Origin of the sequence: Palleronia sp. THAF1 (assembly GCF_009363795.1) — a bacterium.
In the GTDB taxonomy this organism is placed as follows: domain Bacteria; phylum Pseudomonadota; class Alphaproteobacteria; order Rhodobacterales; family Rhodobacteraceae; genus Palleronia.
On record NZ_CP045420.1, the window covers coordinates 105001 to 555801 of the forward strand.

Annotated in this window: 429 protein-coding genes, 4 tRNA genes, 2 rRNA genes, 10 pseudogenes and 2 riboswitches (2 of these 447 cut by a window edge); of the genes and pseudogenes, 219 read left to right on the forward strand and 226 right to left on the reverse strand. The window is 62.7% G+C overall.

What is annotated here, in order from left to right; genetic code table 11:
• The 4 genes from FIU81_RS00525 to FIU81_RS00540 all read left to right on the forward strand — a co-directional run.
• A 23S ribosomal RNA gene (locus FIU81_RS00525) occupies window positions 1–2500 on the forward strand (it extends 332 nt beyond the left edge of the window).
• Window positions 2501–2626: 126 nt separating this feature from the next.
• Window positions 2627–2741 (forward strand): 5S ribosomal RNA (gene rrf, locus FIU81_RS00530).
• 193 nt (window positions 2742–2934) lie between these two features.
• Window positions 2935–3011 (forward strand) — tRNA-Met (locus tag FIU81_RS00535).
• A 663-nt stretch (window positions 3012–3674) separates the two neighbouring features.
• Window positions 3675–4718: a Hint domain-containing protein gene (locus FIU81_RS00540; protein WP_172971359.1), complete on the forward strand. Its 1044-nt coding sequence runs from the start codon at window positions 3675–3677 to the stop codon at window positions 4716–4718.
• Window positions 4719–4964: 246 nt separating this feature from the next.
• On the opposite strand, the gene FIU81_RS00545 is transcribed toward FIU81_RS00540, so the two are convergent.
• The 9 genes from FIU81_RS00545 to FIU81_RS00585 all read right to left on the reverse strand — a co-directional run bounded on the left by FIU81_RS00545 (window position 4965) and on the right by FIU81_RS00585 (window position 12188).
• Window positions 4965–6125, reverse strand: a complete 1161-nt coding sequence (locus FIU81_RS00545) for a hypothetical protein (RefSeq protein WP_124110813.1) — start codon at window positions 6123–6125, stop codon at window positions 4965–4967.
• Window positions 6126–6251: 126 nt separating this feature from the next.
• Window positions 6252–6458 carry a helix-turn-helix transcriptional regulator gene (locus FIU81_RS17110; protein WP_216644262.1) on the reverse strand — a complete coding sequence of 69 codons (207 nt, stop codon included), beginning with the start codon at window positions 6456–6458 and terminating at the stop codon, window positions 6252–6254.
• 312 nt (window positions 6459–6770) lie between these two features.
• Window positions 6771–7838 carry a tyrosine-type recombinase/integrase gene (locus FIU81_RS00555; protein ID WP_254695954.1) on the reverse strand — a complete coding sequence of 356 codons (1068 nt, stop codon included), beginning with the start codon at window positions 7836–7838 and terminating at the stop codon, window positions 6771–6773.
• Between the two features lie 245 nt (window positions 7839–8083).
• Complete coding sequence (locus FIU81_RS00560; protein ID WP_254695955.1) at window positions 8084–9793, reverse strand: recombinase family protein; 1710 nt, start codon at window positions 9791–9793, stop codon at window positions 8084–8086.
• A complete protein-coding gene (locus FIU81_RS00565) occupies window positions 9790–10212 on the reverse strand; it encodes a recombinase family protein (protein WP_124110811.1) in 423 nt (140 codons plus the stop codon). Before FIU81_RS00565 ends, FIU81_RS00560 begins: the two co-directional genes overlap by 4 nt.
• Window positions 10209–10409, reverse strand: a complete 201-nt coding sequence (locus FIU81_RS00570) for a hypothetical protein (RefSeq protein ID WP_124110810.1) — start codon at window positions 10407–10409, stop codon at window positions 10209–10211. Before FIU81_RS00570 ends, FIU81_RS00565 begins: the two co-directional genes overlap by 4 nt.
• A gap of 126 nt (window positions 10410–10535) precedes the next feature.
• On the reverse strand, window positions 10536–11060 hold the full coding sequence (locus FIU81_RS00575; RefSeq protein WP_124110809.1) for an exonuclease domain-containing protein: 525 nt from the start codon (window positions 11058–11060) through the stop codon (window positions 10536–10538).
• Window positions 11061–11214: 154 nt separating this feature from the next.
• The gene (locus FIU81_RS00580; RefSeq protein WP_124110808.1) at window positions 11215–11664 is read right to left on the reverse strand and encodes a hypothetical protein; all 450 of its coding nucleotides are present in this window, start codon (window positions 11662–11664) and stop codon (window positions 11215–11217) included.
• Window positions 11661–12188, reverse strand: a complete 528-nt coding sequence (locus tag FIU81_RS00585) for a hypothetical protein (RefSeq protein ID WP_124110807.1) — start codon at window positions 12186–12188, stop codon at window positions 11661–11663. The genes FIU81_RS00580 and FIU81_RS00585 overlap by 4 nt, the downstream gene beginning before the upstream one ends.
• Window positions 12189–12851: 663 nt before the next feature.
• Between FIU81_RS00585 and FIU81_RS00590 the strand changes: the two genes are divergently transcribed.
• Complete coding sequence (locus tag FIU81_RS00590; RefSeq protein ID WP_124110806.1) at window positions 12852–14279, forward strand: hypothetical protein; 1428 nt, start codon at window positions 12852–12854, stop codon at window positions 14277–14279.
• A gap of 10 nt (window positions 14280–14289) precedes the next feature.
• Here the strand turns inward: FIU81_RS00590 and FIU81_RS00595 are convergent, their stop codons facing one another.
• From FIU81_RS00595 to hsdR, 5 genes are all read right to left on the reverse strand, one after another.
• Window positions 14290–14748: a DNA-binding protein gene (locus tag FIU81_RS00595; protein WP_124110805.1), complete on the reverse strand. Its 459-nt coding sequence runs from the start codon at window positions 14746–14748 to the stop codon at window positions 14290–14292.
• 171 nt (window positions 14749–14919) lie between these two features.
• A complete protein-coding gene (locus tag FIU81_RS00600; protein WP_124110804.1) occupies window positions 14920–15936 on the reverse strand; it encodes a DUF932 domain-containing protein in 1017 nt (338 codons plus the stop codon).
• 10 nt (window positions 15937–15946) lie between these two features.
• Complete coding sequence (locus FIU81_RS00605; RefSeq protein ID WP_124110803.1) at window positions 15947–17368, reverse strand: restriction endonuclease subunit S; 1422 nt, start codon at window positions 17366–17368, stop codon at window positions 15947–15949.
• The gene (locus tag FIU81_RS00610) at window positions 17365–18864 is read right to left on the reverse strand and encodes an N-6 DNA methylase (protein ID WP_124110802.1); all 1500 of its coding nucleotides are present in this window, start codon (window positions 18862–18864) and stop codon (window positions 17365–17367) included. The genes FIU81_RS00605 and FIU81_RS00610 overlap by 4 nt, the downstream gene beginning before the upstream one ends.
• Window positions 18861–22205, reverse strand: coding sequence for a type I restriction-modification system endonuclease (hsdR, locus tag FIU81_RS00615; protein WP_216644263.1), 3345 nt, complete (start codon window positions 22203–22205; stop codon window positions 18861–18863). Before hsdR ends, FIU81_RS00610 begins: the two co-directional genes overlap by 4 nt.
• A gap of 781 nt (window positions 22206–22986) precedes the next feature.
• On the opposite strand from hsdR, the pseudogene FIU81_RS00620 reads away from it, so the two are divergent.
• Both FIU81_RS00620 and FIU81_RS00625 read left to right on the forward strand, forming a co-directional pair.
• Window positions 22987–23790: pseudogene (locus FIU81_RS00620) on the forward strand (IS5 family transposase); the annotation flags it as partial.
• Between the two features lie 103 nt (window positions 23791–23893).
• On the forward strand, window positions 23894–24685 hold the full coding sequence (locus FIU81_RS00625; protein WP_172971351.1) for a hypothetical protein: 792 nt from the start codon (window positions 23894–23896) through the stop codon (window positions 24683–24685).
• 36 nt (window positions 24686–24721) lie between these two features.
• Here the strand turns inward: FIU81_RS00625 and FIU81_RS00630 are convergent, their stop codons facing one another.
• From FIU81_RS00630 to FIU81_RS00655, 7 genes are all read right to left on the reverse strand, one after another.
• Window positions 24722–25099 (reverse strand): hypothetical protein, encoded by a 378-nt coding sequence (locus FIU81_RS00630; protein WP_124110800.1) that lies wholly within the window; start codon window positions 25097–25099, stop codon window positions 24722–24724.
• Between the two features lie 1249 nt (window positions 25100–26348).
• Window positions 26349–27386 carry a reverse transcriptase domain-containing protein gene (locus FIU81_RS00635; protein WP_124110799.1) on the reverse strand — a complete coding sequence of 346 codons (1038 nt, stop codon included), beginning with the start codon at window positions 27384–27386 and terminating at the stop codon, window positions 26349–26351.
• Between the two features lie 180 nt (window positions 27387–27566).
• On the reverse strand, window positions 27567–27878 hold the full coding sequence (locus tag FIU81_RS00640; protein ID WP_124110798.1) for a hypothetical protein: 312 nt from the start codon (window positions 27876–27878) through the stop codon (window positions 27567–27569).
• On the reverse strand, window positions 27878–28459 hold the full coding sequence (locus tag FIU81_RS00645; protein WP_124110797.1) for a hypothetical protein: 582 nt from the start codon (window positions 28457–28459) through the stop codon (window positions 27878–27880). The genes FIU81_RS00640 and FIU81_RS00645 overlap by 1 nt, the downstream gene beginning before the upstream one ends.
• Before the next feature lie 1069 nt (window positions 28460–29528).
• Complete coding sequence (locus FIU81_RS00650; protein ID WP_124110796.1) at window positions 29529–29741, reverse strand: DNA-binding protein; 213 nt, start codon at window positions 29739–29741, stop codon at window positions 29529–29531.
• Complete coding sequence (locus tag FIU81_RS16615) at window positions 29719–29886, reverse strand: hypothetical protein (protein ID WP_172971360.1); 168 nt, start codon at window positions 29884–29886, stop codon at window positions 29719–29721. The genes FIU81_RS00650 and FIU81_RS16615 overlap by 23 nt, the downstream gene beginning before the upstream one ends.
• 33 nt (window positions 29887–29919) lie before the next feature.
• On the reverse strand, window positions 29920–30768 hold the full coding sequence (locus FIU81_RS00655; RefSeq protein ID WP_152460893.1) for a hypothetical protein: 849 nt from the start codon (window positions 30766–30768) through the stop codon (window positions 29920–29922).
• Window positions 30769–31143: 375 nt separating this feature from the next.
• Here FIU81_RS00655 and FIU81_RS00660 point away from each other — a divergent pair, with 375 nt between their 5' ends.
• On the forward strand, window positions 31144–32013 hold the full coding sequence (locus FIU81_RS00660) for a tyrosine-type recombinase/integrase (protein ID WP_124109949.1): 870 nt from the start codon (window positions 31144–31146) through the stop codon (window positions 32011–32013).
• An 11-nt stretch (window positions 32014–32024) separates the two neighbouring features.
• Window positions 32025–33227 (forward strand): annotated as a pseudogene (locus FIU81_RS00665) (IS91 family transposase).
• A gap of 403 nt (window positions 33228–33630) precedes the next feature.
• Here FIU81_RS00665 and FIU81_RS16865 read toward each other — a convergent pair.
• A pseudogene (locus FIU81_RS16865) lies at window positions 33631–33927 on the reverse strand (hypothetical protein); the annotation flags it as partial.
• Window positions 33928–34283: 356 nt separating this feature from the next.
• On the opposite strand from FIU81_RS16865, the gene FIU81_RS00675 reads away from it, so the two are divergent.
• The 3 genes from FIU81_RS00675 (at window position 34284) to FIU81_RS16875 (ending at window position 36044) form a co-directional block, all read left to right on the forward strand.
• Window positions 34284–34856 carry a TetR/AcrR family transcriptional regulator gene (locus tag FIU81_RS00675; RefSeq protein ID WP_124109957.1) on the forward strand — a complete coding sequence of 191 codons (573 nt, stop codon included), beginning with the start codon at window positions 34284–34286 and terminating at the stop codon, window positions 34854–34856.
• A gap of 111 nt (window positions 34857–34967) precedes the next feature.
• The gene (locus FIU81_RS16870) at window positions 34968–35330 is read left to right on the forward strand and encodes a hypothetical protein (RefSeq protein ID WP_254695956.1); all 363 of its coding nucleotides are present in this window, start codon (window positions 34968–34970) and stop codon (window positions 35328–35330) included.
• Between the two features lie 21 nt (window positions 35331–35351).
• Window positions 35352–36044, forward strand: coding sequence for a hypothetical protein (locus tag FIU81_RS16875; RefSeq protein ID WP_254695957.1), 693 nt, complete (start codon window positions 35352–35354; stop codon window positions 36042–36044).
• A gap of 179 nt (window positions 36045–36223) precedes the next feature.
• Here the strand turns inward: FIU81_RS16875 and FIU81_RS00685 are convergent, their stop codons facing one another.
• On the reverse strand, window positions 36224–36922 hold the full coding sequence (locus tag FIU81_RS00685; protein WP_124109956.1) for an SDR family oxidoreductase: 699 nt from the start codon (window positions 36920–36922) through the stop codon (window positions 36224–36226).
• Between the two features lie 620 nt (window positions 36923–37542).
• Here FIU81_RS00685 and FIU81_RS00690 point away from each other — a divergent pair.
• From FIU81_RS00690 to FIU81_RS00700, 3 genes are all read left to right on the forward strand, one after another.
• Window positions 37543–38973: a sensor histidine kinase gene (locus FIU81_RS00690; protein ID WP_172971361.1), complete on the forward strand. Its 1431-nt coding sequence runs from the start codon at window positions 37543–37545 to the stop codon at window positions 38971–38973.
• A complete protein-coding gene (locus tag FIU81_RS00695; RefSeq protein WP_172971362.1) occupies window positions 38963–39367 on the forward strand; it encodes a response regulator in 405 nt (134 codons plus the stop codon). Before FIU81_RS00690 ends, FIU81_RS00695 begins: the two co-directional genes overlap by 11 nt.
• A 289-nt stretch (window positions 39368–39656) precedes the next feature.
• The gene (locus tag FIU81_RS00700; RefSeq protein WP_124109953.1) at window positions 39657–40883 is read left to right on the forward strand and encodes a GAF domain-containing sensor histidine kinase; all 1227 of its coding nucleotides are present in this window, start codon (window positions 39657–39659) and stop codon (window positions 40881–40883) included.
• Between the two features lie 492 nt (window positions 40884–41375).
• Here FIU81_RS00700 and FIU81_RS00705 read toward each other — a convergent pair whose 3' ends face one another.
• The 4 genes and pseudogenes from FIU81_RS00705 to FIU81_RS00715 all read right to left on the reverse strand — a co-directional run bounded on the left by FIU81_RS00705 (window position 41376) and on the right by FIU81_RS00715 (window position 44406).
• Window positions 41376–41972 carry a hypothetical protein gene (locus FIU81_RS00705; RefSeq protein WP_124109952.1) on the reverse strand — a complete coding sequence of 199 codons (597 nt, stop codon included), beginning with the start codon at window positions 41970–41972 and terminating at the stop codon, window positions 41376–41378.
• Between the two features lie 298 nt (window positions 41973–42270).
• Window positions 42271–42426, reverse strand: a pseudogene (locus FIU81_RS16880) (IS3 family transposase); the annotation flags it as partial.
• A gap of 25 nt (window positions 42427–42451) precedes the next feature.
• Window positions 42452–43623: pseudogene (locus tag FIU81_RS00710) on the reverse strand (IS3 family transposase).
• 25 nt (window positions 43624–43648) lie between these two features.
• Window positions 43649–44406 (reverse strand): IS5 family transposase gene (locus FIU81_RS00715; RefSeq protein WP_152460894.1). Its coding sequence is split into 2 segments (ribosomal slippage): window positions 43649–44082 and window positions 44082–44406, totalling 759 coding nucleotides; the frame shifts between segments, so codons are not numbered across the junction.
• 153 nt (window positions 44407–44559) lie between these two features.
• Here FIU81_RS00715 and FIU81_RS17005 point away from each other — a divergent pair.
• Window positions 44560–44682, forward strand: a complete 123-nt coding sequence (locus FIU81_RS17005; protein WP_256366150.1) for a hypothetical protein — start codon at window positions 44560–44562, stop codon at window positions 44680–44682.
• Window positions 44683–45468: 786 nt separating this feature from the next.
• Here the strand turns inward: FIU81_RS17005 and FIU81_RS00720 are convergent.
• From FIU81_RS00720 to FIU81_RS00730, 3 genes are all read right to left on the reverse strand, one after another.
• A complete protein-coding gene (locus FIU81_RS00720; protein WP_124110922.1) occupies window positions 45469–47730 on the reverse strand; it encodes an AAA family ATPase in 2262 nt (753 codons plus the stop codon).
• A gap of 87 nt (window positions 47731–47817) precedes the next feature.
• On the reverse strand, window positions 47818–48747 hold the full coding sequence (locus tag FIU81_RS00725) for a GIY-YIG nuclease family protein (protein ID WP_124110921.1): 930 nt from the start codon (window positions 48745–48747) through the stop codon (window positions 47818–47820).
• Between the two features lie 108 nt (window positions 48748–48855).
• A complete protein-coding gene (locus FIU81_RS00730; protein WP_124110920.1) occupies window positions 48856–49362 on the reverse strand; it encodes a hypothetical protein in 507 nt (168 codons plus the stop codon).
• A gap of 170 nt (window positions 49363–49532) precedes the next feature.
• On the opposite strand from FIU81_RS00730, the gene FIU81_RS17115 reads away from it, so the two are divergent.
• Window positions 49533–49634 carry a hypothetical protein gene (locus FIU81_RS17115; RefSeq protein WP_413816230.1) on the forward strand — a complete coding sequence of 34 codons (102 nt, stop codon included), beginning with the start codon at window positions 49533–49535 and terminating at the stop codon, window positions 49632–49634.
• A 426-nt stretch (window positions 49635–50060) separates the two neighbouring features.
• On the opposite strand, the gene FIU81_RS00740 is transcribed toward FIU81_RS17115, so the two are convergent.
• Window positions 50061–51229, reverse strand: a protein-coding gene (locus FIU81_RS00740; protein ID WP_124110918.1) for an IS3 family transposase whose coding sequence is annotated in 2 segments (ribosomal slippage) — window positions 50061–50965 and window positions 50965–51229 — 1170 coding nt in all. Because the reading frame shifts where the segments join, the coding sequence is not laid out codon by codon here.
• Window positions 51230–51576: 347 nt separating this feature from the next.
• Here FIU81_RS00740 and FIU81_RS00745 point away from each other — a divergent pair.
• Window positions 51577–52446, forward strand: coding sequence for a tyrosine-type recombinase/integrase (locus FIU81_RS00745; protein WP_124109949.1), 870 nt, complete (start codon window positions 51577–51579; stop codon window positions 52444–52446).
• An 11-nt stretch (window positions 52447–52457) separates the two neighbouring features.
• Window positions 52458–53660 (forward strand): annotated as a pseudogene (locus tag FIU81_RS00750) (IS91 family transposase).
• A 380-nt stretch (window positions 53661–54040) separates the two neighbouring features.
• Here the strand turns inward: FIU81_RS00750 and FIU81_RS16885 are convergent.
• The 7 genes from FIU81_RS16885 to FIU81_RS00775 form a co-directional block, all read right to left on the reverse strand.
• Window positions 54041–54223, reverse strand: a complete 183-nt coding sequence (locus tag FIU81_RS16885) for an ion channel (protein WP_254696031.1) — start codon at window positions 54221–54223, stop codon at window positions 54041–54043.
• Complete coding sequence (locus tag FIU81_RS16890; RefSeq protein ID WP_254696070.1) at window positions 54196–54483, reverse strand: hypothetical protein; 288 nt, start codon at window positions 54481–54483, stop codon at window positions 54196–54198. The genes FIU81_RS16885 and FIU81_RS16890 overlap by 28 nt, the downstream gene beginning before the upstream one ends.
• Window positions 54480–55574, reverse strand: coding sequence for a permease (locus tag FIU81_RS00760; protein ID WP_216644264.1), 1095 nt, complete (start codon window positions 55572–55574; stop codon window positions 54480–54482). The genes FIU81_RS16890 and FIU81_RS00760 overlap by 4 nt, the downstream gene beginning before the upstream one ends.
• Window positions 55575–55770: 196 nt before the next feature.
• The gene (locus FIU81_RS00765) at window positions 55771–56547 is read right to left on the reverse strand and encodes a DsbA family protein (protein ID WP_124111147.1); all 777 of its coding nucleotides are present in this window, start codon (window positions 56545–56547) and stop codon (window positions 55771–55773) included.
• Entirely contained in the window at window positions 56547–57362 is an 816-nt protein-coding gene (locus tag FIU81_RS00770; RefSeq protein ID WP_254695958.1) for a MauE/DoxX family redox-associated membrane protein, read from the reverse strand. The genes FIU81_RS00765 and FIU81_RS00770 overlap by 1 nt, the downstream gene beginning before the upstream one ends.
• 16 nt (window positions 57363–57378) lie before the next feature.
• Window positions 57379–57501, reverse strand: a complete 123-nt coding sequence (locus FIU81_RS17010; RefSeq protein ID WP_256366151.1) for a hypothetical protein — start codon at window positions 57499–57501, stop codon at window positions 57379–57381.
• A 12-nt stretch (window positions 57502–57513) separates the two neighbouring features.
• Window positions 57514–57969, reverse strand: a complete 456-nt coding sequence (locus FIU81_RS00775; RefSeq protein ID WP_124111178.1) for a DUF305 domain-containing protein — start codon at window positions 57967–57969, stop codon at window positions 57514–57516.
• Window positions 57970–58142: 173 nt separating this feature from the next.
• Here FIU81_RS00775 and FIU81_RS00780 point away from each other — a divergent pair, with 173 nt between their 5' ends.
• The gene (locus FIU81_RS00780; RefSeq protein ID WP_124111146.1) at window positions 58143–58415 is read left to right on the forward strand and encodes a metal-sensitive transcriptional regulator; all 273 of its coding nucleotides are present in this window, start codon (window positions 58143–58145) and stop codon (window positions 58413–58415) included.
• 6 nt (window positions 58416–58421) lie between these two features.
• Here the strand turns inward: FIU81_RS00780 and FIU81_RS00785 are convergent, their stop codons facing one another.
• The 5 genes from FIU81_RS00785 to FIU81_RS00805 all read right to left on the reverse strand — a co-directional run bounded on the left by FIU81_RS00785 (window position 58422) and on the right by FIU81_RS00805 (window position 60852).
• Window positions 58422–58826 carry a hypothetical protein gene (locus tag FIU81_RS00785; protein WP_124111145.1) on the reverse strand — a complete coding sequence of 135 codons (405 nt, stop codon included), beginning with the start codon at window positions 58824–58826 and terminating at the stop codon, window positions 58422–58424.
• Complete coding sequence (locus FIU81_RS00790; protein ID WP_320414783.1) at window positions 58823–59170, reverse strand: cytochrome c; 348 nt, start codon at window positions 59168–59170, stop codon at window positions 58823–58825. The genes FIU81_RS00785 and FIU81_RS00790 overlap by 4 nt, the downstream gene beginning before the upstream one ends.
• A gap of 119 nt (window positions 59171–59289) precedes the next feature.
• Window positions 59290–59784 carry a DUF411 domain-containing protein gene (locus FIU81_RS00795; RefSeq protein ID WP_124111143.1) on the reverse strand — a complete coding sequence of 165 codons (495 nt, stop codon included), beginning with the start codon at window positions 59782–59784 and terminating at the stop codon, window positions 59290–59292.
• Window positions 59785–59876: 92 nt separating this feature from the next.
• Window positions 59877–60191, reverse strand: a complete 315-nt coding sequence (locus FIU81_RS00800; RefSeq protein WP_124111142.1) for a hypothetical protein — start codon at window positions 60189–60191, stop codon at window positions 59877–59879.
• A gap of 67 nt (window positions 60192–60258) precedes the next feature.
• Complete coding sequence (locus tag FIU81_RS00805) at window positions 60259–60852, reverse strand: hypothetical protein (RefSeq protein WP_172971364.1); 594 nt, start codon at window positions 60850–60852, stop codon at window positions 60259–60261.
• 154 nt (window positions 60853–61006) lie between these two features.
• On the opposite strand from FIU81_RS00805, the gene FIU81_RS00810 reads away from it, so the two are divergent.
• Window positions 61007–61432 (forward strand): Crp/Fnr family transcriptional regulator, encoded by a 426-nt coding sequence (locus FIU81_RS00810; RefSeq protein ID WP_254695959.1) that lies wholly within the window; start codon window positions 61007–61009, stop codon window positions 61430–61432.
• A 192-nt stretch (window positions 61433–61624) separates the two neighbouring features.
• Here FIU81_RS00810 and FIU81_RS00815 read toward each other — a convergent pair whose 3' ends face one another.
• Window positions 61625–62746, reverse strand: a complete 1122-nt coding sequence (locus tag FIU81_RS00815; protein ID WP_124111177.1) for a sialidase family protein — start codon at window positions 62744–62746, stop codon at window positions 61625–61627.
• 681 nt (window positions 62747–63427) lie between these two features.
• Between FIU81_RS00815 and FIU81_RS00820 the strand changes: the two genes are divergently transcribed.
• The 7 genes and pseudogenes from FIU81_RS00820 (at window position 63428) to FIU81_RS00850 (ending at window position 69600) form a co-directional block, all read left to right on the forward strand.
• Window positions 63428–63793 (forward strand): hypothetical protein, encoded by a 366-nt coding sequence (locus FIU81_RS00820; protein WP_124111139.1) that lies wholly within the window; start codon window positions 63428–63430, stop codon window positions 63791–63793.
• A 306-nt stretch (window positions 63794–64099) separates the two neighbouring features.
• Window positions 64100–65560: pseudogene (locus tag FIU81_RS00825) on the forward strand (TolC family protein).
• A gap of 30 nt (window positions 65561–65590) precedes the next feature.
• Window positions 65591–66949, forward strand: coding sequence for a multicopper oxidase family protein (locus FIU81_RS00830; RefSeq protein ID WP_124111138.1), 1359 nt, complete (start codon window positions 65591–65593; stop codon window positions 66947–66949).
• A gap of 32 nt (window positions 66950–66981) precedes the next feature.
• Window positions 66982–67482, forward strand: coding sequence for a plastocyanin/azurin family copper-binding protein (locus tag FIU81_RS00835; RefSeq protein WP_216644265.1), 501 nt, complete (start codon window positions 66982–66984; stop codon window positions 67480–67482).
• 38 nt (window positions 67483–67520) lie between these two features.
• Window positions 67521–68000 carry a plastocyanin/azurin family copper-binding protein gene (locus tag FIU81_RS17070; protein WP_124111137.1) on the forward strand — a complete coding sequence of 160 codons (480 nt, stop codon included), beginning with the start codon at window positions 67521–67523 and terminating at the stop codon, window positions 67998–68000.
• 37 nt (window positions 68001–68037) lie between these two features.
• The gene (locus FIU81_RS17075; RefSeq protein ID WP_124111136.1) at window positions 68038–68331 is read left to right on the forward strand and encodes a copper-binding protein; all 294 of its coding nucleotides are present in this window, start codon (window positions 68038–68040) and stop codon (window positions 68329–68331) included.
• Between the two features lie 603 nt (window positions 68332–68934).
• Window positions 68935–69600 (forward strand): L,D-transpeptidase, encoded by a 666-nt coding sequence (locus FIU81_RS00850; RefSeq protein ID WP_124111135.1) that lies wholly within the window; start codon window positions 68935–68937, stop codon window positions 69598–69600.
• Window positions 69601–69682: 82 nt separating this feature from the next.
• Here FIU81_RS00850 and FIU81_RS00855 read toward each other — a convergent pair whose 3' ends face one another.
• On the reverse strand, window positions 69683–69997 hold the full coding sequence (locus tag FIU81_RS00855; RefSeq protein WP_254695960.1) for a hypothetical protein: 315 nt from the start codon (window positions 69995–69997) through the stop codon (window positions 69683–69685).
• A 104-nt stretch (window positions 69998–70101) separates the two neighbouring features.
• On the opposite strand from FIU81_RS00855, the gene FIU81_RS00860 reads away from it, so the two are divergent.
• Entirely contained in the window at window positions 70102–72450 is a 2349-nt protein-coding gene (locus tag FIU81_RS00860) for a heavy metal translocating P-type ATPase (RefSeq protein ID WP_124111134.1), read from the forward strand.
• Window positions 72451–72513: 63 nt separating this feature from the next.
• Complete coding sequence (locus tag FIU81_RS00865) at window positions 72514–73026, forward strand: L,D-transpeptidase family protein (protein WP_124111133.1); 513 nt, start codon at window positions 72514–72516, stop codon at window positions 73024–73026.
• On the opposite strand, the gene lspA is transcribed toward FIU81_RS00865, so the two are convergent.
• From lspA to FIU81_RS00910, 9 genes are read right to left on the reverse strand one after another with little or no spacing between them, the layout of a single operon-like run.
• Window positions 73017–73511 (reverse strand): signal peptidase II, encoded by a 495-nt coding sequence (lspA, locus tag FIU81_RS00870; RefSeq protein WP_172971366.1) that lies wholly within the window; start codon window positions 73509–73511, stop codon window positions 73017–73019. The two genes, FIU81_RS00865 and lspA, sit on opposite strands and share 10 nt — an antisense overlap.
• Before the next feature lie 4 nt (window positions 73512–73515).
• Window positions 73516–74298, reverse strand: coding sequence for a ZIP family metal transporter (locus tag FIU81_RS00875; protein ID WP_124111132.1), 783 nt, complete (start codon window positions 74296–74298; stop codon window positions 73516–73518).
• Between the two features lie 27 nt (window positions 74299–74325).
• Window positions 74326–74781, reverse strand: coding sequence for a DUF411 domain-containing protein (locus FIU81_RS00880; RefSeq protein WP_124111131.1), 456 nt, complete (start codon window positions 74779–74781; stop codon window positions 74326–74328).
• A gap of 3 nt (window positions 74782–74784) precedes the next feature.
• Window positions 74785–76158: a M23 family metallopeptidase gene (locus FIU81_RS00885; protein ID WP_124111130.1), complete on the reverse strand. Its 1374-nt coding sequence runs from the start codon at window positions 76156–76158 to the stop codon at window positions 74785–74787.
• Window positions 76155–76781 carry an SCO family protein gene (locus FIU81_RS00890; RefSeq protein WP_124111129.1) on the reverse strand — a complete coding sequence of 209 codons (627 nt, stop codon included), beginning with the start codon at window positions 76779–76781 and terminating at the stop codon, window positions 76155–76157. The genes FIU81_RS00885 and FIU81_RS00890 overlap by 4 nt, the downstream gene beginning before the upstream one ends.
• Window positions 76781–77230 (reverse strand): copper chaperone PCu(A)C, encoded by a 450-nt coding sequence (locus FIU81_RS00895; RefSeq protein WP_124111128.1) that lies wholly within the window; start codon window positions 77228–77230, stop codon window positions 76781–76783. Before FIU81_RS00895 ends, FIU81_RS00890 begins: the two co-directional genes overlap by 1 nt.
• A 47-nt stretch (window positions 77231–77277) precedes the next feature.
• On the reverse strand, window positions 77278–77937 hold the full coding sequence (locus tag FIU81_RS00900; protein ID WP_124111127.1) for a DsbA family protein: 660 nt from the start codon (window positions 77935–77937) through the stop codon (window positions 77278–77280).
• A complete protein-coding gene (locus FIU81_RS00905) occupies window positions 77934–78335 on the reverse strand; it encodes a disulfide bond formation protein B (protein WP_124111126.1) in 402 nt (133 codons plus the stop codon). Before FIU81_RS00905 ends, FIU81_RS00900 begins: the two co-directional genes overlap by 4 nt.
• A gap of 23 nt (window positions 78336–78358) precedes the next feature.
• Window positions 78359–78955 (reverse strand): SCO family protein, encoded by a 597-nt coding sequence (locus FIU81_RS00910; protein ID WP_172971367.1) that lies wholly within the window; start codon window positions 78953–78955, stop codon window positions 78359–78361.
• A 185-nt stretch (window positions 78956–79140) separates the two neighbouring features.
• Here FIU81_RS00910 and FIU81_RS00915 point away from each other — a divergent pair, with 185 nt between their 5' ends.
• The 9 genes from FIU81_RS00915 (at window position 79141) to FIU81_RS16620 (ending at window position 85612) form a co-directional block, all read left to right on the forward strand.
• A complete protein-coding gene (locus FIU81_RS00915) occupies window positions 79141–79569 on the forward strand; it encodes a MerR family transcriptional regulator (protein ID WP_108892396.1) in 429 nt (142 codons plus the stop codon).
• A gap of 66 nt (window positions 79570–79635) precedes the next feature.
• Window positions 79636–80277, forward strand: coding sequence for a cation diffusion facilitator family transporter (locus FIU81_RS00920; RefSeq protein WP_254695962.1), 642 nt, complete (start codon window positions 79636–79638; stop codon window positions 80275–80277).
• A gap of 1 nt (window position 80278) precedes the next feature.
• Window positions 80279–80605 carry a YnfA family protein gene (locus FIU81_RS00925; protein WP_124111171.1) on the forward strand — a complete coding sequence of 109 codons (327 nt, stop codon included), beginning with the start codon at window positions 80279–80281 and terminating at the stop codon, window positions 80603–80605.
• Between the two features lie 69 nt (window positions 80606–80674).
• The gene (locus tag FIU81_RS00930) at window positions 80675–81595 is read left to right on the forward strand and encodes a cation diffusion facilitator family transporter (protein WP_124111125.1); all 921 of its coding nucleotides are present in this window, start codon (window positions 80675–80677) and stop codon (window positions 81593–81595) included.
• A gap of 15 nt (window positions 81596–81610) precedes the next feature.
• Window positions 81611–81973, forward strand: a complete 363-nt coding sequence (locus FIU81_RS00935; RefSeq protein WP_124111124.1) for an STAS/SEC14 domain-containing protein — start codon at window positions 81611–81613, stop codon at window positions 81971–81973.
• Complete coding sequence (locus tag FIU81_RS00940) at window positions 81955–82740, forward strand: heparan-alpha-glucosaminide N-acetyltransferase (RefSeq protein ID WP_216644266.1); 786 nt, start codon at window positions 81955–81957, stop codon at window positions 82738–82740. The genes FIU81_RS00935 and FIU81_RS00940 overlap by 19 nt, the downstream gene beginning before the upstream one ends.
• A 268-nt stretch (window positions 82741–83008) precedes the next feature.
• Entirely contained in the window at window positions 83009–84454 is a 1446-nt protein-coding gene (gene istA, locus FIU81_RS00945) for an IS21 family transposase (RefSeq protein ID WP_254696033.1), read from the forward strand.
• The gene (gene istB, locus FIU81_RS00950; protein ID WP_254695963.1) at window positions 84451–85278 is read left to right on the forward strand and encodes an IS21-like element helper ATPase IstB; all 828 of its coding nucleotides are present in this window, start codon (window positions 84451–84453) and stop codon (window positions 85276–85278) included. Before istA ends, istB begins: the two co-directional genes overlap by 4 nt.
• A 55-nt stretch (window positions 85279–85333) precedes the next feature.
• On the forward strand, window positions 85334–85612 hold the full coding sequence (locus FIU81_RS16620) for an integrase core domain-containing protein (RefSeq protein ID WP_172971368.1): 279 nt from the start codon (window positions 85334–85336) through the stop codon (window positions 85610–85612).
• A 206-nt stretch (window positions 85613–85818) separates the two neighbouring features.
• On the opposite strand, the gene FIU81_RS00960 is transcribed toward FIU81_RS16620, so the two are convergent.
• The 4 genes from FIU81_RS00960 to FIU81_RS00975 all read right to left on the reverse strand — a co-directional run bounded on the left by FIU81_RS00960 (window position 85819) and on the right by FIU81_RS00975 (window position 91200).
• The gene (locus tag FIU81_RS00960; RefSeq protein ID WP_124111122.1) at window positions 85819–86952 is read right to left on the reverse strand and encodes a plasmid recombination protein; all 1134 of its coding nucleotides are present in this window, start codon (window positions 86950–86952) and stop codon (window positions 85819–85821) included.
• A 93-nt stretch (window positions 86953–87045) separates the two neighbouring features.
• Complete coding sequence (locus tag FIU81_RS00965) at window positions 87046–88569, reverse strand: DUF3987 domain-containing protein (RefSeq protein WP_124111121.1); 1524 nt, start codon at window positions 88567–88569, stop codon at window positions 87046–87048.
• A gap of 1111 nt (window positions 88570–89680) precedes the next feature.
• On the reverse strand, window positions 89681–90964 hold the full coding sequence (locus tag FIU81_RS00970) for a tyrosine-type recombinase/integrase (RefSeq protein WP_124111120.1): 1284 nt from the start codon (window positions 90962–90964) through the stop codon (window positions 89681–89683).
• A gap of 146 nt (window positions 90965–91110) precedes the next feature.
• Window positions 91111–91200, reverse strand: a tRNA-Ser gene (locus FIU81_RS00975).
• Window positions 91201–91323: 123 nt separating this feature from the next.
• Here FIU81_RS00975 and mtnA point away from each other — a divergent pair.
• Together mtnA and FIU81_RS00985 are read left to right on the forward strand one after the other, a co-directional pair.
• Window positions 91324–92427 carry an S-methyl-5-thioribose-1-phosphate isomerase gene (gene mtnA / locus FIU81_RS00980; protein WP_124111119.1) on the forward strand — a complete coding sequence of 368 codons (1104 nt, stop codon included), beginning with the start codon at window positions 91324–91326 and terminating at the stop codon, window positions 92425–92427.
• A 40-nt stretch (window positions 92428–92467) separates the two neighbouring features.
• Window positions 92468–93391 carry a 2-hydroxyacid dehydrogenase gene (locus FIU81_RS00985; protein WP_124111118.1) on the forward strand — a complete coding sequence of 308 codons (924 nt, stop codon included), beginning with the start codon at window positions 92468–92470 and terminating at the stop codon, window positions 93389–93391.
• Between the two features lie 3 nt (window positions 93392–93394).
• On the opposite strand, the gene FIU81_RS00990 is transcribed toward FIU81_RS00985, so the two are convergent.
• On the reverse strand, window positions 93395–93877 hold the full coding sequence (locus FIU81_RS00990) for a cupin domain-containing protein (RefSeq protein WP_124111117.1): 483 nt from the start codon (window positions 93875–93877) through the stop codon (window positions 93395–93397).
• A gap of 77 nt (window positions 93878–93954) precedes the next feature.
• A riboswitch (TPP riboswitch) is annotated at window positions 93955–94055 on the forward strand.
• 32 nt (window positions 94056–94087) lie between these two features.
• On the opposite strand from FIU81_RS00990, the gene thiB reads away from it, so the two are divergent.
• From thiB to FIU81_RS01005, 3 genes are read left to right on the forward strand one after another with little or no spacing between them, the layout of a single operon-like run.
• Window positions 94088–95068, forward strand: coding sequence for a thiamine ABC transporter substrate binding subunit (thiB, locus tag FIU81_RS00995; RefSeq protein ID WP_124111116.1), 981 nt, complete (start codon window positions 94088–94090; stop codon window positions 95066–95068).
• Window positions 95044–96594 (forward strand): thiamine/thiamine pyrophosphate ABC transporter permease ThiP, encoded by a 1551-nt coding sequence (locus FIU81_RS01000; protein ID WP_124111115.1) that lies wholly within the window; start codon window positions 95044–95046, stop codon window positions 96592–96594. The genes thiB and FIU81_RS01000 overlap by 25 nt, the downstream gene beginning before the upstream one ends.
• On the forward strand, window positions 96581–97264 hold the full coding sequence (locus tag FIU81_RS01005) for an ATP-binding cassette domain-containing protein (RefSeq protein WP_124111114.1): 684 nt from the start codon (window positions 96581–96583) through the stop codon (window positions 97262–97264). The genes FIU81_RS01000 and FIU81_RS01005 overlap by 14 nt, the downstream gene beginning before the upstream one ends.
• 56 nt (window positions 97265–97320) lie before the next feature.
• Here the strand turns inward: FIU81_RS01005 and FIU81_RS01010 are convergent, their stop codons facing one another.
• The 6 genes from FIU81_RS01010 to dapF all read right to left on the reverse strand — a co-directional run bounded on the left by FIU81_RS01010 (window position 97321) and on the right by dapF (window position 103052).
• Window positions 97321–98133 (reverse strand): cytochrome c1, encoded by an 813-nt coding sequence (locus FIU81_RS01010; RefSeq protein WP_124111113.1) that lies wholly within the window; start codon window positions 98131–98133, stop codon window positions 97321–97323.
• An 11-nt stretch (window positions 98134–98144) separates the two neighbouring features.
• A complete protein-coding gene (locus FIU81_RS01015) occupies window positions 98145–99488 on the reverse strand; it encodes a cytochrome b (protein WP_124111112.1) in 1344 nt (447 codons plus the stop codon).
• Between the two features lie 12 nt (window positions 99489–99500).
• Entirely contained in the window at window positions 99501–100064 is a 564-nt protein-coding gene (petA, locus tag FIU81_RS01020) for a ubiquinol-cytochrome c reductase iron-sulfur subunit (RefSeq protein ID WP_124111111.1), read from the reverse strand.
• A 189-nt stretch (window positions 100065–100253) separates the two neighbouring features.
• Window positions 100254–100850 (reverse strand): glutathione S-transferase, encoded by a 597-nt coding sequence (locus FIU81_RS01025; protein ID WP_124111110.1) that lies wholly within the window; start codon window positions 100848–100850, stop codon window positions 100254–100256.
• Window positions 100851–100971: 121 nt separating this feature from the next.
• A complete protein-coding gene (mtaB, locus tag FIU81_RS01030) occupies window positions 100972–102228 on the reverse strand; it encodes a tRNA (N(6)-L-threonylcarbamoyladenosine(37)-C(2))-methylthiotransferase MtaB (RefSeq protein ID WP_124111109.1) in 1257 nt (418 codons plus the stop codon).
• Entirely contained in the window at window positions 102225–103052 is an 828-nt protein-coding gene (gene dapF / locus FIU81_RS01035; RefSeq protein WP_124111108.1) for a diaminopimelate epimerase, read from the reverse strand. The genes mtaB and dapF overlap by 4 nt, the downstream gene beginning before the upstream one ends.
• Window positions 103053–103143: 91 nt before the next feature.
• Between dapF and FIU81_RS01040 the strand changes: the two genes are divergently transcribed.
• Window positions 103144–103219, forward strand: a tRNA-Lys gene (locus tag FIU81_RS01040).
• A gap of 32 nt (window positions 103220–103251) precedes the next feature.
• Here FIU81_RS01040 and FIU81_RS01045 read toward each other — a convergent pair.
• The 10 genes and pseudogenes from FIU81_RS01045 to dapD all read right to left on the reverse strand — a co-directional run bounded on the left by FIU81_RS01045 (window position 103252) and on the right by dapD (window position 111875).
• Window positions 103252–103515 carry a hypothetical protein gene (locus FIU81_RS01045; RefSeq protein WP_124111107.1) on the reverse strand — a complete coding sequence of 88 codons (264 nt, stop codon included), beginning with the start codon at window positions 103513–103515 and terminating at the stop codon, window positions 103252–103254.
• 68 nt (window positions 103516–103583) lie between these two features.
• Window positions 103584–104474 (reverse strand): annotated as a pseudogene (locus FIU81_RS01050) (DMT family transporter).
• Window positions 104474–105040 carry a bifunctional nicotinamidase/pyrazinamidase gene (gene pncA, locus FIU81_RS01055; RefSeq protein WP_254695964.1) on the reverse strand — a complete coding sequence of 189 codons (567 nt, stop codon included), beginning with the start codon at window positions 105038–105040 and terminating at the stop codon, window positions 104474–104476. The pseudogene FIU81_RS01050 and the gene pncA overlap by 1 nt, the downstream one beginning before the upstream one ends.
• A gap of 94 nt (window positions 105041–105134) precedes the next feature.
• Window positions 105135–107399, reverse strand: coding sequence for a ribonuclease R (gene rnr / locus FIU81_RS01060; RefSeq protein ID WP_124111105.1), 2265 nt, complete (start codon window positions 107397–107399; stop codon window positions 105135–105137).
• A gap of 84 nt (window positions 107400–107483) precedes the next feature.
• A complete protein-coding gene (locus FIU81_RS01065) occupies window positions 107484–107915 on the reverse strand; it encodes a GNAT family N-acetyltransferase (protein WP_124111104.1) in 432 nt (143 codons plus the stop codon).
• Window positions 107912–109045, reverse strand: coding sequence for a succinyl-diaminopimelate desuccinylase (gene dapE / locus FIU81_RS01070; protein ID WP_124111103.1), 1134 nt, complete (start codon window positions 109043–109045; stop codon window positions 107912–107914). Before dapE ends, FIU81_RS01065 begins: the two co-directional genes overlap by 4 nt.
• 63 nt (window positions 109046–109108) lie before the next feature.
• Window positions 109109–109432 (reverse strand): hypothetical protein, encoded by a 324-nt coding sequence (locus FIU81_RS01075; protein ID WP_124111102.1) that lies wholly within the window; start codon window positions 109430–109432, stop codon window positions 109109–109111.
• Window positions 109433–109521: 89 nt separating this feature from the next.
• Entirely contained in the window at window positions 109522–109776 is a 255-nt protein-coding gene (locus tag FIU81_RS01080; protein ID WP_124111101.1) for a GlsB/YeaQ/YmgE family stress response membrane protein, read from the reverse strand.
• 86 nt (window positions 109777–109862) lie between these two features.
• A complete protein-coding gene (locus FIU81_RS01085; protein WP_124111100.1) occupies window positions 109863–110891 on the reverse strand; it encodes a sodium:calcium antiporter in 1029 nt (342 codons plus the stop codon).
• Between the two features lie 159 nt (window positions 110892–111050).
• On the reverse strand, window positions 111051–111875 hold the full coding sequence (dapD, locus tag FIU81_RS01090) for a 2,3,4,5-tetrahydropyridine-2,6-dicarboxylate N-succinyltransferase (RefSeq protein ID WP_124111099.1): 825 nt from the start codon (window positions 111873–111875) through the stop codon (window positions 111051–111053).
• Window positions 111876–111959: 84 nt separating this feature from the next.
• Here dapD and FIU81_RS01095 point away from each other — a divergent pair, with 84 nt between their 5' ends.
• Together FIU81_RS01095 and FIU81_RS01100 are read left to right on the forward strand one after the other, a co-directional pair.
• Complete coding sequence (locus FIU81_RS01095; protein WP_124111098.1) at window positions 111960–112814, forward strand: TIGR00730 family Rossman fold protein; 855 nt, start codon at window positions 111960–111962, stop codon at window positions 112812–112814.
• A gap of 60 nt (window positions 112815–112874) precedes the next feature.
• On the forward strand, window positions 112875–113519 hold the full coding sequence (locus tag FIU81_RS01100; RefSeq protein WP_124111097.1) for a DUF4396 domain-containing protein: 645 nt from the start codon (window positions 112875–112877) through the stop codon (window positions 113517–113519).
• 3 nt (window positions 113520–113522) lie between these two features.
• Here the strand turns inward: FIU81_RS01100 and FIU81_RS01105 are convergent, their stop codons facing one another.
• From FIU81_RS01105 to FIU81_RS01115, 3 genes are all read right to left on the reverse strand, one after another.
• Entirely contained in the window at window positions 113523–113741 is a 219-nt protein-coding gene (locus FIU81_RS01105; protein ID WP_124111096.1) for a DUF2945 domain-containing protein, read from the reverse strand.
• Between the two features lie 85 nt (window positions 113742–113826).
• Complete coding sequence (rlmN, locus tag FIU81_RS01110; RefSeq protein WP_124111095.1) at window positions 113827–115023, reverse strand: 23S rRNA (adenine(2503)-C(2))-methyltransferase RlmN; 1197 nt, start codon at window positions 115021–115023, stop codon at window positions 113827–113829.
• Window positions 115024–115092: 69 nt separating this feature from the next.
• The gene (locus FIU81_RS01115) at window positions 115093–115614 is read right to left on the reverse strand and encodes an invasion associated locus B family protein (protein WP_124111094.1); all 522 of its coding nucleotides are present in this window, start codon (window positions 115612–115614) and stop codon (window positions 115093–115095) included.
• Between the two features lie 176 nt (window positions 115615–115790).
• Here FIU81_RS01115 and FIU81_RS01120 point away from each other — a divergent pair, with 176 nt between their 5' ends.
• Window positions 115791–116777, forward strand: a complete 987-nt coding sequence (locus FIU81_RS01120; RefSeq protein ID WP_254695965.1) for an asparaginase — start codon at window positions 115791–115793, stop codon at window positions 116775–116777.
• 46 nt (window positions 116778–116823) lie between these two features.
• Here FIU81_RS01120 and serB read toward each other — a convergent pair whose 3' ends face one another.
• The 5 genes from serB to FIU81_RS01145 form a co-directional block, all read right to left on the reverse strand.
• Window positions 116824–117693, reverse strand: coding sequence for a phosphoserine phosphatase SerB (gene serB / locus FIU81_RS01125; protein WP_124111093.1), 870 nt, complete (start codon window positions 117691–117693; stop codon window positions 116824–116826).
• A 134-nt stretch (window positions 117694–117827) separates the two neighbouring features.
• Window positions 117828–118853 (reverse strand): tyrosine-type recombinase/integrase, encoded by a 1026-nt coding sequence (locus tag FIU81_RS01130; RefSeq protein WP_124111092.1) that lies wholly within the window; start codon window positions 118851–118853, stop codon window positions 117828–117830.
• A 178-nt stretch (window positions 118854–119031) separates the two neighbouring features.
• Window positions 119032–119535 carry a hypothetical protein gene (locus FIU81_RS01135; protein ID WP_124111091.1) on the reverse strand — a complete coding sequence of 168 codons (504 nt, stop codon included), beginning with the start codon at window positions 119533–119535 and terminating at the stop codon, window positions 119032–119034.
• A 52-nt stretch (window positions 119536–119587) separates the two neighbouring features.
• Window positions 119588–119788 (reverse strand): hypothetical protein, encoded by a 201-nt coding sequence (locus tag FIU81_RS01140; protein ID WP_124111090.1) that lies wholly within the window; start codon window positions 119786–119788, stop codon window positions 119588–119590.
• Complete coding sequence (locus FIU81_RS01145) at window positions 119781–119999, reverse strand: hypothetical protein (protein ID WP_124111089.1); 219 nt, start codon at window positions 119997–119999, stop codon at window positions 119781–119783. Before FIU81_RS01145 ends, FIU81_RS01140 begins: the two co-directional genes overlap by 8 nt.
• 73 nt (window positions 120000–120072) lie before the next feature.
• On the opposite strand from FIU81_RS01145, the gene FIU81_RS01150 reads away from it, so the two are divergent.
• A complete protein-coding gene (locus FIU81_RS01150; protein WP_216644267.1) occupies window positions 120073–120300 on the forward strand; it encodes a helix-turn-helix domain-containing protein in 228 nt (75 codons plus the stop codon).
• Here FIU81_RS01150 and FIU81_RS16625 read toward each other — a convergent pair.
• The 10 genes from FIU81_RS16625 to FIU81_RS01195 all read right to left on the reverse strand — a co-directional run bounded on the left by FIU81_RS16625 (window position 120232) and on the right by FIU81_RS01195 (window position 128577).
• Window positions 120232–120552 (reverse strand): hypothetical protein, encoded by a 321-nt coding sequence (locus FIU81_RS16625; RefSeq protein ID WP_172971352.1) that lies wholly within the window; start codon window positions 120550–120552, stop codon window positions 120232–120234. The genes FIU81_RS01150 and FIU81_RS16625 overlap by 69 nt on opposite strands.
• Entirely contained in the window at window positions 120549–122192 is a 1644-nt protein-coding gene (locus FIU81_RS01155; protein ID WP_124111087.1) for a tape measure protein, read from the reverse strand. Before FIU81_RS01155 ends, FIU81_RS16625 begins: the two co-directional genes overlap by 4 nt.
• Complete coding sequence (locus FIU81_RS01160) at window positions 122192–123256, reverse strand: phage portal protein (RefSeq protein WP_124111086.1); 1065 nt, start codon at window positions 123254–123256, stop codon at window positions 122192–122194. Before FIU81_RS01160 ends, FIU81_RS01155 begins: the two co-directional genes overlap by 1 nt.
• A 1-nt stretch (window position 123257) precedes the next feature.
• Window positions 123258–123776: a hypothetical protein gene (locus FIU81_RS01165; RefSeq protein WP_124111085.1), complete on the reverse strand. Its 519-nt coding sequence runs from the start codon at window positions 123774–123776 to the stop codon at window positions 123258–123260.
• On the reverse strand, window positions 123767–124372 hold the full coding sequence (locus FIU81_RS01170; RefSeq protein ID WP_124111084.1) for an HK97 family phage prohead protease: 606 nt from the start codon (window positions 124370–124372) through the stop codon (window positions 123767–123769). Before FIU81_RS01170 ends, FIU81_RS01165 begins: the two co-directional genes overlap by 10 nt.
• Window positions 124372–125631, reverse strand: coding sequence for a phage major capsid protein (locus FIU81_RS01175; protein ID WP_124111083.1), 1260 nt, complete (start codon window positions 125629–125631; stop codon window positions 124372–124374). Before FIU81_RS01175 ends, FIU81_RS01170 begins: the two co-directional genes overlap by 1 nt.
• 3 nt (window positions 125632–125634) lie before the next feature.
• Window positions 125635–125964 carry an HNH endonuclease gene (locus FIU81_RS01180; protein ID WP_124111082.1) on the reverse strand — a complete coding sequence of 110 codons (330 nt, stop codon included), beginning with the start codon at window positions 125962–125964 and terminating at the stop codon, window positions 125635–125637.
• Entirely contained in the window at window positions 125955–127487 is a 1533-nt protein-coding gene (locus FIU81_RS01185) for a terminase large subunit domain-containing protein (protein ID WP_124111081.1), read from the reverse strand. Before FIU81_RS01185 ends, FIU81_RS01180 begins: the two co-directional genes overlap by 10 nt.
• A 557-nt stretch (window positions 127488–128044) precedes the next feature.
• Window positions 128045–128263 (reverse strand): hypothetical protein, encoded by a 219-nt coding sequence (locus tag FIU81_RS01190; protein WP_148085637.1) that lies wholly within the window; start codon window positions 128261–128263, stop codon window positions 128045–128047.
• Entirely contained in the window at window positions 128263–128577 is a 315-nt protein-coding gene (locus FIU81_RS01195) for a hypothetical protein (RefSeq protein ID WP_124111079.1), read from the reverse strand. Before FIU81_RS01195 ends, FIU81_RS01190 begins: the two co-directional genes overlap by 1 nt.
• Window positions 128578–128962: 385 nt before the next feature.
• Here FIU81_RS01195 and FIU81_RS01200 point away from each other — a divergent pair, with 385 nt between their 5' ends.
• Window positions 128963–130120, forward strand: coding sequence for a phosphoserine transaminase (locus tag FIU81_RS01200; protein ID WP_124111078.1), 1158 nt, complete (start codon window positions 128963–128965; stop codon window positions 130118–130120).
• Between the two features lie 177 nt (window positions 130121–130297).
• Window positions 130298–131890 carry a phosphoglycerate dehydrogenase gene (serA, locus tag FIU81_RS01205; protein WP_124111077.1) on the forward strand — a complete coding sequence of 531 codons (1593 nt, stop codon included), beginning with the start codon at window positions 130298–130300 and terminating at the stop codon, window positions 131888–131890.
• Window positions 131891–131940: 50 nt separating this feature from the next.
• On the opposite strand, the gene FIU81_RS01210 is transcribed toward serA, so the two are convergent.
• A complete protein-coding gene (locus FIU81_RS01210; protein ID WP_148085636.1) occupies window positions 131941–132543 on the reverse strand; it encodes a hypothetical protein in 603 nt (200 codons plus the stop codon).
• A gap of 224 nt (window positions 132544–132767) precedes the next feature.
• On the opposite strand from FIU81_RS01210, the gene FIU81_RS01215 reads away from it, so the two are divergent.
• The 7 genes from FIU81_RS01215 (at window position 132768) to FIU81_RS01245 (ending at window position 137953) form a co-directional block, all read left to right on the forward strand.
• Window positions 132768–133685, forward strand: coding sequence for a DMT family transporter (locus tag FIU81_RS01215; protein WP_124111075.1), 918 nt, complete (start codon window positions 132768–132770; stop codon window positions 133683–133685).
• Window positions 133682–134407: a DNA repair protein RecO gene (gene recO / locus FIU81_RS01220; protein ID WP_172971369.1), complete on the forward strand. Its 726-nt coding sequence runs from the start codon at window positions 133682–133684 to the stop codon at window positions 134405–134407. Before FIU81_RS01215 ends, recO begins: the two co-directional genes overlap by 4 nt.
• A 47-nt stretch (window positions 134408–134454) precedes the next feature.
• A complete protein-coding gene (locus FIU81_RS01225; protein WP_124111074.1) occupies window positions 134455–134745 on the forward strand; it encodes a ribbon-helix-helix domain-containing protein in 291 nt (96 codons plus the stop codon).
• 70 nt (window positions 134746–134815) lie between these two features.
• On the forward strand, window positions 134816–135211 hold the full coding sequence (locus FIU81_RS01230) for a VOC family protein (protein WP_124111073.1): 396 nt from the start codon (window positions 134816–134818) through the stop codon (window positions 135209–135211).
• 39 nt (window positions 135212–135250) lie between these two features.
• Window positions 135251–135778 (forward strand): Twin-arginine translocation pathway signal, encoded by a 528-nt coding sequence (locus tag FIU81_RS01235; protein WP_124111072.1) that lies wholly within the window; start codon window positions 135251–135253, stop codon window positions 135776–135778.
• A gap of 13 nt (window positions 135779–135791) precedes the next feature.
• Window positions 135792–137360, forward strand: a complete 1569-nt coding sequence (locus FIU81_RS01240) for a GMC family oxidoreductase (protein WP_124111071.1) — start codon at window positions 135792–135794, stop codon at window positions 137358–137360.
• A gap of 107 nt (window positions 137361–137467) precedes the next feature.
• A complete protein-coding gene (locus FIU81_RS01245) occupies window positions 137468–137953 on the forward strand; it encodes a flavodoxin family protein (RefSeq protein WP_124111070.1) in 486 nt (161 codons plus the stop codon).
• A gap of 12 nt (window positions 137954–137965) precedes the next feature.
• Here FIU81_RS01245 and FIU81_RS01250 read toward each other — a convergent pair whose 3' ends face one another.
• The 4 genes from FIU81_RS01250 to FIU81_RS01265 form a co-directional block, all read right to left on the reverse strand.
• Complete coding sequence (locus FIU81_RS01250) at window positions 137966–138334, reverse strand: DUF305 domain-containing protein (protein WP_216644268.1); 369 nt, start codon at window positions 138332–138334, stop codon at window positions 137966–137968.
• Window positions 138335–138436: 102 nt separating this feature from the next.
• Window positions 138437–140716, reverse strand: coding sequence for an NADP-dependent malic enzyme (locus tag FIU81_RS01255; protein WP_124111069.1), 2280 nt, complete (start codon window positions 140714–140716; stop codon window positions 138437–138439).
• Window positions 140717–140797: 81 nt separating this feature from the next.
• Window positions 140798–141025, reverse strand: coding sequence for a DUF3072 domain-containing protein (locus FIU81_RS01260; RefSeq protein WP_124111068.1), 228 nt, complete (start codon window positions 141023–141025; stop codon window positions 140798–140800).
• A 64-nt stretch (window positions 141026–141089) separates the two neighbouring features.
• A complete protein-coding gene (locus FIU81_RS01265) occupies window positions 141090–141311 on the reverse strand; it encodes a DUF3072 domain-containing protein (protein WP_124111067.1) in 222 nt (73 codons plus the stop codon).
• An 87-nt stretch (window positions 141312–141398) separates the two neighbouring features.
• On the opposite strand from FIU81_RS01265, the gene cdd reads away from it, so the two are divergent.
• The 6 genes from cdd (at window position 141399) to FIU81_RS01295 (ending at window position 147084) form a co-directional block, all read left to right on the forward strand.
• The gene (gene cdd, locus FIU81_RS01270) at window positions 141399–141788 is read left to right on the forward strand and encodes a cytidine deaminase (RefSeq protein WP_124111066.1); all 390 of its coding nucleotides are present in this window, start codon (window positions 141399–141401) and stop codon (window positions 141786–141788) included.
• A complete protein-coding gene (locus tag FIU81_RS01275; RefSeq protein ID WP_124111065.1) occupies window positions 141785–143062 on the forward strand; it encodes a thymidine phosphorylase in 1278 nt (425 codons plus the stop codon). Before cdd ends, FIU81_RS01275 begins: the two co-directional genes overlap by 4 nt.
• A 79-nt stretch (window positions 143063–143141) precedes the next feature.
• A complete protein-coding gene (locus FIU81_RS01280) occupies window positions 143142–144305 on the forward strand; it encodes a phosphopentomutase (protein WP_124111064.1) in 1164 nt (387 codons plus the stop codon).
• The gene (locus FIU81_RS01285) at window positions 144302–145276 is read left to right on the forward strand and encodes an adenosine deaminase (RefSeq protein WP_124111063.1); all 975 of its coding nucleotides are present in this window, start codon (window positions 144302–144304) and stop codon (window positions 145274–145276) included. Before FIU81_RS01280 ends, FIU81_RS01285 begins: the two co-directional genes overlap by 4 nt.
• Entirely contained in the window at window positions 145273–145905 is a 633-nt protein-coding gene (upp, locus tag FIU81_RS01290) for a uracil phosphoribosyltransferase (protein ID WP_124111062.1), read from the forward strand. The genes FIU81_RS01285 and upp overlap by 4 nt, the downstream gene beginning before the upstream one ends.
• A gap of 228 nt (window positions 145906–146133) precedes the next feature.
• A complete protein-coding gene (locus tag FIU81_RS01295) occupies window positions 146134–147084 on the forward strand; it encodes a hypothetical protein (protein WP_124111061.1) in 951 nt (316 codons plus the stop codon).
• A 7-nt stretch (window positions 147085–147091) separates the two neighbouring features.
• On the opposite strand, the gene FIU81_RS01300 is transcribed toward FIU81_RS01295, so the two are convergent.
• Both FIU81_RS01300 and FIU81_RS01305 read right to left on the reverse strand, forming a co-directional pair.
• Entirely contained in the window at window positions 147092–148102 is a 1011-nt protein-coding gene (locus FIU81_RS01300) for a hypothetical protein (protein ID WP_124111060.1), read from the reverse strand.
• A gap of 73 nt (window positions 148103–148175) precedes the next feature.
• Window positions 148176–149801, reverse strand: coding sequence for an AMP-binding protein (locus FIU81_RS01305; RefSeq protein WP_124111059.1), 1626 nt, complete (start codon window positions 149799–149801; stop codon window positions 148176–148178).
• A 62-nt stretch (window positions 149802–149863) separates the two neighbouring features.
• Between FIU81_RS01305 and FIU81_RS01310 the strand changes: the two genes are divergently transcribed.
• On the forward strand, window positions 149864–150511 hold the full coding sequence (locus FIU81_RS01310; RefSeq protein ID WP_124111058.1) for a sulfotransferase domain-containing protein: 648 nt from the start codon (window positions 149864–149866) through the stop codon (window positions 150509–150511).
• A gap of 124 nt (window positions 150512–150635) precedes the next feature.
• A complete protein-coding gene (locus FIU81_RS01315) occupies window positions 150636–151250 on the forward strand; it encodes a Hint domain-containing protein (protein WP_172971370.1) in 615 nt (204 codons plus the stop codon).
• A 66-nt stretch (window positions 151251–151316) separates the two neighbouring features.
• On the opposite strand, the gene FIU81_RS01320 is transcribed toward FIU81_RS01315, so the two are convergent.
• The 8 genes from FIU81_RS01320 to FIU81_RS01355 all read right to left on the reverse strand — a co-directional run bounded on the left by FIU81_RS01320 (window position 151317) and on the right by FIU81_RS01355 (window position 159291).
• A complete protein-coding gene (locus FIU81_RS01320) occupies window positions 151317–153524 on the reverse strand; it encodes a 3-hydroxyacyl-CoA dehydrogenase NAD-binding domain-containing protein (protein ID WP_124111056.1) in 2208 nt (735 codons plus the stop codon).
• A 12-nt stretch (window positions 153525–153536) separates the two neighbouring features.
• A complete protein-coding gene (locus FIU81_RS01325; protein ID WP_124111055.1) occupies window positions 153537–154748 on the reverse strand; it encodes an acetyl-CoA C-acetyltransferase in 1212 nt (403 codons plus the stop codon).
• Window positions 154745–155386, reverse strand: a complete 642-nt coding sequence (locus tag FIU81_RS01330) for a glutathione S-transferase family protein (protein WP_124111054.1) — start codon at window positions 155384–155386, stop codon at window positions 154745–154747. Before FIU81_RS01330 ends, FIU81_RS01325 begins: the two co-directional genes overlap by 4 nt.
• A gap of 269 nt (window positions 155387–155655) precedes the next feature.
• A complete protein-coding gene (locus FIU81_RS01335) occupies window positions 155656–155868 on the reverse strand; it encodes a hypothetical protein (protein WP_124111053.1) in 213 nt (70 codons plus the stop codon).
• 50 nt (window positions 155869–155918) lie between these two features.
• A complete protein-coding gene (locus FIU81_RS01340) occupies window positions 155919–157697 on the reverse strand; it encodes an acyl-CoA dehydrogenase C-terminal domain-containing protein (protein ID WP_124111052.1) in 1779 nt (592 codons plus the stop codon).
• 21 nt (window positions 157698–157718) lie between these two features.
• The gene (locus tag FIU81_RS01345) at window positions 157719–158114 is read right to left on the reverse strand and encodes a MerR family transcriptional regulator (protein WP_124111051.1); all 396 of its coding nucleotides are present in this window, start codon (window positions 158112–158114) and stop codon (window positions 157719–157721) included.
• Window positions 158115–158211: 97 nt separating this feature from the next.
• Entirely contained in the window at window positions 158212–158601 is a 390-nt protein-coding gene (locus FIU81_RS01350) for a MerR family transcriptional regulator (protein ID WP_124111050.1), read from the reverse strand.
• Between the two features lie 45 nt (window positions 158602–158646).
• Window positions 158647–159291, reverse strand: a complete 645-nt coding sequence (locus tag FIU81_RS01355; protein ID WP_172971371.1) for an NAD(P)-dependent oxidoreductase — start codon at window positions 159289–159291, stop codon at window positions 158647–158649.
• 88 nt (window positions 159292–159379) lie between these two features.
• Between FIU81_RS01355 and FIU81_RS01360 the strand changes: the two genes are divergently transcribed.
• From FIU81_RS01360 to FIU81_RS01370, 3 genes are read left to right on the forward strand one after another with little or no spacing between them, the layout of a single operon-like run.
• Entirely contained in the window at window positions 159380–159808 is a 429-nt protein-coding gene (locus tag FIU81_RS01360; RefSeq protein ID WP_124111048.1) for a PaaI family thioesterase, read from the forward strand.
• The gene (locus FIU81_RS01365; protein WP_124111047.1) at window positions 159805–160317 is read left to right on the forward strand and encodes a PaaI family thioesterase; all 513 of its coding nucleotides are present in this window, start codon (window positions 159805–159807) and stop codon (window positions 160315–160317) included. The genes FIU81_RS01360 and FIU81_RS01365 overlap by 4 nt, the downstream gene beginning before the upstream one ends.
• The gene (locus tag FIU81_RS01370) at window positions 160310–161623 is read left to right on the forward strand and encodes an MATE family efflux transporter (RefSeq protein WP_124111046.1); all 1314 of its coding nucleotides are present in this window, start codon (window positions 160310–160312) and stop codon (window positions 161621–161623) included. Before FIU81_RS01365 ends, FIU81_RS01370 begins: the two co-directional genes overlap by 8 nt.
• Here the strand turns inward: FIU81_RS01370 and FIU81_RS01375 are convergent.
• Both FIU81_RS01375 and FIU81_RS01380 read right to left on the reverse strand, forming a co-directional pair.
• A complete protein-coding gene (locus FIU81_RS01375) occupies window positions 161620–162660 on the reverse strand; it encodes a quinone-dependent dihydroorotate dehydrogenase (protein ID WP_124111045.1) in 1041 nt (346 codons plus the stop codon). The two genes, FIU81_RS01370 and FIU81_RS01375, sit on opposite strands and share 4 nt — an antisense overlap.
• Complete coding sequence (locus FIU81_RS01380) at window positions 162657–162992, reverse strand: DUF952 domain-containing protein (RefSeq protein WP_124111044.1); 336 nt, start codon at window positions 162990–162992, stop codon at window positions 162657–162659. The genes FIU81_RS01375 and FIU81_RS01380 overlap by 4 nt, the downstream gene beginning before the upstream one ends.
• 112 nt (window positions 162993–163104) lie before the next feature.
• Here FIU81_RS01380 and FIU81_RS01385 point away from each other — a divergent pair, with 112 nt between their 5' ends.
• The gene (locus FIU81_RS01385) at window positions 163105–164667 is read left to right on the forward strand and encodes a bifunctional metallophosphatase/5'-nucleotidase (RefSeq protein ID WP_124111043.1); all 1563 of its coding nucleotides are present in this window, start codon (window positions 163105–163107) and stop codon (window positions 164665–164667) included.
• A gap of 121 nt (window positions 164668–164788) precedes the next feature.
• On the opposite strand, the gene FIU81_RS01390 is transcribed toward FIU81_RS01385, so the two are convergent.
• The 3 genes from FIU81_RS01390 to FIU81_RS01400 form a co-directional block, all read right to left on the reverse strand.
• A complete protein-coding gene (locus FIU81_RS01390) occupies window positions 164789–165304 on the reverse strand; it encodes a hypothetical protein (protein WP_124111042.1) in 516 nt (171 codons plus the stop codon).
• 49 nt (window positions 165305–165353) lie between these two features.
• Entirely contained in the window at window positions 165354–166136 is a 783-nt protein-coding gene (locus tag FIU81_RS01395; RefSeq protein ID WP_124111041.1) for a hypothetical protein, read from the reverse strand.
• Between the two features lie 108 nt (window positions 166137–166244).
• Complete coding sequence (locus tag FIU81_RS01400; protein ID WP_124111040.1) at window positions 166245–167474, reverse strand: MFS transporter; 1230 nt, start codon at window positions 167472–167474, stop codon at window positions 166245–166247.
• A 102-nt stretch (window positions 167475–167576) separates the two neighbouring features.
• On the opposite strand from FIU81_RS01400, the gene FIU81_RS01405 reads away from it, so the two are divergent.
• Window positions 167577–168227, forward strand: coding sequence for an SOS response-associated peptidase (locus FIU81_RS01405; RefSeq protein ID WP_124111039.1), 651 nt, complete (start codon window positions 167577–167579; stop codon window positions 168225–168227).
• 103 nt (window positions 168228–168330) lie between these two features.
• On the opposite strand, the gene FIU81_RS01410 is transcribed toward FIU81_RS01405, so the two are convergent.
• Window positions 168331–169005 (reverse strand): hypothetical protein, encoded by a 675-nt coding sequence (locus tag FIU81_RS01410; RefSeq protein WP_124111038.1) that lies wholly within the window; start codon window positions 169003–169005, stop codon window positions 168331–168333.
• A 94-nt stretch (window positions 169006–169099) separates the two neighbouring features.
• Here FIU81_RS01410 and FIU81_RS01415 point away from each other — a divergent pair, with 94 nt between their 5' ends.
• Window positions 169100–169516: a L,D-transpeptidase gene (locus tag FIU81_RS01415; RefSeq protein WP_254695966.1), complete on the forward strand. Its 417-nt coding sequence runs from the start codon at window positions 169100–169102 to the stop codon at window positions 169514–169516.
• A 251-nt stretch (window positions 169517–169767) separates the two neighbouring features.
• Here FIU81_RS01415 and FIU81_RS01420 read toward each other — a convergent pair whose 3' ends face one another.
• The 3 genes from FIU81_RS01420 to FIU81_RS01435 all read right to left on the reverse strand — a co-directional run bounded on the left by FIU81_RS01420 (window position 169768) and on the right by FIU81_RS01435 (window position 173937).
• Window positions 169768–170505: a hypothetical protein gene (locus tag FIU81_RS01420; protein WP_152460896.1), complete on the reverse strand. Its 738-nt coding sequence runs from the start codon at window positions 170503–170505 to the stop codon at window positions 169768–169770.
• Between the two features lie 40 nt (window positions 170506–170545).
• On the reverse strand, window positions 170546–172495 hold the full coding sequence (parE, locus tag FIU81_RS01425; protein WP_124111036.1) for a DNA topoisomerase IV subunit B: 1950 nt from the start codon (window positions 172493–172495) through the stop codon (window positions 170546–170548).
• Between the two features lie 314 nt (window positions 172496–172809).
• A complete protein-coding gene (locus tag FIU81_RS01435) occupies window positions 172810–173937 on the reverse strand; it encodes an MFS transporter (protein ID WP_124111034.1) in 1128 nt (375 codons plus the stop codon).
• A 122-nt stretch (window positions 173938–174059) separates the two neighbouring features.
• Here FIU81_RS01435 and FIU81_RS01440 point away from each other — a divergent pair, with 122 nt between their 5' ends.
• The 14 genes from FIU81_RS01440 (at window position 174060) to FIU81_RS01505 (ending at window position 189671) form a co-directional block, all read left to right on the forward strand.
• Window positions 174060–174938, forward strand: coding sequence for an NAD-dependent epimerase/dehydratase family protein (locus FIU81_RS01440; RefSeq protein WP_124111033.1), 879 nt, complete (start codon window positions 174060–174062; stop codon window positions 174936–174938).
• Window positions 174939–175016: 78 nt separating this feature from the next.
• Window positions 175017–176357, forward strand: a complete 1341-nt coding sequence (locus FIU81_RS01445; protein WP_124111032.1) for an MATE family efflux transporter — start codon at window positions 175017–175019, stop codon at window positions 176355–176357.
• A 4-nt stretch (window positions 176358–176361) separates the two neighbouring features.
• Window positions 176362–177117, forward strand: coding sequence for a tRNA pseudouridine(38-40) synthase TruA (gene truA / locus FIU81_RS01450; protein ID WP_124111031.1), 756 nt, complete (start codon window positions 176362–176364; stop codon window positions 177115–177117).
• 119 nt (window positions 177118–177236) lie between these two features.
• Window positions 177237–178640, forward strand: coding sequence for a YcjX family protein (locus tag FIU81_RS01455; RefSeq protein ID WP_124111030.1), 1404 nt, complete (start codon window positions 177237–177239; stop codon window positions 178638–178640).
• 22 nt (window positions 178641–178662) lie between these two features.
• Complete coding sequence (locus FIU81_RS01460; protein WP_124111029.1) at window positions 178663–179661, forward strand: YcjF family protein; 999 nt, start codon at window positions 178663–178665, stop codon at window positions 179659–179661.
• A 111-nt stretch (window positions 179662–179772) separates the two neighbouring features.
• Complete coding sequence (locus FIU81_RS01465) at window positions 179773–180927, forward strand: AI-2E family transporter (RefSeq protein WP_254695967.1); 1155 nt, start codon at window positions 179773–179775, stop codon at window positions 180925–180927.
• Window positions 180928–181100: 173 nt separating this feature from the next.
• Window positions 181101–184091 carry an isoleucine--tRNA ligase gene (gene ileS, locus FIU81_RS01470; protein WP_124111028.1) on the forward strand — a complete coding sequence of 997 codons (2991 nt, stop codon included), beginning with the start codon at window positions 181101–181103 and terminating at the stop codon, window positions 184089–184091.
• A 116-nt stretch (window positions 184092–184207) separates the two neighbouring features.
• The gene (locus tag FIU81_RS01475) at window positions 184208–185935 is read left to right on the forward strand and encodes a DNA polymerase III subunit gamma/tau (RefSeq protein WP_124111027.1); all 1728 of its coding nucleotides are present in this window, start codon (window positions 184208–184210) and stop codon (window positions 185933–185935) included.
• 215 nt (window positions 185936–186150) lie between these two features.
• The gene (locus FIU81_RS01480) at window positions 186151–186495 is read left to right on the forward strand and encodes a YbaB/EbfC family nucleoid-associated protein (RefSeq protein WP_124111026.1); all 345 of its coding nucleotides are present in this window, start codon (window positions 186151–186153) and stop codon (window positions 186493–186495) included.
• A gap of 100 nt (window positions 186496–186595) precedes the next feature.
• Complete coding sequence (recR, locus tag FIU81_RS01485) at window positions 186596–187198, forward strand: recombination mediator RecR (protein WP_124111025.1); 603 nt, start codon at window positions 186596–186598, stop codon at window positions 187196–187198.
• A 241-nt stretch (window positions 187199–187439) separates the two neighbouring features.
• Entirely contained in the window at window positions 187440–187943 is a 504-nt protein-coding gene (locus FIU81_RS01490) for a YbjN domain-containing protein (protein WP_124111024.1), read from the forward strand.
• A gap of 159 nt (window positions 187944–188102) precedes the next feature.
• On the forward strand, window positions 188103–188489 hold the full coding sequence (locus tag FIU81_RS01495; protein ID WP_124111023.1) for a hypothetical protein: 387 nt from the start codon (window positions 188103–188105) through the stop codon (window positions 188487–188489).
• 52 nt (window positions 188490–188541) lie between these two features.
• Window positions 188542–189342: a pyrroline-5-carboxylate reductase gene (gene proC, locus FIU81_RS01500; RefSeq protein WP_124111022.1), complete on the forward strand. Its 801-nt coding sequence runs from the start codon at window positions 188542–188544 to the stop codon at window positions 189340–189342.
• Entirely contained in the window at window positions 189339–189671 is a 333-nt protein-coding gene (locus tag FIU81_RS01505) for a tRNA-binding protein (protein ID WP_124111021.1), read from the forward strand. The genes proC and FIU81_RS01505 overlap by 4 nt, the downstream gene beginning before the upstream one ends.
• Before the next feature lie 9 nt (window positions 189672–189680).
• Here FIU81_RS01505 and FIU81_RS01510 read toward each other — a convergent pair whose 3' ends face one another.
• From FIU81_RS01510 to FIU81_RS01520, 3 genes are all read right to left on the reverse strand, one after another.
• Window positions 189681–190274, reverse strand: coding sequence for a thymidine kinase (locus FIU81_RS01510; protein ID WP_124111020.1), 594 nt, complete (start codon window positions 190272–190274; stop codon window positions 189681–189683).
• 59 nt (window positions 190275–190333) lie between these two features.
• On the reverse strand, window positions 190334–193666 hold the full coding sequence (gene carB / locus FIU81_RS01515; protein WP_124111019.1) for a carbamoyl-phosphate synthase large subunit: 3333 nt from the start codon (window positions 193664–193666) through the stop codon (window positions 190334–190336).
• Between the two features lie 70 nt (window positions 193667–193736).
• Window positions 193737–194930 (reverse strand): SAM-dependent methyltransferase, encoded by a 1194-nt coding sequence (locus tag FIU81_RS01520; protein WP_124111018.1) that lies wholly within the window; start codon window positions 194928–194930, stop codon window positions 193737–193739.
• A 138-nt stretch (window positions 194931–195068) separates the two neighbouring features.
• Between FIU81_RS01520 and aspS the strand changes: the two genes are divergently transcribed.
• On the forward strand, window positions 195069–196847 hold the full coding sequence (gene aspS / locus FIU81_RS01525) for an aspartate--tRNA ligase (protein ID WP_124111163.1): 1779 nt from the start codon (window positions 195069–195071) through the stop codon (window positions 196845–196847).
• Between the two features lie 48 nt (window positions 196848–196895).
• Here the strand turns inward: aspS and FIU81_RS01530 are convergent, their stop codons facing one another.
• Window positions 196896–197606: a response regulator gene (locus FIU81_RS01530; protein ID WP_124111017.1), complete on the reverse strand. Its 711-nt coding sequence runs from the start codon at window positions 197604–197606 to the stop codon at window positions 196896–196898.
• Between the two features lie 132 nt (window positions 197607–197738).
• Here FIU81_RS01530 and mce point away from each other — a divergent pair, with 132 nt between their 5' ends.
• Both mce and FIU81_RS01540 read left to right on the forward strand, forming a co-directional pair.
• Window positions 197739–198143 (forward strand): methylmalonyl-CoA epimerase, encoded by a 405-nt coding sequence (mce, locus tag FIU81_RS01535; protein ID WP_124111016.1) that lies wholly within the window; start codon window positions 197739–197741, stop codon window positions 198141–198143.
• Window positions 198144–198443 carry a DUF1467 family protein gene (locus FIU81_RS01540; RefSeq protein WP_124111015.1) on the forward strand — a complete coding sequence of 100 codons (300 nt, stop codon included), beginning with the start codon at window positions 198144–198146 and terminating at the stop codon, window positions 198441–198443.
• Here FIU81_RS01540 and FIU81_RS01545 read toward each other — a convergent pair.
• Both FIU81_RS01545 and FIU81_RS01550 read right to left on the reverse strand, forming a co-directional pair.
• The gene (locus FIU81_RS01545; RefSeq protein ID WP_124111014.1) at window positions 198370–199101 is read right to left on the reverse strand and encodes an EI24 domain-containing protein; all 732 of its coding nucleotides are present in this window, start codon (window positions 199099–199101) and stop codon (window positions 198370–198372) included. The genes FIU81_RS01540 and FIU81_RS01545 overlap by 74 nt on opposite strands.
• A complete protein-coding gene (locus tag FIU81_RS01550; RefSeq protein WP_124111013.1) occupies window positions 199098–199676 on the reverse strand; it encodes a nitroreductase in 579 nt (192 codons plus the stop codon). Before FIU81_RS01550 ends, FIU81_RS01545 begins: the two co-directional genes overlap by 4 nt.
• Before the next feature lie 170 nt (window positions 199677–199846).
• Here FIU81_RS01550 and FIU81_RS01555 point away from each other — a divergent pair, with 170 nt between their 5' ends.
• Window positions 199847–200122: an SH3 domain-containing protein gene (locus tag FIU81_RS01555; RefSeq protein WP_124111012.1), complete on the forward strand. Its 276-nt coding sequence runs from the start codon at window positions 199847–199849 to the stop codon at window positions 200120–200122.
• Between the two features lie 171 nt (window positions 200123–200293).
• Here FIU81_RS01555 and FIU81_RS01560 read toward each other — a convergent pair whose 3' ends face one another.
• Window positions 200294–200659 carry a hypothetical protein gene (locus tag FIU81_RS01560; RefSeq protein ID WP_124111011.1) on the reverse strand — a complete coding sequence of 122 codons (366 nt, stop codon included), beginning with the start codon at window positions 200657–200659 and terminating at the stop codon, window positions 200294–200296.
• A gap of 354 nt (window positions 200660–201013) precedes the next feature.
• On the reverse strand, window positions 201014–201250 hold the full coding sequence (locus tag FIU81_RS01565) for a hypothetical protein (protein ID WP_124111162.1): 237 nt from the start codon (window positions 201248–201250) through the stop codon (window positions 201014–201016).
• A 128-nt stretch (window positions 201251–201378) separates the two neighbouring features.
• Between FIU81_RS01565 and FIU81_RS01570 the strand changes: the two genes are divergently transcribed.
• Both FIU81_RS01570 and FIU81_RS01575 read left to right on the forward strand, forming a co-directional pair.
• The gene (locus FIU81_RS01570; protein ID WP_124111010.1) at window positions 201379–202083 is read left to right on the forward strand and encodes a M48 family metallopeptidase; all 705 of its coding nucleotides are present in this window, start codon (window positions 201379–201381) and stop codon (window positions 202081–202083) included.
• Window positions 202084–202159: 76 nt separating this feature from the next.
• A complete protein-coding gene (locus FIU81_RS01575) occupies window positions 202160–203200 on the forward strand; it encodes an alpha/beta hydrolase (RefSeq protein ID WP_216644269.1) in 1041 nt (346 codons plus the stop codon).
• 486 nt (window positions 203201–203686) lie between these two features.
• On the opposite strand, the gene rimO is transcribed toward FIU81_RS01575, so the two are convergent.
• The gene (rimO, locus tag FIU81_RS01580; RefSeq protein ID WP_124111009.1) at window positions 203687–205099 is read right to left on the reverse strand and encodes a 30S ribosomal protein S12 methylthiotransferase RimO; all 1413 of its coding nucleotides are present in this window, start codon (window positions 205097–205099) and stop codon (window positions 203687–203689) included.
• 155 nt (window positions 205100–205254) lie between these two features.
• Between rimO and FIU81_RS01585 the strand changes: the two genes are divergently transcribed.
• Entirely contained in the window at window positions 205255–205728 is a 474-nt protein-coding gene (locus tag FIU81_RS01585; RefSeq protein ID WP_124111008.1) for a lytic transglycosylase domain-containing protein, read from the forward strand.
• A 44-nt stretch (window positions 205729–205772) separates the two neighbouring features.
• Window positions 205773–207959, forward strand: coding sequence for a primosomal protein N' (locus FIU81_RS01590; protein ID WP_124111007.1), 2187 nt, complete (start codon window positions 205773–205775; stop codon window positions 207957–207959).
• A gap of 60 nt (window positions 207960–208019) precedes the next feature.
• On the opposite strand, the gene FIU81_RS01595 is transcribed toward FIU81_RS01590, so the two are convergent.
• Window positions 208020–208820, reverse strand: a complete 801-nt coding sequence (locus FIU81_RS01595) for a hypothetical protein (protein ID WP_124111006.1) — start codon at window positions 208818–208820, stop codon at window positions 208020–208022.
• A gap of 119 nt (window positions 208821–208939) precedes the next feature.
• Between FIU81_RS01595 and FIU81_RS01600 the strand changes: the two genes are divergently transcribed.
• The 5 genes from FIU81_RS01600 (at window position 208940) to FIU81_RS01620 (ending at window position 213967) form a co-directional block, all read left to right on the forward strand.
• Window positions 208940–210169 carry an MFS transporter gene (locus tag FIU81_RS01600; RefSeq protein WP_124111005.1) on the forward strand — a complete coding sequence of 410 codons (1230 nt, stop codon included), beginning with the start codon at window positions 208940–208942 and terminating at the stop codon, window positions 210167–210169.
• A 55-nt stretch (window positions 210170–210224) separates the two neighbouring features.
• Window positions 210225–210875, forward strand: coding sequence for a peptide-methionine (S)-S-oxide reductase MsrA (gene msrA, locus FIU81_RS01605; RefSeq protein ID WP_124111004.1), 651 nt, complete (start codon window positions 210225–210227; stop codon window positions 210873–210875).
• Window positions 210876–210990: 115 nt separating this feature from the next.
• Window positions 210991–212598 (forward strand): sodium:solute symporter, encoded by a 1608-nt coding sequence (locus FIU81_RS01610; RefSeq protein WP_124111003.1) that lies wholly within the window; start codon window positions 210991–210993, stop codon window positions 212596–212598.
• Window positions 212599–212652: 54 nt separating this feature from the next.
• On the forward strand, window positions 212653–213519 hold the full coding sequence (locus FIU81_RS01615; protein WP_124111002.1) for a 50S ribosomal protein L11 methyltransferase: 867 nt from the start codon (window positions 212653–212655) through the stop codon (window positions 213517–213519).
• A gap of 100 nt (window positions 213520–213619) precedes the next feature.
• Window positions 213620–213967, forward strand: a complete 348-nt coding sequence (locus FIU81_RS01620) for a hypothetical protein (RefSeq protein ID WP_124111001.1) — start codon at window positions 213620–213622, stop codon at window positions 213965–213967.
• Between the two features lie 4 nt (window positions 213968–213971).
• On the opposite strand, the gene FIU81_RS01625 is transcribed toward FIU81_RS01620, so the two are convergent.
• Window positions 213972–214166: a DUF1127 domain-containing protein gene (locus FIU81_RS01625; RefSeq protein ID WP_172971372.1), complete on the reverse strand. Its 195-nt coding sequence runs from the start codon at window positions 214164–214166 to the stop codon at window positions 213972–213974.
• Window positions 214167–214414: 248 nt separating this feature from the next.
• On the opposite strand from FIU81_RS01625, the gene ruvC reads away from it, so the two are divergent.
• The 14 genes from ruvC (at window position 214415) to FIU81_RS01695 (ending at window position 226886) form a co-directional block, all read left to right on the forward strand.
• Complete coding sequence (gene ruvC, locus FIU81_RS01630) at window positions 214415–214909, forward strand: crossover junction endodeoxyribonuclease RuvC (RefSeq protein ID WP_124110999.1); 495 nt, start codon at window positions 214415–214417, stop codon at window positions 214907–214909.
• Window positions 214906–215568, forward strand: a complete 663-nt coding sequence (gene ruvA, locus FIU81_RS01635; protein ID WP_124110998.1) for a Holliday junction branch migration protein RuvA — start codon at window positions 214906–214908, stop codon at window positions 215566–215568. The genes ruvC and ruvA overlap by 4 nt, the downstream gene beginning before the upstream one ends.
• Window positions 215569–215572: 4 nt before the next feature.
• Window positions 215573–216598 carry a Holliday junction branch migration DNA helicase RuvB gene (gene ruvB / locus FIU81_RS01640; protein ID WP_124110997.1) on the forward strand — a complete coding sequence of 342 codons (1026 nt, stop codon included), beginning with the start codon at window positions 215573–215575 and terminating at the stop codon, window positions 216596–216598.
• Between the two features lie 92 nt (window positions 216599–216690).
• A complete protein-coding gene (locus tag FIU81_RS01645; RefSeq protein WP_124110996.1) occupies window positions 216691–217317 on the forward strand; it encodes a hypothetical protein in 627 nt (208 codons plus the stop codon).
• Window positions 217314–217700, forward strand: a complete 387-nt coding sequence (gene ybgC, locus FIU81_RS01650) for a tol-pal system-associated acyl-CoA thioesterase (RefSeq protein WP_124110995.1) — start codon at window positions 217314–217316, stop codon at window positions 217698–217700. The genes FIU81_RS01645 and ybgC overlap by 4 nt, the downstream gene beginning before the upstream one ends.
• Before the next feature lie 142 nt (window positions 217701–217842).
• Window positions 217843–218538, forward strand: a complete 696-nt coding sequence (tolQ, locus tag FIU81_RS01655; protein ID WP_124110994.1) for a protein TolQ — start codon at window positions 217843–217845, stop codon at window positions 218536–218538.
• A gap of 3 nt (window positions 218539–218541) precedes the next feature.
• Window positions 218542–219012 carry a protein TolR gene (tolR, locus tag FIU81_RS01660; protein ID WP_124110993.1) on the forward strand — a complete coding sequence of 157 codons (471 nt, stop codon included), beginning with the start codon at window positions 218542–218544 and terminating at the stop codon, window positions 219010–219012.
• Between the two features lie 18 nt (window positions 219013–219030).
• Window positions 219031–220233 carry a cell envelope biogenesis protein TolA gene (locus FIU81_RS01665; RefSeq protein WP_124110992.1) on the forward strand — a complete coding sequence of 401 codons (1203 nt, stop codon included), beginning with the start codon at window positions 219031–219033 and terminating at the stop codon, window positions 220231–220233.
• A gap of 49 nt (window positions 220234–220282) precedes the next feature.
• Window positions 220283–221602, forward strand: coding sequence for a Tol-Pal system beta propeller repeat protein TolB (tolB, locus tag FIU81_RS01670; RefSeq protein WP_124111160.1), 1320 nt, complete (start codon window positions 220283–220285; stop codon window positions 221600–221602).
• Window positions 221603–221663: 61 nt separating this feature from the next.
• Entirely contained in the window at window positions 221664–222206 is a 543-nt protein-coding gene (pal, locus tag FIU81_RS01675; protein ID WP_124110991.1) for a peptidoglycan-associated lipoprotein Pal, read from the forward strand.
• A gap of 7 nt (window positions 222207–222213) precedes the next feature.
• Entirely contained in the window at window positions 222214–223020 is an 807-nt protein-coding gene (gene ybgF / locus FIU81_RS01680) for a tol-pal system protein YbgF (RefSeq protein WP_413816231.1), read from the forward strand.
• Window positions 223017–224216, forward strand: coding sequence for a tRNA lysidine(34) synthetase TilS (gene tilS, locus FIU81_RS01685; RefSeq protein WP_254695968.1), 1200 nt, complete (start codon window positions 223017–223019; stop codon window positions 224214–224216). Before ybgF ends, tilS begins: the two co-directional genes overlap by 4 nt.
• A 78-nt stretch (window positions 224217–224294) precedes the next feature.
• Entirely contained in the window at window positions 224295–226205 is a 1911-nt protein-coding gene (gene ftsH, locus FIU81_RS01690; RefSeq protein WP_124110989.1) for an ATP-dependent zinc metalloprotease FtsH, read from the forward strand.
• 93 nt (window positions 226206–226298) lie between these two features.
• Window positions 226299–226886, forward strand: coding sequence for an MOSC domain-containing protein (locus FIU81_RS01695; protein ID WP_124110988.1), 588 nt, complete (start codon window positions 226299–226301; stop codon window positions 226884–226886).
• Between the two features lie 234 nt (window positions 226887–227120).
• On the opposite strand, the gene FIU81_RS01700 is transcribed toward FIU81_RS01695, so the two are convergent.
• From FIU81_RS01700 to FIU81_RS01710, 3 genes are all read right to left on the reverse strand, one after another.
• Window positions 227121–227483: a PaaI family thioesterase gene (locus FIU81_RS01700; protein ID WP_124111158.1), complete on the reverse strand. Its 363-nt coding sequence runs from the start codon at window positions 227481–227483 to the stop codon at window positions 227121–227123.
• A gap of 35 nt (window positions 227484–227518) precedes the next feature.
• A complete protein-coding gene (gene pdeM, locus FIU81_RS01705) occupies window positions 227519–228193 on the reverse strand; it encodes a ligase-associated DNA damage response endonuclease PdeM (RefSeq protein WP_124110987.1) in 675 nt (224 codons plus the stop codon).
• 71 nt (window positions 228194–228264) lie between these two features.
• Window positions 228265–230706: a ligase-associated DNA damage response DEXH box helicase gene (locus FIU81_RS01710; protein WP_124110986.1), complete on the reverse strand. Its 2442-nt coding sequence runs from the start codon at window positions 230704–230706 to the stop codon at window positions 228265–228267.
• A gap of 61 nt (window positions 230707–230767) precedes the next feature.
• On the opposite strand from FIU81_RS01710, the gene FIU81_RS01715 reads away from it, so the two are divergent.
• On the forward strand, window positions 230768–231418 hold the full coding sequence (locus FIU81_RS01715; RefSeq protein ID WP_172971373.1) for an NAD(P)H-binding protein: 651 nt from the start codon (window positions 230768–230770) through the stop codon (window positions 231416–231418).
• Between the two features lie 18 nt (window positions 231419–231436).
• Here FIU81_RS01715 and FIU81_RS01720 read toward each other — a convergent pair whose 3' ends face one another.
• Complete coding sequence (locus FIU81_RS01720; RefSeq protein ID WP_124110984.1) at window positions 231437–232744, reverse strand: ATPase; 1308 nt, start codon at window positions 232742–232744, stop codon at window positions 231437–231439.
• Between the two features lie 146 nt (window positions 232745–232890).
• Between FIU81_RS01720 and FIU81_RS01725 the strand changes: the two genes are divergently transcribed.
• Complete coding sequence (locus FIU81_RS01725; RefSeq protein WP_124110983.1) at window positions 232891–234492, forward strand: hypothetical protein; 1602 nt, start codon at window positions 232891–232893, stop codon at window positions 234490–234492.
• Here the strand turns inward: FIU81_RS01725 and FIU81_RS01730 are convergent.
• From FIU81_RS01730 to FIU81_RS01795, 14 genes are all read right to left on the reverse strand, one after another.
• Entirely contained in the window at window positions 234489–235001 is a 513-nt protein-coding gene (locus tag FIU81_RS01730) for a prepilin peptidase (protein ID WP_124110982.1), read from the reverse strand. The two genes, FIU81_RS01725 and FIU81_RS01730, sit on opposite strands and share 4 nt — an antisense overlap.
• Window positions 234998–235858: a tetratricopeptide repeat protein gene (locus FIU81_RS01735; protein WP_124110981.1), complete on the reverse strand. Its 861-nt coding sequence runs from the start codon at window positions 235856–235858 to the stop codon at window positions 234998–235000. The genes FIU81_RS01730 and FIU81_RS01735 overlap by 4 nt, the downstream gene beginning before the upstream one ends.
• A gap of 41 nt (window positions 235859–235899) precedes the next feature.
• Window positions 235900–236448 (reverse strand): tetratricopeptide repeat protein, encoded by a 549-nt coding sequence (locus FIU81_RS01740; protein WP_413816218.1) that lies wholly within the window; start codon window positions 236446–236448, stop codon window positions 235900–235902.
• 6 nt (window positions 236449–236454) lie between these two features.
• Window positions 236455–237429, reverse strand: coding sequence for a type II secretion system F family protein (locus FIU81_RS01745; protein WP_124110980.1), 975 nt, complete (start codon window positions 237427–237429; stop codon window positions 236455–236457).
• A gap of 3 nt (window positions 237430–237432) precedes the next feature.
• Window positions 237433–238401: a type II secretion system F family protein gene (locus tag FIU81_RS01750; RefSeq protein ID WP_124110979.1), complete on the reverse strand. Its 969-nt coding sequence runs from the start codon at window positions 238399–238401 to the stop codon at window positions 237433–237435.
• A gap of 4 nt (window positions 238402–238405) precedes the next feature.
• Complete coding sequence (locus tag FIU81_RS01755; protein WP_172971374.1) at window positions 238406–239875, reverse strand: CpaF family protein; 1470 nt, start codon at window positions 239873–239875, stop codon at window positions 238406–238408.
• Between the two features lie 10 nt (window positions 239876–239885).
• Complete coding sequence (locus FIU81_RS01760) at window positions 239886–241130, reverse strand: AAA family ATPase (RefSeq protein WP_124110978.1); 1245 nt, start codon at window positions 241128–241130, stop codon at window positions 239886–239888.
• Window positions 241131–241303: 173 nt separating this feature from the next.
• On the reverse strand, window positions 241304–241960 hold the full coding sequence (locus FIU81_RS01765; RefSeq protein ID WP_124110977.1) for an OmpA family protein: 657 nt from the start codon (window positions 241958–241960) through the stop codon (window positions 241304–241306).
• Between the two features lie 5 nt (window positions 241961–241965).
• Window positions 241966–243390, reverse strand: a complete 1425-nt coding sequence (locus tag FIU81_RS01770) for a type II and III secretion system protein family protein (RefSeq protein WP_124110976.1) — start codon at window positions 243388–243390, stop codon at window positions 241966–241968.
• A gap of 175 nt (window positions 243391–243565) precedes the next feature.
• Complete coding sequence (cpaB, locus tag FIU81_RS01775; protein ID WP_124110975.1) at window positions 243566–244399, reverse strand: Flp pilus assembly protein CpaB; 834 nt, start codon at window positions 244397–244399, stop codon at window positions 243566–243568.
• A gap of 115 nt (window positions 244400–244514) precedes the next feature.
• Window positions 244515–244721, reverse strand: a complete 207-nt coding sequence (locus FIU81_RS01780; RefSeq protein WP_124110974.1) for a hypothetical protein — start codon at window positions 244719–244721, stop codon at window positions 244515–244517.
• Window positions 244722–244814: 93 nt separating this feature from the next.
• On the reverse strand, window positions 244815–245009 hold the full coding sequence (locus FIU81_RS01785) for a Flp family type IVb pilin (RefSeq protein WP_124110973.1): 195 nt from the start codon (window positions 245007–245009) through the stop codon (window positions 244815–244817).
• Between the two features lie 158 nt (window positions 245010–245167).
• Window positions 245168–245365, reverse strand: coding sequence for a Flp family type IVb pilin (locus tag FIU81_RS01790; protein WP_124110972.1), 198 nt, complete (start codon window positions 245363–245365; stop codon window positions 245168–245170).
• Between the two features lie 148 nt (window positions 245366–245513).
• A complete protein-coding gene (locus FIU81_RS01795; RefSeq protein WP_124110971.1) occupies window positions 245514–245708 on the reverse strand; it encodes a hypothetical protein in 195 nt (64 codons plus the stop codon).
• A 275-nt stretch (window positions 245709–245983) separates the two neighbouring features.
• Here FIU81_RS01795 and FIU81_RS01800 point away from each other — a divergent pair, with 275 nt between their 5' ends.
• Window positions 245984–246784 carry a lytic transglycosylase domain-containing protein gene (locus FIU81_RS01800; RefSeq protein ID WP_320414784.1) on the forward strand — a complete coding sequence of 267 codons (801 nt, stop codon included), beginning with the start codon at window positions 245984–245986 and terminating at the stop codon, window positions 246782–246784.
• Between the two features lie 75 nt (window positions 246785–246859).
• Here FIU81_RS01800 and FIU81_RS01805 read toward each other — a convergent pair whose 3' ends face one another.
• Both FIU81_RS01805 and FIU81_RS01810 read right to left on the reverse strand, forming a co-directional pair.
• Window positions 246860–247483 (reverse strand): 3-oxoacid CoA-transferase subunit B, encoded by a 624-nt coding sequence (locus FIU81_RS01805; RefSeq protein ID WP_124110969.1) that lies wholly within the window; start codon window positions 247481–247483, stop codon window positions 246860–246862.
• Complete coding sequence (locus FIU81_RS01810) at window positions 247483–248199, reverse strand: CoA transferase subunit A (protein WP_124110968.1); 717 nt, start codon at window positions 248197–248199, stop codon at window positions 247483–247485. Before FIU81_RS01810 ends, FIU81_RS01805 begins: the two co-directional genes overlap by 1 nt.
• Before the next feature lie 124 nt (window positions 248200–248323).
• On the opposite strand from FIU81_RS01810, the pseudogene FIU81_RS01815 reads away from it, so the two are divergent.
• Window positions 248324–248803: pseudogene (locus FIU81_RS01815) on the forward strand (VIT1/CCC1 transporter family protein); the annotation flags it as partial.
• Window positions 248804–248824: 21 nt separating this feature from the next.
• Here the strand turns inward: FIU81_RS01815 and topA are convergent.
• The 3 genes from topA to tldD all read right to left on the reverse strand — a co-directional run bounded on the left by topA (window position 248825) and on the right by tldD (window position 254540).
• Entirely contained in the window at window positions 248825–251503 is a 2679-nt protein-coding gene (gene topA, locus FIU81_RS01820; protein ID WP_124110967.1) for a type I DNA topoisomerase, read from the reverse strand.
• 120 nt (window positions 251504–251623) lie between these two features.
• On the reverse strand, window positions 251624–252748 hold the full coding sequence (dprA, locus tag FIU81_RS01825; RefSeq protein WP_124110966.1) for a DNA-processing protein DprA: 1125 nt from the start codon (window positions 252746–252748) through the stop codon (window positions 251624–251626).
• A 370-nt stretch (window positions 252749–253118) separates the two neighbouring features.
• Complete coding sequence (gene tldD, locus FIU81_RS01830; protein WP_124110965.1) at window positions 253119–254540, reverse strand: metalloprotease TldD; 1422 nt, start codon at window positions 254538–254540, stop codon at window positions 253119–253121.
• Between the two features lie 178 nt (window positions 254541–254718).
• Here tldD and coxB point away from each other — a divergent pair, with 178 nt between their 5' ends.
• The 10 genes from coxB (at window position 254719) to FIU81_RS01880 (ending at window position 263031) form a co-directional block, all read left to right on the forward strand.
• Complete coding sequence (gene coxB, locus FIU81_RS01835; RefSeq protein WP_413816219.1) at window positions 254719–255651, forward strand: cytochrome c oxidase subunit II; 933 nt, start codon at window positions 254719–254721, stop codon at window positions 255649–255651.
• An 11-nt stretch (window positions 255652–255662) separates the two neighbouring features.
• Window positions 255663–256589: a heme o synthase gene (gene cyoE / locus FIU81_RS01840; RefSeq protein ID WP_124110964.1), complete on the forward strand. Its 927-nt coding sequence runs from the start codon at window positions 255663–255665 to the stop codon at window positions 256587–256589.
• Window positions 256586–256789 carry a hypothetical protein gene (locus tag FIU81_RS01845; protein ID WP_124110963.1) on the forward strand — a complete coding sequence of 68 codons (204 nt, stop codon included), beginning with the start codon at window positions 256586–256588 and terminating at the stop codon, window positions 256787–256789. Before cyoE ends, FIU81_RS01845 begins: the two co-directional genes overlap by 4 nt.
• Window positions 256786–257346 carry a cytochrome c oxidase assembly protein gene (locus FIU81_RS01850; protein ID WP_124110962.1) on the forward strand — a complete coding sequence of 187 codons (561 nt, stop codon included), beginning with the start codon at window positions 256786–256788 and terminating at the stop codon, window positions 257344–257346. Before FIU81_RS01845 ends, FIU81_RS01850 begins: the two co-directional genes overlap by 4 nt.
• Before the next feature lie 21 nt (window positions 257347–257367).
• On the forward strand, window positions 257368–258159 hold the full coding sequence (locus FIU81_RS01855) for a cytochrome c oxidase subunit 3 (RefSeq protein WP_124110961.1): 792 nt from the start codon (window positions 257368–257370) through the stop codon (window positions 258157–258159).
• A gap of 99 nt (window positions 258160–258258) precedes the next feature.
• Window positions 258259–258933: an SURF1 family protein gene (locus FIU81_RS01860; protein ID WP_124110960.1), complete on the forward strand. Its 675-nt coding sequence runs from the start codon at window positions 258259–258261 to the stop codon at window positions 258931–258933.
• 2 nt (window positions 258934–258935) lie between these two features.
• A complete protein-coding gene (gene thrC / locus FIU81_RS01865) occupies window positions 258936–260312 on the forward strand; it encodes a threonine synthase (RefSeq protein ID WP_124111154.1) in 1377 nt (458 codons plus the stop codon).
• Window positions 260309–261571, forward strand: coding sequence for a M16 family metallopeptidase (locus FIU81_RS01870; protein WP_124110959.1), 1263 nt, complete (start codon window positions 260309–260311; stop codon window positions 261569–261571). The genes thrC and FIU81_RS01870 overlap by 4 nt, the downstream gene beginning before the upstream one ends.
• Window positions 261571–262155, forward strand: a complete 585-nt coding sequence (locus FIU81_RS01875) for a GNAT family N-acetyltransferase (RefSeq protein WP_124110958.1) — start codon at window positions 261571–261573, stop codon at window positions 262153–262155. The genes FIU81_RS01870 and FIU81_RS01875 overlap by 1 nt, the downstream gene beginning before the upstream one ends.
• Window positions 262156–262224: 69 nt before the next feature.
• The gene (locus FIU81_RS01880) at window positions 262225–263031 is read left to right on the forward strand and encodes an MBL fold metallo-hydrolase (protein ID WP_124110957.1); all 807 of its coding nucleotides are present in this window, start codon (window positions 262225–262227) and stop codon (window positions 263029–263031) included.
• Here the strand turns inward: FIU81_RS01880 and FIU81_RS01885 are convergent.
• The 5 genes from FIU81_RS01885 to FIU81_RS01905 form a co-directional block, all read right to left on the reverse strand.
• Window positions 263028–263834 (reverse strand): ABC transporter permease, encoded by an 807-nt coding sequence (locus FIU81_RS01885; protein WP_124110956.1) that lies wholly within the window; start codon window positions 263832–263834, stop codon window positions 263028–263030. The two genes, FIU81_RS01880 and FIU81_RS01885, sit on opposite strands and share 4 nt — an antisense overlap.
• Window positions 263831–264688 (reverse strand): ABC transporter permease, encoded by an 858-nt coding sequence (locus tag FIU81_RS01890; protein WP_124110955.1) that lies wholly within the window; start codon window positions 264686–264688, stop codon window positions 263831–263833. Before FIU81_RS01890 ends, FIU81_RS01885 begins: the two co-directional genes overlap by 4 nt.
• Window positions 264689–264782: 94 nt before the next feature.
• Window positions 264783–265511 (reverse strand): transporter substrate-binding domain-containing protein, encoded by a 729-nt coding sequence (locus tag FIU81_RS01895; RefSeq protein WP_124110954.1) that lies wholly within the window; start codon window positions 265509–265511, stop codon window positions 264783–264785.
• Window positions 265512–265645: 134 nt separating this feature from the next.
• Entirely contained in the window at window positions 265646–266413 is a 768-nt protein-coding gene (locus FIU81_RS01900) for an ABC transporter ATP-binding protein (RefSeq protein ID WP_305848655.1), read from the reverse strand.
• Window positions 266414–266664: 251 nt separating this feature from the next.
• Window positions 266665–267111, reverse strand: coding sequence for a TerB family tellurite resistance protein (locus FIU81_RS01905; protein WP_124110952.1), 447 nt, complete (start codon window positions 267109–267111; stop codon window positions 266665–266667).
• 141 nt (window positions 267112–267252) lie between these two features.
• Here FIU81_RS01905 and FIU81_RS01910 point away from each other — a divergent pair, with 141 nt between their 5' ends.
• Window positions 267253–268071, forward strand: coding sequence for a MipA/OmpV family protein (locus tag FIU81_RS01910; RefSeq protein WP_254695969.1), 819 nt, complete (start codon window positions 267253–267255; stop codon window positions 268069–268071).
• Between the two features lie 54 nt (window positions 268072–268125).
• On the opposite strand, the gene FIU81_RS01915 is transcribed toward FIU81_RS01910, so the two are convergent.
• The 7 genes from FIU81_RS01915 to rpiA all read right to left on the reverse strand — a co-directional run bounded on the left by FIU81_RS01915 (window position 268126) and on the right by rpiA (window position 275227).
• On the reverse strand, window positions 268126–269124 hold the full coding sequence (locus tag FIU81_RS01915; protein WP_124110951.1) for an oligopeptide/dipeptide ABC transporter ATP-binding protein: 999 nt from the start codon (window positions 269122–269124) through the stop codon (window positions 268126–268128).
• A complete protein-coding gene (locus tag FIU81_RS01920; protein WP_124110950.1) occupies window positions 269121–270089 on the reverse strand; it encodes an oligopeptide/dipeptide ABC transporter ATP-binding protein in 969 nt (322 codons plus the stop codon). Before FIU81_RS01920 ends, FIU81_RS01915 begins: the two co-directional genes overlap by 4 nt.
• On the reverse strand, window positions 270089–271003 hold the full coding sequence (locus tag FIU81_RS01925) for an ABC transporter permease subunit (RefSeq protein ID WP_124110949.1): 915 nt from the start codon (window positions 271001–271003) through the stop codon (window positions 270089–270091). The genes FIU81_RS01920 and FIU81_RS01925 overlap by 1 nt, the downstream gene beginning before the upstream one ends.
• A 1-nt stretch (window position 271004) precedes the next feature.
• On the reverse strand, window positions 271005–271922 hold the full coding sequence (gene oppB, locus FIU81_RS01930) for an oligopeptide ABC transporter permease OppB (RefSeq protein WP_124110948.1): 918 nt from the start codon (window positions 271920–271922) through the stop codon (window positions 271005–271007).
• Between the two features lie 72 nt (window positions 271923–271994).
• Window positions 271995–273611: a peptide ABC transporter substrate-binding protein gene (locus FIU81_RS01935; protein ID WP_124110947.1), complete on the reverse strand. Its 1617-nt coding sequence runs from the start codon at window positions 273609–273611 to the stop codon at window positions 271995–271997.
• Window positions 273612–273781: 170 nt separating this feature from the next.
• Window positions 273782–274378, reverse strand: a complete 597-nt coding sequence (locus FIU81_RS01940; RefSeq protein WP_124110946.1) for a hypothetical protein — start codon at window positions 274376–274378, stop codon at window positions 273782–273784.
• A gap of 60 nt (window positions 274379–274438) precedes the next feature.
• Window positions 274439–275227: a ribose-5-phosphate isomerase RpiA gene (gene rpiA, locus FIU81_RS01945; RefSeq protein WP_124110945.1), complete on the reverse strand. Its 789-nt coding sequence runs from the start codon at window positions 275225–275227 to the stop codon at window positions 274439–274441.
• A 237-nt stretch (window positions 275228–275464) separates the two neighbouring features.
• Here rpiA and FIU81_RS01950 point away from each other — a divergent pair, with 237 nt between their 5' ends.
• From FIU81_RS01950 to FIU81_RS01960, 3 genes are all read left to right on the forward strand, one after another.
• Window positions 275465–276409, forward strand: coding sequence for a type III polyketide synthase (locus FIU81_RS01950; protein ID WP_124110944.1), 945 nt, complete (start codon window positions 275465–275467; stop codon window positions 276407–276409).
• Window positions 276406–276897 carry an isoprenylcysteine carboxyl methyltransferase family protein gene (locus tag FIU81_RS01955; protein ID WP_124110943.1) on the forward strand — a complete coding sequence of 164 codons (492 nt, stop codon included), beginning with the start codon at window positions 276406–276408 and terminating at the stop codon, window positions 276895–276897. Before FIU81_RS01950 ends, FIU81_RS01955 begins: the two co-directional genes overlap by 4 nt.
• 66 nt (window positions 276898–276963) lie before the next feature.
• Window positions 276964–278334: an L-serine ammonia-lyase gene (locus FIU81_RS01960; RefSeq protein WP_124110942.1), complete on the forward strand. Its 1371-nt coding sequence runs from the start codon at window positions 276964–276966 to the stop codon at window positions 278332–278334.
• 39 nt (window positions 278335–278373) lie between these two features.
• Here the strand turns inward: FIU81_RS01960 and FIU81_RS01965 are convergent, their stop codons facing one another.
• The gene (locus FIU81_RS01965) at window positions 278374–279048 is read right to left on the reverse strand and encodes a thiamine diphosphokinase (protein WP_254695970.1); all 675 of its coding nucleotides are present in this window, start codon (window positions 279046–279048) and stop codon (window positions 278374–278376) included.
• A 107-nt stretch (window positions 279049–279155) separates the two neighbouring features.
• On the opposite strand from FIU81_RS01965, the gene FIU81_RS01970 reads away from it, so the two are divergent.
• Window positions 279156–281516 (forward strand): hypothetical protein, encoded by a 2361-nt coding sequence (locus FIU81_RS01970; RefSeq protein WP_124110941.1) that lies wholly within the window; start codon window positions 279156–279158, stop codon window positions 281514–281516.
• Between the two features lie 52 nt (window positions 281517–281568).
• Here the strand turns inward: FIU81_RS01970 and FIU81_RS01975 are convergent, their stop codons facing one another.
• The 5 genes from FIU81_RS01975 to nthA all read right to left on the reverse strand — a co-directional run bounded on the left by FIU81_RS01975 (window position 281569) and on the right by nthA (window position 284858).
• Window positions 281569–281784: a DUF2842 domain-containing protein gene (locus FIU81_RS01975; protein ID WP_124110940.1), complete on the reverse strand. Its 216-nt coding sequence runs from the start codon at window positions 281782–281784 to the stop codon at window positions 281569–281571.
• A 75-nt stretch (window positions 281785–281859) separates the two neighbouring features.
• Window positions 281860–283152, reverse strand: a complete 1293-nt coding sequence (locus FIU81_RS01980) for an adenylosuccinate synthase (protein WP_124110939.1) — start codon at window positions 283150–283152, stop codon at window positions 281860–281862.
• 172 nt (window positions 283153–283324) lie between these two features.
• Window positions 283325–283612 (reverse strand): nitrile hydratase accessory protein, encoded by a 288-nt coding sequence (locus tag FIU81_RS01985; RefSeq protein WP_124110938.1) that lies wholly within the window; start codon window positions 283610–283612, stop codon window positions 283325–283327.
• A complete protein-coding gene (nthB, locus tag FIU81_RS01990; protein WP_124110937.1) occupies window positions 283609–284259 on the reverse strand; it encodes a nitrile hydratase subunit beta in 651 nt (216 codons plus the stop codon). The genes FIU81_RS01985 and nthB overlap by 4 nt, the downstream gene beginning before the upstream one ends.
• Window positions 284256–284858 (reverse strand): nitrile hydratase subunit alpha, encoded by a 603-nt coding sequence (nthA, locus tag FIU81_RS01995; protein WP_124110936.1) that lies wholly within the window; start codon window positions 284856–284858, stop codon window positions 284256–284258. Before nthA ends, nthB begins: the two co-directional genes overlap by 4 nt.
• A 104-nt stretch (window positions 284859–284962) precedes the next feature.
• Between nthA and secG the strand changes: the two genes are divergently transcribed.
• The 7 genes from secG (at window position 284963) to FIU81_RS02030 (ending at window position 293252) form a co-directional block, all read left to right on the forward strand.
• Entirely contained in the window at window positions 284963–285337 is a 375-nt protein-coding gene (gene secG / locus FIU81_RS02000; RefSeq protein WP_124110935.1) for a preprotein translocase subunit SecG, read from the forward strand.
• Window positions 285338–285441: 104 nt separating this feature from the next.
• The gene (locus tag FIU81_RS02005; RefSeq protein WP_124110934.1) at window positions 285442–287085 is read left to right on the forward strand and encodes a CTP synthase; all 1644 of its coding nucleotides are present in this window, start codon (window positions 285442–285444) and stop codon (window positions 287083–287085) included.
• Between the two features lie 60 nt (window positions 287086–287145).
• Entirely contained in the window at window positions 287146–287355 is a 210-nt protein-coding gene (locus tag FIU81_RS02010; protein WP_124111151.1) for a CsbD family protein, read from the forward strand.
• Between the two features lie 460 nt (window positions 287356–287815).
• Window positions 287816–289294 carry an FAD-dependent oxidoreductase gene (locus FIU81_RS02015; protein ID WP_124110933.1) on the forward strand — a complete coding sequence of 493 codons (1479 nt, stop codon included), beginning with the start codon at window positions 287816–287818 and terminating at the stop codon, window positions 289292–289294.
• Between the two features lie 76 nt (window positions 289295–289370).
• Window positions 289371–290540: an FtsH protease activity modulator HflK gene (hflK, locus tag FIU81_RS02020; RefSeq protein ID WP_124110932.1), complete on the forward strand. Its 1170-nt coding sequence runs from the start codon at window positions 289371–289373 to the stop codon at window positions 290538–290540.
• Window positions 290540–291595: a protease modulator HflC gene (gene hflC, locus FIU81_RS02025; protein WP_124110931.1), complete on the forward strand. Its 1056-nt coding sequence runs from the start codon at window positions 290540–290542 to the stop codon at window positions 291593–291595. The genes hflK and hflC overlap by 1 nt, the downstream gene beginning before the upstream one ends.
• Window positions 291596–291830: 235 nt before the next feature.
• Window positions 291831–293252 carry a DegQ family serine endoprotease gene (locus FIU81_RS02030; protein ID WP_124111150.1) on the forward strand — a complete coding sequence of 474 codons (1422 nt, stop codon included), beginning with the start codon at window positions 291831–291833 and terminating at the stop codon, window positions 293250–293252.
• Window positions 293253–293527: 275 nt separating this feature from the next.
• On the opposite strand, the gene FIU81_RS02035 is transcribed toward FIU81_RS02030, so the two are convergent.
• Window positions 293528–294019: a peptidoglycan-binding domain-containing protein gene (locus tag FIU81_RS02035; protein ID WP_172971375.1), complete on the reverse strand. Its 492-nt coding sequence runs from the start codon at window positions 294017–294019 to the stop codon at window positions 293528–293530.
• Window positions 294020–294081: 62 nt separating this feature from the next.
• Window positions 294082–294471, reverse strand: a complete 390-nt coding sequence (locus FIU81_RS02040; RefSeq protein ID WP_124110929.1) for an OB-fold nucleic acid binding domain-containing protein — start codon at window positions 294469–294471, stop codon at window positions 294082–294084.
• A 102-nt stretch (window positions 294472–294573) separates the two neighbouring features.
• Between FIU81_RS02040 and FIU81_RS02045 the strand changes: the two genes are divergently transcribed.
• Together FIU81_RS02045 and FIU81_RS02050 are read left to right on the forward strand one after the other, a co-directional pair.
• A complete protein-coding gene (locus tag FIU81_RS02045) occupies window positions 294574–294897 on the forward strand; it encodes a 2Fe-2S iron-sulfur cluster-binding protein (protein WP_124110928.1) in 324 nt (107 codons plus the stop codon).
• Window positions 294894–295571, forward strand: coding sequence for an FG-GAP repeat domain-containing protein (locus FIU81_RS02050; protein ID WP_320414785.1), 678 nt, complete (start codon window positions 294894–294896; stop codon window positions 295569–295571). The genes FIU81_RS02045 and FIU81_RS02050 overlap by 4 nt, the downstream gene beginning before the upstream one ends.
• 56 nt (window positions 295572–295627) lie before the next feature.
• Here FIU81_RS02050 and purD read toward each other — a convergent pair whose 3' ends face one another.
• Window positions 295628–296893, reverse strand: coding sequence for a phosphoribosylamine--glycine ligase (purD, locus tag FIU81_RS02055; RefSeq protein ID WP_124110927.1), 1266 nt, complete (start codon window positions 296891–296893; stop codon window positions 295628–295630).
• Between the two features lie 95 nt (window positions 296894–296988).
• On the opposite strand from purD, the gene FIU81_RS02060 reads away from it, so the two are divergent.
• Both FIU81_RS02060 and xseA read left to right on the forward strand, forming a co-directional pair.
• Complete coding sequence (locus tag FIU81_RS02060; RefSeq protein ID WP_124110926.1) at window positions 296989–297189, forward strand: hypothetical protein; 201 nt, start codon at window positions 296989–296991, stop codon at window positions 297187–297189.
• A 32-nt stretch (window positions 297190–297221) separates the two neighbouring features.
• Window positions 297222–298757, forward strand: a complete 1536-nt coding sequence (gene xseA / locus FIU81_RS02065) for an exodeoxyribonuclease VII large subunit (protein WP_124110925.1) — start codon at window positions 297222–297224, stop codon at window positions 298755–298757.
• A 2-nt stretch (window positions 298758–298759) separates the two neighbouring features.
• Here the strand turns inward: xseA and FIU81_RS02070 are convergent, their stop codons facing one another.
• Window positions 298760–299158, reverse strand: a complete 399-nt coding sequence (locus FIU81_RS02070) for a hypothetical protein (protein WP_124110924.1) — start codon at window positions 299156–299158, stop codon at window positions 298760–298762.
• A gap of 4 nt (window positions 299159–299162) precedes the next feature.
• A complete protein-coding gene (locus FIU81_RS02075; RefSeq protein WP_124110923.1) occupies window positions 299163–300224 on the reverse strand; it encodes an alkane 1-monooxygenase in 1062 nt (353 codons plus the stop codon).
• Window positions 300225–300346: 122 nt separating this feature from the next.
• Here FIU81_RS02075 and ftsY point away from each other — a divergent pair, with 122 nt between their 5' ends.
• The 4 genes from ftsY (at window position 300347) to FIU81_RS02095 (ending at window position 303426) form a co-directional block, all read left to right on the forward strand.
• Window positions 300347–301468 (forward strand): signal recognition particle-docking protein FtsY, encoded by a 1122-nt coding sequence (ftsY, locus tag FIU81_RS02080; RefSeq protein WP_152460897.1) that lies wholly within the window; start codon window positions 300347–300349, stop codon window positions 301466–301468.
• Complete coding sequence (locus tag FIU81_RS02085; protein ID WP_124110850.1) at window positions 301465–301863, forward strand: GNAT family N-acetyltransferase; 399 nt, start codon at window positions 301465–301467, stop codon at window positions 301861–301863. Before ftsY ends, FIU81_RS02085 begins: the two co-directional genes overlap by 4 nt.
• Window positions 301864–301930: 67 nt before the next feature.
• Window positions 301931–302833 carry an EamA family transporter gene (locus FIU81_RS02090; protein ID WP_124110851.1) on the forward strand — a complete coding sequence of 301 codons (903 nt, stop codon included), beginning with the start codon at window positions 301931–301933 and terminating at the stop codon, window positions 302831–302833.
• Between the two features lie 5 nt (window positions 302834–302838).
• Window positions 302839–303426 carry an inner membrane-spanning protein YciB gene (locus FIU81_RS02095; RefSeq protein ID WP_124110852.1) on the forward strand — a complete coding sequence of 196 codons (588 nt, stop codon included), beginning with the start codon at window positions 302839–302841 and terminating at the stop codon, window positions 303424–303426.
• Between the two features lie 97 nt (window positions 303427–303523).
• Here FIU81_RS02095 and FIU81_RS02100 read toward each other — a convergent pair whose 3' ends face one another.
• Window positions 303524–304399, reverse strand: a complete 876-nt coding sequence (locus FIU81_RS02100; RefSeq protein WP_124110853.1) for an alpha/beta hydrolase — start codon at window positions 304397–304399, stop codon at window positions 303524–303526.
• A 127-nt stretch (window positions 304400–304526) separates the two neighbouring features.
• Window positions 304527–304605, forward strand: a riboswitch (SAM riboswitch).
• Between the two features lie 40 nt (window positions 304606–304645).
• On the opposite strand from FIU81_RS02100, the gene metZ reads away from it, so the two are divergent.
• From metZ to FIU81_RS02120, 4 genes are all read left to right on the forward strand, one after another.
• Window positions 304646–305827 (forward strand): O-succinylhomoserine sulfhydrylase, encoded by a 1182-nt coding sequence (metZ, locus tag FIU81_RS02105; protein ID WP_124110854.1) that lies wholly within the window; start codon window positions 304646–304648, stop codon window positions 305825–305827.
• A 93-nt stretch (window positions 305828–305920) separates the two neighbouring features.
• Window positions 305921–307015, forward strand: a complete 1095-nt coding sequence (gene folE2, locus FIU81_RS02110; protein ID WP_124110855.1) for a GTP cyclohydrolase FolE2 — start codon at window positions 305921–305923, stop codon at window positions 307013–307015.
• Window positions 307005–307610, forward strand: coding sequence for a GNAT family N-acetyltransferase (locus FIU81_RS02115; protein ID WP_124110856.1), 606 nt, complete (start codon window positions 307005–307007; stop codon window positions 307608–307610). The genes folE2 and FIU81_RS02115 overlap by 11 nt, the downstream gene beginning before the upstream one ends.
• Before the next feature lie 31 nt (window positions 307611–307641).
• Window positions 307642–309090: a TrkH family potassium uptake protein gene (locus FIU81_RS02120; RefSeq protein ID WP_124110857.1), complete on the forward strand. Its 1449-nt coding sequence runs from the start codon at window positions 307642–307644 to the stop codon at window positions 309088–309090.
• Here the strand turns inward: FIU81_RS02120 and FIU81_RS02125 are convergent.
• Window positions 309087–310064 (reverse strand): P1 family peptidase, encoded by a 978-nt coding sequence (locus FIU81_RS02125; protein WP_124110858.1) that lies wholly within the window; start codon window positions 310062–310064, stop codon window positions 309087–309089. The two genes, FIU81_RS02120 and FIU81_RS02125, sit on opposite strands and share 4 nt — an antisense overlap.
• 49 nt (window positions 310065–310113) lie before the next feature.
• Between FIU81_RS02125 and FIU81_RS02130 the strand changes: the two genes are divergently transcribed.
• Entirely contained in the window at window positions 310114–310677 is a 564-nt protein-coding gene (locus tag FIU81_RS02130) for a DUF1523 family protein (protein ID WP_172971376.1), read from the forward strand.
• 8 nt (window positions 310678–310685) lie between these two features.
• Here the strand turns inward: FIU81_RS02130 and FIU81_RS02135 are convergent, their stop codons facing one another.
• A complete protein-coding gene (locus FIU81_RS02135; RefSeq protein ID WP_124110860.1) occupies window positions 310686–311501 on the reverse strand; it encodes a sulfotransferase family protein in 816 nt (271 codons plus the stop codon).
• A gap of 123 nt (window positions 311502–311624) precedes the next feature.
• Between FIU81_RS02135 and FIU81_RS02140 the strand changes: the two genes are divergently transcribed.
• A complete protein-coding gene (locus FIU81_RS02140; protein ID WP_124110861.1) occupies window positions 311625–313202 on the forward strand; it encodes a DUF5928 domain-containing protein in 1578 nt (525 codons plus the stop codon).
• Between the two features lie 14 nt (window positions 313203–313216).
• Window positions 313217–313597 carry a histidine triad nucleotide-binding protein gene (locus tag FIU81_RS02145; RefSeq protein WP_124110862.1) on the forward strand — a complete coding sequence of 127 codons (381 nt, stop codon included), beginning with the start codon at window positions 313217–313219 and terminating at the stop codon, window positions 313595–313597.
• Window positions 313598–313606: 9 nt separating this feature from the next.
• On the opposite strand, the gene FIU81_RS02150 is transcribed toward FIU81_RS02145, so the two are convergent.
• The 3 genes from FIU81_RS02150 to FIU81_RS02160 are packed head-to-tail and all read right to left on the reverse strand — an operon-like array spanning window position 313607 to window position 316032.
• On the reverse strand, window positions 313607–314041 hold the full coding sequence (locus tag FIU81_RS02150) for an STAS/SEC14 domain-containing protein (protein ID WP_124110863.1): 435 nt from the start codon (window positions 314039–314041) through the stop codon (window positions 313607–313609).
• Window positions 314042–314053: 12 nt separating this feature from the next.
• Complete coding sequence (locus FIU81_RS02155) at window positions 314054–315034, reverse strand: mechanosensitive ion channel family protein (RefSeq protein WP_124110864.1); 981 nt, start codon at window positions 315032–315034, stop codon at window positions 314054–314056.
• A 53-nt stretch (window positions 315035–315087) separates the two neighbouring features.
• Window positions 315088–316032, reverse strand: coding sequence for an ABC transporter ATP-binding protein (locus FIU81_RS02160; RefSeq protein ID WP_124110912.1), 945 nt, complete (start codon window positions 316030–316032; stop codon window positions 315088–315090).
• Window positions 316033–316119: 87 nt separating this feature from the next.
• Between FIU81_RS02160 and FIU81_RS02165 the strand changes: the two genes are divergently transcribed.
• The 7 genes from FIU81_RS02165 (at window position 316120) to FIU81_RS02195 (ending at window position 322587) form a co-directional block, all read left to right on the forward strand.
• Window positions 316120–316335, forward strand: a complete 216-nt coding sequence (locus tag FIU81_RS02165; protein ID WP_124110865.1) for a zinc-finger domain-containing protein — start codon at window positions 316120–316122, stop codon at window positions 316333–316335.
• 46 nt (window positions 316336–316381) lie between these two features.
• A complete protein-coding gene (locus FIU81_RS02170) occupies window positions 316382–317092 on the forward strand; it encodes a hypothetical protein (RefSeq protein ID WP_124110866.1) in 711 nt (236 codons plus the stop codon).
• A 62-nt stretch (window positions 317093–317154) separates the two neighbouring features.
• Window positions 317155–319944, forward strand: coding sequence for a DNA polymerase I (polA, locus tag FIU81_RS02175; RefSeq protein WP_124110867.1), 2790 nt, complete (start codon window positions 317155–317157; stop codon window positions 319942–319944).
• Window positions 319945–320078: 134 nt separating this feature from the next.
• Complete coding sequence (locus FIU81_RS02180; protein ID WP_254695971.1) at window positions 320079–320603, forward strand: pseudouridine synthase; 525 nt, start codon at window positions 320079–320081, stop codon at window positions 320601–320603.
• Between the two features lie 124 nt (window positions 320604–320727).
• Window positions 320728–321036 carry a hypothetical protein gene (locus FIU81_RS02185; protein ID WP_124110869.1) on the forward strand — a complete coding sequence of 103 codons (309 nt, stop codon included), beginning with the start codon at window positions 320728–320730 and terminating at the stop codon, window positions 321034–321036.
• Between the two features lie 127 nt (window positions 321037–321163).
• On the forward strand, window positions 321164–321685 hold the full coding sequence (locus FIU81_RS02190; protein ID WP_124110870.1) for a redoxin domain-containing protein: 522 nt from the start codon (window positions 321164–321166) through the stop codon (window positions 321683–321685).
• A 32-nt stretch (window positions 321686–321717) separates the two neighbouring features.
• Window positions 321718–322587, forward strand: a complete 870-nt coding sequence (locus tag FIU81_RS02195; RefSeq protein WP_124110871.1) for a cation diffusion facilitator family transporter — start codon at window positions 321718–321720, stop codon at window positions 322585–322587.
• Between the two features lie 18 nt (window positions 322588–322605).
• On the opposite strand, the gene FIU81_RS02200 is transcribed toward FIU81_RS02195, so the two are convergent.
• Entirely contained in the window at window positions 322606–323178 is a 573-nt protein-coding gene (locus FIU81_RS02200) for a DUF1285 domain-containing protein (protein ID WP_124110872.1), read from the reverse strand.
• Window positions 323179–323242: 64 nt separating this feature from the next.
• On the opposite strand from FIU81_RS02200, the gene FIU81_RS02205 reads away from it, so the two are divergent.
• The 4 genes from FIU81_RS02205 to FIU81_RS02220 are packed head-to-tail and all read left to right on the forward strand — an operon-like array spanning window position 323243 to window position 330001.
• Window positions 323243–324244, forward strand: a complete 1002-nt coding sequence (locus tag FIU81_RS02205; protein WP_124110873.1) for an AAA family ATPase — start codon at window positions 323243–323245, stop codon at window positions 324242–324244.
• Window positions 324241–325113 (forward strand): DUF58 domain-containing protein, encoded by an 873-nt coding sequence (locus FIU81_RS02210; RefSeq protein WP_124110874.1) that lies wholly within the window; start codon window positions 324241–324243, stop codon window positions 325111–325113. Before FIU81_RS02205 ends, FIU81_RS02210 begins: the two co-directional genes overlap by 4 nt.
• Complete coding sequence (locus tag FIU81_RS02215) at window positions 325114–327900, forward strand: DUF4159 domain-containing protein (protein ID WP_124110875.1); 2787 nt, start codon at window positions 325114–325116, stop codon at window positions 327898–327900. It begins immediately after the preceding gene.
• A 46-nt stretch (window positions 327901–327946) separates the two neighbouring features.
• The gene (locus tag FIU81_RS02220) at window positions 327947–330001 is read left to right on the forward strand and encodes a hypothetical protein (RefSeq protein WP_124110876.1); all 2055 of its coding nucleotides are present in this window, start codon (window positions 327947–327949) and stop codon (window positions 329999–330001) included.
• A 40-nt stretch (window positions 330002–330041) separates the two neighbouring features.
• On the opposite strand, the gene FIU81_RS16630 is transcribed toward FIU81_RS02220, so the two are convergent.
• Together FIU81_RS16630 and FIU81_RS02225 are read right to left on the reverse strand one after the other, a co-directional pair.
• Entirely contained in the window at window positions 330042–330206 is a 165-nt protein-coding gene (locus FIU81_RS16630) for a hypothetical protein (RefSeq protein WP_172971377.1), read from the reverse strand.
• 87 nt (window positions 330207–330293) lie between these two features.
• A complete protein-coding gene (locus FIU81_RS02225; protein ID WP_124110877.1) occupies window positions 330294–330638 on the reverse strand; it encodes a hypothetical protein in 345 nt (114 codons plus the stop codon).
• A gap of 78 nt (window positions 330639–330716) precedes the next feature.
• Here FIU81_RS02225 and FIU81_RS02230 point away from each other — a divergent pair, with 78 nt between their 5' ends.
• The 5 genes from FIU81_RS02230 to FIU81_RS02250 all read left to right on the forward strand — a co-directional run bounded on the left by FIU81_RS02230 (window position 330717) and on the right by FIU81_RS02250 (window position 336129).
• Entirely contained in the window at window positions 330717–332156 is a 1440-nt protein-coding gene (locus FIU81_RS02230) for an FAD-linked oxidase C-terminal domain-containing protein (RefSeq protein ID WP_124110878.1), read from the forward strand.
• Window positions 332157–332201: 45 nt separating this feature from the next.
• A complete protein-coding gene (locus FIU81_RS02235; RefSeq protein ID WP_124110913.1) occupies window positions 332202–333269 on the forward strand; it encodes an FAD-binding protein in 1068 nt (355 codons plus the stop codon).
• Between the two features lie 3 nt (window positions 333270–333272).
• Window positions 333273–334637, forward strand: a complete 1365-nt coding sequence (gene glcF, locus FIU81_RS02240; RefSeq protein ID WP_124110879.1) for a glycolate oxidase subunit GlcF — start codon at window positions 333273–333275, stop codon at window positions 334635–334637.
• A 79-nt stretch (window positions 334638–334716) separates the two neighbouring features.
• Window positions 334717–335526: a trypsin-like serine peptidase gene (locus FIU81_RS02245; RefSeq protein ID WP_124110880.1), complete on the forward strand. Its 810-nt coding sequence runs from the start codon at window positions 334717–334719 to the stop codon at window positions 335524–335526.
• 144 nt (window positions 335527–335670) lie between these two features.
• Window positions 335671–336129 carry an Hsp20 family protein gene (locus FIU81_RS02250; protein WP_124110881.1) on the forward strand — a complete coding sequence of 153 codons (459 nt, stop codon included), beginning with the start codon at window positions 335671–335673 and terminating at the stop codon, window positions 336127–336129.
• Between the two features lie 32 nt (window positions 336130–336161).
• Here FIU81_RS02250 and FIU81_RS02255 read toward each other — a convergent pair whose 3' ends face one another.
• The 4 genes from FIU81_RS02255 to FIU81_RS02270 are packed head-to-tail and all read right to left on the reverse strand — an operon-like array spanning window position 336162 to window position 340352.
• Window positions 336162–337067: a DMT family transporter gene (locus tag FIU81_RS02255; RefSeq protein ID WP_124110882.1), complete on the reverse strand. Its 906-nt coding sequence runs from the start codon at window positions 337065–337067 to the stop codon at window positions 336162–336164.
• A 50-nt stretch (window positions 337068–337117) separates the two neighbouring features.
• Window positions 337118–338116 carry an aldo/keto reductase gene (locus FIU81_RS02260; protein WP_124110883.1) on the reverse strand — a complete coding sequence of 333 codons (999 nt, stop codon included), beginning with the start codon at window positions 338114–338116 and terminating at the stop codon, window positions 337118–337120.
• Window positions 338113–339597 (reverse strand): NAD-dependent succinate-semialdehyde dehydrogenase, encoded by a 1485-nt coding sequence (locus FIU81_RS02265; protein ID WP_124110884.1) that lies wholly within the window; start codon window positions 339595–339597, stop codon window positions 338113–338115. Before FIU81_RS02265 ends, FIU81_RS02260 begins: the two co-directional genes overlap by 4 nt.
• A gap of 29 nt (window positions 339598–339626) precedes the next feature.
• On the reverse strand, window positions 339627–340352 hold the full coding sequence (locus FIU81_RS02270; protein WP_124110885.1) for a hypothetical protein: 726 nt from the start codon (window positions 340350–340352) through the stop codon (window positions 339627–339629).
• A 94-nt stretch (window positions 340353–340446) separates the two neighbouring features.
• Here FIU81_RS02270 and FIU81_RS02275 point away from each other — a divergent pair, with 94 nt between their 5' ends.
• Window positions 340447–341241, forward strand: coding sequence for an alpha/beta hydrolase (locus FIU81_RS02275; RefSeq protein WP_124110886.1), 795 nt, complete (start codon window positions 340447–340449; stop codon window positions 341239–341241).
• Between the two features lie 116 nt (window positions 341242–341357).
• Here FIU81_RS02275 and FIU81_RS02280 read toward each other — a convergent pair whose 3' ends face one another.
• Window positions 341358–343145, reverse strand: coding sequence for a serine protease (locus tag FIU81_RS02280; protein ID WP_254695973.1), 1788 nt, complete (start codon window positions 343143–343145; stop codon window positions 341358–341360).
• A 171-nt stretch (window positions 343146–343316) separates the two neighbouring features.
• Here FIU81_RS02280 and FIU81_RS02285 point away from each other — a divergent pair, with 171 nt between their 5' ends.
• From FIU81_RS02285 to FIU81_RS02325, 9 genes are all read left to right on the forward strand, one after another.
• Window positions 343317–344243, forward strand: a complete 927-nt coding sequence (locus tag FIU81_RS02285) for a glycine--tRNA ligase subunit alpha (RefSeq protein WP_124110887.1) — start codon at window positions 343317–343319, stop codon at window positions 344241–344243.
• Complete coding sequence (locus FIU81_RS02290) at window positions 344240–344740, forward strand: DUF6446 family protein (RefSeq protein ID WP_124110888.1); 501 nt, start codon at window positions 344240–344242, stop codon at window positions 344738–344740. Before FIU81_RS02285 ends, FIU81_RS02290 begins: the two co-directional genes overlap by 4 nt.
• Window positions 344741–347029 carry a glycine--tRNA ligase subunit beta gene (glyS, locus tag FIU81_RS02295; RefSeq protein WP_124110889.1) on the forward strand — a complete coding sequence of 763 codons (2289 nt, stop codon included), beginning with the start codon at window positions 344741–344743 and terminating at the stop codon, window positions 347027–347029.
• 30 nt (window positions 347030–347059) lie between these two features.
• Complete coding sequence (locus FIU81_RS02300) at window positions 347060–349639, forward strand: putative PEP-binding protein (protein ID WP_124110890.1); 2580 nt, start codon at window positions 347060–347062, stop codon at window positions 349637–349639.
• Between the two features lie 161 nt (window positions 349640–349800).
• Window positions 349801–350505 (forward strand): cell wall hydrolase, encoded by a 705-nt coding sequence (locus FIU81_RS02305; protein ID WP_254695974.1) that lies wholly within the window; start codon window positions 349801–349803, stop codon window positions 350503–350505.
• Window positions 350506–350564: 59 nt separating this feature from the next.
• Complete coding sequence (locus tag FIU81_RS02310) at window positions 350565–351461, forward strand: dihydroneopterin aldolase (RefSeq protein WP_124110891.1); 897 nt, start codon at window positions 350565–350567, stop codon at window positions 351459–351461.
• Window positions 351462–351505: 44 nt separating this feature from the next.
• Window positions 351506–352513 (forward strand): dihydropteroate synthase, encoded by a 1008-nt coding sequence (gene folP, locus FIU81_RS02315; RefSeq protein ID WP_124110892.1) that lies wholly within the window; start codon window positions 351506–351508, stop codon window positions 352511–352513.
• The gene (gene glmM / locus FIU81_RS02320; protein ID WP_124110893.1) at window positions 352510–353856 is read left to right on the forward strand and encodes a phosphoglucosamine mutase; all 1347 of its coding nucleotides are present in this window, start codon (window positions 352510–352512) and stop codon (window positions 353854–353856) included. The genes folP and glmM overlap by 4 nt, the downstream gene beginning before the upstream one ends.
• Window positions 353853–354293, forward strand: a complete 441-nt coding sequence (locus FIU81_RS02325; RefSeq protein WP_124110894.1) for a GtrA family protein — start codon at window positions 353853–353855, stop codon at window positions 354291–354293. The genes glmM and FIU81_RS02325 overlap by 4 nt, the downstream gene beginning before the upstream one ends.
• On the opposite strand, the gene FIU81_RS02330 is transcribed toward FIU81_RS02325, so the two are convergent.
• Both FIU81_RS02330 and ilvC read right to left on the reverse strand, forming a co-directional pair.
• Window positions 354244–355152 (reverse strand): DMT family transporter, encoded by a 909-nt coding sequence (locus tag FIU81_RS02330; RefSeq protein ID WP_124110895.1) that lies wholly within the window; start codon window positions 355150–355152, stop codon window positions 354244–354246. The two genes, FIU81_RS02325 and FIU81_RS02330, sit on opposite strands and share 50 nt — an antisense overlap.
• Before the next feature lie 99 nt (window positions 355153–355251).
• A complete protein-coding gene (ilvC, locus tag FIU81_RS02335; RefSeq protein WP_124110896.1) occupies window positions 355252–356274 on the reverse strand; it encodes a ketol-acid reductoisomerase in 1023 nt (340 codons plus the stop codon).
• A 136-nt stretch (window positions 356275–356410) separates the two neighbouring features.
• Between ilvC and FIU81_RS02340 the strand changes: the two genes are divergently transcribed.
• Together FIU81_RS02340 and FIU81_RS02345 are read left to right on the forward strand one after the other, a co-directional pair.
• Window positions 356411–356866 (forward strand): Lrp/AsnC family transcriptional regulator, encoded by a 456-nt coding sequence (locus FIU81_RS02340; protein ID WP_124110897.1) that lies wholly within the window; start codon window positions 356411–356413, stop codon window positions 356864–356866.
• Window positions 356863–357315 carry an Lrp/AsnC family transcriptional regulator gene (locus tag FIU81_RS02345; protein WP_124110898.1) on the forward strand — a complete coding sequence of 151 codons (453 nt, stop codon included), beginning with the start codon at window positions 356863–356865 and terminating at the stop codon, window positions 357313–357315. The genes FIU81_RS02340 and FIU81_RS02345 overlap by 4 nt, the downstream gene beginning before the upstream one ends.
• Before the next feature lie 10 nt (window positions 357316–357325).
• On the opposite strand, the gene FIU81_RS02350 is transcribed toward FIU81_RS02345, so the two are convergent.
• Complete coding sequence (locus FIU81_RS02350; RefSeq protein ID WP_254695975.1) at window positions 357326–358579, reverse strand: FAD-dependent monooxygenase; 1254 nt, start codon at window positions 358577–358579, stop codon at window positions 357326–357328.
• 39 nt (window positions 358580–358618) lie between these two features.
• On the opposite strand from FIU81_RS02350, the gene FIU81_RS02355 reads away from it, so the two are divergent.
• Window positions 358619–359263: a GntR family transcriptional regulator gene (locus tag FIU81_RS02355; protein WP_124110899.1), complete on the forward strand. Its 645-nt coding sequence runs from the start codon at window positions 358619–358621 to the stop codon at window positions 359261–359263.
• Between the two features lie 9 nt (window positions 359264–359272).
• Here FIU81_RS02355 and FIU81_RS02360 read toward each other — a convergent pair whose 3' ends face one another.
• Both FIU81_RS02360 and carA read right to left on the reverse strand, forming a co-directional pair.
• Window positions 359273–361114, reverse strand: a complete 1842-nt coding sequence (locus FIU81_RS02360; RefSeq protein WP_124110900.1) for a glycosyltransferase — start codon at window positions 361112–361114, stop codon at window positions 359273–359275.
• A gap of 71 nt (window positions 361115–361185) precedes the next feature.
• The gene (gene carA / locus FIU81_RS02365) at window positions 361186–362334 is read right to left on the reverse strand and encodes a glutamine-hydrolyzing carbamoyl-phosphate synthase small subunit (RefSeq protein WP_124110901.1); all 1149 of its coding nucleotides are present in this window, start codon (window positions 362332–362334) and stop codon (window positions 361186–361188) included.
• Between the two features lie 126 nt (window positions 362335–362460).
• On the opposite strand from carA, the gene FIU81_RS02370 reads away from it, so the two are divergent.
• On the forward strand, window positions 362461–362922 hold the full coding sequence (locus FIU81_RS02370) for a GatB/YqeY domain-containing protein (protein ID WP_124110902.1): 462 nt from the start codon (window positions 362461–362463) through the stop codon (window positions 362920–362922).
• Between the two features lie 110 nt (window positions 362923–363032).
• On the opposite strand, the gene FIU81_RS02375 is transcribed toward FIU81_RS02370, so the two are convergent.
• The gene (locus tag FIU81_RS02375; protein ID WP_320414786.1) at window positions 363033–363587 is read right to left on the reverse strand and encodes a DUF2244 domain-containing protein; all 555 of its coding nucleotides are present in this window, start codon (window positions 363585–363587) and stop codon (window positions 363033–363035) included.
• Complete coding sequence (ctaD, locus tag FIU81_RS02380) at window positions 363560–365239, reverse strand: cytochrome c oxidase subunit I (protein ID WP_124110903.1); 1680 nt, start codon at window positions 365237–365239, stop codon at window positions 363560–363562. The genes FIU81_RS02375 and ctaD overlap by 28 nt, the downstream gene beginning before the upstream one ends.
• Before the next feature lie 218 nt (window positions 365240–365457).
• Here ctaD and FIU81_RS02385 point away from each other — a divergent pair, with 218 nt between their 5' ends.
• Together FIU81_RS02385 and dacB are read left to right on the forward strand one after the other, a co-directional pair.
• The gene (locus tag FIU81_RS02385) at window positions 365458–366054 is read left to right on the forward strand and encodes a nicotinate-nucleotide adenylyltransferase (RefSeq protein ID WP_124110904.1); all 597 of its coding nucleotides are present in this window, start codon (window positions 365458–365460) and stop codon (window positions 366052–366054) included.
• Window positions 366055–366156: 102 nt separating this feature from the next.
• Window positions 366157–367593, forward strand: coding sequence for a D-alanyl-D-alanine carboxypeptidase/D-alanyl-D-alanine-endopeptidase (gene dacB / locus FIU81_RS02390; RefSeq protein WP_124110905.1), 1437 nt, complete (start codon window positions 366157–366159; stop codon window positions 367591–367593).
• Between the two features lie 4 nt (window positions 367594–367597).
• On the opposite strand, the gene FIU81_RS02395 is transcribed toward dacB, so the two are convergent.
• Both FIU81_RS02395 and FIU81_RS02400 read right to left on the reverse strand, forming a co-directional pair.
• The gene (locus FIU81_RS02395; protein ID WP_124110906.1) at window positions 367598–367774 is read right to left on the reverse strand and encodes a PLD nuclease N-terminal domain-containing protein; all 177 of its coding nucleotides are present in this window, start codon (window positions 367772–367774) and stop codon (window positions 367598–367600) included.
• A gap of 12 nt (window positions 367775–367786) precedes the next feature.
• A complete protein-coding gene (locus FIU81_RS02400) occupies window positions 367787–368209 on the reverse strand; it encodes a tellurite resistance TerB family protein (protein WP_124110907.1) in 423 nt (140 codons plus the stop codon).
• 108 nt (window positions 368210–368317) lie between these two features.
• Here FIU81_RS02400 and FIU81_RS02405 point away from each other — a divergent pair, with 108 nt between their 5' ends.
• From FIU81_RS02405 to FIU81_RS02425, 5 genes are all read left to right on the forward strand, one after another.
• Window positions 368318–369904, forward strand: a complete 1587-nt coding sequence (locus tag FIU81_RS02405; protein ID WP_124110908.1) for a lysine--tRNA ligase — start codon at window positions 368318–368320, stop codon at window positions 369902–369904.
• 162 nt (window positions 369905–370066) lie between these two features.
• Entirely contained in the window at window positions 370067–370465 is a 399-nt protein-coding gene (locus FIU81_RS02410; protein WP_124110909.1) for a DUF4864 domain-containing protein, read from the forward strand.
• 147 nt (window positions 370466–370612) lie between these two features.
• Window positions 370613–372901 (forward strand): glycosyl hydrolase family 28-related protein, encoded by a 2289-nt coding sequence (locus FIU81_RS02415; RefSeq protein ID WP_124110910.1) that lies wholly within the window; start codon window positions 370613–370615, stop codon window positions 372899–372901.
• 95 nt (window positions 372902–372996) lie between these two features.
• Window positions 372997–373293: a hypothetical protein gene (locus tag FIU81_RS02420; protein ID WP_124110911.1), complete on the forward strand. Its 297-nt coding sequence runs from the start codon at window positions 372997–372999 to the stop codon at window positions 373291–373293.
• Window positions 373294–373838: 545 nt separating this feature from the next.
• Window positions 373839–374596, forward strand: a protein-coding gene (locus tag FIU81_RS02425) for an IS5 family transposase (RefSeq protein WP_152460898.1) whose coding sequence is annotated in 2 segments (ribosomal slippage) — window positions 373839–374163 and window positions 374163–374596 — 759 coding nt in all. Because the reading frame shifts where the segments join, the coding sequence is not laid out codon by codon here.
• A 430-nt stretch (window positions 374597–375026) separates the two neighbouring features.
• Here the strand turns inward: FIU81_RS02425 and uvrB are convergent.
• Complete coding sequence (gene uvrB / locus FIU81_RS02430) at window positions 375027–377231, reverse strand: excinuclease ABC subunit UvrB (RefSeq protein ID WP_124110821.1); 2205 nt, start codon at window positions 377229–377231, stop codon at window positions 375027–375029.
• Window positions 377232–377512: 281 nt separating this feature from the next.
• On the opposite strand from uvrB, the gene FIU81_RS02435 reads away from it, so the two are divergent.
• From FIU81_RS02435 to FIU81_RS02445, 3 genes are all read left to right on the forward strand, one after another.
• Window positions 377513–377824: an ETC complex I subunit gene (locus FIU81_RS02435; protein WP_124110820.1), complete on the forward strand. Its 312-nt coding sequence runs from the start codon at window positions 377513–377515 to the stop codon at window positions 377822–377824.
• An 847-nt stretch (window positions 377825–378671) separates the two neighbouring features.
• A complete protein-coding gene (locus tag FIU81_RS02440; RefSeq protein ID WP_172971378.1) occupies window positions 378672–396197 on the forward strand; it encodes a DUF11 domain-containing protein in 17526 nt (5841 codons plus the stop codon).
• A gap of 7 nt (window positions 396198–396204) precedes the next feature.
• Window positions 396205–399642 carry a hypothetical protein gene (locus FIU81_RS02445; protein ID WP_124110818.1) on the forward strand — a complete coding sequence of 1146 codons (3438 nt, stop codon included), beginning with the start codon at window positions 396205–396207 and terminating at the stop codon, window positions 399640–399642.
• Between the two features lie 311 nt (window positions 399643–399953).
• Here the strand turns inward: FIU81_RS02445 and FIU81_RS02450 are convergent.
• Window positions 399954–400711, reverse strand: a protein-coding gene (locus FIU81_RS02450; RefSeq protein WP_152460894.1) for an IS5 family transposase whose coding sequence is annotated in 2 segments (ribosomal slippage) — window positions 399954–400387 and window positions 400387–400711 — 759 coding nt in all. Because the reading frame shifts where the segments join, the coding sequence is not laid out codon by codon here.
• A gap of 145 nt (window positions 400712–400856) precedes the next feature.
• Window positions 400857–401273 (reverse strand): helix-turn-helix domain-containing protein, encoded by a 417-nt coding sequence (locus FIU81_RS02455; RefSeq protein ID WP_216644271.1) that lies wholly within the window; start codon window positions 401271–401273, stop codon window positions 400857–400859.
• A 305-nt stretch (window positions 401274–401578) separates the two neighbouring features.
• Here FIU81_RS02455 and FIU81_RS17120 point away from each other — a divergent pair.
• Both FIU81_RS17120 and FIU81_RS16905 read left to right on the forward strand, forming a co-directional pair.
• Window positions 401579–402283: pseudogene (locus FIU81_RS17120) on the forward strand (metallophosphoesterase family protein); the annotation flags it as partial.
• A 164-nt stretch (window positions 402284–402447) separates the two neighbouring features.
• A complete protein-coding gene (locus tag FIU81_RS16905) occupies window positions 402448–403059 on the forward strand; it encodes a DUF6634 family protein (protein WP_254695977.1) in 612 nt (203 codons plus the stop codon).
• A gap of 363 nt (window positions 403060–403422) precedes the next feature.
• Here the strand turns inward: FIU81_RS16905 and iolB are convergent, their stop codons facing one another.
• The 8 genes from iolB to FIU81_RS02500 all read right to left on the reverse strand — a co-directional run bounded on the left by iolB (window position 403423) and on the right by FIU81_RS02500 (window position 412810).
• The gene (gene iolB / locus FIU81_RS02465) at window positions 403423–404256 is read right to left on the reverse strand and encodes a 5-deoxy-glucuronate isomerase (RefSeq protein WP_124111437.1); all 834 of its coding nucleotides are present in this window, start codon (window positions 404254–404256) and stop codon (window positions 403423–403425) included.
• Window positions 404256–405167: a myo-inosose-2 dehydratase gene (gene iolE / locus FIU81_RS02470; RefSeq protein ID WP_124111436.1), complete on the reverse strand. Its 912-nt coding sequence runs from the start codon at window positions 405165–405167 to the stop codon at window positions 404256–404258. The genes iolB and iolE overlap by 1 nt, the downstream gene beginning before the upstream one ends.
• A 3-nt stretch (window positions 405168–405170) precedes the next feature.
• A complete protein-coding gene (iolD, locus tag FIU81_RS02475; protein ID WP_124111435.1) occupies window positions 405171–406997 on the reverse strand; it encodes a 3D-(3,5/4)-trihydroxycyclohexane-1,2-dione acylhydrolase (decyclizing) in 1827 nt (608 codons plus the stop codon).
• Window positions 406994–408910, reverse strand: a complete 1917-nt coding sequence (locus tag FIU81_RS02480; protein WP_124111434.1) for a bifunctional 5-dehydro-2-deoxygluconokinase/5-dehydro-2-deoxyphosphogluconate aldolase — start codon at window positions 408908–408910, stop codon at window positions 406994–406996. The genes iolD and FIU81_RS02480 overlap by 4 nt, the downstream gene beginning before the upstream one ends.
• Complete coding sequence (locus FIU81_RS02485) at window positions 408910–409731, reverse strand: ATP-binding cassette domain-containing protein (protein ID WP_124111433.1); 822 nt, start codon at window positions 409729–409731, stop codon at window positions 408910–408912. Before FIU81_RS02485 ends, FIU81_RS02480 begins: the two co-directional genes overlap by 1 nt.
• 1 nt (window position 409732) lies before the next feature.
• Window positions 409733–410839 (reverse strand): ABC transporter permease, encoded by a 1107-nt coding sequence (locus tag FIU81_RS02490; protein ID WP_124111432.1) that lies wholly within the window; start codon window positions 410837–410839, stop codon window positions 409733–409735.
• 87 nt (window positions 410840–410926) lie between these two features.
• Complete coding sequence (locus tag FIU81_RS02495) at window positions 410927–411853, reverse strand: sugar ABC transporter substrate-binding protein (protein ID WP_124111431.1); 927 nt, start codon at window positions 411851–411853, stop codon at window positions 410927–410929.
• Between the two features lie 123 nt (window positions 411854–411976).
• Entirely contained in the window at window positions 411977–412810 is an 834-nt protein-coding gene (locus tag FIU81_RS02500; protein WP_124111430.1) for a MurR/RpiR family transcriptional regulator, read from the reverse strand.
• 76 nt (window positions 412811–412886) lie between these two features.
• Between FIU81_RS02500 and FIU81_RS02505 the strand changes: the two genes are divergently transcribed.
• Genes FIU81_RS02505 through FIU81_RS02515 form a run of 3 tightly spaced genes read left to right on the forward strand, consistent with a single transcriptional unit; the run spans window position 412887 to window position 415802 of the window.
• Window positions 412887–414002, forward strand: a complete 1116-nt coding sequence (locus FIU81_RS02505) for a Gfo/Idh/MocA family protein (protein WP_124111429.1) — start codon at window positions 412887–412889, stop codon at window positions 414000–414002.
• Between the two features lie 22 nt (window positions 414003–414024).
• Window positions 414025–415026, forward strand: a complete 1002-nt coding sequence (gene iolG, locus FIU81_RS02510) for an inositol 2-dehydrogenase (protein WP_124111428.1) — start codon at window positions 414025–414027, stop codon at window positions 415024–415026.
• A gap of 5 nt (window positions 415027–415031) precedes the next feature.
• Entirely contained in the window at window positions 415032–415802 is a 771-nt protein-coding gene (locus FIU81_RS02515; protein ID WP_124111427.1) for a TIM barrel protein, read from the forward strand.
• Between the two features lie 442 nt (window positions 415803–416244).
• Here the strand turns inward: FIU81_RS02515 and FIU81_RS02520 are convergent, their stop codons facing one another.
• The 4 genes from FIU81_RS02520 to dtd all read right to left on the reverse strand — a co-directional run bounded on the left by FIU81_RS02520 (window position 416245) and on the right by dtd (window position 420688).
• Window positions 416245–418134: an acyl-CoA synthetase gene (locus FIU81_RS02520; protein WP_124111426.1), complete on the reverse strand. Its 1890-nt coding sequence runs from the start codon at window positions 418132–418134 to the stop codon at window positions 416245–416247.
• A 105-nt stretch (window positions 418135–418239) separates the two neighbouring features.
• On the reverse strand, window positions 418240–420024 hold the full coding sequence (locus FIU81_RS02525; RefSeq protein ID WP_124111425.1) for an ABC transporter transmembrane domain-containing protein: 1785 nt from the start codon (window positions 420022–420024) through the stop codon (window positions 418240–418242).
• Between the two features lie 111 nt (window positions 420025–420135).
• A tRNA-Gly gene (locus FIU81_RS02530) sits at window positions 420136–420209 on the reverse strand.
• A 44-nt stretch (window positions 420210–420253) separates the two neighbouring features.
• Window positions 420254–420688 (reverse strand): D-aminoacyl-tRNA deacylase, encoded by a 435-nt coding sequence (dtd, locus tag FIU81_RS02535; protein WP_124111424.1) that lies wholly within the window; start codon window positions 420686–420688, stop codon window positions 420254–420256.
• 69 nt (window positions 420689–420757) lie between these two features.
• Here dtd and FIU81_RS02540 point away from each other — a divergent pair, with 69 nt between their 5' ends.
• Window positions 420758–421777 (forward strand): phosphotransferase family protein, encoded by a 1020-nt coding sequence (locus FIU81_RS02540; RefSeq protein WP_124111423.1) that lies wholly within the window; start codon window positions 420758–420760, stop codon window positions 421775–421777.
• Window positions 421770–422525: an SDR family NAD(P)-dependent oxidoreductase gene (locus FIU81_RS02545; protein WP_216644272.1), complete on the forward strand. Its 756-nt coding sequence runs from the start codon at window positions 421770–421772 to the stop codon at window positions 422523–422525. Before FIU81_RS02540 ends, FIU81_RS02545 begins: the two co-directional genes overlap by 8 nt.
• Before the next feature lie 84 nt (window positions 422526–422609).
• Here the strand turns inward: FIU81_RS02545 and def are convergent, their stop codons facing one another.
• The gene (def, locus tag FIU81_RS02550; protein ID WP_124111421.1) at window positions 422610–423128 is read right to left on the reverse strand and encodes a peptide deformylase; all 519 of its coding nucleotides are present in this window, start codon (window positions 423126–423128) and stop codon (window positions 422610–422612) included.
• A 103-nt stretch (window positions 423129–423231) separates the two neighbouring features.
• On the opposite strand from def, the gene FIU81_RS02555 reads away from it, so the two are divergent.
• Window positions 423232–424401 carry a MalY/PatB family protein gene (locus FIU81_RS02555; protein WP_124111420.1) on the forward strand — a complete coding sequence of 390 codons (1170 nt, stop codon included), beginning with the start codon at window positions 423232–423234 and terminating at the stop codon, window positions 424399–424401.
• Window positions 424402–424403: 2 nt separating this feature from the next.
• Here the strand turns inward: FIU81_RS02555 and FIU81_RS02560 are convergent, their stop codons facing one another.
• Both FIU81_RS02560 and FIU81_RS02565 read right to left on the reverse strand, forming a co-directional pair.
• Complete coding sequence (locus FIU81_RS02560; RefSeq protein WP_124111419.1) at window positions 424404–424841, reverse strand: YqaA family protein; 438 nt, start codon at window positions 424839–424841, stop codon at window positions 424404–424406.
• 10 nt (window positions 424842–424851) lie between these two features.
• On the reverse strand, window positions 424852–425421 hold the full coding sequence (locus tag FIU81_RS02565; protein WP_124111418.1) for an NYN domain-containing protein: 570 nt from the start codon (window positions 425419–425421) through the stop codon (window positions 424852–424854).
• Between the two features lie 128 nt (window positions 425422–425549).
• Between FIU81_RS02565 and folK the strand changes: the two genes are divergently transcribed.
• The 6 genes from folK to FIU81_RS02595 all read left to right on the forward strand — a co-directional run bounded on the left by folK (window position 425550) and on the right by FIU81_RS02595 (window position 430646).
• Window positions 425550–426077 (forward strand): 2-amino-4-hydroxy-6-hydroxymethyldihydropteridine diphosphokinase, encoded by a 528-nt coding sequence (gene folK, locus FIU81_RS02570; protein ID WP_254695978.1) that lies wholly within the window; start codon window positions 425550–425552, stop codon window positions 426075–426077.
• Window positions 426078–426182: 105 nt separating this feature from the next.
• Window positions 426183–426536, forward strand: coding sequence for a DNA-directed RNA polymerase subunit omega (rpoZ, locus tag FIU81_RS02575; RefSeq protein WP_124111416.1), 354 nt, complete (start codon window positions 426183–426185; stop codon window positions 426534–426536).
• A gap of 24 nt (window positions 426537–426560) precedes the next feature.
• Complete coding sequence (locus FIU81_RS02580) at window positions 426561–428708, forward strand: RelA/SpoT family protein (protein ID WP_124111415.1); 2148 nt, start codon at window positions 426561–426563, stop codon at window positions 428706–428708.
• Window positions 428708–429364, forward strand: a complete 657-nt coding sequence (locus FIU81_RS02585) for a DUF2062 domain-containing protein (RefSeq protein WP_124111414.1) — start codon at window positions 428708–428710, stop codon at window positions 429362–429364. Before FIU81_RS02580 ends, FIU81_RS02585 begins: the two co-directional genes overlap by 1 nt.
• Complete coding sequence (locus tag FIU81_RS02590) at window positions 429361–430104, forward strand: pyridoxine 5'-phosphate synthase (protein ID WP_124111413.1); 744 nt, start codon at window positions 429361–429363, stop codon at window positions 430102–430104. Before FIU81_RS02585 ends, FIU81_RS02590 begins: the two co-directional genes overlap by 4 nt.
• Window positions 430101–430646: an NADPH-dependent FMN reductase gene (locus FIU81_RS02595; protein ID WP_124111412.1), complete on the forward strand. Its 546-nt coding sequence runs from the start codon at window positions 430101–430103 to the stop codon at window positions 430644–430646. The genes FIU81_RS02590 and FIU81_RS02595 overlap by 4 nt, the downstream gene beginning before the upstream one ends.
• 12 nt (window positions 430647–430658) lie before the next feature.
• Here the strand turns inward: FIU81_RS02595 and FIU81_RS02600 are convergent, their stop codons facing one another.
• A complete protein-coding gene (locus FIU81_RS02600; protein ID WP_124111411.1) occupies window positions 430659–433238 on the reverse strand; it encodes an ABC transporter permease in 2580 nt (859 codons plus the stop codon).
• Window positions 433235–433924, reverse strand: coding sequence for an ABC transporter ATP-binding protein (locus FIU81_RS02605; RefSeq protein WP_124111410.1), 690 nt, complete (start codon window positions 433922–433924; stop codon window positions 433235–433237). The genes FIU81_RS02600 and FIU81_RS02605 overlap by 4 nt, the downstream gene beginning before the upstream one ends.
• Here FIU81_RS02605 and FIU81_RS02610 point away from each other — a divergent pair.
• The 7 genes from FIU81_RS02610 (at window position 433923) to FIU81_RS02640 (ending at window position 440498) form a co-directional block, all read left to right on the forward strand.
• Window positions 433923–434609, forward strand: coding sequence for an arylesterase (locus FIU81_RS02610; protein ID WP_124111409.1), 687 nt, complete (start codon window positions 433923–433925; stop codon window positions 434607–434609). The genes FIU81_RS02605 and FIU81_RS02610 overlap by 2 nt on opposite strands.
• Window positions 434610–434659: 50 nt before the next feature.
• Entirely contained in the window at window positions 434660–436069 is a 1410-nt protein-coding gene (locus FIU81_RS02615) for an FAD-binding oxidoreductase (RefSeq protein WP_124111408.1), read from the forward strand.
• 96 nt (window positions 436070–436165) lie between these two features.
• Complete coding sequence (locus FIU81_RS02620) at window positions 436166–437365, forward strand: hypothetical protein (RefSeq protein WP_124111407.1); 1200 nt, start codon at window positions 436166–436168, stop codon at window positions 437363–437365.
• Between the two features lie 70 nt (window positions 437366–437435).
• Window positions 437436–438284 (forward strand): prephenate dehydrogenase, encoded by an 849-nt coding sequence (locus FIU81_RS02625; protein ID WP_124111406.1) that lies wholly within the window; start codon window positions 437436–437438, stop codon window positions 438282–438284.
• The gene (locus FIU81_RS02630) at window positions 438281–439132 is read left to right on the forward strand and encodes a prephenate dehydratase (RefSeq protein ID WP_124111405.1); all 852 of its coding nucleotides are present in this window, start codon (window positions 438281–438283) and stop codon (window positions 439130–439132) included. The genes FIU81_RS02625 and FIU81_RS02630 overlap by 4 nt, the downstream gene beginning before the upstream one ends.
• A 29-nt stretch (window positions 439133–439161) precedes the next feature.
• Complete coding sequence (locus FIU81_RS02635; protein ID WP_124111404.1) at window positions 439162–439755, forward strand: hypothetical protein; 594 nt, start codon at window positions 439162–439164, stop codon at window positions 439753–439755.
• A complete protein-coding gene (locus tag FIU81_RS02640; protein ID WP_124111403.1) occupies window positions 439752–440498 on the forward strand; it encodes a hypothetical protein in 747 nt (248 codons plus the stop codon). The genes FIU81_RS02635 and FIU81_RS02640 overlap by 4 nt, the downstream gene beginning before the upstream one ends.
• Before the next feature lie 122 nt (window positions 440499–440620).
• On the opposite strand, the gene hemC is transcribed toward FIU81_RS02640, so the two are convergent.
• Window positions 440621–441562: a hydroxymethylbilane synthase gene (gene hemC / locus FIU81_RS02645; protein ID WP_124111402.1), complete on the reverse strand. Its 942-nt coding sequence runs from the start codon at window positions 441560–441562 to the stop codon at window positions 440621–440623.
• Between the two features lie 100 nt (window positions 441563–441662).
• Here hemC and hemE point away from each other — a divergent pair, with 100 nt between their 5' ends.
• Together hemE and FIU81_RS02655 are read left to right on the forward strand one after the other, a co-directional pair.
• Window positions 441663–442691: a uroporphyrinogen decarboxylase gene (gene hemE / locus FIU81_RS02650; RefSeq protein WP_124111401.1), complete on the forward strand. Its 1029-nt coding sequence runs from the start codon at window positions 441663–441665 to the stop codon at window positions 442689–442691.
• A gap of 42 nt (window positions 442692–442733) precedes the next feature.
• A complete protein-coding gene (locus FIU81_RS02655; protein WP_124111400.1) occupies window positions 442734–443189 on the forward strand; it encodes a hypothetical protein in 456 nt (151 codons plus the stop codon).
• Between the two features lie 12 nt (window positions 443190–443201).
• On the opposite strand, the gene FIU81_RS02660 is transcribed toward FIU81_RS02655, so the two are convergent.
• The 6 genes from FIU81_RS02660 to clpS all read right to left on the reverse strand — a co-directional run bounded on the left by FIU81_RS02660 (window position 443202) and on the right by clpS (window position 447389).
• Complete coding sequence (locus FIU81_RS02660) at window positions 443202–443624, reverse strand: gamma-glutamylcyclotransferase (protein WP_124111399.1); 423 nt, start codon at window positions 443622–443624, stop codon at window positions 443202–443204.
• Window positions 443625–443679: 55 nt separating this feature from the next.
• Complete coding sequence (locus FIU81_RS02665) at window positions 443680–444252, reverse strand: outer membrane protein (RefSeq protein WP_124111398.1); 573 nt, start codon at window positions 444250–444252, stop codon at window positions 443680–443682.
• Between the two features lie 100 nt (window positions 444253–444352).
• Window positions 444353–445255: an oxygen-dependent coproporphyrinogen oxidase gene (gene hemF / locus FIU81_RS02670; protein WP_124111397.1), complete on the reverse strand. Its 903-nt coding sequence runs from the start codon at window positions 445253–445255 to the stop codon at window positions 444353–444355.
• 40 nt (window positions 445256–445295) lie between these two features.
• On the reverse strand, window positions 445296–446102 hold the full coding sequence (locus FIU81_RS02675) for an SDR family NAD(P)-dependent oxidoreductase (RefSeq protein WP_124111396.1): 807 nt from the start codon (window positions 446100–446102) through the stop codon (window positions 445296–445298).
• Window positions 446103–446111: 9 nt separating this feature from the next.
• Window positions 446112–447005, reverse strand: a complete 894-nt coding sequence (locus tag FIU81_RS02680) for a class I SAM-dependent methyltransferase (RefSeq protein ID WP_254695979.1) — start codon at window positions 447003–447005, stop codon at window positions 446112–446114.
• Window positions 447006–447065: 60 nt separating this feature from the next.
• Complete coding sequence (clpS, locus tag FIU81_RS02685; RefSeq protein ID WP_124111440.1) at window positions 447066–447389, reverse strand: ATP-dependent Clp protease adapter ClpS; 324 nt, start codon at window positions 447387–447389, stop codon at window positions 447066–447068.
• 96 nt (window positions 447390–447485) lie between these two features.
• Between clpS and FIU81_RS02690 the strand changes: the two genes are divergently transcribed.
• Both FIU81_RS02690 and FIU81_RS02695 read left to right on the forward strand, forming a co-directional pair.
• On the forward strand, window positions 447486–448190 hold the full coding sequence (locus tag FIU81_RS02690; protein WP_413816220.1) for an HAD family hydrolase: 705 nt from the start codon (window positions 447486–447488) through the stop codon (window positions 448188–448190).
• A gap of 336 nt (window positions 448191–448526) precedes the next feature.
• Window positions 448527–449774: a D-alanyl-D-alanine carboxypeptidase family protein gene (locus FIU81_RS02695; RefSeq protein WP_254696040.1), complete on the forward strand. Its 1248-nt coding sequence runs from the start codon at window positions 448527–448529 to the stop codon at window positions 449772–449774.
• A 127-nt stretch (window positions 449775–449901) separates the two neighbouring features.
• Here FIU81_RS02695 and FIU81_RS02700 read toward each other — a convergent pair whose 3' ends face one another.
• On the reverse strand, window positions 449902–450690 hold the full coding sequence (locus FIU81_RS02700; RefSeq protein ID WP_124111392.1) for a metallophosphoesterase family protein: 789 nt from the start codon (window positions 450688–450690) through the stop codon (window positions 449902–449904).
• Window positions 450687–450801, reverse strand: partial view of a diacylglycerol/lipid kinase family protein gene (locus tag FIU81_RS02705; RefSeq protein WP_124111391.1) — the end only. Its footprint extends 788 nt past the window's final position; 115 of the gene's 903 nt are visible here — the last part of the coding sequence; the start codon falls outside the window, past its right edge — the gene reads right to left on this strand; its stop codon occupies window positions 450687–450689. The genes FIU81_RS02700 and FIU81_RS02705 overlap by 4 nt, the downstream gene beginning before the upstream one ends.

Consider the following 450801-nt stretch of genomic DNA (forward strand, 5'->3'; position numbering starts at 1 on the left):
GACTGGAAAGTCTGACCATAGTGGGTGACAGTCCCGTATAGGAAGCACGATAGGACGTATTAAGTAGGGCGGGACACGTGAAATCCTGTCTGAACATGGGGGGACCACCCTCTAAGGCTAAGTACTCCTTACTGACCGATAGCGAACCAGTACCGTGAGGGAAAGGTGAAAAGCACCCCGACGAGGGGAGTGAAACAGTACCTGAAACCGAACGCCTACAATCAGTCGGAGGGCCCTTGAGGCCTGACGGCGTACCTTTTGTATAATGGGTCATCGACTTGGTCTCTCGAGCAAGCTTAAGCCGTTAGGTGTAGGCGCAGCGAAAGCGAGTCTTAATAGGGCGCATGAGTTCGAGGGATCAGACCCGAAACCGAGTGATCTAGGCATGACCAGGATGAAGATAAGGTAACACTTATTGGAGGTCCGAACCCACACCTGTTGAAAAAGGTCGGGATGAGTTGTGCCTAGGGGTGAAAGGCCAATCAAACTCGGAGATAGCTGGTTCTCCGCGAAATCTATTTAGGTAGAGCGTCAGACGAATACCTACGGGGGTAGAGCACTGGATGGGTAATGGGGCCCCACAGGCTTACTGATCCTAACCAAACTCCGAATACCGTAGAGTACTATCTGGCAGACACACGGCGGGTGCTAACGTCCGTCGTGAAGAGGGAAACAACCCTGACCTACAGCTAAGGCCCCTAATTCATGGCTAAGTGGGAAAGCATGTGAGACGACCAAAACAACCAGGAGGTTGGCTTAGAAGCAGCCATCCTTTAAAGATAGCGTAACAGCTCACTGGTCTAGATAAGTTGTCTTGCGGCGAAGATGTAACGGGGCTCAAGCCATGAGCCGAAGCTTAGGATGCGCATAGCGCATGGTAGCGGAGCGTAGTGTGACATAGCTCACTGTCTCCTTAGCGGGTTCGCCCGTATTGGAGACAAGGAGCTTTCTGTGAAGCGGGCGCGTGAGCGATCCCGTGGAGAGATCACTAGCGAGAATGATGACATGAGTAGCGACAAACAGGGTGAGAGACCCTGTCGCCGAAAGTCCAAGGGTTCCTGCTTAAAGCTAATCTGAGCAGGGTAAGCCGACCCCTAAGGCGAGGCCGAAAGGCGTAGTCGATGGGAACCAGGTTAATATTCCTGGGCCATGTAGAGGTGACGGATCTCGAGGGTAGTTCAATCTTATCGGATTGATTGGGCTGCTTAGAGGTTCCTGGAAATAGCCCTACTATAAGATCGTACCCTAAACCGACACAGGTGGACTGGTAGAGAATACCAAGGCGCTTGAGAGAACGATGTTGAAGGAACTCGGCAAAATACCTCCGTAAGTTCGCGAGAAGGAGGCCCCGTTAGCAGGCAACTGTTGGCGGGGGGCACAAACTAGGGGGTGGCGACTGTTTACTAAAAACACAGGGCTCTGCGAAGTCGCAAGACGACGTATAGGGTCTGACGCCTGCCCGGTGCCGGAAGGTTAAAAGGAGAAGTGCAAGCTTTGAATTGAAGCCCCGGTAAACGGCGGCCGTAACTATAACGGTCCTAAGGTAGCGAAATTCCTTGTCGGGTAAGTTCCGACCTGCACGAATGGCGTAACGACTTCCCCGCTGTCTCCAACATCGACTCAGCGAAATTGAATTGCCTGTCAAGATGCAGGCTTCCCGCGGTTAGACGGAAAGACCCCGTGCACCTTTACTACAGCTTCACATTGGCATTAGGCCGAGCATGTGCAGGATAGGTGGTAGGCTTTGAAGCAGGAACGCCAGTTTCTGTGGAGCCATCCTTGAGATACCACCCTTGCTCTGCTTGATGTCTAACCGCGGTCCGTTATCCGGATCCGGGACCCTGTGTGGCGGGTAGTTTGACTGGGGCGGTCGCCTCCTAAAGAGTAACGGAGGCGCGCGAAGGTTGGCTCAGACCGGTCGGAAATCGGTCGTTGAGTGCAATGGCAGAAGCCAGCCTGACTGCAAGACTGACAAGTCGAGCAGAGTCGAAAGACGGCCATAGTGATCCGGTGGTCCCGAGTGGAAGGGCCATCGCTCAACGGATAAAAGGTACGCCGGGGATAACAGGCTGATGGTGCCCAAGAGTCCATATCGACGGCACCGTTTGGCACCTCGATGTCGGCTCATCTCATCCTGGGGCTGGAGCAGGTCCCAAGGGTACGGCTGTTCGCCGTTTAAAGAGGTACGTGAGCTGGGTTTAGAACGTCGTGAGACAGTTCGGTCCCTATCTGCCGTGGGTGTAGGATACTTGAGAGGAGTTGCCCCTAGTACGAGAGGACCGGGGTGAACGATCCACTGGTGGACCAGTTGTTATGCCAATAGCAGTGCTGGGTAGCTATGATCGGACAGGATAACCGCTGAAGGCATCTAAGCGGGAAGCCCCCCTCAAAACAAGGTATCCCTGAGGACCGTGGTAGACCACCACGTCGATAGGCCGGAGATGTAAGTGCAGTAATGCATTCAGTTGACCGGTACTAATTGTCCAATAGGCTTGATTTGATCCAGTAGAAGTCTGGCTCTCTCACCAAAGGTGAGGAAGTAAATCAAATCAGAAGCATACATCACAGTGTACGACTTGAAATAGATGGCCCACAGGCCAGCTGATACGAGATGGCCCTTACTCGGTTTGGTGGTCATAGCGCGAGCAAAACACCCGGCTCCATTCCGAACCCGGTCGTTAAGTGCCGTTGCGCCGATGGTACTGCGTCCTAAGGCGTGGGAGAGTAGGTCGCCGCCAAACCTAGTAAGCGCCATCTCAATGTATCTCTCTAACGATGAACGGACTAAACAAAGCGCGCCCCAATAGGGCGCGCTTTCGTGTGCAAAAAAAGGGGGATAACTACGTTTCCCCTAATACATATATTCTCAATAATTTCAGCCATTTCCTCGGGACAGGGTGTTGAACATTCCAGTCAGAACCAGTACTCACATCAAGCGGGATGGAGCAGTCCGGTAGCTCGTCAGGCTCATAACCTGAAGGTCGTAGGTTCAAATCCTACTCCCGCAACCATAAACCCCATTATTACAACTATTTACCAAGCAGCGTAAGCCCCGGCGGGTTGGTTGGTTTCTCCATGTCCGCACTGTGTCCGCGAAAGAATCGGCTTTCAGGGAGTGGTCTAGTCGCGGGTAGAGCTTCTCTCGCCGGAGCATACGCAGCTCGTGGCTGCGAGATCCTAGCCGCCAGTGGATAGTTTCAGAGTCCAGCTACAGAGTTGTTCGACACGGTGACTGCAGAGGCCGCTGATTGGTCGCGTATAGGAACCGCGCTGGAGGGGAGTAGAGGTGGTTGAGTAACAGATATGAACCATTGGGCCGGGAGCTTCTCAGGGTGCTCGTAGGGCTATCTCGGTTGGGAAGGTGGGGTTGATAGGGCGGAGAACCATCTGTGGGCTTGCAGGGCGCTCTGGCGGGCAGCGGGGTCCTCAGTACTATGAGGGCGGAAACCGGTCATTCGCCGCGGGGTGCACCAAGGTCCGCAATGCGGACGAAGTGAGCTTTTGTTACGGTTACGCCAATGCCTGCAATAGGAAGAAAAATTTGTTTTACTGCGGCAAGTTGAGAGAATCTTAGGACTCTGACGCTACCGTGCATGGACCCAGTCCCAAGCAGGTAAGCCCATATGCCTACCACATCAACATCGACAATGTTCTTTGTCGGAAACTTCGCCGAGATGGATACCGACGAAACTGATTTGGACACTGAGAACTCGGATGTTGTTTTGGGCCTTCATGACACGCTGTCACTGGTCGACGTCACAAATCAGGACCAGAATGATAATGGTGGAATAGACGACGATGATAGCCCCAATGGATCGTCTGATTTCATCTCCTATGACACTGGCAGCGGGTTAGTTTCTGTCGCAGTGGATTCCGCCTCACTATACAATGCGATTATTACTTTGGGTGACGGATCAACGCGCAGCATCCAAGTCGTTGTCGTACAGGCGGCCAATGGTGATGTCTTCGTCGTCGACCTCAATTCTGGCCCGGGGTTGGACAACATCAAGGTACAATCCATAGAATTAACAAGTCTTTCGGCCTCCAATTGGTCGGGGTACCTGACAAACCAAAGTGTCCAGAACTCACAAGTCGTCTGCTTTGTCGCTGGAACGCGCATCGCTACGCCAAACGGCGAGGTGGCTGTGGAGGATCTGCGACCGGGTATGCTCGTCACGACCAAAGATCATGGGGCGCAGCCGATACTGTGGATCAATCAAACCGACTTCTTGAAGCCGGGAAAACGTGCCCCGATTACTTTGGAAGCGGGGTGCCTTGGACCATGCACACCCGCGCGCAGGTTGCGCGTGTCACCACAACACAGGATCCTGCTGCGTTCCGCCATAGTGGAGCGGATGTGCGATGCGAAGGAGGTGCTCGTTGCTGCTAAACACCTGTTGCCCCTAGATGGCATCACCCAATCGCTTGGATTTTTGCCGGTACAATATCATCACTTCGCTTGCGCATTTCACGAAGTAGTCTTTGCCAACGGAGCCGAAGTCGAAACGTTTTACGCTGGCACGCAAGCTATGAAAACCATTTCCGACATCGCCTTGCGACAAATGCAGCGCCAAATCTCGAAGGCACAATTTGAATGCCTACGCGAACCTGCACGGCCTTTTCTTGCAGGCAAGCGTCTGAAGCATATGATTGATCGCCATCAAAAAAACCTGCGCGATTTCGTGGAGCCAAGCTATATTTACCACAATGCTGAATGATTGGCCTAAAGCTAGAAGCCATGATGAGCGTACGAAATTTCGCATGCCCCTCGGTGATCAAGACGGAAAGCCGGAAACTCGGGCAAGATGCAGCATTCGGATTTTTGGGCTCGCAGCTGACCTTCGCTGCGATTTGCACGAACGTCAGCTGAGGTCCGGGATCCGGACAAGGCAGGATGGATGCGGATCTCATGCCTTTTCTTCCAAGAAGCGAACGGTTCCCTGATGATCTTCAAGAGTTCGGGATCATCGGTACCCGGGGGTTGATCCCATTCGGACTCCGGCTTGAGATATGCGGTCTTGCAGAGGTTGTCGGTGGTTCTCCGCTAGGCGGGTTTCCTCGCCGACCAGACGCGATAGGAAGGGTTCGAACTGCTCTGCCCTTAGTCCGTGCAATGCTGCGATTGCGACCGACAAGCCGTGTCTCTGAGCTGTGAGTTGGCGGATTCTCTCGGTTCTACAAACTTCAATAAGGATATCTTCTAGATCTGGCATAGGAATGGCGAGAAGGCCGGCCTCGATATGCTCAATCGCGATTTGCCAGAGAGGTGAGAGCGGCCACCGCGACCGATTGCTGTCAGCAGTCGGTTCGCAGTGGCGAATATCTTGGGCAAGCTCTTGCATCACGGAAGGAAGTCCTGCTTCAAGCTGCGCCCAGCCCGAAATGCCATGTGGTTTCCTTAGATAGTTCTTGTAGGCGCGAAGTTCGACACGCCAGACTCGGCTGGTGGCGGGATCTTGGAAATCGAGTGCGGCTTTGCCGTTCGCCTGGCGTTTTGCGTTCCAAAGCACTGGCCACTCAACCTTCCTTTTGGACATCACCTCTTCACGCTTGTCGTAGACGATAACTTGCCGATTTGGATTTTTGCCAATCGTGACAGATGTTGTGCGTCCTGATCGCCCGGAGGTCGCCATGGAATGTAATGCGTCATGCGTGCGACGGTGCGTGCGCGCGTGCATTACGAAATGGTCTGGATCGAGGATGAATGTAGGGGCAAGAACATCGATGGCGTAGTCTAAACGCGAAATAGCAACGTCTTGGTCTAGTCGAACGATGTTGAGCTGATCGAGTATAGTATCCAGCTTAGCGCGCGCCGCTTCCAAGCCATTAGCGGCAAGGTAGATTGACGAAAACGAGGCGTGGACGCCCCATGGGTCGCGCTTATTTGGTGCCTTCAACGCGAGCATCGGTCCGCGCCCATAATCCGTTTCGCAGACGAATTGATAGCCGCCTTTACGTCCCATCGGATGAACGACGAGGTTCAAGCCATCGACCCATGTCGCCATGACGTCGTTGATTTGCACAGCGTGGGCCTTCACCTGTTCCAGCTGATCTAGGATTTCGTCAGTCATTTGACCGCGCACGGCCACGTAGAGCTTATCAAAACCTTGGTGCAATACTTCCATCGGATTTTCCTGAAAGTGTATTTGTAGAGGGGGGTGCTACTAGGACCCCCCATTGACCGCGCGCTCCGCCGCGCGCGCCCGCCCGCTGCGTAAGGCAGCGGTCGCGCATGGCGGAACGCGCTCGCGTTACGCATTTTCCCGAACGGGGATTTGCTCTTGGGACAACAGCCATTCATCAATGGCCGTCCGTACATACTGGATCGAGCGGCCCACGCGCAGGTACTTCGGGCCAAGGCCCTCTGCGCGATAACGTGCGAGAGTACGGACGCTGAGTCCGATGTACGTAGAAGCTTCTTTTGGGCAAAGCCGATCAGCCATAGCAGTCGTGTTCATCCCGAACCCCTTGGATTGGAGCCGAGAAACCACGCAGGTTTCTCAGCATCCAGATTGAAAGGATGCGGCGCTATTTTCAGGGCTGGAAGGGGCTGGTTTGGTAAAGTCTTAGGTCAGGTTGGTCGATGTGGAATGGTGGGGTTGTTTTGATGTTTAGTGAGTTTTTTTTGTGGTGGGGCTGATCTGGGAGGTGGGTTTAATTGTACGACTGTTTGCGGGTAGCGCCGCGACCTAAAACCAGCTCATAGCTGAAATAAAATCAAGGCTAAATCTGCCCAGTGACATCCGGTGTCATCTCATGACTTGAGAAAGTTAGCGAAGTCTCTCGGATACAGCTTCAGTCGCAAGGCGGAGGGTGTCGTCGTAAAGATGCGCGTATCTTGCTGTAGTCTGTGGCTGGCTATGGCCGAGCAAGGCTCCCACGACAGGGAGGGACGCGCCAGATGAGGCGAGAACGCTGGCATAGGTATGTCGTAAGTCATGCAAGCGCACGTCTTCAAGGTTCGCTGTTTCGCATACACTTGCCCAAGTTCTCTTTACATCGGTCAGAGGGTTGCCAGTCGGGCCCGCGAACACGGCCTCTCCACATTCGGAAGCGCGCCGTTCATCGAGAAGAGCAGCTACTCTTGCAGAATAGGGGACCCGATGGAATCGGCGTTGCTTTGTTGTTGCGGCAGGTTTGCTCCACACTCGCTGGGCCAAATCGAACTGGTCCCAAGTTGCGCTCAATGCTTCGCCCCGGCGACAGCCTGTGAGCAGCATGAAGAGGATCGCGTCAGCAGACGCGCGTTGGGGATGCGCAGCCAAGGCCTCAGTCAGCCGCGCAAGCTCTGAGGGGCTTAGATAGCGGGTCCGCTTCTCTTCCGGGTTTCGGCGAACGCCAGAGGCAGGGTTGCGTTCGAGCCAGCCCCACCGGATCGCGAGATTGAGGGCCTTTCTCAATACTTCGATCACCCGATTGGCGCGGGTTGGGCGTGATTGACTGATTGACCGGTGAAGCTGGTCGCAATCATCAAACCTGAGGTCGGCGACCTTTTTCGGTCCGAGACGCGGCAAGATGTCTTTGACCCACATGGATCGGTCATCAGCTGCGGAGCGTGGTGCCTTGGTCGGCAGGTGTTCGGCGGCGTATCGGGCAAATAGGTCCTTAACGGTCGGTGCGGACCGCGCAGCATCGCGTTCGGCCAATGGGTCTTCGCCGCGGTCGATCTCCCTACGGTAGCTTTCCGCTTGGCGGCGAGCTGCAGCAACGGACCAAGCTGGGTACTTGCCAATAGTGATGCGCCTTTCTCGTCCGGCGATCCGGAAGTTAAGATTGAATGAGCGGACACTCTTGGCAGTCACCCGAACTCCGAAGCCACGCAACTTTTCGTCGTACACGATCCGGTTGCCGGTACCGGGGGCCTCGAGCGCTCGCACTAGCTTGTCGGTAATATGGGTCGGCGAAGTCTGTGTCCGTACTGTGTCCGTATTTTCATGCGTAGCGGGAAGGTCTGGGTGGCTCGGCATGTCATCTCACTTCATCAGAAAGTCTATGATATACGGATGCTTACCAGATTATTCCCAATCCGCTCAAGTGTTTAGAATAGCCATTTTCTCTGGCTCATAACCTGAAGGTCGTAGGTTCAAATCCTACTCCCGCAACCAACTTCCGCGAAGATCGCACTATCACGCGCGGCGTCGAGTTCCCTCGGCGCCGATTTTCGTAGCATCTCCAGTAGGTTGCCCTCGATCTTCAGCCAGTGGCCGTTGGCCTCGGCGTCCCAGTGCACGACGATTCGGTCGATGAGTTCGTGGAGTTCGTCCGCGGCGCGCCCGGCTACGCTCTCCTCAGAGAGGCTCGCCGCCAAGTCGCTTACCATCTCCCGGTAAAGCTCCGGCAGATTGCCGGGAAGCTCGATCTCCGGTGGCACGATCTGGTCGCGCTTCCCCTTCATCTCCTTCAGCTCCGCATCCACGGCGTTCAACCGCGGCAACAGCACGCCCACGTCGTCGCCGCTCTCGATCGCCCGCAGCAAGTTGCGGTGGCTCGTCTCAAGGTCTCGGACCCGCGAGTCGTGGAGGCGCAGCGCGTCTTCGGAGGCGCCTTGGCTGTCGCGCAGGCGCTGCTGGAACCGCTCCCGGAAGGTCTCGTAGGCCTCCGGCGCCATCAGGTTCTGGCGCAAGCCTGACAGGACCAGGGGCAAGGCGATGCTGTCGCGCAGACCCCGGAAGCCGGTGCAGACGCTCGGGCCTTTCTCCTTCGCCTCGGCGCAGTAATACGTCTTGTATTTGCCCGTCCCGGCAACGGTCATCCGTCCGCCGCAGAGGCCGCAGAACAGAAGCCCCGAGAGCAGATATTTGCGCCGCCGCAGAGCTTGCCCGGTGGACATGTGATTGCGATCGGTGCTCACCAGCTTTGCCTTCCGCTTCGAGAGCGAGGCTTGACGCGCCTTGACGGCGTCCCACAGGTCCCGGTCGACGATCCGCAGTTGCGGTGCATCGACGATGACCCACGCACTCTCGGGGTTCAGCGTCGAGGTCTTCTTCTCGGTGATCGGGTCCTTGCGATAGGTGAGCCGGTTCCAGATCACCGTTCCAATGTAGATCTCGTTGTTGAGGATGCCGGTGCCCCGCGCCCGGTTGCCGTTAATGGTGTTCTGCTTCCAGTGGCCGGATGAGCTGCGTTTGGTGTCCGCGGCCGGTGATGGGAAGCCTTCTGTGTTCAGATCACTCGCGATCTGAATAGGCGAGCGTCCGGCGGCGTAGTCGCGGAAAATCCGCCGCACGACCGCAGCCTCGATCTCGTCGATGACCCTCGTGCCCGTCATGGGCACACCGCGAACGTTGGTGCCGATCTTATAGCCGTAGACGCGGCCGCCGCCGCTCAGTCCGCCCAGGACCTTGCCTTCGATGCCGCGGTGCACCTTCGTGGACAGCCCTTGCAGGAACATCGTGTTGAAGACCGAGGCAATTCCGACCGAAAGCGCGTCAGCCTTGCCACGCTCGACGGTGTGGATCTCGATGTTCGCGTGCTCTGCGATCTTGTTGAACCGGGCCAAATGCTCGGAGTCGCGGGAGATCCTGTCGAGAGATTCCGCGATCACGATATCGAATCCGCGGTTCTTGTCGGATAGTGCCTCCATCAGCCGTAGAAAGTCGCTACGGGCGTAGCTTGCCGTGCCGGTGATGGCGCCGTCGGAAAAGCGTTGCACCACCAACCAGCCCTTCTGCGCCGCATACCGCTCCGCCATGCGGAACTGGTCGTCGATCGACATCGGGTTCTGCATGTCCGTCGAATAGCGCGCATAAAGCGCGACGCGGCGGGGGCTGGAAAATTTGGATTGGTCGTTCACAGGCGAAACTCTACGGGTTGGAGACCGCTCTTACGGTCGGAGTCGAGATCTGACGCTCTGTCGTCGTCAGTAAGTGCGTCGAGGCTGCCCAGATTGTCGGGCGAATCGACGAAGGACAAGTCGGCATCGTTTTGCTCGCAGAAGCGAGCGAAAGCACGAAATGCCTCGGGATCACGAGAAATCCGCGTCAGGTCAGTCGCGATGACGGCCTGCGCCTCGCCGTTCACTATCCGATCCCGGAGGATCGTCAGGCCGGGTTCGTCGCCTGTGCCGCTGACGCCGTTGTCGAAGATGACATCGACGACCCGCCAGCCCCGCGCTTCAGCGAGAGTGGCGCACCGGTGCCTCTGCTCGGCGATGTCGTCGTCGTTTGCGCGTGCCGTTCGGAGGTAGAGGAGAGCGTTGGTCTGGTCGGTCATGGTCTTCCTGTCGTCGGCGTGCCGTCGGGACGGCACAATTGGAGGATGTATTGCAGGCAAATGAGGACATCGTATGGCCGCAATCTCCGGTAGAGTGAGATTATCGCGTCAGGCGTCGCGTCCTGCTTCTCCCGCTCCTGCGAGAGCTTGCGGACAGCGGCTTCTGCGAGAAGGTCGATCAGTTTGTCGAGTGGCATCGGCGGAGTCCTTTCCAGTTCGGGCATCAAGCAACCGACATGGCGGACGCCTACCCGAGACCGTCGCAGCGTTGGCCGTAGGCGCTCGCAGGGCAACCTGCGAGCGCATCCTCGGCTCGACCGGTATCAGGGCAAACGCCCCAGCACATGCAGCCCCGAGCGCCAAGAGTGCGCGAGATCGGCCGCATCCTTTGCAGCGCGGTGACTCGTCCGTCGGCGTTCACGCTTCTCGTAGACAGCATCCAGCGCTGCCGAGATTGGATTGCCGTCGTCGGTGAAAGCTGTCCAAGCAACTTGGTGGAAATCTTCGATCTGAAGTTTGGGCGCGTCCTCCATGGTCGTAAGCAGTCGATCAAGCCAGTGCTGATCGAACCGTGGCGCGTCAGCGATCAGTTGAGCATCACCGATCGCCTCAACGGCCCATCGAGCCACTGTCTCGGCGGGCTCGGCACCGTCGAGATCAGACCGCGGGATGCGATGAACAGCGGCACTTTTGTCAGACCAAGCCGTCTCGGGCCATGTGGGAGCGGGGCGGATGAGTTTGCCGACGGAGGTGATGCTTCCATCCGGCTCGATCCACGAAAGACCGATTTCGATCGGCCAGCTGTTGGGGGCGAGCGAAGACGCCTCGAAGTCAATGAAGATGATCATGGGAAAACCTTATGTGAACGAGATCGGGGAAGTGGCGCGCCGACTGGAGCAGCAGAGAGATGAATGTCGGCGCGCCGACCGCCGGGCGATCCGGTCCGGCGGCGGGGGCATGGCGCCCCTCAAGAACGGCGCGCGTATGGCGCGCAGCGCTGAGTTATTCCCGGTCGATCAAATCGAGGGTCAGTCGGACTGCTTTCGCGAAATCCTGCACATCCAGAGCGGTCTGTAGAAGACGCTCCACCGGAGGAAGAGCGTCTTTCAACGCCTCGGCGGCAGGCGTGAGGGATTTGTAAGTGTCAAAGGCTTCGGACGTGCCGATGAGCCGCTCCGCCGGGATCGGCACCCGCTCTTCTGTTGTCCCCGCTTCGATGGCCGCGCGGATCTCGCCAAGTGAGTTGTCGAGATGACTTATCAGATTGGTATGTGTCGGCTCCTCATCGACGAGGTTGTCCATGAGACACTCGACGACGAACTGATCGGAGTCACTGAGGTTGGGCAGCACGTGAAGCGTCAGATGACGGCGCATCCCACGGCACTGTGCGAGAAGGTTGCGTGTCATATCGACTTGGTTCTCGAACAGACTGACCCGGCTTTGGAGGTTCATGCCCGCACCGCCTTTCCGCCGAGAAAGGTCGGTCGGGCAGACCTCTTCCCGTGCCCTCGCCGTTGGGATGATCGCGCATCCTCGGCGATGTCTCGCGATGCGTGGAAACGACCGCGTATCGCGTTCATTCGTTCGAACGGGTTGCCTTCCAAGCGACCGGTAACAGCTGAGTCGGTCATACAACTGACGACGAAGCCGCTGTTCGTCAGCGGCACGAGAAGCCGCCGTGCGCAGACGAACCGCGTGGGTTTGTCGAGTCCAGCTGCGAGGTATTGAACGCGACGCCGGACATGGACTTCATCGCCGACGTTTGACTTGCGGCGAGACGTCGTTCCGTAGGCCAACAGGGCGTATCGCAGCCCGTCCCGCACTTCGGTCTCGAGGATCAAGCAGGGCCGGGCTTTTGGTCGTCCTGTATGGCCGTTCTCGGCGAGCGGAAAGCGGTATGAGACGATGTCGCCATAGCCGACTTCATCGCGCCAAGCAGCAGTCATGGTGGGTAGAATGGGTGCAGCGTCGAGCATCTCGACCTCCTTGCAAGTGGCATCGCCGCGCTTCCCGACTTCATCCCCGAGGACCGAGGCGTCGTCTTCGTGCGCGACACCAGGCGCGTGCACGAAGACGCCGACCCCGGACCGCCAGCCTCAAGCTGATCCTGCACCGCGTCAGGCAGCACCTGACGGCCTGAACTGCTCGTTCGCGTCAGTTGGGAGAGCGTCGAGAGGGATCGCCCTTTCGACCCCGTCGGGAGACGAACGCAGAGGGGTTCGGGGAGACGCGTGGAGCGGTCTCATCGAGAGTGGGGGAGGTTCGGAGGCGAGCGCGGAGCGGCCCCTCCGGGAGCAGGGGTTTTTGGGGGAGTGCGGAACGATGACCCAAGCCCGTCGGGAGACGCCAGGGGGTGCATGGGGGAGTGGCGAACGACGACCCTGCCGCTGTCCGCGAAGGACCGCACACCGCGCAGGTGGCCCCCGGCGGGGCCCTCGGAGAGCCCCAGAGGGCCGACGCGTATTGAGCCGCTTTAGCGGCGTCTCGCAATACGCATAGTCGGTTCTCTACACCTCTTTGCGGCCTGCCCTGCTGGCCGGCCTCGGGAGGTCCTTCGAGACAGCGACCTTCACTTTTTTGAGGCTACCGATCTTTCCCTATGTCCGCGTCATCAAGTTGACAGGAGGCAGGAGAAAATCATGCAAGGATTCCAGTTCGGACACATTGAAACGTGGTCGCGCAGCGGCGTTGCCAAGAATAACGGTAACACGTCCAAGGTGCGTCGCAATGGACAACGTGGCTGGACGCCCGAGCAAATCATTGCTGAGGCAGCTCGGGAGCCGGAGGCGTCCCAGCACGTGGGCTACATAAGACGCGCGCCGGTCGTGATCGCCGGCACATGCGAGACTTTCGACGACTTGCGAACCGCACACGATGAAGCCTGTAACACGAAGATTGCCGTCCCCTACACGAACGCCAAAACGAAGAAGAAAAGCACTCGGAGAAGGTCGATTCGCGTCGATACGCACACGCTCTACACATCGGTGGTTTCTCTTCCGGTGGAGAGTGCGGAAGCGCTCCGCGACAGTAAGAAGATGGCGGAGTGTAGGCGGGCCTTCGATCTGGTGATTGGCTTCGAGAAAAGTCGTTTGGAAGACGCTGGAGGTGAGTTCGCAATGGCGGTCATCCATCTCGACGAACGTCAAGTTCACATGCACATCTTCGGCCTCGACCGCCAGCGCGGTTCCGTCAATGGACTGCACCCTGGAAAGGCGGCGCAAGACGCATTCCGAGCACGACATGGCACCCTATCGCAGGCTGGCACCAACCTCTTCGAGAAGTCGAAGCGGGCCTACTGCGAGGCGATGAGAGAGTGGCAGAATGATCTTCACCGAGATGGCTTGGGGAAGGTTGGTTTATGTCGGTTCGGACCCCGTCGCTTCCGCTATTCGCGACCGCAGTGGAGCAAGAGGAAGCGCGAGGAAGAAGAGAGCGCGCAGGCGCAGGTAAAGATTAGAGATCTTCGCAAAGTTCGGGCGGCGCAAGTAGCCGCATCCGAAGAGATGACCATACGTGAGGAGAACGTCGTCGAGATGCACGAAGCGCTCGACAGTGAGCGCGAAACGCTACGCGCGCAGCGAAGGGTGCTCGACAGAAAAGAAAGCCGCCTCGACGCCGGTATCGCAACGGTCGAGGCATTCGCAGATGGTCTCCTTGAGGTTCATGGGGACGACAAAGATGGCGAAGTAGGCCCTACGCGAAGAGCAAAACGAGAATTGTCTCGCTGGGAAGAGTTGAACGCCAGGCTCAAGCTTGCACCGAAAGAGGTTCTTCGGGTCGGGAGGCGCATTGGTGGGTCGCTCAGACGTCTGCGCGAAGAAGCCGCTGAACATGGCCGGGCCGACGCTATGTCTGCTGCACGAAACGAGATCGAAGAGCGTTTCCCAAAGCTCGGCGCGATACGGGCTTTCGCGCTTAGCCTTGTCCGAAAACTTCCAAACTCTGAGGAGCGCCAAGAGGCGACGGAGCAGTTGGATCGCGTGGTTCGCGGAGAGTCGAACGACGTCAATCGTTTCCGCAGCGAAGAGAGCAGATCTGGCAAGAATGGAGACCCGGTAGAGACCTAACCAATTACTTTCAGGGCAGTATCAAACGGGGGCCTGTCCCGTAGGCTCGTTGCGCAAGCAAAGCGTCGCGCGCGACAAGCTCAGCCTCAAGTTCGTCTACCAGGCGTTCGAGGTTCTGCCGCTCCATAGACTCGCGAGTAAGGGCTTTTTCCATCATCTCGACGCGCTGTAGAAGAGGTGCTTCCGCCTCGGCCTTGGCGCAGGCGATAACTGTCGCCAACGCTCGATTGTGACCCTCTATCGCTGATGTCATCTCAGCCGACTGCACCTTCCCGTCCAGATCAGTATCGACGCGTGCTGGTAGCTGATCGTCCCGATGGGCAAGCCAGACTTTCCATGGTGTGCCTGATTGGCCGCGACGACCGAGTTCGGCCCATAATGAAGACCGTTCAGGTTCTACGCCGCGGGCGCGCATGGTCATGCCGGCGGCGATTACTTCGGCGGGGGTGTAGGCGGGTTTCTGTGTCATCTTAGGGCTCACGTTGTGCGAAGGCCCTGAATATTAGCGGAAGTTGAAATGGCGAAATCGAGAGCCCTGCGGCGGTCGGAATCCCCGCATGTGTCGGAAGCTCATAAGCTTGCGAGCTTGGAAGCATTAGAGCGGCACCGGTATCAATCTGGCATGAGCTTTACAGTTTTGTCAGATTGCAGGCCGTGGCGCGGGAGCTCTCACTTTCTTTGGCTTCGTCTTTTGAAATGCAGTCATCAGGCGAGGAACATCCTCCGTGCCTTCGATCTGCATCTCTACAGTTCGCTGGTTCGACGTGATCCAGGTAAGCAGTTGGGCGAGATCGTAGGCCGTCTCGATGGGAAACGGCACGCCCGGGACGCAGCGATGTTGTCCCACCCGATAGTCCGATAGCGGACTCTTTTCCAGCTTGCCAGAAGGTCTGGTAACCAGGCCGTCGTAGCCGGTTTCGAGGATGGCCCAGAGACGCGCGCAGTTCTCCACGGTCCACCCGCTCTTTGCGCGGAGCCAGCCTTCGCACCAGTGTTGCGCATCCTCCTGCGAGATTTCCTGCTTTTTCCATCGGCGCAGTTCCGCGATGACGTCAGGCATCCTGGTCACTCGATCCGCCATGAACTCTCTGACGATCTGCGTCCGCGAAAGGTCCATCCGATGGACCGACCGGATACGATCCTCCTCGACCGTGAACATGCCGTTCAAGCAGATTAGACGGCGCCAACGTAAAACGACGTTGAAGGCGGAACTGCGATCGACCGAATTGGTGATCTCGATCTCGGGTTGATACTCGTCCCGCTCGAAGAGGTCGCCATTCAAGTCGACCGTGCGTTCGACCAGAGGCACCTTGATCCGCAAGCGCTCGCCGAACTCGGACATGGTGATGTCGGCTTCCGCCTCGCCAAGACCGGCTTCGGTCAGGTTCGTTGCCAGCCATGTGGCCATCACCCGGTGCTGGAGGAGGTCATACTGGTCGGAAACGACCGCGACCGGACGCTCGAACTTGTCGCCGGGGGTCGGCATGCGCACGATGCAGCGTAGCCTTGGATTGTCGTTCGGCGGGTCGCCGAAAGGACGCAACTCGAAGTCGGGAAGGGCCTCGCGCAGATCCGCCACTTTCACCTTGAACTGCGTGATCGGCAGGCTGCGCCATGTCGACAGGCGGAAGGCTTCTTCGAACTGGTCAAATGGCACGGCGGACCTCCTATTCGGCGTCGATCTTCTTGCGGCGCCCACGCTTCGTTTTCGGGGCGGTGGCGCGGGCTTTGCGGATGCGGGTGAGGAGGGCTTCGGCGGGTTCGTCCTCGGGGTCCTGGCGGACGAGCTCTCCGCGGAAGGCCTTGACCAGCAAGCGCTCGTCGAGCCGATCCAGGAGATGGGCGGCGCGGCTGGCCTCCTCGGTCATCCGGTCGATGCGGGCGAAGGCGGCTTCAATGCGGCGGACGATTTCGGCCTGTTCATCAAGAGGCGGCACGGGCACCGGTGATCTTCGGCAGATTTCGAGAGTGAGGTTTCTCTGACCTGCGGTTGCCTTCGACAATGCGGTCGCCCAAGAAAGGTAGGCCTCACTGAGCAGCCATTTCGCCAAGAACGCGGGGAGAATTCCGTCTTTAGCTCGGAACACCGCAATAGCCTGGTTCATGTTCCACTCTGGGTGTGTCTCGGGAACGACGGAGACCTTCCCGAGAGGTGGGCCGACAATGTTCATCAGAATGTCGCCTGGGAACACCTTGGACCTTTTGAGGAAGCCCTCGTGAATAGATTTGCTCACGAAAGTTGGCTCCTTGGTGAAATCCAATGAACCATCGAAGGTCAGGTTGTAGACCTTAATGAACGGCACGTCGCCACCGTCGGGGTTCAGGTCATCGCGTTTCGGCGTTGTTCCTTTGGTAATCCATTCGCATAGCTCTTCGGCGGTTTTCCATTCCCAGGTAGCAGGTATCGTGAACGGGGTGTCGATCTCTTGGCGATCAGCATATTCGAGATGTTCTTTAGAACTCACGCCTCCACGGAATGCCTCGGTCAAGATCGCTTGCTTAGCGCGAGTGGCGAGTTTGGTGGCGCGGGCGAGGTGGTCGCGCGCGGCGGCCGAGCGCGCCGAGAGCCGGTCCAGCTTCGCCACGATCCGCCGCTGCTCGGGGAGTGGAGGAATGGGAATGGAAAGACGTTTCAGGCGTCCCCCAGAAATACGTTGACGGGTGGTCCCGGAAGCCTCCGCCCGTATCTGACTTCGGACTTCTGGGCTATTGATCGCAGTTGCAATCCATTCAGGCGAAACCGCTTCTTCTCCGGAGCGCCAGACGAGCACATCGACGGCTGTCACGGCCCGTTGTCCCACTCCCGGAAAAATGCAGGCGCGTCCCAATGGGTCCGGCATTCGAGCGACCAAGACATCGCCGGGCTTCAGAAAGGTGCACCTCAGTCTCTCGGCCGTTTCCGCCGTCAGAAATCGCGATGACTTGTCAAGGAACGCGCCGTCACCGATGTCCATGAGTTGGATCAAGCGAACATCGCCTTCGGGATCTTGGTCTTTACTCTCAATCCAATCGCCGTCGGTGACAAGTCCCCCTGCGCCCACAATGCTCTGAAGCTCTTCTGCCGACCAGTTCTCAGGCAATCCCATCATTCCGCCGCCGCAGCCGGCGCCTCTTCTTCCTTGCCATCCAGTTCCAGCACCAGCGCCTCGATCTCGCGCGTGGCTTCGCGCAGGTGGCCGAGGGTCGCCGCCGTGATGTCGTCGGGGTCGGTCAGGCCGTCCTCAGCCTCTTCCTCGCCATCGCGCAGCCAAGAGATGTCGAGGTTGTCGCCGCGGTTCTCGATCTCCTCGCGGCTGAACCGGCGGAAGCGGCCTTCCTCGCCCTGATCCTGCCGCTCGGCGCCGCCATGAGGATCGTCGCCGTAGGCCGCCAAGAAGTCGGCAAAGTCCTCGGCCCGCAGGGGGCGGGTCCTGCCGTAGGAGGGCGCACCGGCGCGCATGTCGTATACCCAAACGGCCTCGGTCCCCCCGCTCTCGCTGCGATCCACGTTGCGGGTGAAGAAGATGACGTTGGTCTTGACCCCTTGGGCGTAGAAGATGCCGGTGGGCAGGCGCAGGATGGTGTGCAGGTCGCACCAGCCCATCAGCATCTGCCGCAGGGCGCGGCCGGTGCCGTCTTCGAAAAGCACGTTGTCGGGCACGACAACGGCGGCACGGCCCCCGGGCGCGAGGCCGCGGATGATGTGCTCGACGAAGGCCAGCTGCTTGTTCGAGGTGCCCGCGGTGGTCGAGAAGTCGCCCCGCTGCGGCCGCCCGCCGCCCTTCTTGGTGCCGAAGGGCGGGTTGGAGAGGATGAGGTCGGCCTTGGGCAGTCCGGCGCCCTCGTCGGTCAGGGTGTCCATGGACTGCGCGTCGCCCTCGATGCCGTGGAGCATGATGTTCATCAGGCAGAGGCGGTGCGTGTCGGGAACGAGTTCGGCGATGCTGTAGCAGTCGCGGACCTGCTTCTCGGCGGCACCCTCAGGCAGGCCGTAAAGCTCGTTGTTCTCTTCGTAGATGCGGCGGTGGGCGGCAACGACGAAGCCGCCCGTTCCGGCCGCGGGGTCTTGGATACGCTCGCCCAGTTGGGGCTTCGTGAGCCGGATGATGCTATCGATCAGTGGGCGCGGGGTAAAATACTGGCCAGCGCCGGATTTTTTGTCCTCGGCGTTCTTCTGAAGGAGGCCCTCGTAGAGGTCCCCCAGCCCTTCTTCGCGCGCGTCGAACCATGGAAGGTCGCCGATGGCCGTCGTGAGGCTCTTGAGGTTGGCGGGCTTGCGCAGGCGGGTCTGGGCGTTCTCGAATATGGCGAGGACAAGTGGGTCCTTGGCGGGCTTGAGCTTGCCCTCGGCATCCTTCTCTTTGGGATCACCCAAGGCGGTCAAGAGATGCTTGTAGTGGGTGAGCTGATCGAGCCCCTCGCGCTTTGCTAAAGTGTCCCAACGGTATTCCTCTGGGATGCGGCGCTCCTGTCCGGTCTCGGCCATCATCTTGAGGAAGAGGAGGAAGGTCAGCTCGGTGACGTATTCGGAATAGGTCACCCCATCGTCGCGGAGGACGTCACAGAGTTTCCAGAGCTTGGCGACGATGTCCTGCGTGGCGCTCATGCGGCGGGCTCCCAAGTCTCATTTTTTATCTCCTCGAGGATGGCGTCGAGTTCGCCCCCGAAGATCTTGTTTAGGCGCTTGTAGCCGCCCTGCTGTGCGAAGGGCGGGTCATCGAAGGCCTGTCGGTCGATGACGACCTGGCTCTTCATTTCGTCCCCGATCCGATCGAGCCAGCGTCGCTGGACATCATCGAGATCGTGGGTCGATGCAACCTTTCTGACGGCCGCACTGACACGGTCGGCATAGGGAATCAGAGGATCGCCGAGGGCTGCCTGTCGGATGAAGCCGATGATGGAGGCGGCAATGTCTTCGTTCGTGCTGTCGCGCCACGCGGTGCGTAAGGCGCTCTCTGTGAAGTGTCGGGCATCGAGGGCCAGACGTAGCTCACGCAGGCTCTTGCGGGTCATGTCGCGCGGGCGCGTGACGACCACGTTCAGCGCGTCGATCTTGTTCGCGTTGTCGCGCACGAACGTCTCGAAGGCTTCGATGAAGTCGGCCGGGCGCACTCCCTCGCCATATCCACGCGTGACCCCGGTGACAGTATCATCGCCAGTGTAGATCGGAATGATCGGCGGGGCGCCGCGGTCGCCTTTGAAGTCGAAAAACTTCCCCAGCCCGGGCCGATCTTGAGTCCACTGCCGGACTTCTGGTGTTGGTCCATTCCGGAAGCGTTCCAACGTATCTTCAGGTGTCTCGCCAGCCTGAGCACAATATTGCTGCCGAATCTCGTCGTTCATTCGCCGGACCCTGCGGGAAAGCTTGACGATGATCTGGTCGAGGATTTCCTCTTGATGGGACGTGTCATCGGCGTTCTCGAAGCCGTCGAAAAGAGTTTCGAAGGACACTTTCGGGTCGACGACGACGGGCCGCATCTCGGTCATAGCCTGGAGGTTCGGATAGAGGTCGACCGCGTCGTAGATCTGGAAGGCCTCCTTGCCGATCCCGTCGCACTTGCGGGTCGCGCGGCCGATCATCTGATCATAGAGGATTCGGGAGTTCACACGGCGTAGGAAGACCAGGTTGGTAATCGCGGGAACGTCTATGCCCGTGGTGAGCAGATCGACCGTCACGGCGATCCTGGGATCGGACTCGTTCTTGTATTTCAGGATCAGCTTGCCCGGCTTGTCGACCGACCCGGTGATCTTCTGGATCATGTCGTCACGGATATCGAGGCCCTCATCCCGGTAGGCCTGTCGTAGATACTGAACCACCTCGTCGGCATGATCGTCTGAGGTGGCGAAGACGAGGGTCTTGCCAGCATCGGGCGACATGATGTCGATCCGGCGCGAGATCTCCTCCGCGACGACTTGATTGAACTTCGGCGCCCGGACACGTCGATTGAAGTGCTCTACGGTGAAGTCCAGCTGATCGGGTAAAGTGGCAATGTCGATCTCGCCGGTCCGCGGGTCGAGAACGTCGATGGTCTCGCCCGCCTTGATCGTGATGCCTGCTTCGCTAAGCGCGGTCTTGATCAGATGTGGCGGATCGTGGTCGATCAGCCACCCGTCGATGACGGCTTCGCGATAACTGTAACGATATATCGGCTCGCCGAAGATCTGTGCGGTGTGCAGGGCCGGCGTCGCTGTAAGTCCGACTTTCACTGCATCAAAATACTCGACTACACGCCGATATTTCGACACGTAGTCATTCTGGTCCCGGAACGTCGTCTCGGCCTCGCTCATCTCTCGGTCGAGTAGGTAGCCCCGGTGGCACTCGTCTATCAGGATCAGGTCATACTGATCGACAGGAGGTCGCTCGCCGGGCTCGCGCTCGAGGACGCGCTTCACGAGGCTCTGCACGGTGCAGATGTGGATCTTGGCGTCCCGGTCGATGTTCTGGTCCTCAAGACCTCGGAGGCCGAAGATCTCGGCAAACGTCTTCGCGCCGACCATGCGCGTCGTCTCGAAGGCGCTCTCGGCTTGCTCTCCGAGTGCACTTCGGTCAACGATGAAGCAGACTCGGAGGAAGCGCTTCGCCTCCAGAAGACGGTAGATCATGGCGATGGCCAGCTTGGTCTTGCCGGTGCCTGTTGCCATTGCGACCAGCATTTCACGTTGTCCCTCGGAAACGCCCTTCTCTACGGCCTTGATCGCCTTCTTCTGGTAGGGACGCAGGTCGAAGCCGAAGTTGAAGGGCTTGTCCTCCAGTTCCTTCTCTGCGGCTCGACGATCGACCTCGAGCCGTTCGACGAGGCCTTTAGGGGTGAACCACCCTTCCAGCGCGCGCGAAGCATTGGAGGAATCTCGTGTGTCGCGGAACCAGATCCCACTCTGGGTGGCCATCGCCGGATAGAAGCCACGTCCGTTGGTGGCAAAGATGAACGGCACCTTGTGGTCATCCCAAGGGCCACCCGCGAACTCGAAACTCTCGTGAGGCTGTATATCGTGCGAGTAGCGGCTCGCCTGGACATCCACGGCAGACATGACGTTTCTGCGCTTGCGCTTGGCTTCCACGATCCCGACCAGAATGCGTCCAGCGAAGAGCGCGTAGTCCGCCGGGCCCGAAGATGTCGGCCATTCAGCGATGGCCATGTTGCGGTTCTTCTCCGGTCGGGTGCCCAAGGAATATCGCAGCTTGGCACTGTCGACATCCCATCCAACCTGACGAAGTTGTTCGTCAACGAGGAGGCGCGTGTCAGCCTCGTCGAAGTCCATATCCTTGGCCGACTCGAACGCAGCCTGAATGAACGTCTGCGCTTTGCCGCGATCGACCGGTCGTGCAGCGCGTTGCTCAGCTTCCTCGGCCAGCTCTGCGAAGATCGCGCGTTCCTCTTCTGCGAGACGGGCCCTGTCCTCGGCATTCAGGGCTGCGCCACGAGCGTCCTCGGCCTCTTCTGCGAGACGTGAGGCTTCGGCCGAGCGCTGCTCCAACTCGGATCGGAGTGCCGCCACCTGCTCCTTGAGGTCGGGCGCGTCGGTCTCCGCCAGCCTCGGCGGAGTAAATGGCATCGTCAGACGCGGCTGTCGGGTCGCGGAGGCACGAAGCCAGACACCGAGGCGATGGCAGAGCTTGATTGCCTCGAATGCCATCCGGCGTTCGCCGTCATACCCGTGAACGGCGGCGTTTCCATCAATCCGTAGCCGATGAAGGATGTCCAGTATCTCGGCAGGCACCAAGTCATCGCGACGGATGCTTCGTAGTATGTCGGAGAACATGTCGTTGCCGGCGATGTCGGCACCGGCAGACTCAGCGATCACCCGGGCCATCCGCTCCGCGAACTGGCGCGTCTTGATCAGCGCCGTATTCGCATCATCAACGAAGTATCTCTCGGCATGCGTCGCCAAAATTGCCAGAGGCGCGTCGATCTCGTGAAGATGGCTGAAATTCTTACTGATAGTCACGAGCCCCTTGCCGCTACGATTTACTCACCTCCCCGGTCATCTTTCGGAGGCTCTGACCTAAGACACTGTTGCACATCTAAGTATCCAAAATCACGAACTTTCTTACCATGCAGGCCAATGGGATCGGAGCTCTCAGCGTAAATCTTTCGATCGCGTAAGCTACTTCGCCTTCCATGTCTCGCAGGTGACCCCAGTTCCGTCTGCGAGTGGATACGGCTTTGAATAATTGCCCATTCCCCTACTGCGCCGAAAACTAACGCGAACAGTTTGGCACTGGTGAAGGGCAATCTGTTTTTCGCTATAGTCTTTGAGTTCACGCCTTCTGCACCGCAAATCAAAGGTGAGCGTCGCAGTAGTAACTCATTTTACATTTCATTCGGCTTGCGCAACAGGAGACCACCAGATTGCGCATCCGATCCAAAAAGGAATTCAGATGCCAGACGCCAATGTATGTATGGATGAATGGAACCTTTCGGACCAATGTGAAATCGACACCCGCTGATGCCATGATAAAGTCGGCGTGGAGCGAGTTCTCTATAGAAATTGCTTCCGAGACCATCCGCTCAGGTTCTAAACAAAATATAGATGGAGGGGACATTCGCCACGGTCGCAATAGGTGGCCGACCAGCGAAAGTTTGACGCGAGTTTCCATTGCTGCTTCGAGTATTTGGGGGGGCAGGAACTATTGATCTGCTTGAGCCGATGATGCCTGCGTGCCCCACCGTCCCTGAGCAAAGGGGGCGGCGTTGTGAGTCATCTATAGTGGCTGAGCGAGGTTCAGATGGAGCGGCTGCGGCCTTATTTTCTAAGAGCCATGGCGCGCCCCTTGTCGATGATCGGCGCGTCCTGAGCGGGGTTATCTTTTGGGAGCGCAAAAGGTTGCGATAGCGCGATGCGCCGAAGGAATACGGCTCTCATAAAACGCTCTACAATCGCTGGAAGCGGTGGAGCGTTATGGGCGTGCTCGCGCGGATCATAGCAGGTGCGGCAGCGAAGGCTCGGACGATAAGACGATCTCCATCGACGCGACGTATCTGAAAGTGCACAGCACGGCCTCACGTCTGTGGTCGAAAAAGGGGGGGGCATTTGCGTCTGATCGGACGCACACAGTGGTTCAAAGGAGAAGGATGCTGTCCGGGGGGCAGGTTCGCCGGAGAACGGAGCAACAAACTCCATGCCGTGACTGATGCACGAGGGCGGCCCATCCGGCCCTTCATTACGGTCGGAGAGGTCAGCGATTATTCTGGAGCAAGACTGCTATCGAACACTTTTCCGGATATCGACTGGCGATTGGGCGCTATCGGGATCTTGCTTTGCAGGACCTTGCCAGGCAACGGACCAAGGATACGACGCAGACTGGTTCCGTGAAGACCTTAGCAACAATTAGATAACGCCCTGCATCCCTTTCCGGAAACCACGCGACACACCAGTCAGATACGACAAGCGCTGCTACCTAAAGCATAAACGGGTCGAGATCATGCTCGGGCGTCTCAAGGACTGGCGGCGCATCGCTACCTGCTACGACAGAAACCCCACGGTCTCCCTCTCGGCGATCGCCATCGCTGGTGGCGTCGTCTTTTGGTTATGTATCTTGAGCCCAAGCTCTCATCAAGTATGCAGTCGCCAAACGGCAACTATCACGGAGTTGAAGTTGATCGTAAGCTTATTGACTGATATCGCAGCCATCTATGGATCTGCTAGCGGCGAGTTGGGAAATGAAGTTTTTTTGGCTCTTACTGTTCACTGTTGTTACTTGTGGCGTTTTTTATGTCTTTGTGCACGGACAGTGGTATTTGGTCTCGTCGACGAAACTTTTTGTAGCGCTTATCGTGATATTCGTCGGTTTGTCTTTTTTTGCGTCGGCATCCGAAACTGCTTTTTCAACCGCTCATACGGACGTTCGCATTCAAGAGGCGCTTCGCGAGGAATTTGAGGGGGTGGCGGCGCGCTATAACGACTTTGAAGAAGTGATTCGCAACGTAGGCTTGCAAAACCTCGACAAACATCAAAAAAGAAAATGGATGCGCGTGGAGCGCGACCAACGTAAGTTGAAAAGAAAAGAAGATAGTCTCGGTGAAACGTCTCGGGCAGTTTACGTTGGCTCGTTCGCGAGCCTCAGCGTGTTCTTAAATATCGCTCTCGCAGCTTGTCTTCCGTTCGCCCTCGTCTCGGACCCGGGGTCAGTGCCGCTCATGATTTCCACTCCATACCCTGTCGTCGGCAATGCAAGCCTGAGCTATGAGTGGCTACAGCTGGATATTGGAGGGCAGCAAGTTCTCATTTTCTTCGCGTCGGCGTTTCCAATTCTTGTGCTTGGGAAGGTTGTCCCGAAAGAAATCGGCGCCATTTTCAACATGTTTTTCGCGTATCGAATGAACCCAGTCGCTCGCAAAGTTGCGTTTGTCATGGGGCCGATTCCCAAAGCAATGAGCTGGCCTCTCGAGTTGCTTCGCACGGCAACTGCAAAGGACCGAGATTGAGGCTTGCATCAACTCTACATAAACTGGTCTGCAAGGTTATCGGAAAAAGGCCCTGCGGAAAGCCATGTCGTTGATTGAGGTTATTTTGACCGAACCCCCGGCATCAACGATCTCGCGGCCAATATCGTTCATTTTGACGGCTGCCTCTTCATTGAATGTCGCCTTATAAACTTTCTGAATCATCCGGCCGTTGGTCAAAAATTCTCGCGTCTTGAATAGTGCCGATCCGCCAACCCCATCGCCTTTGACGGTGTCGTTGTTTATGGACGCTACGATTACGTCACGAAAGTTGAACCGGTCCTTATCTATCTTCACGGTGCCGTCAGCGATTTCAATGTCCGCTGGTGTAAGTGTATTTACCTCCTTACCGGCGTGAGCATCTTTTTGAAATTCACGACTGCGTAGAAATTGCATGGATCTACTCCTTGGACACTTTCTGAATATAGGCTGTGCAGGGCTCTGCGGCAAGCGTCCTGTTCGTGCCAAGCGTAGAGTGGCGCCTGTTCCCAAGCAGGCGGTAAGCATCCAAAATAACTATACTTTTCCTGCCTTGTCGCTGTTTATACCGTTTTGTTGCTATGTTTGTTTGGTGGCGTCGACGGCCGCATTGATGCAGAGAGCAGAGTGTGATTGGGCAGCGAGCTCATATCCGTCCGGCTCGCCAGTTCTCCGCCGAGCATACTGGAAAGGCTTGGCGAACGATTGCGTCAAGCTGTCGGAAAGGCTGGGGTTCGCCGCTAAATACACAGCTTATCGAGCGCCTCAGCCCCGATTCGGGCTCCTTCTTGATATCCCCTGCGACTGCCTTGACCGGGCCCTCCGGGTTTTTCGGCTGCCCGGGTGTGAGAAGAAGACTGATGCGCCAGTATCGCTGTAACAGCGACGGAGTATTGGTTAGAGGCGCGCCGGCTGGTGGCGCAGTCCCAACAGCGGGGTCCCGCGGCTCTCGAGGAGGGCGTCCCATGGGGCGCCGTGGGATCAGTTCGGGCGGAGCAACTGAGTGCTTAGCCGGATCGCCTCGGCGAAGCCGGTCGCCTGTTTAGCTAAGCTGTAGAGGGACTCGAGCGGCGGCAAGGAGGCCTCACGTTGCGTCGCAGCCGGGCTCAGCGATGTGCGCGTCCCCAACACCTCTGCACATCCGATTAGGCGCTCTCGCGGAATGGCGACCTTCTCACGCATCGTTTCTGCGGCGACGTCAGCGCAGACATCGGCAATGGTAGCATCGACATAGTAGGCAACTTTCGGGCCAACCCCCTCCTCAACATTGAGAGCTTCGAGAAGGCATAGACGACATTCTGCGCAGCCGCGCCAAGATGCGGCAGCGCGCGGCGCAGCAGTTGCTGATCCAATCTGTGCAATTGCCCCAGAACGGCTTTGGCAAAGTCGACCCGCTCCTCCAGCAGGTCGCGCGAAGCTGAGGCCGTCACTTCTGCACCGTCTGTCCGGTCGAGGCAGCCCGTCGCGGCGGGGGGGGGGGGGGCGATGACCCTTCCTTGGGAGCCCAGAGGGGTGACGAGCGCTCTGGTCCGACTGAAGGCCCTTGGCGGGTTCGGGGCGGTGGAGCGTTTCCTGAGCTTAACGTCAGCTGCGCCAGGGCCCGGGGGCGTCAGCCCCGGCGAATGACAGCTGGAACGCAGGCGCGAAGGGCCGGGGTGCCAGCTGATTAGCGAGTATTCTTTCGGTCAACTTCCGTGAAGGGGAATCTGTGTTCTTCCAGTAAGCGGGCTGTGGTCGCCTTCAAGGCCTGCATCTGCCGAGCATCCTCGAAGCTACTCGCGTAGCCCAATATGCCTTCCAGATATCGAATATCTTTTTGTTCAAGCCGCTCTTTTTTACCAAGATGGTGAAGCGTTGCTCTGCACTGCTTCCTCCATTTCAAAGGAGGCTGAACGAAGTCTGTCACTACCAAACCGGTTACTTCGGTCCTGGCCCCAGGGCCTCTCCAACGAGTTTTTTCGTCTTTCAGCTCAAATCCGATCTCGGCGACTCGCAGTCGCACCGCATCGAGGAAGTCCTGTGCAATAAAGTCGCGGGAGCTAAAAGTAAGGTCGTCGGCATACCTCGAATATTTTATTCCATGCTCCGACGACAGTTCGCAAAGAGAATTGTCCAGAGGCTTGAGTATCTGGTTGCCGATCGCAGGACTTGTTGGAGCCCCTTGAGGGAGCGAGCCGTTCAAACAGCAAAGCTGGCAAAGAACGGAGGAGACTGAATCTGCGTATCCAAGTCGCGAAAATAGATCATAAACAGAAACTTCGGTGACGCTGTCGAAGAAAGACGCGATATCGACATTTAGAAAGTGTCGGGAACCAAGATGATGCCGAGCATTCCAATTGATGCTTGTGCCTCTCTTGAAGCCAAAAACAATATCTGGCGTCTCAAGGTGTGTGAGAATATTATCAAGTATCCACCATTGAATCACCTTTAGGTAAGTTCGCGGTGAGGAAACCTGCCTTGTTCCGCCTCCCTTTTTCACCACGGGAAACTGACGGTAGTTCTGGTGGGGATTTCTCAAGATGCCAATCAACAAGCCGGGGCCAATGCCGAGAATATTTGCCAGCTCGTATCCCGAAAAGATCGGAGCAATATTTAGATGGCGGAACTCAGCGAAGCTCGTTTCCCGGTCCGCAGTGCTCTCGGCTCGAATAATTTGCTCAACATGAGAGAATTCTGTGGGGAAATAGTAGGAGCGGGTTGGCATGAGTTCAGCAGTTCCAGTCTTTATGACTGCCTAATGCACGCGGATCGGGAAGAAGGCTCTGTTTGGCGGCGGGGTCCGGCAAACAGAGCCTTCTTCCCGATCCGCGTGACCTTACAACCCTAACCTGAAGTTCCGCTCGCCGAAACAGCGAACAAGCCGAATTAAATGCCAACCCGCAGTTCATCTATAGCGCTTCCTCTGTGCCTTCATCAAGAACAATCTCATGTTGTCTATCTCTTTATGGAGACTCGCCCTCCTAACCTCTTCCCTTCCCGCAGGAGTAAGGAAGAAGGTTCCTCGCTTGACCTGGGTTACTAAATTCAACTTACGTGCTTCATCGTGTGCAAGCCGAAAAATCCCGTGCTCGACGCTTTCGCCCACGTCATCTCGCGGAAGAATTTGCGGCGCGAATTGCTCGATATCTTGAATTCGGCCCGGCTGAATAACCGCAAGGACGGTGAGATAGTCAAACAAGGGAGTGGTGATTTCCATCAAATGATCAACTTGGCGCGATGCTTCTGGGATAGTTTTGCAAGAAACTGTTTGATAAAATGCTCAGTCAGATCGACAGCTGAGAGGTCGACAAACCTCACCTCGGCCCCGAAGGACTCCGATAAGATTACTGGGCCATTCCTTACATATCCATCGCTACCTTCGTGGGCAATATCCGAGATCACGATCATCTTGCGGCAGATTTCTTCCTTCATCGAGAAAGCCCCGATCTCGGCGAATGACCCCGGGCTATCCACGATCATTACTACTGCATGAGCTGATTCCGTGGCGTGGCCAATTTCGGCAATTGCTGCATTGTGATACGATCCGAGTTCATCCTTATAAGCATTAATTACATCCTTATACTCTCCAAGCGAGACCAGATGCCCCTCATCGGTAAGCCTTGAGTAAAGTTCATATCGCAACTTTGTCGCTGGAGAGGAGTCTTCCGGAATGGGTTGTGTTGGATCAATGAACGGACCGGCTAAAAATACGATGAAGTCTTCATGTTTTGCTTGCGCCGCTCTGCGGTAGGTTGCGGCATCAAGACGCTTTCGAAGCTGGACAGGTGCGCGCGACAAGATGAACTATAACCTGCAATTAATTGTTCGCGTTAGTTGGAAAGCAACAATCGTGCGGCGTCAAGGTGGGTGGCGCATCGCTGAGGAAGCGACTGGTGCGAGAACGCTACGCGCTACTGGATACCATAGATCGACCGAAATCCTGAGCTCATGCGCTCAGGAGATCACCGATTGCCGGTTCAGACATGAAGACGGACTACCCCGTCATGCTGCGGTTCGAGGTGCTCTACCCTCACACTTAGCGGGTTACGAGATCCATCGGCTGCGAATGGGCGGCGATCGTCGACGAACGCACGAAGAAGCGAACGCGGAAGACGCGCTCGCCCCGGAGGAAGAAGAGCGCGCGCCGCCAAGGCTGTCGAGCGTGATGGCGAGGCGGCAAAAGCTATGCAGCAAGCGGACGTGGCGGACGATGCTTCCGCGCCAGAACTGTCGCAGCCGGGCGGCGCCGATCGCCCCTCCGCGTGCCGCGCTGCTCATCGCACCACCGGGACGAACAGCGTCGTTTTCGCCAAAGTGCAATGCGCTCTCCCGCAACCACCTTCACCGAACGATGATCTACCTCGGAGAGCGCGCCAGGCTGTGCTCGCTCTATCATCGCAGTGATTGCGCCCTCTAGTTCTAGTACAGGCCCAATAGAGGTCCCACTGGCGTGGACGCTAACACGTTCGATGAGGCCGCGAAGCGCGTCCAATGCGCGAGGGCGAATTGTGTCGTCCTTCAAGCTCGCCGTTAGATCTGCGACCTTCTTTCGATAAATCTCAGGCAGTCCGGGGTGTAGTCGCACCGGTGACGGGGCTGGCGCGCTCAGCTGTGTTTCCAGTTCGAATTTCTTAGCCTCTGTGTCGTTCAGCCTCTGCAAAAGACCTGGGGTGCGTAAGCCATCTGCAATCGCGTCGTAGTGCCCCTCCAGCTTGCGCTCGGTCTTCTCGAGCTCTGCGCGGCTCCGCTGACGAGCAGCGACCTCCTTGCTGCGATCCGAGTTGATGGCTTCGGAAAAGACAGCATTTTGGGTGTGTGGGTAGTCCCGAAAGCCGAATAATCGACTGACAAATATGGACAATAATGGTCAGGCGGTACGTTGGCGATGGAGGCGCCAGCGGTAGTTTGCGTGGGCATCCGGATGGATGCGCAGAAGCCGACCAGTGGGGCCGACCCGGATCACGTCGAGCAAGCCGGCGTCGATTGCTCGGCGTACGGTTTTTTCGGAAACGTTGTCCTCTGCAGCGACTTCTTTGACGGTTTTCAGTCGCGCGGAGCTATTTTTTCTTGTGTACGTCATCGGTGGCGTCCTGTTGCGAGTTGATCTCGCCACGCAACTCTGCCGCTGCAGCTTCACCTAGAAGACTGGCTAGTACCCGCACGCAGGCATCGACCTCTTCGAGATCTGATGTCGGTTTGTGGGTGCTGACGGCTTTGCGTGACATGGGGTGACCATGGACGCAGGACCCAATCGGATTTTAGAATATTGATTGATCCAAGAATTTGGATCTCGGATCGTCACCATGATCGACCGTCGGGTCAGGGTTCATAAACAGCTCTATATCTTTACGAATTGTCGGTGCGCTGAGTGTACAGTCGAATAGGTTGATCATCCGGGTGACATCTTGAACGAGGTCAATCAGCGGACCTCCCGGTACGCCCCGATCCGTGGTCGCATAAGTGACGTCTCGCCCGATATCCAAGAACAAATAGCAGCATTCCCATACGATTTGCCTGCGTCGACCATCGAACAAGTTGCGCCGGTCCCTTGGCGACATATCAAATGCGGCATCTGGGGTGTCATTCAGCCGTTCGAGAGCGGCCACGAAGTCACTGGCCTCGACTGTCGCTGCAGAGCCGATTTCTTTCGCGATCTGAAGCGCGTCCGCCGGCCGGTCTTCAAGTGAGAAGTGGTCACTGAGATCAAAGATCATCTCTACAGCCTCTTCGATCTTTCCGCGCCTCGCAGCCTTGAGTGCCTTTTCGCATCGTTCGACCGCTCGCCGAAGTGCGATGGCGCGACTGACCTCGATGGAGTTGACCGCAGAATCTATGTCGAGACAGTAGCCGATCTGTCTCGACAGCAGTCTCGCCGCCTCCGGTCCAAGGTCGTGACGCTCAGCGATCTCAGCAACTTGAGCCGCATCTAGGGCGCCACCTTCTCCGTAGTCAGAAAGCCGCCACCGCATGGCGAAAGATTTGACGCCATCCCTATGAACCCAGATTGAGTAATCATTTGGGTCTTGGTCTTCGCCGGCGTCGCAGCCGAAGACTGGCAATGGGGGATATACCGGGAGCACGTCGTGCTTCGGTTTTCGCTTTCTCATCGGTTTCCACTCAGTGCGTCAAGGCGGAGTTATTCGTCATCATGATAGTTCTATCGGCAAAAGCTACAGACGTCGCTCCCTTCACTACAAGGCCAGGTCCCCGAGGGTAATCGAAACAACCTCGGCTACTCTCGGTCCATTGCGATTCTCGACCCGAGATCGGGATGCTGCAGTGCACCCCGTCGGAGCAGCCGTTCGCCGCGCCGCGAACCCGGGCGACGGTCTGAGGTCCGCTGTGCGGACGAGGACGAAACCGCTCTCGCGGTAGGGGCGCCTGTGGCGGCTGACGTGCGCTGATGCGGGCGGTACGATTTGGTGGATGGGCATGCCTGTCGGACGATTGGGACCTTCTCAATCCGATGACAGGAGGCTTCCATGTCCGATCAACACGTTCCCGCTCTGCGCCGGCGGTTTCTCGAAGATATGCGCATCAAGGGTCTGCAGCCGAAAACGCAGACCATGTATTTGCGGGCGATGCGCGACTTCACCCGGTTCTTGGGCCGCTCGCCCGACACGGCGACGCCTGAGGACCTGCGGGCGTTCCAGCTGGACATGTCCGAGAACGGCACCGGCTCGGCGACGTTCAACAACCGGCTGAGCGTACTGGGCTTCTTCTCGGTGACCTGCGCGCGCGAAGAGATGAAGCGCCACATGCGGTATCAGCGTCTGGCGAAGAAGATTCCGGTGGTGCTCAGCGCCGCGGAGGTCACGCGGATCCTCGACGTCGCCCCGGGACCCGGCCTGAAGTACCGTGCCGCGTTCAGCGTCGCTTATGGCGGCGGGCTGCGGGCCAGCGAAGTGACCCATCTGCGCGTGCCCGATATCGACAGCGACCGGATGCTGATCCGCGTCGATCAGGGCAAGGGCCGCAAGGACCGCCACGTGATGCTGTCGCCAAGCCTGCTGACGCTGCTGCGCGACTACTACTGGGAAGCCCGACCCGCGGGTTGGCTCTTTCCCGGCCGCAACCGGATCGATCCCATCTCGACCCGGCAGTTCAACCGGGCCTTCGGGGCGGCCTGCGACTTCGCCGAGATCAGGAAGAGGGTCTCGCCGCACACGTTGCGGCACAGCTTTGCGACCCATCTGCTCGAGGGTGGGACCGACATCCGAGTGATCCAGGTTCTGCTGGGACATGCCAAGCTGGAGACCACGACGATCTATACAAAGGTAGCGACCAAGGCGATCCAGAGTGTGACCAGCCCGCTCGATCTGCTGGTGCGACGGGAGGCCGGTCCAGATTAAGCGCGGCATCCGTGGCGCATCCCGGACTGGAGGTCGCGGATATCTTCCGCACCCATGGGTCTGCCTATCGCCATGAGAACGCCGGGCATCTGAACCTGCCGCAGCTGAAGGTGATGTCCGCGATCGAGAACTGCCGGACCTCCGCACTTGGCGGGCACGTGTTGGCATGCGCCAAGTGCGGCCATCAGCACGTCGCCTACAACTCTTGCCGCAACCGGCACTGCCCGAAGTGCCAAGGGGCCGCATCGCGGGAGTGGATGGCAGCGCGTATCGAGGACCTGTTGCCGGTCGAATACTTCCATGCGGTCTTCACCCTGCCGACCCAGGTCGCTGACATCGCCTTCCAGAACAAAGCGGTGGTTTAAGGTTTGCTGTTCAAGGCGTCGTCCCAGACGCTTTTGACCATTGCCGCCGATCCGAAGCATCTCGGCGCCCGGATCGGCCTGACCAGCGTGCTCCACACCTGGGGATCGGCGATGACCCACCATCCGCACGTCCACGTCGTCGTCCCGGGTGGCGGTCTGTCGCCGGACGGCACTCGGTGGATCGCCTGCCGCCCGGGGTTCTTCCTGCCCGTGAAGGTCCTGTCGAGGCTGTTCCGACGCCTGTTCCTCGAAGGATTGGTCAGGCTGCACGAGGCGGGCGATCTGGCGTTCTTCGGCGATCTGTCGGAGCTGGCCGACACCGGCGCCTTCGCGGCCCATCTCGCACCGCTGCGCAAGGCCGACTGGGTCGTCTACGCCAAGCCGCCCTTCGGCGGCCCCGAGGCAGTCCTGGCCTATCTCAGCCGGTACACCCACCGGGTCGCGATCTCGAACCACCGTCTTATCAGCGCAGATGCCGGCACCGTGACCTTCCGGTGGAAAGACTACCGCATCAAACGCGGGGAACGACTGAAGGTCATGCGCCTGCCCACGTTCGAGTTCATCCGCCGGTTCCTGGTCCACGTCCTGCCGTCCGGCTTCCACCGAATCCGTCACACCGGCTTCCTCGCCAACGGTGTCCGTCGCGGCAGGATTGAGGCGATCAGGCGTCTTATAGACACGGAGCGAAAGCCGGATCAGACGACCGGCGAAGACGGAAGCGCCGATGCCCATGCGCGAGACCCGCGCCGGACATGCTCCAAATGCGGCAGTGCGATGCGCGTCGTCGAGACCTTCATCCGCGGCCAGATCCCGCAGTCCCGTGCGCCGCCGTGGGAGGATGCCGCATGATCCACCCGTCACACCCAGCGCTGCGATCCCGAGGCGTCGGACCCATTACCGTGGCCGATCCGTCAGAACCTGCCCCGCGACGAGACAATGCTGGCAGAAATGCACCCCGATCCGCGAAACCCAATCAGAAAGATCGACGGACCTGCTCCGCTCGCTCCAATGGAACTCGTAGCTCGGCCCGCCCACCGACGAAGACCTGAGCCACAATTCCCATAGCACCGAAATCCGCCCGCGCTTTCCTCCTTGTCAGGTTTATAGCCGCTGAATGGTGAGCATCCAGCAGCCACAAACCTTAGACAAAGCTGCCGTTCGCCGCACCCGCTCAGATTACGCAGTACCGATCATGTCCGATTCCATGGTGTAGCTCATGGCGGGCTTCGCGCTCGGAAGCGTGCCGAACTGGTCAGGCGCGCTGCGCTGCAGGCAGGCTACCCATGGCAGCTCCGCAGGCGGGGCATTGATTCAGCAAATCGATGTCCCGAGGTACGCAGACTGGCGCGGGCGTTTCTGGCGTCAGGTAGCGGCCACGCTCGACGGTCCAGTCTTCGGTCCGCGCCATGAGGATCGAGCCGACGAGCCGGAGGATGGAAACATCGTTCAGAAGTGAGGGCATGACTGCCACCGGTTTGAAGAATTGCTCGAACCCGACGACATCGATGCGCCGCTTGATTTTCCCGCCTAGGCGCTTGGTCGAGCTCGTAACCGGTATGTCATCCGCAGTGTCGATAGGCGGCCATGGCGTAGGAACTTCGCCGAGAAACAGCATCGATCTTCGAGCCAAGACGGAATGCATCCAGCCGGGACGCTTGGCAGGGATGAGATCGCTCCCTGGAATGGCGCACGACAGACCGCACACCCATTCGCTCAATCCAGCCTCTGACCGCGAACATGCGGTGCTCAAGCGGTGAACGGAGATTGAGCCCCAGAGCCCTGCAGGTACGATGAACGCAGAGGAAGATCACAGCCTGACCATGGCAATTGAAGAATCTGTCAGGACACTGTCTGAGGTGTTTGCATAAGCTGGCAAACTGATGACGAACCGGACAAGGGCTTTCCATGCCTGATCAACAGAAGCGCCAAGCGCTCGGTCGGCCGGTCGGCTTCGACCGAGAGACGGTGCTCGAGATCGCCATGGAATTCCTCTGGAACGGTGGGTTCGAAGAAACGCCGGTGGGTGACTTGATTGACGCGATGGGTCTGAGCAGATCGAGCTTCTACGCGGCGTTCGGCTCGAAACGCGGGGTACTGATCGGCGCACTTCGCCTGTATTCGGCCCGGTGCATTGAGCTTTTGGTGGATATCAACCGGCGGGATGACGAGCGACGGATCAAACTACGAGACATGATCTTTGGCTTGGCCGTGGTCGGTGACGAACGCGGCTGCTTCATGGCCAACTGCATCAGCGGGCAAGCCCGTCACGATCCTGAGATCCGCCAAATCGCGGCCGAGCACAACGCGGCTGTCGAACATTTCCTGACGAACCTACTCTCCGATGACGGAAGCGGAAGCCGACCCGCGAGGGCGCGCGTCCTTATCTCGGCGGCCTACGGCGCGACCCTTCTGAGGGCGGCCGGAACACACCGGGCCGAGATCGAGGAGATGCTTGACGCTCTTGTCGATCGCGTCTGACCACAGGAACCTCTTTCCGAATGCCGAGTTCTGGATATGTGGAACGAAGGTTCCAGAATGTTTGGAGCGTGCAAGCTTGGTGTCGCAACAAGAGTTTCGGGAGGAAATCGAATGAAAGACCCCATCCCCTACAGCGACGATCTCGAAACGATCGGCAAGGATGAAGACGCGACGATCCGCGAGATGAACGAAACCTTCGATACGATCCTCGAACGTGTCGCCGAGGATGAGGGCCACGCCTATCGGTCGGTCCACGCCAAGAGCCATGGCTTGATCGCTGCACGTATTTCAATCCATGACAATCTGCCTCCCGAACTGGCCCAGGGAATTTTCACACGTCCCGGAACGCACGACGCCATTATGCGCGTTTCGACCAATCCCGGGGATCTGCTCGACGATGCGGTGTCGGTACCGCGTGGCCTGGCCCTGAAGGTGCTCAATGTGGAAGGCGAACGGCTTGACACGAAGTACTAGAGTTCTTCGCAGGATTTCGTGATGATCAATGGACCGGCCTTCAGCGCCGCCTCGGCCGAGGCGTTCGGCAAGACGCTGAAGATGCTGGCGGCAACGACCGACCGTGCCGAATGGGGCAAGAAGATCGCATCGAAGGCGCTTAGGGGGCTCGACAGGATGGTCGGCCCGTCCCCCACGCTGCAAACACTTGGTGGCGCGCCGAACACGCACCCCCTGGGCGAAACGTACTACACCCAGACCCCCTATCGGTACGGCGACTATGTGGCCAAGCTTCAACTCGTCCCGATCTCTGAAGGGTTGAAGGCGTTGACGGGACGAACGGTGGACACATCGAGCCGCCCTGACGCGCTGCGCGAGGAAATCGACGCGGCGATGCGCGATGGTCCGGCCGAATGGGAATTACGCGTGCAGCTTCTGCGCGACGCCGATGCCCAGCCGATAGAGGATGCGACGGTGGTCTGGGACGAAGACGAATTCCCCTTCGTCGCGGTTGCAACCGTCTTGGCAGAGGCCCAACCGGCTTGGACCGAGACACGCGCCGAGGCGGTCGATGACGGGATGCGGTTTGCCCCTTGGAACGGCGTCACCGCGCATCGGCCTATGGGGTCGATCAACAGGGCGCGTAACTCGCCCTACGATCATTCAGCGAAGTTCCGCGAGCGTTTCAACGGCTGCCCGATCCACGATCCCCGTGTGGCCGAGCTGCCGAGCTGACACTCCAGATCTGCGAAGTCGATTACTCCCGCCGCCGGCGAAGGGCGCAGATTAATTGCCTATCGCGTCCGCGACTCCCACGGCATCAAGTAATCGGCAGGTCGCGTGCCTGCCGTCAAGTGGGCGCGCGGACCGTCAGCTGTAAAAAGTTCGGATCGCTTTGCGCCGCGGGCATTGTCTCAGGTCGTCCACCCTCCTGAGATCGGGATAACCTGCCCCGCGAGGAAGTCGCTGGCCTCGGTGGCCAGCGCCAAAGCCAAGGCTGCCGCATCGGCCCCCACGCCAAGCCGGCTTGCCGGGATCTGGGAGACGAACTGTTCGCGGACGTCCTCGTTCGAAAGCATCTCGTCGGTGTAGTACATGTTGTTCTCGATATGCGCCGGACCGAGGGCGTTGAACTGCACACCCTTCGCCGCGACTTCGGCACCGACCGTCTGGACGAAGGCGTTCTGCGCGCCTCGGGCAGCAGAATAGATGTTCAACCCCGGGATCGCGCGCATCGGCGTGGCACTCGTGCAGCCCACGATTTTGCCGGCGCCACGTTCGATCATCTGCGGCAGCGTGGCGCGCACGAACCACAGGAGTGGCCAGACCAGCTCGTCGAGGTAGCTCTGGAAGTCCTCGTCCCGGAACCCGGTGACGTCTGTCAGCATGTTTGTCACCGGCATCAAACGATGCGGTCCGGCGAAGTTCGCAACGAGAACGTCGATCCGTCCAGACCGTTCGACAACATCGCGCACGGCGTCCGCATTCGCATAGTCCGTTTCGTCCGCGACGATTTCGGCACCCTCCTTCTTAAAGAGATCAACGATCGGGGGGCCAATGTAACGGTCGGCGTGGGTGACGAGAACCCGACGTCCCTCAAGGCGGCTGGTCATGTGGTGATCCTGTGATTGCTCGACGATCTTTAGGGCGAGAAACTACCACTTTTCGAAGGCTGCTGAAAGCGGACGCTTCCGTGTTCCAAGGAAAGGGGTAGTCAACTACAAAGGACGAGATCCGACTTGTCTTGATCTCGCGAGCACAGTGAAATGACCGGTTCGAAGGGCTGCCGTGTGGCAATAGCGGTCACGGAGAAGGGCAGCAGCGGGCCAGTCGCGACGGGCGCGCCCATTTTGCAACTGCGAACGTGGAAAAGATCGACGCGGTAAATTAGGGCTCGAAGCGGACTTGCGGCGGCGCAGCGGAACAAGCGCTCGGGCTGCGCCAGCGGCCTTCGCTCTCGGCCCAAACCCACTCTTGGCAGTAATATTCAATGTCGCGGCGCAGCGTCACCAGACCGGCCATTGATGCGAAATGCTTCGACACGAAGGCTTATGTTCGAGAGCTACTCACTATTGAACAGCTTTCGCGCAACCGACAGGCCCGTCTTGCACATCCGAAAGTCTGGTTGGTATCCTCCTCCAACTTATAGCCAGGCCTCGACGACCATCGTGCCATGAACTCGAATATGTGGGCTGTGCCTTTGGTGGAGCCGTGCTGCAAGGAAAGCGCTGTCATGGATGAAGTCAGGCAAATCGATCTGGGCATCTTCTTTGATGCCGCGCCAAATGCGCAGTTGGTGTTCACGCCAGACCTACGGATCGTCGCGGCGAACCGGTGCTATTGCAACATGCTGGGCCGCCGGCCCGAGGATCTGATCGGCATCCGGGTCTTTGAGGCGTTTCCAGCCAACCCCGACGATCCGGATGCCGATGCGGAAGCCGAGTTGCAGGCATCGACGGATGCCGTGGTCGCAACTGGCGAAGCACAGGAAATGCCGCTTCGACAGCATGATGTCTCGGAGACCGACGGCCGCTACGGCACGCGATACTGGCGCATCCTGAACTCTCCCGTCTTCGCCGACGCATCCGAACCGGACCGGGTCACTCACATAATCCATACAGCCGAGGACGTCACGCGTAGCGTTCTGGGGGAGCGCGCGGACGCCGCGAAGCGTCGGGCTGCCATGCGCGGGGCTGAGCTAAGTTACTTCGAGCTCGACCCGGCCTCAGGGTGGCTGACCCGCTCCCCAAAATTGGATGAGCTGTTCGGTTTCGAACCAGGCGAGACGGTCACAACGGTCCAGTCGTTTCTCGATCGGATACATCCCGACGACCATCAGGCGACCATTGCCGAGATCGAACGGGGGGGCCGCATCATTGGGTCCGACCTGCGTTTTGACTACCGCATCCTGCGGCCCGACGGGACCATGCGATGGGTGATTGGACGCGGCGAGTCCGTGCGGGATGCGGACACGCAGGATGTCAGTATCGTCGGCATCGTCCTCGACGTGACATTGATGCGCGAGCGCGAAGAGAACCTTCGCGAGGCGGTCGAAGCCCGCGACCTGCTGATCGCAGAGGTGAACCATCGGGTGAAAAACTCACTCCAAATGGTCACCAGCATCCTGAACCTCGAGGCGAATGCGACCGAGGATTCCGCTGCGCGCGCCTCACTTCGGGCAGCGACTGCGCGGGTGAACTCCATCGCGGCAATCCATGCCTCACTTTACGAAGATGACGACGTTCGAACAGTCCAGATCGACAAATATCTGGAGAGGCTGACGAGGCACCTTCGCGCCTCGCTCGAAAGCGAAGGATGGGGGGTGCGGATCACCCTCGAAGTCGAACCGATCCGGCTTCCAACGGACAAGGCTGTGACCCTGTCGCTGGTCGTGAACGAACTGGTGACCAACTCGTTCAAGCACGCCTTCGGCCAAAACGACGATGGCACTGTATCCGTCAGCTTGCGGCGGGACGACGGCAACACGATCATCCTTGAAGTTTCAGATGATGGAACGGGTTCAGGGCCTGATCGTTCTGATCAAAGCACTCCTTCTTCTGGCCTTGGGCAGCGTTTGATTGCGGGGATGGCTGCGCAATTGGGCGGGACGATCGAGGAAGAAAACACAAGTGGCTGGAAGACCCGCATCTCTTTTGTCGAATGATACTGGCATCGGACTTCGCGTCCTTATCGTCGAAGACAACATCTTTATCGCGCTGGATCTGGAGGCGCAGCTTGTCGAGTTGGGGCATGAGGTCGTCGGCATCGCCGCAACAGCGACCAAGGCAATTGATATGTCACGACAGTCCAGCCCGGATATTGCGATCGTCGACCTTCAACTCGCCAACGGAAGTAAAGGGCAAGATGCGGCCTTGGTGCTGCGCAGCGAGATGGAAATCCCATCGGTATTCGTCAGCGGAAGCTTGCACCAGGTGACCGATGCCGAGAAGGAAGCGATCCGTCCACTGGCGATGCTTTCGAAGCCTCTGTTGCCGAACGAGTTGCGACGCACTCTCGAAGATGCGGTAAACTCCGATCTGGTTGGGCAAAACCGATAGCCGGGAAGATTTCGGAACGACTATGGGCCGTTCGGCCATTGTCGTCAGCCACCCTGACCACATTGTTAGGCCACGAGTAGAAGGCACCCGACTTCATCTGCATTCCGAGTGCGTATGAGCTACAAGCGGCGCCCCCGACGCCATCTTCCCAGAAATCCATTGCTTCCTTCGGTGACATTGCCAACATTCTTCGCTGAATCTGATGTATCCCTCAATCGTCTTCGCTGCTCACCCAACGAAGGCTGCAAGAGGACCGAACCAGCCGGGGCCGAATGGGGACGATAAGAAGATGCACAACGCAATCACTCAAGATCATGCGGCCTTCTTGCGGGGAGAACATGACTTCCAGGCTGACATCGGCATACTTGCGAACAGCGATCTTGTCGGCACCATCCTGGAAACTGTCATGCTGGCCACGAATATGCGCTTCGCGGCCGTGGCCCGCGTGACATCGGATCGCTGGGTCGCGTGCCGCACAGTGGACGAGGTCAATTTTGGCTTGGCCGAAGGGGACGAGATAGAAATCGAGTCGACCTTCTGTCAGTCCGTCCGCGAAACATCGAACAAGGTTCTGTTCAACGACGCGGCAACTGACGAGCTCTATCGCGGCCATCCCATCGCCGCCCAGTTCGGCATCGTGAGCTACGCTTCGATCCCGATTCATCGCAGTGACGGAAGTTTTTTCGGCACGCTCTGCGCGATCGATACGGAGCCGCGCGACGTGAAGCAGCCACGCGCAGTGTCGATGCTGGAGATGTTTGCAAACATCATCGGCCGCAGCCTGGAAACCGAAGAACGGCTGGAAACCCAGGAACGGGTGGTGCAGCAAGAGCGCGAGCTGACTCGCATCCAAGAGGAATTCGTTGCTGTCCTCGGCCATGACCTCCGCAACCCGGTAGCGGCGCTCGATGCCGGCTTTCGGCATCTGGACAAGGAGCCGTTAACCGACAAAGCGCTCAAGCTCCTCCCCTTGATGCGATCATCACTGCGTCGCATGAATGATCTTATCGACAATATGATGCTGCACGCGAAGGCCCGGCTGGGAGGTGGAATCCGCATCTCAGCTACGCCGGACGCGCCGTTAGCCAGCGCTGTCACTCAAATCGTTGAGGAAATTCGTGCTGCATTCCCAGAGCAGGAGATTTCGCTCGAACTATCCTTCGACCAGCCAGTCAGTTGCGATGCCCCTCGCATCGCGCAGGCAATCTCGAATCTCTTGTCGAATGCCGTTCGTCACGGAACACCCGGCGCGCCCATACAGGTGGAGGGCCTGATCGGCGAGGGCGAGCTTGAAATCCGTGTCCGCAATCAAGGAAAGGCTATCCCCGAAAACCTGCGACAGGGCTTGTTCCACCCGTTCGAGCGTGGTGATCAGGCCTTGGGAGAGGGACTTGGGCTCGGCCTTTTCATCGCGTCGTCCATCGCCATCGCTCATAATGGTGAAATTGATGTGGAATGCGATAGCGGAATAACCACCTTTATCTTCAGAATACCAATGCTGATCTCAGCCGCTTGACGATCCCAAGCAGCGACGCAGCGAGATGGATAACAATAGTTGAAGGCAGCTCGGATCGAAGCGTGAATGCTTCACCGCCCTGCATGCAGCTGCGAAGAGAGGGGATCATTCGAGAATTTAGACTTTGGGTCTGTCATTTTGCAGATCCGCTCTCGATCTTGTTGATGACCCGCGTTCAGTCCGTCCTGGCCGTTCAGCCGATCGTCGTGTTCTGCCACCCGCCCTCACCGGCCATCGTGCCATCTTTTCTTAATGCAATCGAAAGACTGCTCTTTGGATCTGCTGCGTCAGCCATGCTGCAAGGCCGCATGTCTGCTTTCCGCCCTAGCTGTCGATCTTTCTGAAGGTTTAGCGAAGGGTGGTATACCGTCGTTCTTGCCGTCTTTTATCTTAGGCGACGAGCTTTAGATTCCCGCCCGCGTCCGTGGCCAAGCGAAGTGCTTACAGAGATTTGTCATGGCTTATATGTGTGAAACTGGTGGGCTCGCAGTTTCAGTTCCTCCCTGTTCGGCATAAGCCAATGCGCCCTCCCGCAACCAACACTAATCCTTCAGTGATATCAGTGGCTTGAGTTCTCCGCTTTTCGCGGTCGGTTGTCTGCCCGGTTGATAGTGAGAGAAGCGCCGCGAGGGCACCCTCCAGATGAATCGCAAGTCCGCCAGTGTCGGGATCCGGGACGAGCACGATTCTGTCGATCAAGCCGCGAAGAGCTGCCTTGGCCTCTAACATCCCATCCTTTCTCTGAAGCTGGTCGATCAACGCCCTGACCTTCTCTCGGTATCCTTCCGCCATCTTGGGGTGAATTCGGATCGGCGAAGCTACAGGTTCGCCTGCAAGCTTGGTCTCTAACTCGGTCCGTTTCGCGTCCAACGCGTTCATACGATCCTTGACCTGGTCCGCAGGTATGCCCGCAACAATGGCGTCCACGAGCTTCGCATGGTCGCGATTCGCCGCAGCCAGTTCTTTCTCCATTGTCGCGCGATTGTCGGCCGCTTCTGTCCGGAGACGGTTCCGTTCACGGGCGTACTCAGCACAGAAGACGCAAAGAGCTTCTTGATCTAAAAGGTCGTTCTGAAGGGCGTCGAGCACCAGTCGTTCAAGATCATTCTGTGAGACCGTCGCCCTGCTTGTGCAAACGGTCGGCCCCTTATTTCGTGCAGCCGAACATCCAAACGCGGTCTGGGAAACTTTCGAAAAGCCGCCTCCGCATTCCATCAGACCTGAGAACAGTGTTCGGGGACGCCGACCATCCCAGATTGGCACAATGGTGTCTTTCACCTTCATCGCACCCTGGCGGTGCCGGACTGCCTGCCACAAATCTTCTTCTACGATGCGAAGATGGGGAACGTGGGTGATCACCCAGTCGGCTTGAATAGCCCCGAGTTTCTTAGACGCCTTTGTGTCTCAGTTTCTGCTGCCGCTCGAAGTCGATAGGCGACAACATACCGTTTCGCGGGTGTATGCGCTTTGGGTTGTAGAATATCTCGATGTGGTCGAACACGTCCTGCCTTGCGTCTTTGCACGTGCGATTGGACCTGTCACGCTTTTGTGCCGCCCCAAGTGCTCGTTTAGGCCGCCTTTCGTTCGAAGGCGACGGGACTTTTCCAGCCCAGTGCTGAGTGGCGGCGACGTGGATTGTAGAAGCCGTTGATGTATTCGAAGATCGCAATTTCGGCTTGCCGCCTTGTTTCCCATGTCTCCCGCCAGATCAGCTCTGCTTTGATGGTTTTGAAGAACGTCTTTACTACTGCCCGGCAGAGTTTTGCTGCGCAAAATCCCGAGAGGGGGCGGCATTGTCATAACAATTACCCGTGCCGCTCATCGAGACTTGGAAGCCATGCTGGCGCAGGATCTTCTGATAGTCGTGAGAACAGTATTGGCTGCCGCGATCGGTGTTATGGATGCAGCCCGCGGGCGGTGTTGTGAATGCGATGGCCATGTTCAGCGCCCGAATTGCCAGGTCTCGCTTCATCCGATTGCTGTACCGCTGCCCGGCAGGGTCATGCACAGCATGATCCCGAGAGGGGGCCCAACCGATGACCCGCCGGGAATGCAGATTCAGGAACGAGCCTTTGTCCGCCATCGGTCCGAGGACAATGGCGAGTGCCAAATACAATCAGGCCTCTCGCGTCCAGATATAGCTGATGTCACCAGCCCATTTCTGGTTGGGGCGTTTGGCAGCGAAGTCTCGATCCAGCAAGTTCGGCGCGATGTTGAACTTGTGGTCGCTGTCCGTGGTCACTTTGTGTTTGCGTGTGCGCACAACCGATGTGCCGTTCTGGCGCATCAATCTGCCAACGCGGCGGTGGCCTATATCCAGTCCAATTCCCTTGAGCTCGTCGGTCATTCGTGGGCGACCATAGCTGCCCAGGCTGAGACGGGATTGCTCTTTGATGTGCGCCACCGTCACCATATCAGATCGCTGCCGGAAATGTGTCCCGGTGTTCTTCGACGAACCTAAACCTCACGGCTTTTGGCTCGCGAAGAACTGCGTTGCTTTTTCTAGGATGTCCCGCTCCTCCTTGAGGATGCGAACCGCGCGCCGAAGCTGGTCATTCTCTTGGGCCAGCCCCAAATCCTCTTTCGACACCACATCCGTGTCTCGATGAGCTGTGATCCATTTGTTCAGCGTCGACATCCCGACGCCCAGATCATCAGCCACCTGCTTACGCGTTAACCCGCTTGTCAGCGCTATGCGCACCGCATCCTTGCAAAATTCGTCCGTCCGTTTCAGTCCCATAGTCAGTCTCCCTTAGGCTCTGGACTCATAGCCAAAAGATGACGGCAGCGGCGAGGGCGATGGCTGAGAGGAAGACCGTGGGGCTTCTGTCGTAACGCGTGGCCACGCGTCTCCAGTCTTTCAGGCGACCGAACATGATCTCAATCCGGTTGCGCTTTCGGTAGCGGCGTTTGTCGTATTTGACCGGGGTGTCGCGTGACTTCCGGCCAAGGATGCAGGGCTTTATCTTCTTGTTGATAAGGTCTTCGCGGAACCAGTCCGCGTCGTATCCTCGGTCCCCCAAGAGCCAGTCGGCGTCCGGAAGACTGCTCAATAGAGCTCTGGCTCCAGTGTAATCGCTGGCCTGTCCCGCCGTCATGAAGAACCGGATAGGCCGCCCACACGCGTCCGTCACGGCGTGCAGCTTGGTGTTCATGCCGCCCTTCGTGCGTCCGATCAGGCGTCCACGCCCCCCTTTTTCGACCATAGACTCGAGGCCGTGCGATGCGCTTTCAGATACGTGGCGTCGATGGAGATCGTCTTGTTGTCGGGCGCCTCCGCCGCCAAGCCAGCCATGATCCGCGCGAACACGCCCATATCGCTCCACCGCTTCCAGCGGTTGTAGAGCGTCTTGTGGGGGCCATATTCACGCGGCGCATCTCGCCATCGCAAGCCATTGCGATTGATGAAGATAATGCCGCTCAGGACCCGTCGATCATCGACGCGGGGCACGCCATGGCTCTTGGGAAAGTAAGGCCGCAGCCGCTCCATCTGAGCCTCGCTCAGCCAGTATAGATCACTCATCACGCCCCCTTTGGTTCAGGGGCAGTGAATCACGCGGGCCGCAGAGCCTCAAGCAGATCAATGGGTCCTGACCCTAGGGCAGTGAATGCTATCAAAGGAGCGGCATCAAACCGCGACAGGTCCAATCCTGATACAGTCGCAATTGACGCATCCATGATGCGCGATGTTCGCCAGATCGGGCATTTTGGGACTGGTGACCTAGAAATCACGCTGAAAAACAAGAATGACATCTCAAAGATAGATACGCTCATCGCCGCTAGCTACGCAGCTTCATAGCCATACATGATGTATGGGTAGGTCGTGGGTAGAATTGACAAGCATCCGATTTCTTCAATGAAATCAATGTACGGTGGCGGAGACGAAGGGATTCATTTTGGGGTTTTGGATATCATTTAACACACTGACATCGAACGAAATAATTATAGTATCTTTGGTGGTAGAACCAGCCCGTGTAGGCAGTGCGACGGTGCATTGTAGGCAGTTTGTAGGTAGCCATGACGCCGAACTTCGCTTGCTCAACGCTTGGGCATGACCAACTCGGAAGATTGGTTTCGATTGCGGCTTCCGGTCGAAGTAAGGCCTCGTTGCAAGACGCCTGTCTGGGATCTGCTTCGCATTTCAGCAGCATGGTTTGGCGCATGTCCGAGCCCGCCTCTAGCCGAAGCCGCACCTTGAACTTCTCCGTCAACGAAACGTCGCTGTGTAAGCGTGAATCACTGGCGGCCTGACTTAATCCCGCGATGCCTAGGCGCGCGGCGCCATGAGAAAAGCAGGGTGTACAGACATTTAGCAGCGACGCCTCGATCCAAGCGGGTCGAAGATCAGGGTCCTGTTTAGCTCGCACTTCGGCGGACGATGGGCTTCTTCGCGAGCCGATTGAAGCTCGCGAGGTAAGACTGGCCGGAGCCAGACTTTATGACATTTTTACAAGGAAATTATAATATTATTATTTCCTTGATAGCACCTTAGTGCCAAGCTGGCCCATCAACCATCCACACAGAAGTGCGATCATATTGAATTGAGCCAATCTGGTCTGACCGGTCAATCGCTTAAGCTGCCGGATCAATGACTGCAGTGCGTATCCCGGCGCTTCTCTAAACTCGGTTCACTCAGTGGATCCGCATTGTCTGTCCGCTGTCGGGCAAAGGAGCGGTCCCATGCTTCCGCATCACCGTAAAAGTTGATCTCCCGCTTCTCGAGCACCTCTTTGGCCAGTTCTTCCAACTCTGTGCGCCTATCTCGTAAGAGCTCAATCGCTCGTTGTCCCGCCATCTGCAGTTCCCCTTCGATCTTCTCTCGAAGTTGCGGATGCAGCCGGTCGACAGTGTCGATCGCGGCATCGGGAACACGGAATAAGGTCCCATCGAAGCCCCACTGAGCAACGATGCGGGCGGCGAGCTGGGTTGCGCGGGCAAGATCGCTCTGAGCGCCGCCGCCGGACCCGTTGCTGACCTCTCCATAGATCACCTCTTCGGCAGCACGTCCGCCCATCAACACTGTGAGCCGTCGCCGCGCACTTTCAACGGTCACGATGTTCGGTTCGCGGTTCACGGTGAATCCACCATCCATTGCGATACAGATCCGCCGTGGAGGTAGTCCGACAGCACGCCCCACGATCGCATGACCGACCTCATGGACTGAGACACGTTCCAGGAAGTTTAGGTCTTCAACTGGTGTAATGTTTTCAACGGCGCTTTCGAGGTGGGTTCCGGACAGCTTTTCCCTTGACGCCCTTGCGAGGGATCTGGCGCGCTTTACAACGGCCTCCAGATCAGCGCCTGTCTTTCCCAAAAGACGCGCCGACAGGGACGCGATAACCGTGTCCGGAATGTGTGTGTCATCCAGATAGTACTTCAAGATTTTCGCGAGGCCGTTCAGGTCAGGAGGTAAGATCTCGATCTTAAGGTCCATCCGTCCAGAGCGTAGAAGTGCCGGATCGACCTTGTCCGGAAAGTTCGTTGCCGCAATAAACACCACACCTTCCATAGTTTTCAGTCGGTTCATCTGTGCCAATAAGCCGTTCACGGATTTCGCATTGTAGGAACTGCCGTGCTGACCATCGTCGCGGCGGGAGGGGAAACTGTCGATTTCGTCAACAAAGAGAATGCACGGTGCTTGCCTCTCGGCTGCATCGAAGCTTGAACGCATGCTCGCAAGCAGGCTGCCTAAATGTCCGGAACCTTGCGACTGCCAATCGGCATAGGAGCATTCGACGATCGGAACACCGAGCTCACCGGCCACGCCGCGTGCAAGTTGAGTCTTTCCGCAACCCGGTGCTCCGTGCAGCAAGAAGCTTTGCGGAATATCTGACCACCGAACATCGCCATCTCTCCAAGAACGAACGTCGGAAATTACCGCGTCAATAGGAGCTCTAGTCTCGGCAGGAAGGCCCTTGAGGTCATCCAAGGTCACCCTTCTCGTGCTACCCGTTTCAGAAAGCAGGGTTGCAAGCTCGGCCAAACGGTCAGCGCACTTCAAGGTCGATGGAGCACTAAAAGCTGCTGCCAGGGCAAGGTCCGGTAGACGCGAGAGATCATGGTTCGAGGGAAGGCGCGATCGGATTGCATCTTCTGCGACGGCATTTGTCCGGGAATGGCTCCCGCGAAAGATTGCGACCACCATATCGGCATCGAGAGGTGGAAGAGAAATGCGGGCACGCACGAACATTTGCGCCTCAGCTGTCAGATGACCTACCTCCCCAATTAAGACGCACGAATGTCCGGCCGCCAAGTCAGGCAAGATGGTGGCGGGCAAAGGCTTTTTCCGTCCATCCGCTGTCGGATGGTCGATGTTAGCGACCGCTTCTGGATCAAGTAAATGCAGGTCTGGATTGAGGGAGATGAGGCGGGGCAGGAGGCAGGTTTGTAGGATTAATTTCAACCGTCCAGCGACGGTGTTGTCCGTTTCTTCAAAGAGCAGGATTCCAACTGGTGCTGAAAGTGCGACGCGGGCGTCAAGCGACACAAGGCATTTCGCAGCCCGCGCTAAAACGGCAAGCCGATGGGTTTGATCGGGGATGAGTGGCAAGGCAGCTTCATCCGATGAGTCAGCGTAGGGATCGTCTCCGCCTTCAATCAGTTCGGCGATCTGCGTCGGCGTCAGGTCTTCGGCGCGGGATGTCCGGAGTTCGGGTCTGGCAAAAGCTGCAACCAGTCCTCTGGTTTTTGGTTGTTCGACCTCCGGAGGAAACCGACCCTCGCTGTAGAGATCCGTAGCCCACGCGTCGAGCTTGAGACCGTTTCCAGTTTCGTTTCCGGTACTCTGCGCCACAAGATCGCGGATCGCTTGAGTGGTGAGGTCGAGGTGATCGATGGGTTCTGTCATGTGTTCAGGCCTCCGGCAGCCCGATCGGTTAGAGGCCGATTGGGGAGTGCCGTTGAAGATTGAAAGAAAGAGACGGGATGGGCGGGGTCAGTTCAGGTCGTCGTCCGGATCTTCGGTGTCCGGAAAGCGCGCCGCTACAGCGTCCATCATCTGGAGAATGATCTCCCGCGCCTCCACGCGATAGATCTCTGTCCTTGTATTGATCCCGTCGCCGTACTTGTGCTTCGGAACGATCAGCTTGGCATGGGTCCGCTTCATCTGAGAATGAAGGGCCTTTTCCTCGACACAGGCAGTATGGCCCGTTGGCATCGGAATGACCCTGAGGATCTTGGTCCGAACACCCTTGGCAATCTTGAGCTGCTGCCGCAGGCGCCGACGTGGATTGTTACTGTATCCGAGCTTGATGACCTCACCGCTCGACAGCCCGATCCAGAACAAATAGATGGCGGACGGTTTGGAACTCCAGCTTTCTCCGCACCCGCTGCAATCGACATCCCCGTTTGACATGTTGCCGACGGAAACGTCTTGGCGCTGGCCACATCGGTGATTGTAGTTGCGGTAGCCTGGCTTTCCGGAGGTCGGCGGGCCGACGAGGTCCCATCCCTGGTTCTTTGCCTCACAGGTGTAACGTTCTTCGCGGCATTCGACGCATCCGACCTTGTGCTTGCCTTGGGCGGCAGCCTCGATGAGTCCGTATTGTCGACGTGAGATGTGACCGCACGGCAGCAAGAAGAGCCCGTATTTATGGTTGTCGATGGCCGCGCCGATGAGCGTCACACCAATCTTGTGCTCTGCGGCAAGACGGCGGGCCCGGATACAGTGCTTACACTCGATGCGGGTGTCGCGAACCACGCTCCGTCTTTTGCGAGAAACGGTACCGCAGCTTCGACACCGGACGACGACCCAGTTTTTGCCTTGGGTCCACAAGATCAGATCGAAACCGGAACGGTCAGCTTTGATGCGAAGCGAAGCGGGGAGGGGGGAGAGGTCGATGGAGATTTTTTCGCCATCGACCATGTAAACGTCTGTGTTTTTCTGAGCGAATGCAGGAAGTCCTTGAAAAGTATAGAGTTAAAACTGTCCGAAAAGTTCTCCGGACAGCAAAACGACGCGTCGCCGGGGGTTTTAGGCGGCCGAAACTTCGGGATCGACGGCGTCGGACTGGCAGGTGTCGGCTTCCACATCTCGGGCTTCAGTGATGATGAGGTGCAGCAAACAGCTCACGCTATTCAACTGCCGAGCCAAAACAACAGACCTGACATCGCGCCTTCGGGCGTTGCGCAACGCGGCGCGCGTCAGCGTCACGGGAATGATGAACCCATGGATTTCACCGAGGCTTTCACTCTGAAGGATATCATATAGATGCTCCGCGGCGAGGATGTGGTCTGCGCACAGATGAGGACGGAAAAGGAAGCGAGCCGTGCTATCCTGGCAGAGGATCCAAGCGCTTTCCGCGTCTCGAACAAGACCGGCCACCGCGGGATCAGAATAATTAGGCCCGATGAGACTTTCCGCGTCGAGAGCGCGGTGCAGCAGGTCGATCAGAGCGTCGAACGCGTCTGCATCCGCGTAAAAGTCGTAATCCGTGGTTCCGTGTTTGGTGCGAGAAGTGATAGTGGTCGAGGCAGTCATCGTTGATCTCCCTTTAGATCAGCTTTGGTTAGCAGGCGCAGGAGCAGCAACTCTTGCGTCTGCGGTAATATATGATTACAAGGTATCAAAAGTCAATGGGAGATACCATGAAATCTCGTGGAAGACCGAAGGTGGACAGCACGCCAATCATGTTGCGGGTTCATGAAGAGATGCTTCAAGCCATTGATGAGGCACGAAAAGGACAAGATGATCTACCGACAAGGCCAGAAATGATCAGGAGAATGATCATGGATTGGTTGAGTCGAAACTAGTCGCTGGGCGGGAGCATTGCTGTCTTATGATCGGCTTACAAAAGCTGGGGCAACGGGAACGGGAAGGGTACGCGGCGCTACAGCGCCATGGCTTTGGATAGCCTTGGCGGCGAACGCGTCCGAAGCAAAGGTCAGCGCCGAGAATTTGACGTCGATTCGCGAACTGACCGAACCGTCTTCCCTCTAGACCCTCCACAAAAACGAGGGCAGTGAAGCAGGTTTTGCTGATGCGCACCGCTTCGTCGCCACGGACGTGGACATTCGGCATTACGGGCGTGAACCGGTTACCTGCAGTGAAGACACAGACTTCTTCACCCTGCCTGATACTCAGATATACAGGCAGCAACTCGGTACACAGTCCGCCTGATCGACACGAAGGGCGGACAACCGACTGACCTGCCCCCATCGGGTAATCCGATTTAAGTCTTAGTGCATGATGGGGCGCGGTGCCAAGGCTGGTGCCGGCTGAGGTGGTGATCCGTTCCGCTTTGCCGACCAATGGATGGCCTCCGGCGCGGGCGGCCGATAGCCTAGGGATGAGTGGGGCCGCGCTGTATTGTAGTGGACGCGCCATGCCTCGATCACGACGCGTGCCTCTGCCAGCGAGTAGAAGATTTCACCATTCAGCAACTCGTCGCGGAGCTTCGAGTTGAAGCTCTCGCAGTAGCCGTTCTCCCAAGGACTGCCCGGTTCGATGAATGCCGTCTTCGCTCCCACGGCATTGATCCAATCTCGAACGGCTTTGGCGATGAACTCCGGCCCGTTATCCGAGCGAACATGACCGGGCACACCTCGCAAGATGAACAGGTCGGTCAGGACATCGATCACCGCAGTCGAGTTCAGCTTCCGGTCGATCCTGATGGCCAAGCACTCCCGGGTGAACTCGTCGATCACGTTGAGCATGCGGAACTTCCTTCCATCATGCGTCCGGCTCTCGACGAAGTCGTAGGACCAGACGTGGTTCGGCCGCTCCGGCCGCAGACGGATGCATGAACCGTCGTTGAGCCAGAGCCGACCCTTCCTTGGTTGCTTCTGGGGAACCTTCAGCCCCTCCCGTCGCCAGATCCGCTCGACGCGCTTGGCATTCACCGTCCATCCGGCCTCACGAAGAAGCGCTGTAATGCGACGATAGCCGTAGCGACCGTATTGCGTGGCGAGCGCGACGATGTCCGCGGTCAGCGCGTCTTCGTCGGCTCGCCCGCGCGGCACCTTGCGCTGCGTCGAACGATGCTGCCCCAGAACACGGCAGGCGAAGCGTTCCAAGACTTGGAACTTCTGCCTGATGTGATCGATGCAGCGACGGCGGCGGGCGGGGCTCAGAAGTTTCCCGAGGCAGCCTCACGAAGGATCAGCTTCTCGAGCGTCAGGTCCGAGACGGCTTTCCGCAGCCGTTCATTCTCCTTCTCAAGCTCCTTCAGCCGCTTCACCTGGTCGGTCTTCAAGCCGCCGTATTCCTTGCGCCACCGGTAATAGGTGAACTGCGTCACACCGATCGAGCGCACCGCTTCGGCCACCGGTCGGCCCTGCGATACCAGCACGTCGACCTGCCGAAGCTTTGCGACGATCTCTTCCGGCTTGTGTCTCTTCTGGGGCATTCCTGCATCCTCCAACTGGCTCGTAAGCCATACTTCAGGGAGGACCACTTTTCAGGGGGCAGACCACGACCTTCGCCGCAGGCGCGAGCGCCGCCGAGGCCAACCAACGAACCGGACATTAAGCCAAGCTGCGCTAAGCGTTACGGGGATGATCGACACGAAGGGCGGGAAGCGGTCATTCGCTGCGTCCCGTACCAACTACCGCACTGCGGGACAAGGACGAAACCGCTCTCGCGGTAGGGGCGCCTGTGGCGGCTGACGTGCGCTGATGCGGGCGGTACGATTTGGTGGATGGGCATGCCTGTCGGACGATTGGGACCTTCTCAATCCGATGACAGGAGGCTTCCATGTCCGATCAACACGTTCCCGCTCTGCGCCGGCGGTTTCTCGAAGATATGCGCATCAAGGGTCTGCAGCCGAAAACGCAGACCATGTATTTGCGGGCGATGCGCGACTTCACCCGGTTCTTGGGCCGCTCGCCCGACACGGCGACGCCTGAGGACCTGCGGGCGTTCCAGCTGGACATGTCCGAGAACGGCACCGGCTCGGCGACGTTCAACAACCGGCTGAGCGTACTGGGCTTCTTCTCGGTGACCTGCGCGCGCGAAGAGATGAAGCGCCACATGCGGTATCAGCGTCTGGCGAAGAAGATTCCGGTGGTGCTCAGCGCCGCGGAGGTCACGCGGATCCTCGACGTCGCCCCGGGACCCGGCCTGAAGTACCGTGCCGCGTTCAGCGTCGCTTATGGCGGCGGGCTGCGGGCCAGCGAAGTGACCCATCTGCGCGTGCCCGATATCGACAGCGACCGGATGCTGATCCGCGTCGATCAGGGCAAGGGCCGCAAGGACCGCCACGTGATGCTGTCGCCAAGCCTGCTGACGCTGCTGCGCGACTACTACTGGGAAGCCCGACCCGCGGGTTGGCTCTTTCCCGGCCGCAACCGGATCGATCCCATCTCGACCCGGCAGTTCAACCGGGCCTTCGGGGCGGCCTGCGACTTCGCCGAGATCAGGAAGAGGGTCTCGCCGCACACGTTGCGGCACAGCTTTGCGACCCATCTGCTCGAGGGTGGGACCGACATCCGAGTGATCCAGGTTCTGCTGGGACATGCCAAGCTGGAGACCACGACGATCTATACAAAGGTAGCGACCAAGGCGATCCAGAGTGTGACCAGCCCGCTCGATCTGCTGGTGCGACGGGAGGCCGGTCCAGATTAAGCGCGGCATCCGTGGCGCATCCCGGACTGGAGGTCGCGGATATCTTCCGCACCCATGGGTCTGCCTATCGCCATGAGAACGCCGGGCATCTGAACCTGCCGCAGCTGAAGGTGATGTCCGCGATCGAGAACTGCCGGACCTCCGCACTTGGCGGGCACGTGTTGGCATGCGCCAAGTGCGGCCATCAGCACGTCGCCTACAACTCTTGCCGCAACCGGCACTGCCCGAAGTGCCAAGGGGCCGCATCGCGGGAGTGGATGGCAGCGCGTATCGAGGACCTGTTGCCGGTCGAATACTTCCATGCGGTCTTCACCCTGCCGACCCAGGTCGCTGACATCGCCTTCCAGAACAAAGCGGTGGTTTAAGGTTTGCTGTTCAAGGCGTCGTCCCAGACGCTTTTGACCATTGCCGCCGATCCGAAGCATCTCGGCGCCCGGATCGGCCTGACCAGCGTGCTCCACACCTGGGGATCGGCGATGACCCACCATCCGCACGTCCACGTCGTCGTCCCGGGTGGCGGTCTGTCGCCGGACGGCACTCGGTGGATCGCCTGCCGCCCGGGGTTCTTCCTGCCCGTGAAGGTCCTGTCGAGGCTGTTCCGACGCCTGTTCCTCGAAGGATTGGTCAGGCTGCACGAGGCGGGCGATCTGGCGTTCTTCGGCGATCTGTCGGAGCTGGCCGACACCGGCGCCTTCGCGGCCCATCTCGCACCGCTGCGCAAGGCCGACTGGGTCGTCTACGCCAAGCCGCCCTTCGGCGGCCCCGAGGCAGTCCTGGCCTATCTCAGCCGGTACACCCACCGGGTCGCGATCTCGAACCACCGTCTTATCAGCGCAGATGCCGGCACCGTGACCTTCCGGTGGAAAGACTACCGCATCAAACGCGGGGAACGACTGAAGGTCATGCGCCTGCCCACGTTCGAGTTCATCCGCCGGTTCCTGGTCCACGTCCTGCCGTCCGGCTTCCACCGAATCCGTCACACCGGCTTCCTCGCCAACGGTGTCCGTCGCGGCAGGATTGAGGCGATCAGGCGTCTTATAGACACGGAGCGAAAGCCGGATCAGACGACCGGCGAAGACGGAGGCGCCGATGCCCATGCGCGAGACCCGCTCCGGACATGCTCCAAATGCGGCAGTGCGATGCGCGTCGTCGAGACCTTCATCCGCGGCCAGATCCCGCAGTCCCGTGCGCCGCCGTGGGAGGATGCCGCATGATCCACCCGTCACACCCAGCGCTGCGATCCCGAGGCGTCGGACCCATTACCGTGGCCGATCCGTCAGAACCTGCCCCGCGACGAGACAATGCTGGCAGAAATGCACCCCGATCCGCGAAACCCAATCAGAAAGATCGAAGGACCTGCTCCGCTCGCTCCAATGGAACTCGTAGCTCGGCCCGTCCACCGACGAAGACCTGAGCCACAATTCCCATAGCACCGAAATCCGCCCGCGCTTTCCTCCTTGTCAGGTTTATCGCCGCTGAATGGTGAGCATCCAGCAGCCACAAACCTTAGACAAAACGCTCATTCAATTTCGTCGCACCAATGTCGGCTTTCAAATTTCGCCGACGGCGATTTCGCCTGATTCTTTCTTGTCGATCATTCATGCAGATTAGGGCTTTGGCCATAAATTATCTTCAACAAGAAAGATCCTGAACCGGTGATGACAAGAAATCCAAGCATCGCTTCCATCGCGGTCAAAAGTCGAAGATGTCCTGTAGGGAGGAGATCGCCCCTTCCGAGCGTCGTGTAATTCACAAAAGAGAAATAGAACCTGTCCATGAAAGAGAGCGATACACCAGGATCGCCTGTCTGTTCGAGATTCCCAAGACCGAGATTGCTTCGCCGAGCTGGAACGAAACTGCGAACATTGCGGCCACGAACAGATGCGACACGACGATGATTTGCACCGAAAACAGGAAACAACGCACCGGATGTAGTTCGGGGCTGATCCTCCGGGCGCATTCACGCAATGCTGCGAAATGTAAAAGCGCTCCAACTGTGACAAGCAGGGTGCCGAGCGCAAGCGCGAGGAATATCATACCACGAACAGACCGATAGCGAGCCACGTGTAGGATAGCAGGGCCAGCCCGAAGAGTAGCTTCTCAAGAAAGCCTTTTCCTAGGGAGGTTTCGAATCCCGACCGCTTTATCTTCCAACCGACAAAAACGGCCGAGACCGCGACGAAGGCCGTGTTGAGCCAGAAAGTATAGTCGATCTTGAAGAACTCACGGTCCGTGACGGCTTGCACCTGATCGGCGGAGGGCAGCATCCCCAGCGCCGCAAAGCCGTAATGCAGAAGCAGGGCGGTGACGACCAGGACCACGAGGAAGACCCCGAGGATGTAGATCGCCATCTTCCAGCCGTAGTATTTCGCGTTCACCCGCAGGACAGGGATCACCACCAGATCGGAAAAGATGAACGCCATGATCCCGGCGAAGGCCACCCCGTTGCCATAGAGAACGGCGGCCAGCGGAATGTTTCCCATCGACCCGATGAAGGTGAAGAAGGCCGCGACCGGCCCGACAAGCGCCTGCGCCGCCAGTTCCAGGAAATTCGGATCGTCCCCGCCGATGAACAACCATTCGAAGAACGCTCTCGGCACGAAGGCGGCGATGATGCCCGCTACGGTGAAGCCGACGGTGACGTTCTTCCAGACCATCTGCCATTCCATGAAATAGCGCGTGGCGACCGCGCCCCATGTCTCGACCGAGCGCAGCTTTGCGCCGATGCGCCTGTCGTCATCGGAGCCTGACTCTTCGGCTTCCTGGCTTTCACGCGCGTTCTCGCGCGCCTCGTCGATAGGGGCCACGCGGCCTGTCAGGCGGATCACGAGCCACATCAGCAAGATCAACAGGACGCCGCCGACATACTCTCCGACGACGAACTGCCAGCCCAGAAAGATCGCGATGATGATCCCCAACTCGACGACCAAGTTCGTGGATGCCAATAGGAACGCCATCGACGGGACCAGACCGGCGCCCTTGGCGAAGAGGGCGCGCGCGCCCGACAAGGCCGCGAAGCTGCAAGACAAGCTGACGAAACCGAAGAAAGAGCCGAGCGCGACCGCCTTGGGGCCGTCCGTGCCCATGGTGTCCTGCATTTGTTGCCGGGTGACGAAGACCTGGATCATGGCCGAGATCAGTTAGCCAAGGCCGAAAGCCCAGAACGCCGTCCAGAAAAGCCCGAGGGTCGTTACAGCAGCCTGATGCCAGGTTTGAAGAAATGTGCCGTCCATCGGATATCCATTTTCTTCGGAACCTCGTTCCGATTGTTCAGTGTTCAAAAGGCGGGAGGTGTCTGTCGCCGTCGCGGGTCTGCCGATGGCGTCATGCGCTCAGACAGGGCTTGTTGGCCTCCAACGTTACGAGCTGACGTAAGGTGTTCGTCGGGACTGAGCCCATGAAAACGGTTCTGCCGATGGCGAAGGCCGGTGTGCCGAAAAAACCGAACACATCGGCGATGGCGGCCGTCATCCGCAGCCGTCTGTCGATCGCGTCCGATCGCATGTCCGCGAGCAGGCGATCCTGATCCAGCCCAAGATCATCGGCGATCGCCGCGATATACCGCTCGTCGGTGACGGCAGGGCTTCGGATCAGCCGCGCGTGCATATCTCGATATGCCCCCTGCAGATCGGCGGCAAGGACAGCCCGGCTGGCGGTTTCCGAGGCGGCTCCGAGGATCGGCAACTGGTGACGGACGATGTAAAACGTTCCTGCATCGCTCTCTTCCAGTTCGGCAAGCCGGTCATCCATGATCCGGCAGATCGGACAGGCGAAATCCGAAAACATCGCGATCGGCACGGCATCGCCCTGATTGCGTCCGAAGAACGCCGTACAGGGATCGCCCCGAACCATCTGTTTCAGTTCGGTGCCGGCCTCATTCTCCGGCTTGCCAACATCAAGACCCGCGAAGATCGCCGCACCGGATGTGGCCGAGCCGGTTCCACGGAGCCTCCTGAAGGGCGGAAGGTCGGGAATATCCTCGAAGACGAAGTCCGGCCTGCCAAGGGACGCCAGATGGGGCGCGCCCTTTACCCAACCGAAAACGGCGAGGGCACCGCCAGCGAGCAAAGCCCTGCGCTTCCAGACGGTCGTCAATGCCATCAACCGGCGAACCACGTGCCGAGCATCCAGATACCCATGCCAAACATGATGACGTTCTCGGACAGCGAAATCGCACCCAGAGGCACATTCGAGCCGCCGCCGACGCAGGCACAGGTCAGTTCGCGCTTGTCGATATAGACCGCCTTGAACACGCTCCAGCCGCCGATGGCACCGATGAAAATACCGACTGGGGCGACGAGCCAGATCAGCGCGCTACCGGTGCCGATCAGGGCCATCATACCGACACCGGCGTAAAGCTCCGCAAAGGGATAGGCGTAGCCGTATGGGACGTATCGTTGGGCCAGCAGATCATAGCCGAGGAAGCCGTTAACGAAGCCCTCGACGTCCTGCAATTTCTGGATGGCGAGCGCGACCATCGACGTGGCGAAGAACCACTTGAGCCAGGTCAGGATCGGGAAGCCGTCGTAGAGGTTCAGCACGATCGCCAGTGCCATGAGCGCCGTGCTGGCAAAGATCGCGATGACCGGGGTGTAGGTCGTGTCGCCCTTGCCGAGAACGCGGTAGCCGAAATGCTTCTTCAGATCGGAGTAGCCACCGACCCGTTCGCCGTCGATGAAGGCCTGCGGCGTTGTCTTGACGTCGTGGGCCTGCATGAATGCATCGACGTCGTCGCGGCTTTCCAGCAGGTTGTCATCGACCTCGTATCCCTTGCGCTGCAACATCGAGAGAGATTTGAGGCCGAAGGGGCAAAGATGCCCGGGCATCGCCATGCGGTAGAGCGAGGCGGTTTTCGCGGCACCTTTGCTTTTTTCGCGGGCAATGTCGGGGCTGTCGATCATGTCGGTTGCGGTCATTTTCTGTCCTTTCCAATCAGCGTGAGTTGCGAACGAAGTAGACGATTCCGGCGATCAGAAAGATGACGACGAGCAGGGCAATCAGCCCCATGCCGCCCATCATCCAGCCTGCGCCGTCGTGCATTTCGCCATTCATCATTTGTCAGCTTCCTTATTCTGCTCGAGGCGTACCTGCGGGCGCATCCCCGCCTGCCTCGATATCCGCGATGTATCGCTTCATTTCCGCGATCTCGCCGCGCTGCGCCTCGATAATCGCATCGGCCAGCTCACGGACGCGTGGGTCGGATATGTTCGCCCGTTCGCTGGTCAGGATCGCGATGGAATGGTGCGGAATCATCGCCTTCATCCAGGCGATGTCGCCCACTGTGTCCTGCGATCGTACGAGGTAGACACCGGCGGCAAAGGCGATGGCTGCGCCTACGAAGATCGCGATGTTGGTTTTCCGGTTGGAATACATGCCGAGCATGAAGGCGAGCATGATGATCGCCATCATTCCACCCATGTAGAGGGCCATCCAGGCCCTCGTCTGCGAAAAGAAGACGTGATCGAGCGCGTAGGTGTTGAGATACATCAGGCCATACATCACCACTGTCGAGGTGCCGATCATGGCGAGGAACCGGCCATAGCCGCTGCCCTTGCCTGTTTTGCTATCGTGATGCGAACCGTGTGAAACCATTGTAGTGTCGCCCCGACGTGCCATTGTTTGTCTCTTCAATATACCCATATGGGGTATACAACCGGAATGTCAGCCCATTGGTTCCGAAAAAGGAGCGCCGCCTCATGAAGGCCAACAAGGACAAGACACTGGACCGCCTGTCGCGGCTCGAAGGACAGGTGCGCGGTGTCGCCAAGATGGTCGAGAGCGACCGCTACTGCATGGACATCCTGGCACAGACGGCAGCGATCCGGTCGGCGGTGCTGGGCGTCGAGAAGCTGGTTCTGGAGAACCACGCCGCACATTGTGTCGAATCCGCGATTGCGAGCGGCGATCCCGAAGAACAGCGCGCCAAGTATGACGAGCTGATCGGGCTTTTGCAGAAAGCATCTCGCTAGGCATTTTCAATCGAGCGCCTGCCCACGCTGGAGTATCGCGGCCAGGGCCAGTGCCAGCAGTACGTCGATCCCGAGACAGAACGGTCCCCACCAATCCGGCGCGGGGTTCGCTATGACCGATCCGGCAAATACGTCGAATATTCCGTGCCCGAGCAGCGCGGCGACCAGAAGCCAGGACGAGGTGCGGGCACCGATGATCGCCAGTGCCGCAAAGCCCGCAGCCAGACCGGTATGGACGACGATTTCCAGCGTGTTGCCCGACTGGATCGCGAAGACCACATAGAAGGACGCGATAGCCACCATAGCCGTGGCCCAAGTTCCGCGCTGGTTCATCACCCTGCCGATTGCCATGAGCGCCACTGTGGCACCGCCGAGACCTATTCCGGCCAGAAGGGGCACCCAAAAGATCATTCTGGACGGTTCCGCTCCATAACATCATGCCGGTCACGGATGTCCCGCGGCCAGGTCGATTTGATGTAGCTGAGGACGGCGATGATCTCGTCATCCGTCAGAACATCCTCATATATGGGCATGTTGGATTCGTAGTCGGGATCGCCGATCAGAGCGCCGGCCCCGTATTTGGTTAGACGAAACAGTGTGTCGCCGTCATGGTGCCACGTATGCCCCGTTGCATTGTGGGGCGGTGCGGGAAGCCGCCCGTCCGCCCCGGGCGCGCGCCAGTTCGGCTGACCTTCGAGGTTCGCACCGTGGCAGGCCGCGCAGTTATCAGCGTAAACCTCCTGCCCACGGGCCACCACGTCCGGGTCTAAGGGATAGAGTGTGGTTCCGGCCGGTGCGGACGTTCCCCACGAAAAGGCGAGGACAGCGGCTCCCGCAAGAACTGCTGCCCCGATGCCAAGTGCCACAGCCCGGTTCACAGACCTGCCTGATAGAAGACCTCGCCTTCACCGGCATCGCCGCCAAAGGCCATCACGTCATAGCGCGCGGTTGGATCGTTCCCCATGCCGGGGGAGCCGCCGGGCATTCCAGGCACCGCGATCCCGGTGATCTCCGGGCGTTCTTCGAGCAGCTTGGCAAGGGCCGCGAACGGGACGTGGCCCTCGACCACGTAGCCGTCGATCATGGCGGTATGGCAGGCCCACATCGTTCCGGGCACATCGTTTTTCAGCTTCACGCTGGTCACATCACGGGTATCCGTGACCTCGATGTCGTAGCCTTCCTCGCGAGCCAGCGCGACCCAGGCGCCGCAGCAGCCGCAGGTCGGGCTTTTGGTCACGTGCATCGTGCCGTGATCGGCCATGCCAGCATAGCTGTCCGCATGGGCCATCCCGACAGCGCCAAATGAGGCGAGGCCAAGCGCAAGTGCTGCGGCAGGAGCCAAGGCGAGTAGTGTCTTGATCGGTTTCATGTCTTTTCCTCTCGACAGGAATACGCAAGGGCGAAGCCCGTTCAGGTGTGAATGCAGATTTGGAAGCCGCGCCCCGGAGCACGCGAAACGCATTACACAGCGCGGGGCGGGTCGAGAGGACCGGAAGGCTCGATACCCGTCAGCAACGGGACGGCACCCATTTGCAGGTCCTCCCAGGCGGTCGGGGCCACATCATTCAGGTCTGCACCGGGAAGCAACGCTGGAAGAACATGGCAGGTGGGAGAGCGCTCGCTGCTTTCCGAACAACAGATAGGCTGATCGTCGGTCGCTTTATCCATCGTCATATGGCTATGCTCAACAACAGCCGCATGGCCCGCGTCCATTACCCCGAAAACCGAAGCGGACAGCGTTACCACGACGACGAGAAGAAGCCGGACCAAACCCATGTTCTATACCTAGATGGGGTATGCGGATCTTTGCAAGCCAAAGCTGCGTTACATCCTGTCGCGGGTGTCAGTGTCCGTGCCCATCTTCACCACGCGCCAACATCAGATGATGTTCACGATGATGATCCTGGCTCGCCATCAATCCGAAGAACCCCAATCCGCTAATCCGGGCGATTACGGCGGGATCGTCGCTGGTCACGCGCAGCGCGAAGCCGTTTTCTCGTTCCGAGACTTCTACTGTCCAGCGATCATCCCGCGTGAGTTGCGCGGCATGGGCTGGAATCATGCGCCGGAGGGTGGCTAGCGTATCCGCATTGCCCGTTGCCAGCGCAGACAACCCATCTGGCAACGCCGTCTCCGTAACCTGTGTTTCCAAGACCAGCCGATCCATATCGACCAAATGTGCCCGCAGGCCCACCAAATCGACTTGTGACCAGTCCGTGTCAGGGTCGGCTTCCAGCACCCGCACGACTTCGGAGAGCGCCGCGAAGGCCCCTTGCCCTGGCTCGGTCAGCACACCGCTGTCGGCCAAGTTGCTTTGACCATGCGCCGCTTGATCCATTCCCCCACCGTGATCGGAGTGTATTGTTTGCGCCAAGGCGATGGCCGCGCCACCGACAATGACCGTCGCGGCCAGGATTACTTTCAATCGCATCGTCATTCCTCGCTCGGATGTGGCAGCACCCTACCGGCTGTGCGTGGAAGCTCGTATGATTTCTATCATGTCTGATTGGCAGCACTTATTCGATGACGCTCCGCTTCGCACTCTTGAGCAGGGGACGGTTCTGTTCCGGCGGGAGGATCGTGTCAGGTCAATGTATCTTGTAGGGTCCGGCGCGGTTGCGCTGGAACGCCCGATGAAAGACGGAACCGCACTCACCCTGCATACTGCGACGGCAGGCACCGCGCTGGCCGAGGCATCCCTGTTCGCAGAGACGTATCACTGTGATGCGGTTGCGCGGACGCCTGCTCAGATCGCAACCATGCCTCGTGCCGATTTTCTGGCGGCATTGCGGGATGAACCGAACGCGGCTCTGAGCCTTATCGAAACCCATGCCCGAGAGGTCCAGGCACAGCGGGCGCGCATCGAGATTCTGCGCCTGCGCCGTGTTACTGACAGGCTGGACGCATGGCTGGACCTTCACGGAGAGCCAGAGAAGGGTGAGTGGATCAGGGTTGCCGACCAGATCGGTGTATCGCCGCCCGCGCTCTATCGGGAATTGGCCCGGCGACGGACCTAAAACAGGCCGTTGAGAAGCAGCGCGGGGCGCCGAGGAGTTGGACCGGGCGTGGTCGGCATGTCGGCTGTAAATGTGGCAGAGCTGTAACAGGTCACGTCAGTGAATTAATCTTATTCCAATTATTCTATCAGTTGGTCTGCGTAAGGGTTCGTTGAGGCGAATGGGTTGTTGGTAAAAACATTTCACAACGCATCATTGGACCAACTCCACTGTTGCGTGCGCCAACCGGACAATCACTGCGCCTGCCGCCCGCCCGCCTGTCTCCCTCGACGTTTCGTTCCACGCAATCCACACATCCGCGCCTGACGCGACCATGCGCGGAAAGCCAATCGTCCGACCCGTGCGGACGAGGGTCAGCGCAACCGGTGTGCCGCAGCCATTCGGCGGTGTGGCGCGGCAGACAAGAACGGCTTCGCCTGCGGCGCTCCGCTCGACCCAGCTGAAGAGTGCCGTGCCATCGGACAATTGTACCACGTCCACCCCGCCGAAGGGCGCGCCGAGGTCGATGCCCATCGGTTGTCCGAAACTCGCACCCTGGTCGTCGGAGAAAGCCATCTTGACAGCAGGAATGCCGTTCGCCGCCGTGAACCACACCAGAGCGACCCGGCTGCCATGGGCGTCGATAGCGGGACCGTTCACGGGGCAGCCAGAAATCTCCCAGCCGTCACCACTGATCCCGACGGGTTCGGACCAGACTCCATCGACCTGGCGCACCAGGGAAATGTCCCTGATTTCGTCCACCGTCCTGTCGCGATAGGCTAGGAGGACCGTGCCGTCGTCCAGTGCTACTGCCGTAGTCTGGCAACAGGTGCAGGTCCGGTCGTCGAGCAGGACCTCTTTTGCAAGCTCACCGTTGGCGGCAAGCGTCGTGGCGCGCAGCTGCATGGCATCCTCCCCGGCCTCGGCGGCACTCTGGCTGTCGCCGGTGTCGTGGTTTCGCCCGTCGAGCCACATTGCCATGATCCCGCCGGACCCGTCGGGCACCATCGACACGAAGCCGTGCTGTCGCTCCGTCCCGTCCCGTTGCGGGACGATCCCTGCACCCCATGTGGCACCGTTATCTTGCGACAGGGAAATATTGGTGTCGTAAGCATAGTAGCTGTCGCCGTTCATTCTCGACCAATTGATGGCGAGCGTTCCATCCGGCAACGCCGCTACCAAGGGAAAATCGGCATAATTGATGAACAGGTCATCACCCTCCACGACCGTGACCGGTTGCGACCATTCAGATCCGTCCAGGATCGCGGTCCTGACGGCGGCGTGAACCGGCCCGTCCGTCTCGATCCAGGACATCAGAACGCGGCCATCGGGCATAATGGCAAGGGACGGACCTTCCGCGTTCAGTGCGGCCGGGGTGTCAATTTCTTCACTGAACACGAACACTTGTGCCGCAGCCGATACACTGGAAAGCATCAAAAGAAAGACGCCTAGAACGTTAAAAAATACAGGATGACGCATTAGACTGACCATTCGTATGTCACGGATTATCATAGTCGATAGTTTCGATGTGGACGGAAAATACCACAATGAACCGCACCGGATCTGACGGAAGCTCCAACTCCTGAGTAGGACGGAGCATCATGAGCAAGACAACGAACAAGTGTTTCGCCGAGGTGCGCGAGCGCGCGGTCTGGATGGTCCCTGAGCGTGGCATAGAGCAGCAGGTTGTGGGCGGCATGTATCGCCCGGAGCCTCACTCGATAGGACGCTGCACATCTGTCGGTCGGCTTAGACATCGGTGAAAGGCTTTTGGGTTCTTGGTTTCAGTAAATTTCGCCGCAGGCGTCATGATGCTAACGCCGTAGAGTGGCACTGGACAGGGAACTGGCAGCATAGCTGTCAGTATCTCGATTCAGTACTTTTGTGGTAGTCAATGCGCAGACCGGCGAATTTCTTCGCTCCAAGGCAAAATGCCTAGGGCGGTTTTCAGGACGATTTCACATACCTACAGCGGGTATGTTGACAAGGATGCATAGCCTTTCTAGATCAAAGTCTATGAACACGCTTGTCGCCCTTCTGAAGCTGATCCGCATGACCATGGTACTTGCCGTGGTCACGGTTCTTGCACTTGGGGCATTGGCCGCACCCTTGTCGGCCGCGCACGCTTACCATGCCTCGACGTCTGCTGATGATGGGATGACGCACGCTGTTCATGAAGTAGGGACCTGCTCCGCCGACCACGTGCTAGATTCGCATGATGCAGGCGACGGATCCTGCTGTGTCGGCACTTGCACGACGATCCTTGGAGTTGCTCCGAGCGCGCATGTCACTGTTGGCCGGATCAGCGAGATTGAACCGTCCGATAATCGGATTTTCGCGCAAGCCAATACCATCGAATTCATTCGTCCGCCGCGTTTCTGATCCCATGATCGTGGCCCCCATGGGGCCTGACATCGGATTCTGATCCCGCAACGTCGGGATTTGCTTGAGACGAGCAGGACAGTTCATGACCATCAAGTTACTCACCGCCGGGGCGATGCCCTTGGTGCTGGCAGCATGCAGTGCCGCCACCCCTTTGCCGGATACCAGCTTTCTGGTCGCGCCCGCAGCCCCGACGGTTGCCCCTCGATAAACCGGATATTCCAACCCCATTCGCAACTACACCATGCGGCCTGTGGTCGATCCGGCCGACTGGCGCGAATCCAACCAGTCACAGGAAGGTCAATAATGGCGTTCCTGAAAATGACTATCGCTGCGTTACCGTTCGCTCTTGGTGCCTGCGCAGCAACGATACCGGCTGGGATTACGACACCAGGCGCTGGATTTGGACTCGTCGCGAGCAAAACGCAGGTCGCGACCGGAAAGCGTTCCGTCTGGTTGCAGAACGCGTCGCAAGCGCAGCAGGTGGCGCGGGACGTCCATGCTATGACGCATCGGAAAACCATTTCGGCAGACACTGCCGTACAGGTGGCACTCTTTAACAATCGCGGCCTTCAGGCGTCCTATGCCGCAATTGGGCTTTCGGCAGCCGAAGTCTGGCAGCAAGCAACACCCGAGAATCCTATCGTATCCGTGGGTCTCCTCGGCATCGGCGCTCCCGAACTCGGGTTGTTCCGGGCTCTTGAATCCGTGGTTGCCGTGAATCTGCTGGATGCGCCGACGCGGAAGCGGCGGGTCGCGGTCGCGCAAGCCGACTATCAACGCGCGCAGATGCAAGCGGTTGTCGATACCCTGTCTCTGGCGGCCCAGACGCGCACGGCCTGGATTGATGCAGTGGCCGCGTTCGAGACGGTCGCACTTCTGAATGAGGCGTCCAAGACAGCGGATGCGTCGTCCGAGCTTGCAGCCAGGCTTGGACAGACGGGTGCCTTGAACCGGGCCGGATAGGCGCGCGAGCAGGTCTTTGATGCCGAACTCGCCGCGCAGACGGCCGAGGCGCGGCTGGCAGCGGCATCCGCCAAGGAGCAACTGACGCGCCTCATGGGGCTATGGGGGACGGAAGTGGATTACTTCGTGCCCGACGCACTCCCATCCCTGCCGGGCAGCCTTCGCTCAACCGCCGGAATTGAGGCACGCGCCCTTCAGAACCGGGTCGATCTTGAAGTTGCACGGCTGAGTCTCGCCGCAACTGCTGCGGCCTACGGACTAACCGATGCAACCCGGGTTCTTACGGACCTGGAAGTGATCGCCGGGGCGGAACTGGAACGCGAGGCCGAAGACGGCGAGATCGAGAAGGAAGTGACGCCGCAGGTCGAGCTGGAATTCCAAATCCCGATCTACGACAGCGGCAAAGCAAGGCTGCGGAAGGCCGAACTTTCCTATCTGCAAGCGGCGAACGTGCTGGCCGAAACGGCCGTCACAGTGCGCTCGGAGGCGCGGGTCGCCGAAACGCAGTACCGAGGCACTCATGCCATTGCACGACAATACCGGGATGTCGTCCTGCCCCTTCGCGAGATCATCAACGAGGAATCCCTTCTCGCCAACAATGGCATGATCGCCAGTACCTTCGAGCTTTTGGTCGATGTGCGCGAAGGCTTGGGAAGCGAACTCGACGCGGCGGAGGCCAAGCATCAGTTCTGGCTCGCTGCGGCCGGTTTGCAGACTGCGATTTACGGCGGGAATGCCGGCGGTGGCGGCGAGGGAGGCGGTGGCGTCGACCTCGGCGGCGACGGCGGAGCCGGACACTGAACCCTGACACTTATTCAAAGGAACGAAACGATGCTCAACAGACGTCAACTTCTCGGTACCGGAGTGGCAGGTGCTACTCTGGTTTCCACTCAGGCCTGGTCCCAGACCTCGAACCGCAGTCTGCCGGAAGCCGCGCTGACAAGCGCGTCGGGCACTCAGACCCCCGTCGCCCCCACCACCGGGGTCGATTACAATCCCGTGGTCACACTTAACGGATGGACCCTGCCGTTCCGAATGAAGGACGGTGTGAAGGAATTTCACCTCGTCGCAGAACCGGTAGAGCGTGAACTGGCCGAAGGCACCACTGCATATCTCTGGGGCTACAACGGGACCTCCACTGGCCCGACCATCGAGGCCGTGGAAGGCGACCGGGTTCGCATCTTCGTCACCAACCGCCTTCCCGAACCGACCTCTGTTCATTGGCACGGACAGATCCTGCCCTCGGGCATGGACGGCGTGCACGGCCTGAGCGGTCCGGGCATTCCAACCGGAAAGACCTACGCTTACGAGTTCGACCTGCTGAAGTCGGGCACGTTCATGTACCACCCCCACGCCGACGAGATGGTGCAGATGGCAATGGGGATGATGGGTATGTTCGTCGTTCACCCCAAGGACCCGACCTTCCGCCGTGTCGATCGCGACTTCCTGATCATGCTGAATGCCTTCGACATCGATCCGGGAACCTATGTTCCGCGCATCATGGAGATGACGGATTTCAATCTGTGGACGTGGAACAGCCGCATCTTCCCCGGAATCGATCCGCTGGTTGTCAGCCAAGGGGATGATGTGCGTGTGCGCGTCGGCAACCTGACGATGACGAACCATCCGATCCACATGCACGGATACGACTTCAAGGTCTCTTGCACCGATGGTGGTTGGGTGCCGCCGGAAGTCGCTTGGCCCGAGGTCTCCATCGATATTCCGGTGGGCGCGATGCGCGCCTTCGATTTCAAGGCGGACCACTTGGGCGACTGGGCGATCCACTGCCACAAGTCGCACCACACAATGAACGCGATGGGACACGATATCCCGACGTTCATCGGGGCCGACAAGACGGCCGTGACACAGAAGATCCGTCAGGTGCAGCCCGAATATATGCCGATGGGTACCGCTGGCATGGCCGACATGGGCAAGATGGAGATGCCGATCCCCAAGAACACCGTTCCGATGATGAACGGCTGGGGAAAGTACGGGCCGATCGAGATGGGCGGCATGTTCTCGGTCGTGAAGGTTCGCCAAGGAATTGCGGCGGGCGACTACTCCGACCCCGGCTGGTACGACAGCCCGCCGGAAACCACGGTGGCCGAATGGACCGGCGACGTGCCCGCGCCTGTCGAAGTTACCGATGCGGCCACCCGTTACACCGATCTGTCAAAGATCAGCGGCTGAGAAACCAAAGAGCAGTAGTGAGGAGTCTTACGATGAAGAAGACACTTGTTGCGGTCGCCATGCTCGGAGCGCTTGCCGCTCCGGGCATGGCACTTGCAAACGGCTATCACCGGGGCGCCCACGACGGCCCGGTGCTCCACGCCGGAAACGTGCCGATCGGGTATCCCGGCGAACCCGCGCTGATTGATCGGACCATCCGCGTGTCGATGGTCGATGCCTCCGATCATGTCATGGGTTTCAATCCGGACGCGATCGAAATCGCGCACGGCGAGACTATCCAATTCGTCCTTACGAACGAAGGATCCGGGCCCCACGACTTCGTAATGGCGACGCCCGGGGAAATCGCGGATCACCGCGATGAGATGCAAGGCTTCGATGACATGCGTCATGAGGCTGACTATGCCGTTCGGGTCGAGCCCGAAGAGACCCGGACACTCATCTGGACATTTGCGAACGAAGGAGACTTCGAATTCGCCTGCCTGATTCCCGGCCATTACGAGGCAGGAATGCACGGTCCCCTGACCGTCGACTAACCTCCCAACACAATCCTCAACATCCAGAAGGAAAAACTATGAGAAAAACGATAATTCTCTCGGCAGCAATGCTGTCACTGACCGCTCCGGTTTTCGCTGCGGGCAAGCATGAGGGCGGCCACGACGACGCTGAGATGGCGATCGGCATGCCTGCGGATGCGGACCAGGCCAGCCGGACGGTGGAGGTCTCGATGCTCGAAACCGATGATGGCGAAATGCTGTTCGAGCCGCGTAAGCTCACTTTTTCGGAGGGAGAAACGGTCCGTCTCGTGATCACCAATGATGGAGAGCAGGAACACGAATTCGTCCTCGACACCGCCGAAGCCAATCAGGAGCACAAGGAACTGATGGCAAGGTTCCCTGAAATGGAACACGACGATCCGAACGCCGTCCGGCTTCAGTCGGGCGAAGAGGGCGAAATCGTCTGGACCTTTGCGAACGAGGGTGAGTTCGAGTTTGCCTGCCTCATCCTCGGTCACTACGAGGCAGGCATGCACGGTCCCGTCGTGGTCGAGTGAACAACCCTACTTCCCCTATCATACTAAGGAAAACAACATGAAGAAACTATTCATCTCGACTCTCTCCGCGACCGCATTTGCCGTTGCTGCGACCTCGTCCATGTTGCTGGCGGCGGAGCCGACATTCACCAAAGGCAGTGTGAAAGCGCTAGATGCCGAAGCCGGAAAGGTGACGATCATCCACGAAGAACTCGTAGATCTCGACATGCCCGCCATGACAATGGTGTTTCGCGCGGACGAGGAAACCCTCGCACGCATGGCCGAAGGTCAGGACATCGAATTCGTTGCGGATCGCGTCGAAGGCAAGCTCACAGTCGTAGAGCTAAAGTAGCAGAAAAAGTGCAGGAAGCCGGTCGCGACCGGCTTCCTGCACATGAAACGAACGTCATCTAGAATGGACTTGTCATGCCACGTTCCGGTCATGATGCGATCCGTAAAATTCTGGACCGTTTGAGAGCGTAGTTTTCGGCAATTTTTCCTGGCTGGAAGAGGAGCGGAATTCCGCGACGAAGTAACCCGCCATCCTATGGTATCCAACGGAAAGCCAAAGCCGCCATTCATCCGCTCCGCAGCTTCGGTCAAAAAGGGCTCGAAGCCGACCTTCGCTGCCCGTCGCTGCAAAGTCAGCTATGCGGAACTTGCCGTCGTTGAGCCAGATTACTCGAATGACCGGTTCAGCAGTCCGAAACAAATACGGAGACAATCCCCTTCAATTTATGAGCAACAGTATTGAGATTTCCGAGCGGCGGAAGATATTACTGGATTTCTTTAGATCGGTTCCCAGGGAGATGCGTTCGCACATGTCTCCAGAGAATCCTCACAATTTTCTGATCGCGGAGCCTTGAACCTCTAGCTGGTGTAGGTCCCATCCTACTGCAAAGTGTCTCGAATTCTTCGGCGACACCGAGCTAAATATTGAAGAGGGAAGCAAAGCATGCTGACAAGACGCCATTTCATTGCAACGAGTTCCGCGCTGTTTTCGGCTGCGGCAGCAGGTCCCGCTCTTTCGAGCACCCAGCCGACTGCAGCGGAAAAGGCTGCTTGGGACGCGCAGGTGACACCGCCGGGCTTTGATCCGGCGACCTCCAATCCGTGGGGTCTGGACCCGCGGTTCCTGCCACAACGGGTCGTTGCGAACGACGGGCTGACTCCGGGCGACATCCATGTCGATGCAGTAGCGCGGTATCTCTATCATATCGAGGAAGGTGGGACTGCGATGCGCTATGGGGTGGCCATCGGGCGGGGCGATCTTTACGAGCCGGGCACCTACACGATCAAGCGCAAGGTCGAGTGGCCGCACTGGACGCCAACCCAGTCGATGATCGAGCGCGAGCCCGAAGTCTATGCGCAGTACGAGGATGGAATGGAACCGGGTCCGAGCAATGCCTTGGGGTCGCGGGCGCTCTATCTCTATGTCGGAGACCGGGATACCTATCTGCGGATCCACGGTACGCCTTATCCACGGTCTATCGGTTCGCGGGCAAGTTCAGGGTGCGTCCGCATGGTTATGGCACACATCAACCAGCTTTACCCAAAGGTCGAGCTCGGTTCGACCGCGTATCTTTACTCGGCCGACGACAGCGTATCCCCGCGCAGTTGAAGGCGCAAAACCACGGCTTCCGGCGCGAAATGTCGTCGGAAGTCGTCCGATCAGACCGTTGCGAGCCATCCGGTAGTGGTGGTCACGTTTCAGAAGGTGCGCAAATCTGTTGGCCACCCGGCGTGCGAAGCGGGAGTTCTGTTGTTTCGACACGGCCGGAATGGCGATACCAGTAGCACCCGTCTTCGGGTCTCAGCCGCGCCGAGGCAACATCCTGGTCAGATGCCGCCAAGCCAAAAAGTTGGGCCTGAAGCGCCTCTTGCTGACGTGTCTCGCGGGCTGTGCCATCAAGTGTCGAACACGCACCAAGGGCGAGCGTTGCCACAGCAAAGGTTATCGGTCTGAAGCGCATGGCCATTTCCCCGTCGTTTTCCGATTTGGAGATAACCTTTTCCATCCTCGCACTCGATGAACAACGCCAAAAACACGATTGGGTCTTGAAGCTCTAGCTACTGTAGGAGCTATCTCAATGGCTGAACTCTCAAGTTTAGAGGTCCGCCAATGCCTTCCGACCCCCATGTTCACGATCACGTCACCGCACATCGGCAAGAGATGGTTGGTTGTTGCGGCAACGCACACGATGACGAAGGGATGGCGACAACCGCGACGACCCCGGGCGATGGGCGCAACTTCCAGGTGTTCGGTCTCGATTGCGCAGAGGAGATCGCAATTCTCAATCGCGTTGTCGGACCCGAGATCGGCGGCAAGGAGCATTTGGCCTTCGACGTCATCAACGGGCGCATGACCGTTCTGGACAGCGCCAAACCCGTCACAGACGACCGGGTTGCGGAACTGGTGGCAAGCACCGGCATGACGGCCCGGCCATGGGATGCCGAAACGGCTTCGCAAGATCAGGCAGCCCATCTTTCCCGTCAGAAACGATTTACTATGCTCAGCGGCGGTCTCTGGGCTGCAGGGTTCCTGTGGCACCTGATCGAGACCGGGCTGGGTGGTGCGGTCGGCATATTTTCTGGCCATGGCAATGCTCCGATGCCATTGATCGAGGCAGGTCTGTTTGGAATCGCGATCCTGTTCGGTGTCTGGCTGGTTGCGCCCAAGGCTTGGTCTTCAGCGAGAAGGCTTTCGCCGGACATGAACCTGCTGATGGTCGTGGCGGTCGCGGGTGCGATCGGCCTGGGCGAGTTCTTCGAGGCGGCAACTGTGGCCTTCTTCTTCTCGCTTTCCCTCTATCTCGAAAGCTGGAGCGTCGGCCGGGCGCGCAATGCGGTCTCGGCCCTTTTGGACCTTGCGCCGCCGACGGCGCGACTGATCCGGGCGGACGGCACCGAGGCGGACGTTCCGGCGACAGATGTCGCTATCGGGGACCGTTTCATCGTGCGTGGCGGTGATCGCATCGCGCTTGACGGAGAGGTGACAGACGGTGCCGGCGCGGTCGATCAAGCCCCCATCACCGGCGAAAGCGCGCTGGTCGCCAAGGAACCCGGCGACGAGGTCTATGCCGGCACGATCAATGGCGAAGGCACGCTGACCGTGCGCGCGACGAAACTTGCATCTGATACGGTGCTGGCAAAGATCATCCGCATGGTCGGCGACGCTCATGCCCGCCGCGCGCCGGTAGAGCAATGGGTGGCGAAATTCGCGCGCATCTACACGCCCGTGGTCATGGCAATTGCGGTCGCGATCGCGCTTTTACCGCCGCTTCTCTTCGGTGGCGCCTGGGACTCCTGGTTCTACAATGCCCTGGTGCTCCTGGTCATTGCCTGCCCCTGTGCTCTGGTGATCTCGACACCTGTGTCGATCGTCGCCTCGCTGACCGCGTCGGCGAGGGCGGGCGTGCTGATCAAGGGCGGTGCCTATGTCGAGGCACCGGGCCGGACGACGGCGCTGGCAATGGATAAGACCGGCACGATCACGATGGGCGAGCCGGAGGTGGCGGGCATCCACACCATAGGTCAGGTAAGCGAAACCGAACTCCTGTCCCTCGCAGCCGCACTGGAAGCGCGCTCGTCGCACCCGCTAGCGCGCGCGATCCTGGACCGCGCCGCAAGCGATGGTCTGACCGTCACCGCAGCGGACGAGACGCGTACAGTGCCCGGCCGGGGTCTGGAAGGGCAGTCTGATGGACGGTCGATTTGGCTGGGCTCCGACCGCTTCGCCGAGGAGAAAGGCCACGGCAAAGCGATCCCCGGCGACTTGCGGACCCGTATCGAAGCCAGCGGATCCACGCTCGTCGCAGTGGGTGACGATACCGGGGTCGTCGGCGTCCTGGAGCTGCGCGACCGGATCAGGCCGGATGCAAAGGGCGTCATCGCCGCGCTGCATGCGCAGGGCGTGAAGACCATCGTCATGCTGACCGGAGACAACGAACGCACCGCGCGTGCCGTCGCGGCCGAAGTCGGGATCGACGAGGTCCGAGCCGAGCTTCTGCCGGAGGACAAGGTCACGGCCATCGAGGAACTGGTGGCCACTCACGACATGGTTGCGATGATCGGTGACGGTGTGAACGACGCGCCGGCGATGGCGCGGGCGCATTACGGCATCGCCATGGGGGCTGTCGGCTCTGATGCGGCAATCGAGACAGCAGATATCGCGCTGATGACCGACGACATCGCCCGGGTTCCGTGGTTGATCGGTCATTCGCGCCGCACCATGTCGATCATTCATCAGAATATCGGCATTTCTCTGGCGACGAAAGCCGCGTTCGTCGTGGCCACTGCCTTCGGATTAGCGTCGATGTGGGGGGCCATCGCGGCCGATGTGGGCGTGTCGCTTTTGGTGGTGGCCAACGCCCTGCGACTGCTGAACGCTGCCGAACGCAAGTCACCCCCGAAAGGTGGCGAGCCGGTGGGCGAACGCATGGCACAGGGCGCGCTGGCGCACGGACATTGATCCGCACGCATTCTTGTGGCTTATCCGACGAAGTAGAGAACCTCGAAAACGGGGCATCCATCGATGCAGTATATCAGACTCACGAGACGGATCGCGCTGCTTGGCGCTGCGGCCACGCTTCTGTCGGCCTGTGCGACCAAGTTCCGCAGCTATGATGGCCCTCAGGTTTCACGCCTGCGGCTTTTCAAGGGAAGACGGTTGCTCGTTCTCGATGGCGCCGAAGGGCCCCTGCGCACCTATCCCATCGGACTGGGTTTCGCACCGATCGGTCACAAACAGTTCGAAGGAGACGGACGGACGCCTGAGGGATCGTATGTCATCGACCGACGCAATCCCGACAGCCTGTTCCACCTGTCGATCGGTATCTCCTATCCGAACGCGCAGGACCGGGCCTTCGCCGCCACTGAAGGCAAATCGCCCGGGGGCGACATCTTCATTCACGGCGGGCCGCGGCCCGGGATCGACCCGGTCGACAAGCGCGACTGGACGGCGGGCTGCATTTCGGTGACGGATCGGCAAATCGAGGAAATCTACGCCATAGTGCGGGATGGAACACCTATCGAAATTTATTCCTGACCAACCCTCGAGCTGTTCCCGTGCCGCTCGAAGACAGATGCCAAAAGCAGCAGCGCGACGCCGCAGACCACAAAGACATCCGCCAGATTGAAGGCGGGCCAGTGCATTTGCCCAGCATAGAAATCCAGGAAGTCAGTGACCCCGCCGAAGCGCACGCGGTCGATGACGTTGCCGAGCGCGCCGCCGATGATCGCCCCATAGGCCAATGCCTCGATCCGGCTGTCCGAGCGGTACAACATGATGGCCAGCCAGAGGCAGATACTCGAGGCAAGAAGCGAGAGACCCCACCATGGCGTACCGCCAAGCATGCCGAACGTCACGCCGTCGTTGCGCCCGAAGACAAGGTTGAAGCCCGGAAAAACGGCAATTTCGGAGCCCAAGGCATCGGCATTTGCGACGACAACTGCCTTAGTTGCCTGATCGGCGATGATGGCGGTAATCGCGCTGGTCAGGCCCAGAGCACGCGGGCTGTTCATACTCGTCATGATCTTATCCAAGCCAGACATCGAGGAACAGCATGAGAACCAGCCCGACCGACAGGCCAAGGGTCGCGCGGTTCTGGTTGCCGCTTCGGTGGGTTTCGGGAATGATCTCGTGGCTGATAACGTACAGCATCGCACCGGCCGCGAAGGCGAGACCCCAGGGCAGAAGCGGTTGCGAAAGGCTGATGATGCCCGCGCCGATAAGCCCGCCGACAGGTTCGACCATCCCGGTCAGAGCAGCGATGCCCCACGCACGCCACTTCGAATAGCCTTCGCCCAGTAGCGAAACCGCCACCGCGAGCCCTTCGGGCGCGTTCTGCAGGCCGATCCCGAGCGCGAGCGGCAGGCCGCCGGAAAGGCCGTTGGCACCGAAGCCGACCCCGACGGCGAGGCCCTCGGGGAAGTTGTGGATCGTGATCGCGAAGATGAACAGCCACACACGCCTCAGGGCGACCGCGTCCGGCCCCTCCCGGCCCGTCGAGAAGTGCTCGTGCGGTAGCTTCTCGTTCAACATAGCGACCGCGCCCATACCGAGCAGGATCGCGACACAGACAATGGCGGCTGGCGCGGCACCGTTCTCGAACTGACCTTCGGCCGCGTCCAAGGCCGGGATGATCAGCGAGAAGAACGACGCGGCCAGCATGACGCCGGCTGCAAAGCCGAGCGACAGGTCCCTGGTGGCCCGCGATGGGATACGACCGAACAGCACCGGTACTGCGCCGATTGCGGTCAGCGAACCGGCCGCGAGGCTTCCGAAGAAGCCTAGCGCTATCGGAGATAGGGATTCCAAATCAGATTTCCTTCCGAAGGCCTTGGGTCAGTTGCCGGGATAGCTGGCAAAAACCTCGGTCGAGCCATCTTTATTGATCAGAAAGACATCGTATGCATCGCGACGACTGCCCTGATCCATGCCCGGGGACCCCAGCGGCATCTTTGGTACGGCGAGGCCCACGGCCTCCGGGCGTTCCTCAAGCAATCTGGATATGTCCGCAGCCGGGACATGGCCTTCGATCACGTAACCATCGATCAGGCCCGTATGGCAGGACACCATCCGCTGAGGAACGCCGTTGTCGAGCTTGAAGCGGACAAGAGATCCACCGAACATGTTGTGCCCGGTCGTCTCGAAGCCGTTTTCGTCGAGATGGTTCATCCAGGCGACACAGCAGCCGCAGCTGTTGGTCTTGTAGACCTCGATCTGCGATTGCTCTGCGGAAACCTTCGCAACGGGAAAAAATGAGAGGGCGAATGACAGGACCATGATCGGTCGTTTCATTGGTTAAAGCCTTTCGTGTGAGGTTTCTGCAAGCAAGGCCGCGAGTTGTTCGTTAAGAAGAGCCCGTGCCGCGCCGAGGCGCGCGACGGCGCCGTCGTTCTGCGCTTCTTGCTTTGCGGCCTGCGCGAGACGTTCGTCTGAAAGAGGGTCGGTGGGCCGTCCGTCGACACGCACCTCGTAGTGCAAGTTGGGACCAGTCGCCGTACCAGTCGCGCCGACACGGCCGATCGTATCGCCCGCCGCCACGCGATCGCCAACCGCCAGCCGGTCTGGAACCGCACTGAGATGCGCGTAGCGGGTCATGGTCTCGGAGCCATGCGCGATTTCAACGACCCGCCCGTAACCGCCGCGTCGCCCGATGAAGCTGATACGGCCGGGCGCGGTTGCCGAAATCGGTGTTCCGCGCGGTGCGGCGAAATCCACCCCAGTATGCATCCGAGTATCGCCATAGACCGGATGCGTCCGGCGACCGAAGACCGAGCTTAGGCGCGCGCCTTCGACGGGTTGAGCAAAGACCCGCATCACCTCGCCGTCCCGATAGATCGTAGCCTGTCCGGTGCCATCGTCGGGCCACACGATTTCGAATTGCGTATCGCCGAGGTCGAGCACCGCGAAATTCAGTTCGGGTTGCCCGATCACTCCGCCTTCGACCCGTTGCTCGCGCCACATCAACCTAATGACCTCGCCTCCCGAGAGGTCCCGCCGAAAATTTACCGTGCCGCCAAGCATCTCTGCCAGATCGACTGCAAAGCGCGCGGGGATACCTGCGTCGGCGAGCGCCCCGAAGACGGAACTCTCGATGTGTGCCTCCGCCGCGAGGATCACCAGCTCGGGTTCGGGGGAAAGAACGCGGGTCGCTATATTTGGCCCGAAGACGGTTTCGATCTGAACGCCGTCGTCGACATCCAGCAACACCCGTCGCAAGGCTCCTTTGATCTCCGTCTCGACCGTCAGACCATGTCCTGGACGTAGCCTGCGCAAATCATATTCCGCTGCAAGCGCAAGGGAGACCTCAGCGCGCTCAGAACCTTCAAGCCCTGCCTCCGCCAGGAGCACGTCGAGTGTTTCGCCAGCGGCGACTTCGCGCGACCAGACCTTTAGAAGCGGCGCGATCACCGGGGCAGATGTCCCGGCGATCTCAGCGACGGTAAGAACTGGGGTTGTGAAGGTAGGTACTACTTCGTCCTGATCGAATTTCGGATCGAGGGCAGCCGCGCTGGCAAAGGTGGGCACCTCCATAGGCTCCGGCATCCAGGAAGCGGCGGCGCGAAGCGCGAGCGGAACAGGTTCCTGTCCCGTCTTGTCCAGTAAAAGGATACCGCCCGTTACGAAGCCGCCCGCCGCGAATATTCCTGTCACCAGATACCTGATTTTCATGTCGCCTCTCCCGTTTCTTCTTTCATCGCGCGCCGGATCTTCGGCACCGCGAATTCCCGCGGTTCGTGATAGTCGATGGTCGTGACGAACCGGCCCTCGACGTCGAACAAGAATACGCTCGCCGTGTGGTTCATCGTGTAGTCACCGCCCTCTGTCGGTACTTTCTCGTAGTTTGCGCGGAAACCTTCAACCGCACGGGCGATCTGGTCGTCGGCGCCGGTCCATCCCTCGATCGCGGGATGAAAGTAGTCGACATATTCCGCCATGGCCTCGACCGTGTCGCGGTCGGGATCGACCGTGATGAACACGACATCAAGCCGTTGGGCATCGTCGCCCAGTGCGTCCAACCAGTCCGAGATATCTGCCAGCGTGGTCGGGCAGACGTCCGGGCAATAGGTGAAGCCGAAGAACACCAGGCTGGGTCGCCCTACCAGCGTGTCCGGGCCGACATCTTCGCCGTCCTGGTTCGTCAACCGGAACTCCATCTCGTCAAGCGGTAGTGGACGTGTACCGATCTCCGGCGGCGCTCCAGGTCCATCCACGCGCCACCAGCCCACAAAAAGCACAAGGCCGACCACCGCGATTGCCGCAGCGGCGTAGGTCAGGAATGGACGACGCCGCATCAGCCTTCAGGTCCACGCGCGGCAATGCCGAGGACCGGCACCTCGATTTCGATCTCAACGCCATCCGAGAAGATCAGCGTCATCGGGACGGTTTCGCCCTCTTTCATGGGCTCTTGTAGCTTCATCAGCATCGCGTGAAGCCCGCCAGGTTCCAGTGAAACGTTTTCTCCCGGCGCAACGGTGATTTCTCCCGCCGGGGACATGGTACTGATACCGCGTTCGTCCGTTTCGGTCAGATGAACTTCCGCCATCATGGCGACAGGTGTCTCGACGGCCGTCAATGTCACGGGCTCTGCGCCCACGTTGCGCAATGTCAGATAGGCTGCACCCGGTCGACTTTTCCCGATTGAGGCTCGCGCCCATGGCTCTTCGACGACGATGTCGTCGGTGCCGGCCGACGCAGTGTTGGACAGGCTTGCGGTCGCAGCCAGACTAGCCAGAATAGTCATCACTTTCCAAGTCACGTGTTGATCTCTCAATTTTTGGTTCGGTCCAATCACGCGCCAGCCGCCGCGACCTCTTCGGCAACCAAAGCGCGCAACCCCGCTTCGCCGAACGGCTCGACCGGTTTGCTGTTGACGAAGAAGGTCGGCGTCTGCCGCACGCCAACGGCTTCAACATCGGCGCGATCCTGGTTGAGGATGCCGATCGTCTGCGGCGCCTTCACCTGCATTTCCGCGGCTTCGATGTCCAGACCGGCCTCGGCGGCGATTCCCAGTATCAGGCCGGGCTCTGGCGCGCCGTGGGACGCCCACCGGGGCTGCTCGCGTAGGACGGCTTCCAGGACCGGTAGATAAACATCCTGCATCCGAGCCGCTTCGAGTACCCGCACTGCTTCCTCGGACGCTGCACCATGGAACGGGGTATAGCGAATCACGAGACGCACAGTTCCGTCATACTCGGCCAGGATATCCTTGATGATCGGGTGGAACGCTCGGCACGCCTCGCAGGCCGGGTCGAAGAACTCGACGATCGTGACGGGCGCGTCCTCGGCACCCAGCACGGGAGAATACGGACGGACCAGCGTTTCAGCGATTTCGGGCGTGACGGCTTGGTTTTGGGCAACCGGCGCGGGCCGCGTTACGAACCAGGCGGCTATAGTGAATAGCACCAGGGCGAGCGCTAGAACAGAAAGGATCACGGGGCGGCGGGTCATGGTTTTCTTTCTTTGAGTGAAGCGACGGACAATGCAGCGATAAACGCGAAAGCCAGAAGCGATAGCAGCGGGATCGGCATGCCGAGGATCAACTGGTTTTCGTCCGTGCAGGACGGTCCACTGGCAGTGCAAGGTTGGACACGTTCAGGCAGCAGACCGGTATAAAGCCCCAGATGCCACAACGCGATCGCACCACCACCAAGGGACAGAGCCAAGGCATATCGCCCAACACGCAAGTCGTTCCACCAAAGGCCGAGACCCAGGACAATCGCGATCGGAAACATGAAAGCCCGCTGAAACCAGCACAGATTGCAAGGCGTCTGGCCCAGAACCTCACCGATGAAAAGCACGGCGAGCGAGGAGAACAACGCAACAACCCAAGCCCCCGAAAGCGCCATTTCTGCGGAGGGTGTCGACCTCGTCACGGCAATAGCTCCCGCAGGTCCGCAAGAATGGCTTCGGCGGGCGTTCCGTAGGCCCAAGTCGTGACAAAGTCGGCATCCGGACCGAAGAGCAGCAGATGCGATGTGTGAGCCATCGTGTAGCCGTCCGGCGCGGCGGCCTCTTCGATCTTCTCATAGAAGATGGGGAAGTTCCGGGCCGTCCGTTCGATTTGATCGGGTGTCCCGGTAAGGCCGATGATGTCCGCGTCGAACATCGGCACGTAATTGGCGAGAGCGACCGGCGTGTCGCGTTCGGGATAGATGGAGACGAAAAGCGGCTGAACCTTATCGGCATCGTCTCCGAGCGTGTCGACGACGACCGCGACTTCGGCGAGAGTTGTTGGACAGACATCGGGGCAATTCGCGAACCCGAAGAAAACCAGCATCCATCGTCCCGCAAAATCATCCTGTGTCCGGACCATTCCGGTATGATCCGTAAGTTCGAACTCGGCCTGAATCGCATTTCCGGTCTCCCGCGCGGTGTCGAAGCGGTAGTCGACCCAAAGCAGAAGCCACAGAAAAAAAAGTGCGGCGATACCTACCAGCGTCCAAAGGGATTTCTGCAGAAATGTCATTCTCAATGTGCCTTGGGATCTCTGGGGGGCCTTGTAAGCGCGGGAGATACATCCTGCAGCTGCTAGAGGTTCAAGCCATTTCCATCGCATAAGTCGTTTTGTCGCAAATCTGTGATTGGAGCGAAGAACGCTTGTCAGTCCACGATCCGGAACCTACTGGAGCTGTAGCTTTAAAGAGGTTGGACATGCTGACGATTGGTAATCTCGCCAAGAAGACCGGGACCAAGGTCCAGACGATCCGCTACTATGAACAGATCGGCTTGATGCCCGAGCCGGGGCGAACGGCGGGCGGTCAGCGTCGCTACGGGGAAGACGAACTCGACCGGTTGGCTTTCGTGCGCCATGCCCGTCAGCTGGGCTTCACGCTCGAAGCCATCAGGGAGCTTCTAGACCTGAGCGATGAACCCGACCGATCCTGCGAGAACGCTGACGCAATCGCGCGTCGGCAGCTTCGTCAGGTTGAGCAGCGCATCGCGCGTCTCGAGGCCTTGCGCACCGAGTTGAAACGCATGGTGCGCGAATGCGCTGGCGGACAAACGGCCGATTGTCGAGTGCTTGAGGTCCTGCGGGACCATTCGGAATGCTTAACCGATCACGATGAGATTGGTGCATAGGCACTGCCATACGGGAACAATGAGGCCGGGCGATCCGTTCGCCCTTCGCCGCTAGGGAGACACGCGTTGAGCGCAAGCATTCAGCCGAAAGACGCGCGTCAACGTCGTATCCTGTGGATCGTGCTCTTGCTGAATGCGGCGATTGCGGTGGCGTTCTTCATAACCGGCGCGTTCGGCGACTCCACGTCGCTGATCGCCAACGGCCTCGACAACACATCCGACGCGTTCGTCTATGCCCTGAGCCTGTTCGCGCTGTCCCGGTCGGCCAGATGGAAGCGGATCGCAGCGACCGTTTCCGGGAGTGTGCTGATCCTGTTCGCCATCGGTATTCTGTTCGACGCCGGCCGCCGTTACCTCGAAGGATCGGAACCGCTGGGCCCTGTGATGATCGTGATGGCGCTGATTGCCGCCGCTGTGAACCTCGTCTGCGTCGTTCTCTTGCGCAGGATCTCCGATCCGGATGTCAACGTGCGCGCCGCCAACATTTTCACGATGAACGACTTTCTGGCAAATGCCGGCATTATCATCGCCGGTATGCTCGTCGCTTGGCTGGGGACCAACTGGCCCGATCTGGCGGTCGGTGTCGCCGTGGCTGTCGTGGCCGCCTGGGGCGGGATTGAGATATTGAAGGATGCGCATGGAGAGCATCACGAGGCTGTCCACGACGATCCTGTCGGTCAGAAAACTCGCCAGCGAACCCGCGACTGACATGCACGCAGCTGTTGCTTATCCCTTAGCTGCATTGGCCGAGATTGCCGGTTGCTTTGCAATTTGGGCGTGGTGGCGTCTTGGGGCCACGTCACTCTGGCTGGTGCCCGGAATCCTATCGCTTGCAATCTTCGGTTGGCTGCTTGCACAGGTCGAGACCGCTGTCGCGGGACGTGCCTTTGCGGCCTATGGCGGCGTCTATATTGCGGCGTCCGTGCTCTGGATGTGGCTGGCCGAAGGCCAACGCCCGGACAGATGGGACCTGGTAGGAACCGCAGTTTGCCTGATCGGCGCAATGATCATTCTAGCAGCGCCGCGGGGGACGTGATCAGAGGGCTTGAACCTATAGTTGCTGTAGCCCTTACATCCCTCTTCGAACGATTCGAGGAGTCTTTTTGTGCCGCACGATCACAGCCACGCCCACCTTGACCCCGATTCCGGCGACCGCCGCGTCTCCATAGCGATTTGGGCCAACGGTATTCTGACGGTCGCGCAAATCGTGGGCGGAATCCTGTCCGGCAGCCTCGCCCTGATCGCCGACGCGTTGCACAACTTTTCGGATATGGCATCGTTGGTCATCGCGTTCGTGGCACGAAAGATCGCGCGGCGTCCCGCGGATGAACGCATGACCTTTGGCTACGGCCGGGTCGAGATCGTCGCCGCTCTCATCAACTACACGACGCTGATCCTCATCGGTTTCTATCTCATCTACGAAGGAGGAATGCGGATCATCGACCCGCCGGAGGTCGGCGCCTGGACCGTGGTGATACTCGGCGGGGTGGCACTGGTCGTGGATACCCTGACGGCGGTTCTCACCTACTCGATGCAGAAGGGCAGCGTGAACATCCGCGCGCTGTTCCTGCATAACCTGTCGGACGCACTGGCCTCGGTCGCCGTGATCGTGGCTGGGACACTCATCCTGCTCTACGACATGTGGTGGGTCGATCCTGCAATCACGATCGGAATCGCGCTCTATATCCTCTATCTCGCCGTTACCGAGATCGGTGGCCCGATCCGCACGCTGATGCTGGGCAGCCCGCCGGACATGGACAACGGGGCGGTCATCGATGCGATGCGCGACGAAGATGGCGTGGCTGATGTCCACCACGTCCATCTCTGGCAGATGCAAGAGCATGAGGCCGCTCTCGACTGCCATGTCGTGCTGACCGATGGGGGCTGGGACCGGATCGAAGACATCAAAGCCGCGATCAAAAACCGCCTCAAAGAGGAATTCGGCATCGGGCATTCAAGCCTCGAATTCGAGCATGAAAACCGCTCGCACGAGAACGCCGACCTCTACGGCCACGGCAAGTCCTAAAAATAAGAGAATTCCATGTTTACGGAGATCGAGACGGCGGACAGCAATGTCATCGGCATCGCCTGCCCGGGTAAGCTGAGCGAAAGCGACCTGGAGAGAATGCATGGGCCTCTGCACGAGCGGCTCGAAAGGCCAGGCAAACCCGGTCTCGTTCTCGATCTGACCGACTTCGACGGCTACGAGGGCCCGACTGCGATGCTGGAAGACCTGGAGATCGACACCGCGCACGCGAACGACTTCAGCCGCGTGGCCGTCGTTGGCGAAGGCGTCTTGATGGAATGGGGCACAAAGCTGGCCGACGCCCTGACCCGAGCCGAGATGTACAGCTTCGACCCAGCCCAGATGGGAGCGGCAATCGAATGGGTGCGTGGAAGTTAGAGTTGTTTATGCAAGAATTGCCCGCATCGGAAATCCTCGACCCGAAGACCGGCATCCCGCGTCTCGACATCGTCGATGTCGTTCGAGGGATCGCGATTGCGGGTGTCGTGCTCTTTCACCTGGTTTGGGACCTCGCCTTCCTCGGTGTCATTCCTCCGGGAATCTCCGTTCACCCATTCTGGTTACTGTTCGGTCGCTTGCTCGCGGGAACGTTCATGGTCTTGGTGGGCGTAAGTCTCGTGCTCGCAACAGCAGGCGGTTTCCGGCGACAGGCATTTTTACGACGTCTCGTCGTTCTGATTGTGGCCGCGGTGATCATCAGCGTCGTAACACGCGTGATCTTCCCGCAGAACTTCGTCTATTTCGGCATTCTGCACGCGATCGCGGTCGCGAGCGTGGTGGGCGTTCTCGTTTCACGGCTCTCCACATCCGTCATCGTGGGGCTTGGCTTCGCGACCTATGCGTTGGGCTTTCTCTGGACATCGGAAACCTTCGATCCGCGATGGCTGGCCTGGACCGGCTTCGCGGCCTATCCACCGCCCAGCAACGACTTCGTTCCCTTTTTCCCGTGGATCGGATTGACGCTGTTCGGCATCGCAGGAACCCGGATCGCTTTCGCGCGAAACTTGATCCTATACGCTCGCCCGTTGCACGGACACACGGCGCGATCTTTGGCATGGCTCGGCCGACACAGCCTGACGGTCTACCTGATCCATCAACCCATACTGCTTGGCCTACTGATCCCGATGGTCAATCTTGCAAGATGAAGCGGATTTCGCAGGTCCGGGTCGAAAACCAGCTCTGGTGCAGATACACTAGATTGCGGTGATCGCGAAAGCGGCCCTGCGGCAGAAACCTAGAGCGTCAAAACGGCCTGAGAACGGCGGTGGAAAAGTCGGCCACGGGAGCGGCGGGATGAGCTTGCTGCGGGCGGCGTAAAAGTCGGCCACCTTGACCCTTTCTGATGACAGGGAGGGCGGGAGGATTTTCACCATGGACTTGTATCGGAAGGTTCGGCTGGCCTGTGCGGAGGGCATGAGCCAGCGAGAGGCGGCGCGGCATTTCAACATCTCGCGCGATAGCGTGGCCAAGATGATGGCGTTCTCGGTTCCGCCCGGATACCGGCGGACGGCCCCCGTGAAGCGGCCGAAGCTGGACGCGTTCACCGGGATCATCGACGGCTGGCTGGAAGGCGACCGCGAGGTCCATCGCAAGCAGCGGCACACGGCAAAGCGGGTGTTCGAGCGGCTTCGCGACGAGCATGGCTTCACCGGCGGCTACACGATCGTAAAGGACTACATGCGGGAGCGCGAGCGTCGCGGCCGCGAGGTGTTCGTGCCATTGGCGCATCCGCCGGGCCATGCTCAGGCCGACTTCGGCGAGGCGGTGGTCGTAATCGGCGGGGTCGAGCAGAAGGCGCATTTCTTCGTTCTGGATCTGCCGCACAGCGATGCCTGCTTCGTGCGAGCGTATCCCGCGGCGACGGCGGAAGCATGGGTCGACGGCCACGTCCACGCTTTCGCGTTCTTCGGCAAGGTGCCCGTTTCGGTCGTCTACGACAACGACCGCTGCTTGGTGGCGAAGATCCTCCCGGACGGGACGCGCCGGCGGGCCACGCTCTTCAGCGGGTTCTTGTCGCATTACCTGTTCCGCGATCGTTACGGCCGCCCTGGCAAGGGGAACGACAAGGGCAACGTGGAGGGGTTGGTCGGCTACTCCCGCCGCAACTTTATGGTGCCGATCCCGCGGTTCGCGACTTGGGATGCGTTCAACGCCTACCTGGAGGAGCGGTGTCGCAAGCGGCAGTCGGACGTCCTGCGCGGCCAATCCGAGACGATCGGGGACCGGCTCGCCCACGATCTGGCCGCGATGTCCGACCTGCCGGCGGCGCCATTCGATGCCTGCGACCAGGCCACCGGGCGGGTCAGCTCCCAGGCGCTGGTGCGCTATAAGACCAACGACTACTCGGTGCCGGTGGCCTACGGCCACCGTGACGTCTGGATCAGGGGCTATGTGGACGAGGTGGTCATCGGCTGCGGTGGCGAGGTCATCGCCCGTCATCCCCGCTGCTACGACCGTGAGGACACGGTCTTCGATCCGGTGCATTACCTTCCGCTCATCGAGCGCAAGATCAACGCTTTGGATCAGGCTGCGCCCTTGGCTGAGTGGGATCTGCCGCCCGAGTTCGCGACCCTGCGCCGCCTGATGGAGGCGCGGATGATCAAGGCCGGGCGCCGCGAATACGTCCAGGTCCTGCGGCTGCTGGAGACCTTCGACGTCGACGACCTCCAGGCCGCCGTGAAGAAGGCGCTGCACCTAGGCGCGGTCGGGTTCGACGCCGTGAAGCACCTCGTCCTCTGCCACGTCGAGAGGCGGCCGCCGAGGCTCGACCTCGACGTCTATCCCTACCTGCCGCGCGCTGAGGTCGCGACGACGTCGGCGGCCAGCTACATGGCCCTGCTGTCGGGGGATGCAGCATGACCGCGGCCCCGAAGATCCTGCTCGCGGATCATCTGAAGACGCTGAAGCTGCCCACCTTCCTGCGCGAGTATGAGAAGCTGGCGCGCCAGTGCGCCGCCGAGGGGCTCGACCATGTCCAGTTCCTGGCCCGTCTCGTGGAGCTGGAACTGATCGACCGCGAACGCAGGATGGTCGAGCGCCGCATCAAGGCTGCGAAGTTCCCGGCCGCCAGGAGCCTCGACAGCTTCGACTTCAAGGCGATCCCGAAGCTCAACAAGATGCAGGTGCTGGAGCTTGCCCGCTGCGAATGGGTCGACCGACGCGAGAACGTCATCGCCCTTGGGCCCAGTGGCACGGGCAAGACCCATGTCGCTCTCGGATTAGGACTGGCCGCCTGCCAGAAGGGGCTGTCGGTCAGCTTCATCACTGCCGCGGCGCTGGTCAACGAGTTGATGGAGGCCCGTGACGAACGCCGATTGCTCCGACTGCAAAAGCAGCTGGCCGGCGTCAGATTGCTGATCATCGACGAACTCGGGTTCGTGCCGCTGTCCAAGACCGGCGCCGAGCTCTTGTTCGAGCTGATCTCGCAGCGCTACGAGCGCGGCTCCACGATGATCACCAGCAACCTGCCGTTCGACGAATGGACGGAGACCTTCGGCACCGAACGTCTGACCGGCGCTCTGCTCGACCGGCTGACCCACCATGTCACCATCCTCGAGATGAACGGCGACAGCTATCGGCTTGGTCAGAGCCGCGCCCGTAAGGCCGAAGCCACTACCTGGTCACCCGTCGCAGGATTGGCCCTCCGGGCCAAAGCGCCATGGCACGCGCCAGCTATTTGGTGAGCGCGCGCGCCATGGCGCTCAGCACCCAGACACTGGCCTGGTTTTGCGCCGCCACGTGGCCGGTTTTTACTCCGCCGTTGACAAAACCGCATTCATCATAACCAGCGCACCATGGGGAAACGGCTACTATGAGAGATTCGATGCCCGCTTCTTGGATGAATTGCTGAACGGCGAGGTCGTCACGACGCTGCGCGAGGCCCGGACCCTCATCGAACGCTGGCGACGCCACTCCAATGCGTTCAGACCGCACAGCTCTTCGGGCTACCGGCCCCCAGCACCCAAAAGTATCGTCCCGATAGACCAGAAACCGACCGTGTATTTACATTCAAACTGAAGCACTCGGTCGGGACACTCCACCATTTGTACCTGACAAAACCGATGCTTTATCCGACCTACCCGACGAAACCAGTCTATCTCGATTGCACCCGACAAAACCGCACTCAGACTAAGTGATCTGGTAGAACCCACCGGTAATTACAGGAGCTTCGAACCGCGCCTGAGTTCCATTGAGATTCTCGTAGTGGCGGCGCTTGACCTTGCTTACATCCCCAGGCCTACTCCATCATCATCTTCAGGGATTTCGATAAGCGCTGCGTTCTCGCGTTCGAGTTCATCGAGCGTGATGCCAATCTTGTTTAAGTCCGGGGACACACCGAGGATATCGGCCATCCTGTTCAGGGCCGTCTTCAGCATCGCGAACACCTTCCTGATCTTTCGTTTATCATGTGCGATCCGTGCCTCCTGCTCCTCGTAGACACGGGTGCGGATCTGCAAGTTCTCCATTTCCTTGTTCAGGACCTTTTCCCGCTCTGCCAGATCAGCGGCGTTCCGACGCTGCTCTAACTCTCTCGAGGCAATCTGGTCCATTCTGAGCTTCATCGCCACCCGTTCTTTCTCGTCGGCCGTTCGCTGCGCCTCGAATTGGCTCCGTTCCTGGGCCAATGCTTTCCTCTCACGGCGAAGCTCGACGGTTTGCTGTCGGATGTACTCTCTGCCGGAGATTCCCGCAGGGGCATTCGGGCTCCGATCCTCTCCGTAGACGATGCCGAGGGGGGCCATGGCTTTCGCGAAAGCGGTCCGGAAAATCGTGAACGAATTGGCTTTCTTCCAGTACGAATTACTGGCGCGCCCTACGGTCCTCTTTGGCGGCGCATCGGACGCCTTCTTGCGTCGGGCGTCGAACTCTTCGTCGGTCTCCCCGGACTTGCGTTTGCCCGGAAGGCGCGGGCCCTTCATGTAAGTCGGGACGATCAACGCATGGACGTGAGGCGTATCTTCGTCGCAATGAAGCGAGGCGTGGACGAGGTCCTCTCCAACCTCAGCCCTCAGCCATGACATCGCAGCCTCCAGCCACCGGGTGAGGCGGTCCTCGGAGTAGGTACCGACAGCCTCCGGATCGTCCGGGCGGAAAAACGAGGATGAGGCACTGAGGACCAATCGTAAGTAGGGCCGCTCCGCCTGGGGAGCCGGGCGGGCCGCGGCGCCGGTATCATAAAGCGCGGTGAGCGCTGCTTGCGGTCCCTCAGCATTTCCGTGAAGCACCCGATTCAAATGGCTGCGTGAAGGGTCGATTGCGGAGGTTCCATCATGGGTCCGGATCCGCTCGTGAGCGTCCAGCGCACGGACATCAGAGGCGGAGCTTGGTTCGATGCTTAGAACGAGTTTGTGTTTCATGAGTCCGTTTCGTTTGTCCGATGAGTCAGAGTCTCATTGCTCATAAGGAGACCTCAGGTGGCGCCGGAGCGATCCGCGAGATGAATCATGCGGTCAGGTCTTGCCGAGGATGTCGGGGTGAACCTGGAAGTAGGGGCTGGGGCGGCCGCCTTGCGGACGAAGTGTCCGGTCCGATGTCCAGCGCAATGCGCCGGCACTTTCGAGACGCATGATCGCATCGTCGAGATCATCCTGCTTCGACAATCCCGCGACACCCGCGCGCATGAGCATCCGCCTGGTCGGACGGGATTCTCCGGTCTTGCGAATGTAGTCGAGCAGCGCCGCGGCACGGCGAAGCTCGGGGGGCTGCTCGGCAGCGAAGAGGGCGGTCCGTGCGTGTTTCATCAAATATTCACCAAATAATTTACCCGCGCGCTCGACATCTTCGATTTCGATCTGTGCCGGCTCTTCGGCTTCGTCGGTATGGGCCCAGTCCAGGTAACGAAGGGTCACCGCAAGGCGCACGATCGTGCCCGGCGCCTTGCCAAGGAAGCTGCCGATCGTCCCGCCCGACTTCTCTTCGCTGACCCGGGCGGCAAGGCGGCACTTCCCCAGAAGCTCCACCGCGGCATCGGAGAAACGGACATCACCGGGCCGATGCGGCCGCATCGGATCGGGACACTCCAAGGACATGAGGCGTCGCAACAGCCGAAGAATGTTTTCGTCGTCCGGCGATGGGGCCTTGGTGTTCAGCTCGGCAGGAGATCCGACGACGAAAAGAAACCGCGATGCGAGGCCGTCTGCCGCACTGCGCGTGATCAGCTTGGAAAGAATGGCCGGCTGGATCGCGCCGACGAGACCGATCGCAAGCCGTTCGATCTCGACGGCTTCACTGGATTTCTCACGCCTGTACGGGCTTGCGTCGAACCCGTTCAGGAGCATCCGGCGTATTCGATTCGCGTCCGAGCCGTTCGATGAAAGAAGGGAGGCGATTTCGTCCAAGTACAAGAGAACACCCCGCGGATTTCGCTGCAGGACGGCCTCGAGTCCAGCCGATGTTGCCTCTTCGACGAGAAGCTGCGGCGAGACGGGTTCGGGACCGGCATCGGGCAACGCGCCTTCCGGCAGCCGAATGCCCCTCGCGGCGGCGACCTTCAGCTGCCTGTTCCGATCTTCGACCTCCGCGCTCGCCTCCCGCCACTCGGCGTGTCGTTCGCCATGGGATTCGCGAAGCTCGTTCTGAAGCTCGAGAACCCGATCCAGTACGCGTTTCATCGCTGGTGATTTGCCCGTCGAAGGGGGGCCTACCAGTACGGGCCACAGGAAAGTCGGGGCCGTCCATGTGCCGTTCGGACGCGCCTGTCGCGTGCTTCCGAGCAAGTAAGAGACTACGCTCAGCAGCGTCATCGCGATGTAATCGCGGGGCGTTCCGGTGCAGCCGGCACTCGAAGTGGTCCAAGTGCAAATATCTTCCGGTAAGATATCCAAAGGGAATTCAGGCATGCCGTCGGAGGACAGCTCGATACCGGTCAGATCAAGGGGCCATTGGTCGGAAGGATTGTGATCTTTATCTTCAGAAGATATCTTAGATTCATCCGAATCGAGGTGTTTGTAAGAGTCTTTGTCGGAGTGATTCATTTTTCGACCATTGTAGTTGAGCTGTTATACTACTTATCGCTTTACTCGCTATCTGGATAGGCCATGGCAGAGAATTGGCGCCGGTGAAGGATCGAAATTTGTGGATAACACTTCGGGCCCACTGATAGATCTTCTGATAACGAAAATAGACTGGAAAAAATATTTCCGGTAATTCTATTTCCGATCCGGCCTGCGTGGATTTCGAATTCCGGGTTTGATAGCTGGGGCTTAAGTCACGTGCCTTCGATCCATATTCATGAACCGATGCCATCCGTTTGCTTGTCTCTGTTATGCCAGCGCGTGGGGTGGAGCCGTCAGCGGCCGGAGCCGGGGTAGGGGCATCGAACGCAGGCTTCACGTGCCCGTACCGTCCGCTTTTGAGCCTCCGAGGTGACGCGATACCGAAATCGCTTCCATTCCAAATGGCTCGTGGGCGGGACATCGTCTGCCGGAACGCGGTCCACGGCACGCAGAACCTGTCATAATGCGAGTAGGGATAGCAGAGCTGGAAGCCAGCGCTTGCAAGGACGTCCGGCTGCGACGGAGCATAGGGGAAGTCGGATGACATGCCGCCGAGGGGCCCGTCATTCGACGACCATTGATCTTCCGCACTATCTCCTCAATCCACAGAAACTTCTTTCGCGAGCGTATTCCCGGACAACTCGGAGCGAGAGTCGGTGACGCTGATCCGCTATTCTGTCGCGGAATGCGGCCCCTCCGGCCTCTCTATCAAAATATCGCCTCGCTTGTTCGCGGAGGCGCAGGGAACCTATTGCTTTGCGGCAGACACCGAAGAATGTGACCGAAAGAGAAGGGCCTGATTGGGCGCTTCGTTCGGACGTGTTTGCTAGTCGGTCCGCTTCCCGAGGATTTTCACCTCTCAATCAAGATCCTTCTGTTCTCGAAGCCCGGATTCTTGGTGCTCTCGAAATTCTTGCCCATAAGCTGCAGAGGAACCGCCTGGAGGTTGCGCCGATCTACGAGATGCTCGAGTTGGAACTAAACAAGGTACGAAACAGCCGTGATGTGATCCACCGTGCGGAATTGTTTCTGCACCAGCGGCAGAAAGCGTCAACAGGTCGCTAAGTGGACTGAACATGACCGGGCGCTTTTAGAGAGCGATCGCCAAAACCGCCGCGTGACGTACCGCGTCGCCGCCGCCCTCGCCGTAGCGCTCGGAATTCAAGGCGTGTCCGAAAAGATCCCGGCGGACCCGTTCGTCGATGCTCATCTCAATCATCCGATCTTCAAAAGCGTGGCGAAGTGAGTACATGGTCGTGTTGGCCTTCTCCTTAAGGCCGTTCTCACGCAGAAATTTATTGACGACATCTGTTAGCTTGTCTTCACCCGCGTATCGGGGAAACACCCAATCCTCACTCCTGCGTCCGGACTCCTGTGCGACATACAGGGCATCCTGCGCAGCGAGGAGACTCACGCCAGCCAGAGGTACCGAGCGTTCGGAATTCTGGTTCTTGAGCGTCCGACCATCCGGAATGATGTCCATCAGAGGTACCGGTCCGTCAAAGTGCAGGTGCTTTAGCTTGATCCCAGCGATCTCGGACGGCCTGGCTCCGGTGTTCACCATGATCCGAACGATGTCGCGAGCTTCCTGACCCAGGCCATCCAGAGCGCCATGGGCCAATAGCTTGTCCTGAATCCATGCCCGCGAAAAAGTACCGCGCTTCTTCTTTCTTCCTTCTCTCATCGTAAGGTCCGCAAAGGGTAAAGACAGCCCGAGCTCCATGTGCCGGTTGATGCCGCGTATCATGCTGATGAAGTAGGTCAGGTTCTTGTTGGCCGTGGCCGCCGTGATCGTTCCGGCGATGACCTGTTCCACGAGCCGGGCGCGGTAGGACAGCATGTCGGCCCGACCGATCTTCTCGATCGGCTTGTCACCTACGACGCCTACGAAATCGGCGATCACTTTGCTTCGCGGATTACGGAAGCGACGCAGCTGGTCGCGTGACTTGCCGTGTACCGCTTCCGGGAAGCATTCGAGATATTTCTCGAGGCAATCGGATACGAGGATTGAGGCGGGCGGTACGAGCCCAAGAACCGCATCCTCAACGTCTGGATCGACCGAAGCTTCGACCCGGTCAAGGATGTCTGTCAATGGAAGACCCGGTATGTCCTGCACCGGAACGTAATCGAACCCCATACGCTGTGCAGTCTGCATTGCGTGACGAAAACGCTGATCCGCCGACAGCGTATCTCCCGCCAGCTTGTACTCCCAACTCTGGAGAAGGCTATTCCACGTTTCCTCGGCTTTCCGTGCGGCCGCGGTCAGGGACGACGTCCTAAGACTAAGATCTATGACCCTGCGGGTCTCGACCGCCTCGAAGCGCTTTGGAACCCGTTTGCTCAGGTGGTACACGTTACCGCGTTTCTTTAGCATCCCCCACGCCTCCTGTAGGCAGAATGTAGGCAGTTTGTAGGGGTAATGCAGGAAGATCCGATGCCTCTTCCGCCGCGCAGCAACCCTGAAAGCAGCCAATATCGTGTCTTCACAGGGATATAGGTGCAGGGTGGCCGGTTGGGTAGTGGCGGAGACGAAGGGATTCGAACCCTCGAGACGGTTTCCCGCCTACTCCCTTAGCAGGGGAGCGCCTTCGACCACTCGGCCACGTCTCCGCGGGTGGGTCTATCGGCGTGTGGCGCGAGTGACAAGACGGAACTGACGCACGTGTTCGGGGTGGCACGGGGCGTGTCGTGCGGGCTAGGCTTGGGCTGGTTCGCAACTATGGGAAAAGTGCCATGAAGATCGACGGAGTGCCCTATCGTTCGCTTTGGTGGGACGCCGACGAGGGCGCGCTGCAGATCATCGACCAGCGCTGGTTGCCCCATGAGTTGCGCATTCAGCAGGTCGATACGCTGGACGACTACGCCGACGCCATCGTCGAGATGCGGGTAAGGGGCGCTCCGCTGATCGGAGCGACGGCGGCCTACGGCATGGCGCTGGCGATGGCGCAGGATCCGTCGGATGCGAATCTCGATGCAGCGTGGGAGCGCCTCCACGAAACGCGCCCCACGGCGATCAACCTGCGCTGGGCGCTGGATCGGTGCCGGACGGCGCTGCGCGGGACGCCTGTGGCCGACCGCGTCGATGCCGCGCTGCGCCTTGCGCATGAAATCGCGGATGAGGATGTCGAGATCAACCGCGCTATCGGCACCCATGGCCTGCAGATCATCCGCGACATCGCGGCGGCGAAGCCCGCAGGCCAGCCGGTCAACATCCTGACCCACTGCAACGCGGGCTGGATCGCAACCGTCGATTTCGGCACCGCCACCAGTCCGATGTACCAAGCGCATGACGCTGGTATCCCGATCCACGTCTGGGTGGATGAAACGCGGCCGCGTAATCAAGGCGCGCTGACCTCTTGGGAGCTTGGCAGCCACGGCATCCCGCATACCTACGTGACCGATAACGCAGGCGGGCATCTGATGCAGAAGGGGATGGTCGATCTGGTGATCACTGGCACCGACCGGACCACGCGGCGCGGCGATGTATGCAACAAGATCGGCACGTATCTCAAGGCGCTGGCGGCGCGTGACAATGGCGTGCCATTCTACGTGGCATTGCCCTCGCCGACCATCGACTGGACGGTAGATGATGGTGTCGCCGAGATCCCTATCGAAGAGCGGCGCGCGGACGAGGTGTCGCACATCATGGGTGTTCTGACAGATGGCAGCGTGGGGCAGGTGCGGGTGACACCGGATGGGACGCCCGCAGGCAATCCGGCCTTTGACGTGACACCCAATCGGCTGGTGACGGGGCTGATCACCGAACGAGGCGTATGCGACGCGACACCAGAGGGACTTGCCGGGCTTTTCCCGGATATGGCGCAAGCGGCGGAATAGGCCGCGGTCGCAAGTCAGGAACGAAACAGCGGGGGACATCATGCCTGATATCATTTCCATCGGGGCCTATCCGAAGGTCGACCGCGCGGCCTTGGCGGGCATGGGCGCCGTGCCGTTCGCGACGCTGGAGGAGGCGCTTGCCATGGATGACCGGGACAGCGTGCGGGCGATTGCCTGCATTGCCGTTCGCCTCGACGCCGCCACGATGGACGCGTTTCCGAACCTTGGCATCATCGCGAATTGCATGGTGGGCTACGATTCCATCGACGTGAAGGCGGCCCGCGAACGGGGCATTGCGGTGACCAACACGCCAGACGTGCTGAACGACGATGTGGCCGATCTGGCCGTTGCTCTGCTGTTCGCGCAGGCGCGGGGCATGGTGCAGGCGGACGCGCATGTGCGGACCGGGGCCTGGGCGACCGAGTTCTTCCCGCTGAACCGGAAAGTCTCTGGCGGCACGGTCGGTATCCTTGGTCTGGGCCGGATCGGGCAAGAGATCGCGGACCGTCTGGCGGCCTTCAAGATGGATATCCATTACTGGTCCCGCTCGGAAAAAGAGACGCCCGGCTGGACCTACCACGCCGATCCGGTCTCGCTCGCCCATGCCGTCGATTTCCTGATCGTCGCCTGCGTCGGTGGGCCGGAGACACGCGATATCGTTTCATCCGAGGTGATAGAGGCGTTGGGCAAGGACGGGGTGATCGTCAACATCTCTCGCGGCTCGACCATCGATGAGGCGGCGCTGCTGGATGCCTTGGAAAACGGGCGGCTGGCCGGGGCGGGCCTTGATGTGTTTGAGAACGAGCCGGCCCCCAATCCGCGATTTACCAAGCTGGATAACGTCGTGCTGCAACCGCACCAAGCGTCCGCCACCCACGCCACGCGCGCCGCCATGGGGCAGCTTCAGCGCGACAACATTGCAGCATTTCTGAAAGGGGAGCCGCTGCTGACGCAGGTGAACTGACGGCTATTTCTTTCCAGCGATCGGGAAGGTCAGATCGTCCATGTCGGCTACCGTCCACGGCAGGCCCGCGCTGCGGAAGATACGCTTTCCAAGACGCGGGTAGTCACCAACGTCATGCGCCGCACGCTCTCCGATCACCAGCGCGCGGAACGGCTCTGTTCCGGTGTTCTCGATATGATGCGCGGCGCCGCCTTTCGGATGTCCGATGACGTCGCCGGGACCGATAGGTATCTGCGCATCACCGATCACCATCGTCGCGGTGCCGGACAGGACATAGACGCACTCGTCTTCGTGGTAGTGCACGTGATGCTCGGTCGTCAGATCACCGGGTGACACTTCGATCAAATGCACGCCGATGCCGCTCAGGCCGGTCGCGTCACCGAGCGATTTATTCACCCGCCGCGCGCGGTCGTTCGGAGAATGGGTTTTGGCTGTGCCTTCCATCGCGGCGATGGCATCGGCGGTCAGCACATGGATGTCTTTCATCTTCATCCCTCCTTTTTTTGCGTCGCTTCGCTTCTACCGCGAACCGCTTGCCCTGACATCCTGAACGGCTTACCTCTCGCATCACCTCGGGGCGCCCAAGCTGGGCTGAGACGCGTGATGCGGACCCGTTGAACCTGAACCGGTTAGAACCGGCGGAGGGAAGGTACATGGCCCAAGCGCCGCCTTTCCCACCCCGAATTGGAGAATGCGATGCGCTACTACGCCCCCCTCGCCCTTTTGCTCGCCGCGCCCGTCGCGGCACAGGACCGCCCCGTGCTGGAGGTCTACACCTACGACAGTTTCGTCACCGAATGGGGCCCCGGTCCGGCCATCGAAGAGGCGTTCGAGGCGACCTGCGCCTGCGATCTGCGCTTTACCGCTGCGGGTGACGGCGCGGCGCTGCTGTCACGGCTGAAGCTGGAAGGCGCGCGGACGGATGCGGACGTGGTCGTCGGGCTGGATTCGAACCTGATGCAAGAGGCGGGCGAGACCGGCCTGTTCGGCGCATCCGGTTTGGCGGATGTAAACTGGGATCTGCCGATCGCGTGGGAGGATGACACCTTCGTGCCGTTCGACTGGGGCTACTTCGCCTTCGTCCACCGCGCTGATTTCGATGCGCCGACGGATTTCCGGGCACTTGCCGAAAGCGACACGTCCATTCTGATCCAGGACCCACGCTCGTCCACGCCGGGACTTGGTTTGCTGCTATGGGTCAAGACGGCCTACGGCGAAGAGGCAGAGGCGATCTGGGACGGGCTGGCGGACAATATCGTGACGGTTACGCCCGGATGGTCTGAGGCCTACAACCTGTTCCTTGAAGGCGAGGCGGACATGGTGCTGAGCTACACGACCTCGCCCGCCTACCATCTGATCGCAGAGGAAGACGAGGGCTTCACGGCGGCTGCGTTCGATGAGGGCCACTATTTGCAGGTCGAGGTCGCGGCGGCGGTCGCGTCATCGGACCAGACGGAACTGGCGCAGGATTTTCTTGCGTTCCTCAGCAGCGGTGAAGCGCAGAGCATCTTGCCCACAACCAACTGGATGTATCCCGCGAAGACACCCGAAGGCGGGCTGCCCGCTGGTTTTGACACGCTGATCGCCCCTGAAGTCGCACTACTGGTGCCCGCGTCCGAAACGCCCGAGACGACCGACGCCGCATTGGCAGAATGGCTGACCGCGCTGGGCCGCTGACGCTTGCGGGGCTGACCGCCGGGGCGCTTGTCGTTGCCTTGGTGGTCGGCTCTCTGGCGGCGGTGGCTTGGCGCGCGGGCGACGGTGCGCTGGGGCCGGGCGACTGGGGCGCGGTGCGCTTCACGCTGTGGCAGGCGGCGCTTTCAGCGGGTCTTTCGATCATCTTGGCGGTGCCGGTGGCCCGCGCGCTGGCCCGTCGTCGGTTTCCGGGGCGCGCGGCGGTGGTCACGCTGCTGGGCGCGCCGTTCATCCTGCCGGTGATCGTTGCGATCCTTGGCCTGCTGATGGTCTTCGGACGCGCAGGCTGGATCAATGATGCAGGCGGTGCGCTGGGCTTGCCGCCGGTGTCGATCTACGGCGCACACGGGGTGATCCTGGCCCATGTGTTCTTCAACCTGCCACTGGCGGTGCGCCTGATCCTGCAAGGCTGGCAAGAGGTGCCCGCCGAAAGTTTTCGCCTGGCCGCGAACCTTGGCTTCGGGGCGCGCGACATGTTTCGGGTGATCGAATGGCCGATGCTGCGCGCCGTACTACCGGGCGCCGCACTGGTGATTTCCCTGATCTGCACCTCCAGCTTTGCTGTCGCTCTGGTCCTTGGCGGAGGGCCGCGCGCGACGACAATCGAACTGGCGATCTACCAGGCATTTCGCTTCGATTTCGACCTTGGCCGCGCCGCACTGTTGGCCGGGCTGCAACTGGGCGTAACGGTCGGGGCCGGATTGCTGGCCCTGCGTCTTTCGGTGCCACAGGCGATGGGCGCCGGGCGGGGCAGGGTGGTGGCGCGTTGGGACGGTGGGCGCGGGTGGTTGGACGGCGCGATCATTGCGGCGGCGATCCTGTTTCTGGCTTTGCCGCTGTTGGCGCTGACCGTGCGCGGACTGCCGGAGTTGCTGTCCTTGCCCGCGTCGGTTTGGAGCGCTGCGGGCCGCTCGATCTGGGTTGCGGCGCTGTCAGCGGTTCTGTGCCTTGCCTTGTCGTTGGCGATTGCCGTGGCGGCGCAACGCTTGGCGGGGCGGCGCGCGCGCGGGTTGGAGCTGGCCGGGATGTTGGGGCTGGCGGCGTCTCCGCTGGTGCTGGGCACGGGGCTGTTCATCCTGATCAATCCGTGGATCAGGCCCGACAGGGTGGCGCTGGTAATGACCGCTTTGATCAATGCCGTCGCGGCGATGCCATTCGCATTGCGCGCGCTAGTTCCCGCCGTAGCCCGGATCGAGGCGGATTACGGCAGGCTTGCCGACTCGCTGGGGCTGACGGGTTGGGCGCGGTTGCGACGGCTACTGTTGCCACGCCTGCGCCGACCATTGGGTTTCGCGGGCGGACTGGCGGCGGCGCTTTCGATGGGTGACCTTGGGGTCATCGCGCTGTTCGCCTCGGCGGATACGGCGACTTTGCCGTTACAGCTGTACAGGTTGATGGGGGCGTATCGGATGGACGCGGCAGCCGGGGCGGCGCTTTTGTTGTTGGCGCTAAGCCTCGCGGCCTTCTGGCTGCTGGACCGCGGAGGGCGAATGGATGCTGACGCTTGATCTAACCGTACGGCAGGGCGACTTCGCGCTGCGCGCAGACTGGTCCGTGCCGAAGGGCGTACAGGTTGCCGTCATGGGGCCGTCGGGGGCCGGAAAGTCGACGTTGGTGTCGGTAATTGGTGGGTTCTTCGACGCGGACGGCAGCATCATCTGGGATGGTGCGCGGATTGATGGGCTACCGCCGGGAAAACGGCCCGTAGCGACGCTGTTTCAAGACAACAACCTGTTCCCGCACCTTACGGCAGAGCAGAATGTGGCGCTGGGCGTGCGCCCCAGCGGACGGTTGTCAGACGCGGAACGGCGCGCGGTGAAGGAGATGCTGGCGACCGTCGGCTTGCCAGATTTGGGCGCGCGCAAACCGGGCGCATTGTCCGGTGGGCAACAGGGCCGAGTCGCCTTGGCGCGTGCGATGATGCAGGATCGTCCCATCCTGTTGCTGGATGAGCCATTCTCGGCGCTGGGTCCGGCGCTAAAATCCGAGATGATTGATCTGGTCACGCGGTTGGCGTCCGAAGGCGAGCGTACGGTGCTGATGGTGACGCACGATCCTGAGGACGCGCGACGTATGGACCAGACGGTGCTGGTGGCAGACGGAGCAGCTCACCCACCGGCACCGACTGGGCTGCTGCTGGACGATCCGCCAGAGGCGTTGCGCGCCTACCTTGGCTGAAATGAAAAGACCCGCGGGGGATGCCGCGGGTCTTTGATCTTTGTCGGTAGTTCGGATCACTCGGCTGGGACGCCGTCCTTTACCTTGCGCTTATGCGGCGCCCAGATGCGCTTGTTCGTCAGGTACAACAGCACCGCCAAAACGGACAGCATCAGCACACCTGCAAAACCGGCGCGCTTGCGAGCGGCGAGCTTTGGCTCTGCGGTCCACATCAGGAAAGCAGCGACATCTTGTGCGACCTGTTCCGTGGTCGCTTCCGTGCCGTCTTCATAGGTAACATCGTCGCCATAAAGCTGTGGCGGCATTGCGATCCAACCACCGGGATAGGCCGTGTTTTCGTAAAGGATCGCGCCGGCTTGCTCCATCTGCTCGCCGGTGTAGCCTTCGAGCAGCGATGTGATGTACTCCGGGCCGCCCATACCGTTGACCAGCTGGCTGATGCCAAGACCATAGGGGCCGTGGAAACCAGCACGCGCTTTCGCCATCAGCGACAGGTCGGGCGCGTTCGACAGCGAGGACTGCGGGAAGTGGTCCGTCGGAACGGCGGTGCGAAAGTCACCTTCGCCGTCCAACAGAGCCTCGTCGAACACCTCGTACTGTGCGGCATAGGCGCGGACCTGATTTTCCGGCAGGCCGGGGCCGCTTTCATCTCCGAGTGTGCGATACGGCACGTATTGCAGGCCGTGGCAGGCGGAACAGATCTCGGTGAAGACCTGCAGGCCGCGCTGCAACTGGAACTGGTCATAGGTGCCGAACGGACCTTCGAACGAGAAGTCGTAGTCGTAGACATGACCTTCGCTGCTGGCGGCCTGCGCCGCCCCGGACAAGCCGAGGGCGATCGCGATCGAGAGGGTAAGTTTCTGGATCATCTTGCTCTCTCTCATTCGGCGGGGTTGACGACGGTCGAAGTGCCGCCGGTGCTGGAGGAATAATGCGTCGCATAGTCCTCTTCGATGGTGGTGGGTTGCGGCAGCGGTTTTTCGAAGACGCCCAGCAGCGGCAGGATCACCAGGAAGTAGGCGAACCAGTAGGCCGAAGCGATCAGCGAGATCGTGGCATAGGGCTCTTCCGCGGGCATGGCGCCGACCCACATCAGGACGAAGAAGTCCACGAACAGCAGGGCGAACCACCACTTGAACATCGGGCGATAGCGACCCGAACGGACCGACGAGGTGTCGAGCCACGGGGCCAATGCCATCACCGCGATGGCACCGAACATCGCCAGGACACCGAAGAACTTGGCGTCGACGATGCCGCCGGTCACGAAGCTGGCGATCTGGACGACCCAGACTTCAGCCGTGAAAGCGCGCAGGATCGCGTAGAACGGCAGGAAGTACCATTCGGGCACGATGTGTGCAGGCGTCGCCAGCGGGTTCGCTTCGATGTAGTTGTCGGGGTGACCCAGGTAGTTGGGCATGAAGCCGACGATGGCGAAGAAGACGGCCAGGATCACGGCCAGCGCGAACAGGTCCTTGATCACGAAGTAGGGCCAGAAGGGCAGTGTGTCTTTCGCGGCGTCTTCCTTACTGGTGCGGCGCACCTCGACCCCGGTGGGGTTGTTGTTGCCGGTGGTGTGGAACGCCCAGATGTGGACGATCGTCAGACCCGCAAGGATCATCGGCATCAGGTAGTGCAGCGAGAAGAAGCGCGTCAGGGTGTATTCACCCACCGCCGGTCCGCCCAGAAGCCAAGTCTGAAGCGGCTCGCCGATGAAGGGGATCGCGCCGAACAGGCCGGTGATGACCGTGGCACCCCAGAAGGACATCTGACCCCAAGGCAGAACGTAGCCCATGAACGCGGTGCCCATCATCAGCAGGTACATAAGGATACCGATGATCCACGTCACCTCACGCGGCTCTTTGTAAGAGCCGTAGTAAAGGCTGCGGAAGATGTGCAGGTAGACGGCCACGAAGAACAGCGATGCGCCGTTGGCGTGCATGTATCGCAGCATGAAGCCGCCGTTCACGTCGCGCATGATATGCTCGACAGAGGCGAAGGCCTGATCGGTCGAGGGAATGTAGTGCATCACCAGCACGATGCCGGTGACGATCTGCAAGACCAGAGTGAAGGTCAGCACGATGCCCCAGATCCACATCCAGTTCAGGTTCTTGGGCGTGGGAATCATGATGGTGTCGTAGAGCAGGCCTACGATGGGCAGGCGCTTGTGCAGCCAGCGTTCGCCCTGGCTGTTCGGCTCGTAATGGTCGTGCGGGATTCCGGCCATGTCAGTCTCTCCTTATCCCAGAACGATTTCGGTTTCGCCGTCGAACGCTGCCACCGGGACGGGCAGGTTCGTCGGTGCGGGCCCGCGACGAATGCGGCCTGCGGTGTCGTAGTGGCTACCGTGACAGGGGCAGAACCAGCCGTTGAAGTCGCCCGCGCCGTCACCCAAGGGCACACAGCCGAGGTGCGTGCAGACGCCCATCATGACCAGCCACTCCTCGCCTTCGCCCAGCGTACGGTTCACGTCCACGGCTTCGGCGGTGCCATCAAGGTTGGCATTGCGCGCAATGGGATCGGGAAGCTCGGACAGTTCGACGGCGTTTGCCTCGTCGATCTCTTCCTGCGTGCGGCGGCGGATGAAGACGGGCTTGCCCAGCCATTGGACGGTCAGCTGCGTTCCAGGCTCGATCCCGCTGACATCGACGCGGATCGAAGACAGCGCCTGCACGTTCGCAGCGGGGTTCATCTGGTTCACCAGCGGCCAGACGGCCGCACCGGTCACGACGGCGGCGGCACCGCCCGTCGCATAGAACAGAAAGTCGCGACGCTTTTCGTCGTGATCGTCGGCGTGGGACACGGGGCGTTCTCCTTACAGGGGGCGGTTCGCGCGTGACCGAGTCGTGTCGGCATCGGCAAAGCCCATCTTGCGTCGACGCGTCTTAGCGCCATGGACCGCGGGGGTCCAGCGGACAAAACGGCGCGCTTCTAGTGCGTTTCAAGCCTGATGACAGGCATTGGTGACGATAAAGTAAAGACTGCTGGAGCGCTAGGTTGGCATCGTCGCAGCCATGGACGCGCGGCCCAGAAACGCCTTTTCCCAAGTGGCCAATCCGTCACGCCCCTGACGCCAGTCGCGCGCACCGTGGCGAAAGTCGAGGTAACCCAGAGCGCAGGCGATGCCGATCTGGCCGATGTCGACGGGACCGGAGAGGTGACTAAGCCAGCGATCCTCTATCGCGTCGAGGGCGCGGGTGACTTTGCCCCACTGCGCTTCGACATATGCGGCGAACTGCTTGTCCTCGGGGCGAACGCGTGCCTCGTAGACCATGAGCACGGCGGCATCCATGATCCCGTCGGCGGTTGCTTCCAGCGTCAGCACCTCCCACTGGCGGGCGGTTGGGTAAAGTTGGGCTTGGGCGCGGTCGTTCAGGTAGCGGCAGATGACGCGGCTGTCATAAAGAGCGGGGCCGTCGTCCCGCGTCAGGCAGGGAATCTTGCCCAGTGGGTTCTGGTTCGCGGCGTTGGGCGTCAGCGGCGTCTGGGCCGATTCCACCAAGGTCACATCGTCGGTCTGGCCGGTTTCATGCAGGACGACCCGTACCTTACGGGCGAAGGGAGAGGCTGCGGCGTGATAGAGTTCCATGGAAAGCCTCTGGCTTGGGACGCGTTAGCTTAGCGTAGACTTATGAATGCAAGTGGGCCAGTGCCGTTCGCAGTGGTCAGGTCAGGCAAAATCAGAAGCGCTGAAGAACGGTTGCGGGGCGTCAGGCGACCAGTAGGCGCTCACCGTCCACAGCGTTGACCGTTGCATCCACGATACATCCCTCGGGCTGATCTGTGGCGAACGTCACTTCTGCGAATTGCTCCGTGCGACCCATCCGGGGGCTTTCCATCAGGATGCGATGCCGGCGCCCGACCTGTTTCGCCAGGTGCTTCGACACCGCCGCACTACCCAACGCACGTAATTGCGCGGCACGATCCCGCACCAGAGCGCCGTCAAGCTGAGGCATCCGGGCGGCGGGCGTTCCGGGGCGGGCGGAGTAGGGGAAGACGTGCAGCCATGTCAGGTCACACTCCTCCACCAGTCGCAGAGAGTCGCTGAAATGGTCTTCGGTCTCGGTCGGGAAGCCTGCGATGATGTCAGCGCCGAAGGTCATCTCCGGTCGCAGGCGGCGGGCATCCTGACAGAATCGGATCGCATCGTCGCGCAGGTGCCGCCGTTTCATGCGCTTCAGGATCAGGTCCGATCCGTGCTGAAGCGACAGGTGCAGGTGGGGCATCAGCCGCTCTTCCTCGGCGATGGCGCGCATCAGGTTGTCGTCGACCTCTATCGAATCGATCGAACTGATCCGCAGGCGCGGCAGGTCGGGCACCAGCTTGAGGATGCGCATCACCAGATCGCCCAGACGCGGCGTGCCAGGCAGATCCGCGCCCCAGCTTGTCAGGTCCACGCCAGTAAGCACGATCTCGGCGTAGCCGCGTCCCACCAGCCGCCGAATCTGTTCAATCACGACGCCTGCAGGGACCGACCGAGAATTGCCGCGACCGTAGGGGATAATGCAGAAGGTGCAGCGGTGATCGCAGCCATTCTGGACTTGGACATAAGCACGAGAGCGCGTGCCGAAACCGTCGATCAGATGGCCTGCGGTTTCGGTAACGGACATGATGTCGTCGACCTGAACGCGCTCTGTCTCTCCCGTGAAGTCGGGGGCCATCTGCACCCATGTGGCGGGCTGCATCTTTTCGGTGTTGCCGATGACGCGCGTGACCTCAGGCATGGCGGCGAAGGTCTCGGGTTCCGTCTGGGCGGCGCAGCCCGTCACGATCACCGGCGCGCCGGGGTTTTCGCGCGCAAGGCGGCGGATGTCCTTGCGGGCCTTGCGCACAGCTTCAGCCGTCACGGCACAGGTGTTGACGACGACGGCGTTCTCCAGCCCGGCCTGCGCGGCGAGGTCCTTCATCGCCTCGGTCTCGTACATGTTCAGGCGGCAGCCATGGTTCGAAAAGACGGGGGCGCTCATGTGTTGGCCTCCAACCAGTCGGGCGTCAGGACGCCGTCGAACACATGGGCGGTGGGGCCGGTCATCCAGACGCCGTCGTCGCGCCAGTCGATGACGATGGTGCCACCATCCAGTTCGATGGTGACGGCGCGGCTCGTCAGCCCACGACGATGCGCGGCCACAGCCGTCGCACAGGAGGACGATCCCGACGCCAGCGTCACACCGGCGCCGCGCTCCCAGACGCGCATCCGCAGGTGGTCCGGGCCGATCAGATGCGCGACCTGCACGTTGGTGCGTTCGGGGAACAGCGGATTGTGCTCATGTGCGGGACCGAAGGTGGCAAGGTCCACGCCCTCGGCATTATCCACGAAGAACGTGCAATGCGGGTTGCCCATGCCGGTAGCGACGGGATCGCCCGCGATGGGCAGGTGGTCCACATCCATTTCGCGTGCCAGCGGGATCGTGCGCCAGTCCAGAATCGGTGCGCCCATATTTACGGTCGTCAGCCCGTCACTTGCGTCGCGCGCCTCTAGCAGACCCCGTTCCGTGCGCAGGTGAACCACGCCCGATGGGCCCATCAGATATCGCGCGATGCAGCGCGTTGCATTGCCGCAGGCCGAGGACAATGAGCCGTCTGCGTTCCAGAAGGTCAGCGCCGCGTCCGCGTCCGCGTCGCTGTCGATCACGGCAAGTTGGTCGAAACCCACACCACGCTGCCGATTCCCGATGGCCCGCGCCAGGGCAGTCGTTACCGGCACGTCGCGCGCGCGACGGTCGATCACGACAAAATCGTTGCCCAGTCCATGCATCTTCATGAACGGCAGGTGGGGAAGGTCACTGGCCATGTCGCTGGCATATAGAGATGGCACTGATCAGAGAAAAGCGTTGCGTTTCGGGTTGACGGGTTCGCGTGCCTTGGCTACGTCCGCCGCCAGTGAGCCGATAGCTCAGTTGGTAGAGCAACTGACTTTTAATCAGTAGGTCCAGGGTTCGAGCCCCTGTCGGCTCACCACTTCACCCAAAGTCGCGCGGATGGCATCTTTGTCAGCCTTTGATCAGTCGCAGGCTAGGGGCTTGAATATCCTGCGGCTGTTCGCGGACGGCTTGCATCAAGCTTTCCATCTGGCGGGTCAGGTCTGCGTAGACTTGCGTTGCAGCGGCATCACCGCCGGTGGCCAGAAGCATCCCGGCATGGTTCATCATATACGTCGACAGGTAGAGGATTGCGTCGGTTCGTTCGGCATCCGGCACGGCTATGATTTGATCCAGCAGCGTTTCGACCGTTTCGGAGATCTCTTCGGAAATCATGCGACTCTCTTACTCTTACCCCGATTACAGTTGTTTAGCTTGGCAACGCATAAGTTGTTCAGCAAGAATTATCTGTCTTTAATTGATCTGGAAGCCGACGGTGCCTTCGATACCTGCACGGCCAGAATTCCTCCCATGATGACCGCGACCCCGACCAAATCCAGGCGAGACAGCGCCTCTTTCAGCACAATTGCAGCGATCGCGACGCCGAGAAATGGGTTGAGAAAATGAAACGTCGCCGCACGCACCGGGCCGATTCGCCGCACAAGCACGAACCAAACCAGCGTTGCCATCAGGCCGGGCACCAGCGTCGTGTAGGCGAATGCAACAATCAGGGGCGTGGTCAGATTGATGGCGGGCTCTTCCAGCACGCCGCCCGCGACGGCTAGGATCGCCGAGCCGACCAGCATCTGAAGGCCCACAACCATCAAGACGTTCCCACCCGATGATGCGCCGCGCACCGATAGCGTGGCGACGGTCAGGGCCAGCACGCCGCCGACTCATAATGACAGACCGACGATATCGACCCCGCCGGACAGCCGACTGCCCATGATGATCGACACGCCTGCCAGCCCGGCGAACAGGCCCGCGATCCCCAAAGGCCGCAGTCGTTCGCCCAAGGCCACCCAGCCGAACAGGGCCACAAGAAGCGGCATGGTGGATGCGACGATGGAGGCCAGCCCCGCATCGATAGAGCGCATCGCGACGAAGTTGAGGCCCAGATACAGCGCGTTCTGGCACAGGCCGAACACGAAGGTCGCCCGCCACTGCGCGCGTGTCAGGCGCCATGTCTGCCCCATGGCACGCGCGATGGCGACGCCGATCAGGCCGGAGATGGCGAAGCGCAGGGACAAGGACAGCAGGGGCGGGGCGTCGGCCACGATGAACTTGGCCGAGGTGAACGCAGACGACCACATGACCGCGAAGGCAAGGCCCAAGGCAAGGGCGCGCAGGTCCATCAGGCGATGGTCGTCCCGGCGTCGCGCATCGCGGCCAATGCCGCGTCCTTCGATCCGTTCAGGTCGATGGCCGCTGAAAGGTCAGTGCGGACCGTGGTGTGGAAGCCCAGCTTGGTCGCGTCCAGCGCCGAAAAGTTGACGCAGAAGTCGAGCGCGAGGCCGACCAAGGTCAGACGCTCGATCCCGCGGGTGCGCAGGTAGCCTTCCAGTCCCGTGGGGGTGGTCTGATCATTCTCGAAGAAGGCAGAATAACTGTCGATGTCCGGGTTGTAGCCCTTGCGGATAATCAGGTCGCCATCCGTGCGCAATTCCGGCGCAAAGGCGGCACCGTTGCTATTTTGGATACAATGATCGGGCCACAGGACCTGCGGGCCGTAGGGCATTTCCGTCATCTCCATCGGCGCCTTGCCGGGGTGGGAAGATGCGAAAGACGAATGTCCCGCAGGGTGCCAGTCCTGCGTCAAGATCACAGTGGCGAAGTCATCCATCAGCGCGTTGATCGGGTCGACCAGCGTATCGCCGCCGGGAACGGCCAAGGCCCCGCCCGGACAGAAATCATTCTGCATATCGATAACAAGAAGAGCGTGGCTGCGATCTGGCATTTTGGTCTCCGTTTTCTGATGCGTCGCGCGGGCTGGGGCGAAGATCAACGAAAACCCGTCATCCGCGACGGGTGCGTTTGACCTTGCGCGCCTTGGCCTTGGCTTTCGCCTTGGCCTTTCCCTTCGCGCGGGGTGGTCCGCGCCTGGGCGGTTTGCCGTGTGACGCGCGCCCGGTAGCGGGTGCGTTGCCGTCCACGTCGACCAGGTCCAGCACCAGTCCGCCCGTGACGGGAACGGCCTCTGCGATGCGGGCCGTTACGCGCTGGCCCAGGCCCAGAACCATGCCGCTGTCGGACCCCATCGCGGTCTGCGTCTCGGCGTCGTAGTGGAAGTACTCGCCAAGGCTGCGGAACGGCACCAGCCCATCCGCACCAGTGTCGTCCAGCTTCACAAAGACGCCGAAGCGCTGGATGCCAGAGATGCGCCCGCCGATCTCTGACCCCACACGCTCTGACAGGAAGGCGGCAAGGTAGCGGTCGGTGGTGTCACGCTCTGCCACCATAGAGCGGCGTTCCGTGGTGCTGATCCACTCGCCCGTTTCGGACAGACGTTCGGTATCCAGTGGCGTCAACCCGTCGTCGCCCCAGCGATGCGCGGCGATCAGAGCACGGTGGACGATAAGATCGGCGTATCGGCGGATGGGTGAGGTGAAATGCGCGTAGTTGCGCAGGGCCAGCCCGAAGTGGCCGAAGTTTTCGGGTGCATAATACGCCTGCGTCATGGCGCGCAGGGTGCTGATGTTGATCAGCTCGTCGTTGTCTGATCCTTCGGCCTGCGCGAGCAGCTGGTTCAGGTGGCGGGTTTGCAGCACTTGCCCTTTGGCAAGCGTCAGGCCAGACGCCTGCGCCACTTCGCGCAGCGCCTCCAGCTTCTCGGGCGACGGTTCTTCGTGGACGCGATACAGCAGCGATTGCTTGCGCTTGCCCAGCTCCTCGGCGGCGGCGACGTTGGCCAGCACCATGAACTCTTCGATCAGCTTGTGGGCATCCAGCCGCTCGCGAAACGCGACAGAGGTGACGCGACCCTCGGGGCTAAGCTCGATTCGGCGTTCCGGCAGATCCAGTTCCAGCGGCTGGCGACGGGCGCGGGCGGTGCGCAGAGCCTCATAGGCGGCGTAGAGCGGGGCGATCACGGTATCGGCCAGCGGCGCGGTCTGTTCGTCCGGCTCGCCGTCCTGCGCGGCCTGCGCCTGCTCGTAGGACAGCGACGCGTGGGACTTCATCAGGCCCCGGTGGAATTGGTGCGCGATCTTGGTGCCGTCTTCGGACAGGACCATCCGCACGGCGATGCAGGCGCGTTCCATGCCCTCGTGCAAGGAGCATAAATCGCCCGACAGCGCCTCTGGCAGCATCGGTACGACGCGGTCGGGGAAATAGGTGGAGTTGCCGCGCTTGCGGGCCTCATTGTCCAGGGCAGAGCCGGGCGGCACGTAGTGGGCCACGTCGGCGATGGCGACCCACAGGATGTGGCCGCCGGGGTTGGCCGGATCGGTATCCGGCGCGGCGTGGACGGCGTCGTCGTGGTCGCGGGCATCGCTGGGGTCGATGGTGATCAGCGGCACGTCCCGGAGGTCGGTGCGGTCGCCCAAGGTAACGGGTTCGGCGGCTTCGGCCTCTGCGATCACCTCGTCGGGGAAGTGGTCGGGGATGCCGTGCTGGTGGATGGCGATCAGCGACACGGCGCGCGGTGCGGTGGGGTCGCCCAGACGATCCACGACGCGGGCGCGGGGCAGGCCCATGCGGTCCTTCGGCCCTGCGCGTTCAGCCTCGACCAGCTCGCCGTCCTTGGCGCCGTGGGTTTCGCCAGCGCGGACCAGCCACTCCTTGTCCGAACCCTTGTCGATCGGCACGATCCGCCCGCCATCGCTTTCGGCGCGGTAGATACCCAGCATCCGCGCGACACTGCGCCCGATCTTGCGGATCAGGCGGCCCTCATAGGCGTGCGTCTCGTTGGTGACCTTTGTCAGCCGCAAAAGCGCCCGGTCACCGGCACCCAGCGCCGGATCGGATCGCCGTTCCACCACCAAAATGCGCGGCTCTGCGCCGTCGCCCTGCCATTCCAGCGGGCGGGCATGGATGTCGCCGTCGGCGTCCGGGCCGATGATTTCGCACACGGAAACCGGAGGCAGGCTGTCCGGGTCGCGGTAGGTCTTGCTGCGCTTTTCCAGCCGCCCTTCGGATTCCAGTTCCTTCAGCAACCGCTTCAGGTCGATCCGCGCGGCACCCTTTATGCTGAACGCGCGGGCGATGTCGCGCTTGGCGGTTTGGGTGGGGTTCTCGGAGATCCAGTTCAGGATGTCCTGCTTGGTGGGTATATTGGCCATATCGGTCGATCTAGCACGCGTGCGGGAAAGGCGACAGGGAGGCGTTGCGGCGTCAACGCGCATACCGTCAATCGGCTTGCAGCGTCACTCCGTCCGCAACTCCAACACCATATCGCGGTGCGGAATGTCCGCATCGTCGTAAATCGGCCCTTCGGGCACGAAGCCCATGCGGCGGTAGAATTCGACCACATGCAACTGCGCGCCAAGCTTCACACGCTCTACGCCGTCCACGTCGCGCAGGGTGGCCAGCGCGGCGTTGCAAAGTGCGTCCCCCACGCCGGTGCCGCGGTGGGCGGCCAGCACGCAGATGCGCCCCATGCTCGCCTGCGGTTTGGTCGCGAACAGGCGCAGCGTGCCGATGGGCTGGCCGGACCACAAGGCCAGCATATGCGCCGCTTCGCCATCCCGGTCGTCCCACTCATCGGCTTCTGCGATGCCCTGCTCATCGATGAAGACGGCGCGGCGAAGGGCGCGGCAGGTCCCGATGTCGTCGGTGTAAGAGATCAGTAGGCTCATTTCGCGAAATACCCACGAATGATGCGGTCATAGATTGCTTTCAGTTGAACGATGTCCTTCACGGCGACGCGTTCGTCCACCTGATGCATGGTGGCGCCGACCAGCCCAACCTCGATCACCGGGCAATGGTGGCGAATGAAGCGCGCGTCCGACGTGCCGCCCGTCGTGGACAGGACCGGAACGTTGCCGGTCACCTCTTCCACCGCTTTCTGCACGGTCTCGCTGAGCCTTCCGGGAGGTGTCACAAAGCTTTCGCCGGACACGGAGACGTCCAGTTCCAGCGGAACTTGATGCTCTCGGCGAACCACTTCGGCTTCGGCGTGCAGCCAGTTCGTCAGGTCGACGCCGGTGTGCGCGTCGTTGAAGCGGATGTTCACCATCGCGCGGCAGGTGGCCGGGATCACGTTGTTCGCGTCGTTGCCTGTGTCGAAGCCGGTCACCTGCAGGGTGGTGCGGTCGAAGTGATCGGTGCCGTCATCCAGATCGGTGGCAATCAACCGGTCAAGGTAGGCGATCATCGCGTGGATCGGGTTGCGGGCCTGCCGGGGATAGGCCGAATGCCCCTGCAACCCACGCGCCGTGATCCGCGCGGTCATAGAGCCGCGACGCCCGATCTTGATCATCTCGCCCATGTGGTTGGGACAGGTCGGCTCTCCGACAATACAGGCGTCCATCTTCTCGTTCGTCTCGGCCATCCAGTCGAGGATCGCGGCGGTACCGTCGATCCCGTCACCCTCTTCGTCGCCCGTGATGGTCAGGACCAGCGATCCCGGGCAAGTCTCTGCCGCGTCCACCGCAGCTGCCACGAAAGCCGCGACACCCGATTTCATGTCGCAGGCACCGCGCCCATACATCACGCCGTCGCGCAGCTCTGCCCCGAAAGGGTCGCTCGTCCAGTCATCGGGGTTGCCGACAGGCACCACATCCACATGACCGTTGAAGCCCAGCACCGGTCCGTGTCCGCCAGAGCGCGCATAAAGGTTGGCGATGCCGTTGCGATCCACGCGCGTGCAGACGAAGCCCGCATCCTGCAGCAGATTGGCCAGCATCGTGATCGGCGCGGCGGCATCGGGTGTGACAGAAGCGTGTCGGATCAAATCCTGGGTCAGTTCCACCGGGTCCGTTGTCATCGCGCGCTCCTACCTGCCTGCGCCCTGACTTAACCGGAAAGCGCGCGGCGGCAAACGGTTCGACTAGTCGTCTTCGGGATAGAACGGCGTGGCCTGCGCGACGATGACGGCGTTTTCGGCCAAGGCGCGTTCCATCAGAACGCGCTCGTCGGCGTCGATCTCATGGCCCTCTGCTTCACGCTCGGCCAACGTGCCGTAGCCGGTCACATCCAGCGGCGACATCTCTGCCTGCTTCAAAACGGCCACGGTTTCGCGCACCGCCTCTGCCTCGTCCACGCCGCTGGCATAACACAGCAAGGCGGCGCCGGTGGCGCGCTTGGGCAAGCCATCGTCTGGGGAACGGCCGACTTCGACCAGCAGGGTGAAAACAGATTGCGTGCGTTTCATGGGCTGTGCGTCGGAGATGCGCGCGCCCCTGTCAAGCGAAAGGCCGCACCCATGGGGCGCGGCCTTTGCAAATCGGGATGGAGGCGGCGTCAGGCGCGACCGCGTACCATCCGGACGATCCAGATCAGCAGACAGGCGCCGATGAAACCAGCAATCAGGTAACCGATGCTGAAGCTGGCACCCGCGGCGTAGAGGCCGAGAAGCGTTCCGAAGATGAAGTTGAAGAGGATGGCACCGACGATGCCCAGACCGATGTTCATCAGAAGGCCCATGTTGGACTTCATGAATTTCTCGGCCAGCCAACCGGCCAGACCTCCGACGATAATAGCTGCAAGCCAGCCCATACTTAGTTCCTTTCGATGAATTCAGGCCCGCAAAATGCGGGATGTTGGGGACAGAACGTCGCAACACGCTCGCGGTTCCGTGATAATCAACCAAAAACTTCGAAGAACGCAGCGGTCAGATAGATCGCCAGCATCGCGACCGATTCCACACCGATTCCACCCGGCCCGCGACGTTGCCGCGCGATCAGCCCGGCCAGCAAGACAGATGTCATCAGGATGCCGGTGCCCAACCAATACAGGTCCGACGTGCCGATCGCGTGGTAAAGCGAGCCGTCGCGATAGGCGACGTCCGAGGCGACAAGGAACAATGTGTCGAAAGTGTTGCCGCCGATGATGCCGCCCACGGCCAGTTGCAGCGCTCCACGGCGCACGGCGACCAGCGTGGTAACCAGTTCGGGCAGGGAGGTTACGACGGCGGTAATCAGCGAGCCGACGAGACTGGAGGTCAGCCCGAACCGTGTGATGAAGGTGCCGCCAACCTGACTGATGACCCAGCCGCCCGCGCCCATGATCGCGACAAGCCCGACGAACCTTAGGATGGGGCCGCGCGCCGACTTATCCGGCTCCGCGTCGTCTTCGGGCTCATCTTCGCGCGTGTCGGAGGTCTGGACCGGCTTCCACATCGGGTTCTCGGCCACGTTTGAAGACACACCGACGCCATACAGGTAGGCAAGAAACAGGATGACAGAGATCGGGTGCACCCCGAAATACGCGACATCCGGCCCCGCCAGAGCGCAAAGAGGCATGGACAGCAGCACGATAAGCATGACGCCCTGAAACAGGTTCGTCGGCTCTGCTGCCGCGTGTTCCAGATTGACCTTCTTGTAGATTGTGTCGGCCAGCGCCAGGAACAGCGTCTGCGCCGCGATCCCACCCACGGCGTTCGAGAAGGCGAAAGAGGCGTCTCCGCCCAATGCGGCGTCCACCGAAACCACCACACCCGCCAGCGATGTCGCGCCGCCGAGGATCAGGCCGCCCGCCATCGCCTCGCCCATCTTGGTGCGATCAGCGATGATATCGGCCAGCCGCGTCGCTTTAATCGACGACAGGACGACGGCCATACAGGCGACGAAGAAGACGCCAAAGAGGATCGGGACGGGAAGGTTTTCGAACATGACCGCTTAACCGTCCCGCGCCGGATCGGTTTCACAAAACCGCCCGATCGCCGTTTTAATCTTCAGCAGAACCTCTGATCATGACGCTCCTCTGCCCTTCATCGTTCCCGAAATACCTCGGGGGAGCCGCGCCAGCGGCGGGGGCAGAGCCCCCATCCGTCAGTCTCGCAGAAGCTCGTTGATCGCCGTCTTCGAGCGGGTCTTTTCATCCACCCGCTTCACGATCACCGCGCAATAGAGGTTCAGGTCGTTCTTCGTCGGCATCGAGCCAGAGACGACCACCGAATAGGGCGGCACCTCGCCGTACATCACTTCGCCGGTCTCGCGGTCCACGATCTTGGTGGACTTGCCGATATAGACGCCCATGCCCAGCACCGCGCCTTCACGGACGATGCAGCCTTCGACGACTTCCGACCGTGCGCCGATGAAGCAGTTGTCTTCGATGATCGTGGGGTCGGCCTGCAACGGCTCTAACACCCCACCGATGCCGACGCCGCCGGACAGGTGGACGTTCTTGCCGATCTGAGCGCAGGACCCGACGGTAGCCCAGGTGTCGACCATCGTGCCCTCGTCGACGTATGCGCCCAGGTTCACGAAGGACGGCATCAGCACCACGCCCGGCGCGATGTAGGCGGACTTGCGCACGACGGCGTTCGGCACGGCGCGAAAGCCAGCCTCGCGCCAGCGCTGGTCGCCCCAACCGGCAAACTTGCTGTCCACCTTGTCCCACCAGCCGCCGCCCTGCGGACCGCCCGGCTGCAATTCCATATCGCGGATGCGAAAGCCCAGCAGCACGGCCTTCTTGGCCCATTGGTTCACGTGCCATTCGCCATCACGCTTTTCCGCCACGCGCAGTTCGCCGCGGTCCAGTGCGTCCAACGTCTCTTCGATGGCTTCGCGGGTCTCGCCACCGGTGGCGGGCGTGATGTCGGCGCGGGCCTCCCACGCGGTTTCGATGGCGTCTTCAAGCTGGGTATGGGCCATGGGATCCTCGGGGCTATTGTGTCATTCGCTCTGGCCCGATGGCTATAGGGCCGGTATCTGCGCCCTGCAACTGATGGAGCCCCCATGTCCGAGAGTCCCGCATCGTCCCGTGGCCGGTCGCCCTTCCGCGACGCCCCCACCGACCGCAAGACCGCGGCGGAAATCCCCGACACGCCGCAGACGCGGGCGCCGGCCTACAAGCTGGCCTTCGCGGATGACGAGTTCCTGTGCAGTCCGGAATTGCGCCCCCTGCGCTTGCAGCTGGAGCTCATGAAGCCAGAGATGATCCTGGCCGAGAAGGGGATCGAATCCACCATCGTTCTGTTCGGTGGTGCGCGTATCCGCGAAAGCGCCGAAGATGCTCCGAATGAGGCTGTGGGCAAGATGGCGGCCTACTACGCAGAGGCACGCGCCTTCGCCAAGGCGATGACCGAACTGTCGATGCGAAGCTACGGCAAGCAGAACGTCATCGTGACGGGCGGTGGTCCCGGCGTGATGGAAGCGGGCAATCGCGGTGCTGCGGACGCGGGCGGCCAATCCATCGGGCTGAACATCGTGCTGCCGCATGAACAGGCGCCGAATGAATACGTCACCCCCGGCCTGTGCTTCAACTTCCACTACTTCGCCGTGCGCAAGATGCACTTCCTGCTGCGCGCCCGCGCGGTCTGCGTCTTCCCGGGCGGTTTCGGGACGATGGACGAGTTGTTCGAGTGTCTGACGCTGATCCAGACGGGCCGGATGCAGCGTGTGCCCGTGCTTCTGTTCGGACGTGAGTTCTGGGAGTCGGTCGTGAACTTCGAGGCGCTCGCCAAGGCCGGCACCATCGCGCCCGAGGATCTGGACCTGTTCCGCTTCGTCGAAACGGCGGACGAGGCGATCGCCGCCATCGAGAATTGGGACGGGGTCGGCACCACACGGGACGCCGTTCCGGGCCGCTGATCGGAACCGCACGGGCGGGCTTTCCATTGGAACGCCATCTGATGTGCGAAAGGTTTGCCGATGGCTCTGCTCTCGACCTGGTGGTTCCTGGCCGGTTGGCTGGTTCTGACGATTCCCAGTCTGGTGATCCTGATCCGGGACCTGCGCAGCAAGAACGCGCATCTGATGTCTCTGATGAAGGTCGTCTGGGCGCTGACGGTCGTCTACTCCGGCCCTGTCGGACTGGCGGTCTACTGGCTGACGGGTCGCAAGGAGATCTCCGACGATGGCATCTGGCGACGTGGCGCGCGGTCCGTGGCGCATTGCTACTCGGGCTGCGGGATGGGTGAGATCATCGGCGTCACGGTCGCCGTCGGTGTTATCGCGGCACCCACGTGGGGTGTGGCGCTGATCACCTTCACACTAGCCTTTACCTTCGGCATTCTGCTGACGGTTGGGCCGATGATGCAGGAAGGCACCAAGTTCCGGCCCGCCCTGAAGGATGCACTCATCGCCGAAACGCCTTCTATCGTGGTGATGGAAGCCGTCGCGATCGGGTCCGACATTCTGATTTCCGGAGACGCGACGATCGGCGAGCCATTGTTCTGGTCCGCACTGATCGTCTCGCTCTCCTTCGGTCTTCTGGCCGCCTATCCCGTGAACGTGATGTTGATCCGCTTCGGTATCAAGGAAGGCATGATGGACCCGCGTATGACGGGTGATTAGAGCTTAGGCCTTGCGCAATTCGCTGTGCGATTTCAGGACGATGCTGCCGTCGTCCTGCTCCAGCTTGTAGGCCGGTTCGTCATCGGATGCGTCGCGCGTGACCTCGTTACCGTCGATCTTCAGCGTGCGCTTCTGGGTATATTTCTGCTTCACGGTCGCCTGCGCGGTGCCGTTGCCCCAGTCCCATTCGACCGTGTCGCCTTCGGAATAGTGATTGCTCATGTCTTTCGTCCTTCGATTGCTTCGAAGGTTCAAAGCCCGTGATGCAGTCTGCGTTCCCGCGCCAGTTCGCCGCAAAGGTGCGATTTCACGCGGCCCCGGTCTCTGCCTCGATCTGGCGTCTGGACTTCCGCTCACGCTCGGTGTCGGATTTCAACTGCCCGCAGGCGGCCATGATATCCTCACCGCGGGGGGTGCGGATTGGGGACGCATAGCCAGCCTTGTAGATGATGTCGGCGAAAGCGCGGATGCGGTTGTTGGAAGAACGCTTGTGTTCGGTCCCCGGCCATTCGTTGAAGGGGATCAAGTTGATCTTGGCTGGGATGCCGCGGATCAACTCGATCAAACGATGCGCGTCTTCGTCGCTGTCGTTCACGCCCGCCAGCATCACGTATTCGAACGTGATCCGTTCGGAGTTCGACAGCTTGGGATAGGCGCGCAAAGCCTCCAGCAGCTTTTCGATGTTCCAGCGTTTGTTGATCGGCACAAGGCGGTCGCGCACCTCGTCGGTTGTCGCATGGAAGGACACCGCCAGCAGGCAGCCGATCTCTTCCGCCGTGCGCGCGATTTCAGGTACCACACCGCTGGTCGACAAGGTGATCCGGCGGCGCGACAGGCTGATGCCTTCGGGGTCCATCGCGATCTTCATCGCGTCGCGCACGTTCTCGAAGTTGTACAGTGGCTCCCCCATGCCCATCAGAACGATGTTCGACAGCAGGCGCGTCTCGTTCTTCGGGTGGTGCCCGGGTTCGGGCCATTCGCCCAGATCGTCGCGGGCCAGCATGACCTGGCCGACGATTTCCGCCGCCGTCAGGTTGCGCACCAGCTTTTGCGTGCCGGTATGGCAGAACGAACAGGTCAGCGTGCAGCCCACTTGGCTGGAGATGCACAGCGTGCCCCTCCCTTCCTCGGGGATGTAGACGGTTTCGACCTCATGCCCGCCAGCGATCCGCACCAGATACTTGCGGGTGCCGTCCTCTGACTCTGCCTTGCGCACGATCTCGGGGATGGTGATCTCGAACGTCTCGGCCAGCTCGGCGCGATAGGCCTTGGACAGGTTCGTCATCTGGTCGAAATCGCGTACGCCCCGTTCGTAGATCCACGCCCAGATCTGGCCCACGCGCATCTTGGCCTGTTTTTCAGGCGTGCCCATCTCGATCAGGGCCGCGCGCATGGCATCGCGGGGCAGGCCCACAAGGTTGCGCTTGCCACCATCTGGCTGCTTGCGCGGGATAGTTAGCACATCTGGCGTGACGGGCGGAGTGACGGGCGTTGGCGCGGTCATCGGGCTACTCTCGTGTTCGGATCGCCCGCATATAGGCGATCCGTTACATCGGATAAACCCCGGCGCGGTTTAGTTGCAGCGACCCGCCGCTTCGTCCAGCGCGGCGGTAAAGCCGAACAAGGAGAACGTGTCCTGCGTCTGCGTTCCGCGTGACGAGCGCGCCGTCAGTACCGCGTCTGCTCCGCGCTTCAGCGCCGCCACGATCTGCTGATCTGCTGACGCATCCTGCGGCCAGGCCCATTCGCCTTCGGTGCCCAGTTCGAATTCGGTGCCGCCGATGTTCAGGTTCACGGTCGATCCATCAGCAAAAGGATAACCGCCGGTGAACGACACTTCGCCGTTCACATCGGCGCCGGGACGGTAGGTCACGAACAGCAGGATATCGCCACGCCGGACCGAAACGGTCTGCCCACCGCGCGTATTCACCGTGTTGGTAGGGCTGGACACGCTCCAGCATTCCTTGGGATCGTCCTCGACGAACACGCTCCAAGCTGTCTCTACGGCTACCCGGTTGGTGCTTTCGTCCTGCGCAAGCGCCGCGCCTGCCGTCATCGTCAGTGCCACGGCGACCGATCCGATAAGTGCTTTCATCCGTAAAAGAGCCTCCAGCTCGCAACTGCCTCTGACCGGTTGGATGCACCCTCTTGTCGGGGCGCGCTCTGACACCGGTTCCAATTCCAATTTCGCGATGCAATCTTAGCGTCAATCAGGCGATTTTTGAAAGCCCTTGCGGCGAAAAATCGCTTTCACGGATAGGAGAGCGAAGTTTGGCCGATGCGACCCCCCTGATCGAGCTTTGGCGCGGTGACCTGAGCGAGAGCATCCATCGCGGCCATGCGGTCGTCATGGACGACACCGGACAGGTCGTTCACGCGTGGGGCGATCCCGATGCGATCATTTTCCCGCGTTCGTCTTGCAAGATGCTACAGGCGCTGCCGATGGTCGAGGCGGGCGTGAAGCTGTCTACCGAACGCCTGGCACTGGCCTGCGCAAGCCACGAAGGCGCGCCGGAGCATGTTGCGGCAGTGCGCGACTGGATCACCGAGCAGGGCTACTCCGACGATGACTTCCTGTGCGGCCACGAAGCGCCGCGCGACCGAGAGGCCAAGCACGCCATGATCCGAGCGGGCGGCAGTCCCGATCAGGCGCACAACCAATGCTCTGGCAAGCACGCCGGGTTTCTGCATTTCCAGCGGCATCTTGGCGCGAAAGGGGCCTACGTCGATCCCAACGGCCCGGTGCAAAAAGCCGTACGCGCCGCGTTCGAGGAGGTCACGCAAGAGAACAGCCCCGGCTTCGGCATCGACGGCTGTGCGGCCCCGAACTTCGCCACCAGCGTCAGCGGTCTTGCCCGCGCGATGACGGCCTTTGCTACCGCAACCGAAGGGCAGGGCGCGCGGCAGTCGGCGATGGCGGCCTTGCGTGACGCGATGATGGCGCATCCGTGGTTGGTGGCCGGAACCGGCAAGGCGACCACGCGGCTGATGGAGGCCGCTAAGGGCAAGGCCGCGGTGAAGATCGGCGCCGAAGGCGTCTACGTCGCCATGCTGCCGGAATTGCGCATGGGGGTTGCCCTGAAGATCGCGGATGGCGCGGGGCGCGGGGCCGATGCGGCGATGGCGGCGATCCTTGTAAAGCTGGGCGTTCTGGCCGCCACCGACCCTGCTGTCACCGATCTGATCGATGCGCCGATCCTCAACCGCGCGGGTGAACCTGTGGGCGCGATCCGGCGCGCCACTGGTTTTTGCGACTGACCCGTCTGCTTCATCGTTCTGCTAAATACCTGCCCCGCAGGGCCGATCAGCCAATTGCGAATTCGTCCGCGCTATAGCCTTGAAGATACAACAAGGCCGTCAGATCGCCGTGGTTGATCCGGCGATCCACCTCTGCGGCGACGATCGGCTTGGCGTGCAACGCGACACCGGCCCCCGCCAGATGCAACATGCCCAGATCGTTCGCGCCGTCGCCCACCGCCATCGCGTCGGAAACGCGTACTCCGCGCATCGCGCAGATCTCTTCCAAGGCGCTGACCTTCGCGTCACGGCCAAGGATCGGGCTGCCGACTGCGCCTGTCAGGGTTCCGTTCGCCTCGATCAACGTATTGGCGCGGTGCTCGTCGAATCCAAGGCGTTCGGCCACGCGCTTGGTGAACTGCGTAAAGCCGCCAGAGACGAGCGCGCAGTAGGCCCCATCGCGCCGCATCGTCGCCAGCAGCTCCGGGCCACCCGGCGTCAGGGTGATCCGGTCCTGCCAGACACGCGTGATGATATCCGTGGACAGACCCTTCAGGAGCGACACGCGCTCGCGCAGGGCGTCCTCGAAGTCCAACTCTCCGTTCATCGCGCGGGCGGTGATGTCCTTCACCCGCACGCCGACGCCCGCCACATCGGCTAACTCGTCGATGCATTCCTGACCGATCATCGTGCTGTCCATATCGGCGATCAGCACCGACTTGCGTCGCCCCTTTTCAGGCTGGATTACAAGGTCCACACCCATCTTCTGCGCCTCGGCCCAGACGTTCCATTGATTGTCCGGCACGGCGGTCACACGGAATTCCGCCGCGCTCGTTTCGTGCAGCCAGATCGCATCGCCGCCGCCCCAGGCGTTGCGCAGGGCATCCACGAAAGCGGGATCCAGCCGGGTGGCGGATATCAGGGTGACGACGTGCATGGGCGGGCCTTTCCACTCGTTGTGCGGCGCTTGTTCACCCGAAAGCGACAAGCTTCGCAAGTTTGCAGTTGCCGGAACGCAGGGAGCGGCATAGATGCGTCAGCGGGACACCCTTCCCCAACGAAGGGTGTGTGTCATTTTGAAATTTTCCTTTCATTACTGACAGTTAGTAGGTTGGTATTGGCGTCGTGTGCCAATTCTGTGCCAAAAAGAACGTCCGTCACGGTGCGGTCGGTCATGGCGTGTGCGTAGTGCTTGAGGACCGTTGCCGGTTCTTTCCAGCCGCCGCGTTCTGCTACGGTCTTCACGTCGATCCCGTTGTGCAGCATCGTCGTTGCGAAGCCGTGGCGGCAGGAATGCGGTGTCAGGGCTTCGATGCCCGCGCGTTCTGCGACGTTGCCCCAAACTTGGCCGACGCTCTCACCGCTGGCATAGCCGAACACGGTGTCACCGGGGTTCCGGTTCGACGGAACGTTTGCCAGTGCGACGACAACCTCACGCGGTAGGTGTGCTGTGCGGCGCATCTTGGTCTTGGTCGAGTTGATCGCGGCGGTGCGTTCGTCAAAGTCAACGTCGCCCCATGTCAGGCTACAGGCTTCACCACGTCGCGCGCCGGTGCCGAACATGAACAGGCACAGAGCTGCCAGATGGGGCAGACCATCGGCCTCAGCCTGTGCTGCGAACGCCTTGACCCATTCTAGCGTCGCGGGCCTTTTCTCTACACGATCTTCCTGAAACCGCTTGGCCTTCATTGGCGCACACCAGCCCAGATCGGCGGCGTGGTTGATGATGGCGTGGGTCGGCACGATCACCTGTCGATTGCGGGTCGCGGCCTTGGCGTCGGGGTAGAGGTTGATCGCAGACTGACGAATAGCGCCGGTCGTGATTTTGCGCAGAAGCGTGTCCTTCCAATGATCTTCAATACGATCAAGGAAGCGCGTTGGCTTTTCAGCAGCACGATAGGCGATGGCGGCTTGTGCGAACGTCACCCCTGCCTCCGGTCCATCGAGATGACCTTTCCAGGCGCGCGCTTCGACTTCCGCCGCGATCCTTTGGGCGATCTTTCGGTCCTCTGTGCGCGTAGATCCTCGTATGAGCCTTCCGGCGACGGTGCCCCGGTAGTGCCAGACCTTGTTGCGCTGGTGGAGCTTGAGGGGCATCGGATCGCCTCCATGAAGGTTGCCACATGGTCAGGCCACATGATGACTTTCCTACCGCACTTTGCATAAGCGCCTAGCGCGCGAACCTCGTCGCTGACCTTGCGCTCGGACATACCAAGATGCGCAGCCAGATCGGCAGGCGTGGTATAGTCTGGCAAAAGGGAAGCGCGGTCAGGCATCATTCGTCGCCTCGCATATACTTCTGAAATTCGGTGGGTATCGCGCTCGCCAGCACAGGAATGTTCACAATGGTGCAAGACGACGCATTGATTTCTTCAAAGGCTGCGACGTTATCCAATTCTTTCCATTGGAGCTGCCAGCCTTCATTAATGATCTTTGGATTGCCCGCCTCGGTTGTCCAGAAAGCCATAAGCTTCCTTGGCGTATAACCGTCGTCACGAATGCCAGAAACTGTTCGAGATACGTCAATTGAAACCGTCCATCCGATCCATAGGCCGTATTGAAGATCGACAGCAGCCGCCATGAGGTGCTGTCCGATTGCCATCGTCAGGACTTCGGTTCCTGAATACAGCCATCTCCCGTTGGCTTGCTCTTCGCCAAAGCCTTTTAGGATGCCACGATGCCGCCACCCACGTAGGGTGGCGGGTGCAACACTCGCAAAGCGCTCAATATCGCTCGGTGAGAATTTCCGCTCTACCATATTCATCGTAATTCTCGACACACCGTTGATCAGTTAACGGTGTTGTATCGGCAAAGCGTTAAGGGGTCAACACTTACTCTCCGTCTATTGCCTCCGCCATCCGATCCACGGCCCAGCCCATCGCTTCGACCGCCCCGATCATGGCGTCCCTGTCGTTACTCGCCAGCGGTTCGTCGGCGACACTTTGCGCCAGCACGGCAAACGATAAGGCGTCCAGCGTGGCCCGCACGTTCAACAGGTCATTGGTGGCGCGCTCTACTTTGTCCCTACACATCAAGAACGACCTCCAATCCGCATGACAGTTCATCGGCCATCTGTTCCGCGACGTACATCAGCGCGGCCTGTCCGTTCCTGGTAGCCAGATCGTGCGGGTCGAAGTTGTTAAGCACAGAAAGCAACCCGTGCAGATAGATGCTTTTGGTATGCAGTTCGGAAGGATCGGGCGCACTTTTCCCGTTCACCGCCGTGGGTGTTGCATCGGTCATTGCCGTGTTCTCCTAGTTGGTCTATGATCTCTAGGGATCAATATACAGGATGATCCGTAGGGATCAAGGGGCAATGACAGGCAATCAACTGCGCGCCGCGCGCTCACTCCTAGGATGGACGCAGGCACAGGTTGCGGAAGCGGCCAGTCTATCCATACCTACCGTTAAGCGGGCAGAGGGTGCCGGGGCAGTTCAAGCGTCAGCCGATGCCGTCGCTGCGATCCAAGCCGCTCTAGAAGCCGCTGGCGTCCAGTTCATCTCCGAAAACGGCGGGGGCGCTGGTGTCCGTCTGCGCAAATAGTTCTGAGTAGTAACGCTCTTTGGCGACGTTCTTTAAGTTCCGCCTAGCCGCACTGGCGAGCGTGACGCCGGATGGAAAGCGCACGATAAGCCCGTGGCTTCTCTTTTCCGGGCGATGCCGCCGCACCAGAACACACCCCTTCACCCGCACGGCACCGACCTGCGCCCGGAACCGCGCAAGGGCTTGGAAGCCCTCCGCGTTGGGATCTTCGTTCAGTACCTCGAAGTCTAGAACCTGTGGGACGCCCTTCATCGCGCGCCCTCCGATTGCACCCGCGCCGCCGGTCCTACCGATTGGCTCACAGCCTGTCCGGTAGCCTCCGCCGCAGACCTTGGGGCGTCCGTCGCTTGCGTCACCGTTTGGTTAACGGTCACGGGTGCGTTGACGTTGACCGACTTGTCGGAGCTGTCGTTGATCGTCGCCGCCGCGCCTCGTCGCATCATGTTGACGGGATCGGTCAGCTCGACGCCTAGAGCGGGAAGGTTGCGCCCGGCGTTGCGATCCAGCGAACGCTGCGCCTGTAGTTGGTTCAATCGGCTGCGGATGCCCTCGGGGTCAAAGCTATTGCCACCGCTCTCACGACCACCAAACACCCCAAGGTTGGGGATGACCGATCGGTCGAAGCCAGTCATCCCTTCAAACAGGCTGTCTAGGCGCTGCGTCCAGTTGTTGTTGGCGTTGAAAAACCCCATCACATCGCGCAGGGCGTCCCGCAAGCGTTCTACCGCACCGGCCATTCGGTCGGCGGCTGTCGCGGCCCCGTCCAGTTGCTCGTTCGCGCCGGTCAGGTCGATCCCGGCCCACCTCTCTAGCCAATCTAGGAAGCTGCCGAACACGCTGTCGCCGCCTGATTTCCACGTCAGAATATCGTCAATCGCCATCGCTATAAGGCCCAACGTAGCCATGACGGGAAACATCTTGATCCCCAATGCGATGAACAGGCCCGCGAACATTTGCAGGATCGGCTTCCAAGCATCGCTTGCGAACATATCGCGCAGGGTCGTCATGTGCCGGCCAATGCGCTGCACAGTATCCGATGCCATCCCGGTGGCGAATGTCAGGGCGTCGGAAAACCGCTTCGCCCATCGTTCCAGGGTGCCGTTCTCATCCATCCGATTGACCCAGCCTAGCAGGCTTTCGAGCTGCGCCTTGACGGTATCGAAGAAACCCGCCTCGCCAACCTTGAGCTGAAAGTCGGTCCACATGTCGGCCAAGTTCGACACGATGCCGTTGAACGTCCGCGACTGCTTATCCATCGCCCCGGTGAACCGCTCGCCAAAGTTATCGAGTAGGAATCGCCTGATATGCTCGCCGTTCTTCTGGACAACCTCTTGTAGCTCTTTGCCGTTCTTCGTGTAGCTGAACACCACGTCTTCGCCCGCTTGCTGCGTCGTGATGCCGAATGCCTTCAATCGCTCGAATTGGAACGTGCTGGCGTCGGTGAAGGCTTCGACGGCGCGCATCAGCGGTTCGTTCATCGCTGACGCCGCATCGCCTAGGGTCCGCATCGCTTCATCCGCTACAGGGTCGATACCCTGCGACTTGAGGCGCACGAAAGCCTCTGTGATCCCGTCCACTTCGTAAGGCGTCCGCTTGCCAAACTCTGTGATCCAATCCAGCGACCGCTGCGCCGCCGTGGCCGATCCTTCGATGGTTTCAAGCTGGACGCGGAAGCCCTCGAATTGCGCGCTGGTCTGCACAATCGAACGGCCCGCGACACTCGCACCCGCCGCCAGCGCCCCGGCGGCTATGGTTCCCCACCGGGTCGCGGCGACGGCAAGGTTCGCCATCGAATTGCGGATACGGTCCATCCGCTGTTCAAAGCGTTTGGCGTCGGCCTCGCCTCTGACCTCGAACCCCAAAATTGAAATAAGCTCATCCACGATAGGCATCAGTCGTCTCCATTCCAGTTAACCAGTTTCAGCGCCATGTCGGGATCGACGCCGGATTCCTTCGCCATCGCCAAGGCTTGGATGATTGCACCCATGGCCCGCGCCCGTCCGGCGGTGTCGAACGCTTGCACCGGACGCATCACGTCCAGCGCGACCGGCCCGCCCAGCTTGTCGCTTGCTTCCTCGGCAATCATCGCGGCGATGGGTTGCAGCACCCACTGCGCCAGATGGCGTTGGGCTTCCCGCACCATCGGCCCTGTCGTCGCTGGCGAGTTGAGACCGGGCAGGATACCGAACACCCCGTTGATCGCGTCCCTAGCCGCTGCCAGTGTCTCGCGCGTCATCGCTTTGGATAGGTCGGGCGTCAGGTCGTGGGGCTTCCAATCCTGCGCCGGGGCAGGTCCACCCGCCGCCGCGACGTTCACCGACTCGCGCACCATGACGCGGCCCCGGTGGCCCCGGAAGCCGCGCGACATTTGCTCTAGGTCCGTCTCAGGCGTTTCGGGATAGGGCAGGATCGTGCTGCCCAGCGGGGCGGTATCGTAAATCTCGGCAAGCGCCGTCTCGACAGAGTTCAGCAGGCCCGCCGTAAGCTGCGCCCGCCGTAGCGGTGCAGAGCCATACCAAGGCGCGCCCATGTCGCCGCCGATGCGGAAGTGCAGCACCTCAGCGGCCAGGACAGTGAAGGTTCGACCGCCGCCCGCTTCGGATACGCTGACACGGTAAGCCGTGGGTCGCCCGTTCCGGGTGCGCAGTTCCCAATCGCTACATGGCACCAGCCGATCTTGGATCAGGAACAGGGCTTCGCCACGCAAGGCCAGTGACCGCGCACAGAGCGCCAGTGACCGCCTGTCCAGCATGTCGGTGCCGTCCACGTCTGCCAGCCCTAGACCGCCTTCCCAGAGCGTCACAGCGGCTTGAACGGTCGCCGTCAGTTCCGCGATGCCGCGCCGCCCGCTGATATACGCCTCACGCGCGGCCATGATTTCGGCAGTGTAACCCGATCCGCTGGACCGCGCTTCGACGGGTTCGGCCCGCCGCTTGAATAGGTCGAGTAAGCCCATGTCAGGCCCTCCGATAAGGGCGCAACAGGTCAGCCGCGCCAGAGTGTTGAAGCGCGCGGCCCAGCCATGCCGGGTTGCGGTCGATCTCTGTCATTTCCTCGCCCACCTTGATTGACACATGGTCCGATCCCGATGGCACCTCTTGCGCGTCGTCTGTCAGGTATGCGGCCAACCGCTGGACAGCCTGCGCGACCGCCGGGGGAATAGGACCAGTACCCACGCTCGCCACCACGCGCCATGCACCGCTGCGGGGCAGACAGATGCCGCCAAAGGGCGAAGGGTCAGCATTGGTTTGCACCCACTGACCGCTTTCCCAACATTCGACCGTTTGGATCGTCGCGGGAGTTAGGGGCGGCATCCAATCGCCTGCGCCCTCGATCAGCCACGTCACGCTGCGTTCGGTGAAGCGATGCGCGATATAGGACTCGATCCGCTGCCAGATCGCATCTTCAATATCCCCCGCCGTGGTGATCGCCGGATAGGTCGTGTCGGCTTCGATCTGTCGAAGTGTCACCGCCATGCGTAGGCCCTCCGCTTGATCGGCAGGACCGCCGGTTCCACCGCTTGCCAGTTGCGGGCTTCCACCTGCGCTTCCGGGTAGGCTGGACGCGTCACGACTGACAGTTCGTATAGAAGGGCTTGGTGAACCGTGCGGATCAGCGCCATGCCTTCGGCGGGGTCTTCCTCGGCCACGCTTTCCGCGTCCTTCACAGCCCGTTCGGGCGGGATGCGGAAGCCGGGGGATATGCCAAGGATCAGGCCCGCACCCATCGCCGCTAGGAAGTCCCGCACGTAGCTCACGCCGGTCATCTCGGGCGTTATGCGCGCCTCGAACGTCAGGGCGTCGTCGGTGTCCTGAATGTCCAGCGTCCCGGCACCACGGCTTGCCAGCGGGCGGTCGTAGGAATGCCCGACAAGGAAGTGAATATCTTCCTCGGGCCGGTCCACGCGGTAGGCGAACGCACGGGGCGCGATCACCTCTTTACGGGGTCGCCCCCTACGCCCGCCATCCGTCAGGACAGCGGGCTTATTGTAGGGGAATCGACCAGAGAGACGGGTTGCCCCGTCTCCGCTTCTGCGCAGTTCAAGACTGCCCTGATCGAACCCGTGCAGCATTATTGCAGGCCCGTCAGGATTTCGAGCTGCGTTCCGCGCGCCACCGTTACGTCCATCGTCGCCAGCGCCGTGATGCGAAGGCCACCCGACTGCGCATCGGTGAACGGATCTCGGATAAGGTCCACAGAGCCATATCGTCCGACGAAGATAGGCGGGACGCCCCCGGCATTCGTGGTCATCAGCGCTACGCTTTCCGCTGGTGATCCAGCTGGTGCAGCGAGGCCGTTGGTCGTCAGCACCGTGCGCCCCATCTTCGCCATAAGGCGATCCCATTCGGAGATCGACAGGCCGGTGATCAGTTCGTCCATGCTATCGAAGATTTCGGGACGCAGCATCAAGTTCACCGCACCCGTCCCGGTCGCCGTGTTCGCCAACATGAAACGCACCGCCGCCGCCCGGAACGCCGCGTAGGACGCCGCCGCATCCACAGCGGTTTCGGTGATGCCGTAGGTCGAAGCGCCGGGAATGACGCCCAGAGGCTCACCATCCGCACCGCTGCCAAGGAACACCACGCGATCCATCTCGATACCGATGGCGCTGTTCATGTCGCGCCGCACCGCATCTTCCAGAGCCGCTCCGGATTGCTTTAGGCTCTTGCGGGTCAGCCGCATCTGAACGCCCAGCGTATGATCGGGGGCTAGAGCCTTATCGACGGTCTGGAACGCCTGCGGTGCGCCCACGTTGCCGGTTTCGCTCGTCTGCCACGCGACGGTTGCGCCTTGCGTCACCACCGGCCATTCGACTTCGCCGCTGTCGATAGTGATCATCTGCGCGCCCATCTGCGCCGCGACAGAGTTCGGGAACAGGCGGTCGATGATGGGACGGGTCTGGATCGGGTCAGGCGATCCGGCGGCAATGGTTTCGCCAGCGCGCACTTCCAAAGCGGCCCAGGGTACTGGGATGCCAGCACCGCGACCTTCCCCGCGTTGTTGGCGAAGTTCGTCAACGATTTCGGCAGTCTGTCCATCCATCGGGCGGCCTTCGTCCAAAGAAAGGACAACCTGACGAAGTTCGAACCCGGCCATCATGTCCGACCATTCGCGATCCGACCGGGTTTCGAGTTCGGCACCAGCTTCGCGGCGTTCTTCGTCTTCGGCCACCAGCGCCGCGCGGTAGCGGGTTTCGTTCGACCGATACTCTAGGTCGAGCGCATCCATCTCGCGGATTTCGTCTTCGGAGGGAGCTTCCTTGCCCGCCATCCCCGCCAATTTTTGACGGATTTCCGACTGACGCCGGGTGATCTTCACAGAGTCCAACATGGTCTACACCTCGTGTTTGTTGGGATTGCGCTGCATGTCGCGCAGCAGGGATTTCCACGCCTCGCGGGCGGGGTCGGGTCGGCCTAGACCGATCTCGATACGGGTCTTGCGGGCGTGACACCGACCGCAGAGCGTTTGCAGATTGGAAAGCGTCCAAGCCAAATCAGGCCGCGTTCGCACCGGCTCGATATGATCGACCTCTAGGCGGCGATGGGTGCCGCACTGGACGCACTGCCATTCATCGCGGTCGAGCGCATGGATGCGCAGCGCCTTCCAACGCCGGGTGCGGGTGATCTTTGCGGAATGCCGCTGATATTCCTTGATCAGCCCCATGCGAACCGGCCCCCCGATGCTTTGGGCGCGCTGGTCATGCGGATGCCTTGCGCCACCGCGATCACGGTTGCCGCCGCCGCGTCGATCCGCCCGGTCGAGCGAGATTTCGTCAGCTTGTGATTGCCCGCCGGGTCAACCTGCGTGATGGCGTCCGTGAAGGCAGACCGCAGCAAAAGCGACGGCAAGGTGCGGATCTTTTGTTCAAACAGCGCCCGCCGGAACCTTTCAACGTCTTCGGAGCCGTCCTTCCAGCCCATCCCGCGCCATACGCACGGCACGCGGTCCAACCCTGCGCCGCGCAAGGCTTCGATAAACTCGGCATGGCGGAAGCGGTCGCCCACGACAGCCGCCGGGGCCTGCCCGTCCAACAGGTTCACAACGTCAGCTAGGAAGCGATCAACGGGAACGGTCGTCTCGCCCATCGTGACCAGCTCGCGACGGTCGGCCATCTCGACATACCGGCTAGACACGCCGTCAGCCGCGCCACGGTCTGCCAAGTTTGGTTTCGTCGGGAACGCCCCCACGCATTCAAGCCGCCCCGTCTCGGGCCAGAACAGTGCCGCCGCTGACATGGAACGCGAACCGCCCAGATCGACGCCCAGCACGACAGGGCCAGCGCGATCCGGCAATTCATTGGGTGAGACTTCCGCCGCCATCCATTCGTCAATCGTGATCAGCACCGAACGGTTATCGGATGCGACCCTCTCGTTTCTGTTTAGATTCCTAAAACTGGAAAGCGCAGAACCGCCCCGCGCTATGGCCCGCCGCGCTTGTGCGACCAGCCATTCGGGTGTTGACCCGATACCCTCTTTCGCGCCGGGGTTGGCGATCAGCAGGCTTTCTAAATCGTCAGGCGGCAAGCCCGGATCGGGCCGGTGTTCCTGCACAAACGTGCCGGGGGGCGGTTCATCCAACCAGCGGCTAAAGGTGTTCGCGTCGTCGGGCGCACTGGTCGAGATGATCAGCGCCCGCCCGTCACGCTTGCCCAGACCGGACAGGATGGCGTTCTCTAGGTTGTCGCCCTTTTCCCGTTCCCACGCGGCCCGTTCGTCCAAGATCGCCAGCGTCGGCGCACCGCCAAGGATCGACTTACCATCGGCTGCGATGACACGCGCCAAGCCGCCGCCGTTCTCTGCCGTCTCGACTTCCAGCTTAGAGCCGCGCCGGATCGTGAATTGCGCTTGCTGTTCCTCGGGCAGTCCTTCGATGAAACCCAACAGGAAGCCAAACGCGATCTTGGCTTGGTCCCGGTTCCGCGCCGCGAAGATGATCTCGCGCTTGGGCTGCGGTGCGATCTCGCCGACCAGATGGCCTAGAGCGATGCCAGCCGATAGCGCGGTCTTGGCGTTGCCCCGTCCGATGGACAGACAGCCCGCCGCAACGCCCTTGGCAAACGCGCCCCGTACGAAGTCCTTTTGATACCGGGCCAGTTTCAGAGGCTTCCCAGCCGTCCGACCCTCTGGCACAACCAGCGTCGGCAGGAACCGCAGAGCCGCCAGCGCCTCTTTCGATGCGCGCGCCATCAGGCCATTCCCCCGGATTTTTTCGGGAGAGAGAAAGATACACCCCGCCCCGCGCTTGCACCCCCCTCCCAGAAGCCGGGGATTGGCACCATCGAATAGGTCAACTGTGCTGTCCTTCCTTCGTTCGTCGCACTACCTGCACCCGCTCCTTCCCCCCGATAAACAGGGGAAGGCCCTACGCTTCCTGCTCCGTATCCACGCGATGCCTTTTGTCGGTGGCCAGCCGCTTCCCCGCAGGCTTCACACCTGCCCGCATCCTGGTGGCCGTCATCGTGACTGCGCCGTTGATCCATTCTGCGTCCCCGGTCTGTCACAGCGCCTGTTCGCGCCTTCACCAGCCGGTGGGTTGTAGTAGTCGCGTATCTGGTCGGGCCTAGTAGGAGCCGGTTCCCGACCGGGCCGGGTGAGATCCCCGGAGCATCTCCGCCTTTGGCACGGGAAGGCGGCAAACCGTGGCGCAGCTCTTTTGTATCCATCGCTTTGCGAGAGGACCGGGTGAAGCCGCGCATAAACCTGTGGTCAGGGCGGCATTCACAGCCGCCCCGGTATGCGTGGGATCACTCGATCAGAATGATCTCGCCCTCCTGTTCGGTGTCGGTGAACATCTCGCTGACAAGGCGGCGCATCATGCTCACTTGCTTGGGTGACGGTCGCCAGTTGCGACGGCGGGACTGACGCCGGACTGAAGCTGCAAAGCCCTTCGCCCAGTCATTCGTCGCCCGCTGTTCAACGGTCGGCATGTGGTAGATCAGTTCTTCGACTGTGCGGGGGGCCATCATGCTGCGGCCCTCCCTTGCACGTGGTCTAGGAAGGCGGCTTGATCGACGGGGCGCATCGCTTGGAATGCGGCCAGCGTGTAGGCTTTCAGCTCCGCACGGTTCGCCAGACTGGCCCACCAGCGGGCATCGTTCATTGGCGAAAGAAACGGGGGCAGGGGCGATCCTGCGCCGCCTAGGACGCTCTCAGCGGTCGCCACGGCATCGTCACCATCCAGCGACTTTAGGGACGCCCACGCCATCGCCACGCGGCCCGCACGGTCGAGACCTAAGGCAACGCCCTTGGCCCATTCGGCAGTTGCCTCAGCGACCATTCTCGGGCTATCATGTGCGGGAAGCTGGGTGGCTTCATATGCAGTATTAGCGCCGTTGCGGGGTCCAGCCGCAGCGGCGTTTTTGCTTGCGCGAATCGTTAGGTTCGGGCAGGACTCAATCAGAGGATGTGCAGACCCCCTCCCAATCGCCCCGGTTGAGCCCCCCAGCTCGCCGGGGTTTCCACTTTCAGAACCGTGAACAGGACCAGAACCGGCTGTGCCAGTTTTGTGCCAATCCGCTGGCACAATTCCCGATCCGTTCTGCATTGAGCTGCACGAACCTACAGGGTCGGATGCGATAACACTTGCTATTTTCTTGGGGTTCTCTAGATGCCCGCAGTGGGACACCCTTCCCCAACGAAGGGCATTTATCTGGAAGGATACCATGTCTGATACGACCCCCCCGGCCACGCGGCCGGCGAATCCGCGTTTTTCGTCCGGCCCCTGCGCCAAGCCCCCCACATTCTCGCTGGAAGCCCTGTCCGACGCGCCGTTGGGCCGGTCGCACCGCGCTGCCGTGGGTAAATCCAAGCTGAAGCAGGCCATCGATGAGACCGCCGAGATTCTTGGCGTTCCCGAAGGCTACCGCATCGGCATCGTGCCCGCCTCCGACACCGGTGCCTATGAGATGGCCATGTGGACCATGCTGGGCGAACGCCCCGCAGAAATGGTCGCATGGGAAAGCTTCGGCGCGGGCTGGGTGACGGATGCCGTCAAGCAGCTGAAGATCGAACACACCAAGCACGAAGCCGACTACGGTCACCTGCCCGACATGGGCGCGGTGAACTGGGACAACGACGTCTGCTTCACCTGGAACGGGACGACATCCGGGGTGCGGATGCCCAATGGGGATGCGATCCCGGCGGACCGCAAGGGCCTGACCTTATGCGATGCCACCAGCGCCGCCTTCGCGCAGGATCTGCCGTGGGACAAGCTGGATGTGACCACTTTCAGCTGGCAGAAGGTCATGGGCGGAGAGGCCGCGCATGGCGTCATCATCCTGTCGCCTCGCGCCGTTGAGCGTCTGGAGTCCTACACCCCCGCTTGGCCGCTGCCGAAGATCTTCCGCCTCACCAAAGGCGGAAAGCTGATCGAGGGCATTTTCAAGGGCGAGACGATCAACACGCCCTCGATGCTCTGCGTCGAAGACTATCTTCAGGCGCTGGCTTGGGGTCGATCCATCGGCGGGCTGCGTGGTCTGATGGACCGCGCCGACCAGAACGCCGGTGTGGTTTTCGACTTCGTCGCGGCGAAAGACTGGATTGCCAATCTGGCCGAGGATGACGCGACGCGGTCGAACACCTCTGTCTGCCTGAAGTTCACCGATCCGGCCGTTGCCGGGGATGCGGACTTCGCCAAGGCCGTGACCAAGCGGCTGGACGCCGAGGGCGTGGCGTTGGACGTGGGCAGCTACCGCGATGCGCCCGCCGGTCTGCGGATTTGGTGTGGTGCGACGGTGGAGAAGGCCGATCTGGAGGCGCTGATGCCATGGATCGACTGGGCCTACCACGCGACCCTTGCCGACCGGCAAGCCGCCGCCTGATCCGCGTCCCGCATCCGTCCTGCATGTGTGCGCCGTGCGTCGGGCACATGTGCAGCAAAGGTCGGGCCAACGTCCCCATCGGGTCGGGCCAATGTCCCGACGCCGTCCCTACACCGTACAGCAGACCGCCCCGACAGGGCGGTCGCTTCACCTCACTTTATCCATAGGAGCGCCACCATGGCCCCCAAAGTTCTTATCTCCGACAAGCTGTCGGACGCCGCCGTCCAAATATTTCGCGACCGTGGCATCGACGTTGATTTCGAGCCCGGTCTTGGCAAGGACAAAGAGCGTCTGCTGGAAGTCATCGGCCAGTATGACGGTCTTGCCATTCGCTCTGCCACGAAGGTCACCGAAAAGGTGCTGGCCGCAGCCGACAATCTGAAGGTCATCGGTCGCGCCGGTATCGGCGTCGATAACGTCGATATCCCCGTTGCGTCTCAGAAAGGCGTGATCGTGATGAACACGCCGTTCGGTAATTCGATCACCACTGCCGAGCACGCCATCGCGATGATGTTCGCCGTTGCTCGCCAAATCCCCGAAGCCAGCGCGTCCACGCACGCAGGCAAGTGGGAGAAATCGAAGTTCATGGGCGTCGAGCTGACCAACAAGACGCTGGGCGTGATCGGCGCGGGCAACATCGGCTCTATCGCGATTTCCCGCGCGCTGGGCCTGCGCATGAAGGTCATCGCCTACGATCCTTTCCTGTCGGAAGAACGTGCGGCAGAGATCGGTTGCCGCAAGGTTGAGTTGGATGAGCTGCTGGTGCAGTCCGATTTCATCACCCTGCACGTGCCGCTGACCGACAAGACGAAGAACATCCTGTCGAAAGAGGCCATTGCCAAACTGAAGCCCGGCGTTCGCATCGTGAACTGTGCGCGCGGTGGTTTGGTAGACGAAGAGGCGCTGGCCGAGGCGCTGAAAGAGGGCCGCGTCGCCGGTGCCGCCTTCGACGTGTTCGCCGAAGAGCCCGCAACGAACTCGCCGCTGTTCGGGTTGGACAACGTGGTCGTGACGCCGCACCTTGGCGCCGCGACGACCGAAGCGCAGGAAAACGTGGCGCTTCAGGTGGCCGAGCAGATGTCGGAGTATCTGCTGACGGGTGCCATTTCCAACGCGCTGAACACGCCGTCGGTGACGGCAGAGGAAGCCAAGGTCATGGGCCCGTGGCTGAAACTGTCCGAGCATCTGGGCAGTTTCATCGGCCAGCTGACCGAAGAGCCGATCGAGGCAGTGAACGTGCTGTATGACGGTGAAGTCGCCGAAATGAACCTGAACGCCCTGACGGCGGCGGTGACGGCAGGGTTGATGCAGGCGCGCAACCCGGACGTGAACATGGTCTCTGCCCCGATCATGGCCAAGGAAAGCGGAATCGAGATCAGCCGGACAACGCAAGAGCAAACCGGCGTTTTCGAGGCTTACATCAAGGTCACGATGAAGACGAAGCAGCGTCAGCGGTCTATCGCGGGCACGGTGTTCTCGGATGGCAAACCGCGCTTCATCCAGATCAAGGGCATCAACATCGACGCCGAGGTCGGTCGCAACATGCTGTACTCCACCAACGAGGACCGCGCGGGTACGATCGGTACGCTGGGCCGCATCCTTGGCGAGAACGACGTGAATATCGCGAACTTCACCCTGGGCCGTGCCGAAAAGGGCAAGGACGCCATCGCTCTGCTGTACGTGGACGATGCGGTGCCAAGTCCGGTGATCGACGAACTGAAGGCGACCAGCGTGTTCAACACGGTTCGCAACCTGACGTTCAACGTCTGATCTGGAATCAGATGTGTCGGGGCGCTGCGGGACACCGTGGCGCCCCTTTTCTATTGGGTGCGCTGGGCGCGAAACAGGGCCACTGTAGGTATGATCGCGCGGAACTCTGCCTTGTGGTTCATCTGTCCCAGCAGTGGATGCAAAACGGCGATGATTGGGGCGATGAGCCTTACGCGACGGGCGGCGATGTCCGAGATTCCGTCCGGGGCCGCAGCAACATAGACCGCGCGCGCGCCGTCGATGGTGGCAGGATCATCGATCTCTGACAGCAGGCTGTGAAAGAAGACAAGCGCGTCCATCGCGTGACCTGACGGTATGTCGCGGCGTGGAAGGGCGCGTTCGAAATCGACAAATGTTACGCGGCCGTCTTTCCAACAGATATCCTTCAGACCAGGCCGCCCGTGGCTGACACCCGCGGCATGCAAGACACCTAGCCCGGTCGCGGCAGCTAAAAGGGCGTCATGCTGTTCCGCAGGCTGCAGACGCCCTTTCCGTACCAGCATCTGCAAATTCGGCCCGCTGTCGGCGGTCACGAAGGCTTCGTCGTCGTGGCGCAGCAATCGCGGCACCGGAAGGCCGCGATTCGATAGCCGCAAATGCGCCGACCGTTCGGTTCTGAAGGCTTTGTCCGGGTTGCCCTTCTGCAAGCGCATTCGCAACGGCAACCTTTCGCGCCGCTTCAAAAATGCGGGCTTTCCCTCAAGGGTCAGACGTTCGATACGGCGGGCGTTCGGCGCAGACATTTCATGTCATCCAGAGGTTACTGGAATGACATATATTTGTTACACGGGCGCTGCGACGTACGCCGCTGTTGAGAATTCGGCAATGTGGCTTGGGCGCTATGGTCATGGTCCGATGGCGGCGGTAGGCATGGCCCATGGCATCCTATCGCGGCATCCTGCTGATCACTCTCGGGTTCTCGGTCCTGACCTTCATGTCGGCTTTCGTGAAGGCAGCGGGAGAGACCGTGCCAACGGGTCAAATCGTGTTCTTCCGCGCCGCCTTGAGTCTGCCGGTGATCGGCGCGTGGCTTTGGGCACGCCACGATGTTGCGGCTGGTCTGCATGTGGAGAACTGGCGCGGGCATGCGGTGCGCGCGATTGTCGGAACAACCTCGATGGGGATGGGATTCGCATCGATCACATTGCTCCCGCTGGCAGAAGTGCAGGCGATCCGTTTCGCCACGCCGATCTTTCTTGTGATTTTCGCGGCCATTTTTCTGGGTGAGCGGTTCCGCCTTGTCCGCCTGGTCGCCGTGCTGATCGGACTGGCGGGGGTGATCGTGATCGTCTCGCCGCGGTTCGGCGTGACCGACTGGGGTGGTCCGGCCAGCATCGGTGCTGCATTGGCATTGGCCTCTGCTGCGATGGCCGCGGGTGCGCAGGTGCTGATCAAGGCGATGTCGGGAACCGAACGATCCGAGGCTATCGCGTTCTATTTTCTGGCGACCGCCGCTGTGGTCTCGCTGATCACGGTGCCGTTCGGCTGGGTCTGGCCCACGCCCTTTGCCTGGGCGATGCTGATCCTTTGCGGGCTGGTCGGCGGCGTCGGGCAGTTGCTGCTGACCATGAGCTATAAATACGCCGAAGCCTCTACGCTGGCGCCGTTTTCCTACGTTTCGATGCTGTGGGCGGTGGCCATCGGCTTCGTCTTCTTCAGCGAGATCCCGACATGGGCGACCGTTGCGGGGGCCGCGCTTATCATCGCGTCGGGCGTGTTGATCGTCTTGCGCGAACGGCAACTAAAAAAGCAGGAAACCGCGCGCCGGAAATTGCGGGCGAAGGGGCTTTATTGATTGAGTGGCGCGAAGAGGGGATGGTCCTGTCGGTCCGCCGCCACGGAGAGTCCGATGCCATCGTCGAGGCGCTGACCAGAGACCATGGCCGCCATGCAGGCGTGGTTCGGGGCGGCGGCGGGCGCAAGCTGGCGGCCATGATGCAGCCCGGCGCGCAACTGGCGTTTGCATGGCGCGCCCGGCTGGAACAGCACTTGGGCCATTACACGGTCGAGCCGGTCCGCTCTCGGGCCGCTGTTCTAGGCGATCCGCTGGCGCTGGCCGGCCTGCTGTCGCTGACGTCGCTGCTGGGCTTCGTCTTGCCCGAACGAGAGGCGCAGCCGGGCCTGTACGAAGCGTCGATGGCCGTGGTGGATCTGATGGACGAGGGCGGGTTGTGGCCGCTGGCCTACTTACGCTGGGAAATGGGCGTGCTGGAGCGGCTGGGCTTTGGGCTGGACCTGACCCGCTGTGCCGTCACCGGATCGCGCGACGATCTGGCGTTCGTCAGCCCGCGCACGGGTCGGGCCGTGGCGCGTGATGCGGCGGGGGAGTGGTCGGATCGCTTGCTCCCACTGCCGCTGTGCATGCTCGGGCAGGGCCCGGCCGAAACGGCCGACATCGTCCGGGGATTGCGGGTCACCGGGCATTTTCTGGAGAAACGGCTTGCACCGTCTCTTGGGGATCGCCCGTTGCCCGTGGCGCGGGATCGTCTGATCGCGCGGCTGGCCCGGGTGGAATAGCGGACCTTTAACCGCCATTGTGCATTATCCTGTCGGGAGGAGCGTTCATGTGTGGCATCTATTCCAAGCAGGATCCCGAGCGGTATGCGCTGACGACGCGCAGTCTGCGGTTGGATGGGTATTCCACCAGTATTCGCTTGGAAAACTGCTTTTGGGATGTGCTTGAACGCCTTGCCGAGGACGAAGGCCGACCCCTGTCGCAGGTCTTGTCCGACCTTTATGCCGAGGCGGTCAGCGACCGCGACGGGCCAACGAACTTCACGTCGATCCTGCGCGCCTCTTGTCTGATTTACGTCGAAGGGTCCGACCAAGGTCGTAACGTGCACGCCGCCGAATAATAACGGACTACCACCATCGCGCCCTGCTACGCGGCCATCCTGATCAGATGAAGATACAGGAAGGGCCACTATGGCGAAGATGATCCACTCCATGATCCGTGTTCTGGACGAGAGCGCCTCTGTCGCATTTTACAGCGACGCATTCGGGCTGTCGGTCGCGGACCGTCTGGATTTTACAGATTTCACGCTTGTCTACTTGTCGAACGCTGAAACCGGGTTCGAGCTTGAGCTGACGGTCAACAAGGACCAGTCCCAGCCCTACGACCTAGGCAACGGGTACGGGCACTTGGCCGTTTCGGTGGCCGACCTGGACGCCGAGCACCAGCGCCTGACCGAGGCGGAGATGAAGCCGCGCAAGATCGTGGAGTTCGCGCCGGACGGAAAATTGGTTGGCCGCTTCTTCTTCATCACCGACCCCGACGGTTACGAGATCGAGGTGCTGGAACGCTCGGGGCGCTTCGGCTGACGCGCGAACGCGCGATCAAGAAACAGGGAGGAGACTGCAATGACAGTCAAGGAAAAGGACCTGAAGGGGCTGACACGACGTCAGCTTTTGCAGGGCGCAAGTGCCGTTGGCGCTTTCGCCATCGGATCAGGCTATGTCGCGGGCACGAACGCCGCCTGGGCGACGGAAATGCGCGCGCTGAAGCCTAAAAGTTTCGCGACGCTGGTTCAAATGGCGCGGGACATCTATCCGCACGACCAGATCGCCGACGAATACTACGCCATCGCCGTGAAGGGCTACGACACGCAAGAACAGGCCGACATGGCCGAAGCGGGCCTTGCCGCGCTGAATGTGCGTTCCAGAGAGATGATGGGCGAGGATTACCTGAACATCGGCTGGGAGCGTGACCGGGTCGATGTGCTGCGCTCGATGGAAGAAGAGACGTTCTTTCAAACCGTCCGAGGCGGGCTTGTGACGGGTCTGTACAACCAGAAGGCCGTCTGGCCGATCTTCGGATACGAAGGCGAATCCTACTCGATGGGCGGCTACCTGCATCGCGGGTTCGACGACATCACGTGGGTCAGCTGAAAGGAATGAAATCATGAGTGCACCTTTCGACAAATCGGACGACAGCGTTGTCGTCGTGATCGGAACCGGCGCGGGCGGTGGCGTCCTTGCCAACGAGCTTGCGCAAAAAGGCGTCAGCGTTGTCGCGCTTGAAGCGGGCGGACGGTATCTGCCGCAGGATTTCGTCAACGACGAGTGGGACTCCTTCGGCCAGCTTGCCTGGACGGACATGCGGACCACCAGCGGCGACTGGCGCGTGGCCAAGGATTTCTCGAACCTGCCGGCGTGGATCGTCAAGGCGGTCGGCGGGACCAGCACCCACTGGGCCGGCGCGTCGTTGCGGTTCCAGCCGCACGAATGGAAGGCCGCCACCAATTACGGCGCGGTCGACGGCGCAAACCTTCTGGACTGGCCCATCGACGCCGAAGAAATGGCGCCCTGGTATGACAAAGCCGAAAAGAAACTGAACGTGACCGGAACGAACGGCAATCCGCGCCTGCCCGGGAACAACAACTACAAGGTGTTCGAAGCGGGCGCCGGGAACCTTGGCTACAAAGAGGTCCATACCGGCAACATGGCGATCAACTCGACCGAGAACCATGACCGGATGATGTGCCAGCAGACCGGCTTTTGTTTCCAGGGGTGCAAGTGGGGGGCGAAATGGTCGTCTGCCTACACCGACATCCCCGAGGGAGAAGCCACCGGCAACCTGGAGGTGCGCGAGAAATCCCACGTGGCGCGGATCCTGCACGACGATACCGGCAAGGTGACGGGCGTCGAATATTTCGATGAGAACGGCGACCTGCAGATGCAGAAGGCGCGGATCGTGGCGGTGGCGGGCAATTCGTTCGAAAGCCCCCGGATGCTGCTGAACTCGGCATCGTCGATGTTCCCGGACGGTCTGGCGAACAGCTCTGGCCAGGTTGGGCGCAACTACATGCGTCACCTGACGGGGTCGGTCTACGGCATCTTCGACAAGCCGGTGAAGATGTGGCGGGGCACCACGATGGCGGGGATCGTTCAGGACGAGGCAAAACACGACCCGTCGCGCGGATTCGTGGGCGGCTACGAGCTGGAGACGCTGTCGCTGGGTCTGCCCTTCATGGCCGCGTTCCTGGATCCGGGGGCCTGGGGCCGTGAGTTCACATCGGCGCTGGACCAGTACGAGAACATGGCCGGCATGTGGATCGTGGGCGAAGACATGCCGCAAGAGACCAACCGCGTCACCCTTTCGGACGCCGAGGACCAGTGGGGCTTGAAGGTGGCAAACGTTCATTACTCGGACCACCCCAACGACGTGGCCATGCGCGACCACGCCTACGCGCGCGGGCAAGAGATGTACGACAGCATGGGCGCGACCCGCACGCTGCCAACGCCGCCTTACCCCTCGACGCACAACCTGGGCACCAACCGGATGTCCGAGCGTGCGGAGGATGGCGTCGTGAACCGTTGGGGGCAGACGCACGACATCGCGAACCTGTTCATCTCGGATGGCTCGCAGTTCACGACCGGCGCGGCAGAGAACCCGACACTGACGATCGTGGCGCTGGCGATCCGGCAGGCCGACCACATCGCCAGAGAAATGTCGGCGGGCAATATCTAGGTCGGCCACCTTGGGTTATCTTAAGACGGGCGTGCTTCGGTACGCCCGTTTTTTTTCGTTTTCGAGGTCGGCCCTGCGGGGCAGGTATTTAAGGAACAGTGAAGCACATGGCGCAGCTTTTGGTGGTCTGGCATTCTCGCACGGGTGGGTCGGAAGCGATGGCTTTGGCCGCAGCAGAAGCGGCCCGCGCGGAGTGTTTCGTGGTGTGTTTGCGCGCGGATGAGGCGGGCCCGGACGATGTGCTCGCCGCAGATGGTTACCTGTTCTGCGGCCCGGAAAATCTGGCGGCGCTGTCGGGGATGATGAAGGACTTCTTCGACCGCTGCTACTACCCCGTCCTGGGCCGGATTGAGGGCCGCCCCTACGCGCAGATGATCTGCGCCGGGTCGGACGGTGAGGGCGCGGCGAAGCAGCTGGCCCGTATCGCGCAGGGATGGCGGCTGAAGGCGGTACAGGAGCCGGTGATCGTCATGGTCGACGCACAGACGTCAGAGGCGATCCTGGCGGAGAAGGAACTGACCGAGGACCAACTGGCCCTCTGCCGTGAACTGGGCGCGGTGCTGGGGGCTGGGTTGGAGATGGGGGTGTTTTAACCCCAGCGGCGTTCATCCATCGCTGAGGTCGATGCCCAATTCTTGCAAAGCGGCCTTCATCTGGGTGATTTCGCGCTCCTGATCCTCGATGATCTTTCGGGCGATATCAGCGGTTTCAGCATCCTCTCCCTGTTCCAGAACGACCATTGCCATGTCGATGGCGGACTGGTGGTGCGGGATCATCATCAGCAGGAAGTCCGCGTCTGGATTGCCGGAGGATTCGATGTCGGCCATGTCCTGCATCATGTAATCCATCGGAGCCATGAGCGCGGACATCGAGTCCGACGCATGAGCTCCATGATCCATGCCTTGCATGGATTGAGCGAATGCCCCGAAGGGAAAAATCAGGACCAATGCGATGGCGCCGCGTTTGAAGGGCATGGGAGGAATATCCTTGATGACTGGGTCCGCAGAAAGCGGCCTACATCAAGTAGACCCGCGCATGCTCACTCCAAGATCCTCACGGTATCGTGCAAGAGTGATCTACCCATAGACCGCCACCGGCGTCCCGGCGATGGCGCTCATGTTCAGCAGGCCCCGGGCCGTGATCGAGGACGTCACGATGTGCGCCTTGTTGCCCATGCCCATGAGGATGGGGCCGACTTCGAGGCCGCCGGCTTTCATTTTCAGGATGTTGCGCACGCCGGAGGCGGCGTCCGTGTTCGCGAAGACCAGCACGTTGGCCGCACCCGACATGCGGGAGTTGGGGAAGATGCGGTGGCGGACGTCTTCGTCGAGCGCGGCGTCGGCGTGCATTTCACCTTCGTAGCAGAAGTCGCGGGGTTGCGAGTCCAGGATCTCTAGTGCTGCGCGCATTCGGACGCCCGTGTCGCAGTCGAAGTTGCCTAACTGGCTGTGCGAGCAGAGGGCGATCTTGGGTTCGACGCCAAAGCGCTTCACGTGCCGGGCGGCTCCGATGCAGGTGGCGGCGATCTGTTCAGGCGTGGGCTGCGGGTTCACGTGGGTGTCGGCGACAAACAGCGGGCCGTCCTCCAGGATCATCAGGGACAGCGCGCCGACCGCATGGCACCCGTCGGTCGCGAGCACCTGCGTGATGTAGTCCAGATGCCAGAGGTACTGGCCGAAAGTGCCGCAGATCATCGAATCCGCCTCGTCACGATGCACCATGACCGCGCCGATGGCGGTGGTATTCGTGCGCATGATGGCCTTGGCGATATCTGGCGTGACGCCGCGCCGCTCCATGATCGAATGGTAGGTCTGCCAGTAGTCGCGGTAGCGCGGGTCGTTATCGGGCGACACGATCTCGAAGTCACGGTCGGGGCGGATCGCAAGGCCGGCGCGTTCAGCGCGCAGGGCGATGACTTCGGGGCGACCGATCAGGATCGGCGTGTCGGTCGTTTCCTCCAGCATGGCATTGGCGGCGCGCAGCACGCGCTCGTCCTCGCCTTCCGTGAAGACGATACGGCGCTGGGCGGTTGCGGCGGCTTCGAACACGGGGCGCATAATGAAGGACGATTTGAAGACCGATGCGTCGAGCTTGCGCTTGTAGGCGGCCATGTCCGCGATGGGGCGCTCCGCCACACCGGATTCCATTGCGGCCTGAGCGACCGCGGAGGCGACGACGCCCATCAGGCGCGGATCGAAGGGCTTGGGGATCAGGTAGTCGGGGCCGAAGGTCATCTGCTCGCCCTGGTAGGCGGCGGCGGCTTCGGCAGATGTGGTCTTGCGCGCGAGTTCGGCGATGCCTTCGACGCAGGCGATCTTCATGGCGTCATTGATCGTCGTCGCGCCCACGTCCAGCGCGCCGCGGAAGATAAAGGGGAAGCACAGGACGTTGTTGACCTGGTTCGGGAAATCACTGCGGCCCGTGGCGATCAGCGCGGTAGGCGCTGTGGCGCGCGCTTCTTCGGGGTCGATCTCTGGGTTCGGATTGGCGAGCGCGAAGATGATCGGGTCGGCGGCCATGCGCGCGACCATGTCGGTGGTCAGCACGCCGGGGCCGGAGAGGCCAAGGAACAGGTCTGCGCCTTCGATCACATCGGACAATTTGCGAGCGCCGCAAGGCTGGGCGTAGGCGGCCTTCTGTTCAGTCATGTCCTTTTCGCGGCCTTCGTGAACCAGACCCTCCAGGTCGCAGAGAAACACGTTCTCGCGCTTCACGCCCAGTTTCAGCAGCATGTCGAGGCAGGCGATGCCCGCCGCTCCGCCGCCGGTGGAGACGACCTTGATATCGGCGAAAGCTTTGCCCGCGACGCGCAAGGCGTTGGTGGCAGCAGCGCCGACCACGATGGCCGTGCCGTGCTGGTCGTCGTGGAAGACGGGAATGTTCATGCGTTCACGGCAGATACGTTCCACCACGAAGCAGTCCGGGGCCTTGATGTCTTCCAGGTTGATTGCACCGAAGGTCGGTTCCAGCGCGCAGACGATCTCGGCCAGCTTTTCGGGGTCGGCTTCGTTCAGCTCGATATCGAAGCAGTCGATGTCGGCGAACTTCTTGAAAAGGACTGCCTTGCCTTCCATCACGGGTTTTGAGGCCAGGGCGCCGATATTGCCAAGGCCCAGCACGGCAGTCCCGTTGGTCACAACCGCCACGAGGTTGCCGCGCGCCGTGTAGTCGCGCGCGGTGACGGGGTCGGCTTTGATTTCCAAGCAGGCCTCGGCCACACCAGGCGAATAAGCGCGGGCCAGGTCGCGGGCATTGGCGAGCGGCTTGGTGGCCCTGATTTCCAGCTTACCCGGCTTGGGGTGGCGGTGATAATCAAGTGCGGCTTCGCGCAACTGGGATTTTTTATCGTCGCTCATGGCCTGTCCCCTGATCTGTCGGGAACAGGCTTAGAGTGGATCGGGGTGCGGTGAAAGAGTGTCGCACCCCGCGCTGGCCAATCAGTCGGTGCCGCGCCCGGTCTTGTTCTGCAGCGCGTCGATCTGCTTGGACGCCTCGGCCTTGGTCATGTCGGGATCGTACTCGACACCGGCTTCCTCACACAGCGTCTGCAGGTAACTGGCCTGTGCGCCGGTCATCTTCTCGTCCCCGGTCACCCAGTCGTCCACCGGTTTGTCGGCGTTCGAAGGGGCCTCGGTCTTCGGATCTGCGTATGGGTCATCGGCCATGGGGTGGCTCCGTTCTTGAAATGTTCTGATGCTAAACCCGCGAAGACGTCACGGGTTCCGGGGGTCAGTCGTCAGACAGTGCGGCAATCCGCGCGTCGGCCTGTTCGCGGGTCATGTTGCCGTCAAAGGCCTCGTTCTTCTTCTCGCAAAGATCACGCAGGATCGCGGCTTGCTTGTCGGTCATCGGCTCGTCCTTGCCTGAAAACTCTCCGTGCACGACGGCGCCGCCGATCGGGAAATTGCCGGTGCCGGTGTTCTTGTCGCCGGGAATGGTGTCGTCGGCCATGGTGCATCCTCCGTTCTAAAGGCAATGCGACGGAGCGGGCCGCGGTTCCGCCTTGCCACCGGGCGGCACAGGGATCAGCATCGGGGAATGGATGATCTGATCGCTGCCGCAGCCGCCGTGCGTGAAAATGCCCACGCACCTTATTCCAATTTCAAGGTGGGGGCCGCCTTGCGCACGCGCGACGGGCAGGTGTTCGCTGGGTGCAACGTGGAAAACGTCGCCTTTCCCGAAGGCACCTGCGCCGAGGCGGGTGCCATCGCCGCCATGTGCGCCGCTGGTGCGCGCGAGATCGTGGCGGTCGCGGTGATCGCAGACAGCCCGGCGCCGGTGCCCTGTTGCGGCGGCTGCCGACAGAAAATCGCCGAGTTCGCCGGGGCCGACGTGCCGGTGATGATGGCCACCACCAGCGGCGCGCGGCGGCAGGTGACAGTGGCCGAACTGCTGCCGGGGGCCTTCGACGCCGGGTTCATGAAGTGAAACAGCTGCTGGTCGATCTACGGGCCGGACGGGTGCCATCTGCCGATGCTTTGCGCGCGTTCGCCGCCGGTTTGGCGGATGGCAGCGTGTCCGATGCGCAGGCGGGCGCTTTCGCCATGGGCGTATGCCGGGGGCCGGGGCTGGGAGAGGCCGGGCGCGTGGCGCTGACGGATGCGATGGCCCGATCGGGCGATGTGCTGTCTTGGGATTTGGACGGGCCGGTGGTGGACAAGCATTCCACCGGCGGCGTGGGCGATCCGGTGTCGCTGGTGTTGGCCCCGATGTTGGCGGCGGTGGGCTGCTACGTCCCGATGATCTCTGGCCGTGGGCTGGGACACACCGGCGGCACGCTGGACAAGCTGGAAGCGATACCGGGACTGTCGGTAGAACTGGACGAAACGCGGGTCCGTTCGGTGGTCGCCGAGTGCGGCGCGGCCATCGTTGCGGCCTCGGACCGGATCGCGCCAGCGGATCGGCGTCTTTATGCCGTGCGCGACGCGACCGCGACGGTGGATCAAATGGACCTGATCACGGCGTCAATTCTGTCGAAGAAGCTGGCCGCCGGGTTGGATGCGCTGGTGCTGGATGTGAAGACCGGGGCAGGCGCGTTCATGGTCGATCCCGACGACGCACGCTCCCTGGCGCAGGCGTTGGTGCGCGCGGCGAACGGTGCGGGCTGCCGCACGGCGGCGCTGATCACGGCGATGGACCAGCCACTTGCCCCCGCCTGCGGCAACGCGCTGGAAATCATCGCGGTGATGGAGGTGTTGACCGGCGTGTCGGCAGACAAACGCCTGCACGATGTGGCGTTGGCGCTGGGTGAAGTCGTGCTGGAGTTGGCCGGGATGGACGCCGATCTGGCTGCAACGCTCGCCGATGGCCGCGCGGCGGAACGGTTCGGCGCGATGGTCGCCGCGATGGGCGGGCCGTCGGACTTCGTGGATCGCTGGGCGGACAGGTTGCCAGCGGCCCCCGTCGTCGTCACGGTGCAGGCAGAGGCGGCAGGCGTTGTGTCCGGCATCGACGGGACGGCGCTTGGGCACGCGGTGGTCGCTTTGGGAGGTGGACGCACGCGGCCCGGTGACGCCGTGGACCCGTCGGTCGGGCTTAGTCAGGTGGTGCGTCTGGGCACAAAGGTGGCGCCGGGCGATCCATTGGCGCGGGTTCATGCAGCCGATGAAAATTCGGCAGAGCGCGCTGTGGTGGCTGTGCGCGACGCGCTTCGGCTGGATGAGGGTCCGCAGCCGATGCCACTTGTTCTGGAGAGGGTCTGATGCGTGCGATGGTGCGGAACGAGGGGCGCTGCCCCTCGCGCTCCCCGAGGTATTTTTGGAACGATGAAGGGGTGCGGCCATGAGCCGGGCGTTCCTTATCGTGCTGGACTCGGTCGGCATTGGCGGCGCTCCGGATGCGGCGGACTTCGGAGATGCGGGCGCGAATACGGTGGGGCATATCGCGCAGACGGTGGATGTGTCGCTGCCGAACCTTGATGCGCTGGGGCTGGGGGCGGCGGTGACATTGGCCTCTGGTCTTGAGGTGCCGGGACTGGGGGCAAAGCCGACCGGTGCATGGGGCGCGGCGACAGAGGTCAGCCGGGGGAAGGACACGCCGTCTGGCCACTGGGAACTGGCGGGTGTGCCCGTTCCGTGGGAGTGGACGTATTTTCCGGACACGCGGCCCGCTTTCGACGCTGAACTGTCGGCGCGGGTGGCCGAACTGGCGGGCACCGATGGCATCCTTGGGAACCGCCACGCCAGCGGCACCGCAATCCTGGATGAAGAGGGGGCCGCGCACCTGCGGACGGGCTGGCCGATCTGCTATACCTCGACTGACAGCGTGTTCCAGATCGCAGCCCATGAAGAGGTATTCGGACTGGACCGCCTGCTGGACCTATGCGCCGCGCTGGCCCCGGAACTGCATGCGCGCAAGGTGGGCCGGGTGATCGCGCGGCCCTTCGTGGGCGATGCGACAAGCGGTTTCACTCGCACGCCGCGCCGACAGGATTTCGCCATCGCGCCACCATCGCCGACCCTGTGCGACTGGGTGTCTGGTGCGGGCCGACGGGTGCATTCCGTCGGCAAGATCGGGGACATCTTCTCGATGCGGGGGATCGACACCAAGGTGAAGGGTGCGGACGCGGATCTGCTGATCGCGCTGGAAGGTCTGATGGACACGGCAGAGGATGGATCGCTGACTTTCGCCAATTTTGTCGAGTTCGACAGCGAATATGGCCACCGCCGCGACGCCCTCGGATACGCGCGGCATCTGGAATGGTTCGACGCTGCCTTGCCCAGCCTGCTGGGCCGGATGCACGACGGCGATCTGCTGGTGATAACGGCGGATCACGGCAACGACCCCACGTGGCGCGGCACGGATCACACGCGCGAACGGGTGCCGGTCCTATGCGCCGGGGTCGGCCGCCGTGCGTTGGGCCAGGTGGCTTTCGTAGACGTTGCCGCGAGCATCGCGGATCATTTGGGTGTGCCGAATGGCGGGCCGGGACGGAGTTTCCTATGAAAGAGTTACCGAAGGTCGAACTGCACCTGCATCTGGAGGGCGCGATGCCGCCCGCCTTCGCGCGGGACATGGCGAAAGCGAAGAACGTCGATATCTCGCGCATCTTCGACGACAGCGGTGCCTACAACTACGACGGCTTTCTGGAATTCCTGCAGGTCTACGAGGTCGCAACCAGTGTCCTGATCCGGCCAGAGGATTTCGCCAAGTTGACCCGAACGGTGTTGGAGCAATCGGCGGAAACGGGCGTGATCTATACCGAGGCGTTCCTGTCGCCCGACTTCTGCGGCGGGCGCGACGTGGGAGCATGGCGCGAGTATCTGCACGCGATCCGCGAGGCAGCAGAGGGGGCAGAGCGTGACTTCGGCATCGCCATGCGCGGGATCGTCACCTGCATCCGCCACTTCGGGCCGGACAAAGCCAAGGAAACCGCGCGCTGTGCGGCCGAGACGGCGGGCGACTTCATCACCGGCTTCGGCATGGGCGGTGATGAGGGCAAAGGGCGGCAGGGCGACTTCGCCTATGCCTTCGACATGGCGCGTGAGGCCGGGTTGCGGCTGACGACCCACGCGGGCGAATGGGGCGGGCCGTCCTCGGTGCGGCACGCGCTGGACGATTTGCGCGTCGAACGGATCGGCCACGGCGTGCGGGCGATCGAGGACCCGGCGCTGGTCGAACGTTTGGCGCGCGATGGCGTGGTGCTGGAAGTCTCTCCGGGATCGAATGTCGCGCTTGGCATCTATAAGTGGAACACGCATCCTATCGAAAAGCTGCGCGCCGCGGGCGTGCCCATCACCGTGTCCACCGATGATCCGCCGTTCTTCCACACCGATATGGTCCACGAATACGACCGTCTGGCGGCGACCTTCGGCTGGGACGAAGACATGTTCCGCCACATCGCGCGGGTATCAATCGACGCCGCCTTCTGCGATGAGCCTACGCGCAAACGGCTTCACGAAAGGATCGACGCATGACCGACCATTGCACCGTGGTGAACCATCCCCTCGTGCAGCACAAGCTGACGATCATGCGCGACAAGGCCACGCCCACCGCCGTTTTCCGCCAGTTACTGCGAGAGATCAGCCACCTGCTGGCCTACGAGGTCACGCGCGATCTGCCAATGACGACGATGACCATCGACACGCCAATCCAGCCGATGGAGGCCCCAACGCTGGACGGTCGCAAGCTGGCGCTGGTCTCGATCCTGCGGGCAGGCAACGGGCTGCTGGACGGCATGCTGGACCTGATCCCCTCGGCCCGCGTCGGCTTCGTGGGGCTGTACCGCGATGAGGAGACGCTGGAGCCGGTGGAATATTACTTCAAGGTTCCCGCCGAGCTGGACACCCGCGTGGTGATCGCGGTGGATCCGATGCTGGCGACGGGCAACTCGTCCGTCGCTGCCATCGACAGGCTGAAAGAGGCGGGGGCGACGGATGTGCGGTTCCTGTGCCTGCTGGCCTCTCCCGAAGGCGTGGCACGCATGAAAGAGGCGCACCCCGACGTGCCCATCACCACCGCCGCGCTGGACGAACGGTTGAACGAGAAGGGCTACATCGTGCCCGGATTGGGTGATGCAGGGGATCGCATGTACGGGACGAAATAGAGAGCGGCGTTCGGCGACACCATCGACCTGCGCTTCCCCGGCCAGTGGTCCCAGTCCGAGACCGGGCACTGTCAGAACTGGAAGCTCGACTACGACCCGACCACGGGCCGCTACCTCCAAGCCGACCCGCTCGGCCTGATGGGTGGGAAATTTCGCGTTTCCGCCACCAACCCTTGTCGCAGTCCCTTATCCGCGCCATCCTCACGACAAATCGTCCGGGGGGACATTATGCTGAAACCGATTCTCTTGGGGGCTGTCGTTGCCCTGTCCGGGCTGTCGCCCGCCGTTGCGCAGATTGCGCGGACCGATCTTGCGGATGCCGCGCCGCCCGCCGAGATCCCGCCCAGCAGCTACACCGCGCGTCAGTATATCGACAGCGCGGGCTGCGTTTATGTGCGCGCGGGGCAGGGGGCGACGTCGATCTGGGTGCCGCGTGTCACCGGCAACCGCAAGGCGCTCTGTGGCTTCCAGCCGACGCTTGGCACCAATGTTGCCAGCGCGGCGCCGGTGATCCCCGATCCGGTGCCATCGCCGCAAACGCGGGTCGCCAGCGTCGCGCCCACGCCTCAGGTGCGGACTGCTGCCGTTGAACCCTCTGCGGCACCGACCATCCGGCAGACCCGCCGCGTTGCGGTCGCCCCGGTGCCGCAAGCGGCTGTGCCGATCTCGGCACCCGCTCCCGTGGCCACAGCCGGGCGCTACGTTCCGCCGACCGTCACCGCGCAGCTGACGCCGAAGCCATACGGCGGCACGCGCTTGCGGCAGGTGGCGACCACGCCCCGCCCCATGCCGACGCAATACGCCGCGCCGACGCGCTACGTGCCCCCGACCGTGACAACGCCGGTGTCGTATGGCGGCGTGACCAGCCTGCCGCCGGTGAAGCCCGTGCGCATTCCGCCGGGCTATCGGGCTGCGTGGGACGATGGACGCCTGAACCCCTACGCCGGAGCTCAGACACTGGAAGGCGCGTTGCAGACAGCACAGGTCTGGACGCAGACGACCCCGCGTGAACTGAAGAAGGGGCCCAGCGTCAACAACTACGTTCTGGTTCAGCCGTCGCAATACGGTCGCCTTAAGCCCTACGTGTCCGGCCCGCAGCGCCAGATCGCCGTGCCGACGACGGTGTATCCCTATCCCGAGCAGGTTCCGCCAGAGCGTATCTACGGCACGCGCCGCTAAGCGCGGATCACTCGCAGATCTGCTGTAACGCGACCCATTGGCCGTCCGTCAGGATTTCAGGGGCATCGTCGCTGACGGGATCGCCTTCGATCAGCGGCAGGACCGTCTCTCCGGTCAGGTCCAGCGCATAGGCGTAGGCGGCAGAGGACACGTCCGCTTCGGCAAAGCGCGCGATCAGGGCGTCGGTTGCCACAGGCTCTGGCGTCGTGGCCAGCAGGCGTTCCGCGTAACTGCGCAGGTCGTCTTCGGGGATTTCGCCGCTGGTCATCAGGCGGATCGCGGCGGTGGGGCCAGAGGCAGCGAGCACCCGGCGGATCGGATCGACCTGGGCCGCGCGTTCCTGAGCGGCAAGGATATGCCCGGCGATCGGGCCGGGGCCATCGTGATCCTCGATCAGGCGTCGGTCCACGATGATCGTCTGGCCGGGTAGCGCAAAGGCGGTGCTACCCGCGTCCGGCAGAACGACGATCCGGCCAGAGCCGCTGCCGATCAGCCGACGGGCAAGGTCCGTCAGTGGCGCACGGGCGGCAGGGCTGGCGCAGGCGTCGCCGGACAGGCGTGTCAGGTGGCGCAGCAACCGCGCGCCCGTATCAGCGCGCACGGCAGGGGGCACCATCACAGAGGCGTGGTTGACCAGGACTCCCGGCAGCCACACGACAGAGAACAGCAGCAGCGCCAGAAGTGCACCGGTCAGCATGACGCTGCGCAGTCGGCCCGGACGCGGCCGCGCGCGCATCGTGGCGGTGTGCACCCTTTCGATGGCGGCGATCATCAGGTCGTCGTCCAGCTCTAATTCTTCGCGCGCATCCGCGCCGGGGGCGAAGATGGCCGGAGTCTCTCCGGGATTGCGGCGCTCGATGGCGGGCAGGGACCAGTGAGCCAGCGGCATCTCGTCGGTGCCGGAGATCGACAACGTCGCGTCGCCCATAGAGACGATCACGTTCCGGCGTTGCTGATACGCGTTGGGACGCCACAGCCCGGATGCCTCCAGCCGCTCATATTCCGTCAGTGCGGTCATTGCCTGCCTGCGATGCGACGCGTGTGCGCCGGTGAACTGCTTTTCGACAGGCTACTCGGCGGACAGCCGCGCATCAACCGGCATCGAATCGCTTGCGCAACTCGAACTTCTGGATTTTCCCTGTCGAGGTCTTCGGCAGTTCGGTGAAGACGACCGCTTTCGGCGTCTTGAAGCCCGCCAGTTTCTCGCGGCAGAAAGCGATCAACTCTTCCTCGGTCGCCTGCGCGCCATCGGCCAGTTCCACGAAGGCGCAGGGCACTTCCCCCCACTTCTCGTCCGGTTTCGCAACGACAGCGGCGAGTGCGACGGCGGGGTGGGCGGCCAGTCGATCTTCTATCTCGATGCTGGAAACGTTCTCTCCGCCCGAGATGATGATGTCCTTGGCCCTGTCCGCGATCTTCACGTAGCCGTCTGGATATTGCACGGCGATGTCGCCGGTCATGAACCAGCCGTTGCGGAAGGATTTTTCCGTGGCTTCGGTGTTCTTGTAGTAACCCTTCATGACCCCGTTGCCGCGCATCCCGATCTCGCCCTGCGTTTGGCCGTCGTGGGGCACCGGAGCGCCGTCATTGTCCACCACGTCGATGCGTTCGTTCATGGGCATCGGCACGCCCTGTCGCGACTTGCGCTCGGCGCGGCCATCGGCGTCCAGCGTGCCCCAGTCGGGGTTCCAGGTGCATTCCGTGGCGGGGCCGTAGCTTTCGGTCAGCCCGTAGACGTGGGTGACGGTGAAACCCAATTCCTCGATCTTGCGCAGGGTGCTGGACGGGGGAGGAGAGGCGGCGACGAAGATCTCGACCGGATGATCGACGGTCCGCTTGTCCGCGTCGGAGGCATTGATCAGGCTGTTCAGCACGATGGGCGCCCCGCCGAAGTGGGTCACGCCCTCATCCGCGATGGCGTCGAAGATCGCCTTGGCGGTGATGTCGCGGCAGCAGACCGTGACGCCCCCCAGAGCGGGCATCATCCAGCTGTGCGTCCAGCCGTTGCAGTGGAACAGCGGCACGATGGTCAGCAGCTTGGGGTACAGCACCATCCGCCACGAAATCGGCGTAGCCAGCGTGCACAGGTACGCGCCGCGATGGTGGGTCACGACGCCTTTGGGCCGCCCGGTGGTGCCAGAGGTATAGTTCAGTGCGATGCTTTCCCATTCGTCTTCCGGCATTGTCCAAGGCGCATTCGGATCGCCCTGAGCAAGCGCGTCTTCCCACGTCGTGTGCCGCCCACTGGCGGTGTGGCCGGGGTTCGGATCGGCGACTTCGATGATCTTTGGTTTTGGGCCTTCCATCGCGCCAAGGGCGTCCTCGGCCAAGTCGAGGAAGGCGTGATCCACGATCAGCACCTTCGCACGCCCGTGGTCCAGAATGTAGGCGACCGTATCCACATCGAGCCGGATATTGATCGTGTTCAGGACACCGGCCATCGCGGGCACGGCCCATGTCGCGATCACTTGCGCGGCGGTGTTGGGCAGGATCGTCGCGACCACATCGCCAGAGCCGACGCCCATCCCGCGCAGGGCGGACGCAAGGCGGCTGACGTCAGCGTGCAGTTCGGGGTAGGTCCAGCGCGATCCGCCATCGACCAACGCCTCACGGTCGCGGAACACCGATTTCGCCCGGTTCAGATGTGACAGGGGCGTCAAGGGAACATAGTTCGCGGCGTTCTTCTCCAGCCCCGTTTCATCGTCCATCCAGCCCATGTCTCTCTCCCCTTTGGTGCCTGCCTTGCCTATGGTAGCGACAGGCAAGCCAGAGGCCACCCATGATCATCTCTCCCGGTCGGGGCTATATCTTCGTCCACATTCCCAAGACGGGAGGTACCTCCGTCGCGCTGGCGCTGGAAGAGCGGGCGATGAAGGACGACATCCTGATCGGGGACACGCCGAAAGCCAAACGGCGCAGGGGGCGGCTGAAGGAACTGCCCGCGCGGGGGCGGCTGTGGAAGCACGCGCGGCTGGCCAATATCGAGGGCGTGCTGAGCGCGGATGAGATCATGGAGATGCGGATCGTCACCATCGTGCGCAATCCGTGGGACAGGATGGTCAGCTATTACCACTGGCTGCAGCGGCAGGGCTTCGACCATCCTGCGGTGTCGCGCGCAAAGGCGCTGCCGTTTGCGGACTTCATCGCGGACCCCGGCACGCGGGCCGAAATGTCCCGCGATCAGGTGTCCGATTACCTCAGGCTTAGCGACGGACGTGTGCCGAATGCGACCGTGCTGCGGTTCGAACACCTGGCCGACGATTTGGAACGGTTCTCTAAGGTCATGAACGTCGGCTTGAAACTACCGCACGCAAACGCGTCGAAGCGTCCCGACGATTGGCGCGCGCTGTACGATGAACACACGCAGGGTGTGGTGGCACGGGCCTACGCTCACGATATCGCGGACTACGGCTACAGATTCAATTGAACTGTCGTCACATACCATAAGCCTGATCAACGCCACAAAGTGACCTCAATTCCGTCCCGAACCCCCGTTTTAGCTAAAACACGTAAGAGTTGCATAAGCGACCATGGGATCGAAAGGACTGAAGATGCGTGAGTTCGCTGACAAGAAAGCCAATGCCTTGACCGAAGGTCGCGCCTGCGGGCTTGCTGCCGGCACGAAAGTTGCCACTTCTATCGGGTGGCGTCCTGTCGAAGCTCTGATCGCAGGAGACAAAGTTCTGACCTTCGATGCCGGTCTGCAGAAAATCACCCGCATTGACCGTGCCCTTCTGTGGGCAGAGGACACGCCTTGCCCTCGGCACCTGTGGCCAATGGAGGTTCCGGCGCACGCGCTGGGGAACCACGCCCCGATGCGGCTGCTGCCCGAACAATGCGTGATCTTGGAGTCCGATACGGCAGAGGAAATCTTCGGCAGCCCCTTCTCGATGGTGCCGGCCGCTGCGCTGGAAGGGTTCCGCGGGATTGCCCGGACCGAGCCGCGCGGCATGGTCGAGGTGGTGTCGATCTGCTTTGCGGAAGACCAAGTCGTTTTCGCCAACGTCGGCGCGTTGTTCCACTGCCCCCGAGTGATCGCCGGAGAGATCGTGCGCGATAGTCTTGAGATCGAGGATGGCGGTCTCTACGCCCCGATGGATATTGAACGCGCAGAGACACTGACCGCGATGATCGAAGCAGAGGAGTCGCGCGAAGCCGCCTACTGATTTGCAGACGATCGGGGCCGAATAAAAAAGCCGGGCAACCCGCCCGGCTTTTTCGTGTGCTAGCGGTCAGGCCGCTTTGGCGGCCGCCCCGTCGCCGAAGCGAGCGTAGAACGTGGTGCCCTTGTCGGCGATGTCGCGCAGCAGTTGCGGTGTCTCGAACCGCGCGCCACAGTCCGCTGTCAGCGTCTCACAGATTTCTACCGCACGGCTTGCGCCGATGATGTCGAGCCAAGAGAACGGACCGCCCGACCACGGCGCGAAGCCCCAGCCGAGGATCGCGCCCACGTCTCCTTCACGGATGTCTTCCAGAACGCCTTCTTCGAACGCACGCACCGCTTCCAGCACCTGCGCCATCATCAGGCGATGCTGCACACGGGTGACGTCGGGCTGGTCATCGGCGGGCGGGTACTGTTCGGACAGGCCGTCCCAGATGCCCTGCCGTTTGCCCTTATCGTCGTAGGCGTAGAAGCCCTTGCCGTTCTTGCGGCCCATGCGGTCCTGATCGGCCATCCAGAAAACGACCTCGTCGACCTCTTCGTTCGGGTAGTCGTCGCCCATGGCCGCCTTGGTCGCCTTGGCAATCTTGACGCCCAGATCGATAGAGGTTTCGTCCATCAGTTGAAGCGGTCCCAGCGGGAAGCCCAGGTTCTTTGCCGCGTTCTCGATCAATGCAGGCTCGACGCCCTCTTTCACCATCCGCACACCTTCGTTGATATAGGGGATGATGCAGCGGTTGGCGTAGAAGAAGCGCGCGTCGTTCACCACGATGGGCGTCTTGCGGATCTGGCGCACGTAATCCAGCGACTTTGCAACCGCGACATCGCCGGTCTTCTCGCCCTTGATGATCTCGACCAGCGCCATCTTGTCCACGGGGCTGAAGAAGTGGATGCCGATGAACTGTTCGGGCCGTTCGCTGGCCTTGGCCAGCTCGGTGATCGGTAGGGTGGATGTGTTGGTGGCGAAGATGCAGTCGGGGCCGACGACGGCTTCGACCTTTTTGGTAACCTCTGCCTTGATGCCCGTATCCTCGAATACCGCCTCGACGATCAGATCGCAGCCCTTCAGCGCGTCGTAGTTGGTGGTCGCGGTGATGCGGCCCAAAACCTCGGCCTTCTTCTCCTCGGTCACCTTCTTGATCTTGATGCCCTTGTCGAGAATGCCTTCGGCGTGTGCCTTGCCCTTGTCGGCATTGGCCTGTTCCTGGTCGATCAGCACGACCTCGATACCCGCATTGGCCGACACATAGGCAATACCCGCGCCCATCATGCCCGCACCCATGATGCCCACCTTCTTGACGGTCTGGTCAGGCGCCTCGGGACGATTTGCGCCCTTTTCCAGCGCTTGCTTGTTCAGGAACAGCGACCGGATCATGGCGTTCGAAGACGGGTTCATCAGGATAGAGGTGAAGTAGCGCGCCTCGATCTTCAGAGCCGTGTCGAACGGCACCAGCGCGCCCTCATAAACCGACGACAGCAACGCCTTGGCCGCCGGGTAGACGCCTTTGGTCTTGCCGTTGATCATCGCGGATGCACCCACGAAGGTCATGAAACCGGCGGGGTGATAGGGTTCACCGCCCGGCATCTTGTAGCCCTTCTGGTCCCACGGCTTAACGATATCCGCATCAGTGGCGTTCAGCACCCAGTCGCGGGCCTTGGCAATCAGTTCTTCGGCTGGCACCACGTCGTCGATCAGCGAAGCGGACTTCGCCTTCTTCGGGTCCAGCATCTTGCCTTCCAGCAGAACCGGGGCAGCGGCCATCGCGCCAACCATACGGCTGTAGCGTGTCGTGCCGCCCGCGCCGGGGAAAATGCCGATCAGGATTTCCGGCAGGCCGATCTTGGCCTTCGGATTGTCGGCCATGATGCGGTGATGACAGGCCAGCGCGATTTCCGTGCCGATACCCGCGCAGGTGCCGGGAATGGCGCACGCGATGGGCTTGCCACCCTTGTTGGTCTTGGCGTCCATGCCCGCACGCTCAATCTTGCGCAGGATGCGGTGACCTTCCATCGTGAAATCGAAGATGGCCTGTGCAGGCTCATCCCCGCTGTCCTCGCGCAACGTGGACAACACGTTCAGGTCCATCCCGCCCGCGAAGTCCTTCTTGCCAGAGGTGATGACCACGCCCTTCACCGCGTCGTCGCCCAGCACGTCGTCGATCATCTGATCTACGTCGGCAAAGGCCTCACGTGTGAGCGTGTTCATGGACGCGCCTTCGCGGTCCCAAGTGATGACGGCAACACCGTCGTCGTGCTTTTCGAGTTTGAAATCAGGCATGTCGGTCCTCCCTTATACGCGCTCGATGATGGTCGCGGCACCCATGCCGGATGCGACGCACAGGGTCGCAAGGCCGACTTCCTTGTCGGTGCGCTCCATCTCGTCGAGCAAGGTGTTGATGATGATGGCACCGGATGCGCCCAGCGGGTGACCCATGGCGATTGCGCCGCCGTTCACGTTCACGCGCGACTGGTCCACGTCGAAATACTGCATGAAGCGCAGCACGACCGAAGCGAAGGCTTCGTTCACCTCGAACAGGTCGATGTCGCCGATGGTCATGCCGGACTGCTGCAGGATCCGGTCGGTGGCGGGAACAGGGCCGATCAGCATGATGGTAGGATCGTTGCCGACCTTGGCCGTGGCGCGGATACGGGCGCGGGGCTTCAGGCCGTTGGCCTCTCCCCACTCCTTCGATCCGATCAGTACACCGGCGGCGCCGTCCACGATGCCCGACGAGTTGCCTGCGTGGTGGATATGATTGATCTTTTCCAAGTGCGGATACTTCATCAGCGCCAGCTGGTCGAAACCGGGCATGCTCTCGCCCTGATCCTTGAAGGCGGGGTTCAACGCGCCCAACGCCTGCATGTCGGTGCCGGGGCGCAGGTATTCGTCGCGGTCAAGAATGGTCAGGCCGTTACGGTCCTTCACAGAAATGATGGATTTGTCGAAGCGACCTTCCTCCCACGCCTTGGCGGCGCGCTTCTGGGATTCGACGGCCAGTGCATCGGCGTCGTCCCGGCTGAAGCCGTACTCAGTCGCGATGATGTCGGCAGAGATACCCTGCGGAACGAAATACTGGTCCATGGCGATGGAGGGATCGACCGCGATGGCCGCGCCGTCGGATCCCATGGGAACGCGGCTCATGCATTCCACGCCGCCCGCGATATAGGCCTGGCCCGCACCGCCCTTGATCTGGTTGGCGGCTAGGTTCACGGCTTCCATGCCGGATGCACAGAAGCGGTTGATCGACAGGCCTGGGATGCGCTCGTCGAGGTCGCTCGCCAGAACCGCGGTCCGGGCAAGGCAACCACCCTGTTCCTTGACCTGCGTGGCGTTGCCCCAAATCACGTCTTCCACGAAGTGTCCGTCCAGACCGTTGCGGTCCTTCAGGGCGTTCAGCGTGACGGCGGACAGCCGGGCCGAGGTAACCTCGTGCAGGCTGCCGTCCTTGCGGCCCTTGCCACGCGGGGTGCGCACGGCGTCGAAGATATAGGCGTCGGTCATTTGTCCTCCTCACCCCAGGCACGGGGCATCAAGTCGTAGGGATGCTTCCAGCCGTCGAGAGACTGGATGTTGCTCAGCCAGCGGTCGATCGCGGGGTAGGCGTCGCGCGAGAAACCGAAGGGTTCCGGGTAATACAGGTAGCCGCAGCACGTCAGGTCGGCGACCGTGACGGTGCGTCCGACAATCCAGTCGCGCTCCGTCAGGTGGGTCTCGAGAACCTGCAAGGCAGCGTCGGCGCGGCCTTGCAGGAAACCCAGCGCCTGCTCAGGGCGCTTCTCTTCGGGGACGTAGTTCATCAGGAACCGGATAACGCCAAGCTGGGACGAGAGCTTGTGATTGTCCCAAAACTGCCAACGTAGGATCTCGCGTGCATCGTCCTTGGTTTCGCCACCGAATTGGCCGGTTTTTTCCACCAGATACTGCTGGATCACCGCGGACTGGCTGAGCGTGGTGTCACCATCGACCATGACGGGCGCTTCGCCCATGGGATTGTAGTCCGAGCGGTAGGCGTTGGATCGCGCTTCGCCGTTGAAGAAATCGACGAACACTGGCTCCCACTCCAGCCCCATCAGTTCCAACGTCAAGGCCGCCTTGTAGGAATGTCCGCTCTCTCCGAAGCAGTGCAGTTTGGTCGTCATGTCGTCCTCCCGAGTTGACAGGGGAGGGGGCGCTGCCCCCGCCGCTCTTCGAGCGACTCCCCCGAGGTATTTTTCGAACGATGAAGCGCCGGTAACGGCTTGTTAAGCTCGATCAGCGATCATGAACGGGCGGTACAGGCTGAGGAGCCGATGACCGTGAACGGTGAAGCCCCGTTTCGTCCGCCCCGGCCTAGGACAGCCGGACGGAACGGGGTGACGTCTTTCGTCTTCATCGTTCCGCAAATACCTCCGCCGGAGGCATACCGCACTCACCTCTTGCGCGCCTCCAGTTCCGAATTGAAGAGCCGCAGCCGCGCTGTCAGATTGTCGCTGTTGGTCACGCTGTCGAAGTGTTCGAACAGGAACGACAGAGCCTCACCTTCGTCCAGACCTGCTTCCGTGGCAAAGCGTTTCAAGCGGCGATAGCCGTCTTCGGTCATGGCGATGGGCAGGCGGCGGGTCAGTTTGAAGCGTTTGGGCATCGCGGGCTCCGGATAGCGAACGGGGGGCATCTCTGCCCCCCATCCAATCGCTAGAAGTTTGCCGCGTCGAGGGCCATCACCGGTTCCGCACCGCTTTCGATGCGCGCGAGGTGCATCTTCGTGGCCGGAAGCTGGCGCGCCATGTAATAGCGGCCCGTGGCGATCTTGCTCTCGTAGAACGCGGGGTTCGCAGCGCCGCCGTCCAGCGCCTCTTGCGCCGCCTTGCCCATCTTGGCCCACATGAACCCAAGGCAGACATGGCCGAAGAGATGCATGAAGTCGTAGCTGCCCGACAGCGCCTCGTCGGGGTTCTTCATGCCTTGCTGCATGAAGAAGGTCGCGGCGGCCTGCAGATCCTTGGACGCCGCCTTCAGCGGATCGAGGTAGCCGGCCTTCAGCGACTCGTTGCCCTCGTTTTCCTTGATGAACTCTTTGATCATCGAGAAAAAGCCCATGACGGTCTTGCCGCCGTTCAGCCCCAACTTGCGGCCCACGAGATCGAGCGACTGGATGCCGTTGGTGCCTTCGTAGATCATCGTGATCCGGGCATCGCGGACGAATTGCTCAAGGCCCCATTCGGTTGTGAAACCCGATCCGCCCAGCGTCTGTTGCGCCAGAACGGTCGTCTCGAAGCCCTTGTCGGTCAGAAAGCCTTTGATAACGGGCGTCAACAAGGACACGAGCGCCTCGGCCTCTGCATCACCGGTGCGGTGCGAGCGGTCGATCAACTCGGCGCCCCACAGCGCAAAGGTGCGCGCCCCTTCGACGAAGGCCTTCTGGTCCATCAGATTCCGGCGCACGTCGGGGTGGACGATGATCGGGTCGGCGGGGCCGTCGGGGTTCGCAGGCTCCGCAATGTCGCGTCCCTGCAGGCGGTCCTTGGCGAAGCCCAGCGCGTTCTGGTAGGCCACGACCCCCTGTGCGTAGCCCTGGATGCCGACGCCGAGGCGCGCCTCGTTCATCATGGTGAACATGGCACGCAGGCCCTTGTGCTCTTCGCCGATCAGGTAGCCGGTCGCACCGTCGTAGTTCATCACGCAGGTGGCGTTGCCGTGGATGCCCATCTTGGACTCCAGCCCGCCGCAGGATACGGCATTGCGGTCGCCCAGCGAGCCGTCTTCGTTCACCATGAACTTCGGCACGATGAACAGGCTGATCCCCTTCACGCCTTCGGGTCCGCCGGGGATCTTGGCCAGCACCAGGTGGATGATGTTGTCGGTCATGTCGTGCTCACCGGCGCTGATCCAGATCTTCTGGCCGGTGATCTTGAACGATCCGTCGTCCTGCGGTTCCGCCTTGGTGCGGATCAAGCCGAGATCCGTGCCGCACTGGGGCTCGGTCAGGTTCATGGTGCCGGACCAGGTACCTTCGACCATCTTGGGCAGGTAGGTCTGTTTCTGCTGGTCGGTGCCGTGGGTGTGGATGGCATTGTAGGCGCCGTGGGACAGGCCCTGATACATGTTGAACGCCATGTTGGCGGAGACGAAAATCTCGCCCACGGCAGAGTTCAGCAGATGCGGCATGCCTTGCCCGCCGTATTCAGGATCGCAGTCCAGACCGACCCAGCCACCTTCGCAAACCTGATCGTAGGCGGCCTTGAAGCCCTTGGGCGTGCGGACGACACCGTTTTCCAGCTTGCAGCCCTCTTCGTCGCCCACCTTGTTCAAAGGGTGCAGGACGCCAGAGGCGAGCTTGCCGGCCTCTTCCAGCACGGCCTTGGTGAAGTCCGGCTCCAACTCATCATAGCCGGGGACGTCTGATTTCGACGCGCCGAGAACCTCGTGCAGAACGAATTGCATATCGTCGACGGGGGCGGTGTAGGTGGTCATGGTCTTCCTCCCAGAAGGCTATCAGGCGGCGTCGGTCTTGCGAAGACCGGCGATTGTTTCGGAAACAAAGGAAAGCTGGTCTTCGAGATCGCGGATGGCAGCGTCGAGTTCCGCGCGTTGGGTGCGCAGCTCGGTCAAACGCTCGGTCGCGATCTCATGGGTGCGGGTCAACTGCTCTTGCTGGGCGTCGCCGCGCGCATAGAGGTCGAGCAATTGGCGGATTTCTTCGAGGCTGAAGCCGAAGCGCTTGCCGCGCAGGATCAGCTTCAGGCGCGCACGGTCGCGGCGGGTGAACAGGCGTTTTTGCCCCTCGCGGACAGGGCTCAGCAATTCCTTCTGCTCGTAGAAGCGCAACGTACGTGGCGTAACCGCAAACGCGTCGCACATCTGGCGGATGGTCATCAGGTCATCGGTCATGAAAGAAGCCGGTCAGTTGGGTCGGTGGCACCCATATCTGCTTAGGCGAACCCGTGGCTGCAAGTGATCTTCCCGTTGACGTGACCGGAACGCTGCGTCAGTTTCCCTTGCTGCCATTCAAGGTCTTCGCAACACCGTCGCGCGTGGCCTGCAGCTCTGCCAAAGCCTCTTTGGTCTGTTCAAGCTCGGTTGTCAGAACGCCGATCTGCCGATCCGCCAGTTCGACCCAAGCCTGCATCTGCGCCTCGTTGCCCTTCTGGTCGTAAATCTGCAGCCATTGTCGGATCTCTTCCAGTCCGAAGCCCCATCGCCGACCGCGCAAGATCAACGTCATGCGGGCGATGTCGCGTGAGTGGTAGAATCGTGCACGGCCTTCGCGTTCTGGCGACAGCAACTCGATATACTCGTAATAGCGCAGCGTTCGTGGCGTCACGTCGAAGCGTGCGCACATCTCTTTGAACGACAGGCGTTCGTCTTCGTCCGACATGGTGGCCTCCTCCAGTCGCAACGTAGCGCGGGTGAAGCAAGAGGACTAGGTGTCCGGTCCCACGATCACGGGCGTGCCGCGCACCCAGTCGCCAGTCTCGACGCAGTCCAGCATGAACGCGGCCAGATCGGCGCGGGCCGTTTGCCACAGGCCCTCGGCGGGCAGTTCCGGCGTGACGGTGCAACGGTTCGTCGCCGGATCGTCCGTCAGAGAGCCGGGGCGCACGGCGGTCCAGTCGGTATCGCTCGCGCGCAGGATCTGCTCCATCTCGCCCATCTGCGTCAGGATGCGTTCAAGCGCCGTATTCGTAGCGATGCGAAAGTGCACCGGCCCCATATCGCGGCTGGCGACCATCGCGGCGGATAACACGACAAGGCGGCGGATGCCCGTGGCTTCCATCCCGCGCAGCACAGCGCGGGTGCCATCGGTGTGCAGGGGAGGCGGGTTCGTCGCGGTCTGCAGGTTCATCGGCAGGCCGACGCAATTGATGATCGCGTCGCAGCCATCCAGCACTGCGGCCAGATCATCGTTCAACAGATCGGCGGTGCGCACGTCGACCTGATCGGTCCAATCGGCCTGCGGGGCTTCTGGCGTCACGCTGCGCACCGAATGGCCGCGTGCAAGAGCGCCGCGCACCACCTGTTCGCCAGTTGCACCGTCCGCTCCAAGAATTGCTATCGTGTGTGTCATGTGTGGCGAACACCCGGCTGGCCCTGCTGTTCCCCTTGCCGGGCGCGACATGTCGCGCCACAACCGAACCGACCCACAGGAGCCGACGATGACAGACCGCGCCGCACAGATTGCCAAGCAATTCATCGAGGCGATCCCCCATGCCCGCGACCTTGGCATGACGGTGGATGAGACCGGGGCGGGGACCTGCACCATCTCTATGCCCTATGACGAACGGCTGATCGGCGATCCGCGCACCGGCGTGATCCATGGCGGTGCCGTATCCGCCTTGATGGACACCTGCGGCGGGGCGGCAGTGATGCTGCACCCCAGCGCGCCGGGGGGCACCGCTACGCTGGACTTGCGGATCGACTACATGCGTCCTGCCACGCCCGGCCAGACGGTGCGCGCGCGGGCGGAGTGCTATCACATCACGCGGTCTGTCGCCTTCATCCGGGCGCAGGCGGTGGATGACGACGATGCGAACCCGGTGGCCACGGCGTCGGGCGCGTTCACCCTGCCGGGAGCGAAGGAATGAGCCGCAAGACACCAGAGCCCGTTCAGGTCATCAAGCAGCGGCGCGATACCGCGCTGGAGGCGCTGGCCACCGCGTCGCCCTACATGCGTTACCTTGGCATGCGGTTCGACCGGCGCGGGGATGAGCTTACGGCGATCCTGCCTTATTCCGACAAGCTGATCGGCAACCCGATGCTGCCCGCCCTGCATGGTGGTGTGACGGCGGCGTTCCTTGAGTCCACGGGCGTCATCTCGCTGGCTTGGGCGCGGATGTGGGACGATATAGAAAGCGGTGCGCTGGATCCGGACGCTTTGGCCGCCGATACCTTGCCCCGTCTGCCCAAGACCATCGACATCACCATCGACTACCTGCGATCCGGCCTGCCGCGCGATGCCTATGCACGCGCGCAGATCGTGCGATCCGGGCGACGTTATGCGTCCGTGCGCGTCGATGCGTGGCAGGACAATCGCGACCGGCTGTACGCCTCGGCGACCGCGCATTTCGTGATGCCGCAATCGCGCGATGGCTGAAGCGCGCCCGGTCACGCACAAGCGTGTGTTGGCGGTGGCGCTGCCCATCGTGCTGTCGAACGCAACCGTGCCCATCCTTGGCGCGGTGGACACCGGTGTCGTCGGCCAAATGGGAGAGGCGGCACCCATCGGCGCGGTCGGCATCGGCGCGATCATCCTGACAGCACTGTATTGGGTGTTCGGCTTCCTGCGGATGGGCACGACCGGTTTCGCGTCACAGGCGCTGGGCCGGGGCGACATGGACGAAGGCGCGGCGATCCTGACGCGCGGCCTGTTCATCGGCGTCGCGGGCGGGTTGCTGATCATCCTGTTTCAGCTGCCGCTGTTCCGACTGGCATTCCTTGTGTCCCCCGCCAGCACAGAGGTCGAAACGCTGGCGCGCGGCTACATGGGCGTGCGCGTCTGGTCCGCGCCCGCGCTAATTTCCCTGTACGCCATCACCGGCTGGCTGATCGCGGCAGAGCGCACCACGGGCGTCTTCGTGATCCAGCTGTGGATGAACGGCATCAACGTCGCGTTGGACCTGTGGTTCGTGCTGTCCCTCGGCTGGGGTGTTACAGGCGTGGCTTGGGCTACCTTCATCGCCGAATGGTCCGGTCTGGCGTTGGGCCTATGGCTGTGCCGCAACGCCTTTGCGACGCCAGCGTGGCGCGACCGCGCGCGTATCCTGGACCCGACAAAGCTCAAGCGGTTCGCGCAGGTCAATTCCGACATCCTGCTGCGCTCGCTGATGTTGCAGGCGATCTTCGTGTCGTTCCTGCTGCTGGGTGCGCGGTTCGGAGACGTGCGGCTGGCAGCGAACCAAATCCTGCTGCAGTTTCTGGAGATCACCGCCTTCGCCATGGATGGCTTCGCTTTCGCGGCAGAAGCTATCGTCGGCAGCGCGCTGGGCGCGAACCGGCGCGACCTGTTCCGGCGCGGGGCCATCGTTTCGTCCATCTGGGGCGGCGTCATCGGGATCGCGCTGGCGCTGGCCTTCTGGTTGGCAGGCGGCTGGGTGATCGATCTGATGACGACCAACGCAGAGGTTCGGGCAGAGGCGCGGCTCTACCTGCCCTACATGATCGCCGCGCCCATCGTCGGCTGGGCGGCGTGGATGCTGGACGGCATTTTCATCGGCGCGACGCGCACGGCGGACATGCGCAACATGATGGTGATATCGTTCGTCATCTACATAGCGGCGGTCTTCGCGCTGATGCCGGTCTTCGGCAATCACGGCCTATGGATGGCGTTCCTGATCTCCTTCGTCGCGCGCGGGCTGACGCTGGGCTGGCGTTACCCCGCGTTGGAACGCTCAATCGGTTAAAGCCAGCGGTCGCGGTCGGTGCCGATCGCCGCCTCGGCGGTCAGCCCCTCAGCGGTCAGCAACGCGTCCAGATCGCGCGCGATCTTCGCCGCCAGACCCAACCCGCCATAGACCATGGCGGTGTAAAGCTGCACAGCGCTTGCTCCCGCCTTGATCTTCGCGAGTGCCTGCGCGCCAGAGCCCACACCCCCCACGCCGATCAGCGGCAGATCGGTCAGTGTGGACAGGCGGGCCAGGACCCGCGTGCTGCGCTCGAACAAGGGCGCGCCGGAAAGGCCGCCGGTCTCGCCCTTGTGGGCAGAGCGAAGCCCGTCGCGGTTCAGCGTGGTGTTCGTGGCGATAATGCCTGCGATACCCGTCTCGTTCGCGATGCCTGCGATGTCCTGCAAGGAACTCTCGTCCAGATCTGGCGCGATCTTCAGGAAGATCGGGATGCCGCGCACATTCGCGGCGATCACGCCTTGCAGGAGGGCGCGCAACGCTTCCGGCCCCTGTAGATCGCGCAGCTTTTCGGTGTTGGGCGAGGATACGTTCACCGTCGCGAAATCGATGTGCTCCGCCGCCGATTCCAGCACGCGGGCGAAGTCAGACGCGCGGTCGGCGCTGTCCTTGTTCGCCCCAAGGTTCAGGCCGCGCGGCACGTCGGTGGGCGTGGCGCGTAGGCGCTCTGCGATGACGCCGACGCCTTCGTTATTGAAGCCGAAGCGATTGATCGCTGCCGAGTCCTCGGTCAGCCGAAACAGCCGGGGCTTGGCGTTGCCCTCCTGAGGGCGGGGCGTCGCCGCGCCGACTTCCAGAAACCCAAAACCCGCGCGCGACAGGGGTGCCAACGCCTCGGCGTTTTTATCGAATCCTGCCGCCAGTCCGACCGGGTTCGGCAGCGCCAGCCCCGCGACGCGCACGGCCAAGCGCTCCGATGTCACCACGCCCGGAAGCGGCACAAAACCTGCGCGCAGGCCCTTCAATGCCAACCCATGCGCCGTTTCCGGATCGAACCGGCGCAGCGCCGTCAGACCGACGCGTTCCAGCAAGCTCATTCTTCGCCAAGCGCCAGTTGGTCGATTCCGTCACGCGGAATTTCCTTGTGCCACAGGATCTCATCGCGCTTCAGAACACGGTAGAGATGCGGGAAGTCCTGCCCTTCTCGGGCCGCCTCCCATTTCAGCGCATCGCCCATATCGTCAGCTTCCGCAGCGGCGAGGATCAGGCCGGTTTCGCCCTTGAAATGCTTGGCCAGAGTCTCACCGACCTGATCGTGGGTCGAGAAATGGATGTACCCGTCGGCCACATCCACGGGCGCGCCCTCAGTCTCACCGGCGTCATCGAAGGCACGCCACTCGGTCGCGCGGAAAATCTTGTAGATACGCATCCATCATCTCCTTGGATTGCCGCTCTCCGTGTCGTCGTGGTGTCACGAAAGAGGGCTTTGACACTTGGGCAACACAGTCGCACTGTTTTGCGATCCAACAAGGGGGATACCCATGACGTTCCGCATTGCAACCGCAACCGCCGCACTGGCCCTGATGACCGGCGCGGCGCAGGCCGAGTATTCGATCACCATCCTGCACACCAACGACTTCCATTCGCGATTCGAGCCGATCAGCGCCTACGATTCGACTTGTGGCGAAGAAGACAACGCCAACGGTGAATGCTTCGGCGGCTGGGCGCGCTTGGTGAATGTCATCAAGGACGCACAGGAGCGCAACGAGAACACGCTGCTGGTGGACGGCGGCGATCAGTTCCAGGGAACGCTGTTCTACACTTACTACAAGGGCAAGCTGGCCGCCGAGATGATGAATTCGCTTGGCTATGACGGCATGACCGTCGGCAACCACGAATTCGATGACGGCCCGGAAGTTCTGCAATCCTTCGCGCAGACCATCGACTTCCCGATCCTGATGTCGAACGCCGACCTGTCGTCCGAGCCGCTGCTGTCGGACGTGATCCAGAAGTCGGTCATCGTCGAGAAGAACGGTGAGCGTATCGGCATGATCGGCCTGACGCCGGTGGATACGGACGAACTGGCCTCTCCCGGTCCGAACGTGGTCTTCACCGACCCGTCCGAGGCCGTCCAGGGTGAGGTGGATCGTCTGCAGGGCGAGGGCGTGAACAAGATCATCGTGCTGTCGCATTCGTCCTACCGCGTGGATCAGATGGTGGCCGAGAACACCACCGGCGTGGATGTGATCGTCGGCGGACACTCTAACACCTTGCTGGGTGACATGGACGGCGCCGAAGGTCCGTACCCCACCATGGTGGGCGACACCGCGATCGTGCAGGCCTATGCCTACGGCAAATATTTGGGCGAGCTGAACGTCACTTTCGATGACGACGGCAACGTGACCGAGGCCTCCGGCGCGCCGATCCTGATCGACGCGGCCTTCGCCGAGGACGAAGCCGTGGTCAGCCGGATCCAAGAAGCCGCTGCTCCCCTGAATGAGATTCGAAATGAGGTCGTGGCCGAGACCGCAACCGAGATTGTCGGAGTTCGTGAAGACTGTCGGGCACGAGAGTGTCAGATGGGCAATCTGATCGCAGACGCCATGCTGGATCGCGTGGCTGATCAGGGCATAGACGTCGCCCTTCAGAACGGTGGGGGCATCCGGGCGAGCATCGACGCCGGGGAGGTCACCATGGGCGAGGTTCTGACGGTGCTGCCGTTCCAGAACACGCTCTCTACATTCGAAGTCACCGGCGAAACGCTGCTTGCCGCGCTGGAGAACGGGGTCAGCCAGTATGAGGAGGGCGCAGGCCGCTTTCCGCAGGTTGCGGGCATGACCTTCACGGTCGATCCTGCGGCAGAGGTCGGCAGCCGCGTGTCGGAGGTGATGATCGGTGGTGAGCCGGTCGATTCGGCGGCGACCTATGGCGTGGTCTCGAACAACTACGTGCGTAACGGCGGTGACGGCTATTCGATGTTCGTGGATGCCGCGAATGCTTACGACTACGGCCCGGACCTGGCGGATGTGACCGCCGAATACATGGCCGAGCAGGGCGCTTATGAGCCCTACACCGACGGCCGCATCACGGTCGCTGGCGAGTAAACTTCAAGACGTCGACAAAGGGGCCGGTGCGAAAGTACCGGCCCTTTTTCCATGCTGTACGCTGCGCGTCGATACCGAGGATACTGCGTATTTCGCGGGGATTTTGCGGCGTATTTCGTTCCTACGTTCGTCGACATTTCCGCAGTGCCACGTTGTAGCGTGACGGTGCGAACGGTGCGACTGGGCCGTTGACCTGTCCGACGATGTCCAACCGGCTGCGCGACAGGCGGGTCAGGGTGAAGGTTGCTGGGGACAAGTCGAACACGCGGGTGGCGGAAATCCCGATGCGGGGCGGCGCGCCCTGGATCGACAGGATTTCGAACATGCGGCCTTCGGCAATGATGTACTTCGGCGTCAGATGCCAAGCGCCCAGCGTGCCAAGGCAGGTGCCGTTCGCTTCCGTCCGCCACAGGTGTGTCAGCTTGCCGTAGGCCGCCTGCGCGACCGGATCGTCCGGCACGGGAAACGCGCGGATCGGGGCGCCCAGAACGGTCGGCGCACCCCATGTGGGCTCGCCGAAGTCGCAATCACCATTCCCCTGACATAAGCCACCCGCTGCCGATCCGACTGCCCAGAAGAGCAGCCCAAGAGGGATGGCGAAGGCGCGCAGGAAGAGCATGGGTGGGGATCCATTCATGGTTTCCCCAAACTTCTACCGCACCAGCATTACCAAACCGTTTACGCGCCTAGCAGGGTCGCAGGGTCGCGCTTGGTGCATCACCGCTGCCCTGCACACGTGCACCACTGCCATCAGGCGTCAGCGTGAAGGTGATCGGGGTGCCATCGTCGCCCATCGCCTGAACACCCAAACGGCTGGCATCGCCCGACACGTTCATCACATCATAGCCTGAACCATTCGCGGTGATTCGGCCGTCGTCGATCCGCCAATCGCAGGCCCCGCCGCTGGAATAGGACCCGCTGTAGGCCGTGCGGAAGGCTTCGTCCGCCGACAGATCGTCTTCCGGCTGGTCGTCGGCTTCCGCGGCGGGCGCGCTCGGCGCTGGCCTGTTGGCGGCCAGTGCATCGCGCAACTCGTCGGAGCTGGGGACGTCCGGGTCAAGCGATTGCGCGGTGATGTTATCCTCGGGCGCGGGGAAGGGCGACGTGGGTTCCTGCGCCACGGCAAGGCACCGTTGCAGATCGGCAGAAATGCCGGAACCGCGCACGGCGACGCCAGAGGACGTCGGGATCAAAGCCAACGGCACGCGCTGACCGGTGGATTGGCTGACCAAATCAATGGTGATGCCCTGCGCTCCGGTGCCGACGCCCAACAGTTCCAGTCGCTGGTTGCCTGCGCGCACCGATTGCATCCCGAAGGACCACGTGTCGGCAGGATCGGCGCAGTTCTTCGACGGCTCAGCCCATTCGCCGGTCAACCCGCGATATGTCTGCGCGGCCTGTGCCAGCGCGTCCTGCGCGGCTGCGGGCAAGGGAATAAGGACAAGCATCGGGATCACGTAACGCAACATCAGTCGGCTCCGGTGGGATGGGTAAGGTTTAACGTGTCAGATAGGGACGCGGGGTCCGGTCATGCCATGACAGCGCGTGTTATCGGCAAGCACTTGCCGGTTCGAGGTCTAGACTTCTGCGGCCAAAACCGCCGTCTGGGGGGTCGTGGCGCGCGGCTGACCCTGCGGCACGAACTGGCCCTTGTCCTCCAGATCGGGGGCAGCGTTTTTCCACAGACGGACGACCCCGAACAGGATGATCGACAGATGCGCCAGCGCGGTGATCGCGAACAGGGCGCGGATGCCGTAGGCGGTCATGCCCCAGCCCGCTGCCAGCGGCCCCACGATAGAGCCGAGCCCGAACACCAACAGCAGGCCGCCTGACACCCGGATCGAAGCGCCCTCTCCCGCGTGGTCGTTCGCGTGGGCGACGATCACGGGATACATCGCGAAGATCGACCCGCCGAGCGCCGCGGCCAGCGCAAGATTGCTCCACGCGCCTTCCGGCCGCCATGTCAGGAAAGCGGCGTCGGCCAGCAAGGCGACCGCCGCGACCCCCATCAGCACCCAGCGACGGTCCATCCGGTCCGACAGGACGCCCACGGGCAACTGCGCGACCGCGCCAGCTAGAATGGGCAGTGACGAAAACAGGGCGATGGTCCCGAAAGCCAGCCCGATCCGCTCGGCGAAGACCGGAGCCAGCGCGCCGAAAGAGGCGTTCGACACGCCCACGAAGAACACCGCGAAGACCGCGATAGGAGAGTTACGCCACAGACCGGGCAGGTCCAACCGCGCGCGCACAAGCGGCGGGGGATTGGCCGAGGTGGACACGGCCGTCGGCACAAGGCTGAGCGCGTAGAAGATGCCCGCGACGGCGAAGAGCGTGAAGCCGGTGGGGTCGCCCAGCGTCAGCATCATCTGCCCGCTGGTCGAGGCCACAAGGTTCACCATCGTGTAAATCCCGAACACCCGCCCGCGCGCCTCCGCCGGGGCGCGATCCGTCAGCCAGCTTTCCACGATCATCGCCGCCCCGGCGAAACAGAAGCCACAGATGCCGCGTGTCACGATCCACGCCCAGGGCGTCACCAGCATCGCCTGTAGCAGCACAGTGATGGCAGCCAAGGCCGCAAGCGCAGAAAACGCACGCACGTGGCCGACGTTCGCCACCAGCCCCGATGTCAGCAAGCAGCCGGCGACGTAGCCGACGGCCCAGCCCGTGCCCAGAAGGCCCAACGAAACGGCGGTGAACCCCTCGATCCCGCCACGGACCGGCAGAACAAGCCCATTGATGCCGCCCGCGAAAAGAAGGCAGGCGGATCCAAGCAGAAGGGCGCTGACGGGAAGAAGCTGTCGCAGCATGGCAGGTGCTTTCGGGTGGGCGTCGCCGCGGCAGTATGCCCATCGCAACCACCCGTCCACGGCAAGATTGCGGACGGCGGAGAGGCGCTTATCTTGGGTCCCATGTGCGGACGCTTCGCGATCACCCTGCCATCCGACGCCATGGCGCAACTGTTCTCGGCGGTGCCCGCGAACGACCTGCCGGATGTGCCGAACTACAACGTCTGCCCAACGAACTGCGTTCATGCCGTGGTGTCGGATCAGGACCGTCGCCTGCAGTCCATGCGATGGGGGTTCGTACCGCATTGCGCGAAGGCTGTGAACGACGGGCCGCCCTTGATCAACGCGCGGGCCGAGACGATCGCCGACAAGCGCGCCTTTCGCGCTGCCGTGCGCGCGCGGCGCTGCCTGATCCCGGCGGATGGCTTCTACGAATGGACGAAGGGACCGGACGACGCTCGCTTGCCGTGGTGGATCGCCCGCGCGGACGGGGCGCCGATGGTTTTCGCGGGCATCTGGCAGGACTGGGCGCGGGACGGCGAGACGGTCCGCTCCTGCGCCATCGTGACCTGCGCGGCACAGGGCGATATGGCCGAACTGCACCATCGCAGCCCGGTGATCCTGGACGCCGACGACTGGCCGTTGTGGCTGGGAGAGGATGGTAAAGGCGCCGCGCGGTTGATGCGGGGGCGTGATGATCTGGTGTGGCACCGGGTGGGGACAGAGGTGAATTCGAATCGCAGTACGGGCGCGCAGCTGCGCGAACCTTTATGAAAAAGGCCACGCACGAAGCGTGGCCAGTCTTTCAGGGAGAAATCCGTCGAACCACCGCGTCCGTCGGATAATGTCTTATGACACGAATCCGCTTTCAGGTCTCTTACCCACATATGTCAGAGAGATTGCCGTGACCCTGCGGCAACAGGACTTCGTCCGCAGGCACACGCGATCTGCGTTCTAACGCGGGAAAAACCGGCGACAAAAGCCCGTATAGCTTGGCCGTGCGCGCGCCGTCGGGGTCGAGCGCGCGGCAGCAGACGAACTCCTCCACCAGCCCGCCCTGCTGCTCATAGCCGTAGTCCGCGAAGGCGGCGCCATCCGGCAGGTCGAACAGGTAGGGGTCGTCCTCCACATGCTCTGTCGCGGCTTTGAACGGGGTGTAGCCGGTCTTTTCCGCGTTCTGCCATTGCCACACGTGGGTCAGCTCGTGCGCCAGAAGCATGGCGTCGGGCAGGCTCATCCGACTGGGATAGGCGGACAGGTAATCGTCAAGAAAGAACGGTTTGGCGAAGAAGGCGCGGTTGTAAAGGACCGTCGCGGCGATGCGGGTCTGGACGCGGCCGGTTTCCGGCGGGCGGATGCGCTCGCGGCAGGCCACCGGCGGACGGGCGTCGCGGGAATGACGCAGCAGATACAACGGGTTGCGGCCATGGATGCGGACGGCGCTCGCGTCCAGGGACGGCCCGTGAATTGTGCCCGCAAAAGCACGCTCGGCGTCCGTCAAGGGGCGGGAGCAGGCGGTTAAGGTCAACAAAACAAGGGCGATGCGCAGCATTGGGGAAGTTTGCGCCGCGCTCAACCTTTTCGCAACACGGATCGCGGATGCTGACCTAGAATTGAGGACGAATCAGTCCTGGGGAGGATGCGGTATGATGAAATGGCTGGTGACAGCCGTGCTTTTCTGTGCGGGTCAGATGGCGGCGGCGCAGGCGGTGGATGTGCGCGTGGACATCTCTGAACAGCGGATGATCGTGAAGCGCTGGGGAGAGACGGTGGCGTCTTGGCCCGTGTCCACAGCGCGGCGGGGCAAGGTGACGCCAACGGGGACCTACGCGCCGCAGGTCATGAGAAAGAGGCACTATTCCAGCCTGTACAACAACGCGCCGATGCCGTGGTCGATCTTCTATTCGGGCAACTACGCGATCCACGGGACGAACGCGATCTCCAAACTCGGCCGCCCGGCGAGCGCGGGCTGCGTGCGCCTACACCCCGACAACGCGCAACGACTGTACGGCTGGGTGCAGAACGCAGGCATGCGGAACACGCGTATCCGGGTGGTGCATTGACCGATCCACCGCGCGCCGGGTTTACCGGGCTCGGTCGTGTTGGCCGGGTAAAGGCGGCGCGCGGTGGAGGTTTGGCGATTTCGAAGTATCGGCCTTTTGTCGGCCCTGCGTTGGACGGGCGGAGAGGCGTCCGGGACTGGGGCCAGAGAAAGCAAACTTGGTCGGGCGCGATGGTTCTGTTGAGTTTCGAGATGCCGAGAGTTTTGGTGTCTAGCGTCGATGATGTGGTCCACCTCACGGGTGCCAATGGTCTACTGTCGAGAGGCCAGTCGATCTTTGACTGCTGGCGCCGGTTGCCAGCGAGCGGCTCTTTCTTCCAAATCGTGCAAGACACCGTAAGGGATTTCGGAAATAAAATTAATTCTCAAAAAGCTAAGAATTTCATCCTTATTCAAAGTTTTGATCTTCACGCTATCTCCTCTTGCGAACTCGAAAATGGGAGTTAGAGATTTTTGCATCTCAGCGAAAGTAAAGATAATTTCATGTCGCGGCTGAATTAAATCATTGTATTCAACGATACTGCTGTTCACTTCCTCGACATTTTTTATGTCTTCGAGCAGTCCAGAGTATCTAGCCCGTGTGATCTGATATAAATTTACTGTTCTTTTTGCAGCGGAAATTTGTTTCTCGTCTCCGGTCCTCGTGATTTGCGCTATCTGAATCGCCGCTTTGTCGGCGATTTCCCAGTCGAGCTCTATTCTTTCATCTAAAGAGATAATTTTCAGCGCGCATTTCGTGGCGTGCTCGTACAGAGTTGAGGCGCTTATGCTTGCTTCCGCCAATGCTGCGTTGAGGTTTCGGATCCTTTCGTCCTCCCTAAGTTGGTCTTTCTGCTCGATTTGTTTTTCGATAGAAGAAATCGTCACGATTGCAGCGGCTAGTGTTGCTAGAGCAACAATGTAGCCTTGCGCCTCCACAATAAATCCAGCTCGTTGCCACTCGAAATAAACGAAGGCGATGAAAGATAGTAATCCAAAGGCGTAGCCCAAGAGTACCCAGAACAAGATCCTGAGATGTGTTCCAACCCACCTAAACATCCAACTCCTCCACGAACTGTGCGTTCTGCTGGATATACTCGAACCGCAGTTCCGGTTTCTTGCCCATGAGCCGCTCGACCAGATCGCCGGTTTCGCCGGCGACCTCGTCCACGATGCGCACGCGGATCAGCTTGCGGGTGGCCGGGTCCATCGTGGTGTCTTTCAGATCCTTGGCATCCATCTCTCCCAAGCCCTTGAAGCGGCTGACGTCGATCTTGCCCTTGCCGCCAAGGCCCTTCTTCATCAGCGCATCCTTCTCGGCCTCTGACAGACAATAGGCGCGTTTGGCCCCTTGGGTCAGACGGAAGAGGGGCGGGCAGGCCAGATACAGGTGCCCGGCGTCGATCATGGGGCGCATCTGGGTGTAGAAGAAGGTCATCAACAGCGACGCGATATGCGCGCCGTCCACGTCGGCGTCGGTCATGATGATGACCTTGTCGTAGCGCAGATCGTCCAGCACGAACTTGGTGCTCATGCCGGTGCCAAGGGCTTGGCAGAGGTCACTGATTTCTGCGTTCGACCCCAGTTTCGATGAGGCCGCGCCCAGCACGTTCAGGATTTTGCCCTTGAGCGGCAGCAGCGCCTGGGTCTGGCGGTTGCGCGCGGCCTTGCCGGAGCCTCCGGCCGAGTCGCCCTCGACGATGAACAGCTCAGTGCCCGCGCGGTTCTTGGCGGAGCAGTCCACCAACTTGCCGGGCAGACGCAGCTTTTTCGTGGCGGACTTGCGCTGGGTTTCTTTCTCGGCACGGCGTCGCAGACGTTCCTCGGACCGCAGCACAAGGTAGTCGAGTATCGCGCCCGCGGCCTTGGTATCGGCGGCCAGCCAGGTGTCGAACCGGTCGCGGATGGCGGTTTCGACAAGACGCTGGGCGGCATTGGTGGCAAGGCGATCCTTGGTCTGGCCGACGAACTCGGGCTCTGCGATGAAGCAGGACACGAGAGCGCAGCCGCCCGCCGTCAGGTCCTCGCGGGTGATCTGCGCGGCCTTGCGGTTAGAGACGCGTTCGCCGTGGGCGCGGATGCCCTTGAGGATCGCAGCCCAGAACCCAGCCTCATGCGTGCCGCCTTCGGGGGTGGGGACCGTGTTGCAATAGGACTGGATGAAGCCGTCGCGGGCAGGCGTCCAGTTGATGGCCCATTCGACCTTGCCCGGCGCGTCCTTGAACTCGACCTGCCCGGCGAATGGCGTATCGGCATAGGTGGAGGCGCCGTTGAGCGTTTCGGCAAGGTAGTCGGCAAGGCCGCCGGGGAAGTGGAATGTGGCCTCTGTCGGGGTTTCGCCGTCGTCGATGGCGGTCTTCCAGCGGATTTCGACGCCCGAGAACAGGTACGCCTTGGAACGCACCAGCTTCATCATGCGCGCGGGTTTCAGGGCCAGCTTGCCGAAGATCTCTGCGTCCGGGTGGAAGGTGACGCTTGTACCCTTGCGGTTGGGCGCGGCACCGGCGTCGAAGACGGGGCCCTGGGGGATGCCGCGGCTGAACTCTTGCGCGACCAGCTTGCGGTCACGGGCGACCTCGACCCGGACGTGATCGGACAGCGCGTTGACGACCGAGATGCCGACGCCGTGCAGACCGCCGGAGGTTTGGTAGGCCTTGCCGCTGAACTTGCCGCCCGCGTGCAGGGTGCAGAGGATGACCTCCAGCGCGGATTTGTCCGGAAACTTGGGATGCGGATCGGTGGGGATGCCGCGCCCGTTGTCGGTCACGGTGCAGGAGCCATCGGCGTGCAGCTCGACCGAGATCCGGTTGGCATGACCGGCGACGGCCTCGTCCATCGAGTTGTCCAGCACCTCGGCCACGAGGTGGTGCAATGCGCGTTCATCGGTCCCACCGATGTACATGCCAGGGCGTTTGCGGACAGGCTCCAACCCCTCCAGCACCTCGATGGAGGATGCGTCGTATGCGGGGCCTGCGCCCTGGTTCAGCAGATCGTCGGCCATGCTCGCGCCTTTCGTTCTTGTTGGGTTCCGATTGTGGCAGGGGGCGGCGGCGGCGGCAAGGTTGCGCCGTGCCGCGTTCGTCTTTTGGTCAGGTTTCTCTGGCACAGTGGCGGCATGAAGCAACTTCGCCCCCCCACAGTGCCCGATGCGGCGCCGATGCGCTTTGCGTCCGTTCGAACGTCACGGTTTCGCTATCGCGGGATGTCGACGCAGGATCGGCCCGAGTGGATGGCGCTGTGGACACCGGGGGTGCAGCCGCGACCGCTAACGGTGGCCGAGGCGCGGCGCTTCATGACGCGGGACCGGGCGGGCGACTAGCGCGCAGCGGGGCGCATGGCGCTTGCGAAGACGATCATCAGGATAGCCAGCACGGCCAGAACGCCCATGCCGAACCGCAGCGAGGTCAGCGCTGCGACCGCGCCGATCAGGGGTGGGCCGATCAGAATGCCGCCGTAGCCCAGCGTTGCGACGGCGGCGATGGCCTGGCCTGCTGGCATGGTTTTCGAGGCAGCGGCCCGGCTAAAGGCGAGCGGGAAGATCACGCCAAGGCCAAGGCCCAGCAGCACGAAACCGGGCAGGGCGACAGCGACCGACGGGGCCGCCGCGATCATCGTCGCGCCGGTGACCGCTGCGATCCCGCTGGTGCGGGTGGCGGTGATCGGGCCGAGGCGTTCGATCAGGAGATCCCCCATCAGGCGGATCACGACCATGGCGACAGAAAAGCAGGCGTATCCCAAAGGCGCGCGGGACTCGGATTGCGAGAGCGCTTCGATCAGGTAAAGCGCGCTCCAGTCCGCGACCGCACCTTCGGCGAGCGCGCTGGACAGCGCCACGATGCCCACCAGCACCAGCGGGCCGCGCGGCAGGGCGAAGACGGGGCCGTCTTCGCTGATGCGGCTGTTCCATGGCGTGCGGCAAAGCCAGTAGGTCAGGGCGGCGGCGGGCAGTCCGATGACCGCGAAGTGGTAAAGCGGCGCGACCCCGGAGAGGGCCAGACCCGTGACGGCGCCGATGCCGCCGGACAGAGACCACGCGGCGTGGAACGACGACAGGATGGGCTTGCCGCGCTGTTCCTCGACCTCTGTCGCCCAGCCGTTCATCGCCACGTCGGTCGCACCGTAGGCCGCGCCGAAGATGACCAGCGCGGGGGCCAGTAGCCAGACCTGCGGCATCAGCGCCAAGGCCAGTAGGGCGATGATTTGTACGGGGACGAGAACGCGCGTCAGGCGGGCGGCTCCGATCCGGTCGGACGCGCGGCCTGAAAGGGGGAAAGCGATGATCGCGCCGCCGGCGATGCACAAAAGCAGAAGGCCCAGCGTGTCATGGCCGAGCGCGAAGCGGTCCACGAAGGCGGGGATACGCGCGGCCCAAATGCCGAACAGAAGTCCGTTCAGGCAAAAGGCGGCGGTGGCGGCGATGCGGGCTGGGCGTGTGTCGGTCATGCGCAGGGAATCGGGCGCGCGGCCCGCTTTTGCAAATGACGTTATGTGTCTTGTTCTTGCGAAGATTACTCTTGCCGCATCATCGGCCTACATTCCCCGCCGACGGCAAAGGGAGAACCGATATGCGTATTCTTTTCACGGGTGGTAGCGGCAAGGCGGGCAAGCACGTGGTGCCTTACCTTATCGAACAGGGTCATGAAGTGACGAACTTCGACAAGGTGCCGCTGGACGTGCCCGGCGTGAAGAACCTGACCGGCGATCTGACCGAGGCCGGGCAGGTCTGGGGCGCGCTCACGCAGCCCGCTGACTTCGACGAACTGGAGGACGGCACGGGCGTGCGGCCCTATGATGCCGTCGTGCATTTCGCGGCGATCCCGCGGATCATGATTGCGCCCGATCACGAGACGTTTCGCGTGAACACGATGGGCACCTACAACGTGATGGAGGCCGCTTTGGGCCTGGGCATCCGCAAGGTGATCTTCGCCAGTTCGGAAACGACCTACGGCATCTGTTTCGCCGATGGGGAGCGCAAACCGGAGTACTACCCCATCGACGAAGAGCATCCGGTCGTGCCGGGTGACAGCTATGCCATGTCGAAGGTCGCGAACGAGGTTTGCGGGCAGTGCTTCCAGCACCGATCTGGCGCGGATGTCTATGGCATCCGGATCAACAACGTGATCGAGCCGCATGAATACGCCGAGATGTTTCCGTTCGAAGAGGCAGGCCAGCGCCGCCGCAACATCTTCGCCTACATCGACGCGCGCGATCTGGGCCATGCGGTGGATCGGATGTTGAAGACCGACGGGTTGGGCTTCGAAGTGTTCAACATCGCTAACGCGGACACGTCCGTAACGATGCCCTCGGCGGACGTGGCGGAGCAGTTCTACAGCGGTGTGGAGCGCAAGCGCGAGATGGGCGAGTTCGAGACGTTCTACTCCATCGAGAAGGCGAAGGAGTTGCTCGGCTACGCGCCGAAGCATTCGTGGCGCGATGAGGTCTGAGCGGCGGCCATGAGTATTTGTGAAAACAAAGAACGGCTGGTGTTGCGCCGGGGTGTGGCGCGGCGCTAGGGGCGTCGGATGGATTTTTCGACGCATATCCGCCGGACGCTGGCGTTGGGCGTGCCGCTGATCGGCAGTCTGGTCGCGCAGATGGCGATCCAACTGACCGATGCGGTCATGTTGGGGCGCTATGACGTGGTGGCTTTGGCCGGGCAGGTGCTGGGATCGACGCTGTTCACACTGGCGCTGCTGTTCGGATCGGGCTTCGGCTGGGCCGTGACGCCGGTGGTGGCCGAAGCCGATGCGCGCGGGCAGGTCACCGACGTGCGTCGGGTGACACGCATGGCGCTGTGGCTGTCGGCGGGGTTCGGGGCGCTGGTGATGCCGCTGTTCCTGCTGTCCGGCCCCGTGTTTCTGGCGATGGGGCAAGAGCCGGAAACGGCGCGGATCGCGGCGCAGTATCTGTTCGTGCAAGGCTGGTCGATCTTCCCGGCACTGGGGCTGATGGTCGTGCGAGCTTACTTGTCGGGGCTGGGACGCACGCGGGCTCAGTTCTGGGCCATGACGGCTGCGTTGGTTCTGAACGGGTTGGTGAACTATGCGCTGATCTTCGGAGCGTGGGGCGCGCCGGAGCTTGGGGTGACGGGGGCGGCCATCGGGTCGGTCGTGTCGACCGGCGCGGCCTTCGGGGCGCTAGCGATTTATGCGGCGCTCACGACGCCCGAGCATGCGATCTTCGCCCGCCTGTGGCGGCCCGATTGGTCCGCGATGGGGCGCGTCTTCGCCTTGGGCTGGCCCATCGGATTGGCGACGCTGGCCGAGGCTGGGTTGTTCTCAGCCTCGGCGGTGATGATGGGTTGGCTGGGAACGGTGCCGCTGGCGGCGCATGGGATCGCGATGCAGATCATATCAGTCATCTTCATGGCGCATCTTGGGTTGAGTCAGGCGGCGACGATCCGGGTCGGCAACGCTCTAGGGCGCGATGATGCCGCTGGTCTGCAGCGGGCGGCGAGCGTTGCGCTTTGGCTGTCGGCGGGCGTTGCCGTTCCGACCCTGGTCGTGCTGGTGGTCCTGCCCGAACCGCTGATCGGTTTGTTCCTTGGCGCGGATGAGCAGAGCCGTGCGGCCGTGGTTGCCATGGGGATCGGGCTGTTGGCGGCTGCGGCGGCGTTCCAGTTGGTGGATGCCGCGCAGGTCATGGCGATGGGCTTCTTGCGCGGGTTGCAGGACACGCGCGGACCCATGTGGATCGCGTCGCTGAGCTACTGGGTGATCGGCATCCCGCTGGCCTATCTGCTGGGCTTTCCGGGCGGCATGGGCGGCGTCGGGGTCTGGCTGGGCATGGCGGGCGGTTTGAGCGTCGCGGCCGTTGCATTGCAGCGCCGGTTCTGGCGGTTGGCTGCCAAGGTAGAGGGCTAGGGCGATGCCGCGTTACGCGTTCAAGGTCGAATATCACGGCGCACCTTTTGCGGGGTGGCAGAGGCAGGTGGACCAGCCCTCTGTCCAAGGCGCGTTGGAAGCAGCGCTGGCGCGGCTGGAAGACGACGTGCCCTCTATCGCCGCGGCCGGGCGGACCGATGCCGGGGTGCATGCGACAGCGCAGGTGGCCCATGCGGATACGGCGCGCGACTGGGACCCGTTCCGGCTGATGGAGGCGGTGAACTATCACCTGAAACCCGCGCCGGTTGCGGTGGTGGCCTGCGCGCGGGTGGCTGACGATTGGCACGCGCGGTTCAGTGCGGTGGGGCGACGCTATCTGTACCGCGTGGTGTCCCGGCGCGCGCCGTTGGTGCACGACAAGGGCCTGGCGTGGTGGGTGCGGCACCCGCTGGACGCGGGCGCGATGCAGGCGGGGGCGGATCGGTTGCTCGGGCAGCATGATTTCACGACGTTTCGCTCGGTGCAGTGCCAGGCGAAGTCTCCGGTGAAGACTCTGGATCGCCTGGTGGTCGAGGTGGATGGGGATGAGGTTCGATTTCATGTCGAGGCACGGTCGTTTCTGCACAATCAGGTGCGCAGCTTTGTAGGTACGTTGGAGCGCGTCGGTCGCGGGGCATGGTCGCCTGACGATGTAACGGCGGCGTTAGAGGCGCGGGAACGGGCGGCCTGCGGGCCGGTGGCGCCGCCGGAAGGGTTGTATCTGGTGGGCGTGGTGTATCCAGAAGATCCGTTCGGCTGAGGGGCTCTGCCCCTTTTGGCCCTTGGCCAATTCACCCCGAGGTATTTGCGGAACGCTGAAAACATGGCGGCAGACCCTTTCCACGCCTATCTGTGCATCGACGGCAGGAAAGGGCAGGCATGATCGGCGAGTTGGTGGACGGGGTGACGACACGGATCGGTGGGCTGGGGCGCGCTGTGACGGGGCGGTTTTCCGACAACACGATCCGGCTGGGCGTCACGGGCCTGAGCCGCGCGGGCAAAACGGTGTTCATCACGTCGCTGGTCGCGAACCTGCTGGATCGGGGGCGGATGCACGGGCTGCGCGCGGCGGCGGACGGGTCGATCCGGACGGCGTATCTTCAGCCTCAGCCCAGCGATACGCTGCCCCGGTTCGACTATGAGACGCATCTGGACGCGATGACCGGGGCCGACCCGCAATGGCCCGAGTCGACGAGTGCGGTGTCCGAGTTGCGCCTGTCGCTGAAGGTGCAGCCGACGGGGCTGCTGGCGGGGATGCGCGGCACGCGGGTCCTGCATCTGGATATCGTGGATTATCCCGGCGAGTGGTTGCTGGACTTGGGGTTGCTGGAAAAATCCTTTGCGGAGTGGTCCGAAGGCGCGCTGGTGCGGGCGCGGTCCCGCGCGCAAGGGGCGGCGTTCGTGGAACTGGTCGAAGGCGTCGATCCGACGGCCAAGATGGACGAAGGGCTGGCCAAGCGGTTGGCTGAAGCGTGGACAGGCTATCTGCGGGCGGCCAAGGATGCGGGCTATTCGGACTGCTCTCCGGGGCGGTTCCTGTTGCCTGGGCAGATGGCCGGATCGCCCGCGCTGACCTTTGCACCATTGCCCGAAGGGGGCGGTCGTGGATCGTTGGGAAAAGAGTTCGAGCGGCGGTTCGAGGCCTACAAGCGCGAGGTCGTGCGCCCGTTTTTCCGCGCGCATTTCGCGCAGATCGATCGGCAGGTGGTGCTTGTGGATGCGCTGGGCGCGATCCATGCGGGACCACAGGCGGTGGACGATCTGCGGGTGGCGATGACGGATATTCTGTCGGCCTTCAGGCCCGGTCGGAATGCGTTTCTGACCGAGATTTTTCGGGGCAAGCGGGTCGAGAAGATCCTGTTCGCTGCGACCAAGGCAGACCATCTGCACCACGCGCAACACGGGCAGTTGACGCGGATCATGGAGGCATTGGTCGAGGATGCGAAGCGGCGGGCGGAGTATGCAGGCGCCCGCGTGTCTTCCATGGCGCTGGCGTCGCTACGCGCGACGACCGAGGACCGTATGACGCATGAGGGCGAGGAATTGGACATGGTGCGCGGGGTGCTGGAGTCGGGCAAGCGCGCGGCGTTCTGGCCGGGGGCGCTGCCCGATGATCCGCAGGCGTTGCTCAGTCAGGGACGTCGAGGAGAGACGGCTTGGCTGGACGGCGATTTCGCGGCGATGACCTTCGTGCCGCAGGGGGGGGCGCTGAAGCCCGGAGAGGGGCCGCCGCATATTCGGCTGGACCGTGCGGCGGAGTTTCTGATCGGGGATCGGTTATGAGTAACTTTAGAAAGTCGATGGCATGGTGAAACGCCCAGTTCTGATCGAGGACGACGCTTTTGAAGGGCCGGGACCGGCCGAGGCGTTGCCGGTTCCCGACAGCGACGTGCCTGCGGACGGGCGGGCGATGCGGACGATGGCGGCCTTGGCGGCGCGGCCCCGGTCGGCGTTGGGAACGTGGTTCTGGCGGTTGTCGGGGGCCTTGTTCGTGTTCCTGTTGTCCGTTGCGGCATGGTCGGCGGTGGATGCGATGCTGGCGCGCTCTGCCATCTTGGGTGGAATCGCGACCGTACTGGTGGCGGGCGTGGCGATCACCTCGCTGGGCTTGGTCCTGCGCGAGTTATTGGCGCTGTCGCGCCTGAAGCGCGTCGGACGGGTCCAAGCGGATGCGACGGCGGCGATCGCGGCGCAGGATCTGGATGCGGCCAAGGGCGTCGCGGACCGCATCGTGGCACTTTATTCCGGGCGCGACGCGCTGGATTGGCAGCGCGAGCGGTTCGCCGAACGGCGGGGCGACGTGTTTGACGCGGATGCCTTGCTGGGCCTGGCCGAAACCGAGCTGCTGACCCCGCTTGATGACGCCGCGCGGGCCGAGGTCGAGGCGGCGGCGCGTCAGGTCGCGGCGGTGACGGCAGTGGTGCCCTTGGCGCTGGCGGATGTGGCAGCGGCTGCGGTCTCGAACCTGCGGATGATCCGACGGATTGCAGAGATTTACGGCGGTCGCGCGGGGTCGCTTGGCACCTGGCGGCTGACACGGGCGGTGTTCGCGCATCTGGTGGCGACGGGGGCCGTGGCGGTGGGCGATGATCTGATCGGCTCGATCGCCGGAGGATCGGTGCTGGCGCGGTTGTCGCGTCGGTTCGGCGAGGGCATCGTGAACGGTGCGCTGACCGCACGGGTCGGTGTGGCGGCGATCGAAGTTTGCCGCCCGTTGCCCTTCGTGGCAGCGAAGAAGCCGCAGGTGCATAAGCTGATCGGGCGGGCGCTGTCGGGGGTTTTCCCGCAAAGCCGGAAAGACTGATACTTAGCTCCGACGGACAGAGGCATCTGTTGCGGAAAGTCGGTGCGATGGAACCGGCGGCACTTTGTCGCGTTCGTGGCTGTTGGCCTCTTGCATAAGTGAACGCATTCTTTGGACCGTCCCGTCGTAAATCCTGATCCCATCGATCCAGACACGCTTGCGCCCGAACTGGCGCGCGCCGCGACGGTGCGCGAGTTGCAGCGCATCCGGGGGCTCGTGATCGTTCTGGTCTTGATCGGCGTCACCATCGCGTTGTTTTTCGCACGCGACGTCATCCTGCCGATCATCCTTGGTGTGATGCTGGCATTGACGTTGTCGCCCTTGGTGCGGTTTTTTTCCCGACTCAAGGTCCCGCCGCCGTTGACCGCCGTGGTTCTGATTTTCGGCTTGGGAACGGGCTTGGCGGCCGGCGGCTACGCAATGTCCGGCCCGGTTTCGACATGGATCGAAAGCGCGCCCGAAATGGGGGTGCGGTTAGAAGAAAAACTGCGTGGCGTCTTCGCGTCGGTCGAAAAGGTGAAAGAGGCTGCCGACCAGGCTGAAGAGATCACCCAGGGCGACGACACGGTGCAACGCGTCGCCGTTGAACAGCCGGGCCTTTTGAATTCCGCGGCGAGTGCCGCGGCCACGGCCGGCACGACCATCGCGGTATCTCTGGTGCTGGCCCTGTTCATCCTGGCGTCAGGAGAGATGTTCTACGCGAAAATCGTCGAGGCTTACCCTAAGTTGAGCGAGAAGAAGCGGGCTCTGCGCATCGTCTATGGGGTCGAACGCGCGATCTCTCGTTACCTCCTGACCATCGCGCTGATCAACGCCGGTCTGGGTGTCATCGTCTTTCTGTTGATGTGGGCCATCGGCTTGCCGAACGCGTACATCTGGGGCTTCGTCGCGTTCCTCTTCAACTTCCTGCCGTTCATCGGGGCTATCGCGGGCGTGGTCCTCGTGGGTCTTTACGCGCTCCTGATGATCGAGCCGCTGGGCGCCGCACTGCTGGCCCCCGCGCTTTACCTTGCTGCCACAACGGTCGAAGGCAACATCATCACGCCAGCCATTCTGGGGCGCAGTTTGCAGCTAAATACGGTGTCGGTCTTCATCACGGTCGTGTTCTGGGGCTGGCTTTGGGGCATTCCCGGCGCTCTGATGGCGGTGCCGTTCCTGGTGATCGTCAAGGTGATCTGCGACAACGTGGCCGGACTGAAGACACTGGGGCTGTTCCTTGGCTCGGCGGATACTTCGGTGGCAGAGGCGAAGACGGCAGAGGCGTAGGTCGTGACTTGCCCGTCCGCGGGCTTCCTGCCAAAAGCGGGGCCGACATGATCTGGACCTATCTCATACGAATTACGCGCCCGGCGGCCTGATCGGCCTGCCGGGTTTCCCGCGCCGAGATTGCTCGCGCCCTTTCGCATGTTCCAGACCGCCCATTACACGGGATTTTCCCCATGTCCGATACGCCCGAAACCCCCGACTACAAAGACACCCTGTTCCTGCCGCAGACGGATTTCCCGATGCGCGCGGGATTGCCCAAGCGAGAGCCCGAGTGGCTGGCGCGCTGGGCGCAGATCGGGGTCTATGATCGCCTGCGCGAGAAGAAGGGCCGCGCGCCCTTCACGCTGCACGATGGCCCGCCTTACGCGAACGGCAACCTGCATATCGGCCACGCGCTGAACAAGACGATCAAGGACATGATCGTGCGCTCGCACCAGATGATGGGTCATGACGCGCGCTATGTGCCCGGCTGGGACTGCCACGGCCTGCCGATCGAGTGGAAGATCGAGGAACAGTACCGCGCCAAGGGCAAGGATAAGGACCAGGTCGACGTGGTGGAGTTCCGCCGCGAATGCCGCGAGTTCGCGGCGGGCTGGGTGGATGTGCAGCGCGAGGAATTCCAGCGCCTTGGCGTCACCGGCAACTGGGCTGATCCCTACCTGACGATGGATTTCCACGCCGAGGCCGTGATCGCCGCCGAGTTCCAGAAGTTTCTGATGAACGGCGTTCTGTATCAGGGCAGCAAGCCGGTGATGTGGTCGCCGGTTGAAAAGACCGCGCTGGCCGAGGCGGAGGTCGAGTACCATGAGCGCCAGACCGATGCGATCTGGGTGAAGTTCCCGGTGGTTTCGGCCAGCCGCGACGCCGACATCATCGCTTCCGAGGAAGAGGCCACGGACGATGCGCGCGAGTCAGAGGCCGAAGCTGTCCTGAAGCGCGAGGCACAGCTGGAGGCGGCGACCGTCATCATCTGGACGACGACGCCGTGGACGATCCCATCGAACCGGGCGATTTGCTTCAACCCCGAGGTGTCCTACGGCCTGTATGAAGTCACCGCGACACCAGACGAATGCTGGGCGTCGGTGGGTGACCTTTACCTGTTGGCGGACAACCTTGCCGCCGAGGTGCTGGCTGCCGCCCGTCTGGAAGACGGCCAGTGGAGCCGCGTGCGCGGTCTGCGGACGTCCGAGCTGGAGGCGCTGGTTTGCGCGCATCCGCTGCGCGGGGCCGAGGGTGGTCAGGGCGAGTGGGATTACGACGTGCCCATGCTGCCGGGCGCGCATGTCACCGACGACGCGGGCACGGGCTTTGTGCACACTGCGCCCAGCCACGGCGACGATGACTTCCAGATCGGCCTGCAGCACGGGCTGGTGATGACCTACAACCACGGCGACGACAGCGCCTACCGCGCCGATTTGCCGTTCTTCGCAGGGCTTGAGGTTATCAATCCCAAGGGCAAGCCGGGGGGCGCGAACAAGGCCGTCATCGAAAAGCTGGTCGAGACCGGCCGGCTGTTGGCCCGCAAGCGTATCACGATTTCCGATGCGCACTCCTGGCGCTCGAAGGCGCCGGTGATCCGTTTGAACCGGCCCCAATGGTTTGCCGCCATCGACCGTGCGGTGGGCGACGGCCAGGACCAGTATGGCACGACGATCCGCGAACGTGCGCTGCGGTCCATCGATGAGCTGGTGACGTGGACGCCCAAACGTGGGCGGAACCGTCTGCACGCGATGATCTCTGACCGGCCCGACTGGGTGCTGTCGCGCCAGCGCGCTTGGGGCGTGCCGCTGACCTGCTTCGTGAAGAAGGGGGCGAAACCAGACGAACCGGGCTTTTTGCTGCGGGATGAGGCCGTCAACAAACGGATTTTTGACGTTTTCGAACAAGAGGGCGCGGATGCATGGTATGTGCAAGGCGCCAAGGAACGCTTCCTCGGGGACGATTATGACCCCGATGAATGGGAGCAGGTGTTCGACATCCTGGACGTCTGGTTCGACTCCGGCTCGACCCACGCTTTCGTGCTGCGTGACCGCGCGGACGGGAGCGAGGACGGCATCGCGGATGTTTACATGGAGGGCACGGACCAGCACCGCGGCTGGTTCCATTCCTCGCTGTTGCAGGCCTGCGGAACCATGGGACGCGCGCCCTATCGCAACGTGGTCACCCACGGCTTCACGCTGGATGCCAAGGGCAACAAGATGTCCAAGTCGGTGGGCAACACCGTGGCGCCGCAGAAGGTCATCGACCAGTACGGCGCGGATATCCTGCGGTTGTGGGTCGCGCAGTCTGACTACACGGGCGATTTGCGCATCGGGGACGAGATCCTGAAGGGCGTGGCGGACAGCTATCGGCGCCTGCGCAACACGATCCGCTTCATCCTGGGCAATGTTGCGCATTACGACGAGGCGCTGGCAGTGGAGCCTGCGGATATGCCGGAACTGGAGCGGCTGATGCTGCACAAGCTGGCCGTGCTGGATGGCGTGGTGCGCGACGGCTACCGCCGATTCGACTTCGCAAAAGTGTTCCAAGAGGTGTTCACCTTCGCCACGGTGGACCTGTCGTCCTTCTATTTCGACGTGCGTAAGGACGCGCTGTATTGCGACGCGGCGGACAGCATCGAGCGGCGCTCTGCGCTGACTGTCTTGGACCTGCTGTATCACCGCCTGGTCACGTGGTTGGCCCCGGTGCTGTGCTTCACCATGGAAGAGACGTGGTTGGAGCGGTTCGGGGAAGATGTGTCGTCCGTCCACCTGCTCGACTTCCCCGAAACGCCGGAAAGCTGGCGCGACGATGCACTGGCCGCCCGGTCCGAGCAGGTGCGTGCGGTGCGGCGCGTGGTGACAGGCGCGTTGGAGTTGAAGCGGCGCGAAAAGGCGATCGGCGCGTCGCTGGAGGCTGCACCCATTGTGCACCTCTCGCCAGAATTGGCCGAGGTGGTGCGTGATGCAGAGACCTTCGCCACGCTGTGCATCACGTCTGACATCACGTTGACGACCGATCCCGCGCCTGCCGAGGCGTTCCGTCTGCCAGAGGTGGATGGTGTGGCTGTCGTTTTCGCCAGGGCCGACGGGCAGAAATGCCAGCGCTGCTGGAAAGTGCTGCCGGATGTGGGATCTCATAAGCATGACGCCGTCTGCGGACGGTGTGACACGGCGCTGGGGTGAGAGCGCTGGGGGGCTTCGCGCCCCCCAGACCCCTGCGAGGTATTTGTCGAACGATGAAGGTGGAGGGCGCGCCCGGACTGGTCTAGTCTGGGCGCGTTCTTATGACCCGAGGGATCATGGCCGACCAACCCGCCTATCAGGTGCTTGCCCGCAAGTACCGCCCCGCGACCTTTGCTGACCTCATCGGTCAGGACGCCATGGTGCGCGTGCTGAAATCCGCGTTCGAGACGGATCGCATCGCGCAGGCCTTCATGATGACGGGCATCCGCGGGACGGGGAAAACGACCACCGCGCGGATCATCGCCAAGGGGATGAACTGCGTCGGGCCGGACGGGCAGGGCGGGCCGACCGTGTCGCCTTGCGGTGAGTGCGAACCGTGCCGTGCCATCGCCGAGGGGCGGCATGTGGACGTGATGGAGATGGACGGCGCGTCGCAGACAGGCGTGAACGACATCCGCGACAACATCATCAGCACCGTTAGCTATGCGCCGGCCTCTGCGCGTTACAAGATCTACATCATCGACGAGGTTCACATGCTGTCGACCAGCGCGTTCAACGCGCTGCTCAAGACGCTGGAAGAGCCGCCTGCGCATGTGAAGTTCATCTTCGCGACGACCGAAATCCGCAAGGTGCCGGTGACGGTGCTGTCTCGCTGCCAGCGGTTCGATCTGCGGCGGATTGAGCCCGAGGTTATGATCGCGCATCTGCAGGCGATCGCGGGCCAAGAGGGCGCGACAGTCGCCGATGATGCGCTTGCGCTGATTGTGCGCGCCGCCGAAGGCTCCGTGCGGGACGCGCTGTCCCTGCTGGATCAGGCGATTGCCCACGGGGGGGGCGAGACCGAAGCGGATCAGGTGCGGGCCATGCTCGGGCTGGCGGATAGGGGCCGGGTCCTTGACCTGTTCGATATGATCATGAAGGGCGACGCGGCGGGGGCGCTGACCGAGATCGCGGGGCAGTACGCCGACGGGGCCGATCCGCTGGCGGTGCTGCGCGATCTGGCCGAGGTGACGCATTGGATCAGCGTGGTGAAGATCACGCCAGAGGCGGTAGATGATCCCACCATCGGCCCTGATGAGCGTGAGCGTGGCCGGGATATGGCCGAGCGGTTGCCCATGCGGGTGCTGACGCGAATGTGGCAGATGCTGCTGAAAGCGTTGGAAGAGGTGTCGGCGGCGCCGAACGCGATGATGGCGGCGGAAATGGCGATCATCCGGCTGACGCATGTGGCCGACCTGCCCAGCCCCGGCGATCTGGTGGCGAAGCTGAAAGACGCGACGCCGCCTGCACCTGCTGCCCCAGCCCCCTCTGCACCGCAGGGCAACGGCGGAAGCGCTCCGGTCGCGCGCGGTCCCGCTGGCCCGTCCGGCCAAGCTACGGCGCTGGCGCAGGCCCCCGAGGCGTTGGCCCGCTATGACCGCTTCGAGCAGGTGGTCGAGATGATCCGCGCCAACCGCGATGCCAAGCTGCTGATCGACGTGGAAACCGGCGTGCGTCTTGTCAGCTATGTGCCTGGCCGGATCGAGTTTGCGCCCACCGATAGCGCGCCGCCCGACCTAGCCGCCCGGCTTGGCGCCGCTTTGCAACGTTGGACCGGCGTGCGTTGGGGCGTGTCCGTCGTGGCGGATGGCGGCGATCCCACCATCGCGGAATTGCGCGATGCCGAACGGCTGAAGCTTGAGGCCACCGCCCGCGCCCATCCGATGATGCAGGCGGTGTTCGACGCGTTTCCAAAGGCGAAGATCATCACGATCCGCACGGCTGAACAGATCGCGGCAGCGGCCCAGGCCGAGGCATTGCCGGAAGTCGATGACGAATGGGACCCGTTCGCCGAAGAAGATTGAACCCGATGACGCCCGCGTGAGTTGAGCCTTTGGAACGGGCGGCACCACGCCGCCTGCACATTTCGGGGGACCACCCATGATCCGCAATATCATCTACATCGTCGGCTTGATCGTCGTCGTACTCTTCATCCTGTCGCTGCTTGGCGTCGCCTGACCTTGCACGACGCCATGCCCGCCCGTATCTGAAGGGTTAACTTCGGATACGGGAGAGCGTGATGCTTAAAGGACTGGGCGGCCTGGGTGACATGGGCAAGATGATGAAGGCCGCGCAAGAGATGCAGGGTAAGATGGAGTCGTTGCAGGAAGAACTGCACACGATGACCGTCACCGGCGAGTCCGGCGCGGGCATGGTCAAGGCCACCTCTACCGCGAAGGGTGAGCTGGTTGGTCTGGACATCGACCCGTCGATCTTCAATCCCGATGAGAAGGAAGTGGTCGAGGATCTGATCCTTGCCGCGATCAAGGACGCGCAGGGCAAAGCCTCTGACCGCGCGCAGGAAGAAATGGCGAAGCTGACCGAAGGGCTAGGCTTGCCCCCCGGTATGAAACTGCCGTTTTAGAGCGGTCGGCGCAGCTGATCCGCAGTGGACAGAGGGCAAGCATACTTGCCCGGAGTCGCACCCGGTTCTGGTCCGGGTGCCTGAACGGGGGATCTGACCCATGACCGACGCCCCCTCTGACATCCAATCCCTGATCGACCTGATGGCGAGGCTTCCCGGTCTTGGCCCGCGCTCCGCCCGGCGCGCCGTGCTGCACTTGATCAAGAAGCGATCACAGCAGATGCGGCCCCTGGGGCAAGCCCTGATGACGGTTGCCGAAACAGCCCGCGAATGCCTGACCTGCGGCAATATCGGTGAAGGTGATAGCTGTGCCATCTGCCGGGATGAGCGCCGCGCGACGGGCGAAATCTGCGTGGTCGAGGATGTCGCCGATCTGTGGGCCATGGAACGGGCAGGCGTCTTCAAGGGCCGCTATCACGTATTGGGCGGCACGCTGTCCGCGCTCGACGATATGGGGCCGGACGAGTTGCGCATCCCCCGACTAGAAGTGCGCATCGGGGATGAAGACGTGCGCGAGGTGATCCTTGCGTTGGGTGCGACTGTCGATGGCCAGACCACCGCACACTACATCGCCGACCGGCTTGAAGGGCGCGATGGGCTGTCTGTAACAAGCCTTGCGCAAGGCGTTCCGGTGGGCGGTGAGCTCGATTATTTAGACGACGGCACGATCGGCGCAGCCCTGCGGGCGCGCAAGGCGTTCTGAACAGGTTTATCCACAGAACGGCCTGAGAAACCCTAGACGATTCGAAAATCAGCATCTGGAACCGTGATCCCGGCTTTCCACAACTTACTGATCGAATCGCTAAATAAAACCTTTACAGAGAGTCGCCATTCTCACACCATATCTTGTGAGAGCTGGTCGAATGACCGACCGGGTCTTGAGCAGGCACCAAGTCCTTGGGGCGATTCGGAAAATCGCTTTCGGACCAACGAAAGAGGCCGCTATGGCGTTGAGCGAGCAGTATATCAACACCGATGAATTGGACCCGATCGACATCGTCGAGCATATCGCCGAGCACTACGATTGGGAGTTCGACCGTGTTGCCGAGGATCAGATCGCTATGGCGGTGCAGGGCCAATGGCGCACCTACTCGCTGACGTTGGCATGGGCACCCCATGACGAGACGTTGCGCCTGATCTGCACCTTCGAGATGGAGCCACCGGAAGAGCGGATGGCAGAGCTTTACGAGGTTCTGAACGCCGCCAACGACCAATGCTGGCTGGGCGCTTTCACCTATTGGGCCGAGCCCAAGCTGATGGTCTACCGCTACGCGCTGGCGTTGCAGGGCAGCCAGATCGCCGGTCCCGAACAGATCGACCGGATGATCGAGGCCGCCGTGAACAACGCAGAGCGCTTCTACCCAGCGTTTCAACTGGTTTGCTGGGGCAACCGCGCCCCGGCTGACGCGATGCAGGTCGCAATCGCAGAGGCCTACGGCCGCGCATGACCTGCCCCTCAGGAAGCCCCGGACACGACACCCCCTCAAGAACAACAAGTCCCTGGCTTCCACCCCACCCCGCAGCGCGTGGCAGCGCGCTGCGGGGGCCTTAACGTAAAAAGTTAATAATTCGTTAATCCGGCTGCGATTTGCGCTATGTGTCTCGGCATGGCCAGTGAACTCGACCTTGCAGCGATCCTGTGCAGCCTTGTTCTGGGCGGCACGCCGGAAGTCTCTCACCCCTATTCCGTGGGCTATGACCTGCACCGCATCCGCGTGGACTGCGAAACCGATACCCACGTGATAGAGGTTGGCTTGGACAAGCGCTCGTCGCTCGACTCTGTCCAGCAGGCGCTGTTCGCGGCGTCGCTGACGGGCAAAAAGCCGATGGTCGTGATGATCGACACGGACGCCCGCGAAGGCCCGTTCGAGTTGCGCGTGCGGACCGCCGCGCAGATGGTCGAGATCGAGCGGCGCACCTATGACGCCGATTTCCTGATCCGCTGGCAGATGACCTCATGGCTGCGCGAGATCCGCATTCCCGGACCGTCCTGATTGCACCTGTGGACCTGCGCCGTCACATTGGTGCGGAATCGAGAGGTGCATTATGAATATGAGTGATCTGAAGACCCGCGGTCTGGCGATGCTGGGCTGTGGCAAGATGGGGTCGGCGATGCTGGAAGGCTGGCTCGCCGGCGCGCTGGAACCCGGCGATGTCTGGGTGATGGACCCGAACCCGTCCGAGTGGTTGCAGGGCACGGGCGTTCACATCAACGAAGGCCTGCCCGACGCGCCCGCGATGCTGCTTGTCGCTGTCAAGCCGCAGATGATGGGCGATGCGCTGCCCACGGTGACGGCCCACGGAAACGGCGACACGGTCGTGCTGTCCGTCGCCGCCGGCGTGACCATCGCAGCGTTCGAAGATGTTTTCGGTGCAGATACGCCTGTCATCCGCGCCATGCCCAACACGCCTGCTGCAGTTGGTCGTGGCATCACAGCGCTTGTGGCGAACGACAAGGGGCAGGCCACGCTGGACCTTGCGGCCGACCTGCTCGACGCCGTGGGCCAAACAGTGCGGCTGGAGTCCGAGGATCAGATGGACGCCGTTACGGCGGTGTCCGGCTCCGGTCCGGCCTACGTCTTCCACATGATCGAATGTCTGGCCAAGGCGGGCGAGGCACAAGGGTTGGACGCTGATCTGGCGATGGCGCTGGCGAAGGCGACCGTCGGCGGGGCAGGGCAGCTGGCCGAAGACAGCCCCAAGGATCCCGGCACGCTGCGCTCTGACGTCACCAGCCCCAACGGCACGACACAGGCGGGGCTAGAGGTTCTGATGGCGGACCTGCCGGACCTGATGCACCGCACGGTAACGGCAGCGGCAGAGCGGTCGCGGGAACTGGGCAAGTGACGGCGAGTTTCGACGACTTCCAGAAGCTCGACATCCGGGTGGGCCGGATCGTCGAGGCAGAGCCGTTTCCAGAGGCGCGCAAGCCCGCCATCAAGCTGCGCGTGGACTTCGGAGATCTGGGGATCAAGCGATCCTCGGCCCAGATCACGGCGCACTATGACGTGGATGGCTTGGTCGGACGGCAGGTGCTGGCCGTCGTCAACTTCCCGCCACGCCAGATCGGGCCGATCATGTCTGAAGTTTTGGTGCTTGGCGTGCCCGATGCGGATGGAGAGGTTGTGTTGCTAAGCCCCGATCAGGATGTGCCGCTGGGCGGACGCTTGTTCTAGGCGTCGTCTCTAGGCGTTTCGGGGCCGGTCCCCGGTCGCCTCTCGCCAGTGACGGCGGCACAGAGACACGTAGGTCTCGTTGCCGCCGATCTGTACCTGGTCGCCGGTGGTCAGCACGCGGCCGTCGGCGTCCTGCCGCACGACCATGGTGGCTTTCTTGCCGCAATGGCAGATGGTGCGGACCTCTCGCATCTCATCCGCCCAAGCCAGCAGCGCCGCCGATCCGGGGAACAGGTTGCCCTGAAAGTCGACCCGCAGCCCGTAGGCCATGACCGGAACGCGCAGGTCGTCCACAGCGCGGACCAACTGCCAGACCTGTCCTTCGGTCAGGAACTGCGCTTCGTCCAGGAAAACGCAAGCGATGGTGGCCTCGCCCATCCAACCTTCGATCCGGGCGAACAGGTCATCCTCTTCGCCATAGGTCTCTGCTTCTGCGCCGATGCCGATGCGGCTGCCAATTCGCCCGGGGCCCGCGCGTTCGTCCATCCGCGCAGTCAGCAGGCGCGTTTCCATCCCGCGCTCACGGTAGTTGTGCGACGCCTGTAACAGCAGGGTCGACTTGCCCGCGTTCATGGTGGAGTAGTTGAAGTAGAGCTTGGCCATGCGGCCCCCTCTTCATCGTTCCTTAAATACCTCGGGGGTATGGGGGCAGCGCCCCCATCCTAACCCTGCAAACTGCGCACTTCGATTTCGCCCTCGCGACGGGCCTGTATCGCCAGCGCCGCAGCGTGGGAACCGGCGAGCGTGGTGTAGTAGGGAATTTTGTCATACAGCGCGACGGACCGCATCGAGCGGCTGTCTTCCACCGCCTGCGCGCCTTCGGTGGTGTTCATCACCAGATCGACGCCGCCGTCCTTCATGACGTCAACGATGGTGCGCCCGCCTTCGTAGACCTTATTCACCTGCTTGGATTCGATGCCGTTGTCGGCAAGGAAGCGGTGCGTGCCGTCGGTGGCGACGATGGAGAGGCCAAGGTCCGTCAGAATGCGCGCCGTCTCGACCAGTTGATCGGTCTTGTCGGCTTCCTTGATCGACAGGAAGGCCGTGCCTGCGTCGGGCAGGTCCACGCCTGCGCCCATCTGCGCCTTCAGGAAGGCGGTCGCGAAGTCGCGGTCCCAGCCCATGACTTCACCGGTCGAACGCATTTCCGGGCCAAGCAGCGTGTCGACGCCGGGGAAGCGGGCGAAGGGCAGGACGGATTCCTTGACCGAGAACCACGGCATATGCGGGTCGGCCAGCGTCATGGGGTCGGCCAACGGCAGCGTGTCGTCGGGCGAGGTGCCATCGGGGTAGGCCTTGCGCAGCGGGAAGTTCGACAGCGGCTCGCCGGCCATCAGGCGCGCAGCGATGGAGGCGATGGCGCTATCGGTGGCCTTCGCAACGAAGGGGACCGTGCGCGACGCGCGGGGGTTCACCTCCAGCACGTAGATCACGTCGTCCTTCACCGCGAACTGTACGTTCATCAGGCCGACGACGCCCAGCTTCTTGGCCATGGCGATCGCTTGACGTTCCATTTCCTCGACCAGATCGCGGGACAGGGTGTGGGGCGGTAGACAACAAGCGCTGTCGCCTGAGTGGACGCCAGCCTCTTCGATGTGCTGCATGACGCCCGCGACATGGACGTCTTCACCATCGGACAGGCAGTCCACGTCTACTTCGACGGCACCCGACAGGTAGCTGTCGAGCAGGACGGGGTTCGTGCCGGATACGTCCACCGCGTCGCGGATGTAGCGTTTCAGGTGCGCCTCGTCGCGGACGATCTCCATCGCGCGGCCGCCCAGCACGTAAGAGGGGCGGATAACCAGTGGGAAGCCGACGTCCTTGGCCATCTCCAACGCCTGTTCGTCCGAACGCGCAAGGCCGTTGACCGGCTGCTTCAAACCAAGCTCGTTCAGCATCGCCTGGAACCGCTCGCGGTCTTCGGCCAAGTCGATGGCGTCGGGGGAGGTGCCGAGTATGGGAATACCGGCGTCCTGCAGGTCGTTCGCCAGTTTCAGCGGTGTCTGCCCGCCGAACTGGACGATGACGCCGTGCAACGTGCCGTTTTCCTGCTCAACCCGCAGGATTTCCATGACATGCTCAAACGTCAACGGTTCGAAATACAGGCGATCCGACGTGTCGTAGTCGGTGCTGACCGTCTCTGGGTTGCAGTTGACCATGATGGTTTCATAGCCCGCGTCGGACAGCGCATAGCAGGCGTGGACACAGCAATAATCGAATTCGATACCCTGACCGATCCGGTTGGGACCGCCGCCAAGGATCACGACCTTCTTGCGGTCGGACGGTCGCGCCTCATCCTCGACCTCGCCCATCATCGGGGCCTCGTAGGTCGAATACATGTAGGGGGTCTGGGCTTCGAATTCGGCGGCGCAGGTGTCGATGCGCTTGAAGACGGCGGTGACGCCAAGGTTGTGGCGGGCGCGGCGGACGTTCGCCTCATCCCGGCCCGTCAGCCGGGCAAGGCGCGCGTCGGTGAAACCCATCACCTTGAGGTCGCGCAGCCCGTCTTCGTCGGTGGGCAGGCCGGTCTTGCGCACGGTCTCTTCAGCGTCGACGATCTCTCTGATGCGGGCCAGGAACCACGGGTCGAATTTCGTCACGGCGTGGATATCGTCCAGCGACATGCCATGGCGCATGGCTTGGGCCGCGACGCGCAGGCGGTCGGGGGTCTGGCGGGCAAGGGCGGTGCGGATGGCGGCGGGATCGGTGTCGGCGTTGGGGATATCGATCTCGTCGAAGCCCGACAGGCCGGTTTCCATGGACGCCAGTGCTTTCTGCACCGACTCGTGGAACGTGCGACCCACGGCCATCGCCTCGCCCACGGATTTCATCGCCGTGCTCAGATCTGGCGTGGCGCCGGGGAACTTCTCGAAGGCGAACCGAGGAATCTTGGTGACGACGTAGTCGATGGACGGCTCGAACGACGCGGGCGTGACGCCGGTAATGTCGTTGTCCAACTCGTCCAGCGTGTAGCCAATCGCCAGCTTTGCAGCGATCTTGGCGATGGGGAAGCCGGTGGCCTTGGATGCCAGCGCGGACGAGCGGGACACGCGGGGGTTCATCTCGATCACGACCATGCGGCCGTCATCGGGGTTCACGGCCCACTGCACGTTCGATCCGCCGGTCTCGACGCCGATCTCGCGCAGGACAGCGATGCTGGCCGAACGCATGATCTGGTATTCCTTGTCGGTCAGCGTCAGCGCGGGCGCGACGGTGATCGAGTCGCCGGTGTGGACGCCCATCGGGTCCACATTTTCGATGGCGCAGACGATGATGGCGTTATCGGCGCGGTCGCGGACGACCTCCATCTCGAACTCTTTCCAGCCGAGAAGGGACTCGTCGATCAGGATCTGCGCGACCGGAGAGGCTTCCAGCCCCGAGCGGCAGTAATGCTCATATTCCTCCCGGTTGTAGGCGACGCCGCCGCCCGTGCCGCCCAGCGTGAAGGCGGGGCGGATGATGGCGGGCAGGCCCACGTATTCGATGGCGGCAATGGCCTGATCCAGACCCTCGCGAATGTCGTAGCCCGTGTCGGTCTTCGGGGCGGCGACGATGGTGGCCTTTGGGTTCTCCAGCCCCAACCGGTCCATCGCCTCGCGGAACAGCTTACGGTCCTCGGCCATTTCAATGGCCTCGCGCCGTGCGCCGATCATCTCGACCCCGTGTTCGGCCAGCACGCCCATCTCTTCCAAGGCAAGCGCGGTGTTCAGGCCGGTCTGCCCGCCCATCGTCGGCAACAGAGCGTCGGGCTTTTCCTTTGCAATGATCTTCGCAACCACCTCTGGCGTGATCGGCTCGATGTAGGTCGCATCCGCCAGCCCCGGATCGGTCATGATCGTCGCGGGGTTCGAGTTCACCAGGATGACCCGGTAGCCTTCCTCTCGCAGAGCCTTGCAGGCTTGTGCGCCGGAATAGTCGAACTCGCAGGCTTGCCCAATGATGATGGGCCCCGCTCCGATGATCATGATCGATTGGATATCGGTCCGCTTCGGCATCGTAAGGCCCCCAGTGGTCAAATCGAACGGGGTTATACGCGCGCGTCGACCGGGTGCAAGGGCGGCTGGCCTAGCTGTACAGATAGTCCCGCGTGATCGGCACGGAGTCCTTCTGCTTGGCCAGTTGCAGGTGGAAGACGACCTGCTGGCCGTAGACGAAGCTCATCTCTGAAGCGACGAGGTAGTAGCGCCACATGCGGGCGAACCGTTCGTCGTAAAGGGCGTGGACCTTGTCGATGCCATCCTCGAATCGCAGCTGCCATGCGCGCAGGGTCTTCGCGTAGTGCAGACGCCAAACCTCGATATCCATCTGGTCGAGGCGCTGGCGTTCGACGGCGGCGACGGTTTCCGAGAGCGCCGGAATGTAGCCGCCTGGAAAGATGTACTTTTCGATGAAGGCAGAGGTGATGCCCGGTGGATTCATGCGCCCGATGGTGTGGATCAGGGCGATACCGTCGCCTGTCATTCGCTCACGTACGGCGGCGAAATATTCGTCGTAGTGGGGCACGCCCACATGCTCGAACATGCCGACCGACACGACCCGGTCGAAGGTTTCGGTCACGTCGCGGTAGTCCTGTAGGCGGATCTCTACCTTATCCTGCAGACCCTTTTCGGTCACGCGCTTGTTCGCAAGGCTGTACTGTTCTTCGGACAGGGTGACGCCGACGACATGCGCGCCGAACTCTTCGGCCAGCGTGATGGCCATGCCGCCCCAGCCGCAGCCGATGTCCAGAACGGTCATGCCCGGCTCTATCAGCAGCTTGCGCGCGATGTGGCGCTTCTTTTCCAGCTGGGCCTCTTCCAGCGTGATCTCGTCGGTCGGCCAGTAGGCGCAGGAATATTGACGGTCGGCGTCTAGAAAGATGTCGTATAGTTCGGCGGACAGATCGTAGTGGTGGGCCACATTCTCGCGCGATTTCCGGGCCGGATTGAACTGCGACACGCGCCGCAGATGCTTGCCGACGTTCACATGCGCGCGCTGGATCCAATGCTGGTGGCCAGAGCGCATGTTGCCCAGAAGCAGGCCCATGAAACCGCGCAGGTCGTCGTTCTCGATGACCAGCTCACCTTCCATGTACCCCTCGCCGGTGCCCAGATCGGGATCCTTGACGATCTTGGCCAGACGGTCTGTCTCGGTGATGGCAGCGGTGATCTGAGGCTCACCCGATCCGGCGCTGAACTTGCGGCTCGATGGCAGGGTGACGTGCAGCGTGCCGTCCCTCACGATCGCGTGGACGATGTCCACGAAAATCCGTTCCCACATGCTTTGGCCCCCAGCCCCTTATTTCGGTTACCATTTCTGGCGCTGTGGCCGGATTCGTCAAGGCGGGGGCGGCTTGACTTCCCGCAAGGTGACATGTGTATCGCGCCCAGCAGCCCGCACCCGAAGGATATCCGCCAGATGCACGCCTACCGCACCCATACCTGTGCCGCCCTGTCGAAAGAGAACGTGGGCGATACCGTGCGTCTCGCCGGTTGGGTGCACCGCGTGCGCGACCATGGCGGCGTGCTGTTCCTGGACCTGCGCGACCACTTCGGCATCACGCAGGTGATCTGCGACCCGGACTCGGACGCGTTCTCCGACATGGAGAAGGTCCGCTCGGAATGGTGCATCCGCATCGATGGCACGGTGAAGGCGCGCGACGAGAGCCTTGTGAACGCCAAGCTGCCGACGGGTGAGATCGAGGTCTACTGCCGAGGGATCGAAGTTCTGGGGCAGGCGGGAGAGCTGCCGCTGCCGGTCTTCGGCGAGCCGGAGTACCCCGAGGAAACGCGCCTGAAGTACCGCTTCCTCGACCTGCGGCGCGAGACGCTGCACAACAACATGGTTCTGCGCTCGGACGTTGTGCGCGATTTGCGTCAGCGGATGTGGGACCAGAACTTCAACGAGTTCCAGACGCCGATCATCACGGCATCTTCGCCTGAAGGCGCGCGCGACTTCCTGGTGCCGTCGCGTTTGCATCCGGGCAAGTTCTACGCGCTGCCGCAGGCCCCGCAGCAATTCAAGCAGCTGATCATGGTGTCGGGCTTCGACAAGTATTTCCAGATCGCGCCCTGCTTTCGCGATGAAGACCCCCGCGCCGACCGCTCGCCCACCGATTTCTACCAGCTCGACATGGAAATGTCCTTCGTCGAGCAAGAAGACGTCTTCGCCACCATCGAGCCGGTGATCCGCGGCTGCTTCGAGCGCTTTGGCGGCGGTCGCAAGGTCGACCAGACGTGGGAACAGATTTCCTACCGCGATGCCGCGTTGTGGTACGGCACCGACAAGCCCGACCTGCGTAACCCGATCAAGATGCAGGTGGTGTCTGAGCATTTCGCCGGATCCGGCTTTGCGATCTTCGCGTCGCTGTTGGAAAAAGAAGGCACGGAAATCCGGGCCATTCCCGCGCCCAAGGGTGGCAGCCGCAAGTTCTGCGACCGGATGAACAAGTTCGCGCAAGAGCAGGGCCTGCCGGGGATGGGGTATATTTTTTGGCGCGATCAGGGCGACGGTATGGAAGCCGCTGGTCCGCTTGCCAAGAACATTGGGCCGGAGCGGACGGAAGCGATCCGCCAGCAGCTTGGTCTGGAAGTCGGCGATGCGGCGTTCTTCCTGGGCGGCAAGCCTGCTGATTTCGAAGGCGTTGCGGGTCGCGCGCGCACTGTCATCGGCGATGAGCTGGGCCTGACCGACAAGGACCGCTTCGCTTTCGCGTGGATCGTTGACTTCCCGATGTACGAAAAGGACGACGAAGGCCGGATCGACTTCAGCCACAACCCGTTCTCCATGCCGCAGGGCGGGATGGAGGCGCTGGACGGCGATCCGCTGGAGGTCCTGGGATACCAGTACGATCTGGCGTGCAACGGCTACGAGCTGATTTCCGGCGCGATCCGAAACCACCGCCCCGAGATCATGTTCAAGGCCTTCGAGATCGCCGGCTACGACGAGGCCGAGGTGCGCAAGCGGTTCGGCGGCATGGTCAATGCGTTCCAATATGGCGCGCCGCCCCACGGTGGCTGTGCCGCCGGTATCGATCGTATCGTCATGCTGCTGGCGGACGAGGCGAACATCCGTCAGGTCATCATGTTCCCGATGAACCAACAGGCGCAGGACCTGATGATGAACGCCCCGTCCGAAGCAACCCCGGCGCAGCTGCGCGAGTTGGGTCTGCGGGTGATGGCGAAGGATCAGGCGTAGTCGGTCAAGCTTGCAGTTGCGTTGACGGTCATGGTCGGCGGGGTCATCTTACCCCGCCATCCTCCGCCCGCCTGTCCGGGTTTGGACCAAGGCGGCCAGGTTGCCGATTTCGGGAAGGATCGGGCGGCCGTGGTCGAGCGCGGCTTCAAGGCGGGCAACCGCGGCGAGAAGTTCGGTGTCTCCGACAGAGCGTGCCAATCCGCGCGCGAAGTCCATCGCGTAGGCCATCGTCGCGCGGTCTGCGCTGCCGTCCATCAACTCTCCGATCAGCGACAGATCATCGAGAAACATCGCCTCGTCCGGTTCCAGCACATCGGTGTCCAACCTTCGAGGGCCAAGGGGGCGGGCAGCGTGCGGCAGCTTCGCCAGCACCATCGCGTGGAAATTCGCGACCGAGCCGAACGGTTTGGCAAGGAACCCATCGGCCCCGGCGGCCAGCGCGGCCTGTCGCATCTGTGGCTCTCCCGAAACGGCGAGTAGCACCGCGACGCGCGGAGTGGCCGTGTTCAGGCGTCGGATCAAGTCCAGTCCGGACCCGTCGGGCAGGCCAAGGTCGATGATCACGACCGACGGACGCCAGGATTTCAGATGACGATCAGCGGATTTGAGACAGTCGGCACGACGAATCCGCGCCCCGCCTTTCATGCACATCAGCCGCAATGCTTCACCGGCGTGGCGGCTGTCTTCGACGACCAGTACCGATTGCCCAAGAAGAGGTCTGTCCGACGTCGGCCGCCGGGTTTGCATGAGATCGTTCATCTGAACTCCACAATTCATAACGTCGATTGCTTTACCAAACCACGGCGAAGCTAATGGAAGGTTAACCGCACCGACCTTGAGCCGCGCGTGTGCAGACGGTATGCCGCGCCAGACATGCAGGGGGTGAAAGACATGATCGGACGGTTGAACCACGTGGCCATCGCAGTGCCGGATTTGGACGCCGCAGCGGCGCAGTATCGCGGCACGCTGGGGGCAGAGGTCGGCGCACCACAGGATGAGCCGGACCACGGCGTCACCGTCATCTTCATCACGTTGCCGAACACCAAGATCGAATTGCTGCACCCGTTGGGCGAAGGCTCTCCCATCGCAGCGTTTCTGGAGAAGAATCCGGCGGGCGGCATTCATCACATCTGCTACGAGGTGGATGACATCATCGCCGCGCGCGATCATCTGACAAGTGAAGGCGTGCGGGTTCTGGGCGATGGAGAGCCGAAGATCGGCGCGCATGGCAAGCCGGTGCTGTTCCTGCATCCCAAGGACTTCACGGGCACCCTGATCGAGTTGGAGCAAGTCTAGATGGGCATCACATCCGCGCTGGTTCTCTATGCCGTCGTCTGGTTCATGGTCTTCTTCGTCGTGCTGCCCATCGGGCTGTCGACGCAAGGTGACGAGGGCGAGATCGTGCCGGGCACCCACGCCAGCAGCCCCGCGCGCTTTCCGCTGAAGCGCAAGGTCATCCAGACAACCGCTTGGGGCACCGTCATCTGGGCTGTCATCGCCGGCGTGATCCTGTCCGGCGCGATCAGCGTTCGGGATATCGACTGGTTCGACCGGATGTCGCCCCCCGAGGCGCAATCCGGTGAAACAGATGAGTAAAGCTGGCCGCGCCCAGTAGTGGCACGGTCAGGTTCACGATGGGGATTGTCAGCGGTACCGCCATCAGACATCCCGCCGCCCAGATGCGGAAAGGGTGGCGTGCGCGTAATGCGGCGGCACCTTCAGGGCCAAGGCGTCGCGTGGCGATCAACTGAATGTATTCGCGGCCCAGAAGAAAGCCGTTCAGCGCATAGAAGATGAACGGCGCGAAGGGCGGCACGATTAGGTAGGCGATCAGCGCCATCAGGTTCGCCGCGATCAGCACGCCCAGAAAGCCCGCGCCATCGCGGATCGACTCAATGATCGACAGGCGCGGGGCCGGGGTCAGGTTCGGGTAGTGCTTCGCCTCGACCGCGTCTGTCACGTCGTCCAGTAGAAAGCCCGTAAAGACGGAAGCCACAGGCATCATAAGGAACACCGACAGGATCATCAGCCCGACGACCGACAGGCCGGACGCAATGTCATCCAACCAGCCGATCGTTCCGATGAACGGCAGCGACACGGTGTCGGGCAGCAGCCAGTTCAGCCCCCAGACGGTCGCCGCGCCGAGGCCGACCAGCAGCAGAACGGTCAGGCCGATCCCGGTCCAGAGCACACGCTGGAACGCCGGGTCGCTGAGTTGCGCGATGGCACGCGCGATGTCGCCAAGGAATTTCACTGCGTGACCCAATCGACCTTTGTGTCTAGGTCGGGACGGGGGCGGTCGGGCGGCGGTGTCGTTTCGGTGCCGATGTGGATCAGGCCCGCGACCATCTCATGCTCGGCCAAGCCAAGGCCGTTCGCCATGAAGACCCGGTCATGGCTGGCCCAGCCGGACAGCCAGTTGGCTCCCCAGCCTGACGCAAGGGCCGCGTTCACAAGGCTCAGGCAGACGGCACCCGCAGACAGGATCTGCTCGATGTGGGGCACCTTTGGGCTGTCCACTGGCGAGGCGATGACGGCGACGGCCAACCCGCCATCGGCATATTGCAGGCGCTGCTTGTCGATCTCTTCCGGCGTGCGCCCCAGCGCTTTGCCCCGTTCCCCGACCAATTCCGCCAGCCGCATCAGCGCCGCCCGTTCCAGCACGATCAGACGCCATGGCTCCAGCTTGCCATGATCGGGGCTGCGCAGGGCAGCGGTCAGGATCGGCAGCAGGTCTTCGCGCGTGGGCACCGGCGCGGTCAGCGTCTTTGCGGGGCGCGAACGACGTGTCAGCAAGAAATCCAGCGCGGCGGGGTTGGGCGGGGGCATGGCAGACTCCATTCGTGTCGGTGTGCATGTCGGGCTTGCGCGCGGACGGGTCAAGGCGCGGCAGGGATGTCACAGGTGCGCGCGCCATATCGGGCCTGCCCCGACGCGCCCGCTTTGCGCCGGGCGGGACGGGTGGCACAAGGGGTCCGACACACAGGAAAGGCCGGATCATGCGTCGCAGCTTTGTCACGTTTCTTGCGTTGGGCGCCCTTGCGGGCTGCGTCTCGCTGGGAAGCCCCACGGTCGTCCGCAACACCGGGGCCGAGCTTCTGAAACTGCGCGCGGGGCCGGGGCTGGGATACAATGTGATCCTCGGCCTGCCCGACGGCACCCGCCTCGTGCGCCGCGATTGCGTAACAGAGGTCGGCCAACTGTGGTGCCGCGTCTCCTTGGCCGATGCGCCGACGATCACGGGGTATGTGGCAGAGGATTATCTGTCGGATTGAGGGGGCTTTTAGGCTTGGAGTAGAACCGCCGAAGGTTCGGTTCGAGTCCAGAGTGACCGAATGCTGCAGCGCGAAAAATGGAAGATTTTATTTGGGGCAACAGCAGTTCAGGATATATTTTTGACTCCTAGGTAATTAGATTTTTAGTGGAGCGGCTTGCCCATGCCAAAGCTAGCTGGCGTTGGCCGCCTGAAATCTAACCAGCTCTTTGAAGGCGGGCGAAGTCGAAATTTCCGCAGCTAGATCTTGCGGCATCCCGCGCGCAATCATTCGGCGAAACAGAATTTCTGAAAACGATGTACTTTGGCCCGCAACTCCAGTGGGGGCGATATCGGCAGGAGAAGTTGCCGCTGCACAGCCGGTGCTTAGTCCATCGGCCGGCCGACCCTCCGCTGCTAAGCGCTTTTCGGCTGCGACGTAAATGGCGCACTCTTGTTCAGCAAGCGACTGTACCGCTTGAGGATTGGAAACCACGCTTGTTTGGCACCCTGGAACAACGAAGATAGTGGCGATTATTGCGAGTATTTTCCAATTCATAAGGAAGGTCCTGACTTCAATAGCAATTTGGCCGACTTTTTGGCACTCGATAAAGAGTATTAAGTGGTCTGTCTATACAGTCCAGAAAGTGTTCCAATCTTTTCTTTTCTGATCAACTGAGCGCTACGGCGCGCATCAATGGCGTAGCCCGCCGCGCTTTCGGTTAGCCGTCCTGCGAACAGCCGAACCGTCGACGCCGGCACCGCGCGTTGGCTTCCCCTGCAAACGATGACCATGAAGCAATCCACCCAGATTCCAGATCGCCGGTCCCCAGCCGACCAATTTCGCCTCACCGTGAGTTTCTGAAAAGTCCGCACAGCCGCCATTCGCCAACGCTCCGCTAGGCCCCGTCTCCTAACGCTTTCCCCTGATCTCATACGCCCCTTCCGGCAGATCGAGCGCAGCGGCCAGATCGGACACCTGAGCGGGCGATAGGGTGATGCGCATCAGGCGGTCGGTGTGGGGGTCGACCTGCTCGACCGTCACGCAATCGTCGAACGCGTTGATGGTGATGTCCGCCTGCCGATGATTGGCCGGGGCGTCGACCAGCGTGATGACGGTGGCGTCGAACTCGTGCTCGATGGTGAACATGGGACGCGGGCCTGTGATTGGGAGCATAACGCTTGCAAGCTGTCCCGGATCACGTCTGCGCGCAACCGCTGGTCGCGCTCGCCCAAGCCGCTAATGTGGGGATCAGACCCGAGCCCGGAGCCCGTCCCATGCGCATCCTCGCCCTGATCCTGTCATTGACCCTTGCGGGCTGTGTGACCACGCCCGTCGTCGTGGCCACACCAACCGCGCCACGGCCCGCGCCGGGGCCCGTCGTTACCCGCAGCCCGACGCAGGCCGCGCAGTCCTTCGTGCAGGTGGTGGAAGACGTGATGCCCGTCGCCCGTGCCGCCTGTAACGCACGGACGCAAGGCGTGCGCTGCGATTACCTGGTGGTGGTCGACGACCGCATGAACCAACCGCCCAACGCCTTCCAGACGCTGGGGCGCAACAATCAGCCGGTGGTTGGCTTCACGCTGCCGTTGATCCTGTCGGCTCGGAACGACGATGAGCTGGCGTTCATCTTGGCGCACGAGGCCGCGCACCATATCGAGGGGCACATCGCACGGGGCCGCGCGTCGGCCCGGTCCGGTGCTCTGGTGGCCGGGGCCTTGGTGGCCGCTTCCGGTGGGGATGCAATCGCGGTGCGAGAGGCGCAAGATTTCGGCGCGTTCTACGGCGCGCGCCGCTACGCGCAGGGGTTCGAGTTGGAGGCAGATTCGCTGGGCGCGGTGCTGGCCGAGCAGGCCGGCTACGATGCGGTGCGGGGCATCATGTTCTTCCAGAACGCCCCCGATCCCGGCACCCGGTTCCTTGGCACCCATCCGCCCAATGCGCAGCGTATCGCCAATGTGCGGCGGGTTGTCGGGCGATAACGGCGGAGTGAAGGCAGAATTGGAACCTCGTTCGGAAGCGTTTGTTCTTAGGGCACTAAACTGAACGGAGTAACTCATGTCCCGCCTTATGTTTCCCCTTGGCGCCACTTTGGCGCTGACCACCGCGCTGCCTGTGATGGCACAAGATGACAGTCAGTCCAGCCCGGTCCTCTATCCCGAAATTCAGTCCTTTCTTGAGACGTTGGAAGGCGCCCCGGCGATCAACACGTTGCCTCCCGAAGAGGCGCGGCAGATTCTGATCGACACCCAGACCGGTGCGGATGTCGATATGCCCGAAGCCAGCGTCGAAGAGATGACGCTGCCGGTCGGCCCGGACAGCGATACCACTGTTTACGTCGTGCGCCCCGATGGTGCCGGTGACGAAGCACTTCCCGGTGTCGTGTATTTCCACGGCGGCGGCTGGATCTTGGGCAACTTCACCACGCACGAACGCCTGATGCGCGAAATGGCCAACAAGACGAACGCAGCTAACGTCTTCGTTGAATACGCGCCGTCGCCCGAGCAAAAACACCCCTATGCCATCGAACAAGATTACGGCGTGTTGGAATACGTGGCCCAGAACCCCGAAGAGTTCGGCATCGACGGCGAACGTCTTGCCATCGCGGGCGACTCGGTCGGCGGACACATGGTCGCCACGGTCGCCATGATGGCGCGACAGAACGGCGGCCCAGAGATCGACGCGCAGGTGATGTTCTACCCTGTGACCACCGCCGAGTTGGACAGCGACAGCTATTCCGAGTTCGCGGATGGCCCGTGGCTGACCAAAGCCATGATGGAATGGTTCTGGGATGCCTACCTGCCCGAGGGCGCCGATACGTCCGACCCGATGATCTCGCCCCTGATGGCCGAGCAGGATGTGCTTGCCGATTTCGCGCCGACCCTTGTCATCACCGACGAAAACGACGTGCTCCGTGACGAGGGCGAGGCTTTCGCCGAGAAGCTGGCGCAGGCGGGCGTCGAGGTCGAGAGCGTGCGCTACAACGACACGATGCACGACTTCGTCATGCTCAATCCGATCGCGAACACCCCGTCGACCCGCGGCGCCATTGATCGCGCCTCCAATTTCCTGAGCGATCACCTGACCGCCGACGAGTGATTTTCTGGACAATCAGGATTTGGCCCGCCCCTTCGCCGGGGCGGGCTTTTTCATGCCCGATTGTAGAGTGCTGCGGCAATGAGCAGGCAAAGAACGGATAGTGCTCCCGGAAGAAGAACAGGCCAGAGCGGCGGGGCGTTGGTGGCGATCCGGGGCTTCAGCGGTCCGATGACCCCAAGAGACGCCACCCGGTCCACCGGGCGCGCTGTCGGCGCCGGGCTTGATGAGGGCAGAAAATCGGGCGGGGTCAGTTTCACCGGCACTGCCGGGTCAGGCAGTGATGGAGAGGCCCAAAGGCCGGTGGTCAAGAGAAGCGAGAGAAGCATAGATCAGAACATGGTGTGCTGCCTTGCTCTTGCCCAGTTTTCGCCACGATATGCGGTGAAAGCGGAAACAATCCGAGGTTTGTGTGCGGATTGTTCTCGAAAATGATGGGAAATGCCGGGTTTCCGAGTTTAGGCAGACCGCGTCGCGGACTCGTCGTGTCTAGTGTCGGATCGACCCCCAAAGATCATACTCGCCCGCCTCGTCCACTTCGACGGTAACGATATCCCCCGGCGACAAATCCTCGTGCCCCTCGTCGATATACAGATGCCCGTCGATCTCCGGCGCGTCGCCCTTGGTGCGGCAGGTGGCGGCGTCGTCTTCCACAAGATCCACGATCACTTCCATCCGGGTGCCGACTTTGGCCTCCAGCTTCGCCTCGGAAATCGCTTGGGCCTTCTCCATGAACCGCTCCCAACGATCCTGCTTAACCTCGTCGGGCACATGGTCGGGCAGGGCGTTCGACCGCGCGCCGTCCACGTTTTCATATTGGAAGCAGCCGATGCGATCCAGCTGCGCCTCGTCCAGCCAGTCAAGCAGGGTCTGGAATTCGGCCTCGGTCTCGCCGGGATAGCCGACGATGAAGGTCGAGCGCAGCACCAGATCGGGACAGGACGCGCGCCACGCGGCGATCTCGTCCAGCGTGCGGGCGGCGGCGGCGGGGCGGGCCATGCGCTTCAGCACCTCGGGGTGAGCATGTTGGAACGGAATGTCCAGGTAAGGCAGCAATCCGTTCGCCGGATCGGCCATCAGCGGCACCAGTTCGCGCACGTGGGGGTAGGGGTAGACGTAGTGCAGCCGGACCCATGCCCCAAGCTGGCCCAACTCGCGAGACAGGCCAAGGATCGGCGCTTTCTCGGGCCGCTCTGCCCAGTCGGTCCCATAGGCGCTGGTGTCTTGGCTGATCACCAGCAACTCGCGCACCCCGGACTCGACCAGCTTTTCCGCCTCGCGCAACACCGCCTTCTGGGGACGCGATTGCAGACGCCCGCGCATGTCGGGAATGATGCAGAACTTGCACTTATGGTTACAGCCCTCGGAGATCTTGAGGTAGCTGTAGTGGCGCGGCGTCAGCGACACGCCCGATGCCGGCAGCAGGTCGACGAAAGGATCTGGGTCTGGCGGCACGGCGGCGTGGACGGCGTCCAACACTTGCTCGTATTGATGTGGCCCGGTGACCGCCAGAACCTTCGGATGTGCGCCGGTGATGTAGTCGGCCTCTGCGCCCAGACAGCCGGTGACGATGACGCGACCGTTCTCGCGCAGGGCCTCGCCGATGGCGTCCAGGCTCTCTGCCTTGGCGCTATCAAGGAACCCGCAGGTGTTCACGATCACAGCATCCGCACCGGTGTAATCGGGCGAGATGCCGTAGCCTTCTGCCCGCAGCCGCGTCAGGATGCGCTCGCTGTCGACCAGCGCCTTTGGGCAGCCAAGGGACACCATGCCGATGGTTGGCCCGGCGCCACGCCGCGCGGGGCCGGTGGTGTCTAGGTCGCGCTGCAACCGGGCGTTGGCGTCGCGCGGAACGCGCGCATTGGCGAGGTCGGGACGCAATGAAGGAGGGTTCTGTGCCATGCCGCCCCTTAGCGGAACGTGGCGGCCTGCGCAAAGCCTCTCCCTTCTTTGTTTTCCCAAATACTCATGGCCCGCCACTCGCCATCGGCGCGCTTCCGCCAGCGTGACGAGCGCGGCTCTTGCCAGAATCGACCCCACGCGGCACGAGGATCGCCATGATACGCATGATGATCCTTCTGGTCGCCCTGTCGGCCTGCGCCGCCGCGCCGGATGTGACCCGCGCGCCCGCGCCGACGCTCAATCCCGGCGAGACGGGTCAGATGAGGGCGCTTGTCAATAAATACGCGGCAATCCACGAGATCCCGGCCAGCCTGATCCACCGCGTCATCCAGCGCGAAAGCGACTACCGTCCAGGTGCGCGCAACGGCCCCTATTGGGGGCTGATGCAGATCCTGCCCCAGACCGCGCGCACCATGGGCCACCAGGGTCCGCCAAGCGATCTGCTCGATGCCGAAACCAACCTGACCTACGCGGGGCGATACCTGAAGGGCGCGTGGATGGTGTCCGACGGCGATGAGCACGCGGCGATGATGTGGTATGCCAAGGGCTATTACTACGAAGCCAAGCGCCGCTGCCTTCTGCGCGCCACCGGCCTGAACGACCGAGAGACAGCGCGCCACTGCCGCTAAGGCACCACCTTGCACCCCCCGGCGACAGCGGTCATCTGAAACCCATGCCCCACTTCGCCCATGGCGATCTGATCGCCGTCCAGACCACCCAGCCGCTCGATCGGACGCTTGATTATCGTGCGCCCGAAGGCGGCTGTGCGACAGGCGATTTCGTCGAGGTTCCATTGGGTCCGCGCAAGGTGCTGGGCGTCGTCTGGGGCCCGGGCGAGGGGGGCTACGATCTGGCAAAGGTGCGCGCCGCCTACCGCGTGCTGGACGTGCCGCCGATGCGCGAAGAGATGCAGGTCTTTCTGGCCCGCGCCGCTGAATACACGCTGACCCCCATGCCCGCGATGCTGCGATTGGCGACGCGCGTGCCGGGGCTGGGTCAGGATGTGTCCTTGCGGCGGGTCTATACGCGCGGGGCGGCGGACCCCGACCGTATGACCGACGCCCGCACCCGCGTGCTGGCGGTGCTGGACGAGTATCAGGGACTGTCCTTCACCTTAAGCGAACTGGCCGAGATGGCGGGGGTGACGACATCCGTGGTGAAAGGTCTGGTGAAGCAAGGCGCGGTGTACGAGCGCGAGGCCCCGCGCGACACGCCCTATCCCCGGTTGGACCCGGACTTGCCGGGCAAGCCTCTGGCGAAGGATCAGGGGCAGGCGGCGCAGGCAATGGTGCAAGCTGTTCAGTCTGGCGACTACGGCACCACCATGCTGCGCGGCGTCACCGGATCGGGCAAGACAGAGGTCTATCTGGAAGCCGTCGCCGCCTGTCTGGCAAAGGGGCGTCAGGCGCTGGTGCTTCTGCCCGAGATCGCGCTGACGGCGGAGTTTTTGCACCGCGTCGAGGTACGGTTCGGCGCACGCCCCGCCGAATGGCACCACGGTGTGACCCAGACAGAGCGGCGGCGCTGCTGGAAGATGGTGGCCACGGGCGGCGCGCAGCTGGTTGTGGGCGCGCGCTCGTCTTTATTCCTGCCGTTTCGCGATCTGGGGCTGGTGGTCGTCGATGAAGAGCATGACACCTCCTACAAGCAGGAAGACGGCGTCCTGTATTCCGCGCGGGACATGGCCGTTTTGCGTGCGTCCATCTGTTCGGCGCAGGTGGTGCTGGCCTCCGCCACGCCCTCGCTGGAGACTTGGGCGAATGTCGAGGCCGGGAAGTACAACGCGCTGACGCTCACGTCCCGGTTCGGAGATCGGGCGATGCCGAAGATGGACGCCATCGACATGCGCGACGAAGAGTTGCCGGGCGGGCGATGGGTGTCGCCCAGCTTGCAGGCGCAGATGCAAGACCGGCTGGACAAGGGCGAGCAATCGCTGCTGTTCCTGAACCGGCGCGGCTATGCGCCCGTCACGATCTGCCGTGCCTGCGGGGAAATGGTCGCTTGCCCCCATTGCGATGCGCGGATGGTCGAGCATCGGTTCCTGAAAAGGCTGATCTGCCACCAGTGTGGTGAGACCAAGCCCGTGCCGCCCGAATGTCCGTCCTGCAAGGTCGAGGGCAAGATGGCCGCCGTCGGTCCAGGTGTGGAACGCATGGCAGAAGAAGCCGCTGCGCTATTCCCCGATGCGCGGGTCGAGGTGCTGTCGTCGGACATGTACGCCAGCTCACGCGCGCTGCAGGCCCGGATCGAGGCCATTGCGGCAGGGGCGGCGGATATCGTCGTGGGCACGCAGCTGGTTGCCAAGGGCCACAACTTTCCGCTGCTGACGCTGGTGGGTGTCATTGACGCGGATCTCGGGCTTCAGGGATCTGACCTGCGCGCCGCCGAGCGCACGTTCCAACTGATGCGACAGGTGGCGGGCCGCGCGGGACGGGCGGACAAGCCCGGTGCGGCGGTGTTGCAGACGTTCCAGCCCGAGCACCCCGTCATCAAGGCGATCCTGTCGGGGGATGAAGAAGGATTCTGGAAGGCAGAGGCCGAGCAGCGCCGTGCGGCGGGCGTCCCACCCTACGGGCGTATGGCGGGCATTGTGCTGTCGTCGCCGGATGTGCAGGCGGTGTTCGATCTGGGCAATCGTCTGGCGCGCGCCGATGCGCCCCTGCGCCGGATCGGGGCGGATCTGTATGGTCCTGCCCCCGCACCCATTGCGCGGATCAGGGGGCGGCATCGGGTGCGTTTGTTGATCAAGGCCGAGAAGTCGGCGCCGCTGCAAGCGGCAGTGACCGAATGGCTGGCGAGCGTGCGCTGGAAGGGCGACATTCGACTGAGCGTCGATATAGATCCGCAAAGCTTTTACTGAACGGCAAAAGGCCCGCCACGTCGGGACGTGGCGGGCCGGTCGCGGCACTATGAAAGCTGCTTAATTCGAGGACGAGGACTCGCTGTTGTCCGGCATGTTGTCCTCGACAGAGGTCGCGCCATCGTCTGACGTAGAGGTGCTGCCGGTGCCAGTCGCATCGTCGGACATCGTCCCTTCATCCTGCGACGCGGCCTCCTGCGGCTCGCCATCGGGACCGTAGTAAACGATCTCGACGCCTTCCTGCAGCGCTTCGCCCATCTCGTTCAACCGCTGTTGACGCAATTGCTGCTCGATCTGCGGACGCACGGCATCCAGAGGCGGCACTTCGGTTTGACTGTTCGAGGCGACTTCGTCGTAGGTGTCCTGTACCGCTTGGTCAGTCACGGCACCCTCAAGCTCGCGCTCGACATAAACTTGCACCATCGCGTCTTCTTCGGTGCGCTGGTTGTTCTCATCGAGCAGGGCTTCAACGTCCTCGTCGTCCGCCATGTTCTCATCCATGGCAGCCTGAAGGATCAGTTCACGCAAGATCAACTGCTCCATTGCCATCGGAATCAACATCTCGACCGGCTGGGATTGGCGAATTTGGGCAGGGAAGGCCGAAAGGGCAGCTTCCACGTCAGCGGCCGTGATCTCGGCGTCGCCGACGGTGGCGAGCAGTGGATCGGCCTGTTCTTCGCCGTCCGTGCCTGCGGCAACCGAACTACCGTCCTGACCTTCGGCGGTCGGCATCTCGGTGTCCGCGGATTGCGTCGTGTCGCTGTCACTACCGCTCGTGTGCTGCTCGGCCAGAACCGGCGCTGCAGCAATGGGGGCGGACAGCAGCAGGGCGATAAGGCTGGTTTTCGTGGTCTTAAGCATCGGTCACTCCAGTCACTATAAATACTTGACCGCCCAACGGACGCCCCGACGCATTGTTTCATTGAAATGCTGTGCGGTTTCGTCTCGCCAAGGTGGATCGGCGGGCGTAAGCCGATCCCATGCGCCTTGTGCCACTTGCCGAAGCCCGGGACCTGCCACGCTGGCAACGGCCCGAGACGCTGCTGTTCCTGATGGCCTTCGCGATGCCATTGGCCTTCGCCACATGGATGGCGCTGCTCAACAACTTCGTGATCGAAGTCGCCGGATTCACGGGGGTCGAAATCGGCTGGCTGCACACGGTGCGCGAGATTCCGGGCTTTCTGGCGATTGGCGTGATCCTGCTGATCCGGGTGATCCGAGAACAGGTTCTTGGCCTGTCGTCGCTTCTGCTTCTGGGCGTAGCGACAGCGGCCACCGCCTGGTTCCCGAGTTTTGGCGGTATCCTGTTGATGACGGCGCTTAGTTCGGTGGGATTCCATTATTACGAGACGGTGAACCAGTCGCTGCAGTTGCAATGGCTGGAAAAGAAGCGCGCGCCGCAGATGCTGGGGTGGATCGTGGCGGTGGGGTCGGGTGCGTCTTTGCTGTCCTATGGGCTGCTAGTGGTGACGTGGCGGGCGTTCGATCTGTCCTACGACTTCGTCTACGGCGTGGCGGGCGGGGCCTGCGCGCTGATCGCGGTGTTCTGCATGATCGCCTATCCACAATTCGAGTCCCCCGATCCGCAGCACAAGACCTTCATCCTGCGCCGCCGCTACTGGCTGTATTACGCGCTGCAATTCATGTCGGGTGCGCGGCGGCAGATCTTCGTGGTCTTCGCCGCCTTCATGATGGTCGAACGCTTCGGTTTCGAAGTGCATGAGGTTACGGCACTGCTGCTGATCAACTACGTCGCCAACATGATCATCGCGCCGCTGTTGGGCCGCGCTGTGGGCCACTTTGGCGAGCGCATGGCTCTGGTGTTCGAGTATACTGGGCTGGTGCTGGTGTTCTTGGCCTATGGCGGCGTCTACTACTTCGGATGGGGCGTCGTTCTGGCAGCGGGGCTGTATGTGGTCGATCACATGCTGTTCGGGCTGGCACTGGCGCTGAAGACCTATTTTCAGAAGATTGCCGACCCGCGCGACATCGCTCCCACTGCCGCCGTCGCCTTCACCATCAACCACATCGCCGCCGTGTTCCTGCCAGCTTCGCTTGGATACCTGTGGGTCGTGGCGCCGGGTGGCGTCTTCGTGCTGGCCGCCGGGATGGCGATGACCTCGCTGTTGCTGGCCCTGCTGATCCCCCGCCATCCCGCGCCGGGCCATGAGACGCGGTTCGGGCCGTTGCTGGCGGCGCCGGCAGAGTAGCAAGGCCGCGGCAGGCTTCCTATATCGAGTGCAACACCGATACGGAGGCAACCCGATGTTCAATATTCTGCGCAAATCCACAGAGATCCCGACCGCCGAAGCTGCCCTTAAGGGACGCGACACGCCAATCCCGACGGCCAAGCAACACTACGTGCTGGATGTGCCCCTGAAAGACGTTCCCGCGGGCCACGAGCAGGCCATGTTTGGCATGGGCTGTTTCTGGGGGGTCGAGCGAATGTTCTGGAAGCTGGACGGCGTGCACACCACCGCCGTGGGCTACGCGGGCGGTCATACGCCGAATGCCACCTATGAAGAGGTGTGTTCCGGCAAGACCGGCCATAACGAGGTCGTGCATGTGGTCTACGATCCCAAGCGCATCAGCTACGAGGATCTGTTGAAAGTCTTCTGGGAAGGCCATGATCCTACGCAGGGAATGCGTCAGGGCAATGATCGCGGCACGCAATACCGCTCTGGCATTTACGTCTACGACGACGCGCAGCGCCGCGCCGCCGAAGCAACGCGCGAGGCCATGCAGCCGAAGTTTCGCGATGCGGGATACGGCCAGATCACGACGGAAATCGTCGATGCGCCGACGTTCTACTACGCTGAAGAGTACCACCAGCAGTACCTTGCCAAGAACCCCAACGGCTATTGCGGCATCGGTGGGACCGGCGTGACCTGTCCGATCGGTGTCGCCGTCGCCTGAGGTTACTTGAAAGACGCATGCAGGCGCAGCGAAGGTTTGCTGCGCTTGCACCCATGACAGACGCGGAATCGCGCCTAGTCTCCTTCAGGTAGCATTGCCGTGAGGGAAGAACCGCGTGGACCGTATTCAGGAACAGATAACGACGCTCGATCTAAGCGTGATCGCGGCTTACTTCGGCCTTATAATCCTGATCGGCATCTATGTGTCTCGTCGCACCAAGACGGGCGATGATCTGTTCCTTGCAGGTCGGACGCTGGGGTGGGGCGCCATCGGCTTCTCGCTCTTCGCGTCGAATATCTCCAGTTCCACGCTGATCGGCCTGACCGGATCGGCCTACACGACCGGCATCGCGCCCTCGGCCTATGAATGGCTGGCAGGCGTGCCTCTGCTGATCATGGCGTTCATCTTCGCGCCGATCTTCCTGAAGTCGAAGATCACGACGACCCCCGAATACCTGGACAAGCGCTACAGCCGCCGGGTGCGGCTGTATTTCTCTGGCCTGACGATCTTCTTCACCATCGTCGTGGACTGCGCGGGCGGCCTTTATGCGGGTGGTTTGGTGCTGAACACCTTCTTCCCCGGTTTGCAGCTGTGGCAGAGCGCCGTGGCAATCGGGTTGTTCGCCGGACTCTACACCGCTGCCGGGGGCCTGAAGGCGGTGGTCTTCACCGACGTGCTGCAGGCCGTCGTGCTGATCGGCGGCTCGGCAATCCTGGCCTACGTGATGTTCGCCGAACTCGACTTCTCTTTCCAGGCGATCCGCGATGCGGTTGAGAACGAGAACCACCTTTCCATGGTCCTGCCTTTGGAAAACGAAACTCTGCCGTGGCCCGGCCTGTTCTTCGGCGTGGCGCTGCTTGGGTTTTGGTACTGGGTGACGAACCAGTACATCGTACAGCGCGTGCTGGGCGCGAAGTCGCTGCCCGACGCCCAATGGGGCGCAATCCTTGGCGGTATGCTGAAAATCCTACCGCTGTTCATTATGGTCTTCCCCGGCGCCATGGCCGCGGCACTGTTGCCGGACATCGAGCAGGCGGACCGTGTGTTCCCGATCATGATCACCGAACTGCTGCCTGCTGGCCTGACCGGCCTTGTGCTGGCGGGCCTGATCGCGGCGATCATGTCGAGCGTCGATTCGACGTTGAACTCATCTTCCACGTTGGTGGTGACGGACTTCATCACCAAGCCCGAGAAGGAGTTGGACCCAGATACCCAGCGCAGCTACGGAACCGTCGCCACGCTGGTCTTCATGGTACTGGCCATCGCCTGGGCACCGCTGATCCAATTCGCAGGCGGCCTGTGGGACTACCTGCAGCAGATGTTCTCTGTCCTCGTGCCGCCCTTGGTCGTGCTGTTCATGATGGGTGCGCTGTCGCGCTTCGGCACGGAAAAGGCGGGTTTCTGGACGCTGATCTTCGGGCATTCGATCGGCGCGATCCTGTTCTGCCTTGGAAATGCCGGGGTCATGGGGCTGTTCGGGATGGACCCGGTCTGGCCCATCCACTTCACGATCAACGTCGCCATCATGACCGTGGCGTCGCTGGTCTTCTACCTACTCGTCAGCGCTGTCACCGAAGGGCGAGATCTGGATGACGAAGTGATCTGGAACCGGGAGAAATCGTTGGAGGACGCCGCGTGGGGCCGCGCGTGGTATGCCGACATCCGGTATCAGGGCGTCGTGCTGGCGGGTTCGATGCTGGCGATCCTGATCCTCTTCTGGTGATCCTTGCGGGGCGCGGCGTTCCGTGACAAGCCGCACTGAGCCCGGAGAGATGCCATGCCCACCTACACCGCCCTGACCCTGCTGCCCGATGAGACCCGCGCCAAGGCGCTGGGCGACGCGATGGAACGGATGGAGCCGGAGCCTACCGGCATCGGCGTCTTCGAAATGGAGGACGACAGCGGGCTCTGGGAAGTCGGCGGCTACTTTACTGAAACGCCCGACGCCGCAGAGCTGGCCGTGCTGGCCGCTGCCTTCGACGCGCGGCCTTTTACCGTCAGCGAACTGCCAGAGATCGACTGGGTCGCGAAGGTGCGGCGCGAACTCGCCCCGGTCGAGGCGGGGCGCTTCTTCCTGTACGGCAGCCACGACTCCGACAAGCTACCGGCGGACGCGGTACCGTTGCTGGTGGATGCCGCGATGGCGTTCGGCACCGGCCACCACGGAACGACGAAAGGATGCCTGGTCGCATTTGACCGTCTGCTTGGGCAGGGCATGGATTTCGCGCGCGTCGCTGATATCGGTTGCGGCACCGCCGTTCTGGCCATGGCCGCCGCAAAAGAGACTGCCGCCACGCCCATCGCATCGGATATCGATTCGGTCGCGGTGGAAGTAGCGGAGGCGAATGTGGCGCTGAATGGGCTGGAGGGTCGGGTGGAGTGTCTGGAGGCCGTCGGCTTCGACCATCCGCGCATTGCAGCGGTTGGCCCCTACGATCTGATCTTCGCCAACATTCTGAAAGGCCCGCTTATCGCGCTTGCTCCTGATATGGCGGCGCATGCGGCCCCCGACTCAGTCGCCATTCTGTCCGGTCTTCTGAATCCGCAGGCAGACGAGGTCTCCGCAGTTTATGCCCGTAACGGCTACAATGAGATGGCGCGCGATGTGATTGGCGACTGGACCACGCTCACTTTACGCCGATAACGCCCAATTTCCGCCATTTTCTTGCCCTTCGATCGCCGATCTCGGATTGTCGCCGCATGTCCCGCCGTCCTCTGACGTTGGGACGGAAGGAGATGAAGCAATGGTCCATCCACCGGAAGCATCACGTCATATCGCTCAGAACCCGGCCTTCGCGCAAAAGGCGCGTCGGGTCGCCAATCGTCACGGTGCGGAACAGGAAAACCGACGTTTCGCGCTACCGCGTATTGGTTTGCAGGGTATCGTAAGGACGGTGCTGGCACTCTGGTGCATCAAGATCGCTGTCGTCACGGCGCAGGGTCCGACCGCCCAGACAGAAATGGTGGCACGGCTGGAGAATATATCGCCGGTCGCCGCGACGCTGGCCGCACCGGATCCGTTGACCCGGAACGCCCTTGCGCTTCGCTACAAGTTTTCTGACTGGAAGCGCGATCTGGAGCGGATCTTCTAGACGCTCAGAGGTGCTCTGCCTGATACCGCTCCAGCCCCAGATCGCGCAACTCGCGGTCCGACAGGCGCAGAGCGCTGCGGCGGGGCAGACGAATGGCAGACAGGCGGTCGCCGACATTCAGGATCAAGTCGGCAATGCGCGTCGCCAGAACGGTGCTTGTCGGCGTAGCGGTCGAACGGTGGGTGTCATAAAGGGCCACGGGACGCATCCTTCGTGCTGGCGTTTCACTTGAAGGCCCCGTGCAGCATCATTCGGCGTCGTTCAAGCCCCAAGCTGCTGAAAAATTTTATATATTCTGAAGTGCAGGGTGTCGTTTTCAGACCGATTGACGTCGAAAACGGTCCGTGTGTCGCGGGTGGAGCCGAACGATGTCGCAAAGCGACATCTTGGCGAATGTTCGCCTTTCGTGCTAGCGTGCGAAAAAACAACAATCACGGGGCAGTCGGCATGCGTGTTATCGGGATCGATCCGGGGCTTCGATGCCTTGGATGGGGTGTCATCGAATCGGAAGGCTCGCGTTTGCGCCACATCGCGAACGGCACGTGCAAAAGCGGCACCGGCGATCTGGCGGTGCGGTTGTTGTCCCTGCATGGGCAACTGACGGATGTCTTGCAGCGGTATGCACCTGACGCTGCGGCCATTGAGCAGACCTTCGTGAACCCCGACGGGGCCGGCACGCTCAAGCTGGGGCAGGCCAGAGGTGTCGCCTTGCTGACTTTGGCGCAGGCGGGGTTGGAGATCGGCGAGTATTACCCCAATGCGGTGAAGAAGGCGGTCGTCGGCGTGGGCCACGCTGCCAAGGCGCAGATCGACCACATGGTCCGGCTGCAATTGCCCGGAGCTGTGCCGGAAGGCCCCGACGCCGCCGATGCGCTGGCCATTGCCTTGTGCCATGCCGCGCATCTGGGCACGGCGCGCAGCATCGCGCGGAACCTCGCATGATCGGGCGTCTGTCGGGCCGCGTCGGCTATCTGGCCGACGACCACGTTCTGATCGACGTTGGGGGTGTCGGTTACGTGGTGCATGTCTCTGACCGAACGCGCGCGGCGATGCCGGGGCCGGGCGAAGCAGTGCAGCTGTTCACCGACCTGCTGGTGCGCGAGGATCTGATGCAGCTGTTCGGCTTCCAGACGCTGGCCGAGAAGGAGTGGCACCGCCTGTTGATGAGCGTGCAGGGCATCGGAGCCAAAGCCTCTATGGCGATCCTTGGCGCACTGGGGCCGGACGGGGTGGGCCGCGCGATTGCCTTGGGCGACGCGGCGGCGGTGCGGCAGGCCCCCGGCGTCGGCCCCAAGATCGCGACACGGCTGGTGAACGAATTGAAGGACAAGGCCCCAACGATCATGGCGCTGGGCGTGCAAAGCGCGCCGATGGCTGATCCCGGCCCGTTGGCTACTTCGGACATCGCACCTGCGTCAGTCGCCCCCGCATCCACCGCGCCGGTGGCGTCCGCGCAGTCAGAGGCGATGTCGGCCCTGTCGAACCTGGGCTACGCGCCGTCCGAAGCCGCTCGCGCAGTGGCCGAAGCTGCGGGGCAATCCGAAGGAGCCGATACGGCTACCCTGATCCGTGCAGCACTGAAGCTGCTGGCCCCGGCGTGATCCGATGACCGACCCTGATCCCACCCTACGGGCTGAACCGCTGCCCGAAGACGACGGCCCCGCCCTGCGCCCGCAGACGCTGGATGCGTTCACCGGCCAGGCTGAGGCGCGGGCGAACCTCAAGGTGTTCATCGAAAGTGCGAAGCTGCGCGGCAAGGCGATGGACCACGCGCTGTTCCACGGCCCGCCCGGCTTGGGAAAGACGACCCTTGCGCAGATCATGGCGCGGGAGTTGGGGGTGAACTTCCGCATGACCTCTGGCCCCGTCTTGGCCAAGGCGGGCGATCTGGCGGCGATCCTGACGAACCTGGAAGCCCGCGATGTGCTGTTCATCGACGAAATCCATCGCCTGAACCCAGTGGTCGAAGAAGTGCTGTATCCCGCGCTGGAGGATTTCGAGCTGGACCTCGTGATCGGCGAGGGGCCTGCCGCGCGCACCGTGCGGATCGAATTGCAGCCCTTCACGCTTGTGGGCGCGACGACGCGGCTGGGCCTTCTGACGACACCCCTGCGCGACCGCTTCGGCATCCCGGTGCGCCTACAGTTCTACACGGTGGATGAGCTGAAGCAGATCGTCGCGCGCGGGGCGCGGCTGATGGGCGTGGACGCGGAAGAGGGCGGCACACGCGAGATTGCGGCGCGGGCACGCGGTACGCCTCGGATAGCCGGGCGACTGTTGCGGCGCGTGGTGGATTTCGCGCTGGTCGAGGGCGACGGGCGTCTGACGAAGGAGATCGCCGATAGCGCTCTGACGCGTCTGGGCGTGGACCGGCTGGGATTGGATGGCGCGGACCGACGCTATCTATCGCTGATCGCCGAGCACTATCAGGGCGGTCCCGTGGGGATCGAAACGCTCTGTGCGGCGCTGTCTGAGTCGCGGGACGCGCTGGAAGACGTGATTGAGCCTTACCTTCTGCAAAAGGGCCTGATCCAGCGGACGCCGCGCGGGCGGATGCTTGCGCAAGGAGCCTGGACGCATCTTGGCATGGCCGCGCCGAAGCCTGACGGCGGGGATCTGTTCGGCGGTTGAGGGGCTCTGCCCCGCGGCTGCGCCGCCCCCGAGGTATTTCGGGAACGATGAAGGGGTGGAATTGGCGCACTTGGTCAGGTTAATCCGATGTCATGGATGTGACCGAGATCGAACCACTCTTCACTCGCACCAGTGGCGAATATGTCTTCGCCCGCTGGGGCCGCGCCATCGCGCCCGTTGTCTTCGGCGTGGACGACGCGACGCTTGGTATCGTGAAGGGCGCGATAGAGGCGGTGTGCCAGTTGGCCGGTCACGACATGGGCGACATGGACGGCGAGTTGGGCGTCAACTTCATGGTCTTCTTCCTGCGCGAATGGGACGAATTGCGCCATGTGCCGGACCTCGACCGTCTGATCGAAGGGCTGACCCCGTTGCTGGAGCGGCTGGAGGCGGTGGAGGCCAACCAATACCGCGTGTTCCGCTTCGACGAGGCAGGTGCGATCAAGGCGGCGTTCATCTTCGTGCGAATGGACGCAGAGATGTCGAAGGTGCCCGCCGAAACCGTGGCGCTCTCTCAGGTCGTGCAGACGATCCTGCTGTGGTCCGACACTGCCTTCACCGACCGCTCGGCACTGGCCCAGACGCCGGACGGCACCGTCGTTCTGCGCCCGGATATCGGCGCGCTGATCCGCGCGGCCTATGATCCCGTGATGCCGGTTGCGGCGAATGACCCTGCGCACGCATTGCGGCTGGCGGCGCGTGTGGGGCAGGCACAGTGAGCCACATCTTCCCCGTGACCGTCAATTACGAGGATACCGATATGGGCGGGATCGTCTATCACGCGAATTACCTGAAATTCATCGAACGGGCGCGGTCGGCCTGGGTGCGGGGGCTTGGTGTGGACCAGAACGCGCTACGCGACAGGGGGACGGTCTTTGCGGTCAGGCGCATCGTTGCCGACTTCATCGCGCCCGCTCGGCTGGATGATGCGCTGGAGGTGACGACCGAGGTGCAAACCTGCACCGGCGTCCGCATCGTTTTGGATCAGACCGTGCGGCACGGCGAAACGGTGCTCTTCCGGGCCGAGGTGGAGATGGTCGCCATCGACCACACTACCGGCGCGGTGCAGCGTTTGCCGAGGGCCTTGCGCGCCGCGATCTAGGCGAAACCCCGCCGAATTGCGCTCAGACCGCGGTGACCTCACCCATTCGTGCGCTTTATGTGGCTTTTGTGCGCACCTTGCGGTAGGTAAGGGCCAACGAGGTCGGAAATCGGCCCGCGACGGCAGTAAAAGAGCAGATACCATGGAAACTGAAACTCTCGCGGCAGCGGCTGAGATGGATTTCTCGATGCTGGCGCTGTTCGCGCGCGCCTCACTGACGGTCAAGCTGGTGATGCTGATCCTCATCGCGGCATCGGTCTGGTCTTGGGCCATCATCATTCGCAAGCACATCACCTTCCGTAACGCGCGGTCAGAGGCGGCGCAGTTCGATGCGGCCTTCTGGTCGGGCGAGCCGCTGGACGACCTGTATCGCAAGATGGGACCAGAGCCGGATGGCCGGGCCGCCAGCGTCTTCGCCGCCGGAATGACCGAATGGCAGCGCAGCCATCGTGACGATGGCGCGATGATTCCGGGCGCACAGTCCCGGATCGAGCGTAGCATGGACGTGGCGATCAATCGCGAGGCCGACGATCTGGAAAAAGGTCTGCCGATCCTGGCCACCATCGGGTCCACCGCGCCTTTCATCGGCCTGTTCGGCACGGTCTGGGGCATCATGGTCGCCTTCATCGACATTGCCGAAAGCCAATCCACGAACTTGGCCGTCGTGGCACCGGGCATTGCAGAGGCGCTGTTGGCCACCGGTCTGGGCCTGCTGGCCGCTATTCCCGCCGTCATCTTCTACAACAAGCTGACCGCCGATCAGGGACGGATCGTGGGCGGCTACGAGTCGTTCTCGGACGAGTTCTCGACCATCCTGTCGCGCCAGTTGGACGCTTAAGCCATGGGTGCGGGTGTCATCGGTAAGCAGGGCGGCGGACGCAGGCGTGGACGTCGCGGTCGCGTCCGGCCCATGTCGGAAATCAACGTCACGCCGTTCGTGGATGTGATGCTGGTGCTGCTCATCATCTTCATGGTCTCTGCGCCGATGCTGACGGTGGGCGTTCCGATCGAACTGCCCGAAACCTCGGCAGAGGCTCTGCCGACCGAGCAGGAAGCGCCCCTGTCGATCACGCTGACCGCCGATGGGCAGGTGTTGCTGATGGATAACGAGACCGAAAGCGACGATCTGATCGCGCAGCTGCGCGCCATCGCCGCCGAACGCGAAAGCCGCAAGGTCTTCCTGCGCGCGGACGGCACGATCCCCTATGCCCGCGTGGCAGAGGTGATGGGCGCGCTGAACTCGGGCGGCTTCAACGAGATCGGTCTTGTGACCGATGCGGGCGGTCCGCGTCTTGATGGAACCGACAGGTAGGGATGTGGCCTCGGGCGCATGGATACGCCGCTCATCATATCCGGGATCGCGCATGTCGCGCTTCTTTTGTTCCTGCTGTTCGGCGGGTTGTTCCGCACGTCTGAACCCCCGCCCGTCGAGACCACGCAGGTCACGGTGATGAGCGAGGAAGAGTTCGCGGCGCTGACGCGACCCGAGACCGGAGAGGTCACGCCGCCGCCGATGATCGAAAGCGAGACGCCGTCCGCTGCCGTTGATCCGGATGCGCCGGAGGACATGGAGCCTGCCGAAGAGCCGCGCGTGGTGGAGCCAGAGCCCGTGCCGGAGCCTACCCCTGCGCCCGAACCTGAACCTGTGACTGAGCCGACCCTTGAACCGGAACCCGCCCCGTTGCCGGAACCGCAGCCTGAGCCGGAGCCCGAACCCGAGCCGACGCCGACCGAAGAGCTTCAACCCCTGCCAGCGCCCGTTCCGGAACCGCCAAGTGAAACGCCAGCGCCGCGGCCAGCGCCGCGCGTGGCACCCGAAGCGACACCGGAGCCGCCTGTAGAGGCAGAGCCTGCCGAGGCACCGGAACCCGCCGTCGAGCCAGAGCCTTTGCCCGAGCCGGAACCCGAGGTCGTGGAAGACGCGCCCGCCGCGCCGGAAGAGGCGACGACCGAGATCGTGACAGAGGCAGAGACGCCTGCGTCCGCGCCTGAAACGTCATCTCGTCCGCGCAGCCGTCCCGAACGGCTTGCGCAGGCGGAGCCAGAGCCAACGCCCGAGCCGACCCCAGAGCCAACGCCCGCGCCGCAAACCGAAGGCACCACCAGTGCTGCGTCGTCGGACAATGTGCAGGATGCGGTGAACGACACCATCGCCGGGTTGCAGGAGTTGGTCGAGCAGGGCGCCATTCAAGGTGCGCCCGCCGGACCGCCGCTGACGCAGGGCGAGACGGAAGCGTTTCGTCTGCAGGTGCGCCGGTGCTGGAACGTCGATGTCGGGTCGGAAGCGGCCAGTGTCGTCGTGGCGATCCGCTTCAACATGACGCCTGACAACCGGGTGGACGCGGGTTCGATCACGCAGATTTCGGCGCAGGGCGGATCGGATGCCGCGCAGCGTGCGGCGTTCGAATCGGGACGACGTGCCATCCTGCGTTGTCAGGATCAGGACGGCGGCTACCAGCTGCCGGTCGAGAAATACGCCCAGTGGCAGCAGGTTGTCGTCACGTTCAATCCCGCTGAGATGCGGATCAGGTAAGGAACAGCCCATGACACCGGGGATCGAATTGAAAACGAAGGGACTTGGGATGCGCATCACGCAACTTCTGGCAGCGATCTGTCTGGCGGCCATGCCGCTTTCGGCAGCGGCGCAAGACGGCCCCCTGCGGATCGAGATCACCGAGGGCGTGATCGAGCCGGTGCCCTTCGCGCTGCCGACGCTGATAGCCGAATCCCCTGCCGCGCAAGATTGGGCGGGCCGGATCACTCAGGTCATCGCAGACGATCTGACGGGTACGGGCCTTTTCCGCCGTATCGGACAAGAGGCGTTCGTGGCGCAGGTCACCGAGTTCACGCCCTCGGTCAACTACGCCAACTGGAAGGCGATCAATGCACAGGCGCTGATCACCGGAGCAGTCTCGGCGGATGGCGCGGGCAACCTGACCGTCAAGTTCCGCCTCTTCGACGTGTTCTCCGACGCGCCGCTGGGCGAGGGGCTGCAATTGCAAGGCACCGAACAAAGCTGGCGGCGGCTGGCGCACAAAGTTGCGGACGCCGTTTACTCCCGTGTCACGGGAGAGAGCGGCTATTTCGACAGTCGCGTCGTTTTCGTGTCCGAGCAGGGGCCGAAGAACGACCGGCAGAAGCGCTTGGCCGTCATGGATTACGACGGAGCGAACGTTCAGTACCTGACGGACTCGTCGTCACTGGTACTGGCGCCGCGCTTCTCGCCGAACGGTGGTCGGGTGCTGTACACCAGCTACGCCAGCGGCTTCCCGCAGATCTACCAGATGGATGTGTCGTCGGTCAGCCAGGTGCCGCTGCAGGTGCCAGCCGAGTCGATGACCTTCGCGCCGCGCTATGCGCCCGATGGCAACTCGGTGGTCTTTTCTGCCGCGATCAACGGCAACACCGACATCTACCGCGTCCAGCCGGGCGGTGCGCCGCAGCAGCTGACCAACGCGCCGTCGATCGAGACCGCGCCAAGCTACAGCCCCGACGGCAGCCAGATCGTATTTGAGAGTGACCGTTCCGGCACGCCGCAGCTATACGTGATGCCTGCCGGTGGCGGAGAGCCGCGCCGCATCAGTTTCGGCGCAGGCCGCTACGGCACGCCGGTCTGGTCCCCGCGCGGCGACTTGATCGCCTTCACCAAGCAGAACGCGGGCCGCTTCCACATCGGCGTGATGCGCACGGATGGCAGCGAAGAACGGCTGCTTACGGCATCCTTCCTGGACGAAGGCCCCACGTGGGCACCGAACGGGCGCGTCATCATGTTCACCCGCGAAAGCGCGGGGGCCAGTGGTGAGCCTGCGTTGTATTCGGTCGACGTATCGGGCCGGAACCTGAAGCGTATTCCAACACCGCAAGCGGCGTCCGACCCGGCGTGGTCGCCGCTCTTGCCATAGTGATTCACTCCGGTCCGGCATGATGCTAGACAGGGCCAACAGATTTAAGGAGAGCGCCAAGATGCGTATCGCAACGAAGACTTTGATGGTGCTGGGCGTGCTCGCTCTTGGTGCCTGTTCCAACCCCGACCGCTTCGGCGCGGGCGGGCCGATGGACGCCATGGGCAATGGCGCTGGCATGAATGGTGGTCTGGGCACGACCGCAGGCGTCACGCAAGGCGCGCTCGATCCATCCTCTCCGGCGTATTTCAGCGAAACGGTCGGTGACCGCGTGCTGTTCGCGGTGGATCAGTCCACGCTGAACGATGCCGGGCGTCAGGCGCTGTCGGCGCAAGCGCAGTGGCTGAATTCCAACCCCAGCTATACCGCCATCGTCGAGGGTCACGCCGATGAGCAGGGCACGCGGGAATATAACCTGGCGCTCGGCGCGCGTCGTGCGGCATCGGCCCGTGACTTCCTTGTCAGCCAAGGCGTGTCCGCTGCGCGTCTGCGCACCGTCACCTACGGCAAGGAGCGCCCGATCGAGGTGTGCTCGACCGAGGCCTGCTATGCCCAGAACCGCCGGGCCGTGACCGTGATCGCCGCCGGCGCGGCGACGAGCTGATCCCATGATCCGACGCGCATTCCTGATCGCGGCGCTTCTGTGCCCCGGCGTTGCCGGGGCGCAGGATGCCCAGACCCTTGCCGACATCACGCAAGAGATCGCGGTTCTCAACACCGAGCTGCAGAACCTGCAACGCGAGCTGTCCACCACGGGTGGCCCATCCGTGAACATCCAAGGCACCGGCGCGCTGGAGCGGATCGACGCCATGGAGGCAGAGTTGCGCCGCCTGACAGGCGCGACCGAAGAGCTGCAAAACCGCATCAACAGCGTCGTCTCCGACGGCACCAACCGGCTGGGCGACCTTCGCTTCCGGGTGTGCGAGATCGAGCCGGGCTGCGACTTCGGCGATCTGGGCGAGACGCCGCCGCTGGGCGGGACAGCCACGCCGCCGCCCGCCCGACCCGCGCCGGTCACGGACGGCGCGTCGATGGCGATTGGGGAACAGGAAGACTTCGACCGGGCGAAGGAGGCCCTCGACTCCGGTAGCTTTCGCAGCGCCGCTGACCTCTTTGACACCTTTACCACGACCTACACGGGCGGACCGCTGACGGGGGAAGCGCATTTCCTGCGCGGTCAGGCGTTGGCGGAATTGGGCGAAGACGCAGGTGCCGCACGTGCCTACTTGAACGCCTTTTCCGGCCAACCCGAAGGACCGCGCGCCGCCGATGCGTTGCTGCAACTGGGCCTGACGCTGGATACGCTGGGCCAGACTGCCGATGCCTGCGCCACGCTAGGCGAGGTTCCGGGACGCTTCCCCGGCACGTCCCAAGCGCTAGAGGCGCAGACCGCGCGGACGACCCTGTCCTGCCAGTGACCGAGACGGCGCTACTCGACGCGATGCGCACCGCTCTGCACGACGCCCGGCCCCAGCGGCTGGGCGTTGCCGTGTCTGGGGGCGGGGACAGCATGGCGGCGCTCGATCTGGCGCACCGCGTCGTCGGCAACGTGCAGGCGGTGACGGTCGATCACGGATTGCGGCCCGAAGCGGCGGCGGAGGCTGCGGGGGTCGGGGCCTTCTGCGCGGAACGCGGGATCGCGCACCAGACGCTGCGCTGGGGCTGGGACTGGGTCGGTAATGTCTCTGCGCGCGCGCGTGATGCCCGGTTCTCAATGATCGGGGAGTGGGCCGTACGGCAAGGAGTCGATTCGGTGATCCTTGGCCACACGCAGGACGATCTGGCCGAGACATTCCTGATGCGCCTGTCTCGCGGGTCTGGGGTCGACGGTCTATCCGCAATGGACGCCCAGTTTCGGCGCGACGGCGTGACATGGCTGCGCCCGCTTTTGGGCATATCACGAGAGTCGTGCCGCGATTACCTTCGCGCGCAGGGGATCGGCTGGGTCGATGACCCAACCAATGAAGATGCCACATACCTGCGCGCCCGCACCCGCGCTGCCTTGTCTGATCTGGGAATCAACGCGACGACGCTGGCCGACACCGCTCATCGGCTGGCAGAGGTCCGTCAGGCGCTCAACTGGCAATTGCGAGCATTTGTCCGCGAAAATGTAAGGCAGGATCGCGGAGATTTGCTGATCTCCGGATACCGAGATTTGCCGACCGAGATCACCCGCCGCCTCTTCTCCTACGCCCTGCGCTGGGTCGGGGGCGGGCATTACACCCCGCGCCATGACCACATCCTGCGCGCTACGGAGGCAACCAGTAAACGCACCCTGTCCGGTTGCGTTTTGCTACCCGAGCAAGACGGCTTGCGGATCGCCCGCGAATTGCAACGCGTGCACGAAACTGCTGTTTCAGCGACAGAAATCTGGGACGGACGCTGGCACCTGTCCGGGCCTGACGCAGCGCATCTGACCATTCGCGCCTTGGGCGACGCGATCACGCAGACACCGTGGCGGGAAACGGGCCTACCGCTTGTCTCTCTCATCGCCTCTCCCGCAATCTGGGACGGCGACTCTCTGATCGCGGCACCGATTGCCGGCCTACCGAACGGTTGGACAGCGACCGCAGACGCACGCGGCAATTTCGCCGACTTCTGCGGGAGTGATTGAACTGCCCTGCCCAATGGTTATCTATGGCTCCAATCGGGCGCTCCCACGCGTCCGCAATTCCCCATGGGAGGCTGTTTCTTGGGCAACGCGCGCAACATCGCATTCTGGGTCGTTCTGTTCCTGCTGGTCCTGGCGCTCTTCAATCTTTTTTCGGGCGGCAACTCGTCCCTGAACTCCAACTCGGTCAGCTACTCTGACTTCGTCGAACAGGTCGACAGTGGAGAAGTCTCCAGCGTTACGCTCGATGGCGAGAAGGTGCTGTTCCGCGGCTCTGACGGTCAGGATTATTCCACCATCCGTCCCGACAACGGTGACCAATTGACGGAACGCCTGATCGACAACGACGTGACCGTGAACGCACGTCCGCAAGAACAGTCAGGCTTCAGCGCGATCCTGATGACCTTCTTGCCGTTCCTGTTGCTGATCGGCGTCTGGATCTACTTCATGAACCGGATGCAGGGCGGCGGCAAAGGCGGCGCGATGGGCTTCGGAAAGTCGAAGGCCAAGCTGCTGACAGAAAAGCACGGTCGCGTGACGTTCGACGACGTGGCCGGTATCGACGAGGCGAAGGACGATCTGGAAGAGATCGTGGAATTCCTGCGCAACCCGCAGAAATTCTCGCGCCTCGGCGGCAAGATCCCCAAAGGTGCGTTGCTGGTGGGCCCTCCGGGCACCGGTAAGACGCTGCTGGCCCGTGCCGTGGCCGGTGAGGCGGGCGTGCCGTTTTTCACCATTTCCGGCTCTGACTTCGTAGAAATGTTCGTTGGTGTCGGTGCGTCCCGCGTGCGTGACATGTTCGAGCAGGCCAAGAAAAACGCGCCCTGTATCGTCTTCATCGACGAGATCGATGCCGTGGGCCGCTCGCGTGGCGTGGGCTACGGTGGCGGCAACGATGAACGCGAGCAGACGCTGAACCAGTTGCTGGTCGAGATGGACGGCTTCGAGGCGAACGAGGGCATAATCATCGTTGCGGCCACCAACCGCCCCGACGTGCTCGACCCCGCCCTGCTGCGTCCGGGCCGCTTCGACCGTCAGGTTCAAGTGCCGAACCCCGACATCAAGGGGCGCGAGAAGATCTTGGGCGTCCACTCGCGCAAGGTGCCGCTGGGCCCGAACGTCGACCTGCGCATCATCGCACGCGGCACGCCCGGTTTCTCCGGTGCCGATCTGGCCAACCTTGTGAACGAATCCGCTCTGATGGCCGCCCGTGTCGGTCGCCGCTTCGTGACGATGGACGACTTCGAGAACGCCAAGGACAAGGTCATGATGGGCGCCGAACGCCGCTCCATGGTCATGACCGAGGACGAGAAGAAGCTGACCGCCTACCACGAGGCCGGTCACGCCATCGTCGGCCTCAACGTCCCGCAGCACGATCCCGTCCACAAGGCGACGATCATCCCGCGCGGCCGTGCGCTGGGCTTGGTGCTTTCCCTGCCGGAACGCGATCAGCTTTCGGTCAGCTACCAGAAATACACGTCCAAGATCGCCATGGCGATGGGCGGGCGTGTGGCCGAAGAGCTGAAGTTCGGCGCAGAGAACGTGACCAGCGGAGCAGCGTCTGACATTCAGCAGGTCACCAAGATCGCCCGTGCGCTGGTGACGCAGTTCGGCTTCGATCCTGACCTTGGTTACGTGGATTACGCCAACGAACAGCAGTCCTATTTGGGCGGCTATTCCGGTGGGGCCAGCCATTCGGCAGCCACGCAGCGGGTGATCGACGAGAAGGTGAAGAAGCTGATCGACGACGGCTACGATACCGCCAAGCGCATTCTCACCGAAAAGAACGAGGAATGGGAACGTCTGGCGCAGGGTCTTTTGGAGTATGAGACGCTGACCGGCCCCGAGATCATGAAGGTCGTGAACGGCGAAGCTCTCAACCGGGGTGATGACGACGACTCGCCGGATCAAGGCAACGCTCCGTCGATCGCGGCGATTCCGAAGACCAAGCCGAAGTCGAAGCCGGGCGACATGGAGCCCGAGCCGACCTGACCTGCTTGAAAGCCATTGCAAAGGGCCGTCGCATGGAAGTGCGGCGGCCCTTTTGCCGTTGACGGGCAGGCCGCCGTCGCGTGATCTTTCGACATGCCTGCATTGATCCCCACCGACCACACCGCCACCGTCCTCTGGCTTGGCCGCGTGCCACACCGAGACCGGACAGAGATTGATGGTGAAGCCGTGGCATCGCTCGATCTGGGCTTCGGCGGAGCGGTCCATGAGGTTCACGCTGGGCTGACACGCCCGTCGTGCAGTCGTGTGACGTCCCAGCATCCCAAGGGGACCGCGATCGCGAATGTGCGGCAGCTGTCCATCGTCTCACGCGAAGAGATGGACCAGATCGCCGCAGAGATGGGGGTGGAAGCGCTGGATCCTGCGTGGCTTGGAGCGTCGGTGGTAGTTCAGGGCATTCAAGACTTCAGCCACGTGCCACCCTCGTCGCGGCTACAGGGGCCGGACGGGGTGACGCTGGTCATCGATATGCAAAACCGGCCCTGCCACCTGCCTGCTGCCACGATCCAAGAAGCGGTCGGAGACGTGGGAAAGGCCTTCAAATCAGCCGCCAAGGGGCGTCGTGGTGTCACGGCGTGGGTGGAGCGGCCCGGCCGGATCGGCCTGAACGACACGGTCCGACTGCATATTCCGGATCAGCGCGCTTGGGATCCGACACGTTAACACTTTCGTGAGGGAACTGCGCGAGGCTTCGCCGAGTTACATACTCGAACACAGCGGAGACTTGACATGTCCAGCATTATCCTTGCTATCCACGCCGGCCTCGCAACGGGCATCTCGCTTGCTGCTTGGGCGCTGATCTGAAGATAAATACCGACGATTTTTCCCTCTCGTCGGATCACAAACGCCGCGCCGGTCCTCCCACCGGGGCGGCGTTTTTGACTCCCAAGCCCAGTGTCAGACGGGAACCATCGTTCCCTGTAATAACGCGATTTCGATTTCGGTTCCGTCACTTACAGTGTGAACTGAGGCTTGGACCACAACGATCCGCCGCCCCGGCTTGATGACGCGACCACGCGCGATCAAGCGTTCTCCCGCGCAGGGACGCAGGAGATTGATCTTCATTTCTGCCGTCAGAACTTCCGCATCCTCACCCATCATCGTCAGTGCCGCATAGCCCGCCGCCGAATCGCCTATGGCGAAGGTCAGCGCGGCGTGGCCGTAGCCGTGCTGTTGCAACGAACCGGGCAATATCGGCGCGTCGATCCGGGCGGTGCCGTCGCCAAGCTCTACCAGTTCCGCGCCCAGCGTCGTCATCATGGACTGACGCGCAAAGCTGTCGCGGATGCGGTCGCTCACGCCCGTGCCCGTTGTGGCATCGGCACGGCACAGGGGCGTTGGCCCGTGAGGATCGCGCAAGCGTTCGCCCCCATCAGCCCAGCCAACACCGGAGCGGTCCAATCCAGCCCGCCAGTGTAGGTGCCGTAGGCTGGCAGAATCGCGCGCGCGTCATCATACAGGCAGCAGGGGCGTGAGATCAGCTTGCCGCGCAGGGCCAAACGGGCCTTCGGGTGGTAGTGACCCGAAACTTCGGCCTGAGCGTTGGGGTCCGCAATATGGCGGAATATCAGCGGTCCGATCTCCAGATCGTCCAGCGCGGTGCCTCCGATATCGGTTGGTGCGGGATCGTGATTGCCGGTGATCCAAATCCACTGCCGCCCGGCCTGCATCCGTTGGATCCACAGCGTCTCGGCCTCTCCCAGTCCCTCACGCGCGGCATCGTCGTCGAAACTGTCGCCTAGGCAGATCACGGTTCGGGCCTTGGTGGCCAAAACGTCCGCATCCAGCCGGGCCAGCGTGTCGCGGGTCTCATAAGGGGGTAGCATCTGGCCTGAGCGTCGGGCGATGCGTTCGGACTTGCACAGGTGCAAGTCGGACACGACCAGCGTGCCTTCGTCCGGCCACCATAGCGCACCCGTGGACAGCAGGCGCAGGTGCGCCCCCGCCAGATCGAAGTCACAAAAGTTCATGCTCCGTTCCATACCCATGGACGTGTTCTCCGGCAAGTGAGGCTTGGCAGTAGCGCCCGGATTCCACCGGATCAATAGGGTACGGCCCACCGTTTCTTGTCCTCGGCGGTGATCTGCAAACCGGCGCCTTCCATCAGGCGTTCTGCTTCATCCGCAAGCAATTTCTCGGTGGCAGAGCCTTCGACCGGTACGCGCCCGGCTTCCAGAAACAGGGGGGCTGCCAACGGTGTGGGACGGTCGCACACGACATGGTCGATGCGGCCTGCGGTGCGCGCCAACATCTCTTCGATGCGTCCGAAATCGACGAGACCCTTCAGAGCCTCTTCCCGCGTCACATCCATCAACAAGTGATCGGGATCGTATTTGCGCAGAACATCGTATAGGATATCGGCAGAAAAGGTCGCCTGCTTTCCCGACTTGCGCTGGCCGCGCGTCTGCCGGTCGATCAGGCCAGAGATGACGGCGGACTGTTTGAAGGTGCGTTTCATCACCGCGTTGCCGCCAAGCCAGGTTTCGAACGTGCGTCGCAGGTCATCGCCGTCGAACAGGGGCGCGGGGTCGGTGACCGGGTCGAGCCCCCAGATCAGTGTGGCGTAATCGGTCGACACGAAGCCCATGGGGTGAAGGCCGTTTTCTTCCATCCGGGCCGTGACCAGCAGGCCCAGCGTCTGCATCGCGTTGCGCCCGGCAAAGCCGTAAATGCAAGTGTGCGCGCGGCCCAGGTATGGGAAGCTTTCGACAAGGATACGGTCGGCCTCGGGCAGCTTTGACGCGCCGCGTTGCAGGTGCAGCCACTGGCGGGTGGCGTCGGGCAGTTCGGGCCAGTCATCTTGCTGGAACATGCGCAGAACGCGGTGGGACAGTTGAGTGGAGGTGGCGAACTTCGTGCCCATGAATGTCGCGATCTTGGGCGGCTTGTCGGGCTTGGGAGAGACCTCGACGATCATCTCGCGCAGGCCTTCATAGCGGACGATCTTTCCGCCGATGAGGAACGTGTCGCCGGGGGTAAGCGTGGCGGCGAAACCTTCCTCGACCTCTCCCAGTGGCACCCCGCCGCGCCGATTGCGCAGGCGGACCTTCAGCAGATCGGTGTCCATGATGGTTCCGATATTCTGGCGGATGCGGACCGCCCCGCGCGGATCGCGCAGGTGATATTGGCCGTCGGTCTCTTTCAGCCGCTGCCATTGGTCGTAGGCGCGCAGGGCGTAGCCGCCGGTGGCGATGAAATCGAGGCATTGGTCGAAGGCGGCGCGGGTGAGGGTGCTGTAGGCGCCTGCGGATTTAACCTCGCGATAGAGCTCTGCCGCGTCGAAAGGACCGGATGCGGCGCGGATCAGGATGTGCTGGCACAGCACGTCGCGGGGGCCGGGGCCGCGGGGATCTCCGTCGAGATCGCGGGCCTTCACGGCTTCCAGCGCTGCGACGCATTCAACGACCTCAAACCGGTTGGCGGGAACGAGCAGGGCTTTGGAGGGCGCATTGTACCGGTGGTTCGCACGCCCGATCCGTTGCACCAGCCGCTTCACGTTCTTCGGCGCGCCCACTTGGATCACGAGGTCCACGTCGCCCCAGTCGATGCCAAGGTCCAGGCTGCCGGTGCAGACGATGGCGCGCAGGTCGCCGTTGACCATCGCGGCTTCGGTCTTGGCGCGCTGCTCGCGCGATAGGCTGCCGTGGTGAATGCCGATGGGCAGCGCGTCCTCGTTCTGCAGCCACAGTTCGTGGAAGAAGATTTCCGCCTGCGCGCGCGTGTTGTGGAAAATCAGCGTGGTCTTGTGCTGACGCACCTGCTCGAGCACCTCAGGGATCGCGTAGCGCCCGCCACCACCGGCCCAAGGGGGCGGGGCCTCTACCTCCATCATCGCGATGTCGGGGTCTGGGCCGGGATCGGCGTAAAGGATTTCGCAGGGATCGGGGTGCTTGGCGAGGAAGCTGGCGATGGCGGCGGGGTCTTCGACCGTGGCCGACAGACCGACGCGACGCAGGTCCGGGACCAGAGCGTTCAGCCGCGACAGGGCCAGCATCAGCTGATCGCCCCGTTTCGATTCGGCCAGCGCGTGGATCTCGTCCACCACGATACGCTGAAGGCCCGCGAAGATACGGGGCGCGTCTTCGTACGACAGCATCAGCGCAAGGCTTTCGGGCGTCGTCAGCAGGATGTGCGGCGGGTCGGCGCGTTGGCGGCGTTTCTGGGTGTAACCGGTGTCGCCCGTTCGATCCTCGATGCGGATGGGCAGACCCATCTCGGTCACGGGCATCGTAAGGTTGCGACGAATGTCGGTCGCCAGCGCCTTCAGGGGCGAGACGTAAAGCGTGTGCATCCCCTTGTGCTCGCCGTCGGCTAGTTCGGCCAGCGTCGGCAGGAACCCCGCCAGAGTCTTCCCGCCGCCCGTGGGCGCGATCAACAGCAACGACGGCGCGCCCGAGCGGTCCAGCATGTCGCGCTGGTGGGGGTGGATCGACCAGCCACGGCTGGCGAACCACGCGTCGAATTGGGGAGGCAGGGTGGTCATGGGGGGAACCTAAGCGCGCGCGGGGCCATTCGCCATGGGACAAGATGCAAAGGAGAGCGCGATGAAGGTTCTGGTGATCGGAGCGACGGGCGGCGTCGGCGGACGCCTGGTCGAGATGCTGGTGGAGGCGGGCCACGAGGTGACCGGGACATGGCACAGCGACGGCGATGACGTGGAACTGCAGCGCCAAGGCGTTACGCCGCGATTTGCAGACCTGACGCAGATGGGTGCGGATGACTTCGGTGATCTGGTGCAGTTCACGGACGCGGTCGTGTTCTCTGCCGGGGCCGGTGGGGCCGGGATGGACCTGGCGACGGCCATCGACGGCGACGCTCCGATTGCGCTGGTGCAAGCGATGGAGGCGCAGGGTGTTGCGCGCCTGGTGCTGGTGTCGGTGTTCCCCGAAGCGGGCCGGGATCAGGAACCGTCCGACGGGTTCGAGCACTACATGGCACAGAAAAAACGGGCCGACGTGGCCGTCTGCGCCTCGGGTCTGGACTGGGTGTTGATCCGTCCGGGCACGTTGCAGGATGACGACGGCGACGGCAGGGTGAACGCGGGGCGCTGCATTTCATATGGCGATGTGGCGCGCGGCAACGTCGCCCGCGCGATCCACGGCGTGCTGGAGCGCCCCGAGTTGTCCCAAGAGATCATCGAGTTGACCGACGGCGACACCGATGTCGACGCCGCCTTGGACGATTTGGTTCGCTGATAACGTAGAGAGCGGGGCCTAGTTTTCGATCTCGCTCTCTTCCACGAACAGGTTGGCCCACGCGCGGTCGATCAACTCGGGCGTCATCTGTGGGGGAATCCCCTCGAACGCGCAGATCGACAGCATCTGGTCGATCAGGAAGATCGGCTGATAGTTGGCGTAGACGTTGTCGATCTCGGGGTATTTCACGCGCAGAAGGTGGATCAGCGCGCGTTCGTCCAGCGGCATCCCTTTTTTCTTCGCGACAAGGCTGAAGATCTTCAGGAAGTCTTTCTGGTTCGGTCCGTCAATCTTGATCTTGTAGAAGATCCGGCGCAGCGCGGCCTTGTCGAAGATATTGTTGGGGTGAAAGTTGGTCGAGAAGATCACCAGCGTGTCGAACGGCACTTCGAACTTTTCACCCGATTGCAGGGCTAGGATGTCTTTCGATTCCTCCAGCGGCACGATCCAACGGTTGATCAGCGACTGGGGGCTCTCTTCCTGTCGGCCAAGGTCGTCGACGATAAAGACGCCGCCGGTGGATTTAAGCTGCAATGGCGCCTGATAGGTGCGCGCCGTCGGGTTGTAGACCAGATCCAGCATGTCGAGCTTCAGTTCGCCGCCGGTGATGACGGTGGGACGAGTGCAGCGGATATAACGCGGATCGTGGCGCTTTTTCAGCCGCAGGGTGTTGGGATCGGAAGCCTCTTCCTTCACCGCCGTATGCACGATGGGGTCGTAGACCGTGATGACCTGACCGGCGTATTCGATGGCATGGGGCACGAAGATCGTATCGCCCAGAGCGTCGCGAATACCGTTAGAGATAGAGGATTTACCGTTCCCCGGCGGCCCGTACATCAGGATGGAACGGCCCGACCCGACCGCGGGGCCAAGCTGGCCCAGCAGGTTGTCGGGCAGGATCAGGTGGCCCATGGCGTCCAGCAGGCGCTGGCGGCTCATCTGGATGTTGCGGATGGACTGGCGTTTGACTTGTTCGGAATAGACGGCCAGCGGGATCGGCATCGCACCGTAGTATTCGGATTGCGCCAGCGCGTCCTGGGCACGGGCCTTGCCGGCGTCGGACAGTTGAAAGCCCATCTCGTTGCCGGATCCCGCGTGCAGCGTGCCGGTCGCCTCCAGCAGCTTCTGCTCGCGCGCCACGTCGATCAGCTCTTGTGCCACGACCAGAGGCAAGGCGATCTGCTTGGCGATATCGGTTGCGGTCGATGCATTGGCGCGGAACATCGTCTTCAGAAGGATGTCGCGCATCATCACCATTGGCAGGCGCATATCGGATAGCGCCTTGGGCGCGGGCGGCTCCAGCATCGGTTGCACTTGCATGTTCATCGGCGGGCCATCCTTGCATTTGGTCCGGTTATCGTGGCGGTAGGGTCGCGTTCGGCGAATTAAAGCCGCGCATCCCGTCGCTTTCGTTCTTCCCCCATCCATCGGTCGATAGTGTGGCGAAAAAACGAAGAGAGGCGGAAAGGCACATGAAAACCATCGCTGGACCGGCGGCGCTTGGCCTAGGGCTGATCGTGGTGATGACGGGCCTGGGCCTGTGGACGGGCGGCCTATACGCCACCCGCTACGAGGGCGACATGCTGCACCTTGTGGACATGATCTTGCGCGTGGCCGCCGGAGACATACCGCACCGCGATTTCATGACGCCGCTGGGCATCCTGTCTGTCTGGCCGATCTCAATCTTCGTGACGCTGGGCGTCGGGGTGGGCAAGGCGATCATGCTGGGGCAGGGGCTGGTGGCGCTGGTGCTGCTGCCGCTGACCGTCTGGGTGGCCATCAGCCGGTTCGAAGGCTGGCTGCGTTACGCCTTCACCGCGCTGGTCTGCGTCTTCGTTCTGGCCATCGTGCACGGCGGAACGGACGCGCAGATCTCGCTGTCGATGCACTACAACCGCTGGGCCTGGGCGCTGGCTTTCGTGGCACTGCCCGTTGCCATGCTGCCGCCGCTGCGGGATGCGCCGCTATGGGACGCGGCGGCGATGGGGCTGCCGCTCGCTGCGCTGGTGCTGATCAAGCTGACCTATGTGATCGCGCTGGTGCCCGCGATCGTCGTGTTGCTTCTGGCACGGCGTATGTATGCGCAACTGGGCTGGGGCGTGGCGATCGGCGTGGCTGTGCTTGCAGCATTCACGCTGTGGTCCGGCATCGGCTACTGGGCCAATTACGCGACTGATCTATTGACCACGGCCACTTCCGAACTGCGGGCGTTCCCCGGCCTGTCGCTCAGCGCACTGCTGACCGGCCCGCTGTATCTTGGCGCGCACCTCGCGGCGCTGGGCGCGATCATCGTGCTGCGGCGCGGTGGGGCAGAGACGCTGGGGCTGGGCCTGCTGATCTTGCTGCCGGGGTTCATCTACATCACCTACCAGAACTTCGGGAATGACGCGCAGTGGATGGTCCTGTTGGGTCTGGTGCTGTGGCAGACCTTGCCGCGCATGACCGACGCGGGGATGCGACAGGCCGCGTTTGCCATCGCCATCGCGCTGCTGGCCTTCGGCACGCCGCTGGCGCTGAACATCGCGATTTCGCCCGTGCGGCACGCAAGCTCGATCAAGGAAGACTTCGCACTGATGTTCCCGTCGTCCGCACAGCATGACGACTTCCTGACCAACACCTTTCGCGCGAACCTTCTGAACGTGCAGATCCCCGGTGAAGAGCGGATGCCGCTCTTTGCGGAGTATGAGGCGCTGGGTGACCGCGAAGAAGAGCCGGGTGCCATCAACGGAGAGGCGCTTCCGCGCTGCGGCGTGCAATTGGGCACCATCGCCTACTTCGAGGGGTTGGCGCAGGACTTGCAGACGGCGGGATATGGCGACGCCCGTATCCTTGTGGCCGACCTGCTGAGCGCCTTGTGGATGTTCGGTGACGGCTTCCCTCCGCTGCCCGGCGCCGCGCCCTGGCGGTATGGCGGCGCGCCGGGTCTGCCAGCAGCGGAGTATGTGCTTGTGCCGCTGTGCGCGATCAACGAGGCCGCGCGCACCGGTATCCTGACAGCGATAGACGAAGCAGGCGTCAGCCTGACCGAGGTGCACCGGACAAACGCCTACATCCTGCTGGAAAAGGACGCCTAGACGAAAGCTGCAGCGGCCAGGTAGGCGGATAGCGCCGGACCCAAGGCCAGGCCCATGGGAAACTTGGAGTTGGTCCAGCTTTCCCAGCCGGGCAGGGCGCGCGTTACCGCCGGGATGCGTCGGATCGCGCGGTGCAACACCAATGCTACAACGGCGGCGACGACCAGGATATACAACGCCTCGGTCGAGTCGCTCAGGGGCACGAAGGGCGCGGCGGCGGCAAGGAACTTTGCGTCGCCCGCCCCCATGATGCCGACCATGTTCGCGCCGAAGCAGATCACCAGCACGACGGCAAAATGCACCCAGCCCCACAGGTAGTCTTGCAGGGGTAGGACCAAGGGGCCGGTGACGCCGTAGATGACCAACAGCGCCAGTACGGCCATGTTGCGGATCTTCATGTGCTTCACGTCCGACGCCGCGACCCAGATGCAGACCGGCAGGGTCAGCGCGAAGAAGACCAGCGCCGCCCGGTCGGACAGAGCCAGATGGGCGAACAGCAGGTCGATCATCCGTTCGAGACGTTGGAGGCCAGCGCATCCAGCGCGCGTTGCGCGGCGGCGAAGTGCTGCGGATGGGTATCGATGGCGTCGCGCAACAGACCCTCTCCGGTGGCCACGTTGCCCTGCTTGATCGCCGTCAGGGCGAGCGTGTGCAGCAACAGGGCGCGTTCTTCCTGCGTCATGTCGACGACGGGCAGCTCATAGTTGCCCTGCGCGCCGCGCGCGAGCGCCATGTTGTTCTTCGCAGTGAACAGGTCGCTGTCGTGGGTCAGGGCTTGTGTAAACAGGCGTTCTGCTTCCGTGAACTTGCCGCGGGTCAGCTTGGAGTAGCCCCAGTTGTTGAACACGCCTGCGGGTGTCTGCGTCAGACCGGCCGCGGATTGGTAGAAGCTGTCGGCGGCATCCCACTCCTTGTTGCTGTCGGCAATCATCGCCTCCAGCCGGAACCGCTGGTAGGTTTGAACCGAGGGGGGCACCTTGTCGATCTGCACCTCGGCAGCCTTCCAGTCGCCAGCGCGGATCAGCGCGTCGGCCAGTGCCAGCCGGTCCTCATCGGTACCGTCCTTGCTTTCGGCAACACGTGCGAAGATGGGTGCAGCCTGATTGGGCTGTTTCGCGCGGATCAATGCCTTTGCAAGACCGCGTTGCAGATCCATGCGTTTGGGATTTTCCGACGTGGCGCGGCGGAAGTAGGCCACGGCCTCGTTCGGGTCGGATTGGGCCAGCATCAGGCCGTTCAGGTTGCTTTCATCGACGACGTTGAGGTCCTTCAAGGCACGGTCGACGTCTGCACTTCCGTCCCGCTGGCCACAGGCCGATAGGGACAACGCGCCGATCAACAGCGCCAGAATCGGGGTATAACGCATTGCCTGCGTCCTTCTTGCCTGCTCGATGTCGGCTTCGCTTTTCAGTCGCGACCCAGAAGCAGGTAGTCCCCGTTCCCGCGCCGAACCAATGCAAAGCTCGGTTTATCGGGATCAGTGTAGGCACCTTCTTCCAACAGGGCTAGTGCGCGCACCAGATTGGCGCGAATGTCGTCACTTTGGCCACTATCGGCTGCGAATGCGGCCCGAAACACGCGGCTGGCCTCTGCCACGCGGTCGGTTTCCATCAGCACCACGCCAAGATTGTTCAAGGCGGGAACGAAGGTCGGGTCTTGCTTGATCGCGCGGCGGAAAAGGCCTTCCGCCTGCCCAAGACGGCCCATGCGCAGGTCGGTCGAACCAAGGGCAGACAGCACGTCGACGGTCATGCCGACCTCTATCGCGCTGCGCAGGTAGGCCTTGCGCGCCAGCTCGTATTCGCCAGCCGCCATCAGTCGGTGCCCGACGATCAGGCCGTCCACCGCATCGGCATCGCGGTCCACAGGGGGCGGGCTTTGCGCATCCGCCAAAGGGCCGCCCGTGTTTCCACAGGCGGCCAGAAGCAGGACCAGACTGATAGCTGCAATCCGCAAGCGTTCCTACTGCCCCATCTTACCCAGCGTTTCGACGATGTTATACACCGACGGTCCCAGCAGAATAATCAGAAGGGGCGGGACGGTGAACATCATTGTGGACAGTGTCATCTTGGTCGGCAGCGTGTTCGCTTTTTCTTCCGCGCGCATCACGCGCTTGTCGCGCATCTCCGAGGCATAGACGCGCAAAGCTTCGGCGATGGATGTACCGAAGGCCGCCGACTGGATCAGCACGGTCACGAAGTTCGATACGTCCGACACGCCCGCGCGCTCACCCATGTCTTTCAGGACGACATTCTTGTCCTTACCGGCTTTGATCTCTTGCGCGACCATCTCGTATTCGTCCGAGAGGGCAGGGTAGCCTGCACGGATTTCCTTGGCGACGCGGGCGATGGAGTGGTCCATGGACTGACCAGCCTCGACGCAAACCAGCATCATGTCCAGGCTGTCGGGAAAGCCGTTTACGATTTCTTCCTGCCGCTTCTGCAGACGCTTCGTCACCCAGTATTTCGGGAGGCCGTAGCCGATGCCGCCGGGCAGCAGCGTGTAAAGGATCATCTTGGTGGTCGAAACGTCCTCTCCACCAGCGCTGGCCAGGGCGAAGATCAGGCCCAGCACAAGAAAGCCGATACCCAGAGCCATCTGCGCGAAGTTCATGATACGGATCGCGTTGGGGCTGCGGTAACCCGCGCGGATCAGCTTGAGGCGCATGGCCGAGTATTCCTCGGCGTTCTGCGGCTCTAGGAAGTTGGAGTATTTCTCCAATTTGTCGACCTTGCCGCCGCCAAGCCGCAAAGACACGCCATCGGCCCGCGCGTTACGGTTCTTCGCAGCCTGCTGGAACTTGTCCATGGGGTCGGGGCGTCGGTTCAGGGCGAAGGGCAGCACACCCAGAACCAGCAGAAGCCCGATCCCGCCAAGGGCGATCATCGGACCCAGGGGGCCCAGCTGATCGGTCAGCATTTGAATGATGGCATCCATTGTTCAGACCTTGATGTTCGTAAGGGTCTTCATGACGAAGATGTTGGCGACAAGGAAACCGGCCACGACAAGGCAGGCGGGGATAAAATACGCCGTCTCTTTCACGTCGTCGTAGTAGTTTGGTTGCAGTACGTTGATCATCACGATTGCGCCCAGCGGGAAGACCGACAGAAACATGCCCGACCACTTCGCCTCTGCCGTAATGGCCGTAACGCGGCGGAACAGCTTGAAGCGCGAACGGATCACCTGGCTGAGACCGTAGAGCACTTCGGCCAAATTACCGCCCGATTGCTGCTGGATCGTCACCGCAACGGCGAGGAAGCGCAAATCCTGCATATCCAGCCGTTCTGCCATGGCTTTCAGCGCCTCGCCGGTGTCGCGGCCATACGCAGCCTCGTCCGCAATGACGCCCATCTCGGACCCCAGCGGGTCGGGCACTTCCTTGGCGACGGCGGCCAAAGCAGAGGAAAACGGATGACCGACGCGCAGGCTGCGCACCATCAACTCGACCGCGTCGGGCAGTTGTTCTTCAATCATCGACATGCGCTTCTTGGCCTTCTTCGAGACCCAGACGAACACGCCGCCGACACCCATCGCGACTGCGCAGGCGATGCGGATCGGGGTGTCCGCACTCGTGCCCAGCGTCAGCCCGGTATAGGCCGCGATGGCCAGCACGCCCATCATCATGATCAGCTGCGTCGGCGTGAACGCAATGTTCGCTTTCTGCGCCTTGGTCGCCAGAAGTGAGTACAGCGGGATCTTCTGGTTCTTCATGTGCTGCGTCATCTCCTTGCGGAGTTGTTCGAGCACCTGTTCGCGGTTGCCGCCCTTTTCGAGCATCTCCAGACGGCGATTGACCCGGCTGTTGAGCGAGATCGATTTGCCGAAGACGGTCAGGTAGATGCCTTCGACCAGCAGCAGAACGGCGACGAAGATGACGCCGTAGACGACAAGATCCATGGATACTTGCATTGGATCAGCCTTTCACGGGTTCGTAGATTTCGGCGGGCAAGTTGTAGCCCCACATCTTGAAGCGCTCGGCGTAGTGCGAGCGCACACCGGTGCCGGTGTAGTGGCCCAATATCTTGTTGTCGGGCGTCAGACCGGTGCGCTGGAAGCGGAAGACTTCCTGCATAGAGATCACATCGCCTTCCATGCCGGTCACTTCGGTGATCGACACCATGCGGCGCGAACCGTCCTGAAGGCGGCTGGCCTGCACGATCAGATGGACAGCGGACGCGATCTGGCTGCGCACGGCCTTCAGCGGCATTTCGATACCGGCCATCGCGATCATGTTCTCCAATCGGCTGATGCCGTCGCGGGCAGAGTTCGCGTGGATCGTGGTCATCGACCCGTCGTGGCCAGTGTTCATGGCCTGCAACATGTCGATGACTTCCTCGCCGCGCGTCTCACCGACGATGATACGGTCGGGGCGCATCCGCAGGGCATTCTTCAGACAGTCGCGCTGGCTGACGGCACCGCGGCCTTCGACGTTGGCCGGGCGGCTTTCCATTCGGCCCACGTGGGTCTGTTGCAGTTGAAGCTCCGCCGTATCTTCGATCGTCAGGATACGCTCGTCGTTGTCGATGAAGGACGACAGGGCGTTCAACGTGGTCGTCTTACCCGAACCCGTACCGCCCGAGACGATGATGTTCAGGCGGGTGGACACGGCAGCTTCCAGATACAGTGCCATTTCCTCGGTGAAGGCCCCGAAGTTCACAAGATCCTGGATACCCAGCTTGTCCTTCTTGAACTTACGGATCGAGACAAGGCTGCCATCCACCGCGATGGGCGGGACCATGGCGTTGAAACGCGAGCCGTCTGCGAGGCGGGCGTCGACGTATGGGTTGGATTCGTCAACGCGGCGGCCCACGGCGGACACGATCTTGTCGATGATGCGCAGCAGGTGACGCTCATCCTTGAAAGTGATGTCGGTCAGTTCCAGCTTGCCCGCGCGTTCCACGAAGATCTGCTGGGGTCCGTTGACGAGGATATCGTTAACGCTTTCGTCCTTCAGCAACGCTTCCAGCGGGCCGAGGCCTTTCACTTCGTCGTACAGTTCCTGGTTCAGAAGCTGACGCTCTTCGCGGTTCAGAACGATGCCCATCGTGCTCATCGCCTCTGACGCGATGGCGGTGATCTCTGATTTCAGGTCGCTCTCGCTCGCCTGTTCCAGCGCGGCGAGGTTCAGGTTCTCCAGAAGCTCCTTGTGAAGCTGGACCTTGATGTCGCCAAGTCGTTCCTTGCGCTTCTTTTCCTTGTCGGGCTGCGCGGCGCGGGCTTCGGCGCGCATCGGGCGAACATTGTCGGGCAGCTTGGTCGCCATTTTCGCCTTGGGCGGGATCGGGGCGGCAGACGCAGGCTCTCCCGATTTCGGTGTGGGCACGCCCTTGGGCAGCGTGGCGGGCTTGGTGGGCGATCCGGTTTTCTTGTAACGCGAGAACATCGTTATTCCTTCATACTTCCGCAACGTCGGCGTTCAGCTGGTGGGCCGACAAAGCGATCTTCGCGATTTCCTTGCGCAGCGCGTTCTTCTTGGCGGATTTGGCCAGCGGAATGCCCGTGTCGTTGGCTTCGACGACCTGCTTGCCGCCGTCCGGCAACATCACGTCGATCGACACGCCAAGGCTTTCGGCCAGACGCTTGACCCGGCTTTTTCCGGCCATATCGGTGAATTTCGGTGCGCGGTTCATCACGAAGCGCAGCTTTTCGATGGGCAAGTCTTCGGCCTTCAGCGCACGCAGCAGGCGCAACGCGTTCTGGGCCGAGCGCATGTCGGTCTCCAGCAGCGCGAAATAGGCGTGGGCCCGATTCATCACCGTTTCGGTCCATTGAACGACGGTCGATGGCATATCGATCACGACGAAATCGAACTGCGAAGCGGCGAATGTCAGGATGCGGTCCACGTCCTCGGGGCCGATCATGTCCAGGGGGACCAGCTCGGACGGGGCCGGAAAGACGTGCAGCCGTTCGTCATGGGCCACCATCGCCTGCATCAGGCTGTCGGCGTCCATGGTTTCGGTGTCAGTCAGGATTTCCAGAACGGCATCACGGGGCGACAAGTCCAGATATGTCGAGACCGCGCCGCCCTGAAGCTCCATGTCCAGAATGCAGACACGCGGGGGCTTGTCGCCGCCCAGGGTGCTGAGCTCGTTGGCCAAGTTCACCGCAAAGGTCGTGGCACCAACGCCACCGGCAAGGCCCTGCACGGGAAGGATCACGCCGTTGCGGTCCTCTTTCGACGTCTTCAGCGCGGGCGTCGCAGGCGCGGCTGGTGCGGCGGGCGCGGGGGCAGGCTCTTTCAGGCGCTCGATCGCTTCGCCAAGGGCGCCATCGGGCAAGGGGTAGGGGACGAATTCGTTGGCGCCCAGCTTCAACAGCTGGTGCAGCACCATCGGGCTGACCTCTTCCGCGATGACGATGACGCCGATCTTGCGCGCCGATGCGCTGCGGATCAGGTCGGCGATCTGGGCGACGTTGGGCTCATCCTCGTCGTCCATCGCGATAGCGATGAATTCCAGTTCCTCGGCATCGGGCTGCTTGAGGAACATTGCCGCATCTTGAAACGACAGGTCGCCCCACGCTTCGCCAAGGGCAGTTTCCATGTCCTCGATCAGCAGATCGAAGTTCTGCACGTCCCTGCAGACGGTGCAGGCCCGGATGGGGGCGATCTCCTCGGTCTGGACAGCGTTGCTCGACATTTGCTCAGGTCCTTCGACGAATTTCTACGGTCCGGTCGATGCCGGGCCGCAATGCCGGTTTTCCGGCTTCATCGTCTGTATGCTTGGCAAACCGGGCAGGAATGGGGCCGAAAAATCCTCATTATCCGGCAATCGGGAACACTGGCCGGGAAAGCGCCCGACCGTTTCACCCCCTATTCGCCGCCGCCGCCGCCTTCGTCCGTATCCCCGATGCGCGGCATGTAGGTCGCGCCTTCGACGTACTCGCGGTAGATCACCTCGGCGTATTTGCCGTCGATCAGTGTCGGACGGCCGCCAACGAAGCCGGACACTTCCGTGACCGTGCGGCGGTTGGCCTGTTCGCGACCTTGGGTAACTATCAGCGGCTGCGTTTCCCCGTAGGACACAAGGGCCGCCAGTCGCGCGCCATTCACACCGTTGCGGACCAGTTCGGCCACGACGGCATTCGCGCGGCGCAGGCCCAGCGATTTGTTGTAGCTGGCCGAGCCGACCAGATCGGTGTGACCGTAGACGCGGAAGGTGACTTCCGGGAATTGCCGGATCCACGCCGCCTGCCGTGCGATCACCGCACGGGCGTCGGGGCTAAGATGCGCGCTGTCGAAGGCGAAGGTCACGACAGAATCGATCTCTGCCGAGAAGCGGTTGTTCAGATGCTCGACCTGACCGACCTTGCCGGCCTGGACCATCATGTTGCTCATCGTCGGATTGCCGAATTGGCCTTCGTCCAGATAAGCGCCGACCGGGGCGTTCCAGGTGGGCGAGCCGCAGGATACCAGTGCAAGCACAGAGGTGACGGCCAAAAGGGCGGGGGTGCGGTGTGTTCGGATCATGTGCCCTACTCCATCACGTAGCCGTAGGACCCGGTGTAGTCCTGCCGCGCGACCTCTCCGGCTGCGCCTTGCAGGGCGGGGCGGGTGCGGGTCGTGCCATCGGTGCTGCCGAACAGGAACAGGTCGCGTTCGGTCGGCGGGACCACGCGGTCGGTCGGTAGCGACAGGGCTTCGCCCCGGACCGGCGACACGAGGTGCGCGGTGATGATGATGACCAGTTCGGTCTGATTGCGGTTGTAAGAGGTCGAGCGGAAGAGCGCGCCCAGTACCGGTACGTCACCCAACCAAGGCACCGACGTGATCGCGTCGCGGAAGTCGTCTTCCAAGAGACCGGCGATGGCAAAGCTTTCGCCGTCGCGCAACTGCACGGTGGTCTTTGCTTCGCGGCGAGAGAAACCGTTGACGGCCGCGCCGTTACCAAGGTTGACCACGATAGAGTTGTCGATGGCCGATACGGCAGCGCCCATTTCAACGTTGATGACTTCGTCGGCCAACACGGTGGGGATGAAGTCCAATTCGACGCCGAAAGGTTTGTATTCGATACCGATGCCGCCCAGCGTATCGCGCACCGGGATCGGATATTCACCGCCCGCCAAGAATTCAGCGCCTTGGCCCGACAGGGAAACAAGGTTCGGTTCGCTGAGCGTGCGGATCACACCCTTGCTTTCCAGCGCCTCCAGCACGACTTCCAGCCGCAAGGAGTCCGATCCGAAGGACACGCCAAGCGCACCCTGAACATCGCCGCTCAGCTGGAAGGCGCCATTGTCGACGCCGCCGACGGCGTTCGCGGCGCTGGTGAAGCCACCGCCAGCAAAAACCCCGTTGCCCGTGGCAATACCCAGCGAGCTGGACAGGGATTTCGAGACGCTGCGGCTCATTTCCGCGAAGCGCACCTTCAGCATGACCTGCTGCTGGCCGCCCACGCTCATCAGGTTGGATACGCGTTCGGGGGCGTAGCGTTCGGCCAGCTCCAGCGCGCGGTCCAGCGCGGTGATCGACGACACGATGCCCGACATGACGATCCCGTCATTCGCGGTGCGCACCTCGATTTTTTCACCGGGTAGGATCTGTTGCAGACGTTCCTTGAACTCGCCCAGGTCGGGAACGACCTGCACGTCCACGTTTGTGATCAGCCGCCCTTCCGCGTTCAGAAGCGTCAGTGTCGTGCGGCCGGGCGTCTTGCCCAGAACGTAGACGGTGCGATCGGACAGCGTCGAGATATCGGCGATCGCCGGATTGGCGATGGACAGCTCGGCGAAGGGGACGTCGCTTTCCACCACGACCGCGCGGTTCATCGGCACCCGAAGGGCCGAGGACGTGCCGTTCGACAGGACGCGCAGGTTCTGCGCATCAAGTGGAGTGGCCGCGATGGTGCCGAATGTCATTGCAAGGCCGACGGATGCGGCCCTTAGAAAACTGCTCATATGCATGTGATCCTGCCTCTGTGATCACTCAAGATGCGGGTCTTTGCGCCCGCGATTGGGATGACGATGCGCAGATGTGTCTTTTTTTGCAATGCTTTTGGCAGGCCCAGGAATTGCCCTGCGTCAAAGGCGCAACACCGACATGGTGCTGCGCCTTCAAAGAGAGCTGGGCGAAAGCCAATCAGCCGTCGTTGCAGGGGATTGGGATTTCCACGACTTCGGAACCGCGGCGGGTGCGGATCGAGCAGGTCTTTGGGGCGACGGGCGCTTCTGCACGGGTCTCTTCCTCGATCCCCAGAAGCTCGCGTTGATCGATCTCGACCTGCTCTGACACGATCTGATCCAATGCACCGACGAGGGCCAGCGAGAGACGGCCAGAGGATTGCGCCTGAGCGAACGCGGCCACTTGGCGCGGTGTCGCTTCGACGGTGATCGTGCGGGCCACGGTGGCGCCGGCGCGTTCAGAGTCGGCGGACTGGTCAACCGCGACGATGCGCACGTTGGTGTCGATCAACTTGGTCACCTCGCGTCGCTCATCCGGCAAGGTGCCCGTCCAGAAAAGATCGACCTCATCATCGGGGCGCAGGAAGCCGGACACGCCAGAGGCCACGTCGACCCGGATCGCGAAGGCGCGCATTCCTGAGGACAGACGTGTGGCGACGCCTGCATCCTCTCCGGGCTTGGTAACCTTGTTGGCCAGAACCGGCTCGTTCTTCAGCATTGCCCGGATCACGGTGCGCGGCACGTCGAAGCCTTGCGGGAACAGGTCTTCGGCGACCGTGAACGTGCCTTCGGGCAGCGCATCGGTCGGAAGTTCCAGGTAGTGCAGGTCATCCGTCGTCAGTGGCGACCCGTAAGCAATGTCATGCTTGACGGCGATGATCTCGGTCATGGGCACCGCTGGTTCTGCGACGGCCGTCGTCTCAAGCGAGGCGATGTAATCGCGGGCCATGTAAACGGCGAAGCCGGCAAGCCCGAGGCCTGCGATCAAGACTGCAATGAATACGCTACGCATGTGTCGATCCTCGAAAGGGTGGTGGGGCGTGCGCCCCTCTGCTGATCGGCAGACTGCGGGATGATTGCGGCCAAATCGTGCCACCGCCGCGCCGTTGTCGTGAAAATGTGGACAATCAACCCTGCCAGCCGGGCCAGATCTTTTCCGGCAAGTCTTCTTCCTGGAGTTTGTTGTCGATGGTCACGCCGGTGGAAACGGCCGCGCCGCGTGTCGTCAGTCCGGCAAACAGGGCGAAGCCGCTGAGCACAGAGATGATAACAGCGAAAACGATCCAATCCGGCAGGGCACCGTCTTCGTTCTGAAGGAATTTGGTCAAGGCCATGGGTCTTCTCCACAACTCGTGTTTTCCATGAAGAAAGGGCGCGGCGCATTTTCATGCGCCGCGCCCGCTTTGCGCCGAGCTGGGCGCGCTGGATCAGAACGCCTTATCGACGGTGATCGTGTTCAGGTAGCTGGAGATGTTCTGCGTCACACCCTTGGTGCCGGTCGTCACGGACGACAGGACGGCAATGCCCAGGCCAACAACGGCGGCGGTCAGAACGACCCAGTCGACGGTCACGGCGCCATCTTCGTCGTTGGAGAAGGTCTTGATGATGTTGAGGAAGGTCATGGTTGGCTCCTAAGTTTTCTACTATGGACCGGTGGGGTTACCGGCGTTGGGGTTGGTGGTCTTGGTATGACGGGCGATCTGGGCTTCTTTGCGACGATCACCCGACCATTTCGGGGTTGTTTTCCGACGGGCCGTGGCGGCGGCCCGACGGGCGGACCTTACGGGAAGGTCGTGGTGATGGTTGTGCCCTCGAGGTGGCTGGACACGGCTTCCGTTACGCTTTTGGCGCCGGAGGTTACGGTGCTCAGGACAGCGATGCCGAGGCCGACGATGGCGGCGGTCAGCACGACCCAGTCCACGGTCACGGCACCGTCCTCGTCGGCGACAAAGCTCTTGATGAAGGGCCGGATGAACATGGTCTTTTGCTCCTGAGAGTTTTTTGCGAGGCCGCCGTTGCAGTGGTCGTCGGCGGCGATGTGAATGGTATGGCTTGGCTTTGGGGCGCGATTGCGGCGAGGTTCGTAAGTTTTCAGGACAATCTGCGGAAACTTGTGAGGCAGTCGTTTACGGGTACTGCGTGGTCACGATGTGCCCGTTGTAGTGCGTGTCGGCGGTGTTGTAGCTGGTCTCGGTAGAGGTCACCGACGTCAGCACGCCCATGCAGATCGCACCCACAAGTGCCACCTGAAGAACCCAGTCGGTGGTGAACGCACCGCTTTGGCAACGGGCAAAACGGGCAAAGGTCTTGATAAGGGGCATCGTTACGTCCTGCGTTGGTATGCCCCTAACAGGCACCTGCAATCGGACGTGGGTAAGTCTGGCACGCGTCGGCTTTCGGGCGATTTGAGGCCGCATCTGCCACTTTTGGCCCGGTCTTCTGCGGCATAGGCGGCACGCTTGGGGCTTTTCGTACCTACGGACGTAGGGCCCGCGCGTGTTTCGTGGCAGGTTGGCGAAAACCAAGATCAATAAGAACGAGCAGTCTCATGACGATAAGATGCGCCTTTGCCGCGTTTATGGCCGCGTGCGTGGCGATGCCCGCCATCGCCGAGCCGCCCCCGTTTCGCGATTTCACCTTCAAGCGCGTGGGCGTGCCCAAGAAGGGGCAGGTGAACAGACTGGTGCAGATCGACCCGGCAGAGCAGGCGAGGATCCTGGCCGTGCCCAAGCGCGCGCCTTCCGTCGCGCCAGAGGGTGAAGCTTTCGCCGCTCTACCGGATGCCGCGCCGAAGTCCGCGAAGTACGACTGGTTCTGGAAAAAAGTCCCGCGCAACGGTATCGGCCCCGGTGGACTCGAAAGCGCGATGGCGGTCCTGGGCGCACCGCCTGCGGGTGTTGGGGGCGGCGGCTATCGGTTGGAGACATTGAAAAAGATTGCCGACGCCCACGGCGCCACGATCCTGGGCGCCACGATCGGCACGCAGGTCTCTCCGGCGCTGGCATTGGCGGTGATCGCGGTCGAATCGGCGGGGCGACCAACGGCGGTCAGCCACGCGGGGGCGCAGGGCCTGATGCAATTGATGCCCGCCACGGCAGAGCGTTTCGGCGTGAAGGACAGCAACGACCCACGCCAGAACATCTCTGGCGGGGTGAAGTATCTGCATTGGCTGATGGATCGCTTCAAGGGCGATCCGCTGCTGGTTCTGGCAGGCTACAATGCGGGAGAGGGCGCGGTGGACAAACACAAGGGCGTGCCGCCCTACGCCGAGACGATGGACTACGTGCCCAAGGTGCTGGCCGCCTTCAACGTCGCGCGCGGGCTGTGCGCCACGCGGCCAATGCTGATCTCGGACGGTTGCGTCTTCGTGGGCGACCGAATGGCGCAAGCGAACTGACGCGCCGCTTCATCGTTCTCCCAAATACCTCGGGGGGCGGCGAAGCCGCGGGGGCAGAGCCCCCACAACAGATCATCAGACGATGGTCGCCTCGGTCGCGGCGCGCAGGTCATCTTCTGACACGTCCGGCGCGGTTTCGACGATGCGCAAGCCGCCATCGACGACATCGAGCACGCCCAGATTGGTGATGATCCGATCCACGACGCCCGTGCCCGTCAGCGGCAAAGAGCATTCCTTCAAGACCTTCGACTCACCCTTCTTGTTTTGGTGATCCATGACCACGACGACGCGCTTCACGCCCGCCACAAGGTCCATCGCGCCGCCCATGCCCTTCACCAGCTTGCCGGGAATCATCCAGTTCGCCAGATCGCCATTCTCGGCCACTTCCATCGCGCCAAGGATCGCGCAGGCGATCTTGCCGCCGCGAATCATGCCAAAGCTGGTGGCGCTGTCGAAATAGGCTGTGCGGTCGAGTTCAGTGATCGTCTGCTTGCCGGCGTTGATCAGGTCGGGATCCTCGTCGCCCTCATACGGGAACGGGCCCATGCCCAGCATCCCGTTCTCGGATTGCAGCGTGATGTCCTTGTCGCCGGTGTAATTCGCCACAAGCGTCGGGATGCCAATGCCAAGGTTCACGTACATGCCATCTTCCAGCTCGGCGGCGGCGCGTTCGGCCATTTGATCGCGGGTCCAGGGCATCATTTCTTCTCCCGTAAGGTGCATTGTTCGATGCGCTTCTCGTGATCGCCCTGCACGATGCGATGCACGTAGACGCCGGGCAGGTGGATGTGATCGGGGTCCAGCGATCCGCGCGGCACGATTTCTTCGACTTCGGCCACGCAGACCTTGCCACACATGGCGGCGGGGACGTTGAAGTTCCGCGCGGTCTTTCGGAAGATCAGATTGCCGGTGTCGTCGGCCTTCCACGCCTTGACGATGGCAAGATCGGCGACGATGCCACGCTCCATGATGTATGTCTCGTCCGCGCCGTTCTCGCCGGTGGGGAAGTCCTTGTGGTCCTTGCCCTCGGCGATCTGGGTGCCCACGCCCGTCTTGGTGTAGAAGCCGGGAATGCCCGCTCCGCCCGCGCGCATGCGTTCTGCCAGCGTGCCTTGCGGGTTGAACTCGACCTCCAGCTCTCCGTCGAGGTATTGGCGCATGAACTCGGCGTTCTCACCCACGTAGGACGACATCATCTTGCGCACCTGCTTGGTCGCCAGAAGGATGCCGATACCGAAATCATCCACGCCTGCATTATTCGATGCGAAGGTCAGATCGGTAACGCCCGCCCGCTTGATCGCCGCAAGCAGCAGTTCGGGGATCCCGCACAGGCCGAAGCCGCCTGCCGCGATCAGCATATCATCGCGCAAGAGACCGTCGAGCGCGGCGTCTGCGGTGTCGTAGATTTTTTGCATATCGACCTCTGAAGGTTATCCCTCCTTATGTGTTGCGCTCGAAGCGGAGTGTCAAACGCGCGGCTTGCGATAGACGAAACAATCGTTAACTTAGAATCATTCTAAGGGGCGCGCGATGACACACAGGACAGATGAAGAGCAAAGGGAATTTGTTCTGACCTATATCCAGCCCGGTCTGGCTGGGCTGATGGACGGTTCGGTCTCGACGCTGGCACCCATCTTCGCAGTGGCTTTCGCGACGCAAGACACCTGGACCACCTTCATCGTCGGGCTTGCCGCATCGCTGGGCGCGGGCGTGTCCATGGGCTTTACCGAGGCCGCGTCCGACGATGGGGTGATCTCGGGGCGCGGCTCTCCGATCACGCGGGGTGTGGTGACGGGCGTGATGACGACGATCGGCGGGCTGGGCCACGCCTTGCCCTACCTGATACCGTCCTTCTGGGTCGCCACATGGACCGCCATCGCGGTCGTCTTCGTCGAGCTATGGGCCATCGCGTGGATCCAGCACCGCTGGATGAAGACGAACTGGGCGCGCGCCATCGTTCAGGTTGTCGTCGGCGGTGCGATCGTCACCGCCATCGGGATGAGCCTTGGCGCTGGGTAGGGTCCACCGCGCTAAGGCTGGTCACTCATCTTTCTTAGCGGCGGGCTTCTTGGCCGCAGCTTTCCTGGCCGGAGCCTTCTTCGCCGCCGTCTTTTTCGGTGCAGCCTTTTTCCTTACGGGCTTCTTGCCGGACTTGGCTTCGCGTTCCGCGATCAGCACCGTCGCCTGATCCATCGTCAGCATTTCGGGATCTGTCGTGTCCGGGATGGTGGCGTTCACCTTTTCCCACTTCACGTAAGGCCCGTATTTGCCTTTCATGATGTTCACCGGCCCACCGCGTTCCGGGTGTTCACCCAGCTCTTTCAGCGGTGTCGCAGGCGCACCGCGCTTACGGTCGGGCTTTTCGGCCAGCACCTGAACGGCGCGGTTCATGCCGATCTCCCACACGTCGTCGATGCCTTCGAGATTGGCGTTTTTGCCGCCCTTGTGGCTGATCGATTCCGCGTGCTTCAGATAGGGGCCATAGCGCCCGATGTTGGCCCAGATGGTCACGCCATCCTCGGGATGCGGCCCGATTTCGCGCGGCAAGGCCAGCAGGCGCACGGCCTGCTCCAGCGTCGTTTCCTCTGGTGGCCAATCCTTCGGGATCGACTGGCGTGGCGGCTTCTTGTTCTCTTCCGTCACCTCGCCGCGCTGGACATAGGGGCCGAAGCGGCCCTTGAACGCGTAGATCTTGTCGCCCGTGTCTTCACCCAGCAGCTTGCCATCCGGCGGGATCGCGTTCTCGGCTTCTTCGCCTTCGAGCGGGGGACCGAAGGGGCGCGTGAATCGGCATTCCGGGTAGTTCGAGCAGCCGATGAAGGCCCCGCCAGAGCGTGCGGTCCGCATCGAAAGCCGACCCTTTTCGCAGTTCGGGCAGAGGCGCGGATCGGTGCCATCGGGTTTCGGCGGGAACAGGTGCGGCTCCAGCACCTCGTTGATCTTCTCCAACACCTCGGTGATGCGCAGCTCTGACGTCTCTGCGATGGCGGCCGAGAAGTCTCGCCAGAAGCGCGACAGCAGGTTCTTCCAGTTCTCATCGCCTGCCGACACATGGTCCAGGTCGGCTTCCAGATCCGCGGTGAAATCGTAATCCACGTAACGGCGGAAGTAATTTTCCAAGAAGGCGATGACCAAGCGGCCCTTATCTTCCGGGATCAGCCGGTTGCCATCTTTGCGGACGTAATCGCGGTCCTGGATGGTCGTCACGATAGAGGCATAGGTGGACGGACGCCCGATCCCCAGCTCCTCCATCCGCTTGACCAGCGTCGCCTCTGTGTAGCGCGGCGGGGGCTGGGTGTGGTGCTGAAGCGCCAGCACGGCGCCATTGTCGGACAGTTGCGCCGTGTCGGCTTTGGCGTGCTGCGCTTTCATCCCGCCAAGCGCGAATTTCGCGGCCTCTCCTTGGGATATCTGCGGCAGGCGGGCGTCGTCGCCATCATCGGCGGGTTCGTCGCGGCCTTCCTCATAGACGCGCAGGAAGCCGTCGAAGGCGATGACCTGTCCGGTCGCACGCAGGCCGACCTCTCCGCTGTCGTCGCGGATCTCGACGGTCGTGCGTTCCAGCCGCGCAGCCTCCATCTGGCTCGCCAGCGTGCGCTTCCAGATCAGATCGTACAGCTTGCGCTGATCGCTGTCGGCGATGCGTAGGCTTTCGGTATCTGCCGACATTTCCGTCGGGCGGATGCACTCGTGCGCTTCCTGCGCGTTCTTCGCCTTGTTCTTGTAGATGCGCGGGCTGCCGGGCACGTATTTGTCGCCGTAGCGGTCCTTGATCGCGGCGCGCGCGCCTTGCACGGCCTCGGGCGCCATGTCGATGCCGTCGGTCCGCATGTAGGTGATGTGGCCGGCTTCATAAAGGCGCTGGGCGGCGGACATGGTCTGGCGCGCACCCATGCCGAACTTGCGGCTGGCTTCCTGTTGCAGGGTCGACGTCATGAACGGCGGCGCGGGATTGCGCGAACCGGGCTTGGCTTCGACGCTCGCGACTTTCAGCGCGCGGCCCGCGACGGCGGCCAGCGCCATTTCGGCCTGCGTCGCGTTTTCCAACGTGAAGCGTTCGACCTTTTCACCGCCCAGCAGGGTCAACCGCGCCTCGAACGTCTGACCGCGGGGCGTTTCCAACAGCGCCTTGACGGACCAGTATTCGCGCGGGCGAAACGACTCGATCTCCATCTCGCGCTCGACGATCAGGCGCAGACATACGGATTGCACGCGGCCCGCTGATTTCGCACCGGGCAGCTTGCGCCACAGCACCGGGGACAGGTTGAAGCCCACAAGGTAGTCAAGAGCGCGACGGGCGAGGTACGCCTCGACCAGCGGCGCATCGACCTGGCGGGGGTTCTTCATCGCCTCTGTCACGGCCGCTTTGGTGATCGCGTTGAACACGACGCGGCTGACGGGCGTGTCCTTCTTTAGCACCTTGCGCTTGCGCAGCGTCTCTTCCAGGTGCCACGAAATCGCCTCTCCCTCGCGGTCTGGGTCGGTTGCGAGGATCAGGGAGTTGTCGTCCTTCAGCGCGTCGGCGATGGCCTTGACGTGCTTCTTGCTGTCGGACCCCACCTCCCAAAGCATCTCGAACTCATTGTCCGGATCGACCGATCCATCCTTGGGCGGCAAGTCCCGCACGTGTCCGTAAGAGGCCAGGACCGTGTAGTCCGAGCCGAGGTACTTGTTGATGGTCTTTGCCTTGGCAGGGCTTTCGACGACGACGACCGGCATGGGTCTTCCTTATCCCGCGATTAGGGGGCTTGATGTGGGCAGCCGGGGCAACTTGTCAATCGACGTAGAGTTTATCGCGTCTTGAGCGGCGTCGGTGATACTGCGCCGCGCGCTTCCGCATCAGGCGTCCAGCTTGCGCAGAAGGCCACCCGGATCGCGGGTGATGCGGCCCTCCATCTCTAGCGTAGTCAGGCATCGGGCGAGTGTTGCCGTCGGCAGGTCCAGATCGCGGATGAGGGTATCTTCGGGGCTGGGCGAGGGGCCAAGCCGATCGAGGATCTGGCGATGCAGGGCGTGGGTTTCGCGCAAGGGCGTGCGCTTCTGCGGCTGTGCCACGGGGTCGGGAGCGGGCTTTGCAGCGAGCGGACCGATGGCATCCAGCACGTCCTGCGGCCCGCGTACCAGCGTGGCCCCGTCGCGGATCAGCATGTTGCAGCCGGACGCGCGCGCATCGAAGGGGTGGCCGGGAACGGCCAACACGTCGCGGCCCTGATCCAGCGCGTCGCGGGCGGTCAGCAAAGAGCCGGACTTGGCCGCAGCCTCGACCACCACGACGGCACGGGACAGGCCGGAAATCAGGCGATTGCGGCTGGGGAAGTGGCGCGCTTGCGGGCGCAGGCCGACGGGCTGTTCGGACAGGATCAGCCCGCGTTCGCCCAACTCCTGTGCCAAAGCCGCGTTTTCGGATGGGTAGACCACGTCCACACCACCCGCGAAGACGGCGATGGTGCCGGTGTCCATCGTTGCCTTGTGAACTTCGGTGTCGATCCCGCGCGCGAAGCCGGAAACGGTGGTGATCCCGGCCTTACCCACGCCAGCCGCCAGCGATTTTGCGCAGCGCAGGCCAAGGGAAGAGGCGTTGCGCGCGCCAACAAGTGCGACTCGGGGGCGGGTAAGGAGCGATGCGTCGCCCAACGCCCAAAGGATCGGCGGAGCATCCGGCAGGTCCAGCAGCGCGACAGGATACGTGGGGGAACCGATTGCGATCGGTGTGACACCTGCCAAGCGCGCGCGGCGCAATTCATCGGCGGCGATTTCGGGCGGGCAGACGGCGTAGTCGGTGACACCCGCGTCGCGGGCGATGCCCGGCAAAGCTTCCAGTGCCGATTCCGCCGAACCGTATTCTGCGACCAATCGGTGGAACGTGGTGGGTCCGACACGGCGAGAGCGCAAGAGACGAAGCCAGACCAGCCAATCTTCCGGGGTGTGGGGGGGGTGAGGGGGTGTGGAAGGGATGTGATCCATGTAACCCGTCTCGCTCCGTCTTCTTGCAAGGACAGGTATGAAGCGATTCAGGTTAAGGGGTGGTTAATCGAAAGGAGAAAATTTCCAGATCATCCGATTTTCTCCGCACCGGTGAAACTGTCGCGCGGTAGCAACCGTATCGCCAGCCAGCACAGCCCGATCCATCCGGTGCGCCGTAATTCTCGGGCAATCAGGACGGCAGGCAGTGCAGCGATCAGTCCGATATCCGCCGAGGTCGCCACAAGAGACGAAGCTGTGGCGGGGCGGAAGGGCAGATCGACGACAAACGCCGTGAAGGCGGCCAGAACAAGGTCGCTTCAGGTGATCCGATGCGCGCGTTTCTTTGGCAGGCGAAAGAGCCGCGCGATCTTCACGCCGCCGAGCCACCCACCGTCAGGCCTCCGATCAGCAGGGTTGGCTGGCCGACGCCAACCGGCACCCACTGGCCCGCCTTGCCGCAATTGCCGATGCCCGGATCCAGCGCCATGTCGTTGCCGACCGCGCGAATCTTTTGCAGCGCGGTGGCTCCGTCACCAATCAAGGTGGCTCCATTCACCGGGGCGCCGACCTTGCCGTTCTTCACGCGGTAAGCTTCTGTACAGGAAAACACAAACTTTCCGTTGGTGATGTCGACCTGACCGCCGCCGAAGCCGACGGCGTACAGGCCGTCGTCCAGACCCGCCAGAATGCTCGAAGGGTCTTCGTTGCCGGGCATCATGTAGGTGTTCGTCATCCGAGGCATCGGCGGGTGCGCGTAGCTTTCGCGGCGACCGTTGCCGGTGGGCGCGACCCCCATCAGCCGCGCGTTCTGGCGGTCCTGCATGTAGCCGACCAACACGCCGTCTTCGATCAGCGTCGTGGCGTTCGACGGCGTGCCCTCGTCATCCACGGAAATCGACCCACGCCGATCGGGCAGGGTGCCGTCGTCCAGCACAGTGATGCCCGGCGACGCGATGCGCTGGCCCAGAAGACCGGCGAAGGCGCTGGTCTGCTTGCGGTTGAAGTCGCCTTCCAGCCCGTGACCGATGGCCTCGTGCAGCAGAATGCCGGGCCAGCCGGGGCCAAGGACGACATCCATGATCCCCGCAGGGGCCGGTTCGGCGCGCAGGTTCACCAGTGCGATTCGCAAAGCCTCGCGCGTCGTCGCCTCCCAATGGGTGCGGTCCAGCAGGCCGGTCAGGGCGTAGCGTCCGCCAGAGCCGTGGTAGCCCTGCTCGCGACGCCCCTGATCCTCGACGATGACCGAGACATTCAAGCGGGTCATGGGCCGCACGTCGCGCACCGATTGGCCGTCGGCGCGCAGGATTTCGACCTCCTGGATCGACGCGGCCAGCGTTGCGGACACCTGCACCACCCGCGGGTCCAGATCGCGGGCGAAGGCGTCGATCTCGCGCAGCGTGTCGATTTTCACGCCGAAGGGCGCGTCGGTCATCGGGTCGTTGTCTGTATAAAGGTGGCGGTTCGTGGCCGGCGGGCTGTCGGCCATCGTGCCGCCGCCGTCGCCCACGGCCAGCCGCGCGGTATCGGCGGCGCGCAGTAACGCGGCTTCGGTCAGTTCGGTGGAATGAGCATAGCCGGACACTTCACCCTTCACCGCGCGAAGGCCGAAGCCCTCGGTCGCGTCATAGGCCGCGTTCTTCACGCGTCCGTCGTCGAATGTGATCGCCTCTGACCGCTTGCGCTCGAAGAATATCTCTCCGTCGTCGGCGCCATCCGTGGCGCGGCGCAGGGCGCGCAGGGCGGACTCGGCGTCGATACGGGTGTCGAGGGGGCGGAAAGGGGCGTCGGGCATCACGATCTCCGGGGCTGGGCCTGCGGTATCACTTAGGCATGTCCCGGAGTGGTTTCCAACGCGCGATCCCCGCGTTTCGGCGCAAATGACGCATTGGTCGCGCTTGCCCACAGGCGTGCATTGTGGTTCTAAGCATCGACTTTCCAAAGGGCCGGGTCCGCGCAGCCAGCGAGACCACATGACGGGCCCGTCCGATCCGAATGGGAACCAGCCGATGCGCGCACGCCATATTCTGACTGCTCTTGCGACCCTGACCCCCGGCGCGTTGTTCGCGCAGGAGGGCAATCCCATCGGCGACCTGCCGATCATCGGCTCGCCGTCCGACGGCGGCATGGGCTTTCAGCCGGCGGCCACCAAGTTGGCCCGCGACCTGCAGTGGCTGGACGGCATGGTGCTAATCATCATCACAGCGATCACGATTTTCGTCGTCGGTCTGCTGGCGATGGTGCTGGTGCGGTACAATTCGAACCGTAACAAAGAGCCAAAGGCCTTTACACACAACACCCCGATCGAGATCGCGTGGACCGTGGGGCCGATCGTCATCCTGATCTTCATCGGTGCGTTTTCGCTGCCGATCCTGTTCGAGCAGCAGGAAATCCCGGAAGCCGATGTGACCATCAAGACCACCGGCTACCAGTGGTACTGGGGCTACGAATATCCCGACTATGAGATCGTCTACGACAGCTACATGATCGGTTCTCCCGCCACGGGCGGTGACAACCGCATGACGCCCGAGGTTCTCGCCCAGCTGCAAGAAGCCGGTTACTCCGAGGATGAGTTCCGTCTGGCCACCGACACTGCCATGGTCGTGCCCGTGGGCGCCACCGTCGTCGTGCAGGTAACCGGTGCGGACGTGATTCACTCCTGGACCGTTCCCGCCTTCGGCGTGAAGCAGGACGCGGTGCCCGGTCGCCTGGCAGAGCTTTGGTTCGAGGCTGAAGAAGAAGGTGTCTACTTCGGTCAGTGCTCCGAGCTGTGCGGAATCGCCCACGCCTACATGCCGATCACTGTGAAGGTCGTCAGCGAAGAGGCGTATGAAGAGTGGCTTGATTGGGCCATCGAGGAATACGGCGGCTCGCGCCCCGAAGCCGAAGTCGCACAGGCCAACTGATCGGACACTGAATGACCGACGTTTCCGCCACCACCACGAATCCTGACTACGAGGCCCAGTTCGGCGATTATTTCGCCCTGCTGAAGCCGCGCGTGATGACCCTTGTGGTCTTCACCGCCTTCGTCGGGATGCTGGTCGCTCCGGTATCGCTGCACCCCTTCGTGGGCTTCTGCGCGATCCTGTTTATCGCCGTAGGCGGTGGGGCATCCGGCGCACTGAACATGTGGTGGGATGCGGATATCGACGCGATCATGAAGCGCACCGCCAAGCGCCCGATCCCCTCGGGCCGCGTGACGGAGCAGGAAGCTTTGGCCGTTGGCCTCGCGCTGTCGGGCTTTTCCGTCGTCATGCTGGGTCTGGCGACGAACTGGGCGGCTGCCGGGCTGCTGGCCTTCACCATCTTCTTCTACGTCGTCATCTACTCCATGTGGCTGAAGCGTCTGACGCCCCAGAACATCGTGATCGGTGGCGCTGCCGGTGCCTTCCCCCCGATGATCGGCTGGGTCGCGGCGACGGGTTCGATCAGCCTTGAGTCCGTTTTGATGTTCTCGTTGACGTTCCTGTGGACGCCGCCGCATTTCTGGGCGCTCGCCCTGTTCATGCGAAAGGACTACGACAACGCGGGCGTGCCGATGCTGACCGTGACCCACGGCCGCCCGTCGACCCGCCGTCACATCCTGATCTACACGATCATTCTGGCGATCTTCGCGGTCTGGCTTGGCTTCACCTCTGCCGGTGGGCCGGTCTATCTGGCGACGGCCATCGTGTTGAACGCGTGGTTCCTGAAGGGCGCATTCGACATCTGGCGCCGCGATGAAGACGACTCCGAGGGCGATAATTACGCCGTCGAGAAAGCGTTCTTCAAGTTCTCGCTCCTATACTTGGCCCTCAGCTTCGGCGCGCTGCTTGTCGATGCCGCCGTAGGAGTTCTGCTGTGATCCGCGCAACGCATGAAATCCACGACCGCCGCAAGTCGCGCAACATCGGGCTGCTGATTGTCTTGATCGGCTTCATCGGGATCGTCTTCGGACTGACCGTTGTGAAGGTAAAGCAATTGGGTGCCACGCAAGCGTTCGATCATGTCGTCCGTCCCGAGATGCTGCCCGCAGACGATGCATCGACCGGGGGCGCGCAATGATGGATGGCAAGACCAAGACCGTCACAGGGCTTGTCGGCGTCGTTCTGTTCATGGGCGCGATGGCTTGGGCGTCGGTGCCGCTGTATGACTGGTTCTGCAAGGTTACGGGCTATGGCGGTACGACCAGCGTGTCCGATGTCGCCCCCGACGAAATTCTGGACCGCACGATCAAGGTACGCTTCGACGCCAGCATCGAAAACGGCATGCCATGGGAGTTCAAGCCCATGGACCGTGAGATCGAGATCCGCATCGGCGAGACCGGGCTGGCCTTCTATGAGGCCTATAACCCCACCGACCGTCCCATCGCGGGGCAGGCCAGCTACAACGTCTCGCCCTTCGTGGCAGGCAACTTCTTCTCCAAGATCGATTGCTTCTGCTTCCAAGAGCAGGTGTTGCAACCGGGTGAGCGCGTTCAGATGCCGGTATCCTTCTACATCGACCCGGCCCTTGCATCGGACCGTGATGCGAAGCACACGAACCACATCACGCTGTCTTATACCTTTTACCAGATCGACTTGCCCGAAGAAGAACGGCAAGCGACACTGACGACCAACTGAGCCATCCGAGGGACCGACGCCATGGCGCACGAAAAGAACCACGACTACCACATTCTGCCCCCGTCGCTGCATCCGCTGGTTGCCTCTGTGGGGGCGTTCGTCATGCTCTTCGGCGCCGTGCTGTGGATGGCCAACGACATGCCGTGGATGTTCGCCATCGGATTGGCGATCGTGCTGTATTCCATGGTCGCATGGTGGGGCGACGTAATCACCGAATCGAACGTCGGCGACCACACGCCCGTCGTTCGGATCGGCCTGCGCTACGGCTTCATCTTCTTCATCATGTCCGAGGTCATGTTCTTCGCGGCATGGTTCTGGTCGTTCTTCAAGCACGCCATGTATCCGATGCAGACGTTCTCGGAAGGGCAGTGGCCGCCCCCCTCGATCGAGACGTTCGATCCCTGGCACCTGCCGCTGATCAACACCCTGATCCTGCTGTGCTCGGGTGCGGCTGCGACTTGGGCGCACCACGCTCTGGTGCATGAGAACAACCGCAAGGATATGGCCAACGGCATCATTCTGGCCGTCGTTCTGGGCGTGGTTTTCTCATTCTTCCAAGCCTACGAGTATTCGCACGCAGCCTTCGGTTTCTCTGGCAACATCTACGGCGCCAACTTCTTCATGGCGACGGGCTTCCACGGGGCGCACGTTATCATCGGCACGATCTTCCTCTTCGTGTGCTACTTGCGACTGCGCGCCGGGCACTTCTCTCCCGAAAAGCACATCGGGTTTGAAGCGGCGGCATGGTATTGGCACTTCGTCGACGTGGTGTGGCTGTTCCTCTTCGCCTCTATCTACATCTGGGGCTCCTGAACGGGCGGGGCACACGCGGCCTCGGTTCGAATTGAGTATTTATGAAAACAAAGAAGGGGCGGCGCTGGGGCGGCGCCCCTTGGCGTTGAGGGGTCTTTGATGCGGTGGATCGGACTGGCGGTTCTGGGATTGGGCGGCGTGGCGCTCTTGTGCATGCTGGGGTTCTGGCAAGTCGATCGGCTGGGCCAGAAGACCGCTTTGCTGAACGAGGTCGAGACAGGGATCGTGGGCGATCCCGTCGCCTTGCCCGAAGCGCCGATGCCAGAGAACGATCGCTACCTGCCCGTGCGTCTTGAGGGTCGCACCACGGGCGACGAGTTGCATATCCTGACCTCAACCGCTGAAACCGGAGCGGGCTACCGGGTGGTTGCCCCGTTCGAGACCGGTCAACGGCGTGTCATGGTTGACCTTGGCTTCATCCCGGCGCAGCGCAAGGATATCCGGCCCGCGCAAAGGTTGGAGATCATCGGCAATCTGGACTGGCCGCGTGAGACCGACGGCTTTACCCCCGAACCTCAGCGCGCGGACAACATCTGGTTCGCCCGCGATGTGCCCCTGATGGCCGATGCACTGGGGACCGAACCGCTGCTGGTGGTGGCGCGTGAAGTCTCTCCGGCGCTGGACGATACCATCCTGCGCCCCGTTTCGACTGCTGGTATCCCGAACAACCACCGCCAATATGCGATCACGTGGTTTTCCATCGCGCTTCTCTGGGCGGGGATGACAGTCTTTCTTGGCTGGCGTATTGCGAAGGGCGGTGAGGAAAGATCATGACGATGCAGTATATCTCGACCCGTGGGCAGGCCCCGGCACTGAATTTCGAAGGCGCGATGCTGGCGGGGCTGGCTCGTGACGGCGGGCTCTACGTGCCCGACACGATCCCGACGATGAGCCAAGCGGAGATCGCCGCACTGGCCGGGCTGTCCTATGAGGAAATCGCGCTGCGGGTCATGCAGCCGTTCACCGGCATGGGCGAGGGTCTGCTCGGCGATCTGATCCAGCGCGCCTATGCCGGTTTCGGCCATGATGCCCGCGCGCCGCTGGTGCAGTTGGGACCGAACCACTTCCTGCTGGAGCTGTTCCACGGGCCGACACTAGCCTTCAAGGACTTCGCGATGCAGCTGATCGGTCAGTTGTTTCAAGATGCCATGAAGCGCAAGGGTGAGCGGATCACCATCGTCGGCGCGACCTCTGGCGATACCGGATCGGCGGCGATGGAGGCATTTCGCGGACTGGATAACGTCGAATGCTTCATCCTGTTTCCGCAGGGACGCGTGTCTGACGTGCAGCGCCGCCAGATGACGACGCCGATCGAGGCCAACGTGCACGCGCTGGCGCTGGACGGCGACTTTGACGATTGCCAAGCCGCCGTGAAGGCGATGTTCAACGACCACGGCTTCCGCGATGCGGTGTCGCTGACGGCGGTGAATTCGATAAACTGGGCGCGGGTGCTGGCGCAGGTGGTGTACTTCTTCTCTGCCGCCGTGTCGCTTGGCGCGCCGAAGCGCAGCGTTTCGTTTACTGTGCCCACCGGCAACTTCGGAGACATTTTCGCGGGCTATATCGCGCGATCCATGGGCCTGCCCATCGACAAGCTGGTGATCGCCACGAATCGCAATGACATCCTGCACCGCACGATCCAGTCGGGCGCGCATCGCAAGGAAGGCGTGTCGCCCACGATCAGCCCGTCGATGGATATTCAGGTCTCTTCCAATTTCGAGCGTGCATTGTTCATGGCCTACGGGCGTGACGGAAATGCCGTCTCGCAATTGATGGACGAACTGCGCGGCGGTGGCTTCGACGTCAGCCAAGGCGCCATGGAAGCGCTGCGCGAGACCTATGCCTCTGGCCGCGCCTCGGAAGAGGAAACGGCGGCCACGATCCGCGCGATGCACGCCCGGACCGGCGAAGTGCTGTGCCCGCATACGGCTGTCGGCGTGAAGGTGGCAGAGGAGAACTTCGGCGACAGTCCGATGATCACGCTCGCCACCGCCCACCCGGCCAAGTTCCCCGACGCGGTGGAGGCTGCCACCGGCGCACGCCCGCCACTGCCCGCCCGCATGGCCGATCTGTTTGATCGCCCGGAACGGATGACGGACGTGCCCAATGACGTGGCCCACCTGCAATCGTTGATAAAGGAGCGCATCGCTTGAGCGTCGCGACCCACACCCTACCCAATGGCCTGCGGGTCGTATCTGAGCACATGCCCGGTCTGAAGTCCGCCAGCGTCGGCGTCTGGATCACCGCCGGTGGCCGCCACGAACGGCCCGAGCAGAACGGCATCGCGCATTTTCTGGAGCATATGGCCTTCAAGGGCACGGCGCGGCGTAATGCGTTGCAGATCGCCGAGGCGATCGAGGACGTCGGCGGCTACATCAACGCCTACACCAGCCGCGAGATGACGGCCTACTATGCCCGTGTGCTGGAGGCCGACGTGCCGCTGGCACTGGATGTGATCAGCGATATCGTCCTCAATCCAGCCTTCGACGCCAAAGAGATCGAGACCGAGCGCGGCGTGATCCTGCAGGAAATCGGGCAGGTTCTGGATACGCCTGACGATATCGTCTTCGATTGGCTGCAAGAGGTTGCATATCCCAACCAGCCGCTGGGCCGCTCTATCCTTGGGCCGTCCGAGCGGGTTGAAGCCTTCGGGCGTGATGATCTGGCGGGCTTCGTCAAGGAACGCTACGGGCCGGGTGACATTATCCTGTCCGCGGCCGGTGCGGTCGATCACGACGCGATCCTGGCGTTCGCCGAACGCACCTTCGGCCACATGGCGCCGCGCATGCGCATCGCGGCCGAGCCCGCGCGTTTCCAAGGCCGCGAACGCCGTGAGACCCGCGATCTGGAACAGGCGCATCTGACGCTGGCGTTCGAATCGCCCGCCTACCGCGACCCAGACTTCTACGCGGCGCAGATCCATGCGAACGCTTTGGGCGGCGGCATGTCGTCTCGCTTGTTTCAAGAACTGCGGGAAGTGCGGGGGCTTTGCTATTCCGTTTTCGCGCAGGCCAGCAGCTACGACGACACCGGCATGATGACGATCTACGCAGGCACCAGCGCAGAAGACCTTGGTGATCTAAGCGCCGTCATCGCGACAGAGATGAAGCGCGCGGCGGATGATATTTCGCAGGCAGAGATCGACCGCGCGCGTGCGCAGCTGAAAGCTGGTCTGCTGATGGGGCTGGAGAGCGCGTCGGCGCGTGCCGAACGCCTGGCACGGCTGATCGCAATCTGGGGGCGTATCCCGGAACTGGACGAAACCATCGCCCGCATCGACGCGGTGACCCGCGACCAGGTACGAGGCTTTGGCCAGCGGCTTGTCACCGGTGGCGGGCCCGCCATGGCATTGTATGGCCCTGTAGGCGGCGCACCTACCTTGGCAGACCTGACCGGTAGGCTCGCCGCCTGATGGCCATGCTACGGCGTCGGTTGAAGCTGGAAACAGACCGGCTGACCCTGCGCCCGCCGGATCATGGCGACTTTCGCGCTTGGACGGATCTGCGTCGCGACAGCACGGCCTTCCTGCAACCGTGGGAGCCGACATGGGCCACCGATCACCTGTCCCGCAAGAGCTTCACCAATCGCGTCTATTGGGCGCAGCGGTCGGTGAAGGCAGAGACCGCTCTGCCGCTGTTCCTGTTTCGCCGTGACCAGAATGAGCTGGTGGGCGCGATCACGCTGGACAATATCCGCCGTGGTCCTGCGCAGTCGGGCACGTTGGGCTATTGGATCGGCGAACGGCACGCGCGGCGGGGGTACATGAAAGAAGCGATAGAGGGGCTGGTGCACCACGCCTTCCATCGCATGGACCTGTCCCGGATCGAAGCCGCCTGCCTGCCAGAGAACACGGCTTCGCGCGGGGTGCTGGAACGGTCGGGCTTCAAGTATGAAGGCGTCGCGCAAAGCTATCTGCAGATCGCCGGTCGGTGGCGCAATCATGTGCTCTATGCCAACTTGCGCAGCGACCGACGCGGCAAGACAGACGTCGGCTGACCCTGCGACAAAGGCGGGCTAGGCGTGCGGCGCGCATCGGTCTAGCGTGAAGGGCAGGAGGTGCCGTTCATGTTCCGCTTTACCATTGCCCTTGCGCTTCTTGCGCTGCCAGCCGCCGCCCAGACCCGCCAGAGCCACTGCATCGCCATCGCGAATGACGCAGGCGCGGCCTATGTGCAGAAGGCCACTTGGGGCACGCCGCTGGAAGACTACACGGTCCGAATCAATTACCTTGATCACTCGATGTTTCTGATCGAAGCCCCCGACGGCACCACCGCTGTCACTGATTACAACGGCTTCCTCGGCTCCGTCGATTTCGTGCCCGATGTGGCGACGATGAACCACGCGCATTCCTCGCACTGGACGATGCGCCCCGACACCCGCATCCCGCATATCCTTGAAGGGTGGGGCGATGGCGTCTCGCCCTCTGAGCACGCGGTCGAGGTCGGCGAAGTCTTCGTGCGCAACGTGCCTACCGACATTCGTGGCCGCTTCGGAGAAGCGCGAGAGGCCTATGGCAACTCGATCTTCGTGTTCGAGGTGGCGGGCCTGTGCATCGGCCACTTGGGCCACCTGCACCACGAACCGGACGAGGCGCAATATGCTGCTCTTGGCCGGTTGGATGTGGTGATGGCTGCCGTCGATGGGGGCATGACCGTCGATCTGGACACGATGACCAGCATCCTGACACGTCTGAAAAGCTCTGTCGTGATCCCGATGCATTGGTTCGGCGCGGCGACGCTGGGGCGGTTCCTTGACGGTATTTCCAGCGATTTCGCCGTTGATCTACGCTCTGAAAGCCATCTGGAAATCAGTCTGCGCGATCTGCCCGAACGCCCCACCGTCGTTGTTCTGCGCCCTGCTTTCCTGCGTTAGCGCAGGAAATTCGGGCGCAGGCGAATCCGTTGGCGTGCCTCGACCGGTAGGTGTCGGTTCAGCCGCTTTGATGCCCAGCCGAACAGGCCGACGATGCACAGGGTCAACAGGATGAAGTAACCCGCTAGGATCGGGTAGGGGACGAAAGGATTGAACGTCTTGTCGGCGAAATAGCTGGCGTAATACAGCGCGTCGCCCCGCTGCTGCCACGCGGGAAAGCCGGAAAAGAACACCAGCGTCGTGGCGTGGAACAGGAAGATCGCCTCGTTCGTGTAGGCGGGCCAGGCAAGGCGCAGCAGGGTGGGGAAGGTGATGCGGCGAAACTTGGTCCAGCCGATCAGCCCGTAGGCCTCTGCCGCCTCCATGTCGCCGCGCGGGATCGTTTTCAGCGCGCCGTGGAAGATCTCGCCCGCGTAGGCGGCGGTGTTGAGGAACAGCACGATGGTCGCGCCTAGCCAAGCGGACGTGAATGGATCGAAGACCGGCGACACGCTCTTCAGCGACAGGAAGCAGAAGTAGGCGAAGAAGAACTGGATGAAGAGCGGCGAGCCACGGAACACCAGAATGAACCACTGCGCGGGCTTGCGTGCGAGCGCGTTCCTCGACGCCTTGCCCATCGCCAGCGCGACGGCCAGCCCGAAGCCCACGGACAGCGCGATCAGTCCGAAATAGACGTTCCAGATCAGGCCCGAGCCGATCAGCGTGACCTGCTGGCACAGCGTGAAATCCTCACGCGGGAGCAGGCGTTCGCCCCAGCCAATAGAGCGAAAGGCGTAGTCCTGCACGGTCTGCCAACAGCTCATCGCGCGACCGCCTGACCGAAGCGCAGGCGTTCCATCAGCCCGTCCAGTACGATCTCTGAAACACGGGTCAGGATGAGATAGAACACCAGCAGACCGGCGAAATACCACATGCGCCAGTCGCCGTGGGGATAGTCGGTGAAGTTGGGCGTCTTGGTGCCGCCAAGTTCGCGCGCCCAGTAGACGATATCCTCGACGCCCAGCAGGAACAGCAGCGGCGTCGCCTTGATCAGGATCATCCACAGGTTCGACAGGCCGGGCAGGGCGTAGACCCACATCTGCGGCACCATGATCCGGCGGAACGCCTGCGCGCGGGTCATGCCGTAGGCGCTGGCCGTTTCCATCTGCGCGCGCGGCACGGCCAGCATCGCGCCGAACAGGACGTTGGCGGCGAAGGCGCCGAAGACGATGGCGAAGGTGAAGACGGCGGTCGCGAAGCCGTAGATCTCATGTACCCATTGCGGCGCGTTGCCTGATGGCGTCTTGGCGGCTTGGCAGACGATGAAGTCCGACCCCTGCCGCACCGGCTGATCCCACCCGGGGCATTGGATCAGATGGCGCGCGTATTCGATGCCCTGATCCAGTGCGATCACGAAGAACAGGAAGAAGGCGATATCCGGCACGCCGCGCACAATGGAAATGTAGGTCTTGCCCAATAGCCGCAGAGGCAGCGTCTGGCTGCGCGCGGCCATCGCCCCGCCGAACCCGAACAGCAGCGCGGTGGGCGCTGTGACCAACAACAGGATCATCACGACCCCAAAGCTTTGGTAGAACGCGATGTGCTTGCCCGTCGTGAGGTAGCACGACAGCCACGCCAGACCGTCCAGCGTCGAGGGATCGGTGCAAAAGCCGAACAGGGCGCGGTCTCCTTATCGGGTGGATGGGCAAAATCGGCCCTGTGCCATCGAAAGCGGTGCGGGATGCCGTAGCACCCCGCGCCGGTCTGTTAGCTTAGAACTGCTGGCTATCCGGTAGCCACTTGACGATCAGCTCGTTCAGCGAACCGTCGTCCTTCATGGACTGGATCGCCGCGTTGAAGGTCTCGCGCAGCTCCGTGTCGCTTTCGCGAAAGCCCATGCCGATGCCACCACCCAGCGGGATGTCTTCGCCCACGAACACCACATCGCCTTCATTCTCGACGAAGGGCGTCAGGAAGTCCTTGTCGGCCATACCCGCATCGGCCTCGCCCGAACGTACTGCCGAGACGACCTCTTCGGGGTCCGCGAACTCCAGCAAGGTGGCCTCGGTAGAGGTCACGTGATCGGCTTGGATCGTGCCGGTCTGCGCGGCGACGACACCGCCTTGCGTGTCCGCATCCTCGCTCATGGCGATGTAGGCAGAGGGCGAGGGGGGCGTGTAGTTCTGGCTGAAGTCGATGACCTCGTCACGCTCTGGCGTGATCGACATACCTGCGATGATGGCGTCGTAATTGCCGGAGGTCAGGTTCGGGATGATCGAATCCCAGGCGTTCGTGACCCACTCGCAGGTCAGCTCGGCGCGGGCGCACAGCTCGTCGCCCAGCTCACGCTCGAAGCCCGCGACTTCGCCCTCGTCGTTCAGGAAGTTGTACGGAGGGTAGGCGCCTTCGGTACCAAGGCGCACGGTGTCACCGTGACCGGCGGCGAATGCGGTGCCCAGAGAAAAGGCAAGGGCAGCGGTACCCAGCAGAATGGTCTTCATGGAAGTCTCCCGATTTTATTGGCGCGGCAGGGCCGCACATAACTGCGCAAGGGTTAGGAAAAACGGGCGGGGACGCAAGCGAAACAGCCGATTTCCTTACGGCAAGGCGCGAATGGGATGGTTTTTCGGGCAGTTCAGGCGTCGACGGTGGAAGAAAGGAAGCCGCGCAATCGCTGGCTTTCGGGCGCGCCGAACAACCGCTCCGGCGTGCCTTCCTCTTCGATCAGGCCTTGGTGCAGAAAGATGACTTGATCCGAGCAATCGCGTGCCATGCCCATATCGTGCGTGACAAGGATCATCGTCCGCCCTTCCTCTGCCAATGCCTTGATGACGCGCACGACTTCCTGCTCAAGCTCCGGGTCCAGCGCCGATGTCGGCTCGTCAAACAGCAGCGCGCGCGGCTCCATCGCCAAGGCGCGTGCGATGGCGGCGCGCTGTTGCTGGCCGCCGGACAGTTCGGCGGGATAGCGGTCGGCCTTGTCGCCGATGCCCACCTTATCCAGATAGGCGCGCGCCGTCGTCTCGACCTCTGCGCGGTCGCGTTTCAGAACATGCACGGGGGCTTCCATGACATTCTGCAGGATCGTCATATGCGCCCACAGATTGAACTGCTGGAAGACCATCGACAGGTTGGTGCGAATGCGCGTGACCTGCTTAGGATCGGCGGGGCGGCGGTCGTGGCCTGTGCCGGTCCAGGCGACCGGCTCGCCCTCGAACGCGATTTCGCCCGACTGGCTGTCTTCCAGCAGGTTGCAGCAGCGCAGCAGGGTGGATTTGCCCGACCCCGACGACCCGATCAGCGACACGACGTGTCCCTTCGGCGCGGTCAGGTCGACGCCTTTGAGCACCTCTAGCGCGCCGTAGCTTTTGTGCAGATCGCGGATCGAAAGAACGGCTGTCACGGGATAGGGGCCTTTGGCTTGGAAACAGGTCGCGCGATTAGGCGGGAAGGCGCGGCGAATTGCAACGCAAGCCATAGACGGCAGCGCCAAGATCGACGACCCCGTGCAGACCCAACGTGTCGCGCTCGGCTTGTGTCAGACTCACTTGGCGTCGTGAAGCGTGTCGCGCAATTCGGTTGCGCCCATGCCCTCCCGCAATCGCGCTTCGGCCTCGCGCCGTGTCGGGTCTGGAGACCAAGGCAGCGATGCGATCACGCGTTGCGCCGCGTCTCGACCCGCTTGCGCGCCATGTTCGAGTCGCGGTCATTGACGCCCAGCATCGGGGGGACCATGCGCATCATGGCGTTCTCGTCCTCATCGCGAACGCCATCGGCCAGAACCACATCCCACATCGCCTCGACCACGCCGATCCGATCATCGTAATCGACGCCGTCCTTGATAGCCTTGGTGAACCGCACGGTGTCGGGGGCGTCGGCCTCGACGGTCTCTGCCTCGGACCGCAGGGACGCGGCGTCGGCGGCGTTCAAGCCGTAACGCGACATCATCGCCCGGTCGATTCGCTCACGCTCGACGGCCTCGTAATTGTCGTCGGCGCGGGCAAGGCGTACCAACAGTGCGGCCAGCGCCAGCCTGGCGTCTGGTTCGGGCATCGGCTCGGATGTCGGGGCCGCGAGGCGGCGCAAAAGGTCAGCAATCATGGGCTCGATATAGCCAACTGTTGCATAGCTGCAAAGGGGCGCGCGGAAATGTGTCCAATTCAAGGCAACGGCGTCTTGGCCCTGTAAAGTCTGCGCAAAAGGCCTATATGTCGCTCAACTCAAGTCTTAAGGTTTCTTTCCATGGCCAATCGCCTGTTTCTTGCTTCCGCAGCCTGCGCCGCCGCTTTTGCCGGTGCCGCACAGGCAGGCGATATGACCGTTGCACCGTCCGAGCCGATGGTGATGGCGCCCGCGCCCATGCCAGTCGCGCCGACGCCGAACTTGGTGTTCACGTTGGCGGGCGGCGTGACCTCGACGCCCGAGTATTTCGGGTCCGACAGCTATACCGTCGGTCCCAGCCTTGGCTTCGCACTGAACTACGTGAACCTCGGCGCGCTGCAGTTCGGTTCGCCCGACCCCTACTACCAGCCCGAAGGCTTCGGTTTGCGCGGATCGTTCCGCTACATTGATGAGCGTGATGCCTCTGACAATCCCGAGCTTGCGGGCACCATCGACGTTGATGCGACCTACGAGTTGGGTCTTGGCCTTGGCTATCAGTCGCGTAACTTCGACGCCTTCGCCGACGTGCGCTACGGCTTCGGCGGCCACGAGGAATTCGTGGGCGAGATCGGTGCGGACGTCAAAGCCCGTCCGATAGACCGCCTGACCCTGTCCGCCGGTCCGCGCGTCCTCTTCGGCACCGATGACTACGCGGCGACTTATTTCAGCACTCCGGCCACCTTCGCTGGCGGCGCCTACGATGCCGATGGCGGCGTCATCAGCGCAGGCATCGAGTTGGGTGCGAACTACCGCCTGTCCGAGAATTGGGGCATTGAAGGCACCGTGTCCTACGACCGCTTCGTCGGCGATGCTGCCGACAGCCCGATCGTCGAGCAAGGCGACCGCGACCAGTACGGCATCACCGTCGGTCTGATCCGTCGGATCACGCTGGACTTCTGATTTCCCGTTCCGGGACTTGAAAAGGCCGCCCCAACCGGGCGGCCTTTTGCGTTGTCAGACCATCTCTGCTTGTTTTGCTGGCCCCGGATACAGGCAGGCCACGCGATGCGCGCCGTCACCGGTTTCGGGTACCACGTCGGCGCAATCGGCCTGTGCGCGCGGGCAGCGTGTGCGAAAGACGCAGCCCGATGGCGGATTCATGGGCGACGGCAGATCGCCGTCCAGAGCAATGATCTTCTTGGCACGCTCGGCCACCGGGTCCGGGATCGGCACAGCAGACATCAGGGCCTGCGTATAGGGATGTTGTGGATCGGCATAGAGATCGCGCTTTGTCGCTTTCTCCATCACGCGGCCCAGATACAGCACCATCACCTGATCAGAGATGTGCTTCACCACGCTCAGGTCGTGGGCGATGAAAATCATCGCCAGCCCCAGATCGCGCTGCAACTCTCTCAGCAAATCGATCACTTGCGCCTGGATAGAGACATCCAGCGCCGAGACCGGCTCGTCGCAGATCAGCAGCTTCGGCTCCATCACCAGTGCGCGCGCGATGCCGATGCGCTGGCATTGGCCGCCCGAAAACTCATGCGGGTAGCGGTTGATCATCTGCGGCAACAGGCCGACGCGCTCCATCATCGCAGCGACGCGTTTGCGCCGTTCCTGGGCGTCCAAGTCGGCGCGGTGGGTGCGCAGGGGCTCGGCGATAATCTGCCCCAGGGTCATGCGGGGGTTCAACGACGCCAGCGGGTCCTGAAAGACCATCTGGATCTCGGATCGGAAGGGCAGCATGGCGCGGCGTGACAGCGACAGAAGATCGGTTTCCCCGCGCCACATCACGGTGCCGGTCGCGGGCACCATCTGGATCAACCCGCGGGCAAGTGTGGATTTGCCACAACCCGATTCGCCCACGACGCCCAACGTTTCGCCAGCCTCCAGATCGAAGTCTACGCCGTTCACCGCTCGTAATTCACGCGGCTTGGTCCACGGCATGTCGCCCGCGCGGGTGATGGGGAAGGTCACGCGCAGATCGCGGACGGACAGAAGCGGGCTCATGGCGCGACCTCTTCTATGGGACGGCGGCAGGCGCGTGCGCGGGCCTCGGCGAAAGGCTCCAGTGGGGGCATCGCCAGGCAGTCGTCGCCCGCGAAGGCGCAGCGCGGGTGGAATGGGCAACCGGTGGGCGGATCGGCCATGTTGGGCGGATTGCCGGGGATCGCGGTCATGCTCGCGTCCTCGTCATCCACACGCGGCACCGCGCCGAGCAGACCGCGCGTGTAGGGGTGGGTGGGCTTGGCGAACAGAGGATCGACTGGCCCTTCTTCCATCACGCGGCCACCGTACATCACCGTCACCCGCTCACAAAAGCCTGCGACAACGCCAAGGTCATGGGTGATCAGGATCGTCGCCATGCCAAACTCTTGTTGCAGATCGGCCAGCAGGTCCATGATCTGCGCTTGGACCGTCACATCGAGCGCGGTCGTCGGCTCATCCGCGATCAACAGGTCGGGCTGGCACAGCAGCGACATGGCGATCATCACGCGCTGGCGCATCCCGCCAGAGAATTCGTGCGGATACAGACGGATACGCTCTTTGGCCGAGGGGATGCGCACGGCGTCCAGCATCCGCGTCGACTCCGCCACCGCGTCGCGCTTGGACATGCCTTGATGCAGCGTCAGCACCTCTGCCATCTGGTCCGAGATGCGCATGTAGGGGTTCAGCGAGGTCATCGGATCCTGAAAGATCATCGCGATCCGCCGCGCGCGCAGGGCGTTCAGTTGTTTCTTCGTCGCGCCCAGCAGTTCGGTCCCGTCAAAGCGCACCGATCCGTCAGTCCGCCCATTACCGGCCAGAAGCCCCATGATCGCGAAGGCGGTCTGAGACTTGCCCGATCCGGACTCGCCGACGATCCCCAGCGTCTCTCCGCGATCCACGCTGAACGTCAGGTCGTTCATAGCATGAACAGGGCCGTCGTCGGTATCGAAGGTCACCGACAGGTCATTGATCTCCAGCAGGGCCATCAGCGGTCTTTCGGGTCGAGTGCGTCACGCAGGCCGTCGCCCACAAAGAAGAAGCCGAACAGCGTCAGCACGAAGAACAGCAGCGGGAAGCCCAACTGCCACGTGGTGCCGTAGGCGATGGTGCCAGCGCCTTCAGAGATCAGCGCACCCAGCGAGGTCAGCGGTTCCTGCACGCCAAGGCCGAGGAACGAAATGAACGACTCTGTCAGGATCATCAGCGGCACCAGCAGGGTGGTGTAGACCGCGATGACACCCAGCAGGTTCGGCACGATGTGGCGCGCGATGATGACGGGAGCCGAGACGCCGGTGGCCTGCGCGGCCTCAATGAACTCTCGGCCCTTCAGCGAAAGCGTTTGACCGCGCACGATGCGGGCCATTTCCATCCATGAGATCAGGCCGATCCCGACGAAAAGGATCGTGATCGAGCGTCCGTACATGACCAACAGCAGAATCAGCACGAACATATAAGGCACCGCCATGAAGATATCGACGAGACGCATCATGATGCTGTCGGTGCGCCCGCCGATGTAGCCCGCAGTTGCGCCGTAAAGCGTGCCGACGATCACCGCGATCAGCGCGCCAACGACGCCGACCGCCAAGCTGATTTGGGTGCCCTGCACGGTGCGGGCGAACAGGTCGCGGCCCAGATCGTCAGTCCCAAAGTAATGGCCGGACTCGATCGACGGGCCGCCCAGTTCGGCGATTTGGCCCATCACCATGTAGTCGAGCTCTTCGTTTGAATACTGCGCGATAGCCCCGCCGAAGATCGCGAAGACGGCGACGAACAGCAGGATCACCAGCCCGAACATCGCCGCTTTGTTCCGCACGAAGCGGCGGCGGGCGTCGGCCCAAGGTGACCGTCCTTGGGTGGGGGCGACTTGCGTGGCGGTGCGCTGTTCCGAGGTTGCGGTCATGTCAGTACCGGATCTTCGGGTCGATCCATCCGTACAGGATGTCAACGACCAGGTTGAACAGGATCGTCAGCGCGCCCATCAGGATCGTCACGCCCATCATCACGGCGTAGTCTCGGTTCAGGGCGCTATCCACGAATGCCTTCCCGATCCCGCCGGTCGAGAAATAGATGTCGATCACGACCGACCCGGTGATCATGCCGACGAAGGCGGGGCCAAGGTAGCTGATCACCGGCAGCATCGCGGGCTTCAGCGCGTGCCGCAGGATCACGCGGCGTTCCGGCAGACCCTTGGCGCGGGCTGTGCGGATGTGGTTCTGGGTCAGGACTTCCAGCATCGAAGACCGGGTGATCCGCGCGATGGAGGCCATGAAGGATGTGCTGAGCGCGATTACGGGCATGATCAGGTATTCCGGTCCCTGCCATCCGCCGCCCGGCAGCCAGCCCAGCCACAGAGTGAAGATTAGCACAAGGATCGGTGCCATGACGAAGTTCGGCAGCACCTGCGCGCCGATGGACACGCCTACGGCTGCGTAGTCGAGCGCAGAGTTGTGGCGCACGGCGGCGGCCACACCAAGCGAGACGCCGACCACTACGGCCACAAGGAACGACAGCAGCCCATAGGTCAGCGTGATTGGAAAGCCCTGCGCGATGATCTCGTTCACCGTGCGGTCCTTGTAGACAAAGCTTGGGCCGAAATCGAAACCGCTGACGATGTTCCAGACGTAGACGACGATCTGCCGCCACAGCGGCTGGTCGAGGCCATACTTGGCGTTAAGGTTCGCCAGCACCGCAGGCGGCACTTCGCGTTCAGACGTGAACGGACCGCCGGGGGCCATGTACATCAAGACGTAGGACACGACGATCAGCACCAGCAGTGTGGGGATCGCGATGGCCAGACGTTTGAGCGTGTAGGAAATCATACGAAACAGGCCTTTAAGGGGCGGCACTTCGTGGAAAGACCGGCCCCCGTTCAGGGGCCGGTGCCGTCCGTCTTACTCCGCGACGCGGTAGAGGTTCCGGCCATACCACGTGTTGTTCACGTTGTTCTCCGGCAGTCCTTCGATGTCAGCCGCGATCATGTCCACGTTGGCGTAGTGGTAGATCGGGATGATCGGCATTTCTTCGGCCAGGATTTCCTCGGCCTGCTGGTACAGCGGTTGCGGGTCTTCGGCGGTCTTCGAGTCGCGCATGACCTGATCGTATTCGTCGTTGAAGAACTCGCCGTTGTTGTGGCCCGAATAGCTGGTGAACAGATCGAGATAGGTCGAGGCTTCGTTGTAGTCGCCGCACCACGCATAGCGCGCCATGTCGAAGTCCTGCGCCTGCATCCGGTCGGTGTGGACCTTCCACTCGTAGTTATCGAGGGTGATGTTCACACCCAGCGGCTTGAGCATCTGCGAGGCGGCGATGGCGATCTTCTTGTGATCTTCCGACGTGTTGTACTGTAGCGTTAGATCGAGCGGATTGTCCGGGCCGTAGCCGGCCTCTGCCAGCAACTCGCGCGCGGCTTCCATGCGCGCGGCCTGATCCATCTGATCGGCCCACTCCAGTTCGGGGCGCTCGAAGTCGGCGATGGCCCAGTGGGTCCAGTTGTAGCTGGGTCGCTGGCCGCCCTGCAGGATACGTTCGACGATGATGTCACGGTCGATCCCGTAGGCCAACGCCTTGCGGACGTTCGGATCCTTCAGCGCCTCGGGTCCCTTTTCGCCCACGTTCAGCATATAGATGTAGGAACAGTTATAGGGGGTCGAGACGGCCTGATCGGGGTACTGCTCGGCCAGTCGAGGATACTGACCGGCGGGGATGTCCACGCGGTCCAGCTCACCAGCGAGGTAACGGGTCAGGCCCTGGTTGATGTCGTTGATGGTCAACGCGGTCAGCGTCTCCATCACGGTGTTGTCGGCGTCCCAATAAGTGTCGTTCTTCTCCATCACGACCCGCTCGCCCAGCGTGTGCTCGGTCAGCGTGTAGGCGCCATTGCCAACCAGCGTGCCGGCATCCGTCCAGTCGTCGCCGTTTTCTTCGACGACCGATTCCAGCACCGGGAAGGTGGAGGCGTGGACGAGCATCTGCGGGAAGTAGGGCAGAGGCGTGGTGATCGTGACCTCGAAGGTCGTGTCGTCCACCGCGCGCACGCCCAGTTCCTCGGGGGGCATGTCGCCCGCGATGACCGCGGCGGCGTTCTCGACCTGCATCAGCTCCATGTACCACGCGTATTCCGACGCGGTCGCCGGGTTGGCGAGGCGGCGCCAGGAATAGACGAAATCGTTCGCGGTAACCGGCTCTCCGTTCGACCATTGCGCATCGTCGCGCAGGTTGAACGTGTAGGTCATACCATCATCGCTGACGGTGTGATCCAGCGCGACGCCCGGCACCAGCTCGCCATTGCCGTCTTCGTTATAAAGGCCTTCGAACAGGTTGCGCAGCACGTCCGAGCCTTCGACGTCGGTGTTGATCTGCGGGTCCATCGACTTGATCGCGTCGAGCAGCCAGAACGTGTAGGTCTGATCGTCGGCCAGTGAGGTGCCTTCGGGCACATCAGCCGCATGGGCGGCAAAGCCGACCGTCAGGGCAAGGGCCGAAGCCGTAAGGTATTTGGACAGTTTCATTACAAATCTCCCAACTGGTAATGGCGCGACATCGCGCACGTCATGCGGGAATTGACTATGACCGGTCCCGCACATGCAAGGCGTTCGGTGCGGTGACGTCGGGTCTAGGCGAAAGGCTGCGACGCAAGACAAAAGCGAAACACGCGGATGCTTCGCTCTCGTCGGTTTGCTTAAAGAGGCGGCAGACTGCCATCTTCGCTAACGCCAGCAAGGCTGGCAATCGGCGCGCCGTCGTCACCTTGGGTGACGAACAGGATGGCTTGATCGCCTTCTTGCAACATCCGGTCAGGGGCGGGGCCAAATTCGGTAATCGGCGTGTCGGCGCCCACCAGAACAGGCTCTTCCACGCCGTTGTACTCGACCAGCAGCACGCGACCGTCATCGGCGCGGATGACCTCACCGACTGTGGCGTTTGTCATCAGGCTTTGTTCGGTCAGGTCCCACGCGCGCTCACCTTCGCCGGTACCGCGCATCTCTTCGGGGAAGACATTGATCGAAACGGCGACTTTCATTCCGTTCTCTTCGATGGACGGGATCGACAGAAAGTCGCCCGGTCCCACCTGCACGATGTCGGCCTGCTCGTAGACCAAGACCATGAAGTCGTCTGTCAAGCCAACATCATAGGTGTCGCCCGCGGTCGTCTCGAACGAAACGCTGTCATCCGAGACCGACTGAACGGTTCCGCGTAAATGGACGGTTTCCTGAGCAATTGCGGGGGCCGCGGCCATTACGGCGATCAGCGCGGCGGGGGCGATCCATGGGGTCATGTCGTATCCTTGTGTCACTATAGTGGACACAACGCCTTTGCAGAGCGTTCGGGTCCGATCCTATCCGTCGAGATCCACAAAGATATTCTCTTCCTCTTCGAAGGCGATGAAGTCTTCTTCGGTCGTGCCCTGATTGATGTCTTTCACCTGCACCCGCCCGTCGGCATTGCCGATCACGGTTATGTCGCAGATATCGATGAACAGCCCGTTTTCCACGACCCCCGGGATCTGGTTCAGGATCAACGCCATCTGGCGCGCATTCCCGATCCGACCCAGATGCAGGTCTACGATGTGATTGCCCTCATCCGTGACGAAGGGCGCTGGGCCATCCATGCGCAAAGTCACCTTCTCGCCCACCACGTCGAGCGCGGTGATCGTTTCTTCCAACAGTGCTTTGGTGGTTTGCCAACCGAAGGGAATGATCTCGACCGGCAGCGGGAACGCCCCAAGCGTGTCGACCTGCTTGGTGCGATCTGCGATGACGATCATTCGGTCGCTGGCCGTCGCGACGATCTTTTCCTGCAGCAGCGCTCCGCCGCCGCCTTTGATCAGGTTCAGCTCTGGGTCGAACTCGTCCGCGCCGTCGATGGTGATGTCTAGCCATTTGGCCTCGTCCAGCGTCGCGATCTCTATTCCGACCTCCCGCGCCAGATCGGCTGTGCGGGTCGAGGTCGGCACGCCAGTGATGCGCAATCCATCCTGTTCGACCATGTCGCCCAGGCACCGCACCAGCCAGGCGGCCGTCGACCCCGTGCCCAGACCGACGCGCATCCCGCTTTCGACGAACTGGCACGCGCGCTTGGCGGCAACGAATTTCGCGGTGTCGATGGCGGACAGCGAGGCTGGCATAACGGTCTCCGATCAGAGTGGCTGTCACAGTATAGGACGCGGCCCCGTGTCGCGCTACCGAACAAGTGAAGGGGGATCGGCAACCACGTTGGCTGGACTGGCGTTGTCTGGTCGAATTGCAGTAGAAAATTTTCAGTGAACTAGATCAGTCCCTTCGGACGGCTGGTCCCGAACAAGGTCGGCGGCGGCACAGTTGTACGCCTGCGCGGCCTTGGCACAGCACTTCCGCCACACGCCATGCCGCAGGAGATTGTTCTGGACAAGGCGCGGACACTTCTTGCTCCCAAGTTCCCGCAGTTCGACCGGCTGGAACCGGCCTTCCGAAACGCATGGGTCGACACGCGCCACTCGGTTGTTCCGCTGGACTGGTTCGACATGTCGCATTCATGGTCGGATCGGAACACGGCGTATCTGGACGGCGCTGGTCTGGCCGCGAGCGACGTGGACGTGATCGTCACAGTATCGACTGGTATTGCGACGCCAACGCTGGAGGCCCGTGCGGCTTGTCGAATGTGCTTTCGCCAAGACGTGCGTCGGGTTCCGGTCTTTGGCCTCGGTAGCGCCGGTGGCGTCAGCGGGTTGTCCATCGCAAGATCGATGGCTGCGGCCGATCCCAAGGCGACCGTCCTGATGGTCGCGGTCGAGGCGTGCTCGCTGTCATTCCAGATGGAGCATCTGCGCAAGGCAGATATCATCGCCACCGTCCTGTTCGGCGATGGCGCTGCGGCTGCCGTACTAAGTGGTGGCAGGGGCGACGGCCCGATCCTTGACGCCGGGCTGGAATATATGTGGCCCGAAACCTTGGATATCATGGGCTGGGACGTGGGTGAGAACGGCCTTGGCGTCATCTTCGACAGATCCATCCCGGAATTTACGAAGACGTCTTTCCGAACGGCGGCGGATGACGCCCTGCACCGCGCTGGGCTGCGGATCGACCAGATCGACCGGTTCGTCTGCCATCCCGGAGGCGCAAAGGTCCTCACCGCATTGGAAGCCGCGATGGACCTTGCCCCTGAAACCTTGGACCACGAACGTGCCGTCTTGCGACGCGCTGGCAACATGTCGGCGCCCACAGCGCTTTTCGTTCTAAGCGGCGCTTTGCGAGCGGGCACCACCGGCCAATTGATGCTTTGCGCCCTTGGCCCCGGCTTCACCGCCTCTTTTCTGCCGATCCGCGCATGACCGTCGCGACCGCGCTGTTTTTCGCCTTCCTGATCGGTCAACGCCTTGTCGAGCTGCGGATCGCCAAACGCCACACCGCCGCCCTTCTGGCGCGCGGCGCCGTCGAACATGGCGCAGCGCATTATCCGCTCATCGTTGCGCTGCACATTGCTTGGATTGCGGCCATCGTCATTCTGGGCTGGTCGCATCCGGTGGTATGGGGATGGCTGGCCGTATTCGGCCTGCTGCAACTTTTTCGCGTGTGGATACTGGCCAGCCTAGGCACGCGTTGGACCACGCGCATTATCGTTTTGAATGAGCCGTTGGTCGCGCGTGGTCCGTACAAATTCCTGCCCCACCCGAATTACATGCTCGTCGTCGCAGAAATCTTCGTTGCCCCCATGGTGCTGGGTCTGTGGGGCGTAGCGCTGATCTTCACGGTGTTGAACGCTATCGTTCTGACGATCCGTATCAGGGCCGAAAACAAGGCGCTGCGTCCGCTGCGTTGACGCCGGATCGTCGCGATATGTCGCCTTCCGCTTATCGGCTTTGGGTGGCCGTGGTATCGGGCGGATATGTTTATTTCCGTCCTCGACCTGTTCAAAATCGGCCTCGGCCCGTCCTCGTCGCACACGATGGGGCCTATGGTAGCCGCGCGCCGCTTTCTGGACCAACTGCGCGCCTCCCCTTTCCAACCCGCTGCGCTGTCGGCCAGCCTGCATGGATCGCTGGCCTTCACCGGAAAAGGCCATGCCACGGACCGAGCGACCATCCTTGGCCTTGGTGGCGTGACGCTGGACACCTACGACGCCGACGTTGCCGAGCAGGTGTTGGCCCGCATCGCCGAGACGGGTCATGTCGAGCCCGACGGCCTCCCAAGCATGGCTTTCGACCCCGACGTCGATCTGATCTTCGACTATGACCGTGCCATCGACGGCCACGCCAACGCGATGGAATTGTTCGCCCGTGACGCCGAGGGCGACACGGTGCTGCGGCAGGTCTATTTCTCGGTTGGTGGCGGTTTCGTCCTGACCGAAGACGAGCTTGCGCAGGGTGGTGCCACCGATGATGGCGCTCCGGTTCCGTATCCGTTCAAGAGCGCGGATGAAATGATGCGCATGTGCCGCGAGACGGGCCAAAGCATCGCCGATTTGAAGCGTGCGAATGAGCTGAGCCGTATGTCGCGCGCCGAATTGCACGACGGGTTGGCGCGGATCTGGGACGAAATGGCGGCCTGCATGGATCGCGGCTTGGAGACCACCGGCGTTCTGCCGGGTGGTCTGAACGTGCGCCGCCGGGCCGCCGCGCTGGCCGAAGGCTTGCGCGACGAGCACACCAATCAACCCCAGCCGCATCAGGCGATGGACTGGCTGGCCGCCTACGCGATGGCCGTCAACGAAGAGAACGCCGCTGGCGGGCGGGTCGTGACCGCGCCAACGAACGGCGCGTCGGGCGTAGTGCCTGCCGTCATCCGCTACTGGCTGGACCACGTGCCCGGATCGACCCGCGCGAAAGTGACCGATTTCCTGCTGACCGCCGCTGCCATCGGCGGGCTGGTGAAGCACAATGCCTCGATCAGCGGGGCAGAGTGCGGGTGCCAGGCAGAGGTCGGCAGCGCCGCCGCCATGGCTGCGGCCGGTCTGTGTGCCGTGATGGGCGGAAGTCCTGAGCAGATAGAGAACGCTGCCGAGATCGCGCTGGAGCATCACCTTGGCATGACCTGCGATCCCGTCCGCGGTCTGGTTCAAGTGCCGTGCATCGAGCGCAACGGGCTGGGTGCGATGAAGGCCGTAGGTGCCGCCAGCCTGGCCTTGCGCGGCGATGGCACGCATTTCGTGCCGCTGGATGCGGCGATAGAAACGATGCGCCAGACGGGCCGCGACATGAGCGAGAAGTACAAGGAAACCGCGCTGGGCGGTCTTGCTGTGAATATCCCGAACTGCTGATGTAATGTGGCGCATGGCATCAACCGTGCCAGAGATTCCCTAATTTTCTGCAAACAGCCCCTCAAAAGCGGCGTCCCGCATGTCGCGCGGCAGCAAAACGATGATGCCTTCACACTCTAGAAAGACTTTGCCTGTAGCTTGGTTGGATGTGCCCAACCGCCCCATCGGTGACAATTCCAACCCGTCGATCGGCCAGCGCAATCCGCGCGACCGACCCGTTACGGGTGCAAGGGGAAACAGTGAAACGCGGCAATCAGAAGGCAAGTCCAGCACAAGGCGGGCAGGGGCCACGAACGCCACATCCTGCGGGCCGATCAGCAGGCATGGCGTTCCAGTTCGCGCTGTCACGGCCAGTGTGGCCAGCGAATGATCCAACCTTTTGCCCAAACAACCCAAAGCCACCACGCCGGGGGCGGCGATCCGCTGTAGGCATTTCTCGAAGTCCGTCGTGTCCTGTTCCGAAACGTGGTGGAGCCGATTCGCCTCGATCTGCTCAAGAACGGCCGGATCGACCGAATCCATATCCCCGATCACGACATCGGGCGAATATCCGTTGGCAACGATTGTTTCCGCGCCACCGTCCGCCGCGACCAGCAGCCTTGCCCGTGACATGGCCCAATCAAGGTCGTCCGATCCCACGAAACCCCCACCTACAAGGGCTACAGGCGTGTCGGATCGCACCAAAGGCTCTATGATCGTTTCCGTACCTGCCACAATTCAGCCCTCAAAAGACGCATCAAATAACCCAGTTCTGTTCATTTTTAAGAACCAATGGATGGTAAACAGGGCTTAGCTGGACGGAATGTAAAGGCGAGCGAACGATGACTGGATCGAGCAAAATTCTCACGGTGTCCTATGGCACGTTCTCTTGTACGCTGGAGGGGTTCGACAACCCCTTCGGAACGATGCAGGGCATTGCGGAGTACTTCCGTGACCTCGCTGCCGAGGATCGGTATTTCGGCGCAGAGCCGCCGCAGCCCGACGCGCAGATGCTGCACCAGATCGCAGAGCGCGAAGTGCGCCGCCGCGTCGAAGCGCGGGTCGAGGACAGCGGCGTCGTGCTGCGTCAGATGGACAACGAGGCGTCCGAGACCGCTGAAGAGGCACCCACGCCCGCACCGCTGACCTCTGAAGCCCCTGCCACGGGCGGCGAATCGGTTGCAGAAAAGCTGGCCCGCATTCGCGGTGTCGTCGCGAAGGCCCGCGCCGAGCGGGAACGCTCTTACGCCGAGGATGAGCCTGTCGTGGATGCCGACGACGAATCGCTTCTTTCGGCCTTCGCTTCTGCCGAGGATGCAGAGACTTCTGCCGAAGACGATAGCGACGCCTATACGGCCGAAGCGCAGGTCGACGACGAAAGCGAGCCGCTCATCACCGCCGCCGATGCTCTGGACGAAGATGAGGCCGACATTTCTGATCCGTCAGATCACGGAAAGGACGATTCCGCCGAACAAGAGCTTGCGACCACGCGGGAAGAGGATGATGTCACCGTTCAGGAAGAAGCTCCGAACGAGATGCTAGCACGCCTGCTTGATGGTGATGACACGCCCGACGCCATTGCAGCGGACGTTCCCGAAAACGACGCGGGCCAAGACCAGTCGGATGATGCGTTCGATACAACTGGCAAGAGCGATGACATCGCGACCCCTGCCGCCGCCTTGGTTGTTGGTGCGGTTGCAGCACCTGTCGCCGCCGGTCTGACCATCGACGCCGCGGAGCGTTCCGAGAACACGCCCGAAATCGCAACGATCGACTTGGAAGAGACCGATCTTCGGCTGGCCGATGACGCCGATCAGGATGCTGACGCAGGCGCCGAAGGCGCGGATGCGTATCACGCCGAAACCGCAGATGAACCCATTGAGGGCGCGAACGAAGAAGATCAGGTCACCGACACCTCGGACGAGCCAACCGACGCTGATGACGCCGTGATCCTTGCGGCACTGGCGGAAGCCGAAGCGCCGGTGTCCGATCCTTCCGAAGCCGAAGCCGAAGCCGAAGCCGAAGCCGAAGCCGAAGCCGAAGCCGAAGCCGAAGCCGAAGCTGCAGACGCAGAAATTGTAGCTGCGGAAGTCGAGATTAAGGCGGAAACGTCTGAAGCCGATGACGACCACATCGAACTGGAAATGGAAGACGAAGACGGCAATCCCACCCTGGTTCGCCTGACCCGTACCGAATTCGAGCAAATGCTTGCTTCGGGCGAGATCGAAGAGATCGACGAAGAGACCGATAGCGCTGCGGAAGAAGAGACGGTCGCCGCTGAAGCCAGGGACACCGAAGATTCAATCCGAGATATCTTGGCCGAGACCGGTCTGTCGGCCGACGACCGCGATGCTCTTGCAGCCGATCTGGCCGCTTTGGAAGACGATGGTGCAGAGGAACAGGCGCAAGCCGACGCCGACGACACGCCCGAAGCCGCTGCGGAAAAGCCGGAGGCGACGAAAGAAGCGGAGGTTTGCGATGACGATGCCACCGAATCGGCCGACACCGCGCGTCCCGCAGCCGCCGGCGATAGCGATCTCGACCGCCTGATCGACGAGGCAAATACGCAACTCGATGAACCCGAAGGCAACCGTCGCCGCAGCGCGATCCAGCACCTCAAGCGTGCCGTCGCTGCCACCAAGGCCGACAGCGGTTTGCGCGATCGCTCGAACGAGATGGGCGCCTCTATCGCCAAGTTCCGCGACGATCTGCGCCAAGTGGTCCGCCCCCGTCGTCCCGAAGCGGGATCGCGCAACGGCCGCACCGGGCGTCCGACGGAAGCGTTGGGTTCGGGTCCACTGGTTCTGGTTTCGTCGCAGCGCGTCGACCAGACGGAAACCCCGGTCCGCCCGGTCAAGCCGACGCGCCCCGCCGCCGTCGCCTCTGTCGAAACGTCAAACGAACACGCGGCCAACGACGCCCAGAGCTTCTCTGAGTTTGCCGAACGCCGCGGCGCCCGTGAGCTGCCGGACCTTCTGGAAGCCGCAGCCGCCTACGCAATGATCGTCGAAGGACAGGAGGGCGTGTCGCGCCCGCAGCTTCTTCGCCGTGCGGCCAGCGTCGCGGGCGAGGGAAACATGACCCGCGAAGAAGGCTTGAAAAGCTTCGGTCAGCTTTTGCGCTCTGGTCGCCTGCGCAAACTGTCTGCCGGTCGCTTCGCCCTTGCAGAGGACGCACAAGACCGTGACAGCGCTGCAAGCTGATCGACCTTGATCAAGACGAAAGCGGCGCCCTTTCGGAGGCGCCGTTTTCATTTTAAGCGTCGGGATCGGCCTGACCGACGCCCCGGAACACCGACTTGAACGGCAAGGCCCAGGCAATGCCCAGTGCCATGTAGATCAGAAGTTCCACGATGATCGGCGGGCGTCCGAAGGCGGTCATCAGGCTGGATGCGACCACGATCCAGATCGGCAATCCCAGCAAAAGAATGACCAGCGACCAGCGCCGCTTGGCCTTGTGCGACAGTGCCATGATGCGCTCCTTGTGCCTTCTTTGTTTTTACAAATACTCATGGTGCGGCGCGCGCCAAGGGTACGCAGGGTCGCATCAGTCGCGGAACGGGTCCGTCACCAGGATCGTGTCGTCACGCTCGGGCGAGGTTGACAGCAGCGCGACCGGGCAACCGATTAACTCCTCAACCCGGCGCACGTATTTGATTGCGCCAGCCGGAAGTTCGGCCCAACTACGCGCGCCCTCGGTCGATTCGGACCAGCCGGGCATTTCCTCGTAGACGGGCACGCAGCGCGCTTGGGCCTCAGATGCCGTGGGCAGGTAGTCCAATCGCGTGCCGTCCAAGTCGTAGCCGACGCAGATCTTCAGCGTCTCGAACCCGTCCAACACATCCAGCTTGGTCAGCGCGATCCCGTGCATTCCACTAATGGCGGCGGTTTGCCGGACGAGACAGGCATCGAACCAGCCGCAGCGGCGCTTGCGCCCGGTGGTGGTGCCGAACTCGTGCCCGCGCGTGCCCAGACGCTCACCATCTTCGTCGTGCAACTCGGTGGGGAAGGGGCCTTCGCCGACGCGCGTGGTGTAGGCCTTCACGATGCCCAGAACGAAATGCACTGCGTCGGGGCCAAGGCCGGAACCGGTCGCGGCCTGCCCGGCGATCACGTTGGACGATGTGACGAACGGATATGTGCCGAAGTCGATGTCCAGCAGAGCGCCTTGAGCACCTTCGAACAGGATGCGCTTGCCCTGCCGCTTGGCGGCGTCGAGTTCCTTCCAGACGGGGCGCGCGTAGGGGAGGATTTGCGGCGCGATCGTGCGCAACTCGGCCAGTAGGGCTTCACGGTCGATCTCTTCCAGACCCAAACCGCGGCGCAATGCGTTGTGATGCACCAGCGCACGATCCACACGGCCAGCGAGCGTTTCCTCATCGGCCAAGTCAGCGACGCGGATTACGCGGCGGCCCACTTTATCTTCATAAGCAGGCCCGATGCCGCGACCCGTCGTGCCGATCTTGGCGACCGCCGCCTGATCTTCGCGCGCGCGGTCGAGCTCTCCGTGAAAAGGCAGGATGAGGGGTGCGTTTTCTGCGATCATCAGGGTGTCGGGCGTGATCGTCACGCCTTGTGCACGGATGCTCTCGATCTCTTTCACCAAGTGCCACGGGTCCAGCACGACGCCATTGCCGATGACGCTGATCTTGCCCTCGCGCACCACGCCGGATGGCAGAGCGTGCAGCTTGTAGACCGTCCCGTCGACGACCAGCGTATGCCCCGCATTGTGTCCGCCCTGGAAGCGGACGATGACATCGGCGCGCTCGCTTAGCCAGTCGACAAGCTTGCCCTTGCCTTCATCGCCCCACTGGGCACCGATCACCGCAACATTGGCCATTTGGGTCTCCCTTCGGGTCTGCCGTTGGCCTCTCTACCGGGCGTCGGGGCGAGGGGCCAGCCCCTCACGCCGGAGGCGTGAATTAATGCGGGTGAGGGGCGCTGCCCCTCACGCCGGGGGCGTGGATTATTACGGGTGAGGGGCGCTGCCCCTCACGCTCCCCGAGGTATTTTCAGAACGATGAAGGAAGACGAACGGGTTGGCCATGGGGCGTGGTGGCGTGTGCGTCGGCCCAGGCGTCCCGCAGGGCCGTCAGGGCTTCCGGCGCGTCTACCAGCGTTTCGATGGCGGCGATCCATGCGGTATAATAGTCGTTTGCGGTGACGATGCAGCGTTCCGCGATCTGGGTCGCCAGCGCCTCGGTCCAATCTGTCCAAGTGATGACTCCGCGATCCGCAAGATGGTGCGTCAGGGCAAAGGCCTGCGCGTGCCAAGGCGCCTTGAACGGGGGCTCGGTCATGCCGGGCTCAGGTAGCTTTGCCACAGGTCCAGCCGGACTTCGTCACCCGGTGTCGCATCGTCGAACAGATCGGTTGCGGCGAAGGTGACGGTGTATAGCGGTTCTGGCTGCTCACCCAGGCCATGGGCATTTGTGTCGGGCAGAACCTGGCAGCCGTGCTGCGCCGTGATCGTGCCGGTCTTTTCGGCGGCATAGGCGGGCAGTCGTGTGTGGCCGCCGGAGATGTGGACATTCTGGGGCATGCCGGTGCGGACGCGCTGTCCAACGGTATAGGCGGGCGAGGGGCCGGGGCGATCCACAGGCGATCCCTTCGCCAGTACCGGTGCCACGCGCTCTGGTGTCAGGCGACGGTCCGCAAGGGGAGAGGGCGCGCCGGTCTGCGCCGAGAGTTCCTCGCGGCTGACCACGTTCTGACGGACCAGCAGGTCTGCCAAGGCGTTGATCCATTTCTCGTAGTAACTGTGTTCGGCGTAGCGCGGCAGCACCTCGCGGGCGTGGCGAGAGCGGTCGATGGTCCACTGCCCAAGGCTGCCCGACGCCACGGTCAGCGCCATGGCGCGGGCGTGCCAGTCCTGCGCGAAGGTCGCATGGTCGTTGAGGTCTACAGGCCCGGCGAGGACGCCGCCCATATCGTGCGGGCCGGTCATCCTTTCACGATTCCCGTGCCCACCATGCTGTCGCGCGTGACCAGTGCGGCCAGTGCGTCGGCGTCCAGCGCCTCGGTCCCTTTGGGCCGCATGGGCATCACTAAATATCGCACCTCTGCCGTTGAATCCCACACGCGCACAGCTGTGCCGTCCGGCAGCGTCACGCCGAATTCCGCCAGCACGCTGCGCGGGTCGCGGACCGCGCGGGCGCGGTAGGCGTCGGATTTGTACCAGCCCGGCGGGATGCCCAGCAGCGACCACGGGTAGCAAGAGCACAGGGTGCAGACGATCAGATTGTGCACCTCCGGCGTGTTCTCGACCGCCACGATGTGTTCGCCTTGTCTTCCGGTGAACCCCATCTCGGCCACCGCCGCCGTTCCATCCGCCAGCAAACGTTCGCGGAACGCGGGGTCGGTCCATGCGCGCACTACGACGGCGGCACCATTCTTCGGGCCGACCTTGTGGGCGTAGGTGTCGATGATCGCGTCCAGCGCCGCCGGGTCGATCAGGCCTTTCTGCGTAAGGAGTGTCTCCAGCGCCTTCACACGCAGGGCAGGCTCTGGCGGCAGCAGGTTGTGGGGATGGTCGTCATGGGGCATGATCCGAAGGATGCGCCGACCGTGACAGCGGTGCAAGCGCCGGGTTGCGCCTTGGGACGCTTGCCCATAGATGGAAGCGGTCCGCGACAGAGAGCCTTCGTCCCATGGAAAACATCGTCCTGACCATCCACCTGATCCTTGCGCTCGCGCTGATCGGCGTGGTGCTTTTGCAGCGCTCCGAAGGGGGCGGTCTGGGTATGGGCGGTGGCGGCGGCGCGATGTCGGCGCGCGGGGCCGCGACGGCCATGAGCAAGATGACCTGGGGCCTTGCGGTGTGCTTCATAGGCACCTCGATCTGGCTGACCATCATCGCGGCGCAGAACTCTGCCGACAGCTCGGTTCTGGATCGCATCGGCAATGGCCAGTTGGAGCAGCCGGTGCTGGAAGGCGACCAGTCGCCCAGCGTACCGGAACTGGGTGAAGACCTGTTGCCGCCGTCAAGCGGTGATGCCCCGAGCCTACCGCCGCGAGCGGATTGATCGTTCGCGCCCAGTTGCGGGCGCGTCAAATCTACCCTACACCTCAAGTCCCGTGACGGGTGGTCCGGCGACTGCCCAAAACCCCTTGTTTCGCGGGAGATTCCATGGCGCGTTATGTCTTCATCACCGGTGGCGTCGTGTCGTCGCTTGGCAAGGGGCTGGCCTCTGCCGCTCTTGGCGCGCTGCTGCAGGCCCGTGGTTTTTCGGTCCGGTTGCGCAAGCTTGACCCCTACCTGAACGTCGACCCCGGCACGATGAGCCCCTTCGAGCATGGCGAGGTTTTCGTTACCGACGACGGGGCAGAGACCGACCTTGATCTGGGCCACTACGAGCGGTTCACCGGTGTCGCGGCGCGCAGCACGGATTCGGTCAGCTCTGGCCGTATATATTCCAGCGTTTTGGAAAAGGAGCGGCGCGGCGACTATCTGGGCAAGACGATTCAGGTCATTCCTCACGTCACCAACGAGATCAAAGATTTCCTGACCATCGGCGCCGATGAGGTCGACTTCATGCTGTGCGAGATCGGCGGCACGGTTGGTGACATCGAAGGCCTGCCGTTCTTCGAGGCGATCCGCCAGTTCGGGCAGGAACGCCCGCGCGGGCAATGTATCTTCATGCATCTGACCCTGCTGCCTTGGATCGCCGCCAGCGGTGAGTTGAAGACCAAGCCCACGCAGCACTCCGTTAAGGAGTTGCGCTCCATCGGCATCGCGCCCGACGTTTTGGTCTGCCGGTCAGAGCGGCACATCCCCGAGAAAGAGCGCGAAAAACTGGCGCTTTTCTGCAACGTCCGCCCCGACAGCGTGATTGCTGCCTACGACCTGAAGTCCATCTACGAGGCTCCGCTGGCCTACCACCGCGAGGGCATGGATCAGGCGGTGCTGGATGCGTTCGGCATCAGCCCAGCGCCGCAGCCCAATCTGGAGCGTTGGCACGACGTAGCCGACCGCGTGTTCAACCCCGAGGGCGAGGTGAACATCGGTATCGTCGGCAAATACACGCAGCTGGAAGATGCCTATAAATCCATCGCCGAAGCTCTGACCCACGGCGGCATGGCCAACCGTGTGCGGGTGAAAGTCTCTTGGGTCGATGCAGAGATTTTCGACAGCGAAGACCCCGCCCCGCATCTGGAGCCGTTCGACGCGATCCTCGTCCCCGGCGGCTTCGGCGAGCGCGGCACGGAAGGAAAGATCAAGGCGGCGCAATTCGCGCGGGAGCGCAAAGTGCCTTATCTGGGTATTTGCCTTGGCATGCAGATGGCCGTGGTGGAAGCGGCTCGGAATCTGGCCGGCATGACCAATGCTGGCAGTCAGGAATTCGACCACGAGGCCGGTGCCGCCCGGTTCGAGCCGGTGATTTTCCATCTTAAGGAATGGATCAAGGACAACCAGAAAATCGCCCGCGACGTACTGGACGACAAGGGCGGCACAATGCGTCTGGGGGCCTATTCGGCGGCGCTGAAGGAAGGCTCGAAGGTTGCGCAGGTCTATGGCACGCACCGGATCGAAGAGCGCCACCGCCACCGCTACGAGGTCGACGTGAAATACCGTGAGGCGCTGGAGACGCAGGGCGTCTGCTTCTCCGGCATGTCGCCGGATGGTCGCCTGCCCGAAATCGTCGAGATCAGCGACCACCCCTGGTTCATCGGGGTGCAATTCCACCCGGAACTGAAGTCCAAGCCATTCGCGCCGCATCCTTTGTTCGCCGATTTCGTGCGCGCCGCAAAAGAAGCGTCCCGCTTGGTGTAACGGGAACCGCGAGGCATTCCGTCCGTTTATGTGCTGAAAATGTAGCAGATGGAGAACGCCATGAGCGGGAATGAGAATAAAGCCGAAGGCAAAGGCAAAGAGATCATGGGTAAGGTCAAGGAAGCCGCCGGTAAGCTGGTTGGCAACGATGACCTGAAGCGCGAAGGCCAAGCCGATCAGGTCGAGGGCAACACCCAGCAAGCTGCCGGTGGTGTACAGAATGCTGCGTCTGACGCCAAGGACGCGGTCACTTCGGATAAAAAGAAGTAACGATCTTCGATTCGAATCGATTCTTAACTGAAGAAGCGGATGTCTGAGGATGCCCGCTTCTTTTGCATTTTCAGGCCCGGCCGCGTCACGTTTTAATTGTTGTAGATGCGCCGCCGATTGTTTCAGCAGCCTCCAGTTGCAAAATAATCTGAGCGTATTGTCTTGGCGGCATCCAAGCGCTTTTCCTCCTCTGGCAGTTGGTCTGTGGGGGACTTTATGGCAATACGAATTTTCAGATGTGGTTCCTGCGATCACAACTTGCGGTGGGGATCGTCGCGGTGCGGGCGGTGTTTTCAGACCACTCCATTAAAGAACAGAACCATGGCCGCTGTGCTGATGGCGGCCTTTCTGGTCTTCGGTGCTGGGGTCGCGTTGACGTTCTGATCGACGCGCGCGACCGCTTTATTGGAACCGATCCTTGGGTTAGGTCCTCTGCCTAGGCATCAGGCAGGAGACCACCATGAGCGACTTCGACTTCGACCTTTTCGTCATCGGTGGCGGCTCTGGTGGTGTCCGGGCGGCACGGACGGCAGCGGCGACGGGTGCGCGCGTGGCATTGGCCGAGGAAAGCCGCCTGGGCGGCACCTGTGTGATTCGTGGCTGCGTGCCGAAGAAGCTGATGGTTTTCGCGTCCGGCTATCCCGGTCTGATCGCCGACGCGCAGGAATATGGCTGGGAGGCGTCAATTGGCGCCTTCGACTGGCCCCGCTTCCGCAAGCGCCTGCACACAGAGCTGGACCGCTTGGAAGACGTCTACGGCACAATGCTGTCGAAGTCCGACGTTACGCTTTACGACACCCGAGCAAGGATAACCGGCGCGCATGAAGTCACGCTGGCCGGAGGAGAAACCGTGTCCGCCAAGCATATTCTCGTCGCCGCCGGGGGCCGACCCATGCGTCCGCCGATCCAGAATGCGGAACTCGGTCTTGTCTCGAATGATATGTTTTTGATGGAAGAACTGCCAAAATCCATGCTGATCGTCGGTGGCGGCTACATCGGGTGCGAATTCGCCTGCATGATGAAGGGGCTGGGCGTCGATGTATCGGTCTACCTGCGTGGTGGGCAAATCCTGAACGGGTTCGATGACGAGTGCCGTGGCCTTGTGGCAGAAATGATGCGCGAGCAGGGCATCGACATCCACACCGGCACCTCCATCGTGGAGATGGAGCGCGCGGACCAGCACGAAGACGTGACCAAGGGTGCCGGGTCTGATGCCGCAATGGGCGCACCTGTCAGCGAAAATCCCCATCCCGACCCGGACGTGGCCGACAATCCGAAAAGTGAAACCACTGCTGACGCCGGTTGCCCCGTCTGGGTCAAGGCCAGCAACGGAAAGGAAGGCACCTTCGACGCGGTTCTCTTCGCCACGGGCCGCAAGCCGAATACGGATGAATTGGGTTTGGTCGACGTTGGCGTCGAACTGGGCCGCAACGGCGAGATCGTGGTCGACGATTACTCGCAGTCCTCTGTCCCGTCGATCTACGCCATCGGCGACGTGACAGATCGCGTGCAATTGACCCCCGTCGCGATCCGCGAAGCGATGGCCTTCACACGTACCGTGTTCAAAGGCGAAGATTGCCCTGTCGATCACGAACTGATCCCATCGGCGGTCTTCACCCAACCCGAGATGGGCACCGTTGGTATGACCGAAGAAGAGGCCATGCGCGACCATGAGGTCGATGTCTACTGCACGTCGTTTCGGCCCATGCGCACCGCCTTCATCGGTCGGCCAGAGCGGACGCTGCTGAAGTTGATCGTGGATCGTGAGACAGACGTGGTTCTTGGCGCGCATGTCGTTGCGGAAGAGGCCGGAGAGATGATCCAGCTGATCGGCATTGCGGTGAAGAACAAGCTGACAAAGGCACAGTTCGATGCGACCTGCGCGGTGCATCCAACGATCAGCGAAGAACTCGTCACCATGTCGCAGCCCGCGCGATAAGGTTGAACACCTTGGCGCGCGCCCACATCTAGGTCACAAGACACCAACTGATGTGACAAGAGGGAACGCACCACAGATGGCGAACAACAACGGCGGTCCTTGGGGCGGCGGTGGAAACCGCGGCGGTAACGATGGCGGGGATCGACGTCCGCCAAACGGGCAACGTCCCAACGGCCAAGGGGGCGGACAGGTCCCTGACATCGACGAGATCGTGAATCGCGGTAAGGAACAGCTGCGCGTGCTGATGGGCGGCAAGGGCCGTCCGAACACAGGTGGTGGCGGGTCCGGCGGCGAAGGCCCCGGTCGCGGCGTTTTCATCTTTGCGGGTATCGCGTTGGTCGGCCTTTGGCTTTTTGCGTCTTTCTATCGCGTGAACCCGGAAGAACAGTCCGTAGAGCTGTTCCTGGGCGAGTATTCCTCAACCGGCGAGCCGGGCCTGAACTTCGCGCCCTGGCCCTTGGTCACGCATGAAGTTCTGCCGGTGACCCGAGAGCAGACCGAAGAGCTGGGCGTCGGCCGTGGTGCCAATTCTGGCGACGGTCTGATGCTGACCACGGATGCCAACATCGTCGACATCGACTTCGAGGTCGTGTGGAACATCCGTGACCCCGCCCAATACCTGTTCAATTTGGCAGAGCCGGTCGAAACAATCCGGTCCGTGTCCGAATCGGCCATGCGCGAAGTCATTGCGCGGTCCGAACTCGCGCCGATCCTGAACCGTGACCGGGACGAAATCGCCGCCAGCGTGACCGAGCTGATCCAGACGACCCTCGACAGCTACGAATCCGGCGTGAACATCCTGCGTCTGAACCTCGACAAAGCCGACCCGCCCGTTGAAGTGATTGATGCCTTCCGCGACGTGCAGGCCGCCGAGCAAGAGCGTGACCGTCTGCAACGTCAGGCCGATGCCTACGCGAACCAAGTGCTCGCCGGTGCTCGTGGTCAGGCCGCTCAGCTTCTGGAAGAGGCCGAAGCCTACCGCGCGCAGCAGGTCAACGAAGCGGAAGGTGAAGCGTCGCGCTTCTCTGCCGTGCTGACCGAATATCAGCGCGCGCCGCAGGTAACCCGCAAGCGTCTGTACCTTGAAACGATGGAGCGCGTTCTGGGCGATATCGACAAGGTCATCCTGGACGAGCAGGGCGGTGCCGGTGGTCAGGGCGTGGTTCCCTACCTTCCGCTCAACGAGCTGACGGGAAGCCGCAACCGCACCGCGACGACAACCAATACGAACGGAGCGTCTAACTGATGCGCAAACTTTATCTTTTGCTGGGCGTCCTTGCCCTTGCGATCTTCGTCGGGCTGAACTCGTTCTTCGTCGTGGACGAACGCCAGAAGGCGCTGGTCCTGCAGTTCGGTCAGATCCGCGACGTAAAGGAAGAGCCGGGCCTCGCGTTCAAGGTGCCGTTCATTCAGAACGTCGTGACATATGACGACCGGATCCTGTCGCTCGACACCGACCCGATCGAGGTGACGCCGTCTGATGACCGTCGTCTGATCGTTGACGCCTTCGCGCGCTACCGGATTGCCGATGTCGAGCAGTTCCGCCGTGCCGTCGGCGTGGGTGGCATCCGCTCGGCCGAAAGCCGCTTGGCCGCGATCCTGATCGCACAGACCCGTGCGGTTCTGGGTTCGGATGGTGTGACGTCGAACACGATCCTGTCCGAAGACCGTTCCGAGTTGATGACCCGTATCCGCGATCAGTCGCGCAGCCGGGCCAACGCGCTGGGCATTCAGGTCATCGACGTGCGCTTGAAGCAGACCGCGCTGCCCGACCAGAACCTTGCCGCAACCTTCGAGCGTATGCGCGCCGAGCGTGAGCGTGAGGCAACGGACGAACGCGCCCGTGGTGAAGAAGCCGCCCAGCGCGTGCGTGCGCAGGCAGACCGTACGCGTGTGGAACTGGTATCCGAGGCCGAACGTGAAGCCGAGATCACCCGTGGTGAGGCCGATGCAACGCGAAACCGTATCTTCGGTGACGCATTCGGTGCCGATCCCGAGTTCTTCGAGTTCTACCGTTCGCTGACCGCCTATGAGCGTGCCTTGCAGGGCAGCAACTCGACGATGGTGATGTCGCCCGACAGCGAGTTCTTCAACTACCTGAAGTCCGACAGCCCCAACGGCCCGGTCACCCCGGCACCCGCCCGCGAAACGGCCTCGGCCGAAGGGGGCGATGGTGGCGATACGGCAGCATCCGGTCAGGAAGCAGCCCCGGCAGAGCCCGAGGCCGCGCCCGAAGATGACGGCGCAGCCGCTGCCGAGGATACGGCGCCAGCGGACGACACCGCGCCCGCGACCAACTGATCCGAACCAAAGGCCCGCCCACCCGGCGGGCCTTTTTCGTCCCAAGCCTAGGTTACAGATCGTCACGACGGATTGAGTCTTCGTTAGCGATCGTTGCGTTGTGACACTGACTGCCTATCTCATATGCATGACAGGCAGGAACCAGAGCGGCAGGACCGCCCCGATCCAGCCCCTCTACTTAAGTTTCAAGGAGACACCTCACGTGACCTTCCCGATTCAAGCCCCAGCGCGCCAGATGCGCCGCCTGACCACCGCACTGATGCTCGGCACCGCGATGATCGTGACGCCCGCCGTCACTGCGCAGGCCGCGCCAGAGACATTTGCGCCGCTGGCCGAGCAGATTTCCGACTCGGTGGTGAATATCACGACCTCGACCACGGTCGCCGCCCGCCAAGACGGCCCAATGATGCCGCAGATACCCGAAGGCTCTCCCTTCGAAGACTTCTTCCGCGACTTCATGGACCGCAACCAAGGCCCGTCGCAGCCCCGCCGCAGCCAAGCGCTGGGATCGGGTTTCGTGATCTCGGAAGACGGCTACATCGTCACCAACAACCACGTCATCGAAGGCGCGGATGAGATCAACATCGAGTTCTTCAACGGCGAAGAACTGCCTGCAGAGATCATCGGCACCGACCCCAAGACCGACATCGCGCTGCTGAAGGTCACGTCCGAGGCACCGCTTCAGCCCGTCCCGTTCGGCGATTCGAACGACGCCGCCGTGGGTGACTGGGTGATGGCCATGGGCAACCCGTTGGGTCAGGGCTTTTCAGTCTCGGCTGGTATCGTTTCGGCCCGCAATCGCGCGCTATCGGGCACCTATGACGACTACATCCAGACCGACGCGGCCATCAACCGCGGCAACTCTGGCGGCCCGCTGTTCAACATGGACGGAGAAGTCGTCGGCGTGAACACGGCGATCCTGTCGCCCAACGGCGGCTCTATCGGCATCGGTTTCGCCATGTCGTCGAACGTGGTCACCAAGGTCGTCGACCAGCTGCGTGAGTTCGGTGAAACCCGTCGCGGCTGGCTGGGCGTCCGTATTCAGGACGTGACGGACGACATTGCCGAAAGCATCGGACTCGAGCAAGCCTCTGGTGCGCTGATAACCGATGTGCCCGAAGGCCCGGCGATGGAAGCGGGCATCGAGGCGGGCGACGTGATCGTGTCGTTCAACGAGCAGCCGGTGGAAGACACGCGTGGCCTTGTTCGTCGCGTGGGTGATGCGCCCGTGGGTGAAACGGTGCCGGTAACGGTCTACCGTGATGGCGAGCAGATCGATCTGGACGTGACGCTGGGTCGCCGCGAAGAGGCCGAAGCCGTGCCCGCCTCGGCCGAAGTCGACGCGCCCGAAGAGGCGCAGGAAGAAGACATCCTGGGCATCACCGTCGCCCCGCTGACCGATGAGATGCGTGAGCAGCTGGGTCTGGAGTCCGGCCAAGACGGTCTGGCGGTTACGGATGTGGCGCAGGACAGCGAAGCCTATGAGAAGGGTGTCCGCGCCGGTGACGTGATCGCCGAAGCCGGACAAGAGCAGGTTACCGGCGCCGCTGATCTGCAGGACCGTATCGAGGCCGCTCAAGACGCCGGTCGCCGCTCGATCCTGCTGCTGATCCGTCGCGAAGGTGACCCGCGCTTCCTGGCGCTGCCGCTGGAGTAAGGTACGCTGGAAGCTGGATGGTGGGGCCGCCTGATGGGTGGCCCTATTTTCATATGGTGTCCCCAGAAAGCAGAGGGGCAAGGCGCTGGATACCGAATCTTAAAGTTTTAGCTCCAAGATGATCGAACGGGCGTCTTGGCGGCTGCCGTGCGCCCGTTGTCAATGCCAAAATTTTCGTAGCTGAACTTTGGAACTGCGAATTTTCTTAGGTCGGTCATCGGCACACATTCTGGGAATATACCTATACCGCCATGTCTTGCACCGGTCGTCGCCGTCTAACGTGCCACGGCCTCCGCGCGGTCGTACACGATCAGCCCCAAGCGCTTGCCCGCCGCGATCGACAGCACGTCCGAGTTGATTCCCTCGTCACGCTGGAACACACGGATCGCCGCGCGCGTACGGCCGTCCATGACACCATCAGCCGGCCCGGCCATTACACCTCGCACGATCAGCGCCCGCTGCACGCTGGCAATGAATTCCGGCGTCCAGGCGGTCAGACACGGGGTGTCGAACCACTGCACACGGCGGATCTGAACGATGTTCTGCGTGGTCTCAGTATGCAGAGCACCACCTTCCATGCGGCTTTCGGTGACGGTCTCGATCACGGCAGGCGTCTCATCGCGGGCCTGGCAGATCTCCGGGCGGGTCATGTCGACCGTTTGCCGACGCGTCGCCGACAACGCAGGTTCGACGAACCGCGAGACTTGCGGCGCGCTGATGCCGCATCCCGACAGCGCCAGAAGCGCAAGGAAACCAAGACGATACATACTGCTCCAAAGCCTCTGACGGGCCATTTCGCAGTGAGGCTACCACAGATCAAAGCCCCGGCCTATCCGTCCGCACCCGTTTGCGCGCCCTCTGTGGCGCCCGTGCGCAACAGATCGTCCAGCATCCAGCTGATATCCTCGATCTCTTCGGCCAGCACATGGCACACACCGCTGTCGCGCTGGACCCGTCCCGTCACGCGCAGACACCGCCCAGAGATCACGGCCCGTCGGAAGCGTTCGTACATCGCCTTCCAGACGATGACGTTGCACACGTCCGTCTCATCCTCCAGCGTCAGGAACACGACGCCCTTGGCGGTGCCGGGCCGCTGGCGCAGCAAGACCAGCCCCGCCACGGTCACGCGCGCGCCATTGGGTGGCCGGTCCAGCCAGCCATGGGGCAGGGCGGCAGGCGGGCGCGGCCAGCCGCCATCGGGGGAATCGAACTCGACCATAGGAACAAATGTGGAACATCCGGCGGATCGAGGCAATCCCGTCTGGTATCACAGGGCTCTGCGTTCTACGTCTGACGCAACCAATTCAGGAGGCCGACGACCATGGCGAAGATCACCTACATCGAGCATAGCGGAAAAGAGCACGTCGTGGACGTCCCCAACGGCCTGACGGTCATGGAAGGTGCGCGCGACAACGGCATTCCGGGGATCGAGGCCGACTGCGGCGGCGCCTGCGCCTGTTCGACCTGCCACGTCTATGTGGCTGAAGGCTGGACCGACAAGCTGCCCGCGAAAGAGGCGATGGAAGAGGACATGCTCGACTTCGCGTATGAGCCTGACCCCGCCCGCTCGCGTCTGACCTGCCAGATCAAAGTCACCGACGATCTGGACGGTCTAGTCGTTCAGATGCCGGAAAAGCAGATTTGATCCGCCTCGCGGCCCTGCTGTTTTGGGCCGCACCCGCTGCGGCGGGAATCGTTTCCGCCGACTACACCGAGCCGACCACACGTTACGCCCACGGCATCCTTGGCGATGCCATCGAATGGGGCGCGCTGGTCATGCGAGACGACTCAGGCCGCCGCCTGACGGTCCGCCTGCCGGAAAACCGCGTGTTCGAGGATACGGCCCCCCGCCTTGCGGATGTGGACGGCGATGGCGATGGCGAAGTCATCGTGGTCGAGACTGATGTGACCCAAGGCGCGCGCCTGTCGATCTACGATGAAACCGGCCTCGTCGCGGCCAACGCCTTCATCGGCCGCACCAACCGCTGGCTGGCCCCCGCCGGCATCGCCGATCTCGATGGGGACGGGCGCGTCGAAATCGCCTACGTGGATCGCCCCCACCTGGCCAAGCGCCTGCGCATCTGGCGGTTAGAGGGCGACACGCTGCGTGAAATCGCGGCTTTGGATGGCGTCACCAACCACCGCATCGGTGACAGCACCATCGCCGGTGGCGTCCGCGACTGCGGCGTCGGTCCCGAACTTGTCCTTCTCAGCGCCGACTGGTCCCGCGTCGTCGCAGTGGCGCTACCCGGACCGTCTTTACGCGACCTTGGTCCGAACAGCGGCAACCGTTTAAACGCTGCCCTTGGCTGCCGCTGACCTTCATCGTTCCGAAAATACCTCAGGAGCGCGAGGGCAGCGCCCTCGCTCTGCGCTCACTTCAAAGCACGCCACCCGATATCGCGCCGAAACACGCCTTCGGGCCAGTCCACAGCATCGACCATCGCATAGACCCGCTCGCGCGCCTGCCGCAGATCGTCGCCCCGCGCCGTGACCGACAGCACGCGCCCGCCATTCGCCACCAGCTTTCCGTCCTTCAACGCGGTGCCCGCGTGGAAGACGACCTGGCTCGACGTCGCCAGTAGCTGTTCCAGCCCACCGATCACCGATCCCTTGGCATAGTCGCCCGGATAGCCCTCCGCCGCCATGACAACAGTCATTGCGTGGTCGTCAGCCCAGTTCACGCGCGCATCCGCCAGCCGCCCCTCGGCACAAGCCTGCATCAGGTCAAGTGCCTGCGCCCCCAGCCGGATCATCAGCGCCTGACATTCGGGATCGCCGAAACGCGCGTTGAACTCGACCAGCCGGGGCTGGCCATCTTGGATCATCAGCCCGACGTACAGCACACCGGAATAGGGCGTGCCGCGCCGCGCCAGCTCTGCCACGCAGGGCCGCACGATCTGCTCCAGCGCAGCCTCGGTCACCGCGGCGTCCATAATCGGCGCAGGCGAATAGGCCCCCATGCCGCCGGTGTTCGGCCCTGTGTCGCCCTCGCCGATCCGCTTATGGTCCTGCGCCGTGCCGATGGGCAGTACGTCGGTGCCGTCCACCAATACGAAGAACGACGCCTCTTCCCCTTGCATGAACTCTTCGATCACGACAGCCGCGCCAGCATCTCCAAACTGTCCGTCGAAGATATCACGCACGGCGTCTATGGCCTGATCTACCGTTTCGGCCACGATCACGCCCTTGCCTGCAGCCAGTCCATCGGCCTTAACCACGATCGGCGCGCCCTGCGCCCGCACGTAGTCCAGCGCCGGACTAGCCTGCGTGAACCGCCCATAGGCTGCCGTCGGCGCGCCACAGGCGTCGCACAGCTCCTTGGTAAAGCTTTTGGATGTTTCGACCATCGCCGCATCCGCGTTCGGTCCGAAGACCGACACGCCCGCGCGGCGCAACGCATCGCCCACACCGGCGGCCAGCGGCGCTTCCGGTCCGATCACCACGAAGTCCACCGCGTTCTCGCCCGCGAATTCGACCACGGCCTGCGGATCGTCGATGGCCAGTGATGCCGTCTCGGCGATACCTGCGATCCCAGCATTGCCGGGGGCCACGATCAGCCGGTCGCACTTCGGGTTCTGCAGCACGGCCCATGCCAGCGCGTGCTCCCGCCCGCCGCCGCCGAGGATCAGGATGTTCATGGGCACGGCCCCCTTCGTGACAATTCGCCCCGCCCTACACCGACCCCGCAACCTTTGTGAAGCGTGCGCCGTTGGCCCCGAAACCGGAGGATGCGATGAAATACTACGTCAACACCAAAGCCCGCGACGATGGCACCCACGTCATGCACTCGGAAGCCTGCCAATTCCTGCCGAACGCGGACAAGCGAAAAGCGGTGGGCGACTACGCCAATTGCGACACCGGGTTGACCCACGCGCGCGAGGAATTCGACGGCGCGCAACCCTGCGGAACGTGTTGTTCGGACTGCTCCGACTAGGCATCCGCGCAGGCCGCGGTTAGGGTACGCCCATGGAACTTTTCGACGAAACCGGACCCGGCGCGAACGCCCACGAATACACTGTCTCCGAGATTTCGGGTGCGGTGAAACGCACGCTGGAAGGCGAATTCGGACGCGTCAAGGTGCGCGGAGAGATCGGGCGCGTCTTCATTGCCCGCTCTGGCCACCTATATTTCGACGTCAAGGACGACCGCAACGTGCTCGCCTGCGTGACGTGGAAGGGCCAGGCCGCCGGCCTGACCCAGCAGCCGGAAGAGGGGATGGAGGTCATCGCCACCGGCAAGCTGACGACCTTCGGCTCGCAGTCGAAATACCAGCTGACGGTGGACGATATCCGCCCAGCCGGCGTTGGCGCGCTGATGGCGATGCTGGAAAAGCGCAAGGCGGCGCTGGAAGCCGAAGGGCTGTTCGCGCCCGAACGCAAGCGCCCGCTGCCCTTCCTGCCAGAGGTGATCGGCGTCGTCACCTCGCCCTCCGGTGCGGTCATCCGTGACATCCTGCACCGCCTGCGCGAACGCTTCCCGCGCAAGGTGCTGGTCTGGCCCGTTGCCGTGCAGGGCCGCGAATGCGCGCCGCAGGTTGCGCGCGCCATCGAAGGCTTCAACGCGCTGTCTCCCGGTGGATCGATCCCGCGGCCTGACCTGCTGATCGTCGCGCGCGGTGGCGGCTCGATAGAGGATCTGTGGGGCTTCAACGAAGAGGTGGTCGCGCGCGCCGCGGCAGCCAGTGCGATCCCGTTGATCTCTGCCGTCGGGCACGAGACGGACACAACGCTTATCGACTACGTGTCCGACAAGCGCGCGCCAACGCCCACCGCCGCCGCCGAATTGGCGGTGCCCGTGCGCTTGGAATTGGCGACGTGGCTTGATGGGCAGGGCGCGCGACTGTCGCGCGGATTGGAGCAGGCTGTGGGGTCGCGCCGTCAGCGGTTGGCGGACCTGTCACGTGCCTTGCCGCGTCCCGAAACTCTGACCGCACCCGCGCGCCAGAAGTTCGACTGGGTCGAGGCGCGCTTGCCGCTGGCCCTGACGGCTGGTGTGGACCGTCGCCGCGCCGATCTGGCCGCAACGGCTGCTGGATTGCGCCCGTCCGTGCTGCGCGACCGTATCGCGACGCGCCGGGACCGGGTCGATGGCTTCGCGGATCGTCTTGCGCCCGCTTTGGAACGTGGCGTGCGGGACCGGCGGGAACGCTTGGCGCGCATTTCGGTGTCCGACAGCACGATCCGGCGCAACTTGGCGCAAGGCGCGACCGATCTTGCGAATTACTCTGATCGGATGGAACGCGCCCTTACCAGTTCGATCGATGCAGCGCGCAAAAGGTTGGACGCGACCGCCCGGCTGCATGCGACACTGGGCTATCAGGCCACGCTAGAGCGGGGCTTCGCGGTCGTCCGCGATGGCGATTCCGTCGTCACCACGAAGGCGCAGGCAAAATCTGCGGCGCGGCTGGAGATCGAGTTCCGGGACGGGAAATTTCCTTTGACCGGACCTGCGCCGAAGAAGCCGAAACCGGAGTCTCCGCCGGAACAGGGTTCTTTGCTATAGGCTTAAACGCCGACTTCCGGGCCAAGGCAGAGAAGTGGATCCTCAGCGGCTTGTGTCTCGTACAGCGCGCCGCCGTCACCGCCTAGGAATTCGGCGCGCAGGCCGCTGCCGGTCTGGTAGAATCGCCAGCATTGCGCGTCCGGGTCGTCTTCGTAGACGAAGCAGATCGCATCGCCTTCCGGGAACCAACGCCCCTCTCGGCACTCGCCATCCAAGAAGGACCATCGCACCCGTCGGTCGTCGCGGTATTCTTCGGCGCCGTAGGGGGTGCCATCTGCGGAAAAGCTAAGGGTCTTGCCGCGGGTGTAGGCATCGAAGGCCTCGGCGCTCATCGCGCTTTGGGCGATTGCGGAAAGGCCGGACAGGGCGACGACCAATAAACTACAAACAAGCGTTTTCATCTTTTCAGCCTGCCACGGCACCGGCCTGCACGCCAGCCGCTTCGGACCAACGCCGCGCACGATGATCCATCATCCGCCGCCATAAGGACGGCACCAGCGCGATTGCGCACATGGTCGGCAAAGAACGCGGCAAACGCGGCGCCTCTGACGCTTGCGGCATCGACAGGTGATGAAAGGGCCGCGATGGGTGCGCGTGGTGATCCGAATGGCGCGGGGCGTGCAACATCATTGCCCCTGAATACCAGTGCGGTGCGTTCCAGCTGTGCGCGGGTCCGACAGGCTCATACCGACCCGGCGCAACTTCTGCCCGGAGGAGCCCATAGTGCTGCACGTAGTCCGACAGCATGATCTGGAGGGTCGCCATTCCAGCGAGCGCCAGATACCACAACAGGCCCGCGACCCCGCCCGCAACCACCGCAATCGCCAGGCACGCCAGCATGCCCCAGACATAGGCGATATACGGATCGTGCCGCCGCCAAGCGGCGCCATAGCGTTTCTCCAGCAACCGATGCTCTGCCGCGCGTCCGGCGCGGAAGCCACCCCACCAAGCCTGCCCGAAATAGGCGTAGGCCGACTGACCAAGTCGCGCCGTTGCCGGATCGTTCGGCGTGGCAACGTAGGTGTGATGCACCTTCGGATGGGCAGAGGCGTGGTGGCCGTACAGAACCGATACGAACAGCGCCGTGCCCAGCCGCCTCAGGCTTGCCCGCCCGCGATGGATCAACTCATGCGCGTTGGAATTGCCGACCTGCCCCAGCCAAAGCGCGGTTGCGTAAGCCAGCCCGACCGATTCGGTCCATGACAGCGTCCCGCCGCCCAGCCTGGCGACCGCGACGATCAGCAACGCGATTTGCGCTAAGCCCAGAACGACCGATAAAAGCGGTCCTGCCGGGAATTCGACTTCCTCCGGTAAGGCAGGGGTCACGACGCGCACCAATCCATCCAACCCCGCGACAAGCACGGTCATCGAAAGAACCGCCGCAAGCACCCAAAGCCCTCCAGTGGCATAGCCAAGCGCCATCGGCACCAGCGGCAGGATCGTGGCAATGGCGAACAACAGAGGCATGGCGATGGTCCATAGGGTCGGTGCGGTCCTAACCGATCTACCGTGAAAATCCGGTAAAAAAGCGGCGATCTTCCAACCGGCGACCATTCGTCCTAGATGGGCAGTGAAGGAGACGCCCCGCCATGTCGTTTTTCAACAAGCTGAAATCGAAGCTTTTCAAGTCCTCGTCGCAACTGGATCAGGGGCTGGATGCCATCGTCGAGGACGGCGGAGCGGTGTCCGAGGCCGATCCCGCGCCTGAGCCGCAGGCGGATCCCGCGCCGACTACACCCGAGCCGCAGCCCCCCGCAGAACCTGTTCCCGCCCCGCCGCCCCCCGCGCCGGTGGAAGAGGCGCCCGCAGCCACCCCCGCCGTGCCCGTGCAATCCGGTGTGATCGGACGCTTCTTCAAGCGACAGGGAGAGGCCGTGCGCCGCCCGCTTGACGATGACATGCTCGAAAGCCTGGAAGACCTGCTGATATCTGCCGACATGGGCGTGACCACCGCCGCACGTGTGACGGCCAACCTAGCCGAAGGGCGTTATGGCCGCCGTGTATCCACCGAAGAGATCAAGGCGCTGTTGGCCCAAGAGATCGCGCGCATCATGGAGCCTGTAGCCCGTCCGCTGCCGCTGTACCCCAAGAAACCGCAGGTCGTGTTGGTGGTGGGCGTCAACGGATCGGGCAAGACGACGACCATCGGCAAACTGGCGTCGCAGTTCCGCGCAGCTGGCAAATCCGTTGTGATCGCGGCGGGCGACACCTTCCGCGCGGCAGCGGTCGAGCAGTTGCAGGTCTGGGGCGATCGCGCCGGCGTGCCGGTGATGACCGCGCCGCAAGGGTCCGACCCCGCCAGCCTTGCCTTCGATGCGATGACGAAGGCGGAAGAGCAGGGCGCTGACCTGCTGATGATCGACACGGCAGGGCGTCTGCAAAACCGCGCCGATCTCATGGAGGAACTGGCCAAGATCGTTCGCGTCATCCGCAAGAAAGACCCGTCAGCGCCGCATAATACCGTCTTAGTGCTGGACGCGACGACGGGCCAGAACGCGCTGAGCCAGGTCGAGACCTTCCAAAAGATATCCGATGTGTCGGGGCTGGTCATGACGAAGCTCGACGGCACCGCGCGGGGTGGTGTGCTGGTGGCGCTGGCCGACCGGTTCGGCCTGCCGATCCACGCCATCGGCGTGGGCGAACAGATCGACGATTTGGCCCCGTTCGACCCGGAAGAATTCGCCGCCGCGCTGACGGGCCTTGCACAATGAGCCTGAGCTGGAAGGATGGCGACATTCCCATCGTTGGTGAGTACCTGGAGCTGCGCGAGGCCGCCGGGTTACCCCGCGCAACGCCTGCCGCTGCCGCCAAGGGGCTTTCGGGTGGGCTTCACTGTGTGACGGCGCGCGACGGCGCACGGCTGGTGGGTATCTTGCGCATCGTGGGGGATGGGGGGCTGACGGTCAGCCTGACGGATCTGGCTGTTCACCCCGATTGGCGCGGTCAGGGGATCGGGCGTGGTCTGATGCAGCGCGCGATGGCATGGTGCGACGATGCCCTGCCGCGCGGATGTGCGATCGGAGTCGTCGCACGTCCCGGCAGTTTCGCGCTGTATACCGAGGCCGGGTTCGAGACCCGCACTGCGATGGAACGCATGCACACGTGATGCGCGGTTATCGTTATGCGCATGAGCGGATCCGCACTGGTGTCTTCTTTAAAGATTGGGTGCTCCCTTGGATTGGCTGACCGGTCTCGAAGGCACGCCAGCCGGGCACAACCTTGCGCTGGTGCTGGCCCTGACGGCAGCGATCCTGCACGCGATCTTTGGCGCGCTGCAGAAAGGCCGTCACGATCCATGGATCAGCCGTATGGCGATGGATCTGTCCTACGGGCTGATCGCGCTGCCCTTCGCGCTGTTCGTCGTGCCCTGGCCAGAGCCGCACATGTGGCCGATCTTCGGTGGCGCGATGGTCATTCACCTTTGCTACAAGCTCGCGCAGGGCTTCACCTATGTGAAGGGAGCCTACACAGTCGTCTATCCGGTCGTGCGCGGCACCGGCCCGCTGTTCGCCGTGATCGGCGCCATGATCGTCTTCGATGAAAGCTACAGCGCGCTGCAATGGGTCGGCATCGGCGTGCTGCTGACCGGAATCTTCGGATTGGCCGTCTACAACTTCATCTTCCTTACAGTGCAGCGCGACACTCTGGTCCCTGCGCTGGCGCTGGCGGTCCTGACCGGCCTGTTCGTGGCACTTTACACGACCTACGACGCCTACGGAATCCGCGCGACGGCGAATCCGTTCACGTTCCTCATGTGGTTCTTCGCGCTCGACGGGCTGCTGTTTCCGCCGCTGGTCGCGATTTTCCACCGACGTGCCGTGGCGCGGATTGACGATTGGCCTGCCCTTGCGCGGCGGGGGATCACCGGCGGGCTGGTGGCCCTTGGCTCTTTCGGCTCGATCATGATGGCCACACGGCTCGACAAGGTGGGCGAGGCGGCCGTCTTGCGCGAAACATCGACCGTGTTTGCCGCCTTGATCGGCTGGATCATGCTCGGAGAGAAGGTTGGACCGCGCAGGCTGGTCCTTATGGCCCTAATCGCGCTAGGAGCAGTCATCGTGGAATTCAGCGGGTAGGCGGTATGTCCAAGGCGACGCTCAAAACGGTTCTGGAACTCGGCCCCATCGCGGCCTTCTTCATCGCGTATCTTTTGCTGCGCGACCGCACTTATATGATTGGCGGCACCGAATACACGGGCTTCATTCTGATCACCGCGGGCTTCGTGCCGCTTTTGATGCTGTCCACGTTTCTTTTGTGGAAGCTGACGGGCGAGTTGTCGACGATGCAGATCATGACGCTGGTTCTGGTCGTCGTTTTCGGAGGACTGACCGTTTGGCTGAACGATGAGCGGTTCTTCAAGATGAAGCCGACGCTGATCTACCTGATCTTCGCGGCGGCGCTGGGCGTGGGGCTGTTACAGGGCAAAAGCTACCTGCGTTCGGTCATGGGCAAGGCGCTGCCCTTGGATGACCGGGGATGGATGATCCTGACGCAGCGGTTCTGCGCATTGTTCTTCGGGCTTGCCGTGCTGAACGAGATCGTGTGGCGCACCATGTCCACGGATGCTTGGGTGAACTTCAAGACTTTCGGTCTGACCGCGGCGATATTCGTGTTCTTCATTTTGCAGGGCCGGTTGTTCAAGGAACACGGAACCGAGCAGGATTCGTAAGGTTCGAGCGAACAGCCCCATCAGCCAAGAAGCTTACGGAAAAGGCCAGGCACGCGTTGTCATCGCCCCCCTCTAGCCCCACAGGCTGAACATTCCGTTAAGGCATGGCGGTTCGGGGCCGGACCAGTATCGCACTCCGCGTCTCGGTCGCCGGCTCAGGCGTTAGCATTCGAAGCGCAAGCGGACGGTCCGCCAGCAACGCACGATAGAGTGCGAAAACGCCGGCGCGCGTGTAGCCGGACCAATGGCAGATCCGTGCAGAGGGCGGAGCGACCGGAAAACCCAACCGCCGCAAGGCCGCGAGCGTGTCGTCGCGATCCAGTCGCAGGTCCAGCCAACGCGGATCGCCCGCTTGCCAGCCGCAACCGATGGTCTGGTTCGGGACGCCAGTCACGGCGCTGGTCAGAAGGTCGAACACCGTATTCTCGCGGCCCGAGACGTTCACGATCTCGATCGAGGCTCCGGCGCATGAGGTCAGGGCCGCCCGTGCGTCTTGTCGGTGCGCGGCACCCGATAGCAAGATCACGCGACCTACTGATCCGGCCGGGGCTAGCGCCACCGCGCGCAGGCATACCCTTGCGCCCATGGAGTGTGCGACCAAATGCGCACGCCGTCCGCGCGCTGCGATGCGGCTGAGCAGACCCGCCAGCGGGGCGGCTGCGCGATCGGCCATGTGCCATGCGCGCCAGACCGACCCGCGTGCGGGCCAGCCGAAGCCGATGCACAGCGGGGAAGCCGCGCCATCGAAGGCGCCCAATTCTGTGCCCCAGGACACGCCGCGCCCGCAATCGGCGGCGCTTGCGTCGAACAACGTCTCATGCGGGCAACGGCCCTCTGCCCCCGGATCGTATTTGTAGCCATGCACCATCACGATGATCGGCGCGTTGCGGGGCAGGGTGGCCAAATGGCGGGCCAGCGCCTCGTCGCCACATAGCGCTCCGTCGCGTGTCACGTTCACCGCCATCAGACCCATGTCGAACTCCTGTCGCGACGGCCCCACATCTTGCGTGAGCGCGTACACCGGACACTACGACAGAACAGTGAAGCCAAGGTGAAAGCTCCGTGACGGTGCTTGACCGTCACGGGCCTGCGGTCTAATCCGCACACGTCGTGGCGATTTGTTCACCGGATTGCGGGCCACGTTAAACATCCCGCTAAAGAGGTCGGTCGTGGACCGTCCCTTGTTATCGGTGGGTCGGACACGAAAGGACATTGACCCATGACAGACACCCGCAAGACCCGCACCAAGCTGGTCCATGACGGTATCCGCCGCTCGCAATACGGCGAGGTCTCGGAAGCGATCTTTCTGACCCAAGGTTTCGTCTACGACAGTGCGGAACAGGCGCAGCAGCGCTTCGACACGCTGGGCGAAGATGAGTTTATCTACGCCCGCTACGGCAATCCCACGGTGCGCATGTTCGAAGAACGGCTTGCATCGTTGGAGGGCTGCGAGGATGGCTTTGCCACTGCGTCTGGTATGGCGGCCGTCAACGCATCGCTGATGGCGATCTGCAAGGCGGGCGATCACATCGTGTCGTCCCGCGCGCTGTTCGGGTCGTGCCTGTATATCCTGGAAGAGATCATGAGCCGCTTCGGCGTCGAAGTGACTTTCGTCGACGGTACCGATCTGGACCAATGGCGCGAGGCGATCCGGCCCGATACGCGTGCTGTGTTCCTGGAAACCGTGTCCAACCCTGCGTTGGATGTGATCGACCTGAAGTCCGTTGCCGAACTGGCCCATGACGCTGGCGCTATGGTGATTGTCGACAACGTCTTCGCCACTCCGATCTATTCCCGCGCAGTCGAGCTTGGGGCCGACGTGGTTGTCTACTCCACCACCAAGCACATTGACGGGCAGGGTCGCGCGTTGGGCGGCGCGGTGCTGGGCACGACAGCTTTCATCCGCAAGACGCTGGAGCCGTATCTGAAGCACACCGGCGGCGCGATGTCGCCTTTCACGGCCTGGATGCATTTGAAGGGGCTGGAAACTCTCGACCTGCGTGTGCGCGCCATGACTGCCACGGCCCAAACGCTGGCCGAGCATTTCGAAGGCCACGCGGCCTTGGCGAAGGTGATCTATCCCGGCCTGCCCTCACACGCTCAGCATGCCATTGCGGCAGAGCAGATGACCGGCTTCGGCACCGTGCTCTCGCTGGATCTGGCAGGCGGGCAAGAGGCCGCGTTCCGCTTCCTGAATGCGCTGGAATTGGTGACGATCTCGAATAATCTGGGCGACGCGAAAAGCATCGTAACTCACCCCGCGACCACCACCCACTCGCGTCTGTCCGAAGAACAGCGTGATCACTTGGGGATCGGCCCCGGCCTTGTGCGCTTGTCGGTGGGCCTGGAAGATGAAGCGGACTTGATTGCCGATATTTCCAATGCCCTCGGCGCGATCTGACGCGTTAGCCGGTGCGTCAAATGACGCACCGAACTGGAAACCGCACGGCGCGTTACCATCTACAGACTCCGGTATCTGCTGGAAGGACTGGACATGAACGTGCACCCCCGCGACCTCGACACGCCGCAAGACCGCGATGAGGCGGCCGATCTGCTGGCCCGGCTGCGCGCCTGGGTCGAGACGGCTGCGCCTGAAGAGGTGCGCGACCTCGATCCCGTTCTATCCGCGATGCTGGACGGCGATCAGGGATATCCCGCCCTGAAGCGCGCCTATCCGGAAGATTTCACGGTCGATGACGCCTACCGCGCGCAAATGCCCGACTTGCAGAACGGTCCGTCCTCGCTGATCCGGGGGGCCAAGCGCGCGATCCAGCACGTCGGTATCTCTAACTTCCGCCTGCCGATCCGCTACCACACCCGCGACAACGGCGATCTGACGCTGGAAACCAGCGTGACTGGCACCGTGTCGCTAGAGGCGGGCAAAAAGGGCATCAACATGTCCCGGATAATGCGCACCTTCTATGCGCGCGCCGAAGAGACGTTCTCGATGGACGTGATGGAAGCGACGCTGGACGCCTACAAGCAAGACCTCGACAGTTTCGATGCCCGTCTGATGATGCGGCTTTCATTCCCGATGAAGGTGGACAGTCTGCGCTCCGGACTGGCGGGTTACCAGTATTACGACATCGCTCTGGAGGTGATCGATCAGGGCGGCACGCGCACGCGGGTCATGCACCTTGATTACGTCTATTCCTCGACCTGTCCGTGCTCTCTGGAACTTTCGGAACATGCACGGCGCACGCGAGGGCAGCTGGCAACGCCGCATTCCCAGCGGTCGGTCGCACGTTTGTCCGTGGTGCTTGAAGAGGGCCAGACGCTGTGGTTCGAAGACCTGATCGAGATGTGCCGCACCGCTGTGCCGACCGAGACGCAGGTGATGGTGAAGCGTGAGGACGAACAGGCCTTTGCCGAGCTGAACGCCGCCAATCCGATCTTCGTGGAAGATGCGGCGCGCCTGTTTGCCCAAGGGTGTCAGGCCGATCCGCGCATCGGCGACTACCGGATCGCGGCCAGTCATCAGGAAAGCCTGCACAGTCACGATGCCGTCAGCGTCCTGACCGAAGGCCCCACGTTCGAAAGTGCCAGCATCGACCCACGCGCCTTCGCATCGCTGTTCCATGTCGGATGACGCGCCCATCGTAACGCGATTGCGGGACGGAACGCGCGTGCTGTTGCGCGCGCCTCGGCCCAGCGATGCGGCCGCGTTGCGACAAGGATTCGACGATCTGTCGCAGCACAGCCGCATGATGCGGTTTCTCAGCACATCTTCCTACATGTCCGACCCCGATGCGACGCGCTTCGTGTCCCCCGACAATTTTCGGCACGGCGCCGTCGGAGCGTTGGTGTTGGACGACGAAAGCCCCAAACAGGTTCCCGCCGGGATCGCCCATTTCTTTCGGGCGACCGATACGGGCACCCGTGCCGAACTGGCGCTAACGGTGGTGGATGCCTTTCAGGGCAGGGGGCTTGGCATGCTTCTGCTAGGCCGTTTGCTGCATGACGCTGCTGCCATCAGGATCGAAGCTCTGGACGCCATCGTGCACCCCCGGAATCGTGCGATGGCGGGCCTGATGGTCAGCCTTGGGGCCGATCCGGTGGACAACAGCGGTGAACGCGCCTTCGTCTTGCCGGTCCACGCCGACCCGTCAGATTACCCAGACAACCGCTCAGGCGATGCGGTTCGAGCGGCGTGGCAGCTTACCCCCGGCCTCGCGGCGGCTTGACAGGCACAAGGGGCCGCGCCACTCCGCTGGCATGATAGACTTTCGCCCCGTCGGACATGTGATCGGCCTTCTGGTCACGGCGCTAGGTGCGTCGATGATCGTGCCCATGATGATCGACATCCTGTCGGGCAACGGGCACTGGACCGTCTTTTTCAATGCCTCTGCCGTGTCGATGCTGACGGGCGGCGTGTTGGCTATGGCCACCGCGAACGCCAACACCCGCGCGCTGTCGCTGCAGCAGACGTTCCTGTTGACCACGCTTGTCTGGGTCTCGCTGCCCGTCTTCGGTGCAATCCCCTTCATGTTCTCGCCCATCGACGCAACCGTGACGGATGCCTTCTTCGAGGCCGTATCCGGCGTGACCACCACCGGGTCGACGGTGTTCTCGGGCCTCGACGAATTCCCGGAAGGACTGCTGCTGTGGCGCTCGATGCTGCAGTGGTTCGGCGGCATCGGCATCATCGTCGTCGCCATGGTGTTCCTGCCGGAACTGCGCGTCGGCGGCATGCAGATCTTCCGGTCAGAGGCGTTCGACACGATGGGTAAGATCCTGCCCCGCGCGGCAGAGATCGCGGCTCAAATCAGCTGGATCTACCTCGTGCTGACGGTCGCCTGCTTCCTGTCCTACCTGACGCTGGGGATGAGCAGCTTCGACGCGATCAACCATGCGCTGACGACGGTTTCCACGGGTGGATTCTCGACGACTGATCAAAGCTTCGGCGCGTTCCAGGGCGCGCCCGAATACTTCGCGAGCGTCTTCATGGTCCTCGCAAGCTTGCCCTTCGTGCGCTACATCCAGCTGGTCGCCGGTACCGCGAAACCAATCTTCCGCGACGCGCAGATCAGGGCTTACATAGGCGTCATCACGGTGGCTGCAGTGGTGCTGGCCTTTTTCCAGATCAGCTACGACGGACGCGGATTCGAGGAGTCGCTGCGCGAGGCGCTGTTCAACGTGACCTCGATCATCTCGGGAACCGGCTACGCCAGCGTGGACTACCAGCTGTGGGGCGCTTTCGCGATGGTGCTGTTCTTCTTCATCGGTCTGATTGGCGGCTGCGCCGGATCGACCTGTTGTTCGGTGAAGATCTTCCGCTACCAGATCCTTGTGTCCGCCATCTGGAGCCAGGTCCGCCGCATCCACTCCCCTCACGGCGTCTTCGCTCCGAAGTTCGAAGACCGCCGCGTGTCGGAAGAGGTCCTGTCGTCGGTCATGGCGTTCTTCGTACTGTTCGTTGTGTCGCTGGGCGTGCTGGCCGTCGCACTGGGGCTGACCGGGCTGGATTTCGTGACCGCCGTTTCGGGCGCGGCCACCGCCATCGGCAACATCGGTCCGGGGCTGGGCCCGGTCATCGGACCATCGGGCTACTTCGGCCCGCTGAACGACACGGCCAAGTGGCTGTGCATCATCGGCATGCTGGTCGGACGGCTGGAACTGATGGCCGTTTACGTCCTGTTCACCGTGCAGTTCTGGCGGGGCTAGCCGAACCGATCCTGCCAGCAGGGCACCGGGTCGCCGATGGCGGGTGTCGCGTGAAATACAGCGCGGGCGATGGCGCGCGACAGGCAGGTCGCGGCGGCGTGGCCGAGCAATGCCAGCCCCATGGGATCGGGTGCCGGGCGCGCTCCGGTCGCGGCGGCGAAGACCAGATCCCCATCGAAGGGCGTATGCGCGGGCAAGATCGCGCGGGCGAGGCCGTCGTGCGCCGCCGTCGCTAGCCGCGTCGCTCCGGCTTTGGTCAGCGTGGCGTCGGTAGCGACGAGGGCGATGGTGGTCGCGGCCCCCACCAGCGGTACCTTCGTCGCCAGCGCCGCGCGCTTTGGCACGCCGCGCGCTCCGAACTCGTCGGCTTCCTCGAACGGTGCGGCCCAGAAGCGGCCCGTATCAGGGCACACCACGCCGCCCACCGGGTTCGCGGCGACCAAGGCGCCGACGGTTGTTCCGTCTTCCAGCACTGCCGAAGCCGTTCCGATGCCGCCCTTCAACTGACCCGCGATGGCGCCCGTGCCGGCACCGACCGATCCCATCGCCGCGTCCACTCCCGCGCCCTGCAGCGCCTTGCGGCCAAGGGTGGGGTAGGGGTTGTCCGACCAGTCGTGATCGCCGCCTGCGTCCAGATCATACAGGATCGCGGCGGGCACGATGGGCACGAGGCGCCCGTTTACCTGAAATCCCCGTCCCGCGCGCCGCAGCCCGGCCATGACGCCGTCCGCCGCCGCGAGCCCGAAGGCCGACCCACCCGACAGCACCAGCGCATCCACCCGCTCGACCAGCTTGTCGGGCGCCAGCAGATCCGTCTCCCGCGTGCCGGGCGCGCCGCCCATGATGTGAACGCCCGCAATGAAGCGATCCGCCGCCGTCAGGACCGTGACGCCCGATTTCAGAACTGAATTCGAGGCGTGTCCGACCGTTATGCCGGGAATATCGGTGATGGAGTTGCGGGGACCGGGTGTCATGGGGCAAAGGATGGGGCAAAGCGGACCTTTGGCCAAGCGAGAAGACACCATGCGCAGTTTGAAGCTGATCCTGATCGCGGGCTGGATGCTGATCCTGTTCGCCGTTCTCCACTACACGCTGCCGCAGACCGATGTGGTGCGGATCGTGAACACCGATATTCGGCGCATGGATTTCGGGGCCAATGCGATCTTCTACTCCAGCGAGGCGACCGCAAGCGGCAACGTCGACGTGCGGTTCATCGAAGGCGTGGACCCGGACGGTGATGCCGCTGTCTTTCGTAACGAGGACACAGGGTTGGGCTGGCCTTTCTACTTCAAGTTCGACAGTGCCGATCTACAGGCAAAGGCCGCCGACCTGATTTCTACGCGCGACGATGCCGTCTGGGTTGCGGTGCGCCACTACGGCTGGCGCTCGCGCCTTTTGTCCGCCTTCCCGAACGCCACGCGCATCTGGCGGGTGGATGGGCCGGATGTCAGCTTCTTCCCTTGGTTGGCGGTGGGTGTCTTCGTGGCGATCATCGTCGCGATGCTGGCGCTTTGGCGGATGTCGCAACTGCTATGGCGCAACCGCATCCGTCCGCTGTTCGGCGGACGGGGCGGCAAGGACGTTTGATCCTCAGCCTAGCTTAGCTTGGCGTGGATCTCGTCGTAGTCGATTTCGCCCACTGGCATCTTGTTCGCCGGATCTTCGAAGTCGTATTTGAATAGCTTGAAATCGCGGTGGTAGATTTCCCACATCAAATGCATCGACAGGTCGTCGAAGTAGTCCGCCACAGGGTGTGCGCGCTTGGGGCCATGCCCTTCACTTTCGTTGAAGCGGGGGATCGAGGCCAGATCGACGGTATGCCGAGTGTCGATGCTGTTCAGCACCGACTGCATCCCGTCGTTGAATGCCTCGGTCCAGAAAATGTTATCGTAGCGGCCGCCGTTCGCGATGAATGTGGAGACGTGTCCTGACGTGGCCGACCAGTGAATGTCAGGCTCCATCGGTTTGCGGAAGCGGATGGTGTCGCGCACGAACAGAAGGAACCGGCGGAACGACGCGATTTGGTCGAACTCTTCCTTGCCATCCTTGCCGCCAACTTCGATCCCGTATTTCTGGATCAGTAGGGGCACCAGATTGCCGCGGTAGCGCTTGCCGTTACGCTGGATGCCGCAGATCTTGTCGAAGAACGACGATAGCACGCGGGTGTAGGGGTTCCGCACGCAGGTGAACGCATAGGTGTCGTGGCTGGTCACGGCGCGGGTTATAGGCGCATGGCTCTCTTCCATGGCCCATTTGTGCATGCCTGACTTCGCATCGTGAATATCCCCGTCGAAGAACTCACCATGGTCCGAGTAGAACATGATTTGCCCGATGGTCGAGCAGGCGCACTTGGGCACCACCCGATAAACGACACTCTCGCTTTCGGTCATCCAGGTTCCGGGAAACCCCATTCGCACGTCTCCGATGTCTATCGCCGACAGGGCGATTAAAAATGTTTCAGAACCCTGTCACTACATCCACATTTCGGTGTAAATGGGGCCAAATGATGCCCGGGCGTAAACAATAGACCGAACATGGCCAAGATCGCCTACATTCTTCTGTGTCACAAGGACCCAAAAGCCATCGTTGCACAGGCGCGACGGTTGACGGCTGCGGGTGACTTCGTGTCGATCCATTTCGATGGCCGGGCCGATCCCGCCGACTTCGCCGCGATACGCGACGCGCTTGACGGCAATCCCGGCGTCGCCTTCGCCGCGAAGCGCTACAAATGCGGCTGGGGCGCGTGGAGCCTTGTCGCCGCGTCGTTGTCAGCCGTTGAAACCGCCTTCGATAGTTTTCCGCGTGCCACCCATTTCTACATGGTCTCGGGCGACTGCATGCCGATCAAGTCGGCCGCATACTGTCACCAGTTTCTGGATCGCGACAGCTGCGATTACATCGAAAGCCACGATTTCTTTCGTTCGGACTGGATCAAGACCGGCTTCAAGGAAGAGCGTCTGATTTACCGCCATCCGTTCAATGAACGCACGCAAGCCAAGCTGTTCTATGCCACCTATGAGGTTCAGCGCCGCCTGAACATCACGCGCAAGGTGCCAGCCGATATCCAGATCATGATCGGCTCGCAATGGTGGTGCCTGCGGCGCGATACCATCGAAAAGGTTTTGTCTTTCTGTCGCACCCGTCGCGACGTGATGCGCTTTTTCCGCACCACCTGGATCCCGGATGAGACGTTCTTCCAGACCGTCGTGCGCCATGTCGTGCCACATAACGAGATCCGCAACCGCACGCCCACGTTCCTGATCTTCTCTGACTACGGGATGCCGGTGTCGTTCTACGATGACCACTACGATCTGCTGTTGGCGCAGAATTACCTGTTCGCCCGCAAGATCAGCCCGGAAGCGCATGAATTGAAGGCGCGGTTGGGTGATCTGTATAACGAAGATCGCTCTGACTTCCCGCTGTCGGGCGAGGGGCGTCGCCTGCATGCTTTCCTGACGGGGCGTGGCCGGGAAGGGCGCCGCTTCGCGCCTCGGTTCTGGGAGCGCGAAGCCAGTTTGGGCTTCGAGCGCGATGTGCTAATGATCGTCTGCAAGAAGTGGCACGTCGCGAAACGTCTGGCCCAGCGCATCCGCGAGCAGACAGGCGTTCCAACCGTCGGCTATCTGTTCAACGAGATGGACGCGAACCTGCCGGATCTTGGCGGGATCGAGAAGACGGTTGAAAAACGCCACCGTCACCGCCGCGCGCTTCTACGTCTGCTGATGGAATACAACGGCGACGACCGGCTTGTCATCTGCTTGGACCCCGCCGATCTGGACCTGATGCGCGACTTCGAAGGCGACCGCTGCACGACGCGTATACTGGAGTTGGATTGCGAGTTCAGCGACGACTATTTGATCGGTCACGCCCAGCGTCTTGGCCTGATCGGTGCCGATGTTCCGCCGATGGCGTTGGAACGCCTGATGCCCACCGTCCGGGCCGACATCCGGCACGAGCGTGAAGCGATCCGGGACGCCGGATTCGAGTCGCTGATCCGCATCGAACAGGCCGACGATACCGAAACACGCGCCGCCGCCATCCGTGCATTTCTGAAGATCGATGCCGACAAGGCGGGCGAAATTGCCGGTCTGCCCTATCTGTTCCAAGACTGACCGCAGGAGAGACCATGCCCTTCGCCTACGACGACCAGAACATCTTCGCCAAGATCCTGCGCGGAGAGATCCCGAACGACACCGTGCTAGAGACCGATCACACGTTGGCCTTCAACGACATCACGCCGCAAGCGCCGGTGCATGTGCTGGTGATCCCGAAGGGGTCATATGTCTGCCATGATCACTTCGCCGCCGAAGCATCCGACGCCGAGCTGGTCGATTTCGCCCGTGTCACTGCCCGCATCGTTGCGGAAAAAGGCCTGTCGCCGGGTGGGAACGGGAAAGGCTATCGCACGATCTCGAACGCCGGATCGCACGGCGTTCAAGAGGTGCCGCATTACCACCTGCACATTCTTGGCGGGCGTGCGATGGGGCGGATGCTGCAGAAGGACTAGGGCCAAGCCTCAAGTCCGAAGCTCTTCTTCCTTCGGCTTGGCCCCGACGAACGCCCATCCTTCGGCCTCTGTATCGAAGGCGCGGCCATCGACGGGAAGCACCTTGCTCATCGTCTCCACCATATCGCCCGCCTTTTCGGGGGCACCGACCACGGCGTATTTGTCAACCTTCGCGACAGACCGCACGCGCGATTTGATGACGTCCCAGTCCAGCGAAGCACCGCTTTCCGCACCGTCGTAGCGGTCAAAAATCAACAACATCGACACTTTGTCATGGGTGTCGAACTGAGTGTTCATGTACTCGGCCATCGTTTCCATATCATCGGACGTGACCTCGCCGACAATATGAAAAGCGTAGACGCCATCGGTGTCGGCAGGTGCCTGGCGCACTGTGGGGGTCGTAAACATCTTGGGGCTCCGGTTCATTTCCTCACTGAAAAACATGTGGCACTGCCGTCAGGTTCCGCCCGCTTCTTTCTGTCCCATCCTCTCGCGCAGGGCCGTTTCTATTCTGGCCTGCTCTGGAGAGGGACCGGACCCGGCAGGCCAGCCTTCGCGCTGTCGGGTGCGGTCGCCGTCGAACTCTTCGGTCTGGTCGTGGAACAGAACCATGCGCGTGGGATAGGGCAGGTCGATGCCGTTGGAGTCGAGGGCATTGTAAACCTTCTGGATGACTTCGCCCCAGACGCGCACGGTGTTCGCGCGATCCGATGCCGTCCACCAGCGCAGGCGCACTGTGTTGCCATCGGCCTCCATGCCCCACGGCACGGTATCGGGCGCGGGGTCGGCCAGCACGCCGTCGATTTCCTTCACCGTGTCCAGCATGATTTTGCGGGCGGTGTCGAAATCGTCCGAGCATCCAATCAGAATATCGTATTGTGACCGGGCGTGTTTGAACGCGGTCTTCACAACGACCGAGTCCGTGTAAATATCGGTGTTCGGGATGACGACGCGACGGTTGTCGTAGGTGCGGATCAACGTGGCACGAGTCTCGATCCGTTCGACCGTCCCTTCGTGTCCGCCGGAAACCTTGATCTGGTCACCGACTTCGAACGGCTGACGCAATAGGATCAAGATACCTGCCAGCAGGTTCTGCAAGATATCCTTGAAGGCAAAACCGATGGCAACAGAACCGATGCCAAGGCCTGCGAACAGGTCTGCGGGACTGATCGACGGGGCGACGATGGTAACCGCCAGCATGATACCGATGATGAAAACGACCCATCCCAACAGCGATGCGCCGACCATACCCAAATTCTCGCGCCCGCGCCGGTCTGCGGCTTTCTGCACCATGCGTCCGACAACGCGCGACAACATCCAGAAAACCGCGATGACGACAAGCGCGATTGCGATGTTCGGCAGCAGGCGAAAGAAGCCGTCCACCCATGCGTCGATCTTGTCGAAGATGTTTCCGACATCGGCGTCGATTTCGTCCATGTGCATCCCTCTTTTGCCTGCCATTCAAGCCATCAAAGAGGGAACGGTTCCGCTTAGGCCGCGCGGTCGGCCTTTCGCGTCAGGTCAAGGAACACGTCTTCCAGGTGCGGTTCTTCGATAGATACATCCGCGATTTCGACGCCCGCGTCGCGCAAGGCGGCCAAGATATCGCCCGGCTTCACCTTGGTCTTGGCGTAGTTGAACGCCAGCTTGCCGTTGTCCCGGCGATCCATCTCGACGCCATCGGGCAAAGCGATGTCGGCGGGGGCCTCTGACGCAGGCTCGATCACCAGCGTCTTGGTGTCGATCATCGCGATCAGCTTTGCGGTGGTGTCGCGGATCAGAACCTCTCCGTGGTTCATGATGGCGATCTCGTCGCACATTTCCTCTGCTTCTTCAAGGTAGTGGGTCGTAAGGATGATCGTCATGCCCTGATCGTTCAGCTGCCGCACGTTCTTCCACAGCATCTGACGCAACTCGATATCCACGCCCGCCGTCGGCTCGTCCAGCACAAGGATCTGGGGGTCGTGCACCAGCGCCTTGCCCAGCAACAGCCGCCGCCGCATCCCGCCCGACAGCGCGCGCGCATAAGCGTTGCCCTTGTCGGTCAGGCCGATCAGGTCGAGGATCTCGTCGGTTTTACGCTGCGCTTTCGGCACGCCGTATAGGCCGGCCTGGACATCCAGCGACCCGCGTGGCGTGAAAAACGGATCAAGGTTTAGCTCCTGCGGCATCACCCCGATGGCGGCGCGCGATTGCCGCGGGTTCACGTCCTGATCGAACCCCCAGATCGACACTTTGCCCGCCGATTTCGTCACCAGCCCGGCCAGGATGTTGATCAGCGTCGACTTGCCCGCACCGTTCGGCCCCAGAAGCCCGAAGATACTGCCCTGCGGGATCGTCAGGTCCACGCCCTTCAGCGCGTGCTTGGGCGCATCGCCTGTCGTTCCGGCATAGGTCTTCTGCAGTCCTGTGATCTCGATGGCGTTGCCACCCATGCCCTTGTTCCCCATGCGCTGTCCTCTATGCTTCGCCGCGACCTAGACCCGCGATCCGGCGGGACAAGCAACAAGGATTTGCCGCCCATGTCCGAAAAACCCGTGGACAACCCCGGTGTCCTGCCGACCACAGGCATCTACGACGCCCCCGAGACCGAAGAGGTCTCAAGCACCCGCGTCTCTTGCGATGGCCACATGACCCATCCGCGCGTCTGGTTGCAGATCGACGAAGAGCGTGGCTGGGTCGAATGCGGCTACTGCGACAAGCGGTTCGTGTTGAAAGAGGGCGCGGGCGGGCACTGACGATATGGTGCGGGACCCGTGATGCGCGCCGGATCGTTGATCGTCCATGATCCCGCGCTTACTTCTGATCTTCGCACTTCTCCTGAGTTCTCCGGCTGTCGCCGCACCATCCCACGGCGTGATCGATTCCCGGACGAATCTGCCGCGCACGTTGCCGTTGCAGGTGAAGACCGCGCCAGATCGTGACGCCTACCTCGTGCTACGTGATGCGCAAACCGACGCTATTGTGCTGACGGCCTACGCAGAAGCGGGACGCCCTTTTCGCGCGCTGATGCCGCCGGGCGACTACACGTTCCACGCGGCGCTCGGCACCGGCTGGGAAGGACCGGAAGCGCTGTTCGGCGATAACACCCGGCTTTACGATCATCCGCTCGCCCTGTCCTTCTCCGCAGGCTATGCCCGCAAATCCGGCAATCTGATCGACCTGTCGGCCATCTACGACAAGGCAGTGGCCGTGCGTCGCGGCTACGCGATCTGCCAGTTCTACACGCCCCGGCCCAACGATGCACCGCGCAACCCAATCGATTCGCCGGACGAGACCTCCATAGCGCCCGAGATCACGGCAGGCCCCGTGGCCCCTCCCGGCCCTTACGATCCGCTACTCGATGGCGCGCCTGAGCTTGGACAAGAGTTCGGCAACACGGTTTCCGACGTCCCGCTCGCCCGCCGCGCCAGCGAGCCGAACCTGCCCGGTCCCGCGACACTTCCAGACCGCGATATCGACCGTGACCGCCTGCGCGCACGCATATGCGACTGACGGCCCTTTTGCCCGGCCCGACGTGGGGCTAGGTAGAAGGCCAATCAAATCGGAGCGCGCCCATGTCCTTCGGCAAAGGCCACCACCTGCATCTGGTCGACGGCTCGGCCTTCATCTTCCGCGCCTTTCACGCGCTGCCGCCGCTGACGCGCAAGTCGGACGGCACGCCCGTTGGCGCGGTCTCGGGCTTTGTGAACATGCTGTGGAAGATGATCCAGGACAACAAGGGCCCTGACGCGCCGACCCACGCGGCTGTCGTCTTCGACAAGGGCAGCCACACCTTCCGCAACGACATGTATGATCAGTACAAGGCCAACCGGGACGAGATGCCCGAGGATCTGCGCCCCCAGATCCCCCTGACCCGCGACGCCACGCGCGCCTTCAACCTTGCGTGTCTGGAGCAAGAGGGGTTCGAGGCTGACGACATCATCGCCACGCTGGCCTGCAAGGCGCGCGAAGCCGGGGGCCGCTGCACCATCATCAGTTCCGACAAGGACCTGATGCAGCTGATCGGTGACGGCGTGGTCATGTTCGACGCCATGAAGAACACGACCATCGACCGTGAGGGGGTCGAGGCCAAGTTCGGGGTCGGACCCGAACGCGTCGTCGACGTACAGGCGCTTGCCGGCGACTCGGTGGACAACGTGCCCGGCGCGCCCGGTATCGGCATCAAGACCGCTGCGCTTCTGATCAACGAATTCGGCACGCTGGAAGAGCTGCTGGACCGCGCCGAAGAGGTCCCCCAGCCCAAGCGCCGCCAGACCCTGATCGAGCACCGCGAGCAGATCGAATTGTCCAAAAAGCTGGTCCAGCTCGATTGCGACATGACGCTGGACTACGACCTTGCCTCGCTTGAGGTGAAAGAACCCGACCCCGATACCCTGCTGCAATTCTTGGGCGACATGGAGTTCCGCACAATCGTGCGTCGCGTGTCCGAAGAGCTCGGCGTCGACACGCCTGCGATCCCCGCCGCGTCGATCACCGCCGCCGACGAAGAGATCGAAGAGCCGCCGTTCCCCGAGGACTACACATGGGTGAAGACCGAGGCAGAATTGGCCGACTGGGTCGAACGTGCCACCGCGCAGGGCTTTGTGGCCATCGACACCGAAACCACGTCACTGAACGAGATGCAGGCCCTGCTGGTCGGCGTGTCGCTGGCGCTTGGTCCCGGCGTCGCCTGCTACATCCCGCTGGCCCACAAGGAAAACGCAGAAGCTGACCTGTTCAGCACCGATGCGCTTGCAGACGGCCAGATCGACTTCGACACCGCGCTCAAGCACCTCAAGCCGCTGCTGGAAGATTCCGCCGTTCTCAAGATCCTTCAGAACGCCAAGTACGACTACAAGATCCTCTCCCGCCTTGGCATTCACATCACGCCCATCGACGACACGATGCTGATTTCCTACGCCCAGCACGCGGGCCTGCACAATCACGGCATGGATGCGCTGTCCGAACGCTATCTTGGCCACACCTGTATCCCCATCAAAGAGCTGATCGGCACCGGAAAATCCCAGATCACCTTTGACAAGGTGCCTGTCGACAAGGCCGTCCGCTACGCCGCCGAGGATGCCGACGTCACCCTTCGTCTGCACCGCACGCTCAAGCCGAGCCTCCACCGCGCCCGCGTCACAACGGTATATGAGACGCTGGAACGCCCCCTGATCCCCGTGCTGGCGCGGATGGAGATGGCGGGCGTGCAGGTGGACCGGAACACCCTGTCGCGCATGTCCGGCGCTTTCGCGCAGAAGATGGCAGGGCTGGAGGCCGAGATCGCAGAGATCGCGGGGGCGGAGTTCAACGTGGGTTCTCCCAAGCAGCTTGGCGAAATCCTCTTCGACAAGATGGGCCTGCCCGGCGGCAAGAAAGGCAAGACCGGGGCCTATTCCACCGGGGCCGACATTCTCGAAGAGCTCGCAACCGAACACGAACTGCCCCGCAAGGTGCTGGACTGGCGGCAAGTCTCGAAGCTGAAATCGACTTATACCGATGCGTTGCAGGATCATATCGACCCCGAAACGGGCCGCGTGCATACGTCATACTCCATTGCAGGGGCCAGCACCGGGCGCCTCGCCTCGACCGATCCGAACCTGCAGAACATCCCGATTCGGACAGAGGAAGGCCGCCGCATCCGAGAGGCTTTCGTCGCCCCCGAAGGCAAGGTGCTGGTCAGCCTCGACTATTCCCAGATCGAACTGCGCATCCTCGCCCACATCGCCGGGATCGACGCGCTGAAACAGGCGTTCAAGGATGGGCAGGACATCCACGCCACCACCGCGTCAGAGATGTTCGGCGTGCCGCTGGATCAGATGACCGCCGACGTGCGCCGACAAGCCAAGGCCATCAACTTCGGCGTCATCTACGGCATCAGCGGTTTCGGCCTTGCCCGCAACCTGCGGATCCCGCGCGAAGAGGCGCAGGGCTTCATCGACCGCTATTTCGAACGCTTCCCCGGCATCAAGGACTACATGGCCGAGACGACCGCCTTCGCCAAGGAACACGGCTACGTCGAGACCCTGTTCGGCCGTCGCATCAACACGCCCGAAATCAACGCTCGCGGCCCCGGCGCTGGCTTTGCGAAGCGCGCCGCCATCAATGCGCCGATCCAAGGGACGGCCGCTGATGTCATCCGCCGCGCGATGATCCGAATGGAGGACGCGATCGCCGATCTGCCCGCCACCATGCTTTTGCAGGTCCACGATGAACTGTTGTTCGAGGTGGACGAAGGCCATCAGGATGCGCTGATCGCCACCGCTCGTGAGGTGATGGAGGGGGCCGCCAATCCCACCGTTCACCTGACCGTCCCGTTGGATGCCGACGCGGGGCAGGGGGCGAGTTGGGCCGACGCGCATTGATTTGCGAATCGGCCCGGTTTCCGAAAGTGGCAAAAGTTTGACCGTCAGGAGACTTGCCGATGGCCTCTCGTCCCAGACCCCGGCCGCGCCACAAGACAGAGGGTCCGCCCCGGCTTATCGCGTTCAACAAGCCGATGAACGTTCTGTCACAGTTCACCGACGATGGGCACTGGCCGGGGCTGAAACGGTGGCTTGATTTGCCCGGCGTCTATCCGGCAGGGCGGCTGGACCGAGATAGCGAAGGGTTGCTTCTGCTGACCAATGACGGAGCCTTGCAGGCGCGTATCACGGACCCTGCGCACAAGTGGCCGAAGACCTATCTGGTTCAGGTCGAGGGTACGCCGACGGATGAACAGCTTCAGAAGCTGGAACAAGGTGTTACGCTTAAGGACGGCCCGACGCTGCCAGCGCAGATCACGCGTATCGATCCGCCCGATTTATGGCTGCGCGACCCGCCCGTGCGCGTGCGGAAAACGGTGCCCGACGCGTGGCTGCGGATCATCCTGCGCGAAGGACGTAACCGCCAGGTCAGGCGCATGACCGCCCACGTCGACCTGCCGACCCTGCGGCTTGTACGGATCGCAATTGGCCCGGTCGGGCTGGACGATCTCGCACCGGGGGAGTGGCGCGACATCGATCCCAAGATCGCCACGGTTTAAGCAAGTTTTTGCCTATGTGCCTTGGGCGCTACGAGAGCGCGCGGCCTTTTCGTTCAAATGCGCTCGGTCAATGATTTGTTAGGGGATGCATGCTTAAGTCTCGGCTCAGGCAGGAGGACCATAGATGCAGAAAACGCTCACACTCACACTCACACTCGCGACGCTGATCTCGACCGCAACGGTGGCCGTGGCCGACCGTGCGATGGTGTCGGATCACGGCGTCGTCTATTCGGAAACCGCATTCGACAGTGGGAGTCGTCTTGTGCGTGCCAATGAAACCATCACGCTGACAGACCGCTGCACCGCGAAGATCGACGGCAAGGGCAACGGCTCGTGGCGCTGGAACGCTGGCGGCACCGAAGTGACCGTCGGCACCTATGCCGTGCGGTTCGACGATGTGCCTTTGATCTCTATGATGGCCTGCGCAAGCTGATCTGGGTAAAGACCCGCGGCCACCGCGCGCCTTGATACAGGCGCGGCGGCCCGCGTCACGCCGACGCGATGGGGAACAACGCGGCGAACAATGCGCTGATGGGGCGAACCGAAAAAAGGATCGTCCCATGCCCACCACCCCCACACCCGATAGCCAAGCACCCGCACTGGAACTGAACCTGACCGCAGGTCCGAAGTGGAAGCTCGAACAGCAATCGCCCGATACCTTCACGCAGATCATCGTGTATCGCGGCCTGCACTGCCCGGTGTGCAAGGAATACCTTGGTACCTCCCGCAAGCTCTATGAGCAGTTTCTGGAGAAAGGCGTCGAGACGATCCACGTCTCGATGGACAGCAAGGAGCGCGCGTCCGAGGCGCACGCCGATTGGGGTCTCGATCCCGTTCCGATGGGCTACGGTCTGACCAGGGAACAGGCCGCTGATTGGGGTCTTTATGTCTCCGACCCGATTCAAGACAGTGAGAAGGCACCGTTTGCCGAACCGGGCGTGTTCTGGGTGCGCCCCGACGGACGGCTTTACCTTGCCGCCGTGTCCAATTCTCCCTTTGCCCGTCCAAATCTGGAGTTCCTGCTCGGCAAGGTCGATTTCATCAAGGATAAGGAATACCCGGCGCGCGGCCAAGCTGCGTAGTCGAACCGATCTTCTAGGCTAGGTGGCCAATCATGTCCCATGATCACGGCCATCATCACATTGACCCCGACGCAGGCGATGCACGCATCGCGGCTGCCGTTGGGGTCAATCTTTTGCTGACAGTCGCCCAGTTCATCGGCGGTCTTCTGTCCGGCTCGCTCGCCCTGATCGCCGATGCCGTTCACAACCTGTCCGACGCCCTGTCGCTGGTGATCGCCTTCGGCGCGCGCCGCATCGCACGCCGCCCTGCCGACGATGACATGACCTTCGGCTATGGCCGGGCAGAGGTTGTCGCGGCGCTGATCAACCTGACCACGCTGATCGTGATCGGCGTTCTACTTCTGTACGAAGGTGCGGCGCGGCTGTTTGATCCGCCCGACGTGCAAGGTTGGATCGTCGTCATCCTTGCCGGTGTGGCTCTGATCGTCGACCTTGCCACCGTCTTACTGACGATCCGAATGGCGCGCACCTCGATGAACATCCGCGCGGCGTTCCTGCACAATCTGGCGGATGCGCTCGGCTCGGTCGCCGTGATCGTCGCCGGAACGTTGATCCTGCTCTACGACTGGCGGCTGGTGGATCCCATCGTCACGATCCTGATCGCTGCCTACATTCTGTGGCATGCGGGGTCAGAGATGCCGCCCGTGATCCGTCTGTTGATGCTGGGGGCGCCGTCCAGCGCTGAAACCGACGCGGTGCGCGACACCCTTGCAGGCGTTCCGGGCGTGAAGCGCGCGTATCACGTGCATCTCTGGCAGATCGACGAGCACAGGATTTCGGTGGAAGCCCACCTTGCCATAGATGACGCTGCACAAGGCCCCGCGATCTGCAAAACGGCCAGGGATCGCCTGAAGGATCGCTTCGGAATATCCCACTCCACGCTGGAAATCGAAGGCGCATGACCGGCACGATCCTCTCGTCTACGGCTGCGCGTCCTCCGCCGGGGCCATCGGGAAGAATACACCCTTTGAGGTCACGCCGAACTGATCGCCCTGCACATGGCCCATATCAACGAGCCGGTAAAAGCTCTTGCGGTCGATCAGCGCCTCGAGCCCGTCGCGCACCATGACGTAGGGCGACGGTTCCTCGCCGTTCCGCGCAACACGGATCGGGTGGTTGGCGTCGGCGGTGACGGTATCGCCAACATTGGTGGTGAAGATCAGCGCGTCATCCTGCTGCGTCACATCGTATGCGACAAATGGCGCATCTTCGACCGTGATGCGCCACTTCTCGACCGGGGTGACAAGGAAATAGGCGTCGCCTTCGCGCTTCAGGATGGTGGAGAACAAGCGCACCAGTTTGGTCCGCCGGATCGGCGAACCTTCATGGATCCATGTGCCATCACGGTCGATCCGCAGGTCCATGTCTCCGGATTCGGGCGGATCCCATGCCTCGATCGGCGGCATGCCGCCCTGTGATGCGGCGCGCACCGCTTCTTCCAGAGCCTTCGCATCAGGGATCACGGCCATTTGTCCCACCTTCGCTTTTGTCATTTGTGCCGTCCGGGATAGGTCGGCATGGTAACATGATGACTTAATCCGCAAGAGAGGCGTGCCCATGTCAGACCCCATTCTCGATGAGATCGACGCGCTGGGCGATAAGCTGGCGCAGGCGCGGACCTCTATCACCAAGCGGTTCATCGGCCAGACGCGGGTGGTCGATCTGGTGCTGTCGACGCTTCTGTGCGGCGGCCACGGCCTGCTGATCGGCCTGCCGGGGCTGGGCAAGACGCGATTGGTCGAGACGCTGTCGACCGTGATGGGGCTGGACGGAAAGCGCGTGCAATTCACCCCCGATCTGATGCCCGCTGATATTCTTGGGTCAGAGGTGCTGGAAACGGGGCAGGACGGCGCGCGCGCTTTCAAGTTCATCGAAGGTCCGATCTTCTGCCAGCTTCTGATGGCGGATGAGATCAACCGCGCCTCTCCCCGCACGCAATCGGCGCTGTTGCAGGCAATGCAGGAGAAATCGGTGACCGTCGCGGGGCAGACGCACCCCTTGGCCGCGCCCTTCCATGTTCTCGCAACCCAGAACCCGATCGAGCAGGAGGGCACGTATCCTCTGCCCGAAGCGCAACTGGACCGCTTCCTTGTGCAGATCGACGTGCCCTATCCCGACCGCGAAACCGAGCGTGATATTCTGATGGCCACGACGGGCGCAGAGGAAGAGGTCGCCCACGCCGTTTTCACTGACCACGATCTGATCGCTGCGCAGCTTCTGCTGCGTCGGATGCCGGTTGGCGACGGTGTGATCGAAGCGATCCTTGACCTCGTGCGCGCCTGCCGCCCCGAAGAGGACAGCGCGCCAGAGGTCATCCGCGAAAATGTCGGCTGGGGCCCAGGTCCGCGTGCGGCGCAGGCCCTGATGCTGACGGTCCGGGCTCGCGCGCTGCTGGACGGGCGCTTGGTGCCGAACGTCGAAGACGTGGCCGACATGGCCGGCCCGGTCCTGACGCACCGCATGGCGCTGACATTCGCGGCTCGCGCGCGCGGCATCGTCTTGCCGGACGTGATCGCGCAAACGGTCGACCGGGTTACATCACTGCGGTCCGCCGCGTGAGCGATCCCGCTGCCCTCCGCGCCCGCGCCGAAGGGCTGGCCGGGGCCTTTCCACCGCTTTTGGCGGGTGCGCGGCACTTGGCCGCATCCGTCGTTCTGGGCGCGCATGGTCGCCGCCGTCCGGGGCAGGGTGACGAGTTCTGGCAATATCGTCCCGCCATCCCCGGTGACGAGGCGCGCAGCATCGACTGGCGCCGTTCGGGCCGGTCGGATGCCCATTTCGTGCGACAAAAGGAATGGCAGGCGGCGCAGTCGGTGTCGCTTTGGATCGACCCGTCCGCGTCCATGGCATTCGCGTCCGACAGCGCGTTGCCCGAAAAACGCTACCGTGCTGCCGAACTGGGCTTGGCGCTTGCGATCCTGCTGGTGCGCGGCGGCGAACGTGTGGGCCTCATGGGCCACGACCTGCCCGCCCGCGGCGGAGAGGTGCAGTTGATGCGTCTGGCCGCCGCGATGGAGGCCGATCCCGACGGCGAATACGGCGAACCGACCGCGCGCGAGATGCCGTCGCGGTCCCGCGCGGCGTTCGTCTCGGATTTTCTGGGTGACATCTCGGCGGCCCGCGCCGCGTTGACCGAAGCGGCCGACCGAGGTGTGTCGGGCGTGATGATCCAGGTTCTCGACCCGCAGGAAGAGGCGTTTCCCTTCGACGGTCGGACAGTCTTCGAGTCCATGGGCGGCGGCATCCGGCATGAGACGTTGAAGGCCCGCGACCTGCGTGACCGCTATCTGGATCGACTGGCCGAGCGGAAGGCCGACTTGGCCGACCTGTGCCGCGCGACCGGCTGGCAATACCACTGCCACCACACAAACACCCCGGCCACGCAGGCGCTGCTCTGGGCCTATTCCGCGCTTGAAAGGGTCGTGTAGATGCTGATCCTCGGTCCCATCGGCTTTACCGCGCCTTGGCTTCTGCTGGGCCTGATCGCCTTGCCGATCCTGTGGATTTTGCTGCGCGCCGTGCCGCCCGCGCCGATCCGCCGCCGCTTTCCCGGCGTGGCGCTTCTGCTGGGTCTGCAGGACGAGGAACACCAGTCCGACAAGACGCCGTGGTGGCTTTTGCTGCTGCGCAGCCTTGCCATTGCCGCGCTGATCGCGGGCTTCGCCGGTCCGGTCCTGAATCCCGACCCGCGCGAGCCGGGCACCGGCCCGCTGCTGGTGCTGATGGACGGCACATGGGCCGACGCCCGCGACTGGCCGCGCCGGATCGACCGGGTAGAGCAGGCATTGTCAGAGGCGACACGCGACGACCGCCCCGCCGCCGTCGTTCTGCTGACCGACCCGCCCGCCGGTGATCTTCCGTTCCGCGCCGCGCAATCGTGGGTGTCGCAGCTTCCGGGCCTGACGCCGCAGCCTTGGGCTCCGCAAGACAGTGCAGCTTGGGCCGAGGGGTTGCCCGGCAACTTCGATACAATCTGGCTGTCCGATGGTCTGGACCGCGAAAGCCGCGCTGAAACGCTGGCTGCGCTTGAAGATCGCGGGTCGGTGCGCGTGTTCGAATCCCCACGTCCCATCTACGGCCTGCGCCCCCCGATATTCGAGGACGGAGCGATCTCGCTGTCCGTGACCCGCGCGGGCGACGGTGTCGAACGCACGGTGACCATCGCCGCGCAGGGGCTCGATCCAAACGGGGTGGAGCGTCAGTTGGCCACGGTCGATGCGACCTTTGCCCAAGGCGAGACGGAGGCCGAAGTCGCCGTGTCGCTGCCCCCGGAATTGCGTAACCGCGTGTCCCGGTTTGAGGTCATCGGCGCACGATCCGCCGGGGCCGTCAGCCTGACCGACGACGCTTTGAAACGGCGCGAAGTGGCGCTGCTGTCGGGCAGCGAGGCCCGCGAGTCCGTCGAGTTGCTGAACCCCACGCACTACTTGGAACAGGCGCTCGACCCCGTGGCCGACCTGATCGACGGCGCGCTGTCCGATGTGCTTTTGGCCAACCCGGACGCCATCGTTCTGGCTGACGTGGCGACCGTGCCTGACGCGCAATCCGCCGACCTGCTGGCGTGGATCGACGCTGGCGGCCTGCTGGTGCGCTTCGCCGGCCCGCGCCTTGCCGCGTCTGACGTCAGCCGTGCCGAGGAGGACCCCCTGATGCCCGTGCGCCTTCGCGCCGGTGGCCGCTCTGTCGGTGGCGCGATGAGTTGGGGAGAGCCGAAAGAGCTGCAGACCTTCGCCGACGAAAGCCCCTTCGCCGGATTGTCGGTGCCCGAAGATGTTACCGTCACCGCGCAGGTGCTGGCGCAACCTGACCCGACGCTGTCCGAACGCACCATCGCCTCGCTTGCCGATGGCACGCCGCTGGTCACGCGCAAACGCATCGGCGCGGGGCAGGTGGTGTTGTTCCACGTCACCGCCAACGCCGAATGGTCCAGCCTGCCGCTGTCGGGCCTGTTCGTGTCGATGCTGGAACGGCTTGCCGTCTCGACCCGCCCCGCGCAGCCGGACGCGAGTGAGCTGGAAGGCACGACATGGCAGATCGACAGCCGCCTGACGGCGTTCGGAGCGGTCGAAGACGCGGGCAACCTGCCCGGCGTTCCGGGCGAGCGGCTGGCCGACAGCGCGCCGGGCCCCGACGCGCCTCCGGGCCTCTATGCCGGAGAGGACCGCCGCCTCGCGCTGAATGTGATCGGGCCGGAGACCGTTTTGACTGCAACCGCATGGCCGTCGCGCATCCCGGTCGAAGGGCTGGCGACGGCACAGGAACAACCGCTTGGGGGTCTACTTCTGTCGCTCGGCATCGCTCTTCTGGCGATCGATGTGTTGGCGTCCCTGTGGCTGGCCGGGCGACTGACGGGACCGCGCGCTGCCGCCGCCGCTTTGGCGGGGCTGATGCTGATCGGCGCGCCGCAGGCCGACGCTCAAAATGGAATGTCGTCTACCCCGCCCCGCGAAGAGGTGACCGACGACGCCTTCGCTGCTGCCGTCACATCCGAAGTGACGCTGGCCCACGTTCTGACCGGCGACGACCGGCTGGATCAGACCGCTCAGGCGGGGCTGTTCGGGCTGGGGCAGACGCTGTTTCGCCGCACCTCTATCGAGCCGTCCGAACCCGTTGGCGTGAACCTTGAGACCGATGAGCTGGCGTTCTACCCGTTCCTCTACTGGCCCGTCAGCGCGGATATGGCGCGCCCCTCGGATGCCGCCTACGCCAAGCTGAACGCCTACCTGCGGTCGGGCGGCATGATCCTGTTCGACACGCGCGATGCGGATATGGGCGGCACGGCGACCACGCCTACCAGCCGCAAGTTGCAGGAGCTGGCCCGCCCGCTGGACGTGCCGCCACTGGAGCAGATCCCGGCGGATCACGTTCTGACGCGCACCTTCTACCTGCTGCAGGACTTCCCTGGCCGCCATGCCACGCCGAACATATGGGTCGAGGCTGCTCCGCCGGATGCCGAGATGGTCGAAGGCATGCCGTTCCGCGATCTGAACGACAACGTAACGCCCGTGGTCATCGGCGGCGGCGATTGGGCTGCCGCATGGGCGGTGGACGACACGGGCCGCCCGATGTTCCCCGTAGGCCGGGGCTTTGCCGGAGAGCGGCAGCGCGAAATCTCGCTGCGCTTCGGCGTGAATCTGATCATGCACGTGCTGACCGGCAACTATAAGTCCGATCAGGTCCACGTGCCCGCGCTGCTCGACCGTCTTGGGAATTGAGAGCGTTCGACATGAGTATTTGTAAAAACAAAGAAAGCAGGTCGCTTTGACCGAAACCGTGATCTTTGATCCATTGGTGCCTTGGGTGGTACTGGCCGTGCTGGCGGGCGTTGCGGTGCTGGTCGTCGGACTGGCGCTATGGCGCGGGCTGGGCGGCTGGTGGCTGCGCGGGCTGGCGGCGCTGGCTTTGCTGGCGGCCTTGTCCGGCCCGTCTTTGCAAAGCGAGGACCGCGCTCCGCTGTCGGACATCGTGATCGCAGTGGTGGACGAAAGCGCGTCGCAGCGGCTGTCGGACCGGCCGGACCAGTCTGCGGCGGCATTGGCGCGGTTGGAGAGCGAAATTTCGGCGCTGGGCAACACGGAATTGCGCGTCGTGCGATTGGGCGACGGGCAGGGCGACGGGGGCACCGAATTGATGACGGCTTTGTCGCAGGCGTTGGCCGAAGAACCGCAAGCGCGGATCGCGGGCGCGGTGCTGATCTCGGACGGGCGGTTGCACGATATCGAAAACGCTCCGGATCTGCCCGCGCCGCTGCACTTGTTGATGACGGGCCAGCCCGAGGATTGGGACAGGCGGTTGGAGATCACGACCGCGCCCGCCTTCGCCATTCTGGGCGAAGAGGTGGCGCTGCGCCTACGGATCGACAATCAGGGCGCCGTGCCTGCCGCCGAAGGCCAGACGGTCTCTTTAGAGATCGCCATCGACGGCGGTGAGGCGCGCAGCTTCGATGTACCCGTGGGCGAAGAGTTGGAGCTGCCCGTCGTGCTGCCCCACGCGGGCATCAACGTGATCCAGTTCAACGTGCCGGTCGCCGAAGGCGAGCTGACCGACCGCAACAACGCCGCTGTCGTGCGTATCAACGGCGTGCGCGACCGGCTGCGGGTGTTGCTGGTCTCGGGCGAGCCACACGCGGGCGAGCGGACATGGCGCAACCTGCTGAAGTCGGACGCCTCACTCGATCTGGTCCATTTCACCATTCTGCGTCCGCCAGAAAAGCAGGACGGCGTGCCGGTCAACGAGCTGTCCCTGATCGCTTTCCCGACGCGGGAGCTGTTCCTGGAGAAGATCGACGAATTCGATCTGATCATATTCGACAAGTATCAGCGGCGGGGCATCTTGCCTGCGTTGTATCTGGATAACGTGCGGCAATACGTGGAAAACGGCGGCGCGGTGCTCGTGGCCGCGGGGCCGGACTTTGCCAGCGCCGCATCGCTGTACCGCTCGCCGCTTGGGGAAATCCTGCCCGCAGCACCTACCAGCCGCGTGCTGGAGGAGGCCTACCTGCCCCGTCTGACCGACATGGGGCGGCGTCATCCGGTGACGCGCGGACTTGGCGGCGGCGGGGAAGAGCCGGACTGGGGACGCTGGCTACGCCAAATCGAGTTGGAGCCGTTGGGCGGTCAGGTCGTGATGACCGGGATCGACGATAGCCCGCTTCTCGTGCTTGACCGTGTGGGCGAAGGGCGCGTGGCGTTGCTCGGTTCTGACCATGCATGGCTGTGGAGCCGTGGATATGAGGGCGGTGGCCCGCAACTCGACCTGCTGCGACGGCTGGCACATTGGTCGATGAAGGAACCGGAACTGGAGGAAGAGGCGCTGAGTGCCGTTGCCGATGGTCAGCGCATGGTTGTCACGCGTCGCACGTTGGATGAGACCACCGGCCCGCTGACGATTACTGGCCCTGACGGCGAGACCGTCGAGTTGGAAATGGAAGAGGTTGCGCCCGGTCAGTTCCAGGCCGAGTTTACCGGGCCGGAGATCGGGTTGTATCGGCTGGCGCAGGGCGATGAAGAGGCAGTCGTCGCCCTCGGTCCGCAAAGCCCGCGCGAGTTCGAGCAGACAGTCGCCAGCGGCGAGACGCTGGAGCCTTTGATCGACGGCTCTCGGGGGGGCATTCGGGGGATCAGCGACGGCCTGCCGGATGTGCGTCAGGTTCGGGCGGGTCGCCAAGCTGCTGGACGCGGCTGGATTGGGATCACGCCGCGTGATGCCTATCTGACGGCGGATATCACCGCAGTGCCGTTGCTACCTGCGTGGCTATGGCTGATCCTGGCCGCCGGTTTGGCAACGGGCGCTTGGCTGCGTGAAGGACGCCGGTAGCAAAATGCGAAACGGCCCCGCGTTGGGGCCGTTGTTCTGATCAGGGCGCTTTCGAGTGGCTGTCGCCGTCAACCGCGAGAGCGGATTTCTCGATATCGTCACGCTCCTTGCGTTCTTCGGTTTTGATCTTGGACCGATAGGCGAAGACGCTGAAGATCAGCAGGGTCATAAGGGCGAGCAGGGGCAGAAGCCATCCTAGGGACATGTGTTATCCAATCGTTACGTGTTCTGTCTGCTCAAACCCTCAGACAGCGATTGGTTTCCGTAAAGTCATGGGGTGCGACGACACGCGTCAGGGTAGATCGAAGGCCTGTGTATCGGTGGCCCAGCCCTCGGGCAGAGTGCTGGCGCGGATATGCACCCGTCGCGTGTCCGTGGGGATCGAAATCGTGTGCGACCGGGTGAAGGGCTGCTCGTTCACGTGCGGGTGCAGCAATTCGCGGGTGCCAAGCACCGTCCCGTCCGCCGCCTCGACCCGCCAGCCGTCGGCGTAGTCCTCCCAGCCGGTGTCGCCATGTTCCAGCGTTACGGAGATGCGCCAATCGGCTCCGCTCTGCGTGGCGGAGACCTCCACGATCCGGGCGGGATCGGCAATGGCAGGCAGAGCCAGGAACACAAGGGGCAGAGCAATGCGCATGGGGTTAAGGTAGGGGCGATCCGTCGCCTTGCCACCGTTGGGGCAGGCGCATACCCTTGGAATCAGGAGGAGACCCCGATGCAGATGCCCGAACCCGATGCGCGCGTGATCTCGAAAAAAGCGGAACTGGTCCGCCGTTTGGCACAGGTTCTGCCGGGCGACGCCCTGATCCACGAGCCGCGCGAGCTGAAGGCCTACGAATGCGACGCGCTGACGGCCTACAAATGCCCGCCGCTGGCCGTGGTTCTTCCCAGCTCGACCGAGGAGGTCGCCTCCGCGCTGAAGGTCTGCCACGAATTGCGCGTGCCGGTGGTGCCGCGCGGGGCCGGAACCTCTTTGGCGGGCGGATCGCTGCCCACTGCCGACAGTGTCGTGCTGGGCGTCGCGCGCCTGACCGACGTGATCGAGACGAATTACCCCGACCGCTACATCACCGTGCAGACGGGCCGCACGAACCTGTCGGTCACCGGCGCTGTCGAGGAGAACGGCTTTTTCTACGCCCCCGACCCGTCGTCGCAGCTGGCTTGTGCCATCTCGGGCAACATCGCGATGAACTCCGGCGGGGCGCATTGCCTGAAATACGGCGTGACCACCAACAATCTGTTGGGTGTCACGATGGTGCTGATGGACGGCACCGTGGTGGAATTGGGCGGCGCGCATATGGATGCGGGCGGGCTGGACTTGCTCGGCGTCGTTTGCGGGTCCGAAGGACAGCTGGGTGTCGTGACCGAAGCGACCCTGCGGATCCTGCCCAAGCCCGAAGGCGCGCGACCCTGCCTGATCGGCTTCGACTCGTCGGAAGTGGCCGGGGCCTGCGTGTCCGGTATCATCAAGGCCGGGATCTTGCCCGTCGCCATCGAATTCATGGACCGCCCCTGCATCCGCGCCACGGATGCGTTCTCCGGCGCGGGTTATCCCGATTGCGAGGCGCTGCTGATCGTGGAAGTCGAAGGCTCGGACGCCGAAATCGACGCTCAGCTCGACGCCATCAGCGCCATCGCGCGCCAGCATGATCCGGTGGAACTGCGCGTGTCGCAGTCCGAGGATGAGAGCGCGCGTATCTGGCTGGGCCGCAAGTCTGCGTTCGGCGCGATGGGGCAGATCAACGACTACATCTGCCTCGACGGCACGATCCCGGTGGGCGAACTGCCCCGCGTCCTGCGCGGGATCGGCGATCTGTCGAAGAAGCATGGGCTGGACGTGGCGAACGTCTTTCACGCGGGCGACGGCAATATGCATCCGCTGATCCTGTTCGACGCCAACAAGGACGGCGATCTGGAACGGGCAGAGGCGCTGGGCGAAGACATCCTGACCCTTTGCGTCGAAGTCGGTGGCTGTCTGACGGGCGAACACGGCGTCGGCGTGGAAAAACGCGATCTGATGACGGTGCAATTCGCCCCGGTTGATCTGGAAGCGCAGATGCGGGTGAAGGATGTGTTCGATCCCGCATGGCTGCTGAACCCCGCCAAGGTCTTCCCGCTTGCGTCATCCGACACGCGGCGCGTGGCCGCTGAGTAGAGCCTCCGGCGGAGGTATTTTTAGAACGATGAAGGAGCGGTCGTGCTGAGACCAGAGACCGAGGCCGATCTGGCCGAAATGGTGCGCGCCGCGAACGGCCCCTTGCGCGTGCAGGGCGGCGGGACTCGAATCGCCGTGCCGGGAGCCGATCTGACGACTGCCGGGCTGAACGGCATTTCACTGTATGAGCCGGGCGCGCTGACGCTGGTGGCGGGGGCGGGAACGCCGATGGCCGATGTGCAGGCCGCGCTGGATGCCGAAGGTCAGCGGATGGCGTTCGAGCCGTGGGACTACCGCGCCGTGCTGGGCCGCGACGGTGTGCCGACGCTTGGCGGCTGTGTTTCGGTCAACGCCAGCGGACCCCGGCGCATGGTGGCGGGCGCGGCCCGGGACGCGGCGATCGGCGTTCGGTTCGTCGACGGTAGCGGGACGGCCATAAAGTCGGGTGGGCGCGTGATGAAGAACGTCACGGGTCTGGACCTGGCGAAGCTGGTCTGCGGCGCGCGCGGGCAGTTGGGCATCGTGACGGAAGTGGCGGTGAAGCTGCTGCCGGGCGTCGCGGCGACCCGCACGCTGGTCGCACAGGGTCATGACGCGGCAGAGGCTGTGCGGGTCATGTCCGGCGCGCTTGGCACGCCTTATGAGGTGACCGGGGCCGCCTACTCTGACGGACGCACGATGTTGCGACTGGAAGGGGCAGAGGCGTCGGTGGACTATCGCGCGGACGTTCTGGTCAAGGCGCTGGGTGGTGACTGGTCGGTGGAAAAGATCGATTGGGCCGACATCCGCGACGCGACGCAATTCGCTGGATCAGACGCCGACCTGTGGCGCATCTCGGTCAAGCCGTCCGACGCGCCGGGGCTGGTGGTCTCGCTGCCGGGGCGCACGATGCTCGACTGGGGCGGCGGGCTGGTCTGGGCCGAAGCCGATCCCGGCACCGACCTGCGTGCCAGGATGAACTGCCCCGGCCACGCCACACTGATCCGCGCCGCCCCCGAAACGCACGCCGCACTTGGCACGGCACACCCCGATCCCACGCCGGTCGCACGCCTGTCCGAAGGTTTGCGCACCCAGTTCGACCCGCGCGGCCTGTTCCAGATGGAAGACACCTGACCCATGCAGACGACCTTCACGCCCGAGCAGCTGCAAGACCCCGCGACCGCGCGCTCGAACGAGGTGCTGCGCGCCTGCGTTCACTGCGGCTTTTGCACTGCGACCTGCCCGACCTATCAGGTGCTGGGCGATGAGCTGGATAGCCCGCGCGGACGCATCTACCTGATCAAGGACATGCTGGAGAACGACCGCCCCGCCGACGCGCAGACGGTCAAACATATCGACCGTTGCCTTTCGTGCCTGGCGTGCATGACGACCTGCCCGTCGGGCGTGCACTACATGCATCTTGTCGACCATGCCCGCGCGCATATCGAAAAGACTTACACACGCCCCTGGCCCGACCGCGCGCTGCGTTGGACGCTGGCGCAGATCCTGCCCTATCCGAACCGATTCCGGTTGGCCCTGCGCGCGGCCAAGCTGGGGCGGCCTTTCAAACGGCTGATGCCCGACAAGCGCCTGCGCGCGATGCTCGACATGGCGCCGGACAAAGTCGCGCCGCCAAGCCTTGTGGACCGCCCCCAGACCCACGCCGCGGAAGGCGAGCGAAAGATGCGCGTTGCCCTGCTGACGGGCTGCGCGCAATCGGCGCTCGACCCGGCGATCAACGCCGCCACCGTGCGCCTGCTGACCCGGCTGGGCGCAGAGGTTGTCGTGGCCGACGGCATGGGCTGCTGCGGCGCGCTGGTGCATCATATGGGGCAAGAGGACCGATCCCATTCGCAGGCCGCCGCCAACATCCGGGCGTGGCAAAAGGTGAAGGCGAACGGTGGGCTGGACGCGGTTGTCATCAACACATCCGGCTGCGGCACGACCGTCAAGGATTACGGCCACATGATGCGGACGACTGATCTGGCTGAAGATGCCGCCGAGATCAGCGCGTTGGCCTGCGATGTGTCGGAACTGCTGGAACGGCTGCTGCCGGGAAAGGCCCCGATCCACGAAACGCTGAAGGCAAGGGACGATATCGCGGGCATCGACGCGCACGATCCGCCCGCGATGGGCGACGGCCCCATCCGCGTCGCCTATCACGCGGCCTGCTCGTTGCAGCACGGCCAAAAGGTGAAGGGCGCGCCCAAGGCCCTGCTGGCACGTGCCGGATTCGAGGTGGTCGAGCCGAAGGACAGCCACCTGTGCTGCGGCTCTGCCGGCACCTACAACCTGATGCAGCCCGAGATCGCCGGAGAACTGAAGACCCGCAAGGTGCAGACGCTGGAAGCAAAGGCCCCGCAGATCATCGCGGCTGGCAATATCGGCTGCATGGTGCAGATCGGATCGGGCACCGACATTCCGGTCGTCCATACCGTCGAGCTTCTGGATTGGGCCACTGGTGGCCCCAAACCGGACAAGATTGCCGCGCAAACGCCCTGACCTTCCCCTGAAGTCGCCGCATCGGCGCCGCGCCTTGCCACCAGTCTGACCACAGACGACGTGGAAGGGAGATGGCTCCGTGCGACACCTCAAGGCCCTTGGGCTCAGCCTGCTGTTCGGACTGCTCGCCGGACAGAGCGTGGCACAGGATAGCGCGCTTCGGGCGCTGACCACCGGAGACGATGCCAAACCCTTCCACGCCGTCGGACGCCTTGAACTGGCCGGCACGGGCTTTTGCACCGCGACCCTGCTGTCGGCGCGTGAAGTCCTGACAGCCGCGCATTGCGTCGTGAACGATGACGGCACGCAGATGCGCCCCGAACAGGTCGTCTTCATGGCCGGGTTCCGCGACGGCCGGGCAGAAGCACACCGCACCGCGAAACGGATCGTCGTGGCGCAGGGCTACCGCGCGAACGACATGGCGATATCGTCACTGGCCTACGACGTTGCCCTGATCGAGCTGGACCGCCCGGTGGATGCCGCCATGGTCGCCCCCATCGGCGCCAGCAGCGTCGGCGGCGCAGAGATCGGCGTGGTCTCCTACGCCCACGACCGGGCAGAGCGGCCTGCGTTGCAGGAAACCTGCCGCGTTCTGGGCCGTGACTACGGCGCGCTCGTCATGTCGTGCGACGCGGATTTCGGCACATCGGGCGCCCCTGTACTGACCTTCAGCGGCGGTGCGCCGCGGATCGTCTCGGTCGTCTCTGCTAAGGCGCACTCGAACGGTCAGAAGGTTTCCATCGGCACCGACCTTGCCGCGACGTTGCCCGCATTGCGCGCCGAACTGGCACGGGGCGACGGCGTGTTCTTCCGCGCCGCACCCAAGGTTCTGCGCCTTAGCCAGAGTGAGGCGCGGCAAGGTGGGCCGGGCAAATTCTTGAAACCATAGGATACTTTTCGCGCGCGGGCTCTCTTGAACCGCTGCGCGGCGTTTCCCATATTTCCGGTGTCGGACGCCTATGAAGGGTCCGGCATCGGCCCGTTCCCATGGTGGGAAGGGCTCATATGGTGATCGCTTTTGAAAGGATTTCCCATGCGAACCTTCGACCTTGCTCCACTTTACCGTGCCACTGTCGGCTTCGACCAGATGGCCGAAATGATGGACCGCGTCCTGTCCGACAACGCAGGCGCGCAAACCTATCCCCCCTACAACATCGAAAAGACCGGCGATGATGCCTGGGCAATCGAGATCGCCGTCGCGGGCTTCTCCGACGAGGATCTGACCGTTGAGCAGCGCGAGAATGCGCTCGTGATTTCTGCCCGTCGCGCCGACGATGACGCCGATCGCAAGTATCTGCACCGCGGCATCGCCACCCGTGCGTTCGAGCGTCGGTTCCACCTTGCCGACCACGTCCGAGTCGAGGCCGCGCACCACGCCAACGGCATGCTGGTCATCGAGTTGAAGCGCGAAGTGCCAGAGGCGCTGAAGCCGCGCCGGATCGAAATCCAAGCGACCGGCAACACCGTCGCGCACCAGATCGCCGCCGAGTGATCCGCTTGATCGCGTAAGTCGAAGGCCGTGCCCTAGGGCGCGGCCTTCTTTCGTTGCAGGACACGCCCGTCCGTGACGGCCAGGCCCACGGCGATGACGGCGAACCCGATCCAGCCCGTGACACCGATGCGCTCGTCCAGGAACAGCACACCCAATGCGATGGCGAAGGGTGGGATCATTAGGGTCACCAGCATCAGGTTCGCCGCCCCTGCGCGGGGCAGGATGGCGAAATAAAGCTGATAGGCGAAGGCGGTGGACAGTGCGGCGAGCGACAGTAGGGCGGCCCACGTCGCGGGCCGCAGGTCGATTGACGGAACGCCGTCCATCACCAGGACCACAGGCACCAGCAGGACGGTCGATCCACACAACATGCCCAAAGCGTTCATCAGCGGCGGTTGCCCGGCCAGATGCTTGCGCGCCCAGACCCCCGCCAAAGCGTATGAGAGTGCCGCGCCCAGAACCGCCAGCTGCCCAAGATTGCGGGGGTCCAGCGTGGACAGCGCATCCGGCCCCATGATGATCGCCACACCCGTCAATCCAATCGCAGCACCCGCAATGCGATTGCGGGTCAGCGGCTCATCCGCCAGCAGAAGCCCCGCGACAACGGCCCCGAAGATGGCCGTCGTGCCGTTCAGGATAGAGGCAAGGCCGCTCTCGATCCGCGTCTGTCCCCAGAAAATCAGGCTGAACGGGATCGCGTTGTTCAGGCCGCCCATCACCAGATACGCACCCCAGACGCGCGCGGCGCGTGGCACGGCAATGCCCCGCGCCCGCACCACGAGACCAAGGATCAGCGCCGCCCATCCTACGCGGTGCAGTGCGATGGTCAGCGGCGGCACCTCGCGCAAGGCGATCTCGGCGAAGAAGAACGATCCGCCCCAGACGGCGGCAAGGATCAGCAGGAGAAGGACGGACACAAAATCGAGGCGCTGGGTCATCCCCCTGCATGGCCCGGATCGCGACACCGCGCGACCCGGATCCTGCGCGATCAGTCCGGCGTGGCGGCGTCCGGATGAATCAGCCCTTCATCTCTGCAGGCTTGCCAGAAGTCTGCGGACACCGGGTTTGCCGCCGCCGCAACATCCTCGATAGCCTCATGCGGTTCCGACAGGCCAAGGCACAGCGATGCGCAGACATCCTGCGCCATGGCGAACCGGATCGCGGCGGTCAGCAGGTCGGACCCGTGCTCAAACGCCAGCGCCCGGAACCTGTCGCGCTTTTCCATTCGCTCTTTCGCGATGACGGTATTGCTGTCTCCGTAGTGATACTGGTGCCGCCCGGCCAGAAAGCCCGCGTTCAGGGCAGATCCGATGACGAAGGTGTTGCCCCGCTTGCGCGCCGCCGGAAAGACTTCCGTCACCGCGTTGTCGTGCTCAATCAGGCTGAACTGGCTGGCCAGCAAATGAATGTCGGGATCACTGTCCTTCATGCAGCGCAGGATCGGTTCGGGCCGATTCACGCCCATGCCCCATGCGTCGATCACGCCCTGATCGCGCAGGTCGCAGAGCGCGCGGAAGCCGCCATCGACGGCACCGGGCCATAGGGCATCCCAGTCATCGGGCAAAGCATCGTTGTCGGGCGACAGGTCATGCACGAAGACGATATCGATGTGATCCAGACCGGTCCGCTGTAGCGAATCCTCGATTGATCGCATCACGCCGTCACGCGAGTAATCATAGACCTCGACGTTTGGAGAGGGCGAAAAGGGCATTTGCTGCTGCCCTAGATGCTCCCGCCCAGCCTGCAGCAATCGCCCGACTTTGGACGAGATCACGAAGCTGTCGCGGGGTTTCTGGTGAAGCATCTGCCCGAAGCGCCGCTCCGCCAGACCTAGCCCGTAATGCGGGGCCACGTCGAAGTAGCGGATGCCAGTGTCCCAGGCCGCGTTCAGCGTGGCCATTGCCGTGGCGTCCGGAATGGGGCGGAACTCATTTCCAAGGGCCGCGCCGCCCATCCCGAGTGTGTGGGGAAGGGTGTAGCGGCTCATTGGTCGACCTGCACGTTCAGGCAGATGTATTTCACTTCCAGATATTCATCGATGCCCATGTGCGATCCCTCGCGGCCCAGCCCCGACTGCTTGACGCCGCCGAAAGGCGCGACAGGGGTGGAAATCAGGCCGGTGTTCACGCCGACGATCCCGTACTCCAAGGCCTCGGACACGCGGGTCACGCGACTGAGGTCGTTGGAGAAGAAGTAGGATGCCAGCCCAAAGATCGTGTCGTTGGCGTAGCGGATGCCTTCTTCTTCCGTCTCGAACTTGAACAGCGGTGCAAGGGGGCCAAAGGTTTCTTCGGTCGCGAAGGCCATGTCCTGCGTGGCACCCGTGACGATGGTCGGCTGAAAGAAAGTCCCGCCCTTCTCATGTCGGTCGCCGCCGTAGATCACGTCGCCGCCTTTGGACTTGGCGTCGGCGATGTGATCCTCGACCTTCTTCACCGCGTCCTCGTCGATCAGCGGACCGAAGTCGACGTCGCCCTCCAGAGCGTCGCCCACGGTCATCTGCTCCAGCCGCGTCTTCAGCTTTTCGGCGAAGGCATCATAGACACCTGCCTGCACGTAGATGCGGTTGGCGCAGACACAGGTCTGACCCGCGTTGCGGAACTTGCAGGCGATGGCGCCTTCCACGGCCTGATCCAGATCGGCGTCGTCGAACACCAGGAACGGCGCGTTGCCGCCCAGCTCCATCGAGGTCTTCACAACCCGGTCGGCGGACTGCTTCAACAGGATGCGCCCGACCTCGGTCGAGCCGGTGAAGGTCAGCTTTCGCACATGGTCGTTCTCGCAAAACTCTTGCCCGATGCCCTTCGAGTCGCTGGACGGCACCACAGAGAAGATACCCTCTGGCAGTCCGGCCCGCGTCGCCAGCTCGGCAATCGCAAGGGCTGACAGGGGCGTCAGCGACGGCGGCCGCACCACGAAGGCACAGCCGGCGGCCAGCGCGGGCCCGGCCTTGCGGGTGATCATCGCATTGGGGAAGTTCCACGGTGTGATCGCGGCGGCGACGCCGATGGGCTGACGGATGACGTGAATGCGTTTGTCGGGCGCGTGGGGGGGAATGATCTCTCCGTAGACGCGCCGCGCTTCCTCAGCGAACCACTTGATGAAGCCCGCGCCGTACATGATCTCGCCCTTAGCCTCTGACACAGGCTTGCCCTGTTCGGCGGTCAGGATCAGGGCAAGGTCGTCAGCGTGCTCGACCATCAGATCATGCCACTTCATCAGAAGGTCGCGCCGATCCTCTGCCGTTCGCTTGGCCCAGGCCCTTTGCGCCGTTGCAGCGGTATCGAGCGCGCGGGCCACATCGTCGCGATCCAGATCGGCCACAGCGATCAGCGTGTCGCCCTTTGCGGGGTTCGTCACGTCGAAGGTCTGGCCCGATCCGGCATCGCACCATTTTCCAGCGACATAAGCTTGCCCTTTCAGAAGCGATGGGTCGGACAGGCGGGCGGCAAGGTTTGTGTCGGGCATGGGGGTCTCCGTTTGGATTTGCCCGATACCTAGGGCGCGTCGGGCAAGGCGGCCATCACGAAGGTGCGCGTCCAGTCGGACAGGGGCGGCAGCAGTCCCACCGTCGCCGCGCCGCCGATCAGAACGAAGACGATGCCAAGTCCGGCAACCGTCGCGGGATGCAGTCGCTGTTCGCGCAGTACGTCCCACGCGATGGAGATCCCGCAAATCAGCGCCAGATGCAGGGCTGCCGCCGAACCGCCGGGCAGGTGCAATGCATGCGTTACACGACTGACGATTGGGCCCATGATCGCGAAGGCCGCCAGAAACATCAGCCGCCAGTGCCAGTCGATCCGGCGTTTCAACGCGGCGATGACCGCAAGCAGATAAAGACTGCCGAAACCGCCCAGAAGGACCATGTTTCCCAAGAAGATGTGGATCGTATTCATCTCGGCGCTGAATCGGCGGGTGACCATGAAACCGCTGACAAGTGCGACAATCACGATCACGGAACTGAGCGCGCCCAAGCCTCTGTGCAGATGCACTCCCCCGCGCCTCACCACGGCCGTCTGAACGCAAAACAGGCCAAGCCAGCCAAGCATCGACAGCGCGTGGATGATTGTGGTGGTGCTGTAGGGATCGGTTTGATCGGGGCCGATGTGAATTTTCGGCGCGAAGGCCAGGATCGTCGCGCACAACATCGCTGTCCCGGCGATGAAGCGCAATCGGTTCTCGGCATTGTCTTCCGGGCGAGTCGTCGAGAATGTCGTATCCATAAGGCATCGTGAGAAAGATAAGCGTTGGGGCAATCCGCCGAATTGTCGGATATGATCAACCGGATTATCTATCTACCAATATGGGGGACCCTAGATGGCGTTCGACATCGACTACGACAACTCCGCCGCCGTTTCGGGCTCTGAAGCTTATGGCGCGAAGTGGCAGGCGCAGGCCGCCGACTTCCGCGACAGTCTGGGTCAGCGCGCGAGGTTGGGTGTGCCCTACGGCGCGACCGCGCGTGAGAAGGCCGATCTGTTCCTGCCCGAAGGCACGGCCACCGGGCTGACGATCTTCGTGCATGGCGGCTACTGGCGCTCGCGCCACCGTCACGACTGGTCGCATTTCGCCGCCGGTGCCTTGGCGCGGGGCGATCTGGTGGCGATGCCGTCCTACACCTTGGCGCCCGAAGCGCGGATCGCCCGTATTACGTTGCAGGTAGCCCATGCCGTCGCGCAACTGGCGGACGAGGTGCCAGACCTGCCGATCAGGCTGGTTGGGCATTCGGCGGGCGGGCATCTGGTCGCGCGCATGATGGCGGCGGATGTGATGCTACCCGAAGCGGTGGCGGACCGCCTGACGCATGTGATGCCGATCTCTCCGGTCAGCGATTTGCGCCCCCTTGTCGGGCTGAAGCTGAACGAGGATTTGCGGCTCGATGAGGCAGAGGCCGAAAGCGAAAGCCCTGCGCTTCTGCCCCGCGTGCGCGGCACGCCTGCGACGGTTTGGGTGGGGGCCGCCGAGCTGCCCGCCTTCGTCGATCAGGCGCGCTCGCTGGCAGAGGCTTGGGACGTGCCGCTGGTGCAAGCGGAGGGGCGGCACCACTTCGACGTGATAGAGCCGCTTCTGGATGCCGATAGCGAGATGCTGGAACGGCTGTTCGCGGTGTAGGGTGACGCGCCCCGGATCGGGTCTAGGGCGGTGTCTTGATTTGGCGGTCTAGCGCTCCGCGCGTTCGCACCTCGTTCGCCCCACCGGGGCGAACGCCGACTGCGTCGGACTGGTGCTCACTCCCAGCAGCCCACCAGAACGGTCATGTCCCCGGCGCGGCGCTCGATTTGGCCTTGCGGCAGGTCCTCGGTCGCGCGGTCGGTGCGCGGTGTGACGCCAGCGCCCACAAGGAAGTCACGGATCGTCGCGACATCCGTGGCGAAGGACACGCCTTCGGGCAGCGAGCGTCCTTCGATCGGTGCATCTCGCAACAGGCCAAGCACTACGCCGCCGGTGTCGAACACCGGGCCGCCCATGTCGCCCTCCATGGACGCAAGGTCATAGCGGCGGATGTCGTCTTCCTCGTTCAGACCGGTCATCGCAGCCAGCGTGCCGTAGGTCAGCGAGGGCGCGCCAAGCTGGCCACCGAAGGAGTAGCCCGACAGAATCACGTCCGAGTTCAGGCGGGGCACGCCCGACAGGAACGTTGCGTGCTGACGCGGGGCCAGCGCTTGCCCCGGCTCTAGCAAAGCCAATCCGCGCGCGTCATCGGACGCCTTCACGGTCGCTTCCACATCGTCGTCCAGCGTGATGCGGCTGCATTCGGCCACCGCCTCGGAGGTCGTCAGAACCTCTCCGCGGCGGGACACATAGAAGCCGGAACGCACCAGCTTGGGCTTGCGGATCGCAAGCCCGGACAGCAGGTCAACGCTTTGGTCTTCGGTCGGCTCGCCCACCAGATCGGGCATGACCTGACCGGGCATCGTGTCAAAGCTGGCGATCATCTCGTCGATCAGACGGGTGCGGCGATCTTCATCATTTGCGGGCCAGATCAGGGTGAAGCCCTTGATCTCACCATTCTCCAGCCGCGCTTCAGTCTGGCTGACGATCCTGCCGTTGCGCCCGATCAGGGTGAAGCCGCTTTCACGCCGCTCACGCTCGCCCTCTGGCGGCACGATTTCCAGCGTTTGCAGGATGTCGTACAGACCGTATAGGTCCGCCCGCTGCCCGCGTTGCGAGATCAGTAGGACCTTCGCGTCCACCTCGGCCCCGTCGACGGCCTCGTAATGGGCGAACGGTGGCTCATAACGGTCGAACGCGACAAGCTCGGTCGGCATCGATACCGTGATCCCGGCGGTCGAGTCGGTCACTTCCGCAAGGCCCAGCCCGTCCAGCACGGCGTTGTACTGGCCGATCAGGTCTGCACGCTGGCGAGTGGTCAGCACGCCCGTCGGCTCGTACCCATTCTCGTCCTGCCAGAAGCTCATCGAGCCTCGGGTGCCACGCCCGAACGCCGCGTCGATGGCGCCGTCGTAGAAACCGGCCCATTGCAGGGCGATCTGCAGTTGCTGCTTTTCCTCACGTGTCAGCTGCGCTTCGGAGCGTCGGGCCTCTGCCACCGTCTCGTCCGGTTCGGGGGCGGGCTCTGGCTCTGGCTCCGGCACGGTTTCCGGTGCGGCTTCCGCGAAATCGGGATTGTCCTGATTCGGGCTGGCCACGGGCGCATCTTCCTCTGCCTGCGCCAGATCGACTTGCGGTGCATCGCCTTCGGGCCAGACCCGGTCACCGAAGCTGTTGCCGGTGTTCGTGAAGCTGTCGCCGGGAATAAGGCGCTGGGCGCGCAGGGCACGGCGCTGCTCCGCGATTTCTGCCTCGTCGAATGGCCCCACCACGATGGCGTACCAGCTGGACCCGTTCAGATCGTAAGCCTCGACGTTGTCGATCCGCTCGGCATAATCCTGGGCCGACGCAACTGCGCCATTCCCGGTGTTCTGGGCTTCGATCTGCAACCAAACCTCTTGGGCGGCAACCGGACCAGCCATGGTGGCCAGCGCGAGCGCCAAGGCGAAACGCTTGTAATTCACTTGTTCTTGTCCCGTGTCTTAGGTGCGTGCGACCCCTGCGGATGCCGCGTTGCAGAGCACCTGTGCCGAACCACACCCCCGCGTCAAGAAACCCCCGCGTGATCGGCGCGCACGATTGACCCTTGTGGCACATCTGCCTATGCAGGCCGCGCCTTGCCCAAGGGGCCCGCAATGACCAAGCCGACCTGTTTCCAAGACATCATCATGGCGCTTCAGTCCTACTGGGGCGGCGTCGGATGTGCCGTTTTGCAGCCCTACGACATGGAAGTCGGTGCGGGCACGTTCCACCCTGCGACCACCTTGCGTGCGCTGGGGCCGAAGTCCTGGGCCGCCGCCTACGTCCAGCCCTCGCGCCGTCCGACCGATGGCCGCTACGGCGACAGCCCCAACCGGTTGCAGCACTACTACCAGTATCAGGTTATCTTGAAGCCCAGCCCGCCGGACCTGCAGGCGCTGTATCTGGGCAGCCTCGACGCCATCGGGATTGACCCCGGCCTGCACGACATCCGCTTCGTCGAAGACGACTGGGAAAGCCCGACGCTGGGTGCCTGGGGCCTTGGCTGGGAAGTCTGGTGCGACGGCATGGAAGTGTCGCAGTTTACCTACTTCCAGCAGGTCGGCGGCCACGATTGCCACCCTGTGTCGGGCGAACTGACCTACGGGTTGGAGCGTCTTGCGATGTACGTCCTTGGCGTCGATCACGTCATGGACATGCCGTTCAACAAGCCCGACAGCCCGCAACCGCTGCTCTACGGTGATGTGTTCCGCGAGGCAGAGGCCCAATACGCCCGCTACAACTTCGACAATGCAGAAACTTCCGTCCTGCTGCGCCATTTCGAGGAAGCGGAAGCCGAATGTGCCGCCCTTCTGTCCCAACCCAGCGTGGATCCCCGCACGGGCCGCTATATCGTCATGGCGTTGCCCGCCTATGACCAGTGCATCAAGGCCAGCCACATCTTCAATCTACTGGACGCGCGCGGCGTGATCTCTGTCACCGAACGTCAGGCCTACATCGGTCGCGTCCGTGCGCTGGCCAAGCAATGCGCCGACGCCTTCCTGCTGACAGAGGCGGGCGGTTTCACCCCCGAACCGGCATGAGCGGCAAGGTCCTTGCGCTGATCATGGCGGTCGTCGCGGTCGCCACGGCGGTCGGCGTCTACTATCTGCAGGTCTATCACTACTACGAAGAGGTCGCGCCCGACGGCTTCGCGCTGGTCACGGAGAGCGGTGAGATCGACGCGCAGGCCACGAACATCGAGGCCATCGACGCGATCTCGTCCCCCATCCGTTTCCGCGCCTGCTTCGACACCGCTCTGACGCCCGCCGCCGACGCCACCCGTTATGAAGACGCCGTTCCCCTGACCGCCCCCTTCTGGTTCGACTGTTTCGACGCGACCCAGATCGGCGATGCGTTAGAGGCAGGGACAGCCACCGCCTTCCTGGCCGAGAAGAACGTCGAATACGGCGTGGACCGCATCGTTGCGATTACCGACGACGGACGCGGCTACGTCTGGCACCAGCTGAACAACTGCGGCGAGACCGCCTACGACGGCACCCAGATCGGCGAGGATTGCCCGCCGCGAGAGGACCAATAGATGCCCGATCTTCTGATCGAACTCTTCTCGGAAGAGATCCCCGCCCGGATGCAGACCCGCGCTGCCGCCGACCTGAAGAAGCTGGTGACCGACGGCTTGGTCGAGGCTGGCATGACCTACGCCCACGCTGGCTCCTTCGCGACACCCCGCCGCCTGACGCTGGCACTAGAAGGGCTGACGGACCGTTCGCCGGACACGGTCGAGGAACGCAAGGGCCCAAAGGTCGGCGCGCCCGACAAGGCCATCGAAGGCTTCCTGCGCGGGGCAGGCGTCACGCGTGACCAGCTGGAAGCGCGCGACACCGGCAAGGGCGAAGTCTACTTCGCGCGCATCGAAAAGGCGGGCCGCCCGGCGGCGGAAATCGTGGCCGAGGTTCTGGAGACCACCATCCGCAACTTTCCTTGGCCCAAATCCATGCGCTGGGGCGCAGGATCGCTGCGCTGGGTCCGGCCATTGCACCGCATCCTGTGCATCCTGACCGGACCCGATGGCCATGAAATCGTGCCGCTTGACGTGGACGGCATCACGTCGGGCGACCTGACGGAAGGCCACCGTTTCATGTCGCCCGGCGCCGTCCGCGTCACGGGGTTCGAGGATCACGCCGCCAAGCTGAAGCGCGCCCACGTCGTTCTGGACGCAGAAGAACGGCGCGAGACCATCCGCGCCGACGCCGCCAACATGGCCTTCGCCGCCGGGCTGGAGATCGTGGAAGACGCCGCCCTGCTGGACGAGGTCGCCGGTCTGGTCGAGTGGCCCGTCAGCCTGATGGGCCGGATCGATGACCGCTTTCTGGACCTACCGCCAGAGGTGCTGCAGACTTCGATGCGCGAACATCAAAAGTTCTTCTCGGTTCGCGACCCGAAAACCGGCCAGATTGTGCGATTTGTGACAGTCGCCAACCGGGAAACGCCCGACGACGGCGCTACCATCCTGAACGGCAACCAGCGCGTTCTGGCCGCCCGATTGGCCGACGCGGTGTTCTTCTGGGAAAACGACCTTGCCGTGGCGAAGGCGGGCATGGGGCCGTGGATCGAGAACCTGAAGACCGTGACCTTCCACGCCAAGCTGGGATCAGAGGCCGACCGGGTAGAGCGCATCGCAGCCCTTGCCCGCGAACTCGCCCCCGCAGTGGGCGCCGACCCGGAGCTGGCAGAGCAAGCCGCGCGGATCGCCAAGGCCGATCTGACATCCGAAATGGTCTATGAATTCCCCGAATTGCAGGGGATCATGGGCCGCTATTACGCGAAAAGTGCAAATCTGCCCGACGCCGTCGCCGATGCCGTCGCTGAACACTACGCCCCCCTCGGCCCCTCCGACACCGTCCCCACCGCGCCCGTCTCCGTCGCCGTGTCGCTGGCCGAGAAGATCGACAAGCTGACCGGCTTCTGGGCGATCGACGAGAAGCCGACCGGGTCGAAAGACCCTTATGCGCTAAGGAGAGCGGCGTTGGGGGTGATCCGATTGATTATGAATCAGGACCTTAGGCTTCAGCTTTCGGAACTGATAGATGGATGGCAAATAGCTTTGGCGGAATCCCTAGCCGCTTCGGATCGGCTAATCGTTATAGAATTGGACCGGGTGGCCGGAGGCGTTTGGGCAGGCAACGGTACCGAAGTAATCAATTGGCTGAGAGAACCGTTCGAGTTCATCATCGATAGCGGTCTGGCGTCTAAGAAGGACGTCACACCTGAATATGTGAAAGCAATTAGTGATATCGCTCACGAAGGTAACTCTCGTATCTATCCTTCTGCTGGCACGTATCGCCCAAGCCTCCTCTCCTTCTTCCACGACCGCCTGAAGGTCCACCTTCGGGATGAGGGCATCCGCCACGACGTCATCGACGCCTGCCTCGCCATGCCCGGCAACGACGACCTGACCCTGCTGGTCAAGCGGGCCCGCGCGCTGCAGGCCTTCCTGCAATCCGACGACGGGGAGAACCTGCTGGCGGGCTTCCGACGCGCGAACAACATCCTGACCCAGGCCGAGGAGAAGGACGGCGTCGAATACTCCTTCGGGGCCGATGCCAAGCACGCGCAGACCGACGAGGAACGCGCCCTGTTTGCCGCGCTGGACGCACAGGAACCCACGATCAAGACCGCCATGCAGGACGAGGACTTCGCCACCGCCATGTCGACGCTCGCCCTGCTGCGCGCGCCCATCGACGCCTTCTTCGAGGCCGTCCAAATCAACACCGACAACCAGATCCTGCGCCGCAATCGCCTGAACCTGCTCAGCCGGATCCGGGGGCTGTGTCTTGACGTTGCGGACCTGACAAAGATCGAGGGCTGAGCAAGCCTTGTCACGCGCCCGCCGCGGCGTATGCTCCGACCGAACAGGAGCGCCGCAGTGCAGCATGACCCAGACCCAGATGGCGCGACCCGGATCACGCCCACCGCGAACATCCGTGCCGACCGGCACGGGGGGCGCGCGAAGTGTCTGCAACGGCTGATCCGTCTGGGCCTGCCCGTACCCGACACGCTAGCGCTGGATTTCGCGACCGTCTTCGACCTTGCCCAGGGCGGCCGGATCGACACGCAAGCGATCATCGACGCGTTGGGGCCTGACCCGCTGGTGTCTGTCCGCCCGTCTTCGGGGATGACCGACTGGGGCGGACCGCCCTCTATCCTGAACATCGGCATGAATGACGCGCGCCACGCCGCGCTGTCCCATGCGTTGGGGCCTGATGCGGCGGATGCGCTTTATGCCCGCTTCATCCAGTCCTTCGCCGTGCAGGTCTCTCGCCTGAACCCCGATCTGTTCGACGGACGCCCCATCGCAGAGATGCGCGACGCCTACGCGACCGAGGCCGAAGAGCCGTTCCCCCAGGATCCCGCCGCGCAGCTATGCGCCGTTCTGGCCGCCATGGCCCGCGCATGGGACGGCACCACCGCGCGCCTGCTGCGCCAAGCCCGTGGCGCGCCCGCAGATGCGGGGCTGGGGCTTGTCGTGCAACGCATGGTGCTGGGCGTCGGCAACCCGGCTTCGGGCGAAAGCGGGTCCGGCGTGATCCAGTTCGTATCGTCCGAGACTGGTCTGCCGCAGATCACCGGGCGCTACTTGCGCCAGAGTCAGGGCCGTGAGGCGCTGGTGCCCAATGCAGGCGCGCTCTACCTGACCCGCGACGCGCGCGGCCCGTCGCTGGAAGAGCAGGCGCCTGCGATCTTCGATAGTCTGCATGTCACTGGCCAGTTGTGCCGCACCCGTCTGCGCGAAGAAATGCAGGTGGAGTTCACCGTTCACCACGGCGATCTGCACATCCTCGACGCCGTGCGCGTCAAGCGCAGCGCGCGCGCCGGTCTGCGGATCGCGGTGGCGCTGGCGACGGACGGCGTGATCCCCGAATCCGAGGCCGTGCTGCGCATCGCACCGCGCGCGCTGCTGGATGTGCTGCACCGTCAGATTGACCCAGAGGCCGCGACCGACCGGTTGGCACAGGGCATCGCCGCCAGCCCCGGTGCCGCGACCGGGCGCATCGTCTTCACCTCTGCCGCTGCTCAGGCAGCGTCCGCGCGGGAAGAGGCGGTGATCCTCGTTCGGCCCGAAACGACGCCCGATGACGTTCTGGGCATGCATTCTGCCAGCGGTATCCTGACCGAACGGGGCGGTGTCTCCAGCCACGCCGCCGTCATCGCGCGCGGGCTTGGCCTGCCGTGCGTCGTCGGAGCGTCAGAGATCACCATCGACGCCCGCGCCCGCACCCTGACCGTCCCGGGTGGGCGGGTCTTGGCGGAAGGGGAGACGATCACACTCGACGGCTCGACCGGGCGCATTCTGGACGGCACGGTGCCGTTGCTGGAGCCTGCGCTGGACGACGCTTTCCAGACGATCCTGAACTGGGCGGATGAACGGCGCGATATCGGCGTGCGGGCCAACGCCGACACGCCATCCGACGTGCGGATCGCCGAACGGTTTCAGGCCGAAGGCATCGGTCTGTGCCGCACCGAGCATATGTTCTTCGACGACACCCGTCTGACCGCAATGCGAGAGATGATCTTCGCCCGGAACGCCGAAGATCGCGCCGCATCGCTGGAGCAACTGCTGCCCGTGCAGCGCGCCGATTTTGCCGAGATATTCCAGATCATGGGCGCGCGTCCGGTCACGATCCGGCTGCTCGATCCACCCTTGCACGAGTTCCTGCCGACCGACCGCAAGGGAATGCTGGACCTTGCCGCCAGCCTCGACCTGCCGCTGGAGGCGGTGCAACGCCGCATCGACTCGCTGCGCGAGTTCAACCCGATGCTGGGGATGCGCGGCGTGCGGCTGGGCATCGCGATCCCTGAAATCTACGAGATGCAGGCCCGTGCGATCTTCGAGGCCGCATGTGCCGCCGGTCCCGGCGTTACGCCAGAGGTGATGATCCCGCTGGTGTCCGCCCGGCGAGAGGTCGAGCTGGTAAAATCCCGCCTCGATGCCGTTGCGGCGACCGTGCGCGTCGAGACCGGGGTCGATTTCAATTATCGTCTTGGCGTCATGGTCGAAACGCCCCGCGCTGCCCTGCGCGCGGATGAGATCGGCGAATACGCGACATTCCTAAGCTTCGGGACGAACGACCTGACCCAGATGACCTACGGTCTGTCGCGCGACGACGCCGGGCGGTTCATGTCCGCCTACGTGCGCGAAGGGGTGTTCGCGGACGATCCGTTCCTTGTGCTTGATACCGATGGCGTGGGTGAATTGCTCACGATCGGGGCTGAACGCGGGCGGCGCGGCAACCCGACGCTGATTCTGTCGATCTGCGGCGAACACGGCGGCGATCCCGATTCGATTGCCTTTGCGCGGGCCGCCGGATTCGACTATGTCAGCTGCTCACCGTTCCGTGTGCCGGTGGCTCGACTGGCTGCCGCACATTTGGCCATTAGAGAGCGTGGACGCACAACAACCGCGCCGCCAGAGCGCTAAGTCACGCAACTTTATTTATCGGCGGCAAGATGACGCCGACTGCTGCACCGCCGCATTTGACGCTAGGCAGATGGTGCGTAAACAGCGCGCAGTTTCAGGAACCTCTGGCAAACGCGCCGGCCCATCGGGCGGTTCCGATCACTTGATATAAGAGGTTCTCGATGCGGAGCGATCTGTTCGCCCTGCGCCGTTTGGCGCGCCTTATGCTTGTTTGCCTGTTTGTTTCGGCCACGGCACTTCCCGCAACTGCCGAAATTCGCTTTTCCACGAAGGGAAGCATCGACATCGGAATCGAGACGACGCCGCCCTCGCTGGATGACCGGCTGATGGGGATGCTGGGCGCGGATGCGCCCGTGCTGAAGCCCGCCCGTTCGGCGACGCTTGCGACGGCGCTCGGCCTGACCCGCAGCAGGCCTACGATGGACATCGAGTATTCCAAGGCGTTCCTCGACGCGCTGCCCGCCGCAAGCGGCGATGCGCAGTGGAAATGCCTGACCGAAGCCTTGTATTTCGAGGCACGCGGCGAAACGGTGCAGGGGATCTTTGCGGTCGCGGAAGTGATCCTGAACCGGGCCGAAAGCTCTCGCTTCCCCGACAGTGTCTGCCGGGTGATCGGGCAGGGCGTCGGCAACGGGCGCGGCTGCCAGTTTTCTTACAAGTGCGACCGCCACCCGGAAGTGTTCCGCGAGCGTGCCGCCCACCTGCGCATGGGCAAGATCGCCAAGCTGGTGCTGGATGAAACGGCTCCGCTGGACCTGACCGACGGTGCGCTGTTCTATCATACCAAGGCCGTCAGCCCATCGTGGAGCCGCGTTTTCGCCCGCACCACCACCATCGGTGCGCATCACTTCTACAACTACGGCTAAGCTTCCGTCGCGCTGCGATTTGGCCTATGCCGCGCCCGACGCAACAAGTGAGGCGCGGCATGGCGAACGACACGACGCTGGCCTTCCAGCACCCCGAGGCGCGCGCCGCCGCCTATCCGCCCTCGGACATGGCCGACCGCATCAGCCTGCGCGACCATCTGGTCGAGGTCGAGATCGGTGCTTTCCAACCCGAACGTGGCCGTACCCAGCGCGTGCTGTTCAACGTGGTGGTCGAGGTGCGCCCCTCCGGCGTGGCCGAAACGGACGACGTGGACCGTGTGCTGTCTTACGACACGATCACCGAAGCCATCGCCGCCGCGCTGGACGAAGAGCGCCTGAACCTGCTGGAAACGCTGGCTGAAAAGGTCGCCGCGCGAGTGCTGGCCGAACCGCAGGCGCTTCGTTGTTTCGTTCGGATCGAAAAGCTGGACCTTGGACCCGGCGCCTTGGGCGTCGAAATCGTGCGCGCCGCCGGGGCCGCGACACCCGACGCTGGAGGCGAGGCACCGCGCCCGGTGATCGGTTTCCTGACCAATCCTGCCATCGATTCCGACGGTCTAAGCGCGATGATCGACCGCGTCGCGAACCTTGGCCCTACCATCCTGTGCGTCGGCCCACACCCCGGTGCGGTTCCGGTCACCGGGCACCCGCTGACCCAGCGCCGGATCGACCTTCTGGCCATAGAGCAGAACTGCTGGCGCCTTGCCGCCCGCGATCCGCGCTGTGTGGTGGTGGAAACCCGGACGGAATTGGACTGGGCCCTGAAGAAAGGCCGGATCAGCGTTTGGGCGCCGTCGAAACTGGTGCTCGACGCGACCCACCCGCCATCGGTTCAGGCGCTGGACACCGTCGCGCTGGCCGCTTGGCTGGGTGAGGTGATGCATGCGCAGCGCCTTGTGGCCGTGGGATGGAACGCGCCTGAGGCCCCATTCCCGACCGAACGGTGGGAGGTCTGAGGGCGCGCCATGGGTATTTGTGAAAAGCAAAGAGGGGCAGGGCGGTGAGCTATTGGCGACCACTCGTGCAGGTTGGACCGAGCCGCCCCGCGAAGGCGCTGCCGCTGGCCGGTGGCTGGGGCTGGTTCACGCATCTGGAACGATTGGAGCGGGACGGGTCCGCGCAGGTCGTCAGCGCGGACGCATTGCCGGATGACGTGCAGGTGCGGCTGACCACCCCGCGCGCGCATGTTGCGGGTCTCGCGATGGACCGCCCGCGCATCATGGCGATCCTGAACGCCACGCCTGACAGTTTCTCTGATGGCGGCCAGCACGAGGGCGACGCGGCGCAGGCCGGCGCGCGCAGGCTGGTGGGAGAAGGGGCCGATATCATCGACGTGGGCGGCGAAAGCACCCGCCCCGGCGCGCAAGAGGTGCCAGTGGACGCGGAAATCGCGCGCATCCAGCCCGTGATCGCCGCCCTGCGCGCTGAATGGAGCGGCGTGATCTCGGTGGATACCCGCAAGGCGCCCGTCGCAGCGGCTGCGGCCCGTGCAGGCGCGACCATGCTGAACGACGTCTCCGCGCTGACCTGGGACGCGGACATGGCCACTACTGCTGCCGACAGCGGCCTACCGATCTGCCTGATGCATGCGCAGGGCGATCCGCAAACCATGCAGGACGCGCCGCACTACGATGACGTTTTGCTCGACGTTTACGACCATCTGTCCGACCGCATCGACGCCGCGACGAGCGCTGGAATCGACCGTGAGCGCATCGTCATCGACCCCGGCATCGGCTTCGGCAAAACGCTGGAGCATAACTTGTCACTGCTGGCCCGGCTGTCGCTGTTCCATACGCTCGGCTGCCCGATCCTGCTGGGCGCGTCGCGTAAACGCTTCATCGGCACCATCGGCGAGGCGGACACGCCCGGCGATAGAATGCCGGGGTCCGTGGCCGTCGCGCTTGCGGGAATCGCGCAAGGGGTGCAGATCGTGCGGGTGCATGACATGGCCGCGACACGACAGGCGCTTCGGTTGTGGCAGGCGGCAACGAGTGGAGAGACACCATGACACGCAAACTCTTCGGCACCGATGGCGTGCGCGGCAGAGCCAACACCCATCCGATGACCGCCGAAATGGCGATGCGCCTTGGCGCGGCCGCCGGGCGGTTCTTCCGGCGTGAAGGGATGGGCGCGCACCGCGTTGTGATCGGCAAGGACACGCGGCTGTCGGGCTACATGTTCGAAAACGCTCTGACGGCCGGGTTCACCTCTACCGGCATGAACGTGCTTTTGCTGGGCCCTGTGCCGACCCCTGCCGTGGGAATGTTGACCCCGTCGATGCGCGCCGATGCGGGCGTGATGATCTCTGCTTCGCACAACGCGCACGAAGACAACGGCATCAAGTTCTTCGGCCCCGACGGCTTCAAGCTGTCCGACAGCGCCGAGACCGAGATCGAGAAGCTGGTCGAACGCGGCGTGGCCCCCGCCAAACCCGGTAACATCGGGCGCGCCCGCCGCGTGGACGATGCGCGCTTCCGCTACAATGAACGGTTGAAGGCGTCGCTGCCGTCAGGCCAGAACCTCGACGGTATGCGCGTCGTGATCGACTGCGCCAACGGTGCCGCCCACCGCACCGCGCCCGAAATCCTGTGGGAATTGGGGGCAGAGGTCATCGCCATGGGCGTCGAGCCTGACGGCACCAACATCAACCTGAACTGCGGCTCTACCAAGCCAGAGGCCGCCGCCCGCATGGTGCGGGAGCGTCGCGCCGATGTGGGCATTTGTCTCGACGGTGACGCCGACCGTGTGATGATCATCGACGAGACCGGCGAAGTCGCCGACGGCGATCAGATCATGGCGCTGTTCGCGCGTCGCTGGGCCGAAGTGGGCAAGCTCAGCCAGCGCACGCTTGTAGCCACGGTGATGAGCAACCTCGGGCTGGAGCGTTACCTGACCGGCCACGGCCTCTCGTTGCACCGCACAGGCGTTGGTGACCGCTACGTGGTCGAGGCGATGCGCTCGGGCGGGTTCAATCTTGGCGGCGAGCAGTCCGGGCATATCGTGATGACGGATCACGCCACCACCGGCGATGGCCTGCTGGCGGGCCTGCAGTTCCTCACCGCGATGATAGAGACCGGCAAGACTGCCAGCCAGCTTATGCAACAGTTCGATAAGGTGCCGCAGCTGTTGAAGAATGTCAGCTACGCCCCTGGCAAGGCCCCGCTGGAAGACGACGCCGTCAAGACAGAGATCGCGGCGGCAGAGGAACGCTTGGGCGGTGCTGGCCGCGTACTGATCCGGGCATCGGGCACAGAGCCCCTGATCCGCGTCATGGCCGAATGCGAGGATGAGGCGCTGTTGCACGAGGTCGTTGACGGCATCGCCGACAAGATCTCGCGCGCGGCGGCGTGAGCCGGACTACACTTATCCTGCGCTACACTTGCTTTGCAGTCCTCGCGACGATCCTGAACCTCGGCGTGCAAAGGATTGTGCTGGCGGCGGGCGAAGGCGCGGTGGTCTTCGCGCTGGCCGTTTTCGCAGGAACTCTGGCGGGGCTGGTGCTGAAATACGCGCTCGACAAGCGCTACATCTTCGCCGACCTGTCCACCGGCATGGCCGCCCACACGCGCAAGTTCGGCCTCTATACAGCGATGGGCCTGATCACCACGGCGATCTTTTGGGGCACGGAAACCGGCTTCTGGCTGGCCTTCGGCACCGACCGAATGCGAGAGCTTGGGGCGGTGATCGGCCTCGCCATCGGCTACGTCGTCAAATACCAGTTGGACCGGCGCTACGTCTTCACCGACCGGGCGCTGTCAGCATCCGGGTCAGCGCACCCCACTGGCTGATCGCCAGTCCCGTCAGAATCAGAGCGAGCGCCGCGAAGAAGCGCGCGGGGAGGGCCTCTGACAGTAGTGTCGCGCCGAAGACCATCGACCAGATCGGCACCTGGTAGTTCACCAGCGTCATGAAGTTCGATCCGGCCGTTTGCACCACGCGCACCCGGATCAGAGCGGCCAGCGCCGTGGGGATCAGGCCCAGGAACAGGATCGACGCGCCGCTCAGATCGGTGCGGACCTGCGGCACGCCCTCGACCAGCAGCATCGCGGGGATCAGGATGACCGCGCCAACCAGCAGGGTCATCGCGGATAGGGTGATGGCATGGGCGCGCGGGGCGCGGCGCGTCAGGATCGATCCGACCGCATAGCTGACCGCCGCCGACACGCAGGCGATCTGGCCCAAGGCGCTAAGCGTATCGCCCCCCATGTCGCTGACACCTGGCCCGATAAGCACGGCGGCACCTGTGAAGCCAACGCCGACACCCACGGCCCGGCGCAAGAACATCGGCTCGTCCGAGAAGAAATGCGCCAGCGGCAGGACGAACAGCGGCAGCGATGCCATCGACAGGCCAGCAAAGGCGGACGGCACATGCTGTTGTCCCCAGCTCAGCAGGAAGAAGGGTAAGGCGGTCGTCACAAGGCCGATCGGAATGGCAGAGGCCCAGAACGCGCGGTCCGTTGGCCATCGTAGGCCCATGACGCCCATCAGCGCGATCAAGGCCGCGGCCCCAAGCGTGGTGCGCGCGCAGGCCACCGTGATCGGCCCATAGCTGCGCAACGCGATCGACACGACCATGAACGTCCCGCCCCAGATCAGGCCGAGAACGACGATGGATAGCCAATTTTCCAGGGTGGGGCGGTCGGTCATGCGCGGGACCTAAACCGTTAGTGCGCAAAGGCCCATAGGGCGCGCGCCAAACGTGCAGGCAGAAAACCGGGCGCCGCGACAGCAGCGCCCGGAAGTGGCTTAGTTCTTCTCTTTGTCGACCATGCGACCGGCGGAAATCCACGGCATCATGCCGCGCAGCTTCTCACCGACCTGCTCGATCTGGTGCTCGTCGTTCAGACGCCGGGTCGCCTTGAACGACGGCTGGCCAACGGCGTTTTCCTGCATGAAGTCACGCACGAACTTGCCGGTCTGGATGTCGGTCAGAACCTCTTTCATCCGGGCCTTCGTCTCGGCGTAGGGCAGGATGCGCGGACCGCTGACATACTCGCCATACTCGGCAGTGTTCGAGATCGAGTAGTTCATGTTCGCGATGCCGCCTTCGTAGATCAGGTCCACGATCAGCTTCACCTCGTGCAGGCACTCGAAATACGCCATCTCCGGCTCGTAACCGGCCTCGACCAGCGTCTCGAAGCCCATGCGGATCAGCTCGACGAGGCCACCGCACAGCACGGCCTGCTCACCGAACAGGTCGGTTTCGCATTCCTGACGGAAGTTGGTTTCGATGATGCCCGAACGGCCGCCACCGATGGCCGAGCAATAAGACAGGCCCAGCTCCATCGCCTTGCCCGATGCATCCTGATGCACGGCCACAAGGCAAGGCACGCCACCACCCTTGGTGTATTCGCCGCGCACGGTATGGCCGGGGCCCTTGGGGGCCATCATGATGACATCGACGCCCGGCTTGGGCTCGATCAGGCCGAAGTGCACGTTCAGGCCATGTGCAAACGCCATCGCCGCGCCGTCCTTCAGGTGGTCGTGCACGTGCTTGCGGTAGGTCTCTGCCTGCAGTTCGTCGGGCATGGTGAACATGATCAGGTCACACCAGGCGGCGGCCTCTTCGATGCCCATGACCTTCAGGCCTTCACCCTCGGCCTTGGCGCGGCTGGGCGAGCCGTCGCGCAGCGCGACGACAAGATTCTTCGCACCCGAATCGCGCAGGTTCAGCGCATGGGCGTGGCCCTGGCTGCCGTAGCCAAGGATGGCCACCTTCTTGTCCTTGATCAGATTGATGTCGCAATCCTGGTCGTAATAGACGCGCATGTGCCGTCTCCCTGTCCCGAAGTTATGATGGCCGTAGCATAGGGACGTTGGCTGGCGGAGGAAGTGATCGTTTTGCACATTTTCACCATGCAGATGATACCTTTCATTCGCTGCTTCTTTGTTTTTATAAATACTCATGCTCGACGATACAGACAGGCGACTGCTGCGCCAATTGCAGAACACCCCCGATGCCACTCTTTCGGCACTGGCCACGCGCGCTGGTGTCAGCACGCAACTGGCGACGCGCCGATTCGAAAAGCTGCGCGCCAGTGGTGTGCTCAGAGGCCAACGCGCGGTGATCGACTGGCGCGCACTCGGCTACGCGGTAGAGGTCAGTTTGCGCTTCACGCTCGACAAGACCGACCCCCGCGCCTTTGACGCTTTCCTCGATGCCGCGCGTCAGGTGCCGGAGGTGATCGAAATCCAGACCTTTCTGGGCCGCGTCGATGTGCGCCTGAATGTCGTCGCCCGTGATCTACAGGACTACCATCGCCTTTATCGCACGCGCATCCTGTCCCTGCCGCATATCGCCGAATGCGAGGCTCTGATGCAGGTCGCGACCTTGAAGCGCGATGAAAGGTTGCCACTATGACGCTGGATGATGTGGACCGCGCCATCCTCGCCGCGCTGTCCGGCGACGCGACCCTGTCCACGGCGGCACTCGGCGCGGCGGTCGGCCTGTCACAGCCCGTCGCGTGGCGACGTGTTAAACGATTGGAGGAGGCCGGGGTACTGGCTGGTCGAAGGCTCGATCTGGATTTGGCGGCCCTCGGTTTCGGCGTGACGGTCTTTCTGGGCGTCAAACTCGCGGCCCGCAGTCGCACCGCGCTGGGCGAGTTCGAGCGCGCCATCACCGCCATCCCAGAGGTGCAGACCGTTGAGCATGTGCTCGGCCTTTACGACTATCGCCTGCGCGTCGTCGCCCGCGATCTGGAGGATTTCGAACGTGTCCTGCGCCGTCGCATCCTGACGATGCCGGGCGTTGGGAACGTGGAAGCGAACGTTCTGCTGTCAGAGGAACGGCGCGCCGGTCCGATCTGATCGCATCAGATCACGCTCCGCCCATCCCCGCCATCATCACGTTGCGCCGCAAGGGGCCAAGGTCATGCACCGCCTTCAATCCCGCCGAGCGCAACGCTTGCAGCGGGCCAGAGTCGGCTTGGCACAGCCGGTTGTAAGCGTCGATCGCCGTAGCGCGGATCGCCATGTCGCGGTGGCGGCTGCGCGCATAGGTCTCCAACGCCGCATCGCGTCCCGGATCTCCGCCTTCGATGGCGTCTGCCAGTGCCGCAATATCAGCAATCGACGTATTCAGACCCTGCGCACCGATGGGTGGCAGGACATGCGCGGCCTCTGCCACCAGTGCCGTGCGCCGCGCCGTCAGCGCATCGGCGGTACGGGTGATGATCGGCCAAACGCGCATGGGTGTGATCCGCTGCATCGGCCCCATGATGTGCAGTGCACGTTCGGTCAGTTCCGCATCGAAAGCTTCGGCGTTCATCGCCTGCAATTCCGCGATGCGCGCGCCCGTGGACATCCAAACGATAGAGGACGCATGCTGCCCCTCGTGATCTGGCAAGGGCACGGTCACAAACGCGCCGCCGCCGTTGTAGACCTCGGTCGAGACATGCTGGTGCGGATCGGCATGGGTGCAGGCGAAGGCTAGCGCTTTCTGGCCGTAGCGCCGGTCGCGCGCCTCGATCCCGGCCGCCCCACGCACGGGCGAGTTCCGCCCGTCCGCGCCGATCACCAGCGCGGCGGACAGACGGCTGCCATCGGTCAGGGTCACGCGCACTTCGTTCTCTCGGGCGAGCATGGACCTGAAGCCAACGCCTAGCCGCAAATTGACGCGTGACGCATCGTTCAACGCGTCCAACAGGATGCGATGGGCGCGCCAATTCATCACGTTCTGCCCGAACGCGGGCAGATCCAGATCGCCGGGGCGGAACGTTCGGGTCGCAGTCTGGCGCGGCGGCCAGCCGGTGGAGTCCATCACCCGCAGCGCCTCCAGCGGCGTGGCGTCGGGCGCAAGGTGCTGCCACAGCCCCGCCTCTTCCAGCACCGCGATGGAGGGCGCAAGATAGGCGGTTGAGCGCAGATCGCTGTCTTCGTCCGACATGGCGTCCGCGGGCGTCGAGGGGTCGCAGACCGTTACGGTATGTCCACGCTTGGCCAGCAGCGCCGCCAGGATCATACCCGCGATACCCGCGCCCGAGATGAAGATGTCCGTCTTTTCCATACGCTCCAGATAGGCGGCGCGCGCAGCAAGGTCACGCCCTGTGCGACGCAATGGCTCGTCTTTCATTGCTCTGGCGGGTTTGGCCCGTGCTGCTATGCTCGGCGCATGTCCGATCTGCGCCCCCCCCAACGCGACGCCTACGCCCTGCTTCTCGAAGCCATCGACACCGGCGTCTATCGACCCGGTGACAGGCTGGTCGAAAACGAACTGGCTGAGCGCTTTGGCGTCTCTCGCACCCCTATCCGCGAAGCCCTGCAACGGTTGGAAACCCAGTCTTTGCTGACCCGCGATGGCCGGTCTCTGATGGTCGCATCGCTCGATCACAACCAGATGGCCGAGCTGTATATCGTGCGCACTGAACTAGAGGGGCTGGCCGCCGAACTGGCCGCCCGCCATGCCACGGCAGAAGAGCTGCGGGTCTTGGCGCAGATGGTGGCAGAGGACAGGAACCGGCTGGACGACCCGCAGGCCCTGAGTCGCGCGAACCGGCGGTTTCACAAGCGTATTCATCTGGCATCGCACAACATGTTCCTCGTGCGGCAACTGGATCTGGTGCACCGCTCGATGGCACTTCTGGCAACCACATCGCTTGCCGTAGAAGGCCGCGGTGTCGTTGCGCTGGAGGAACACGCGTGCATCGTGGCGGCGCTGGAAGCGCGCGACAGCGTGGCGGCGAGGGATGCCCTGACGGCGCATATCAGTCAAGCCTATGAGACACGTCTGCGTCACGACTCCGGACAAGACGTGTGAACCGGCTCGCTAAGAATCGTCCGGTGCCGTGACGCCATGGGCGGTCTTGTCCCAGAAGAACGGACGATAGGCCAATTCGGCGATGGCCTTCACAAGCGCAATCGTCGCCATCGGGAAGTAAAGCTGCGTTAGTGGGATTGCCGCGATCAGACCGGGGCGGCCCATTCGGCAGGTCGCGAGCGCCTGCGCCATGGCGTTGAGCATGAAATAGCCTGCCATCACGACCATGACTGTTACGACGCCGCTCCCCGACAATCCGTCGAAGAAAGGGTGCGAGATGCCAGCGACGGGCAGCCAGAACAGCCATAGGAAGGGCGCCGTAGCGGCAGACAGCAACGAGCCCAAGAACAGCACCTGCATACCCAGAAATCGCCACGCCCCCAGATCACGCCAAAGCAATAGCGGGCTGCGCATATGCGCGGCCCAAGTCAGCGCGTAGCCCTTTTGCCAGCGCGACCGCTGCTTGATCCAGGCGCGGGGGCTGGCGGTCGCTTCCTCCATCGTGGTGCTGTCTAAAAGGTCGGTGCGGTAACCCGCGCGCGTAAGCCGAAGACCAAGATCGGCGTCTTCGGTCACATTGTGCGCGTCCCAGCCGCCGACCTCTTCCAGCGGCCCGCGCCGCAAGAACACAGTCGTCCCGCCCAAAGGCACGGCCCAGTCCAACCGCCTGATCGCAGGAAGGATCAGCGAAAACCACGTCGCATAGTCCAGAAAGAAGCACCGGGTCAGCCACGTCGCGCGTGCGTTGTAGAACGCCAGCCGCCCCTGTAACGCCGCGACCCGTGGCCCGGACCGGGCGAACTGGTGCACGACGCGGTGGATCTGATCGGGCGCAGGCGCGTCCTCGGCGTCGTAGATACCGATGATGGCGCCACGGCAGAAATCCAACGCAAGGTTCATCGCACGCGGTTTGGTCTGCACGCCGCCGGGCGCGACACGCAGGACGCGGACCCATGGCGGCAATTCGGTTTCGGCTAAGGTGCGCGCGGTCACGGCGTCGCTTTCCTCGATCAGAAGGCAGATATCCAGAAGTTCGCGCGGGTAATCCAGCTTGGCGATCCGATCGACAAGGATCGCCGCGATGTCCTGTTCCTTGAACAATGGCAGCAGGATTGACACGACCGGATATCGCGCAAGGCGTGGGCTGGCCTTAAGTTTCGGTGGACGTCTTAGCCGCGACACCACGGCAAAGAGTAACAAGGCGCCGTTCACGGACAGCACGCAGAGCGCCATCCAAGACCCCACAACGATAGCGCTGGCGGGCGCGACAGCGATCCCGGCGATCAGTGCAGCCAGCAGCGCCATGGCCCGGACGGGGGCGGCCACCATATGCCGGCAGCTTTGCGCGGCTGGACTGCGCGTTTCTGCGCGGTCTGCGAGGGGAGGACCGGCGTAGCGCATCAGCACTTCCGTCAGCCGTGTCTCGGTGTCGAGGATCGGTTGGCACCAAGCATTTAGCGCGGCTTCGAGGTAGGGGCGCAGTCCGTCAAACTGATGTGGATCGACGCACAGGATCGGAACCGACGCGCCAGCATTGCGAAGGGGCACGATTCGGTGTCGCGCGCAGAACGCCGCTCCAAGTCGATCAATCGCGGCGGCATCGGGGCTGGGCGTGGAGCCGTCGCGCACAGGAAGGTCGTGCAAGGCAGCAAGCGCATCACGAAGAACGACATCATCGATGTTGCCGTGCCGGAGCAGGATGTCGGCAAGCGTTCCAGATAGCTTGCGCCGACGGTCCAGCGCCCAGCGGTGCGTTTCGGCGTCGATAGCGCCGGTAGAGACAAGGCGCTCGCTTAGGGTCGCGGGGTGCGCGCGTTGCGGGTCGAGTGATTTTTGGTCGAGTATCGACATTCGATGATACAGAGTCCTTGGACTCTCACCGACTAGCGCCTTAACCTTAACGTAGTGTTAATGCCTCAGAGTCAGGCGGCGTCGTCCATCGCCTTCGCGAACCGCTCGAACAGGTAAAAGCTGTCCTGCGGGCCGGGGCTGGCTTCGGGGTGGTGCTGAACCGACCAGATCGGCCGGTCGGACACGCGTATTCCGCAATTCGAACCGTCGAAGAGCGATACATGCGTCTGTTCCACCCCGGCAGGCAGTGACTGTGCATCCACCGTAAATCCATGGTTCATCGACGTGATTTCCACTTTGCCGGTCGCCAGTTCCTTAACAGGATGGTTCGCGCCGTGGTGTCCGTGGTTCATCTTCTGCGTCTTCGCGCCCAGTGCCAGCGCCAGAAGTTGGTGCCCAAGGCAAATGCCGAAGATCGGCATGTCGGATTTCTCCATCACCTCTTTCAACATCGGCACGGCGTAGGCCCCCGTGGCTGCCGGGTCGCCGGGCCCATTCGACAGGAACAAGCCAGCAGGGTTCTGGTCCAAGATATCTTGCGCCGTGGCGGTCGCCGGCAGCACGGTCACATCGCAGCCCGCGCTGGCAAGGCAGCGCAGGATGTTACGCTTGGCCCCATAGTCGATCGCGACCACCTTGTGACCGGGCGTCTCGCGCTTGAGGTAGCCTTCGGGCCAGGCCCACCGCATTTCGTCCCAGCGATAGGATTGAATACAGGACACATCCTTGGCCAGATCGCGGCCTTCAAGCCCGGCGAAATCACGCGCGGCGGCGACCAGCGCCTGTATATCGAACTTCCCGTCGGGATCGTGGGCCAGCGCCACATGCGGCGCGCCTTGCTGGCGGATCGCTCGGGTCAGCCGGCGCGTGTCGATGCCGCCGATACCGATCTTGCCGTGGCGTGTCAGCCACGCGTCCAGTTCCTCTGCCGCGCGCCAATTCGACGCGGCTGTCGGGTCCCACTTCACCACCATACCGTCCGCGAAGGGGATCGCGGTCTCGTCATCCTCGGGCGTGACGCCGGTGTTGCCGATATGCGGGAAGGTGAAGGTCACGATCTGCCCTGCGTAGGACGGATCGGTCATGATTTCTTGATAGCCGGTCATCGCGGTGTTGAAGCACAACTCGGCAGTGCTCTGCCCGGTCGCCCCGAAGCCGCGGCCCTGAAAGATCGTTCCATCGGCTAGGGCAAGGCAGGCAGTGGGTGTCTGGCGGGGCATGGGATGAACCTTCGGCTGCGGCGCAAATCCATCGCGATGTATGGAGAAGGCCGGGTCCGGTCAAGCGGCGCTTGCGGCACGGGCGGTGGACGCTTACATGCCGCTGATCCCGAAAGGAGCATTCCGATGGACCTGCGCGAGCGCATCACGACCGCCATGAAGACCGCAATGAAAGAGCGTCAGACCGCGCGTCTGTCGACCCTGCGGCTGATCAACGCCGCGATCAAGGATCGCGACATCGCCGCGCGCGGAACGGATGACGGCCCCGACGGCGTTACGGACTTGGAGGTGCGCCAGATTCTGGGGCGCATGATCAAGCAGCGTCAGGAAAGCGCGCGCGCCTACGAAGAGGGTGGGCGGCTTGAGCTTGCGGAAAGCGAGCGCGAGGAAATCGGGATCATCGAGGACTTCCTGCCGCGTCAGTTGGATGACGATGAAGTTGCTGCTGCGGTCGACAAGGCCATCGCCGAGACGGGTGCGAGCTCGATTCGCGACATGGGCCGGGTGATGGGGGTTCTGAAGGATCGCTACACGGGCCAAATGGACTTCGGTGCCGTTGGCCCGAAGCTAAAGGCGCGACTGGGCTGAGCCGCAGCGTCCCGGCTTTGTGCCGGGGCTGCTGTGTAGAAGTCTGTAATCTGTTTGGGCACGGTTCCCGTTGTGAACAATGCCATCCGTCTTCGTCGGTTGAAGTGCACCTACGCCGGCAGTCGCTTGAGCAAACGGTCCAAGTCGTCGAAAAGCGCCTCGCGTTCTTCGGGCGAGAGAAACGCCCCAAGCTCTACGTCCCGGCCCGATCCTGAAAGTGTGATGTAATTCTCGATCGGTTTGTCGTGCAGCCGCATGCGGGTCCAATGCGGGTTGCCTTGCCACGTCTGGACGGGACCGCGCGGATTCGTGCGTTCAAGTGACAGAAGATCGGACCAGATTGTCAGTTCCTCGACCAACTGCCCGTCGCGGTAGTTGCGCATAATGAACAGGTACAGCGCCGCCAGGGCTGCCAGCAGGAAGGGCAGCAATCCCCAGAAGACCGGCGTGCCGATCAGGGGGAGTAGGGGCACCAAAAACATCAGTGCGCAGAACGCCATGATCCCCGCGAAGCCTGCCACCGGCAGTGACCGGTTGGGCCAAAGGCGCAGGCGCGCATAGGGATGTCCCCCCTGATGCGAGAAGGCCCCGGACTGTGCCGGGGCCTCCTGCGTTCGGTCAAGCCACTCTACCGGCATCAGTGATGCGCGGGGGCCTTGTCCCACTCTTCGCGCTTGGGAAGCGTCTCGAAGGTGTGTTCAGGCGGCGGCGAAGGCAGCGTCCACTCCAGCGTGTCGGCCCAAGGCGTCCACGGATTGGCAGGCGCGGTGCGCGGCACTTTGATGATCACCCAGAAGATCGCAATGATGAAGAATACGAACGACGCGAAGGACAGGAACGCACCGATCGACGACACGTAGTGCCACAGCGCGAAGGCGTCCGGGTAGTCGATGTAACGGCGCGGCATCCCCTGACGTCCCAGGAAGTGCTGGGGGAAGAAGGTGATGTTGGAGCCGATGAACATCGCCCAGAAATGGGTCTTGCCGATCCACTCCGGGATCATCTTGCCGGTGAACTTCGGGAAGTAGAAGTAGATGCCCGCGAAGATGGCGAACACGGCTCCAAGGCTCATCACGTAGTGGAAGTGCGCCACGACGTAGTAGGTGTCGTGATAGGCGCGGTCGATAGCGGCTTGGGACAGCACGATGCCAGTCACACCACCGGCAGTGAACAGCACCAGAAAGCCGAAGGCCCAGAGCATCGGGGTCTTCAATTCGACCGAACCGCCCCACATGGTCGCGATCCACGAGAAGATCTTGATGCCCGTGGGCACCGCGATCACCATGGTCGCCAGCATGAAGTAGGACTGCTGCGTCAGCGACATGCCCACCGTATACATGTGGTGCGCCCAAACGACGAAGCCGAGCACGCCGATGGCGATCAGCGCCCACACCATCGGCAGGTAACCGAAGATCGGCTTGCGGCTGAAGGTAGAGATGATGTGGCTGATGATGCCGAAGCCCGGCAGCACGACGATATACACCTCTGGGTGCCCGAAGAACCACAGGATGTGCTGATACAGGACCGGGTCACCACCGCCCGACGGATCGAAGAACGTCGTGCCGAAGTTACGGTCGGTCAGCAGCATGGTGATCGCGCCGGCCAGAACGGGCAGGGCCAGAAGGATCAGCCACGCGGTTACGAAGATCGACCACGAGAACAGCGGCACCTTGAACAGGGTCATGCCGGGGGCACGCATGTTCAGGAAGGTGGTAATCATGTTGATCGCGCCCAAGATCGACGACGCGCCCGAGACGTGTACGGCGAAGATCGCCAAGTCGGTCGAATAGCCGCCCTCGGTCGTGGACAGGGGTGGGTAGAGCACCCATCCGATGCCGGACCCAAGCTGGCCATTGCCGCCAGGGCTGAACACCGAGGCCACCGCCAGCGTAGAGCCTGCGACGAACAGCCAGTACGACAGGTTGTTCAGACGCGGGAACGCCATGTCCGGCGCGCCGATCTGCAGCGGCATCAGATAGTTGCCGAAACCGCCGAAGAGCGCGGGAATAACCACGAAGAACATCATCAGGATGCCGTGGGCCGTGATCATCACGTTCCACAGGTGGCCGTTGGGCGTGCAATTCTCGATGGCGGCGGGCAGAAGCCGCGCACCTTCCATGCACATGTACTGGACGCCCGGTTCCATCAGCTCCATCCGCATGTAGACGGTGAAGGCAACAGAAATGAAGCCCGTCAGTCCGGCGGTGAAGAGGTACAGAATACCGATGTCTTTGTGATTCGTAGACATGAACCACCGGGTGAAGAACCCCCGGTTGTCTTCGTGTCCGTCATGGCCGTGGACGGCTGCGTCAGCCATGCGTGCCTCCTGAGTTCCCGATCATTGTTTTTGACGCAGGCGGGCCGAGGTCCACGCAGCGTTGTTTCGGCTTTTAGGCAGAACACCGCCAAGGGGCAATGATACGTTTTGGCACATCTTCCAGATATTGAATACGTTTTGTCGGAGATCCCGCTCGTCGAGGTGCTTGCGGTTGCGGCGCGGTCGCGTCATCCAAGCGAAATGACTGGAATTGCGACATGAACGGCCCCGGGTGGCCCATGACCGGGGCAGACCAAGTGATCGGCCTGTTGGGCGGGTCGTTCGATCCGGCCCACGCCGGTCACGTCGCGATCACCCGCGCGGCATTGCGTCGGTTCGGATTGGCGCAGGTGTGGTGGCTCGTCTCTCCAGGCAATCCGCTGAAACCCGACGCGCCGGCTGCGCTTCAGACCCGGCTTGAAGCCGCGCGCAGGGTCATGGGCCATCCGCGCGTCCGCATCACCGACTTGGAGTCGCGTCTGGGCACACGGCTGACCGTCGAGACCATCGCGGCCCTCCAAGCGCGCTATCACCGCACACGATTCGTCTGGCTGATGGGCGCGGACAATCTGGCGCAGTTCCATCGCTGGGACCGCTGGCAAGAGATCGCGTCACGGGTTCCCATGGGCGTTTTGGCCCGCCCCGGAGACCGTATACGCGCGCTGCGATCGCCCGCCGCCCGCGCGCTATCATGCTATCGTGTGTCGCCCGGCATTCTGGCTTCTGTGGATGCTCCGGCCTGGTCTTTCGTGAACATCCCGATGCGCCAAGAGTCCTCCTCCGCGCTGCGGGCGGCGGGAACCTGGAAACACTGATGTGATTAATCAAGTGCCGACAGCCTGTTGAACGCCTGCCTAAGCGGGCTGTAGAGTTGTTACGTTGACGAGGAAGGCTGACTTTTGCTGACAAGACGGACCATGATCGCGGGACTGGCGAGCCTTGGCGCCACTCGTGCCGCTGCCGCGCCGCCAGAGACCAGCCTGCGCCCGATCCTGCGCGGCGACGATCTGTTCAAGCGGTTCGTTCCGTCGGTCGAGGATATCCTGTCGGAAGCGAACCTTTCTGGCGATGTGGCCTTCGCGGTTGCCGACGCTAACACCGGCCGGATCATCGAGGCACACCAGCCCCTTCTGCCCCTGCCGCCCGCTTCGACCGCGAAAGCGCTGACGACGCTCTGGGCCTTGGAGCGTCTTGGCCCCACCCATCGGTTCACGACGCGGCTGCTGGCCACCGGGCCTGTCGTCGACGGTCGGATCGACGGCGATCTGGTGCTTGCGGGCGGTGGCGATCCCACGCTGGACACCGATGCCCTGATGGAGATGGCCTCGGCCCTGAAGGACATGGGCGTTCGCGAGGTTGCAGGAAACCTGAAGGTCTGGTCCGGCGCGCTGCCTGACCTGCACGAGATCGACCGCGAGCAGCCCGACCACGTGGGCTACAATCCCGCCGTCTCTGGTCTGAACTTGAACTTCAACCGGGTGCATTTCGGCTGGTCGCGTAAGGGCGGCAGTTACGACGTCACGATGGATGCCCGCTCCGCCAATGCCGTTCCGCCTGTGCAAATGGCGCGGATGCAGGTAGTGGACCGGTCGTCGCCAATCTACACCTACGCGCGCTCGGACGCCTATGACGAGTGGACGGTGGCACGGGGCGCCCTGGGCAATGCCGGTGCGCGCTGGCTGCCCGTGCGCGATCCGGCTCACTACGCTGGAGAGGTCTTTCAGACGCTGCTGCGCTCGCACGGTATCATCGCTGCCGGGAGCATAGAGACCGCCGAGTCCGACGAGGGCGAAACTTTGCACTCGCGCACCAGCGACCCGCTGCCTGATCTACTGCGCGACATGATGACTTATTCTACCAATCTGACGGCAGAGGTGATGGGGCTATCCGCGTCCAGCACCCTTGGCCCGGTGGATAGCCTGGCCGAGTCGGCCGATCGCATGAACGGCTGGCTGCGCGAAACCTACGGGATGCGCGCGGTTGATCTGGAAGACCACTCCGGCCTTGGCGACGACAGCCGCGTCACCGCGACGGACATGGTGCGCGCCATGGTCGGCGCGGGACCGGATGGCGCGCTGCGGGCGCTGATGAAGCCCTTTGCTCTGGATGGGGACGATTTCACCGTCGACGCGAAGACCGGCACGCTGAACTTCGTCAGCGCGCTGACGGGCTACGTGTCCGGCCCCGCGGGTGGGCCGCTCGCCTTTTCGATCATGTGCGGCGACATCCCGCGCCGCGACGCTCTGACCGTTGCACAACGTGAAAAGCCCGAGGGTGGATCGTGGTGGAACGGCCGTGCCAAAATCATGCAGCGCGCACTGATCGACCGCTGGGGCAAGCTTTACCTGACCTGAGCGCCTAGACGGCAGCCTTCTTCGGCCCGGCGAAATACCATACGATGAAGCCCAGAACCGGGAAGATCAGGATGCCAAGACACCACAGGATCTTCTTGCCCGTCGTCGCATTCGACGTGATGACCTGATACAGCGCGTAGACGCTGGCGACGAAGATAATGAGGCCGATGATCTCGCGCATAGAGATGCTCCTTCAGACAGTCATGTGGCGGGCGCGCGCACCACGTTCGATTGCGGCGGCGTGCAGGCGCGTGATCTCCAGTTCCCAGCGCATTTCTTCCAGGAACCGCATCTCTGTGTCGCCCAACACACCATCTGCGGCGGCCACGTCGCATGACAAGGCGTAGGCGGTCTCGAACAGCTGCGCGGGCAGATATTTGCGGATGAGGGCGAACAGATCGTCCAGCCCGTCCTCTTCCGAGAACAGGTCGAACACGACCTCTGCGATCTCGGCGATGCGCTGCTGGTCGAAATCGGCGAAGACCGGCAGGTGGTTCACGATCCGCTCGATCGTCACAAGCTCTGACGTGCGCAGGTTTTCGTCCGATGCGGACGTCGCGATCATCAGCGCCACGAGGCAATCTTGCGCCGTCTCTATCCGTGCAGTGTCAGACATGGGAGTCACCTTCGATACAGGGTGGGTCCGGGGCACATGCGGACATTAATTGACGATGCGCCCCTTCGGCAATACTCGTGCGGCCTGATCACCCACCCGGAGCATTCCATGACTGACCTGCGCGATACCGCCCTGCAATCGAAGGCTTGGCCGTTCGAAGAGGCGCGCAAGCTGGTCAAACGGTTCGAAAAGCGCCCGCCAGAGAAGGGCTACGCGCTTTTCGAGACCGGCTACGGGCCCTCGGGCCTGCCGCACATCGGCACCTTCGGCGAAGTCGCACGCACGACCATGGTGCGCCGCGCGTTCGAGATCATCAGCGACATCCCCACCAAGCTGATCTGCTTTTCGGATGACATGGACGGCTTGCGGAAGGTGCCGGGCAATGTGCCCAACAAGGAGCAGGTAGAAGAGGATCTGAACCTGCCCCTGACCCGCGTGCGCGATCCTTTCGGCACCCACGACAGCTTCGGCGCACATAACAATGCGCGTCTGCGCGCGTTCCTGGATGGGTTCGGGTTCGAATACGATTTCGCGTCCTCCACCGCATACTACACATCCGGCCGCTTCGACGCGGCCCTGATGCGCGCGCTGGAATGCTACGAGCAGATCATGGAGATCATGCTGCCCACGCTCGGCCCTGACCGCCGCGCGACCTATTCGCCGTTCCTGCCGGTTAGCCCCAAGACTGGCCACGTCCTGCAGGTCCCCACGCTGGAGCGGAACGTGGCGGCGGGCACCATCGTCTACGAAGAACCCGATGGAGAGCGCATTGAAGTGCCCGTCACCGGCGGCAACGTGAAGATGCAGTGGAAGCCCGACTGGGCCATGCGCTGGTATGCTTTGGGCGTGGACTACGAGATGTCGGGCAAGGACCTGATCGATTCGAACGTGCAAGCGGGCAAGATTTGCCGCGCGCTGGGCGGTCCGGGACCGGAAACGCTGACCTACGAGCTGTTCCTTGATGCCGAGGGCCAGAAGATCAGCAAATCCAAAGGCAACGGCCTGTCCATGCAAGACTGGCTGACCTACGCGTCGCCGGAGTCGCTGTCTTACTTCATGTATCTCAAACCGAAGACCGCCAAGCGGCTACATTTCGACGTGATCCCCAAGGCCGTGGACGAATATCATCAGCAACTGCGCGCCTATCCCGATCAGGACGCGGCGCAACGGCTGAACAACCCGGTGACGCATATTCACGGGGGCGACGTGCCCGCCTCTGACATGGTCGTGCCCTTCGCGATGCTGCTGAACCTCGCGTCGGTGTCGGGGGCAGAGGAGAAGGGGCAGCTTTGGGGCTTCATCCAGCGCTACGCGCCGGACGCCGGGCCGGACACGCATCCGCAACTGGATGCCGCCGCGGGCTACGCGGTGCGCTACTACAATGACTTCGTGAAACCAGCGAAGACCTTCCGCCTGCCGACAGACATCGAGCGCGCGGCCATCGAAGACCTGCGCGCACGGCTGGTCGCCTGGGACGGCGGCCTCGACGCCGAAGCGTTGCAATCCGAAGTCTTCGCCGTCGGCAAGGCCCACGGGTTCGAGCCTTTGCGCGACTGGTTCACCGCGCTCTACGAAGTGCTGCTGGGCCAAAGCCAGGGCCCGCGCTTCGGTGGCTTCGTGGCGCTTTACGGCGTGCAAGAGACCATCGCGCTGATCGACAGCGCATTGGCGGGAAAGCTGGCCGGCGGCCAATGAGTATTTAGAAAAACAAAGAAGCAGCAGGTGGCTCTTCTTTGTTTTTCGTAAATACTCTGGCGCAAGGCACGCCAAAAGCCTGACGGCGGCGTGGTGTCGCGCGGATTTGAAACTTCGGCGGTTCGTGTCACGTATCTTGGTGGAGCTGACCCGGAGGATCCCATGCGTCCATTCATCGCCGCCATCGCCCTGTGCCTCGCCGCTCTACCCGCCGCAGCGCAAGAAGCAGAGATCGAGGGCGTGATCTCTTCCCAGCTAGAGGCCTTCCAGTCGGACGACTTCGGGCAGGCGTTCAGCTACGCCTCGCCCATGATACAAGGCATGTTCCGCACGCCGCAGAACTTCGGGTCGATGGTGCAGCAGGGCTACCCCATGGTCCACCGCCCCGGTGCCGTGACCTATCTGGAACTGGAGGGCGAGCCGCCCCTGATGCGCCAGAAGGTCATGATCCAGGACGCATCCGGCGCTTTCCACACGTTGGAATATGAGATGCTGCAAGATGGTGACGCTTGGCTGATCAACGGCGTACAGATGCTTTCGGCCCCCGCTGTCGGCGTTTGACACGCACCCACCGTGACGGTGGCTTGAGCGGGCTTTAAGCCCCGCCCCCTATCCCTTCGCACATGCCGGTCATTCGTCCGGCCCACGCGGTGTCCCATGCCTTTGGGAACAGCCGCGTTGCGTTTGCCTGCTTGCGAAGGGAACACGATGAACAAGGTGATTACCGAAGGCCTGGTCCTGGCTCCGACTCCGTTCGCGGACGGGCTGGATGTCTATTCGAAGGATGATGGCACCGCCGGATCCGCCACCTATGCCGGGGACCAGAACGCGGCCTACGTGCCTGCCGATCAGGACTTCGGCGGTGCATTGGAGTTGCGCAAGGTCGCGAACGTGCAGCGTGTGCGCTACATGGGCCGTACGCCGATCCTGCCCGGTACTTATCTGCGCGTCACGGCCCGGATGCGGGTGATTTCCGGTTCTATTCCGACGATCCGCATCGGCGGCACGCCTGCGCGCGGCAGCGATATCGTCGTTGGCGGTCTTCCGACCTCTGGCCCCTCTGTTACGCCTCAGGGCTACGGAGAGGTCGTCGAGGTCAGCGCCATCGTCGGTGCGGGCCGTCGCGGCGGGGTGGATTTGACCTGGGGCTCTGTCCCGCAATACGGATTCTTCGGCATCGACCTGACCGGTCCCAACGGCGGGGTCGTCCGGATCGACGATATCGAGATCGAGGATGTCACCTCTGTCTTCATCGCCGACATGCTGCCCATCGTGGATGTGCGCGACTACGGCGCGTTCGGTGATGGCACGACCAACGACACCGCCGCCTTCAACGCCGCCGATGCCGACAGCGACGGGCGCGAGATCATCGTCCCCAAGGGCACCTACCTGCTGGATGGCGATGTCTACATCGACACGCGCATCCGCTTCGAAGGCACGATCGTCCAGCCCCGCAACCACCTGTTCGTGCTGCGCAAGAACTTCGATCTGGCCACCTACATCGATGCGTTTGGCGACGAGGTCGAGGCGTTCAAGAAAGCGACGCAGGCGCTTCTGGGCAACTCCGACCACGAAAGCCTAGACATGAGCGGTCGGCGCGTCGATCTGGATGCGCCCATCGACATGGCAGAGGCCACGGGCCGCGACGTGTTCGAGATCCGGCGCGTCATTCGCAACGGCCAGTTCAACGTCAAGCCTGGACCGGCATGGGACGTGGGTCGGGTGACGTCACCGGGCAGCTACGATCCTTCGAACGCCGGGCGCCTGACCAACGTGAACTATGCCGCGCAGATCGAGATCGGTTCCCATGTGACCGGCGCGGGTGTCGGGCGCGAGGTCTACGTGAAGGACGTCAACGTCGGCGCGAAGATCGTCTACCTCTCGCAGCCGTTGTATGGCGGCGCGGGACGGCGGACCTTCACGTTCAGCCGCTACCGCTACGTCCTTGATTTCGGACGCTTCACCAAGCTGTCGAAGTTCACGCTGGACTCCATCGACTTCCAGATGGACGGGCGCGCCAGCGGCATCATGATGGCGCAGGACGGCGAGACCTTCCATCTGCGCGACTGCCACATCACCAAGCCCAGCCACCGCGGTCTGACCTCTTTCGGGCGGGCCTGTCAGGACCTGCAGATCGACCGGTGCCACTTCATCTCTGCCGAGCAGGATGTGGCCGCCACGCAGCGCGTCTCCGTCGGGTTCAACGTCAATGCGAACGACGCCAAGATCCGCGACAGCCGGTTTCAGCGGTTGGGCACGACGATGGTGCTGAACGGCGCGGGCCACCTGATCGTGGGCAACCACTGGTTCCAGGGCGACAACCTGACCAACAGTCCGCGCACTGGTGGCATCGTATTGACGCAGCCCAACGTGAAGTCGGTCATCACGGGCAACTACCTTGATAACTCGTCCATCATCTGGACGAACGAGCACGACGCCTATCCCGACTTCAACGCGGAATTCACCTTCGGCGGGCTCAGCGTCACCGGCAATATCTTCACCGCGAACGATACCAACAGCAGCTTCGCTTGGATCATTATCAAACCCTACGGGCCCGGCCACTATATTCAGGGACTGTCGGTCACCGGTAATGTGTTCCGTTCGATCAACGGCTCGAACGAGCGGGTCGAAACGGTGGACACCTCTATCGCCGATCTCGACCGCGCGGCCTTCCGCACGATCGAATGGACGGGCAACACGTTCAACAACGTCAATCAGGCCACGATCAACCCAGTCACGCTGGAGTTTACGCAAAACAGCGCGCAGCAGACGTGGACGCTGGCCCCCGGTGGCTGGATGCCGTTCAACGGCTGGACGCGCACGGTGCCCGCGATCGCTCCGGTGGGGCGCCTTCGGGACAATGGCGGGGCGACGCTGTACGAAATGCCGGCCTGCGACACCGTGGAGGGCAGCAACTCCGATCTCGTGCGCTTGCATTTCTCGAAGCCAGCGAAGGGCAAGGTGCAGCTGACAGTGCGCTGCGATAAACCCTACTGATGCGACCTTCCGCCACAGAAAATGGCCGTGCGCGGGAACCCGCGCGCGGTCTGGCGCGTCTTGCTCCCTGAAGACTTATTAATGGGACAGTAGAAATGAAAAAAGGTTTGGTTCCCGCGATCATCGCGGTGATCGTCGTGGCATTGCTGGCGTGGTACTTCCTCGACGTTGATGTCGATGGTGGCGATATGCCTGAAGTCAGCGTCGAGGGTGGTGAACTGCCCGAGGCCGACGTAACCACCGGCGACATCGATGTCGGCACCACCGAAGAGACGGTCACGACGCCCGACGTGGACATCGACGTCGGCACCGAAGAATCCGACGTGACCGTTCCCACAATCGACGTTTCGCCCGCTCCGGAAGCGGACGAAGACGAAGCAGTCACGCAGTAAAGCGGCTTTGGTTAACGAGTGTGTGGCGTCGTCCGACAGGGCGGCGCCGCTTTCGTTACTTTTGGTTCCGCGGTGGTTGCTTTTCTGGCTGTAAGCTGCACCCCGTAAGCCCTTGGAGCACACAATAGTTAATTACAAATTTCGGTAATGAGATCGGTGAACTCTTGCGTGTCCAGAAAATAGTTTGGATATCCACGCGCAAGGCTATTCACGTCTTGCGCGGCGACCAAAACGGCATCCAAGGGTTGATCGCTTTGAGATATCTCTAATTCGCGTTTCGCGTAAGCATCGGTTGCAGTGAGTATGTCTCGAAATGCCGTGATTACTGTTCTGGCGGTGTAGTAATTTACCTCGACCAGAAAATGAGTATATCCGGGCAGAGATTTCTGCTGAATAGTTTGGTGTGAATCCGAGTATGCACGAAGCGCGGCACACGCTCCCAAGTCTTCCTCAATGCTGGTCAGGAGTTTAGGGTCAGGACCCATTGATCTGCTTGAGGCTCTGCGGCCCGCGTGATTCACTGCCCCTGAACCAAAGGGGGCGTGATGAGTGATCTATACTGGCTGAGCGAGGCTCAGATGGAGCGGCTGCGGCCTTACTTTCCCAAGAGCCATGGCGTGCCCCGCGTCGATGATCGACGGGTCCTGAGCGGCATTATCTTCATCAATCGCAATGGCTTGCGATGGCGAGATGCGCCGCGTGAATATGGCCCCCACAAGACGCTTTACAACCGCTGGAAGCGGTGGAGCGATATGGGCGTGTTCGCGCGGATCATGGCTGGCTTGGCGGCGGAGGCGCCCGACAACAAGACGATCTCCATCGACGCCACGTATCTGAAAGCGCATCGCACGGCCTCGAGTCTATGGTCGAAAAAGGGGGGCGTGGACGCCTGATCGGACGCACGAAGGGCGGCATGAACACCAAGCTGCACGCCGTGACGGACGCGTGTGGGCGGCCTATCCGGTTCTTCATGACGGCGGGACAGGCCAGCGATTACACTGGAGCCAGAGCTCTATTGAGCAGTCTTCCGGACGCCGACTGGCTCTTGGGGGACCGAGGATACGACGCGGACTGGTTCCGCGAAGACCTTATCAACAAGAAGATAAAGCCCTGCATCCCTGGCCGGAAGTCACGCGACACCCCGGTCAAATACGACAAACGCCGCTACCGAAAGCGCAACCGGATTGAGATCATGTTCGGTCGCCTGAAAGACTGGAGACGCGTGGCCACGCGTTACGACAGAAGCCCCACGGTCTTCCTCTCAGCCATCGCCCTCGCCGCTGCCGTCATCTTTTGGCTATGAGTCCAGAGCCTAGCGATATAGTCTCGATCCAGCATCAGTTCATGGCGATCGCTAGAGTTCTTGTATAGTTCCCGGACGCCTGAAATATCTTCCAGAGAGGGTAAGACTGCTCGGCATCCACCCAAGTCTTGGATCCTTGAAAGTTTCATTCCTTCGAATCTGCGAAGTTTACTTACTACCGATTCAGCGCGTTTGAGCCTTTGGTAAACTTCACCGTTTGGATTTACGTCCCGAACGCGACGACGAAGAGAAACTTGGATCGTATTAAGAGGGAAAGCATGGCTAGAACGCCAGTGATCCATGATGGTGTATGCTTGTAAGTACTGATAGCGATGAGGTAGCCTTTTTTTGCCTCTCAATCCTTCCGCCAAGATTAGCCCAGCACGATCAATAGCCTTACGGCTGTGCTCGTTTTGCTTCCAGCCCAACCTCAGTTCCCCTTCTTCCGCCGCTTCACATTGCCCCCGCGCTGCCCACCACGTCCTGCCGTCGACCGCCCCGAGGCGCGCGTTGCGGCCTCACTCGCCGCTTCCACTGCAGACTGCCGCGCCAAGGGGTCGTCGGACACTGCAAGGTCCACCGCTTCCAGCCGCTTCAACTCGTCGCGCAGGCGGGCGGCTTCCTCGAACTCCAGGTTCTCGGCGGCCTTGCGCATGTCGTCGCGCAATCCCTGCATGACGGCCTGCATGTTCGAACCCGCACTCTTCGGGTCGATCTTCGCGGTCACGCGGTTCATGTCGACGTCGCCCTGATAGAGACCCGCCAGAATGTCATCGACGTTCTTCTTCACCGTCTCCGGCGTGATGCCGTGTTCCTCGTTATAGGCGATCTGCTTTTCACGGCGGCGGTCCGTCTCTCGCATGGCGCGCTCCATCGAGCCGGTAATGCGGTCGGCATACATGATCACGCGCCCTTCGGCGTTCCGCGCGGCGCGGCCGATGGTCTGGATCAGCGAGGTTTCGGACCGCAGGAAGCCTTCCTTATCCGCATCCAAAATCGCGACAAGGCCGCATTCGGGGATGTCCAAGCCCTCTCGCAGCAGGTTGATGCCGACCAGCACGTCGAAGGCGCCCAAGCGCAGGTCACGCAGGATCTCGATCCGTTCGATCGTGTCGATGTCAGAGTGCATGTAGCGCACGCGGATGCCCTGTTCGTGCAGGTATTCGGTCAGATCCTCGGCCATGCGCTTGGTCAGAACCGTGGCCAGTGTGCGCATATCTTTGGCGGCGACCTTGCGGATCTCGTCCAGCAGATCGTCCACCTGCATTTCCACCGGGCGGATCTCGACCATCGGGTCCAGAAGGCCGGTGGGACGGATGACCTGTTCGGTGAAGACGCCGCCCGATTGCTCCAGCTCCCACGCGGCGGGGGTGGCCGAGACGAAAACGGACTGCGGGCGCATGGCGTCCCATTCCTCGAACTTCAGGGGGCGGTTGTCCATGCAGGACGGCAGGCGGAATCCGTGCTCGGCCAGCGTGAACTTGCGCCGGTAGTCGCCCTTGTACATGCCGCCGATCTGCGGAACCGAGACGTGGGATTCGTCCGCGAAAACAATGGCATTGTCTGGGATGAACTCGAACAGGGTAGGGGGTGGCTCGCCCGGCGCGCGGCCCGTGAGATAGCGCGAGTAGTTCTCGATCCCGTTGCAGACGCCCGTGGCCTCCAGCATCTCGATGTCGAAATTGGTGCGCTGCTCCAGCCGCTGCGCCTCCAGCAGCTTTCCCTCGTTCACCAACTGGTCGAGGCGCATCCGCAGCTCTTCCTTGATCTTGATGACGGCCTGTTTCATCGTCGGGCGCGGCGTAACGTAGTGGCTGTTGGCGTAGATGCGGATGCGGTCGAAGGTGCCGACCTTTTCGCCGGTCAGCGGATCGAACTCCAGGATCGCCTCAAGCTCCTCGCCGAAGAACGACAACCGCCAGGCGCGATCTTCAAGGTGGGCGGGCCACACTTCCAGCACGTCGCCGCGCACGCGGAAGCTGCCCCGCTGGAACGCCTGGTCGTTGCGCTTGTATTGCTGGGCCACAAGGTCGGCCATCACTTTGCGCTGATCGTACTCCTTGCCCGCATGCAGGTCGACGGTCATCGCGCCATAGGTCTCGACAGAGCCGATGCCGTAGATGCAAGACACAGAGGCCACGATGATCACGTCATCCCTTTCCAGCAACGCGCGTGTCGCCGAGTGGCGCATCCGGTCGATCTGCTCGTTGATCTGGGATTCCTTCTCGATGTAGGTGTCCGACCGCGCGACGTAGGCCTCGGGCTGATAATAGTCGTAGTAGCTGACGAAGTATTCCACGGCGTTGTCGGGGAAGAAGCCCTTGAACTCGCCGTATAGCTGCGCCGCCAGAGTCTTGTTGGGTGCCAGAATGATGGCGGGGCGCTGCGTTTCCTCGATCACCTTGGCCATTGTGAAGGTTTTGCCAGTGCCCGTGGCACCCAAAAGCACTTGATCCCGCTCACCGTTCCGCACACCGTCGGAAAGTTCGACGATCGCCGTCGGCTGGTCGCCCGCCGCGTTGAACTGCGTCTCCATCCGAAACCGCTTACCACCCTCCAGCTTCTCGCGATCGCGCACGTCGTCCGAGGGCGCGTGCGTCAGAACGGGCATCTGATCGGGGCGATTGTTGTGCATCTGACTCTCCGGGGGTTCACTGGAAAGATGCGTGTGCGGGCAGGATGTTCAAGGCGCAGGGCGTTCTGGCTTCGGCTTTAGATGGTAAGCACAACCATAGCGCGAAATATCCCTTGCATTCCCCCTTGGGTTGCGGTCATATCGGGAAGCCAGCAGGCACTCTCGATCCGGGGCGAGCCACACCCCCAGGTTACCCCAATGACCTAAGGCTCGCCCCACCCCCTTGCTCTGACGTCTTTCATCCCGGATAATAACGTCGATCCGCGACGCAGGAGCTTGTCATGACAGCCCGTATCTTTCAGCCCGCCAAAACCGCGATGTCCTCGGGCATGGCGAAAACGACCGAATGGGTGCTTGAGTATACTGCGGATGAGCCCCGGCGGATCGACCCGCTGATGGGCTGGACCTCTTCCGCGGACACGCAAAGCCAGGTGCGCCTGCACTTCCAGACCAAGGAAGAAGCGATGAATTATGCAGAGGCCAACGGCATCGACGCGGTTGTGACGCAGCCCAAAAAGCGCGGCGCGAACCTGCGCCCCGGCGGCTACGGCGACAATTTCGCCACCAATAGACGTGGTGTCTGGACACACTGATTATTTGTGAAATGGGTTTAAGTTCCCGCGTAATCGGAGCAAAGATCTCGCGGATCGCAGATTTTGCGTAGGAAAGGCTCAGTATTTACTACATCTTGCCTCGCTTCCGGGAGATGGATTCCGGGATGCGATCTGCGGCGATCAGATTTGTCCTGTGGGTTGTCTAGCGCATACTCATCTATCTCGTGTCGTACGCTCGAGCCGTCTTTAGCCACGTTGTAAATCCGACTCGGTTGCGACCGTTTGCAGTCGAGTTCGCACCGAAGTCTATATCTAGATCAAGGTTGATTTCGAGTGGCATATGTTGTGTCAGCTATTTTATGGCAAAGCAGCCCCAACTGCTCACATCAGAACTTTCCTCCAACTGTTGGAGACTGCCGGAGATTCGTGTCTGGTATCGAAAGCGGATCCCAATTGAGTCGCTGATCGGTTGAAAGCCCAAGAACGGAAGGTGAAACATGCGCGCCCTAACCGGTGCAGGGATCGCCGAATTTGAGACTGCAGCGCATTGTGACGGTTCGCAGAGCCCGGCCAAAATTCATATCCCTGTGCGAGTTCGGGATCTATCGTACAGAAATCTGCATGTGTCGAAAGATCGACAGTTCGGGCGGTAAGGCGACTTTCGCTGCAGACGCAGGTTGTGTGCTGCGGTGGCTGAGAACCGGACACTCGCTGCAGAAGCGCGGGGGCGGGTATATCAAAGGGCTGGGGCTGCCCAGAAAGCCACACGCGTCGATAAATTTGCCCATAGCGAAGACTTGCTTGGCTCGCGCTTGTAAACCCCTGGTTGAATATGACCTGAGGGGGGGCGGCGCCTGTGGCAAGCTTGCAGAGACTCATGGCGCGCATGGCGAAAATCGGCGTTGCATTGCTGGTTTTTGCATCTCCTGCGGTTGCGACGCCCTTTACGACCACCGTTCCGAATACTGGTTTGACCCTGCCTGATGGCTACCCTGAGGCCGGCGGCGTTGCGATCGTCCTGATCGGCGACAATGGCAATGCCTACTACCAGTTCTCCAACCCCGCCGGCGCGTTCCGTGGTTTCCAGTACAACGGCGATCCGGCCAGGTTTCGCGGCAACCCGTTTACAATCAACGATCCTATCGGGCTAGATTGCGGATTTTCGGACTGCTCCGAATATTTCGGTGGCGGCATCGCCGAGATGTATATCCGCTTTTCCGCCTATGACGGCGACACCCAGACGGGTGGCTTCGACGAGAATGACATCTCGTTGCGGATCAATGGCTTCAACGTCGGCAATTGGTCAGATCGCACGACCGAGATCACCAACAACGCCGGGACGCAAAGCTTCGGCTTCGCCAACGGCTTCGGCAACAATACCTTCAACACGGGTTGGTTTTCATCGACTAATCAGGCGCTGTTGGACAACATCCTGGCGACCGGCCAAACGATCACTCAGGTTTTCGATGCCGACCCAAACGACAACTATTGGGATTTCCGGCGCGGCAACAACCTGGCGAACGGGGACATTCAAACTGTCGCCCCGGGATACGAGCTGGAGAAGAGCACCCCGGCCACGGACTTCACCGCGCCGGGAGAGACGATCACCTACGAGTACATTGTCACCAACATCGGCTCGGTCCCGATCCGGCAGCTCAGCGTGCAAGACGACAAGATTGCGACCGTTACATGCGACAAGACTGTCATCCAAGACACGAATCCCGGTGGCACCCCTGATTTCGCGACCTGCACCGCGAGCTACATAACCACGCAGGAAGATGTGGACCGGGGCTTCGTCACCAACGTCGCCCAGGCCAATGGCGTACCGGATTTCGGCACCCTTGGCGTGTTGACCGATACTGTTACCGTCGATGCACCCGTCGCCGCGCCCGCCATTGCGCTGACGAAGCTTTCGAGCCTGGCGGAATTCGGCGTCGCCGGGACAACCGTGCCCTACAGCTTCGAGGTTGAGAACACCGGCAATGTGACGCTGACCAACGTGCAGGTGATCGATGATCTTCTGACAGGGTTCGCCTGCACCATTCCGTCCCTGGCACCGGGGGAGCGGGATACAACGACCTGTGCGGGTAGCTACACAGTGCAGCAATCGGACGTGGACGCATTCTCGGCCAACGGCACGACGCTGGACAACATTGCGACCGCGACAGGCGCCGCGGCGCGCGGGGCCGATCCGTCGGACGGCGATGCGCTGTCCTTGCCGGGCAGTGCGCCGGTCATCGCGCTGGATGTCGTGAAGTCGGTGACGCCGGACACCGTCAGCGCGGCACTGGACGAGGTTCTGTACACAGTCACGGTTGCGAATACCGGCACCGTCACGTGGCCGCAGGCCCCGGAAGTCACAGATCCGCTTCTGCCTCTGACCTGCCCCGGTGGATCGGTGGTCCCCGGCACTTCCGTGGACTGCACGGGCACCTATGCGGTGCCGCAGGAGGTTTTCGATGCCGGTGCCTTCGACAACACGGCGACGGCCACGATCACGGTCGATGGGCAGACCGCCACCGGAGCGGACACCGCGACCGTGACGCCCCAGCGCATCCTGTCCGCTAGCTTCGACAAGCGGCTTGCGTCCGACGGTGCGACCGATTTCGCCGCCGTCGGGGTTGCGCTGGACTATGAGTACGTCGTCACGAATACTGGCAGCGTCTCTGTCGCCGCCATTGGCGTAGATGACGACAGGATCCCGGATGCCGACATCACCTGTCCCGCCGGGCCGCTGGCGCCGGGTGCATCGGCCACCTGCACCGCGACTTATTTGACGACGCAAGCCGACCTGAACGCTGGCGGCGTGACGAATGTGGCCGACACCACCGTGTCCGCCGCCGATTTGGCCGATATCGTCACCGCCTCTGACACCGTTACCGTGCCCGCCGTCCAGTCCCCCGAACTCGCGGTTACAAAGACCGCCCCCGCCACGACGCCAAGTGATTTCGCCGTCGGCAACACGATCACCTACGATTTCGAAGTTGTGAACACCGGGAACGTAGATCTGACGACCGACCTGACCGGCGCCACAACCCTCACGGTCGAGGATGACAAGATCGGCACAATCACGTGCGGGCCGCTACCCCTCGCCATTGGCGCCACTCTGAGCTGTACAGGCGACTACGTGCTGACGGCGCAGGACGTGCAGGCCGGTGTCGTGTTCAACACTGCCATCGCGACAGCGGGAAACGTTGTGTCTGATCAGGTCAGCGCATCTGTCGCACCCGCCGGAAGCCCAGACATATCGCTGGCGAAAACCGCCGACCTTGCCACGGTCGACACGCTGTCCGACACGATCACCTACACGTTTACCGTAACGAATATCGGCGACACGCAGATCGTCGATACCCAGTCTGTAACCATCGACGATGCGCTTCTCGATTCCGCCGCCGTGTGTAATCAGCCGCCGACACTTGACCCCGGCGACAGCTTCGATTGTACGGGAACCCGCAGCGGCGTCACGCAGGCCGAGTTCGACTTGGGCAGCATCGATAACACTGCGGTGGCGGAAGTGACGCTCAACCAGAACGGCCAGCCGGTGACGGTCACTTCGAACACCGCGACCGCCAGTATCCCGACGACACCGAATGCCGCCTTCACGCTGGACAAATCCGGGCCCGTTACCTTCTCGGCGGTGGGAGAGGCCGTCACCTATAGCTTCGACCTAGAGAACACCGGCAACGTGACGCTGACGGCGATCGACGTGTCCGACCCGCTTCTGGCGGGCCTGTCTTGCAGCTTCACCGACATCGCGCCATCTGGCACCCGGACCTGCAGCGGCACCTACATTGTGACGCAAGCCGATTTCGACGCGGGCGTGGTCGACAATACCGCGACAGCCACGGCGATTCCGGCACAGGGCAACCCGCAGACCCAAACCGACACGCATCAGGTGACGCGCGCCGGTGGCGTTGGGACATTCGTTGCCGCGCTCGACAAGACGGCCGATGTCACGGGCTATGAGGCGGCCGGCGATGTCATCACCTACACTCTGTCGGCCACCAATGAAGGCACGCTGACCATTCCAGAGATCACGCTGACCGATGCGCTGGATCCGGCATTCTCGTGTGACATCAATCAGCTTGCACCAGGCGCGTCCGACAGCAGTTGCACGTTCGCCTATACAGTGACGCAAGCAGATATCGACGCGGGCGCGGTGGATAACACCGCGACTCTCACATCTCCGCAGGCTCCGACCGTCACCGACAGCATCACGCTGCCGGGACCGGCGCGAACGGCTGCGTTCACCTTCGACAAAACCGCCGCTGCTACATTCAACGCTGCGTCCGAGACTGTGGATTTCACTTTCACGGTTCGCAACACCGGGAACGTTACCCTCACTGACGTGACGATTACCGACACCTTCTTCACCCCGGCCCTGAGCTGCACGATCCCATCGTTGGTGCCTAGTGCGGCGGACAGCACGACTTGCGCGGCCAGCTACGTCACCGAACAGGCCGACGTGGATCGTGGCCAGATCACCAATACCGCCGACGCATCCGCGACACCGCCCGCTGGTGTAACGCCTCCGACTGCATTGCAGTCGACGGCCATCGTGCAGGGACCGGCCCGCTTCCCGGCGGTCGACATTCAGAAAACCGCCGATACGGCTCAGTTCGGCGCACCTACCGACACGATAACCTATAGCTTCCAAGTCGAGAACACGGGCAACGTGACGCTGACGGACCTTGTGCTGTCCGACCCGTCGTTGTCCTTTACCTGCCCCCTGCTGGACCTGGAGCCGGGCGATGTGGCGACCACCTGTGCCGACGGGTCGCCGCTACAGGACTCCCGCGCGACGACGCAGGACGACGTGGACTCTGGTCAGGTTCTGAACAGCGCCGGGGTCACGGGCGAAAGTGCCTTTGCCGGCACGAACGTGTCGGATGAGGACACATTGATCGTGCGCGGCCCGGACCAGACCGTGTCGCTGACGCTGGCGAAATCCAGCCCCGACGGAAATGACTTCAGCGCCGTGGGTCAAATCGTGACCTATGCGTTCGAGGTGACCAACAGCTCGAACATTACGCTGTCTGCGCCGATCGAGATCACCGATCCGCTGGTGCCCAACGCCACCTGTCCCGGCGGATCTCTTGCGCCCACGGCAAGCGTGACCTGCACCGGCACCTATAGTGTCACGCAGGCAGATCTGGACGCGGGTAAAATCGACAACAGCGCCACCGCGTCGATAACCCAGTCGGTCGTGCCATCCAGTCCCAACGCGCCCAGCGAGCAGAGCTTTTCCACCCCCGCCGCCTCGGCCACGGTTCAGGCCGACCAGTTGCCCGCTCTGACGCTTGTCAAGCGGCTGAAGGCTGGCCAATCTTCGTCGTACGCGGAAACGGGGCAGGCCCGTGTGTTCGAATATGTGGTCACCAACAGCGGCAACGTCACCACGACTGCGCCGATCACCCTGACGGATGACAAGATCCCCGGCACGCTGACCTGCGGTGCGGCGGGTGTGGCGCCCGGTGCCAGCGTGACCTGTGAGCAGACCTACACAACCGATCAGGCGGCGCTTGACGACGGCTCGGTGACCAACACCGCCATCGCGGAAACCCAGTTCGACGGCGCGTCAGTCCTCTCGAACAGCGATACCGCGACGTTGACGGCCGTCCAGTCGCCGATGCTGGCCATCGATAAGACCTTCGTGTCGAACAGCAACGGCAACAGCTTCAATCCGGGCGATGAGCTGACCTATCAGATGGTCGTCACCAACATCGGCAACGTCACGATAGACGGGCCCTTCACCGTCACCGACGCGGTCACCGCTGTCGATTGCGGCACACCGCCTGTGACGCTGGATCCCGGTGGCAGCTTTACTTGCTCGGCGACCTACACCGTCAAGCAGTCCGATTTCGATCTCAACGTCGTCGTGAATGTAGCCTCTGCCACCGGGTCTTTCGACGGTGAAGCCGTCCGCGCCCCGGAAGACGAAGCGATCTATCCCATCGATGCGACACCGGCGCTGGATCTGGTCAAGTCGCTTGTCGCCGGGGACGGGTTCTCTGCCGTGGGCGATGTGATCACTTATCGCTTCACCTATGAAAACACGGGCAACGTTGGCTTAAGTGAGCCGATTCTGGTCAACGACGACCGCATCGGACAGCAGGTTTGCCGGGCGGCCGGCGCGCCGGTTCTGGCCTCGGGCGATAGCGGGTTCTGCGAATACGACTATACCGTCACGCAAGCCGATCTGGACGCGGATCAGGTGGTGAACGTCGCCACGGTAGAGACGACCTACACCGTTTTGGGCGACAGCTCTATCGTGCTGTCCGGCCCCGATGATGTGACCGCCGAAGGCGCGGATTCGCCTGCCTTCACGCTGGACAAGACCAGCAGCTCGACCGCCTCGCCGATCGGTTTGGGCGATGTAATCGACTACACCCTGACGCTGACCAATACCGGCAACCAGACGCTGTCGGGCGCAGCCATCGAAGATCCGCTTGTGGGCGCGCTGATCTGCACCATCGGTGCGAATACGGCATCGGCAAACGCCGTGCTGGCCCCGACAGAAGCGCTTGTCTGCACAGGCAGCTATACCGTGACGCAGGCCGATGTGGATCGCGGCGTGGTCGACAATGCTGCCACTGCCACCGCATCGGACCCACAGGGCGATGCCGTGCCGCAAGTGGCCGCGCAGGACAGCGTGACGCTGGAGCCTGCCGCGCCATCGCTGACGGTCGAAAAGTCGATCACCAGCCCGGTGCTGGGCGACAACGCGTTTTCGGCGATGGATCAAGAGGTCAGCTTCGTCATTGCGGTCACCAACACCGGCAACGTCACGCTGGATCAGGCCGTGATCACCGATGACCTGCCCGTGATTCCCGCGGGCTGCACCGTCGGCCCGATAGCGCCCGGCGCGACGGACAGCAGCTGCGCCGTCGTCTACACCGTCACGCAGGAAGATATCGACCGGCAGTTCACCGTCGACGGGATGCTCTACGGCGGATTCATCAACACCGCGACCGCCGCTGCCACCTTCGCCGATCCCGATGCGACCCAGATTTCGGTCAGCGACGACGTCTTTGCCCAGGGCCCGCTGCGCGAACCGGCCCTGAGCCTTGTCAAAAGCGCCGACCGCACGGCCATCCTGACGCCCGGAGAAGTGGTTGAATACAGCTATCAGGTTGCCAATATTGGAAACGTCACGCTGTCCCAGACACCCGAGGTGTCGGACGACAAGATCGGCACGTTCTCTTGCATCGGTTTCCCTTCCGCCGGGCTGGAGCCCCAAGGCTTTTACAGCTGCACTGCAACATACACCGTGACCCAAGCCGACGTGGACGCGGGCGAGGTGACGAACATCGCCACCCTGACCTCTGCCGAAGTGCCTGATGACGCGACCGATACCCTGACCATTCCCGTCACCCGCGCGCCTGCTGTGACCATCGTCAAAACCGCCGATCGCGTCGTGGCCGCAGCGGGCGAGACGGTGACCTACACCTATACCGTCACGAATACGGGCAACGTGACGCTGACCGACGTGACCGTGGCTGACATCCAGACCAGCGCCGCCGGTCAGACGCCTTTGACAGTCGGAGGGGACCAGCTTGTCACCGATGCAGGAGAGCCCGGAACCGCCACGGATACTGCAGGCCCCGGTGTCTGGAGCCGTCTGGGCGCGGGCGATGTGGTATCCTTCACCGCCAGCTATCTTGTCACGCAGGCGGATATTGATGCGCAGATCACCCTGTCCAATACCGCGACTGTTACGGCGGACAGCCCCGCTGGCACGACGCCACCGACGAACACCGATACTCTGACCGTCGATCCAGTCGCCAAGGCGCCGTCACTAGATATCCGCAAGACGGCCCTGACGGGCGCATTGGGCACGCCACCCGCGCCCGGCGAGTTCGTCATCTTCGAAATCGAGGTCGAGAATACCGGGAATCAGAGCCTGTCGGGCGTGGCACCAACGGATACGCTCAGCGACGCGTCCGGGGCGTCTTTGAACCTGACGCAAGCGCCGGTGCTTGATCGCGGTGACACCGACGGGAACGGCGTGCTCGACGTGGGTGAGACATTCGTCTTCACCGTCACCTATGCGCTGGAACAAGGTGCCATCGATGCAGGCGGCCTGTCCAACGACGCCAGCGTCACCGCCAACGATCCGCAGGGCACCGCAATAGAGGATGACTTGCCGGCTTCGGTCATTGTGCCGCTTGGGCAGGAACCCGCGTTGTCGGTCGTGAAAGCCGCAACGCTGGACGACGGCGGCGACGGGCGCGCGGATGTGGGCGATACCATCGCGTATACCTACACCGTGTCGAATGACGGCAATGTCACGCTGTTCGACGTGGCCGTCACCGAAACCGGGTTCGCGGGCTTGGGCACCGTACCCACAGCAACAGTTTCCACCGGAGGAGAGACGCTTGGCCAGGGCCCCGCGCTCGATCTTGCAGTGGGCGACTCTATGACCTTCGTGGCGACCTACACTCTGGTGCAGGGCGATATCGACGCGGGCGGCGTGACCAACCAGGCGACCGCCGCGGCATCCGATCCGGATGGCGATCCGGTCGAGGATCTGTCCGGAACGGCGGCCGACAACGACACCCCAACCGTCACGCCTATCGGGTTGGACCCTTCCCTGACCGTGACGAAGGCGTCCAGCCTGTCGCTGGGTGCAGATGGTGTGGCCACCGTGGGGGATCAGATCACCTACACATTCACCGTCGCCAACGACGGAAACACCACGCTGTTCGGCGTCGGCGTCACCGAAACCAACTTCGGCGGCACAGGCCCGATACCTTTGCCGGGCTATGTTGCGGGTGGCAGCGACGAGAATGGGGATGGCGCGATCGACGCCGTTCCGGGCGCGGTCCTGACTTTCCAAGCCACGTATCCTCTGACGCAGGCGGATATCGACGCGGGCGGCATAGCGAATCAGGCGACGGCTGCTGCGACCGATCCCGCTGGTGACCCGGTGTCTGACCTGTCGGGCGATACCGCCGCCGATAACGATCCGACGCAAACGTCGATCCCGCAGGCCCCGGTTCTGGACCTCGTGAAGACCGCCGCCTTGAACGACGGCGGCGACGGAACCGCCGATGCCGGCGATACGGTCACCTACACTTTCACGGTCGAAAATACCGGCAATGTTTCCATCTTAGACCTGACGATCTCTGATACGGCGTTCTCTGGCACCGGGGGGGTGACGCCCGTCTACGCGTCCGGCGGCGCGGATCTGAATGGCACCGGCTCCATCGACGTGCCAGTCGGCGGCACGGCAGTGTTCACCGCGACCTATACGCTGACGCAAGACGATGTGGACGCGGGCAATCTGACCAACAGCGCAGAGGTTACCGCCACCGATCCGCAAGGCAATCCAGTCACCGACGCGTCAGAAGACGAGAACGGCAACCCCACGACTACCCTTCCGCTGCCCGCCGTAGAAGCGCTGTCTGTCGCCAAGACGGTCGACACTACGGGAGTGTCCAGCCCTGCTGTCGCAGGGGATATCATTACCTTCACGATCACCGTCCAGAACGACGGCAATGTCTCCTTGGCGACGATCACGCTGGACGACACGTTCACCCGCCGAGACGGCGCTGCTCTGGCGCTGGCGCCCACGTTCGACAGTGGCGACGCGGATGGAGACAGCGAACTCGACCCGACCGAAACGTGGACTTACTCCGCCAGCTACGCACTGACACAAGCCGATATCGACGCAGGCGGTGTCTCCAATACGGTGTCCGTCACCGGCGATCTGCCGGGCGGGGGCAGCGTGACGAATGATGCGCCGGTACCGGCCGAAGTCTTCGTGGCGGGCGCGCCTGCGATCACCGTGGACAAGGCCCTGGGTGCGACGGCTCCGGTGCCGTTTCAGGCCGTGGACCAGGTGATTCCCTATACGTTCACCGTCACGAACACCGGCAACGTCACGATCACGGCGCCGATCCAGATCGACGATCCGCTGATTGCGGGCCAGGGCAGCGGGCCCGTGGTTTGCGACGCATCGCCGCTGGCGGTAAATGATACGCTGATCTGCACCGGATCCTACAAGGTGACGCAGGCCGACCTAGACGCGGGCCAGATCGACAACCAGGCAACCGGCAGCGTGGATCAGCCTGTCGTGCCAGTGGCTCCGGGCGATCCGACGGTTGTGTCTGCATCCGACGATACCGACACCGTGACCGCGATGGCCACGCAGTCCCCCGCGCTGACTATCGCCAAGGTGCTGGCTGACACCGCGCCCCCGAACGTGGATTCCGTCGGCGATATCCTGACCTATGACTACACATTGACCAACAGCGGCAATGTCACGCTCGATGGACCCCTTACCGTCGATGACGACAAGATCGGCACCGGCCTGTCCTGTGGCGCCGGTCCGCTGGCACCGAATGGGACGGCCACGTGCAGCTTCGACTACACCGTGACCCAGCTGGATCTGAACGCAGGTGAGGTAACCAACGTAGCGTCCGGCGCAGCCGCGTTCGACGGAGCGCCCGTTCCGACGGCGGTCGATGCCACCGTCACCGTCGACGTGATTCAATCCCCGTCCCTTTCCATCGTGAAAGAGCTGGTCGTCCCGATCCCGGCTATTTTCCAGGACGGAGAGGTTTTGCACTACAGCTTCACGGTTGAGAACACCGGAAACCTGACCATCACCGATGTCGCGATCGCCGACTCGTTGGTGACTGGCATCACCTGCAACGCCCCGCTGACACCGCTGGACCCTGACGACGTGGTGGTGTGTTCCGCGCAATACACGATCCAGGAGAACGACATATCGCTGGATTCGGTGACCAATGTCGCCTCTGTCAGCGGGCTGGATCCTCAGGGCGGAAATGTGACCTCGCCCCAGGACAACGCGATCTTCCCGGTCGACGCTGCACCGGCGCTGACCTTGCAAAAGGCGGTGTCGCCGGCGGATGCGACCTTCGCGAAGGTGGGCGACACACTGACCTACGTGTTCACCGTGATCAACACCGGCGGAGCGGCATTCACAGAGGATGTGGTCGTCAATGACCCGATGCTAAGTGGGCCCGTCCTGTGCCGCGACGGTGCGGCGTCCGGCAACTTCCTGGTGAACCAAAGCGTCACCTGCGAGGGCACCTACAGCGTTACGCAGGACGATCTGGATGCCGGGGAAATTGTGAACGAGGCCGTGGCGAACACTCTGTTCGCGCCCGCCAGCCCGAATCCGATCAACGTGTTCTCTCCTGCCGCCACGGAAACGGTGGCCGGCAACGCGACCCCCGCGCTGACCCTGGCGAAAGAGATCGTCGCCCAGCCCGCCGGTGGCGCAGCCGTGGGCGATGCGATTACTTACCGCATCACAGCTACGAACACCGGCAATCAGACCATCGGCGGCGTCACGATTTCGGACCCGCTGCTGCCCAGCCTGTCATGCACCGTGGGCGGCCAGCCCGCACCCGCAAATGTCTCACTAGCGCCCGCTGTCGGTCCTGCTGCGGGTCCGGGGCAGGCGCTGATCTGCGAGGGAAGCTACACGCTGACCCAGGCCGATCTGGACAGCCAAGAGCTTGTGAACACGGCCACTGCAAGCGGGGCCGATCCCGCAGGCACGCCGGTTGCGATCGATCCCGCCTCGGCCACCGCCGACTTGGTCGATCCCGCGCCGCTTCTGGTCATCCAGAAAGACATCGTGCCGGCGCCCGCACCCGGCGCCCCGGCCTTCACCGCCGTGGGCGATTTGGTGCAGTTCCGCGTCACCGCACAGAACGCGGGCAACGTGACGCTGGACGCGATCAGCATCACCGACGCGCTGCCCGTGAGCCCGGCGGCTTGCCAGATCGCGACCCTTGCGCCTGCCGCGCAGGATGCAAGCTGTCTGTTCTCTTACACCGTGACCCAGGCCGATATCGACGCGCGCAATGGCACGTCTCCGGTGACCGGCGGCTTCACCAACGACGCCAGCGCGACGGCGCAGCCGCGCGTGCCCGGTTCTGAACCGGTCACGGCCGAGGATGACGTCTTCGTGCCGGGCCCGCTGCGTCAGCCCGCGCTGTCCATGACGAAAACGGCGCAGACCCAGACCGTCGCCAGCGCCGGCACGGTAGTGCGTTATACCTACGTGCTGACCAATAGCGGCAACGTCACGCTGACCGACCAGCCAAGTGTAATCGACGACAAGATCGCAAACGTCGACTGTGCGCCGATCCCGGCGGCTGGCCTTCCCCCAAGCCAGACCCTGACCTGCACGGCAGATTATACGATCACTCAGGATGACATCGAAGCCGGCGGCGTGACCAATATCGCGCGGGCCCAGTCGGACGAGGTGCTCTTGCCCGCCACGCCGGGGCCCGAGACGGCGACAGAGACGGTCACGGCCACCCAGACGCAGGGTGTCACGGTCGCCAAGACCGCCGACGCCACGCAGGATGTGGTCGCGGGCCAGACCATCACCTACAGTTACATCGTCACCAATACCGGCAACCTGCGCATCAATGCCATCACCCTTGATGACCGACACACCAGCGCGTCGGGGACACAAACGCTGGACGTGGGCCAAGAGTTCTTGGAGACCGACACCGCGCCCGCGGGTGACAGCACGGATGCCGTTGTGGATGGCACTTGGGACGTGCTGGCTCCCGGTGATGCGGTGCTGTTCACCTCGACCTATACGGTGACGCAGGCCGATATCGACGCCGAAGCGCCGTTGACCAACACCGTGATCCTATCGGCCACGGACGGCACCGGCGCGCCCGTCACCGCTACGGACGACGAAAGCGTCCAGCCCGCCGCCCCGACACCGGCCCTGACCGTGCTGAAGACCGCCGACACGTCGGCCCTGTCCGATCCGGTCACCGCCGGAGAGCCGGTCGTCTTCACCATCACGGTCGAGAATAGCGGCAACCAGACGCTTGGCGCGCCTTCGGTCACCGACACACTGCGCCTTGCCGACGGCACCATTGTTCCTTTGAATCAGTCCCCGATTTTCGTGGGCGGCGACGCAGGCGCGGACAGTGTGTTCTCTGTAGGCGAGCTGTGGACTTACCGGCTGACATACATTCTGGACCAGGCCGCCATAGATGCAGGCGGATTGCTGAATTCGGCGACGGCAACGGCGCTTGATCCCGATGGCGTTCCTGTCAGCGATACCAGCGACGATGGCGATCCGACCGATGGCGACGCAACGCCGACGCCGGTGATCCTGCCGTCAGTGCCCTCGATCGTGGGTGAGAAGCTGTTGACCCCCGCCGCTGGGACCGTGGGTGAGACCCTGCAATTCATGATTGCCGCCACGAACGATGGAAACGTCACGCTGACGGGCGTTGCTGTCGCGTCCGACACGCTGACGCGCGCCGATGGCACGTTGCTGGCGCTGGCCTCTGGTCCCACGTTTTTGGGGGCGGACCAGGGCTCTGGTGCGGGTAGTTTGCTGCCGGGCGAAACGGCGTCCTACCGCGCGACCTATGTTCTGACGCAGGCCGATCTTGACGCGGGCGGCGTATCCAACACTGCGACCGTGACGGGCACGCCGCCCATTGGCGGCCCCCTGACGGACGTGACCGATGACGGCGACGACACCGACGGCAATGCCGTCGATGACCCGACAGAGCTGGTCATCCCGGCCACCCCGGCATTGACGCTGGTCAAGCAGCCGGGGGCCACCGCGCCCGGCACGTTCACCGCGGTGGATCAGATCATTCCCTACGATTTCATCGTTACGAACACCGGGAATGTCACCGTGACGGACCAGGTGAACATCGTCGATCCGCTGATCGCGGCACAGGGCGGCGCCGTTACGTGTCCGGTCTTGCCTGACGGGCTTGCGCCGGGTGCAGCCACGACCTGCACCGGCAGCGTCGCGGTCACCCAGGCGGATATCGACGCGGGCCAGATCGACAACATCGCGACCGCGACAGCTGGCGATGTCGTTGCCGACCAGCCGGGAACCGCCACCGTGTTGGCCGATCAGATGCCGTCGCTGGAGATTCAGAAGACCGCGCAGACCGTGGCGGCGCAGGACTTCGTCGTTAGGGCGTCGATCACCTACGACTACGTGCTGACCAACACCGGCAACGTGACGCTGACGGACGAACCGGTGCTGGACGATAACCTGATCCCCGCCGCCGACCTGACATGCGATGCATTCCCCGCAGACGGTATCGCCCCCGGTGCGACCTTTGCCTGCACGGGCCTTTATACGGTCACGGCGACCGACGTGGACCTGGGCTCCGTGACCAATGTGGTCAGCGCGACCAGCGGCGACGTGGATGCTCCGCCGGTCACCGAAACGATCCCCGAGGGCGGCGTGCCGCTGCTGGATCTGACCAAAACCCCCGCGACTGGCGCGAGCTACGCAGCTGTCGGCGATACCATCGACTACAGCTTCACTGTCACCAACGCCGGAACCCGTGCTTTCGTGCGGCCCGTCACGGTCTTCGATGACCGCCTGGGAGACGTGATCTGTTTCACTCCCACCACCGCGGACCCGGACTTCCAACCGGGTGAGAGCGTGACCTGCACCGCGACCGACATCGTGACCCAGGCGGATCTGGACGCGGGCACGGTCGTGAACTCTGCCTTCGCTGAAACCGAATTCGGGGCCGACGATACCTCTATCGTGTCGAATGTGGCAGACGCGGTGGTGCCCGCCGTCGCCGCACCCTCGATTGCGCTGGAGAAGTCGGTGACTCCGCTGCCGGTCACGCAGGTGGGTCAGGTGCTGACTTACACGCTGTCGGCCACGAACACTGGCAACCAGACCCTGAGCGGCGTTCTTGTGACCGACGATCTGCTGTCCGCGTTCTCGTGCAGCGCGCCGCAGCTGTTGCCGGAAGCGACGCTGAATTGCAGCGGAACCTACACGGTCACGCAGGCGGACGTGGATGCGGGAACCGTGGTGAACACCGCCGGTGTCGCGGCATTCGCGCCGAATGGGGACGCCGTGACCGGCACCGCGTCGGTGACGGTGGATATGCCTGCGCCCGCGCCGGTTCTGGTGTTGGAAAAGATCGCAACCCCGTCGCCTTTCGGCGCGGTTGGCACATCGCTGACCTACATCCTGTCGCTGACGAATGACGGCAACGTCACCCTGTCGAACCTGTCGGTCACCGATCCGCTGGCACCGGCAGGCTTCGGTTGCGCCATCCCCGCGCTTGCGCCCGGTCAGACCGATCAAAGCTGCACGTTCGCGCTGACGGTCACGCAGGATCTTGTCGACGCGGGAGAGATCACGAACACCGCCAGCGCGACCGCAACCACACCCGGTGGCGTCGCGGTCGGCGCGGACGATACGCTCGTGACCCCGGGTCCGACACAGGCACCCGCGCTTGAGGTCACCAAAATTGCCACCTCCATTGGCGCAGCGGCGGGGCAGGTGACGACCTACCAGATCTTTGTCGAGAACACCGGCAACGTGTCTCTGACCAATATCATCCCGGTCGATCAGATGCAGAACCTGGACGGCGATACGATCGCCCTGGATGCCGGTCTGACCTTTGTCTCCGGCGATAATGGCGATGGTGTGCTGGATGTCGCAGAGGTCTGGATCTACGAAGGCCAGCGCACGCTGACGCAGGCCGATGTGAACGCGGGCGGTCTGATCAACTCCGTGACCGCCACCGGCCAGACACCGGGCGGTGGCACCGTGCAGGACGTGTCCGACGACGGCGACGATGGCGACGGGAATGCCACAAGCGATCCGACGATCGCCGCGATTCCGAACGCGCCCGCGCTGACCGTGGTCAAGGCAATCACGACGCCTGCCGTCGCGGTGGGCGAAACCGTGGTCTTCACAGTAACTGCCGAGAATACCGGCAACACCGATTTGGGCTCCGCGACCATCGACGACTCGATGAGCCGCCTCGACGGCACGAACCTTGTGCCTACGGTCACCCCCGTCTCGGTGCCTGATTTGTTGTCGCCGGGCGACAGTGCCGTGTGGCAGGTCAGCTACGTCCTGACCCAAGCCGATATCGACGCGGGTGGCGTGCAGAACAGTGCTGTCGTGCAGGCCCCGAACCTGGGCGCCGACGGCGGGACCGTCTCTGACTTGTCGGCTGACGACGATCCGCTCGACGGCGACACGACCGGAGACCCGACGGTCCTGACCATCGGCACCGCCCCTGCGTTGGAAGTCATAAAGACCGCCACCACGGTCGGTGCGGCCGCCGGCGAGGATGTTGTGTGGCAGGTTTCGGTGCAGAACACCGGCAACGTGACGCTCACAAGCGTCGTACTGGCCGATACGTTGACCGATCTGGACGGCGTGGCCCAACCCGCGCCGACGCCGGTCTTCGTGTCCGCCGATGCAGGCTCTGGTCAGGGCACCCTGCAGCCGGGCGAGACGGCGATCTACTCTGTCACAGCGACCCTGACGCAGGATGTCGTGGATTCGGGTGGGTACATAAACGTGGCCACCGCGACGGCGACGACACCGGGTGGGGCGACACTTAGTGACCTTTCGGATGATGACGGGACGAATCCAAGCGACCCGACCGTGACGCCCGTGGTGGCACTGCCTTCTCTGGCGGTCGTCAAGACGGCGGGTCAGACCGTGTCGCTCTTCCCAACGGTGCAGCAGACGCCGTTCACCATAACGGTCGAGAATACAGGGAATGTCACCCAAACCGAACTGTCCGTCACCGATGATCTGGCCGCCTTCGCTGCACCAGGCACCCTCCTGGCCGCCGAGTATCCGCCGGTCGTGACGGTCTCGGGCTTCGGCACCGGCGCAAATCCCGGCTTCGACGGCGCCAGCGACACTCAGCTTCTGGCACCCGGATCCACCTTGGCACCGGGAGAGACGGCGACGATCACCATAGTTGCCACCTACACCTACGTGCCGGGCTCGGGCGCGCTCAGCAACGCGGTATCGGTGAACGCGCAAGAGCTGGTTGGGACAGAGGAAGACGCAACAGGCGTGAACCGGCCCGACGCGGATGGCGACGGTGTGCCGGACGACCTGGAAGGCAACGGCGACCGAGATGGCGACGGTATCCCCGACGATCAGGACTATGACCCGACCGGCTATTTCTACTGCGAGGATGATGGCCGTCTCTTGACCGGCGGTCAGATCGCGGTCACGGGCAACGGCTTCACCCAGACAGGCGTTGGCACAAGCGGGCCGATCACGGTGGTGGCGGACGGATCGCTGGGCAATCACCAGTTCTTCACGACTCAACCGGGAACCTACCAGCTGGTGCTAACCTACCCGCCCGCGGGTCCGGCCTCTGCGGTTCGCACCAGTCTTGGAACGCTGGATGCAACGACACTTCTGCCGGCCAATCCCGCATCTTTGGGCTCGAACGAGCAGGGCAACACCGGCGTGCTGGCCGATTTCACGGCTCCGGCGAATCCGTTCTACACAGCGTTCACGGTAGAGGCGGGCGACCCGTTCATCCTGAACAACAACATCCCGGTCCAGTCCTGTGGCGCGGTGGCCGACGTTGTGGCTACCAAGGTCGTGGACCGCGAAACGGCGCGCCTGGGCGAGACGGTCAACTACACGCTGACCTTCCGCAACGACACGCTGAACACCTATACCGGCGCCATCATCACCGACGTGTTGCCCGCCGGGTTCCTGTACACGCCCGGATCGGGCGTGGTGAACGGCGTCGCGCAAGAGCCCGCGGTCAACGGCCGGGTGCTGAACTGGACGGTCGATCTGGCGCCGAGCCAGACAATCACGGTGACGCTTGCGGCCCGCATCTCGGCGCAAGGCGGCTATGGCACGTTCACCAACGAGACCTTCATCTCGAACGCGACGGGCCGCCGGCTGTCGAACGTCGCGACGGCGGATGTCCGGGTCGATCCGGACGCAGTCTTTGCCTGCTCGGACGTGATCGGGAAGGTCTTCGACGACAAGAACCGCAACGGCTATCAGGATGGTCCGGGCACCATTGCCGAACCGATCTACCACGACGACTACATAGCGGAAGGCAAGGGTAGGCTGTCCCGTCCCGTCGAGCGTCCGGACGTGACCGAGCCGGGTATTCCGGGTGTGCGCCTCGTCGCGCCCGACGGCACGCTGATCACCACCGATAGCGCCGGTCGATACTCTGTGCCGTGTGCGACCTTGCCCCGTGATATCGGCTCCAACTTCATGCTGAAACTGGATGACCGCACCTTGCCCACCGGGTACCGCGTGACCACCGAAAACCCGCGCGTGGTGCGCCTGACGCCGGGCAAGATGGCGCGCCTGAACTTCGGGGCTGCGCTGGGCCGGGTCGTGGACATCGACCTGACGGCGCAGGCCTTCCAGCCGGGACAGGCCGCGCCGCTGGCGGGGCTGAGACAGGCCGTCGACGGTCTGATCGCGCAGATTGCAGACACGCCCAGCGTACTGCGCCTGACCTATCAGCGGGCGGATGCCGAAGCCCCGCCGCTGGCCCGTGCCAGACTGGCCGAGGTCGAGGCGCTGATCCGGTCCAAGTGGCGCGGGCGTGGTAACTACACGCTCGATATCGAAAAAACCGTGACGAGAGGACGCTGAGATGCGCATGTCCAAGACCCTTTTGGCGGCCAAGCTCTCTGTCTCGGTACTGGCCATGCCCGTCGCCGCGCAGGATCTGTCGTTCCCCGGTTTTGCGATTTCCGTCGACGGTCAGACCATCGCAGGGGATCCGCGAGTCGCCGTGTCAGTCCCGGCGCGACAGGCAGACGTGGACCTCGCAAAAGCCGATATCCGCGTTCAGTACGACAGTCTCTATAATGAGCCGGCTCTGGCCCTGTTGGTGCTCGACGCGCCGCAGGTGCCGGTGCCGGGCGCGACCGTGCGGGTTGCCAGCCGACTGAATTACCCGGCATTCGTGACCCGCGGTGAGCTTTTGATCTATTCGGTCGAGCGGGGCCGCCTGCGGCAGGTCGCGCGCCGACCGCTCACTCCGGGAGGAGAGGCGTCTTTCGTCATCCCGCAGGGCGAAGAGGTGTTGCTGACCCACCGCGTCTTCGATGCCGAAGGCCGCTACGATGAAACCGCGCCGGTCACAATATTCACCACAGAGGCCGCCGACGGTGGTCGCGCCGACGGCACCCCCGCAACGGCCACCGTCGCCTCCCCCCCGATCCGCCGCCGCATCCCCCTGCGGGGCGGCACCGTCACCGTGTCCGGCTCTGACGTGCGCGATGGCGCGACCGTGTCGGTTCTTGGCGAAACGGTGGTCCCCGACGCCGACGGCACGTTCGTCGTGCAGCGTATTCTGCCGCCCGGTGAATTGCCGGTCGCGGTGCAGGTCAATGGCGCCGGAGAGGACACGGATATCGAGCGGTTCGTGACGATCCCGCGCGCGGAATGGTTCTACACCGCCATCGCTGACCTGACCTTCGGCAAACGCTTCGACCCCGGCGTGACCGCCGCGGGTGTGCAAGTGGACGATACCTACAGCTACGGACGCCTGGCCGGTTTCGCCAAGGGACGGCTGGCTTCGGGATGGGAGGTCACGACCCGCTTCGACAGTGGCGAGGAAGAGTTCGACGAGATATTCGACGGTCGCGACAACCAGGACGTGGCCGCGATCTTGGATCGGCTGGACTACGACGAAGTCGGCTACTCCGAGTTCGGCGATGACAGCGTGATCGAAGACGGCGCGCCATCGCGAGGCAAATTCTTCGGTCGTATCGAGCGCGATGGCAACCACCTGATGTGGGGCGATTTCGAAGCCGGGCTGGGTGACAACCGGCTGCTGCGCAACACGCGCACGCTCTATGGCGCGCAGGGCGTCTACCGCTCTGCCGACACCACCGAGAACGGAGACGCCCGCCTCAGCGTCGAGGCCTACGCCGCCCAACCCGACCGCCTGCCGGGTCGCGACATCTTCCGCGGCACCGGCGGGTCTTTATACTTCCTGCGCCAGCAAGACATCTCTGTCGGGTCCGAAACGATCTCTATCGAGATCCGTGATGCCGAGACCGGACGCCTGATCTCGACCCGTCGGCTGGTCGAGGGGCGCGACTACGACGTGAACTATATCCAGGGCGTCATCATCCTGTCCCGCCCGCTTCAGGGGTCGGTCGATGATATCGACCTGATCGACCAGCCGGGTGCCGAATATACCGCCAATCTGGTTGCGCAGTATGAGTTCACGCCCACTGCCGGAAACATCCAGGATTTCGCCTACGGCGCCCGCGTCGAAGGCTGGGTAGCGGACGATCTGCGACTGGGCCTGACCGGCATGGTCGAGAATACCGGCACTGCCGATCAGACCGCCACCGGAGCCGATCTTCTGTGGCAGATTGGCGAGCAGAGCGCGCTGCGGCTGGATTATGCGCGCACCGATGGGCCGGGATTCGGCGCGTCTGTGTCGCAAACGGGTGGTCTTGGCTTCACAGATATCGCGCCGGTCGTTGGCTCGGGACATGCGGTGCAGGCGGATGTCTCGCTTGATTTCGCCGATCTGGGCCTTGCCGCGCCGGGCCGGTTCGACGCGTTCTACCAGGAGCGGACGGCTGGCTTCTCCACGCTCGACCAGCAGATCACGGTGGATGAACGCAGCTCCGGTCTGGCCGTCGAGATGGAGCCGTCGGACGCGCTGCGCTGGCGGGTGTATTACGAGCAGTTCCGCGACGATGCCGGACGCCGTATCGACGAAGGCGGAGCCGAGATCGGGATCGCGCTGAACGACCGCATCGCTTTGGCCTTCGGAGTCGAGCATGTGGACAAGCAATCGCCCACTGCCGCGGCCAATGATACCGGGCGTCGCACGGATGTCGCCGCGCGTGTCACCGTCACTCCCAGTGAGCGGCTGTCCTACTACGGCTTTGCCCAAGGCACCGTGGACCACAGTGGTGGGCTGGAACGCAACAACCGCATCGGCGTCGGCGCGAATTGGGCCGTCGCGCAGAATTGGCGGCTGGAGGCAGAGGTGTCGGGTGGCAATCAGGGCGCCGGCGGCGAGCTGTTGGCCTCTTACGCCAACGATGCGGGCACCACTGCCTATGCGGGCTATCGGCTGGAGCCTGGGCGCGAGCTAAACGGCATCACACTCAGCGGTCGGGATCGTGGACAGTTCGTTATCGGCGGCACGCGCAAGCTGACCGATTACCTGGGCATCCGCGCCGAAAACACGGTGGACCTGTTCGGAGATTATCGTTCCGTTGCGAATCTTTACGGCGTCGACTGGGACGCGACCGAGGCCCTGCGCTTCGATGCCACCGCAGAAATCGGGCGCATCACCGACCGGGTGACCGGCGACATCGACCGTACCGCGTTCTCATTGGGCGTGGCGTATGACAGGGGCGACGACCTGACCGCCCGCGCCCGGCTGGAGCTGCGCCGCGACCGGGGCGAAGACCTTGGCGTGTCGCAGGATCAGGACGCCGTTCTGGTGACGGCGGACGTGGCGTGGAAGATCGACGACGCCCGCCGCCTCAGCTTCGGCGCGGAATATGCCGATATCGACAGCGACAACGGCAACCTGGCCGAAGGTACCTTCGCGCAGGTGGCTTTGGGCTACGCAATACGCCCGACGCTGGACGACCGCTTCAACCTGCTATTTCAGTATCGCTACCTGGAAGACCTCGTAGGCCAAGAGGTCAACGGAACCGCCGGTCAGGGACCACGCCAGCGCAGCCACGTCTTGTCCGTCGATGGAGAGTACGACCTGAACAAGCGGCTGTCGCTTGGCGCGAAGGTCGGCCTCCGCCTGAGCGAAAGTGCCCCCGGACCAGGCTTCGCGTTTGCCGACAACGACGCGTGGCTGGCCATCGGCAATCTGCGCTATCACATCGTCAAGAACTGGGATGGCTTATTCGAGTTGCGTCACCTGCAAGCGGACCAGGGCGGTTTTCAGGAAACGGGCGCGTTGGCAACGGTGTATCGCCACCTAGGCCGGAACGCCAAGGTTGGCATCGGCTTCAATTTTGGCGAGTTCTCGGACAATCTCACCGATCTGACGTACGATGATCGTGGAGCGTTCCTGAACGTCATTGCCAAGTTTTGAGGGTTCTTAACCTTCGTGAACCTGCCATCTGTTCGGTGTCGGCATAAACTTGGTGTTATCGGTAACCGAATGACGAAAATATGAATGCGTTCCGGGCACTCAGCTCCGCGTAAACTCAGAGGCCGCGCAAATCACTTGATCGGTTCGGTGTCGTTGCGCCGCCGCGTAGTCTGACGTAACCAAAGTCGGCTATGGGCCGTGAGCGTCGATCGATCCCAAGGGCGGAAACCGGACTTTCACTGGAATTATTTTATTGGCTTCAGGCCGATCCAGACGCAAACATCTGTGATAGATCAGGATAGGCTCTGGACTCATAGCCAAAAGATGACGGCAGCGGCGAGGGCGATGGCTGAGAGGAAGACCGTGGGGCTTCTGTCGTAACGCGTGGCCACGCGTCTCCAGTCTTTCAGGCGACCGAACATGATCTCAATCCGGTTGCGCTTTCGGTAGCGGCGTTTGTCGTATTTGACCGGGGTGTCGCGTGACTTCCGGCCAAGGATGCAGGGCTTTATCTTCTTGTTGATAAGGTCTTCGCGGAACCAGTCCGCGTCGTATCCTCGGTCCCCCAAGAGCCAGTCGGCGTCCGGAAGACTGCTCAATAGAGCTCTGGCTCCAGTGTAATCGCTGGCCTGTCCCGCCGTCATGAAGAACCGGATAGGCCGCCCACACGCGTCCGTCACGGCGTGCAGCTTGGTGTTCATGCCGCCCTTCGTGCGTCCGATCAGGCGTCCACGCCCCCCTTTTTCGACCATAGACTCGAGGCCGTGCGATGCGCTTTCAGATACGTGGCGTCGATGGAGATCGTCTTGTTGTCGGGCGCCTCCGCCGCCAAGCCAGCCATGATCCGCGCGAACACGCCCATATCGCTCCACCGCTTCCAGCGGTTGTAGAGCGTCTTGTGGGGGCCATATTCACGCGGCGCATCTCGCCATCGCAAGCCATTGCGATTGATGAAGATAATGCCGCTCAGGACCCGTCGATCATCGACGCGGGGCACGCCATGGCTCTTGGGAAAGTAAGGCCGCAGCCGCTCCATCTGAGCCTCGCTCAGCCAGTATAGATCACTCATCACGCCCCCTTTGGTTCAGAGGCGATGAATCACGCGGGCCGCAGAGCCTCAAGCAGATCAATGGGTCCTGACCCTAGGCGGCGACGCGTTTCTTCGGATTGCAGACTGTCAGCGAACGTGGCGAAGATCGGGCCCGATAGGCCGCCTAATCCTCGGTTGGCTCAGGCTTGTGTCCATGTCTTATGACCAGTTCCCAATGGCCTCCGCACGCCGTCACGTATTGATCGATGGACGTGAGGCTGGCCAGCGGTCCGGCCAAGGCTTCCATTCGTTTGATCAATGCCAAGCTCATCTTCGACTTGGCTGCCACCTCTTCCATGGTCATGTCGGCTGCATCGCGCAGACTTCGAAGCTTCAAAGCGATGTCGCGCTTGAGTGCGTTCGCTTCTTGCCGTTCGTAAACATCGGGCCGTAGTTTCCGCAGCCGCTGTCGGAAAGATTTCTTGTCGGGGTCCATTCGCTGTCCTCTTCGATCGCTTGGTAGCAGCAGGTCTCTGTGCCGATTGTCGAGGTTCGAACCGTGGGCCTGTCGCTGCCTGAGAGGCATCTTGCGCAGGGTCATGTCGGCCGGTGCAAAACCTCTCATACACGTGGACCGCTAAAAGCTGTCGACTGAAGCCGACGAGCAACATATTGAAGAATATAGGTTTTGCGAAAAACATTCGTCCTGAGCCCTGCAAGACCCGCAACCCTAATGGGCGCAAGGGAAAGTCTCTCCGTACGCTATTTGCGAAAACTGAAAGCATGTGCGGAGGGCGCTGAAAATCGTGTCGTCCGCCCGGATTTCGTCTCGCGTCCTTAGACCCTGCATCGGTACCCAACCGGTAACCCGACGCCTTGTCGGAGTCTGTGGAAGGGGTCGCTCATATGACTGATATCGTCATCCCGTATCACTCCGGCAAGATCTTCATCCTTGCCGATCTGCATCTTGATCATTGGCGACGGGCAGAGAGCAATCCACTGGTGGACTCGGGGATCGAGCACCTTCTTAGGGCGGACCCAGACGCCATGGTTGTCGCCGGCGACCTGATCAACGGGCCGCCGCACAACTGGCTTATGGCGATCGATTTCCTCGCCGCCTACATCGCTCCTGATCGCATCTACGCGTTTCCCGGCAATCACGACTACTACAGAAGCTCCCTGGAGGCCGAGGCCGATATGGCGGCCTACGCAGCACGGAAGGGCGCGCATTTCGTTCAAAGGCAGACCCTCCGTCACGGCGCCACGCGGATCCACTGCACGACATTGTGGACGGACTACGAGCTCCTTGGGGACCGGGCCGATGGGATGATGGTCGCGGAGCGGATCATGAACGATCATCGGCAAATTTCGCGCGAGACGTCCCAGTCTACTGACAGCTTCGAAGCCCTGCTGGGCCCGACAATCGATCAGCGCGTCACGGCGCAGGATCTGCGCGATCTTCATATCGCGCAGCGCGAATGGCTGGAAACCGAGCTGATGCGTGCCCATCCGGATGGGGAGACGGGCCAGACGGTCGTCGTAACGCACCATGGGCCGCACCCGGACGTCGCAGGGACGATCGATCGACTGACACCCGCGTTCCATTCCGATCTGACCGACGTTCTGACACGGCATCGTATTGATGCCTGGTTTTTCGGGCACTCCCACCGTCACCATCGAGGGGTGCGACATCCGCAATGTCTCGATCGGCTACCCCGACGAGCGGCCCGATCGGCCGGACTATCTCGAAGGAGCGTGCGTCTGGGAGAGCCGACATGGACCCCAATGACACCGACGCCGCCTACATCCGTCGGTTTCGCGATGTCGCGCCGCTGGACAGCCGATCGTGGCAGAACAGCGGCCATGTCGACGCCGAAGATATCGACGAGGACCTCAGGGAGGTTCTGCTCGCCTTCGCGCCATTCCTGAAGTTCACCGAACGCGATGGCAGATGGATCATTCTGGCACCCCAGTGGATCAAGGCCCATCACGTCGCGACGCAGGCCATCCTCGAGCGGATGTACCTGCGGTCTCTGGAAATGGCCGCCAAGGGCCCCGACGAGTCGATGCTCGACAATGCGCCACACTTGGACAAGTGGCTGCCCGTTCGGGATAGCTTTGGGGAACACGCGTCCCTCGTCGGCTACGTCGAGGAGCATCCGCTTCTAAGCCCGCGCTGGATTACGACCTCACGCCTTGCCGGGATCGATCCCGGCGGAAAATGGGCCCGGACGATGTCCCGATGGTATCGGTTGAGGAACGTGTCATCGCCAGACGAACTCACACAAGAGCTCGGGAGCAGGATAGACGGCATCTCGGGCGCGGCCCTGTTCCTCCACGAGGCGCTTGTACTGACGAGGCGGGCGCAAGCGGACGAGGGGCTTTAAGGTTGGCCAGATGCGGTGCGCTGGATTTAAGGGGTAATGGGTCATTGACCGAGACAGAAGGCCTGAACCGGACCCTCGTGCCGTCCGCAGCCAACGGCAGCTTCGAGCCCAAAAGTAACGGATGCTGCCTCGCAGCACATGCCACACCTCAAATAATCTACTCGCCATTTTCGACTTTTGGCGAAGCCTGCGCAGGCACTTGGCTTGTCGCAACGAGCGTTCGCAGACGGACGGGCTTTCGATACGTGACACAAGCCGACGGCAAAATGGAATGAGCGGAGACAATCTGATAGGACAACCGAACATAAAGGGATTGCGCACTGACCGTCCGCCTGAGTGGCCGGAGGGATTTCCGTGGCGGCACTACGCCTTTTGCGGATCAGTGACCTTGGAAGCGTTGCGCTCCATGATCCACTCAACTTCGGGCGCGGGTACGAAGCGCCATTTGCGCAGCGGTCCAGCCATGACGTTGAGGTAATACATCTCGAACCCGTAGGGCGCGCCGCAAGGGTGGTGGCCGCGCGGCACACAAACCACATCGCCGTCGGACACCGCCATCGTTTCGTCCAGTTGACCGTCATCGGTATAGACGCGCTGAACGCCGAAGCCCTGCGCGGGGTCCAAGCGATGGTAGTAGGTCTCTTCTAGGTAGGTGATGCGGGGGAAGTCATCTTCGTCGTGGCGATGGCTGGGGTATGATGACCAGTGGCCCGCGGGTGTGAAGACCTCGGTCACCAGCAGGCTGTCGCAATAATCCTCGTTTTCCATCGCGATATTGTTGATATGACGCGTGTTCGTCCCCGTTCCGCGTTCGGTCAATGTGATGCCATCTGGGCCGATCCGGCGTGCCGCATGACCACCTTGCCCCGGTGCGGTGCAGACGGCGATGACACAATCGGTGGTCGCGGTTGCCTGCCAGTCGGTGCCGTTCGGCAGATAAAGGCAGTGCGGCGGCGATTTCTCGAAGACGTCCATACGGTCGCCAAGCTCGCCCCATTCCTGCCCCGCGCCGGTGACCCTGGCTTTGCCCTCGACAATGACAAGGATCACCTCACGGTCGCCCGTATCTTCGCCGACCGTGTCGCCCGCGCGCAGCCGATAGAGCCCAAAGCCCACATAGCGCCAGCCTGCGCTGGCTGGCGTGATGTCATGCACCTTGCCGTGGGTGCCAAAGGGTTTTTTCAAAAGATCGGCCATCAACCGCGCCCCTCGATAGTCAGACCAGAAGCATCACAGCAGGACAGGATGTGCTCATAGCCTCGCTTGGATGCTTCAAACGGGGCGACCTTGGCCGGGTCTTGCTCGGCCTCGACCACGATCCATCCGTCGTAGCCGATGCGTGCCAGCTCATCGGTGACCGCCGCGAAGTCTATCGAGCCTTCAGGATCACCCGGCACCGTGAAGGCCCCCGCGACGACAGCATCAAGGAAAGATCCGTCGTTCTTTCGGTTCGCCGCGACCACATCGGCGCGCACATCCTTGTAGTGAACGTGCCCGATCCGCCCGCTCCACTTGCGCAAAACCGCCATGGTGTCGCCGCCCGCCATATCCAGATGGCCAGTGTCGTAAAGCAATTGCAGCGCCTCGGGGGCGCCTTCCATCAGCCAGTCAATATCGTCGGCATCTTCAACGATGGCGCCCATGTGATGATGGTAGACCATCGGCAGACCTTGGTCCGCCGACCATTTCGCGACCTCGCCCAGCTTCGCCCCGTAGGCGACGACGTCTTCTCGCGAAAGCTTGGGTCGTTTGGACACGGGCGTCAACCGACTGCCCTGAACGGTATTCGAGCATTCGGCATAGACGATACAGGGAGAGCCGAGTGCGGCGAACTGTTCAACCTGCGCCCGGATCTGCTCGATCTCTGTCTGCACATCATTCGCCAGCAGCGAGCCCGAACACCAGCCCCCGCAAAGCGACAGGCCGTAGCGATTTAGGTAAGCGCGCAGCCCGTCGGTATCGGCAGGCATTCGGCGGCCGCGTTCGATGCCGGTATAGCCGATCTCGGCCGAGTCGCGCAGCGCGTCGTCCATGGTGAATGCGTTTGTCAGCTCTGGCAGGTCATCGTTCTGCCAAGCCACGGGGGAGATGCCGATCTTGACGGACATGGCTTAGACCTTCCTTTGCCGGTCGCGGTTCTGCTCATAGGTTGCGCGGGCCTCTCGGACCTCTTCGCGGGTAGAGACCTCTGGCACGGCCACGTCCCACCAAGACCCGCCGGCACCAGTGCCGGTATGGGGATCGGTATCCAGTACGATGACAGAGGGAATATCGCGGTTGCGGGCGTCCTGCAGCTTTTGCTCCAGCTCAGCAATAGAGACCGCCTTTTCGGCGTGCGCGCCCATGGCGGCAGCGTGGGCCACGAAATCGATCTGCGGCTGCGTCTCGACACGTGCGTTTTCGTACATGTTGTTGAACGGTGCGCCGCCGGTGCCTTTTTGCAGGCGATTGATGCAGGCGTATCCCCGATTGTCGGTGATGACGGTGGTAAAGGGGATGCGGCGCATCACGGCGGTTGCAAGTTCCGAGTTGGCCATCATGTAGCTGCCATCTCCGATGAAGCAGACAACGTCGGCCTCGGGTCGGGCGAGCTTGATGCCCATGGCGCCCGCAATCTCGTATCCCATGCAGGAAAAGCCGTATTCCATGTGATAGCCGCCCTGCGCGGGCCGCCACAGCGTATGCAACGCACCTGGCATGGTGCCCGCGGCGCACATCACGACCGTATCCGGTCCCGCTTGCCGCTGGACGGCGCCGATCACCTGTGCGTCGGTGGGCAGACCATCGCCGTTGGGAGCAGCCATGACGGCGTCCGAGGTTTCGATCCAATTGTTCTTCAGATCGTCCGCGGCAACCTGTGCCGAATGATCGCCGAGTAGATCGGAAATGGCATTCAGGCTTTCCAAGGCGTCCCCCTGAACCGGCGTCGCGCCCCGCTTTTGCGCATCGTAGGCGGCGACGTTGATCGACAGAAGTTTGCGCCCCTCGGCCTGAAACAACGTCCATGAGCCCGTGGTGAAGTCCTGGAATCGGGTGTCGACACCGATGACCAGGTCGGCATCTGCAGCAACGGCGTTGGCCGCGTCCGTGCCGGTCACACCCACGCCGCCCAGGTTCATCGGGTGATCCCACGCCAGCGCAGACTTGCCGGCTTGGGTTTCGACCACCGGAATACCGTGACGCGTGGCGAAGTCGGACAGAGCGTCTTCGGCTTCGGAATAAATAACGCCACCACCGGCGACGATCACAGGACGCCGAGCCTTCCGGATCAGGTCGGCCGCGTCGTGCAACTCGGACAGGTCTGCGCGCGGGCGGCGCTTTGGCCAGAAGCGGGGTTCGAAGAAGTCCTTGGGGTAGTCATATGCCTCGGCCTGCACGTCCTGACAGAATGATAGCGTGACGGGGCCGCAGGCGGCGGCATCGGTCATCACCTGCATGGCGCGCGGCAAAGCCGTCAGCAGCTGCTCGGGCCGCTCGATCCGGTCGAAGTAGCGACTGACCGGGCGGAAGCAGTCGTTCACGCTGGTGGTACCGTCCTCGAAATCCTCGATCTGTTGCAGGACGGGGTCCGGACCGCGATTCGCAAAGACATCGCCGGGGATCAGAAGGATCGGCAGACGGTTCACGTGGGCAAGCGCGGCCGCCGTCACCATGTTCGTCGCCCCCGGCCCGATAGAGGATGTGACCGCCATCGCGCGCTTGCGTTTGCTGGTCTTGGCGAAGGCGATGGCGGCATGGGCCATCGTCTGCTCGTTCTGGCCGCGCCAGGTAGGCAAGTCGTCGCCGATCGCATGCAGCGCCTCACCCAGCCCAGCCACATTGCCGTGGCCAAAGATCGCCCACACGCCATCGACGAAGCGCTCGCCCTCGGCGTTGGACTGCACGGAAAGCCAGCGCACCATCGCCTGCGCGGCGGTCAGTCGGATCGTTTCGCTCATGCTGCGCTGTCCTTCCGGGCGTCCTGTTTCGCCGTTTCCCAAATGTCGCAAAGCCGGGCGTAGCGTTCTGTCATGGTTTGCACGGCGGTTGCATCGTCGATGGTCCCTGCGAACCAGTCGCGCGCCGCCTGTCCGAAGATCGTGCGCCCGACGGCGAACCCTTTGACCAGCGGGAACCGCGCGGCCAGGGCGAAGCTGTCGCGCAACTCGGTTTCCGGCGCGTCTAGGCCCAGGACCACGATGCCCCGTGTGCGCGGATCATTGCGCTCGATAGCGGTAACGGCGTCGGTCCAAGCAGCTTCTGTCCGAAAGGGCTCCAGCTTCCACCAATCGGGGAAGACGCCTTGATCGTAGATCCGCTGGATCACCGTGGCCGTCGTTTCGTCGTCCATCGGAGCGACCTTGGAGGGGATCACCTCCAGCAGGAATTCCAGCGCGTTGCGGCGACAAGAGGTATACAGGCGCTGGATCGTCGCGAGCTGGTCAGCCCACATCGCATCGTCGTCTTGTGGGTGGGCGAAACACAGGCATTTCACGACCTGTTCGCGGGGCCATTCGGCAAGGCCCCCGCAATCGGGTCCAACCTGCGGTTCCAGCCGCAACGGGCGGGAGCCGGGCCATTCGACTGGACGCCCGATCCATAGCCCGGTGCCAGCGGCGCGATGCAGTGCATCGGCGCCCAGTCTTCCGTCGCAAAGGACGCCGTGGCCCGCCCGACCGTCCGCATGAGCCAGCGCGGCGTCGAGGCAAAGGCCCTTGAACGCCGCGATCCGATCTGCGTCCGCTCCGTCCATCTCTTCCATCTGAGATCTGTGGTCGAAGGCGAAGACGCGGATATCGGACCAGTCGCCCTTACGGTTCGTCGCCCAATGCACCTGTTCCAGCGCGGCGTCGTTGCGCAGGTCGGGCCGCTGTACGCCGCGATCCAGAAAGAATCGCAGTTCGTCCCAGCTGGGATAGGCCGGGGTGCAGCCGTGACGGCTGACCGCCAACGCGCCGCAGGCATTGGCGTAAGTCAGAGCGGTCGGCCAGTCAGTATCGGTCATCCATCCTGTCAGCAGACCCGACATGAAACCGTCGCCCGCGCCCAGCACATTGAACACCTCGATCGGGAAACCCGGTCCGGTCTGGCCGTCGTCCAGACTGTTCGGGATCTCGCCTTCGAAAGCGCTTGCCCCCATCGGGCCGCGCTTGCACACCAGCGTCGCGTCTGACACCGCCCGCACGGCCCGCAACGCCTTCAGGGTGTCAGTAGAACCGCCCGCGATGTGGAACTCTTCTTCGGTGCCTACGATCAGGTCGAACAGATGCAGCGTCGCTTGCAGCTTGCGCGTCACCTCGGCGCTTTCGACAAACCGGCTTTCGCCGTCGCCGTGCCCCGCGACCCCCCAAAGGTTTGGGCGATAGTCGATATCAAGCGCGGTGCGCAGCCCGGCTTCGCGTGCGATGCGCAGTGCCTTAAGTGTAGCCGCCTCGACGGTCTGGTGGCTTAGGTGCGTGCCGGTCGCCACAACAGCGCGCGCACTGCGGATGAAGCCCTCGTCGATATCGGCCTCTGTCAGCCCCATGTCAGCGCAGTTTTCACGGTAGAAGATCAGCGGGAAACTCTCGCGGTCCCGGATGCCGAGCAGAACCAGAGCCGTAAGGCGGTCGGGATCGGTCTTCACGCCGGTTACATCGACGCCTTCGCGCACCAACTGCTCGCGAATGAAACGTCCCATGTGCTCATCACCGACGCCGGTGATGACCGCCGACTTCAGACCCAGCCGTGCCGTACCGCAGGCGATGTTGGTTGGAGAGCCGCCGATGTATTTGTCGAAGCTGCCCATGTCTTCCAGCCGTCCGCCCACTTGGCTGCCGTAAAGGTCGACGGACGAGCGGCCGATCGTGATGATATCAAGGTCGCCGGCCATCACACGGTGCCTCCAAGCGACCCTTCCAGCTGCGCCATTTCTTGCCCACCGGCCATCATGTCCTGCAGCTGTTCGGGTGTAATTTCCCCGCGGGTCGCCGTGCCCAGCGTCTTGCCGCGGTTGAGCACGGTAAAGCGGTCGCCCACGGCCAGGGCGTGGCGCACGTTGTGGCTGATGAACACGACACCGATGCCCTGCTTGCGTACCCGGTCGATGGTGGCCAGCACGTTGGATGTCTGGCGCACGCCAAGGGCCGAGGTCGGCTCGTCCAGTATCAGCACACGCGCCCCGAAATATACAGCCCGCGCGATGGCGACCGTCTGACGCTCGCCCCCCGAAAGGGTGCCCACCGCTTGATCCGGCGCACGCAGGTTGATGCCCATGTCACGCATATGGCTCATAGTGATCTCGTTCATCTTGTCGATGTCGAGGCGCTTGAACGGGCCGCTGCCCTTCGTGGGTTCGCGTCCCATGAAGAAGTTGCGCGCCACACTCATCAGCGGGATCATCGCCAGATCTTGGAACACCGTGGCGATGCCGGCCTCCATCGCCTCTCGCGGGCTGGAGAAATCCATCGGCTGGTCGTCGATGTTGATCGAGCCCTTCGTGGGCTTGTGAACGCCCGACATCGTTTTGATGAAGGTCGACTTGCCCGCCCCGTTATCGCCCAGCAGGCAATGACATTCGCCGGGGCGGACGTCGAAGCTGACACCGGCGAGCGCGATGATGTTGCCGAAGTGCTTTTCGATGTCGCGCATCTCGATGATCGGCTTGGCATCGGCCTTCGGCGTGCCGTGGTGGAACTTGGTTTCCTGCTCCATCTTACCGCTCCCCCGTTACGCGCTTGCGGATGTAGTTGTTGAACAGAACCGCGATCAAAAGCATTCCGCCAAGGAACACTTGGAACCAGTCCTGATCGAAGTTCGTGTATGTAAGGCCGATGGTGACCATGCCGAAGATGATCGCGCCGAAGAAAGCACCAATGGCCGAACCATAACCGCCGGTCAGCAGACAGCCCCCGATCACAGCGGCGATGATCGCCTCGAATTCCTTCATGAAGCCCCGCCGTGCGTCGGTAGAGCCCGAGTCCATCACCGTGATGATGGCGACCAGCGCACCGCAGCAGGCGGCGAACATGAACAGGCTGATCTTGACGCGCCGCACTGGCACGCCTGAGTTCGACGCCGCGTTGCGGTCACCACCGCTGGCGAAGATCCAGTTGCCGTAGGGCGTGCGCAGCAGGATGAAGGTCGCGACCAGCGCAAGGACGACGAACCAAATGATCTCTACCGGGATGCCCGGCACTTTGGGGGTGCCGTTGTTGAACGTCTCGACCAGTCCTGCGTTAGCAAGCCAAAGGAACAGCCCCTCGAACGCCTCGCCAGAGAACATCGGCGCAAGCCAGTCATTCTCGACCGCGTCGCGGACGCCGCGCAGCTGGGTTGAGCCGCCGGACGCGATCTTCAGTCCGACGAGCGACGCGCCACGCAAGATGAACAGGAAGGCCAGCGTCACGATGAACGATGGCAGGCCGGTCTTCAGAACGATCGTGCCATTCGTCGCGCCGATGCAGGCCGCCACGACCATCGTCAGCGGGATCGCAAGGATCAGCGGAAGGCCAAGCGTGACGACGCTTGCACCGAAGATCAAACCTGCGAAGGCCACCATAGAGCCGATAGACAGGTCGAATTCCCCGCCGATCATCAGCATGGCCGCACCAATGGCCAGAATGCCCAGCTGCGCCGCCGGGGTCATGAAGTTCATCACGCCTGACAGGGTGAACATGGCCCCGTCGGCGGTGATCAGAAAAAAGACCGTGACTAGGATGACGCCGGCGATTGCGCCCAGCTCCGGGCGGCGCAAAAGCTTCGCGCCGATCCCTTCTTCCTTCAGCCTTTCGTCCTCGACAATCTGCGGCGTGTCGGCCATCTCGGTTTCCTTTCGTGAACGCAAAGGGGCCGTGGCGCGGCTTTTGCGCCACGGCCCCCGATAGTGCTGCAAGGCAGAGGCGTCAGATTAACGGATGCCCTGCGAGGACAGATCGACGACCTGGGCCGCCTTGTCCTGTGTCACGAGGTTCGGACCCGAGGGCACATCGCCGCCCGGCACCAGACCGTATTCCGCGTTCATCGCCAGGAACACGACAGGCAGGTAGCCCTGCAGGAACTGCTGCTGGTCGATGGCGAAAGCGGCGTTGCCTTCTGCGACGGCCTCCAGGAACCCGGCAGACAGATCGAAGGTCGCGACCATTACCTCGCCGGTGCGGCCCACGGCTTCGACGGCAGCGATGGCAGGCTCGCCCACCAGGCTGGCGCCCAGACCCATCACGGTGTCGACGTCCGGGTTGCTTTCCAACGCGGCCTGAACCTTCGCCTGCACTTCGGCGGGATCGTTCTGCGTCGGGATCACCTCGACATCGCCGCCGAAGCCTTCAGTGAAGCCCTCACACCGCAGGTCGAGCGCGACGTTGCCGACTTCCTGATTCACGCAGATAGCGGTGGTGCCGCCCATTTCGGCCAGAGCTTCGCCAGCGACGCGGCCGGCCGTAAACTCGTCCTGACCGACGTGCAGCAGAGCGCCAAGATCGGCGGCCACATCAGAGCCGGAGTTCATCGAAATGACCGGAATACCGGCCTGAACCGCACGCTCGATCGACGGCCCAAGCGCGTCAGCGTCAGGAATCGAAACGACCAGTCCGTCGGGCTCTTGGTTCACGGCGGCGTCGATCAACTGGCTCATCTGGACCATGTCGAAGGTTTCGGGCGAGCGGAAGTCGACGTTGGCGCCCGTGTGCTCGGCGGCCATGTCGGCGCCGTTCTTGACGACCGACCAGAACGGATCGTTGGCCTGACCGTGGGCGACGACGATGATGTCCTGCGCCAAGGCGGGTGCGGCGATAGTCATGCCGGCGAGTACGGTCGCCGTTTTGATGAATTTGGTCATGGTTCCTCCCTTAGACCCTGTTGCCGACGTGCTGGCGCAAGACGGCTTCGACAAATGTGCCAACAAGTCCTCCCGACTCGTTTTGGAACATTTATTCTATTTAGGCTGTGTGAAGTTTACCTGTCAATCCCGCTGTCGCGCTGCGGCGGCCGCCACGGCAAGGGCCGTGCTCAGTGTGATCGCTGCGTTCAACGCGCGAAAGCCGCCGACCTCGTTCTCGCGCGCAATCAGCATGAGTTCGGCAAACTCGGACAAGGGGCAGCTCTCTGAATCGGTCAACCCTATTAGGCGCGCACCATTCGCGGCCCCCGCCTGCGACAGACTCACCGTTTCTTGCGAAAACGGGGCGAAGGTGATGGCGAAAATCACATCGTCGGGGCGAATGTTCAGCGGCGTATCAAGCGACCCGATACCGGTATGCTGAAGGGCGGCGAGATCCAGCTTGTTCAGCAGGTAGACCATGTTCGCCGCCACCGCGAAAGCGCGACGCAGACCGATGACATGGATGAAATTTGCCCCGGCCAGCATCTTGGCGGCCCGCGCCATTTGGCCGGAGGCAACAGAGTTATTCAGTGATAAGAGTGACTTGTGACCCGATTCTGCAAAATCGGACAACAGCGAGTCGGCGTCGTCCGCAAAGTCCGTGCGTAACGCTGCCAGTCGTGTGTCGTAGTCCGGGCGGAACGTCGTGAACTGAGCGCGAAAGACGGCCTGCATCTCGGAGTAGCCCGAGAAACCCAGAGCCTGGCAAAAGCGCATGTAGGCCGACGGCGCGACCTCTGCGAGCCGGGCCATCTCGGACACGGTAGAAACTGCGATCAAGTGCAGATGCCGCCGGGTGAACACCGCCGATTGCCGCAGCCGCTTCGGCGCCGTCTCGATTAGCGAGTCGATGCGCGTCATCGCCTCTGCGACGGTGTCGGGCGCGTCCGGCAAGCCCTGTGAAGCGTCCTGCATCGCGGAACTCCTTCTTGACAGTGTCAGGATAACCGCCCATTCCAGAAATGGAACAAATATTTCATCAGAGCGGAACATGGCGCTTTCACTGGGACTAATCGGCGGCGGGTTCATGGGCAAGGCCCATGCGCTGGCCTATCGTGCCGCAGGTGCTGTGTTCGGTGATCTGCCAGAGGTGCGACTGGCTACGTTTTGCGACCTTCCCCATGACACGGCCGAAACACTGGCCGACCAATTCGGCTTTGCGCAGGCAACGGATGACTGGCAGGCGCTGATCGACGACCCAATTATCGACATCGTATCGATCACCGTACCGAACGCACTTCACAAGACCATTGCGCTGGCCGCCCTTGCCGCTGGCAAACATATTCATTGCGAGAAACCGCTATCCCTGACACTGCCCGACGCGCAGGAGATGGAGGCTGCGGCGAGAAAGGCCACGGGGCGGACGCTGGTTGGCTACAACTATCTGCACAATCCAATCGTGCGCCTTGCGCGGCGTTTGATCGACGAAGGCGAAATCGGTCGCCCCGTCCATTTCCGTGGCTGGGTCGACGAGGATTACCAGGCCGACCCAGATCTGCCTTGGTCCTGGCGCGCGCGCCGCGCCGACGCGGGGCTGGGCACTTTGGGCGATCTGGGGTGTCACCTTGTGTCGATGAGCAACCTGATGATGGGTCCCATCGACAGCCTTGTTGCAGATACGCAGATCATTCACGAAACGCGCAGTCTGCCCGACGGCTCGGGCGAAGCTCCCGTCGAGAACGAGGACACAGCATCGGCCATCGTGCGCTACGCAAGCGGTGCGCAAGGCACACTTTGCTCCTCTCGCTCGGCCTGGGGCCGCAAGAACAAGCTGGACTGGGAGGTCCATGGAACGCGCGGCATGATCACCTTCAGCCAGGAACGGTTGAACGAATTACAGATCTACACCGCGGATGGGCCAAGGGATCGGCAGGGGTTCCGTACCATCCTGGCCGGTCCGGAACACGCGCCTTACGGTAACTTCTGCCCCGCACCCGGCCATCAGTTGGGCTTCGGCGACCTGAAAACGATTGAGGTCGCTAGCCTTCTGCGCGCCATCGCCAATGGCGAAGAGGCATCGCCCAGTTTCACCGACGCGCTGGCTTTCGAGTCCGCGATCCATGCCATCGACACCTCCGCCCGAGAAGGGCGACGCGTCACGCTTTAACATCTGACACCGGAGTTCCCCCATGAAAGTCGCTCTCTTCGGCGCTGGCCGCATCGGCAAAGTTCACGCCGCCTCGATCCGGATGGACCCCAGGTCCGACCTTGTCGCCGTTACGGATGTGATGACCGACGCGGCCGAGGTGCTGGCCAGGGAATATGGCATCGCGGCCCGTTCGGCAGACGAGATCCTTGCCGACGACAGCATCGACGCGATTCTCATTGCGTCTTCGACCAACACCCATTCGGACTTGATCGAGGCGGGCGTGAAAGCAGGAAAGGCAATTTTCTGCGAGAAGCCCATCGATCTGTCGCTGGACCGCGCACTGAGCGTCCGCGAAATCGCCGCCAACCACGACAAGCCCATGATGATGGGCTTCAACCGCCGGTTCGATCCAAACTTTGCCGCCTTGAAAAAGGCTCTGGACGCTGGAGACGTTGGCAAGGGAGAGTTGCTCTCTGTCACCTCCTACGATCCAGCTCCGCCTCCGGTCAGCTACATCAAGGTATCCGGTGGCCTGTACCGCGACATGATGATCCACGACTTCGATATGTGCGCCTTCCTATTCGGGATGCCGAAATCGGTGATGGCTCACGGCTCTTGCCTGGTGGACCCCGAGATCGGCGAGGCCGGTGACGTGGATACTGCCGTGGTCGTGCTGACCTACGCCGACGGGCGCATCGCCACGATCCGCAACTCGCGCCGCGCCCCCTACGGATACGACCAGCGGGTCGAGGTGCTGGGCGCGAAAGGCACCATCGAGGCGCAGAACGAAATCGAGAACACCGTCGTTGCCACGACAGAAGCGGGCCGGGTCGCCGCCAAGCCGGTCTACTTCTTCCTGGAACGCTACATGCGGGCATACGCCATTGAATGGTCGGCTTTCGTGGATGCCTGTGTCGATGGCGCCGACGTGCCCGCAACGATCCAGGATGGCGTCAACGCCCTCGCACTGGCCGAAGCCGCGAACCGCTCGCTGGCCGAAGGCCGCCCGGTCGACGTGACCGCTGACATGACCGGAGCCTGATCATCATGCCCTTCACCCTTGCCGCTTGCGCCGAGATGCTGTGGCCTGACAAGCCAATCGAATGGCGTTGCGCGCGCCTGCACGAGATGGGGTTTCAGGTCGGGCTGTGGAACTGGCCCGACCATGATCTGGACAAGCTGGAAGCGACCGGCGCGACCTTTTCGATCATGAATGGCTATCTCGAAGGACGGCTGGCCGATGATCAGGGCGCGGAGATGCTACTTGCGTCTGCCCGCGAAACAGCGGAGGTCGGCAAGCGGCTGGGCGTTGCACGGCTGAATCTGCACGGCACCGGACTGGGCGATGGCGGCCGACCCAAGGTGGCGGAGGTTGCGACACCGCTGAAATGGATCAAGGCGCGGGATACGTTGAACCGGATCTGCGATCTGGGCGAAGAGTTGGGTGTTGTCTTCACGCTGGAAAACCTGAACTTGCCCGTCGATCACGCAGGCGTCCCCTTCGCGCGGGCCGAAGAGACGCTGGTCTTAGTGTCAGCGGTGGACCGGCCTGAACTTCGCTTGAACCTTGATCTTTACCACGCGCAAATCGGTGAGGGGAACCTGATTGAACTCTGCCGGGCTTGCCTTCCGTGGATCGGAGAGGTTCAGGTGGCAGATGTGCCGGGACGGTGCGAGCCGGGTACGGGCGAGATCAACTATCCCGGTGTCGCGCGGGCGCTATCCGAGATGGGTTACGCTGGCCCCGTTGGCTTGGAGGCTTGGGCATCCGGTGACCCCGAAGCGGCTTTGACAGCGTTCAGGACATCATTCAGCTGAAAGTTATTTGGTGGGTTTGACGCGCGGTCTCAGTAAGCCGCTGCTCCCCGGCGGACGTTCGCCGCTAGAATGACTGGGTCTTCAACGCCAGCAGAACCAGTCAGACTCTCCGGAGTGTGCTTACATAGTCGCCATCATTCAGACGGCGCACACAGACACCGAATGTTGCGCCGCGCGAAAAAAACAGCTCTGTGCGACCGATCCACTCAAGACGCGCAAAGCCCGCTTTGGAAGCGACATGCGTTAGTAGGCCTACACGGGGCGAAGTTGATTTTTTGCCCTCTTCTCCGCCTGTCGTCGCGGAAGTGGTGGAAATCGAGCAAGTGCGGCTAGCGGCAGAAAAGTGCCGGACAGGAGTATTTCGCTCCTCGATAGGATGACTTTGGTTTGCGGGTGGTCGATCACGATCCGATCACCCGCAACCATTCCGGAGTCGAGGGCGTCAGGCGTCTTGTTTTGCCCATTCCCATGGCCGAGTGTAGTCGCCCAGCACGCGGGAGACGGCGGCTTCATCGACGTTCCCGGTCTTCGTGACATGGGCGATCAGCCCGCGCTTCTTGTCTTCGGTGACGGATGTGACTTCGGCGCTCAAGCCAGCCTCGGCCAGTGCGCCGTTATAGACGCGGGTGATCGCGGCGCGGCGCAGGTCGGGTTTGAAGACCTTGCCGACGGCGGTTTTCGGGATCTCGTCAAGAATCTCGATATGCTTCGGCCAAGCGGCGCGCTCGTTGATCTTGTCCTTGGCGTAGTCGATCAACTCTTGGGATGTCACAGACGCGCCGGAAACCAGTTCCACGTAGGCGCAAGGCAGTTCGCCCGCGTGGGCGTCGGGTTGGCCGATGGCTCCGGCCATGGCGACGGCCTCGTGACCGGCGAGCACTTCTTCGATCTCGGCGGGGTCGATGTTGTGGCCACCGCGGATGATCAGGTCCTTCGCGCGGCCCGTGATCCAGACGTAGCCGTCGGCGTCGATGCGGCCCAAGTCACCCGTGCGCAGATAGTCGCCGTGGTAGAGGTCCTTGTTCTTGTCGGCCTCCGAGTAGGTGTTGCCGACGAAAACGCCCGGAGAAGCGACGCAGATCTCGCCCACAACATCCGTCGGGCACTCCTTCGCGCCTTCGTCGGTGTCGTGGTAGATCTTCACGTCCGTGTAGGGGAACGGCAACCCGACAGAGCCGATCTTCTTCGTGCCGTCGGGCGGGTTGATCGACACGAGGCAGGTGGCTTCGGTCAACCCATAGCCCTCGCAGATGGTGACGCCGGCGGCTTCCTCGAACCGCTTGTACAGTTCGACCGGCAGCGGCGACGATCCACAGAACGCGATCTGCAGCTTCGAGATGTCTGCATCCACCTTGCGCTGCATCAGGGCCGATGCGGCGGTGGGGACGGTGATCATGAAAGTGATCTTGTGACGCTCGCACAGCTTCCAGAAGTTGTCGAAGACGCCGTCGCCTCGGTAGCCCTGCGGTGTGGGGAAGACGACATGCGCGCCGGACGAGATGGACGCGCCGATGACGACAACGGCGGCGAAGACGTGGAACATGGGCAGCGGGCAGATCAGGTTGTCTTCTTCGGTGAACAGAAGTTCGGTGCCCAGCCAACCGTTGTAGATGATGCCCGAATACTTGTGCTGCGCGACCTTGGGCATACCCGTGGTGCCGCCGGTGTGGAAATTGGTGCAGATGCGGTCTGTCTTTGGGTCGTCGAATTTCAGCGATTTCGGCTGCGCGGCGACGGCCTTGGTGAAGGACTGGACCTTTGCGTTGTGCGTCACCTCGACCTTGGGACGGATCAGCGGGACGATCAGCTTCTTCACGCCGGTCAGGTAGCGATGCAGGTCGACCTCTAGGACATGCTGGACGTTGGGAGCATCGGCGACGGCAGCGGCGGCTTTCTGGGCCACATCCGTCTTGGGAAAGGCGCGCAGGGTGACCAGCACCTTGGCGTTCGTCTCGCGCAGGATGGCCGCGATCTGCTCGGGTTCCAGCAGCGGGTTGATCGGGTTCACGACACCCGCGACCATGCCCGCAAGGTAGCTGATGTTCACCTCGTTGCAGTTGGGCAGAAGGTAGGCGACCCGGTCTTCAGGTCCGACGCCCAGTTCACGGAAAAGGTTGGCGGCCTGCGCAACCTGGTCCTTCAGCTGCGACCACGTCAGCGTCTCGGCCTTGTCGTCGGGGCCAGAGAACAGCTGGTAGGTCAGCGCGGGTCGATCAGCGAACTTTCCGGCGGTCTGTTCTATCTGATCCCAGACGGTAACCGGTACGTCACGGTCCGCCCAAGCCGATTCCGCTTCAATCTTCTTCAGGTCTTCAAGCGTCGCGTGCGCCATCGTATCTCCTCCCAAACATACTTGCGCCTGTCTGTCGCAGGCGTTGCTTTACAAGGGAAGTCTGACGCTGCGGCGCGCGGTAGCAAGCGGAAACGTTGCGGCAGGTTATTCCGCAGCCAGCCCGGCGGTGAATTGCAGGCGGGCGAGGCGGGCATATAGACCGCCTTGCGCCACCAGTTCGTCGTGCGTTCCCTGTGCCACGATGCGGCCGTCGTCGAACACAAGGATGCGGTCGGCCTGCTTCACGGTGGCCAGTCGGTGCGCGACGACAAGTGTCGTGCGGCCTTGCGCCAATCGTTCGACGGCCTGCTGCACAAGATGCTCGGATTGGGCATCTAGCGCGCTGGTGGCTTCGTCCAGCAGCAGAACGGGCGCGTCGCGCAGGATCGCGCGGGCGATGGCGATGCGCTGTTTCTGGCCACCCGACAGCATGACGCCACGCTCGCCCACGTAGGTGTCGTAGCCTTCGGGCAGGGCGGTCAGAAACTCATGCGCGGCTGCGGCAACGGCGGCGGCCTCTACTTCGGCGTCGCTTGCGTCAGGGCGACCGAAGCGAATATTCTCACGCGCGCTGGCGGCGAAGATCACCGGGTCCTGCGGGACCAGCGCGATGTCTTTGCGGAAAGCGGCGCGGTCCATGTCTGCAAGGTCGGTGCCATCAAGCGTGATTCTCCCCGATTGCGGATCGTAGAAGCGCAGCAGCAGTTGGATCACGGTGGACTTACCCGCGCCGGATGGGCCGACGAGGGCGATGGTCTCGCCCGGTTTCACATCGAACGATACGCCGTTCAAAGCGGGGGTTTTCAGGCGCGCGGGGTAGGCAAACTGCACGCCACTGAACGTGATTGCGCCTTTTGCTTCCGTCAAAGAGGCGGGTGCTTCGGGGTCGGTCACACTGTCGGTCGCGGTCAGCAGTTCGACCAGCCGCTCGGTGGCCCCGGCGGCGCGCTGCAACTCTCCCCAGATCTCTGACAAGGCACCAACGGCCCCGGCCACCATCACGGCGTAGATGACGAATTGCACCAATTCGCCCACGCTCATGGTACCCGCACGCACGTCGCGCGCGCCGATCCATAGGACGCCAACGATGCCGATGAACACCAGCAGGATCACGAGGATGGTCATCACGGCACGCACGCCGACCCGTTTCTTTGCGGATTGGAAGCTGCGTTCGGTCACATCGCCGAAGGCTTGCTGCGATAGCGCTTCGTGCGTGAAGGCCTGCACGGTCTGAACGGAAGACAGGGCTTCGGACGCATTGCCGGAGGACGCGGCAATCCAATCCTGATTTTCGCGCGACAGAACACGCAGGCGGCGGCCCAGCACGACGATCGGCACGATGACGACGGGCACCAGAAGCAGCACCAGCATCGATAGCTTGAACGAGGTGTAGATCAGCAGCGCCAGTCCGCCGATCAGGATCAGCGCGTTGCGCAAAGCGATGGAAACGGAAGAGCCTATGACAGAAAGGATCAGCGTCGTATCGGTCGTGATGCGCGACAGAACCTCGCCCGTCATGATCCGCTCGTAGAACGATGGCGACAGACCGATGACGCGGTTGAAGACGGCCATGCGAATGTCGGCGACAACGCGCTCTCCCAGCCGGGTGACAAGGTAGTAGCGCAGGCCGGTTCCCATCGCCATCAGGGTGGCGATCAGGATGAAGGCGCCGAAATATTGGTCCAGCATCTGCACGGCGCTGGATTCGAACCCGTCCACGACGCGGCGCACGGCGATGGGCAAGACGAGTGTGACACAGGCGGTCAGGACCAGTGCGGCGAGCGCGGCGGCCAGCATCAGACGATAGCGCGCAAGGAAGGGCCACAGGGCAGCCAGTTCGCCGATGCGTTTGGACTTTTCGCGTTCTTCTGTTGCGGGGGGTGGCGGCACGGGCGGCTCCTTACGGTCGGCAGGGTTTTCGCCGCGCGAGGCCGAGGATGCAAGTGGCACGGGAGTCGCGGCTTTGCGCCGGGTGTCGTGCAGCTTTCAGATGAAGAAGCTTGGAGCGGGCGACGGGAATCGAACCCGTATCATCAGCTTGGAAGGCTGAGGTCTTACCATTACACAACGCCCGCGTGCGGGACTGCGTTTAGCGCGGGCGGCGGGGCCACGCAAGCACTCAGGCTTCGATCCAGATCGTCACCGGTCCATCGTTCGTCAGGCTGACGGCCATGTCCGCACCGAAGCGTCCGGTCTGGACGGGCACGATCTCTCCCAGCGTCTTCGCGAAGTGTTCGTAAAGCGCCTGGCCTTCGTTCGGCGGGGCGGCGGATGAAAAGCCGGGACGGTTCCCGCGAGAGGTGTCAGCGGCCAGCGTGAACTGGCTGATAACCAAGGCAGAGCCGCCTATGTCGACGACCGAACGGTTCATACGCCCGTCCTCGTCCCGAAAGATGCGTTGCTTGGCGATCCGGGTCGCCAGCGCGTCGGCGTTCGCCTGTTCGTCGCCCTGCATCGCGCAGACAAGGATCAGTAGGCCCGGCCCCGTCTCTCCCACAAGCTCACCATCGACGCGCACCTGCGCATCCGTCACCCGTTGAAGCACTGCCCGCATTCCCCGGCCCTTTCCAATGTGTTCGCGCCTGTCATAGTCGGCCCAGGCCAAGCGGTGAAGGAGGTTGGGATGAGTGATCTGGTGGATACGGGTGCGGTGGCAGACTGGCTGCGGGCGCAGGGTGTTCCTGTCGAGGGTACGTTGTACGCCACGCAGCTGACCGGCGGCCAGTCGAACCCGACCTTCGTGTTGGAAGATCAAGCGCGGCGCATGGTGCTGCGCCGCAAGCCGCCGGGTGATCTGCTGAAATCGGCGCATGCGGTGGACCGCGAGTTTCGTGTGATGCGCGCGCTGGCCGAGACTGATGTGCCGGTGCCACAGATGTTGGCGCTGTGCGAGGACGACAGTGTGATCGGCGCGATGTTCTACGTGATGGCGCATGTGGACGGGCGCAGCTTCGACGATCCGCGCTTGCCAGACTTGTCGGCGACAGAGCGGAAGGGCATCTATGATGAGCTGAACCGCGTGCTGGCAGCGATCCACGATGTGGACGTGCAGGCCGTTGGGCTGGGGGACTACGGGCCGGAAGGGGACTATTTCGCGCGCCAGCTTGGCCGTTGGACAAAGCAATACCGCGCGTCGGAAACCGAGACGATCGCCGACATGGACGCGCTGATCGACTGGCTGTCCGCGAACCTGCCGCCCGATGACGGACGGCGCACGCTGGTGCACGGCGACTACCGGATCGACAACCTGCTGTTTGCGCCTGATGGCACGGACGCGGTGGCGGTGCTGGACTGGGAACTGTCGACGCTGGGCCATCCTTTCGCCGATCTGGCCGCCTTGCTGATGCAATGGCGCATGCCGGTAGGGCCAGAGGGGCGGGGCCTTGATGGTGTGGACCGCGCGGCGCAGGGCCTGCCGTCGGATGCCGATTTCGTGGCCGATTATGCTGCGCGGCGGGGGATCGAAGACATGCCGCCGATGGGCTTCTACCTTGCCTTCGCGTTCTTCCGCATGGCCGCGATCCTGCAGGGCGTGAAGAAGCGCGCGCTGGATGGCAACGCCGCCGACCCGGAACGCGGGCTGGCGCTTGGCAAGCACGTTCCGCTTTTCGCGCAAAAGGGGCTGGAGGCGACCCGTGGCTGAGTTCCAGGGGCTTTCGGTCCTGCTGACCGGGGCCGCGTCAGGCTTTGGCGCGGGGGCCGCGCGGGCCTTCGCGGAACGCGGCGCGCGGCTGGTTCTGGCGGATGTGGCAGAAGCACCGCTGCGTGAGTTGGCGGATGCGTTGGGGGCCACGGCCATCGTCACCGATGTGAGTGACGCGGATCAAGTTGCCGCGATGGTCGCCAAGTCCGGGCGGATCGACATCGCGATCAACAACGCCGGCATCGGCGGGCGAATGGCCGCTATCGAAGACACGACGGCGGAAGAGTTCGACCGGTTGATGGCGGTGAACGCGCGGGGCGTGTTTCTGGGCATGAAGTACCAGATCGCCACGATGCGCGGGCAGGGGGGCGGGGTGATCCTGAACGTCGCCTCTGCGGCCGGGCTGGTCGGCGCGGGACATCTGGCCGCCTACGCCGCGTCGAAGCACGCTGTCGTCGGGCTGACCCGCGCCGCGGCGGATGAGGTCGCGCGGCATGGCATTCGGGTGAACGCCCTGTGCCCGTCCTTCGCATCGACGCCACTGTTCGACGCGATGGCCGATCAGGTGGCGGGCGCGCATGGGTTGGATCGCGACGCCGCCTACGGGCGGATCGCGTCGCGCGTGCCGATGCGGCGGGTGGCAACGGTCGATGAGATTGTAGAGGCGATGCTCTGGCTGTGCTCGCCCGCAAACACGTTCATGACCGGGCAGGCTGTGGCGTTGGATGGCGGATTGACGGCTATCTAGGATGGTGCAGAACGTCGGGTCTCGCACAGGCGCTGGGCGGCTGGACGCCAAGGGCCCGTCCGGTTCTCCGGTGATCCAAGCTCTTTAGGCCCGCGCCTTCTCGCGCTTCAGCTTCTGCATCTTGCGGGTGATCATCTGGCGCTTCAGCGGCTTGAGATAGTCGATGAACAGTTTGCCATCCAAATGGTCGATCTCGTGCTGAGCGCAGGTGGCCCATAGGCCGTCGAAGCGTTCGCTGTGGCGGTTGCCGTCCAGATCGGTCCAACTGACCTCTACTTCGGCTGGACGTTCGACGTCGGCGTATTGCTCGGGGATGGACAGGCAGCCTTCCTCGTAGGTGTTCACGTCGTCGGACGACCATTCGATCACAGGGTCGATCAGGACGATGGGGCGGGGGGCCGCGCCTTCTTCCTTCACGCAATCCATGACGAAGATTCGCTGCATCACGCCGATCTGCGGCGCGGCAAGGCCGATGCCCGGCGCGTCGTACATCGTGGCCAGCATATCGTCGGCCAGCTTGCGGTGCTCGGGGCCGGGAGTGCCGATCTCGTCGGCGCGGGCCTTCAGACGTGGGTCGGGGTGGATGAGGATGGGCAGGATCATGGCAGGGATTTAGGCGAGGCGGGCGTATGGTGCAATGTCGGCTGATACCCTTTCAGATAGCCGCGCGTTCTGGCACGACATTGCCACCCAGCAGGAGAGCCCCATGAGCTTTGACGACATCATCGACCGCCGCGGCACCCATTCGGCGAAATGGGACAAGATGCACGACATCTATGGCGTGTCGCCCGACGACGGGCTGGCGATGTGGGTTGCGGACATGGACTTCCGCCCGCCGCAGGTGGTGCGCGATGCGCTGGCGGGGATGCTCGATCATGGCGTGTTCGGCTACTACGGCGACGATGCTGGCTATCGCGAGTCGATCCGTTGGTGGATGGAAACGCGGCACGATTGGGATATCGACCCGGCTCATATCTTCACGACGCATGGGTTGGTGAACGGCACGGCGCTGTGCCTTGATGCGTTCACTAAACCGGGTGACGCAGTGGTGCTGTTCACTCCTGTGTATCACGCCTTCGCGCGCGTGATCCGTGCCTCGGGGCGCGAGGTGCGCGAGCTGGAAATGCCGATTGTGGATGGCCGCTACACGCTGGATTTCGAGGCGTTCGACGCGCAGATGACAGGGGCCGAAACGCTGTTGATGTGGTGCTCTCCGCACAATCCGGGCGGGCGGGTCTGGAGCCGGGACGAGCAGGCGGCGGTGGCCGACTTCGCGCGGCGGCACGAACTGACGCTGGTATCAGACGAGATCCACCACGATCTGACGATGCCCGGCCAGACCCACGTGCCGATGGCACTGATCGAGGGCGTCGCGGACAGGCTGGTGACGATGACCGCCAGTTCCAAGACGTTCAATCTGGCAGGTGGGCACACCGGCAATGTCATCATCGCCGACCCCGATTTGCGCAAACGGTTTGCGGGGCGTATGGCGGCGCTGGGACTGTCGCCAAACTCGTTCGGGCTGGTGATGACGGAAGCGGCCTATTCACCGGAAGGGGCCGCGTGGGTCGATGATCTGACGGCTTATCTTGACGGCAACCGGCAGCTCTTGGACGCCGCCACGAACGCGATCCCCGGTGTGCGGTCGATGCCTTTGGAGGCGACGTATCTGTCGTGGGTCGATTTTTCCGGCACAGGGATGGAGCCTGCCGAGGTGCATCGCCGCATCCAGAAGGACGCGAAGATCGCGGCCAGTCACGGCGATACTTTCGGCAAGGGCGGCGAGACGTTCATGCGCTTCAACATCGGCCTGCCGCGCGCCCAAATCGTCGAGGCGTTAGAGCGGCTGCAACGGGCCTTTGCCGATCTTCAGTGACTCTAGCCGATGACTCCGGCGGTCACGGCAGCAAGAATCGCGTAGCGGCCGATCTTTGCGATGCTCACGAGGGCGAGGAAGATCCAGAACGGGGTGCGCAATACGCCCGCGATCACGGTGATCGCGTCTCCGAACGGAGCCCATGACAGCAGCAGCGACCAGTAGCCGTACTTGCGATACCACGCCTGCGCGCGGTCAAGCTGCTTGTCGGTGACGACGAACCAGCGCCGGTCGCGGAAGCGTTCGAGAAAGACGCCCATCGCGTAGTTGATGACCGAGCCAAGGATGTTGCCGATGCTGGCGACCGTCAGGATCGCCCACACGGGCACGGTGCCGCGCATCTGCAAGCCAACGAACAGGATTTCCGATTGTGCGGGCAGTAGGGTGGCGGCCCCCAAAGCCGTCGCGAACATCGCGGCAAGGGAGCCTGCAAGTTCCATCGGCGGACGGTCAGGCGTCCGTCTGAGCGGCGTCGTTGCGGTGAGTGTCCTCGCGTCCCGCGCGGCCGATGACATCGCGTAGCTCTTCCAACTCGATGAAGTTGTCGGCCTGGCGGCGCAGCTCGTCGGCGATCATCGGCGGCTGGCTGCGGATGGTCGAGACGACGGACACGCGCACGCCTTGACGTTGCAGCGACTCGACCAGGGGGCGGAAGTCGCCGTCGCCGGAAAAGATCACGGCGTGGTCGATGCGGGGGGCCAGTTCCATGGCGTCAACGGCCAGTTCAATGTCCATGTTGCCTTTCACGCGTCGGCGGCCCTGACTGTCGGTGTATTCCTTGGCGGGTTTAGTCACCATGGAGAAGCCGTTGTAATGCAGCCAGTCAACCAGCGGACGAATCGGGGAATATTCCTCGTTCTCCAGCAAGGCAGTATAGTAGAAGGCGCGCAACAGCTTGCCGCGGCGCATGAACTCTTGGCGCAGAAGCTTGTAATCGACGTCGAAACCAAGCGCTTTGCCAGCAGCATAGAGGTTCGCGCCGTCAATGAAGAGCGCCAGTCGTTCGTCCCGATAAAACATGGGGGATCCTTGTAAATGTATGCGAAATTCTTGCGATGGGCTGTTTTGCACGGCCCGAGAAGTCCAAGGGCGGAATGTGCGTAATGGCGCAGCGCGTTTCAAGGTCTTACGTTGCGGTCGGCTCTAACATGCCGACTGACCAGGGTGATCCGCGTGACCTGGCCGAGAGCGCCATTCACCAGCTTGGGAGGCTCGGACGGGTGGTGCGCAGTCCTTTTTATGAAACACCCGCTTATCCTCTGGGGAGTGGTCCGGACTTCGTGAACGGTGTGGTGGGTCTGGATACGGCGATATCGGCAGACGACCTTCTGGCCGCGCTGCATGGGATCGAGGCCGACGCGGGCCGCACCCGCGCGGAACGTTGGGGGCCACGGGTGCTCGATCTGGATTTGCTGGCCTACGGCGATGCGGTCCTGCCGGATGCGCAGACGCAAGACGACTGGCGCGCTTTGCCGTCTGAGCGACAAACGGCCGTCGCGCCCGGTCGGTTGATCCTGCCGCATCCGCGCCTGCAGGATCGCGCCTTCGTGCTGGTGCCATGGGCGGATATCGCGCCCGACTGGACCCACCCCCGAACGGGTCTGACGGTCGCGCAGATGCTGGATGCGCTGCCAACCGCCGATACCGCGGCGATCCGGCCTGTGAACATCGCCTGAACCTGTGCGCGCATGGGTTGTCAAAGCGTGTATCATCGCCTATCTCACGCACTTCATTCGTCAGGCGCGACCAGCGCCCGAATCGCTATTGCCGGAGTATCCCCCATGGCCCGCGTGACCGTCGAAGACTGCGTCGACAAGGTTCCCAACCGTTTCGAGCTGGTGATGCTTGCCGCACACCGCGCCCGCGAAATCACAGCAGGCTCTGCGCCGACCGTTGATCGCGACAATGACAAGAACCCCGTCGTGTCCCTGCGCGAGATCGCAGAAGAGACGCAGCAGGCCGATGGTCTGCGTGAGCGGATGATCGAAAGCCACCAGACCCAGATCGAGGTGGATGAGCCGGAAGAAGACGCCATGGCGCTTCTGATGGGGTCCGAGCCGGACAAGCCGGCCGAGGACGACATGTCCGAAGAGAAATTGCTGCGTGCCCTGATGGAAGCGCAAAAGAGCCAGTAGAAGGGGCGCGCAAGCGCTGCACGCATGGATGACGGCGCACTTTGGGTCCAAGAGGCAGAGCTCGCGCGATTGATCGCGCGGGTGGTGTCCTACAACCCTAATTGCGACACGGATCTCATATCGCGGGCTTATTACTACGGTGCCGACGCCCATCGCGGCCAGTTGCGCCACTCGGGCGAACCCTACATCACCCATCCCTTGGCCGTCGCCATGATCCTTGCCGAACAGCGGCTGGATGATGCGACCATCGTGACGGCGCTTCTTCACGACACCATCGAAGACACCGGCGCAACCTTCGGGGCCGTGTCACAAGTATTCACGTCCGAAATCGCCGAACTGGTCGATGGTGTAACGAAGCTGACCAAGCTTCAGCTGACCAGCAGCGAGACCAAGCAGGCCGAGAACTTCCGCAAGCTGTTCATGGCCATGAGCCGGGACATGCGCGTGATTCTGGTAAAGCTGGCCGACCGTCTGCACAACATGCGCACGGTCAAGCACATGCGCCCCGAGAAGCAGGCCCAGAAAGCGCGCGAGACGATGGATATCTTCGCGCCGCTTGCGGGCCGCATGGGTATGCAGTGGATGCGCGAAGAGCTGGAGGATCTGTCCTTCGGCGTACTGAACCCGGAAGGTCGCCGCTCGATCATCCATCGCTTCGCCACACTGCGACGTGAAACGGGCGACGTGGTCGAAAAGATCACACACGACATCCGGGCAGAGCTGGAGCGCACTGGGATCGCGGGCGACGTGGCAGGTCGTGCCAAGCGCCCGTTCTCTATCTGGCGGAAGATGGAAGAGAAGAAGATCGGCTTTTCGCGCCTGTCGGACATCTACGGCTTTCGCGTCATCGTCGAAACGGAAGACGAATGCTACCGCGTTCTGGGTGCGATCCACCGCCGTTGGCGGGCCGTTCCGGATCGCTTCAAGGATTACATCAGCCAGCCAAAATCGAACGGCTACCGCTCGATCCATACGACCGTTTCGGGGCGCGATGCCAAGCGTGTCGAGGTGCAGATCCGTACGCGTGCGATGCACGATGTCGCCGAGTCCGGTGTGGCGGCGCACTGGTCCTATCGCGATGGCGAGCGGGTGGAGAATCCTTTTGCCGTCGATCCGGCGCGCTGGATCAGTGACCTGACCGCGCAATTCGATAGCTCCAGCGACCACGACGAGTTCCTCGAAGCGGTCAAGCTAGAGATGTATACCGATCAGGTCTTCTGCTTCACGCCCAAGGGCGAGGTGGTAAAACTGCCGCGCGGGGCCACGCCACTGGATTTCGCCTACGCGATCCACACGCGCATCGGCGCGCGGGCCGTGGGGGCCAAGGTCGACGGCGTGCGCGTGCCGCTATGGCAAAAGCTGCGCAACGGTGAGTCGGTCGAGATCGTGACGGCCGAGGGCCAGACGCCGCAGGGCTCGTGGCTCGATCTCGTTGTGACGGGCCGCGCGAAGTCCGCGATCCGCAAGGCGCTGCGCGACGCCGATCGCCATCGCTATATCCGGCTGGGCACCGAACTGGCGCGGGTCGCCTTCGATCAGGTCGGCCACCGCATGTCCGACAAGGCGCTGACGACGGCGGCGCGTGCATTGGGTGTCGGGTCGTCTGAAGAACTGCTGGCGCGGCTTGGCTCTGCCGAACTGGATACCCGCGCTGTACTGGGCATCCTGTTCCCCGACGTGGTGCTGGACGATTCCGATGAGATCGACGCGACCGCCGCAATCGTGGGGTTGGAGCCGGACCAGACGTTCCGACGTGCGCGCTGCTGCCAGCCGCTGCCGGGCGAACGGATCGTCGGCATTTCCTACAAGGGAGAGGGCGTGCTGATCCACGCCATCGATTGCGAGGCGCTGGCCGAAGTCGAGGATCAGCCCCAGCGATGGTTCGATATCGCGTGGCATGCGGGCAATCACCCGGCGGTGCACGATGTGACATTCGACATGACCATCGTGAACGACTCGGGCGTTCTGGGTCGGACCTGTACGCTGATCGGTCAGCAGAAGGCCAATATCTCTGACCTGGCGTTTCTGGAGCGGAGGCAGGACTTCTTCCGCGTGAAACTGGACGTCGAGTTGCGGTCTATCGAGCATCTGCATGCCGTGCGTATGGCACTGGAAGCGGAAGGCGATGTGGCGATGATAGAGCGGGTGCGCGATCCCGCGCTCTCGCCCTGATGTTCAAGCGCCGCACGCCCAGGTCCACGCTGGCGGCCTTCGGTCGGGCGCTGTGGCCCCGTGGCGGCTGGCTGCGGGCGGGGCAGTACATGGCATACCGCGTCCGTCGCCTCCCGGACCCGGCCTACAAGATCAGCCGGGGGATCGCGGCGGGTGTCTTCGTGTCGTTCACGCCATTCTTCGGGCTGCACTTCTTGTTAGCGGCGGGATTGGCGTGGATCATGGGGGGGAATCTTCTGGCGGCGCTTTTGGCGACGTTCACCGGAAATCCGATCACTTTTCCGATTATCGCTGGCCTGTCGGTGGAAATGGGCAGCTGGATGCTGGGCCGCCCCAACGCGCTGCCGTTAGGAGAGGTGTTCAACGCCTTCAGCGGCGTCTCGCTCGAATTGTGGCTGAACGCCCGCGCGATCTTCACAGACGATCTGGTTCAATGGACCCGTCTGGACTGGTTTTTTGACCGCGTTTTCCTACCCTACCTGATCGGTGGTATCGTTCCGGGCGTGATCGCTGGCGTGACCGCATACATATTGTCGCGCCCGTTGATCGCGGCTTACCAAAAGGCCCGGATCAAGCGATTGAAGACACGCTTTGCCAAGCGGCGCGAGATTGCGGAAAAGGCCATCGTGGCCCGCCGGAAGGAAACGAACATATGACCCCACCCCTGCGACTGGGCGTGAACATCGATCACGTGGCGACCGTGCGCAACGCGCGCGGTGGCGATCTGCCGGACCCTGTGCGCGCGGCCCGTATCGCCGAAGCCGCGGGGGCCGATGGCATCACGGCGCATCTGCGTGAAGACCGGCGCCACATCTCGGACGCGGATATCGAGGCGCTGATGGATGCGCTGACTTTGCCGCTGAACTTCGAAATGGCCGCGACGGATGAAATGCAGGCAATCGCTCTGCGTCATAAGCCCCACGCCGTATGCATCGTGCCCGAACGCCGGGACGAGCGGACGACCGAAGGCGGGCTGGAGGTCGCGCGCGAAGAGAACAGGCTGGCCCATTTCATCGCGCCACTGGCAGAGGCCGGGTGCCGCGTGTCGATTTTCATCGCCGCCGATCCGCGCCAGATCGAAGCGGCGGCGCGCATCGGTGCTGCGGTGGTGGAACTTCACACGGGTGCCTATTGCGATGCCTTCGCAGAGGGCCGCATGGACGACCACGCCGAAGAGCTCGCCAAGCTGACCGAAATGGCGGTTCTGGCCGACGAGTTGGGTCTGGAGGTTCACGCGGGCCACGGCCTGACCTATGACACCGTGCCCCCCATCGCCGCGCTTCCGCAGGTGGTCGAATTGAATATCGGTCACTTCCTGATCGGCGAAGCGATCTTCAAAGGGCTGGAGCCTGCGATCAAGGAGATGCGCACGGTCATGGACGGGGCGCGCGCGTGACCAAGACGATCCTGGCCTTCGGCGCCAGCAATTCGAAAGCCTCGATCAACCATCAACTGGCGCTGCGCGTGGGTGATTTGGTGGCAGCGGAACTGGGGGACGCACGCGTGACGTCGTTGCTGCTGCATGATTTCGACATGCCGGTGTATTCCATCGACCGAGAGAACGCGGACGGCATTCCCGCACCCGCGCAGGCTTTCATCGACGCGTTGGCGGCGGCGGACGGGGTGGTGATCTCCTTCGCCGAGCATAACGGATCGCTGACCGCCGCGTTCAAGAACGTCTTCGACTGGGCCAGCCGGATCGACGGCAAGGTCTATCAGGGCAAACCGCTTCTGGCGCTGGCGACCTCTCCGGGCGCGCGCGGCGGACAGTCCGTTCTGGACCACGCTGCGGCGCAGGCCCCGTTCCGGGGGGCGGCATCGGTTGAAGTGTTTTCACTGCCCAGCTTCGGCGAAACCTTCGCCGACGGGGCCGTGTTGGACGGTGAGCATGCGAAACGGCTGGCGCAGGCCGTCGCGGCGTTCGCTGAACGCGTCTAGCGCCAGTATCCCTTAATCCCGCGCGCGCAGCACCTGTGCCGGGCGGGCGGCGAGCGGACCCCATGCAAAGGCAAGCCCCGCCAGCAGCGTCAGAACAACGCCGCCTGCGATAATTGCCAGTGCCGATCCCGGCGCGAAGCGGAAGTCGGTCTCCATGATGAAGACTGACACGCCCCATCCCGCAGCCGCCCCCGCGACAGCAGCCACCAGTCCCGCCGCCAGTCCCAGAATTGCCCAACGCAGCGCGAAGCTGGTCAGAATGGTGGTGCGACTGGCGCCGACGGTCTTGAGCACGGCGGCCTCGTAGACGCGCGCGCGGGTGCCCGCCGCGGCGGCGCCGATCAGGACGACCGCGCCCGTCACAAGCGTGGCGGATGCACCATAGGTGATGGCGGCGGCCACACCGGCAAGGATGTCGGACACGCGGTCGATGGCGTCCCGCACGCGAATGGCGGTGATGTTGGGGTAGTCGCCCGCCACGTTACGCAAGATGCGGGCCTCTGCGGCTTCATCGGCGTAGACCGTTGCGATCCACGTGTGCGGTGCGCCTTGAAGTGCAGCGGGGTTCATGGCCAAGACGAAACCGATCCCGGCGGTCGAGAAATCGACTTCGCGGAACGATGTGATCTCTCCCTCGATATCGCGGCCAAGGATGTTGACGGTCAGCGTGTCGCCAAGTTCCAGGCCCAGTTCTGCGGCTTCTTCGGCGGCGAAGCTGATCTGATTGGGGCCGGTGTAATCGGGCCGCCACCAGACGCCTTCTGTCACGGTCGTATCCTCGGGCGGCAGCTCGGAATAGGTGACGCCCCGGTCGCCGCGCAGGGTCCAGTGGTCGCCCGCGACCTCTGTTGCGTCCTGCCCGTTGATCTGCGTGATGATGCCCCGCAGCATGGGCGCCGCTTCGACCTTTTCGACTTGGGTATCGTCTTCCAAAGCGCGGATGGCGTCGATCTGCGCGGGTTGAATATCGACCATGAAATAGGCGGGGGCGATGTCCGGAAGGTCGCGCTCGATTGCGGCGCGCAAGTTGGCGTCGATCTGACCGACAGCGGCCAGCACGGTCAGGCCAAGGCCCAGCGACAGAACGACCGCCGCCGCTTCGCCGGACGGTCCGCCAACGGCACCGAAGGCCGTGCGGATCGCGGTGCGACCGCGCAGGGCAGGCTGTCGAGCGACGACGCGCGCGGCGCGGCGCGTGGCCCATGCGGTGGCCAGCAAGGCAAGGAACGACGCGAGCAGACCGCCAGCGGTGTAGAGCGTCAGCATCGGGATGCCCGACAGCCACGCGGCAAGGCCGACCAGCAGGATCAGAATGGCCCCTGTCGCGAGCAGGTAGGGCAGTCGCGGCAGGCCGGAGGGCAGGCCACCGGCTTCGCGGAACAGGGCGGCGGCGCGGATGTCCTGCGCTTTCGCCAGCGGCCAGAGCGTGAAGAGCGCGGCGGCAAGGATGCCGTACAACGCGGCCTCGGCCAGTGCGGCAGGATAGAGCGACAGGGCGGCCGGCACGGGCAGACGGTCTTCGATGATGGGTGCGAAGGCGATGGGCAGCGCCGCGCCAAGGGCGACGCCAAGGACCACGGCGAGCGCCGTGACAGCGCCGATCTGGATAGCGAAGGCGGCGAACAGGGTGCGGGATTCGGCGCCAAGGGTTTTCAGCGTCGCGATGGTGGCGGTCTTGTCCACCATGTGCGCGCGGACGGCGGAGCCGACGCCGATGCCACCGACGGCCAGACCGGCAAGACCGACGAGCACGAGGAAGGCCGACAGACGCTCGACGAACTGCTGGATGCCCGGCGCGCCGTTGCGACGGTCGCGCCAGCGGTAGCCGGAGTCGGGGAGGGCTTCGGCCAGTTGCGCCTCTGCGGTGTCGAGGTCGGCTTCCGGTGGCAGGGTCAGGCGATATTCAGTCTCGTATAGCGTGCCGGGCTGGATCAGGCCGGTGCCGTCGAGGTCTGCGGTGTTCAGGAGTGTTCTGGGGCCAAGGTCAAAGCCGCCGCCTGCGTTGTCGGGCTCTGCCGCGATCCGGGCGGTCAGGCGAAAGTCCTTCTCACCCAGCCGGAAGGTGTCGCCCACGGTCAGGCCCAGCCGGTCGGCCAACACCGGGTCCATAGCGGCGCCAGGCGGGTCGCCCGCGAGCGCGTCTGGCAGCGGGCCGGGCGGGTCGAGTTGTAGATCGCCCAGCAGTGGATAGGCCGCATCGACGCCCTTCACCTGCGTCAGCGCGCGGTCCTCTCCGACGGTGACCATGGAGCGGAACTCGACGACTTCGGATACGGTGCCGAGAGCTTCGAGCGCCGCGCGCTCAGCGTCGTTGGCGAAACGGTAGGTGAACTCGACGCTCGCGTCGCCGCCCAGCAGCGTTGCGCCTTCGCGGGCGAGACCTTCCGTGATGGCTTCCCTGACCGAACCCACAGCCGCGATGGCGGCGATGCCGAGGGTCAGGCAGGCGAGGAAGACGCGGAACCCCTTCAGTCCGTTACGGAAGCCGGAGCGGAGTTCTCGGCGCGCTATGGTGATGGCGGGACTGGGGGCGCGGCCCGGCTGGGGCGCTGCCCCAGACCCCGAGGTATTTGCAGAACGATGAAGGGTCATTCGGCGGCGGCGCGGTCGGGGGCAAGGCGGCCGTCTTCAAGGCGGATCGTGCGCGAGCAGCGGGCGGCGAGGTCGGGCGCGTGGGTAACGAGGATCAGCGTCGCGCCGTGACGGTCGTTGAGGGCGAAGAGCAAGTCCATGATTGTTTCACCCGTGGGACCGTCGAGATTGCCGGTGGGCTCGTCCGCCAACAGGATTTCGGGGCGGGGGGCAGCGGCGCGGGCAAGGGCGACGCGCTGCTGTTCGCCGCCGGATAGTTCTGACGGGTAGTGGTGCTGGCGTTTTCCAAGGCCCACGGCGTCGAGTTCGGCTGCCGCGCGGTCGAAAGCGTCCGAGTGGCCCGCCAGTTCAAGCGGGGTTGCGACATTTTCGAGCGCGGTCATCGTGGGGATCAGGTGGAAGGACTGGAAGACGACTCCCATATGAGAGCGACGGAAGCGGGCCAATGCATCCTCGTTCATTGCCGTCAGGTCATGGTCGAGCGCGTGAACCGAGCCGCCCGTGGCGCGCTCCAGCCCGCCCATGACCATGAGGAGAGACGACTTGCCTGATCCCGACGGACCCACCAGCCCCACCGTTTCGCCGCGCGTCACATCCAGCGTGATGCCGCGCAGGATATCCACGGGACCGGCATTGCCGTCGAGCGTGAGGTCGGCGTCGTTCAGGGACAGGATCGTGTCGGGCATGCGCGCCTCCGTGGGTCTGGTGGCATATGGGGTGCGGGAATGGGCGCTCAAGTCGGTGGCGGCGATCTGTCTTTACGGTGGCCTTGTCGGTGCCGCGCAGGCCGAGGTGACGGTGGCCGCGCTGGGCGACTCGCTGACGCAAGGATATGGCTTGGTGCAGTCCGAAGGCTTCGTGCCGCAGCTGCAGGCGTGGCTGCGCGATCAGGGGGCCGATGTGACGGTCGTGAACGCAGGCGTGTCGGGAGACACGACGGCGGGCGGCTTGTCTCGGGTCGACTGGACTTTGACGCCCGATGTGGACGCGATGATCGTGGCGCTGGGCGGCAACGATCTGCTGCGGGGGATCGATCCGGCGAACTCCAAGGCGAACTTGAACGGTATCCTGGCGGCAGCGGATGAGGCGGGCGTGCCTGTGCTGATGATCGGGATGGAGGCGCCGGGGAACTACGGTGCCGACTACAAGGAGGCGTTCGACGGGATGTATGGCGAATTGGCCGCGGAATGGGACGTGGCGTTGGCGGAAGCGTCGTTCCTGGGCACCTTGATGGAAATCGAGGACCGCGCAGCGGCGTCGGCCCGCTACATGCAGTCCGACGGCATTCATCCGAACGCAGAAGGCGTGGCGTTGATCGTCGAGGCACTGGGGCCGGAGGTTCTGGAACTGGTCGAACGCGCGGCGGAGTGACTGGTGGTCCGAGCCGTGCCGTGGGATGAACGGCACGGGAGGATCGTGGCATGGCTATTCTAAAGACGCTGCGCATGGTCGTGGGCGACGCGCATGTTCTGACGGGCGCGGATGCGGCGTCCTTCGCAAAGGATTGGACCGGACAGTACGAGGGTGAGCCGCTTTGCGCCGTGCGGCCCGCGAATGTACAGGAGGTCGCTGGCGTCGTTCGGGCCGCTGCGGAGGCTGGCGTTGCTGTCGTGCCCGTGGCGGGGAACACCGGATTGATGGGCGGCACGCACGCGCCGGGTCGCATCGCGCTTTCGCTGGAGCGGATGAACGCCGTGCGCGAGGTGCGGACAGAGTCGCGGCTGGCGATCGTCGAGGCGGGCGTTGTGCTCAGCCAGTTGCACGACGCGGTGGACCAGCATGGGCTGGTCTTTCCGCTGACCTTCGGCGCGAAGGGATCGGCACGGATCGGCGGTGTGCTAGGAACGAACGCGGGTGGCTCTAACGTCCTGCGCTATGGGAGCACTCGGGCGCTGTGTCTGGGCTTGGAAGTCGTGATGGCCGACGGGCGGGTGCTGGATACCATGTCCGAACTGGTGAAGGACAACTCCGGCTATGATCTGCGCGACCTGTTCATCGGTGCGGAGGGCACCTTGGGGATCGTAACGGCGGCGGTGTTGCGCTTGTTTCCGAAGCCCGCCGCCTATGCCACCGCGATGGTCGCGGTGCCGTCGGTCAGCGATGCGCTGGGGTTGCTGAACCAGTTGCAAACCGCGACGGGCGGCGCGGTAGAGGCGTTCGAATATATGCCGCGCAGCTATTTCGATGCGTGGGGCAAACGCGAGCCGGGCAAGCGCCCGCCGTTCGCGCAGACCTACGATCACGCCGTGATGGTCGAGGTCGGTGCGACCGCACCGCGCGATGCAGAGCCGGGACCGGATGGAGCGGTGCCGGTCCAGGCTTACCTGGAAGAGGTGCTGGGCGAGATGATCGAGGACGGTCGCGCGCTGGATGCCGTCGTTGCGCGGTCAGAGGCGCAGCGGCGCGAGATCTGGGAGCGGCGCGAGATCGCGGGCGAACTGTCCTTGGGGCAGGGTCCGTTCGCGCTGACGGATGTGAGCGTGCCGCTGGACAAGGTCGAGACGTTCCTTAACCGTGCCTACGCGGCGTTGGAGGCCGACGACCCGGACGTGCGGCATCTGGTGGTCAGTCATCTGGGCGACGGGAACGTGCATCTGACCGTGTGGCCGTCGGACGGGGATGCGGGCTATGAGCGCGTGATGGAGATCGTCGAGGATATCACGCAGGACTTGCGTGGATCGTTCTCTGCCGAGCACGGGATCGGGCTGGGCAAGAAGGGCGCGATGGGCCGACGCAAAAATCCGGTGGCTCTGGATGTGATGCGGGCCGTGAAGGCGGCGCTAGATCCGCAGGGGATCATGAATCCCGGGAAGGTGGTGCCAGAAGCTTAGGGGCGCTGCCCCCGCCGCTTTGCGGCTCACCCGAGGTATTTACGGAACGATGAAGTTGGGGTCGCGGGCTGCTGTGGGTGGTGATAGGCGCGCGGGATGATTTCCTTGCGCACCATCCTGACCGACCCGGCCCTACGTTTGACCGCCATCGCCATGTTGACCTTCGGGGGCTTCGCGGCGGCGCTGGCGCCGTACCAGTCGCTTTTGGGTGTACGTTGGTTCGGCTTCTCGGACGCCGCATATTCAGCAATCTACGCGGGCGGGGCAGCTTTGTCCCTTGTCTGCGCGGTGGGCGTCGGGATCGTGACCGACCGTACGGGGCGGCGCCGGAACGCCGCGCGATTGGCGGCTGCGGCCGGGTTGGTCGGTGCGGTTTTGGTGTTTCTGGCCGATGCGCGTTGGGCGTATCTGATCACGCATCTGGTGTTGTTCCCGCTATCCTCGACCCTGTTCGCGCAGCTGTTCACACTGGCGCGGCTGGGGGCATCGACGCACCCGCCCGAGGCGCGCGGCGGGTTGCAGGCGTCGATCCGGGCCTTTTTCGCGATCCCATTTGTAGCGCTGTTGCCGTTGCTGGCGCTGGCCTTCGCAGCGGGGCTGCCGCTGATCTACATCTATGCGATCTGCGGGGTTTCTGCCGGTATCACTCTGGCGATCTTTGCCTTCGCATGGCCGGCCGACGGGGCCACGCGCTGGCAAGACGCGGGATCGGGGTTGAGCTTGCGTGCTGCATTGCAGGAACTGACGGCGCCGTCGGTCCTGATCCGCACCTTTGCGCTGGCCGTCGTGTTGGCCGGTATCCAGCTTTACATGGTGCTGACCGGCCTGATCCTGACCGGCACGGAAGGGCGGGACACCGGAGATGTGGCTTTGTTCTTCGGCATCGTTGCTGGGCTGGAGATTCCTTTCATGCTGATGCTGGGCGGCCCGCTTGCGCGGTTCGGTCCGGCGCGGATGATCGCGGGGGCCGCCGTTTTGCACGCGGTCTTCATCGCGGTGTTTCCGCTGTTGGGTGGAACGGTGGGGGTCTGGGCGCTGCCATTGGTGGCCGCGGCGGGGGCGGCGGTGATACTGACGGTGCCGATGCAGTACCTGCAGGACCTGCTGGGCAGCCGTCCGGGGGCGGGAGGATCGCTGATCGCCCTGTGCAACTTAGGCGCGCAGATCATCGGGGCCGCACTGTTTGCGCTGGGCACATGGGTTGGGGACTATTCCACAGTCGCATGGATCGGCGCGCCGCTGGTGGCGCTTGCGGGGCTGTCGCTTTTGTGGCTCGACCGGCGCTTGGTGGTCTGACCGGCCGAACCCGGCATTGTCATCGCCCGCACGGCCTGTAAAGGATGACGCGGTTTTGCAGGAAGGCTTCATGGACGCGCCATCGACAATCGGTATCGTCGGCACCGGACTGATCGGCGCGGGGTTCGCGGCGCTGGTGTCGCGGCGTGCGCCGGACGTGGTGATCCGCGCGGTCGAGCCGAACGGCAGCTACCGCGCCGCCGTGCAGGCCCAACTGCCGCCCGTGACCTTCGATCACTGCGCCAAGGACCTGGCCGACGCGGATATCGTGTTCGTCTGCGCGCCTCCGGGTGCGGTCGTGGGATTGGCGCGTGAGGTGCTGGACGCGGGCGATGCATTGGTCGTGGACATGGCCTCGACCAAGGGGCGCATCGTGACTGCGCTGTCGGACGCGCCGCGTTTTATCGGTGGGCACCCGCTTGCGGGCGGCAACGCGGCGGGGCCCTTCACATCAGAGCCTGACGCTTTGGCCGCCGCGAGATTCGTCCTGACGCCCCACGCGGGGAACGGAGAGTCGGACATCGAGTGGATCGAGCACTTTCTTGCGCGGCTGGGATTTGCTGTGGTGCGTGCGGACGCCCACGCCCACGATCAGATATTGGCTCGCACGTCGCATCTGCCGCACCTGCTGGCCTACGGATACGCCGGGTTGCTGGGCAGTATGGACGCGGACGAGCGCGCGATCTTCGCCTCTCGCTCGACCCGCAACACGGTCCATCACGCCGCTGCGAATACGCGGATGTGGGCCGAGATACTGGATCAGAATACGGATGCGGTCTCTGCCGCGTTGGACGAGATGATCCTTGAATTGATGGAACTGCGCACCGCCTTCGCTGGCGGTCGCCGGTCCGACCTGACACAGCGGCTGGAAGCGGCCGCAACCACCGCACAGACTTTGACGAAAGGCGAGGATACATGACCAAGATCGGCTATCTCGGCCACCCCGGCAGCTATTCCCATCAGGCAGCGGCGCAACTGCGCCCCGACGCTGAGCATGTGAACCTTCCGTCTTTCGATGAGCTGGTCGCCGCCTGCGAGGCCGGCGACGTGGACGAGGCGGTTCTGCCGCTGGAGAACAGCGAGTCGGGTCGTATTCCAGATGTGCATCGCCTTGTCGTGTCTATGGAGCTGTTCATTGTCGGAGAGATGTTGCTGGACGTGTCGCATTGTCTTGTGACCTGCGGACCGGCGGTCGAGGCAGAGATCCATTCGATCTTCAGTCATCCGCAGGGGTTCCTGCAGTCGTCGAAGTTCCTGAAGGACCGCTTCCCCGACGCACAGCGCCGCACCCGGTCTGATACCGCAACGGCGGTGCGCGAAGTCGTGGCGGGCGGTGACAGGCATCTGGCCGCCATCGGGTCGGAATTCGCGGCCAAGCACTACGGTGGCACAGTCCTGCATCGCGGGATTTCCAACCGCGAGGACAACATCACGCGCTTCGTCGTGGTGGCCAGGGAAACGCGGTTCGAGGACAGCGACGACATGTCTTCGATGATCATTCAGGTCAGTCACAAGCCCGGCAGTCTGGTGCAGGCGTTGGCGGTTTTCGGGCAACACGGTGTGAACATCACCAAGCTGGAAACCTACATGATTTCCGAGCGGACAGAGCTGCCGACCTTCTATCTGGACGTTGGCTGCGGCGGGCAGGCCGAAAAGCTGATCGCCGCCATGCGCGATATCGAGCCGCATATCAGCTATTCAAAATTCCTGGGCTCTTACCGCGCCGACAGCCGCCGGACGGGGCGCAACGGGTTCCTTAAGCCGTAGCCATGGCGTCCCGCGCACGCATACAGGCCGTGGCCGCCGCGACACTGGCAACGGCATCTTCGGTGGCGGCCATCGTGGTGGACCGCCTGAGGCCGGAGATGTCGGTGGCAGAGCAGATCATCGCCGTTCTGGGAGTCTCGATAGTTCTCTATCTCGCCTATAGCGCGACCGAAAGCGTGCTGCGTCGCGTCTATTATCGCCATGTGCGCGGGCGCTGGCACTACGTTACGGTCGCACCCTCGGGAGGGAATCAGAACTACGCCGTTATGGATATTGGGTTCACCGAAGAGGGTACGCTGAAATACGAGGTTCAGCTTCACCGCAACCCAGCAGAATTGAAGACGCACGAAAATGCCATTGGAAGCGCGATCAGCGAGGCGATGGACTACGATCCGAAACGGCGTGAGCTGCATATCCTTTACGATGTCGACCTGAAAGAGGACAAGGACCGCAGACGGGGCCGGTTGCGGATGACACGCAATCTGGACGGCACGATGACGGGCATGTGGACGAGTGTCCGAAACGAAAAGGAAATTTCGCGCGGAGAAGTGTTTGCCGCGCGTCCGGCGCAGTTCGATGCAAAGTCAACGCGCTGGTTGAAGCTGAGGGAAATAGAACGATGACTGCGACCGCCGGAAAATACGACGACATCTCTTTCTTCGTGGCAGAAGAGCGCACCAAGTTCGCGCAATTCGCGCGGGGCAAATCGATCACCGAGCTGGGCAAGCTGGTGCTGGCCGTGCGCAACGCCGAACGCCTTGGTGCTGCATCCGAACAGATGGCGGCCGCTTATCTGGTGACCAACCTGCTGCTGATGAGCCGTGCGCAAAGACGTATCGCCAAGCTGGTGATCCTTGATATGGCCGAAAGCGACCGCGCGGCGCTGTTCCCGGTGACCAACGCGCTGCGTTACTTCCTGATGGAGGACTACACGCAGCTCGACAACTTCGAGGACTGGGTGACGTCCTTGAAAGGTCTCGCGAATGTGTCGGATCGCCTGCGCGACGAGTTGACAGACATTTCAGATTTCATGACTTCGTCCGAGTTGGGCGATCAGGGCACCACTGACCGCAAGGCGCAGACGATGCTGGCCGTGCGCGCGCCCGGCTTCGCCGAGGATCAGGGGCTGACGGCGGATGTGTCGAACCCATTCATCGTGACCTTCACAGCGGGTGGTGAGACAAGCCAGGACGTGGTGGGCCAGTCGGTCTACGGCGATGCGTTCTCCATGCGGGTCGCAAACTCACGCGATGTGATCGTCATCGAGATCGACGGCGCGCAGGCGGACGCGGCGATTGCGCAGTGGATCGCGCGGTTGGACGACGTGCTGGACAACGCGTTGCTGGGGCTGAGTTCCGGAGCCTAGGCGATTTGGGTCGAGGGGACCGTGCCGAAGCGAGACGACGACCTTGCAGAGCGGTTCGTTAACATCTTTTTTTCGTAGCTGAGAAAGTCAGCTACGAAAAAAAGTCGTAACTGGCCCGCAAGCTACTGTTTCCAGTCGAAGAATCCGTTGCCTGCTTGCGCAAGCAATTCCTTGGCCAGATCGCGTCCCATATCGGCGCCGTCGGCCACCGGGCCAGTACGCTCACCGGCCAGACATTCCGAGCCGTCGGTGCGCAGGATTTCTCCACGCAGGCGCAGGGTGTTGCCGTCCAGCTCGGCCAGTCCGGCGATGGGCGTCTCGCACGAACCATCCAGCGCGGCCAGGAACGCTCGCTCGGCGGCCAGGCGTTGCCCGGTGGGGCCGTCGTGGATGGCTGCCAGCATCTGTGCCACGCGCTGATCGTCCGCACGCCGTTCGATGCCGATTGCGCCTTGGGCCACGGCGGGCAGCATGTCGTCTTCCGGGACGGGGTTGCGGGGCACGTCGTCCGCGCGCAGGCGGTTCAGACCGGCGAGAGCAAGGAACGTCGCATCCGCCACGCCGTCGCCCAGCTTCTTCAGCCGAGTCTGCACGTTGCCGCGAAACTCCACGATTTGCAGATCAGGGCGGCGGTACAGAAGTTGTGACTTGCGGCGCAGGGAGGATGTGCCGACGATGCTCCCCTCGGCCAGTTCCGCCAGCGTGCCGCCATTCAGCGCCACGAAGGCGTCGCGCGGGTCCTCGCGGGGCAGATAGGTATCAAGCGACAGGCCGACGGGCTGGTCGACGGGCATGTCCTTCATGGAATGCACCGCGATGTCGATGTCGCCCGCCAGAAGCTGTTCCTCGATCTCTCGTGTGAACAGGCCCTTGCCGCCGATTTCTTTCAGCGGGCGGTCGATGATGCGGTCGCCGGTGGTCTTGATGACCACGATGGTGAACGCCTCGAATGGCAGATTGAAAGCGGCGGACAGCCGCTCGCGCGTCTCATGGGCTTGGGCGAGCGCCAGAGGCGAGCCACGGGTGCCGATCTTCAGCGGGTCTTGGGGCGTGGGCATGTTCATGGGCAGATGCGTAGCCTTGGTGTGCGGGCAGGGCAACCGAAAGGGTTGACACTTTGACCTGTCAATCAGACCAAGCAGTGCATCAGCGCCGGAGGGAAAGATGGCCGAAAAGACGATACTGAGGGCGCTGGCCGGGGAAACGCTTCCCACGCCACCGATCTGGATGATGCGACAGGCCGGGCGTTACCTGCCCGAATACAAGGCGACGCGCGCGCAAGCGGGCGACTTCCTGTCACTGTGCTACAATCCCGATTTGGCGGCCGAGGTCACGTTGCAGCCGATCCGCCGCTTCGGCTTCGACGCCGCGATCCTTTTCGCCGACATCCTGCTGGTGCCGCAGGCGCTGGGGGCAGACCTGTGGTTCGTGACCGGAGAGGGGCCTCGGCTTTCGACGATCACCGCGCGCGATCAGGTCGATGCGCTGCGCAGCACGGATGCGATCCACGACACGCTGAACCCGGTCTATGAAACCGTGCGCATCTTGGCGCGAGAGCTGCCGTCCGAGACGACGCTGATCGGCTTCGCGGGCGCGCCCTGGACCGTAGCGACCTACATGATTGCCGGGCGCGGGACACCGGATCAGGGGCCGGCCCACGCGCTGAAGGACGAGGATCGCGAGACGTTCGAAGCGCTGCTGGCGCGGATCACGGATGCGACGATCGAATATCTGTCTGCGCAGATCGAGGCCGGGGCGGAGGTGGTCAAGCTGTTCGACAGTTGGGCCGGGTCGCTGAGTGGCGAGGACTTCCGCAATTACGCGTTGGAACCCGCCAAGCAAATCATCGCGGCGCTGAAAGCACGCCACCCGAACGTCCCAATCATCGCTTTCCCGCGTGGAGCCAAAGAGGCCTACATCGGCTTCGCGAACGAGACCAACGCCGATTGCGTGGCTCTGGACCAGTTCACCGATGCGGATTGGGCAGCCGAGCATGTGCAGAAAGATGGCTGCGTTCAGGGCAACCTGTCGCCCGAACACATGGTGACGGGCGGTCAGGCGCTGATCGACGAGGTGCGGCGCATAAAGGCTGCGTTCTCGGGCGGGCCGCATATCTTCAACCTCGGCCACGGAATTACGCCCGACGCAGACCCCGACAACGTTGCCCTGATGATCGAAACGCTGCGCAGGTAGCCTGCCTTAGCCCTGCCCGATTTCACTGGTAGGGTTCCGGGCATGAGATGGCTCTTTCGCATCGTTTTCGCCTTGATCCGCGGTGGTTCTGCCTTCGCTTGGCTGACCGTGGCGGGGTGGTTGTTTCTTGTGACGCCAGACGCCGAAGAACGACATGCGTTGGGTAGCGCCTTCCAAGACACACGGCAGGGCAGCGAACAGGTCGCGACCATGCGCCTTGCGCGCATGGTGCTGGCCGTTGCGCCGGATGCGACGATTGCGACGATGACGCGACTTGCGCCGGGGGGAATTTCGGCAGATCAGCTGCGCACGGCGCTGGAGGTCGTGGCACAGGGGCCGGGGGCTGCATCGATGAAGAGGTTTCCTGTTACCGGCTATGCCAAGGATGCCCCCCAGGGGCTCGCGCGCTTCGACCTTGCTGATCAGATGCCGCAATCACCAGCGCCACCGCAAATCAGGCGCGTCGGCGGTGCGAAATTCATGCGGCCGCCCGAGTAGAGCCAGATTGGATCAGCCGCTGACACCCGGCGTGTTGAAGGCATCCGCCCAGTCGCCCTTCGGCAGTCGCTGCATCGGATCGACTTCGTACAGGTAGATGTAGGCCCAAGCCTCTATCCGGCCCTGCGCCGTTTCGACCATGCGGCGGGCGCGCTGGTATTCGGGAGGGCCATCGTCGAACAGGCCCTCGTAATCATCTAGAATGTGCATGATGCCGGGTTGGGTGATCTTCCAGACCTCGCCATGAACGCGGCCCTCTTCGCCTTCGATCAAAGCTGGATACCAGCCGACGGAGTATAGTCCGCCCGGCAAGGTGCCCTCTGCGATGAAGGACGCGCCTTCCCGGAAGGCGAGTGTTGCGTCGTTGTTGATGAAGCCGCGGCGCAACGTGCCATAGACAAACACGCGGTCACCGATGAAGGGGTCTGTTTTCATGTCCCAACAGATATCGGTGCGCGCCAAGATGTCCACGGCGCGCACCGACAGAGTTTTAGAAGCGGTAGTTGACCGACAGGGACGCCGTGGTGGCGTCGGCCTCAAGACCGCCGTCGAAGTCGTCGAACTCGTGGTACAGGACTTCGGCACCCAGAGTGACGTTCTGCGTTGCGAAGACTTCGTAGCCAAGGCCGACGAAGTAACCGTCAGAGCTGTCGTTCTCGGTGTCCGCATAAGCGTATCCACCGGTTGCGTAGTAGTAGTTACGACCGCTGTCGAAACCGGCGCGCAGGCCGACGCGGGTGATGCTGTCTACCTCATCCACGTTGTCACCCAGTTCAATGGAGGTGGCGTCGTACTGAACGCCGCCACCCAGAACGAAGCGACCGAAGTCGTAGTCGTAGTACGCGCGCAGACCGTAGACGACATCGTCGCCGTCAAGGCTGTCGACGTTCGTATCCACATCCCCGTAGCCAAGCTGGGCACCGACCGAGAAGCCGGTCCAGTTGTACTCGGGCGAGAAGGCGAGCGGGGGCGCCATGGGCGCGGGGGCGGTGGTCATGCCGCCGGCAAGGGCGGGCGCGGCAAGAAGGCTCATGGCGGCGAGTGCGGAGGCGAAGGTTTTCATGTCGTAAAATCCTGTTCACGAGTTACTGGGTCTGACCGACTAACCCCATTCAGGGGGTGGGGTTCAGCCCGGTCGAAAATGTTGCTTACTCTGTTGCAAATCAGACCCACTTTGCCAGCGGCGGCAGTGACATCAGCACCGCATTGGCGTCGTGGCCCGTTTCCAGCCCGAACTTCGTGCCGCGATCGTAGACCAGGTTGTATTCCGCATAGAGACCCCGGTGGACCAGCTGCGCGTCCTTGTCGGCCTCGTCGAAGTCCTGAACACGACGCTTTTCGACCAGCGGCAGGTAGGCGGGCAGGAAGGCGCGCCCGATGTCTTGGGTCAGCGCGAAATCGGCCTGCCAGTCACCGGTGCAGCGGTCGTCCATGAACACGCCGCCGACGCCACGGGCACGCTTGCGGTGCGGGATGTAGAAGTATTCGTCCGCCCATTCCTTCAGCCACGGATAGATATCGTCGCCGTGCGGGTTCAAGTGGTTGCGCAGGGTGTCGTGGAAGTGGGCAGTGTCTTCTTCATATTCGATGCAAGGGTTGAGATCCTCGCCGCCGCCGAACCACCAGGCGTGGGGGGTCCAGAACATGCGGGTGTTCATGTGAACGGCAGGTGCGTGCGGGTTCTGCATGTGCGCGACAAGGCTGATGCCGCTCGCCCAGAAGCGCGGATCGTCGGCCATACCGGGAATGCCCTTCCGCGCGGCCATGGCCATCTGCGCCTTGGCGCCCAGCTTGCCGTAGACTTCAGAGACGTTGACGCCGACCTTTTCGAACACGCGACCACCGCGCATGACGCTCATCAGTCCACCGCCCGCGTCGCTGCCGTCTTCTGCCGTGCGCGAGGTTTCTGTTATCTCGAAGCGGCAGGGGGCTGAGTCTGCGAAGGGGCCGGTCGCGTGGCTGTCTTCCAGCGCTTCGAACGCGGCGACGATTTGGTCGCGCAGTTCCTTGAACCATGCGGCGGCTTGGGCGCGCTCGGGCGCGAAATCTTGGGTTTGATCGGTCATGCGTCCTGTCTAGCGGGGCGCGGGACCAAGGAAAAGTGGATCAATGCGCGCCGGCGTCGCAGTTATCCAGAAGCGAGCGCCCGCCATCGACGGTCAGGATCTCTCCGGTCACGAAGCCCGCCCCGTCCGAGGCCAGGAACTGCACAGCTTCGGCCACTTCGGACGCGCTGGCGATGCGGTGCAGGGGGGTGGCGTCGATGATCTCGTCCCGCAGGTCGCTGTCTTCCTTGATCGCGCCTTTCAGGGTCGCAGACATGACGGACCCGAAGGCGATGGCATTCACGCGGATACGGTGGGGCGCAAGGGCGACGGCAAGGTTGCGCGTCGCCTGATCGAGCGCGGCGGTGGACACGGAATAGGCCATCAGATCAGGCTGAGTGCGGCGCGCGGCGATGGACGAGAGATTGATGATTGCGCCCAGCGGGCCTTCGGTGCCGGACTCTTCGCCCTGTTTTATCATCCGCTTCGCCACATGACGGGACATGCGCAAAGAGACCATCAGGTTCTGATCCAGCAGCGTCTGCAGCATCTTGTCTTCGGGGTCCAATGGGTCGGACTGTTCCATCTGGCGCGCGGCGTTTACCAGGATGTCCACCCGGTCGAAAGCCGCGATGGTGGCGGACATCAGGTTCGCGACGGTCAGTTTCTCACGCAGGTCGCCTGCGAAATAGCGCGCGGTGCCGCCCTCGTCGTCCATCTCGCCGATTTCGTCTTGCAAGGCCTTCTCGTCGAGGTCCGTCATCATCACGTTCGCGCCCTTGTCGATGAAATGACGCGCGACGGCGAGGCCGACACCATTCGCGGCGCCAGTGACGATGGCGGTCTTGCCTTGGATCGAAAGCGACATGGGGTGTCCTTAGCGGATTTTGCGCGGACGCGCGGCGCGGAAGAGCTTGAAGGCGCCCGGTGCAGGCAGTTCGGTGACTTCGGCGAACAGGTCAGTCAGGGCGGCCTCATAGGGCAGGTGTCGGTTCGCGACCAGCCACAGGACCCCGCGCGGAGCCAAAGACCGGGCCGCCGTGGCGATGAAGGCACGGCCCAGCCCCGGATCACCCGCGCGGCCCCGGTGGAACGGCGGGTTTGTAACAACGTGGTCGGCCTTGGCCCGCAGCGTCCAACCGGTCGCGTCGGCCCAGTGAAATGCGGCGCGGGGGTCGAAGACGTTCGTGCGCGCACAGTCGAGTGAAGGGCGATGCGCTTCCACCAGATCGCAAGCGGTGACGGTGGGCGATTGCAGAACGTGGCGCGCAATGGGGCCCCACCCTGCGCCAAGGTCGATAACGTGGCCTTTCAGCGGGGGTAGGGCATTCAGCAGGGCGGCGGTGCCGGGGTCGATTCCGTCGGTCGAGAAGCCAGCGACCGGGACGGTGAAGCCGTCGCCATTGGTCGCGGGCTCTGCGATCCAGTCGGAGAAGTCCCCGCCCGTGACAGTGAACAGCTTGCCGTGCGCCTTCGAGATCACCGCGTCCACAGTCGCGCGCTTGCGACATTCCTTCAGCAGCGATTCGGCGCCATCGGTCTTCACGCCGTCCACGACCACCGGGCACCCCGTGGCCATGGCACGCGCGATCCAGTCCTTCGCGGCAGCCCGCTCTCGCGGTAGGAAGACCACAACGGTTTCACCGCTCGCTTCGATCCGGTCGCGCATTTCGTGCTGTTTGGCAAACTGATCGCGTTCGGGCTGGCGGTCATGCATCACCGCGACGGCACCGGGCAACACGGACAGGTCCGCATCAAGCGGTGGGTTCACCGCCAGCACCGGCCCGTCGATCAGGCCATCGGCTACGCCAAGGGACAGGCGGGCGGACAGTTACTCTTTCTCCATGGTGCATTGCAGCGGATGCTGGTGGCGGCGGGCGAAATCCATCACCTGCGTTACCTTCGTCTCCGCCACCTCGAAGGAGAAGACACCGACGACCGCGAGGCCCTTCTTGTGGACGGTCAGCATGATCTCGAACGCCTGCGCGTGGTTCAGGCCGAAGAAGCGTTCCAGCACGTGCACCACGAACTCCATCGGGGTGTAGTCGTCGTTCAGGATCATCACCTTGTACAACGGCGGGCGCTTGGTCACCGGTTTGGTGTCCAGCGCGACTCCGGTATCCCCGTCATCGTCCTTGGGCTTGTCGGCCATCATGTTCAGCTGCTTGGTGGTCACATTGCCCCTGCGCGGTTACCTGTCGACGTGGCCTAGCAATATAAGAACGATGGCCCAATGGAAAAGAGGGGCGGTATGCGACCGATCACGACCATTGGCTTCGATGCCGACGATACGCTTTGGCATAACGAGCGATTCTTCAAGCTGACAGAGGCCCGCTTTGCCGATTTGCTGCGCGACCATGCCGCGCCCGGCGATCTGGCAGAGCGGCTGCTGAACGCGGAGCGGCGAAACCTTGGACGCTACGGCTTCGGCATCAAGGGGTTCATGCTGTCGATGATTGAAACCGCGCTGGACGTCACGAACGACCGTGTGCCCAGCACGGTGATTCGCGGTATAGTAGAAGCCGGGCAGGAGATGCTGGCCCATCCCATAGAACTGCTCCCCCATGCCGCAGATGCGGTGACGGCGTTGCAGGCGGACTTCTATCTGGTTTTGATCACCAAAGGCGACCTTCTGGATCAAGAGCGCAAGCTGGCGCAGTCTGGGCTGGGCGATGCTTTCGACGCGGTCGAGTTCGTGTCGGACAAGCAGGCCGGCACCTATGCGGCGATCTTCGATCGGCACGGTGACGGTGCCGCGCAAGGCCTGATGGCAGGCAATTCGATGAAGTCCGATGTGCTGCCTATGATTGCGGCGGGCGGGCACGGCGTTTTTGTGCCCCATGGCGACGTCTGGGCGTTGGAGCACGCCCATCCGCCCCAGAGCGAGCCACGTTTCCATGAGCTGTCCCACTTGGGAGAGTTGCCTGACCTCGTGCGAAGGTTGTGTGGTGAATGAGGCACAAATCGCGCCGAATCGTCGATCAATTCGGGCATGATTGTGTCTATCGGATGGCAGCGGCTTGCATGTAGCGCTCTCTCAGATCGCGCGTCCCATATGTTGTATACATCGATTCGCTGGGCTTAAGCGTCTGATTTCAGGCTGTTCCGGGAAACCGAAACGCGTGCTATGGTCTGGTTCAGACGCGGATCGGCCACCAAAGAGCCGGCCGCGAGAGGCAGAGAAGGCAGTGTACCCGTGGTCATCCATCGGCTTTTCGTCCTTTTCGGGACGCTCTTTACGGTTTTGTTCTTAGTCGCCACAGCCCCGGCCAAGGCGGCACCCTACGCGGCGATGGTAATCGACGCGCGGACCGGAGAGGTTTTGCATTCGCGCAATGCCGATACCCGGCTCCATCCCGCATCGCTGACCAAGATGATGACGCTTTACGTCGTGTTCGACGCGATCAAACGCGGCGAGATCGGCTTGGACACGCAGGTGCGAATTTCCCGCCACGCCGCGTCCGAGCCGCCGTCGAAGCTGGGACTGCGGGTGGGCCAGCGCATTTCCATGCGGCACCTGATTCGCGCCTCTGCGGTGAAATCGGCCAATGACGCCGCCACTGCTTTGGGAGAGGCGATCTCTGGTTCCGAAGCAGCATTTGCCCGTCGGATGACCGCGACGGCGAAGGCGTTGGGCATGAGTCGCACGACCTTCCTAAATGCCCACGGCCTGACCGAAGCGGGCCATCTGTCGACTGCGCGCGACATGACAACGCTGGGCCGTCGCCTGTTCTACGACCACCCGGAGTATTACAATCTGTTCTCCCGCCAGTCAGCCGACGCGGGCGTGCTGACGGTGCGCAACACGAACCGCCGCCTGTTGTCGGATTATGCTGGCGCGGACGGCATCAAGACCGGCTACACGAACGCCGCCGGTTTCAACCTTGTCGCTTCCGCCGAGCGGAACGGAGAGCGCATCATCGCCACGGTGTTCGGGGGCCGATCCTCTGCCACGCGCAACGCGAAGGTGGCCGAACTGCTGGACCTTGGTTTTCAGCGCGCCCCGTCCCACGCACGGGTGAAAAAGCCCGCTCCGGTGAACCTGGAAGGCGTTGGAAGCGCGATCGTCGCGCGATCCTTGCGCCCCCGGTTGCGTCCTGTTCGCCCCGTCGCCGGGGATATCCTGATCGGCAAGGTCGGCGAAGTGCCTGCTGCACCGCCGCTACCTGCCGCCGTTGCGCCCAGCGTCGTGCCGGAACCGCCCGCGCGGGCGGCGGCGCTTGCCGCGCCACAGATCGCACAGGTTGCCCCCACGCCCGCACCGGAACAGGGGCGCGTTGTTTCACGGCTGTCCAGCTCTGGCGGGCGGCATTGGGGGATCAACGTCGGTCGCTACGGCAGCCGCTATCAGGCAGAGCAGGTCCTTCTGGTGACGGCGCTGTCCGAGATCGGTACGCTGGATCAGGCGCTGCGTAAGGTGGTGCAATCGCCGCAAGGCTGGGAAGCCAACTTCGTCGGCATGACAGCCGAACGCGCCGAAATGGCCTGCCGCCGGTTGGCCGCGCGCGACATGAACTGCAACACGCTGGGGCCGAGCTGAAGGCGCGTGTTGTAAGCATCTGAAAGCAACGTTTACGACTTTTTTTCGTAGTTGAAAAAACCAGCTACGAAAAAAAGTCGTAAACGTTGCTTTCAAATGCCGCGTCTGCGGTCGGCCTTAAGCCCGTCTACGCAACGACCCACGCGCCGTCCGGACCCCGCTTGAACGCGGCGGTCTCGCCCGCTGCGAACGTCGGCTCATCCCCAGCGCGCCAAGACTGCACCGAGACGCGATTGGGGCTGGCGTCTATCAGGTTGAACATGTTGTCTTCTCCGCGCAGCCGGTTCGACAATCCCGTTCCCGCCTGCACGAACAAGCACCCCGGCGCGATGGCGAAGGGCCGTGTGACCGTCTGGTGCAAGTGCCCCGACAGGACCATGTCCGCACCGGCTTCTCGCATCGCGACGAGGGTGTCATGCGCCCCACGCATCAACCGTTTCTCCACGTGCGGTCCATGTTCCAGCGGATGATGCAGCACCGCGATCCGAAGGCGGTCGCCCGCGCCTCGGAACGCGTTGGTCATCTTGCGGATCGTGCGCTTCGAAAGCCGACCGCGCTGCCATGAAAAGCGGTTTACCGTGTTCACCCCGGCAACGACCATCGCACCCGTTTCCAGCACAGGCTCCAGATTGCGGTCGATGTTGCGTTTGTAGCGGCCGAAGGGCCGGAAGAAACGCAGGAACAGATTGTCGAGAGGGGTATCGTGGTTGCCGGGCACCGACAGCGTGGGCGGTTCGATCCGATCCATGAAGGCGGCGGCTTGCTCGAACTGACTGCGGCGGGCGCGCTGTGTGAAATCACCCGAAACGACGACAAGATCGGGAGCAAGGTCGTTCACTACCTTGATCAGTGGTGTTTCCAGCTCCGGACGGTCGCGGCCGAAATGCAGGTCGGACAGGTGGATCAGTCGGGTCATGCGTCCTCGTGCGACGGGGGAAGCTGGATCGTCAGGTACTGCTCGCTCATCTCGAAGGTAAACGGGCCGTCCATGCGGCCCTTCTCTCCATCGAAGGCCAGTAGGTTCCGG

Excerpts from the sequence above, each read along its gene's own strand:
- FIU81_RS02085 (WP_124110850.1), top strand. The coding sequence starts at position 301,465 with ATGAGCCTGAGCTGGAAGGATGGCGACATTCCCATCGTTGGTGAGTAC.
- FIU81_RS01760 (WP_124110978.1), bottom strand. The coding sequence starts at position 241,130 with ATGTCGAGCAACGCTGTCCAGACCGAGGAGATCGCCCCCATCCGGGCC.
- FIU81_RS01240 (WP_124111071.1), top strand. The coding sequence starts at position 135,792 with ATGAGTGCACCTTTCGACAAATCGGACGACAGCGTTGTCGTCGTGATC.
- rpoZ (WP_124111416.1), top strand. The coding sequence starts at position 426,183 with ATGGCCCGCGTGACCGTCGAAGACTGCGTCGACAAGGTTCCCAACCGT.
- dapD (WP_124111099.1), bottom strand. The coding sequence starts at position 111,875 with ATGGCCCATACCCAGCTTGAAGACGCCATCGAAACCGCGTGGGAGGCC.
- FIU81_RS17075 (WP_124111136.1), top strand. The coding sequence starts at position 68,038 with ATGAAGAAACTATTCATCTCGACTCTCTCCGCGACCGCATTTGCCGTT.
- FIU81_RS02560 (WP_124111419.1), bottom strand. The coding sequence starts at position 424,841 with ATGGAACTTGCAGGCTCCCTTGCCGCGATGTTCGCGACGGCTTTGGGG.
- cdd (WP_124111066.1), top strand. The coding sequence starts at position 141,399 with ATGGATGATCTGATCGCTGCCGCAGCCGCCGTGCGTGAAAATGCCCAC.
- pncA (WP_254695964.1), bottom strand. The coding sequence starts at position 105,040 with ATGCAGAATGATTTCTGTCCGGGCGGGGCCTTGGCCGTTCCCGGCGGC.
- FIU81_RS01810 (WP_124110968.1), bottom strand. The coding sequence starts at position 248,199 with ATGCAAAAAATCTACGACACCGCAGACGCCGCGCTCGACGGTCTCTTG.
- FIU81_RS02140 (WP_124110861.1), top strand. The coding sequence starts at position 311,625 with ATGGCCAAGATCGCCTACATTCTTCTGTGTCACAAGGACCCAAAAGCC.
- FIU81_RS01800 (WP_320414784.1), top strand. The coding sequence starts at position 245,984 with ATGCCCGCCATCGCCGAGCCGCCCCCGTTTCGCGATTTCACCTTCAAG.
- FIU81_RS02370 (WP_124110902.1), top strand. The coding sequence starts at position 362,461 with ATGGACCTGCGCGAGCGCATCACGACCGCCATGAAGACCGCAATGAAA.
- FIU81_RS02420 (WP_124110911.1), top strand. The coding sequence starts at position 372,997 with ATGAAAAAAGGTTTGGTTCCCGCGATCATCGCGGTGATCGTCGTGGCA.
- polA (WP_124110867.1), top strand. The coding sequence starts at position 317,155 with ATGTCCTTCGGCAAAGGCCACCACCTGCATCTGGTCGACGGCTCGGCC.
- FIU81_RS01150 (WP_216644267.1), top strand. The coding sequence starts at position 120,073 with ATGACAGGCAATCAACTGCGCGCCGCGCGCTCACTCCTAGGATGGACG.
- FIU81_RS02030 (WP_124111150.1), top strand. The coding sequence starts at position 291,831 with ATGCGCCGCCTGACCACCGCACTGATGCTCGGCACCGCGATGATCGTG.
- FIU81_RS01180 (WP_124111082.1), bottom strand. The coding sequence starts at position 125,964 with ATGGGGCTGATCAAGGAATATCAGCGGCATTCCGCAAAGATCACCCGC.
- FIU81_RS00915 (WP_108892396.1), top strand. The coding sequence starts at position 79,141 with ATGCTGACGATTGGTAATCTCGCCAAGAAGACCGGGACCAAGGTCCAG.
- FIU81_RS02505 (WP_124111429.1), top strand. The coding sequence starts at position 412,887 with ATGGCGCTTTCACTGGGACTAATCGGCGGCGGGTTCATGGGCAAGGCC.
- FIU81_RS02010 (WP_124111151.1), top strand. The coding sequence starts at position 287,146 with ATGAGCGGGAATGAGAATAAAGCCGAAGGCAAAGGCAAAGAGATCATG.
- FIU81_RS00860 (WP_124111134.1), top strand. The coding sequence starts at position 70,102 with ATGCCTTCCGACCCCCATGTTCACGATCACGTCACCGCACATCGGCAA.
- FIU81_RS02190 (WP_124110870.1), top strand. The coding sequence starts at position 321,164 with ATGCCCACCACCCCCACACCCGATAGCCAAGCACCCGCACTGGAACTG.
- FIU81_RS00575 (WP_124110809.1), bottom strand. The coding sequence starts at position 11,060 with ATGATCATCTTCATTGACTTCGAGGCGTCTTCGCTCGCCCCCAACAGC.
- FIU81_RS02455 (WP_216644271.1), bottom strand. The coding sequence starts at position 401,273 with ATGACCCTGCGCAAGATGCCTCTCAGGCAGCGACAGGCCCACGGTTCG.
- FIU81_RS00805 (WP_172971364.1), bottom strand. The coding sequence starts at position 60,852 with ATGACGATGCGATTGAAAGTAATCCTGGCCGCGACGGTCATTGTCGGT.
- coxB (WP_413816219.1), top strand. The coding sequence starts at position 254,719 with ATGACGGGCCCGTCCGATCCGAATGGGAACCAGCCGATGCGCGCACGC.
- FIU81_RS01795 (WP_124110971.1), bottom strand. The coding sequence starts at position 245,708 with ATGCCCCTTATCAAGACCTTTGCCCGTTTTGCCCGTTGCCAAAGCGGT.
- FIU81_RS02695 (WP_254696040.1), top strand. The coding sequence starts at position 448,527 with ATGGTAATCGACGCGCGGACCGGAGAGGTTTTGCATTCGCGCAATGCC.
- FIU81_RS01355 (WP_172971371.1), bottom strand. The coding sequence starts at position 159,291 with ATGACACACACGATAGCAATTCTTGGAGCGGACGGTGCAACTGGCGAA.
- FIU81_RS16885 (WP_254696031.1), bottom strand. The coding sequence starts at position 54,223 with ATGGACAGGTTCTATTTCTCTTTTGTGAATTACACGACGCTCGGAAGG.
- FIU81_RS00800 (WP_124111142.1), bottom strand. The coding sequence starts at position 60,191 with ATGGGTTTGGTCCGGCTTCTTCTCGTCGTCGTGGTAACGCTGTCCGCT.
- FIU81_RS01190 (WP_148085637.1), bottom strand. The coding sequence starts at position 128,263 with ATGGCCCCCCGCACAGTCGAAGAACTGATCTACCACATGCCGACCGTT.
- FIU81_RS02100 (WP_124110853.1), bottom strand. The coding sequence starts at position 304,399 with ATGGGTCTGATGGCGGTGAACGTGACACGCGACGGAGCGCTATGTGGC.
- FIU81_RS02215 (WP_124110875.1), top strand. The coding sequence starts at position 325,114 with ATGCTGATCCTCGGTCCCATCGGCTTTACCGCGCCTTGGCTTCTGCTG.
- FIU81_RS01940 (WP_124110946.1), bottom strand. The coding sequence starts at position 274,378 with ATGACCCCATGGATCGCCCCCGCCGCGCTGATCGCCGTAATGGCCGCG.
- FIU81_RS01730 (WP_124110982.1), bottom strand. The coding sequence starts at position 235,001 with ATGATCGACCTGCTGTTCGCCCATCTGGCTCTGTCCGACCGGGCGGCG.
- FIU81_RS01880 (WP_124110957.1), top strand. The coding sequence starts at position 262,225 with ATGTTCCGCTTTACCATTGCCCTTGCGCTTCTTGCGCTGCCAGCCGCC.
- FIU81_RS00625 (WP_172971351.1), top strand. The coding sequence starts at position 23,894 with ATGGATCTGCTAGCGGCGAGTTGGGAAATGAAGTTTTTTTGGCTCTTA.
- folE2 (WP_124110855.1), top strand. The coding sequence starts at position 305,921 with ATGAACGTGCACCCCCGCGACCTCGACACGCCGCAAGACCGCGATGAG.
- FIU81_RS02250 (WP_124110881.1), top strand. The coding sequence starts at position 335,671 with ATGCGAACCTTCGACCTTGCTCCACTTTACCGTGCCACTGTCGGCTTC.
- FIU81_RS02260 (WP_124110883.1), bottom strand. The coding sequence starts at position 338,116 with ATGAGCCGCTACACCCTTCCCCACACACTCGGGATGGGCGGCGCGGCC.
- FIU81_RS01915 (WP_124110951.1), bottom strand. The coding sequence starts at position 269,124 with ATGAGCCCGCTTCTGTCCGTCCGCGATCTGCGCGTGACCTTCCCCATC.
- FIU81_RS01715 (WP_172971373.1), top strand. The coding sequence starts at position 230,768 with ATGAAGGTTCTGGTGATCGGAGCGACGGGCGGCGTCGGCGGACGCCTG.
- FIU81_RS00660 (WP_124109949.1), top strand. The coding sequence starts at position 31,144 with ATGTCCGATCAACACGTTCCCGCTCTGCGCCGGCGGTTTCTCGAAGAT.
- FIU81_RS02480 (WP_124111434.1), bottom strand. The coding sequence starts at position 408,910 with ATGGCCGGCGACCTTGATATCATCACGATCGGCCGCTCGTCCGTCGAC.
- FIU81_RS01920 (WP_124110950.1), bottom strand. The coding sequence starts at position 270,089 with ATGGCCCTGCTGGAGATCAATGACCTGTCGGTGACCTTCGATACCGAC.
- FIU81_RS00900 (WP_124111127.1), bottom strand. The coding sequence starts at position 77,937 with ATGACCCGCCGCCCCGTGATCCTTTCTGTTCTAGCGCTCGCCCTGGTG.
- ruvB (WP_124110997.1), top strand. The coding sequence starts at position 215,573 with ATGACCGACCCTGATCCCACCCTACGGGCTGAACCGCTGCCCGAAGAC.
- FIU81_RS16615 (WP_172971360.1), bottom strand. The coding sequence starts at position 29,886 with ATGTCACGCAAAGCCGTCAGCACCCACAAACCGACATCAGATCTCGAA.
- FIU81_RS01370 (WP_124111046.1), top strand. The coding sequence starts at position 160,310 with ATGGCTGAAGCGCGCCCGGTCACGCACAAGCGTGTGTTGGCGGTGGCG.
- ilvC (WP_124110896.1), bottom strand. The coding sequence starts at position 356,274 with ATGCGCGTCTATTACGACCAGGATTGCGACATCAATCTGATCAAGGAC.
- hflC (WP_124110931.1), top strand. The coding sequence starts at position 290,540 with ATGCGCAAACTTTATCTTTTGCTGGGCGTCCTTGCCCTTGCGATCTTC.
- cyoE (WP_124110964.1), top strand. The coding sequence starts at position 255,663 with ATGACCGACGTTTCCGCCACCACCACGAATCCTGACTACGAGGCCCAG.
- FIU81_RS01010 (WP_124111113.1), bottom strand. The coding sequence starts at position 98,133 with ATGATCCAGAAACTTACCCTCTCGATCGCGATCGCCCTCGGCTTGTCC.
- FIU81_RS01935 (WP_124110947.1), bottom strand. The coding sequence starts at position 273,611 with ATGAAACTGTCCAAATACCTTACGGCTTCGGCCCTTGCCCTGACGGTC.
- FIU81_RS00815 (WP_124111177.1), bottom strand. The coding sequence starts at position 62,746 with ATGCCCGATGGCCGCGTTCTGATGTCCTGGATCGAGACGGACGGGCCG.
- tolB (WP_124111160.1), top strand. The coding sequence starts at position 220,283 with ATGCGCATCACGCAACTTCTGGCAGCGATCTGTCTGGCGGCCATGCCG.
- FIU81_RS00540 (WP_172971359.1), top strand. The coding sequence starts at position 3,675 with ATGGATACCGACGAAACTGATTTGGACACTGAGAACTCGGATGTTGTT.
- FIU81_RS01165 (WP_124111085.1), bottom strand. The coding sequence starts at position 123,776 with ATGGCGGTGACACTTCGACAGATCGAAGCCGACACGACCTATCCGGCG.
- glcF (WP_124110879.1), top strand. The coding sequence starts at position 333,273 with ATGCAGACGACCTTCACGCCCGAGCAGCTGCAAGACCCCGCGACCGCG.
- rnr (WP_124111105.1), bottom strand. The coding sequence starts at position 107,399 with ATGGCCAATATACCCACCAAGCAGGACATCCTGAACTGGATCTCCGAG.
- FIU81_RS00775 (WP_124111178.1), bottom strand. The coding sequence starts at position 57,969 with ATGATCGGCACCTCGACAGTGGTGATGTATGGCCTGATGTATCTCAAC.
- FIU81_RS01375 (WP_124111045.1), bottom strand. The coding sequence starts at position 162,660 with ATGAGCTTGCTGGAACGCGTCGGTCTGACGGCGCTGCGCCGGTTCGAT.
- iolD (WP_124111435.1), bottom strand. The coding sequence starts at position 406,997 with ATGAGCGAAACGATCCGACTGACCGCCGCGCAGGCGATGGTGCGCTGG.
- FIU81_RS01045 (WP_124111107.1), bottom strand. The coding sequence starts at position 103,515 with ATGATTTCCGAAGAGATCTCCGAAACGGTCGAAACGCTGCTGGATCAA.
- FIU81_RS01200 (WP_124111078.1), top strand. The coding sequence starts at position 128,963 with ATGTCTGATACGACCCCCCCGGCCACGCGGCCGGCGAATCCGCGTTTT.
- FIU81_RS02075 (WP_124110923.1), bottom strand. The coding sequence starts at position 300,224 with ATGCCTCTGTTGTTCGCCATTGCCACGATCCTGCCGCTGGTGCCGATG.
- FIU81_RS01460 (WP_124111029.1), top strand. The coding sequence starts at position 178,663 with ATGGTGAAACGCCCAGTTCTGATCGAGGACGACGCTTTTGAAGGGCCG.
- FIU81_RS02360 (WP_124110900.1), bottom strand. The coding sequence starts at position 361,114 with ATGTCGATACTCGACCAAAAATCACTCGACCCGCAACGCGCGCACCCC.
- serA (WP_124111077.1), top strand. The coding sequence starts at position 130,298 with ATGGCCCCCAAAGTTCTTATCTCCGACAAGCTGTCGGACGCCGCCGTC.
- purD (WP_124110927.1), bottom strand. The coding sequence starts at position 296,893 with ATGAACATCCTGATCCTCGGCGGCGGCGGGCGGGAGCACGCGCTGGCA.
- FIU81_RS17010 (WP_256366151.1), bottom strand. The coding sequence starts at position 57,501 with ATGATGAATGGCGAAATGCACGACGGCGCAGGCTGGATGATGGGCGGC.
- FIU81_RS01260 (WP_124111068.1), bottom strand. The coding sequence starts at position 141,025 with ATGGCCGATGACCCATACGCAGATCCGAAGACCGAGGCCCCTTCGAAC.
- FIU81_RS02500 (WP_124111430.1), bottom strand. The coding sequence starts at position 412,810 with ATGCAGGACGCTTCACAGGGCTTGCCGGACGCGCCCGACACCGTCGCA.
- FIU81_RS01770 (WP_124110976.1), bottom strand. The coding sequence starts at position 243,390 with ATGCATATGAGCAGTTTTCTAAGGGCCGCATCCGTCGGCCTTGCAATG.
- istA (WP_254696033.1), top strand. The coding sequence starts at position 83,009 with ATGAGCCAGCGAGAGGCGGCGCGGCATTTCAACATCTCGCGCGATAGC.
- FIU81_RS01185 (WP_124111081.1), bottom strand. The coding sequence starts at position 127,487 with ATGGCGCGCGCATCGAAAGAGGCGCTGGCGGCTCTGCGGTTCCTGCCG.
- FIU81_RS02070 (WP_124110924.1), bottom strand. The coding sequence starts at position 299,158 with ATGAAAACGCTTGTTTGTAGTTTATTGGTCGTCGCCCTGTCCGGCCTT.
- msrA (WP_124111004.1), top strand. The coding sequence starts at position 210,225 with ATGTTCAATATTCTGCGCAAATCCACAGAGATCCCGACCGCCGAAGCT.
- FIU81_RS01755 (WP_172971374.1), bottom strand. The coding sequence starts at position 239,875 with ATGTTCTCGCGTTACAAGAAAACCGGATCGCCCACCAAGCCCGCCACG.
- FIU81_RS01265 (WP_124111067.1), bottom strand. The coding sequence starts at position 141,311 with ATGGCCGACGACACCATTCCCGGCGACAAGAACACCGGCACCGGCAAT.
- FIU81_RS00545 (WP_124110813.1), bottom strand. The coding sequence starts at position 6,125 with ATGGAAGTATTGCACCAAGGTTTTGATAAGCTCTACGTGGCCGTGCGC.
- FIU81_RS17070 (WP_124111137.1), top strand. The coding sequence starts at position 67,521 with ATGAGAAAAACGATAATTCTCTCGGCAGCAATGCTGTCACTGACCGCT.
- FIU81_RS02330 (WP_124110895.1), bottom strand. The coding sequence starts at position 355,152 with ATGACCGACCGCCCCACCCTGGAAAATTGGCTATCCATCGTCGTTCTC.
- FIU81_RS01665 (WP_124110992.1), top strand. The coding sequence starts at position 219,031 with ATGGATACGCCGCTCATCATATCCGGGATCGCGCATGTCGCGCTTCTT.
- FIU81_RS02355 (WP_124110899.1), top strand. The coding sequence starts at position 358,619 with ATGTCCGATCTGCGCCCCCCCCAACGCGACGCCTACGCCCTGCTTCTC.
- FIU81_RS02060 (WP_124110926.1), top strand. The coding sequence starts at position 296,989 with ATGAAATACTACGTCAACACCAAAGCCCGCGACGATGGCACCCACGTC.
- FIU81_RS02405 (WP_124110908.1), top strand. The coding sequence starts at position 368,318 with ATGACTGACCTGCGCGATACCGCCCTGCAATCGAAGGCTTGGCCGTTC.
- FIU81_RS02555 (WP_124111420.1), top strand. The coding sequence starts at position 423,232 with ATGAGCTTTGACGACATCATCGACCGCCGCGGCACCCATTCGGCGAAA.
- FIU81_RS01695 (WP_124110988.1), top strand. The coding sequence starts at position 226,299 with ATGCCTGCATTGATCCCCACCGACCACACCGCCACCGTCCTCTGGCTT.
- FIU81_RS01325 (WP_124111055.1), bottom strand. The coding sequence starts at position 154,748 with ATGACCGACGCCTATATCTTCGACGCCGTGCGCACCCCGCGTGGCAAG.
- oppB (WP_124110948.1), bottom strand. The coding sequence starts at position 271,922 with ATGATTTCCTACACGCTCAAACGTCTGGCCATCGCGATCCCCACACTG.
- FIU81_RS00890 (WP_124111129.1), bottom strand. The coding sequence starts at position 76,781 with ATGCGGCGTCGTCCATTCCTGACCTACGCCGCTGCGGCAATCGCGGTG.
- FIU81_RS01620 (WP_124111001.1), top strand. The coding sequence starts at position 213,620 with ATGGTCCATCCACCGGAAGCATCACGTCATATCGCTCAGAACCCGGCC.
- FIU81_RS00895 (WP_124111128.1), bottom strand. The coding sequence starts at position 77,230 with ATGACTATTCTGGCTAGTCTGGCTGCGACCGCAAGCCTGTCCAACACT.
- FIU81_RS01710 (WP_124110986.1), bottom strand. The coding sequence starts at position 230,706 with ATGACCACCCTGCCTCCCCAATTCGACGCGTGGTTCGCCAGCCGTGGC.
- FIU81_RS01360 (WP_124111048.1), top strand. The coding sequence starts at position 159,380 with ATGACAGACCGCGCCGCACAGATTGCCAAGCAATTCATCGAGGCGATC.
- FIU81_RS02495 (WP_124111431.1), bottom strand. The coding sequence starts at position 411,853 with ATGACCAAATTCATCAAAACGGCGACCGTACTCGCCGGCATGACTATC.
- FIU81_RS01340 (WP_124111052.1), bottom strand. The coding sequence starts at position 157,697 with ATGACCACCTACACCGCCCCCGTCGACGATATGCAATTCGTTCTGCAC.
- FIU81_RS00990 (WP_124111117.1), bottom strand. The coding sequence starts at position 93,877 with ATGAAAGACATCCATGTGCTGACCGCCGATGCCATCGCCGCGATGGAA.
- FIU81_RS01780 (WP_124110974.1), bottom strand. The coding sequence starts at position 244,721 with ATGGCCTTGACCAAATTCCTTCAGAACGAAGACGGTGCCCTGCCGGAT.
- FIU81_RS01875 (WP_124110958.1), top strand. The coding sequence starts at position 261,571 with ATGGCCATGCTACGGCGTCGGTTGAAGCTGGAAACAGACCGGCTGACC.
- FIU81_RS02275 (WP_124110886.1), top strand. The coding sequence starts at position 340,447 with ATGGCGTTCGACATCGACTACGACAACTCCGCCGCCGTTTCGGGCTCT.
- iolG (WP_124111428.1), top strand. The coding sequence starts at position 414,025 with ATGAAAGTCGCTCTCTTCGGCGCTGGCCGCATCGGCAAAGTTCACGCC.
- FIU81_RS02145 (WP_124110862.1), top strand. The coding sequence starts at position 313,217 with ATGCCCTTCGCCTACGACGACCAGAACATCTTCGCCAAGATCCTGCGC.
- FIU81_RS02490 (WP_124111432.1), bottom strand. The coding sequence starts at position 410,839 with ATGGCCGACACGCCGCAGATTGTCGAGGACGAAAGGCTGAAGGAAGAA.
- FIU81_RS00655 (WP_152460893.1), bottom strand. The coding sequence starts at position 30,768 with ATGAGAAAGCGAAAACCGAAGCACGACGTGCTCCCGGTATATCCCCCA.
- FIU81_RS01855 (WP_124110961.1), top strand. The coding sequence starts at position 257,368 with ATGGCGCACGAAAAGAACCACGACTACCACATTCTGCCCCCGTCGCTG.
- mtaB (WP_124111109.1), bottom strand. The coding sequence starts at position 102,228 with ATGAGCGCCCCCGTCTTTTCGAACCATGGCTGCCGCCTGAACATGTAC.
- FIU81_RS02265 (WP_124110884.1), bottom strand. The coding sequence starts at position 339,597 with ATGCCCGACACAAACCTTGCCGCCCGCCTGTCCGACCCATCGCTTCTG.
- FIU81_RS00985 (WP_124111118.1), top strand. The coding sequence starts at position 92,468 with ATGCCTGATATCATTTCCATCGGGGCCTATCCGAAGGTCGACCGCGCG.
- FIU81_RS00595 (WP_124110805.1), bottom strand. The coding sequence starts at position 14,748 with ATGACACAGAAACCCGCCTACACCCCCGCCGAAGTAATCGCCGCCGGC.
- FIU81_RS01380 (WP_124111044.1), bottom strand. The coding sequence starts at position 162,992 with ATGCGTATCTACAAGATTTTCCGCGCGACCGAGTGGCGTGCCTTCGAT.
- FIU81_RS01095 (WP_124111098.1), top strand. The coding sequence starts at position 111,960 with ATGTCCGAGAGTCCCGCATCGTCCCGTGGCCGGTCGCCCTTCCGCGAC.
- FIU81_RS01295 (WP_124111061.1), top strand. The coding sequence starts at position 146,134 with ATGCTGAAACCGATTCTCTTGGGGGCTGTCGTTGCCCTGTCCGGGCTG.
- FIU81_RS01210 (WP_148085636.1), bottom strand. The coding sequence starts at position 132,543 with ATGCGCTTGCAGAAGGGCAACCCGGACAAAGCCTTCAGAACCGAACGG.
- FIU81_RS01490 (WP_124111024.1), top strand. The coding sequence starts at position 187,440 with ATGGCGTTGAGCGAGCAGTATATCAACACCGATGAATTGGACCCGATC.
- proC (WP_124111022.1), top strand. The coding sequence starts at position 188,542 with ATGAATATGAGTGATCTGAAGACCCGCGGTCTGGCGATGCTGGGCTGT.
- FIU81_RS01720 (WP_124110984.1), bottom strand. The coding sequence starts at position 232,744 with ATGAACATGCAAGTGCAACCGATGCTGGAGCCGCCCGCGCCCAAGGCG.
- FIU81_RS00570 (WP_124110810.1), bottom strand. The coding sequence starts at position 10,409 with ATGCCACTCGACAAACTGATCGACCTTCTCGCAGAAGCCGCTGTCCGC.
- FIU81_RS01955 (WP_124110943.1), top strand. The coding sequence starts at position 276,406 with ATGACCGTCGCGACCGCGCTGTTTTTCGCCTTCCTGATCGGTCAACGC.
- xseA (WP_124110925.1), top strand. The coding sequence starts at position 297,222 with ATGGAACTTTTCGACGAAACCGGACCCGGCGCGAACGCCCACGAATAC.
- FIU81_RS02640 (WP_124111403.1), top strand. The coding sequence starts at position 439,752 with ATGACTGCGACCGCCGGAAAATACGACGACATCTCTTTCTTCGTGGCA.
- FIU81_RS01235 (WP_124111072.1), top strand. The coding sequence starts at position 135,251 with ATGACAGTCAAGGAAAAGGACCTGAAGGGGCTGACACGACGTCAGCTT.
- FIU81_RS00690 (WP_172971361.1), top strand. The coding sequence starts at position 37,543 with ATGGATGAAGTCAGGCAAATCGATCTGGGCATCTTCTTTGATGCCGCG.
- FIU81_RS01345 (WP_124111051.1), bottom strand. The coding sequence starts at position 158,114 with ATGACCGATGACCTGATGACCATCCGCCAGATGTGCGACGCGTTTGCG.
- FIU81_RS01575 (WP_216644269.1), top strand. The coding sequence starts at position 202,160 with ATGTCCCGCCTTATGTTTCCCCTTGGCGCCACTTTGGCGCTGACCACC.
- FIU81_RS01445 (WP_124111032.1), top strand. The coding sequence starts at position 175,017 with ATGGATTTTTCGACGCATATCCGCCGGACGCTGGCGTTGGGCGTGCCG.
- FIU81_RS02625 (WP_124111406.1), top strand. The coding sequence starts at position 437,436 with ATGGACGCGCCATCGACAATCGGTATCGTCGGCACCGGACTGATCGGC.
- FIU81_RS02660 (WP_124111399.1), bottom strand. The coding sequence starts at position 443,624 with ATGAAAACAGACCCCTTCATCGGTGACCGCGTGTTTGTCTATGGCACG.
- FIU81_RS00605 (WP_124110803.1), bottom strand. The coding sequence starts at position 17,368 with ATGATGGGATTGCCTGAGAACTGGTCGGCAGAAGAGCTTCAGAGCATT.
- FIU81_RS00880 (WP_124111131.1), bottom strand. The coding sequence starts at position 74,781 with ATGAAACGACCGATCATGGTCCTGTCATTCGCCCTCTCATTTTTTCCC.
- FIU81_RS02610 (WP_124111409.1), top strand. The coding sequence starts at position 433,923 with ATGCGCGCCTCCGTGGGTCTGGTGGCATATGGGGTGCGGGAATGGGCG.
- FIU81_RS01560 (WP_124111011.1), bottom strand. The coding sequence starts at position 200,659 with ATGAATTGGAAAATACTCGCAATAATCGCCACTATCTTCGTTGTTCCA.
- FIU81_RS01750 (WP_124110979.1), bottom strand. The coding sequence starts at position 238,401 with ATGCAAGTATCCATGGATCTTGTCGTCTACGGCGTCATCTTCGTCGCC.
- FIU81_RS00940 (WP_216644266.1), top strand. The coding sequence starts at position 81,955 with ATGGGTGCGTGGAAGTTAGAGTTGTTTATGCAAGAATTGCCCGCATCG.
- FIU81_RS01985 (WP_124110938.1), bottom strand. The coding sequence starts at position 283,612 with ATGACCGAGCCCCCGTTCAAGGCGCCTTGGCACGCGCAGGCCTTTGCC.
- FIU81_RS02040 (WP_124110929.1), bottom strand. The coding sequence starts at position 294,471 with ATGGTCGAGTTCGATTCCCCCGATGGCGGCTGGCCGCGCCCGCCTGCC.
- FIU81_RS00855 (WP_254695960.1), bottom strand. The coding sequence starts at position 69,997 with ATGGAAAAGGTTATCTCCAAATCGGAAAACGACGGGGAAATGGCCATG.
- recR (WP_124111025.1), top strand. The coding sequence starts at position 186,596 with ATGACCGACGCCCCCTCTGACATCCAATCCCTGATCGACCTGATGGCG.
- hemE (WP_124111401.1), top strand. The coding sequence starts at position 441,663 with ATGGCCGAAAAGACGATACTGAGGGCGCTGGCCGGGGAAACGCTTCCC.
- FIU81_RS02095 (WP_124110852.1), top strand. The coding sequence starts at position 302,839 with ATGTCCAAGGCGACGCTCAAAACGGTTCTGGAACTCGGCCCCATCGCG.
- FIU81_RS01390 (WP_124111042.1), bottom strand. The coding sequence starts at position 165,304 with ATGAATGGATCCCCACCCATGCTCTTCCTGCGCGCCTTCGCCATCCCT.
- FIU81_RS02125 (WP_124110858.1), bottom strand. The coding sequence starts at position 310,064 with ATGACACCCGGTCCCCGCAACTCCATCACCGATATTCCCGGCATAACG.
- thiB (WP_124111116.1), top strand. The coding sequence starts at position 94,088 with ATGCGCTACTACGCCCCCCTCGCCCTTTTGCTCGCCGCGCCCGTCGCG.
- dprA (WP_124110966.1), bottom strand. The coding sequence starts at position 252,748 with ATGGATCACATCCCTTCCACACCCCCTCACCCCCCCCACACCCCGGAA.
- FIU81_RS02615 (WP_124111408.1), top strand. The coding sequence starts at position 434,660 with ATGGCTATTCTAAAGACGCTGCGCATGGTCGTGGGCGACGCGCATGTT.
- FIU81_RS00965 (WP_124111121.1), bottom strand. The coding sequence starts at position 88,569 with ATGAATCACTCCGACAAAGACTCTTACAAACACCTCGATTCGGATGAA.
- FIU81_RS01540 (WP_124111015.1), top strand. The coding sequence starts at position 198,144 with ATGGGCATCACATCCGCGCTGGTTCTCTATGCCGTCGTCTGGTTCATG.
- FIU81_RS00590 (WP_124110806.1), top strand. The coding sequence starts at position 12,852 with ATGCAAGGATTCCAGTTCGGACACATTGAAACGTGGTCGCGCAGCGGC.
- FIU81_RS02665 (WP_124111398.1), bottom strand. The coding sequence starts at position 444,252 with ATGAAAACCTTCGCCTCCGCACTCGCCGCCATGAGCCTTCTTGCCGCG.
- secG (WP_124110935.1), top strand. The coding sequence starts at position 284,963 with ATGGAAAACATCGTCCTGACCATCCACCTGATCCTTGCGCTCGCGCTG.
- FIU81_RS01385 (WP_124111043.1), top strand. The coding sequence starts at position 163,105 with ATGACGTTCCGCATTGCAACCGCAACCGCCGCACTGGCCCTGATGACC.
- FIU81_RS02700 (WP_124111392.1), bottom strand. The coding sequence starts at position 450,690 with ATGACCCGACTGATCCACCTGTCCGACCTGCATTTCGGCCGCGACCGT.
- tldD (WP_124110965.1), bottom strand. The coding sequence starts at position 254,540 with ATGCCCGACGCCCCTTTCCGCCCCCTCGACACCCGTATCGACGCCGAG.
- FIU81_RS00650 (WP_124110796.1), bottom strand. The coding sequence starts at position 29,741 with ATGACGTACACAAGAAAAAATAGCTCCGCGCGACTGAAAACCGTCAAA.
- FIU81_RS02350 (WP_254695975.1), bottom strand. The coding sequence starts at position 358,579 with ATGAAAGACGAGCCATTGCGTCGCACAGGGCGTGACCTTGCTGCGCGC.
- metZ (WP_124110854.1), top strand. The coding sequence starts at position 304,646 with ATGACAGACACCCGCAAGACCCGCACCAAGCTGGTCCATGACGGTATC.
- FIU81_RS01080 (WP_124111101.1), bottom strand. The coding sequence starts at position 109,776 with ATGGGCTGGCTTGCAGCTATTATCGTCGGAGGTCTGGCCGGTTGGCTG.
- ctaD (WP_124110903.1), bottom strand. The coding sequence starts at position 365,239 with ATGGCTGACGCAGCCGTCCACGGCCATGACGGACACGAAGACAACCGG.
- carB (WP_124111019.1), bottom strand. The coding sequence starts at position 193,666 with ATGCCGAAGCGGACCGATATCCAATCGATCATGATCATCGGAGCGGGG.
- pdeM (WP_124110987.1), bottom strand. The coding sequence starts at position 228,193 with ATGAACTTTTGTGACTTCGATCTGGCGGGGGCGCACCTGCGCCTGCTG.
- FIU81_RS02120 (WP_124110857.1), top strand. The coding sequence starts at position 307,642 with ATGATAGACTTTCGCCCCGTCGGACATGTGATCGGCCTTCTGGTCACG.
- FIU81_RS01585 (WP_124111008.1), top strand. The coding sequence starts at position 205,255 with ATGATACGCATGATGATCCTTCTGGTCGCCCTGTCGGCCTGCGCCGCC.
- FIU81_RS02345 (WP_124110898.1), top strand. The coding sequence starts at position 356,863 with ATGACGCTGGATGATGTGGACCGCGCCATCCTCGCCGCGCTGTCCGGC.
- FIU81_RS17115 (WP_413816230.1), top strand. The coding sequence starts at position 49,533 with ATGCTTCAAGCCATTGATGAGGCACGAAAAGGACAAGATGATCTACCG.
- FIU81_RS01520 (WP_124111018.1), bottom strand. The coding sequence starts at position 194,930 with ATGTGGGAACGGATTTTCGTGGACATCGTCCACGCGATCGTGAGGGAC.
- topA (WP_124110967.1), bottom strand. The coding sequence starts at position 251,503 with ATGCCGGTCGTCGTCGTCGAAAGCCCTGCCAAGGCAAAGACCATCAAC.
- rimO (WP_124111009.1), bottom strand. The coding sequence starts at position 205,099 with ATGGCACAGAACCCTCCTTCATTGCGTCCCGACCTCGCCAATGCGCGC.
- FIU81_RS01570 (WP_124111010.1), top strand. The coding sequence starts at position 201,379 with ATGCGCATCCTCGCCCTGATCCTGTCATTGACCCTTGCGGGCTGTGTG.
- FIU81_RS01225 (WP_124111074.1), top strand. The coding sequence starts at position 134,455 with ATGTGTGGCATCTATTCCAAGCAGGATCCCGAGCGGTATGCGCTGACG.
- hemC (WP_124111402.1), bottom strand. The coding sequence starts at position 441,562 with ATGAACATGCCCACGCCCCAAGACCCGCTGAAGATCGGCACCCGTGGC.
- FIU81_RS02605 (WP_124111410.1), bottom strand. The coding sequence starts at position 433,924 with ATGCCCGACACGATCCTGTCCCTGAACGACGCCGACCTCACGCTCGAC.
- FIU81_RS01910 (WP_254695969.1), top strand. The coding sequence starts at position 267,253 with ATGGCCAATCGCCTGTTTCTTGCTTCCGCAGCCTGCGCCGCCGCTTTT.
- FIU81_RS00770 (WP_254695958.1), bottom strand. The coding sequence starts at position 57,362 with ATGACCGCAACCGACATGATCGACAGCCCCGACATTGCCCGCGAAAAA.
- FIU81_RS01455 (WP_124111030.1), top strand. The coding sequence starts at position 177,237 with ATGATCGGCGAGTTGGTGGACGGGGTGACGACACGGATCGGTGGGCTG.
- aspS (WP_124111163.1), top strand. The coding sequence starts at position 195,069 with ATGCACGCCTACCGCACCCATACCTGTGCCGCCCTGTCGAAAGAGAAC.
- FIU81_RS00810 (WP_254695959.1), top strand. The coding sequence starts at position 61,007 with ATGTATCTTGTAGGGTCCGGCGCGGTTGCGCTGGAACGCCCGATGAAA.
- carA (WP_124110901.1), bottom strand. The coding sequence starts at position 362,334 with ATGCCCCGCCAGACACCCACTGCCTGCCTTGCCCTAGCCGATGGAACG.
- FIU81_RS01595 (WP_124111006.1), bottom strand. The coding sequence starts at position 208,820 with ATGCTTAAGACCACGAAAACCAGCCTTATCGCCCTGCTGCTGTCCGCC.
- FIU81_RS00970 (WP_124111120.1), bottom strand. The coding sequence starts at position 90,964 with ATGCTAAAGAAACGCGGTAACGTGTACCACCTGAGCAAACGGGTTCCA.
- FIU81_RS01230 (WP_124111073.1), top strand. The coding sequence starts at position 134,816 with ATGGCGAAGATGATCCACTCCATGATCCGTGTTCTGGACGAGAGCGCC.
- FIU81_RS01280 (WP_124111064.1), top strand. The coding sequence starts at position 143,142 with ATGAGCCGGGCGTTCCTTATCGTGCTGGACTCGGTCGGCATTGGCGGC.
- FIU81_RS02300 (WP_124110890.1), top strand. The coding sequence starts at position 347,060 with ATGCTCCGACCGAACAGGAGCGCCGCAGTGCAGCATGACCCAGACCCA.
- FIU81_RS01600 (WP_124111005.1), top strand. The coding sequence starts at position 208,940 with ATGCGCCTTGTGCCACTTGCCGAAGCCCGGGACCTGCCACGCTGGCAA.
- lspA (WP_172971366.1), bottom strand. The coding sequence starts at position 73,511 with ATGACGAGTATGAACAGCCCGCGTGCTCTGGGCCTGACCAGCGCGATT.
- dapE (WP_124111103.1), bottom strand. The coding sequence starts at position 109,045 with ATGACAACGGACCCGGTGGAACTGACCCAGGATTTGATCCGACACGCT.
- iolB (WP_124111437.1), bottom strand. The coding sequence starts at position 404,256 with ATGGCCGATCTTTTGAAAAAACCCTTTGGCACCCACGGCAAGGTGCAT.
- FIU81_RS01365 (WP_124111047.1), top strand. The coding sequence starts at position 159,805 with ATGAGCCGCAAGACACCAGAGCCCGTTCAGGTCATCAAGCAGCGGCGC.
- FIU81_RS02395 (WP_124110906.1), bottom strand. The coding sequence starts at position 367,774 with ATGCGCGAGATCATCGGCCTCATTATCTTCGTCGCCAGCGTCTACGCG.
- FIU81_RS01745 (WP_124110980.1), bottom strand. The coding sequence starts at position 237,429 with ATGGATGCCATCATTCAAATGCTGACCGATCAGCTGGGCCCCCTGGGT.
- clpS (WP_124111440.1), bottom strand. The coding sequence starts at position 447,389 with ATGATGGCCGACAAGCCCAAGGACGATGACGGGGATACCGGAGTCGCG.
- FIU81_RS01645 (WP_124110996.1), top strand. The coding sequence starts at position 216,691 with ATGGATGTGACCGAGATCGAACCACTCTTCACTCGCACCAGTGGCGAA.
- FIU81_RS16890 (WP_254696070.1), bottom strand. The coding sequence starts at position 54,483 with ATGATATTCCTCGCGCTTGCGCTCGGCACCCTGCTTGTCACAGTTGGA.
- FIU81_RS00760 (WP_216644264.1), bottom strand. The coding sequence starts at position 55,574 with ATGATCCAGGTCTTCGTCACCCGGCAACAAATGCAGGACACCATGGGC.
- FIU81_RS02185 (WP_124110869.1), top strand. The coding sequence starts at position 320,728 with ATGCAGAAAACGCTCACACTCACACTCACACTCGCGACGCTGATCTCG.
- truA (WP_124111031.1), top strand. The coding sequence starts at position 176,362 with ATGCCGCGTTACGCGTTCAAGGTCGAATATCACGGCGCACCTTTTGCG.
- FIU81_RS01790 (WP_124110972.1), bottom strand. The coding sequence starts at position 245,365 with ATGTTCATCCGGCCCTTCATCAAGAGCTTTGTCGCCGACGAGGACGGT.
- FIU81_RS02620 (WP_124111407.1), top strand. The coding sequence starts at position 436,166 with ATGATTTCCTTGCGCACCATCCTGACCGACCCGGCCCTACGTTTGACC.
- FIU81_RS01305 (WP_124111059.1), bottom strand. The coding sequence starts at position 149,801 with ATGGGCTGGATGGACGATGAAACGGGGCTGGAGAAGAACGCCGCGAAC.
- FIU81_RS02285 (WP_124110887.1), top strand. The coding sequence starts at position 343,317 with ATGACCAAGCCGACCTGTTTCCAAGACATCATCATGGCGCTTCAGTCC.
- FIU81_RS00785 (WP_124111145.1), bottom strand. The coding sequence starts at position 58,826 with ATGATCTTTTGGGTGCCCCTTCTGGCCGGAATAGGTCTCGGCGGTGCC.
- FIU81_RS01140 (WP_124111090.1), bottom strand. The coding sequence starts at position 119,788 with ATGTGTAGGGACAAAGTAGAGCGCGCCACCAATGACCTGTTGAACGTG.
- FIU81_RS02600 (WP_124111411.1), bottom strand. The coding sequence starts at position 433,238 with ATGACCCTTCATCGTTCTGCAAATACCTCGGGGTCTGGGGCAGCGCCC.
- FIU81_RS01885 (WP_124110956.1), bottom strand. The coding sequence starts at position 263,834 with ATGAGCTGTTGGCAGACCGTGCAGGACTACGCCTTTCGCTCTATTGGC.
- FIU81_RS02005 (WP_124110934.1), top strand. The coding sequence starts at position 285,442 with ATGGCGCGTTATGTCTTCATCACCGGTGGCGTCGTGTCGTCGCTTGGC.
- FIU81_RS01950 (WP_124110944.1), top strand. The coding sequence starts at position 275,465 with ATGCCGCAGGAGATTGTTCTGGACAAGGCGCGGACACTTCTTGCTCCC.
- FIU81_RS01590 (WP_124111007.1), top strand. The coding sequence starts at position 205,773 with ATGCCCCACTTCGCCCATGGCGATCTGATCGCCGTCCAGACCACCCAG.
- folK (WP_254695978.1), top strand. The coding sequence starts at position 425,550 with ATGCCGACTGACCAGGGTGATCCGCGTGACCTGGCCGAGAGCGCCATT.
- FIU81_RS00685 (WP_124109956.1), bottom strand. The coding sequence starts at position 36,922 with ATGACCAGCCGCCTTGAGGGACGTCGGGTTCTCGTCACCCACGCCGAC.
- FIU81_RS02290 (WP_124110888.1), top strand. The coding sequence starts at position 344,240 with ATGAGCGGCAAGGTCCTTGCGCTGATCATGGCGGTCGTCGCGGTCGCC.
- FIU81_RS02255 (WP_124110882.1), bottom strand. The coding sequence starts at position 337,067 with ATGACCCAGCGCCTCGATTTTGTGTCCGTCCTTCTCCTGCTGATCCTT.
- FIU81_RS01175 (WP_124111083.1), bottom strand. The coding sequence starts at position 125,631 with ATGTTGGACTCTGTGAAGATCACCCGGCGTCAGTCGGAAATCCGTCAA.
- FIU81_RS01315 (WP_172971370.1), top strand. The coding sequence starts at position 150,636 with ATGCGTGAGTTCGCTGACAAGAAAGCCAATGCCTTGACCGAAGGTCGC.
- FIU81_RS01285 (WP_124111063.1), top strand. The coding sequence starts at position 144,302 with ATGAAAGAGTTACCGAAGGTCGAACTGCACCTGCATCTGGAGGGCGCG.
- glmM (WP_124110893.1), top strand. The coding sequence starts at position 352,510 with ATGACACGCAAACTCTTCGGCACCGATGGCGTGCGCGGCAGAGCCAAC.
- FIU81_RS00580 (WP_124110808.1), bottom strand. The coding sequence starts at position 11,664 with ATGAACCTCCAAAGCCGGGTCAGTCTGTTCGAGAACCAAGTCGATATG.
- FIU81_RS01510 (WP_124111020.1), bottom strand. The coding sequence starts at position 190,274 with ATGGCCAAGCTCTACTTCAACTACTCCACCATGAACGCGGGCAAGTCG.
- FIU81_RS02415 (WP_124110910.1), top strand. The coding sequence starts at position 370,613 with ATGAACAAGGTGATTACCGAAGGCCTGGTCCTGGCTCCGACTCCGTTC.
- ruvC (WP_124110999.1), top strand. The coding sequence starts at position 214,415 with ATGCGTGTTATCGGGATCGATCCGGGGCTTCGATGCCTTGGATGGGGT.
- FIU81_RS01395 (WP_124111041.1), bottom strand. The coding sequence starts at position 166,136 with ATGTTGCGTTACGTGATCCCGATGCTTGTCCTTATTCCCTTGCCCGCA.
- FIU81_RS01215 (WP_124111075.1), top strand. The coding sequence starts at position 132,768 with ATGGCATCCTATCGCGGCATCCTGCTGATCACTCTCGGGTTCTCGGTC.
- thrC (WP_124111154.1), top strand. The coding sequence starts at position 258,936 with ATGCAGTATATCTCGACCCGTGGGCAGGCCCCGGCACTGAATTTCGAA.
- dapF (WP_124111108.1), bottom strand. The coding sequence starts at position 103,052 with ATGGCCAGTGACCTTCCCCACCTGCCGTTCATGAAGATGCATGGACTG.
- FIU81_RS01350 (WP_124111050.1), bottom strand. The coding sequence starts at position 158,601 with ATGTCGGACGAAGACGAACGCCTGTCGTTCAAAGAGATGTGCGCACGC.
- FIU81_RS01555 (WP_124111012.1), top strand. The coding sequence starts at position 199,847 with ATGCGTCGCAGCTTTGTCACGTTTCTTGCGTTGGGCGCCCTTGCGGGC.
- FIU81_RS00630 (WP_124110800.1), bottom strand. The coding sequence starts at position 25,099 with ATGCAATTTCTACGCAGTCGTGAATTTCAAAAAGATGCTCACGCCGGT.
- uvrB (WP_124110821.1), bottom strand. The coding sequence starts at position 377,231 with ATGCACAACAATCGCCCCGATCAGATGCCCGTTCTGACGCACGCGCCC.
- rpiA (WP_124110945.1), bottom strand. The coding sequence starts at position 275,227 with ATGCCAGCCTCGCTGTCCGCCATCGACACCGCGAAATTCGTTGCCGCC.
- FIU81_RS01065 (WP_124111104.1), bottom strand. The coding sequence starts at position 107,915 with ATGAGCCTACTGATCTCTTACACCGACGACATCGGGACCTGCCGCGCC.
- FIU81_RS01245 (WP_124111070.1), top strand. The coding sequence starts at position 137,468 with ATGGCGCAGCTTTTGGTGGTCTGGCATTCTCGCACGGGTGGGTCGGAA.
- FIU81_RS00935 (WP_124111124.1), top strand. The coding sequence starts at position 81,611 with ATGTTTACGGAGATCGAGACGGCGGACAGCAATGTCATCGGCATCGCC.
- FIU81_RS01400 (WP_124111040.1), bottom strand. The coding sequence starts at position 167,474 with ATGCTGCGACAGCTTCTTCCCGTCAGCGCCCTTCTGCTTGGATCCGCC.
- FIU81_RS02170 (WP_124110866.1), top strand. The coding sequence starts at position 316,382 with ATGATCCCGCGCTTACTTCTGATCTTCGCACTTCTCCTGAGTTCTCCG.
- FIU81_RS01905 (WP_124110952.1), bottom strand. The coding sequence starts at position 267,111 with ATGATTGCTGACCTTTTGCGCCGCCTCGCGGCCCCGACATCCGAGCCG.
- tolQ (WP_124110994.1), top strand. The coding sequence starts at position 217,843 with ATGGAAACTGAAACTCTCGCGGCAGCGGCTGAGATGGATTTCTCGATG.
- FIU81_RS17005 (WP_256366150.1), top strand. The coding sequence starts at position 44,560 with ATGATGCGCGATGTTCGCCAGATCGGGCATTTTGGGACTGGTGACCTA.
- FIU81_RS01550 (WP_124111013.1), bottom strand. The coding sequence starts at position 199,676 with ATGCCCCCGCCCAACCCCGCCGCGCTGGATTTCTTGCTGACACGTCGT.
- FIU81_RS00885 (WP_124111130.1), bottom strand. The coding sequence starts at position 76,158 with ATGAAAATCAGGTATCTGGTGACAGGAATATTCGCGGCGGGCGGCTTC.
- FIU81_RS02385 (WP_124110904.1), top strand. The coding sequence starts at position 365,458 with ATGAACGGCCCCGGGTGGCCCATGACCGGGGCAGACCAAGTGATCGGC.
- FIU81_RS01155 (WP_124111087.1), bottom strand. The coding sequence starts at position 122,192 with ATGCCTATCGTGGATGAGCTTATTTCAATTTTGGGGTTCGAGGTCAGA.
- FIU81_RS01255 (WP_124111069.1), bottom strand. The coding sequence starts at position 140,716 with ATGAGCGACGATAAAAAATCCCAGTTGCGCGAAGCCGCACTTGATTAT.
- pal (WP_124110991.1), top strand. The coding sequence starts at position 221,664 with ATGCGTATCGCAACGAAGACTTTGATGGTGCTGGGCGTGCTCGCTCTT.
- FIU81_RS00640 (WP_124110798.1), bottom strand. The coding sequence starts at position 27,878 with ATGGAAATCACCACTCCCTTGTTTGACTATCTCACCGTCCTTGCGGTT.
- FIU81_RS01435 (WP_124111034.1), bottom strand. The coding sequence starts at position 173,937 with ATGACCGACACACGCCCAGCCCGCATCGCCGCCACCGCCGCCTTTTGC.
- FIU81_RS01075 (WP_124111102.1), bottom strand. The coding sequence starts at position 109,432 with ATGAAACGCACGCAATCTGTTTTCACCCTGCTGGTCGAAGTCGGCCGT.
- FIU81_RS01330 (WP_124111054.1), bottom strand. The coding sequence starts at position 155,386 with ATGACGACCAAACTGCACTGCTTCGGAGAGAGCGGACATTCCTACAAG.
- glyS (WP_124110889.1), top strand. The coding sequence starts at position 344,741 with ATGCCCGATCTTCTGATCGAACTCTTCTCGGAAGAGATCCCCGCCCGG.
- FIU81_RS01975 (WP_124110940.1), bottom strand. The coding sequence starts at position 281,784 with ATGGCACTGTCGCACAAGGCCAAGCGGCGCTGGTCGCTGGTCATTCTT.
- FIU81_RS01960 (WP_124110942.1), top strand. The coding sequence starts at position 276,964 with ATGTTTATTTCCGTCCTCGACCTGTTCAAAATCGGCCTCGGCCCGTCC.
- FIU81_RS00910 (WP_172971367.1), bottom strand. The coding sequence starts at position 78,955 with ATGACATTTCTGCAGAAATCCCTTTGGACGCTGGTAGGTATCGCCGCA.
- FIU81_RS00610 (WP_124110802.1), bottom strand. The coding sequence starts at position 18,864 with ATGAGCGCCACGCAGGACATCGTCGCCAAGCTCTGGAAACTCTGTGAC.
- FIU81_RS01310 (WP_124111058.1), top strand. The coding sequence starts at position 149,864 with ATGATCATCTCTCCCGGTCGGGGCTATATCTTCGTCCACATTCCCAAG.
- FIU81_RS16625 (WP_172971352.1), bottom strand. The coding sequence starts at position 120,552 with ATGAAGGGCGTCCCACAGGTTCTAGACTTCGAGGTACTGAACGAAGAT.
- FIU81_RS01130 (WP_124111092.1), bottom strand. The coding sequence starts at position 118,853 with ATGCCCCTCAAGCTCCACCAGCGCAACAAGGTCTGGCACTACCGGGGC.
- FIU81_RS00960 (WP_124111122.1), bottom strand. The coding sequence starts at position 86,952 with ATGAAACACAAACTCGTTCTAAGCATCGAACCAAGCTCCGCCTCTGAT.
- FIU81_RS01145 (WP_124111089.1), bottom strand. The coding sequence starts at position 119,999 with ATGACCGATGCAACACCCACGGCGGTGAACGGGAAAAGTGCGCCCGAT.
- FIU81_RS01805 (WP_124110969.1), bottom strand. The coding sequence starts at position 247,483 with ATGCCCTGGACCCGCGATCAAATGGCCGAACGCGCCGCCGCCGAGCTG.
- FIU81_RS16870 (WP_254695956.1), top strand. The coding sequence starts at position 34,968 with ATGAAAGACCCCATCCCCTACAGCGACGATCTCGAAACGATCGGCAAG.
- FIU81_RS01765 (WP_124110977.1), bottom strand. The coding sequence starts at position 241,960 with ATGATCCGAACACACCGCACCCCCGCCCTTTTGGCCGTCACCTCTGTG.
- istB (WP_254695963.1), top strand. The coding sequence starts at position 84,451 with ATGACCGCGGCCCCGAAGATCCTGCTCGCGGATCATCTGAAGACGCTG.
- FIU81_RS02655 (WP_124111400.1), top strand. The coding sequence starts at position 442,734 with ATGAGATGGCTCTTTCGCATCGTTTTCGCCTTGATCCGCGGTGGTTCT.
- FIU81_RS02630 (WP_124111405.1), top strand. The coding sequence starts at position 438,281 with ATGACCAAGATCGGCTATCTCGGCCACCCCGGCAGCTATTCCCATCAG.
- mce (WP_124111016.1), top strand. The coding sequence starts at position 197,739 with ATGATCGGACGGTTGAACCACGTGGCCATCGCAGTGCCGGATTTGGAC.
- FIU81_RS01105 (WP_124111096.1), bottom strand. The coding sequence starts at position 113,741 with ATGAGCAATCACTATTCCGAAGGCGACACGGTCGAATGGGACTGGGGC.
- FIU81_RS01725 (WP_124110983.1), top strand. The coding sequence starts at position 232,891 with ATGAAAACCATCGCTGGACCGGCGGCGCTTGGCCTAGGGCTGATCGTG.
- FIU81_RS00820 (WP_124111139.1), top strand. The coding sequence starts at position 63,428 with ATGAACACGCTTGTCGCCCTTCTGAAGCTGATCCGCATGACCATGGTA.
- FIU81_RS02160 (WP_124110912.1), bottom strand. The coding sequence starts at position 316,032 with ATGGGTGGCAACGCCATCGAGATCACAGGACTGCAGAAGACCTATGCC.
- FIU81_RS16905 (WP_254695977.1), top strand. The coding sequence starts at position 402,448 with ATGGACCCCAATGACACCGACGCCGCCTACATCCGTCGGTTTCGCGAT.
- FIU81_RS01530 (WP_124111017.1), bottom strand. The coding sequence starts at position 197,606 with ATGAACGATCTCATGCAAACCCGGCGGCCGACGTCGGACAGACCTCTT.
- FIU81_RS01785 (WP_124110973.1), bottom strand. The coding sequence starts at position 245,009 with ATGACCTTCCTCAACATCATCAAGACCTTCTCCAACGACGAAGATGGC.
- FIU81_RS02410 (WP_124110909.1), top strand. The coding sequence starts at position 370,067 with ATGCGTCCATTCATCGCCGCCATCGCCCTGTGCCTCGCCGCTCTACCC.
- mtnA (WP_124111119.1), top strand. The coding sequence starts at position 91,324 with ATGAAGATCGACGGAGTGCCCTATCGTTCGCTTTGGTGGGACGCCGAC.
- FIU81_RS02515 (WP_124111427.1), top strand. The coding sequence starts at position 415,032 with ATGCCCTTCACCCTTGCCGCTTGCGCCGAGATGCTGTGGCCTGACAAG.
- FIU81_RS02340 (WP_124110897.1), top strand. The coding sequence starts at position 356,411 with ATGCTCGACGATACAGACAGGCGACTGCTGCGCCAATTGCAGAACACC.
- FIU81_RS02305 (WP_254695974.1), top strand. The coding sequence starts at position 349,801 with ATGCGGAGCGATCTGTTCGCCCTGCGCCGTTTGGCGCGCCTTATGCTT.
- FIU81_RS01480 (WP_124111026.1), top strand. The coding sequence starts at position 186,151 with ATGCTTAAAGGACTGGGCGGCCTGGGTGACATGGGCAAGATGATGAAG.
- dtd (WP_124111424.1), bottom strand. The coding sequence starts at position 420,688 with ATGCGGGCAGTGCTTCAACGGGTGACGGATGCGCAGGTGCGCGTCGAT.
- FIU81_RS00830 (WP_124111138.1), top strand. The coding sequence starts at position 65,591 with ATGCTCAACAGACGTCAACTTCTCGGTACCGGAGTGGCAGGTGCTACT.
- FIU81_RS02155 (WP_124110864.1), bottom strand. The coding sequence starts at position 315,034 with ATGGACGAAATCGACGCCGATGTCGGAAACATCTTCGACAAGATCGAC.
- nthB (WP_124110937.1), bottom strand. The coding sequence starts at position 284,259 with ATGACCGGCCCGCACGATATGGGCGGCGTCCTCGCCGGGCCTGTAGAC.
- FIU81_RS16630 (WP_172971377.1), bottom strand. The coding sequence starts at position 330,206 with ATGTCCCTAGGATGGCTTCTGCCCCTGCTCGCCCTTATGACCCTGCTG.
- FIU81_RS02565 (WP_124111418.1), bottom strand. The coding sequence starts at position 425,421 with ATGTTTTATCGGGACGAACGACTGGCGCTCTTCATTGACGGCGCGAAC.
- FIU81_RS01860 (WP_124110960.1), top strand. The coding sequence starts at position 258,259 with ATGCGGTGGATCGGACTGGCGGTTCTGGGATTGGGCGGCGTGGCGCTC.
- FIU81_RS01250 (WP_216644268.1), bottom strand. The coding sequence starts at position 138,334 with ATGCCCTTCAAACGCGGCGCCATCGCATTGGTCCTGATTTTTCCCTTC.
- FIU81_RS01320 (WP_124111056.1), bottom strand. The coding sequence starts at position 153,524 with ATGCCTGATTTCAAACTCGAAAAGCACGACGACGGTGTTGCCGTCATC.
- FIU81_RS02225 (WP_124110877.1), bottom strand. The coding sequence starts at position 330,638 with ATGCGCATTGCTCTGCCCCTTGTGTTCCTGGCTCTGCCTGCCATTGCC.
- def (WP_124111421.1), bottom strand. The coding sequence starts at position 423,128 with ATGATCCTGCCCATCCTCATCCACCCCGACCCACGTCTGAAGGCCCGC.
- FIU81_RS01475 (WP_124111027.1), top strand. The coding sequence starts at position 184,208 with ATGGCCGACCAACCCGCCTATCAGGTGCTTGCCCGCAAGTACCGCCCC.
- FIU81_RS02045 (WP_124110928.1), top strand. The coding sequence starts at position 294,574 with ATGGCGAAGATCACCTACATCGAGCATAGCGGAAAAGAGCACGTCGTG.
- dacB (WP_124110905.1), top strand. The coding sequence starts at position 366,157 with ATGATCGCGGGACTGGCGAGCCTTGGCGCCACTCGTGCCGCTGCCGCG.
- FIU81_RS02200 (WP_124110872.1), bottom strand. The coding sequence starts at position 323,178 with ATGACAAAAGCGAAGGTGGGACAAATGGCCGTGATCCCTGATGCGAAG.
- FIU81_RS02165 (WP_124110865.1), top strand. The coding sequence starts at position 316,120 with ATGTCCGAAAAACCCGTGGACAACCCCGGTGTCCTGCCGACCACAGGC.
- FIU81_RS01160 (WP_124111086.1), bottom strand. The coding sequence starts at position 123,256 with ATGGGCTTACTCGACCTATTCAAGCGGCGGGCCGAACCCGTCGAAGCG.
- iolE (WP_124111436.1), bottom strand. The coding sequence starts at position 405,167 with ATGTCCGTCAAGATCGGCATCTCCCCCGTGGCTTGGCAGAACGATGAC.
- FIU81_RS00585 (WP_124110807.1), bottom strand. The coding sequence starts at position 12,188 with ATGCTCGACGCTGCACCCATTCTACCCACCATGACTGCTGCTTGGCGC.
- FIU81_RS02400 (WP_124110907.1), bottom strand. The coding sequence starts at position 368,209 with ATGTCTGACACTGCACGGATAGAGACGGCGCAAGATTGCCTCGTGGCG.
- FIU81_RS01895 (WP_124110954.1), bottom strand. The coding sequence starts at position 265,511 with ATGAAGACCATTCTGCTGGGTACCGCTGCCCTTGCCTTTTCTCTGGGC.
- upp (WP_124111062.1), top strand. The coding sequence starts at position 145,273 with ATGACCGACCATTGCACCGTGGTGAACCATCCCCTCGTGCAGCACAAG.
- FIU81_RS02435 (WP_124110820.1), top strand. The coding sequence starts at position 377,513 with ATGACAGCCCGTATCTTTCAGCCCGCCAAAACCGCGATGTCCTCGGGC.
- FIU81_RS01410 (WP_124111038.1), bottom strand. The coding sequence starts at position 169,005 with ATGCTGCGCATCGCCCTTGTTTTGTTGACCTTAACCGCCTGCTCCCGC.
- FIU81_RS01735 (WP_124110981.1), bottom strand. The coding sequence starts at position 235,858 with ATGCGTTATACCCCGATTCTGGCGCTGTTGATCGGCGCGTTGTCCCTA.
- FIU81_RS02440 (WP_172971378.1), top strand. The coding sequence starts at position 378,672 with ATGGCGAAAATCGGCGTTGCATTGCTGGTTTTTGCATCTCCTGCGGTT.
- FIU81_RS02690 (WP_413816220.1), top strand. The coding sequence starts at position 447,486 with ATGCGACCGATCACGACCATTGGCTTCGATGCCGACGATACGCTTTGG.
- ileS (WP_124111028.1), top strand. The coding sequence starts at position 181,101 with ATGTCCGATACGCCCGAAACCCCCGACTACAAAGACACCCTGTTCCTG.
- FIU81_RS01335 (WP_124111053.1), bottom strand. The coding sequence starts at position 155,868 with ATGCCCAAACGCTTCAAACTGACCCGCCGCCTGCCCATCGCCATGACC.
- FIU81_RS01850 (WP_124110962.1), top strand. The coding sequence starts at position 256,786 with ATGATGGATGGCAAGACCAAGACCGTCACAGGGCTTGTCGGCGTCGTT.
- FIU81_RS00565 (WP_124110811.1), bottom strand. The coding sequence starts at position 10,212 with ATGACCGACCAGACCAACGCTCTCCTCTACCTCCGAACGGCACGCGCA.
- FIU81_RS02585 (WP_124111414.1), top strand. The coding sequence starts at position 428,708 with ATGTTCAAGCGCCGCACGCCCAGGTCCACGCTGGCGGCCTTCGGTCGG.
- FIU81_RS01170 (WP_124111084.1), bottom strand. The coding sequence starts at position 124,372 with ATGCTGCACGGGTTCGATCAGGGCAGTCTTGAACTGCGCAGAAGCGGA.
- FIU81_RS01115 (WP_124111094.1), bottom strand. The coding sequence starts at position 115,614 with ATGAAAGCACTTATCGGATCGGTCGCCGTGGCACTGACGATGACGGCA.
- FIU81_RS02540 (WP_124111423.1), top strand. The coding sequence starts at position 420,758 with ATGAGTGATCTGGTGGATACGGGTGCGGTGGCAGACTGGCTGCGGGCG.
- FIU81_RS02310 (WP_124110891.1), top strand. The coding sequence starts at position 350,565 with ATGGCGAACGACACGACGCTGGCCTTCCAGCACCCCGAGGCGCGCGCC.
- FIU81_RS01100 (WP_124111097.1), top strand. The coding sequence starts at position 112,875 with ATGGCTCTGCTCTCGACCTGGTGGTTCCTGGCCGGTTGGCTGGTTCTG.
- FIU81_RS01015 (WP_124111112.1), bottom strand. The coding sequence starts at position 99,488 with ATGGCCGGAATCCCGCACGACCATTACGAGCCGAACAGCCAGGGCGAA.
- FIU81_RS01415 (WP_254695966.1), top strand. The coding sequence starts at position 169,100 with ATGATGAAATGGCTGGTGACAGCCGTGCTTTTCTGTGCGGGTCAGATG.
- FIU81_RS00635 (WP_124110799.1), bottom strand. The coding sequence starts at position 27,386 with ATGCCAACCCGCTCCTACTATTTCCCCACAGAATTCTCTCATGTTGAG.
- FIU81_RS02590 (WP_124111413.1), top strand. The coding sequence starts at position 429,361 with ATGACCCCACCCCTGCGACTGGGCGTGAACATCGATCACGTGGCGACC.
- FIU81_RS02485 (WP_124111433.1), bottom strand. The coding sequence starts at position 409,731 with ATGGAGCAGGAAACCAAGTTCCACCACGGCACGCCGAAGGCCGATGCC.
- FIU81_RS01005 (WP_124111114.1), top strand. The coding sequence starts at position 96,581 with ATGCTGACGCTTGATCTAACCGTACGGCAGGGCGACTTCGCGCTGCGC.
- parE (WP_124111036.1), bottom strand. The coding sequence starts at position 172,495 with ATGGCCGACGATCTGCTGAACCAGGGCGCAGGCCCCGCATACGACGCA.
- FIU81_RS01980 (WP_124110939.1), bottom strand. The coding sequence starts at position 283,152 with ATGGCCAATGTTGCGGTGATCGGTGCCCAGTGGGGCGATGAAGGCAAG.
- FIU81_RS01000 (WP_124111115.1), top strand. The coding sequence starts at position 95,044 with ATGGCTGACCGCGCTGGGCCGCTGACGCTTGCGGGGCTGACCGCCGGG.
- FIU81_RS02035 (WP_172971375.1), bottom strand. The coding sequence starts at position 294,019 with ATGTATCGTCTTGGTTTCCTTGCGCTTCTGGCGCTGTCGGGATGCGGC.
- nthA (WP_124110936.1), bottom strand. The coding sequence starts at position 284,858 with ATGCCCCATGACGACCATCCCCACAACCTGCTGCCGCCAGAGCCTGCC.
- FIU81_RS01440 (WP_124111033.1), top strand. The coding sequence starts at position 174,060 with ATGCGTATTCTTTTCACGGGTGGTAGCGGCAAGGCGGGCAAGCACGTG.
- FIU81_RS00905 (WP_124111126.1), bottom strand. The coding sequence starts at position 78,335 with ATGGCGCTTTCGGGGGCTTGGGTTGTTGCGTTGTTCTCCTCGCTCGCC.
- FIU81_RS01300 (WP_124111060.1), bottom strand. The coding sequence starts at position 148,102 with ATGACCGCACTGACGGAATATGAGCGGCTGGAGGCATCCGGGCTGTGG.
- ruvA (WP_124110998.1), top strand. The coding sequence starts at position 214,906 with ATGATCGGGCGTCTGTCGGGCCGCGTCGGCTATCTGGCCGACGACCAC.
- FIU81_RS00745 (WP_124109949.1), top strand. The coding sequence starts at position 51,577 with ATGTCCGATCAACACGTTCCCGCTCTGCGCCGGCGGTTTCTCGAAGAT.
- FIU81_RS01700 (WP_124111158.1), bottom strand. The coding sequence starts at position 227,483 with ATGATGACGACGCTGGGCGCGGAACTGGTAGAGCTTGGCGACGGCACC.
- FIU81_RS01925 (WP_124110949.1), bottom strand. The coding sequence starts at position 271,003 with ATGACCGCAACCTCGGAACAGCGCACCGCCACGCAAGTCGCCCCCACC.
- ftsY (WP_152460897.1), top strand. The coding sequence starts at position 300,347 with ATGTCGTTTTTCAACAAGCTGAAATCGAAGCTTTTCAAGTCCTCGTCG.
- FIU81_RS00780 (WP_124111146.1), top strand. The coding sequence starts at position 58,143 with ATGAAGGCCAACAAGGACAAGACACTGGACCGCCTGTCGCGGCTCGAA.
- hemF (WP_124111397.1), bottom strand. The coding sequence starts at position 445,255 with ATGACCGATCAAACCCAAGATTTCGCGCCCGAGCGCGCCCAAGCCGCC.
- FIU81_RS01195 (WP_124111079.1), bottom strand. The coding sequence starts at position 128,577 with ATGGTCGCTGAGGCAACTGCCGAATGGGCCAAGGGCGTTGCCTTAGGT.
- FIU81_RS00865 (WP_124111133.1), top strand. The coding sequence starts at position 72,514 with ATGCAGTATATCAGACTCACGAGACGGATCGCGCTGCTTGGCGCTGCG.
- FIU81_RS02270 (WP_124110885.1), bottom strand. The coding sequence starts at position 340,352 with ATGGATACGACATTCTCGACGACTCGCCCGGAAGACAATGCCGAGAAC.
- FIU81_RS02135 (WP_124110860.1), bottom strand. The coding sequence starts at position 311,501 with ATGGGGTTTCCCGGAACCTGGATGACCGAAAGCGAGAGTGTCGTTTAT.
- FIU81_RS02580 (WP_124111415.1), top strand. The coding sequence starts at position 426,561 with ATGGATGACGGCGCACTTTGGGTCCAAGAGGCAGAGCTCGCGCGATTG.
- FIU81_RS02205 (WP_124110873.1), top strand. The coding sequence starts at position 323,243 with ATGTCAGACCCCATTCTCGATGAGATCGACGCGCTGGGCGATAAGCTG.
- FIU81_RS01970 (WP_124110941.1), top strand. The coding sequence starts at position 279,156 with ATGACTGGATCGAGCAAAATTCTCACGGTGTCCTATGGCACGTTCTCT.
- FIU81_RS02230 (WP_124110878.1), top strand. The coding sequence starts at position 330,717 with ATGCAGATGCCCGAACCCGATGCGCGCGTGATCTCGAAAAAAGCGGAA.
- FIU81_RS01495 (WP_124111023.1), top strand. The coding sequence starts at position 188,103 with ATGGCCAGTGAACTCGACCTTGCAGCGATCCTGTGCAGCCTTGTTCTG.
- serB (WP_124111093.1), bottom strand. The coding sequence starts at position 117,693 with ATGCACGTCGTCACCCTGATATCCGCCACCCGGCTGGATCCCGCTTTC.
- FIU81_RS02195 (WP_124110871.1), top strand. The coding sequence starts at position 321,718 with ATGTCCCATGATCACGGCCATCATCACATTGACCCCGACGCAGGCGAT.
- FIU81_RS02015 (WP_124110933.1), top strand. The coding sequence starts at position 287,816 with ATGAGCGACTTCGACTTCGACCTTTTCGTCATCGGTGGCGGCTCTGGT.
- FIU81_RS01615 (WP_124111002.1), top strand. The coding sequence starts at position 212,653 with ATGCCCACCTACACCGCCCTGACCCTGCTGCCCGATGAGACCCGCGCC.
- FIU81_RS00725 (WP_124110921.1), bottom strand. The coding sequence starts at position 48,747 with ATGGTCGATGGCGAAAAAATCTCCATCGACCTCTCCCCCCTCCCCGCT.
- FIU81_RS17110 (WP_216644262.1), bottom strand. The coding sequence starts at position 6,458 with ATGAACACGACTGCTATGGCTGATCGGCTTTGCCCAAAAGAAGCTTCT.
- hflK (WP_124110932.1), top strand. The coding sequence starts at position 289,371 with ATGGCGAACAACAACGGCGGTCCTTGGGGCGGCGGTGGAAACCGCGGC.
- FIU81_RS00675 (WP_124109957.1), top strand. The coding sequence starts at position 34,284 with ATGCCTGATCAACAGAAGCGCCAAGCGCTCGGTCGGCCGGTCGGCTTC.
- cpaB (WP_124110975.1), bottom strand. The coding sequence starts at position 244,399 with ATGCGTAGCGTATTCATTGCAGTCTTGATCGCAGGCCTCGGGCTTGCC.
- FIU81_RS01565 (WP_124111162.1), bottom strand. The coding sequence starts at position 201,250 with ATGTTCACCATCGAGCACGAGTTCGACGCCACCGTCATCACGCTGGTC.
- rlmN (WP_124111095.1), bottom strand. The coding sequence starts at position 115,023 with ATGACCGCGCCAACGCCCGTCACTCCGCCCGTCACGCCAGATGTGCTA.
- FIU81_RS01025 (WP_124111110.1), bottom strand. The coding sequence starts at position 100,850 with ATGGAACTCTATCACGCCGCAGCCTCTCCCTTCGCCCGTAAGGTACGG.
- FIU81_RS02115 (WP_124110856.1), top strand. The coding sequence starts at position 307,005 with ATGTCGGATGACGCGCCCATCGTAACGCGATTGCGGGACGGAACGCGC.
- FIU81_RS00850 (WP_124111135.1), top strand. The coding sequence starts at position 68,935 with ATGCTGACAAGACGCCATTTCATTGCAACGAGTTCCGCGCTGTTTTCG.
- FIU81_RS01405 (WP_124111039.1), top strand. The coding sequence starts at position 167,577 with ATGTGCGGACGCTTCGCGATCACCCTGCCATCCGACGCCATGGCGCAA.
- FIU81_RS00730 (WP_124110920.1), bottom strand. The coding sequence starts at position 49,362 with ATGACTGCCTCGACCACTATCACTTCTCGCACCAAACACGGAACCACG.
- FIU81_RS02150 (WP_124110863.1), bottom strand. The coding sequence starts at position 314,041 with ATGTTTTTCAGTGAGGAAATGAACCGGAGCCCCAAGATGTTTACGACC.
- FIU81_RS00925 (WP_124111171.1), top strand. The coding sequence starts at position 80,279 with ATGCACGCAGCTGTTGCTTATCCCTTAGCTGCATTGGCCGAGATTGCC.
- FIU81_RS16875 (WP_254695957.1), top strand. The coding sequence starts at position 35,352 with ATGATCAATGGACCGGCCTTCAGCGCCGCCTCGGCCGAGGCGTTCGGC.
- FIU81_RS00720 (WP_124110922.1), bottom strand. The coding sequence starts at position 47,730 with ATGACAGAACCCATCGATCACCTCGACCTCACCACTCAAGCGATCCGC.
- FIU81_RS02180 (WP_254695971.1), top strand. The coding sequence starts at position 320,079 with ATGAACGTTCTGTCACAGTTCACCGACGATGGGCACTGGCCGGGGCTG.
- FIU81_RS00795 (WP_124111143.1), bottom strand. The coding sequence starts at position 59,784 with ATGAAACCGATCAAGACACTACTCGCCTTGGCTCCTGCCGCAGCACTT.
- FIU81_RS02675 (WP_124111396.1), bottom strand. The coding sequence starts at position 446,102 with ATGTCGCTTTCGATCCAAGGCAAGACCGCCATCGTCACTGGCGCCGCG.
- FIU81_RS02445 (WP_124110818.1), top strand. The coding sequence starts at position 396,205 with ATGTCCAAGACCCTTTTGGCGGCCAAGCTCTCTGTCTCGGTACTGGCC.
- FIU81_RS00765 (WP_124111147.1), bottom strand. The coding sequence starts at position 56,547 with ATGGCATTGACGACCGTCTGGAAGCGCAGGGCTTTGCTCGCTGGCGGT.
- tolR (WP_124110993.1), top strand. The coding sequence starts at position 218,542 with ATGGGTGCGGGTGTCATCGGTAAGCAGGGCGGCGGACGCAGGCGTGGA.
- FIU81_RS00835 (WP_216644265.1), top strand. The coding sequence starts at position 66,982 with ATGAAGAAGACACTTGTTGCGGTCGCCATGCTCGGAGCGCTTGCCGCT.
- FIU81_RS01085 (WP_124111100.1), bottom strand. The coding sequence starts at position 110,891 with ATGTTCGAAAACCTTCCCGTCCCGATCCTCTTTGGCGTCTTCTTCGTC.
- FIU81_RS02520 (WP_124111426.1), bottom strand. The coding sequence starts at position 418,134 with ATGGCGCACGCGACGCTTGAAGACCTGAAGAAGATTGAAGCGGAATCG.
- FIU81_RS02130 (WP_172971376.1), top strand. The coding sequence starts at position 310,114 with ATGCGCAGTTTGAAGCTGATCCTGATCGCGGGCTGGATGCTGATCCTG.
- FIU81_RS00700 (WP_124109953.1), top strand. The coding sequence starts at position 39,657 with ATGCACAACGCAATCACTCAAGATCATGCGGCCTTCTTGCGGGGAGAA.